Here is a 461,373-nt window from a genome sequence, read left to right as displayed (position 1 = left end):
GGCTTCTTATGGATTCCGCAATCGGTGGGACGTCTATTATTTAATGGAGCGATGAACAAGATCTACTTGCTTCTGCTCATTGCAAACATTATCATTCTCATACTGAATCCGGAACTTTTCCCGCATTACAAAGATATATTCCTTTTCGATTCCATGGTGCTGAATATTTTTATGTATCTATCAGTTTCGTTAGTATTAATTTTAATTCATGAATTCGGACATATTCTTGCCATTCGATCACATGATTTGCCTGCTAAATTAAGTATTGGTAATCGGCTCATATTTATAGTTTTTGAAACAGATCTCACTCAAGCTTGGAAGCTCGATCCTAAGAAAAGAAATATCCTGTACCTTGCTGGAATATCTTTCGAACAGGTAATTCTTTTCATTTCATTCGGTGTAATGCTTCTTTTTCCGGATGCGAGCATTATAGGAATTCTTGGGATTATCGTGTTGGATATTTTCATTAAATTTATATATCAATGCTGTTTCTATATGAAAACAGATGTTTATTATGTTGTGGAAAATATAACAGGCTGTTATAACTTAATGGAAAACGGCAAGATCTATTTGAATTCCTTATTTAAAAATCATCAAAAAGATGGAGAAAATTATAAAGAAATATTCCAAAATGAATGGAATTTGATTCGCCTTTATAGTGTATTCTACATAGTTGGAGTTGTTTTAACGTTAACTTTGGCAGTGCTGTATTTTGTACCACAGCTTTATTATACGTACACTACTATTTATATGAACCTTCTCGGAACAGGTGATCGTGCCGCGTTTTGGGATGCCATAACATTTTTTGTCATGACCATGTTTATGCTTATTTTGCTTGTTTTTGTAGCAAGAAAACAGAAGTATGAAAACTGAAAGAAATCGCTAAACTCGGATTATTTAAGTTTAGCGATTTCTTGTTTGTTTTCCGAAAATTTCAAATTATTTTAAAGACCTACTTGACGAATATAAATTAAATCGGTACGATACTGTTAATACTTTTAAAGTTAAGTAGTTTACTAGGGATTGGATAAGTGAACGACTACTTTAAAAAATAATTTAATAAAGTGCTGATTAGACAACTAAAGGCGCTAAAAATACGTTTCTCTCACCAAACACATTGGAGGAGGCTGTATTTTTAGTGCCTTTTCTTTTTAACCTTTGTTAAAAGGTTGTCTTGGAAGGAGGTATTTAAACAACATAGGAAATTGATAACTATTGAATGGTCATTTATTAAAACTAAAATACACGATTAACTTGAAAAAATAATAAAAAGGGAGCGGTATATATGGGAAATCCAACAATTCATCCGACAGGGGCAACAGTTTATAATCCAGAAAAGGCGGCAAGCGGTTTTACAATTTTCCAGGCAGCAAATGAAGGGGCATTACTGATTGATATGAACGGGAAAGAAGTTCATTTGTGGAAAGGGCTGCGCGGCTTCCCGAACAAAGTATTTCCGGGCGGTTTTGTGCTTGGGCACACGTTTAACCGTGACCCACAGTACGGTTTCCAAGATGAGGGTGATTTAGTACAGATTGATTTTGAGGGTAATGTTGTATGGAAATTTGACAAGCATCAGTTTATCGAAGATCCGGGTCACGAAGCAAGATGGGTTGCACGTGCACACCACGACTATCAGCGTACGGGCAGTCCTGTAGGGTATCCGGCACCAGGTCAGGAGCCGCAAACAACAGGGGGAAATACATTGATTTTGGTTCACCGTGATGTAGTGAACGAGAAAATCTCCAAGCACCCATTATTGGATGATGCATTCATTGAGGTTGATTGGGAAGGTAATATCGTATGGGAATGGAACGCACATGAGCATTTCGATGAGCTTAACTTTAGTGAGGAAGCAAAAAAGGCGATTTATGAAGAGCCGAATCGACGTTTCTTCGGTAATCATTCAGGCGACTGGCTTCACATTAATTCGATTTCTTTAGTTGGTCCGAACCGTCATTATGATAACGGAGATGAGCGTTTCCATCCGGACAATATTATATGGGATGCGCGTGAGGCAAATATTATTGCGATCACAAGTAAAGAAACAGGGAAAATCGTATGGCAACTTGGACCGGATTATGACACGCCGGAGACGAAACATTTAGGATGGATTATTGGACAGCATCATGCACATATCATTCCAAAAGGTTTGCCAGGTGAGGGCAATGTTTTAGTATTTGATAACGGAGGCTGGGGAGGATATGGCGCACCGAATCCAAACTCCGTTGACGGTAATAAAGTAGCAATCCGCGATCACTCCCGCATTTTGGAAATCGATCCGATTACACTTGAAATTGTATGGCAATATACGGGGCTTGAAGCGAAGTTTTCAGTACCAACGGATTCCTATAAATTTTACAGTCCTTATATAAGTTCGGCACAGCGTTTGGAAAATGGCAATACGCTAATTACAGAAGGCTCGAATGGACGTATTTTTGAAGTGACGGCAGACCACGAGATTGTATGGGAATATATATCTGCCTATAAAAATGAACGAGGGTCAAATATGGTATACCGCGCATACCGTGTTCCATACAACTGGGTACCTCAATTGGAAACACCGGTTGAAGTTGAGATTAAGCCGATTGATGTGAAAGATTTCCGCGTGCCGAATGCGGCAGAAGGCGGGGCACATTCAGTTGCTGAGATTAAAGAAGCTTTCTCTTATGGAGAAGGAGCACTTTGCGTGGCGCGTTATGATGAGGCAGTGGCGAAGAAAATTACAACATAAATTATCTGAAATAAATCCTAGTATTAAAATAAAAATAGTTAGCTAATGGAAAGAGTGAAAATATGAAATTAAAAGGATCAATACATTTACTGCTCTTATTAGTAACAGCGCTCCTATTGGCGGCATGCGGTAATGATGCAAGTTCAGCCAATGCTGGCGGCAAAACAATTCGGGCAGCGATTGATACAGCAGCAGGGGGCTCGTTCCAAATTCGGGCCGCTGCTAATAACAGTTACTTTGCGGATAGAGAATTGAATGTAGAGCTTTCCAATTTTGCATACGGAATCGATACTGTGAACGCTGTTTTGACAAAGCAGGCGGATACAGGATTGGCAGCAGATTATGCATTATTGAACTCACTAGGGAAAGGTGATTTCGTAGTCGTTTCTTCACTGACAGGGAGCGATGAGCATTTCAACTCTGTCAGTCTGTCGGAAATTTTGGCAGTAAAGGGCATAGAAGTACCGGAGGATATTAAAGGTAAAAAAATCGGTGTTGCAAAAGGAACAGTATTTGAATATCAATGGGCTAAATACTTAGAGCACTACAGTATTAGCGAGGACGACATTAAATATGTACCGTACAGTACACTTGATGAAGCTATCGTCGGAATGAAAAAAGGGGATATCGATGTCGTTATTGGATCTGGTGCCTTAATAGAAAAATTCAAAAATATTGATGGTGTGCATGAAATCGACCGATTGAGTTCTGTACCTGATTTAAGTGTATCGAGCTATTTAATTGTGGACCGTAAATTTGCAGAAGCAAATTCAGAAGAAATCGGGAAGTTCCTTGAAGGCATTGAACAAGGAGTTGAATATGTAAAGGCAAACCCGGAAGGTACTGCTGACATCGGCTATAAAGAGTTGAAAATCGCAAAAGAAGACATAATGCTTGATTTAAAAAGAGTGAACTATACGCTCGGTTTTACGAAAGAAGATTATACACATTTATCCAATATGAAAGAGTATTTGCTGGAGCGCGGTATTTTGGATGAAGATTTTGATTTGGATGAAAAGCTGTATTTAGATCCGGCAAAGCAAGTATTGAAAGACGAGGTAACTTACTAACTAAGGGGGAAAAGGCAATGCTGAATACGATAACAGAAGAAGCAATTGTAATTAAAAATGGTGCCAAAACGTTTCAAACAGATATTGAAAATCCGACGTATGTATTAAAAAATGTAGATTTATCGATTAAGAAGGGCGAGTTTTATGTACTTCTCGGACCAAGTGGCTGCGGTAAATCGACATTGCTGAATATTATTGCGGGATTTTTGGATTTGTCGGTTGGCGAATTGCAAATTGTGACTTCTCGTGAAGAAAACCGAGATGGACGTGGTTTCGTTTTTCAATCAGCGGATTCAGCATTGTTCCCTTGGTTAACTGTTGAGGAGAATATTTCATTTGGCTTAAAAATGAAGAATGTGCCTGCAGAAAAGCGAAAAAAGGTAGCCAATACTTTCATAAAGCTAACGGGTTTACTTGGCCATGCGAAAAAGTTTCCTGATAATCTGTCGGGCGGGATGAAGCAGCGTGTACAGCTTGCCCGAGTATTGGCAAATGAACCGGAAATCTTATTAATGGATGAGCCGTTTGGGGCACTTGATGCGATGACACGACGAACGATGCAAAATGAGCTCATTCGAATTTGGAAGGAAACAAATAAAACCGTTATCTTTGTGACACATGACATTCAGGAAGCGATTCTTTTAGGTCAGAAGATTGGCATTATGTCTGTCGGTCCGAATTCAAGAATCGAAACGACTTATGACGTAAACCTTTCCTATCCCCGAGATATAACAAGTGTTGATTTTAACAACCATTATAAGCAAGTTCAGACACATTTTGAGGACTTTACGATTTAATAAAGGCTTTGTTTACAATTAAGGGAGGCAGCTTATGACGACGATTGAACTGAAAAAAGGACAGCAAGTAGCACCTGTCGTAAAGGTGAAAAAGAAAAATCGAATCGGTAAATTGATCTTACAGTCAGGGATTATAGGCTGGTTATTCATTCTACTCGTATGGCAAATTGCATCGATGTTTTCCGAACCGATGTTTTTGCCAAGCCCATATTTAACATTGATCGGGGCGATTGAAATTGCCAGTGATGGGACGTTGTTTCTCTATATGGGCTACAGTTTCTTACGGGTGCTGGCTGGATGGACACTTGGGCTCTTAATTGCTGTACCATTCGGCCTGCTTATTGGAACGAACAAGTTTGTGCGGGCACTGTTTGAACCGGTTATTAACTTTGTGCGCTTCATCCCTCCGCTTGCATTCATTACACTATTTATGCTGTGGTTTGGGATTGGCGAACAGTCAAAAGTATTTTTAATTGTTTACGCAACATTTTTTGTCATTACGATTAATACATTAACAGGGGTCCTTTCAATTTCAAATGATAAATTATTATCTGCTAAAAGTATGGGAGCTTCGAAATTCCAAACACTTATTTATGTCGTTATTCCGGCAACAATCCCGTACATATTCACAGGTGCGAAGCTTGCAATGGGTTCATCGTTCATGGCGATTGTCGGTGCGGAAATGGTTGCTGCAAATGAAGGAATCGGTTTTATGATCTGGAATGCACGACTGTACTTTAAAACAGACTGGATTTTTGTAGGGCTTGTCGTTCTTGGGTTAATGGGCTTTATTATGGACCGGATTTTCGCATATGCAGGGCGCAAGCTGCTAGGTCGCTATAAAGTTGTGTAACATAAAAATGGGCTAAACGAATTTGTTTAGCTTATTTTTATGAAAGACTTTAAAAGCAATTAACAAATAATCGGTTTGTACTATTAATCTAATTATTCATATTTTTTTACTTGGTTTTATTGATTTGTAGAAAATTTCCATGTATCATATGGTTTATTATATAAATATTGGACTTTTGTTTTCATAAAGGAGAGTAAATTAATGGGGAAAGTATATATTGTTGGGGCAGGACCTGGTGATGTTGATTTAATCACTGTAAAAGGCTTGCGTTGTATACAAGAAGCAGACGTAATTCTATATGATCGATTAATTAATAATGAGTTGCTTTCTTATGCAAAGCGTGGGGCCCAGTTAATATTTTGCGGTAAATTGCCGAACCGTCATGCAATGATTCAGGAAAATATCAACCTGTCATTAGTTCATCATGCTCTGCAAGGTAAGACGGTTACCCGATTAAAAGGTGGCGATCCATTCGTTTTTGGACGTGGTGCTGAAGAAGCGGAAGTGTTAGCGGAAAATGGCATACCTTTTGAAATCGTGCCGGGAGTTACATCAGGCATTGCAGCTCCGGCATATGCAGGTATACCGGTTACACATCGGGAATTAGGCTCCAGTTTTGCGATTGTCACAGGACATATGCGTGAAGGAAAGGACGATTCCATTCAATGGGAGAGTCTTGCAAAGGGCATTGATACACTTGCTATCTATATGGGAGTAGGTAATTTGCCGTATATTTGCCGGCAACTTTTAACGTATGGACGTAACGCATCAACACCCGTTGCATTAGTACATATGGGAACTTTTGTGCAACAGCAGACGGTTACAGGCACTCTTGGTACGATCGTTGATATCGCTAGAGCAAACGATGTAAAAAATCCAAGCATCATTATCGTGGGTGAAGTTGTAGCATTACGGGAAAAAATTGCATGGTATGAACAAACAGTACAGCAGGATAAAAGATTGAAGGAAAAAATCGTGTAAAGCAGGTGACTGTAATGAAAGCAATTTTGTATGTTGGGCACGGCACCCGTTTGAAAAAAGGTGTTGAAGAAGCGGTACGTTTTCTTGATAAAACGAAGTCTCTCGTAGATGTCGAAATTCAGGAAACCGCCTTCTTGGAATTAGTCGAGCCGAATATTGTTGAAGGTGTTACAAATTGTGTCAATCAAGGTGCAACACATATATCGGTTGTCCCGATTTTATTATTAACGGCCCAGCATGCTAATGAAGATATACCGGCCGAAATAAAGATCGCAAAGGAACGTTTTCCACATGTGAATTTTACAATCGGGCGTCCTTTAGGAATTCATCCATTTTTAATTGAGACAGCTTATGAAAGAATTATGGAACAACAGGTGCCGATTAATGCGGATGCAGAAGTTATATTGATCGGCAGAGGTAGCAGTGACAATGCCGTTGTAAGAGATATGGCGATAATCAGTGAACAGCTAAAGGCAACTTACGGCTTTCGGGAAGTGAAATCTTGTTTTTTATATGGTGCAGGTCCGTCTTTTGAACAGACATTAGTTGAGCTGAAATCCAAGCAGATGAAGCAAGTTTTTGTTGTACCTTATTTATTGTTTTCAGGACTTTTAAGTGTAGGAATCGAAAAGAAAATACGGGAGCTTGACCTTGATCCGTCTACCGTAATTTTATGTAACCATTTAGGCTATAACGAAAAAGTACGGAATGTTTTGCTGGAAAGAGTACAAGAGGTCATCTGAAAATTAGGAGGCATTTATTATGACGAAATCCAATGATATTACCCAAACGCTTGAGAAAATTAAAGATACGGTTGCATCCGTTAAATATGGAACAGTGACTTTAGTTATCCAGGACGGTCATGTTGTACAAATTGAAAAAAACGAAAAAATAAGATTGAAATAAAACAAGATTCGCGAGGTGGAAGTTTTGACGTTAAATCTGCATAATAGCCCATTTTCCGAGGCACAGACAAAATTAATCAATGAGCTTTATCCAACATTAACGGACTATCAAAAAGTTTGGTTGAACGGTTATTTAAGCGCAATACAAACAATTGAAGATTCCAGTCAGCCGCTTGAAGTAACGGTAACTGAACAAGGGCAAACCGTTGCAGTACTGGAAGCAGTCAAACAGGAGGCAACCATTTTATACGGTTCACAAACAGGCAATGCACAACGGGTTGCAAGTAAATTGAAAACGGCTTTAGAGTCGCAGGGGGTTGAGGTCGCTCTATCTGCAATGTCCGATTTTAAGGTGAATAATCTGAAAAAACAGAAAAATATTTTCATCATTACAAGTACACATGGTGAAGGCGATCCACCGGATAATGCCATCTCCTTCCATAGCTACCTATATGGTAAACGTGCGCCGAAACTGGAGGATGTATCTTTCTCTGTTTTATCGTTAGGCGATAGCTCGTATGAATTTTTCTGTAAGACAGGAATTGATTTTGATGAGCAATTAGAAAAATTGGGAGGAAAGCGTTTAGTACCCCGCTTTGATTGTGATTTGGATTATGACGATCTTGCATCAGAGTGGATCGGGAGCGTAGTAGAAGCATTGGCACAAAATATGCCGAACAAACTGCCGGAATTACAAAAGTCTCCGGTTGCGGTAAGTGTATCTGAAGAATCCGTATACAACAAAAATAATCCCTTTTATGCGGAAGTTCTGGAAAGTATCAATTTAAATGGCCGCGGATCGAATAAGCAAACGCAACATTTGGAGCTTTCATTGGAAGGGTCCGGTTTAACTTATGAACCGGGTGACAGTGTCGGCATTCTTCCGGAAAACGATGCAAGCTTAGTAACTGCATTACTATTATCGCTTGGCTTTGAAGGATCGGAAATAGTGTCTGTGAAAGACCAGTCTAAAACATTAAGTGAAGCGCTCACTGCCCATTTTGAAATTACCGTACTGTCAAAACCATTACTACAGAAGCTTGCTGCCTTTTCAACCAATGAAGAGCTTAAGAAGTTGCTGGAAGATGATGTGAAGTTGAAACAATATATTTATGGACGAGACTTGCTGGATGTTGTGCAAACATTTGGACCGTTCAACTGGACTGCCCAGCAATTTGTTGATCAACTTCGTAAAAATCCGGTACGACTCTATTCGATTGCTAGCAGCCAAAAGGCAAATGAAGAAGAAGTGCATTTAACAATCGGTAAAGTTTTCTATGAAGTAGATGAACGTGAGCGTATAGGAGTAGTATCGGGGCAAGTGGCAGAGCGAATTGAAATTGGGGATAAGGTTCCGGTTTATATTCATAAAAACCCGAACTTCCGTCTGCCTGAAGATACAACAACACCAATTATTATGATTGGTGCCGGTACAGGCATTGCGCCGTATCGTTCATTTTTGGAAGAACGTGCTGAGGAAGGAACCGAAAGCAATGCATGGCTGTTTTTCGGTGACCAGCATTTTGTTACAGATTTTCTGTATCAGACTGAACTGCAGCGCTGGCTCAAAGATGGGACATTAACGAATTTATCTGTAGCCTTTTCACGCGATACAGAACAGAAAGTATATGTACAGCATCGTCTGCTCGAAAATGCTGCAGAAATCTATAGATGGATCAACGATGGTGCGGTTATCTATGTATGTGGTGATGAGAAATATATGGCACATGATGTAGATCAAACATTGCGCCGAATTGTTGCGGAACAGGGCGGCAAAACGGATGAAGAAGTTTCACTGTATTTTAATGAGCTTAAAAGCCAAAAACGTTATCAGCGAGACGTTTATTAAATCAGATATGACCGTTAATTTTAACAGAGATAGGAGATAGGCAAATGAGTCAGAAAATTGTACTTCCCCCACAGTCGGGTAAACCGAATGATGTCGAACGTATTAAAGACGAAAGTAATTATTTACGGGGAACTTTAGAAAAAACAATGCAGTATCCAATTAGTTCAGGAATTCCGGATGATGATAATCGTCTCATGAAATTTCATGGCAGCTATTTACAGGACGATCGGGATTTACGTACAGAACGCGAACGGCAAAAGCTGGAGCCAGCCTACCAATTTATGGCCCGTGTCCGAACTCCGGGAGGTGCGGCAACACCGGAACAGTGGCTTGTAATGGATGAGATGGCGGAAAAGTACGGGAATGGGTCACTAAAATTAACGACTCGTCAGGCATTCCAGGTGCATGGCATTTTAAAATGGAATGTCAAAAAGTATATGCAGGAAATTCACGAAGTACTGCTTGACTGTATCGCTGCATGCGGTGACGTAAACCGGAATGTGATGTGTAATGTTAACCCGAATCAATCGACATTTCATGAAGAAGTATATAATTGGTCAGCTAGGTTAAGTGAACATTTACTGCCTCGTACTCGTGCATACCATGAACTATGGCTCGATGGAGAAAAAGTTTACGATGGGACACAAGATACAGAAATAGAGCCTGTATACGGTGCCCTGTATTTACCGCGTAAATTTAAAATTGGTATTGCCGTTCCACCGAGCAATGATATTGATGTATTTTCACAGGATATTGGTTTTATTGCCATTGTACAAAATGACGAGCTGCTAGGCTTCAATGTCGCGGTAGGCGGCGGGATGGGTATGACACATGGAGATAAAGAAACATACCCGCAATTAGGACGTTTAATCGGATATATTCCAAAAGAGCGCCTGCTTAAAACAGCCGAGAAAATTTTAACAATCCAACGCGACTACGGAAATCGTGCGGAACGTAAAAAAGCCCGCTTTAAATATACGGTAGATGCAAAAGGTTTGGATTTTATTAAAGAAGAGCTGCATCAGCGCTTAGGGTGGGAGCTCGAAGAAGTAAGACCGTACACATTCAAGCGTACAGGAGATGAGTACGGCTGGATAAAAGGTGAAAATGGAAAATGGCATTTTACATTATTCATTCAAAACGGGCGAATTAAAGATTTTGATGATTATCAGTTAAAAACAGGTTTGCGTGAAATTGCAAAAGTGCATACAGGGGTTTTCCGTTTAACACCTAACCAGAATCTTTTAATCGCGGATGTAACACCACATAAAAAAACGGTCATTGATAAGCTGTTAAAAGCCTACAACATTACGGATGGTGCGCATTACTCGGCACTGCGCCGCAATTCAATTGCCTGTGTCTCATTACCGACATGCGGCTTGGCAATGGCAGAGGCGGAGCGTTATTTGCCTACGTTAATTACAAAAATTGATGAAATATTGGGAGATAACGGGCTGCGTGAAACCGAGATCGGTATTCGTATGTCAGGATGCCCGAACGGCTGTTCACGTGCAGCAATGGGTGAAATCGGTTTTATCGGAAAAGGACCTGGCAAATATAATTTATACTTAGGCGGAGATTTTAAAGGACAGCGCTTAAACAAAATCTACAAAGAAAATATTGGTGAAGAAGAAATTTTGAGTATCCTTGCACCGATTTTTTCTGAGTATGCAAAAGAACGTTTCGAAGGTGAACATTTCGGTGATTTCACGATTCGTAAAGGTTATGTAGAAGCAGTAACGGATGGCCGACAATTCCATAAGTTAAGCGAAGTGCGAAGCTGACGATGTTTCCGATGATGGTCAACATAAGAGATAAAAAAGTGATTGTAATAGGAGGCGGAAAAATCGCTGCTAAGCGGATCGAGTCGTTATTACGCTTCCAACCGAATATTACAGTCGTAAGTCCAGTGCTTGAGGAACGTTTGCATGCCTTTGTTGAAAATGGTGTAATCGAGCATATTGCAAAATCGTTTCAAACTTGTGATGTACAAGACGCACTTCTCGTCATTGCAGCTACAAATGATACAGCGGTAAATCAACTGGTTAAAGAAAGCTGCCACCCCAATCAGCTAATTAATATTGTCGATAATCCTGCAAATAGTTCGTTTCATTTTCCGGCAATGTATGAGAAAAATGAAATTACGATCGCGGTGACGACGAGTGGTATTAGCCCGATTCTTGCTAAAAATCTGCGGGATGACTTCGCAGCAATTGTGGATGGACTTGAACCGGATTACTTATTATTTTTAAAGGAAGTCCGGCAACTAGTGAAAGCGGGTCAATTTACAAAGGAACAGAAGCGATTTCTGCTTGCAGAGTGTTTGGAAGATTATTATCAGACCGATGCACAAATGCGAACAATGTTTTTAAGAAAACTGCATGCGGCAGAGAACGGCATTTGAACGAGATATCGCATAAGATAGGAAAATGGAGTTAAAGGAAAGGTGGAAGCTCTTGTATCACCAACAAATGATGTTTCAACCAGTCGCTAACACCCGGGAAATGACCGTTACAGGGACTGGTGAAATTGTTGCTCAGCCTGATTATGCGCAAGTACAAATCGAAGTTCGGACGCAAGGGGAAAATGTCAGCACGATTCAGCGGGAGAATGCGGTCATTATGAATCGTGTAATAGACTCACTAATAGCTTTAAAGATTCCAAAAGAATCGATTCAGACAGCAGCTTACAATATCTTTCCAACCTATGATTTCATAGATGGAAGACAGGTGCTAAGGGGCTATGAAGTACAAAACGCTATTACAGTGAAAATCGCCGATATTGGTCAAGTAGGTACGGTAATTGATACGGCAATTCAAAATGGAGCAAACCATGTATCCGCTATCGAGTTTAAAATAACGGATACAGATGTTTACTACCGGCAGGCACTTCAGTTTGCTCTGATCGATGCCGTGGGGAAAGCAACAGCTATGGCTAAAACGATGCGCGTCACATTACACACGTTGCCGGTGGAAATAATCGAAGAGCAAACGATTGCTCCCATCCCGTACAAAGCGATGCAGTTAAGCAGCCAACGGGTAGTGACACCGATAGAACCTGGAACAATGACAGTAAGCGCATCAGTTCGTGTAAAGTTTAGTTATTAGAAAATTCATATTAAATTCTATAATACTTTAACCGTTAGAAAAATAGCGGTTAAAGTATTTTTTTATTGCGGCGATTTCCATTCAAATTCTCTTCTTTTTATATTCAAGCATGTTTTCTACCTGCCTGTACATAAAGTATCTATGATAAATAGAAATATAAAGAAGGTGCGAATTGAAAAAGAGTATTCAAATTGCAGGGGCGTTTGTCAGTTTAGTTGTCGGTGCAGGTTTTGCTTCAGGACAAGAGATTATGCAGTACTTTACAAGCTTTGGGTTAATGAGTGTGTTTGGATGTATTGTAGCAACGATTATTTTTACGATGTTGGGGATGACGCTTGCACAGATTGGTTCGGATTTGCAGACGACTTCCCATAAGGAAGGTATTCATTTTATTGGTGGACGCTTTTTTGGTCCGGTACTGGACCAGCTGATTTCCTTTGTGCTGTTCGGCATTGCGGTTGTTATGCTGGCTGGGGCAGGCTCTACATTCAATCAGATGTACAGTATGGATGCATCGGTCGGCAGCTTGGTAATGGCGCTGCTCGTCGTAGTGACACTGATGCTAAATGCGGAAAGTATCATTAAAATGCTGGCGGCGCTCATGCCTTATTTACTTGGTATCATTTTTATCCTTTTAATTTATTCTTTGTTTACGATGAATTATCCAATAAGTGAACTGAATGCAATCGCAAAAAGTCAGCCTTCTGCAACACCGCACTGGTTTTCTGGTGCTATTATTTATGTTTCGTACAATATTGCGGGTGGTGCGGCAATGCTTATTGTGATGGGGGGCACGGCTCCAAATAGAAAGGTTGCAAGAATAGGAGGTGCTTTAGGGGGCATTTTTCTAGGTTTGCTTATATTGCTCATTAATATTGCCTTATTTGTCAAAATGGATATTGTGGCAGGTGTGGAAATGCCAACACTGGAACTTGCAAAACAAATTCATCCTGCTGTAGGAATCATCATGTCCTTCGTGCTGTTAGCGATGATTTACAGTACCGCTGTAGGAACTCTGTCTATACTGGCTGTACGAATCGTAAAACGGGATCGTTTTGCATTTAAGGTTGCGGTCAATTTACTATGCATCATTGGCTTTGCGATTAGTTTAGTTGGCTTTACAACGTTGATTAGTAAGTTGTATGTCTTAATGGGTTATTTAGGTATAGGGCTAATCCTGTGTATTTTAATTTCAGCATTATTTAAATCGAGTAATCAGAAGGTAAGTTGAAACTTTCTTAAGAGCAGCATGATTGCCAGATAGACCTTAAGTTAATTTCTGAGGCTCTTAATATCAAGATGTCGAAGTGAGTTCTGAATTTGCCATTAAATAATTCATGGTTAAGAACTTACTTTGATTTCCTTGGAAAATGAAGGACATAGGTTATTAATGTATTTAAAAAGCAGATACATAAAATGAGATTGTTTACTTATTTAAAATTTAATACTTAGTATAAACTCCCTCTTTTGTTGAATCCGTATTGACCTGAATAATTTAGGTTATATAGTATTGAGATGAAATGGAGGTTTTCACCGCATGCTAAAAAAACTAACCGAACAAGATTTCGCAGTATTACGGGGACCGTTGGAGTCTGGTAGACAAAGTCCGAATTCGTTGGCATCGGTGCTTGTTTTAGGTATTCTCCTGCAGGCACTGTGTTTCTATCTGACTTATAATATTGCAGGTAAATACACAGTCTATCCAAAATTCGAAAGCATTAAAACAATCCACATGTGGTTTACAGGGATCATTATTTTATTGTCTCTTTTATTCGCTATTCCTGCCATTTTTAAAAAGATGCAGAAGCTTCAGTACTTCCTGTCGATTATCATGACACAAAATTTTTCCGTATTTTTCTTTCTGTCCCCGTTATATCTTTTAGGGGAACAGGACCGTGCAACAGTTGCTTCTCTATTAAACTTAACTTGGATTACACTTTCCATCGCAGGCGTGTTTTTTATTGCTACATGGATCCGCTTTTATTTACTTCTTAAAAAAGGGCATTACCGAACCGAATCAAGAAGCGAAGAAATGCGTGGTAAATTTGAAACGAAATCCTATATTCCGATTGCAATTATCGGCAGTACGGCATTTGTTTTTCTTATCCGATTTGTTGTGAAAATCGGTTCGTCCGATTTGTATGAAACAATCACGCTCGTCTTTTTGACTTTTGGCATATTTTATACACTCATTTTCGTATTGCCGGAGCAGCTTGTCATACTGTATTGCAAAATAAGATTTAAAAGCTTCAATTTTGATATGAACGGTTATCTGAACACGGAAAGAGCAGGCAAAAATAATAGAAGAGTAAAACAAAGCTAGGGGGAACTTTATAATATGCGAAAATGGCAACCGGAGTTTATATATGTTTGATGGCAATGGTTATTTGCATTATTGAAGAACATTTCTTAACCTTGCAGATTCAATTATGGACGTATAAATAAATAGACGGAGTTGAAATGTATGTTATTAGAGCCTAAAGCACTTGAGAATATTATTGTAGGTGTATTAATTGATACTCGTTTCAAATGGTATGTATCCCCAAAAGGTATTTGGTTTTTAGATAGAGAAAAGTTAGAAGAAGCATATAAAAAGAAATTTAAAGAAATGGGACTTGGAAATATGGGCACTTTTATCGAAGAGGATGATGAGAGGAAAGGTATAGAAATATTGGATGAGGATTCATATGCAGAATTTGCGCCAAGAATTGCCAAGTATGCAGTTTCAACAAAAGAATTAAGAGAAAGCCTTAAGTTAAATTTACTTACTGAAACGAAAGAGAACACTTTTTATAATTTTATGCCTTCTTTATTCGTAAATTTCGATAAAAGAGAACTGTACTCCCTTTATTCAGAACCAGCTTCCTACGAGGATTTTGTACCTGAAAATTGGACAGGGCGCTACGATGATTTTTTATCATACATACATAGAGCAGAAAAGTACTGGTATGATGAAAATGAGAGTGTTCTATTAATTTTTGAGGGAGGCAGTTGCAATTGACTGCTTCTTTTTTTGTTGTCCATAATTATTCGGGCGGAAACCTGCGCTCCGGTAAAAAGGTAAGTAAAACAAAAACCGAATTCGCCATGAAAGCGAATTCGGCATTTTATTTTGCACAACAACAGCTGCCTGGTGGGGCCACAGACGGTCATAAACCGGCATACCTAAACCATGATCCAGGATTTGAATAAGCTTTATCATTTGAACATTGAGCTTTAAAAGTTAAGAGCTTTGAATTTTGATATTTCAGCTTTAACCTTTAATCTTTGAACTTTTCTATTAAAAATTCATCTATTAATTGTAGGTTGAGTGACTGTTTGATTGTTTCAACTCGCACACAGTCAAAGCACGAGCGCCGATCCGTTTACTGTTTTCGCTACGCTATGCAAATTATTAGTTAGATCTCAATAAATGTTGTGGCATTTGATTCTGATAATACAGCGTCTACTTCTGACTCAAATTCCTCGATTTTCGCTGCAAGTTCGTCAATGGTTTTCTTTACTTGCATCGGGTCGATCAGTTCATATTCATTGCGCTTCATAAAAGTATCGGTATGAAGCTTCACTTCGTCTGAGGATGATTGCTTTTCCTTACTGCCTAAAATATTAATCAGGTAATTTTCTAGCTTTTCTGGAAGGGCCTCATTCGCAGCTGTTACTTCGTCGATTGCTTCAAAATATTGGCGGCGTAGATGATTCAGTAAATCCTTCTCATATGCAATTGATTGTTTACGTTCAATTGCTTCAGCCACTGTCATTTCGTTTGCTCCAATTTTAACGATTGTTTTAGCATTTGATTCGACAACGAGTGCTTTTAGTTTATTACGGTATTGAATAAGGCTTGTGACTTTGTCATACGAACCTTGCATTACTTTTTTGTATTCATCAATTGACATGCCTTCAATTTTTTCGTTGCTTTTTCGGTTTGCTCGAGCCAGCACTACGCGGTGCGTAGCAGATTGGATTCGTTCACCAAGCATTTTTAATTCAGATAGTGCACGATGCAGCGATATTCTTTTCGTCTCCATGATGAACCTCCATACAATAAAAATTTAGTAGATTCTACTATAACATAATGCTGCTCTCAATTTCAGCTATATAGGGAAATATTAGGGGATAAAGAAAGTGATTGAAGATTATAAATCCGTTTTCTCGAACTGTGTTAATAATCATTCCCCATATTCATATACTTTCCTATTGAAGATTTTATTGAGGGAGGGGCTTTGTGGAGATTTTCGTAAGACCGGGTGATTCCTTTTGGTATTACAGCCAGGTTTTTAATGTTCCTTTTCAGCTGATACTTGACTCAAACCGGAATTTGAATGCACAGGCACTGATGCCCAACCAACCCGCTCAGATTCCCGGTTATGTGACAAATCCATATACGGTTCAACGTGGAGATACGATTTGGTCGATAGCACAAAGAATCAATATGCCGATGGATGCGCTTTTTCTGCTAAATCCGGTACTCAGTCCATACGTACTTCAAGTTGGTCTACGGCTGCGGCTGCCTGTCCGTGTAACATGGAGAGTTGTAAACGGTGAACAGGATTATGATTACAGGAAGATGGTGCAGGATATTCGTTCATTGCAGGCAATCTATCCGTTTATCGTTAATGACCCGATTGGCAATTCTGTATTAGATAAGGAAATTCCGGGGCTCACGATTGGGAACGGGCAGAAACGTGTGCATTTTAATGCTTCTTTTCATGCCAATGAGTGGATTACGACACCGATTGTCATGACGTTTCTTAATGATTATTTACTGTCGCTTACGAATAATGGTGCAATACGAGGGCTTTATACATTGCCATTATATAATCAGACGAATTTAAATATTGTACCTATGGTAAATCCGGACGGAGTGGATTTAGTGCTGAACGGACCTCCGGAAAATGAAATTATCCGCAATAAGCTTATCGAATGGAATGGCGGCAGTACAGATTTCTCTGGTTGGAAAGCGAATATTAACGGGGTTGATCTGAACGACCAGTTCCCTGCTGAATGGGAACGTGAAAGAGAAAGAAATCCGAAAACGCCTGGGCCGCGGGACTATGGTGGGGAAAGTCCGCTATCCGAACCGGAATCCATCGCAATGGCCGAACTGACAGTTGAACGAGATTTCGCACGCGTGTTGGCTTTCCATACTCAAGGGCAAGTTATTTATTGGGGATTCATGGGATTGGAACCTCCGGAAACAGAACAGCTTGTCAATGAATTTGCAAGGGTAAGCGGATATGAGCCGGTACAGACAATTGAAAGCTATGCGGGGTATAAAGACTGGTTTATTCAGGATTGGCGCCGCCCTGGTTTTACAGTCGAACTGGGACTAGGAACGAACCCATTGCCAATTAGCCAATTTGGTGAAATTTATGAAGAAGCTTTAGGAATTTTTTTAAGTGCACTCTATATGTAAAGAAAGTCCCCCGTTACGTCCATAGATGTAACGGGGGAACTTTTATGAATCCTTCAAGCTTTCATCAATTTCCAGGATGCTTTGCTTTAGCTCATCTAGTTTGGATATATTTTGCTCGACAATATCCAAATGCTCCTGTCTTTGCAATGCATTGGCAAGCGCATTTTCGGTACGCTCCATTGAATTGAATGCATGTTCAACGGCAAACTCTTCCGGGTGGGACATTGCCTGCTTTACTGCACGTTCTGTTCGTTCAACGGAGTTGGATAATAAAGTAATCGGGTGATTTTGCTTCCAGCTAGGTGTACCTGAACTTTTTTTAGCCATTGTTCCTCATCCTTTCCAAAGAAAATTGACTGATTCACACTTTTAGTATTCGTGGATGCAATGATTCCATACGCGGAAGAAATTCTAAATTGTTAGGAGTGGCTCCATCAATTTTTATCTTTGTAGGGAATAACTGTAGCGAAAACAGCCATACTAATATTGATTCACTTTTAAACATAGGGAGGCGGAACGAATGGATAAGAAGGGTTTCACAGATCCAAAATCTAAGAAGATCCACCATAACTGGACGAGCGATAAGCATCAAAAATCTCAAATCAAAGGGGAAACAGAGGTAACTTTGAACAACCAGATTTTGAGAATTAATGCGAAGGCGAGACAGTTCTAACCTTTGTCTTGAAGTAAATCAGGCCTTCATTACAGTACATACTGTGATGAAGGCCATTTTCCTATCAATACATTTTTCGTTTTCCTTTTTGAGCTTGCTGATGGAGTTCCGTTAGCTCGTTTGCAATTTCTTCCTTTACTTTGTTTGGTGCAATTTTCATGTTTTTCGGTGTTTGCGGTAATGATTGTTTATTCGTTCCTTTACTCTTACTATCGTCTCTGCCCATTTGTATGCTCCTTTCAATTTTGATTCCTTCTTAATATGGCTTTCCATCAATTTTTCATTACAAAAATCGAGTCAGCCTCAAAAAAGCATAAAACATCCTAACCTGAGCACATTAAGTCAGTAGGAGGTGATGAAATATGAGCAAAAACAGCAAAGAGACGATGAATACGCGAACACATAATCCTTTTTCAACTTATAAAGAATTACACCGAAATACAACAAGTCACAATCGGAATCCGGAAGATAATACAGCGGAATTTTCGGAAGAATTCGATTCGAAACTAAAAAATAAAAACAATAAAACAAACCATGATAAAAACCAGCAGTCAAATAAAAAATAGCTGATAAAGTAATGATAAAAGCCTTGTCACAAAATATTTGTGCAAGGCTTTTCTTATACATTTGGGCAGTAATTATAGTTAGCCCTGATAAACACTGTCACATGTACCACCTATCGGTTCATAAAAGCAATGCTGTTTAAATTGACCTGTAAATGGTTGATCGTACCATGTTGGAGGACAAGGACCATATGGGTTGAAATACCAAAGTGCATATTTCGCTGGATGTTGTCTCCAATAGTCCAGCGCCTGTCTTGCTAATCTTCTTTCTGTCTCCCTGGCCCTTTGATAAAACATGTTTCCTTTTTGTACCGCCTCAAAAGAATAGTTATTGCCCTGTACTTGGAAAATAACCTGTTCGATTGTTCTTACATCATTAAAATCCAGGCACGTGGCAATAGCTCGGTTTACAATTACATTTCCGACATACAGCATCCCTTGTTTTCCTTCACCTTCAGCCTCAGCCCGCATCATTCGAGCCATTAAATCGACATCGGAATCCCGGTATTTTACTCTTGGCATTTTTTCACCTCACAACTATAGTATGAAACAGTTAACCTGGTTGCGCATATGAATAAATGAAATCACTTAAAAATTGTTTCTTGTTATTACTTATGTATTTCTAACCTATCTTTCCGCATTAACACGGGATATAGTTCATAAATTAGTACATAGAAAAAGGAGGACGGACAATTCAAATTCATGTTGTACAACCGGGAGAATCATTGTGGGCAATCGCACAGGCTTATGGAACAACAGTGCAAAGTATAGTGGAAGCCAACCAAATTCCAGAGCCGGCCCGGTTAGTGGTCGGGCAAGCATTGGTCGTTCCATTGAAAGGGCAGTATTATATCGTACAGCCAGGGGATAGTTTATGGTCTATTGGTCAACGTTTTCAGGTGAATTATTTAACGCTTGCACAAGCAAATGGCTTGAATCCGGATGCTTTGCTGATGATTGGCACCTCACTGTATATACCGGAACCAACTAAAAGGTCCGCAGAAATTTTGGCATATGTAGAACCAAGAGGCGATGAAATAAGTGAAACGCTGCTGGACCAAGTTCGGGAGGCAAGTCCTTATTTAACGTATTTAGCTATTTTCAGTTTTGAAGCAAGACGGGATGGTTCATTAAAAGCGCCTACAATTAACCCATTACCGGAAATTGCTGAGCAAAATAATACAGGAATAGCAATGGCAATCACTAATCTGGAGGATTATCAGTTTAGTGCTGAGCTAGCACGTGATATTTTCCAAAGTGTCGCTGTTCAAAATTTACTGCTGGACAATATCATAGCTGAAGCAAAGCGTATTGGAAATATTTCAGATATCCATTTTGATTTCGAACGGATTTCACGCGATCAGCGGGAAGCTTATAATAACTTTCTTCGTAGAGCTGTCGAGCGTTTGCATGCAGAAGGGTATACAGTTTCTACTGCATTGGCTCCAAAAACGAGAGCCGATCAGCCGGGTGAATGGTTTATGGGGCATGACTATAAAGCGCATGGTGAAATAGTGGATTTTGTTATGCTAATGACATACGAATGGGGCTATTCTGCTGGACCTCCAATGGCCGTCTCACCGCTGCCGCAAGTTGAGCAAGTAGTACAATATGCATTAACAGAAATTCCTGCAAATAAAATTTTACTTGGGCAAAATTTGTATGGCTACGATTGGACATTGCCTTTTGTACAAGGAGGAGATTACGCTGAAGCAATAAGCCCTCAACGTGCCATTGAAGTGGCAAAACGTTACAATGCGGCTATCCAATTTGACTATACTGCACAGGCTCCATACTTTAATTACTATGATGAACAAGGCCGTTCGCATATTGTCTGGTTTGAGGATGCACGTTCCATTCAGGCAAAGTTTGATTTAGTAAAGCGCTTGAATTTGCGCGGTGTTGGCTATTGGAAGTTAGGATTGCCATTCCCGCAAAACTGGCAGCTCATCGGGGCTAATTTCAATGTGGTAAAGAAATAGCAAATGCAACATAGACGGTCAGATGAAATGAAAAACAATTCATCTGACTTTTTTGATTGTCATCCATTTGAGAAGGAGATTTGGCCAATACTGATGAAGTATTAGTAGAGTTGAATAAAGGGGGATTATTAATGGGGAATATTCCGGGAATTTTACAAAACTTACGTATCCCAGTAATTGGGGCACCGTTGTTTATTATTAGCAATCCAAAATTGGTTATTGCACAATGCAAGGCAGGAATTGTCGGGTCGATGCCAGCGCTGAACGCAAGGCCGGCAAGCCAGTTGGATGAATGGTTAGCTGAAATTACAGAGGAGTTGGCAAGCTATAATGCCAAAAATCCGGAGCGGCCGGCAGCGCCATTTGCCATTAACCAGATTGTCCATAAAACAAATGACCGGCTGGAACAGGATATGGAGCTTTGTGTGAAATATAAAGTTCCGATTATTATTACTTCACTTGGGGCACGCGAAGAAGTTTTTGAGGCAGCACATAGTTATGGAGGCATCGTTTTTCATGATGTAATTAACAATTATTTTGCAAAAAAAGCGATTCAAAAAGGTGCGGACGGTATCATTGCAGTAGCAGCAGGTGCAGGAGGCCATGCAGGTCAGCAGAGTCCATTTGCGCTTATACAGGAAATCCGTGAATGGTTTGAGGGTCCATTAGCTTTATCAGGATCAATCGCACGAGGCCATTCAGTATTGGCTGCACAGGCGATGGGAGCTGATTTCGGTTATATTGGCTCACCGTTTATCGCGACCGAAGAAGCCTTTGCTCGTCAAGAATATAAACAGATGATTGTTGATAGTACCGCAGAAGATATTGTTTACAGCAATTTATTTACAGGAATCCACGGAAATTATTTGAAAGGTTCTATCATGAATGCGGGGATGGATCCGAATAGTTTAAAAGAAAGTGATCCTTCTGCAATGAACTTCAATGATAATACAGCAAAAGCCTGGAAAGATATTTGGGGAAGCGGGCAAGGGATTGGTGCAATTAAAGAGATTACTTCTACACAACAATTTGTTGATAAACTGGCTGAAGAATATGTACAGGCTTATCATGAACTGAATGGTAAAAGAACGGCAGTAGCCCATTTACAATAGCTAACAGCCATTGTGAAAAAACACAAGTGCTATTTTTCTGTGAGGAAAAATAGCATTTTTTCTGAGCGCTAAAAATTCATTTATATGCTGGGACATTTTTCGCTGGCGTGGGAGTAATTTCGTAATTTTTTGAATTCACTTGCCCGGTTTGAATTAATTTGTTACACTCTGGGTAATTAAATGCATTTGCGGGGGGACACAGCAGTGTTGAGAAGGTTAAAACCTGACCCTTAGAACCTGGCCGTTAATACGGACGTAGGGAGCAAAGTACACGCTATACATATGTACTTACTTTGGCTCCGCGTATCCTTTACGTGGAGTCTTTCTTTTGCAAATATATAAGCATTTGATTTGCGGGGGGACACAATAGTGTTGAGAAGGTTAAAACCTGACCCTTGGAACCTGGCCGTTAATACGGACGTAGGGAGCAATGAAAAGTGGTACTTACACTTTTTGGGGACGTCTCTCTATATTGAGGCGTCTTTTTTGTGCTTCCGCCAACAAAAAGGAGGAGTAACAATGGGATTTTGTGAAAAGGTAAGGAAAGAAACGGATTTTTATTGGGAGGCCAGCTTCTATCACCCTTTTGTACAAGGGATTGCAGATGGGAGTTTACCGCTGGAGAAGTTTAAGTTTTATATGCTGCAGGATGCGTATTATTTGAAACATTATACGAAAGTTCTTGCTCTTGCAGCTGCAAAAGCGACTACAGATGAAGATGTTCAATATTTTCTGCAAACAGCTAAATTTATTCATGACGCAGAGCTGGAGTTACACCGTACAACGTTTAAAGAATTAGGTGTGACAGCGGATGATTTGGAACAATTCGAACCGGCTCCAGCAGCCTATAACTATGTAAGCCATATGTATAATGCAGTGCATAACGGAGATGTAGCAGAAGCATTTGCGGCAATTTTACCTTGCCCATGGCTGTATCAGGAAATTGGGCAAAGGTTAAAAGATGCACGCCCGAATGTCCCCCTTTATGAACAGTGGATTGCACTATATGCGTCCGAGGAGATGCTTCAAAATATTGAAATACAAAAGTCGATGCTGGATCGATATGCGAAAGAACAACCGGCAAAGCTAAAAGTATTGCAGGAACATTTTAAGAAAAGCTGTTATTACGAATGGATGTTCTGGGAGATGCCTTGGACGAAGCAAAGCTGGGAACAAGGGGTGTATGTCAATGAGCCTGCAAGCAATTAATAAAAATCAGCCGTTAGTACATTGCATTACAAATTATGTCGTCGCAAATTTTACAGCGAATGGTTTGCTTGCGGTGGGTGCTTCACCAGTCATGGCGGATGCGATTGAAGAAGCGGGGGAAATGGCGGCTCAGTCAAATGCATTACTTTTAAATATGGGTACTTTGAATGAACGGACAGTAGCATCGATGAAGCAAGCTGGACAGAGTGCAAATAAGCATCATACTCCGATTGTTCTAGATCCGGTAGGGGTAGGGGCAACGAAGTTTCGAGTTGAAACAGCACGACAACTGCTCGACCTATTAAAGATTGATGTTATCCGATGCAATATGGGAGAACTGGCGGCTCTTGCGGGAGCGGATTGGACTTCCAAAGGTGTTGATAGCGGCAAGGGGGATATAGATGTTGCAGCGACTGCCAAACAGCTTGCTAATAACTATCAATTAATTGTAATCGTAACAGGAGAACAAGATGTTATTACGGATGGGGAAAGAATTGAATTCGTAACGGGTGGTCATGAAAAAGTGACAAAAATGACGGGGAGCGGCTGCTTACTAAGTGCCCTTTGTGCTGCGGTGCTTGCAAACAGTAAAGAACCGTTTAATGACTTACAAACGCTGCTCAATGAATATAAACAGGCAAGTGCCAATTCTGTTGCAACCATAGGAACTTTCCATACAAATTTCTTGAATGAACTAGAAAATTTAGCGGAGGGACGACGATGATTACATGTACAATTGCAGGCTCGGATAGCGGTGGTGGTGCAGGTATCCAAGCAGACTTAAAAACGTTTCAGGAACTACGTGTATTTGGCACATCTGTCATTACCGCACTAACCGCACAAAATACGGAAGGAGTGCATGGGATTTTTCCGACAACGGCCGATTTCGTGCAAGCTCAGTTAAAAGCGGTACTTCAAGATTTTGAGATAAAGGCGATTAAAACAGGGATGCTGTTTAGTGCAGAAATTATCGAAGCTATTGTCGCGTTACTAAAAGACACAGAAATTCCGCTAATCGTTGATCCAGTCATGATTGCAAAAGGTGGTGCCAGTTTACTAGAGCAGGAGGCTACAACAGCCCTTAAGGAAAAGTTATTGCCGCTAGCAACTGTTTGTACACCGAACATTCCGGAAGCGGAAATCCTTACTGGCTCTACAATTCAAACTGAAAAAGATATCAATTTAGCGGCGCAGCATCTATTAAGTCTTGGGCTGGAATGTGTTGTCATAAAGGGTGGTCACTTAAACAGTAAGCATGCGACGGATACGGTTTTCATTCGCGGGGAGCAACCATTTAAAATGAAAACTGAGCGAGTGGATACGAAGCATACCCATGGAACAGGATGTACATTTTCGGCAGCAATAACGGCGGAGATGGCAAAGGGAAGATCGATAGAGGCAGCCATTATAGAAGCAAAAAAATATGTGCAGCTGGCAATTCGTCATCCGCTCAATATTGGTCACGGGTTTGGCCCGACCAATCATTTCGCCTATCATGAACAGCGGGGGTTGTGTAATGTCCATGTTTTTTGATTTAAATAAATATTTTGTGATGGGAACAATCAATTGTAAACGCGACCCGCTGCTTGTATTAGAAGAAGCGCTACAAGCAGGAATTACGATGTTCCAGCTGAGGGAAAAAGGAAAAAATGCTTTAAAAGGCGATGAGTATATTCAATTTGCCCGTCAATGCCAAAAGCTGTGCCAAATATATAAAGTACCATTCATTATCAATGATGATGTCGAACTTGCATTAATATTAGATGCAGATGGTATTCATGTAGGTCAGGAAGATACCGAGGTAGAAAAGTTTAGATCTTTTGCGAAAAATAAAATCGTCGGAGTTTCGGTTCATACAATGGAGCAACTGGAATTGGCCATGGCAAATGGCGCAGATTATGCGGGGATTGGTCCAATTTATCAAACGACCTCAAAAGATGATGCGAGAGCACCGGTAGGGCTGACGTTATTGGAAGAAGCGAAATCTCGGTACCCACAATTTCCGATTGTAGCAATTGGCGGAGTCTCCACTGAAAACAGTTTCAGTGTAAGACAAACAGGAGCAAATGGAGTAGCCGTTATTTCAGCAATCAGTCAAAGTAATGATATAAAAGAAACTGTAAATATGTTATAAGTGAAAAATTGTCATAAAAGTACTATTTTAATAGAAAAAGCCTATATCAAAATACTCTTTTCCACTATTCTGGCAATTTAGTATGATAGTTCTGTTATACACTACAGAATATGGGAGTGAAAGAAATGTTGAAAAAACTATCTGCTTCAGCCTTAACGCTAACACTTTTAGCGAGCGGCATGTCAGCAGTTTCAGCGGCACCAACAACTACGAATGAAGATATGACACGTGGAGAGTTTGTGAAGGCCTTAATTGATACATTGGGAGTAGAGGTTGGCACTGGACAGACTGTAAAATTCCAGGATGTACCTGATTCTCTTAAACCGTATATTGAAAAAGCGGTGGAATTAAAGTTAATTAAAGGGAAAACCCCAACTAAATTTGCACCGAACGAAAAACTGACACGCACACATGCTTTCCTTATTGCGGCAAGAGGATTACAAGATGAGGAAACATATTCTGAAAAGGTATTGGATCAGTTTAAAGATGCAAACAAAATTGGACAAGGCAATCGCCAGGAAATGGCTAAAGCTGTAGCAACAGGTTTACTGACAGGTTTTGATGACGGCACGATTCGCCCGAACGATTTTGTAACAAAAGCTCAGATGCAAAAAATTCTTCAGCGCTTTTTGGAAGAATACAGCCCGGTAAAAGCAAATACTACGGTTTCTTTACGTATTTTAGGCACGACGGATATTCACACAAATATTATAAACTATGATTATTACAAAGACACGAAAACGAACAGTTTAGGTTTGGCAAAAACTGCACTGCTAATTGAAAAGGCACGTGAAGAAAATCCAAATACAGTGCTGTTTGACAATGGAGATGCAATACAAGGAACGCCACTTGGCTCATATATTCAGTCCGTAACGAAATTAAAAGACGGCGAAGTTCACCCGTCGATTGCTGCCATGATCGCACTTGATTATGATGTAGCGACATTCGGTAACCATGAGTTTAACTACGGTTTGGAATTTCTTGATGAAGTAACAGATGATGCTCCATTCCCATATGTTAATGCCAATGTGCGCAATGCAGCGACAAAGGAATTAATGTATAAACCATATGTTATGATTGAAAAAGATGTAGTTGATTCAAACGGTGAAAAAACGAAAATTAATATTGGGGTAACGGGTATTGTACCACCTCAAATTTTGAAATGGGATAAAGCAAATTTAGAAGGAAAAGTAACAGTTGATGATTCAGTAGAAGCTGTTAAAACAGTCGTTCCGCAAATGAAAGAAGCAGGAGCGGATGTTGTCGTAGTACTTTCACACTCTGGTATGGGAGATGCTACACATGAAAATGGCGAAGAGGATGTATCGTATTTACTATCTACAATTGAAGATGTGGATGCAATCATTACTGGTCATGCCCATGGCGTATTCCCTGGTAAAGTGGATAGCTCTATAACAAATGTGGATATTGAAAAAGGAACAATGAACGGCAAGCCGATTGTTATGGCTGGCAAATTCGGTAGTCATTTAGGGGTTATTGATCTAGAACTAGAGAAAAAAGACGACGCTTGGGATGTCACAACAGGTACTGGCGCGGTGCGTGAAATCGCAAAAGATAATGACTCTGTCAGCACTGAAGTTGTAGAAAGTGTGAAAGAAGCACATGAAGGAACAATTAAGTATGTGCGTCAGGCAGTAGGGACAACAACAGCTAACATTCACAGTTACTTCTCGCAAGTGCAGGATGATCCTTCTATTCAAATTGTAACGGATGCACAATCAATTTATGTGAAAGAAAAGTTGAAAGGTACAGCGTATGAAAACCTTCCTGTCCTATCAGCGGGTGCACCATTCAAAGCCGGTACAAGAAGTGATCCGGAATACTATACATTTGTACCAAAAGGCGAGCTTGCAATTAAAAATGTTGCAGATTTATATTTATATGATAATACACTTGCTATGTTGAAAGTAACAGGTGCGGATGTGAAAGAATGGCTGGAAATGTCTGCTGGCCAATTCAATCAAATTGATGTAGCAAAAGCAGATGAACAGCAATTAATCAATGAAGAATACCGTTCATACAACTATGATGTAATTGACGGTGTGACGTATGAAATTGATGTAACAAAACCGGCTAAATACGATGAGAGCGGAAACGTAGTAAACGAACAAGCATCACGTATCGTTAATCTGCAATATAACGGAAAGCCAATTGATGCAGCACAGGAATTTATCGTAGCGACAAATAACTATCGTGCAAACGGTACATTCCCGGGTGTACGTAATGCAACAGCGGTTGAAATTTATCCGGATGAAAACCGTCAGGCAATTATCGACTATATTTTAGCCGAAAAAACAATCGATCCGACAGCAGATGGTAACTGGAAATTTGCTCCGATTCCGGATAGCGTAAACGTTGTATTTGAATCTTCTAAAAAAGCAGTGGATGTTTTAGATGAAAACAGCGCTATTAAGTATATTGGAGACGGTACAGACGGTTTTGGCAAGTATGGTTTAAAAACAAAATAATTATAAAAATGCCTGTAGGCGAAGAATTCATTTCTTCTGTCTGCAGGTTTTTTGTGTTTTGGAATTCCAGTCACGAGTAAGAACGACGGACATTACAGTAACTATTTGAATGATAAATCCATTTGACATAGTAACAACCTGTTGTTAGTATTAAGTTGTTACTTTTAGAGATAAATTTCAATTTAGGGGATGAGAAGATGAACAAAATTAAAACAGTAGGTATTACTTTAGGGGTGTCTTCTGCACTTCTACTCGCTGCTTGCGGAGATGATACGGAAAATAAAGAGAATTCAGTAGGTGCATCATCATCCAGTATTGGTGAACAGGTGAATTATACTGTTGTTGCCACTGAACCAGGGGCAGGTCTTACTGGCCTTTCCCATGAAGTATTGGAGCAATATGAAAATCTGGAAGGCTGGACATTACAGGAAAGTTCAACTGCCGGAATGTTGAGTACATTGGATAAGGCAATCCGGAATGAAGAACCGGTTATTGTGACAGGCTGGACACCTCACTGGAAATTCTCAGCTTATGATTTAAAAATACTTGAAGATCCTAAAGGGATTTTAGGTGGCGCTGAAAACATTCAAACACTAGCTAGAAAAGGGTTAGAACAAGACATGCCTGATGTTTATACAGTACTTGACCGTTTCTATTGGGAACCGGAAGATATGGAAAAAGTAATGTATGATGCACAAGAAGATGGAGACTTTGATGTAGCAGCAGCCGATTGGGTTGAAAATAATCAAGACAAAGTAAGTGAATGGACAAAAGATATAGCACAAGGAAATGGCGAGAAGGTAAAAATCATTTCTACACCATGGGATTCTGAATTTGCATCTAGTAGTGTAATAAAAACAGTGCTGGAACAATTAGGGTACGAACCTGAAGTGACTCCGGTGGACCCAGCTATTATGTTCCAGTCAATCGCAACAGGTGAAGGAGACGTAACGGTTGCACCATGGTTACCGACAACTCACAAAGCCTTTTATGACAAACATAAAGACGATATTGTTGATTTAGGTGAAAATCTTGAAGGAACGCAAAATGGTTTTGTTGTCCCGGCGTATGTAGAAATTGATTCGATTGAAGATTTAAAACCGAAAGAATAAATAGAGATATGCTCCGTAACTAGCCTATACGGGGCTTTATTTATTTGTACCTACAGTTTGACAAAAGTAACAACTTGTAGTTAAAATGGGGTTGTCGCTTTTTAAGAGTAGATAAATTAGAATATAGGGGATGAAATATTTTGAATCGATTTAAAACTTTAGGTTTAACTATAGGGATGTCTGCCGCATTGTTATTAGCAGCATGCGGAGATGATACAGGCAGCAGTGATAATTCAAACAATGAAACTGCAAGTATAGGTGAACAAGTAGATTATAAAATCATTGGGATAGAGCCTGGTGCGGGGATAACAGGTTTGTCACATGATACATTGGAACAATATGAGAATCTGGAAGGCTGGACATTACAGGAAAGCTCAACAGCCGGCATGATCGGGACGTTGGACCAAGCGATTCGTAATGAAGAACCCGTGATTGTTACTGGCTGGACACCTCATTGGATGTTTTCTGCTTATGATTTAAAATTTCTTGAAGATCCTAAAGGAGTTTTAGGAGGAGCGGAAAATATAAATACTGTTGTAAGAAAAGACCTTGAAAAGGATTTGCCGGATGTCTACACAGTGCTTGACCGATTCCACTGGGAAACGGAAGATATGGAAAAAGTCATGTATGATGCACAAAATGCAGATTTTGAAACTGCTGCAGCCGATTGGGTAGAAAAGAATGAAGATAAAGTAAATGAGTGGACACAAGATATTGCACAAGGCAATGGTGAAAAAGTGAAACTTGTTTCAGTACCATGGGATTCAGAAATTGCTTCTAGCAGCGTTGTTAAACTAGTGTTGGAGAATTTAGGCTATGAAGTAGAAGTAATCCCTGTTGACCCGGCAATTATGTTCCAGGCGATTGCAACAGGTGAAGGGGATGCCACTGTAGCACCGTGGTTACCAACAACTCATCAGTCATTCTACGAAAAACATAAAGATGATATCGTCGACTTAGGTGAAAACTTGGAAGGTACACAAAATGGTTTCGTTGTCCCAGCATATATGGACATTGATTCGATTGAAGATTTAAAGCCAAAAGAATAATGAATGAAAAAAGCTATGTGCAGTAGTGGGAAACCACTTTGCACATAGCTTTTTCTTATCCAATTGAACGCTGTGGTTCAACGCTCGGTTTTCCAAATAAATAGCCTTGGAAAAGCTCATAGCCGATTTGTTTTAGCCACTCAAAATCTTCCTCATTTTCAATTCCTTCAGCAAGTGGTGTTGCACCAATTTCAATCGCTTTCTTTAAAAATTGTTTAGCGGTATGCTGTTTTTCACGATCAATTTTTACACCTTGTACATACTTCATATCAAGCTTCATATAATGCGGCTTCATGTCGGTGAGCATTTCCAATGTGTTAAACCCTTCTCCTACATCATCCAATGCATATTGAAAGCCCTTTTCGTTATAGTAATTCAAGATTGATTTTAAATGCTCAATATCATCGACTTGCTCTGATTCGACGACTTCAAAGACAAATTGACTCGGGTCAATTTGCAGAAGCTTAGCAAGCTTTACTGTTGACTGCAGACAATATTCCGGAGAATAAATTGATGTAGGTATGAAATTGATAAATGTTTTTTTCTGAAGCACGGCAGCATATTTTACGGCAGCCATACGACATAAACGGTCCAATGCATATAAGCGCCCCCGTGTTTTAGCTGCTGTGAAAATTTCATTTGGGAATATAAGCGATCCATCTTCACGGGTAAAGCGTGACAGCACTTCGTAGGCATAAATTTCTTTTTTGCTATTTACTATAGGCTGTGAATAGCTGACTATCGCATTTCTATGTATGACAGCATCAATCCATTGCATTTCCAACACTGTTTCAATTTCAGCAATAGTTTTCCAAGCCATCTCGTCAATTCTAAAATAAATTTGTTCAGGCTCCATATAATCTCTGCTAAAGTCAAGAAACTCCTTTACACCAGATTCTTGTATCGTTATGAGGTCTTCCTTTTTAGTAATCGTTAAATTCCGACGGTTAAAGTGATCGACAATCATATCCATCTTAGCTATATTGTTTTCGCCTTCTAATAAAATATCAAACTGTAATTCAGATACGACACAGTTTTTACAGGACATGAGTTTCCCCTCACTTCTAAGTTTTAATTTTACTGTAAACCATTAAGTACAAATATACTATAAAAAAATTAATATTATATACAATTACTTACATTAGATGTACAATGTTTGTATAGTAATTAGATTAAAAAGTACTAATATTTACAAAAAATAGCGCGAAATGTTGTACAAATACTATACGGAATGTAAGGGTGACGATAATGGTGATATGGTGGAAGCGAAAATCGGTAGATGAAGATAACAAATTGGCAGAAATGGATTACTTTAAGCCTATTATACAATTTACAAGCATGCCGGAATTAGAGCAGCAGATGAAATTGATTGGAATAGACGAAAATAATTTACGTTATATAAAATCGTATCAACCTGCAATTACTGCCGGTGTATCAGAGATTACGGATGTATTTTATGAAAATGTATTAGCTGTACCATCACTAAAAAAAATAATTGAAGAGCGCACAAAAATCGATCGCTTAAAGAAAACATTGAATTCGTATATTATTTCTATGTTTGATGGTATTTTTAATGAAAAGACAATCGAAGCAAAACGGAAACTCGCCCGCATGCATTTCAAAATTGGTTTGGACCCGAAATGGTATATGGGTACATTTCAGAAATTGCAGGAAACGATGATTATGCTCATTAGTAAAGATATAACGGACCTTGAACTTAGGGAGCAAATCACATTAAATGTATCAAAACTAATTAACCTGGAAATGCAGATTGTATTGGAGGAATACGAAAAGGAAAATCAAAACCTTCGAAGAGAGCAATATAATGTTGTCAAACTTGAATTAAAGGATAAATTATCGGCCATTATTCAAAATCTGGCTGATTTAACAGAAGAAACGAACCAATCGATTGAACAAGTTAACAGTCATACATCTCATATAAACAATACAATCAAATCCAATGTCGCAAGTGTCCAACATATTCATACAGATGCATTGACAGGGAAAAATGAAGTTGCAAGGCTGGAGCAGGAGATGCTTGAAATTAAAGACAGCACGGTTGAAATGGGGCAATTAATCGGAAATTTAAAAGTCTCTTCAGAACAGATAATCAATATAGTGGCACTTGTAAAAAATATTGCCGACCAAACGAATTTACTGGCATTAAACGCCTCGATTGAAGCAGCAAGGGCAGGGGACCATGGAAAAGGCTTTGCGGTTGTTGCACAAGAAGTACGTAAACTGGCAGAGCAATCGAAAAGTTCAGTAGAGAACATAACAAACCTTATCCAGACATCCACGTTGTTAACGTCGACTGCTGTTCAAATGATTGATGCTGTCCAGTCAAGGGTAGATTCAGGTCTGGACGTATCTATTAATACTCAAACGAAATTCCAGCAAATTTTAAAGGCAATCGAACAGAATGAAGCACAAATAAAAGAAGTCGCAATGGATATAACAAACTTAACAAGTGTCATTAGCAACATCGGTCAAGAAACGAGAGATGTTGCTACTACTGCAGATGAACTGTATCAAATGACTACCCACTTGTAAAAATTGTTTAAGTATTATAAATGAATAAGGCTGTGTAAAAGTGCAATTGCTTTTACACAGTTTTTTGTTTTTTTTAGCTGCCTTTTATAATTAAGTGTAATTACAAAATGATTGGGAATAGTAAGGTAGGTGAGAATAAATTAACAAATAAGGAGACACAAAGAAATGAAAATTACAGCAGCTGTAACTGAAGCACAAGGGAAAGATTTCGTCTTGCAGGAAGTGGAACTTGCATCTCCAAAAGCAAATGAAGTAATGATTAAAATTGTAGCAACTGGTGTTTGTCATACGGATGCGGTAGCACGTGATTTAGCAATTGCTCCACTTCCAGCCGTTCTTGGTCACGAAGGATCAGGAATTGTGGAAGAAGTAGGCGAAGGCGTAACAAGTTTAGAAAAAGGCGACCATGTCGTTATTTCATTTGCACATTGCGGTTCATGTCCAAACTGTTTGACTGGCCATCCGACAGTATGTGATACGTTTAATCCACTAAACTTTGGTGGTGTCCAAAATGATTATACAACACGTCTTTCAAAAGATGGTACGGAGTTAGCGACATTCTTCGGCCAGTCTTCATTCGGAACATATGCAATTGCGCATGAGCGAAATGTTGTAAAAGTGGATAAAGATGTCGACTTAGCGCTGCTTGGTCCTCTCGGCTGTGGGATTCAAACAGGTGCCGGTACAGTATTAAATCGCCTGCGACCACAATTTGGTTCCACAATTGTCATATACGGATGCGGTGCTGTTGGGTTGTCTGCATTGATGGCAGCAAAAATTGTGGGATGTAAACAAATTATTGCCGTGGACGTTCATGATTCCCGACTGGAGTTTGCAAAAGAACTCGGGGCAACACATGTATTAAATGGACGAAATGTTGATGTCGTTGCCGAGGTGAAAAAGATTACCAACGGCGGTTCAAACTATGCTGTTGAAACAACAGGTGTACCGCCCGTTGTGAAACAATCCCTAAATGCGTTACGCCCATTAGGTACTTGTGCCATTGTAGGTGTAACACCTGAGATGGCAATTGATGTCCATAACGATATTATGGCGGAAGGAAAAACAATGATGGGAGTCATCGAAGGAGATTCGGTACCTCGCGTATTTATTCCGGAGTTAGTCAACTATTATAAAGATGGTAAATTCCCGTTTGATCGACTTGTGAAATTTTATGAATTTGAACAAATTAACGAAGCTTTTGAAGACTCTAAAAAAGGGACTACGATTAAGCCTATTTTAAAAATCGCGAAATAAAAAATAAAAGCCGAGAACATAGGAATTCTCGGCTTTTTGATTATATTGCGGTCATTCTAAATAATCATATTTACGTGCTTCATCTGCATACTCTTTGGAAATTTGCCCCTGAAGATAATCTTCTTTTGAGACATGCAATATTTCCAATGCGGAATACGTATCTTCATCATCTTTGTCTTTATATAAATCATTGTAGTGATCGAAATCCCCTTCAAAATCTGCTGGTGTATCGGAATTTCCATACTGTGCTACGATTTGGAAGGAGTCTTCATTATCTTGAAGTTCATCATCCTTTTCCCGATTTGAAAAGGAGTTGTCAACAGCCGGATGGAGCAGTTGTTCTTCAACCGGACGATCTGTTGCAGGAGTTTTTGCATCACTATGCTCAATACAAAAAGTCGTATACGGAATTGCTTGCAGCCGATCATATGGGATTTCTGTTTGGCATTTTGCACAAACTCCATATGTACCGTCATCCATCCGTTCAAATGCTGCTTCGATTTGGCCCAATAAGTCATTACTATGCACTTTTAACGCCATATCTTTTTCACGGTCATATAATTCGGTCGCCAAATCTGCGGGATGATTGTCAATAGTAGAAAGTTCATCAGTAGAATCCCTTAAACTGGCACGTGCAATAATTTCATTTTCATTTGTATTGACATCACCAATTAATTCTCTTTTTTGTTCGATGAGCAGTCGTTTTAATTTAGTAAGCTGTTTTTCACTAAGCATCGTAATCAATTCCTTTCAATATTAGTATGGGCGAAATAAGATGAATTATTTCAAAACATCGTGAACTGCTTTCGTATAGTTTCGTTTTAAATTAGAAATACTAGTGTATAAGGCGAAATTTTATGCACACATAAAAATATCCATCCTATAGGAGGACTCGAAGTTGCTAAATACTGAAAACACACTATCCATCTTCGCACTCGGCGGTATTAATGAAATCGGAAAAAATATGTATGTCATTGAATATGGAGAAGAATTGGTTATTGTTGACTGTGGCGGGAAATTTGCGGATCAAAGTTTATTAGGTGTTGATTTGATTATCCCGGATTTAAGTTATTTGGAGGAAAATAAACATAAAATCAAAGCTTTAGTTGTAACACATGGACATGAAGACCATATTGGCGGTATCCCGTATTTGTTGAGAAAAATTAATATGCCGATATACGCTACCAGATTTACACTTGGCTTAATTGAATTGAAATTAAAGGAGCATAAATTGCTCCGTGATTCAGAATTAAATGAGATTAATGCAGAATCGAAAATTAGTTTCGACCAATTATCACTTACATTCTTTAAGACGAGTCACAGTATCCCTGACTGTTTAGGGATTGTTTTTCATACACCTGAAGGAAAAGTCATTCATACAGGAGATTTTAAATTTGATTTTACACCTGTTAATGATCAAACGTCGGATATTCACAAAATGGCAGCACTCGGTTCAGAAGGGGTGCTTGCGCTTATTTCCGAAAGTACAAACGCTGAACGTCCGGGATTTACACCATCCGAGCAAGTAATTGGACGTCATTTGGATGAGGCGTTTCAAAGGGCGACCGGAAAAATCTTTATTTCTACATTTGCATCCAATGTGAATCGTATTCATCAAATTGTCGAAGCAGCCAAAAAGACGAATCGGAAAATTGTATTATTAGGTCGCAGCATGGTCAATGTTACATCTGTAGCGATGCGACTAGGGTACTTGGATATTCCAGGCTGGATGCTTATCGAACCAAGAGAGTTAAAAGAGTTACCGCCGGAACGGGCAGTAATTTTATGTACAGGAAGCCAAGGGGAACCATTAGCTGCTCTTTCCCGACTTTCAACTGGTCGTAATCGAGATGTCAAAGTTGTCCAAGGCGATACGGTAATTTTCGCAGCTTCTCCTATACCGGGAAATGAAAAAGACGTTTCAAAAATAGTAGATAATCTGTTTCAGCTTGGCGCAAATGTAGTTTACGGAAATTCAAGCATTACCGGTATGCACGTATCTGGACATGGCTATCAAGAAGATTTAAAAATGATGCTGACACTGATGAAGCCAAAATATTTTATTCCGATTCATGGAGAATACCGCATGCTTCATATTCATCGTTCATTGGCGGAAGCGGTTGGAGTTGAAAAAGGGCATACATTTATCTTGAAAAATGGTGAAATAGTTGATATTAAAGGCGGGGAAGCACGGCAAACACGTGCAATTCCGGCGGGAGACACGTATGTGGATGGTACTGGAAGTGATGAAGTCGGTGAAATTGTACTGCGGGATCGAAAGCAGCTTTCCGAAGATGGGATGCTAGTTATTGTTGTCACAATCAGTAAATTCGATGGTTCCATAATTTCAGGTCCGTACAGTATTTCGCGCGGATTCGTCTATGCAAGGGAGTCAGAAGGATTAATAAATGATATTAACGAAATTGCTCAAGCAGCTGTAGAAAACTTTAATGAAGCCAATCCTTTTGCTATGAAAAAAGCGATTAAACACGCGGTAGATCAATATATCTTTACATTAAAAATGAAAAAGCCAATGATTTTGCCGATAATTATTGAAATATAAAATTAAATTATTACAGAAAAACGATCTTGAAAGGAAATGTTCGCTTTCAAGATCGTTGTTTTATTACATGCATTTTATTCTTTTTTTGTTTGGGCTCACTAAAATTAAGCAGGCTGAAGCTCTGTTTGTTCCAGTAGCTGTTTGTAAGCCGCCAAATCTTCTTCATAATTCCTAATATATGTGGAAAGGCTATGTTTTTTTATCATTTCAAATGAATTTTGATCGATGAACTGTAATTTTTGATTCAGGATTTCTGCATTAGCCCATGCTGTTTCTTCAAAAGCAATGTTCATTTGATGTTCTTCAATAATCATACCTAATAAATCGGGATTATTAAAAATTTCTTTATTAGAGTATTGATCTCGCATATCAAAATAATCGAGGGTTCTAGTTAAAGAAGCATCTAGTGCAGGACGGTCAATCGCATGACCTAGTTCATGAAGTGTAATGGTTTTTACATATTGATCAAATGGTATGCTTGATAGTTCTCCAGCTGCTTTTACTAAACGTTTTGCATCAAAACTAACAACATTTGTTATAAAGTTATAGCTCATATTTACTCCGGTATGATCCTCTTCCAACATTGTATTGAGGCCGGTAGCTTTTATAGTGGAATAAATTAATTCATATAAAAATTCGTTTGTAGATTGTTGCATGTATGCGCTCATTTCCTTTTCTATATATATAAAATAAATAAGAAAACACAATAAAACGCTCGCTTAAATAAAGCAAGCATAAAATAATATATAATTCCTGTATAATATTTTCAAGTAATTTGTTTGGTTATGTATGCTGTTGGAGAGAAATATTGGATGAGCGAGTAAAAGAATGCAAAAAAGGATGTTTGCCATTCTTCTAAACGGCAAACATCCTTTATTAATGTAAATTATTAATATTTACACCTTGCATTAACCTATCTTCAAGGTTAATTAAATAATTATGAGTTATTTTTGTTGTTGTTGTTGTTACTGTTATTGTTTTTACGGCTTGCTTCTCCGCCTTTGCGGCCAGCTTCTTCGCGGCTCATTTTGCCACCACTGTTGTTGTTATTGTTGTTATTACCGTTTTGGTTGTTTCCGCTGCTCGCTTCTCCACCTTTACGGCCGATTTCTTCATAAAATTCTCTACCATGGTTATTAGATGTAGCTTCTCCGCCTTTACGACCCGCTTCTTGAACCGTCATTGATCCGTCATTCTGATTCTGATTACGTTTGTTGTTGTTAGCCATTTCTTACATCCTCCTAGTGAAAATTTATTAGCTTATTGCTAAGCTTACTAGTTAAATTCCCATCTCACTTTATATTAAACATTAATTATATTTCATTTATATTACAAAAAAATGATGTAAAGTTATCAGAAACAAAAAATGTAGTTCATTATTTAGAAGAGAAACTTAATATAACACAGGTATGTAAAGCATTATAAGGGGGATATATTTCTATTATTTCGATAATTTACGCAATTTCGGTGATCTAGTATGATAAAATAGCTATTATGCATAATTTTCAGTTAATTTTAAATATTGTGATACAACAGTTCTTGTTTTTGTTATTGTTATATTACAACAAAAGAGAGATACATAGGGGGAAAGTGAAATGAATGCGATTACACTAGTAATTGGGGCAATATGTATTTTAGTAATTGCCTATCGTTTTTACGGAATTTTCTTTACAAAAAAAGTATTAAAGATTAATGAAGATACGCCAACACCTGCAAACGAAAAAAATGACGGACAAGATTACGTTCCGACAAATCGTTGGGTAGCTTTCGGGCATCACTTTGCAGCAATTGCAGCTGCAGGACCGTTAGTTGGACCAATTTTAGCCGCGCAATTTGGTTATTTACCGGGTTACCTTTGGTTATTAATTGGTGCTGTTATTGGGGGAGCTGTACACGATGCTGTTGTATTATTTGCTTCGATGACAAAAGGCGGGAAGTCATTATCGGAAGTAATGCGTGAAGAACTTGGGCCTGTCGCTGGTTTTTGTACAGGATTAGCGATGCTATTCATTATTACAATTACAATGGCTGGTTTATCAATGGTTATTTTAGGAGCTTTAGCAGAAAACCCTTGGGGAACATTTGCAGTTGCCGCAACAATACCGATTGCAATGCTCATGGGTCTAATCAATAAATTCACAGGTAACTTGAAGATTTCAACAATACTTGGGGTCATCCTCCTTATTGGAGCCGTTTTCTACGGACCGTCTATTCAAGGGACTTGGTTAGGTGATGTACTAACATTAGATCGTGAAACATTATCAATTATATTGCCGATTTATGCTTTCTTTGCGGCTGCTTTACCAGTATGGTTCTTATTGGCACCTCGCGATTATTTAAGCAGTTTCATGAAAATAGGAGTATTTGTTGCTTTAATCATTGGTGTGTTTATTATTAACCCTGCAATTCAGTTCCCTGCAATTATTCCAGACTTCCTGGGAGGCGGTCCGATCGTTGCTGGTCCGGTATGGCCATTCGTTTCGATTACAATCGCTTGTGGAGCTATTTCCGGTTTCCACGCATTTGTTGGATCAGGAACTACACCGAAAATGTTAAATCGTTGGGATGATATTCGCGTAGTTGGTTTTGGTGCAATGCTCGTAGAATGTGTCGTTGGGGTAATGGCACTGATCGCTGCAACTGTATTACATCCTGCAGATTACTTTGCGATTAACTCATCACCTGAAGCATTCGCAAAATTAGGAATGACAGTAGTTGATTTACCGGTGCTTTCAGAAGCGATTGGTATGGATTTAGAGGGACGTACTGGTGGTGCCGTAACACTTGCAGTCGGTATGGCATCCATATTTTCAGGGGTAGAATGGTTTAGCCATCTAACGGCTTACTTCTATCAATTTGTTATTATGTTTGAAGCTGTATTTATTTTAACTGCAATTGATGCAGGTACACGTACAGCACGTTACTTAATTCAAGACTTTTTAGGAAATGTGTATAAGCCGCTGAAGAAGACGGATTGGCTTCCCGGGGCAATTGGGGCAAGTGCATTGGCCTGTATCATGTGGGGATACTTATTAAATTCAGGGGATATCGCTTCTGTCTGGGCATTATTCGGTGTATCCAATCAGTTGATGGCTTCCATTGGTTTAGTATGTGGTGTAACATTCGTGTTGAAAGTAGCAGATAAACGAATTTATGTTTTAACTTGCTTTATTCCGTTAGTGTATTTATATATTACGGTAAACGTAGCAGGATTCTGGATGGTGAAAAATGTTTACTGGAACGAAATGGCCGGTGGTTACAATATTTTAAACGGTATTTTATCGATTATAATGCTGACATTAGGATTGATTATTGTAATTACATCATTCATAAAATGGCGTGAACTTTGGGCACATCCTCGTTTCACAAAACAAGCAACTGCTAACTAAAAAAAATAAAAAAGAGCGGAAAATTAGAGTAATCTCTAAATTTTCCGCTCTTTTTGTGTTGGATATAAATAGTTGAGAAAGTCGTCCCTGAAAACAGCATTTAAAATACACGGCTGCTTTTGTCTTTTTTCCAGCAGCAAATGTTCTTCGGGAAATTGCTGTTCGATATTTAAGGATATAAACGGGAGTTTTTCCTGTGCTTTTTGAGAACGTAAATTGACTGTACGTGCCCCGGCGAATACTACCTCAAGATGCAGGTATTCAAATGCTATTTTCAATAGTTCTATTTTAGAGGCCAGATTATAGCCTTGTCCCCAATAATCCACTCCGATCCAGCTTCCGATATGGCAGTGCTTATTGGACTGATCGATAAACATTAGTGTCGTAATCCCGATCAATTGGTCCTTTTCATTCAATATTATACGGGAAATAGTTTTCCCTTCAGATTCCTCCATTAATGTATTAATGATAAAGTTTTCCGTATCCTCTAAAGATTGTGTAGGGAGTCCGAGTGCATTCTTTACTTCGGGCTCCTGTGATAATCGGTGGATTTCTTTAGCATAGCTAAGTGCTTGTGGAACTAATGTGACTTTTTTCATTCATATAACCTCACTTTCCGATAAAACATGCAAAATCTACATAGAGTAGATTGCTCTATTTTACATTATATTCAAAAAATATCCGATTATTTTTTAGAAAATAAAAATAAATTAAAAAATAAGGTTGTTTTATTTAAGTAAGTATAATAATATAACTCATATAATATAAAACCAAGTTGAATAATCGGTATTGGGGTGAAAAGTAATTGTCGACAGCTAAGATTGAAATTAATAAGGTTTCAAAGTCGTATGGAGAAAAAAGTCCGACAGTATTAAAAGATGTTTCCTTTAATATAAAACACGGCGAAGTAATTGCCATTCTGGGGAAAAGCGGTTGCGGTAAAAGTACATTGCTAAATTGTATCGGTGGCTTTGAAACAATTAATCAAGGGCAGATCCTGCTTGATGGGACTGCCGTTACAAAACCTAGTAAGCGCTGTATTATGCTTATGCAAAATTACGGACTGCTGCCATGGCGCTCTGTTCGGAAAAATGTGGAGCTCGGGATTGAGAATTCAGATTTATCAACTGCAGAAATTACAAAAAGAGCGGCCCATTATTTGCAGATGGTCGGATTGGAAGACCGCGCAAATTCATTGCCTAGCGAGCTGTCGGGCGGTATGCAGCAACGCGTCGCAATAGCCCGCGCACTTGCCATTCAACCGGAAGTTATTTTAATGGATGAACCGTTTGGAGCGCTTGATACATTTACACGCTATTATTTACAGGATGAATTGAAACAAATCCAGCAACGCGAGAAAATGACGATTGTATTAGTAACCCATGATATCGATGAAGCGATTTATTTAGCAGATCGCATTCTCATCATGAAGCCAAATCCTGGTGAAATTCATAAAGAAGTTGTGCTGAAGTTACCAAAGGAACGGAATCGTGCTGATACGGATTTTCAGCATTACCGTGAAATTATATTCAATGAATTCCAATTTACTCATGATAAAGCAGCAATCGAATTCAATATTTAGGAGGATAGTAGATGAAAAAGGTAGTGTTAATCATGACAATGCTGTTCGTGGCATTGTTGACGGCATGCGGGACGAACGAAACAGGCAGTTCTGCAGGTGACGGGGAAAAGCCAACGATTAAAATCGGCTATTTACCGATTACTCATGCAGTTCCGTTATATATGCAGAATGATGAAAAGTATGAAGATTACAATTTAGAGCTCGTGAAATTCGGGTCTTGGCCTGAGCTGATGGATGCATTGAATACTGGTGCAATTGATGGTGCATCTGTATTGATCCAGCTAGCGATGAATGCAAAGGAAAAAGGTATTGATCTAAAAGCAGTGGCACTTGGTCACCGTGATGGCAATGTATTAATCGGTGGTAAAGATATAAAATCTGTGGAAGAACTGAAAGGGAAATCTTTTGCGATACCAAGCAGATTTTCAACACATAATATTTTGCTGTATGAAATGCTGAAAAAACATGGTATTGCTTACGATGAAGTAGATGTTATCGAATTGCCGCCAGCGGAAATGCCTGCAGCTTTAGCGGAAGGGCGTATTGCTGGTTATGTAGTTGCTGAGCCATTCGGTGCGATATCCGTTGCATTGGAAAACGGGAAAGTGCTTTATCAGTCAGAAGAAATTTGGCAAGATTCAATTGATTGCGGTTTAGTATTGCGCGGTCAGTTTATTAAAGACAATAAAGAATTGGCAGGGAAGTTTGTCGATGACTATGTAGCAGGCGGAGAGCTTGCACAAGGGAAAGACGACCATATGCATGAAGTCGTTGGTCAATATTTAACAGTTGAAGAAAATGTACTGGATATTTCATTAGATTGGATTTCGTACGACAATTTAAGCATTGAACAAGACAGTTATGCGATTTTACGTGATGCATTACTGGAAATGGGATTATCCGAAAACCCGCCTTCCTATGAAGATTTTGTTGATGCTAGCTTTGTAAATTAGTAGAGGACGGAGGGATATTATGGCGATAGTGAAGAAATTGTCCCCGATTGCACTTGGCTTTCTATTATTACTAGTCGTTTGGCAAGCTGCAATTATGATAGGTGGGCATCAGTCGGCACTTTTCCCTCCGCCTTTAAAAGTGGGGGAAGCATTACTTGCGATCATTTCCGATGGTTCGCTGTTTGCACATATACAAATTAGTTTATTACGATTTTTTTCAGGTTATCTGATTGCTGTCGTTGCAGCCATTTCGTTAGGGTTGATTTTAGGAAGGTTGCCGGCTGTATGGAAAGTGCTCGATCCCGTAGTTCAAGTATTGCGACCGGTTTCGCCGATTGCGTGGTCACCGTTTATCGTTTTATGGTTCGGCATCGGCAATATGCCGGCAATCGTTATTATTTTTATCGCTGCATTTTTCCCGGTCCTATTGTCGACGGTATCAGCGGTTAAAAAAGTCGACAAAACGTATTTACGCATTGCATCGAATTTTGAAATGAGTCCTTTTGAGACGATGAGGAAAATTATATTGCCGGCATCATTTCCGATGATCGCCAATGGGCTGCATATGGCGCTAGGTTCTGCATGGATTTTCCTCGTGGCCGGGGAAATGGTCGGTGCGCAATCGGGTTTAGGATTTCTGATAGTCGATGCACGAAATTCTTTAAGTCTGGATTTAGTCATGGCGAGTATTGTTGTAATCGGGGTACTTGGCCTTTTACTGGATAAAGGCATTCATTATTTTGAAAGCTGGGTAAACCGCATCTGGGGAGGCGCAAAATAAAACTGCCTAAGATTTAGACAGTTTTTAACGCCCGTATATAAATCGTGTCGACACGTTCGCCTGTTTCAGTAGAATAATATCCGACCTCTACACGCTGTTCATCAGGACCAACGATTTCTTTATAGCACGTTTCCAGGTGATCAGCACCCCATATAATCATCGCATTGAAAACATGCTCAAGGGCGGTACCTTTTTCGGTTAATGTATAACGGTAGCGTGGGGGATGGACGGAATATAGCTCGCTTTGAACGATCTGTGCTTCTTCCAATTCTTTTAAACGGTTTGACAGAATATTTGCTGACAAACCTGGAAGTTTCAGCTTAATATCATTGAAGTTCGTTTCACCGATCAGCAGTTCATGAATGATGAGAAGCGTCCAACGATCACCAAGAATATTTAATGTTTGTGCAATGTTACAAGGTAAGTCATAACGTGTTTTCATGTTTTCGCCTCCTTAATACAAGTATAAACATTAATTTTATGCAATGCGAGTTAATTTTTTTAACCTGTAAAATCATTTGAAATGGGTATTCATAGTGCGCTCTAACAGAACGCCTATTTGAATATATAACAATCTAACATTTACTATTAGGAGGAAAATACAATGAGTTTATATTTAGTAGAATCAACAATTAACGAGGTTTCTTCGAAGGAGGCATTTTCGGCATTAGTCGAAAAAGTGCATGCTACAGAAGGTGTTGGAGTTATCGAAGTTCAAGTGGCGAAAGATTTTTCACGTGGCTATTTTATCATTGAAGCATCTGATGAGGAAGCTGCAAAAACTGCATTACAAGCACAAGGTGTTGCAATTGATTTAGTAAAGGAAGTACGTTTAATCGGTAAAGAACTTGATGAAGTCAAAGCAGGCGGCGAGCAAGTAAACTACTTAGTAGAATGGGAAATTCCTGCAGAAATCACAATGGAAAAATATTTAGAGCGTAAAAAGAAAAATTCGGTAAAGTACGAAGAAGTTCCAGATGTAAAATTCTCTCGTACGTATGTATGTGAAGATATGACAAAATGTTTATGTTTCTATGATGCACCAGATGAAGCAGCTGTAAAACGTGCACGTGAAGCCGTACAAACACCTATCACATCATTAACGGAATTGGCAGACTAAAAGGAAAGGATGCGGGGACAATGGCATTGAACAAAGAATTGTTAGAACGAATCATCGATGAAAAACTGAAGCCCGTAGTGAAGAAGGTCGATGAGCAGGCACATTATGCAGAAGATTATATTTTAGCGCTAAGTGAGGCTGGATTCTTCCAATCGGCAAATAAGGACCAATCGACACTATTACAAGATGAGGCAGCGGTTGTTCGTGAAACAGCAAAGGTTTGTATGACAACAGCGTTTTGTGTTTGGTGCCATTTAGCCGCATTAACTTATTTGCGTAATAGTAATAACACGTATTTAAAGCAAACAATATTACCTGAGCTGGAAAACGGCTTAAAACTTGGTGCAACAGGTTTATCAAACGCGATGAAGTACTATTCCGGATTAGAAAAACTTCATCTGAAGGCAGAAAAGACAGAAGAAGGCTATGTCATTAATGGAACATTGCCTGCTGTATCAAACTTGGGGAACCGTCATTACTTTGGTGCAGTTGCGACAGTCGATAGTCGTGAAGTTTTGGTGCTTGTACCAACTGATATCGAAGGTCTTGAAATGAATGAACGACTTGGTTTCCTTGGAGTGAATGGCAGCGCGACATATTCATGTAAATTTGACGATGTCGTAATTTCAAAAGACTTTGTCATTTCAGAGGATGCAAAAGCATTTTGCGATATTATTCGCCCAACGTTTATTTATTATCAAGTTCCACTTGGTGCAGGCGTAATTGCCGCAGCAGTTGAAGGTATTGAAAAAGTAAAAGCGAAGCAAAACGGCTGTAATGAATACTTAAAAGTACAGGCAACCGAACTGCGCGATCACTATGAAAGAATTAATGCAGAGTTGAACAACTTGGCAAGCAACTTGACATTGAAGGAAATTGTCAACACACGTTTGCAAGCAGTGCACGATACATTGGGTGCGGTACAGGCGAATATGATTCACAATGGAGCTGCCGGTTATGTTGCAGGAAGTGTACCATCCCGTAAACTGCGTGAAGCATACTTCTTTGCCAACTTGACGCCAACAGTCCGACATCTGGAAAAAATCAAATCATCTTTTGCTTGAGTTTATAGGGCAAGGATAACCCAAAATATCATTTTTCTCTAAGAGAGAAATGATATTTTTTTGCGCTTAATTATTTTCATTTTCTCACCCCATTTCCTAATTATCGAAGAGTTAAAGGTTTTTATTATCTTCGCTTCGAACTAGTAATTCAATGAGTGACATGAGAAAATGGATTAAATAGAAAAAGGGGGGATCGGCATGGATATCAAACTATCGGAAAAACAAATAAAAAATCTATGCGGAACCGTTTCTTTTAAAAAAGGGCAAACTTTTTATCAAACAGGGAAAGTAGATTTCCTGCAATATACGGATATGTATGGAGAAGCGGTTGTAAAAAGCACGGAACAATTCGTTGTCCGTATAGAAAAACAGGGTGCAGGTCAATTTAAAACATCGTGCAGTTGCCCGACATTGGGTGATTTCAGTAAAAGCTGTCAACATGTAGCGGCGGTTCTTATCGCTATTTATAATCTCAACAAGAATAAGGCTCAATCGCTGCCAAATGATGAGTACGATGAAAAATTTATTTCTAAAAACAGCTTTCTTTCAATTTTTAAACAACAGACAGTACAAACGACAAAGCAGCAGCGCCACTTTGAAAAGCGAGAAGTATTGAATGTACAGTTCTTAATAACACCTGTTCAACTTACAGAACAAGACCCGGTTATTGGGATGCAACTCCAAGTTAATGGAGATCAAATCTTGTCTATTCGGGAGTTTTTAACACATATAAAAAATAAAAAGCCATACCTGATTTCCCATCATACAACCTATAATTTTGAAGAGTTTTGTTTTGACGAACAGCATGATGCCATCTTACACTTCCTTATAAAAAATATGGAAGATGATGCACTTTATAATGACATGCCTGTACAAAATCAGGAGCAGCATTTGCTGATCATTCCGCCTTCATCCTGGTATTTACTTTCTTCATTGATTTCCAATACGAAAAATGTTTCGTTATTTTATCAAAACGAGAACTATGACGAAATAAAGATTGAAACACAGCCTACAGCACTTCGTTTTTTCATTGAAGCAAAGGGTGAAGAGTATGAGCTTTATATAGAAGGAATTGAACGTGCTGTCTTGTTTCCAAGTTACCGGATAGTGCTATTTGACGGCGAACTGACGCAAATGAGTGATGACAGTATGAAGCAGCTTTTCGAATTAAAGCAAATGCTTCAGCAAAAATCTTTATTAACAATTGAGCATTCACACTGGGATTACTTCCGGGATCAGGTGATACCTAAACTGAAAAAAATAGGTGTTGTGGAAATGGCTCGGGAGCTTTCAGTAAAACAGTTGGAAAACCCATTAGTAGTAAACGTTTATTTAGACCGTCTGAAAAACCGTTTCCTTGCAGGTGTGGAATTTCAGTACGGGCAATTTGTTATTCAACCATTGGATGATCAGCTTTCGGATGATGTGTTCATCATACGGGATATCGAAAAGGAAGCGGCGGTATTAGCAATGATGGATGAAAGCGGCTTTACAAAAACGGATGGCGGCTACTATATGCAAAATGAAGAACTTGAATATGAGTTTTTATATCACCAGCTTCCAAAGCTCACAAAACTTGCAAAAATCTATGCAACAAATTCTGTTAAACTGCGGATTGCCAAAGAAAATAATTTTCCGAAAATCCGGGTGAATGTCCAAAAGGAACGGACAAATTGGCTTGAATTTAAATTTGAAATGGATGGGGTTTCAAATAAGCAAATAAAAGAAATTTTAGCGGCGATAAAAGTGAAGCAAAAATATTATCGTTTGCAAGATGGGGCATTACTGTCTCTGGAGACGAGGGAAATCGAAGAAATTCAGCGCTTCCTTAGAGCAATCCCGGCCCAGGATGATGAGTATGAACTAACGTTTAATATGCCAATAATGGATAGTCTGCCGTTTTTGGAGCAGTTTGAACAAAGTGATATTTTCGAAGCGGAAGAATCTTTTAAACAGTTTACAGGGCAGTTATTACATCCTGAATCATTGACATTTGAAGTTCCGGAAAGCCTGGAACCGATACTTCGGGATTACCAGAAACATGGTTATAACTGGTTGAAATTACTCTCGAATTATGGCTTCGGCGGTGTGCTTGCCGATGACATGGGGCTCGGGAAAACAGTCCAGAGTATCGCTTTTATTGTATCCGAATTGCCGATAATCCGTGCTAACAAACAGCCGGTTCTAATTGTTTGTCCATCGTCGCTCTCATACAACTGGCTTTATGAATTCATGCAATTTGCACCGGAAGTCGAAGCGATTGTCATTGATGGGGAAGTAGCGGAGCGGCGTCATTTACTGCGTACAATGGAAGACCATGATGTCATTATTACAACCTATCCGTTATTACGTAAAGATAGCGCATTCTATGAACGTCAGCATTTCCATACAGTATTTTTTGACGAAGCGCAGGCATTTAAAAATCCGGTAACACAAACAGCAAGAACGGTGAAAAGAATCCAGGCAACAAATCGCTTTGGGTTAACAGGCACACCGATTGAAAACTCATTATCGGAATTATGGTCGATTTACCGTGTTATCTTTCCGCAGCTGTTCCGCGAGCTAGAGGAGTTCCGCCATATGCAGCGAAAAGATATTGCACGAAGAGTACGTCCGTTTCTTCTGCGTCGAATGAAAGAACATGTATTAGGTGAATTACCTCAAAAAGAGGAAATGATTGAAAAAGCCGAACTGTTGCCGGAGCAAAAAGCGTTATATGCCGCCTATTTGGCTAAGTTGCGTGTTGATACAATGAAGCATCTGGACAAAGAAACGTTTCATAAAAACCGAATTCGTATTTTAGCGGGAATTACAAGACTGCGTCAAATCTGTTGTCACCCGGCACTGTTTGTCGAAGGGTATAAAGGCGGTTCTGCAAAGTTTGAGCAGCTGTTCCGTTTATTGGAACAATCGAAGGCGTCAGGACGACGGGTATTAATTTTTTCACAGTTTACGCAAATGCTTAAAATGATTGCGACAGAGCTTTCAAAGCGCGGAGAACAATATTTTTATCTTGATGGACAAACACCTTCGGAAGAGCGGATTGCACTTTGTAACTCTTTTAATGATGGAGAGCGGGATCTGTTTTTGATTTCATTAAAAGCAGGTGGTACCGGACTGAATCTAACAGGGGCAGATACCGTCATCTTATATGATTTATGGTGGAATCCGGCAGTGGAGGAACAAGCAGCTGACCGTGCCCATCGTATGGGGCAAAAGGAAGTTGTACAAGTTATTAAACTTATTGCAAACGGAACGATTGAGGAAAAAATGAGTGAGCTTCAACAGAAGAAAAAAATGCTTATTTCGGATATATTGGACGGTGATGAATCGTCGAAGACAACATTAACCGAGCAAGATATCAGGGAAATTTTAATGATTTAAAAAAGGCTATGAGGACATTTTTATGCACCTCATAACCTTTTTTTATTTTTCTGGTGTACGTACAATTAAAACATCACAAGTTGCATGCCGAACGATTGCTTCTGTAGTGGAGCCCATGAACATCTGCTCGGCCGCATTTGATCCGGTTGCACCACAAATGATAATATCTGCTGGCGCATGCTCTGAAAGCCTTCTTGCTAAAATCGTTTTAGGCGTACCTTTTGTTAAAATTTTATTGATCGAAGGAATACCTGCATCTTTTGCTTCCAATTCATAGCGGTCCAATAAAACTTCGCCATGTTTTCGAACCAATTCAACCATATTATCATAAAGCATATCAAAAGATGCGGAGAAGCTCGTATCGATTACATGGATAATATGTAAAGTCGAGCCAATATTTCTTTTTGCTATATCAATCGATTTTTGAAAAGCGAGTTCGCTTATTTCTGAACCATCTACTGCAACAACTATATTTTGATAATGATTTGCCATATGAAATTCCTCCTTCATCTATTGAATAAAGTATATCAAATATATGAATCCCGGTATAATGATGACGCCGAGAACATGTGATGAGGAGTTCTACTGCAATCTACTATATTATTTTGTAGGCAGGATTTTCAGGATCTTTTGAATACGATAAGCGAAGAACCCGGCAAAAATTGAAAGAATAATATCTTTTGGCATTGGAGGAATCATCCATAGCCACGCCATTTTAAATGTAAAACCTTCAGGTGCGGATGCCCATAATGTATAGGCAAAATACATCCATGTTGTTCCTATAATATAGTTAACTGCCATCGCAATAAGTGCCCCGATAATATAGGCAAGTCGCGTTTGAAACTTTTCGGCAATTTTACCGGCAATATATGCACTAATAATAAACGTTACGATAAAGCCGAAAGTCGGAAGTAGAATCGCCGAAAATCCGCCAGAGAATTTAGAGAATACCGGTGCCCCTGCTAACCCGATAAACATATACACTGCACATGCAATGGCTCCTTTTTTTGAACCAAGCACTAAACCTGCTAATATTGCAAAAAATGCTTGTAATGTTATCGGCACACCACCGACCGTTAGAAAAGGAACAAATGATGTGATATTTGCTCCTACCATAATAAGTGTCGCAAAAAGTGCACTGTAAATTAAATCGATTGTTTTAAAGCTTTGTGTTTTGTGAACAGTCTCCATACATTACTCCCCTTGTTGTTAACTTCTATATTATTTTGGTTAACATAAATATAAAGTGAGTTTCGTTTTGTGTCAACTTTTATTTTTAGAAGGTTAACATAGAAAAAGCTGTTTATATAAACATAACCGGGCTTAATTTTGGTTAACTTGTATAAAAAAGTTTATAATAAATGCATCTTTGAAAGGAATGAGGCGAAAACAATGACAGATAAAAAGCAGAATTTTGGTTTTCGTTTTAATAACAGTTACATGGAGTTGCCGCAAACTTTTTATTCCCCTGTAACGGCTAATAAAGTGACATCACCTTCAATCGTCATCTTTAACCGCACATTAGCAGAGCAGCTTGGTTTAGAGGCTCAGGAATTAAAAGAGCATGGTGCCGCAATTTTGGCGGGACATGAAATGCCGGATGGTTCAGCACAAATTGCACAAGCCTATGCGGGACATCAATTTGGACATTTTAATATGTTAGGCGACGGAAGAGCGTTATTAATCGGAGAGCATATCAAGCCAAAAGGGGAACGATTTGATCTTCAGTTGAAAGGATCCGGTCTTACACCATATTCTCGTGGTGGCGATGGACGTGCTGCACTCGGTCCAATGTTGCGGGAGTTTATCATCAGTGAGGCTATGCATGCACTTTCGATTCCGACAACACGCAGCTTAGCCGTTACGGCAACTGGTGATATTATTTATCGTGAAACCGCTTTGGAAGGCGCTGTTTTAACTCGTGTTGCTGCAAGTCACTTGCGGGTCGGGACGTTCCAGTATGCGGCTGCATTTGGCGAAGCGGACGACTTAAAAGCTTTGGCAGATTATGCAATCCGGCGCCATTATCCCGAGCTTTTGCACGCAGAAAACCGCTATCTTGCATTTCTCGAAGCGGTGCTTGATAGACAAGCTGCCCTTATAGCGAAATGGCAAAGTGTCGGCTTTATTCATGGTGTAATGAATACCGATAATATGACAATCAGCGGTGAAACAATCGATTACGGGCCATGCGCGTTTATGGATACGTATGATGTGGCAACTGTATTCAGTTCGATTGACCGTCAGGGGCGTTATGCCTACCGCAATCAACCGCCGATCGCATCATGGAACTTAACTCGTTTTGCTGAGAGCTTACTGCCGCTCCTTCATGAAAATGAAGAGGAAGCAGTTCAACTAGCACAAAATATTCTTGGGAAATTCCCATCAATTTATGAAGCTTATTATTATAGTGAAATGCGGGAAAAATTAGGTCTTCTTTCAATTGATGAACAGGATGAGAAGCTGATTGATAATCTGCTGAATTTAATGGAAGAACACGAAGTGGATTATACAAATACTTTCCGTGCATTGTCGGAAGGTAAGCGACCGAATAATGACTTGTTCCATTCAGAGGCATTTAAACAGTGGGAAAAAACATGGTTTGAACGGATCGAACAGCAAGACACGACAATTGATGAAACGATGCAAGTGATGCAGTCTGTTAATCCGGCCATTATTCCAAGAAATCACTTTGTAGAACAGGCAATTGAACAATTTGCAGAAGGCGACCCGTCAATGTTTGCCGAGATGCTGCAAGTGCTGACAAGTCCGTTTAATGTAACGGAGGAGTACAAAAAATATACAGAGCCACCATCAGACAAAGAACCACCGTTTGTAAGCTATTGTGGAACTTAAAAAAACAAGCATGGTACAACGTAAAAGTTGTTGCCGTGCTTGTTTTCTTTTGCAATAGAAAACTTTTATAATTTCATCTCAATGTAGTTTCTAACAATTGGAACGACTTCGTTGGCAAATAAGTTCATACTGTTTTTTACGAGTTCAAACGGCTGGCCGCCAATATCCGGCTGTGCCAAAAATCGGCTATGCTCGAAGAATTCATATTGTTTAATAATTTTTTCCGCAACATCTTCAGGGCTTCCAACAAATAATGCCATGTTCGGTCCGGTAATTTCGATGAATTGTTCAAAAGATAACTGGAAGCTGAAACTGCCTCGTTGCTGATTAACATACTGCCAATAATTTTTATAGTAAGGGTAAAATTGCTCCTGTGCCTGTTCCGTTGTATCTGCAATGAAAAGGTGACCAGTAACTCCAACATTTAATTTTTCAGGATGATGCTGTCCGGATTTCCGGTAAAGATTCACTAATGGCTGGAACCGATCAAGGGGACCTCCTAATATTGCAAGTGCCATTCCAACTCCGACACGACCTGCTCGAACGGCACTTTCTGGGGTGCCACCAACACCAACCCAAATAGGAATTTCCTGATTAAATGGTCTTGGAGCGATTTCCGAATTATTTAAAGCTGGGCGGAATTGACCACTCCATGTTACGCGTTCCTGTGAATTTAATTGTTGAAGTAAAAGTAAGTTTTCCTCAAATAATGCGTCATAGTCACTTGTTGAATACCCGAAAAGGGGGAAAGATTCAATGAATGCACCACGACCTGCTAAAATTTCGGCTCTTCCATTGCTAAGTAAATCTAGCGTTGCAAAATCTTCATAAAGTCGAACAGGATCCACCGTACTTAAAACGGTTGTTGAGCTCGTCAGTTTAATATGTTTTGTCCGCTGAGAGATTGCAGACAAGACAACAGGCGGGGCAGAAACGACATAATCAAGACGGTGATGCTCACCGACACCGAACACATCCAGTCCTAAATTTTCCGTTAAGTCCGCCATCTGTAAAATTTCCTCCAAACGTTGTGAAGGAGAGGGGGTTTTTCCTGTTAAAGGATCGCTGCCAATATCAGCAAGGGAATAAATGCCGAATTCAAATTTCTTCATTATTATTAGACTCCTTTAGTAAGTTACTAAAAGTAAGTTTAACATATACTCTTTAATATCTATATTAATTAGCTTTTTGTGAAACAAATCATTCAAAATAATGAAAGTATATTTAAATACAGAACTTCTGAAAACAGAAAAACACCCATTTCCTCACGGAGAAATGGATGTTTTTGTTACCCTGTATTGTTAATTAAGATAGACGGTTACGGTAGTCTTCATATTGGAAAGTCCGAATTACTTTTACACCATCTTGTTCATTGTAAGTGCAAATACTTGGTAAATTTACACCATTGAACATATGCGTTTTTACCATTGTATAATGGGCCATGTCCGTAAAGACAAGTTTGTCGCCTGCTTGAAGCGGCTCATCAAAAGAATAATCTCCGATAATGTCACCTGCTAAGCAAGTCATACCGCCTAAACGATATGTGTAAGCTTTTTCGTTTGGCTGACCCGAACCGATAATATGCGCGCGATAAGGCATTTCAAGAGTATCTGGCATATGACAAGTAGCTGAAGAGTCGACAATTGCAAGCTCCATACCGTTATGCACGATATCAAGCACTGTCGCCACTAAATACCCTGTATTCAGTGCAATTGCTTCGCCTGGCTCTAAAATAACTTTTACGCCATATGTTTCTTGAATGCGGTTGATTAAGCTGACTAATAACTCAACATTATAACCCGGTTTTGTAATATGGTGTCCGCCGCCGAAGTTGATCCACTTCATTTGATGCAAGTATTCACCATATTTCTCTTCAAAGTGTACTAAAATACGCTCCAGAACTTCAGCACCTTGCTCACACATTGCATGGAAGTGAATGCCTTCAACACCGTCAAGTTCATCCGGACGGAATGACTCCACCGGAATACCTAAACGCGAGTTAATATAGCAAGGGTCATACAAAGGTGTTTCCACTTCTGAATAACCAGGATTTACACGTAAACCGATTGAAATATTTTTCTCGTGATTTAACACTTTGTCTTTGTATTTATTTAACTGATCAAATGAGTTAAATACAATATGGTCGACATAAGTTAAATACTCATCGATTTCATGCTCTGCATATGCAGGAGCGTAAGCGTGTACTTCCTTGCCGAATTCTTCAAAACCAAGACGTGCTTCAAATAGTGAGGAAGATGTAATCCCCGCTAAATATTTGCGTGCCATCGGAAATGTTGACCACATAGAGAAGCCTTTAAGTGCAAGTAAAATATCACAATTCGTACGATCTTGTACGGATTTTAACAGTTTTAAATTGCGCTCAAGTAATCGCTCGTCTACTACGAAGGCTGGTGATGGTGCCTGTGACCAGTCTATGCCTGTTTCTTCTGCAAGAGCAGCCGCCATCACAGGTTTTTTCGTATTTTTAATATCTGCCATTATGCTTTTTCTCCAGCAGAAGTGAATTCCAAGTCGATTAATTCAGGGTTTTCTGTTTCGTGCCATGGTAATCCCCATTTATTTAATGCATCCATGAATGGGTCTGGATTGAAGTCTTCTACATTCCATACACCTGGTTTTTGCCATTCGCCGTTCATTACAAGCATAGCGCCGATCATTGCCGGTACACCAGTTGTGTAAGAAATCGCCTGTGAGCCAACTTCTCTGTAGCATTCTTGGTGATCACATACATTGTATACATAGTAAGTTTTTTCTTTACCGTCTTTAATACCGCGAACGATACAGCCGATGTTTGTTTTACCTTTTGTAAGTGGACCTAATGTAGCTGGGTCTGGTAAAACAGCTTTTAAAAACTGGATTGGCTGAATCATTTGTCCTTGGAATTCGATTGGCTCAATTGAAGTCATACCTACATTTTCAAGAACGTTTAAATGTGTTAAGTATTTTTCACCAAACGTCATCCAGAAGCGGATTTGTTTTAAACCTTTAATGTTTTTCGCTAAAGATTCTAATTCTTCATGGTATAGAAGGTAGCAATCTTTTTCACCGATTTCCGGTAAGTTATAAACTGTTTTATATTCTAAAGGCTCCGTTTCAACCCACTCGCCATCTTTCCAAAAACGTCCGTTCGCAGTAATTTCGCGAATGTTGATTTCAGGATTGAAGTTTGTTGCGAATGGAAGTCCGTGGTCTCCACCATTTGCATCAACGATATCGATGTAATGAATTTCATCAAAATGATGCTTTTGTGCATGCGCTGTGAATACGCCTGTTACACCTGGGTCAAAACCTGAACCTAGAAGCGCAGTAATACCTGCTTCTTCAAAACGCTCTTTATACGCCCATTGCCATTTATATTCGAATTTAGCAGTATCTAAAGGCTCGTAGTTCGCTGTATCTACATAGTGAGTCTTCGTTGCTAAACATGCATCCATAATAGTTAAGTCTTGATATGGTAAAGCCACATTGATCACCACATCTGGATTAAATCCATTGATTAGGTCAATTAGTTCCTCGGTGTTATCCGCATCCACTTGTGCTGTGTGAATAATCGTTTTTCCACCATCTAATTTTTCTTTTAAAGCATCACATTTTGATTTTGTTCGACTTGCGATCATAATCTCTTCGAATACTTCTGAGTTTTGTACACATTTATGTACGACAACGCTAGCTACTCCGCCAGCTCCAATAATCAATGCTTTACCCAATTTCTTGTCACGCTCCAAATCTATAATTTTTTGATTTCATTTTTGAAACAAGATTGATTATATAGAATAGTACGGTAGTTAGCAATTATGTTCTCATATTTTTTTTTGAAGAATTGATAGAAATTAAAAACATAAATTATTATTATTTTTGACTAAAAAAGAAAATGCCCAGTGAGAAGTCAAATCCACTGGGCAGGTATTTCTATTTAATTGTTTGTTTTTGCAAAAATGTATCACGGTTCGTAACGGCATCAACGGCTTCGTAAATTGTACTTTCGAAGTGATTGACTTGAAGGGAAGTGACACCTTGAATTGTCGTTCCTCCTGGTGAACATACTTGATCGATCAATGCCCATGGGTGAGATTCGGACTGTAATACCATTTGCGCACTGCCTAAAACAGAGCTTGCTGCAATTTGAAGTGCCATATCTTTTGGCATTCCTTCACGAACTGCCGCACGTGCCAATGAGTCGATATAAAGGTAAGTGAAGGCAGGAGAAGCACATCCGATTGTTGTAAAGATTGAGAATAGGTTTTCAGGAAGCTCGACAATTGTTCCGACGGTAGCAAAAAGCTTTTCAACGATTGCTTTTTGGTAGTCACTAGCTTTCTGAGTTGAATAGCAACTTGTCGATGCCCCGATTGTTGCGTTGATATTCGGCATAACGCGGAAAATAGACGTGTCGCTTCCAAGTTCTTCGTGCAAATAATCAAGTGATTTTCCGGCAGCGATTGAAATGACGATGTGTTTATTTGTAAGGTGTTGTTTGATTACAGGCAATACATCTTCAAACATTTGAGGTTTTACAGCAATGACAATAACGTCAACTTGTTCCATTAACTGTTCAATCGTATCGGCTGCCTGAATCCCGTATTTATGTACAAGGTCATCGGTTTTTTCGCGGCTCCGATTCATCCCATATACATCAGCAGCATTGAATTGCTCGCTAGTAATCATGCCGTGAATAATCGCGCCAGCCATGTTTCCAAGGCCGATAAATCCAAATTTCATTTATAAATCCTTCTTTCAAATTAATTTAATTATATCTATTACGTAAATATTCATAGCGCTTAGTATACCGCACTGGTCGGTCAATGCAACCAGAACGACTTTTTTCATGTACAAAATAACCTTCATTCTGCTGCTATTATTAATAAATTAGGTTATTTCCAAGTAAGAACGGGAACATTGAGGAAAAAGAGTAATGACATCTGATTAAATAACGCATACGAGTAATAAATTGTATATAACTATAATTTTTGAGTACTTATTGTTGGAATGAATAAACAACGTTAAAATAAATGCAATGGACGAAGACTGCAACTGCATTACTTTGTCGCCGATGGAGTGATTAGATGAAAGAAAATAAAAAGAATAAAGGTCATGGAAAAGTAATTTTATTTCCAGGCATGACGGACAGGCTATTTAATGAAGCGAAATATTTGGCTGAAAACAATCAATACAAAGAAGCGAATGAGTTATTTGAGCAAGCTTTGTTGCTAGGTGAGGGGGATGAAATGTCACTTAGTATATTTGCGTACTCATTATATGAAGAAAAAAATTTCGAGCGTGCAAAACAAGTATGTGAGGAATTGCTTGCGATAGGTCCTAACATGTACTTTGAAGTAATGGAACTGTACTTAACGATCTGCATGCAATTACGCCAATTTAAACAAGTTGAAAAAATCATTGAATCATTGTTTGACGAGCAGTTAATTCCTGAACATGAAGTGGAAAAATTCGAACGCTTAAAAAACTTGAATGCCCATATTGCCGAAAATCAGGAATCCCATTTTCAAGCACCAATTATTGAAGACGACGAACTTGAGGAATTTACGGCAACAGAATTTCTAAATATGTCCGCACAACAGCAAATGATGCTCATTCATGAGCTTACGGAAAAGAACATCCGTCCATATTCAACTGAATTGAAAGCCATCATTGAAAACGATGCAATACAACCGTTTATAAAAAGTCTACTGCTCATCCTGCTTGTTGAACAGGAAATCAATATGACGGTTACTGTTACAAAATTTGACCAGTCCATAGAATTAAACCCGGTGAATTTTCCGTTGCCGACGAAGCTGCCTCAATATAAGGAAATTACGGAAATAATAGCGGAACAATTGGCGCAGGAGCCTTCGACTTTAGAGTTTGCGATGCACTTAATCGATAAGCATGCAATCGTCCTTTATCCGTATGAATGGTCCGGTTATTCCAGTGAAGAAGTTGCAGCAGGCTATATCGAATACGTGAAAACAATGTTCGGTGAAGATGGAGAAAAGAACGGTGAAATAGTAACTTTTTTACAAAACATAGAAAAAATGTCGGATTTGCAAGAGTAGTGAAAAAAGTTGAAACATTGAGCATCTATGTTATACTAAAATGGTTGTCAAACAATATATATGACGAGTTTGTTTATTCAAACGAATGTTAACTTTGGAGGTAATATATATGTCAGTAAAATGGGAAAAACAAGAAGGTAACGAAGGTTTATTAACGGTTACTGTAGAAGCTGCAGAAGTTGATAAAGCTTTAGACCAAGCTTTCAAAAAAGTAGTAAAACAAATTAATGTACCAGGTTTCCGTAAAGGAAAAATGCCTCGTAACGTATTTGAAAAAATGTACGGTGTAGAAGCTCTTTACCAAGATGCTTTAGAAATCGTTATCAATTCTTCATACCCAGTTGCTTTAGACGAAGCTGGTATTGAGCCAGTTGACTACCCAGAAATCGCGGGTACTGAGAATTTCGCTAAAGGTACTGACTTCACATACACTGCAACAGTAACTGTGAAACCAGAACCTAAATTAGGTGAATACAAAGGTTTAGAAGTAACAAAAGAATCTGCTGAAGTAACAGACGAAGAAGTTCAATCTTTAATCGACGCTCAATTAGCTAAAAAAGCTGAATTAGAAATTAAAGAAGATGAAGCAATCGTTGAAGGCGATACAGCTGTAATCGATTTCGAAGGTTTTGTTGGTGAAGAAGCATTCGAAGGCGGTAAAGGTGAAGACTACGCATTAGAAATCGGTTCTGGTTCATTCATTCCAGGTTTCGAAGAGCAATTAGTAGGTGCTAAAACTGGTGAAACGAAAGATGTATTAGTTACTTTCCCAGAAGAATACCATGCTGCTGAATTAGCTGGTAAAGAAGCGAAATTCGTTGTTACAGTTAAAGAAGTTAAAACAAAAGTATTACCAGACTTAACTGATGAGTTCGCTAAAGAAATCGACCCAGAAGTTGAAACTGTAGAAGCATTACGCACTAAATTAAAAGAAACAACTTTAGCTAACAAAGAAGCAGACGTAGAAGCTTCTTTACGCGACGAGTTAGTTGAAAAAGCAGCTGCTAATGCAGAAGTTGAAATTCCACAAGGTATGATCAACACTGAAGTTGACCGTATGGTTCAAGAATTCGGCCAACGTTTACAAATGCAAGGCATGAACTTAGACCTATACTACCAATTCTCAGGTCAAAACGAAGAAGCATTACGCACTCAAATGGCTGAAGAAGCTGTAAACCGTGTACGTGTATCTTTAGTTTTAGAAGCAATTGGTCAAGCTGAAAATATTGAAGTATCTGAAGAAGATATCAATACAGAAGTTGAAAAAATGGCTGCTCAATTCGGTATGTCAAACGACCAAATTTTAACTGCTTTAGGTGGAACTCAAGTTCTTGAGAACGATATCCGCACTCAAAAAACAGTTGAATTCCTAGTTGAAAACGCTAAAATTTCAAACTAATTATTTGTTTTGAATAATCGAATTCAAATTCGATCCTGTACTGATTCATGACCATGGTGAAGCATGAATCAGTACCGACAGTACCGGTTTTATTCCTGGGCTACCGTCTAACATAAAGATAAAACTAGTACGGATTGAATAAAATGAGATTTTGACAAGGTACGGTATCCCCGTGCCTTGTTTTCTACCTTTGAATACATACATATCATAGTTGGTTCATTTGAATATTTAATGATAAAAAGTTACAATATAATTTCATTAACTATTGAACAGCCAGCAAAGTTTAATAGGACATAAAATAAGCTAGTAACAACGCGCAATCAATTTATTTGATAAAACAACTAGAATCTTGTAAGATTGTTGCTTGAATAGGGGTGAACCAAATTGTTTAAATTTAATGATGAAAAAGGCAATTTAAAATGCTCTTTTTGTGGTAAACCACAAGAACAAGTTCGTAAACTGGTTGCAGGACCAGGCGTATATATTTGTGATGAATGTATCGAACTATGCTCAGAGATCGTAGTGGAAGAGTTAGGGATCGAAGAGGAAATCGAGTTCAATGAAATTCCAAAACCTAAAGAGATTTTAAATATTTTAGGTGAATATGTAATCGGACAAGAACGTGCAAAGAAAGCATTAGCAGTTGCTGTATATAATCACTATAAACGTATTAATTCGAATTCAAAAATTGACGATGTTGAATTATCAAAATCGAATATCGTATTAATAGGACCAACTGGTAGCGGTAAAACTTTACTAGCTCAAACGTTGGCGCGTATTTTAAATGTACCATTCGCAATTGCTGACGCGACAAGCTTAACTGAAGCAGGTTATGTTGGTGAGGATGTTGAAAATATTCTTTTAAAACTAATCCAGGCTGCAGATTATGATATAGAACGTGCAGAAAAGGGTATCATTTATATTGATGAGATTGACAAGGTTGCACGTAAATCTGAAAATCCTTCAATAACACGTGATGTATCAGGCGAAGGTGTACAACAAGCGTTACTGAAAATTTTAGAAGGTACAGTTGCAAGTGTTCCTCCACAAGGCGGACGTAAGCATCCACACCAGGAGTTCCTTCAAATTGATACATCGAACATCCTATTTATCGTAGGTGGCGCATTTGATGGTATCGAAACAATTATTAAACGTCGTCAAGGCGAAAAAGTAATTGGCTTTGCTTCAACTCAGAATAAAGGTATCGATGAAGATGCTTCAATTATGTCTCAGTTAATTCCTGAAGACTTATTGAAATTCGGTTTAATTCCGGAATTTATCGGACGTTTACCGGTATTGGCTACTTTAGAGCAGTTGAATGTTGATGCATTAGTGCAAATCTTAACTGAGCCTAAAAACGCTTTAGCAAAACAATACCAAAAAATGTTGGAGCTAGATGATGTAGAGCTTGAATTTGAAGATGAAGCGCTTGTTGAAATTGCTAAATTGGCAATCGAACGCAAAACAGGTGCCCGTGGTCTACGTTCAATCATCGAAGCAACAATGCTTGATGTAATGTTTGAATTGCCTTCACGTGAAGATATTAAAAAATGTATCATCACAGCTGAAACAATTCGCGACAAAGCAGATCCAAAATTAATTCTGGATGATGGGTCTGAATTGAAAAAAGATGACAACAAAAAAACTTCAGCTTAATTTATAGCTGAATGGTGGATTTCAACTATGTAGCTGACTTAGACTTCTCAAGCAAGTCCAAAGTCAGCTTTTTCTTACAAAACGTATATACATAATTTTTCGGATATTTTCGCCGAATATTACAGGTTTTGAAGCGTTATTTATGGTTTGCTCCAGTATTTAGAGCACATAAACTCGGAAAAATCTGGACACAGTTACGCTTAGGCTTAATTGACAAAGAACTAACACATACTTATATTGCGGGTTGTTTTTAAGATTTGGATGGAGGTGAATACCCGCGTGACAAAAAAATTAACTAATATGCCAGTTTTACCGTTAAGAGGACTTCTTGTATACCCAACGATGGTTTTACATATTGATGTGGGTCGAGAACGTTCTATTGCTGCATTAGAACATGCGATGCTTGAAGAAAGTACAATCTTTTTAGTTACTCAAAAAGATTTACGTGTTGATTCACCGGGAAAAGCAGATCTTTATAAAATGGGGACATTAGCGAAAGTAAAACAAATGCTAAAGCTTCCGAATGGAACATTACGTATTCTGGTTGAAGGTTTAAACCGTGCGGAAATGGTACGTTATGAAGATTCCGGTAAATTTACAACTGCAGATTTGGAATTATTTGAAGATGAGCTGCACAAAGATGCGGAAACAGAAGCTTTAATGCGTACTGTGTTATCGTATTTCGAAAAATACGCAAAATCTTCAAATAAAATTACGACGGAAACAATCGAATCGGTGCTTGATATTGAAGAACCGGGCCGATTAGCAGATGTCATTGCTTCTCATTTACCTTTCAAAATTAATGAAAAGCAAGAAGTGCTCGATATTACGAACATTAAGAAGCGTTTAGATCACTTAATGATTCGTTTGCATGACGAGCAGGAGATTTTAAATCTCGAGAAAAAAATCAGCACAAAAGTGAAGCAGGCGATGGAGCGCACACAGAAAGAGTATTATCTGCGTGAGCAAATGAAAGCAATTCAAACAGAGCTTGGTGATCGCGAAGGAAAAACGGGTGAAATTGCCGAACTTCGTAAAAAAATCGATAGTGCCGGAATGCCGGAGTCTACACAAAAAGTTGCATTAAAAGAACTGGATCGCTACGAAAAGTTACCTGCTGCAAGTGCAGAGAGTGGTGTTATCCGAAACTACTTGGAATGGCTTGTTTCGATTCCTTGGACAGAAAAAACGGAAGACCGTATTGATATTGCCTATGCTGAAGAAATTTTAAACCGTGATCATGACGGGTTAGAAAAAGTGAAAGAGCGTGTTTTAGAATATTTATCAGTACGTCAATTAATGAATTCATTACGCGGTCCGATTTTATGTTTAGCAGGACCTCCGGGCGTAGGTAAAACGAGTTTAGCGCGTTCTATTGCAGAAAGCCTTGACCGTAAATTTGTCCGTGTTTCACTTGGTGGTGTGCGTGATGAGTCTGAAATTCGTGGTCACCGTCGTACGTATGTCGGCGCAATGCCGGGACGTATTATTCAAGGGATGAAAAAAGCAGGCACGACAAACCCTGTATTTTTACTTGATGAAATTGATAAAATGTCAAATGACTTCCGTGGAGATCCTTCTGCTGCAATGCTTGAAGTATTGGACCCGGAGCAAAATAATACATTCAGTGATCACTTCATTGAAGAGCCATACAATTTGCAAGATGTATTATTTATCGCAACAGCAAATGATTTAAGTACGATTCCTGCACCATTACTGGATCGTATGGAAGTCATTAATATCGCAGGTTATACAGAATTTGAAAAAGTAGAAATTACTAAGAACCATTTGATTCCGAAACAGATGAAGGAACATGGTTTGAAGAAAACGCAAATGGCAATGAAAGACGAAGCGATTACAGATTTAATTCGTTACTATACACGTGAAGCTGGTGTTCGTGGATTGGAACGCCAAGTTGCGACTGTTTGCCGTAAAGCTGCGAAAAAAATCGTATCTGGCGAAAAGAAAAAAGTAACGGTCAACTCTAAAGTATTAGTAGATATGCTTGGGAAACACCGCTTCCGCTATGGACAGGCGGAAATGGAAAACCAAGTAGGTGTCGCTACAGGACTTGCCTATACGACAGTCGGAGGAGATACATTACAGATCGAGGTTTCATTAACACCTGGTAAAGGTAAATTAATTTTAACAGGGAAGCTTGGCGATGTAATGAAGGAATCCGCACAAATTGCGCTTTCATTTGTCCGCACATTAACAAACGATTTAGGTGTGGATGCTGATTATTTCGATCAGCACGATATTCATGTCCACGTTCCGGAGGGCGCAGTACCAAAAGATGGTCCATCAGCAGGTATTACGATGACGACTGCAATTGTGTCTGCAATAACTGGAAAAGCAATTAAACGCGAAATTGGAATGACTGGAGAAGTAACATTACGGGGTCGTGTACTGCCAATCGGCGGCTTAAAAGAGAAATCATTAAGTGCCCACCGTGCGGGATTAACGACGATTATCATTCCGCAAGACAATGAACGTGATATTGATGATATTCCTGAAACAATTCGTGAGCAACTCACATTTAAACTAGTTTCACAAGCGGAAGAAGTTCTTGCGCTCGCACTAGATGGAGGTTTTAATAAGTAATGAAAGTCCATAACGTAGAAATGATCGGCAGCTTTGTCCGACCAGAACAGTTCCCGGAAGACGGGCTACCTGAATTCGCTTTAGCGGGTCGTTCAAATGTCGGCAAATCTTCGTTTATCAATCGTATGATTGGCCGTAAAGCAATGGCGCGTATTTCGTCAAAACCTGGTAAAACACAACAGCTGAACTTTTATAAAATTGAAGAGCAGCTTTATTATGTTGACGTACCAGGATACGGCTATGCAAAAGTTTCAAAATCAGAACGTGCAGCATGGGGAAGAATGATCGAGCAGTACTTTATGAGTCGAGAGCAGTTAAAAGCAGTTGTCTTAATTGTTGATATACGCCATAACCCAACTTCAGATGACTGCATGATGTATGATTTTTTAAAGCATTACAATATCCCGGTAATAGTTGTCGCAACTAAAGCCGATAAAATTCCGAAAGGGAAATGGGATAAGCATAAAAAGATTGTTCGCGAAACATTACAAATGGAAAAGCAAGATCCATTAATTGTGTTTTCTTCTGAAAAAGGTCTTGGCTTTGAAGAAGCTTGGGCCGAAATTGAATCACGCATGTAAACAATGCAACCTCGAATTAACTTTCGGGGTTGTTTTTTATTTTGACCAATTTACTCTCAGAAATAATAATAATTACTTGATATTCATAGTATTTAGCCGATAAAGGTAAATAGGAGGTGTACATTTGGATATTGCTGCATTAGCGATGTCGATGAAACATACTGAATTGATGCAAGATGTTTCATTGGCCATGACGAAAAAAATGATGGAGTTTCAGCAAGAAAATGCGGAACAAATTGTCGAAGTGATCGATGCGTCACACCCCGTATTAGGTAAAACAATCGATATTTCCGTATAAATAATTTCGACAACCAATGCCAATAGTCGGCAAATTTGTTACACTAATATAGGCCCTGCAACAATATTTGGGATAAAATACAAATATTTCAGGCGTTTGCTATGAATTAAAGTTACTGAGAGAAGGAGGCGGAAAAATTGCTTAAAAAAATCATTACCATATTAATGGCAATTACTTTTGCTTTAGCGATCTTACCAACAGGGCAGCAAGCTGAAGCATCAAATACATATACATTTATGAAAGCAAATTATAATGAAACCGAAGATAAGAAAGGGAATATCACACGAACATTAAAAAGTGTCACATTAAAAAACAGCGCAGGGAAAACCGCAACCTTTAACCTTGCGAATACGCAGAAATACTATATTAATAATACGCTGACAACAATTGCAGGGTTTAAAGCAGGCATGAGTGTCACGATTAAATTAAACTTAGGCAAAATTACTGAAATGCGTGGTTCAACAAATGTAGAAGGCGGTTCAATCGTCGAAAACAGCAAACAAGTAACCGGTGCTGTGACACAGATTGATCCGAACGGTTTGCAGATCCGTGTAAAAATCGATGGCTCTTCAACGAAAAATTATACAGTGACAAATAATACGGAAGTGTTCAAAGGAAACTCATCAGTAGATTTAAGCACACTTTATGTAGGAGACCGTGTCCGCTTAAAATTTGCAACAGCCAATACTTCCCGTATCGCTGAAATTACGATTATGAGCACAGCCAATATGGTGACAGAATTATATAAAGCAAATTTAAATACGGTTAACACAAACAAAAATTCGCTAAATGTAAAAAATGCGCATCCTTTACTAAACTGGCGCTTTGGAACAGTGAGAACGAAAACACAGGCAACATTTAATTTTACAAACAATACAAGTATTTACGTAGGAAATAAAAAAATCTCAAAAAGCCAATTAAAAAAATATAAAAATAGTGAGCTTTATTTTGTAACAAAAACACAGTTCAGCAAGGAAGTAATCGATAAGATTATCGTATTAGCTAAAAATGAGCGTACATTCTATCAACCTATTACAAGTGTTAATCTTGGTGTGAATACGCTGCAACTTAAAAATTCTCTAAAATTAAATTACCATAACGGTTCGATTTTAATCCGCAATGGCCGTTTAGTAGAACCTGAAGGCCTTATTGCTCTTGATTTAGCGCAAAATCCGATTTCAACAACGGCATTTGTATTAACGGATGGGGCGACTAAGAGTGATTATGCTCATATCGTCAATATTACAAATGATGCTTATTTAGCACCGAATCTATCAAAATATAAACTTTACTTTGGTCGAATTGATGTGGCGGATTTAGATGCATATGAAGTGGAGTTATCAGACTTACAACGTTTCGATAATCATTTCTGGAATATGGATAAGTCCAATACATCATTTGCTTACAGTAATTCAACAATCGCATCTGAACTGGATGGAACAAAGCAATTTAAAGTCATTCCAGAACTGGATCTCGATTTATATGATAATTACACAAATTCACCAAATCCATATTACGGATATTTCTTTGTAAATGATGGTCATATTGAGGGCATTCATTTTGTGCCAAATGAAAAACTCGCTACGTTAACATTAACTGGCCGTGTAAGTTCGATTAATTTCAATACGAAAAAAATATCTGTTGTTAACAGCAGTCAGTGGAGCAAAGACGGTCACTGGAGCTACCGTTTCGGTTCACTTTCCCTCGACCTATCAAAAGCGATGGTTATTAAAGATGGTGAAGTAATTGACATTACTGATATTCATAAGGCAGATCATGTAACAGCAATTGCACGTTCAACATCAGAAGTTTATGTATTATTAGTAAACTAATTAAAAAGGCATGCGGGACAAGTTTCTCGCATGCCATTTAAACAAAAGTGAATTTTAAAGAAAAGAGGGACGAATTTGTGAGAAAGAAACTTTGCTTCACCTTCCTATTGGCATGCTCATTTTTTCTGATGCTGCTCCCTTCATCAAGCTCCGCACAATCTATTGATTTAACAGGCGGTATAAAAAACGAATATGAGTATGAAGAATACTTTTTCTTAACAGGAAAACCGATCAAATTTACGGGTACAAATAAAAATGCGACGATCTCAACAAGAGAATCTAAAGGCAAGTTAACTGAGACATACAAGTTTACGTTGGCTGGACCAAATGGAGAGAAGCTGACACGGAATTTCACGTATACATACGACGTTACAAACTATGACCAAGTAGGGCAAAGTTCGGCAACGGGTGAGGTTACAAAATTTACCGAAAAAATTACAGTTGGCGACAGAACATTTACACTGGCGGATTACCAGCTTTCTAAAAGTACGATTACAGACAAGCGTCCGGCATCCGACTATTATTCAGGAAATGCGATTGCCCGCAAAACATATACTGAAACGACAGGCCGAGGCAAAAACGCTGTTACAAAAACGATAACAGTACATGCAGATAGCCGAAATGAAGGATATGAAAATTTCTGGGGAGCTACTGAAACACAAATTACCGATTTCGAGATTGAATTTGATGACGGGACGATCGGTACAGTGAGAAACAAAGTATCGACATCCAAGTCACGAACATTGGAATATAACGAAAACGATGCATCTTTATCAAGTTTTAACGGCAACTATAAAACGATTAGTTCTGCCGATTCGCTATCGGAATACGAATACGATTTGCCTGATAGCGAAGGAACCGTCGCAAGCAATATCGATTATATGCCGAAACTGGAAATGCTGAAAATTCCTAAATTCCGTGATTTATCTTCCAACTGGGCACGCGAGCAAATTGAAAAACTGTATTCGTTGGGGATATTGGATGACCAATCGAACTTCTACTCACCAAATACACCTGTACAGCGCTATGATTTTGCAGTTGCTATTGGTAAAGCAATTGATTTGCGTGTATTGGAAGAAACGAACCGCAAAAAGACACAGCCTTCTATTTTCAAAGACGTGAAACGAACAATAAAGGATTACAATTACTTAGTGGCAACGGTTGATAAAGGAGTTATTAAAGGAAAAAATCCAACGATATTTGATCCGGATGGATTTTTAACACGCCAGCAGGCAGCGACAATTTTAGTGCGCGCACTTGGACTGGAAGGAAAAGCACCTGATCCTGGTTATTCTACTGACTATAAAGATGATTACAAAATTACGGATTATGCACGCGATGCAATTTATGTCGCAACCCAACTAGGGTTAATGTCAGGCAGTGACGGGTATTTCAATCCGAAAGCAACACTGACACGTGCACAGTCCTCCGCAATTATTGAACGATTTTTACGTTATTTAGAAGCGGATTTAAAAGAGAATTACCGAGACAATATTCTGTTCTTTAACTAAGGGGTTGCAAACATGAGTAAAATGAAGAAACTAATGGCCATGCTGCTCAGTTGTCTTCTAGTATTTTCCGTCGTATTTCCGTTCGGTGCTACGGAAACGGAAGCCGCAAGCAAGCAAATTTCGGATATTGCGAAAAAAAATTCGAAGTATAAAGCAGCCAAATGGACAATAGATAATGATTATTTGCAGTTGTATAAAGGCAATAAATTCCAATCAGGAACACTTGTGATGGAATGGCAGATGCTGCAGTTTTTAGCGAAGATGGACAAAAACTATCATTTCAATACAAATGATAAAGATATGCTCTATGAATATTATGGTGACTTGAATATTCCGTTATATGGCGTGAATAATAAATCAAAGCGCAATGCCAATATTTCACGCGGCCACTTTGCAAGGCTATATGCGGCGGTAAATGGTCTAGATTTATCCGAGATTCAGGCAGTCAGATATTTATATATGAACGAGATTACAACAGGTACAACCGGAAAACGCACATATGAAGACTATAAGCCGACACGCAACATTAATCGCGGTGATATGGCGGTCTTCATGTACCGCATCAATCAGCAAGGGAAATTGGCAATCGAGGGTCTGGCTAGTACACCAGCCGGCAAAGACAATAATAAAATTACTTTACCAGTGAACTTTGTTGAGGGTAAAAACGGTACTGTGACGATTCCGACAACACCAGGTAAAAACACAGATGATAAAGCGACACGTCCGGATGTTTATAAAGCGGTTAAAAAAATTAATGTAGAAAACGAAGAGCTTACAGCAAACGGCGTTGATTCAACTTTAATTACTATTGATTTGCGCGATAGTTACGGCAATGACATTTCATATGATGAATCATTGGCATTTAAAGTGACTTCAAAAGCCGGGGCAAAAGTATCCGAAACGAATACAAGTACAAGCGGTCAATCAACAACGGTTTATACCGACGGGCCACAGCTTAGCGTATATGTAACGGCTCCTGCTTTAACAAAGTCAGTAGTCGATACAATTCGCTTTGAGATGATTAATCCATCAGAAAAGTATTACACATACAAAAATCAGGTTATTGAAGCGTCTGTCCGTTATGTACCAAAAGCGGAACTGCGTATTACTTATGAAGTGTTTGATCCAGAACAGACGGAATGGAATGGCGGAACGGTTGATCCTGGAGTAAGACCATTACCTGCATTACCTTCAGGTGTTGTAGGGACAACGACAGTACCATTTACACAAAACGGGGTTATTACAATTTCAGATTACGATTCCGATTTAAAAGTGATGACAGGATCTAAATGGGAAAACTATACAACTGCTGACGGAAAACTGACACAAGGCCAGGTTACTTCCAAGGAAATTCAATACGGAAACGCGGACCTGAAACTGGAAGGTCAAATTATTTCAGTTTGGCTGTTCGAACAAATTCTCGACTATATGATTGAAGGACCAAAAGAGGAGTCTTCCTGGGGCGGTCTTGGCAATGCTAAGGTCATGTACACGGTTAACAATGAGGGACGTGCGACATATGATTTGCAAGGAGTTATGAGTGAAGAAGATACTGAAGCATTCGATTCAATGCTCCATGCGGTCATTATTTATTTAACAGACAAGTTTTTACCGATTGCTGACCAGGTGACATTAGCGCATGAAGAATCGGTTGAGGTCATTAAGGCGATGTATGATCGTTTAGGTCAAATCGACAAAAACTTATTGCGAAAAGATTATGCGGACGTAATCGGGAAGCTGGAAGGTGCCGTTGCAAAAGTTAAAGTACTGCTTGCAGGAAAAGAACTGCAGCAACGCCCGGATGGCATGGACCGTTATACGAAGGTAATCGTCAACCTTGTCGCACCAGGCGGGGTAATTATTACCGACTATAAAGGAACGGTGGAAGTTACATTTAACGGCAAAACACGTGTTGTATCATTTGATACAAATACGAAAGACTATAATAACGGCACAGGCAGCCGCGGATCTGCTGTCGTATACTTTGACGATATTTTATACGGTAAATCACAAGTTAAGGCACGCTTGATCGATTTGGATCCACGTTATGATAAAGTCGTACAAAGTCTGAAAAATACAACAGTCTCTGAACAAATCTTTGCCAATCCGCGCTATGAAAATAATTTGTGTTCTGTTGAATCGGAAGTGATGTTCGTCGTAGACCACTCAGGCTCAATGAAAGCGCGAGATGCGAAAAATTATACAGCGAATAAAGTGAAGCAAACGATTAAACAAATCGGGGCAAACCCAAGCCATGTATATCGCTTCAATAATCGTCCAAATCACGAAGCAACAGACAAAGCGGATATCGTTTCTAGTATCGATAGTTTGTTAACGTATAAAAACGAAAATCGATCGACAAATATAGTAAAAGCTCTTGAAACAGCAATCAGTAATTTCACGACAAACCAGTATACAAGTAAAGCCATTGTCCTTGTGACAGACGGTTATTCAAACAGTAATGGACTCGAAAAAGTGCTGAACGATGCAAAACAAAAAGGCATTGCCATCCATACAGTATCGGTTGGATCATATACAACGGTAAATGAAAAATTACTGAAAGATATTTCTTCCGAAACAAAGGGCACATATCAAAATATTACATCGATTGAAAACTTGCACAGCTCCTTACAGGCGATCATTACAACGATTTTATGTAAAACACCTGCTATGAACAATAGTTGTCTAGTAGGGGATACAATCTTTAATAATACCGATGTGCGTATCGAAACATCAAAAGTGACCATTTTGGCGGATGTGAATACAGGATGCGACAATGTAAAAGGTGTACGTGTTGTATTCATTTCACCGAGTGGAGATGTTAAATACGACTTGCCGGCACGAGGTTCTTCGCGCTATATGCATCGACCGAACCTTTATGAGTTCCCGGAATTTGATTTGTATGTAGAAGTGGAATTCCAGGCACTCGATGCAACAGGAAACATTATCGGGACTAAAATTCATAATATGTGACAAAATAGAGGCTCACTCATAAAGTGAGCTTCTTTTTTGGTTTGAATGATTGAAATCTATGTCGAACTTTGTTAAACTTACATTAGAATAATTCTAATTTAACAATTCAACATCCTTTTCCGAAAAGACTTCATCTTGCACTCTTAGTGACAAGATGTATTTTTCTGAAGTTAGGGTATAGATACAAAGGTTTAAACATCCACTGACAATTTAAAAGTTGTTTTTGGATTTAATTAAGTAAATTTAGTAAATACTTTCAAAGCATGTTCACAAACTAAACTAGAATCATGCTGTCATTATGTTACAATAAAATTAATGAATTAGAACGTGTGAGGTGTGGGGGTTCATGCATACATTAGTAGTAGGCCTGAATTATAAAACAGCGCCAGTAGAAATTCGTGAAAAGCTCTCGTTTATCGAATCGGATCTTCCGAATGCTATGGAAGCGCTACAAAAGCAAAAAAGCATATTGGAAAATGTAATAATCTCTACTTGTAACCGTACTGAAATTTATGCGGTTGTTGATCAATTACACACTGGTCGCTATTATATTAAACAATTTTTAGCGAACTGGTTTAACATACCTATGGAACAGTTTGAGGATCACTTATTCATCCGTGAAGAAGATGAGTCATTAAACCATCTATTCCGTGTAACGGCTGGTATTGATTCCATGGTGCTTGGGGAAACGCAAATTTTAGGACAAGTAAAGAAAAGTTTTTTACAAGGTCAGGAAATTGGTACAACTGGTACAGTGTACAACCAATTATTTAAACAGGCCGTAACATTCGCAAAACGTGCCCATAGTGAAACAGCGATTGGGGAAAATGCTGTTTCTGTATCTTATGCTGCCGTGGAACTGGCCAAAAAAATCTTTGGTTCTTTAAAAGATAAGCATGTAGCCATTTTAGGTGCCGGTAAAATGGGTGAGCTTGCAATTCAAAACCTGTACGGAAATGGTGTAGGAAAAGTAACGGTGATTAACCGTACATTTGAAAAAGCTCAAAACTTGGCATCTAAGTTTGATGGAGATGCAAAAGCAATGAATGAGCTGCAATGTACGCTGCTTGAAGCGGATATTTTAATCAGTTCAACTGGAGCAACAGACTATGTCATCGATCAGGACTTGATGAAAGATGTAGCGAAATTCCGTAAGGGCGATCCGTTATTTATGGTCGATATTGCGGTACCGCGTGATTTAGATCCACGTATCGGCGATGTGCCAAATGTATTCCTTTACGATATTGATGACCTTCAAGGAATTGTACAAGCAAACTTGGCTGAGCGTGAACGTGCGGCAAATGAAATTACGGCGATGATTCAAGAGGAAATTATTCAATTTAAAGATTGGTTTAATACACTTGGTGTCGTGCCTGTTATTTCTGCTTTGCGCAAAAAAGCGGCAACTATTCAGGAAGAAACAATGATGAGTATCGAAAACAAAATGCCAAATTTAACAGAGCGCGAACGCAAAATTTTAAACAAGCATACAAAATCGATTATTAATCAGCTATTGAAAACGCCGATTCTACAAGCGAAAGAACTTGCGAACGAGAAAAATGCGGAAGCACAGCTTGCATTATTCCAGCAAATCTTCGGTATTGAAGACGAAGTGCAGCAAGAAGTACAGCAATTACGTCCGGAAGTAAAAAACAGTGAAACAGCAAAAGAGGTAACTTTAAAACCAGGTTTCTCTTATTAATTGAACAATAGCCAATAGACATTGAGCCTTATTGAAGCACTTTATTCAAATAAATCATAAGCGTTTTCGTATCTATATGGTAAAATTATAGATAGCGAAAGCGCTTTTTTTAGTAAGTTCCATCAGGAGAAGGTGCATATGACAGAAATGGTAATGACAAGATTATACGAGCTCATGATCATTCTCTATGGGCTCTGTATCGTACTTTATTTTACAGACTACCTTTATAAAAATATAAAATTCAGACGTGTAGCCTTCTGGTTTGTTTCCATCGTCTGGTTGTTGCAAACTCTATTTATCGTCTTATTTATCATTGAAACGAAACGATTTCCGATATTGTCATTGTATGAAGGGGTATTCTTTTATGCATGGCTCTTAACGACACTTTCAATTATCCTTCATTGTATTGTACGGGTTGATTTACCGGTGTTTTTTATTAACGTATTGAGCTTTGTATTTATGACAATTCATTTATTTGCACCGGAAACTAATGATCAGATTGTCGGTGATTCATTAGTTTCGGAAATGCTGTTAATCCATATTAGTTTTGCGATTGTGTCATACGCCGCTTTTTCGGTTGCGTTTGTCTTCTCGCTGCTGTATTTAATTTTATATCGCATATTAAAGCAAAAAAAGTTTACGAATTTATGGTCACGATTGCCAAGTTTACAGCAAATGGTTAAGTGGATTAATTTATCTACCATTATTGGTATTCCATTGCTATTAATAAGTTTAATTTTAGGGTTAGAATGGGCATTTTTAACATTAGAGAATGTTTCCGTTTTCGATGTGAAAATTTTAGGCTCGTTTATCGTATCGATTGTTTACTTAATTATTTTTTTGCTGCATCGGAAAGGGAAATTAATCGGCATGGTATATGCACAGGTGCATATTTATTTATTTTTACTCGTTGTCATTAATTTCTTCCTCGGCAGCAAATTATCAAATTTCCATCTGTGGGTCTAGCAGAATAGAAAGGTCGGAGTAACGTGAGAAAAATTATTGTAGGATCTAGAAAAAGTAAATTAGCATTAACACAAACTAACTGGTTTATTAATGAGTTGAAAGAAGCTGGCGTACCATTTGATTTTGAAATCAAGGAAATTGTAACAAAAGGCGACCGCATTTTAGATGTACAGCTTTCTAAAGTTGGTGGTAAAGGTCTATTCGTTAAAGAAATCGAACAAGCTCTATATGATAAAGAAATAGATTTTGCTGTGCATTCGATGAAAGATATGCCTGCCGTATTGCCTGAAGGGCTAATCATTGGCTGTATTCCTCCACGCGAAGATGCGCGTGATGCTTTCATTTCAAATGGTCATGTGAAATTTGCCGACCTGCCAAAAGGTGCAATCGTTGGTACGAGTTCTTTACGTCGTAGCGCACAGTTATTACAAGCACGTCCGGATCTTGAAATTAAGTGGATTCGAGGAAATGTCGATACACGTCTGAAAAAACTGGAAACAGAAGATTTCGATGCGATTATTCTAGCGGCAGCAGGACTAAAACGACTTGGCTGGAGCGATGATGTCGTAACGGAATACTTAGATACAGATATTTGCCTTCCAGCTGTTGCGCAAGGTTCATTAGGAATTGAATGCCGCGCGGATGATGCGGAGCTGCTTGAGCAACTGGCAAAATTAACAGATGCTACAACATGGGCTACAGCACATGCCGAGCGTTCATTTTTAGCTGCGATGGATGGTGGCTGCCAAGTGCCGATTGCCGGCTATGCAACAGTAGATGGTGATACAATTACTTTGACAGGTTTAGTGGCAGCACCGGATGCTTCTGTAACATATAAGGAAACATTAACAGGGACTGACGCGGATTCAGTTGGTAAAGCAGTTGCCGCAAAATTAACGGAGCAAGGTGCCTTTGACTTAATTCAAAAAGTAAAGGCTGAGTTAGATGCCGAGTAATGCACTCTTAGGAAAAACATTAATTATTACAGGCTCGGCGGTTGTAAGGTCTGTAGAGCAATTGATTGAGCAACATGACGGGAAAGTTTATAATTATCCATTAATCGAAACAGTAGAAAAGGTTTCTAAGGAAGATGAATACTATTTTCGTGAATTACCTGCATATCAGTGGCTTATTTTTACGAGCCAAAATGCCGTAAAAAGCTTTATCGATAAATGTATACGGCATGAACAGACGATCCCGGGCACTCTGAAAATTGCAGCTGTCGGTGAAAAGACAGCTGCTTTATTGCAGGAGCACGGCTATGAAATTCATTTTATGCCAACTGTCTACAGTGCTGATGTATTTGTGAAAGAATTTTCAATGGAGCCAGGTGAACGTGCATTATTTGTACGCGGATCGATGGCGAAAAAGACGATTCATGAAGGTACTGGAGCGGATGAATGGACCGTTTATGAAACACGTCCGTGCAGAAAATATTTTTCGCAGTTAAAACAATGCCTGCTGACAGAAAAACATCCGATTGTAATATTCGCCAGTCCTTCTGCGGTAGATATTTATGCTGAGCATATTGTGCCGCATGTAGATTGGCAAAATGTGAAATTTGCATCGATTGGTCATGTAACAACAGCAGCCCTTGAAAAATACGGGGTTCAGCCAATGGTGCAACCGAAAATCTATACGATGCAAGCTGTAATTGAACAGCTCATCCTGGAGGAACAGACAAAATGACAGAACTATATTTCCAACGTCACCGTCGCTTACGTCAAAATGCAGCGATGCGTGCACTCGTAAAAGAAACATACCTACAAAAAGAAGACCTTATTTATCCGTTGTTTATTATTGAAGGAGAAAATGTTAAAAACCCTGTAAGTTCAATGCCGGGCGTGTTCCAATTATCTTTAGATAACTTGGCAGCTGAAGTGGATGAAATTGTAGACTTAGGCATTCGTGCGGTATTACTTTTCGGAATTCCTAAAGAAAAGGATGCAGTAGGTACAGGTGCTTTCCATGATCACGGCATCGTGCAGGAAGCAACACGTTTAATTAAAGAGCGTCATCCAGAACTACTAGTCGTAGCAGATACTTGCTTATGTGAATTCACGGACCACGGTCATTGTGGTGTCATTGAAGGCGATCAAGTGTTAAATGATCCATCACTTGATGTATTGGCGCGTACAGCCATTTCTCAAGCAAAAGCCGGCGCTGATATTATTGCACCATCGAACATGATGGACGGGTTTGTAACGGCGATTCGCGCAGGATTGGATTCAGCAGGCTTCCAGCATATTCCGATTATGTCTTATGCGGTGAAATACGCTTCAAGCTATTACGGACCATTCCGTGAAGCTGCAGAAGGAGCACCACAGTTCGGTGACCGCAAAACATATCAAATGGATCCTTCCAATAGAATGGAAGCGATTCGCGAAGCAACTTCGGACGTTGAAGAGGGTGCAGATTTCCTAATCGTGAAACCGGCATTAGCCTATATGGATATTATCCGTGATGTGAAAAACAGCTTCCCATTACCTGTTGTAGCGTATAATGTATCAGGCGAATATTCAATGGTAAAAGCAGCTGCTCAAAATGGCTGGATCGATGAAAAAGCGGTTGTGCTGGAAACATTATTAGGTATGAAGCGTGCAGGTTCCGATTTAATCATTACTTATCATGCAAAAGACGTCTGTCGTTGGTTGGAGGAAAAATAATATGCGTAGTTATGAAAAGTCAAAAGCAGCATTTACAGAAGCGGTTGATTTAATGCCAGGCGGAGTAAACTCTCCTGTACGTGCATTTAAATCAGTAAACTTGGATCCGATTTTTATGGATTCGGGCAAAGGTGCAGTAATTAAAGATATTGATGGCAATGAATATATTGACTATGTTTTATCATGGGGTCCGTTAATTTTAGGACATGCACACCCGGAAGTTGTTTCGGCTATTCAGGATCAGGCAGCTAAAGGCGCATCATTTGGTGCACCTACTGTTTCAGAAAACAAATTGGCGAAGCTTGTAATGGACCGTTTGCCTTCAGTGGAAATGATTCGTTTTGTATCATCAGGCACAGAAGCAACGATGTCTGCACTTCGCTTAGCGCGTGGATTCACTGGACGCGACAAAATTTTGAAGTTTGAAGGTTCATATCACGGTCATGGGGATTCACTGCTGATTAAAGCAGGTTCGGGTGTAGCGACACTTGGTTTACCTGACTCACCGGGTGTTCCGGCTGATATTGCCAAAAATACATTAACGGTTGCTTATAATGATTTGGAATCAGCAAAATTAGTATTCGAAAAATTCGGTGCGGATTTAGCTGCAGTTATTTTAGAACCGGTTGCCGGCAATATGGGTGTTGTTCCGCCACAACCAGGTTTCCTTGAAGGGCTGCGAAAACTGACAGAAGAAAATGGAACGGTTTTAATTTTCGATGAAGTTATGACAGGCTTCCGTGTAGACTATGGCTGTGCCCAGGAATATTACGGAATTAAACCTGACCTTACTTGTTTAGGTAAAGTAATCGGCGGAGGTTTACCGGTTGGTGCATTTGGCGGAAAGCGCGAAATTATGGAGAAAATCGCTCCGGCAGGTCCGATTTACCAAGCAGGTACATTATCAGGTAATCCGCTTGCAATGACAGCCGGCTATGAAACATTAAGCCGCCTGAACAAAGACTCATATGAATATTTCCGCAAACTAGGGGACCAGTTGGAAGAAGGGTTCCGTGCGGCAGCGACGAAATATAATATTCCACATACAGTGAATCGTGCAGGGTCAATGATTGGTTTCTTCTTCACAAACGAAGATGTTATTGATTTTGATTCAGCGAAAAGTTCGGATTTAGAGCTATTTGCAGAATACTTCAAGCTTATGGCCGAAGAAGGAATTTTCCTGCCTCCATCACAATTTGAAGGACTATTTATTTCAACGGCGCATACAGAAGAACATATCGCAAAAACAGTTCAGGCATTCCATAATGTCTTTGAAAAATTAGCGAGATAATCTCATAAATAAATCATAAATTCCCTTTCTATGCATAATGTAAGCGTAGGGAGGGGATTTTTTATGCAACAGTGGGAAATGAAAGAGACATTTACATTTCCAAAGCAATTAGGAAATGTTCAAGAGAATTCTAAAATAGTAGTAGAACCGAAATGGCATGAAGAGATTAGCGAAGATTCCGTCGTAGTAAGAGGAATTTATGTAGTAAAAGGAAATATTCAATTTGATCATGTAGCACGCGAGGATGAAATTGAGGAAGGTATCTATATCGAGCATATGGATATTGAAAAAGATCATGGTTATTTCGAATATGCCCTGCCTTTTTCAGTAGACTTTCCGAACGATGATATTGAAGCTGTTTCACTTCGCATTAATGATATTAAATTGGAACCGAATAATGGCTATTGCTCATGCAGCTGGGCAGTCCATTGTGATGTGGAAAAGAAAGTACAAGCAATTGCTGAAGTAGAGGAGCCGGCACCAGTTGAAGAAATCGTTGTTGAACAGCCTGTAGAAGAAGTACAACCCCGACTTCAAGCGGAAAAAGAGGTAGAATCAACGCAGATGGCCCAAACCGTTCCCCATGAGCTTGATTTCCTGGAACAGTTGGCCGATGCATATAGTCGCGTGCAAATACAATTGAAAAAATAAATAAATGTTCCGTAAGAATTGAAGCTTACGGAACATTTTTTTGTTGCAGATTTTAAATGAAATCTGTGAGCAATAAGTAAGTAAATAAAATTAGAATGGCCAGCAACAATATATCACCCGTTGTCGGAAGTAACACCGTTCGGATCGCCTGAAAAATCGTAATCGGCAAAATACAATGGCGCATAAAGAAACGGAATTTTCGCAGCCATGGAGGCAATAAATAAGGATTGTAGTTTTTTCGCAATGTCCAGACTCCTTTTGCATAGTATATGTGAAGAGCGCAATTAACGTGTTAAAGTATATTCCCCATTCGTGCTTGATATTTCATTAAAAACAGCTTAAAATAAAGTGCAACTATATAATTGAAGCGAAGATTAGGAAGAGTACGTATGAGATCGATGGCAAGAGAGGAAACGGTAGCTGAAAAGTTTCTCCATCAACCATGCAGAAGGTAGCCTAGGAGCTGACTTAGTGAACTAACAGTAGCTAGGATCCGGTTAAACACCGTTATCGAATGAAGTGCCGATTGGGCATTGCAATGCTGCATATTGACTGCTTGCGTTTTTCTTTTATTAAAGAAAGCGTTTGTCAGATTGTAAATGCGAACACTTGACTAGACCCGATCGGAAATAAAGGTGGTACCGCGAATTAACTCCCTCGTCCTTTTTTAAGACGAAGGGAGTTTTTTTATGTCTAATAATAAGGTGACAAAGGAGAGATTCATCATGACGGAAATTACAATGCCAACAAAATATGATCCGCAGCAAACTGAAGCCGGCCGCTATGAATGGTGGTTAAAAGGGAAATTTTTCGAAGCAGATCCAACAAGCGATAAGGAGCCATATTCTATCGTTATCCCACCGCCAAACGTAACAGGTAAGCTGCACCTTGGCCACGCTTGGGATACAACATTGCAAGATATTTTAATTCGTATGAAACGCATGCAAGGATATGATGCACTATGGTTGCCAGGTATGGACCATGCGGGTATTGCAACACAGGCGAAAGTAGAAGAAAAATTGCGCGGTGAAGGTATTTCCCGCTACGATCTTGGCCGTGAAAAGTTCCTTGAAAAAACATGGGAATGGAAAGAAGAATATGCTTCTCACATCCGTGCACAATGGTCGAAATTAGGTTTAGGCTTAGACTATTCTAAAGAACGTTTTACACTTGATGAAGGTTTATCGGATGCAGTAAAAGAAGTATTCGTTAAATTATACGAAAAAGGCTATATCTACCGTGGTGAGCGTATTATTAACTGGGACCCAGCAGCTAAAACTGCCCTTTCAGACATCGAAGTAATCCACAAAGAAGTAGAAGGCGCATTCTACCATATGGAGTACCCGCTTGCTGATGGTTCAGGTAAATTACGTGTTGCAACTACTCGCCCTGAGACAATGTTAGGTGACTCTGGTGTAGCTGTACACCCGGAAGACGAGCGCTATGCACACTTAGTAGGAAAAACAGTTATTTTACCTATCGTAGGTCGCGAAATTCCAATCGTTGCAGATGACTATGTAGATATGGAATTCGGTACAGGTGTTGTAAAAATGACACCAGCACATGACCCGAACGACTTTGAAGTTGGGAACCGTCATAACCTGGAACGTATTTTAGTTATGAACGAAGATGGTACTATGAATGACTTAGCTGGTAAATATGCGGGGATGGATCGTTTCGAATGCCGTAAGCAAATCGTTGCAGATCTACAAGAAGCGGGCGTATTAATCGAAATCGAGCCACATGTACACCAAGTTGGACACTCAGAGCGTACGAATGCTGTTGTAGAACCGTATCTTTCTAAGCAGTGGTTCGTAAAAATGGCTCCACTTGCTGAAGAAGCATTAAAAATGCAGGCTGAAGAAAACGAAAAAGTTAACTTCGTACCAAATCGTTTTGAAAACACATATAACCGCTGGATGGAAAATATTCATGACTGGTGTATTTCTCGTCAATTATGGTGGGGACATCAAATTCCAGCTTGGTACAACAAAGAAACAGGCGAGCTTTATGTAGGAAAAGAAGCACCTGAAGATGCTGAGAATTGGACACAGGACGAAGATGTTCTTGATACATGGTTCTCATCTGCGTTATGGCCGTTTTCTACAATGGATTGGCCAAATGAAGAATCTGAAATGTTCAAGCGCTACTACCCGACAAATACGTTAGTAACGGGCTATGACATTATCTTCTTCTGGGTAAGCCGTATGATCTTCCAAGGGAAAGAGTTTACAGGCGAGCGTCCATTTAAAGACGTTTTAATTCATGGTTTAGTTCGTGATGCTGAAGGACGAAAAATGTCCAAATCACTTGGTAACGGGGTTGACCCAATGGATGTAATCGACCAATACGGTGCGGATTCATTGCGTTATTTCCTTGCAACAGGTTCATCTCCAGGTCAGGATCTACGTTACTCTACAGAAAAAGTAGAATCTACATGGAACTTCGTAAATAAAATCTGGAATGCTTCTCGTTTTGCATTGATGAACATGGAAGGCCTGACATTTGAGCAAATTGATTTAACAGGTAACCTTTCAACAGCGGATAAATGGATTCTATCACGCTTGAATGAAACGATTGACCGTGTTACAACATTATCTGATAAATACGAGTTCGGTGAAGTAGGCCGTGAACTTTATAACTTCATTTGGGATGACTTCTGTTCATGGTATATCGAAATGGCGAAATTGCCGTTATACGGTGAAGACGAAGCAGCTAAATTAACGACTCGTTCAGTACTTGCTCATGTTTTAGACAACACGATGCGTTTACTGCACCCATTCATGCCTTTCGTAACAGAAGAAATTTGGCAGCACTTGCCGCATGAAGGGGAGTCAATTACAGTTGCTGCATGGCCTACTGTAAATCCGGCATTCAACTTCACTGCAGAAGCAGGCGATATGCAGCTGTTAATGGATATTATCCGTGCTGTACGTAATATTCGTGCAGAAGTGAATACACCAATGAGCAAAAAAGTACCGATGACGATTTCAGCAAAAGATGAACAAACATCGGCAGTGCTTGAAGTGAACAAAGGCTATATTGAAAAATTCTGTAACCCGGATGGCTTAACAATCGGGGCAAATCTTGAAGCACCAGCACAAGCAATGTCAGCAGTTGTTTCAGGAGCAGAAATCTTCATGCCACTTGCAGGCTTAATCAATATTGAAGAAGAAATCGCACGTCTTGAAAAAGAGCTCGACAAATGGACAAAAGAAGTAAAATTAGTATCCGGAAAGCTATCGAATGAACGATTCGTTTCAAAAGCACCGGAAGCATTAGTAGCAACAGAGCGCGAAAAACTTGCCGACTATGAAGCAAAATACGCAACAGTTGAAAAACGCATTGCAGAACTGAAAAATATGTAATGCCAAAGAGAGGTGCCGTATAACGGTGCCTCTTTCTTTTAATTCAGCTATAATAAAACATATTACATATTAGCCGTATTGGAGAGAGAACATAATGTTTCAAACAATGGAGCAATGCACAGATTTTATTTTTAAATTAAAAGCAAGCCAATATAAAGGTGAACCATTGCAGTCAGCGAAGATCATCCTGGATGCGCTTGGCAACCCGGAACAGAAAACGAAATTTATCCATTTTGCCGGTTCCAATGGAAAAGGGTCAACCTTAAATGCGGCACGTGAGATTTTTACCCGGCACGGCTTAACGGTCGGCGCCTTCATATCTCCGCATCTTGAACGTGCAAATGAACGGGTGACAATCAATAAGCAGCAAATTTCCGATGAGGACTTTTTGCGAATTGCAAATGAAATTGCGGATGTTATTGAAAATAAATTGGGCGGGAAATTCCCAAGCTTTTTTGAGTTCATGACATTGCTTGCCCTAAAATACTTCTCGGAGCAGTCATTGGATATCGCATTGCTTGAAACCGGTATTGGAGGGCGATTGGACTCGACAAACGTTGTGACACCGGAAGTATGTGTTATTACAACAATTTCGCTTGAGCATACAGATATGCTCGGTGAGACATATGCAGAAATCGCTGCAGAAAAAGCAGGAATTATTAAGCAAGGTAAGCCGGTCGTTGTTGGAGTGAAAAATGCGGAAGCGCTCGCGGTAATTCAGCAAACGGCAGCACAGCTACATGCTCCGATCTATACGTTGGGCGAACACTTTTATGTGGAGAATCAAAAAGGTTCTTATTTTGACTACCGAGGGAGTATTATGATCGATAAAATTGAACTAGCGATGGCAGGGGAGCATCAAATGGCCAATGCCGCGCTTGCCATTACGGCAGCACATTTATATCTTGAATCCTTTAATGCGCAAAAAGTAAAATTGGCCTTGCAGCATGCGAAGTGGGAAGGGCGTTTTGAAAGAGTGCGCCACAATATTATTTTGGACGGTGCTCATAATTCGGAAGGGACGACAGCCCTCATTCATACATTAAAGGAAACTGCACCACAGCATAAAGTGAAGTTTGTGTATGCTGCATTACAGGATAAGGACCATGGTGTAAGTATAAAATTAATGGATGATGTCGCATCTGAAATGCACTTCACACAAATTAGCTTGCCGCGCGCAGCAACAGCGAAGCAACTATATGAACAAAGCACACATTCAAAAAAGTTTATGCATTCAAACTGGCAGGAGCTAATTGAAAAAGAAATGAATCATTTGGCTGAAGATGAGCTGCTCGTTATTACCGGCTCTTTATACTTTATTGCTGAAGTGCGCAGTCTGTTTGCAGAAAGAGGGTGGATTTCATGATTCCGTTACTGGATGTATACAAAGAGCGCTGGCAAGTGGAAAGTGAACGAGCGATTAAGCCGGGTTTGGACGCAATTGAATCCGCACTTCGCCTGCTTGGACAGCCTGAAAAACAGCTGAATGTAGTCCATTTAGCTGGAACGAACGGAAAAGGCTCAACATTGGCATTTATTGAAGGAATGGCACGTGAATACGGGTTATCAGTCGGGAAGTTTATGTCACCATGTATTGTAGATGTTCATGATCAAATACAAATTAATGGCAGATCAATCACTAATGAGCAGATGGACCGGATGTTTCAGCAGTTGGCGAAAGCAGGACTTAGCGGGAAATTGACGGACTTTGAACTATTGACGGCGGTGGCGCTTTTATATTTTGCCGAACAAAAACCGGACTTAGTGTTAATTGAAGCAGGGATGGGCGGCAGAGAAGACAGTACAAATGTAGTGACACCGATCGTCTCGGTTGTACCGAGTATCGCTTTGGAACATACGAATTTTTTAGGCAATACATTAATGAGTATCGCGTATCATAAAGCCGGCATATTGAAAGAAAACCGTCCGGCGGTAATTGGGGAAATGACAGAAGAGGTTACCGAAGTTTTCGAAAAGGAAGCTGTTCAGAAAAATGTGCCATTATTCAAGTTTGGCACCGACTTCTTCGTTTCGAAAAATGAAGGAACCGAAGCGTATGAGTATCCATTACTGCAACTCAACATTTCCGATTTAAAGCGTCAGCTACTAGGAAAACATCAAGGACACAATATGGCATTGGCCATTACTGCATTTCTGGAAGTTTTAAAGAATTTCGAATTGCCGCTAGATGTTCAAAAGATCCTTAAGGGTGTGAATAATGCAATACTTGCCGGGCGCTTTGAACAAATCCGGCCGAATCTTTATTTTGACGGAGCGCATAATCCTGCAAGTATTCAGTCATTGGTGGATACAGTAAAAGAACATTTTCCGAACAAGCGAATCGAATTTGTCATCGGTTTACTGGCGGACAAAGATGTCAAAACAATTTTGCGGTTATTGGAAGAAGTCGGTGGCGCTTTTTATTTCGCCAATATCCATAATGAACGTGCCATGCAGGCAATAACTCTTTATGAACTTAGTCAGTCGAAGGAAAAACAAATAATAGAAGATGTAAACGCATTTATACAACGCCCGGTAATAGGTGGTACTGTTCGAATTGTTACTGGTTCACTCTATTTACTGAGTGAAATTCGACGAAATATGCAATGATGCTGACCAGGCACCAATCCAGTGATAGAGCATGCATATTGCGGTTTGCGGCAATTTGAAAAGTATGAATTGCGGTAGCGGGCTGCAAATAAAGAAGAATAATAGCGAAAACTTTTTAGTGGGAGGCGACAGCAGTCTCCTCTTTTTTTATCGCTATTTTGCTATTGTTGTATGAAAAAGAGATGGAGCTGTGGCAACGATGAAAGCTTTAAAGAATAATGCCATATTTCAAGCAATGTTCATTGGAAGTATTACAGGGCTTGCTGGCGTCATACTATTTGTTTTTATTCTACAACTACCTACGACAACCGAAGAAGCTGCAGAAACAATCCCGACTGTTCAAACACCTGAGGAGCAGCAAGTACAGGAACAGTATTTTGCATTGCAGCATGGTGTTTTTTCAAATTTTGATAGTGCAGCACAATTTTTGGGAACTTATCCTACGTTAAATAAAGCGGCCGTTGTTAAAGTGGACGATCAGTATTTTGTCTGGTCCCGACTGGATACAGAAAAAGTGGAAACCGCATTAACGATTGTACCGACCGGTTTTTATAAAAAAATTACGATTGCGAGCAGCTGTCCTAATCCTGCAGAACTACAGCTGCCGGTCACATTGAAAGATTCGAAACTGTTCTCGGCTGAGGGAACTGAAGCAATAGACAAACAACAGGTACCAGAAGACTGGACAAAGCTTATGACAGAAGTTTCAAAGCTTTCCACGAATCCGAATGTTGTTCGACTGCATATGTTTATAAATTATTTTGAGAGTCTTGATTGCTTAAAAGTAACATTTTAATCGATGAAAACATAAAGAAATCGTATTTTTCCTATACCGGCAAATAGAGTTAGCTGTTGTTCAAATTTCCGTTTCTCAGTTACTATAGTGTGTAGGAGGATTGGAAATGAATTTTACTACAAATGAACAACTCATATTAGCTTCTGCTTCACCAAGGAGAAAGGAATTGCTCCAAATGCTGAATGTCCCGTTTGAAATTGTGACAAGCGATGTTGTCGAAACAAGTGTCACTGGCGATACGGTTCATAAATATGTGACAGAAGTGGCATTATTGAAAGCGCGTGATGTGGCAAAGAAATGGCCGAATCATTGTATTATCGGAGCGGATACTATTGTTGTGTTTAATGACCAAATACTGCATAAGCCTGTTTCGGAGGAAGAAGCCGTAGAACATTTAACGAAGCTTGCAGGAAATCGACATGAAGTGATGACAGCTGTAGCTCTTATTTTGGCAGACGGAACAGAGCATACATTTGTTGAAGCAACCTCAGTGCTATTTAAAGATGTTTCTCCGCAAATGATCATGGCATATGTTCAGACAGGAGATCCTTTCGACAAAGCCGGCGGATACGGAATACAGACGAGTGGCGCCATGCTCGTTGACCGTATTGAAGGAGACTATAATAATGTTGTCGGTTTACCGATTGCTACATTAGTTCAAAAAATGCTTACATTACAACTACTAAAACTACCATTTTAGGAGTGATGTAAATGACGGTCCAACAACCGTTATTGAATATGAAAATCCATGACGTACATGAAGCAGACCGCCCGCGTGAACGCCTCATCCGCCAAGGCGCGAGAAGCCTGTCCAATCAGGAGCTCATTGCCATATTGCTCGGCACCGGCACAAAAAGAGAATCTGTATTGACAGTAGCCAATCGGGTATTGATCAACTTCGAAAAATTGCATAATTTAAAGCATGCAACACTCGAAGAAATGACCGAGATTAAAGGAATAGGGGAAGCAAAAGCAGTTTTGCTGCTTGCTGCGATCGAACTGGGAAGAAGACTCGCATCGAAAGATTTGGAAGAACGCTTTACAATCCGCTCTCCGGAAGATGCAGCGACCTTTTTAATGCAGGATATGACGTCATTACAGCAGGAACATTTTGTCTGTCTTTTCCTCAACGTAAAAAATCAGGTGCTCCATAAACAAACCATCTTTGTTGGGAGCTTGAATGCCAGCATCGTCCATCCACGGGAAATTTTCCGCGAAGCAGTAAAACGTTCCGCTGCTTCTATCATTTGCTCCCACAACCATCCAAGCGGCATCCCGACACCTAGTCCTGAAGATATCGATGTCACAACAAGGCTTTATGAAGCAGGCAAGATAGTCGGAGTCGATTTGCTCGACCACGTCATTATTGGTGATCATCAGTTTATAAGTATGAAGGAAAAGGGATATTTCTAGGGAATTCTAGATAACTGGACAAACGTATTAAAGCGTTTGTCTTTTTATTTTGTAGTTATTTTATAATTAGGAATTATTACATTACGATAACAATTATTACGGATTTAAAAATTCGTCGACAATTTTCGCAATCGCAACTTTTATTTGTTATATTCGTCATAAGCATGTGGCGATTTTGTTAAATCTTACATATTAATTTTATTTGTCTCGTAACGGAAATAGAAATACAATAGTAAAGTAGTGTTGTAGAAAAAAACATTCGACAAAAGTCGCGATTCGGTGCTTGTAACACTATAATTTTTTGATGTAATTCGTTATAATAGAGCGTATGATTTTGCTAGCATCATAAATTAGAAATCGTTTTAATAAGAAAGGGAGTACTTAATTTGTTTGGATTAGGGAATAAAGATGTCGGGATCGATCTTGGCACAGCTAATACATTAGTATTTGTAAAAGGTAAAGGAATTGTATTACGTGAACCTTCAGTAGTAGCGAAAAATACAAAAACAGGCGATATTGTAGCAGTCGGAAATGACGCAAAAAATATGATCGGTCGTACACCGGGTTCAATCGTGGCTATCCGCCCGATGAAAGATGGCGTTATTGCTGATTTTGAAATTACAACAGCAATGATTCAATATTATTTAAAAGAAGCAATGAAAGCATCGGGTTCTAACTGGAAGAAACCGAATGTCATGATTTGTGTGCCATATGGTATCACTTCAGTTGAGCAACGTGCGGTTATTGATGCAAGCCGTCAAGCGGGCGCAAAAGAAGCGTTTACAATTGAAGAACCGTTTGCGGCAGCAATCGGTGCTAACTTGCCGGTATGGGAGCCAACAGGTTCGATGGTAGTTGATATCGGTGGTGGTACAACAGAAGTTGCTGTAATTTCTCTTGGTGGTATTGTAACAAGTGAATCAGTACGTGTTGGTGGTGATGCAATGGATCAATCGATCATTGCTTACATCCGTAAAACATATAACTTAACAATTGGTGAGCGTACAGCTGAAAGCATCAAAGTAGAAATTGGTACGGCACGTGCTGAAGGACCTGCTGAAACAATGGAAATTCGCGGACGCGACCTGTTAACTGGCTTACCAAAAACAATTGAAATTACATCAGATGAAATTTCAAAATCTTTACATGAAGCTATTGTAGTTATTTTAGATGGCGTTAAGAAAACATTGGAACAAACACCACCTGAATTATCTGCAGACGTAATGGAGCGCGGCATTGTTTTAACAGGCGGTGGTGCTTTATTACGCAATTTAGATAAAGTAATCAGCGATGAAACTAAAATGCCTGTATTTATTGCTGAAGATCCGTTGGATTGTGTTGCAATCGGAACGGGTAAAGCATTAGACAACATCGCTTTAATTCGCGCGCAACAATTGAAGTAAGGAGGACTGGCAGTGCCACATTTTTCTAATAAAAAGTTAATTGTCCTATTAGTAAGCGTTATTGTTCTAGTGGCATTGATTGGTTTCTCTTTACGTGATCGTCATAACGCAACATTACCCGAGAAAATTATTAAAGATACAGTTGGCTTTGCACAATCGCTTGTCGCAAAGCCGGCTAATTACATAACAGGTATTTTTAGCAATATTGATTCGCTGTTAAATACGTATGAAGAGAACCAACGCTTAAAAATGCGTCTAGAAGACTTTGCCGTTCTGAAGGCGGAAGTAAGCACATTAAAGGCCGAAAATTCTTCATTGCGTGAACTCGCATCAATCGAGGAAAGTTTGCGTGATTTCGACCCAATTCAGGCGACGGTCATCGCGAGAAACCCTGATCAGTGGGAAGAAAAAATTATTTTAAATAAAGGGACAGCAGATGGGGTTGAAAAAAACATGGCTGTTATGACTTCTCGAGGGCTAGTTGGTAAAATTGTCATCGCAACACCTTATACTTCCGAAGTGGAATTGCTTTATACGAATAATGAAAACTATCGTGTATCAGCAGTAGTACATGACGAAAAGAATAAGGAAATTCATGGTTTAGTAGAAGGTTATGACGTTGAGCGTAACGAATTATTATTAAAGCGTATCGATTCCAAAGTTGACCTAAAAGAAGGCGGAAAAGTATTGTCTTCCGGACTTGGTGGGATCTTCCCGAAAGGTATTTTAATCGGTGAGATTACAGAAGTAACAACTGATGATTTCGGTTTAACGAAAATGGCCTATGTCAAACCAGCAGCAGATTTTTCTATGATCGAACATGTTATTATTGCTAAGCGCAAAACAATTTCGGTAGATGGTTCTGACGGTGGCAGTACAAATGAAGATTTAGTGAATGGACCAGCCGATGAAAATGAGGGGGATGAGTAATGCTCGCTCGATTTTTAATTGGCTTCGTTGCTGTCTTGCTATTTTTGCTTGAATCTGAATTCGCCGTATTCTCCCCATTGCAGTTGGGCGAAGGAATCTATTATTTGATTCCGCGTTTTTTAATTTTATATTTAATTTTTCTAGCCATTTATTACAGCCGAAAAAAAGCCATGATTTATGGTCTTATTTTTGGACTTTGTTTTGATGTGTTTTATATTAATATTATTGGTCTTTATACGGTTTTATATCCCGCTATCTGCTATGTCGCGGCATGGTGTGTAAAACGTATTCATCCACATTTAGTATTTTCTACGATTTTGGCATTATTGCTAATGATTGTTTTCGAATTTGTTGTATATGAATTTTTCTATATGCTTCAATTTACAACGATGGCGCTTCAGCCGTTTCTAGTGAATCGATTAGTTCCGACAACAATTGGTAATCTATTATTTTTGATAATGCTTGCATGGGCGTTTAAATATTGTCTTAGCGCTCGTGTATTTCAACGGGCACAATAGCATTTTTAAAAAACGATAAGAAACAAAACGGATCTATAGTCCGCTTGTTTTTTTTCGTTATTATGTAGCGCGAGGTGACTTGAAAAAGCTATGAAAAAACAACTTATCCATATTAAAGGAACAAAAGATGGGTTAGTACTTCGTTTGGATGACCAATGTTCTTTTACCGAGTTGGTAGAAGAACTTGGAAAAAAAGTTACAGACGGCCATCTTGATGGTAAAATAGATGTACAATTGCACTTAGGAAAACGTTACTGTACACAAGAACAAAAAGACCAGCTTACTGAAATTGTGGAAGAACAGCAAAAACTATGTGTGAAAAAGATTCAAAGTGATGTCATTACATTAGAAGAAAGTCACAAACTGCTTGAGACAAGTCGCTTTGAAACATATGTAGGCATTGTGCGTTCCGGACAAACGATTCGTGTAACGGGTGATATACTTGTGTTAGGTGATGTCAATCCAAACGGACGTATTGAGGCAGGGGGTAATGTACATATTGCGGGTAAGTTAAAAGGCATTGTGCATGCAGGCATGGGTGGCAATGAACAAGCAATTGTATCCGCGTCACATTTCGAACCGACACATATATTAATTGGGAATTATGTGGAAGTAATGACGAACGAGTCGCAATATATATTAGACAATACCGATCAAATTTTTGCCTATCTTGGAGAAAATAATATAATAGCATATGATAGAATCCAGGAAATAAGAAATGTACGACCGAATTTATCAACATTCAAAGGAGGAAGCTAAATGAGTGATGAAGAATTATTATTCTCTAAGAATACTGATGAAACTGGAGCTCAAAAAGCTACCTTATATAAGGAAGGGGCCGCTAATGTGGGAGAAGCAATCGTTATAACTTCAGGAAAAGGTGGAGTAGGGAAAACTACTACGACTGCAAACCTAGGAACGGCATTGGCACTTCAAGGAAAGAGAGTTTGTCTAGTCGATACGGATATCGGGTTGCGTAATTTAGACGTTATATTAGGCTTGGAAAATCGGATCATTTATGATTTAGTGGACGTAATTGAAGGCCGCTGTAAAACGCATCAGGCATTAGTAAAGGACAAGCGTGTAGATGAACGTCTATACTTGATGCCTGCTGCCCAAAATACAGACAAAAACGCTATCAACCCTGAACAGATGAAAGCTTTGATAGATGAGTTGAAGCGTGAGTTTGACTATATTTTAATTGATTGTCCGGCTGGTATTGAGCAAGGCTACCGCAATGCGGTCGCTGGAGCGGATCGTGCCATTGTTGTGACAACACCTGAAATATCGGCAGTAAGAGATGCGGATCGAATTATCGGACTATTGGAGCAGGAGCCGATCGAACCGCCAAAACTTATTATTAACCGAATCCGTAAAAGTTTGATGAACAACGGAGATGCGATGGATATTACAGAAGTTACTACACATTTATCGATTGATTTATTGGGAATCATCGTCGATAGTGAAGATGTTATCAGTTCATCCAATAAAGGTGAACCAATTGTCATGAATCCGAACAACAAAGCATCACTGGGATACCGTAATATCGCACGCCGTATATTAGGTGATTCTGTGCCGTTAATGTCCTTGGAAGATGATCAGCCAAAAGGCGTTTTTGCAAAATTAAAAGCATTATTTAAATAAGAAGTAAGCTGTATGGGATAAAATCAATTATTCTTTACAGCTTTTTTTCTATGTACAGGCTTTCTTGAATTGTATTGTCGTTCCTGACATATAATAGTGCAAAAAGATTGGATGGTGAGCTTGAAAAAATGGCAGTGGCTCATCGCGAGTATTGTCTTTGTTGTTATTTATAGCTGTAATTATTATGGGGATATCGCTACAAAACGTGTCATTCATTCCATTGTCTATAGTTCAGATGATTTAGTCATGATGCGAAAAGCTGTTGTGAATATGTTGTCTAATGAAGACCAGCAGCTCCCTGTTAGTGCAGATGTATCGATTAGTCAATTACAGCTGTTTGAGACGATTGATCGTTTTAATGACGGATATTTACTCGTGTATGAAGAACCGTTCGTATTAAATGCATTGTATGATGGGATGATTGTGTTTACGGGCCATACAAAGTATAACGGAAAAACGGTCTCGGTTGTTTATGATACAGGGGATACGGTTACATTTGGATTTGTGGACGACTTCTATGTTTTACCCTACACGACAGTGACAAAAGGAACTGTTGTCGCAACGAAAAAAAGCGGGGAACTCTACATTCAGATTGAACGTAACGGGGAAGTTTTAAATATGGAAGAAACGATTCGCTGGCTAAAGGAACAGCCGATTTAGATGAAAGTCACGATTCATCCATTATTTTTGTTACTGCTCTTATCAATTGTTTTATATGGTGATATTGCTTTATACAGTATTATTATTGTTTCGCTATTATTTCATGAATTAGGTCATTTTATCGCTGCAAAGCTAGTCGGAGCCAAAATAACGCAATGTAAAATTGTTCCGTACGGCGGGGAGATGACCATCAAGGACGAATTGCAATTATCCTATCAGCAGCTGATCATTATCGCTATTGGCGGACCGGTTGCGACATGTGTGGGAATCTTTATCAGTTTATTTCTGCCTGATTTGCTGAGTGAGAGATTAATAGAAGTACAGTTATTTATTCTTGCTATTAATCTTATTCCTATTTGGCCCCTCGATGGTGGAAGAATAGTATGTTACAGCATTTTGAAACGACGGCCGTTTTCTAAAATTTTCGAATTTTATTTAACGGCGTCTTTTTATTTACTTACGGTAACAATTATCGTACTATTATATTTATTGCCACAAACATTATCTTTAGCAATTATAAGCCTCTTTTTATGGAGCAAAGTAATTGGAGATTGGAAATATCGAAAATACCGTTCAGCTTTTGAAAAAATAGTAATGAAGCGGTTGACTTGATAATTTCGGTGTGGTAGTATTTTAATGTTATTGTTTGTAGCACCCGTGCTACTGCAACCGCGCTGAACAGGTTTAAGTACCTTTATAGGTCACCTGCAATTCCGGGCGAGTCTGAGTCTAAGAGGAGGTGCATTTTAATGTACGCAATTATCGAAACTGGTGGTAAACAAATCAAAGTTGAAGCAGGTCAAGAAATCTATGTTGAAAAACTAGGTGTGGCTGCTGACGAAGTCGTTACTTTTGACAAAGTTTTATTCGTAGGTGGAGAAACAGTTAAAGTTGGAGCTCCAACTGTTGCTGGCGCTACTGTAACAGCGAAAGTTGTTAAAGAAGGTAAGCAAAAGAAAATTACTGTTTTCAAACTTAAAGCGAAAAAGAACTACCGTCGTAAGCAAGGTCACCGTCAACCATATACAAAATTAGTAGTTGAAGCTATCAACGCTTAATAAGTAGGTGACGGACATGATTACAGTAACTATTTATAGTGATGAAAATCGTAAATCGTATGGATTTGAAATTTCAGGACATGCTTTATCGGATATCTATGGTCGTGATTTAGTTTGTGCAGGTGCTTCTGCTGTTGCCTTTGGTGCAGTAAACGCAATCCCGCAAATTACAGGAATTACTCCTGAAATCGAACAAGGTGCTGAAGGTGGTTACTTAAAAGTAACTGTTCCACAAGCTGAACTGAATGATGAAACAGACGCTAAATTACAAGTTATTCTGAACACAATGGTGACACAGTTCTATACAATGACTGCGAGCTATTCAGAATATATCGAATTGAAATATAAAATGATCTAGGAGGTGGAACAGAATGTTATTATTAACTTTAGATCTTCAATTCTTCGCATCTAAAAAAGGTGTAGGTTCTACTAAAAACGGACGTGACTCTGAGTCTAAACGCCTTGGTGCTAAACGCGCTGATGGTCAATTCGTAACTGGTGGTTCAATTCTTTACCGTCAACGCGGTACAAAAATTTACCCAGGTACAAACGTAGGCCGCGGTGGTGACGATACATTATTCGCAAAAGTTGACGGCGTTGTTAAATTTGAACGCTATGGTCGCGACAAGAAAAAAGTATCTGTATACCCTACAGCTCAAGAAGCATAATTCTTGCAATGAAAGGACTGCATTTATTGCAGTCCTTTTTTTAAGTTTTTACACAAATTCATAGTTGAATGCAGAGATGCCTTTATGGAGATGGATGATTGAAATTTTCTTAAGTATTGAATATGTATGAGTATGAAGTATGGAAGGAAAATAGTTGAAATACTTGTTATACTAATAATATTGGAATACGGAGTGTGTGAAATGACCGTTTCAAAATTAACTGTAAGTGAAGCATTGCGCTTTGCGAATCATGATTATTTGAATCAGCTTCATTTAATTCAGATGAACTTAGATTTAGGACGAGTGGACGAGGCAAAAAAGGTGATTTTTGACCAGTCTGAACATTGTAAAATACTTTCGAACATCAATCGACTTCAATTAACGAAAACAGTTGAATGGCTTCATACCCTATGTTGGCGTTATCCGGCTTTACAGCTAAACATGACAAGTGATGTAAGTACACCAATACACAGCAAGTACGATGAAGCGATTGTTCAATACTTGGAAAACACAATTATTCATGTTTACGACAAGCTTGATCCATATGAAGAGCATCAATTACTGTTAAACATCGAAACATATGAAGATAAATGGAATATTTCATTTCATTTAAAGGGAAAATGGGAACAGTCGCCATTTTCAATAGAACAGAATATTTTTAATGTGGAAACATATGAACAAACGAATACAAGTTGGAAATATGTTCTTCACGTATGAGGAGTGAAAGAAATGTTTGTCGATCACGTAAAGATTTATGTTAAAGGTGGAGACGGCGGGGATGGAATGGTTGCCTTCCGTCGTGAAAAGTACGTACCAAACGGTGGTCCAGCTGGTGGAGACGGAGCGCGAGGCGGTAACGTTATTTTTGAAGTAGAAGAAGGTTTACGTACGTTAATGGATTTCCGTTACAAACGTCACTTCAAAGCTGAACGCGGAGAGCATGGAATGAGTAAAGGGATGCACGGTCGTCGTGCAGAAGATTTAATCGTTAAAGTGCCACCGGGAACAGTTGTAATGAATGCTGAAACAAAAACAGTCATTGCCGATTTAGTTGAACATGGCCAACAAGCGATTATTGCTAAAGCAGGCCGTGGCGGACGCGGTAACTGCCGTTTTGCGACACCTTCTAACCCTGCACCGGAATTAGCCGAAAAAGGCGAGCCAGGTCAGGAACTGGAAGTAATTTTAGAGTTGAAAGTATTAGCGGATGTTGGATTAGTTGGTTTCCCTTCAGTAGGTAAATCAACATTACTATCTGTTGTTTCGTCTGCAAAACCTAAAATCGGCGCTTATCACTTTACTACGATAGTACCGAACTTAGGTATGGTGGAAACAGATGATGGCCGTTCATTCGCAATGGCAGATTTACCTGGTCTAATCGAAGGCGCACACCAAGGTGTCGGATTAGGGATGCAGTTCCTGCGTCACATTGAGCGTACACGTGTAATCGTACACGTAATCGATATGTCCGGTATGGAAGGCCGCGAACCTTATGATGATTATGTAACAATCAACAACGAGCTTGAACAATATAATTTACGATTACTTGAGCGTCCTCAAATTATCGTAGCAAACAAAATGGATATGCCGAATGCGGAAGAAAACTTGGAAGAGTTTAAAAAGAAAGTAGGCGAAGACGTAAAAATCTTCCCGATTTCAGCCGTTTCCCGTCAAGGTTTAAAGCCATTGCTATTTGAAATTGCGGATCTTTTAGAAGTAACGCCGGAGTTCTTATTGCATGATGTAATCGACGAAGAGTCAGATGCAGTAGTAATGTACAAGCATGAAGGCCAAGGTGTCGACTTCGAGATTTCACGCGATGATGATGGAGCATATGTACTTTCAGGATACACAATCGAACGCCTATTCAAAATGACAGACTTCAGCCGTGAAGACGGTATTCGACGCTTTGCTCGCCAGTTACGTGCGATGGGTGTCGATGAAGAGTTACGTAAACGCGGTGCTCAAAATGGCGATACTGTACGTTTAATGGAATTCGAATTTGACTTTGTCGACTAATTAAGTGGGGGATGACGATGAAAAACGTAGCAAATCAGCGATATTATTTAGTGCGTGAAGATGTCCTGACAGATGCGATGCAAAAAACATTGGAAGCAAAACAATTATTGCAAAAAGGATCTGTTTCATCCATTTGGGATGCGGTAAAAGAAGTGGATTTATCTCGCAGCGCATTTTATAAATATCGGGATGCAGTTTTTCCTTTCCATTCGATTGTGCAAGAACGTATTTTAACGGTTTTCATTCAATTGCAAGATCGAAAAGGTACACTTGCCAAATTACTCGAAACTGTATCTGATGCCCATTGCAATGTACTGACGATTCACCAGACGATTCCGATTCAAGGTCGTGCGAATGTGACGCTTTCTTTAGATGTGACAAGCATGTCTTATGAGCTGGATGAACTTATTCGCAGCTTAAATCAACTTGAATTTATCGAATCTGCTGAAGTGATCAGTTCTGGCGCATTTTAACTTTCCTTCAAAGTGAGATGTTCCTGTGCAATTACATCAGAATATAATTAAATAAAAATTGCTGTCCAATAAGTTTTAGTTTTAGGGCATATTGGACAGCTTTCTTTATAGGATAAATTTCCAGAAAATTTAGAACTTATAATCGAGGTGCTCATTAATGTCAGAAAAAAATTGGGAAAAAAGAGTTGCTTACCTAGGTCCGGAAGCATCATTTACATATTTAGCAACAAAGGGTTTGTTCCCGAATGATTGGCATATTCCGTACAAGTCCATTCCGGAATGTATTGAAGCTGTATCAGAGGGGAAAGTTGAGCTGGCGGTTGTCCCTGTGGAAAATGCGCTGGAAGGCTCTGTTCCGCTGACAATTGACTATTTGTTTCACGAATCCGAGCTTTTCGTTACAGCTGAAGTCATGTCGAAAATCCAGCAGCATTTATTAGTAAATAAAAAATTCGCGAAAAAGAGCGAGGCAATCGAAGAGATCTATTCACATCCGCATGCTTTGGCACAGTGTCATAAATATTTATATTATAATCATGGTGACGTAAGGCAGACATCGTATTCTTCAACAGCTGCCGCAGCAGAACTTGTTTCCCAAACGGAAGAGCGCTGTATCGCTGCAGTTGCGAACCTTTCTGCTGCTGAGAAATATAATTTACATATACTCGAACATAATATCCATGATTTCCATTTTAATCATACGCGCTTTTTCGTTTTATCGAAGCAAAATATTAAGCATGGTTTAGTACCACTGCATGCACAGCCGAAAACAACCTTTATGCTTACATTACCGACAGATGTGTCTGGTGCACTGCATCAAGTACTTTCGGTATTTGCTTGGCGTAAACTGAACTTGAGCAAAATTGAATCGCGACCACTTAAAACGGGACTCGGGAATTATTTCTTCATAACTGATATACTAGCAGATGAAGAGGAATCGATGATGAAAGGCGCAGTGGAAGAACTGATTGCGCTAGGCTGCAAGGTGAAGTCACTCGGGACATATTATACATACGTCACACCGGAATGAGGTGAAAAGCATGAAGCGAATCTTACTATTTGATGGAGAGTGCAATTTTTGTGATGCGAGCGTCCAGTTTATTATAAAACGTGACCCGAAAGCATTGTTTCAGTTTGCCTCGCTTCAAAGTGATGTTGGAGTAGCTTTGTTGAAAAAGTATGATGTGCCGGAAACAACGGACAGCATTGTGTATATAGAAAATGGCCGGCATTATACGGAATCGACTGCCGCACTTAAAATTACACGAAATTTATCAGGTTTGTGGAAGTTGTTTTATGTATTTATCGTTGTACCAAAACCGGTTCGTGATCTAGTGTATCGCTGGATTGCCAAAAACCGCTACAAATGGTTCGGAAAAAAGCAGGAATGCATGTTACCGTCACCAGAACAACGAAAACGATTTTTATAAAATGTACAGGTGCATTCTGCTTTATGCGGAGTGCTCTTTTTGTTTGGTCATGCTTTTATTAGAACAATAGTGCAGGTTATTAGAAGAATTAAGCCGTTTATTAGAAAAAGTAACGAGGTTATTAGAACTTGGATGAATTTTGAAGACGCATTCGAGTTTTTTAGTATGTTTAAGGCTGAAAAAAATGTGCGTACCGTTTATATTAGAACATTGGTGCGAGATATTAGAAAATATCATAAGGATATTTGAAAATCCGGCTGTGATATTAGAAAAGAAGAAACCTATATTAGAACATCGGGACGGTATATTAGAAAATCGCTATTTTATTAGAATAAAAAAATTTATATTAGAAGATCTGCAATTATATTAGATATTCGATCAAGAAATCAAACTTTCCTATAATGGGGCTCGTCTAATTGATGAAAGGAGGTATTTCAGTGGAAGGTTATTTAATAAATGATACCGCTAACTTATCAAATGAAGCGATTATAGATGAACTAATGCAACATTACGGAGAAGACGTATTAAAGCTTGTCATGCAATATGTACATAACAACTCTGTTGCCGAGGACCTGACACAGGAAATTTTCGTGAAATGCTACAAGGCACTTCCTTCCTTCCAATATGGCTCGTCGTTAAAAACATGGCTTTGGCGCATTGCAATTAACCATTCAAAAGATTATCTGAAAAGCTGGTACGCAAAAAATGTTGAAGCAAAAGATGATGAAGTTTTTATGCAAGTGGAAAGCAGCATTTCCGTTGAACAGGAAGTCATCCAGCAACAGGAAGATGATAATTTGGTAAAGGCAGTCATGGCGCTGCCGATCAAATACCGTGAAGTGATTTATTTATGTTATTACGAAGATCAGACGATGAAGGAAATGGCCGAAGTACTGCAAATTAATGAGAACACAGTAAAAACAAGACTTCGAAAAGGGAAGCAGCTATTAAAAAAACATCTGGAGCGTGAAGAAAATGGATGATCGTTTAAAAAATTTGAAAAAAGCGATGGATCGCACTGCTTTTTCCAGCACGAAGTTTACAGAGCAGCACAAAGAAAATATTCAACGCCAATTAAACGCTGATGAATTGAAAAAGGTTATTTTATCTCTTCTTTTTGAAGCAAAGTCCGGTATTGAAATTACGCAATTACTCCATGTAAGGGGAATACAGGATGTAATCAACAATGAGGGAATGATCTATTCGATTCTTCATGAACAGGAAAGCAATGGATTTCTATTTGCTAATTGGGAGGAAGGCGTTAAGCGGTATGAGTTAACGAAAACCGGTAAAAAACAATTACAGCAAGACGGGCATGTGAAACTGACATTGAAGGAACGTCTATTGGGGGTGCGCATGCATGCAGAGTGAAAAATTTTTAAGTAAAGTAACCGCCTTTATTCGTTCGAAGGAAGCTCAAGTTCATGTATATGACGAATTAAAGCGTCATATTGAACACTCGAAAAATGCAAGGATAAAAAAAGGATATACACCGGAAGAAGCCGAACGAAAAGCAATCGAAGAAATGGGATCGCCGTCCGAAATCGGGAAATCGATGGACAAAATTCACCGGCCGAAAATTGACTGGCTGCTGATTAGTTTAGTTGCCATTCTGTTAGGTGCAAGTTTTATCCCGATTTTATCATTTGACAGTACCATTATTTTTGGGACTGATATGACCGATTATTTTATACGAAATAAATGGCTGCACCTTTTATTTGCCGTAATATTGACTGCAGCACTAATGTATATCGATTATCGGAAGCTGGAGCGCTTCAGTCTAGCTATATATATAGGTGCCCTTATTTTGTTATTGATATTAAATTATTTTCCGACTGCTATGGTGCAAGGGCAAAGCTATTTAATAGTAGGACCGATTCAGATTCAAGCTTGGACCGTTTTACCGTTGCTGCTCATTGCTTGGGCGGGATTTTTTACGCAGAGAAAACTTAAAAGCTGGCAGTTAATCGTCTTATTTGTTTTGCCGTTATGGTTTATTTTAAGTGCACCAAGCCTGATAGTGGCCCTCATTTATGCAGGGGTAGTGACGGTTTTATTTTTTGTAAGCGACTATTCTGCAAAGACAAAAATTGTGACAAGTATAGTGGTAAGCGGGTTCATAGCGAGCAGTATGTTCTTGATCATTCCCCGGCTGCACGATTATCAGCTTGTTCGATTATACGCATTTTTGGATCCGGCTAGCTATGCGACAACGGAAGGCTATGTTTATTTGGCAGTTAAAAATGCACTAAATGAAGCAGGATGGTTTGGGGCAGAGACGATTCGTTACATTCCAGAAGGGCATACAGACTTTGCTTTAGTACTGCTTATTCAGAAATTCGGATATATAGCAGGGATTACCATTGTTTCGGTATTATTTGCAATCGCCATTCGTATACTTTGGAAAGTGAACCGATTAACCCGTTCTTATGGCCAAATGCTTGTAATTGGATCAGTATCTTTTTATTGCATGCAGTTTGTATATTCTGTTGCCATGATACTTGGCTGGTTGCCGATTATCGGGCTATCGCTTCCATTTATAAGCTATGGTTTTACGCCGCTCCTATTAAATTCATTTGTCATCGGGATTGCACTAAGTGTATATCGTCGGAAAACATTCATCAGAAGTGGCATACAACGGAATCATTCATAAGAAAAACAGCTTATTCATCTGACAATTGTCTTTTTGAATAAGCTGTTTTAACTTAGTTTTCAATTAAAAAGCCGTGTTGGCGTAATTTCTCTTCGGCCAGATTCAAGCTTTCTTCAGAAGTCGAGCTAATGACGTGTAAGTGTGTACCATCCGTTAGTGCAGAAAGATACAATGCATTAGTTTCCTGGACGCGTTTCACAAAATGCTCGACTTCCAAGCGGTTAGATACCATAATCGAAGCTGTAATTTCTCCATACACAGGATGTTCGACAATAACGCTTTCGACCGTAACCCCACAATCGACCAAAATGAAAAGTTCTTCTTTTGCTTCATTTGGATTGTGCATACAGACAATTTTTCGCTGAAGGCGTGTTTGCTGGACATTGTGCATATAAATATATCCTTGGCTTGTTGCTACGATCGGTTCATTTCGTGCTTTCAATAAATTCATATCATTGACGATGACTTGTCTGGAAACATTTGTATGTTTCGCTAAATCTGTACCTGTCATTGGCTGTTCAGCAGTTTTTAACAATGCAAGCAATTCCAAACGTCGTTCTTCACCTAATAATTTCTTCAATATATTCACCTCAATTAGCATACCAGTTCCTTTTCATCTTATCATATTTACCGCTTGCTAAGCGTGAACATTGTGGCAAAAGCACAATTTGTGCATATGCTATTACGAGAAAAGGAGGAAAGAAGTGCGCGTTCATATTGTTCAAAAGGGAGACACTTTGTGGAAAATCGCGAAACAATACGCGGTTGGCTTTGATGAGTTAAAGCGATTAAATGCCCATTTAGCAAACCCTGACTATATTGTTCCGGGAATGGAAATCTATTTACCGGACACGACAGCGAAAAAAGAAATGCCACAGCCTGTGAAGGAACAGCCAAAGTTTGTTAAAGAGCAGCCGGTACCAACACCGGCCCCAGCGCCAACACCAGCGCCAGCGCCGAAAAAAGAAATGGTTAAGCCGGCCCCAGCGCCTGCTCCAGCCCCGGCTCCAATGCCGATGCCAATGCCACAGCCGCAAAAGCCGCTTTGGCAAGGGGATATTATTTATTTCCAGCAACCACAACCAATGCCAATGCCGAATTGGCAGACACATGTACATGTTCAGCCGACATTTGAAAATACGGTGACAGTACCGCAACCAATGCCGATGCCACAGCAACCGGTTGTTCAACCACCTCCGCAGCAACCACAGCAACCGATTTTTATCGAACAACCGCAATATATTCAGCCAATGCCGATGCCAATGCCAATGCCAATGCCACAAATGCCTGTGTGTCCGACGTGTCACCACATGCCAATGCCGATGCCACAAATGCCTGTGTGTCCAACGTGTCACCACATCCCAATGCCGATGCCACAAATGCCTGGATGTTCAAAATGTCATCAAATGGCAATGGAATCCCCAATGCAGATGCAACCAATGCCAATGCCGCAAATGCCTGGATGTTCAAAATGTAACCAAATGGCAATGGAATCCCCAATGCAAATGCAGCCAAATATGTATATGGAACAAATGCCGATGTCGATGCCTATGCAAATGCAGATGCAGCCAATTTTCCATGAAGAGTCATCATTAAAGAGAGATCATTGCCAGGATAAAGATCACCTAGTACACCAGTATTATGAAGAAATTGATCACATGATGCGTCAACCAAACCCTTGTTGTCACCCACAAATGATGCCGTACCAAGAAAATAATATGCCACAAATGATGCCGTATACAGAAAATACGATGCCACAAATGATGCCATATCCAGCAAATCAGATGCCACAAATGCAACCAATGCCACATCCGCCGAAATCATGTCAATAGTAATTAAAGAAAATTGCTGGAAGTGGGATACACATAAAGGGTCCTTTTTTATGAAGTACTATGAGAATGGTTTTGTTGCGCAGAAAGTTAAAGCGATTCATCGAGAGCTTGAAAATATACAATTTCCATATCATATTCCACTTGTTGAAAATGAGGAGCCGCATATAATAAAGCAATTTTGGTTTGAGGGGAAGAGTGCGGAGTATAAACGTTTTGAACATCAGCAGCTTTCCCTCCATGCAATCGAAAAACTGCATGAAACAAATGAGGTCATTCCTTGGGCGGAAACGGGCATCTTGTCCACGTATCAATTACAGGAGAAGTGGACGAGGAGATTTGAGCGTTTTATCAATCATGAAAAAGAACTAAGACGTTTATTAAAAAGCAATTATGATATTTTAGTCAATCATGCTTCTTATGCCTTGGGTTTAATGGCTCAAATTACAGTTCCAAGTGAAAAGCAAACGATTTTACATGGGGATGTTGTTCATCATAATGTGATGCTACGTGGTGAAGACGTGAAACTTATTGATTTTGATTTAGCCTCTTTAGGAGAGGCGTCAGATGAAATTATTTTATGGCTTCATCGCGTATTGCCACATGTTCAGTATGAGGTCCAGCCACTTGTAAATGACCATCATTATTTGCATAAAGCGCAGGAAAAGCTTCATTATCTGTTTTTCCCGAATGAAATATTAAGGGAATGTCTATTCTATTTGAAACTCAGCGACCGGCAAAAGCTTTCCTGCTATCCGTTTATTCAATCGATTGTCTATGACTGGATGAAAAATTATGATTCTTTTGCAAGACAAATTGATACATTGCAAAACTAATTGGCAGTTTATAATCGATGTTAGATGGAGAAGAATATGATAAACTATTAAAGGCTGTCTTTAAGGACGGTCTTTTCTTTTTTGGTGCAACATACGTTCGGTAATTCACAGTTCTTATGCTATAATAGAGCGAGAAATGTGAGGGATAAAACGATGTATGATTATTTAAAAGGACAGGTTACTAGGGTTACACCAGAATATATTGTATTAGAGCAACAAGGTATTGGCTGGATGCTTTATACACCAAATCCATTTGCATTCCGTACATCTGCAAGTGAACAGCAAATCTATGTGTCATTGCAAGTGCGTGAAGATGCCCAAAATTTATATGGATTTAATAGTTTGGAGCAACGTGAGTTATTTAAAAAACTGATTCAAGTATCAGGCATCGGTCCAAAAGGTGCACTTGCTATTTTAGCGAGCGGTAATCCAACTTCAGTCATCCAGGCAATTGAAATGGAAGATGAAGCATTTTTAATCCGCTTCCCAGGTGTTGGGAAGAAAACAGCGCGTCAAATGATACTCGATTTAAAAGGGAAGCTGGACATGCTGCTTGATCACGTCGAGTTACCGAGCGCCGAAAATGAACTGCCATTATTTGGAGTGAATCCGAATGAGCATGAGTTGCAGGAAGCAATGCTGGCACTTGTCGCATTAGGCTATTCAGAAAAAGAATTAGATAAAATCAGACCGCAATTAAGTGAAGACGAAAAGTTAACGACGACAGACGCCTATATTAAACAGGCATTAAAGCTGTTGTTGAAATTGAAATAAAAAGGAGTGAGAATCATGTCAGACCGTGTACTTTCTGGTGAAGCAACAGATGCCGAGCAGCAGTTTGAGCTATCTTTAAGACCACAGCGTCTAGCGCAATACATAGGCCAGGATAAAGTGAAAGAAAACCTGAAAATCTTTATCGAAGCCGCTAAGCTACGTCAGGAAAGTCTTGACCATGTTCTCCTTTATGGTCCACCAGGTTTAGGGAAGACGACGTTAGCGATTGTCATTGCAAATGAGATGGATGTTAATGTTAAGATGACGAGCGGTCCTGCGATAGAGCGACCTGGGGATTTGGCAGCGATTTTAAGCTCCCTTGAAGCAGGAGATGTACTTTTTATCGATGAAATTCATCGCCTGCCTAGAGCGATTGAAGAAGTGCTTTATTCGGCAATGGAAGATTTCTGTCTTGATATCGTTGTCGGTAAAGGCCCTGAAGCCCGTTCGATCCGATTGGAATTGCCGCCATTTACACTCGTCGGTGCAACAACGAGAGCGGGTGCTTTATCTGCTCCACTTCGTGACCGTTTTGGTGTATTATCCCGTCTGGAATATTATGATGAACAGTCTCTCGCTGAGATTGTTGTCCGTTCCGGCGAATTATTCGGTGTTACGCTTGATAAGCATGCGGCATTTGAAATTGCCCGCAGGTCCCGAGGCACACCTCGTATTGCAAATCGATTGTTAAAACGTGTCCGTGACTATGCACAAGTATTGGCAGATGGCATTGTTTCCACAAGTCTGGCTGAGCAGGCATTAGAACTGCTTCAAGTCGATCCTCGTGGACTGGATCATATCGATCATAAACTGATGCAGTCAATGATTGAACGATTCGGCGGGGGACCTGTCGGATTGGATGCATTAGCGGCATCGATCGGGGAAGAGCGCATTACGATTGAAGATGTTTATGAACCGTATTTACTGCAAATCGGATTTATCCAACGAACACCACGCGGCCGAATTGCAACAAATCTATGTTACGACCATTTCGGTTATCCACCGACACAAAATGAATAGAAGGAAGTTTTGAACGTGAAAGTAGAAGATTTTGATTTTTATTTACCAGAGGAATTAATTGCCCAAACACCATTATTGGACCGTACAGCGAGTCGTCTAATGGTAGTAAATCCGAACTCACTAGAAGTGGAGCATCACACTTTCGGTCATATTTTAGATGAGCTAAATGCAGGGGATTGCCTTGTGTTGAATGATACACGTGTATTGCCGGCACGCTTAATGGGTGTCAAAGCTGATACGGGTGCGAACATTGAATTATTGCTGTTAAAACAGACAAATGACGATGAGTGGGAGACATTAGTAAAGCCTGCAAAGCGTGTGAAAACAGGCACTGTCGTTACTTTTGGTGACGGACTATTGACGGCAACTTGTACGGGTGAGCTGGATCACGGCGGCCGTACTTTTAAATTCACATATGACGGGATTTTTTATGAAATTTTAGATCAACTCGGTGAAATGCCATTACCGCCATATATCCGTGAAAAGTTGGATGACCAAGACCGTTATCAAACGGTTTATGCAAAAGAGCGCGGGTCTGCAGCTGCTCCAACAGCGGGTCTGCATTTTACTCAGCCTTTACTTAAAGCGATTAAAGCAAAAGGTGTTGAAGTCGTATTTATTACACTGCATGTAGGACTTGGTACATTCCGACCTGTAAGTGTGGATTCGATTGAGGACCATGATATGCATTCTGAATTTTACAGTGTGACAGAAGAGGCAGCGGCTGTAATTGAACGTGTCAAACAAGCAGGTGGCAAAGTGATATCGGTAGGGACTACTTCAACTCGTACACTTGAAACAGTAGCAACGAAAAATGACGGAAAAATTGTCGCCTCTCAAGGGTGGACGAATATTTTCATTTATCCGGGATATGAATATAAAGCAATCGACGGACTGATTACAAACTTCCATTTACCGAAGTCGACATTAGTAATGCTTGTCAGCGCACTTGCTTCGAAGGAAACAATTATGAACGCTTATGAACAAGCGGTTAAGGAAAAATACCGTTTCTTCAGCTTTGGCGATGCAATGTTTATCCGCCCGGCTAAGTAATTTGCAATTAAACCAAAACCTATATACAATAATGATTTGTGCAACACCTACTAAACTTAGTAGGTGTTTTCATTCGAAGTACTGTGTTTACTTTAGAAACGAGAGGATTTTTTTATTATGACTGAAACAACAAAACAACCACCAATTCGTTATGAATTGATTAAAACATGTGCACAGACTGGTGCGCGATTAGGTATTGTCCATACACCACACGGTTCATTTGAAACACCAACATTTATGCCGGTCGGTACACAAGCGACAGTAAAAGCAATGAGCCCTGAAGAATTAAAAGAGATGAATGCAGGAATCATTCTGTCAAACACATATCACCTATGGTTGCGTCCAGGGAATGATATCGTGAAAGAAGCAGGCGGACTGCATAAATTCATGAACTGGGATCGTCCAATTTTAACGGATTCAGGCGGTTTCCAAGTATTTTCTTTATCAAAATTCCGTAAAATCGAAGAAGAAGGCGTTTATTTCCGTAACCATTTAAATGGAGACAAGCTGTTTTTATCACCGGAAAAGGCGATGGAAATCCAAAACGACTTAGGTTCTGATATTATGATGGCATTTGATGAATGTCCGCCATTCCCGGCGACATACGAATACATGGAAGCTTCTGTTGACCGTACAACACGTTGGGCAAAACGCTGTAAAGAAGCACACCAACGCCCTGACGAGCAAGGACTGTTCGGAATTATTCAAGGCGGCGAGTATGAAGAGCTGCGCCGTAAATCGGCAGAAGCTTTAGTAGAGCTGGATTTCCCGGGTTATGCAATTGGCGGTTTATCAGTTGGTGAGCCGAAAGATATTATGAACAAAGTATTGGACTTCACTGCACCTATGATGCCGGCAAATAAACCACGCTATTTAATGGGCGTCGGTTCACCGGATTCTTTAATCGATGGAGCTATGCGCGGCATCGATATGTTTGACTGTGTATTACCTACACGTATCGCACGTAACGGTACATTAATGACATCTGAAGGACGTATGGTCATCAAAAATGCAAAATATGCAAAAGACTTTACGCCAATCGATGAAAATTGCGACTGTTACACATGTAAAAACTATACGCGTGCATATGTGCGTCATTTATTACGTACGGAAGAAACGTTCGGTTTACGTTTAACTTCATACCATAACCTGCGCTTCCTTATTAAATTAATGGAAGATGTACGTCAGGCTATCCGCGAAGACCGTCTTGGCGATTTCAAAGAAGAGTTCTTTGAAAAGTACGGTTACAATAAACCAAATGCTAAAAACTTCTAAAAATATGTTCGAAATCCGAAATTCAATATAATTTTTTGAGAAAAAAAAGAGTTTTTTGCGCAATAACGTGCAATTCTATACTATACTAGGTAAGTGAGAAAGAGATAGAGAAAGGGGGCAATTTGAAAATGGAAGGTTTAGTACAATTTTTGCCGATTATCGTAATGTTCGTTGCGATGTGGTTCATTTTAATTCGTCCAGCACAAAAACGTCAAAAAGCAACTGCTTCAATGCAAAACAGCTTAAAACGTGGTGATAAAGTAGTTACTGTAGGTGGCTTACACGGAGAAGTTGATGCAATTGAAGATACGACTGTCTATTTAATCGTTGACGGAAATACACGTTTAAAATTCGAACGCCAAGCAATTGGCCGTGTAGAATCGGTTTAAACGTTTCTAAAAAAGCTTGTGGAAATTTATTTTCCACAAGCTTTTTTGTATCTTTCATGCAATTTAGAACAAGCTATTGTATGAGAGGTGAATCAATTGGAAGATTATACATTAATTATATTCCGAACAATTGTTTTATATATTATTTTACTAGTGGTTTTCCGTCTAATGGGCAAACGTGAAGTTGGTGAGCTCAGCATTGTGGATTTGGCAATATTCGTATTGATGGCTGAAGTAGCTGCAATCGCTTTGGACGATTATGACAGGCAGTTCTTTAAAGCCGTTTTACCGATAATTTTATTGTTTTTGATTCAATACTTAAACTCCTGGCTTATATTAAAAAATAAAAAACTGCGCGACTTTATTGAAGGTGATCCTTCGCTTGTTATCCGCGACGGATTCATCTGTGAAGCGGAAATGAAAAAGCAGCGCTACAATCTCGATGATTTGCTCCAGCAATTACGCGAACAGGGAGTCTGCTCTGTACAGGACGTTGCCTACGCATTTTTGGAGCAATCAGGAAAGCTATCGATTTATCAAAAAAATCAGGGCGGATTTATTTTGCCTCTTATTTTGGATGGCTATGTTGATAAAAGACATTTAAAAATTATTGATAAAGATGAAGAATGGCTCGTTCGTGAATTACTGGTTAACGGCTACCCGAATATAAGAGATATTTTTTACTGCAGCTATGAAGACGGAAAGTGGTTTGTCCAATTACGAGCGCGAAAAAATTGACCGAAGATACTGGAAATCAGTAAAACGAATTTGTTTTGTAATAAACAGTAACAGCAAGACAAACCCAATTGTAATTGCAATGCTCATAATAAGCGGCATTCCCGCAGCAATGATCGGCTGTACAAAACAAGTAAGGATGAAAATACCATAAGGCAGAACAAAAAAGCGGAAACCAACATTAATCTTTTTCTGCTGTCTAATGGAAGCGATGTGTAAGAAGGATGTGATTAGTACGCCAAAGCCTATAGCGATAATCGCACCTTTCTCCTGTATGGCTGGTTGTGAGGCAAGGAAAAACAGTAAAAACAGTTTCCCGATTCCCCCATAGATGGAATTCATCATGGCAGCCTGTGCTTCATCAAGTGCTTGTAAAATGGAATGAAGCGGACTTTGTATATAGTAAAAATAAAAAATAGGTGCCAATATTTTCATATAGCCTCGATTTTCCTCCAAATGGAACAGCACCATTGTCAACTCATCGCCGTGTATGAAAAACACAGTAGCGGCCATACAGCCAATCAATGAAGATAGCCGTAATGAATGGGTAATACGCTTATTCAGCAACGGGTAATTGTTGCTCGCCAGTGCGCTACTTACAGCAGGAATGAGTACAATTGCCAATGCAGCAGGTATGAAAGCAGGGAACAGCAATAGTGGTATATGCACACCTGAGATGATTCCGTACAAAGTAGTGGCGGCGCCTGCAGCCAATCCTGAAACCGTCAGTGCCTTTAAGAATATGATCGGTTCCAAAAACCATGTAAAGGTACCGAATAACTTACTGCCTGCTGATGGCAATGCAATATTAAAAATCGGTTTTGTAAAGGAAGTGCCTGTTGATCCCTTTTTGAACATTTTACTCGAGCGTTTATAAAATATCGCCAAAAACAGTAATGAAAAGACCTCACCAATTGCTGTTATCCCCATAGCGGCTGCTGCTGTCAATGCAGGCGATTCCGAAATGAAATAAGGTAACAATACAACAATGAGACCAATCCGTACAAGCTGTTCAAGAAGCTGTGCCCATGCAGTTGGTGCAATTTTTGCTAAACCTTGTAAATATGCTTTTATTAAGCTTGAAAAGATTACGATAGGAATTGTGAAAAGGCTAATATAAAGAGTGAAAATAAGGTTTTCATTATGTAAAAGCACTTTTGCGATATACGGAATAGCAAAATAAATGAATGGGCTAAATAAAATAATTGAAATGGCCGAGATTTTGATTGCCGTTTTCATCACGGATGTGACATGTTCCGTTTTCTTTTTCGCATGGTATTCAGCAATCAGCTTAGAAATGGCAATCGGAATACCTAATTGAATAAGCGAAATGAAAAATATAAATGTCGGATAAGCCGTCATATAGAGCCCGACCGCTTCCTCCCCGGCAATACGCATAAACTGCATTCTGTACATAAACCCAAGACATTTTGAAATAAATATGACAAACATTAAAAATAATGTTCCTTTTAGAAATGAGCCCAAATAACTTCTGCTTTCTCCCTTCTCAATTTAATTTCATTCATATACAATAAAGTATGCAGTAGTAATCGCAGTTAAAACCTAAGTTCAGGAGTGATCGACATGCAAATTCCATTTTTCGGCCTTTACGAAAAGGTACAGCTTATATTGACGAACAAAATTGAAGAATTCCATTACTATGGATATGATTCGATAACGGAACAAGATTTATGGAAATATTGCATCGACAAGGTGTGGCGCAAAAAAGATGTGCAAAATATGCGGTTGCATGAGCTGACATCCGGCATTTTCGGTGCAACGGCTTCGGAAGTGTTAAGCTATATGCAAATAAGGGATTTTAAGCGCAATGAATTGAACTTGAAGCTTTCCAGTGAAGAGCTGAAAAGTTTATTTCAACCGCTTAAGGAGTAGGGAAATATAAGAATTATATAATAAATTATCTAGTAATAATTTGACAGTTTCCACTAGCTGTTTCATAATGAGAGTGTTGTGCTTTTCAAACTATCGGATTGTTATTTTTGAAAAGTAATTCAGAAAATTATTGAAATGAATACATAGTTTGTGGAAGGTAATTTTTACGTTTTACATCACACCGCTTTTAGTGTGATATTGAGGAGGATTTTTTAATGAAATTAGCAAACCGTATCATTACGTTCGTTCTTGTCGTAGCATTGCTATTTACAGGAATGGGCACAACGGTAGAGAAGGTTTTAAACGATGTAAAACTTGGATTGGACCTTCAAGGTGGATTTGAAGTACTTTATGAAGTGGAGTCACTTGTTGATGGACAGGCGATTACCCAGAGTGTACTGGCAGATACAACGACGGCATTAAACAATCGTATAAATGCATTCGGTGTTAGTGAGCCAAGCATTCAAATAGAAGGGGAAGACCGAATTCGTGTTCAGCTTGCAGGTTTGGCAGATCAGGATTCTGCTCGTGAGCTATTATCTAGTACAGCGAATTTAACTTTCCGTGATGTAAATGACAATATTTTACTGGATGGTACTGATTTAAAGGAAGGTGGCGCAGCAGCGTCATTTGACCAGCAGAACCAGCCAATCGTAACTTTAACATTGAAAGACGCGGCTAAATTTGCAGAAGTGACGCAGAAAGTTATGAGCATGGGCGCACCGAATAACTTATTAGTTGTTTGGCTGGATTTTGAAGAAGGCGTAGATTCATACGCTGAAGAAAGCAAAAAGCCACCAGGCAAACAGAAATTCCAGTCAGCTGCTTCTGTAACACAAGTTTTAAATACAACAGATGTTATGATTTCGGGTAACTTCACAGTAGAAGAAACGAAAAACTTTGCGTCTGTATTAAATGCAGGTTCTTTACCTGTTAAGTTAACGGAAATTTATTCAACATCGGTTGGAGCACAATTTGGTAAAGACGCATTAAATGATACAGTATTTGCAGGAGTTGTCGGCGTACTGCTAATCTTCCTGTTCATGTTGATCTACTATCGTTTACCGGGCTTTATCTCAATTATCACATTATCGGTATTCACATATTTAGTGCTGATCGTCTTTAACGGTATTAATGCTGTATTAACATTACCGGGTATTGCGGCGATCGTATTAGGGATCGGGATGGCTGTTGATGCGAATATTTTAACAGCAGAGCGTATTCGTGAAGAGCTACGTGTTGGCCATTCAGTAAAAGATGCTTATAAATTAGGTTCAAAGCAGTCTTTAACGGCAATTATTGATGCTCAATTGACAACTTTGCTTGCTGCTGTTGTATTATTCTATTATGGTACAAGCTCAGTTAAAGGATTTGCAACGACATTAATTATCTCGATTTTACTATCATTCGTAACAGCTGTGTGGGGATCTCGTGTATTACAGGGACTACTTGTAAACAGCGGTTACTTCAATAATCCGGCATGGTTCGGTATCAGCAGATCAAAACAGCATTCAATTGATGAAGAGATTACATCACTTGATTTAACAACGAAATTCGATAAATTAGACTTCGTTGGCAACCGTAAAAAATTCTATGCGATATCTACAATTATTTTGGTTGCAGGTATTGTGGTACTCGGCGTATTTAAGCTGAATCTGGGAATTGATTTTTCTCAAGGTACACGAGTAGAGATTAAATCGGATACGGCCCTAGTACAAGAAGAAGTTGCAGATTATCTGGATGAAATCGGCTTTGCAAATGATGATGTCGTAATTTCAGGCGATGATCATAAAATTGCTGTAATGCGTTATAAAGATGATTTCTCTCAACAAGAAGTACTTGATTTTAAAGAGCAGGTAAACGAAAAGTACGGACATGAGCCAAGCTTAAGTACTGTTTCGGCTACAGTCGGAAAAGAACTTGCAGAAAATGCGATGTATGCATTGGCATTGGCAGCGCTCGGCATTATTATTTATGTAGCGATTCGTTTTGAATGGCGTATGGGTCTAGGTGCCATTATTTCATTACTGCATGACGTATTCTTTATTATCGTGATTTTCAGTATGCTGCGTTTAGAGGTAGATATTACGTTTATCGCGGCGGTATTAACGATTGTCGGTTATTCGATAAACGATACCATTGTAACGTTTGACCGTATTCGCGAAAATATTGACCGTCACGAAAAAATTACGACGAAAGAAGAGCTTGCGTTGATAGTCAACAAATCTCTTCGTCAAACGATGGGACGTTCCGTTAATACAGTATTGACGGTTATTATAGTAGTTATAGCATTGATTTTCTTAGGTGCTCCTTCTATTCAAAACTTCTCAATCGCTCTATTAATCGGGTTAATTACAGGGATTTACTCTTCAATCTGTATTGCGGCACAAGTTTGGTATTCACTAAAATGCCGTGAAATGGACAAAAAAGGTACTTCTGTTGTGAAAAAAGAGAAAAAACAATGGGGTTCAGACGAGCCACAAGTTTAAGAATATTAAACCGCGTAATTGCAATTCTGCAAATTACGCGGTTTTTGTTTACCCTCCTCGAAAAAAAGGAATAAATTTCTTAAATAAAGCGTGAGAGGAGACTAATATGAAAATTCAATGGACATTGGTAGTTGGACTCATTTTTGCTATAATAATTGCCATCTTTGCTACAGTAAATGTGGATAGCGTGCAGGTTAATTACGTTTTTGGAGAAGCGCGCTGGCCGTTGATATTAATCATTTTAGGATCGGTGTTAATTGGTTTTATTATCAGCTTTTGCTTTTCGGCATTCCGTATGTACGGGGGTAAAAGGCAAACGAAAGCAGTACGAAAAGAACTTGAAGCAACCCATGTACTGATTAATGAAAAGGATGCTGAGATTGTCCGATTGAAAAACGAGCTCCGGGAACGGGGTGCTTCCGCATTTGTGACAGAAGAAATTCCGGATAATGAGGAAAGGACGAAAAAGTAAACAAAAGGATATGCGATCCAATCGTAGCTATTTGAAACAACAAACGTTTCAAATAGCTTTTTTAATTGATTATCCTATTCGGTAAAGAAACGTTTGATGACCATGTAATGTATCCATTTTAATAAACACTCTTCCTGAAATTACATATCAATTTTTCTATTAATATCAGAAGAAACTTTGGGAAACGTAATAGATTTCCGTTATAATGAACTGCGTGAGGAAGTGAATATATATGATACAGTCACAAAAATTATGGACAATAACAAAACAAGATGAGCAACTTGTAAAACAATTTAGTGAACAGCTGAATATTTCAACGATCGCAGCAAAAATCTTAATTGCCCGTGGCTGCACATCGATAGAACAAGCAAAGCCATTATTGAAAATTGATGAAACGCAGTACCATGATCCGTTTCTAATGGCGGGGATGGAAGACGCGGTTATGCGTATTGAACAAGCATTAGATAACGGTGAAAAGATTCTCGTATACGGTGATTACGACGCCGATGGTATTACAAGTACAACTGTGCTGCTCAATACTTTACTTGATCTGGGGGCAGATGTCAGCTTTGTCATTCCAGATCGGTTTATTCATGGATATGGCCCGAACGAAGAACTTTTCAAAAAAGCTTATGAAGATGGCGTAAATTTAATTATTACGGTCGATAATGGGATAAGCGGGATTGAGCAAGTAAAAGTGGCCAGAGAACTTGGTATGGATGTGATTATTACCGATCACCATGAGGCAGGGGATGTTTTACCGGATGCCAATGTTATCATCCACCCACGTGTACCAGAAGGTCATTACCCGTTTGGCGAGCTTGCAGGGGTAGGTGTTGCCTTTAAATTGGCGCATGCATTATATGGCGAATTGCCGGACCATTTATTTGAATATGTGGCGGTCGGGACAATTGCCGATTTAGTGCCGCTTGTTGGCGAAAACCGCTATTTAGTACAGCGTGGTTTGCAGGCGTTAAAACAGTCTCCAAATCCTTGGATTAAGGCCATTTGTGATGCTTCGGGGGCAAACCAGAGAGATATTAATGAAGAAACAGTTGGTTTTTATTTTGGTCCCCGTCTTAATGCAATTGGGCGTTTAGGCAGTGCCGAACCGGGTGTGCATTTTTTAATGAGCGAAGACCCGCTACAGGCAAATGCATTGGCAACCCAGTTAAATGATAAAAATACAGAACGGAAAAAAATTGTAGAAAATATTACAAATGAAGCAATGGCAATGATTGAAAATGATGTTACTTTAAAAGATTCTCTTGTTTTAGTAGTAGCAGGAGAAGGTTGGAATCCGGGTGTTGTCGGGATTGTTGCTTCGCGATTAGTTGAAAAATATTATCGTCCGACAATCGTTCTTTCACTTAATCATGAAAAAGCGATCGCGAAAGGTTCCGCGAGAAGTATTGAAGGGTTCCATCTGTATAATGAGTTGGCGAAAAACCGAGATATTTTACCGCATTTCGGCGGACATCCAATGGCGGCAGGGATGACATTACCAATAGAACATGTGGATACATTGCGTACACGTTTAAATGAACAGGCCAGCCTTTGTTTAACCGAAGAGCAGCTTATACAGAAGATGCAGATTGATGTTCCGATTGAGCTAAGTGAAATTACCGTCGATGCAATTGAAGAACTGCGGCAATTGGCTCCATTTGGCACAGAATTTCCGAAGCCGGTTTTTGGGATTCAGGATGTAAAAGTAAAATCGATGCGCAAAATTGGTTCCGGCGAAAATCATTTGAAGATGGAGCTGGAAGATCTGTATCGCTCTCTTGATGCAATTGGGTTCAACAAAGGGTCCTTACATGATGAAATTTCATATGGTGTTGCCTTATCATTAGTTGGAGACCTGCAGATCAATGAATGGCAGGGCAATAAAAAACCGCAATTCATGATTCAGGATGTCCGGGTTAATGAATGGCAACTATATGATTACCGTGGGAAAAGCAAAACTGCAAACTGGCTTGCTAAAATTAACGCGGAAAAAACGGATTTTATTGCTTTTTCCGAACAGACAAAGGTTCATTTTGAACAGGAGATCCCAAAAGAAATTATAAATTTCACTCTTGGGACAGATGCTGGAAAATTACACAAAAATATCGTATTACTCGATTTGCCGGAAAATGTATCCACATTGGAAAAATTACTGCAAGAAGTTCAAATTGAACGAATCTATGCACATTTATATACTGATCAATCAGCATATTTTAATGGAATGCCGACAAGGGAACACTTTAAATGGTATTACGGATTCCTGAAAAAACGTCCTGATTTCAACTTGAAACAACATATTCGACAATTATCCGAACATATCGGACTAAATATAGAAGTAATTAAATTTATGACAAAAGTGTTTTTTGAGCTAGGATTTGTTACAATAGAGAATGGTTTGACGACAGTAAACGAAAATGCACCGAAAAAAGCATTATCCGAAGCACCGTCATATAAATTGCGTTCACAACAAATTGAACTTGAGCAGAAGCTGTTATATGCAACATACAGTGAACTTAAGCAATGGTTTAATGAACGATTGAGTTCTTGAGGAGGACATAGGAAGAATGGATTTAAAACAATACGTAACAACAGTTGAAAATTGGCCGAAAGAGGGCATCAGCTTTAAAGATATTACAACAATCATGGATAATGGTCCGGCATATAAATATGCGACTGATGAAATTGTAGAATATGCAAAAGAAGTTGGCGCTGAAATCATCGTAGGTCCTGAAGCACGCGGATTTATTATTGGTTGTCCAGTTGCATATGCTTTAGAAATCGGTTTCGCACCAGTTCGTAAACCAGGAAAGCTTCCACGTGAAGTTATTTCTGCAGATTATGGCTTAGAATACGGTACTGACACGTTAACAATGCACAAAGATGCAGTAAAACCAGGTCAAAAAGTTTTAATCTGTGATGACTTGCTTGCAACAGGCGGTACAGTAGAAGCAACTGTTCGCTTAATCGAACAATTAGGCGGCGAAGTAGTGGGTGCAGCATTCATTATCGAGCTTACAGAATTGAACGGCCGCAACAAAATCAACAATATTCCAATTAAAACTTTAATTCAATATTAATCCACAAAACTATCCCGCATAACTTTGCGGGATAGTTTTTTTCAATGATTATCTATTAGAAGCTGTTCAATAATTCTACAAATTTCGACTTTCTGCAAAACTAAATGCCCGCGTGCCTTTACATTTAGTAGGCATTTTTTATACAATTGAACTTATACTTAAAGCGAAAATAGAAAGAACAGGTGGACTCATAATGGCGAAAGAACAAATATTGGCGCCCGAAGATGTTTTCGAGCTCGTCAAATCTTATATGAACGAAGAACATGTTACCTTTGTTGTTAAAGCATATGAGGTAGCGAAAGAAGCACATAAAGAGCAGTTCCGCAGCTCGGGAGAACCATATATTATTCACCCAGTACAGGTGGCGGGTATTTTGGCTGAGCTGCAAATGGATCCTGAAACGGTAGCCGCAGGATTTTTGCATGATGTCGTGGAAGACACGGAAGTGACACGCGAAGATCTAGTAAATGAATTCAGTGAAGAAGTAGCCAAGCTTGTTGATGGGGTAACGAAGCTCGGGAAAATTAAATATATGTCAAAAGAAGAGCAGCAAGCCGAAAACCACCGGAAAATGTTCGTTGCGATGGCTCAGGATATCCGAGTGATTTTAATCAAGCTGGCGGACCGTCTGCATAATATGCGGACATTAAAACATTTACCGGCTGAAAAACAACGCCGCATTTCTCAGGAAACACTGGAAATTTTCGCACCATTAGCACACAGATTAGGGATTTCGAAAGTGAAATGGGAGCTGGAGGATACGGCATTACGCTATTTAAATCCGCAGCAGTATTACCGGATCGTCAGCTTGATGAAGAAAAAGCGTGATGAACGTGAAGCTTATTTGGATAACGTAATGGACGAAATCAATTCCCAGCTGAAAGAAGTGGAAATTGAAGCGGATATTTTTGGCCGTCCGAAACATTTATACAGTATTTACCGTAAAATGGTACTTCAAAAAAAGCAGTTTAATGAAATTTATGATTTACTCGCGGTACGTATTTTAGTCGATAGTATTAAAGATTGCTACGCGGTAATCGGAATTATCCATACATTATGGAAGCCGATGCCCGGACGCTTTAAAGATTATATTGCGATGCCAAAGCAAAACCTGTACCAATCCCTACATACAACTGTTATCGGACCATATGGGGATCCGCTTGAGGTGCAGATCCGTACAAAGGATATGCACAAAATAGCAGAGTTCGGTATCGCAGCACACTGGGCTTATAAAGAAGGCAAAACCGTTGAACAAAATGCAGAAACAATCGATCAGAAGCTGACTTGGTTCCGTGAAATCCTCGAGTTCCAAAATGAATCATCAAATGCTGCGGAGTTTATGGAATCGTTGAAATTCGATTTATTCTCGGATATGGTATATGTCTTCTCGCCAAAAGGGGACGTTATTGAGCTTCCATCCGGTTCTGTACCAATTGACTTTGCTTACCGTGTTCACTCGGAGGTCGGGAATAAAACAATTGGTGCAAAAGTGAACGGTAAAATGGTACCGCTTGATACACCTTTAAAAACAGGGGATATTGTTGAGGTATTAACATCGAAACAATCATTCGGCCCTAGCCGAGACTGGATTAAAATTGCACAAAGTTCGCAGGCAAAAAACAAAATCAAGCAATTTTTCAAAAAGCATGTGCGTGAAGAAAGTGTTGTTAAAGGAAAAGAACTCGTTGAAAAAGAAATTAAGGCTCAAGAGTTTGATATAAAGGAAGTCTTAACAACAGAAAATATTAAACGTGTGATTGAAAAATTCAATTATACACATGAAGATGATTTGTATGCGGCTGTCGGCGTAGGCGGAATTACGGCTCAGCAAATCGTCAATCGTCTTGCTGAAAAAATGCGAAAAGAGCGTGAACAGGAAGAAGCTCTCGAAAAAATCGTTAAAAGCATGAACAATCCAACACCAAAAAAACGTACGGAATCAGGTGTTATTGTAAAAGGAATCGATAATTTATTAATTCGTTTATCACGTTGCTGTACACCGGTACCGGGTGATGATATTGTCGGCTTTATTACGAAAGGTCGGGGTGTTTCAGTACACCGTGCAGATTGTCCGAATATCCAGGAAGATGGAAACCTGGAACGTCTTATTGAAGTGGAATGGGAAAATGACGGGACACAGATCCGCAAAGATTACCCTGTGGATATCGAGATTTCGGCATTCGACCGTCCAGGCATTTTAAATGATGTCATGCATGCTGTCAGTGAAGCGAAAACAAATATTTTGGCAGTTACAGGTCGTGCGGATCGTGAAAAAATTGCCACGATTCATTTAACGATTGCCATTACCAATATTTCAGGACTACATCGTGTTGTCGAAAAAATTAAACAGCTTCCGGATATTTATTCCGTTCAGCGTGTAATTAATTAATAGATAGTAGGGGAAAAGATGCGCGTAATATTACAACGTTCAAAACAGGCATCTGTTACAGTCGATGGACAAGTAACAGGTGCCATTCAAAAAGGCTATGTGCTGCTTGTCGGCATTACACATAGTGATACAGAAGAAGATATTAAATATGTAGCGAAAAAAATTACCGACTTGCGTATTTGGGAAGATGAGGACGGCAAGATGAATCGTTCCATTGCTGAAGAAGGCGGCGATATATTATCAATCTCCCAATTTACACTTTATGCGGATACTCGCAAAGGAAAGCGGCCTAGTTTTGTTGAAGCGGCAAGACCCGAACAGGCAAAACCGTTATGGGAAGCGTTCAATGAACAATTAAAGTCGAATGGACTGCATGTGGAAACAGGTGTTTTCGGTGCGATGATGGATGTTGCACTCATTAATGATGGTCCTGTAACAATCACGATCGAATCTAAAGGCAAATAAACGATGAACGGTTCACTCCTTTTTCGCATATTGTACAGTATGCATACAAAGGAGTGATTTTTTGGTTCAAATGAACACATATCCAAACGCGTACTGGCTTGAAGCGATCCAAAACTATTTAGGGCAAATGGTTGCCGTCCAGCAAGAGGGGAATCGTGTTCAGCAAGGGATATTGGCCGCAATATGTCCGGACTATATTGTACTGGATGTTTGCCAAACGCCGTTCTATATACGTATCGACAAAATAGTTTGGATTATGCCATTTTTAAAAAAATGAAATGAATATGGTCTACGCACTCCCAAATCGTCATAAGCTTACTATGACAATTAGGGGGTGCTTTATTGTTTCAACGCGTCAATCGATTACTTATAGATTTACCACAGGTTGAATATGGAGACGCAAACGCTGCAAGTGCAGTACAAGAATTATTAGGCGGGAAATTTGGCGAAATGTCCACTTTGAATAACTATATGTATCAGTCATTCAATTTCCGCGGGAAAAAGAAATTAAAGCCTTTTTATGATTTAGTTGCGAGTATTACAGCAGAAGAGTTTGGGCATGTGGAACTTGTAGCGACTACAATCAATTTACTCAGCAAAGATACGACGTTTTCCGGGAACCCAAATCTGGGACCGATGATGAACGCCAAAAATATGCGTAATACGCAGAGCTTTATCGCTTCTGCGCAGACAGCTTTACCTGTAGATTCGATGGGGAAACCTTGGAATGGGGAATACGTATTTTCCAGCGGGAATCTAGTGCTCGACTTGCTGCATAATTTCTTCTTGGAATGCGGAGCGCGGACACATAAAATGCGTGTTTATGAAATGACGGATCATCCGACAGCCCGTGAAATGATTGGCTATTTACTAGTGCGCGGCGGAACACATGTTGTTGCCTATGCAAAAGCGCTGGAAATGGCGACGGGTGTGGATGTAACACGGATGCTTCCGATTCCTAGCCTTGACAATCATGTATTTGACCACGCAAGAAAATATGAAGAGCGTGGCTATGGAAATGTATTATTTACATGGAATTACGTAGGGGATTATCAGGATATAAATAAAATCTGGAAAGGGCCGCATCCGTTAACGAATGCCCCGCTTATTGTGGAAGAGGGCACGCCAAAAGGTGCTAAGATGCCGGATCTGGATGAATTGCCGGAAGAGTTTGCACCGGGAATCGGTCCGGAAGAGTTCCAGATGATCGCAAAACGTCTCATGTTCAATATGTAAAATGCAGTGTATAGAAATAAACCCATTTTTCTTTGAAGGAAAAATGGGTTTTTGTTATGTCTGTTCTTACGGAATTCATTGAAAAGTGCAGGTTATTCAATACCTTCGCAATAATTCACTACTGTTTGGAAGTCCAGGTCACCGCCGAAGATGGAAAGGGCGCTGCCGATTGTTACATGCAATTTGCCATTTGAAAGTGATTCGAATTTTTTCAAATCATCAATTGAACGTACACCTCCAGCATATGTTGTTGGAATCGATGTCCATTCCGCCAAATCACGGACTAAATCTTCCTGCATCCCACTGCGTTTACCTTCTACATCAACTGCATGAATGAGCAGTTCATCACAATATTCTTCAATTTTCTTAATCGATTGCGCATTTACTTCGAAGTCGCTGAATTTTGTCCATTTATCTGTTACAACATACCATTTACCATCACGTTTTCGACAGCTCAGATCTAGGACAAGTTTTTCTTTGCCGATTTTTTTTACTAATTGCTGCAGACGATCCATATCTAGCTGCCCGTCATGAAAAATATAAGATGTCACAATGACATGCGAGGCACCAGCATCGATATATTTTTGTGCATTGTCTGCAGTAATTCCACCGCCTATTTGAAGACCGTTCGGATATGCTTCCAATGCAGAAATCGCCGCTTCTTCATTGCCGGGACCTAGCATGATAACATGTCCGCCCGTCAGTTTGTTTTGCAAAAATAATGAAGCGTAAAACGAGGAATCCTGGTCAGAAGTGAAATTTTCAACTACTTCTTTATTGTCATAGCCAAGAGTGCTCCCGACAATTTGCTTCACTTTTCCGTCGTGTAAATCAATACAAGGTCTAAAATTCATGTTCTTCACTACTTTCTCTTACATTCTATACGTATCATAACATTTTAGTGTGCTAAATTAATAGAAAAATCAGACGTGATGGCTTGTTTGCATTATTGTAGGACATGCTTTAATCGGTATGATAAAATGGGCTTACAATTTATAAGAAAGCGTGGCATGAAAATGGCGGAAAATCTAAATTTGTTTGACGTAAATAAGCTCTTTATTTTAGGTCGACCAATTGTAACAATTTTTCATAATTCAACGAATATGTACTCCATTGTTCGTGTCAAAATTCAAGAAACAAATATTCAGTATGACGAAAAAGAAATCATCGTAGTTGGCTATTTTCCTCAATTAGTAAATGATGAACTATACCGCTTTACTGGGCAGTTAAAAAGTCATCCAAAATACGGGATGCAATTTCAAATTGACACATTTGAAAAAGAAGTGCCGACAACAGAGCAGGGGATCGTCCATTATTTATCAAGTGACTTGTTTACAGGGGTCGGCAGAAAAACGGCAGAGACAATCGTTGAAAAGCTTGGAATGGATGCCCTCACAAAAATACTGGAGGATCCATCAGCACTTGATGCTGTTCCCCGCTTATCTGCTGAAAAGAAATTACATATTCGCCAAACGATCGAGGAAAACCTTGGATTGGAACGGGTGATGGTACGGCTGAACGATTGGGGCTTCGGACCACAGCTCGGGATGAAAATTTATCAGGCGTATCGTGAAGAAACAATTCAGCTGCTGACAGAAAACCCTTACCGATTGATTGAGGAAGTGGAAGGGGTCGGATTCATACGTGCGGATGAACTAGGTGCAAAGCTCGGGATAACAGGGAATCATCCGGATCGAATAAAAGCAGCGATTTTTCATGTACTGACGAATGCAGCATTATCTGAAGGACATGTTTATTTGGATGCGGAAATGGTGCTTCCGATGGTGAAAGATATACTTGAACAAAGTCAGCGCATTGAAATTCCATATGAAGCGATTTCGAAAGCGGCTATCGAAATGCGAGAGGATTCGAAAATATGCGGTGAAGAAACACGCATGTACTTGCCTTCACTTTATTTCAGTGAAGTGGGCATTGCAAGCAAGATTAATGAACTGAAAGAAAAAAATAAAATGGCCGAAAGTTTTTCGAAAGATGAAATTCGAAAAGCGATTGGCGATATTGAAGAACAGTATGATGTGACATATGCACCTACACAGGCACAGGCGATTGAGACGGCGATCAATTCCGCGGTGATGATTTTAACAGGTGGACCGGGGACGGGAAAAACGACCGTTGTCCGAGGTTTGGTCGAAGTATATGCGGAGCTTCACGGGTTATCATTAAATCCAAAAACGTATGCCGAAAAAGAGGAACCGTTTCCGATTGTCCTTGCAGCACCTACAGGACGCGCAGCGAAAAGACTCGCGGAATCGACTGGCTTACCTGCAATGACAATACACCGTTTATTAGGGTTTAATGGGCAGGAAAAGGATGAAGAAACAGAGCGCGAAGTTGTAGGGCGACTCATCATTATCGATGAGATGTCTATGGTGGATACGTGGCTGGCACATCAGCTTTTAAAAGCACTGCATGAAGATGTACAGGTCGTTTTTGTAGGGGACCAGGATCAGTTACCGCCTGTTGGACCAGGGCAAGTATTAAAGGATTTGCTTGCATCCAAACAAATTCCGACTGTTGAATTAACGGATATTTACCGTCAGGCTGAAGGATCTACAATTATCGAAATGGCTCACCAAATTAAAAAAGGCAAAGTCCCGGATACATTGACTGCAAAAACAACGGACCGTTCGTTTATTCAGGCAGGAGCCGGACAAGTAACGAGCGTTGTCACTCAAGTTGTAAAAGGTGCGCTTGCAAAAGGACAGGCAATTCGAGATATTCAAGTGTTGGCGCCGATGTACAAAGGTCCTGCAGGCATCGATAATTTAAACAAAGAAATTCAGCAGCTTGTCAATCCAAATGATGGGACAAGAAAGGAACTTGTTTTCGGTGATACGATTTACCGTATCGGAGACAAAGTACTACAGCTAGTGAATCAACCGGACAATAATGTATTTAACGGGGATATGGGTGAAGTGATTTCCATAATCCGTGCAAAGGAAACAGTGGAAAAGCAGGATTTGCTTATCGTCAGCTATGATGGGATTGAAGTAACATATCAGCGTGCAGATCTAAACCAGATCACATTGGCCTATTGCTGTTCAATTCATAAATCACAAGGCTCGGAATTTCAAACGGTCATTATGCCGATTGTCCGCGGCTACTCGAAAATGCTTCGCAGAAATTTACTGTATACGGGTATTACACGTGCCAAAAACTTTTTAATTTTATGCGGTGAGCCGGATGTATTAGCGAATGGTTTAGCGAAAACAGATGATTTAACTCGATTAACAACATTAAAGGCACGATTAAATCCTGAATTTATTACTGCTGAAAAGACAGAAGAGTTGCCGGAAACAGAAGAGGTAAAAGCGTCCGTTAAGGAAGTGAAGCAAAATCCTTCTACAGAGCAGCTTGGTCTCTTGAATGTTTCGGCTTCGCATAAAATCGGCGAAACGTTGCCAAATCACTTAACGGCAGAAACAGCACCATATATTCATCCATTAATTGGTATGGCAAATATTTCGCCGTACGACTTCAATGAAGAATAGAACTAGCCATTTTCGTTCATGTTTGAATGGGAATGGCTAGTTTTTTTTTTGCTCATGGAAATGTACTATTTTGGACAAATTTATTAAATGATGTGTTTATGTTCAAAGGTAGAGGGAAGATGTTTTAAATATAATAAAAGTTTGAATCAAAACGGGGCATAATAAAAAAATGATAACTTTTTGCGGAAAAATCAGAACTTTTGAAAGAAACTATTAATTAATATTATTTGTGTGGATATGTTAGTATGAAAAAAACTTATATGACGTCCGAAGTTTGATGTCAAATATTACAAAATGAAAAGGTTTTCAAAACTAAAAAAGAAGGTGCACATACATGGATTTCGTATGGGGAATCATAGGTATTCTGGGAATCGTACTGATTGCCATCGGGTTATCGAATAACCGTAAAGCAATTCAATGGAGAATTATTATTTCAGGATTAGTTGTCCAGTTGATTTTTGCATTTATCGTATTAAAGTGGTCTTTTGGCCGCGAAAAGCTTATGCAACTTTCTGAAGGGGTTCAGAAGCTGATTAGTTATGCCAATGAAGGGATTAACTTCGTATTCGGCGGTTTAGCAAATCCGGATAATGTTGGATTTGTATTCGCGATGAGCGTATTAACAATTATTATTTTCTTCTCATCTTTAATCTCTGTCCTTTACTACTTAGGGATTATGCAATTTGTCATTAAGATTATTGGTGGTTTCTTATCAAAAGTGTTAGGTACAACAAAAGCGGAATCAGTAAACGCTGCTGCCAATATTTTCGTTGGACAAACAGAAGCACCGCTTGTAATTCGTCCATTTTTAAATAAAATGACGAAATCGCAAATGTTCGCTGTTATGACAGGTGGACTTGCATCGGTTTCGGGTTCGGTATTAATTGGTTATTCATTATTAGGTGTTCCACTTGAATACTTACTGGCGGCAAGTTTCATGGCTGCTCCAGCTGGACTGGTAATGGCGAAATTAATGATTCCTGAAACAGAAGAAGTAAATGAAGATGACTTTAAATTAGAACGTAATTCTGAAGCTACAAATGTTATTGATGCAGCAGCAGTAGGTGCATCTGACGGATTGAAATTAGCTGTAAACGTTGGGGCAATGCTATTAAGTTTCATCGCATTAATTGCCTTATTAAACGGTATTTTAGGTGGAATTACAGGATTATTCGGTTTTGATAATGTAACACTTGAAGGCATTTTAGGTTATGTATTTGCGCCGTTAGCATTTTTAATCGGTGTTCCTTGGGATGAAGCAGTACGTGCAGGTTCATTTATCGGTCAAAAATTAATTTTAAATGAATTTGTTGCCTACTCTAACTTCGGTCCAGTTATCGGCGAGCTTTCTGACAAAACAGCCATTATTATTTCGTTTGCACTTTGTGGTTTTGCAAACTTAAGCTCAATGGGTATTTTAATCGGTGGTTTAGGTGGTATGGCACCGGATAAACGTCCGATGATTGCACAGCTTGCTATTAGAGCGGTTGCTGCAGGTACATTGGCATCATTATTATCAGCTGCAATTGCTGGTATGTTTATTTAATATATTTCAGAGACTGTGCTAAAAATATTTTAGCGCAGTCTTTTTTTAATACGTAATTTCTGATGCAAGTTTTTCTAGTTCAGACCGATTCGTCAGAACATACCCGCGATTTTGCTTCGTTATATAGCCGGCTTCGCTAAATTGTGCAAGGACAAATAGCAAGTGGCGATAAGATACCCCTAAGTAATCACATACTTCAGTATGTTTTTCTTTATAGAATTGTTGATCTGAAGATAGTAGAATGAATGAGGCTAATCGGTTTTCCAGCGGATAGACCTGATTTTGTGTATATTTTGCTGTTGCTGTCGTTGCTTTGTGACTTAAAAAAATACAGAGCATTTTCAGAAACACAGGATCTGCCAATAATTTTTCCTTCACTTCCTGTATCGAAATCGCAAAACATACTGACTTTGATAAAGTTTGAATGCCTTTTGAATAGCGTTCAGCATTTAACAGTTCCATTTCACCCATGAATGTTGGAGCCGTAATAAAATCGATGAGCGAAATTTTCCCGTTTTTATGGGTAATATATAATTTAGCTTTCCCTTCAACCATGTAATACAAATAGTCGGGGAAGGAATGCTCATGGAAAATAAATTCGCCTTTATCGAATTCATACACATGGATATATGGCACAATATCAAACGAAAAATATTGGGAAATCGGATATTGTTCGATATATGATAGACTTTCATCTATTGGTAACTTTCTCAAATTATAAAGCAACTCCTTCCAGTAAAATATGAGATTTCTCACATTATTGTAGTATTTCTCATGTTAATATTCAACTTAATAAAAACTAAAAAGGATGAAGACTATGAATAATCAGCGTTGGCTCGCGAAAAACTTCTTTATGTTCTTTATTACATGGGGTATTTTCCTGCCATATTGGACAGGTTGGCTTATTAACGATAAAGGGCTTACGGTTTCGGAAGCGAGTATCATAATGGGCTTTGGACTGGTTGCACGGGCCATCTCAACGATGTTTATTTTCCCGTTTGTTTCTAAAGTGATGAGCAACAAAAATGTGCTGATCTTTTTTACGGCAAGTTCATTAGTTGTGACGCTGCTATACATACCGATTAATTCATTCGGCGGCTTGTTTTTAATGACGTTGCTGTTCAGTGCTTTTTACCCGGCATTATTGCCGGCTGTTGAGAGCAGTGCTTCCACATTAATGCAACATGGATCGATACATTATGGGAAAGCGCGTTCGTTAGGATCGTTTGGGTTTGTTGTCGCTGTATTAATCATCAGTATGATCAGCGGGATGTACGGGGAGCAAATGATATTATGGATGATGATTTTAGGTTTAGCGGCACTTCTTATCATTCAATTCATGCCTGCACCTCAAGTTTTAAGTTTAGTGCCTGTAAAAGAGAATGGAAAAACGCTCTCAATGAAAGGGCTATTTGAAGTAAAAAGCTTTATCATCGTATTGTTTGTCGTCATTTTACTTCAGGGGGCACACGCATCGTACTATAACTATGGATATATTTATTTGCAGGATCTGAATGTAAATCCGTTTTATATCGGTATGATTTTAAATGTCGCAGTAATATTTGAAGTTCTTTATTTTTATAAGGCCGATACAATTTTAACGAAATGGAAGCCATCTTCATTATTGCTTGTTGCGGCAATTGGTTCAAGCATTCGTTGGATACTGGTGTACGCATTTCCGAATATGCCGATGTTTATCATATCTCAGGCACTTCACGCCCTGTCATTTGCAATGGCGCATTATGCCTTTATCCGCTATATTTCCAAAGCTTTGCCACAGGAGCAGATCCCAAATGCACAGGGGATTTATTCGGCACTTGCAATGAGTTTAAGTGCAGCGATTCTTACATTATTGGGTGGTGCACTTTATGAAATCGAGCCAGGTTTGGCGTTCTTAGGAATGATCATATGTACAGTGCCTGCAATCCTTTTAATTTTACTGACGAAAAAACGTTTTAATTATTAAGGAATGCCGATTGACAGCACGAAGTCTATTTTTTATAATGAAGAGCATAATAAAATGAAAACGATGATGGAACAAGTACGTATGGACTTCGTGAGCAGAAAGAGATTTCCCGGCTGAAAAAATCTCCCCGAATAAATACTGAAAGCTACTCCAGAGTGCAGCTAATCACTGCCGTTTGCTTACGTTACAAGCACTTGAGATATAATGCACAGCGCATTATAAATTAGGGTGGTACCACGAGATAATAGTCTTCGTCCCTTTACCGGGATGAAGGCTTTTTTTGTTTTATTCAGCGGATTATTAAGATTTCCGGTGAACGAAGCACTTATTTACGTGAAGGTGTAATTAATTCGTACCAAAATTCATCGACTTCAACAAAAATTAGGAGGAAAAGTATCATGACAACAAAAATTATGACAGGTTCTGAAATTCGTCGTCTTTATTTGAATTTCTTTAAAGAAAAAGGGCATCATATTGAACCATCAGCACCATTAGTTCCTATTAATGACCCGTCACTTTTATGGATCAACTCAGGGGTGGCGACATTAAAACCGTATTTTGACGGACGTATTATTCCAGATAACCCGCGTATTACTAACGCACAAAAATCAATTCGTACAAACGATATCGAAAACGTAGGGAAAACAGCGCGTCACCATACATTCTTTGAAATGTTAGGGAACTTCTCTATCGGGGATTACTTTAAAAAAGAATCGATTCATTACGCTTGGGAGTTTTTAACGGATCCAAAATGGATGGGCTTCGATCCTGAAAAGTTATCGGTAACAATCCACCCTGAAGATCAGGAAGCATATGACGTATGGCACAACGAAATCGGGATTCCGAAAGAGCGCCTAATCCGACTTGAAGGCAACTTCTGGGATATCGGTGAAGGTCCATCTGGTCCAAACTCTGAAATCTTCTATGATCGCGGTGAAGAGTACGGTGTTGGTGCACCGGCGGAAGAAATGTACACAGGCGGGGAAAACGAGCGTTACCTTGAAATTTGGAACCTTGTATTTTCTCAATTCAACCATAATCCGGATGGCACATATACACCACTTCCAAAGCAAAACATCGATACAGGTATGGGTCTTGAACGTATCGTTTCTGTTGTACAAAACGTACCAACAAACTTTGATACAGATCTTTTCATGCCAATCATTGAAAAAACAGAAACTTTTGCAAACCGTACGTACAAACGTCCGCATGAAGTGGACTTAAATGAAATTTTCGGATCAACTGAAGATGTGAATACACCATTTAAAGTAATTGCCGACCATATCCGTACAGTAGCATTTGCTATCGGAGACGGTGCATTGCCATCAAATGAAGGCCGCGGTTATGTATTGCGTCGTCTATTACGTCGTGCTGTTCGATATGCGAAAAAAATCGGCATCGAAAAGCCGTTTATGTTTGAATTAGTGCCGACTGTCGGAGAGATTATGCATGATTTCTATCCGCAAGTAAAAGAAAAGGAAGCATTTATTCAACGTGTTATTAAAAACGAAGAAGTACGCTTCCATGAAACACTTGATGGCGGATTAGCAATTTTCAACGAAGTTGCAGAAAGCCAAAAAGCAAAAGGCGAAACTGTTATTCCTGGTGCTGATGCATTCCGTCTATATGATACATTCGGTTTCCCGATTGAGTTAACAGAAGAGTATGCCGAAGAAGTTGGCATGACAGTTGACCATGAAGGTTTTGAAGCTTCTATGGAACAACAGCGTGAGCGTGCACGTAATGCACGTGCTGATGTGGATTCAATGCAAGTGCAAAATGAAGTGCTGTCAAATTTAACACAGCAATCTACATTTATTTATGATGCATTTGAAGCTTCTGCAAAAGTTGCTGCTATTGTAGTGAACGGACAAGAAACTTCAACTGCTTCTGAAGGTGAAGAAGCGTTAGTTATTCTATCCGAAACACCGTTCTATGCTGAAATGGGTGGACAAATTGCAGATACTGGTATCATTGAAGCAGACGGATTCACTGCCCTCGTAAAAGATGTTCAAAAAGCACCAAATGGTCAGCCATTGCACACAGTTGTAGTTGAATCAGGTGAAATGAATGTCGGTGATATGGCTACTGCAAAAGTAGATGAAGCAAAACGTAAATTAATCCTTAAAAACCATACAGCAACACACTTAATGCACCGTGCATTAAAAGATATGTTAGGTGACCATGTAGCACAAGCAGGCTCTTATGTAGGACCGGACCGTTTACGCTTTGACTTCTCTCACTTTGGTGCTGCAACGAAAGAAGAGCTTGCGCAAGTTGAGCGTGCAGTGAACGAAAAAATCTGGGAAGATATCGAAGTTGTTATTCAGGAAATGGATATCGATTCTGCAAAAGCGATGGGTGCAATGGCATTATTCGGTGAAAAATATGGTGATGTTGTCCGTGTTGTAGCCGTTTCAGACTACTCAATCGAACTTTGCGGTGGACTACATGTAAGCCGTTCATCTGAAATCGGCATTTTCAAAATCGTATCTGAAAGCGGTATTGGTGCAGGTACACGCCGTATCGAGGCTGTTACAGGTAAAGCGGCATACGAAGCGATTAAAGAAGAAGAAGCGATCTTAAATGAAGCAGCGGGGCTTTTAAAAGCAAATGCTAAAGATGTGGCAACTCGTGTGGCGACACTTCAAGCAGATTACAAAGAACTTCAACGCGAAAATGATTCATTGTCTCAAAAAATTGCAAATGCACAAGCTGGCGCAGTATTGGATGCCGCACAAAAAATTGGTGATGTGACAGTACTTGCAACTCGTGTAGAAGCAAAAGACAATAATCAATTACGCCAAATGATGGATGATCTAAAAGAAAAAATGGATTCAGCTGTTATTGTTCTTGGTGCTGTCGATGGCGAGAAAGTAATGTTATGCGCGGGTGTAACGAAAGATATCGTAGGTGGAGACTACCACGCAGGGAATATTGTGAAGCAAGTTGCTGAAGCTTGCGGCGGTAAAGGCGGCGGTCGTCCGGATATGGCAATGGCCGGTGCAAAAGATGCTGCTAAACTGGAAGAAGCGTTAAATGCAGTTTACGAACATGTAAAATCTTTCTAAACATCTAAATTTTACTACTGGCATATTTGAAGTGCTTGCAGGAATAAGTTATAATGATATAAATGGAGATGGGAGAGTGTGCTCCATCTCCTCATTGCTGAAAGCGAGGTGCTGGTCTTGAGTTCTTTCGATAAAACAATGAAATTCAGTTTTCCAGAAGAATCCATGGAACAAGAAGTAAAGCAAGTGATGCTGAAGGTGTATACGGCTTTAGAGGAAAAAGGGTATAATCCAACAAATCAAATTGTAGGGTATTTATTATCTGGCGATCCGGCATACATCCCTCGCCACCAGGACGCACGTAATTTAATCCGCAAGCTTGAACGTGACGAGATTTTAGAGGAACTCGTTAGATTTTATATTAGAAAGAATACTGAGGCGGATAAATGAGAATTATGGGTTTAGACGTCGGCTCGAAAACAGTCGGCGTTGCAATTAGCGATGCGCTAGGGTGGACAGCGCAAGGAATCGAGACAATTAAAATCGATGAAGCGGCAGGCGAATTTGGTATTGAACGTATTAAAGCGCTTGTAAAGGAACACAATGTAACAGAATTTGTTGTAGGCTATCCGAAAAACATGAATAATACAATCGGTCCCAGAGGTGAAGCTTCCGAAAGCTATAAAAAGCTCCTGGAAGATACATTCGGTTTTCCTGTTAAGCTTTGGGACGAGCGTATGACAACGATGGCTGCTGAGCGTATGCTGATCGAAGCAGACGTAAGCCGTAAAAAAAGAAAGCAAGTTATTGATAAAATGGCTGCTGTCATGATTTTACAAGGTTATTTAGATAGTAAAAACTAAAGTTGCTCCACATGAGGCTTTTTTGTACTTATCCGAAAAGGCTTTATGTATAATGAATTGAGCAGCAACAGGCACCAATGCCTAAATATTATGAAGAGGTGACGATCATGTCAGAACAACAAAATCACATTACAGTAGTCGATGAAAACGGCAACGAACAACTTTGCGAAATCTTACACACTTTCGATTCAGAAGAGTTCGGTAAATCATACGTATTATATTCTTTAGTAGGCGCAGAAGAAGATGAAGATGGCGCAGTAGAAATCTTTGCCTCTTCATTCGTTCCTGCTGAAAACGGTGAAGATGGTGAATTAACGCCGATCGAAACAGAAGCAGAATGGGATTTAATCGAAGAAGTATTAAATCAGATTGAAGACGAATTAGGCGAAGAAGAATAATTCATTTAACACGATAAAAACAGAGTGGGTGATGAACCTGCTCTGTTTTATTCATTCATTGGGAGGAATTAGTATGGAAGAAAATATCTTTATTTTGCAAAAAGAAGACGGTGGAGAGCAGCAATGCCGCGTTGTATTTACATTTGATTCGGAAGAGCATTCTTATGTTTTATTCTCATTAATCGGTGATGAAGAAGCAGGTATTTCTGCACTTCGCTATGTACTTGATGAGAATGGCGAAATGAGCGGCTTTTCGGATATTGAAACAGATGAAGAGTGGGCAATGGTTGAAGAAGTTATGAATACCGTACTTGCGGAATTTGGCTCGGATCAGACAAATTACTTCACAATCACGAATGAAGATGATGAAGAAGTTATGTGCCAAATATTGCACCGCTTCGAAAGCAACGGCAAAAATTACTTATTCTATGCAATTATGGAAGACGATGAACCTGTACTGGAGGAAGTATACGCTTCTGCTTATATTGCTGGTGATAAGGGTGAAGTAGCAGACTTGCTTCCTATCGAAACAGATCAAGAGTGGGAAATGGTAGAACAAGTATTAAATTCATTAGCGCAAAACTAATTTTAAGAACCTTACTGTCGATTTATACGACAGTGAGGTTTTTTTATTTGTTCAAAAATAGACAAAAACGAACATTTTCTATTATAAAACGTCGCAAATAGTGAGAATTTCCATACCTTTCGTGGCTCTATATTGTGTCGAAAGAGATTTTTATGTATCATTATGGAAGAGAAAAAGGGGGGACTCCCGTGCTAGACGAAAATAAGAAGCAAGAAATGTTCAATAAGATGAAAGAGCGTAAAGGAGAAGTTAAAACGGTGCGTAAAATTGTGGGAATCATCGCGCTTGTCGCTCTTCTGATTATTGCCATTGTCGGTTTCGTAGGTTACAACTATGTGACATCGGCATTGGAACCAATGGACCCGGAATCGAACGAAAAAGTTGAAGTCGAAATTCCGATGGGGTCAGGTATTACATTAATATCAACTATTCTAGAAGATAAGGGCATTGTAAAGAATGCGCAGATTTTTAAATATTACACTAAATTTAAAAATGAATCGGAATTCCAAGCCGGCAGTTATTCTTTAACGAAATCCATGACACTCGATGAAATTATTGAAAGCTTAAAGACAGGTCGTGTGTATCGCGAGCCTGTATTTACAATGACAGTACCAGAAGGATTAACGCTCGAGCAAGTAGCTGATGTGGTACAGAAAAATACTTCTCATAAAGCAGAGGACTTCATGAAAAAAGTGACGGATGCCTCTTATATTGAGCAATTAATCACTGAATATCCTGATTTATTGTCAGAAGCTATTTTAAAGGAAAATATCCGTAATCCGTTAGAAGGTTATTTATATCCGGCAACATATCCATTCTTTGAGGAAAACCCAACGATTGAGGAAATTATCGGTACAATGCTTTCTGCGATGAATACCATTGTTTCCGAATATACTCCTCTATTGGAAGAACGCGAAACATCGGTTCATGAATTGCTGACATTTGCATCATTACTTGAAGAAGAGGCAACTGCGCAAACAGATCGCGAAACAATTGCCAGTGTATTCTATAACCGTATGGAAATTGAGATGCCTTTACAGACAGACCCAACCGTACTGTATGCATTAGGCTCGCATAAAGACCGCGTGCTGTATGAAGATTTGGAAGTGGACAACCCGTATAATACGTATCAAAATGTTGGATTACCTCCAGGACCAATCGCAGGAGCAGGAAAAACATCAATTGAAGCGGCGTTGAATCCTTCACAAACAGATTATTTATACTTCCTGGCAGATAAAGAAGGCATCAATCATTTTGCTAAAACGTATGATGAACATTTAGCGAACATCGAAAAATATTTACGTTAAGAAAGTTAAGTTGTAGAAAAGGAATCGAATGGCTTGAAATTTCCGTTTTACGTTGGAATTCAGTAAATTGTTCGCATTCCTTTTCTTTTCATGCTATTATAAATTGTGATTTTTTGTCCTTATATAACAATTTTGTAGGCGCAAACATCTTCGTTTCGTCTTTTTTCTTGTGAATGAAAGATGTGCGCAAACAACCAGGTAAAGGGAGAATGACGAATGGAATTATCAGACGCTTATATTGCTTCCTTCATTCCTGAACGTGATGAATTACTAATGGAAATGGAACGCTTCGCAGAACAGAATCATGTTCCGATCATGCAGCTTGCCGGGATTGAGTCACTGAATCAAATTTTGCGCATTCAAAATCCGAAATCAATTTTGGAAATTGGAACGGCAATTGGTTATTCGGCTATACGAATGGCTCAAGCGTTGCCGGATTGTCATATTGTGACGATAGAACGCGATTTGTCGCGAGTTCAGTATGCCAAGGAATTCATTGCAAGGTCAGAGGTGGCAAACCGCATACAAGTAATAGAGGGCGATGCGTTAGAGGTAGACATGGAAACACTTCCTACTACTTTTGATGCTGTTTTTATTGATGCGGCAAAAGGGCAATACATGAAGTTTTTCGAAAAATACGCAACACTCGTTCCATCGGGTGGCGTTTTATACATCGATAATATGTATATGCACGGATTATCAGATTTAGATATAAAAGAAGTACCTAGAAGAAAAAGAACGATGATCCGCAACTTAAAAACATTTTCAGACTGGATCATGGCACATCCGGATTATTCGAGTGCCTTTTTCCCTGTCGGTGATGGTTTGTTAATTTGTTTGAAGAGGTGATTAGTGTGAAAAAACCAGAATTATTAGTAACACCACAATCCATAGAGCATATTACAGCACTACTTCAGGCAGGTGCAGATGCTTTCGTGATCGGTGAACAAAAATTTGGCCTACGTTTAGCTGGAGATTTTACAGTAGCACAGGTGGAAGAAGCAACAAAGCTGATTCACGCTGCTGGTAAAAAGGTTTATGTAGCGGTCAATGCATTATTTCACAACGATCGTTTAGATGCATTGGATGAATATTTAGTACAGATGCAGCGTATCGGGGTAGACGCATTATTATTCGGGGACCCGGCAGTAATTATTGCAGTGCGTGAAAACAATGTAACCATTCCGTTGCATTGGAATCCGGAAACGACTGCAACAAACTTCTTCCAAGTGAACTATTGGGGTGAACGCGGAAGTAAGCGTGCTGTATTGGCACGTGAACTTTCAGTCGATGAAGTACTTGAAATTAAAGAAAATACAAAGCATGAAATCGAAGTTCAAGTTCATGGTATGACTTGTATGTTCCAATCTAAGCGCTCACTTTTAGGAAACTATTTCCTGTACCGTGACGAAGCAATGGAAATCGAAAACCGTAAAGAAAACAAAAATATGTTCCTTCACGATAAAGAACGTAAAAATAAATATCCAATCTATGAGGATATGAATGGCACACATATTTTCTCTCCGAATGATATGTGCATTATCGAAGAGTTAAATGAATTGTTTGAGGCGGGTATCGATTCATTCAAAATTGATGGTGTTCTTCAAACGTTTGATTATACGGTGACGGTTACAAAGCTTTACCGTCAAGCAATTGATACGTATTTTGATCAAGGCGAAGATGCGTACGATGATATTAAATCCGAGCTATTTGAGCAAATCGAAGCAATTCAGCCAGCGTTACGTCCACTGGATACTGGCTTCATCTACAAGGAAACAGTCTACTAGGAAGGAGAACGAACGCAGTATGCTACAATTGATTCAAAATGAAAAGATCCGTGAAACTATTAACGGAAAAACAGTAATTACGAAAAAACCAGAGCTTCTAGCACCAGCAGGAAGCTTGGAAAAATTAAAAGTAGCCGTACACTACGGTGCTGACGCTGTATTTATCGGTGGCCAGGAATTTGGTTTACGTTCAAACGCAGGGAACTTCACAATTGAAGAAATGAAGGAAGGCGTTGAATTTGCCAACAAATACGGAGCCGTTGTATATGTAACAACAAACATTTTCGCGCATAACGAAAATATGGATGGTTTGGAAGAATACTTGCAAGCAATCGAGGGAGCAGGCGTAAAAGGAATTATCGTTGCAGACCCGTTAATTATTGAAACTTGTAAAAAGTGCGCCCCTTCTTTAGAAATCCATCTTTCTACACAACAGTCTTTATCCAACTGGAAAGCGGTAAAGTACTGGAAAGAAGAAGGTTTGGAACGTGTTGTTTTAGCACGTGAAGTTGGCGGGGAAGAAATGCGCAAAATGAAAGAAGAGGTAGACATTGAAATCGAAGCATTCGTGCACGGTGCAATGTGTATCGCTTATTCCGGACGCTGCACACTTTCAAACCATATGACGGCCCGTGATTCAAACCGTGGCGGCTGCTGTCAGTCTTGCCGTTGGGATTATGATTTATATGAAAATAACGACGGTGAAGAAGTAGCATTGTTTAACGAAGGTGAAGCACCGTTTGCAATGAGCCCGAAAGACTTGAAATTAATCGAATCCATTCCTCACATGATTGAGTTAGGGATTGATTCATTAAAAGTGGAAGGCCGGATGAAGTCAATTCACTATATCGCAACGGTTATTTCCGTTTATCGTAAAGTAATCGATGCATACTGTGCAGACCCGGAAAACTTTACATTCGAAAAAGAATGGCTGGAAGAACTGGCGCGCTGTGCAAACCGTGCAACTGCTTCGTCATTCTTTGAAGGTGAGCCAAGCTATAAACAACAAATGTTTGGTTTCCATTCACATAAAATGAAGTGGGATTTTGCTGGTTTTGTAATGGATTATGATGCCGAAACACAAATGGTTACATTGGAACAACGCAACTATTTCAAGTCAGGCGATACGGTTGAATTTTTCGGCCCTAATATGGATACATTCAAAATGACGGTTGGCCAGCTTTGGGATGAAAAAGGCAATGAACTAGATGTTGCCCGCCACCCACTACAAATCGTTAAATTTAAAGTTGATCGCTCATTATCACATTTTGATATGATGCGAAAGGAGAATAATTAAATGTCAAACCGTCCAGTTGTAATCGGAATTGCCGGTGGTTCATGCTCAGGTAAAACGAGCGTGACACGTTCTATATACGATGTATTTCGTGAACATTCAGTAGTTGTAATCGAACAGGATTATTATTATAAAGACCAAAGCCATATGACGTTTGAACAGCGTCTGGAAACAAACTATGACCATCCGCTTGCATTTGACAATGATTTGCTGATCGAACATATTCATCGTCTACTTGCTTATGAATCAGTGGAAAAACCGGTCTATGATTATGTACAGCATACACGTTCTGATGAAGTCATTCATGTAGAACCTAAAGATGTAATCATCGTTGAAGGAATTTTAGTGCTGGAGGACGAGCGTCTGCGTGATTTAATGGATATTAAATTATTTGTTGATACGGACTCTGACTTGCGTATTATCCGACGCATTCAACGTGATATTAAAGAGCGTGGCCGTACAGCTGATTCGGTAATCGATCAGTATTTAACAGCAGTGCGTCCAATGCACAATATGTTTATCGAACCGACTAAGCGTTATGCAGATGTAATTATCCCTGAAGGCGGGGAAAATAACGTTGCAATTGACTTAATGGTAACGAAAATAAAAACAATTCTTGAAACTGAATCAAACTTGTAATATGATGATGTAGTATTTACATTAATTACATTTTAAATTGATAGAACAACATAAATAATTAATCATAAAATTCGGCTGCCCGTATTACGGTGTAAACTTCTTCTAAAAGAAGGGATTTACACATACCGTAAACTAGTAGTCGGGTTTTCTGTTATTTATGAACAAAATACGTGAAAATAACTTTTAAATTTATACGTATTTTTTTAGAAATAGAAATAGAAAACGCCAAAAGTAAACGTTTTCAAGTTAATACTAAGGAGTGGGAATAATGTCAAACGAAAAACAATATCCAATGACACTTGATGGAAAACAAAAACTAGAAGATGAATTAAACACATTAAAAACAGTAAAGCGTCCAGAAGTAGTAGAGCGTATTAAAGTAGCACGCAGCTTCGGTGACCTTTCTGAGAACTCTGAGTATGATTCAGCAAAAGAAGAGCAAGGATTTGTGGAAGGTCGTATTTCATTGATCGAGCAAATGCTGCGTAATGCTGTCATTATTACAGAAGACGATTCATCAAATACAATTTCTTTAGGTAAAACAGTTACATTTGATGAATTGATCAACGGTAAACGCGCAAACTTTGAAGAATCTTACACAATTGTTGGTTCAGCTGAAGCTGATCCGATGGAAGGTAAAATTTCAAATGACTCTCCGATTGCTAAAGCTTTAATGGGCAAGCATGTGGATGATGTTGTAAAACTGACTACACCAGGCGGGGAAATGGAAGTTATTATTTTAGAAGTAAAATAATTTATGAGCAGTTAGCATCAACTTGCTAGCTGCTTTTCTTATGTTGATAATTTTGGAAGAGTTTCCGATGTTCAATTTCCGTGCAACCTTCACTGTTCTAATGCTAAAATAGGTTTGCATAGGAGGAATTGAAATGGAACGTAAAAGACGATTTCAAACACGACAACAGTATGCTGAACAAAAAACAAAACAGACGAAATTTCAAAAAGCGGATAAAAGATTAAATTATTTAATCGCTATTGTCGCTGTGTTAATTGTGGCAACATTAATTTTTATTATTACACAAGAGTCAGAACCTAAAAACGAAGCTGAGCAAGATTCGGCGGCAGAAGTAGCAACTGATGTCCCGGAAGATGACGCTGGGCAAGAAACGGAAGATAATGAAACAGAAACAACTGTACTGGAAGATGTAGAAGAGGAAGATACCGTTACAGATGAAACTGAAAACGAACAGCCAACATCTGAATCTGGTGACATGGTAAGTCCTTCCGATGATCCGTCAGTAAAAGAAGTCATTACAAATCCGAATTGGCCGGCCTATCCGACGGCACAAACAGGTGAACATGTGTCGACATATGAAAAAGGGCATATTGATTACGAAGAAAAACTAAAAGCAATTTTTAGTGTCATCGATCTACAGCAGGAAAACAGTATTGTTCTGCGTGTAAATAATAACGGTAGTGCGGAAAGTGCAATTGCCGTTGTCACATCGATGGACAAAGAGCAAAAATACCGTGTAAGTATAGAATGGGTTGACAATGAAGGCTGGAAACCGGTTCAAGTAGAAGTTTTAACAACATTAGAAGGTTCACAATAAGGAAGAATAGTTAGCAAGTTTAATTGGAGGAATGAATAAATGACAATAGCAGTAATCGGTGCAATGGAGCAGGAAGTAGAATTATTACGCGGTGCTCTACAAAATACGCAAACAGAAACAATAGCAAACAGTGAATACACAACAGGTACATATGAAGGCAAAGAAGTCGTACTGTTAAAAAGCGGTATCGGTAAAGTGAATGCGGCAATGTCTACGACGATCCTATTGGAAAAATTTAATCCGAAAGTTGTCATTAATACAGGATCTGCCGGCGGTTTTGATGCAGCATTAAAAGTTGGGGATATCGTCATTTCGGATGAAGTACGTCATCATGATGTGGATGTTACTGCTTTTGGCTATGAGATCGGTCAAATGGCTGGGATGCCTTCAGCTTATAAATCAGATGAACAATTAATGGAAGTTGCCAAACAGGCTGTTAAAGAAGTGGGAGAGCATAATTACAGTGTAGGCCTTATTTGTTCAGGCGATGTATTTATGAGCAACCCTGAGCGTGTTGAGGCAGTGCGAAAAGATTTCCCTACAATGAAAGCCGTGGAAATGGAAGCGGCGGCTGTAGCGCAAGTATGCCATCAATTCAATACACCATTTGTTGTCATTCGTGCATTATCAGACATTGCAGGACAAGAATCGAGCATGTCATTTGATGAGTTTTTACCTGTTGCAGCGAAACACTCAACAGAAATCGTATTAAACGCAATTACAAAACTATAATTCGAATCATCGTAGAAATGCCCAATCACATTAAAGGATTGGGCATTTTTCTTTATTGTTAGATGGAAATATACCTGCCTTTCATATGGCTTATTCTTTCTCTCCATGCTTAAACTGCTGATAAAGCTTAATAAGTGCCCGTTTTTCAATGCGTGAAACATAGCTTCGCGAAATATTAAGCCTTTTGGCAATTTCTTTTTGGGTATGCGGGTCGAAGTTTTGAAGTCCATAGCGGTAGGAAATAATTTCAAGTTCACGTGGATCTAATGTATCCAAATAGCGATACAGCTGGGCAAAATCCTCCTGTCGTTCAATTTTTTCAATTGTTGAAGGTTCGTCAAGCTGCAGTAAATCACGGATTTGAAGAGACTGCCCATCTTTATCGACACCAATCGGCTCAAATAACGAGACATCTTTTTGCACTTTTTTTTGTGCACGAAGATGCATCAGAATTTCATTTTCGATACATCGGGCGGCATATGTGGCGAGACGGGTCTTTTTTTCTGGTGTGAAACTGCTTACGGCTTTCATAAGACCAATCGTGCCAATTGAAATATAATCATCAAGCAAATCGTGTGAAGGGTGGAATTTTTTTACGACGTGTGCAACTAGACGCATATTTCGCTCAATTAATTCGACACGAGCGCTTTCATCCCCCTTAATAAAACGATTGATGACTTCTTCCTCTTCCTCGCGTGATAACGGTTTATAAAACGTCTGCCCTTTTAAATAGCCTAATAATGCGGGAAGCTCAAGCCAAAGTTGAACCAATGCTGTCACAAAACCGCTCAAGCAATTAACATCCTTTCATCTTTTCGACAGTATATGATGAATTTTGCGCAGAAATGAAAAAAGTGTAAGAGCGATATTTCTGCTCTTACACTTTTTTTAATGTAAACGTACTTACCATCAATAGTGCCAACACAGGGAAAAGAATTAAGTAAAATGTTTCGGATAACATATTTGTAAAGAAATAAGAAATAGTTAGTAATGTACCCGCCGCTGTAATCGGCAGTCCTACAAAATAACCTGTTGAATCCATCACATTGAATCGAGCTAAACGCAACGCACCAGCAGCAATAAATAATACTGGCATCATCATACCTGTAAATCCTGCATTCATTAATGCCATTTCATACATTAACAGGGCAGGTGCTACACCGAAAGAAATAATATCCGCCATGGAATCAAGCTGTTTTCCCAATTCGGACTCCTGATTAAATTTACGGGCAACTTTTCCATCATACCGATCTAAAAAAGCAGCGATAAAAATTAATAATACACTGTAGCTATGATACTCATTTAGTGTAGCCATAATTGCAGCCCCACCAAACGACATATTTGTAATTGTAATAATATTAGCAGCATTTGCTTTTATTTTTTTAAACGTTGAATCAACTTTTTGAAGTAGAAACATTGGAAAACACTCCCTTGCACATCGGCTATATTCTATTATACTTGTTCTATTAAAAAAAGGTAATAGTTAATTCATAATAAGACCTATCTTTGTTCGACCAGTCATTATATAATTTACTTTTATTCAATACTTAACGGAGGACCTAGAATGAAGGAAAAATTATACCGGAATATGATAGAACTATCAAATGGTAAAATCTCTTCGAAAATTTTACAACAGATCGCACAATCACGTTTAAGTAAAAATTTTATTCGTAGCTATAGTCAAATATACGGAATTAACATACAAGAAGTTTCAAAATCTCCAAAAGAATTTACTAGCCTGCATGATTTTTTTGTTCGGCAGTTGAAAGAAGAAGTGCGACCGGTAGATGTTCGCAAAAATATATTTGCAAGTCCTGTTGATGCAAAAATAGAAGCATTCGGCAATATTGAGGATCAGGAAATGTTTACTGTGAAAAATAAGCCGTATTCTTTAATTGATTTAATGGGAAATGAAACACAGGCAAAGAGGTATAATAATGGCAAATATATTGTTTTTTACTTGAGTCCTGCAGATTATCACCGTATCCATAGCCCGATTGATGGTGTTGTTAAGCGACAATACATACTTGGGCAAAAGTCTTATCCAGTCAACCAGATGGGCTTACAATATGGAAAAAAGCCAATCAGTCATAATTATCGTATGATTAGCGAAATTAACTATGAAAAACAACATTATACAGCATTCATTAAAGTAGGAGCGACTTTTGTGAATTCAATTGAACTTACTAATACGTCAACACAGTGGAAAAAAGGGGAAGAAGTCGGCTATTTTGCTTTTGGCTCAACCGTTGTGATGTTATTTGAACAAAATGCTATTGAATTTACCGAGAATGTTACAAATGGGGCGAAGATAAAAATGGGAGAAGCCTTTGCTACTATGGTATAATGAATAAATAAATTTTGAGTTAGGGGTTACGGCTTTGTACAACTTTTTATTACCAGATGAATTTATTCGCAGTGTATATGAAATTACACCGGAAAAATTAAAGGATTTAGGCATTAAAGGGATCATAACAGATTTAGATAATACGCTTGTTGAATGGGACCGTGCTGATGCAACGGAAGAGCTTGTACAATGGTTTGAAATGATGCGTGAAGCAGGCATAAAAATTATTATTGCCTCAAACAATCATGAAGCACGGGTGCGCCAGTTTGCAGAACCGCACGGCATACCGTTTATTTTCCGTGCCAAAAAACCATTAGGTGCAGCATATTATGCGGCCCTTGTTCAGCTGCGTCTACGTCGCCATGAAGTTGCGATGCTGGGAGATCAGCTATTAACAGATGTGATGGGTGCAAAACGTCAAAAACTTTATACGTTTTTAGTACGTCCTGTTGCTGACTCTGATGGACTCGTTACAAAATTTAACCGCTTCGTCGAACGTCGTGTATATAACGATCTAAAGCGAAAAGGAAAGTATCCTTGGGAAGACTAAAAAGCGACCCAAGTTTTTTTGCATGAAGGTGCAATAGTAGTTAGGAGGAAATAGTGAATGAATGAAATGCCACAATGTATTGGCTGTGGAACAGTGATTCAAACTGAAGATAAAAATGGATTAGGGTATGCACCTGCATCCTCGCTGGAAAAGGAAATGATTATTTGTCAACGTTGTTTCCGTTTAAAAAACTATAATGAAATCCAACCTGTTAGCTTAACGGATGATGATTTTTTACGTATTTTAAACGGTCTTGGTCAACAGCAAGGTCTGATCGTGAAAATCGTGGATATTTTCGATTTCAATGGCAGCTGGCTACCAGGTTTACACCGATTCGTTGGAAATAATCCGGTTCTTTTAGTAGCAAATAAAGCAGACCTTTTACCAAAATCGGTAAAAGAAAAGAAAGTAATCAACTGGTTAAAACGTGAAGCGAAAGCACTTGGATTAAAGCCGGTTGATGTGAAGCTTGTTTCGGCACATAAAGGAATGGGCATGCAGGAAGTCGTTGCAGCGATTGAAGAATACCGTAACGGCAAAGATGTATATGTTGTAGGTTGTACAAATGTCGGTAAATCGACGTTTATTAACCGTATTATTAAGCAAGCTACAGGTGAGGGAGAAATTATTACAACTTCTCATTTCCCGGGAACTACGCTTGATATGATTGGCATTCCGCTTGATGACGGATCATCTTTATATGATACACCTGGTATTATCAATCACCACCAAATGGCACACCATATCGATTCGAGTGAATTAAAATATATTATGCCGAAAAAAGAAATTAAACCAAAAGTGTATCAGCAAAATCCTGGACAAACACTATTTATCGGTGCTCTTGCCCGTTTTGATTTTATTCAAGGAGAGCGTTCGGCATTTACTGTACATGTTGCAAATGATTTGCCGATCCACCGTACGAAGCTGGAACGTGCGGATCAATTATATGAAGAACATAAAGGTGAGTTACTGGCACCTCCAACGTCTAAACATATTGATCAATTACCGCCATTAGTGCGTCACGAGTTTTCGATCAAAGAACCGAAAACAGATGTAGTTATTTCAGGATTAGGCTGGATTACAGTACAGCATGCCAATGTTGTCGTAGCAGCACACGCACCAAAAGGCGTAGAAGTATTCATTCGTCCATCGTTGATTTAATAATTCATCAGATTTTGAATGGAATTTTATCATCTGAAGTTAGTTGATTGGAATAAAGGGGAGGCGGGCAAATTCGCCTTCTTTTTATCAAGTCAGTTATTTTACAGTGAATGAACGGTAGTAGGAAAGAGGGAATTGTCGATGAAAAAGTGGTTTGCGGTTATTGGGGATCCGATTGCACAGTCAAAATCTCCGGAAATGCATAATGCATGGTATGAAGAAGCGAATGTGGATGCAACGTATATCCCGATACACGTGAAGCCAGAACATCTACAACAAGCTGTTGCATCATTCAAACTGTTAGGGACAAGCGGCTGGAATGTAACGATTCCGCATAAACAAGCGATCATTCCGTTCTTGGATGAGCTGGATGAACTTGCCGAAAAAATGGGTGCGGTCAATACGGTCGTGCGCACTGCAGAAGGTAAATTAAAAGGCTATAATACGGACGGTCCGGGTTTTGTGAAATCACTTGAGCATGTAATTGGTACGACAAAACGTAATGCACCGGTTTTACTGATCGGAGCAGGTGGCGCAGCCCGTGGTATTGCATTTGCCCTTCAACTGACAGGTTATACGAATATAACAATTGCCAACCGGACAGTTGAAAAAGCACAGCAAATTATTGATGAATTACATGCTGGCCAAGCTGTTTCAATGCAAGAAGCAGAACAAAGCATGGCCAATTATGAAATTTTTATTCAAACAACACCAGCAGGAATGACTACGGGCGACTTTGCATTACCATTTTCGCTTGAAAAGTTCCCGGCAGGCGCAATTGCTGCAGATATTGTGTATAATCCATTAATGACGCCATTTTTGCAAGCGGCTGAGCAAAAAGGGGCGACAATTGTCAATGGGTTAGGCATGTTCGTGCATCAAGGTGCGATTGCTTACGAACACTGGTTAGGTCATTATCCAAATACAAATGCAATGATTGCCCGTTTAACGGCGCAATTAGGAGGAAATTATGTTAACAGGTAAACAAAAACGTTTTTTACGTGCTGAGGCACATCACTTAGATCCAATTTTCCAAGTTGGGAAAGGTGGCGTAAATGATGCAATGATTGCACAATTACGCGATGTATTGGAAGCACGCGAACTTATTAAAGTACGCATTTTAGACAACTGTGAAGAAGACAAAAATGTCGTGGCGGAAGAACTGGCAGCCGGTACACGTGCCGAGCTTGTTCAACTGATCGGGTTGACGGTTGTTTTATATAAAGAATCTCGCAACAACAAAAAAATCGTATTACCAAAAGTAGCTACGAAATAAGGTGAAGTGTAATGAAGAAAGTCGGTCTTTTTGGAGGAACTTTTAATCCACCGCATATTGGACATTTAATGATGGCCAACGAAGTGTATGCAGCGCTTGGTTTGACGGAAGTACGCTTTATGCCGAATGCAAAACCGCCGCATAAGGATTTGTCCCGCTCGGCAACAAATGCGCAGCGTCTGCGGATGGTTGAGCTGGCGATCGAGGACATTCCTTATTTTCATGTGGAAACATACGAACTTGAGCGCGGAGGGGTATCCTATACATTCGATACAATGAAAGCATTGTGTGAACGTGAACCACAAATACAGTTTTATTTTATTATCGGCGGGGACATGATCGACTCTTTGCATACATGGCACCGTATCGATGAATTAATGGAACTTGTCACATTTGTTGGAGTGATGCGCCCGGGCAGTGAAGCAAAATCTTCCTACGACGTGTGCATGGTGGAAGCTCCGCAAATTGACCTTTCTTCAACATATATTCGAAACCGATTACAGCAATCAGAGGCACCTTTACAATTTTTATTGCCTGCTGCAGTTGAACAGTATATTCGAAAGGAAGGTTTGTATGGATCGTCAAACGATGCTGGCCGCGATTAAAGATCGAATGCCTGAAAAACGGTATATTCATACGGTTGGTGTAATGGAAACAGCGATCCGTTTAGCTCATCAATACGATGAAAATCCACAAAAAGCAGAGATTGCGGCTATTTTCCATGATATCGCTAAATATGCGGATGTTGACTGGATGAAGCAAGTCGTGATCGAACAGCAGTTGGATGCGCGTTTGCTTGACTGGAATGCAGAAATATTGCATGGCCCGGTCGGTGCCTGGATTGTCGAGACGGAATTCCAAATTAATGATGAAGCCATTTTAAATGCAATTCGTTACCATACTACCGGACGTGTGAATATGACAACTATTGAGAAAATTATTTATGTAGCAGATATGATTGAACCAAATCGTAAGTTTCAGGGTGTTGAGGAACTAAGAACATTGGCAGACATCAGTTTAGAAGATGCATTCCGGGCATGTGTGACACATACGCTCAGTTTTTTAGTTTCGTCACAGCAGGCAATTTACCCTGTTTCAATTGAATGCTACAACAGCTTAATAAGAGAGGAATAAACATACATGAATGAAACGTTATTAAATATTACGTACAAAGCAATCGATGACAAGCGAGGAGAAGATATCGTTGCATTAAATATGCAAGGGATTTCACTTTTAGCTGATTATTTCATCATTGCAGAAGGTAGCTCAGAGCGCCAAGTACAGGCAATTGCACGTGAAATTAAAGAAAAAGCAGAAGAAGCGGGCTTCACAGTACGTAAGCTTGAAGGCTTTGATACTGCACGCTGGATTTTAGTCGATATGGGTGATGTTGTTGCACATATTTTCCATAAAGATGAGCGTGCCTATTACAACCTAGAGCGTCTATGGGGAGATGCACCACAATTAGACGCGCCACAAATGGACAATGAATAGTTATGAACGTTTTGCGGAAGTTTATGATGAATTGATGACAGATATCCCGTATACGGAATATGTGGAATGGATTCAGACATTTGCACCTGCACAGAACTATAAAAATCTGCTCGATATTGGCTGTGGTACAGGAACGCTTGCATTAATGCTGCATAAAGCAGGTTACGCTGTATCAGGGATTGACTTATCGGAAGACATGCTTGCCATTGCAAGTGCGCGTATGGAAGCTGAGAAGGTTTCAATGCCTCTATATGCTATGTCAATGGACGAACTAGATGGTTTCAGCGATTTGGATGTTGCCATCATCCCAATTGACTCAATCAACTATGTAAAAGAGCAGCAAAATGTCGTGGAAACATTAAAGCGGATATTTGACAGTCTCCGTGAAGGCGGACAACTATTCTTTGATGTACATTCGTTATATAAAATGGACGATATTTTTCTGGATGGTCCATTTACATATGATGACGGCGAAATTTCATATGTTTGGCATACAGAGCCAGGTGAAGAACCCCATTCTGTGTACCATCAAATGACATTTTTTGTACTAACAGAAAGCGGCCTGTATGAACGTTTTGATGAAGAACATTATCAGCGCACATTTGCGTATGAGCAATATGCGAAATGGCTAAAAGAGGTCGGTTTTTCTCATGTTGAAGTAACGGCAGACTGGACACCAACACAACCGACTGATGAAAGCGAACGAATTTTTATTCGGGCGGTTAAATAAAATAGCTGAAAAAGTAAGTTTCGGCAGTTTTGATGGAAATACCTTTTCATAAAGAAGCGGAATTTGTATAGTGGATGTAAGCTCCATATATAAAACCTTCTTTATGAAAGGGTGTTTTTTATTTTGCAGCCATTTCTGGAGAAGTATAAAAAGCAACTTGCTGTTCTGGGCGGTATCGTTGCTGCGGTATTAATCTACTTATTATTCCTCGATGATTCCTCGCACAGTGCTACGATAGAAACAATTGACCAAATGACAATTCCAGCTATTGAAGAACCTTCCGCAAATCCGGACACGGAAGTTGAAACCGAACAAAAGCCAATAATGGTTGATGTAAAAGGAGCGGTAAAATATCCGGGTGTTTATTCATTATCCGAAGAACAACGGATTGTCGATGCCGTTGAAGCAGCAGGAGGTTACACAGACGATGCCAATCCGGTGCTTATTAACCATGCCCAAAGACTTCAGGATGAAATGGTCATCTATGTACCTAAAATGGGTGAAGAGCCTGCAGAAGTAATGGAACGGATAATACAGGCAGGTCCGGCAACCGGCTCCGGCAGTGGAAATACGACCGGGAAGATTAATATAAATAAAGCGATGGAAGCGGAGTTAACCCAGCTTCCGGGAATTGGTCCATCCAAAGCGGGGGCGATTATTCAGCACCGTTCCGAACATGGGAATTTTCAAGTCATTGATGATTTAAAAAAGGTAACGGGAATCGGGGACAAAACATTTGAGCAGTTAAAGGACCTAATCGACGTAAAATAAAGTGAAATTTCTGACCGAACTTACATTGCGAATGTCAGGAACTATGTATAAACTGATAGGTGACAAAACATTTGGGGGTTATCATATGGAGCGAATTACTTGGGATCAATTTTTTATGGCGCAAAGTCATTTACTCGCATTAAGAAGCACGTGCAGCCGTCTTGCGGTAGGTGCGACAATTGTACGGGAAAAGCGCATCATTGCCGGCGGATATAATGGATCGATTTCAGGTGACGAACACTGTATCGAAGAAGGGTGCTACGTTGTGGACAACCATTGTGTCCGCACAGTGCATGCCGAAACGAATGCATTACTGCAATGTGCAAAATATGGTACGCCATCAAATGGAGCGGATCTATATGTCACGCATTTCCCATGCCTGCCATGCACGAAGACGATCATTCAAGCCGGCATTAAAAATGTGTACTATGCAAAAGATTATAAAAATAATATGTACGCAATGGAACTGTTCAAAAAAGCGGATGTCCATGTTGCACATATTCCATTTGATGAAGCTAAGATCGACTTTCTGCAAGATGAAAAGTTCGCATTGACCGCTGAAATGCTTGAGAAGCTTCGTGAGTTAGGTGCAAGCCGAGATCAGTTGCTCCCATTAGAGGAGAAGATGCATGCTTTATTTGGTAAACTTGTTCAAGCATAACTGGATATTTTACGCCTTGTCGGTTTGTATCAGTGCACTTGCTGCATTTGAAACGGGAAGGCTTCTTTTCCTGCTTGCGTTATTGCTGGTGTTTAGTCTTTATAAGCGACTGGCAAACATCCATCTGTTATTTATTTTAATAGTTGGTATTGGAAGTTACAGCTATTTTTCCTATGAAGTCAATAAGCTTTCACATCCGGTTAAACTACCGGCAATGTTAACGTGGACCGACGAGTACAATATAAATGGTGTGATGTTAAGGGGGTTCATGCTTGATGAATCCGGCAACAAAGTATATGTCACCTATGAATTGAAAACTGAAAAAGAAAAACAGCGCTTCGAGGCACAGCAGCTTGCTGGTACAAGTTTTATTGTAACCGGAGAGCAAGTATCCCCATCATTCCCCGCGCACCGCTATGGCTTTTCTATGGCCCGTTATTTGCAAAGCAAAAATGCAAGAGGGATTATTGAAATTCAGCACCTCCAATATTTTCGGCAAAATAAAAACTTCATGCAACCAATCTATGAACAGCGCTTTCGGTTAAAAAAACATATTGAAGAAACTTTCCCGCCATCTCTTGCAGCAGAGGCACAGGCCCTTTTGATCGGTTTTCAGGAAAATGTCGACGAACAATTAAACCGCGCCTATCAAAAGCTTGGCATTACCCATTTATTCGCGATTTCGGGTTTGCATGTCGCATTTGTCTCGTTCCTGTTTTTTCAGTTATTGCTTCGCTTGAGAATACGCAGAGAAGTCGCTACAGTATTATTGCTTATTTTACTGCCGTTATATGCAATTTTAGCAGGAGGGGCACCGTCTATTTGGCGTGCGGTAAGTGTCGTGGAATTCGTCTTGCTTGCGCAGTATGTTCGTTGGAAAATACCGATGGATGATGCATTGTCGCTCAGCTTTATTGTGTTTGTATTATTAGAGCCTGGTGCAGTTTTTCAAGTCGGCTTTCAGCTATCCTATTTGGCCACGTACAGCTTAGTTTATTCCGGCCGCATTTTAGCCCGCTACTCAAATTTTTGGGTACAATCCTTTTACATTACGTTCGTTTGCCAAATCCTCGTTTATCCTTTATTACTGTTCCACTTTTACGAAATCAGCCTTTCTTCTTTTATCGCCAATATTTTCTTCGTTCCTCTTTTTTCCTTTATTATTTTACCCATCAATCTACTTGTCCTTATACTGACTTTTTTGCCATTCTCGTTTGACTCCATTCTCTTTTCTATGTATGAGCCGCTGCGTACAGCACTGACAAACTTCATTCTTTTCATTCAGCAGCCGATTGTCCAAATGTGGAACCCCGGAAAACCTTCGATTATGTGGCTTGTCATTTTATACGTCTCGGTTTTTTTTACATTTTATTTGCTTGACCAGCAAGCTCCGTTAAAGAAAGTCATCTTTGCTTTAGTACTGCCTGCCTTTATATTTCATATACAGCCATTTTTGCACAGTGATCTGAAAATTGCCTTTGTTAACGTCGGTCAAGGGGACTGCATTGTCATTGAACTGCCGCACAGAAAATCGGTCATTGTTATTGATGCAGGGGGCTTGTTGCGATTTGAACAGGAAACATGGAAAGAGCGCAAAACTCCCTATGAAGTTGGGCGTCAAGTTGTCGTTCCTTATTTAAAAGGACGAGGAATCCAGACAATCGATATATTTATGCTGTCACATGCGGATGCCGATCATGTAGAGGGCGCTGAAGAGGTGTTGCGGGAAGTGATTGTAAAGGAGGTTCATGTGACACCAGGATCGATCACCAAGCCGGTGATGAACGATTTTTTGCATGAGCTTGAGAAAACAAATACGAAACTGATCGAGAAAATGGCTGGTCATAAGTGGCAAATCGGGGGAACAGCATTTGAATATTTATGGCCATTGGAAATTGAATATGAAGGAAATAATGATTCGCTCGTTCTATTTGTAAAGCATGAGGCGTTTCGGGCATTGTTTACAGGGGATTTGGAGCAGGAAGGCGAGAGGGAGCTCATTCGACTTTATAACGAGGAATTACGTAATATCGATCTATTGAAGGCCGGGCATCATGGCAGTAAGACATCAAGCACCGAGGAATTTATAACAGTAACAAACCCTAAATTTGTCGTGTTTATGGCAGGTGAAAATAACCGCTATAATCATCCGCATATTGATGTTGTCAATCGGTTTGAGGCGAAAAATACCCAATACTTCACAACAGGTTTAGACGGTACGATAGAAGTTTCAGTCTCACAAAATCAAATGTACATTGAAAAATCGAATTCTCTTTTTATGAAATAAAAAAGGGGATGGTTTCTCATTTTAACGAGAAACCATCCCACTTTTAAGGAATTACAGACGTGTAGCTGCTTCTACGATTGTTGCAATAATAAACAATACGATGAAGAATCCGCCACCGATGGCGAAACCGTAACCGGCATCCGGGAAGTCATTGCTTTTCATCGCTCGGCCACGACCTTCGAATGGGTTTTCAGCTACATAGTTTGGATCTTGATGTCCTGCCATAAGTATCCCTCCTAATCTTCAATAATTATAGAATATTCTAACTAAAAATGCTATATGAAATGCTAATTATTCCTTTTATTGGTTTATTTAATCGGAGTGAAATTCAAGAAAAATCTATAAATAAATAGAGAGGTGATCGACAAAATAAATTCTTCTTCGGGGCATATAGAGATGCGAAACTGGACATCCTCAATAACGTAAAAAATGGTATACTTAGAACTACGAAAGTAAAGGAGGTTCCCAGTATGATAACAAAAGTATGGCAAGATTTTAAAAAGGGGAATTTCGCACCGGTTTACTTGCTTGTAGGAGAAGAATCCTATTTTGTAGATGAAACAATTAAGCAGTTAAAGGCGGCTCTTCAAAAAAATGAAGAAGCGGAAGTCATGACCTTTGACTTAAATGAACAGCCGATTGATTATGTTATTGATGAAGCGGATACGATTCCGTTTTTCTCGGAACGTAAATTAATAATAGCCAAAAATGCATCATTTTTAAAAGCGACTGAAAAAGGCAAGGAAAAGATTGACCATGATTTAAAGCGTCTTGAAAGCTGGCTGCAGCATCCTACCGATACAGCCATCACCATATTTATCGCTCCGTACGAAAAGTTGGATGAGCGTAAAAAAGTAACGAAGCTTATGAAAGAAAGATGTACAGTAATCTTAGCGGAAACACCACAAAACAACGATTTGAATGTATGGGTAAAAAATGAAGCAGAGCAGCATGGAAAAGCGATTACGGATGAAGCTGTCGGCAAACTGCTTGAAATGGTCGGTCCGAATATGCTCCAGCTTCAGATGGAAATCGAAAAGATGGCCTTGTATTTAGGTGAAGATTATGAAATAACACGTGAACTTGTTGAGGATTTAGTGGCAAAAACGCTTGAGCATGATGCATTTAAAATGCTGAATGCCTATTTGGACCACAATCAGGAAGAGGCTCTCAAAATCTATCATGATCTTTTACGTCAAAAAGAAGAACCGATCAAGCTAGTAGGACTTTTAGCAAACAATATCCGGACAATGACCAATATTTTCTATTTGCAAAAGAAAGGGTACCATCAGCAACAGATTGCAAAACAGCTTAAAATTCATCCGTACCGGGTGCAGGTCATTTCAGGTCAAAGAAACCGCCCATCCGACCAGCGTTTACTCCAAGCGCTCTATAGTCTGGCGGAAGTAGATCTTCAGCTGAAAACAACAGGGGGTAACCGTGAACGTCATCTAGAGCTGTTTTTAATGAAGAAACTATAGAAAATTATATTCTAGGAAACAATGAAAAAAGCCAACTGTGCAGATGCACAGTTGGCTTTATAAGTTTACAATTAAGCTTTTTTCGCTAAACGAGACTTTTTACGAGAAGCCGCGTTTTTGTGAATAAGACCTTTAGAAGCAGCTTTATCTAATGCTTTAGAAGCAGCAACTACTAATTCTTGTGCGTTTTCAGCACCTGTTGCGATCGCTTGCTCAGCTTTTTTAACTGTAGTACGCATTGCAGATTTTGCTTGTGCGTTAGCAGCGTTAGCTTTTTCGTTAACTTTTACACGTTTGATAGCAGATTTAATGTTTGGCATTTCTTTCACCTCCTAGATTTAGGTACGAGATGAGTATTTTCTCACTTATTTCATGTGTCAATACAACAAAAATCATTCTACCAAAGGATTGAAGGAATTGCAATACATAAACGCAAAGAATATTTACTTGACAGTTTGAACAAACTGAATTGTGGAGGTGCATTATGAAAAAAATTGATTGGAATCGAACAGATTTAATTGATGAAACAGCAGAAGTTGTCCAACATCAGACAAAACAGCAAAAGGAAACATTGGAACACGAACGTGGCATTCACATGGAAGAATCTCAACAAAATCGTGTCAAAATCACAAAAGTTGAAGTGAATGCTACAGGGGAAGAAAGAATAAGTAAAAAGCAGGGGACGTATATAACGTTGTCGATCCCTACACTTACATCAGAAGACCGCCATGGTTTTGAGCAAATGCAGGAGTCTTTAATCCATTACCTGCACGATTTGCATAAAGACGTAAAAATTACGGCGGATTCAAAAATTTTAGTGATCGGCTTAGGGAACAAGACGATTACCCCGGATGCAATTGGCCCTTATACGATTGATGCAATGCATAAAAAACAGTCGGAACTGGATTCACCGAAGTTTATTTTGTATGCGCCAGGTGTTACCGGCCAAACAGGATTTGAGACAAGTGATTATATCCATGCATTGGCAGAAAAAATTAAACCTGCGCTCGTCATTATTATCGATGCGCTTGCAACAAGCGGAAGTGCCCGTTTATGTCGGACAATCCAACTGACAGATACAGGGATTCATCCAGGAGGGGGTGTCGGCAACCATCGCAAGGAAGTTTCCAAGGAAGTGCTCGGCGTCCCGGTAACAGCAATCGGAGTTCCGACTGTTGTGGAAGCGCCGATTTTAATCGCCGATGCAATCGATGTTGCATTCAGATCAATTGCGGCTAAAATACAGGAAAGAGGAAAACCGTCAGGAAAGCTTTCTGTAACAAGCTGGACACCTGTAAACGAGGAAGTAGATTTAACGACAGTTGAGCCGATTTTCGGCCAGTGGGCAACATGGCCGACTGAAGATCGCAGACAATTGTTTGAAGAAGTATTTAGTACCCACCCGGAGCGTTTGATGGTTACACCGAAAGAAGTCGACTTCTGGCTAAGCCAATATGCATTTTTACTAGGTGAAAGCTTGTTTACATGGCTTGAAGAAAAACAAAAAGCCGGTAATTAACAGGCGAATTATTTTCTGAACAATAAAAACTAGTTATACGTTCTAAGTTTTACTCTTTTCCCATATTGTATTGGAGAAAGGGTGATGTGTTTGCGGAAACTAAAACGCTTCTCATTATTGTTCTTATTTTTATTTTCACTGCCTATCATTATTGGGCAATTCCCTTTTCCAAATAATGAAATGACTACACAAAAAACTAAAAGTGAACGTCCACACGTTGTTTATGCAGCGGCAGAGCCTATTGTCACAGTACCTGAAGAACCGAAAGTCGATCCATTCGATGTACTGTTGATGTTCACACATTCACACGAGTCCTATAAGCCGATCGTCAAAAAAACAAAAGGGATGCAGGCAGTTTATGATGAAGAAATGAATATTTTTTCACTTCAGGAAATGATGCAGCATTATCTGGAATTAAACGATTTAACCCCACATATTGTAGACTTTGATGTCATGACCGAAATGAAACAGGTTGATGCAACATTTCACCAGGCATACAAAGTGGCTCGACCTGTATTGGCCCAATATTTGGAAGAAAGCGAATATGATCTTATAATCGATTTTCATCGGGATTCAGCCCCTAAAAAAGTGACGACACTTACAGCAAATAATGAACAATATGCAAAGATTGCTTTTGTTGTCGGCGCGGAACATCCTGCATATGAAGCGAATTTAGCTTATGCAACAATGTTAAGTGAGCAAGTGAACCGTATTGTGCCAGGCGTTTCACGCGGAATTATGAAAAAGTCGGGTACTGGTGTTGACGGTGTTTATAATCAGGATCTTGCAACAAATGTATTGCTGATTGAATTTGGCGGTATTGACAACACGGAGGAAGAGCTTCAGCGAACTATGGCAATTTTAGCTCAGGCGATCCGGGTTGCTTTCGTTGAATCTGCAGCATAGATATTAATTGGTTTACAAATAGCAGGCGGGTAGTGTGAGACATGTTGAGCAATTTCAGCACAGCTATTCGCTCCAATACGAAAAACCGCATTTCGCAAAAGTAAGGCGCGAAATGCGGTTTTCCTATTGTAGGTGAAGGTTCGCTGTTGTCGTTTCACTACAATTCATAGTATAATTTAAAATAAGTTATGCCTCTATTGTTCCATTACTTCAAATTGGTGGAGATAGAGGCTGTATTTTAGTAGAAAAGTAAATGGATGAATATTCTACATATGTAGTGACACCAACCCAAAATGGGCTCAGGTGTTTTTTCTAATTAGGAGAGGAATTATACATGAACCGAGAACAACGTTTAAAACGACAAGAAAATATCCGAAATTTCTCGATTATTGCACATATCGACCACGGGAAATCAACACTTGCTGATCGTCTATTGGAAAAGACGCAAACTGTTACACAACGAGAAATGAAGTCCCAGCTGCTGGATTCGATGGATCTGGAGCGTGAACGCGGAATTACAATTAAATTAAATGCCGTACAATTAAAATATAATGCTAAAAATGGCGAGATCTATACTTTCCATCTGATCGACACACCGGGTCACGTCGATTTCACATATGAAGTATCACGTTCATTAGCGGCATGTGAAGGTGCCATTTTAGTAGTCGATGCTGCACAGGGAATTGAAGCGCAAACGCTGGCTAACGTATATTTGGCATTGGACAATGATTTGGAAATCCTACCGGTTATCAACAAAATCGATTTGCCTGCTGCAGACCCTGAACGTGTTCGCGGCGAAGTGGAAGATGTAATTGGGCTGGACGCTTCTGAAGCAGTACTTGCATCTGCAAAAGCAGGAATTGGAATCGAGGATATTTTGGAACAGATTGTTGAAAAAGTACCTGCTCCACAAGGTGATCCAGATGCTCCATTACAAGCATTAATTTTCGACTCTGTTTATGATGCATATAAAGGTGTTATCATCTCAATCCGTATTGTAAATGGTACTGTTAAAGCCGGCGATACAATTAAAATGATGGCAACAGGTGCGGAATTCGAAGTAATCGAAGTAGGAATTCATACACCGAAATCAGTACCACAAGCTGAATTGACAGTTGGTGATGTAGGTTATTTAACAGCATCAATTAAAAATGTTCAGGATACACGTGTAGGTGATACGGTAACTTTCGCAGGCAGCCGTGCTGCTACAGAGCCGCTTCCAGGTTACCGTAAACTAAATCCGATGGTATATTGCGGTCTTTATCCAATTGACACAGCAAAATACAACGACTTACGTGAAGCACTTGAAAAACTGGAATTAAACGACTCTGCACTACAATATGAGGCGGAAACTTCTCAGGCATTAGGTTTCGGTTTCCGATGCGGATTCTTAGGGCTACTGCACATGGAGATTATCCAGGAACGTATTGAGCGTGAATTCAACATTGATTTAATCACGACTGCACCTTCTGTAATTTATGAAGTAACAAAAACAGATGGTTCGGTTTTAAAAGTGGATAACCCGTCAATGATGCCGGATCCGCAAAAAATCGACCGCATTGAAGAGCCATACGTAAAGGCGACAATTATGGTACCAAATGATTATGTTGGTGCTGTTATGGAGCTGTGCCAGAAAAAACGCGGTAACTTCTCAGGCATGGATTACATCGATGACACACGTGTGAAAATCGTTTATGAAATGCCTTTAGCGGAAATTGTATACGACTTTTTTGATTTCTTAAAATCAAATACGAAAGGCTATGCGTCATTCGATTATGAATTAATCGGGTACCAGCCTTCTAAGTTAAGCAAAATGGATATTCTATTGAACGGTGAACAAGTCGATGCATTAAGCTTCATCGTACACAAAGACTTTGCATATGAGCGCGGAAAAGTAATTGTGGAAAAATTAAAAGAGCTGATTCCACGTCAGCAATTCGAAGTACCGGTGCAAGCAGCGATCGGTCAAAAAATTATTGCCCGCTCGACAATTAAATCAATGGGTAAAAACGTACTTGCAAAATGTTACGGCGGTGACATTTCACGTAAACGTAAATTACTTGAAAAACAAAAAGCTGGTAAAAAACGTATGAAACAAGTAGGTTCAGTAGAGGTTCCACAGGAAGCATTCATGGCCGTACTGAAAATGGATGATAATAAATAATTTTTGTAAAAGGCAGATAGAGCAATCTTTCTGCCTTTTATTTTTAGATGTTAGTTTACTGAAATGTTTTTTAAAAATGAGGTAGAAAAGATGACCGATATTTTAAATTTTTTGCAGTATAAAAATGAAAAACTGGAAAGTGAATTGAATAAATTGTTTGAACGGGCCAACTCCCCGGGAAGCCGCGTAGATGTACTGCTGGAAGATAAAGCACTGCAACTGGAGGACCACAAGCTGTTTTTGGCGTTTTTAGCGTATTTAGCGCAGCAAAACATTGAAGCGAAACGATTGTTTCAAGATGTTCTGCGCCTGCCGAAGCATCAATTCGAAGCGAAATATGAAATGAACTGGGCACAAGTCATCAAATTGAGTGTCACATTTTTTACAATTTTACGCGATAATGACCTGAATAGTTACAAACAATTTATCGACTAGCTTGTAACAACCAGTAACAGTTCGCTATAATGATGAAATGAGTAAAGGTAATAAATGATAGGGGGGCAAGTAGTCGATGAATGAAGAACAACGACTAGCTAGTCAGCAGATTAAACAACCTAAAGAAGAAAAAGACTATAGTAAATATTTCGAGAAAGTATTTACGGCTCCTTCACTAAAAGACGCGAAAAAACGCGGTAAAGAAGAAGTAAAGTATCATAAAGATTTTGATATCGAAGAAAAATATTTAGGAATGGGACAGGATCGTAAGTTTTATATTCGAACATACGGCTGTCAAATGAACGAGCACGATACTGAAGTAATGGCTGGTATTTTCATGCAGCTTGGCTATACACCGACTGAAATGATTGAAGAAGCGGATGTCGTTTTACTAAACACATGCGCAATCCGTGAAAATGCGGAAAATAAAGTATTCGGTGAGCTGGGCTTCCTGTTAAAATATAAACGTAAAAATCCGGAAATGCTGATCGGTGTTTGCGGATGTATGTCGCAAGAAGAATCTGTCGTGAACAAAATTTTAAAACAGTATCAGCATGTTGATATGGTGTTCGGTACACATAATATCCACCGATTACCGAATATTTTACACGATGCTTATATGTCTAAGGAAATGGTTGTCGAAGTATGGTCAAAAGAAGGCGATGTCATCGAAAACCTACCGAAAAAACGTATTGGTTCAATTAAAGCTTGGGTGAATATTATGTACGGCTGCGACAAGTTCTGTACATATTGTATCGTTCCATATACACGAGGCAAGGAACGTTCTCGTCGCCCTGAAGAAATTATTCAGGAAGTACGTGAACTGGCAGCACAAGGCTATAAAGAAATTATGCTATTAGGCCAAAATGTCAATGCATACGGGAAAGACTTTGATGATATCGAATACCGACTTGGTGATTTAATGGACGAACTCCGTAAAATCGATATTCCGCGTATTCGCTTTACAACAAGTCATCCGCGCGACTTTGATGATCATTTAATCGAAGTATTGGCAAAAGGCGGCAATCTCGTCGACCATATTCATTTACCGGTACAGTCGGGTTCAAACGAAATTTTAAAAATTATGGCACGTAAATATACACGTGAGCATTTCCTGCAATTAGTCGATAAGATTAAAGCGGCAATTCCGGGAGTAACACTGACAACAGATATCATTGTAGGCTATCCGAATGAAACAGAAGAGCAATTCCAGGAAACGCTTGATTTGTATCGCCAAGTCGGCTTTGATATGGCATTTACGTATATTTATTCGCCTCGTGAAGGAACACCTGCTGCAAAAATGGTCGATAATGTAACAGAGGAAGAAAAGAAAGATCGTCTGCACCGTTTGAATGCGATTGTCGGGGAGTATTCTGCAAAAGCGCTCAAAGACTTGGAAGGTCAAACAGTTGAAGTTTTAGTTGAAGGCAGCAGTAAAAGACGCGATGATGTGTTAGCTGGCTATACGCGCAAAAACCGTCTTGTTAACTTTAAGGCAGATCCAAAATATATTGGTAAGCTTGTGAATGTAAAAATTTTAGAAGCAAAATCTTACTCATTAATGGGTGAGTTTGTAGAAGAACTGACAAAAGAGGGGGAGTTCGTAAGATGACAACAAAATTGTATACAAAAGATGAGATTGTAGAAAAAGCAAAAGAAATTGCCCATATGATTGCGAATACCGAAGAAGTAGAATTTTTCAAAAAAGCGGAAGAACAAATTAACGAAAACCAATTTGTACGCGAAAAGATTGCCTCATTGAAAGCACTGCAAAAGCAGGCCGTTAACTTCCAGCACTTAGGGAAAGAAAAAGCGCTGAAAATGATTGAAGGTAAGATTACAGGAATCGAAACAGAAATTGACGAATTACCAGTCGTTCAACAATTTAAACAATCGCAGACAGAAGTAAATGAATTGTTACAATTAGTATCAAATGCCATTGCGAATAATGTCACAGATGAAGTCATTACTTCTACAGGCGGCGATGTATTAAAAGGCGAAACAGGATCGAAAGTACGAAATAGTACACCAGGCTCATGTTCTTAAAATAATTAAGAGCTAGAATATAACCCAAAAAAAAACTATTTTTCTCTGAGAGAAAAATAGTTTTTTGCTGTGTGTTAAAAATTTGTTTTCCATTCCGGGACGCTTTCCGCGAGCGTAAATACTTAGCAATATGTGTAAATAATAGTGTCGATATTCCTACTCTGTTTTGTTATAATTTAAGTTAGTTAGAACTATATAGGAAGGACTTTGCCTATGAACGAATTTGACCATCTAAGTGTAAGTGATGAAGGAATGTACGATTGGTTATGTCAGATGGCCAGGCAGATTGATACGGCAGTAGCAATTATCAACCCGAATAATGGTTATACAATTGACTTTGTAAACCAGATCTTTATGCAAACAACAGGATACGATGAAGATGATATAATCGGGTCAACACTGTCATTACTACAAGGGCCTCTTACTGATATGTTAAATGAGAATTCGATTCAGGAAAGTATTGAAAATGGACTTACGTTTAAAACATCTTCCTTTCATTACCGAAAAGATGGCTATGCATTTTGGAACGAAGTCAGGCATTTACCAATGTTCAATCAGCAAGGAGTGCTCCAATATTGTGTCATCATAATGAAAGATGTAACAGACTCCATGAACATCGAGTCATTAATTGAGCTGGAACGTGAAGTCTATTTTAGCCTGGAAACAGGGCATCCGCTTGAAAATGTATTACGCAATATTTGCAGATCAGTTGAAGTAACATTCGGAAAGAAATGCCACTGTTCCATCGTACTAGTTGATGAAAATGACCGGATGATTAATATTTACGGTGAAATGTGGAAAGATCTGAAGAAGCTTGATGAAAAAGTACTGTTAATGGATATCGGAGACAAAAGGAAAATCAATAAACCGCTCATCATTAAAGATTTAAAGCAGTCGGATTATCATGAAGCATATCGTCCAATTATTGAAAAGTATCGTTTAGTTTCAATGTGGAGTCAGCCGATTTTAAATTCTGAAGGAAAAACGATCGGCTTATTTACAATGTACTTTGAACAACGGGCAGAGCCAAAAACGATTGAAATAAAATTTATGAATCGAATTGCACCAATCGTTACACTCGCATTAAAGTATTTTGATCAGAAAACTGCAATTCGTCGTCTTGCTTTTCACGATGTTGCATCCGGATTAAATAATTATGAGCGCTTTAAAATCATTTTAAATGATTTTGCTGCTGAACAGTCGAAAGGGCATTTATATATTATTGAACCGGGAGAATATCAAAATATTATTGATTTGTATGGCCGCCAAGGCGGTGATGAAGTACTGCGTCAGCTTGCAAATCGAATTCAGAATATCTCGACATTCGAAGACTCGATCATTGCAAGGTACACACACTCAGCGATCATTGTTGCTACACGGCTGTCATTAAGGGAAATGAATATTCCGCCTTTTGAAGCGGATCAGGTTTTATCTGAACCATATTATATTGATGGAAAAGAAGTGTATTTAACATTAAAAATAGGAACTTCATCTTTTAGTTCCAGTATCAACTACATAGAAGCAGTCCGCCAGGCGGATAATGCGTTATCAAGTGCCCTTAAAGTAACGGGCACTGTTATTAAAAACTTTAATATGGGTTTAATTGAGTCAGTCGAACAAGAGATGAATGTACTGGCCCATTTTACGCGCGGTTTAAAAAATAGTGAATTTTTCCCGATGCTCCAGCCGAAAGTAAACTTGATGACTGGAGAAATCGAAAGTTTTGAGGCGCTGGCACGCTGGAATTCAGCGGACTTAGGTTTCGTCTCACCAACGTTATTTATTCCGGTCGCAGAAAATACCGGCAATATTTATAAAGTTGATCTCGAAATTTTTAAAAAGGTACTTCAATGGCAAAAACAACGTCACGATGCAGGATTGAAATTGTACCAAGTATCGATTAATATTTCACCGAGTCATTTTTATAATCCGGCATTTGTGGAAAGTTCCATAGCCCTTATAGAAAGCTATAAAATAGATCCGAAATTTATAAAATTTGAAATAACCGAAAGTGTCGAGCTGGAAGATGTCTTAAGAGCCAAAAAAATAATCGATGAGCTGCAGCAACTTGGTATTGAAACGTCGATTGATGATTTTGGTGTTGGTTATTCATCACTCAGTTACTTGCAGGAACTGCCGTTTAAAGAAATTAAAATCGATAAAAGTTTTGTTGATGATTTAGCGAATCCGCGGATGAATGCTGTCATAAAAACCATCATTCAACTTTCGGATAACTTGAACATGGTGTCGGTTGCAGAAGGGATCGAAACAGAAGAACAGCATCTTGAGCTGAAGCGATTAGGCTGTCAGGTCGGGCAAGGGTATTATTATTATAAACCGATGCCAATTAAACAAATAAATGAACTACTGGATAACGAAATAAAAATTTCTTTCAGCAAATGAAACTCTCAGTGAAATAAAAATATGGGCTAAACAACAAAGCACTATGTAGGCCATATCCCGCATACGGATACGACAGTACTGAGCAACATTTGAGCGAAGCAATAGGAATAGCACTACTACAATAAAGGATTGTAGTAGTTTTTTCTTTTCTAAAAACTCATTTCACCCTTTAGGCACCTGCCGCATACAATAAGTCGAGCAGTTGAAGAAAGGAGAGATGTTCGGTGAAGCGTTTACGTCAAATTGTGACGAAAGCAGTTATTGCAAAAGGGAAGAAGCGTACCGAATGTGTTGAAACGCTCTGTCCACCGAATGCGCCAACGAGCATATTAGGTTGCTGGGTAATTAATCATCAATACCAAGCGAAACGTAATGGTAAATTTGTTGAGGTGACAGGGAAGTTCGATGTGAATGTGTGGTACGCATATAACAATCATTCAAAAACGGCAGTGCATACAGAGACAATTTCCTATAAGGATCGTGTCAAACTGTCATTCCGCGATGGAGATGAAGTCGATTCAAATGATGTAAAAGTCCGTGTTTTACAAGCGCCGAATTGTATTGAGGCAATTATTACAAAGCAAGGCGACAAAATTCAAGTGACGGTTGAGCGTGAATTTTTAGTGGAAATTATTGGGGAAACGACAGTTGTCATTAATGTACACCCGCTAGATTACGAAGATGAATGGTCGTTTGAAGAAAGTTCACAACAACCATCCAGCAGTTCTTCATCCTCATCCTCGTCGTCATCCTCGTCCGACTCTGGCGGCAAAGATTTTGGCAAAGATTATGATTCCTCATCATTTTCGTAAAAGTGTCTATCTTCTGACAGCAAATGTTTAGTCGTGAAAAAATTGTAAAACTCTATCGTAAACAGATAGGAATTGTTTGAAGATTACTTTCAGACAATTCCTTTTCTTTGTGTTTGCAAGGCAAAATGCGAGTCAAATGGTATAATACTTGTACAAGTTTTAGCAAGTGAGGGAAATAAACATGACTACATATACACCGATGATGCAACAATATTTGCTCGTAAAGCAAGATTACAAAGATGCTTTTTTATTTTACCGTTTAGGCGATTTTTATGAACTGTTTTTTGATGATGCCATTAAAGCATCACAGCTGCTGGAAATTACATTAACAGCGCGTGCCGGCAATACCGATAATCCGATCCCGATGTGTGGGGTACCGCATCACTCTGCGCAGGGCTATATCGAAACACTTGTCGCAAAAGGTTTTAAAGTGGCAGTATGCGAACAGACGGAAGATCCAAAGCATGCAAAAGGTGTTGTGAAACGTGAAGTCGTACAAGTAATTACACCGGGAACGATTACAGAGGGAAAAGCACTTGATGGAAAATCGAATCATTTTATAGCTGCTGCAGAAAGTAATGAAGATGATGAAATTGTATTTGCCTATTTGGACGTTTCAACAGGGGAAGCAAATTGTTCGGTAATTGAAGGAAGTGCGAAACAATTAATTCAGCAAGTACAAGCATATGCGATAAAAGAACTTATAGTGACGGAACAGCTGCAGTTACTGCTTGCCGATTATGCAGAAGCAGGAGGTATCGTCCTTTCGCTTGAAACAGAAGAAATGGATCCGTTAAAGGCAGGTCAGTATGTTGCGCATTTGCCGGTTCAGCTGCAAGGTGTGGCAAAGCGACTACTACAATATGTGGAACGTACTCAAATGCGTTCATTATCGCATATTCAGCCGTTTGCCTATACTGAAGCTGATAATTTCCTCCGTATCGATACAAATTCCAAACGTAATTTGGAGTTGATCCAATCGATACGCGGCGGGGATTCGAAAGGTACATTACTTTGGCTTTTGGATGAAACGGTAACAGCTATGGGTGGCCGAAAACTGAAACAGTGGATGCACCAGCCGCTCGCAAAGAAAAATGCCATTGAAGCAAGACAGGCGATTGTTACGGAATTACTGGAAGACTTCTTCTTACGCGATGAATTAACGACACTGCTGAAAAATGTATATGATTTAGAGCGTCTGGCAGGACGTGTAGCATTTGGTTCCGTTGGGGGACGCGATCTGGCACAGCTTCGCGAATCATTACGACAAGTACCCGAGATTCAGCAAAAGCTTGTTAACAGCGGATTGGAAAAATGTATGGCGCTTGGTCAAAAGCTTGATATATGTGCCGATATTGAACAGTTGCTGGCAGAAGCGATTACCGACCATCCGCCAATTTCAATCAAAGAAGGCGACGTTATTCGCGATGGCTACAATGCACAGCTGGATGAATATCGAGATGCATCCCGAAACGGAAAAGACTGGATTGCCCAGCTTGAGCAGAAAGAACGTGAACTGACAGGAATCAAAAATTTAAAAATCGGCTATAACCGCGTGTTTGGCTACTATATCGAAATTACAAAATCCCATTTGAATAATACGGATCTGGCACGGTTTGAACGTAAACAAACTTTGGCGAATGCCGAGCGTTTTATTACGGAAGAATTAAAAGAAAAAGAAGCACTGATTTTGAATGCTGAAGAGCAGAGCCTTGCATTGGAATATGACTTATTTGTAGCATTGCGTGAACAGTTAAAAGGGTATATACCCCGTGTTCAGGCATTGGCTGCCGAAATCAGTGAGCTTGATGTTCTGATGAGCTTTGCGACGGTTACGGATAAATACCGTTTTACAAAGCCGGTATTTCATGAAGGGCGTGCTTTGAAAATTATTGAAGGAAGACACCCGGTCGTTGAAAAAATGCTCAATAAACAAAGCTATGTCCCGAATGATTGTGTGCTGACAGATGATAAAAATATGATGCTGATTACCGGTCCGAACATGTCGGGTAAAAGTACGTATATGCGCCAAGTTGCATTAATTGTCGTTTTGGCGCAAATGGGATGTTATGTACCGGCTGATGAAGCGATCCTACCGATTACCGACCAGATTTTCACGCGAATCGGTGCAGCCGATGACTTAGCGGCAGGTCAATCGACATTTATGGTGGAAATGCTTGAATCACAGCATGCCATTACACATGCAACTAAAAACAGTTTGCTGTTATTCGATGAAATCGGACGCGGTACTTCAACATATGACGGGATGAGTCTAGCACAGGCAATGATGGAATATATTCACGATGAAATCGGAGCAAACACATTATTTTCAACACACTATCATGAACTGACGGATCTGGAAAACGAGCTGGCACGTCTGCAAAATGTCCATGTCAGTGCAACCGAGCAAGACGGCCGCGTTGTATTTTTGCATAAAGTGAAAAAAGGTGCCGCAGACAAAAGTTACGGCGTTCATGTGGCGGAACTTGCGGAAATGCCGGAATCGATTTTACAGCGTGCCCGTCTGTTGCTGGAGCAATTTGAAGCAACGAATTCCGAGAAGCCACAAGCTATTTCTGAACAAGAACAACCACAAAGTCCGCCTTTAGCAGAACAAGTGGCGGAGAACGATTTGCAGCTTTCATTGTTTTCAATAGAGGAAGAACCATCAATCGCACCGGAACAACAAGAAGTGCTCGATGCATTGAAAAAGCTGAATGTAATGGGTACAACGCCGATGCAGGCGATGACATTATTGCATGAACTGCAACAAAAATTATTAGGTAATCAATAAAGGAGGGAACGGCTTTGGGAAAAATTCAAATCATGGATGAGTGGCTATCGAATAAAATTGCAGCCGGTGAAGTAGTCGAACGCCCTTCATCTGTTGTAAAAGAACTAGTAGAAAATGCAATTGATGCGGGCAGTACGTCAATCGAAATTTTCCTGGAAGAAGCTGGCCTTCATTCGATACAAGTCATTGATAACGGAAGTGGTATGGACGAGGAAGACGCGCTTAAATCCTTTTCGCGCCATGCCACATCAAAAATAGAAAAAGAACAGGATCTGTTCCGCATTCGGACACTTGGTTTCCGCGGTGAAGCATTGGCATCGATTGCTTCGGTTTCCAAGTTAACATTACGCACATCGGACGGGAATGGAGGTGTGCATTTATATATGGAAGGCGGTCATTTGAAGGAGCATCAGCCGACCGCACTGCGCAGGGGGACAGATATTACCGTCGCACAGCTGTTCTTTAATACACCGGCACGCCTGAAATATTTAAAAACGATTCAGACCGAGCTTGGTCATACAATCGATTTTGTTAACCGGATTGCACTTGGCTATCCATCGATTGCGGTTAAACTTGTGCATAATGGGCAAACATTATTGCAAACAAATGGGCGCGGCCAAGTTCAGCAAGTATTGGCAGCCATATACGGTGCACATAATGCGAAGAAAATGCTGCCGTTTGAAGGTCAAAATCAAGATTATAAAATTCATGGTTTTGCAAGCTTGCCTGAGGTGACGCGTGCTTCAAAAAACTATATTTCACTTTTCGTCAATGGACGCTGGGTCAAACATTTCGTGATTCAGAAGGCAATTACAGATGCATACCATACGTATTTACCAATTGAGCGTTTTCCCATCGTACTTTTGTATGTTGAGGGAGATCCTCAATTAACCGATGTCAATGTCCATCCGGCGAAGCATCAAGTACGCTTAAGTAAAGAGCCGGAACTGTTGAAGCTTATTGAAGATACAATCCGTGCTGCGATCCGGGATGTTATCCGCATTCCGCTCGCTGAAAAAAAGGAGAAGCCAATTCGAACGCCGACTGAACAGATGAATATTTGGAATCCTGCACCGGCACCTTCAACACAGCCTACATTCAATGAAGAAAAATTATCGACAATCGTTGAGCGATTATCAAGTGAAGCTTCTGTTGTAAAAGAGCCGTATGCGCCTGTACCTGCTAAGCAACAGCCGGTCGTGCACACGGCTTCCCCTGTACCGGAAAGCAGTGAACAGAATAATCGGTCCGATTTCGATGAATTTCCAACTTTCGAAGAGGAAATCTATGCGGAAGTAACACCAAAGGAAGAAGCCGAATCAAAACGGCATTTCCCGCAAGTTGAAATTGTCGGTCAGATTCACGGGACGTATATTATAGCCCAAATGGAAGACGGATTTTATTTAATTGACCAACATGCAGCACAAGAACGGATCAAGTATGAATATTTCCGTGATAAAGTCGGAGAAGTAAATGCAAACGAACGTCAGACACTCCTCATGCCATTAACATTCCATTATGCGGCAGATGAGGCATTGCGTCTAAAAGAATCGAAGGAGGCACTTGAAGAAGTAGGGGTTTTCCTGGAAGAATTCGGACTTTCTTCATTTGTTGTACGGGAATACCCGACTTGGTTCCCGAAAGGCGAGGAACAGGAAATTATCGAGGAATTGATCGAACAAGTGTTAAGTGCACGGAAAACCGATATAAAAAAATTACGTGAAGATGCGGCGATTATGATGAGCTGCAAAAAGTCGATAAAAGCGAATCATTATTTAAATAAAGAACAGATGGAAAGACTGATCAATGATTTACGAAATGCTGACAATCCGTTTACATGTCCGCATGGAAGACCTGTACTAATTCATTTTACGTCATATGAAGTGGAAAAAATGTTTAAACGCGTTATGTAATTCATAAAGTGAAAGTTCAATCAGTGGGGGATCTCTTCACTCCCACTGATTAGAAGGAACACAAGCTAAAACCGTCACGTCTTGTGACAACGCTTGTGTGACCAACATCGTGTTGGCCCGAACCAATCGGGCTTTTACGGGTAGTCTTGCCTCTGCCACTACATTTTCGAGGCAGATAAATTACTACCCGTTAATGCGGGATAAAAAGGGGATGGTTTTATGGAGCAACGGTCATTTTTTGTCACAATGTCAGACGGGCATAATATTTTCGTCCGTACTTATGCACCGAGTAAAAAGCGTATTGGACATATTCATATTTTACACGGGATGTCGGAACATAGTGGGCGTTATGAAAATTTCGCGGAAAAGCTATGTGATGAAGGGTATTTTGTAACAGCACATGATCATCGCGGTCATGGTTTTACAGCGCAAAAAAACGGTATGTTTGGCTATTTCGGACCTGAAAATGGTTTTGAACTTGTTGTTGATGATGTTGTGGAAGTGCTCTCCTTTTTAAAGAAAGAAACAACGGAACGGCCTATATTATTCGGTCACAGTATGGGATCCTTTATAGCACGCCGCTTTATTCAACAGCATAGCGATAAAATTGAAAGGCTAATTTTATCGGGGACGGGATCACCGACAATGCTTCATAAGGCAGGGCATATTATCGCGAAGCAGCTGGTAAACATGCAGGGAGCACAAATTCAAAGTGATCTCATGAATGATCTTAGTTTTAGCAGTTTTAACCGAAAAATTAAGGATGCGAAAACAAATTTTGACTGGCTTACTACCGATGAAGAAGAAGTACAAAAATATATCGATGATCCATTTTGCGGTGTGATCCCGACGAATCAATTTTTCGTTGATTTAACGGGAGGCATGCTTAAGATGGAGGATGAACATGCAAATGCGCGCATCCGCTCTGATTTAAAAATACTCGTTGCAAACGGGACGTATGATCCGATCGCCGGACCAGAGGCAGAAGGAGCGTTTCGAGTAGGGAAACTGCTTGCACGTGCCGGTGTAGAACATGTGAAGGTTCATATATTTGAAGGGATGCGCCATGAAATTCTAAATGAAAAAAAGAAAGAACAAGTAAGTGAAATAATTGTACGGTGGTTAAAAGATGAATAATAAAATCGATGTCGTGGCCATTATCGGTCCTACAGCATCAGGAAAAACAGCGCTAAGTATCCGCTTGGCAAAAGAGATTGACGGTGAAATAATAAACGGAGATTCCATGCAGATCTATCGTCATATGGATATTGGAACGGCCAAAATTACAGAAGCCGAAATGGAAGGTGTTCCGCATCACTTGCTCGATATTAAAGAACCGACGGAAGGGTTTTCGGTTGCAGAATATCAGAAGCTTGTTCGCGGAAAAATTGAAGAAATCCAAGCACGAGGTAAAATGCCGATTATTGTTGGCGGAACGGGGCTATATGTACAATCTGTCCTGTATGATTTTCAATTTGCGAAACAGGAAGTTGATGAAGCCGCACGTGAAAACTATTATAAAGAACTCGAAATATTAGGTCCTGAAGCGATGCATGCAAAACTTGTGCAAATGGACCCGGCAGCTGCCGCATCCATACATCCGAATAATACAAGACGTGTTATACGGGCACTGGAAATGGCAGAACTCGCAGGGGTTTCACGAGCGGAAGAGCAATTCAATCGAGGGGACATTCCATTATACAACCATTTAATCATCGGGTTGGATATGGACCGTGAAAAGTTATATGAAAGAATTAATTTACGTGTGGATTTGATGATGGAAGCAGGTCTTGTTGAGGAAGTTCGGGCGCTATATGATGCGGGGATACGTGATGTTCAGGCGATTAAAGCTATCGGCTATAAAGAATTGTACGCTCATTTCGATGGACTTGTTTCACTTGATGAAGCAGTGGAACAGATTAAACAAAATTCCAGACGCTATGCAAAACGCCAGCTTACCTATTTCCGAAACAAAATGGATATTGCGTGGATCGGAAATGATTGGAGTAAAATAAAAAGTTTATTTGAAAATCATTAAAATTAAAGGGGAATTTTGTCCGCATAACGAATAGGTAACTATTGCATGTATTTTATGGTAAGGGAGATTGAACAACGATGAAATCGATTAATTTGCAGGATACTTTTTTAAACAATTTACGTAAAAATAATGTTTTTGTAACGGTATTTTTGTTAAATGGCTTCCAATTAAAAGGACTTATAAAATCATATGATAATTTTACCGTACTATTGGAGTCGGAAGGAAAACAGCAGCTAATTTACAAGCATGCAATTTCAACTTTTGTACCGTCCAAAAATGTAGCTTTATCGGAAGAAGAGTAACAACACAGCCAAACTTGTAGCGAATTTTGGTCTGATTGATTATAATGACTAAGATGCTATAAGTATTGGAGGATTTTTGATGAAAACGATGACAACAGATGAACTGATCAACTTACTCGATGCAAATGAAGATTTAAATGTAATCGATGTTCGTGAAGATTTTGAAGTGGAACACGGAATGATTCCAGGTGCTGTACATATTCCACTTGGCTCAATCCCTGAACGTACTAATGAACTGGACAATTCAAAATCCTATATCGTCGTATGTAAAGGCGGCGTACGCAGTGCAAATGCATGCGAATATCTGGCAGAGCAAGGTTTTGATGTAACGAATTTAGATGGTGGAATGATGGCCTATGATGGAGAATTAGAATTTAAATAATTTCCAAGAGAAAGGGAGTGTCTATAGATTCGACACTCCCTGAATTTATGCTACCTTGTATAATGGATTTTTTTCGATGGCAGGCTCCAGCCTTTTGTATATGAACATATGCGCAGGAAGGTAATGATAACAAACAGTATATATAAAAACAGATCGCCCGCAAAAATTTCAAGGCCGATTATAAATCCTGCACTGGCTGCCCAAACCCCATAAATTTCGTGTCGTAATATAATGGGTCTTCTGCCTGCAAGCAAGTCCCGAACAATCCCTCCTCCGGCACCTGTCAACACTGCCGCTACAATTACAGCTACAATCGGTAAATCCTGATGGACCGCATGCATTGCTCCTTGAATGGCAAAGGCGGATAAGCCGATTGCATCAGTCACATTTCCCCAGCGATTCCAATGTTTAATTAAATGATGCGGAATTAAAAAGAAAATCGTAATCGCCAAAAGAGCAATTTGAAACAAAAACTCCTGGTTCCATAATGTCGATACAGGCAGACCAATCAGAATATTTCGAATGGCACCACCACCAAAAGCTGTGACAATCCCTAATATGTACACCCCGAATAAATCATACTCTTCTTCCATTGCCACAATGGCCCCGGAAACGGCAAAGGCGATTGTTCCGATCAAACTAAATACTTCCCAAGCCATAAACATCTCTCCCTTAATGTCCTTTCGACCATGACAATAGCAGTTTTTCAAACATTCGTCAAAACTATTTTTTTTCATGTATAATGGATACAGTTTGAATAGAATGGAGTAGTAAAAATGGCATTTCAATCAATATTAACAGCTGAAACATTAACGCTTGCAGCTAAAGTGGAAGAAAAAGTCCGCACTTATCATCAGGAAGTGGATGAACGTGCGTTTTATAATCAGCAAAAGGTGCTGGCAGCTTTTCGAGAAAATCAAGTAAGTGACTTTCATCTGCATCCTTCAACAGGATATGGCTATGATGATGAAGGCCGTGATAATTTAGAGCGTGTATATGCGCAAACTTTCGGGGCAGAGGCAGCTATCGTACGTCCCCAAATCATTTCAGGTACACATGCAATTACATTAAGTTTATTCGGTGTATTACGTCCTGGTGATGAATTGGTCTATATTACAGGCAAACCATATGACACACTTCAGTCGATCGTTGACGGGGGCGAAAAAGATACAGGTTCCTTGAAGGACTATAAAATCGGCTATTCCCATGTAGATTTAATTGAAAACAAGGAAATTGATTGGGAAGGTGTAATACAGGCAGTAAACGAAAATACGAAAATGATTGCGATCCAGCGGTCAAAAGGCTATGCGACGCGCCCGTCATTTACGGTTGAACAAATTGCTGAAATGGTTGTAAAAGTAAGGGCAATCGCACCAGACGCCATTATTTTTGTCGATAACTGCTACGGTGAATTTGTGGAGTTGCTTGAGCCGACAGAAGTTGGAGTTGACTTAATGGCCGGTTCATTAATCAAAAATCCGGGTGGGGGCTTTGCAAAAATCGGCGGATATATTGCAGGTCGCGCGGATTTAGTGGAAAAATGTGCATATCGTATGACATCACCGGGAATCGGTGCAGAGGCAGGGGCTTCGTTAAATACGCTGGCAGATTTTTACCAGGGCTTCTTTATGGCACCACATATCGTTGCGCAAAGTTTAAAGGGTGCAATTTTTACATCAGCAATGCTTGGAGAAATCGGTATGACGACTTCTCCGCATTACACAGATGTTCGCACGGATCTCATTCAATCAGTCTCATTCCAAACGGCTGAACAAATGGTAGCATTCTGTCGTGAAATTCAAGCTGCTTCACCTATTAACGCTCACTTTGCGCCGGAACCTGCCTATATGCCTGGTTATGAGGATGATGTCATTATGGCGGCAGGTACGTTTGTCCAGGGATCAAGTATTGAATTAACAGCAGACGGCCCAATCCGTCCTCCCTTTACTGCATTTATCCAAGGCGGCTTAACATATGAACATGTAAAATATGCCATTTGTTCCGCAGTACAAAAACTAAAATAATAATTAGGAATCGTCCATTTATTGGGCGATTTTTATTGTGCATAAAATTTGCTTTATTCTGTCAACTATTTGCTCGTTTACAAAAGTAATGTGAGTTTTTCTGACATACATTTGACATTGTAAATAACAAGTCGTAATATAGCGGTAAGGGAGGTGAATTAAATGAGTAGTGAAATTCGACGTTCAATGCCACTATTATCGATAAGTATCGTCATGCAATTAACGGATCTGACAGCAAGGCAAATCCGTTATTATGAAGAGCATGATTTAATTCAGCCACACCGGACAGAAGGAAATCGACGCATGTTTTCTTTAAATGATGTCGATACTTTACTGGAAATCAAGGATATGCTTGAGCAAGGCATTAATATGGCGGGGATCAAAAAAGTATTTGCATTGAAAAATGACCCTGAAGCCCAAAAAGCGAGCAAGGAAATTTCCGATTCGGATTTACGTAAAATTTTACGTGAAGAAATGCGTCAAGCACAACGTATGCAAAAAACATCGATTCGCCAAGGGGATTTATCGCGCTTTTACCAATAGCGCGTAAATTATAAAAGATCGAGTAAAATCGGTACTGAACAAATTTAGGAGTGTGGAATTTAGTGGGCAAATATACAAAAGACGATATTAAACGTCTAGTAGAAGAACAACAAGTAAAATTCATTCGTTTACAGTTTACAGATATTTTAGGAACAATTAAAAACGTAGAAATTCCTGTAAGCCAACTAGATAAAGCATTGGACAATAAAATGATGTTTGATGGTTCATCAATCGAAGGTTTTGTACGTATTGAAGAATCAGATATGTACTTATATCCGGATTATGATTCATTCATGATTTTCCCGTGGACAGCTGAAAAAGGGAAAGTAGCACGCTTAATCTGTGATATTTACAATCCTAACGGCACACCATTTGCAGGCGATCCACGTAACAACCTGAAACGTGTATTAAAGGAAATGAAAGAGCTAGGATTCACAGATTTCAACTTAGGGCCAGAACCAGAGTTTTTCTTATTTAAACTTGATGCAAAAGGCGAGCCAAGCTTGGAAGTAAATGACCATGGCGGATATTTCGACTTGGCACCTACAGATTTAGGTGAAAACTGCCGTCGCGATATCGTATTGGAACTAGAAGAAATGGGCTTTGAAATTGAAGCATCTCACCATGAGGTTGCACCGGGACAACATGAAATTGACTTTAAATATGCGGATGCTATTACAGCTTGCGACAATATCCAAACATTTAAATTAGTTGTTAAAACAATTGCACGTAAACACGGTTTACACGCTACATTCATGCCAAAACCTTTATTCGGTGAAGCTGGCTCAGGAATGCACTTCAACGTTTCATTATTTAAAGGAAAAGAAAATGCCTTTTATGATGAGTCTACTGAGTTAGGTCTTTCTGAAACAGCGATGCAATTCATGGCAGGTGTACTTGATCATGTTCAAGGCTTTACTGCAATTACAAACCCGACTGTAAACTCTTATAAACGTTTAGTACCAGGTTATGAAGCACCATGTTACGTAGCATGGTCTGCACAAAACCGTTCACCATTAATCCGTATTCCTTCTTCTCGCGGAGTTTCAACACGTGTAGAAGTTCGTTCGGTAGACCCATCAGCAAATCCATATTTGGCGATGGCAGTTATTTTAGAGGCTGGTCTGGAAGGGATTCGCAAAAAATCAACGCCACCACCAGCAATTAACCGCAACATTTATGTAATGAGCGAAGAAGAGCGTAAAGCAAACGGCATCGATAACTTGCCTGCAGCTTTAGACGATGCTTTAAACTTACTTGCAAAAGATGAAGTTGTTCAACGAGCATTAGGGAATCACATTTATGCTAACTTTAAAGAAGCAAAAGAAATCGAGTTCGACATGTACCGTTCAACTGTCCATCAGTGGGAACGCGACCAATATATGAAAATGTACTAAGAGAAAGCGCTGGAGCACAAACTCCGGCGCTTTTTTGTCTATGTATACATATTATTAAAAATTATAACCAACATAATATAACAAAAAACCGGCAATAGAAATTGCCGGTTCAATATTATTATTTATTGCCGTTTTGGAATTTGTTCTTACCAAATTGACCTGATGCTTGTTGTTTTTTAGCTTCGGCTTGCTGGTTTTGTTGTTTTACTTGGTTAACATCTGTTTCCATGCCAAACTCAGCGCTCATTGAAGAAAGCTTCTTCTGTAAACCGCTGTTTGCGAACAAACCGGAAGACTGTTGCTTTTTAGCTTCAGCTTGCTGGTTTTGTCGTTTCACTTGGTTTACGTTAGTTTCCATACCAAATTCAGCATTCAATGAACTTGATTGCTTTTGTAAACCGCTGTTAGCAAACAAACCGGAAGACTGTTGCTTTTTAGCTTCAGCTTGCTGGTTTTGTCGCTTCACTTGGTTTACGTTAGTTTCCATACCAAATTCAGCATTTAATGAACTTGATTGCTTTTGTAAACCGCTGTTAGCAAACAAACCGGAAGACTGTTGCTTTTTAGCTTCAGCTTGCTGGTTTTGTCGCTTTACTTGATTAACGTCCGTTTCCATACCGAATTCGACGTTTTTATTATTGATGTTGTTTTTATTTTTTGACATCAATATCACCTCCTGAGATTATTCTGTTCAGAGGCTGTTTTATTATTCGGCTAAATAATTTGCCAATTTTTTTATTAAATTTAAAAGTGTGGGGCAACTATAAAAGGATACTAAAGCTTTAGTGTTTGTAGCCGTATATATGCCGTAAATAATGTTTAAAATGAAATATATAACTAGCAAGTTAATTTAAGAAGAACGCTAGGTAAGTTGGGCGATTAAATCATATAATAGTAAGAGACAAATAATTTTATTAATATAAAAGGAGGAAATTATGAAACTCGATACAATGATGCAGGAGTTAGAAGCGCTTGGGAAAGAGCGTACAAAAAAGATTTATATGTCCAATGGGGCAAAGGAGCCGGTGTTCGGTGTAACGATTGGCTCGATGAAACCGTATGTAAAACAAATAAAAAAAGATCAGGAACTGGCTGAACAGCTCTATGCTACAGGCAACTATGATGCAATGTATTTTGCAGGAGTTATTGCGGATCCGAAAGCAATGACTGAGGAAGATTATGACCGCTGGATGGAGCAGGCCTATTTCTATATGATTTCCGATTATGTTGTTGCAGTGACACTGTCGGAATCCGATATTGCGCAAGAAGTTAGCGATAAATGGATTGCCAGTGGTGAGGATCTGAAAATGTCGGCAGGTTGGCATTGTTACTGCTGGCTTCTCGGAAATCGTAAGGATGAGGAATTTTCAAAGGAAAAGTTAATGGATATGCTTGGGTATGTAAAACAAAATATCCGTCAAGCACCGCAGCGCACACAGGTGGCGATGAACAATTTTGTCATGACAGTCGGTGTTTCATTTAAACCTTTACATGATGAGGCAGTGCAAATTGCTAATGAAATTGGACCAATTGAAACGAAACGGGAAGGGAAAAAACCAGGTTTGCTTCATGCATATGCGGAAATAGAAAAACAGGTGGAAAAAGGGCGAATCGGTTTTAAACGTAAATATGTACGTTGTTAATGTAAAGAGTTATACCTTGTTTTTTCACAATACAATTGTATAAACTAAAATCAGGAAATTTCAAGGAGGCTTATTACATGAAAAAAAGTATTGCTATCGATATGGACCAGGTGCTAGCTGACTTTTATTCGAAATTACGTGTTACATATAACGAGAATTTCGGAACAAATTTTACAGATGAAGAGTTTCTTCTGACGACACAGCGTGATTTGCCTCGAGAAGATGCGAAGAAATTATTTGCTTTATTAAATGAGCCAGACTATTTCAGAGATTTAAAAGTACTGGATGTAGATGCAATTGAAGTCATTCAAGAACTGCAGGAGCATTATGAAATTTTTATTGCGACAGCTGCAATGGATGTACCGGGTTCATTTACAGCGAAATACGATTGGTTGATGGAGCATTTACCATTTATTAAAACACAGAACATTGTGTTTTGCGGAAATAAAGCGGTAATACATACCGATTATTTAATTGATGATAGCCCACGCCAACTCGCAGCATTTAAAGGAACAGGCATATTGTATTCGATGCCGTACAATCGGTCGGAAGAAGGTTTCATGCGTGTTCATAACTGGAAAGAAATAAAACAATATTTTATAAAGCAAATGGAAATTGTTTAAGGATGAAAGGGTTGCGATTGTGCAATCCTTTTTATTTTTGTAGTCATTTAGTGTAGCGAAATAGTATAATTTAAATTATTGGAATTATCTATAAATAATAAGGGGATAAAAAGAATGAAACCGATTATTGGATTAACAATGTATGATTTTGACAAGAAATTGGATATCAACAACGCATATTTAACTTCAATTGAACAAGCGGGAGGTATTCCAATCTGTATACCGAATGCTACAGAAGAAAACGTGGATGCATTATTAAATCTAATTGATGGCCTCGTATTAATTGGTGGAGCGGATATAGATCCACTGTTGTTTAATGAAGAACCGCACCGTCATATCGGAAGTGTTGTACGAAAACGTGATGACAGCGATCTTTTATTAATGAATGAAGCCTATAAAAGACAAATGCCTGTTCTCGGTATTTGCCGCGGACAACAGATTATGAATGTTGCATTTGGGGGGACGATCATTCAGGATATTCCATCACAAGTAGAAAACACAATTTTACATAAACAACCTTCAAAGCGTGGGGAGTTAGCACATACCGTTGAAGTAAAGACGCCTAAATTTAAAGAAATTTTTAAAGAAGACTCATTCCGTGTCAATACATTTCATCATCAATCGGTTGGAAAGCTCGGGGAAGGGCTCTTAGTTTCGGCTGTTGCTAAGGACGGCATCATTGAAGGAATTGAACATGATTCGCATCCATATTGTGTCGCGGTGCAATGGCATCCTGAAGAATTAGCTCCGAACGGGGATGTTTATGCACAGCGCTTATTTTATAGTTTTGTAGAAGCATGCAATAAATAACGAAAGGCTCAGTCGTTCACGGCTGGGCTTTTTATTTTGAAAATAAAAAACTTGCCGATTCTATTAGAATGGCAAGCTTATAATTAATGGATATTTCGATAGAGGCCGACTACTTTACCTAAAATAGAAACTTGGTTGACAATGATTGGCTCCATTGAGCTATTTTCAGGCTGTAGACGGAAATGAGTTTTTTCTTTGTAAAAGCGCTTGACAGTCGCTTCATCGTCTTCCGTCATTGCTACGACAATCTCTCCGTTGTTCGCAGTAGACGTTTTTTTAACGATAACATAATCCCCATTTAAAATACCGGCTTCAATCATGGATTCTCCCATAATTTCAAGCATAAACAATTCCTCTTCCGGTGAACCGTAAGCATCCGGCAACGGGAAATATTCCTGAATATCCTCGATTGCTGAAATAGGCAGACCAGCTGTAACTTTACCGATTAACGGAACATGAATGACACCTTGTTTCGCGATGTTCATCTCTTCCTGGTCCAAAATTTCAATGGCACGCGGCTTTGTAGGATCACGGCGGATAAGCCCTTTACTTTCTAAACGAGCTAAATGCCCGTGGACAGTTGAACTGGAAGCTAAACCTACTGCTTCTCCAATTTCGCGAACTGATGGCGGATAGCCTTTAGCACGAACTTCCTCTTTTATAAAAGTTAGAATAGCTTGCTGCCGTTTTGAAATTTTTTGTGTCAACTAACTCACCTCTTTATCATGCTATTTTTCTTAAAGTAAGTATAGCAGTATGCGAACATGAATGCAAACATAAGTTCGAAAAAACGGTTGACAAAAACATATGTTCGTATTATTATGAGAACAAATATTCCGAACATACATTCGAAAGAGGGTTTTTCTAATGAAAAGAATTAAATTAAATGGCTTCACATCAATGTTTCTACTATTCTCTGCACTTATGATTGCTTTATTCATGATGCAGGACGATAAAATTGAATTATACGAACACGTAAGCATAGAGCATGGCGATACTTTATGGTCGTTGGCAGAACAATATCGTGGTAAAATGGCTAAGCATGATTGGATCAATGAAGTAAAAAAGGAAAACGGAATGATGGATGAAAAAGTTGTTTTAGGGCAAGTATTGGTAGTACCTGTAGAAAAAGATTCACAATACATTGCTCAGCTGAATGAATCCTCCGATATGCAATCGATTAAAGTAGCGAGAGGGAACAATGATAAAAACTAAAGCAGTAATATATTGCCGTGTCAGTACGGATAAAAATACACAAGAAACATCACTAGCCCGTCAGCAGGAGGAGCTGACAAAATACGCAAAATCATTCGGCTATAAAGATGTTGAGATTTTCATGGATCAGCATAGTGGATATGATGTTGATCGAGACGGATTGCTCGACATGCTTGACTATATGAAAGAGTATGGCATTAAAGCATTATTTGTACAGGATGAGACCCGTTTAGGGCGTGGGAATGCCCGGATGGCAGTGCTTCACCTGCTGCAAAAATATGAAGCGACAGTATATACATTGAATGATGCAGGTCCTGTCGTATTAAATGAAATGGATACAATGCTGCTCGAAATTTTGGCGATTGTCGAAGAGTATCAGCGTCGTATGCATAATGCAAAAATCCGCCGGGGAATGCGCCGTGCTGTAGAAAATGGCTACCAGCCGCAAAATAATTTGAAAAACCGTGGCAATATTGAAGGCCGGGAAAGAAAAGAAGTGCCTGTCGAAGAAATTGTTCAGCTACGCCAGAAAGGCTTAACATTTGCAGAAATTGCTACGACTTTGTCGGGTTTGGGCATTTCTATCAGTAAAGCGACCGTACATAGACGATATATTGAATATATGGAGCGACTTGAAGAGTAAACACTTGTTTTCAAGTCGTTTTTTTTATACCTTTGTAGTAGGTAGGAAGAAAGGTGAGATTCAAATGTTATCAAAAGAAAAATTAGCTCGCATTAATGAGCTTTCTAAATTAGCGAGAGAAGGTAAATTGACGGAAGAGCAGGCGAAGGAACGTACAGCACTGCGCAAAGAATATTTAGATACTTTCCGTACTACAATGCGCGATACAATCGAGCATGTGAAAGTAATTGATGAAGAAGGCAATGATGTGACACCTGAAAAATTAAAACAAATTAAATCACAGAAGAAATTCTTAAACTAACAACTTTTCATTATTATGTCACATTTAATATAAAGTATGACATATTTTATGGGACGTTTTTAGAAATTATTGTTTTCTTGTGAAAATTTGTCTACACTATAAAATGTATAAATATCGTACGAGGAAAGGATGTCACATAATGACACAACAGATGGATCAGTTAGCAATTAACGCAATCCGTACACTATCAATCGACGCAATTGAAAAAGCAAATTCAGGTCACCCGGGTTTACCAATGGGTGCTGCACCTATGGCCTATACATTGTGGACGAAGCATTTACGCCATAACCCACAAAATCCTAATTGGTATAATCGCGACCGTTTTGTATTATCAGCTGGACATGGTTCCATGCTTTTATATAGTTTATTGCATCTAGGTGGCTACGGTTTAGAGATGGAAGAGATCAAAAACTTCCGTCAATGGAATTCAAAAACACCGGGACATCCTGAATATGGTCATACAGTTGGTGTAGAAGCGACAACTGGTCCATTAGGACAAGGTATTGCAATGTCAGTAGGTATGGCTATGGCTGAACGTCACTTGGCAGCAACATACAACAAGCCAGGTAAAGACATTGTAGACCACTATACATTTGCACTATGCGGTGACGGAGATTTAATGGAAGGTGTTGCTGCAGAAGCAATTTCTCTTGCAGGTCACTTAAAATTGGATAAATTAATTGTACTATATGATTCAAATGACATTTCACTTGATGGTGATTTAGGAAAGTCATTCTCGGAAAACATCCAAAAACGTTTCGAATCTTACGGCTGGAACTATTTAAAAGTAACAGACGGTACAGATATCGTAGAAATTAATTCAGCTATTGAAAAAGCGAAACAAAATACTGGCGGTCCAACTGTAATCGAAGTGAAAACTGTCATCGGTTTCGGTTCTCCTAACAAATCTGGTAAAGCAGATTCACATGGTGCGCCATTAGGACTTGATGAAGTTACTTTAACAAAAGCTGCATACGCTTGGGAACATGAGCCATTCTTCGTTCCTACTGAAGTATATGATACATTTAAAGCGGCAAGTGAAGTACAAGGTGTACAAGCAGAAACAGCATGGAATGAATTATTCGAAAGCTATAAAAACGAATATCCAGAACTGGCTGCACAATTTGTAAACGCAATGGAAAACAAATTACCGGAGAACTTTGCTTCTGAATTACCTGTATATGAAGCAGGTAAAGCAGTAGCTACTCGTTCATCATCTGGTGATGCAATCAATGCTATTGCAAAAACAACACCATCATTCTTCGGTGGATCTGCTGACTTAGCAGGCTCAAACAAAACAACAATTAAAGGCGCTGGCGATTTCTTTGCTGAAACTCCGGAAGGCCGTAACATTTGGTTTGGTGTTCGTGAATTTGCGATGGGTGCTGCGCTGAACGGTATGGCATTACATGGCGGCTTAAACGTATTTGGTGGTACTTTCTTTGTATTCTCTGACTATGTACGTCCAGCAATTCGTTTATCTGCATTAATGGGATTACCAGTAACTTATGTGTTTACACATGACTCAATTGCAGTAGGGGAAGATGGTCCTACACATGAGCCAGTCGAGCATTTAGCATCATTACGTGCAATGCCGAATCTTTCGGTAATCCGTCCTGCAGATGCAAATGAATCTGTAGCAGCATGGAAACTAGCTGTTGAGAGTAAATCAACGCCAACTGTATTAGTATTATCTCGTCAAAACTTGCCTGTATTGGATGTTGCAACAGAAACAGTATACGAAGGTGTTGAAAAAGGCGCTTATGTTGTTTCAGCTTCATCTAAAGAAATTCCGGATGCCCTGTTAATTGCAACAGGTTCTGAAGTTGGCTTGGCAGTAGAAGCGAAAAAAGCGTTGCTTGCAGAAGGAATTGACGCATCTGTTGTATCAATGCCATCAATGGACCGCTTTGAAAAACAGTCGAAGGAATACAAAGAATCTGTATTACCAAAAGCTGTGACGAAGCGTTTAGCAATTGAGATGGGTGCATCACTTGGCTGGCATAAATATGTTGGCTTTGAAGGAGATGTATTGGCAATCGATAAATTTGGTGCATCAGCTCCAGAGAAAATTGTGTTAAAAGAATACGGCTTCACAGTAGAAAATGTAGTTGCGAAAGTAAAAGCACTTTAATTCGAAGCTCAAAATGTCACTTGTCTACTATGACAAGTGGCATTTTTTCATTTCTATATCAATCGCAAGGCCCGGCCAATTGTTAAGGTATTAAGAAAAAAGCTTTGGCAAAAAGAGCAAATTCAGATACAATATGCCCATACAAATAATTGGATAACGTGCGATTTTACTGAAGGAATGGTACGATAATAAAGCAATATTGAAGTATCAGATAAAGGATGTGGATGAATAATGACAGCAGAAAATAAGAAAAAAGAAATTACTACATATATCGAACAGACACTTTATTTCCTATCGAATAAAGCAGACCTTGAAAAATTCCAAACAATGCTACAAAAAAATATCGATGAAAAAAGAGCTTCCTCCACGTCAACGACTGATTTTTATGATCGATTAATGTTAAATATTGCGTATTATGTGGAAAATAAAATGGCTTGGACAGATCTTGTTCGGGAAACATTCAGTTCAGGAAAAGTGCCAACCGTTTCTTATATCGAAAATGAATTAATGGCACAGCAAATGCAAATCCGCAACAGTGTCGGAGAGAAAATGGACGATTATAAGAAAGCTTTCCATCAGCAATATGAAGCATTAAAAGTAGAAGATGAAGATGTAATATACGATTATGCGTATGCATCGGTGGAGCATGCATACCGTATAGATTTTTTGACAGTTGCCTGTGCTAAAAATGCAAATATTTTAACAGAAGGCGATATCGAGGAAACAATCAAATTGCTGGATGGATATATGGCTTATTACACGGATCAGCTTGTCAATAAAATGACGCTTTCTTAAAAGGAGATATAAGATGAACACACCATTTATTTATTTACACAAAGCACCTAAAGTAGATGCAGATAAGCAACCTGCGATTTTCTTGCTGCATGGATTAGGGAGCGATGAAAACGATTTGCTGCAACTTGTTGATTCATTTTCAACAAATTGTCATATTTTTAGTTTGCAAGGACCGATTAAACACCGTCCCGGCTATGCATTTTATACATTTGAAGAAGAGGGTAAGCCGAATCGTGCCATCTTTGATAAAGTGCTGAAAGGTATTGAATTATTTATTAAAGAAGCGATTTGGGAATTCAATTTGGATGAACAGCAAATTTATGTTGTCGGCTTCAACCAAGGGGCAGCGATGGCACAGTCGCTTGCAATGGTGATGGGCAATGCCATTCGTGGAACAGCGGCATTAAGCGGTTATTTACCGGAATTCGCTGCGCTTGAATATAGTAAAAAAACGATGGATCAATCTAAAATCTTTATTTCTCACGGGGAATATGATTATGATTTTCCGATTGAATGGGCAGAACATGCCGTTCGTTTTTTCAACGACTATGACACGGACGTTACATTCAGAACTTATCCGGTAGGCCATGGAGTGAGCGAGCAAAATCTACACGATTTAATCGCATTCTTATCGAAAGATTTACCGAACACTATAAACTAAGAAAACAGCTGACGGAAGGTGATTTACTTTCCGTCAGCTGTTTTTTTCGTGTCCAGCAATTGTTCTGCTTCGGTAATAGACATCGGTTTATAGAAATAATAACCTTGACCAGCAGGACAGCCAAGTTGTTGAAGCATTGCCAGTTGTTCTTCTGTCTCAATTCCTTCGGCAATTGGACGCATTTGAATGTTTTTCGCCAATTGAATGATCGTTTGTACAATTGCATACATCCCGGGTTCATTCATTGCGCTGACAAAGCTGCGGTCAATTTTGATTTCAGAAAAGGGCAACTGCGGCAAATAACTTAATGAAGAAAAGCCGATTCCAAAATCATCGATCGAACATTCAATGCCCATAAGTCTTAATTGATTTAAAATCTCTTTTGCTTTTTTAAAGTCCACCAATTCAATGCTTTCCGTTACTTCCAGCTTTATATAATGCGGCGGGACATTATATTGATAAAATATATCCCTTATATTTTGCAGGAAATCCGGATCGTAAAAATGGTCGGGTGAAATATTGAGCGCAATCGGTAAAATCTTTTTATTCTCATTTATTCGATTTTGAAGCCAAACAAGGATCTGTTTAAAATTCAGTAAATCAATCGCTTTAATTTTTCCGGTCTGTTCAGCTATCGGGATATACTTTACCGGTGAAATAAAACCAAGTTTGCTAGAATTCCAACGAGATAGTGCTTCAAAACCTTCCACTTCTATTGTCTGGAAGTTAATTTTAGGCTGCAAATAAACTTCAAATTCTTCATGTTGAAGCCCATATGCCAATTGATTGAGGATATCCATTTCTTCCGTCAATTGTTTCGTACTATTGTCTTCATATACAGCATAGCTCGTCCCAGTTCGCTTCTGTGCATTGGATAAGGCAATATCAGCCTGGTGAATGCTCTGTTCGACTGTCATCGACTGATTAAAGATTGTATAACCGATTTTTAATGTAATGTAGATTTCTTTACCATCGATTATAAAAGGCAATTGTGTAATCGATTCAAGGTGCTGATTATAGGCAAGGAAACAATCATTTTCGTCAACTTTTCCGAAAATGAGCGAATTTGAAAAACGTGAAATCAGTGAATCACTATCCGGGAAATATATTAGCATTCGATCCGCCACTTGACGGAGTAAATCGGCTCCGGCGTTTCTTCCGTATAAATCAACGACCTTATTAAATTCAGTAGGATGCAAAATTGCGACTAATCCTGAGTTCCCGACATTAATCCATTCTGATAATTCAGATTTGAAATAATGGAGATTTGGTAAATTTGTTTCGACATCAAAAAAGGCAAGTCTGCTAAGCTCAATTTTCTGTTCAGCATATTTAATGGCTAACTGGATCAGTAAGGCTAATCGGTTTAAGTAATTAATATCAATTTGCTTTAACTCAGTTGCATCCTGGTTAAACAGGGTCAAAATGCCGCTTACTTCATTTTGAGGAGTTAGAATAGGCTTTGTCCATGAACCTTGAATAAAATTAAGTTGCCAATGATTAAAAAGATCTGTATGGTGATCTTTTGGAGCAAAGTCCTTTAAATAAACTGCGTTCGAATTCAGGTTAGTGTTAGGTGTAATTTCCAATATATTAAGTTCATTAATAATTTCCAATGGCAATGAATGTGTACCTAACGATTTAATTTCACAATTTTCATCAAAAATGTGGATGGCACAATATACATCGCGAATATAGAAAAGTTCAATCTTCTCGGTAATTAAATTTAATATCGACTGCAGATTATCTTCATGATCAATCGCTTCATAAACCTCATGCTCCAATTTATAAACCATTTTATTTAACTCTGCTTCCGTTGTATCTTCGCAAGTTAATAAAATATACTGAATCACATTGTCTTCATTTCGGATCGGATGCAGTGTAATCGAATTCCAAAAAGCGGATCCTTCTTTTGTATAATGCAAAATCGTAAATTTTTTTGCTACACCTGATTTTAAATGTAAATTTAATTCTTCAATAGATGTTTCATTCGTCCTGTGTCCATTCAAAATATTGATATTTTGATAGAGTAACTCATTCATTTCAAATGATGTAAATTTTAAAAAGTGCGGATTAGCATGTAAAATAGATAAGTTTTCATCATTTATATCAATGATGAGCGATCCTTTCGAAAGCTGGTTACTTAAGGTTTTTAGCCAATTAAATAAGCGGTCTTTTGATAGGGGTATAAATTGATCAATGGTCATTCTAACTTCCCCTTTAAAAAGTAATGTGTATTTTAACTAAAGTATACCAAAATTCCTATAAATTTAAAGTGAGATTATATTAATATAAAAATAGCCCTTTTAATTGAGTCTAAAGTACTTGGTAAAAAATAGAGTATATTAACTATTTTAACGCAAAAAAAAGAAACTAGTAAATATGAAATTTACTAGTTTCTATAAACTTTATTTTCGATATTCGTCGATTTTAGTTGTAATTTTATCTTTAACGTCAGCAACTCTTTCCTGTGCTTCCCCTTTTAGCTGATCGCGCTGACCATCCACTTGTAAAGATGGATCATTTGTATTTTTCCCGATTTCTTCTTTTACTTCACCTTTAATTTTGTTGCCTGCGCCTTTTAGTTTATCTGTAAACCCGTTTGACATAATATGACCTCCTAAAAGTTTAGATGGTAAACATATTCCCCCTTGTATGAATGCTAAACAAAGTGGATAGAAAAGTCGGATTTAAGCAGAATAAAGAAAGCTTTATTTTATGTAGGTTTTATACAAGTGATGAAGAATTTCCTGACCCTCTTCCTTTATAAGTGTCTGATTATCCATTTTCATGGATGCTTTTGTTTTGGTTTCATCTATTGTGCCATTGTTAAATGAAAGGATTACTTCAACTTCGCCATTTTCTTTTAACCGTTCTTTAAGGCTTGCAGAAAATGAATGCTGGGCGAATAAACCGTTATCTTGCCAAGTCCCTGTGATTTTCAACTGCTGGGTTTCAGCACTGTCGTCATAATCCCATTGAACATCGCGTAATATAGTCTTAAATAAGTCGTTAACCGTAAAAGTTTGATTGTCGAATTCAATTTCAGTAGCTCGGATGGAATGGACATCGATTGAAATAGCTGAAGCTGCTTCATTTGCCTTTGAATTAATACCTGCTGCCGCCTTTTTTAAATCTGAAACCGTATCACCACATCCAGCCAAAAAAATTACAGTTAATAAAACTAAACAAAATTTCCTCATTAGAATCCCTCCAATGCTGTCATTTCCATTCATCTTACTAAATTGTGATGAAAGTTTCCCGCTGATTTTGAAACAGATTGTGAAAAAATTGTAACAGTTTGTTTGTTAATCGGTTGAATAAAGAAATTCTTTTCCGAAAATGTTTGCATTGTTTGTTCATGAATAACGTTCGCAACTCTGGGTATGATTAGAAATAGATACGAATCGCTTGGCGCTGAAAAGTCCATCATCTAAATAATCGAAAGTGAGTGATTTTTAATGCGGATTAATGATGAATTGCTAGACAAACTTGGAATTTACTTTGTTTATCATGAAGTGTATAACAAATATGGCATTACTTTTGAAAGCTTTGTTGATCGTTGGACAAGAGGAATTCTGGAAATATAATTTGCGTTCGTAAAAGTATTAATAGAACATAAATTTATTTCGATTTAATGTAAAAGATGCGACCTCGTGGGAGGGCGTGTCTTTTTTTGTTTTATTTTTGGAAAAAGTTGTTTACGATAAAACTATCTACATAAAAGACTGAAGGAGAACAGACAATGAAAGTACGTGAATTGGGTATAACGATTGGACAATTGCCTCCAGGGGATAAAAACTGCATTACTGATATTGAAGGTGTAAGTGTCGGGCATGTGACATTGGATTATCCGTTAAATGATTCAGGTGATGCTGCCTGTACCGGAGTAACGGCTATTTTACCGCATCAAGGCAATCTTTTCCGGGAAAAGGTAACAGCAGCCAGCTATGTTTTAAACGGCTTCGGTAAAACAACCGGTCTCGTTCAAGTGGATGAACTTGGGGTAATCGAGTCGCCGATAATGCTAACTAATACATTTGGGGTACCCAACGTATCACAAGGGACACTCCAATATTTACTTGAACAGAACGAAGAGATTGGAATTTCGACTGGTACAGTTAATATTGTTGTCGGAGAATGCAATGATAGCCATTTAAACTCCATCCGACAATTTCCGGTTACACCTGAACATGCAATTGAAGCTATACAGCAAGCTAAAACAGATGTTATAGAAGAGGGTGCTGTCGGAGCAGGAAAAGGTATGGTTTGCTTCGGCTATAAAGGAGGAATTGGCAGCTCTTCGCGCATCGTTGAAGATAAGACTGGCCAAAAATATACTGTCGGATGCCTCGTATTGAGTAACTTTGGAAAGTCGAGCGAATTTTTGGCAGAACGGTATAAGGTTACGGGTGCCAACGGAGAATCGACAATTAGTCCTACAGACGGCTCTATTATTATTGTAATGGCGACAGATGCCCCATTAAGCAGCCGCCAGCTGAAACGAGTTATAAAACGTTGCGGCATAGGGTTAGGGAGAACAGGCAGCCATTATTCCCATGGGAGCGGCGATATTGTCATCGGTTTTACAACAGCTCGTACAGTACAACATCAGTTCGATGATGAACTGGAAAGTCGCCAACAGATTAGAGAAGATCATGACGTCATGAACACGTTATTTATGGCAGCTGCCGAAGCGACAGAAGAGGCAATCCTGAATTCTTTATCGCAAGCTAAAACTACAACGGGAAGAAATAATCATACAGTCCAAAGTTATAATTTTGTCGAATAATGTATTTTTACGTTAGGAAGTTTATTGAGTCTTTTACATACCATCTATGTAGAAGGCTTTTTTCTTATGAAAATATAATATCTATTGGGATAATATGTTTTAAATCTTTTTTTAAATAATGCGATGTATCAAGGTTTTAGCGCTTTATAATTTAATTATTTTATTTAGAAAACTATTAGAAAAAACTTCCACAATCGAAATAAGTGTGGTATTTTATAGATTATAAATAAAAGACTGAAAAATCTAAATCTTCGAAAAGGTTATTCTAGACTGATGAATAAATAAAAATGAAAGGAGATTCGTAACAAATGAAAGTATATATAAGTGCGGACATCGAGGGGATAACGGGCACAACGGTATGGAGTGAAACCGAACTGAACTCCCCGGATTACGCCCAGTTTCAAAAACAAATGACAAAAGAAGTACTTGCCGCAATTGAAGGGGCATTTGCAGGTGGTGCTACTGAAATTTTACTGAAGGATGCACATGATTCCGGCCGAAATATTCTTATTGAAAACTTGCCGGAGAATGTAAAGATCATTCGCGGCTGGACACAAGAGCCGATGTGCATGGTTGCAGGATTGGATAGCAGTTTTGACCGGGCAATTTTTATTGGCTATCACAGTGAGGGCGGCAGTGAGAAGAACCCGCTTGCACATACATTGAGCTTATTGGCGGATGTCAAAATAAACGGGGAATATGCTAGTGAATTTTTAATAAATACATATGCAGCAGCCCTCCATGATGTACCGGTTGCTTTTGTCAGCGGAGATCAGGCCTTGACAGAACATATCGCCCGCTATAATGACCAAATCGTCACATTCGCGACAAAAGAGGGAGTCGGTCATGCAACAATTAATGTAAGTCCTCAAACGACGTTAAAGCAGACGAAACATCTTGTTGAACAGGCAATGAAAATTGAGCGAACAAAGCTTCAAATTGAATTGCCGAAACACTTTACGGTGGAGATTATTTATAAGGATCATATTAAAGCATACCGGAATTCCTTTTATCCAGGCGCAACATTTAAACCGCATAATACAGTCCAGTTCGAAACGACCGATTATTTTGAAGTGTTGAGACTGTTACAATTTTTAACTTAAAGCAGGTGAATTTATGAAAATATTAAAGGTTGAGGTGGGGCTTGTCGAGGCACCTCTTATTACCCCGTTTAAAACAGCACTACGAACAGTACATAGTATTCGAAATATCGCCGTCTTTATTTATACCGACAACGGGCTAATCGGCATTGGCGAAGCTGCGCCGACACATGTCATTACAGGTGAGACCCTTTCATCAATTCGCTATGCGATAGAAGAAGTGATAGCACCATCGATTATCGGAATTGAAATTGATGAAATTGCACTGCTTTGTCAAAAGGTCGATGCATGTTTGTACCAGAATACAAGTGCAAAAGCGGCGGTCGAAATTGCGCTTTATGATTTATGGGCGAAACAATACAATGCTCCCCTTTATAAATTGCTAGGGGGCTACCGAAAGAACATTACAACGGACATCACGATTAGTGTGAATGCAACGGATGAAATGGTGAAAGACAGTTTAGCGGCTGTTAAACGGGGCTTTTCCATTTTAAAAGTTAAAGTCGGGAAAAATCTGGTGGAAGATGTTGAACGGGTTGTAGCAATTCGAAAAGCAGTAGGACCTGATATTACGTTAAGAGTTGATGCCAACCAAGGATGGACAGCAAAGGAAGCTGTAAAAATCATTGGACAGCTCGAAGATAAAGGCGCGGATATCGAGCTCGTTGAACAGCCTGTACATTACAGTGATGTGAAGGGCATGCAATATGTCACAAGCAATACGTATACAAATATTTTGGCGGATGAAAGTGTATTTTCTCCAAAGCAAGCGATCGAGGTCATTGAAAAGCGGGCCGCGGATTTAATAAATATTAAGCTGATGAAAACAGGGGGTATTTCAAAAGCACAACAAATTAACCACATTGCAGAGGCAAATGGTGTCGCTTGTATGATTGGCTGTATGCTTGAAACAAAAATTAGTGTCAGTGCAGCTGCTCATTTTGCATCAGCCAGCAAAAATATCACAATGGTCGATTTAGATGGACCAAGTTTGTGCAGTGAAGATCCAATTGAAGGGGGGCCGATTTTCGAAGGGGAGAATATTCAGATGACCGATGCTCCCGGTATCGGGTTATTAATAGAGGCTTACTTAGCCAAATAGAAAAGAGAAATGGGGGAAATGACTTTGAAAAAATCTTTGTTAGCATTACTTTGTATGTTTGTACTCGTACTAGCAGCTTGTGGTGATTCATCGGATTCTGGTGAAACATCAGAATATCGAACAGTGTATTCCGGTGAAATTAAAACGCTGAACTATTTAAAAACAGCAGAAACAAATGAATTTGCATTATCAGCGAATTTAGTAGAAGGATTAATAGAATATGACCAATACGGAGTTGTTAAGCCTGGATTAGCAGAAAGCTGGGAATCCAATGAAGATGCAACTGTATGGACATTCAAACTTCGTGATGATGTAAAGTGGGTAGACCATGAAGGTAAAGATGTGGGAAATGTTGTAGCACAGGATTTTGTAGACGGTTTAAATTATGTGCTTGATGCGAAAAACGAATCTTCAACAGCGTGGATTGCAACAGTCGTGAAAAACGGTGATGCCTTCTACAACGGCGAAGTAACGGATTTCTCGCAAGTAGGTATTAAAGCAATTGATGAAACAACGCTTGAATATACATTGGAAGCTCCAACACCATACTTTTTATCGATGCTGAATTATGTATGTTTCTTCCCGGTAAACGGGGAATTCTTAGCTGAAAAAGGCGATGCGTTCGGAACGACTCGTGAGAATATTTTATATAATGGCGCATATATTTTAGATAAATTCGAACCTCAGAATGAGCGTGTACTTGTGAAAAACGACGCTTACTGGGATAAAGAAACAGTGAAAATCGATCGTATCCGCTACAAGTACAATAAAGAAGCAGCAACAGTTGCACCTGAACTATTCTTACGGGACGAGATTGATGGGGCATTAATTCCGACATCCATTTTAGATGAATGGTTAAACAGTGACGACAAAAAAGATTTAGTACGCCAAAACACAAATAACTTCTACACATACTTCTATGCATTAAACTTTGATCCACAATATGATGCAGAGTATGAGCCTGAAAACTGGAAAGTGGCAGTAAACAATAAAGATTTCCGTAAATCGCTTTATCATGCACTTGACCGTGTATCTGCAATGTTAACAATCGAGCCTTACAATCCACAAGATTTATTGTCAAATACAATTACACCGAAGAACTTTGTGGATGTTGAAGGTGTAGATTACACAATGCTTGAGCCATTAAAAGCAATTACAGAAACAGATTCATTTAACAAAGATTTAGCTCTTGAACATAAAGAGGTGGCATTGGCTGCATTAGCTGGTAAAGCAACATTCCCTGTAAAGGTATTATTACCTTACAACTCAGGTTCACCTGAATGGGCAAACCGTTCACAAGTAGTGGAACAACAGCTTGAAAACCTTTTAGGTGCTGATTACATCGATGTGGAACTATTTGCAGGTCCTGCGACAGGATTCCTTAGTGAAGTACGTCGCCCTGGTAAGTTCTCAATGATTGAAGCAAACTGGGGTCCGGACTTTGCTGACCCGTCAACGTATACAGATCCATTTACAGAAGGCGGAACATATAATAAGCCGGAAATGGCAGAAGGTTATAACAGTGAATATAACAAGCTAGTCGAAGCTGCAAAAGCAGAAGTAGATCCGGCAGTACGTTATGAGCTATTTGCAAAGGCAGAGGCATTTTTAATTGAGGAAGCATTTGTTATTCCGTACGCTGTAGGCGGCGGTGGTTATACTGCTTCAAAATTAAATCCATTTGAATCACAATATTCGCCATTTGGTGTTACATCCGAGAAGTTTAAAGGTCAGTCTATCCTAGAAAAGCCAATGAGTAATGAAGAATTCAAGTCTGCTAAAGAAGCATGGGAAAAAGAACGTGCGGAAGCATTAGCAAACACTTCTAATTAATACGTAGGCATTTTAAATGGAGGTAGATTAGGAGATGACAGGATGTTTCTGCATCTCCTTTCTGCTTTTATATACTTCATTCGGGCGATGTTACGGATTCATTAAAAGAGTAATTGGCGCAAGCGACAAACAAAAACCGGAAGCATTACGCCGAGGAATTACTGAGGAGGGAACGTGTTTGTTAAAGTATATTGCGAAACGAATCGCGCAATCCATATTGACGTTATTTATCATCATTACAATAGTTTTCTCCCTGTTACGATTAATGCCTGATGAAGGCTATTTAGGCGCGGCAGCAGAAAAGATGTCGCCAGAACAACAGGAAATCTATTTAACAAATCTTGGCTTACGGGATCCGTTGTTAGTCCAACTAAAAAACTTCTACGTTGACCTTATTCAAGGCGACTTAGGAAAATCGATTACATACCGTACAGATGTACCAGTACTTGACATTATTCAAGATAAAATGATGTATTCTATATTGTTCGGATTAGGGGCTGTAGCGCTCTCATTACTAGTTGGTGTTCCGTTGGGCATTTTAATGGCCCAGTTTAAAGGACGCTGGCTCGACAGGCTCGGTACAGGTTATATCGTTATTGTAGTAGCAGTACCGGCGATGGTGTATTTCCTTATGATTCAGATGTATATTTCGGAATGGTTTAACTTGCCGATGCTGTTTGATGAATACAATCCACGGAGTTTTATTTTACCGTTAATCTGTTTGGCACTTGGTCCGATTGCTTCTTATGCAATGTGGATGCGACGCTATATGGTAGATGAGCTGAACAAGGATTATATTAAGCTTGCACGTGCAAAAGGTGTGACAGAGCGTACGATTATGTTCCGCCATGTGATGAGAAATGCCTTCATACCAATGGCGCAATATTTACCGGCAACAATTTTATTTACGATCACCGGTTCGATTTACATTGAATCATTATTTTCAATTCCAGGTATGGGCGGATTGCTCGTAGACGCGATCCAGCGCCAGGATAACAATGTCGTACAAGGTTTAGTGCTTGTATTTTCTTCACTAGGGATTATTGGGTTAATTTTAGGGGACTTACTGATGGCAATTGTTGACCCTCGAATTAAACTAGGGAAAGGGGACAGTGTACGCTAATGGGAATTTTCACGAAAGAGATTCAGAATATTTCGGAAAAATCAACAGAACAGCTGCATGATCAAATGTTTGATTTTGCCGCTGTCGATGATGCAAAAGCGGAAGAAACAGCTTATTCCAATTACTCTTATTGGCGTTCGACCTTCCGCTCCTTTAGTAAAAATAAAATTGCTGTATTTTTACTTGTCTTTGTCATCGTATTGATTGCATTTACATTCGTCCAACCTTATTTACCAGAACAGAAATCACCGACTCAAATTTATTTAAATCCGGACACAGGAATGCAGGACCGGAATGTTGCTCCAAATGATGAATATATTTTTGGGACAAACTCCATCGGTCAGGATTTATGGTCCCGAATTTGGGAAGGAACAAGAACTTCTTTATTTATCGGTTTTGCTGTAGCGATTATCGAAGTGCTCATCGGCTTTACAGTAGGGGCTTTATGGGGCTATTCGCGAAAACTCGAGGCACCGATCACCCAACTGTACAATATCGTGGATAATATTCCGACAACGATTGTGTTGATTTTAATGGCGTATATTTTACGACCTGGCATATCGACAATCATTATCGCCATGTGTATAACAGGCTGGGTTGAAATGGCGCGCTTCCTGCGAAATCAGATCGTCATACTGCGCGACCGTGAGTATAATCTGGCATCCAAAACATTAGGAACACCTGGCTATAAAATCATCTTGAAAAACCTGCTCCCATATTTAATTTCGGTTATTATGCTGCGAATGAGTTTAGCAGTGCCGGCTGCAATTGGTGCGGAAGTATTTTTAACATATATCGGCCTCGGATTGCCGGTTAGTGAGCCATCATTAGGAAACTTGATCAATGAAGGACGGGTACTGATGATGTCACCGGATTTACGTTATCAGCTTATTTTCCCAAGTATCGTGCTGAGTGTCATTACGATTGCCTTTTATATTATCGGGAATGCATTTGCAGATGCGGCAGATCCGAAAAATCATGTTTAAAGAGGAGGGCGTTATATGGAACAGGAAAAAATATTATCCATCGAAAATCTAGTCATAAAATTTAAACTGCGTGGACAAACATTGACGGCTATCCGTGATATTTCGCTCGATTTATATAAAGGGGAAAGCCTTGCAATCGTAGGGGAATCAGGTTCAGGGAAGTCGGTGCTAGTAAAATCGATCATGGGTCTGCTTGATAAAAACGGCTATATAGCGGATGGACAAATCCACTTTGATGGTCATGATTTATCGAAATTTAAAACAGAGGCGGATTGGCTGAAAGTTCGCGGCAAAAAAATTGCCATGGTTACACAAGACCCGATGACATCGCTGAATCCACTGAAAACAATCGGAAAACAGATCGAAGAAAGTGTCGTGCTGCACCAAGGATTAAAAGGGAACGAAGCATATGAAAAAACATTACAGCTGCTGCGTGATGTTGGAATTCATGATGTTGCGCGCCGCTATAAGCAATACCCGCATGAATTTTCCGGCGGGATGCGTCAGCGAATCGTTATCGCGATTGCTGTTGCCTGCAACCCGCAAATCCTCATATGTGATGAGCCGACAACAGCATTGGATGTAACGATACAGGCACAAATTTTGCAGCTGTTGACAAATTTGCAGGAGAAGTATTTGCTGACGACGATATATATTACGCATGATTTAGGTGTCGTTGCAAAAGTCGCGGACAGAATAGCAGTTATGTATGCAGGGGATATTATTGAAGTTGGACAAACTGAGGAAGTGTTTTTCGACGCGAAACATCCGTATACATGGGCTTTAATTTCGTCACTCCCTCAATTAGGAAATAAAGGGGAAGAATTATATTCGATTAAAGGAACACCACCAAATTTATTTAAAGAAATAAAAGGGGATGCGTTTGCACCTAGGAATCAATATGCACTCAAAATCGACTTTGTTGAACGTCCGCCTTTTTTCAAAGTGACCGATACCCATTATGCACGCACGTGGCTGCTTGATCCAAAGGCACCAAAAGTAGAGCCTCCTGAAGTGTTGCAAGCCTTTTTCGCAGAAGGGAGACAATATGCAAATGACTAATAAAGAAAAGCTGATTGAAGTGAAAAATATTGATATCGTTTTCGGGCAAGGTAAAAAACAGTTCAAAGCGGTAGATAACGTGAGCTTCGATATATATAAAGGTGAAACATTCGGGCTTGTAGGGGAATCCGGTTCGGGAAAAACGACGATCGGCCGTGCGATTATGCGCATTAACCCGATAACAAACGGAGAAATTCTATTCCACGGAAAGCCGATTAATGGCCGTATTTCCAGCGCATGGGACCGTGAAATTACCCAAAAGATTCAAATGATTTTCCAGGACCCGGGCGCATCTTTAAATGAACGGGCAAAGGTTGACTATATTGTTTCGGAAGGCCTGATCAACAATAAACGGTACAGCAATGAACAGGAGCGGATCGATAAAGTAAAAAAAGCATTACTGGAAGTCGGACTGTTGCCGGAATTTGCTTCACGTTTCCCGCATGAGTTTTCAGGCGGGCAGCGTCAACGTATCGGCATTGCCAGAGCACTTGTCATGGAACCGGAATTTATCGTAGCGGATGAACCGATCTCTGCACTGGACGTTTCGATTCGTGCTCAAGTACTGAACTTATTATCCAGCTTACAGGAACATCGTGAATTAACGTATTTATTCATTGCCCATGACCTGTCGATTGTCCGCTTTATTACTGATCGGACGGCGGTCATTTATAAGGGGAAAATCGTTGAATTGGGTGAAACAGAAAAGCTGTTCAACAATCCGCTGCATCCTTACACGAAAGCATTACTGGCAGCCGTTCCAGAACCGAATCCGTTAAAAGAGCGCAGAAAAAAGCTGCAAGTGTATGATCCGACTGTCCATCAATATGAGATGGATCCACCTGAATTTGTTGAAATTGAAGAAGGACATTTCGTATTGGCCAATCAAGAAGAGCAGGCACAGTATCGGGCGGTGCTTGCCGGAAGTGGAGTGTAGACGATGGCAAGGATAATTCCGAAGTCACTTAAAAAAGGCGATACTGTAGCATTAATCAGCGCATCCGGAGCAACACCGGAACATCGTATCGAACGAGCGATCCAGGCAGTGGAGAAGCTGGGTTTCCATGTAGTTGTAGGGGAAACGTGCAGAGCGCGACACGGCTATTTTGGAGGCAGTGATGAGTTGCGTGCAAAAGAATTGAATGACATGTTCCGAAATCCTGAAATTGACGGTATTTTTTGCATTCGCGGAGGCTATGGAGCGACACGGATTATACCGATGCTTGATCTGAAAATGATTAAAGAAAACCCGAAAGTATTTGCAGGCTATAGTGATGTTACTGCACTGCATATTGTATTCAATCAGCAATGCGGCTTTGTAACGTACCATACACCGATGCCGTCAACGGAATTTATTCGACCTGAAATGGATGACTATACGTGGGAGTATTTCATCAACAGTGTGAAAAATACCGGATGGAGTGATTATTTCCTGGAAAATGCGAAAGGCCAGAATATGAACACGGTTGTTCCCGGTACTGCTACAGGGGAACTAACTGGAGGTAATTTAACACTTGTTGCCGCATCTCTAGGGACACCTTACGAGATTGATATGACAGGCAAAATTCTATTTTTGGAAGACATCGATGAAAATGTGCAGCGGATCGACCGGATGCTGACACAGCTGTCATTGTCGGGGAAACTTCAGCAGCTGTCGGGTATTGTGCTGGGTGCTTGGACCGATTGTGGGCCAATGGATGTAAATAACGCAGAAAATAATTTAAGTTTGGATACGGTATTTGAAGAAATTTTAGTGCCTTTGAATATTCCAATATTAAAAGATGTAACATGTGGTCATGTGCTGCCGACGATGTCATTGCCGCTTGGTAAAACCGTAACAATTGACGCGACGAATAAATCAATTCGGGTTGTAGGTTAATTTGATGCATAAACAACTTGATCGCATTATTGCACAGTGCCCATATAAAGTGCATGTCATTGTCGAAGATTACAATACTAACGAGATCGTATGGAAAAATCGGGGCGAAGAAATTTTCAGCAGTGCAAGTATTATCAAAGTACCGATTCTCATTACTATTTTGGCTCATTTACAGAAAACGAACAGCAATTTAAATCATATTTACGAAATTGTCCCGGAAAACATGGTCGAGTTCAGTGTTATAACTGAGCAGAGGCAAATTCGAGCTACACTGCACGAGCTGTTACTTTGGATGACAATTACGAGTGACAATACAGCAACAAACGTATGTATTGATCTTTTAGGCATGGATGCATTCAATAACTATTTTAAAGAAATCGGCTTACATAATACCCGGGTCCAGCGGAAGATGATGGATTTTGAACGTCAAAAGCTCGGCTTTGATAATGAAACAACAGCGGAGGATATGCAGCACCTTTTCCGGCAAATATATAGAGGTACGCTACTTACAAAAGAGTGGAATGCGATAGCACTCGATATTTTAAGCAGGCAGCGCAGTCACGAATCACTCAAACGCTATATCGTAGATGATGTAAAAATGGCACATAAAACAGGCGGTCTCGATACGGTCGACCATGACACTGGAATTATTTTTACAAAAGAACGCGATTATTTTATCGGAGTTTTCATTACAGAAGTGACCGACAATGAAAAGGCGAGACAATTGATTGGTACTATTTCTAAAATCGTCTATGATCATTTTACAAAAAAGGAGGAGGGAATCGATTGAATGCCGTTGTGAAAATGAAGATTGCAAGTTTACATGCAGCACCTGACCGACATTCCGAGTTAATCGATGAGGCGTTGTACGGGATGCCGGTCGAAGTACAGGAAGAAATTGATGAAAACTGGGTCAAAATACGAACGTTTTACCGTTACGAAGGCTATACGCTAAAATCCAACTTGTACGTTGGAACTGAACCAACTGTAAACTGGGTATATGAAGCGAATGATGTCGTTATACAGAACTTTGCCGATGTCCTTAAAGCACCAAAAATACAAAGTGAAAACATCCTGACATTGACACGAGGCGCTTTTATTAAAGTTGTTCTGGAAGCAGGGCTTGATCCAACTTGGGCAAAAGTACAGCTTGTTACAGGAGAAGAAGGGTATGTACGCTCAGCCTGGATTCAGGATCGTATTAAAGTATATACGACAAATGAAGTAGCTTTTCGCAAACAAGTCGTGGAAACTGCTTTTCGCTATATGGGAACACCATACCGATGGGGCGGAAAAACGCCTTTAGGCATTGACTGTTCAGGTCTTGTATCAATGGCGTATATGCTGAACGGTGCTTTTATTTACCGTGATGCGAAAATAGAGGAAGGTTTCCCGTTAAGGAAAATAGAAGGCGACAACTTAAAGCCGGGAGATCTGATTTTCTTCCCAGGCCATGTAGCGATGTATATTGGGAATGATGAGTATATCCATTCCTCGCTAGGCGGAAACGAGGTCAATGTGAATAGCCTGAACTTGCAGCATGACCATTACCGTGAAGACTTGGCGACAACGATTACGGAGTACGGCAGTATTTTTTAATCCAAAAATAAAAAAAGGGTCAACTCAGCAAGATTACTCTGAGTTGACCCTTTTAGTTACATGAAATTGGTTACGTTCAATTAAAAGTTTTTAAGGATCCATTCGTTAGCTTCTACCCAATTATTAACGCGAATGACATTATTCGGTACAGCCATTTGATTGTACGGTGTATCAAATAAAATGACAGGGATTTTAAGCTCTTCGGCAATTTCCACTGCATTATCATGTTTGTCTTCGAAAAAAGCTTCTACTGCATGCTTTTTTGCGATGGCAATTTTGTTATGACTGCCGATACATTCGATATGGTCGTAAGGAACTTTAAATTGATCAAACCAGTTTTTCGTAATGTCGAAAACATTTTCTCCACGTGCAGAAATATAATAAAGCTCATACTGGTTTTGCCAGGCTGTTAAAATGCGGTGCGCATCTGCAGCAAGCTCACTCACTTCATACATTCGTGGCTCGTTTTCTTTAAACCAGGCCTGAAACTGCGCGCGGTCTACAGGGTGCGGAAAGCCACTTAAAAAATCATATTCCGTTACATCTTGTAGCGTCATATTAATATTGTACTGTTTATTAATATGTGGAATCAATGTGGCAGGACATGTCACTGTCCCGTCAATATCAATGCCGAACCGATGTTTTAAGTTTGTCATTTCCATTACCTCATTTCTTTACACAGTTGCATTAGCTTCTGCTTCACGCTTTGCCACCATTTCAGCAGCTAATTTATCGATTTCTTTTTTCAGTTCTTCCACCATTGTTTCTTCCGGAACTTTACGAACTGTTTTACCTTTCATGAATAAAAGCCCTTCGCCACGAGCACCGGCAATACCGATATCCGCTTCACGTGCTTCACCAGGACCGTTTACCGCACAGCCTAAAACAGCTACTTTTAACGGAACATTCAGTTTTGAAATATATTCTTCTACTTCGTTGGCAATTGAAATTAAATCGATTTCGATACGGCCGCAAGTCGGACAAGAAATTAATGTCGCCATATTTGATGCCAAGCCGAATGATTTTAATAATTCACGTGCTACTTTAATTTCTTCCACTGGATCTGCAGATAATGAAATACGTAAAGTATTCCCGATACCTTTAGATAAAATCGCACCTAAACCGGCAGCAGATTTAACAGTACCGGCAAATAATGTACCTGATTCTGTAATACCTAAATGCAGTGGATAATTGAATGCTTTTGATGCTTTTTCGTATGCTTCAATTGCCAAGTTTACGTCTGATGCTTTCATCGAAACGATAATGTCATGGAAATCCAAGTCTTCTAAAATTTTAATGTGGTGCAATGCAGATTCTACCATTCCATCTGCAGTAGGGTAACCGTATTTTTCGAGGATATGACGCTCTAAAGAACCGGCGTTAACACCGATTCGGATTGGTATACCTTTTGCTTTGGCAGCATTTACAACTGCCTCTACTTTTTCGCGGCGCCCGATGTTACCCGGGTTGATACGTACTTTATCGATGCCACCTTCAATGGCTTTTAATGCTAATTTGTAATCAAAATGAATATCCGCTACTAATGGGATATTAATTTGTTTTTTTATTTCAGGTATTGCATTTGCAGCTCGCTCATCCGGTACTGCAATACGTACGATCTGACAACCTGCCTCTTCTAAACGTTTAATTTCGGCAACAGTTGCTTCTACATCATGTGTTTTCGTCGTACACATACTTTGGATTACGACTTCGTTATTACCACCAATTGTTAAGTTACCGACACGCACAGGACGTGTTTTCGTACGGTGAACGATTTCACTCATGAAAAATTCTCTCCTTTTCAGGCTTTTAATGTGTTACATCTCCAATAGATATAACGATATGTAAGCCGTCACTGTTCCTTATTTTATCAGTGTATGAAAAGAAGAACAAGGAAGAAACATTATGAACTCAATTTAGACAATTTTCCGTCACGTTCGAGATGATTGGGATTAGGACAGTATCTCCTGGTACAAGTGGCTGTAAATTTAAATGCGGATTAAGTTGGTAAAATTGTGCAAGTCTTTCAGGGAAAGTGGTTTTAATAGGCGAGGGAGTTGCTGAAAATAGGCTGTAAATTGTATCGTCCTGTTGGATTTTTACGACAACATAGCTTCCTTGTTCACCTTCCTCACATGATTGTGGAGCAGCATAAAAGGATGCTAATGGGAGCGTACCTTCCTGTAAATCTACTTTAATGACAAATGCAAACAGCAAAAGAACAATGGAAGCTATTAAAAACCGCAAAAAAAATCCTCCTTTTCTCTACAATTTAACTCGTTAATAGATTGTTAAACTATATGATTCAGAAGGAGAATTTATTATTTTTGTACGGGATATTTTGTTAAGGCAACGATTATAAAGAACATTGTAATAAAAATACTACTAAGTGTGATAATAGTTTGTGAGATCAGAAACAGATTTCCGAAAATCGTCAATAATGTTCCCCATGTACTTGCAAAAACAGCTGTTCGCCATACTTGACGGTATTCGCCGCGGCGTCTCATCGGCTTAATGAAAAATTGGCCTGCTAGTGCATACAAACTTACTTTAATAAAATAGATCGACGTATTCAGTACGAATAAAAATACAATGGCAATCGGATAAACAATCCACTGAATATTTTGTGCATAATCCTCAATTTCCGAATAACCGAAAATCTCGGCTGTCCCGGCATTAATAAATTGGCCGAATGAAAAAGCAGTAATAAGGGTAATCATTAAAAAGGCATACTGCATCACTTTTCCGATTGATAGAATTCGGTATGCACCCAGCTTTTTAGGGCTCGTTAAACTATGTATAAATAACTGCATATGTGAAATTTTCATAATAATCGAATGCTCCTTTACAAAGTAGTGTAACATGAATAAATTTTGATTTGAACTCGGAAAATTAATTTGAATCTTTTCCTCGTACATTACGTATAATTTGTGAAAACATAATAGGAAGATGATTAGAAAGGATGTGAAATAAGTGGATATTATTGCATGGACACTTATTATTGCGCTGTTTATTATCGCGTTTATCGGTTTAGTATATCCGATTATCCCATCCGTCTTATTTTTACTTGGCGGGTTTATCGTTTATGGGCTGTTTTATAGTTTTACCGAATTGCCGTGGTGGTTCTGGGTAATTGAACTATTATTTGTTGCACTGTTATTTGCGGCAGATACGATCTCGAATCTGATCGGAGTAAAAAAATTCGGAGGATCAAAAGCGGGGATGTGGGGAAGCACGATCGGTTTATTGATCGGTCCATTTGTTATACCGTTTGCGGGTATTATTGCAGGGCCGTTTATCGGTGCAATCATTGGTGAATTAATTGTGACACGAAGCAATTTAAAGCAGGCAATTAAAGTCGGTGTTGGTTCAGTTGTAGGATTTTTAACATCGGTCGTAACAAAAGGGATTATTCAAGTAGTTATGATTGTCTTGTTTTTTATTGCCATTTAATTTTGTAAGAATGGAAGCAGATTAAAATGATGAAGAGCAAATATTTGTAAAATCAAATAGGTATCGCTTACACTAGTAAAGGAAAGATTACAAACAACAGGTAAGACAAGTAATCCGCAGCCTTTCCGTCAAAAGACTGAAATGCAAATATTACTGTTTTTTTCATTGAATGAGGAATCATTTTTTGATAACCTAGTATTGTAATCAACATTAATTACTTGTTCCAGGGAGGAATATTATCATGGCATTCAAATTACCAGAATTAACTTACGCTTACGACGCATTGGAACCACATATCGATGCAAAAACAATGGAAATTCACCACACTAAACACCACAATACTTACGTAACAAACTTAAACGCAGCAGTAGAAGGTACTGAATACGCTGACAAAGACATCAACGAGTTAATCTCTAACATCGATGCTTTACCAGCTGACAAACAAACTGCTGTACGTAACAACGGTGGCGGACATGCTAACCACACATTATTCTGGGAATTAATCGCTCCAGGCGGTTCTAACACTCCAGTAGGTGAAGTAGCTGCTGCAATCGATGCGAAATTCGGTTCATTTGACGCTTTCAAAGAAGAGTTCGCAAAAGCTGCAACAACTCGTTTCGGTTCAGGTTGGGCATGGTTAATCGTTGATGGTGACGGTGTAGCTGTTACTTCAACTCCAAACCAAGACTCTCCAGTAATGGAAGGCAAAACTCCAATCCTAGGCTTAGACGTTTGGGAGCACGCATACTACTTAAACTACCAAAACCGTCGTCCAGACTACATCGGTGCATTCTGGAACGTAGTGAACTGGGACGTAGTAGAAGCTAAATTCCAAGCAGCTAAATAATAGCGCGAAGAATTAACTATTTTCTAAACGGACACCCAGTTTGCGACGAAAGCGAAGCGACAGGAGCACTTCTGGGACGTAGTAGAAGCTAAGTTCCAAGCTGCAAAATAATTAATATCTTCATGCATTAATCTCTTTCCCTCTATTTTAAAGTTGGTTCCTACTTTTATTAAGTTGGTATCCAGAGTAAGGGTAAGAGGTTAGAATTGAAGAACATAGAGGACCACACTTGTACAATGTTCTGTGCGCAGTGTGGTTCTTTTTGTATGTGTTAAATTTAGTTGTAGGAAGCTTTAACTGCTAAAAACCTATCCATACTGAAAACGACTTAGCTCTACAACCAAGTTCTATTTCGGGTTAAAATCTATAATTTTATTCGTAATCGGAGAAGATATTGGTTCAGATGAGGTTCCCGAAAATATGTTTGAAGCCTTTGTGTAGCAAGGGATTGGTAGTGGATTGTCGAGGGCAGGGCTTAGTTGCGTGAAAACAATTATTGTCTCTTCCTTATTCTATTCTCAGGAGATAAGGGGAAGAAGTGCTAAGAAGTACATAAAAAGACCTCATTTTAAAGAGGTCAATTGGTTAAAGATATATCCAGATATTTTTCATATCTTTGTTTTTCAATATTTCTTTTATAAACTCTAATAAAATTCACTTCAAAGTCAGGATATGGTGCTAATTCTTTTTCAGCTAAATTCTCCATTTCTATAAATTCTATTTTTGAGAGGTCATCAGAAATGCCCCCATCGTATTGTATTTTTCCCAAAGTTAAGTGAGGTACAAAGGCATCGAGTTCGAAATACTGTTTTATTTGTTCTTCTGAAGGTGAAATTTCTCCTATTATTTCTTGATGCAGTTTGTGCAAATTATTTGAGATAACGCTCAAATATAAAATGTTATCTCCAAAGTACTTTGGCTTATCTAATAACACTTGAAAAGGTTTGAAATTATTACATATTTTTTGTACTTTATTTATCCATTTTTTATCTGGAGTTAGTCCTCCTTGTGCTTTCAAAGTTATGTGAGGTTCTACTACTGAATGCTTAAACCATTTACTTTGAAATTTAACAATTCGTACTAAATACTCTTCTGGTGGGACAATTCCTATAAAATAATCGATTTTCATTCATCCCCATTCCTAATAATTTCGGTTAAAAATATATTACCAGAAAATTGAAAACACACAAACATTCTTAATCTGCTCAGATAATAAGCTTTTAAATACTTGGATCGATTATTACTTATTAGTCCATGCGTTTTTTATGTATTTTTTTACAGTTTTCTGCTACGCTCAAACTAATATACAGAATTGGGGTGCAGTGGATGATTGATGAATTTGTCGCGCAAATTGATGAGAAGTGGCACGGTGCTTATGTAAAATTAATGGAGACAATTGATGAAAACTTGCCGCCAGGGTTTGAAAAGTCAATTGACCGGAATATGGTCGTATATAATGTACCATTAACAACCTATTCAAAAGGGTATCATGTAACACCGAACACACCATTACCGTTTTTGGCGCTTGCTCCACAAAAGCGCCATATTGGGCTTTATCATATGGGCATTTACAGTGATCCTGAACTTCTCGAGTGGTTTCAGAAAGCCTATGCCGAAGCAGTGCCAACAAAGCTGAATATGGGGAAAAGCTGTATTCGCTGGACCTCGACAAAACATATACCATATGACCTGATAGGGGAACTGAGCAAAAAAATAACGGTAGATCAGTGGATTGCGACCTATGAAAGTGAAGTACAGAGATAAAATAATAGGTTATATCACAAACAAAAATACCGGTGGATAAGAATAAAAGTCTTCTTAGAAACGGGTATTTTGTAAAATTGATTGGAATGGAGGGCGACTCCAGCGGGAATAGCGTGACGCCTGAGACTACAGGCTCAGGCCACGCCCGCGGAAAGCGTCCAGGAATGGAAATCAATTTTTAACGCTCAGCAAAAAAAGCTATTTTTCTCTAAGGGAAAAATAGCTTTTTGGGTTATAACCACCCCTTATGTCATAAATTAAATATTCTTTTTCAAAGTTTCGTTTAAGCGATAAAATTCAAAAATATATTTGTTTAATGTCTCAGGCGCAAGCACATAATCTTCTTTATGCCACTGAATAAGAATACCCATAATCGAGTTCGCTGTATAGCTTGCCAAATATTCAAGCTGCTGGTCGGATATATGTTCGATATCTTCCAAATGTGAATCCAATATAAAGGAGCGGATTGTATCTAATAATTTATGATAATAAAGCATCGGCGTTTTTTCATCGAAAACAATACGGTAAAAGGCTTCATGCTTTTTGACATGGTGAAAAATTTGAATCATTTCAGGCGTAAGCATGGATAAATTATCTTTTGTCACATCGTATGGGAAATCGTACGAAAACTTTAAATCTTTCACGATGTCATTGAAATATCGCTCAAATACTCCGTGGACATTTTTATAGTGCAAATAAAATGTTCCCCGATTAATTTCTGCAATGCGGCAAATTTCTGCTACCGTAATGTTCTCTAAAGATTTCTGATTCAATAAAATAAGAAGCGCTCTTTGCAGGCTGTCATGTGTCTTCTTTACACGTAAGTCCATAAAAATTTCTCCTTTAATGAACAGATTAATGAAAAGTGTTGGATAATGTACGGAATTCCAAATAGCTGTTGTTTGTACATTATTTTGCTTTCAATTATAATTTTTATTGAACAGATGTACAATAACTTCTAATACCAAAGGAGAGATTTATAATGAAATTACAGGATAAAGTAGCAATCGTAACAGGTGCCGCTTCAGGTATGGGGAAAGCTATCGCAGAAGCTTATGCAAAAGAGGGAGCAAAAGTAGTTGTTTCGGATTTAAATGAAGAAGGAGCAAAAACAGTTGCGGATGAAATTACTGCAAACGGTGGTACAGCTTTTGCAATCGCAACAAACGTAGTGAAAGATGAAGACTTGCAAAAATTATTTGATGCTACTATTGAAAATTACGGTCAGTTAGATATTTTAGTAAACAATGCAGGCATCATGGACGGATTTGAGCCTGTAAACGAAATTACTGATGCACGATGGGATATGATTTTCGCTGTTAATACTACTTCAGTTATGAAGTCAATGCGTATTGCGACAGATATGTTCTTAAAACAAGGTCATGGTGTTATTGTAAATAATATTTCAGCAGGCGGTTTAAATGGTGGTCGTGCAGGTGCAGCATACACTGCTTCGAAACATGCAGTTGTTGGTCTAACAAAAAATACCGCATTTATGTTCTCTCAATCCGGTATTCGTGTAAACGGAATCGCACCAGGTGCTGTTATGACAAATATCCAACAGTCGATGCAAAATGTCAGCCAATACGGTGCCGGCCAACAGCAAAAAGGTTCTGCATTAATTCCACGTGTCGGAAATCCGGATGAAATCGCGAAATTGGCAGTATTTTTAGGTTCGGAAGATTCAAGCTTCATCAACGGTCAAATTATTACAGCGGATGCTGGTTGGACAGCTTATTAAGCATATATTTTCTAAAAGGCTCTGTAACTTCGGTTGCAGAGTCTTTTTTGCATATTTAATTCTTCCCCATATAGTCGTAAGTACACCTAAACTAAGCTACTTGTGAATAAAGTATAAAGAGGTGAGGAATAAATGAGCATGACGTACAAAAATATACTAGTTGCCGTGGATGAAACGAATGAGTCGCTGATTGCTTTTAGAAGAGCTGTGCAAGTTGCACTCAATAATGTCGGAAGTAAGCTGTATATTGTTCATGTAATCGACACTCGTTCCTTTGCATTTTCAGAAGGCTATAACTTTGATATGGCGGAAAAATTTACGAATAATAAGAAGGATCTTTTAGATTCATTCGAGAAAAAAGCGCAACAGTCAGGGTTTACAAATATCAAAAAAATTATAGAGTACGGGACACCTAAGCACGTTATCGCACGAGATATCCCTCAGCAGGAAGAAATTGATTTAATTATTTGCGGTGTAACGGGAAAAGGGGAATTAGCCCGTTTTTTCCTAGGTTCCGTATCGGAAGGGATTTTAAGAAATGCCCGCTGTGACGTCCTTGTTGTAAGAAATACTTAATTAAATGCCGAAGCTCCACATTAATTTTCGTGAAGCTTCTTTTTTTATGAAACTTTATAAAAGCACAGCCGTCTAAAAGATGAATAATTAAAATCTGAACTCTTTTTTCGAAGAGTTTTCAGTGTTATACTAAAAGCTATGACTATACACTCATGTACACGCTACATAAAGTAAGGAAGGGGAAGTGTTCTTTGCGCAAAATTACGCAAAATCGTCAGCAAAATCCGAAGGCAAAGCAACGGGCAAGTTTAACTTTTCGGATGAATGTCCTTTTCTTTTCAATATTTGTTTTGTTCTCATTACTAATTTTTCGTCTAGGATATATACAAATTGTAAAAGGTGAAGATTATGTCCGCGCATTAGAGCGTACAGAGGAAGTACGGGTGAATACAAGTGTACCCCGTGGCCGTATTTTTGACCGCTATGGTCGTATTTTAGTTGATAATCAGCCAGAAAATGCGATTACGTATACAAAAATGCAAACGACAAAATCCGCTGAGATGCTTGAAATTGCAGAAAAACTTGCACATATCATCGAGCAGCCGACAGAAAAAGTAACGCATCGAGATAAATTAGATTTCTGGATTTTGCGGAATCCGGAAAAAGCAAAAGAAAAAGTTACAACAAAGGAAATGACGAAATTCCAACTTGAAAATGAAGAGCTAGAAACGAAGGAAATCAATAAAGAATATGATCGACGAATCCGGGATCGTATTACAGATAAAGAATTGGAAGAGCTTTCCGATTTTGACCTGGAAGTTCTGGCAATTTACCGAGAAATGATGACAGGTTATAATTTATCACCTCAAATTATTAAAGGTGAGAATGTTACACCGGAAGAGTTTGCCCGAGTTTCAGAACAATTGGCGGATCTGCCTGGTGTAAATACGACAACCGATTGGAAGCGAGTGCGTCTATCTCCATTGGCGATTTTAGGCCGAACAACAGTACCGAGCAAAGGTGTGCCTAAATCGAAACTGGACTATTATTTAGCACGTGATTACTCTCGTAACGACCGTGTTGGGGAAAGTTATTTTGAAGCGCAGTATGAAGAAATATTGCAAGGTGAAAAATCAGTCGTTAAAAACATCACGAATAAAAAAGGTCAAGTTGTTGAAACGATGACGACTTTTGCAGGGGAGCCCGGTAAAGATTTAGTAACAACAATCGATGTGGAACTCCAGCAAAAAGCCGATGAAATTTTGGAAAAGTATTTATTGGAATTGAAAGCTAAAGGTGGTTCCCAATTACTGGATCGCGGATTTTTAGTTGCAATGAATCCAAAAACCGGTGAGCTTTTATCGGTAGTCGGTAAAAAAATAGAAAAAGATAAAGACACCGGCAAACCTTATATTGTTGACTATTCTTACGGTACATTTACTTCTGCATATGAAGCAGGGTCTACTGTAAAAGCAGCAACCGTCCTAATGGGATACAATGAAGGAGTTATTAAGCCGGGAACTGTCATGCTCGATTCACCAATGCGAATCGGTAACATTACTTTAAATACACTATTCAACAAGACTGGTAGTGTCATGCTGAATGATTTGACGGCATTAGAGCGTTCATCAAACGTCTATATGTTCAAAATTGCGATGGGTATTGGCGGCCGCACGTATTCACCTGGTATGCGATTTAGTTTAGCATCAGGTACATTGCAGACAATGCGAAATGAATATGCACAGTTCGGACTAGGTGTACCAACGGGGGTTGACCTTCCTGGTGAATCAACCGGGTATCAGGCTGATCCGGATACCGATGTAAAACTATTAAACTTGGCAATCGGACAGTTTGATACGTATACGACAATGCAATTGGCGCAATATATTTCAACAATTGCAAACGGCGGTTACCGTATCCAACCGAGAATGCTCAAAGAAATTCGCAACCCATCTAAAGATGGTGAATATTTAGGGCAAGTTGTGGAAGAAGTGACACCTAAAATTTTAAACAAAATCGAAAACAGCCAACAGGAAATTGATCATGTTAAAGAAGGTTTACGCCGCGTTTACTTCGGTGCGAATGGTTCTGCCCGTCGTCAATTTGAAACAGCAGACTATACGGCTGGTGGTAAAACAGGTACAGCTGAGGTAGTTTACTATGGACCACAGCGCGATAAATGGAAAACAAACACAATCAACATTGTCCATGTAGGTTTTGCACCATTTGATGATCCTGAAATTGCATATGCTGTTATTTTCCCATGGGCTACAACGAACTTTAACAATAACTATTTACCTCAGGCGAATTTGACTGCCCGTGAATTAGTAGATTCATATTTTGAGTTGAAAAACAAATATGCGGATGAGGGCTTATCTACAAGTAAAGTAGAAAAACCAATCATTAAGCATTCTGACGAAAAGCTCGATGAGGACGAAGAAGTCGAAACAGTAAATGAATAAAATAATGATCCCGTAGTTTCTAACTACGGGATTTTTTTAAGGGGAAGATTCGATGAGAAAGAAAATCATACATATTGTCGTTATCGTCGGTGCCTTAAGTAATGCGGCGATTTTAGCATTTATGGACATGCCGGCATGGCTCATCATCTTAATGTCGGTTATATATATCGTTATCTTTGAAGGGCTCCTGCTCGTACTGGAACCACGCTTAGTCCGTGCTGAACGTGAACGGAATGTTAAGGCGTTTCCCTTTTTACGGGAGCTGGTCGATGCTAAAAAAGCAACGGTTACTTTGCGGGATGGATCGGTGTTATATAATGCGACGTTTGAAGGCTATGCCCATCCAAAAGATGCAAAAACGATTTTACTTTATGTACATAAAGTAAAGAAGAAAAAGGAAAAACCGACATTTACAGAACATTCTATTAAACTTGTTAACATTAAAAGTGTAAAAAAGATTCAATAAGAAGAAAATGAGACAATTTGCAGGGACTTCCTGTAAATTGTCTTTTTTATTTACAAAGCTTTACATTCAATTAACGGCTGAATTATATAAGCTTAATAAATTGTCACTATAGTTGGAATTGTAAGAAAAACATCTATTAAACAAGCGGAGGAATTACAAATGAAAAAGTGGCAGTACTTAACATCAACAGTTTTACTAGGTTCATCAATTCTTTTAGGAGCATGTGGCGGAGAAGAAAATAATGATGAAACGTCTACATCTGCACAAACAAACACAGAACAAGCTGAAACTGGCAGCGCACAATTAACAGGTAATGTAGTAGGCGATGGTTCGTCAACAGTTGCTCCAATTACAGAAGCATTAGTTGAAGAATACGCGGCAGTACAAAAAGATGTACGCGTAGCAGTTGGTGTATCTGGTACAGGCGGCGGTTTCGAAAAATTCATCAATGGTGAAACAGATTTCTCAAACGCTTCTCGTCCAATCAAAGATACTGAAGTGGAAGAGCTGAAAAGTGCAGGAGTAGAATTTACAGAATTTGAACTTGCTTACGATGGTTTATCGGTAGTAGTACATCCTGAAAATACTTGGGCAAAAGATTTAACAGTTGATCAATTAAAACAGATTTGGATTGAAGACGGTTCTACAAAAAAATGGTCTGATATCGATCCTTCATGGCCAGATGAAGAAATCGTGTTCTATTCACCAGGTTCTGACTCAGGAACGTATGATTACTTCGATGAAATCATTTTAGATGGTGAAGACATCGTTAAATCAGCAACATTATCTGAAGATGACAACGTGTTAGTACAAGGAGTAACAGCCGACAAAAATGCAATCGGCTATTTCGGTTACGCATACTACCTGGAAAATAAAGATAAATTACAAGTTGTAACTGTAGATGGAGTGGAACCAACAAACGAAACAATTGAATCAGGTGAATATTCTCCATTATCACGTCCGCTATTTGTTTATGTGAAAAACAGTGCAGTTAAAGACAATGAAGCGACATATGACTTCATGAAATTTACACTTGAAAACGCTGGTGAAATGGCAGAAGTAGTAGGTTATGTTAGCCTGCCAGATGAAAAGTATGAAGAAGCGTTAAAAGAGTTAGAAGCACTAAAATAATCTCGATGTTTAATAGTGTGGGGTGGCTCTCATGCCCCCACACATTTTTTAATGTTAAAAAATCTGATCGTTTTATTTTATATAGATGACTGGAAGGAGTTTTCGCACATGGCTCTTAAACAACAGGAGCAGGTAAGTGTCCAACAATTAATCGAGCGTTCGCGCAATCGCAAAGGAAAGAAAGTAATCGAAAAGTTAGTACCGTTCGGGTTATTTCTAGCAGCGACGATTTCGGTTCTTACGACGTTTGGGATTGTATTTACACTAATATTCGAGACATTTGAATTCTTTACGCGAGTGTCGATTACAGATTATTTATTTGGTACAGAATGGCTGCCATTCTCAGGTAAGGAGCCGTTATATGGAATATTACCATTAATATTCGGGACATTTAAAATAACACTGATTGCTATTATTGTAGCAGTGCCATTCGGTTTAGGCGCTGCCATTTATCTGAGTGAATACGCATCAGAACGTGTACGAAAAATCATTAAACCGATTTTAGAAGTACTTGCAGGTGTACCGACGATTGTTTACGGGTTCTTTGCATTAACATTCATTACACCGATATTGCAGGCGGTTATTCCCGATTTGAAAATTTTCAATGCAATCAGCCCTGGGATCGTTGTCGGAATTATGATACTTCCAATGATTACATCCATGTCTGAAGATGCGATGAGCTCAGTTCCTAGGTCGATTCGTGAAGGTGCGTTAGGGTTAGGTGCAACAAAATTCGAAGTGGCAGTTAAAGTTGTTCTGCCAGCAGCATTATCAGGAATTGTCGCCTCTGTCGTATTAGGTATTTCCCGGGCAATAGGTGAGACGATGATTGTTTCCTTGGCAGGGGGATCTACACCAAAATTCGACTTTGGCTTTACGGATTCGATTCAAACGATGACAGCCTATATCGTGCAAGTTACGACAGGTGATGCCGGTTATGGTACAACAATTTACTACTCAATTTATGCGGTAGGATTCACGTTATTTATTTTCACGTTAGCAATGAATTTACTTGCAACATATATTTCAAAACGCTTCCGAGAGGAGTATTAATATGCGCTATATTCAAGAAGATTTAGTAATGAAGCGAATGAATAAACGCCTTATTTCTAATAAAATGTGGAAAATTATTTTCATTCTTGCCACGAGTTTTGCCCTTGTTTCATTAGGTATGCTGCTTTATCGAATTTTGACGCAGGGACTTGGTTTTTTAGATATAAATTTCATTACAAACTTCGCGTCACGTATTCCTGAAAATGCGGGGATCAAAGCCGCATTGGTTGGATCTTTATGGCTGATGAGCGTAGTTGCTCCTGTCTCAATTATTTTAGGTGTGAGTACAGCGCTATATTTGGAAGAATACGCAAAGCAAAATAAGTTGAATGACTTTATCCGCATCAATATTTCTAACTTGGCAGGGGTACCTTCTATTGTTTTCGGATTGCTGGGATTAACAATTTTCGTACGACTGTTTGGCTTTGAAAAAAGTATATTGGCGGCCGGTTTGACAATGAGTTTACTAATATTGCCGGTTATTATTGTGGCTGCACAAGAAGCAATCCGCGCGGTACCTAATGAACAGCGGGAAGCTTCATATGGAATGGGTGCGACGAAATGGCAAACGATTGTCCGGGTTGTTCTGCCGGCTGCTATTCCGGGAATTTTAACAGGTAGTATTTTAGCGTTATCCCGAGCAATTGGTGAAACAGCACCATTAGTAGTAATCGGAATTCCAGTTATATTACAATTTTTACCAACAGGTTATCTTGATACATTTACAGCATTGCCGATGCAGATTTTCGACTGGGCAAAACGTCCGCAAGAAGCGTTCCAGTATGTGGCATCTGCCGGAATCATCGTATTAATGGTTTTCCTCTTAACGATGAATTCCATTGCAATCTTTATTCGAAATAAATTCCAAAAACGATATTAGGAGTGAAATGGAATGGTTCAACTATTAACGAAAAATAATGTGCGTCAACCTGCAATGGGCATCGAATCGAATAAAGCGAATGTCATGCAGTCTAATAACTTTAACTTATGGTATGGCGATCACCATGCTTTAAAAGATATCAATCTGGAAATGAAGGAAAACGAAGTGACGGCAATTATCGGTCCTTCTGGCTGCGGGAAATCGACCTATATAAAAGCATTGAATCGTATGGTTGAACTTGTGCCGATCGTACGGACATCAGGGGAGATCAATTACCGTGGCCGCAATATATTTTCGAACGGCTATGAAGTGGAAGAACTTCGCACGAAAGTCGGCATGGTATTCCAAAAACCGAACCCGTTTCCGAAATCAATTTATGATAATATCGCATACGGTCCACGTATTCATGGAATTAAAAATAAAAAAATTCTGGATGAGATTGTAGAAAAGTCACTACGTGGTGCAGCTATCTGGGATGAGGTAAAAGACCGTTTAAACCAGAATGCCTATGGTTTATCAGGTGGTCAACAGCAGCGTATTTGTATCGCACGCTGTCTGGCAATCGAACCGGATGTCATTTTAATGGATGAACCGACATCTGCGCTTGACCCAATTTCTACATTAAAAGTAGAAGAGCTTGTACAGCAGATGAAAGAACAGTATTCGATTGTAATCGTGACACATAACATGCAGCAGGCAGCACGTATTTCAGATAAAACTGCCTTCTTCCTGAACGGGGAAGTAGTAGAGTTCGATAAGACAGATATCATTTTCTCGACACCGTCAGATCAGCGCACCGAAGATTATATTTCCGGCCGATTCGGATAATGAGAAAAGGAGATTGATAACGATGATTCGTGAACGTTTTGAACATGATCTAATAGCGGTTCAGCAAGATTTAATGGAACTATGTGATTTAAGTATTCATTCATTACAGGAATCTTTTAAAGCCTTTTTAAAAAAGGATATCGATTTAGCGTTACAGGTAATAGATACCGATCCGAAAATTAATCGGTTGGAAGAAATAATTAACGACCGCGTAATCTTACTGATTGCAAAACAGCAGCCTGTTGCGACTGATTTGCGTCGATTGATCGTTGTCATTAAAGCGGCATCGGATATGGAGCGAATCGGGGATCATGCGGTCAATATTGCAAAGGAATCGATTCGAATTGGGAAAGCGCCATTTGTCACAAGTGTGGAGCCGATTGAGGAAATGTTCCATAAAACGATTTTAATGCTGCGCCAAATTGTCGATGCATTTATAGAGGAAAATACAATAAAGGCAAAAGAAATTGCGAATCTTGATGATGAAGTTGACGAATTAACAGGCAATACACTTAGTAACTTAATGAAGCTGTCTGTTTCGAACGAGCAAGTGGCGCAAGTGACAAGTTTATCATACGTATGTCGCTGTATTGAACGTGCGGCAGACCACGCAACAAATATTGCCGAGCATTTATTCTACCTTGTAAAAGGGAAGCATTATGAGCTGAATAATTAAATGTCCAAAGTATAGGGAGGAAACTTCTTATACTTTTTTTATTTTTTTGAAACGTCAGCCAATTGGCAATCGTTTACAATGTAAGAAAGGAGGGCGGCGTAATATGAAAGAGGATATCGAGCAGATTATTGACGAATATAGTAAGCATTTATTGCGCATCGCATACTTTTACACAAAAAATCGCCATGCTGCCGAAGACATTATACAAGATGTTTACATAAAGTTTATGCAGTCCGACTACTTAGAAAGCGGTCAATTAAGAGCATATTTAACAAAGATGACGGTTAATAAAAGTAAAGATTACTTAAAAAGCTGGGCATATAAAAAAATACAGTTTGAAACGAAATGGTGGATGAAAGCGACGGACCATGATCATGTTATCCAGCAAGAAGAACGTTCCAATATTGGAGCAGCCATTTTAAAGTTGCCATTGAAATACCGGGAACCGATTATTTTGTATTACTACGAAGAAATGAGTGTCTTGCAAGTAGCTTCTATTTTGCAAATTAACGAAAATACCGTAAAGACCCGATTAAGACGTGGACGAGAACAATTAAGACCAGTGCTAGAAGGAGAATGGGAGGTGCTTCGTCATGAATGAGTTCAAAAAAGCATTAATTGATGTTGCAGGAGATCTATCAAAAAGTGAAACTGCTGTAAAAAATGCTCTATTACTTAAAAAGCCTCGTAACAAAAGAGTAAAAATAGGTTACTATTTATTGCCTGCAGTTATTGTGACTCTGTTCCTTTTTACCTGGCAGTTATTTATTCCGAAAATGGTGGATATTAACCAAGCTGACCAACCTACGAATGAAATTTTATTTGAATTTATCACTGCACTTGAAGAAATGGATTATAAAGGCGATATCGAGACTAGTCGTGCTAATGCTTATTTACAAATGGTGGAGATTATAGGAATACCTAAATATGCAAAGAGTACAGGAATTACGATTTCAGATGAGGATCGTCAGCAGGCGAAAAATTTCCTTGAACAAAAATGGGGAGAAAGAGACATTGCAAGGGTATTGGCATCAGCTTCTGTTCATATTTCTAAGGAAACATTTGATGAAAATATTGCCCCGCTATTAATCGAGAGGTTTGCCTATGCTAAAAAGTTAGAAGAAAGAATGTTTCAGGATTACGCGAAAATGCTACCGGGAATTGCTAATTCCTATGGAGATTTCATGGGATCCTCCTACATGGAAGCACATTATAAATCACAATTAGATCAGTTTAAAGAACAACATAATATCATGATTTCAGCTAATAAAAGTTCAAGTACTTCCGGTGCGGTAGTAGCGGTAGAGGATAATATGTTTTTATTTGTAAAAAATATGACGACCAACGAATATAATCAGATTTCCCCTCGTATTTTTGTAGATAAATTTGCTGCATGGTTTATAAACGATCCGCAAAAGCCGGTTCAAGCAGGCGATTATGTAAATTTAAAAGAAACGGTCATTTCAGAAGACCGTATAGGAGCTGAATTCGCAGGTGTAGGTCTACATTATGGTCTGGAAATTCTATTGCCTAAAGAACGTGCTCATGAAATAAAAGAAATATCATTAACCGAACCAGTTCTTCAAGAATTTAACGAGATTTACGAGAAAGCTACACTTATAAATGAAGAGGCAATCGAAATAACGGAGCCGCCGCTTTGTATTGTCCATATTGAAGGAAAATCCTATACCGTTTGGCAGAACGAGAAAGGTCTCCTGTATATTCTTCCGTTTGGTAAGAAAGAGTTAGCCACATTTACGGATTCTACATCAAAAAAAATGTTAACTTTATTTCAACAATTTGTTTATGAATAATTTATGAAATGAAAGGGTACATGGTACAATAAAGATAATTCAAATAAGTTACGTACTTATTTATGTATAAAGGGGTAGACAGCATGTTAAGAACAATTGTATTTGACCAATTAAAGCAAGCGATGAAAAACAAAGATGCGTTAGCTAAAGGAGTATTGACTTTAGTGAAGTCCGCATTGGATGCTGCAGAAAAGGAAAAGGGCGCGGAATTGACGCCACAGGAAGAAACTGCTGTCATTAATCGTGAAATTAAGCAGACAAACCAGTCACTGGAAGGTGCAAAGCAAGCGGACCGTTCAGACCTAATTGAAAAAGAAGAAGCAAAATTAGTTATTTTAAAAAGCTTTTTACCAAAGCAGTTAACTGAGGAAGAAATCTCAACTGAGCTTCAGGCAGCTGGTATTACTTCAGGCATGAATATGGGAGATGCAATGAAAATTGCAAAGCCATTATTAGATGGAAAAGCAGATGGCGCGACAATTTCAAAAGTTGTCAAAACGCTCATTTCCTAAATTGAAAATTTATGAAAAGGAGGTGTGCCGCATTCGTTATGCGGTCACGTCCTTTTCGCTATATTTCTAAAACGATACTATTACAATTTAAAAGGAATTAGAATAGGGAGGATTAAAATGACCTTACATGAACAGATTAATCTGTATGTACCATACAATGAACAGGAAGCAAAGGACCGGGATATCATTTTACGCGCAATGGCTACTTTATCGGATGTCTTGACACGAAACAATGAAGTTCTGCATTTTACAGCTTCTGCATTTGTGTTCAACCCTGACCGTACCCGTGTATTAATGGCTCATCATAATATTTATAATTCATGGGGCTGGATGGGCGGTCATGCAGATGGGGATCCGGATTTATTTAATGTAGCAAAAAAAGAGCTGATGGAAGAAGCAGGTCTTCCAGAAGCAAAAGCGATTCAGGAAGATATTATTTCGCTTGATATACTGCCGGTTATCGGTCATATGAAAAACGGGAAATATGTTGCGGCACATTTACATTTCAATGTAACTTATATATTTGAAGTCGGAGATGAAGCAACGTTTAAAGCGAAGCTCGATGAAAACAGTGAAGTCGGCTGGATTGAAATAGATGAAGTGGCTGAAAAATGTTCGGAAGCGCATATGATTCCGATCTATGAGAAAATTATTGAAAAGGTAAAAAAAATCGGCTGTTAAAAATGTAATTTAACAATGCAGTTTTTCAAAACTTCATGCCACGGGATGAAGTTTTTTCGTACGAAGATTTTCTGGATACAACTGGCTGATGTACAGAAAAAAACAAACGATTACTGAAAATGAAATAATTTCACAAAATTAAACAGCCGTGTGCTAAAATAACGTTGTATAAACAAAAGGGAGGCTATTTTCAAATGGCGAAAAAAGTAAAAGAATATAAAATTAACCCAGACCGAGTGGAAGAAGCATTATTAATTCAAAATCGTATGCTTATTGAATTATTCGTTCAAGTTTTAGATGAGCAACTAGTAATTGAACGTCCTGTCTTACACGAACGTTTAGAAAACTTAATCGAGCTTTCAAATAACGATCGTGATTTGAAAGACACTTTACACGCTTTAACTCAAAAATTATAATTACATACATTTATGTGTGGTGCGGTATCTTAGAGATACCGCTTTTTTTTATGCAGAAAAACACGGATATAAAGTTAGTTATTCGCGCGCAGTTTAAATTACTACTTTTTAATTTTGATTTTCGCTATACTATCGGTATTGATTTGAAAACAGATGGAGGGGTTTCACATGACAAATGAATATAAGACTGTTTTAACCGATGAAATTCTTCATTTTTTATATCGTAACGCATCTTTTCAAGCTTTAGATGAAAATCAGCAGCAACAGTTTCTCGAGAAATTTGGTCAACAACCATTATTTATAGAGGTCATCGAAATTGCAATTGCACTTGAAGAAATGATTGCAGAAGTGGAAGCAACGATGCCAAAAATACAGGATAAAGATTATTTATTCCCGATTGAGCAACAAAAACAATTGCTGAAAGATCGGACGGTTATTGAGGGAAATGTATTGTATGTGCCGTTTGATGAGATGAAAAACCTATTTTCGCCGATGATTGTCATCGTACAGCAATCTGATGCCATGCAGGAGTATGAAGCCTTTACTAAAGGGACTATATTACCGCTATTTAACTTATGTGCTGTCCAGAAGAGGGATTTAATTATCCTTCCCTTTAGTAATAAACCGGCACAACCGCTTCTTTTTAAAAATGGAACAATTGATATCGATTTGTTCGATCGATTTTTGCAGCAGTATTTAACTGGAGACGCTCAGATTATGCCGGCAATAGACAAGGCGATTGAATTTTTTACTCAGGACAATATCGATAATCAGCGGGATCTCATGATTATTACGGACAATCAATTTACAGATTTCCATAAATTGAATCAACAAGTTACGGCAGGAAAAATGCAGGAGCTTGATATCGACCTGTCCGTCATTGCTATGAGCGAGGCCGACTTTGAAAAACAGCCGATTGCATTTGCTGACAAAGTATTTTTTGCAAATGATTAGTAACTTTTATTAACGAATCCGTTACGGGTTCGTTTTTTTATTGGTCGGATTTTGTTATAGACAAGGAATTTTAAAAGGGGATGCGGAATATTTAAAGAAAGGATACATAAATAGAGAGAAATGGAGTGTTTCGTTCAATGTATACAGCCTATTGCAGAACCGTCCAAAGTTCAATGCGTGTCGGTATGAAGCTTATGAACTGGAGAAAGCCAGAATTACTCCAAGGGGAAAACAGTCTTGAAAGATTGCCGGAGCTTGTGAAAAGTTTGGATTTAAATATGCTTTTAGTGATTACCGACGAAGGAATTCACAAGCTGGGGCTTATGGATACGTTATTAGAGGGTTTACAGGAGCAAAATATTGCATTTGTTGTCTATAATAAAACGGTTCCAAACCCTACTTTCACAAATATTGAAGAAGCGCTGGAATTGTATTATGCGCATCAATGTGATGGCATAATAGCATTTGGCGGAGGGTCACCGATGGATTGTGCTAAGGCAGTTGCAGCAAGGATCGCGCGCCCAGAGAAATCACTGGCTGATTTAAAAGGTTTATTTAAAGTAAGAAAAGAAATGCCGCCGTTTTTTGCGATTCCGACAACGGCTGGTACGGGGAGCGAAGGGACGATTGCCGCCGTTGTATCAAATAGTGAAACACATGAGAAATTTGCCATTATGGATCCGGTACTTGTACCGCACTATGCGGTATTGGACCCGGTATTAACAATTAATTTGCCTCCGTATATTACATCTACAACAGGAATGGATGCATTGACACATGCTGTGGAAGCCTATATTGGAAAAAGCAATACTGAGGAGACGAGGAAATATGCCCGCGAGGCAGTTATTCTTATTTTTAAGTATTTAGTGCGCGCCTACGAAGATGGGACAGATATGAAAGCTAGAACGGAGATGCAGCGTGCCTCGTATTTGGCAGGGCTTGCATTTACTCGGGCATATGTAGGCTACGTTCATGCCATTGCCCATACACTCGGCGGATTTTATCAAGTTCCGCACGGTTTTGCCAATGCGGTGATTCTGCCACATGTACTTCGATTTTACGGACAAAGCGCTGCTAAGCCGTTAGCAGAACTGGCGACAATTGTGGGCATCGGTAAAATAACAGACAGCGATGAGCAAAAGGCAGAGTTATTTATCGAAGCAATTGAAGAACTGAATAACAAGATGAAAATTCCCCACAAAATAACAGGAATCATCAACCGTGATGTGCCATTGATGGTGGAGCGCGCATTACAGGAAGCGAACCCGCTTTACCCGGTACCGCGCATTGTAAATAAAGATGAAATGTTTTATTTATACCAAATCATTCAGGAATAATGCATAAGGCTATTTAAACAAGTAAACCCCGATTTTCTCTTAAAGAAAATCGGGGTTTATGATTGGTTATATGTTATTGTTCAAGCTGGTCGTCGAAGTAGTTTAATAACCCTTGATAAATGCCGAGTGTTGCTTGTTCCCGGTAATAATCTGTAGTAATGGCCCGTTCTTCAGAAGCGTTACTTAAATAGCCGAGCTCAAGTAATATAGCATGTTGACGGTTTTCACGCAGTACTAAATAGTTGCCAAAGCGTGGTCCACGGTCTTTCAAGTTAACTTTCGATGCCAGCCCGTCATGTACATACTCGGCAAGCTCTTTCTGATAACCGTTCGTATAATAGGTCGTAAATCCGCTCACTGAACTATCTTCATTTGCATCATAGTGAATACTGATAAACGCATCGGCACCTGCCTGATGTGATACTGCAACACGTTTTCGTAAGTCGACAAAAACATCAGATTCTCGTGTCATGATCACATTTGCACCGGCCGCCTGTAATTTGGAACGGAGCAGCTCTGCTGTAAGAATATTAATATCTTTTTCGTCTGTTCCACGAACTCCGGTAGTACCACGGTCGTTACCACCGTGACCGGCATCCAGTACGATTGTTAAGCCTTTTAATGTACCTTTTTTACGTTCGGCTGCCTCGCTTGAATTGTTTTTAGTTGTCGTTCCTTGTGAATTGTTTTCACTTACAACCCAGTTTGCGACGTATGCGGTTTGACTATCGTTTACTGCGATTTTAAACCAGTCGCCTTCACTTTCCACTATCGGATATGTATGACCAGCATCTGCAATGACTACAACATTTGAAGAAGTCGAAGGGGATTCCCTTAAATTTGTCCCGTTATAAATAATCGTAACAAAGTTTTTCGTTTCTTCTTTTTCAGATGAAGGATTTTGTTTCAATTGTTTTGTAAACGTTCCGTAAAAACTGTATATCCAACCATTTTTTCCTTTTTCATATTCGATCTCAACCCAATTATGATCTCGGCTGACTACTTTAAATTGTTGCCCTTCAGTGGCAAGCCCTAATTTTTTAGCTGTTAAATCAGGTTTTTTACGGATATTGACAGCATTTACGTTAACGGTAAATGTATTCGGATCAATTTGTTGTATTGGTTCATTTGACTGTTCCTGTTGTCCATTATCAGAAGGGGGAGCCGGCGTTTCCGTATTCGCTTCTTTCACTGTGACATATTCCGCAAATACCCAACCTGTCATCTCACCGAACTGAATTTGAATCCAATCCTGTTCCTGTTTTAAAAATTTGCTTTCCGTACCAGAAGAGATTTTTGTCAGCACAGAAGCGGATAATGATGGTGCTACACGAACATTTAAAGAGTTTACTTGAGAAATGACTGTTTTTTCAGTTGATGAATCTGATTGCCCATTTGCTGTTTTCACAAGCCATGCCGCAACCCAGCCCTTTTGTTGTCCGACTTGAACATGGTGCCAATCACCTTGTTTTTCAATCGAAATAATCTCAGTTCCTTCTTTTAACGTATCGAGTATCGGATAAGAAAGGCCTGGACCTTCACGTAAATATAAAATTTCCGCGTTTACATATAACGGTTCCCCGTCGGCATGAGCAGGGCGGGCGGAAAAATTATATGGAACAATTGCCGTGAATAATAATAAAAATGATAAACCTATTATTATTTTATTTTTTTTCATAGTTTCCTCCTTTTAAAAATTCAAGTTAAATGACCCTTTCACTATATACCCCTATATTATAAAAGTATTTATGACAAAAAATATAGCGTTTTTTTGAAAATGGTTGACAACTTGTCATGACATCATTAAGATTAGTGTTAATTTAACAAAAGTAACATTGCCAATGACCAAACAAGTAGCGGTTGCCAATGCTGAAAAGAGAGGGAAAGACTTAGGCTGTAATCTTTCCTGCAGTATGTAACATGTGAACAACAGTTGAGAGGCGTTTCCTCGAAAAAAATTTTTTCTAGTAGGGGAAGACGGAATCGGCCGTTATCCGAATTCGAGAGGATGTAGTCATACATCAATTAGGGTGGAACCGCGGAAGATTATACAAGCTTTCGTCCCTTGCAGTTTTTGCAAGGGACGGGGGCTTTTTTTATTTTCTTCTAAAATAGCACGCGAACGGTTTGGTCAACTAAGAGAGGAGTGCTTTTTATGAATTTTAAAGTACCTAAAGGAACACAGGATATTTTACCGGGTCAATCCGAAAAATGGCAGTATGTAGAACGTGTCATTCGTGATTTATGTGATAAATATCGCTATAACGAAATTCGCACACCAATGTTTGAATCGACAGAACTATTTCAACGTGGTGTAGGCGATACTACAGATATCGTACAAAAAGAAATGTACACATTTACGGACAAGGGAAATCGTTCGTTAACATTACGTCCTGAAGGAACAGCTTCAGCGGTACGTGCATATGTGGAGCATAAAATGTTTGGTCAGGCAGATCAGCCTGTCAAACTTTATTACACAGGTCCAATGTTCCGTTATGAACGTCAACAGGCTGGCCGCTATCGCCAATTCGTTCAGTTTGGTGTAGAAGCTATCGGCTCAGCCGATCCGGCGATTGATGCGGAAGTAATGGCACTTGCAATGGATGTATATACAACACTTGGATTGACGGATTTAAAATTAGTCATTAATTCATTAGGCGACAAAGAGACACGTGATGCGCACCGTAGTGCGTTAATCGAGCATTTCACCCCGGTCGTGGGAGAGCTTTGCAGTGATTGTCAAAGCCGCCTAGAGAAAAATCCTTTACGTATTTTAGATTGTAAAGTAGATGCGAAACACCCGGCAATGGCAACTGCACCGGCATTAACAAATTATTTAACGGATTCTTCAGCGGAATACTTCACGAAAGTAAAACAATACTTAGATGTACTGGGCATTTCCTATGAAGTGGACCCTAACTTAGTACGGGGTCTTGATTACTACAACCATACAGCGTTTGAAATTATGATTACTGGTGATGGGTTCGGTTCAATTACGACACTTTGCGGTGGCGGCCGTTATAATGGTTTGGTTGAAGATATTGGCGGACCGGAATCACCTGGTATCGGATTTGCCCTATCAATTGAACGATTATTATTAGCGCTGGAAGCAAAAAATATTGAGCTTGCAACGGGTAATAATCTGGAAATGTATGTTGTGGCAATGGGCGAAGAGGCAAAACTAAAAGCAGTGGAGCTTGTAAGTTCATTCCGTGCAAAGGGCATTTCAGCAGATATGGATTATTTAGACCGAAAAATGAAGGCACAAATGAAAGCTGCCGACCGTGCAAATGCAAAATTTGTCATTGTACTAGGTGAGTCAGAATTAGAAGAGCAAGCAGTAAACGTCAAAACAATGGAAACTGGCGATCAGACAAAAGTCGAATTCGGTCAGCTAGTCCAATACGTTTTAGAAAACAAATAGTTGGAGGAATAACAATGGCGCAAAGAACACATGCATGCGGTTTAGTAACAGCTGCAGAAGCGGGACAGGAAGTTGTATTAAAAGGTTGGGTACAAAAACGTCGTGACTTAGGCGGATTAATTTTCGTAGATATGCGTGACCGTGAAGGCATCGTACAAGTAGTTTTCGGTGATCAGGCGAAAGACGCATTAGAACTTGCTAATAAAATTCGTAATGAGTTTGTCATTGAAGTAAAAGGTAAAGTTGTTTTACGTGATGCAACTCAAATAAATAAAAATATGAAAACAGGCGAAATTGAAGTGGCAGCTTCTGAACTGACAATTATTAACGAAGCTAAAAACCCTCCATTCGCAATCGATAACAATGTGGAAGTTTCGGAAGAATTACGTCTAAAATACCGTTATTTAGATTTACGTCGTCCTGTAATGTATGACACATTTAAAATGCGTTCTGATGTAACACGTACAATCCGTAATTTCTTACAAAACGAAGGCTTCCTGGAAGTAGAAACACCAATTTTAACGAAATCAACACCAGAAGGAGCGCGTGACTACTTAGTTCCATCCCGTGTACATGACGGCGAATTTTATGCATTGCCGCAATCACCCCAGCTGTTTAAACAGCTTTTAATGGTAGGTGGCTTTGAGAAGTACTTCCAAATCGCTCGATGCTTCCGTGACGAAGACTTACGTGCGGACCGTCAGCCGGAATTTACACAAGTTGATATTGAAACTTCATTCTTATCAATGGATGAAATTATCGAAATGAATGAGCGTCTTCTTACTCAAGTTATGGAAGATGTCAAAGGTATTGATGTCGTTACACCATTCCCACGCATGAGCTATAAAGAAGCAATGGATCGTTTCGGTTCAGATAAACCAGATGTACGTTTCGGGCTGGAATTAAAACAGCTTTCAGACATCGTGAAAGAATCAGCTTTCGGTGTATTTGCAAACGCGGTAGCAAATGGCGGCGAAGTGAAGGCGATCAATGTGAAAGGCGCGGCAGCTAACTATTCTCGTAAAGACATTGATGCTTTAGGCGAGTTTGCCGGCCGATACGGAGCAAAAGGTTTAGCTTGGTTAAAAGTGACGGAAGAAGGCCTGAATGGTCCAATCGCGAAGTTCTTTGAAGGAGAAGCAGCGGACGGAATTATCCAAGCAACAGAAGCACAAGCTGGTGACTTATTATTATTCGTTGCAGACAAATCTTCTGTAGTTGCAGACGCATTAGGCGCATTACGTTTAAAATTAGGAAAAGAACTAGGCTTAATCGATGAGTCGAAATTCGAATTCTTATGGATTGTTGATTGGCCATTATTCGAATACGATGAGGCGGAAGGTCGTTATTATGCGGCTCACCATCCATTTACTCGTCCATTCGATGAAGATTTAGAGCTAATGAATACAAACCCTAAAGAAGTACGTGCACAAGCCTACGATATCGTATTAAACGGTTATGAGCTTGGTGGCGGTTCACTTCGAATTTATGAGCCGGATTTACAAGCAAAAATGTTTGAGCTGCTAGGATTCAGTGAAGAAGAAGCGCGTGCACAATTCGGTTTCTTACTAGAAGCATTTGACTACGGCGTTCCTCCACATGGCGGTTTAGCAATGGGTCTTGACCGATTAGTAATGCTTCTTGCTGGTCGTACAAACTTACGTGATACAATTGCATTCCCGAAAACGGCAACTGCAAGCTGTTTATTAACAGAGGCACCATCACAAGTTTCCGATGCACAGCTTGAAGAATTAAGCTTACGTATCGCAGCAACAGCAAAAAAATAACATGGTAAGGTATTTCTTCCCTCCGGAAGAAGTACCTTTTTTTAAAAAGTAAAATGGTACCATATATTTCTAAAAAGTTAGTACAATTTTAATAATTTATAAGAATGGGATGTTTTCGATTGAATAATCAGAATATTGGTGTTAATATATCATTAATACGAATCCTGAAGTGTTCGTCGCTATATTTGTTACTAAACACTTTTGACCGAACAATAAATCGTTGGGAGCTACTATTACCGTAGAAGCAAACATGCCCCATTTGGAGCGGGAAGTTTAACGCTGCGATTAGTGCACCCCCTTGCTATAGACGCGGGATCAAAACGATGTTGTAGCAAGACGGCATATTTGGGATTCGTCAATTTCTAATTTTACTCTTCTACTTTCATGTAGAAGAGTATTTTTATTTTGCGCTCATAACCGGGATTGAAGCATTCATGAAGCAAAAATATTATTTATGCTACTTACTGTCATTATATTGTTGCTTGCATCTCGTAATTGATGTCGATATAATGCCTAGTAGAATGATAAAGATTGAGGGGTAAAATTAGATGTTACATCAATTTTCACGAAACGAATTAGCTATTGGAACAGAAGGGCTAGAAAAACTTAAAGAAACGACAGTCGCGATTTTAGGTGTGGGCGGTGTAGGCTCGTTTGCAGCGGAAGCATGTGCACGCAGCGGGATTGGCCGTATCATATTAGTAGATAAAGATAATGTGGATATTACGAATGTTAACCGTCAATTGGTTGCCTATCTATCAACAGTCGGAAAATCAAAATCTGCTGTTATGAAAGAACGAATTGCAGATATTAACCCTGAGTGCGAAGTGATTGATATGCATATGTTTTATACAGAAGAAACATATGAACAATTTTTCGCGCAAGGAATCGATTATGTAATCGATGCATCCGATACAGTAATGTACAAAATCCATATTATGAAAGAATGTTTAAAACGCAACATCCCAATTATCTCAAGCATGGGTGCTGCGAATAAAATGGATCCAACACGTTTCCAAATTGCCGACATTTCAAAAACGCATACAGATCCACTGGCAAAAGTAATTCGTACAAAGCTTCGTAAAGAAGGCATTAAAAAAGGTGTAACTGTTGTATTTTCAGATGAATCCCCAATTGTTGTGCGTCCTGATGTTGCACAATACGTAGGAAAGCCTGAAGCTGAAATCCGCAAAGCACAATTACCGCCTTCATCAAATGCATTCGTACCATCTGTTGCAGGCTTAATTGCTGCAAGCTGGGTAATTAATACGATTTTAAAAGATGTCCAAATTAACCGCGTTCAAGGGTAAGTAAGGACCACTTTAAATAAAAGGATGTGTGAAGGGGGTTTTAGACCCTTTAACACATCTTTTTTTATTGAATAATTGTTATACAATATAAACTAATTTAAAATGCGTTTTTTCATATATAATTTAATTGTGGAATTGATCAAACAACAAATAGATCTTTCCGTCAATCAAATTATTGCGCAATAAATTACATACTTTATTCAGTTATACAAAAATTTCCTAAGAAAGAATAATATTATGAATGGACATTCATTTTTTAATATAGGTTGTTATTATTGTGGTAAAATAATAAAAATGTTTAGTAAGGGAGCTTAAAAAATGGTCATTCAACAAATGGAATACCGGGGCTTGAATTTACATGATGTAATCGGATCAGTGGAAATTGCGATTGATGCCGACTTAAATACAATTCACATTTATGATACAAATCACATTGTTGAACCTGAATATGATTTTTTAACGAAAAACTTCAAGCTAAGTGAAGGTTTCTGGAAAATGGCGGGTATAATAAAAGAAAAGCAATTATTTTTGAGCAATGATGAAAAAAGATTAGATAGATGGATTGAATCATTTAAATGGGTTTTTTACAGTTCAGGCAAGTCAATAAAAATTTATAAACAAGGGGTAATGGTTGATTATAAAATCGGTTATATTGATAACGAGAAGTTATTATATGAAAAATACTTTTCTCGTTTGACAGATGAATCTTTGAATAGCAAATGACATAATATTCTATTAAGAGATTAATTATGGCAAAAATATGGCAGGATTTTAATGATTTTTTCGTTTTCGCAGAAAAATTCCTTTTTTTTGCTATAGTTAATAACGTATTGATAATATGCATGGGGATGCAAGGAGGAACGATAGAATGACAATTGAAATGAAAAATGATTTATTGAATTTGCCGAGTCTACAGTTGAAAATGGATACAATCGTTTTTGAAAATATCGATACGAAACCAAATTGGTCGAAAGCTTTTGAGCAGCTTGATGAATTATTGCATAAAGTAGCGAATCATTTTAATGATTATGTCGCGAAAAATAACGGGGAATTACCATCAAGTACTACTTATTGGACACTTTATATGGATATTGCTTCAAAGCTTGTATACTTTACAGGTTTAGCACATGCTAATTTAATAGCAGAAGATGATGTGGAGGCACGTGCACATGTGATCAAGCTATATGAATTAAGTGCGAGCTGTATTCCAAACGCGCATATTGAAAGTAATGAAGAATTGCTTTCGGAAATTCAAAAAAGTATTTATCAATTAAATGATGAAGAGGTAAAACTGACGGTTGCCGACAATGTAGAACAATGTATTCGAGCATTTAAGCAATTTGCTGAGTCATACGAAAATTAAATTATAAGAGAGTCATTTTCATTAATTTGAAAATGACTCTTTTAATATAGTTTAGAAAGGCCGCTTATTTTTTAAAAGATTTCAGCTTTTCATATATGGCGGCCATTCTTTTTTCTTCACCTGCAATAACAGGCTTATAAAATTCGGTTTCCGCAAGTTCATCCGGTAAGTATTGCTGTTGTACCCAGCCTCCGAAAGTTCCAATTGGGGAGTCGTGCGGGTATTTATATCCGACGTGGCCGAGTGTTGCCGCGCCCGCATAATGGGCATCCTTCAGATGGTTCGGAATATCACCCGTTTTCCCTTCATGTATTGCTGCAATTGCCGCATCCAAAGCTTTATAGGCCGAATTAGATTTATCCGATAGACACATTTCAACGACAGCGGTTGCAAGTGGGATGCGCGCTTCCGGCAGCCCTAGTTTCACGGCTGCTTCTGTTGCTGCCTGCACATGTGCCCCAACACTAGGATTGGCAAGTCCAATATCTTCATATGCCATGACGAGCAGTCTTCGACATACCGCAACCAAGTCCCCATTTTCGAGTAAATGAGCCAAATAATAGAGCGCAGCATTTGGGTCACTACCGCGTACCGATTTTTGAAGAGCCGACAATAAATTATAGAAATGGGAGCCGCCTTTATCCCCAAAAACTCCGATTCTTTTTGCAAGGGCATCGATCGCATTATCATTGATAATAGTTACCCCGTCATTTTCATCTGAAGCATAATATACCGATTCTAAGAGGGTTAAAGCTTTGCGGGCATCGCCGTTGGAGGCATTAGCGATGTTTTCGATTTGCTGTTCATTAATATCGATTTCTAAATGGCCAAGGCCGCGTTCTTTATCCGACAATGCCTGATTGAGCAATTGTATGATATCAGCGCCTGTTAAGCGTTCTAATTGTAATATTTCCCCGCAGCGTGAACGGATGGCAGGGTTTACATCATGAAACGGATTTTCCGTAGTTGCTCCGATTAAGACGATTGAACCGTTTTCAACATGCGGCAGCAATGTATCTTGCTGGAGTTTGTTAAAGCGGTGGATTTCATCTAAAAACAATAGGACTTTACCGCTCATTCGTGCATCCATCACAATTTGCTCAATATCTTTCTTCCCGGCATGTGTTGCGTTTAATGCAAAAAAAGGAAGTTTTGAACTGCCGGCAATCGCATTTGCAATCGATGTTTTTCCTACCCCGGGAGGTCCGTACAGCAACATCGAAGGTACATGTCCCTTTTCAATCATTTTAAACAATGGTGTTGCCGGTCCAATAATATGCTGTTGACCAACAACTTCGCGAATTGTACGAGGTCTCATTTTATAGGCGAGCGGTTCATTTTGCATAATTTTTCGCTCCTTTTCTTTTCAGTTGAATAAAATGGTTTTGTTAATAATCATAAAGTATTTCCGAGTGGTTTAAAAGGAGTTGTGTTATAATGAATAATATTAAAGGACTAGAAAATAAGAGGTGTAACGATGAAAATATCGACTAAAGGACGTTACGGTTTAACGATTATGATTGAATTGGCAAAGCATTTTGGTGAAGGACCGATTCCGTTGCGACAAATTGCTGCGGATAAAGATTTATCTGAAGCGTATTTAGAGCAGTTAGTATCACCACTGCGCAATGCTGGCCTTGTGAAAAGTGTCCGTGGCGCATATGGCGGATATATGTTGGCACATAAGCCAAATGAAATTTCTGCTGCTGATGTCATCCGTGTATTGGAAGGGCCGATTCAGCCAGTTGAAGGAATTGAAAATGAAGAAGCGCCACAGCGTGAATTATGGATGCGTATTCGTGATGCAGTAAAAAATGTATTGGATACAACGACGATTGACGATTTGGCAAAATATACGAATAATGAAGTATCTGACGGCTATATGTTTTACATTTAGTGTTATTTAAAGGAGTTAGTTAGTTTTGAAAAATACAATTTATCTTGATCATGCCGCAACTTCGCCCATTGCACCGGAAGTAATTGATGTCATGGCACGTGCAATGGCCGAGGAAAGCGGTAATGCATCAAGTATTCACACAGTTGGACGCAGTGCACGTAAAGCACTGGATGACTCTCGGGCAAGTTTGGCAGCAAAAGTAAATGCGAAACCCTCTGAAATTATTTTTACAAGCGGTGGAACAGAAGCCGATAATATGGCCATTTTTGGAACAGCTTATGCGCGCCAAAAAGAAGGAAAACATATTATTACAACAGCAATTGAACACCATGCCGTTTTACATGCGTGTGAAAAGCTTGAAAAAGAAGGTTTCACGGTGACGTATTTACCAGTTGACAAAACAGGGCGAATCCGTGCTGAACAGGTGAAAGAGGCTTTACGTGATGATACGATTTTAGTTACGATTATGTATGGTAACAATGAAGTCGGCACAATCCAGCCTATCGCAGAAATTGGAGCGATCTTAAAAGAACATAACGCTACATTCCATACAGATGCCGTACAAGCATTCGGACTGGAAAAAATGGATGTAGAAGCGCTCCATGTTGATTTGCTGAGTGTTTCTGCCCATAAAATTAACGGTCCTAAAGGAATTGGCTTTTTATATGCAAAAACAGGAGTCAAATTAACAAATATCCTATATGGCGGCTCCCAGGAGAAAAAACGCCGTGCAGGAACGGAAAATGTCCCGGCGATTATTTCATTTGCAAAAGCTGCCGAGTTAGCAGGACAATCTGCACAACAGCGTATAGGGCAGTACAACGGTTTTAAAAATATTTTAATCGAACAGTTCCAGCAGGCAGGTATTGAATTTCATCTGAATGGTCATCAAATGAGCGTTTTACCGCATGTATTGAATGTTACTTTCCCCGGAACGGATGTTGAATCATTTTTGATCAACTTGGATATGGCAGGAGTACTCGTATCAAGCGGTTCTGCTTGTACGGCAGGTTCGATTGACCCGTCCCATGTACTTGTTGCGATGTATGGACAGAACGCTCCTGAGCTTCGTAGTTCCATTCGTTTCAGTTTTGGGTTAGGATTAACAGATGAGTTAGTGCGGGAAGCAGGGAAGCGTACTGCTGAAATTGTGAAACGACTAACTTCGTAAATTTATAAGAAAGACTTCGCGCCTTTTACGCGATTTGTCTAAGAAAAGGTGAATAGTAAATGGTAGAAACAAGAGATCCATCTCAAATTCGAGTAGTTATTGGAATGAGTGGAGGCGTAGATTCATCAGTAGCCGCGTATTTATTGAAACAGCAAGGCTATGATGTAATCGGTATTTTCATGAAAAACTGGGATGACACGGATGAATTTGGTGTATGTACAGCGACAGAAGATTATGATGATGTAATTGCAGTATGCAACCAAATCGGCATTCCATATTATGCGGTCAACTTTGAAAAACAATATTGGGACAAAGTATTTACGTACTTCCTGGAAGAGTATAAAGCAGGTCGTACACCGAACCCTGATGTTATGTGCAATAAAGAAATTAAATTTAAAGCCTTCCTGGAGCACGCACTGGCACTTGGCGCGGATTATTTAGCGACAGGCCACTACGCACGTGTAGCGCATGACGAAAACGGTGTGAAAATGCTTCGAGGCATTGATAATAATAAAGACCAAACATATTTCCTGAATCAGTTAACTTCAGAACAACTGGAAAAGGTCATGTTCCCAATCGGACATTTGCCGAAGCCTGAAGTTCGTAAAATTGCGGAAGAAGCAGGATTGGCTACAGCGAAGAAAAAAGATTCAACAGGAATCTGTTTCATCGGAGAACGTAATTTTAAAGAGTTTTTAAGCCAGTACCTTCCTGCACAGCCAGGCAATATGGAAACATTTGACGGTGAAGTAAAAGGTACGCACGACGGTTTAATGTACTATACATTAGGGCAACGTCACGGCCTGGGAATCGGCGGAGACGGCGAACCTTGGTTTGTTGTCGGTAAAGATTTAACACGAAATGTATTATATGTTGGCCAAGGTTTCCATCACGATGCACTGTATTCGGATGCATTGACTGCAGTAAAAATGAGCTTTACAGGGGAAGCGAAAACGGGCACATTTAACTGCACGGCTAAATTCCGCTATCGTCAGGAAGACTCGCCGGTAACAGTGACAATGCGTGAAGACGGTACAGCGTATATTGAATTTGCCGAGCCTGTTCGAGCGATCACACCTGGACAAGCTGTTGTTCTGTATGATGGTGAAGAGTGCCTAGGTGGCGGTACAATCGACGGCGTGTTTAAAAATAGCGAAAAGTTAACATATGTAGGGTAATAGACGATAGACGTTCATTTAAAATGAGCGTCTATACATATTTATAGAGGTGAAAGAATGGATATAAACTATAATGAAATCGGGATTAAAGCATTTCAGGAAAAGCGTTATGAAGAAGCTGCACAAGCTTTTACTCAGGCAATTGAAACACAGCCGAATGATGCGATCGGCTATGTAAACTTCGGTACATTGCTTGCCGCGATGGGGGATATCGAACGTGCTGAACGTTTTTTCCAAAAGGCGATCACAGTAGATGAAAAAGCTGCTACAGCGTATTACGGTTTAGCGAATTTATATTATGAAGCTGAACGCTATACAGAAGCCGCAAAACTATATCAAAAATCGATCGATTACGGAATCGAAGGGGCAGATGCCTATTACATGCTGGCAAAATCATTTGAACGCGAAGAGCAATTCAAGCTGGCCCTGCCATTTATGCAACGTGCGGCAGAACTTGCACCAAAAGATTTGCAAATTCGTTTATCATACGGCATTTTGCTTTGCTCTTTGGAAATGTTCGATTTTGCAAAGCCGGAGCTGGAGTATGTGATTGAAGAAGACTGGAATAATGCAGATGCGCATTATAATTTAGGTGTACTATACGCGGTAGCTACATCAGATACCGATAAAGCAAAATATCATTTGAAACAAGCTTATACACTGCAACCTGAGTTTGATCAGGCGAAGTATTTATATGATATGATTTGCCAACGTTCGAATTAATTTCAAAAAAAAATATAAAGTGATGTGTTGGAAGGAGATTGTTTCAACCATCACTTTTTTATGTATAAATGATACTAAAATGAAATACTTCAAAACAGTAAGTTTATGATATGATGGATGAAACTGACAATTATTTGAGGTGAGATATGCAGCATGCAGGCTAAAATAGATAAAGCAGATTGTATGTTTTTAATTTCTGATGAGACAATGTACCAATTTCAGCAGTTGATCGATGAACTAAATCTATTCACATTAATACTTCCATTCAGTGAGGAGTCTTACCAACGTTCAGTCATCATATTTGATATTTGGTATTTATTATCTACTGAAGAAATCGATCGTATTTCCAATCCGGAAAATACGATGATTTATCCAATTCGAAAATTTTTTTTGGATAAAATTAAAACCTTTCAAATAAGACGCTATATTCAGCTTGCTTTATTAGAAAACGAGAAGCTGGCGTTTATTTGTGCAATTTATATTTATTTAAAGCAGGAGCAGTTTATCGTGGAAAAATTAGCAGAAAACGAGGAAATGGCGGTAAATTTCCAGGCTCTGAAAGGCTTCAGCAGTAGAAGTTTAAGACCATATTATGATGCGAAATATATTGAAGTTGAAAATTACCCGCAACAGCTAGCTTTATTACAAAGTACTTTATTAAAAGAATTGCAGGTGCTTGTATTAGAGTTCGAACAGTCTCTTTTTAACCTCTATGAACAAGCGATTACTGAGGCAAGTGAGATTTATGAAGCCGTATTTGGATTAATCAATGACTGGGGTGGACGAGTGACATGAAAATTTCAAACCAGATTGAACATTTGCGAAATCTCTTCAATGAGTTGCGATATATGGAAGTAATCCAATTCAGCACGATTACACTGCCGATAACACTTGAAGAAAAAAGGTATGCAGAAGCACTCCTATGCTATGAATATTTGGCATCAACATATTTTGAAATAGGTAACTATCAAAACTTTCATGCGGTCATGGATGATTATGAAAAGCTTTGTTTAACATATGGCAAAGATGAAAATAAGATGGTTTATTACTATCTGTACAGTCTTGAACATATCTTTGCAAAACATCATGATGAATCGATAGAAGCAGCAAAAAAATCGCTTAAGTATGCGCATCTTTTGCAAAACGATGAATTTATTATCATTAATTATTGCAATCTGGCAGCACAGTACCATTATAAAAACGAACCGGAAAATGCTCATATCGCAATAAAGTTGGCGGAGTATTATAAACAGAAAATTCCTTCTGTCAGCGCAACGATTGTTAGAGGCTATTTAGGCGCACTCTATTATTATGCTTCGACGAATAGTGAAATGGAATTTAACCAGATAAAGCGGGATGTTTTGCAGCATCTGGAAGGCAAATCCCCTTATTATGCCGGGAATATACTGTTTTGCGGAAGCGATATTAAACTATAGGGCTGGCTATGGGAATGAAAGCTTGGAAATGTTTGAACAGGCGTATATTCAATTGGAGAAACAACAGAATTTTGTATTATTGTCCGTAGTGGAAAGGTACCTTCAACGTTTTGGGCTAATCGAGCAGTTTCGTTATAAAAAGGAATTGCAGCACTTGATTGAAAAGAATAAAAGTGAGCCGATCAGTGTACGCAAAATACGTAACATACATGCTGACTTTTTTTTCGAAGAGGAAACGACCGCGCTTGCAGTTAAATTCCCGCATGTCGTTTCGAAAGAGAGTACAATCAAGTTTGTGAAACATGCGCTTACGAACAAAGAGGCGATTTACTGTATTCACTGGTGCTTTATCACAGATAAAATTGAAGAGCTGTTCGGCACCTTATTTACTGAGCAGTTACTATTCACATTATTTGAGTCGATTTATTCAAATATTTTCGAGTATGAGGCAAAGGTTAATGTATTATCGAAAAATGCAGGAGAAGCGTTTATAAAAAATATTTCCGAAAGTGACTTTTTCAAGTTGTTAATGAAACTGGAGGAAAAACTTCGGACAACTGCTGTTCACTCGACATCAGGAGTGGTAGAAATCCCGATCCATTTTGGATTTATCCATTCAGACCAATTAAAAAAAGAAGATGTATCGTATGAACAATTAGTAGCCTTTGCTGATGCAAGTCTGTACTATGCAAAATCACACGGACAACTTTATATTTACAGTTAATTTAAAATAGTTTGTAAAATTTGGGCTGAAACGATACAATAGCTAGTATAGTAAAAGCAATGATGAAAAAAGAGTAGTAAAGCGGCGTTTTTTTAGAGAGCTGACGGTTGGTGGAAGTCAGTAAACGTACTTTATGAATGGACTTTCTAGCTGCACAGAGGAAATGCTGTGCCGTAGCGCTCACGTTACGAGTTTTGAGTGGACTAAATAAATTTAATTTAGTCAATAAAGGTGGCACCACGGCTCTTTCGTCCTTTAAAAGCGAAAGGGCCTTTTTGTGTTCACGAAAAGAAAAGCTGAGGAGAGATGAGTATGGCAGTAAAGACAGACAAATACGTAATGAAGCAGGTAAATGGCGATACTTATACGCCAATTTCAATTTTTGAATCTATCATTGGAACAAAAAAGGTATTATTCGAATCCAATGCAAAATTTAAGCAAAATGGACGCTATTCCTTCATCGCCTTTAATCCGGTCGGTGAACTGAAAGGAAATGCGGAATCCGGTTCTTATTCAATTCATAAACAAGAGCTGACGACAGAACAGAAACCGGTATTAACTTTGTTGAAAGAGCTATTGCCAATCCAAAAGGAAGAAGCTCCGTTTGCCTTTTTTGGCGGGGCAATCGGTTATTTCGGCTATGAAACAGCATATCATTTTGAACAAATCGGGGAAATTGTAGGCGATGTATACAATATGCCGGATGTTCATGTCTATTTTTATGAAACATTTATCGTAATCGATCATCTGTTACAGCAAGTATCCATCGTGGCAATGGATCTGTTTCAGGCGGGTCATACGATGGAGCTGATGCAGCAAAAAGTGGATGATATCGAACAAATGATGATGTCATCTGTACCATATAAGCAGACACCAGAAATCGACGTACAATTCGCACCGACTATTAAAAAAGAGCGCTTTATTGAAATGGTTGAAACTGCAAAAGAGTATATACGCAATGGTGACATTTTCCAAGTTGTTTTGTCCCAAACGTTTGAAGCCCATTACCGTGAAAACCCATTGACACTTTACCGGAAATTACGGACGTCAAATGCTTCGCCGTATATGTTTTTTATGGAATTTGGGGACTATACGGTACTTGGCACATCACCGGAAAGTCTTGTGAAAGTTCAAAAAGGGCTTGTCACGACAAATCCGATTGCCGGAACAAAGCCGCGTGGACAGAATGCACAGGAAGATGAAGCGATTGCGAATGCATTGCTGCTAGACGAAAAGGAAATTGCTGAGCATAAAATGCTTGTTGATTTAGGACGGAATGATGTTGGACGTGTTGCGCAGATTGGAACAGTAGCTGTTACAAAATATATGGAAATCGAAAAGTATAAGTATGTAATGCATATCGTTTCCGAGGTGACAGGAAAATTGCGGGACGATGCTCACTTAGTCGATGTAATCGCATCGAGCCTGCCAGCCGGTACTGTATCGGGTGCGCCGAAAATTCGTGCGATGCAAATTATAAATGAGCTGGAACAGAGAAAGCGCGGAATTTATGCAGGTGCGATTGGTTATTTATCGGCATCAGGGGATATGGATTTAGCCCTTGCGATCCGTACAATGGTAATCAAAGATGAGAAAGCTTATGTTCAGGCAGGTGCAGGGATTGTTTATGATTCCGTCCCTGAAATGGAATATGAAGAAACTTTAAATAAAGCAAAAGCATTGTTGGAGGTGCGCAAATGATTTTACTTATCGATAATTATGATTCATTTACGTATAATCTGTATCACCAAATTGCACAGTTTGGGGAAGATGTAAAAATTGTTCGAAATGATGCCATGACAGTTGAAGAAATCCGCACACTACAGCCGAAAGCGATTGTTATTTCTCCAGGACCCGGGGAACCGAAAGACGCAGGTATTGTCATTGAAATGATCCGCCAGCTTTATAAAGAGATTCCGATATTGGGAATCTGCCTCGGCCATCAGTCAATTGGAGAAGCGTTCGGTGCAACGGTGAGCCATGCCCAAAATATTATGCATGGGAAAACGAGCATGCTTCAATATGAAAAAACAGGTTTGTTTGCACAATTCGAGGGAGTAGTTGAAGTGATGCGCTATCATTCGCTTATTATTGAAAAGCAAACATTGCATGAAGATTTCCAAGTTGTTGCTACAAGTGCAGATGATGGGGAAATTATGGCTATTCAACATAAACAATATCCGGTATATGGGCTGCAGTTTCATCCCGAGTCCATCGGAACAGAACTCGGTACATCCATGATCAGCGAGTTTTTAAAAAAGGTGGAGGTATTGGCATGATACCGAAAGATAAGCATGATATTGCAGCAGTGCAAAAACTGAAAACTGCGGATGCAGAAGCGGTCATTCCTTTACTGCCGAAGCTGCTTGAATGGGTGCAGGATATGAACTGGCCAGTCGCGGAGCCAATGGTTGAGCTGCTGCTTCACTATCCGAATGAGCTGACGCCACTTGTTGACGAAGTGCTACGCGGGGACGATGACATGTGGATTTACTGGTGTCTTGTTTCAATAGTACCGAAGCTGCCGTTTTATTCGAAGCTCGTCTTGGCAGATGCCGTCGAACAAATTGCCGCAATGGAGAAAACACCTTTCAATGAAGATAATATTGAAGCTGCTCAAGAAGCCTTAATAAGTTTTCAGCCATAACAGATTCGCCTAATCATAAATTGGTTAGGCGATTTTTTTAATTAATATTAGGATAAATGCGTCCAAATTAAAATTGTTTCCGTCTATAAGGGTAAAAGGAGGGCGGCTAGTGGAAATTGAAAAACTAATTGATACATACAGTGATTATTTGTACCGCATTGCTTTTATATATACGAAGGATCGTTTAACAGCTGAAGAAGTCGTCCAAGACGTATTTATAAACTATTATCATAAATCAGTACAATTTGAACAAAGAGCATCGATTAAAACCTATTTAGTGAAGATGACGATTAACCGCAGCTATGATTATTTACGCAGCTGGAAAAACAAGAAAACGGTAATTACTCAGTTTTTTCAGCAGCATGAAAAAGGTGTGGAACAGATTTATGTAGAGAAAGAATTACAGGGTGAAATAACCGCCGCTGTTCTTACATTACCGGTAAAAGATCGGGAAGTATTATTACTCTATTACTATGAGGAAATGACGGTGTTTGAAATCGCCGAGTTATTGGAATTGGCGGTATCGACTGTTAAATCGCGTTTGCAGCGTGCAAGAGCAAAATTAAAGCCAAAATTAAGCATGGAGGTGATGCAGGATGATTAAGGAGAAGTGGCAGCAAGAGTTAAGTAAAATGCAATTAACGGAACGGCAGAAGTTAAATTTAAAGCAAACGGTCGATCGTTCCAAACGCCCGAAACGACAAACGAATTGGTCAATTGTAATTGCTCCGATTTTTGTTTTTACAGCAGTATTTATCCTATACTTATTCACTAATGATGTGATCGTATCTCCTCCTAATCAGGCATCGAGCCCAGTATTAGCAAACTTTGACCGAGAGCAATTAGCAGAAGATATAAGAAGAGGCAAGCATGTGGCCATCATTAGTTTATTACTGATTATCAATGGGGTTTTCTTCACAATTGTGTTCTTTACGATGAAGAGATGGCAAAAACCGAAAGTACTTCAACTTCGTAAAACTGTATATAAATTGCGTTATTTGCTGATCGCAATCTCGCCATTTATCGTCTATGCAATCGGGAGCCTAATTCAGATGTTTGAAGTGGACATTCAGTGGCTGAAACTTAGTATTTTCATGCTTATCCTTATTTTACAAATCGTTCTCTTATTTTATTTTGCCCGCAATACAACAGGAGAGGTATGCTGTCCGCATTGTCGCCATTCGTATTCAAAAAAAGAACAAATAAAAATAGTATGTAAATTAAAAATGGAATTGCGTTGTCCAACGTGCAATGAGAAATTATTTTACACTAAAAAATACCGTCAAATAATCGGGGGCTTATCAATGCTTACATCACCAACGATTATTTTCTCTTCTTCTTTTGATTTACCGATAACTTTAACCATTCTGTGTCTAGCTTTTTATGTACTGACTATGTTTTTTGTAGTTATGCCATTGTATTTGGAACTGACAGAGAAAGAGGAATTTTTATTTTAAAAAAAGCAGCCGTATTAATCTTCGGCTGCTCTTTTCTATTATAAATAAAAATAAATTTTAAAGTAATTTCGCAATATCGTTTTCTGCTTTTGTCGGTGAATCTTGTGGGGCGTAACGTTTAATAACATTGCCATCACGGTCGACTAAAAATTTTGTGAAATTCCACTTAACCGACTGCCCTAAAAGACCTTTTGCTTCAGAAGTTAAATGTTTAAATAAAGGATGTGCTTCTGAACCGTTCACTTTCACCATTTCATGCATCGGGAACGTTACACCGTAATCCAGGAGGCAGAACTCGGCAGCTTCCTCACCGGAAGACAACTCCTGTTTAAATTGGTCAGAAGGGAAACCGAGTACGACAAATCCTTCTTCTTTGTATTTATCGTATAATTCTTCAAGCTCTGTAAACTGATTTGTAAACCCGCACTTGCTTGCCGTATTGACAATCATCATTACTTGGCCTTTATAGCGGTCTAATTCATATTGCTCGCCTTTTTCTGTCTTAACAGGAATATCATAAATATTCATGCTTTCGTTCCTCCTCAAAACTACTAATATAATTGTTTGTACTTTTATCGTACGGAAAAAAGGCCCATATGTAAAATAATCGGTATTACTTAAAAACGAAAATAAAACTCGAATCTTGTCGAAATAATGTCAGCCTCGGAACTTATCCATTCAAATATGACATGTGTCACTGTGCCATTACTATGATTGCGCTTACATTCTTGTGAGACATAAAATTTTAACATCAAGGAGTTTTATAATGAATAAAAAGATTGCATGGATTACAGATACTGCAGCATTATTACCGGAAAGTTTTATTAAAGAACACTCAATTCATGTGCTTGCATTGAACATCGTTTTTGAAGAGGGCGCACTTCGTGAAACAGTGGATATGACGCACGAGGAATTTTACGATAAATTAAGAAATTCAACAATGCATCCGAAAACGTCTCAGCCGGCATTCGGAGAACATGTAGCTTTATATGAAAAAATAAAAGAACAGGGCTATGACTGTGCCATTGCGGTTCATACTTCTGAACAACTATCGGGTACTGTGCTAAGTGCTCCAATGGCTGCAGAACAGGCGGGTTTCAAAAGTTATGTTATTGATGCGAAAATTGGTTCATATCCAATGCAAGTCATGCTGGCACTTGGAATTGAGCTTGAAAAACAAGGACATGCCCCGGAAGCAATCGTAGAGAAAATAGAAGCAATGCGTGGCAAGTCAGAACTTGCTTTTATCCCTGCAAGCTTGGAGCAATTGCATAAAAGCGGACGTGTTTCAGGGATGGCGATGTTTCTCAGTAACTTGCTCAATATTAAACTAGTGATTGAATACAATAAAGAAGGCGGCGTTGAAGTGGCGAAAAAAGTACGTGCCGATAATCGTGCTAAAAAAGCCGTCATTGAAAAACTTGAGCGAGCTATTTCAAAGTCACCTGTAAAAGAAGCAGCTATTATTCACTGTAATAATGAAGCAGGGGCTATCGAGTGGAAAAAGGAATTATTAAAGAAATTTCCGTCAATTCAATTTACCCCAACACCACTTTCAGCCTGTGTAGGTGTTCATGCAGGAGAAGGAACATTAGGTTTGACTTGGGTGCGGGAATAGAAAAATGCAGAGCCCGTTTCTAGGCGCTCTGCATTTTTTCGTATTTAGATTGAAAGTATTGAATAAAGCCTGCAAAAATAAATGTTACTACAAGTGCTGATCCGATGAAAAGGACAACGCCAGTCCAACCGTAGTGCATCCAAAAGATACCGCCAAGCGTTCCTCCGATACTTGACCCCATATAATAGGCGAACAAATACAATGAGGAAGCCTGGGCTTTATCGACTTTGGCTAAATGACTGACCCAGCCGCTTGCGATAGAATGCGTGCCGAAAAAGCCGAAAGTAAAAATAATGAGCCCGCTTATTTTTAAAGGCAAACTTACAGGGAAGGTAAGAACTGCACCTAAGATCATAATGACGATTCCGCTGTAAAGAACATTTTGCCGGCCATACTGATCTGACAAGCTTCCGAACCATGTGGAGCTCCATGTCCCCACTAAATAAACAACAAATAGCCAACTTACAAATGTCATGCTTAAATTATAGGGAGAATCAACCAATTTAAAGCCGATATAGTTATACATAGTTACAAAGCTGCCCATTAAAGTAAATCCAATCCCGAACAATAATACAAGTCGTCTATCTTTTATATGCTGGAAAAGTGTTTTAGTCAGTAATCGGAACTGCAATGGACGTGGTGTGAAATGTTTGGACTCTGGTAATGCCCATACGAAGTAACAACTGATAATAATGCTTAAAACTCCGAGTACAATCATTCCGATTTGCCAGTTGAACAAATCACTCATCGTACCGATGATAATACGGCCCGATAAACCGCCAATTGCATTTCCGCTTATGTAAAGACCCATTGCCACACCTAAGCTTGAAGGTTCCATTTCTTCTCCTAAATAAGCCATCGCAATGGCTGGAACCCCGGCAAATACAAAACCTTGAATGATACGCAATGCGAGAATCGTTTCAAAATTAGGAGCAAACGCTAATGCGAGAGTTAAAACGGAAGCCGCAAATATCGAAGCAGTCATCAATTTTTTTCGGCCCCAAGCTTCCGACAATGAACCGAAAAGTAACAGACTAAATGCCAAAACGGACGTAGCAGCAGATAAAGACAAACTGGCTACCGCTGGGGAGACATTATAATCATTTGAAAACTGGGGCATTAGCGGCTGCGTAATATAAAGGTTGGCAAAGGTGATAAAACCCGCAGCAAATAACGCGATATTCGTCAGTTTAAAAGCTTTTGTTCCTCTTTTTATATAGTCCATGTAATCCCTTCAATCTTGAAAACTTTTGAATAATCGGTAGTTTAGTTTGGAAGAAGGCTTTCTATCTTAATTTAAATTTACAATTATTCGGTTGGTTGCCCTGTTAGCACCTGGGCGATTTCTTCGATCGTCATGTCTGAGCGGAGATCAAATGAACCTTTTTGAATAGAACGCGCAAATTCCGGTTTGGACAAATAAAGTTCAAGTTCTCGGCCATTAGTGACAATACCTAAGTCTTCCGCTTGCTGCCCGATTGTATATATAGAAACATTTTCATAAATATAAATGGTCTCTTCCACTACGCCTGATTTGTTTTCTTCTTTTGTAGCGGCTGCTTTTTCTTCAGTTGTACTAGTTGTCTGCTCGTCCGCTTTTTTAGAATTGACGGAATCCGGGTTTTGCTCGTTTAACTGTTTTGTCAGTTCAGCAATTTGTTTTTCATAGTCGTCTAATTGCTTTTCGTAAGCGGCGTTATCTTTCTGACTGGAATCAGAAGGCAACTTGTCGAACAATGCCATGCTTGCACCTGCCACGAAAAGACCGATACCAAATGCTCGCAACGATGATTTCATTGTTGACCTCCATTTGCTAAAATCGATTGGATTTGAGCATGTGATAATGTTGAACGCTTACTGATTTCCTCAATCGAAAGACCTTGACTATTGAGTGCGAGTACCTGGCTAACTAAAATGCCGTTAATCGGTTTCGCGCTTTTTTGCGGAGTTGCCTTAGATGCCGTTCCATAGCTTTGAGCTGCTTTTACTTGGGCAGCTACCTGTTGGAAAGATGAAAAGGCAGCTTGCTGTTCTGAATTTTGTTGTTGGGCAGAAGAAGGTTTACGTACTTGAAAGTTTGGTTCTACAAGCAGTTCCTCTTCCAATGCTTTTACGCGTCTTTTTAAAGCATTCGTTTCCTGATAAATATTGATCGATAAATCTTCTACATCTCTTTCAACTTTTGCTGATTTATCTTTAAACAATAGGGATATAATAATAACGGCAATTCCAGCAATCATTAATATTGAAGAAAGTCCCATATGAAGTCCTCCGTTTCTTTTTATTTATGTCATTGTATTGACAGTAAACTTGCAAATTAAGTTGTTAATCGTTTTCTTACTGCAGATTCCCTTTATTTTAACATAGTAAAACTTATTAAGAAATCATACTAGATTTTTTAAAACAGTATGTTATAATAGGTAAGTCGTATAAATCATGCTCAAATAAATTTATTCTTAATTTAGAGTGGGAGGGTTAATGATGCGCGTAAACATTACTTTAGCTTGCACAGACTGCGGCGAACGTAACTACATTTCAAAAAAGAACAAGCGTAACAATCCAGAGCGTCTTGAACTTAAAAAATATTGCTCTCGCGAGAAGAAGTACACTCTTCACCGTGAAACAAAGTAATAATCGCTCATTTAGCCAAAACCACTCGTTGGTTTTGGCTTTTTACTTGATATCCTATTAAATCTTACTATGATGATTCAACGAATTTGATTTATGATAGTAATGTTTAACTTAAACAGCTTTATTGAAAGTAGGGATTTGTTTGGAGAAAAGAGACTATCGTATAAAAGTGCAGGAAAAGTTGTCCAATATGACCGATCAGGAATATCGTGAACGTTCTTTGGAAATCGCTCAGCAATTATTACAGGAACCATCTATTCAAAAAGCAAATATTATAGCAATTACTTTATCAAATCAGCCGGAAGTGGATACGACGTTTATTATTGAAGAATTATGGAAATTAAATAAATATGTTGCAGTTCCGAAATGTAATCCGAAAGATCGCTCGATGCAGTTTTACAAAATTAACAATTTTGATGAAACCGAACGAGCATATCAAAATATATTAGAACCGATACGAGAAAGAACAGAGCTGGTCGAAAAAGAACGAATTGATGTAATGGTCGTGCCGGGGGTTGTCTTCGATCATCACGGATACCGCATCGGATTTGGTGGGGGCTATTATGACCGCTATTTAGTTGGATTTAATGGAAAGCGGATATCCTTGGCATTTGAGGAGCAGTTGTTAAACGAAATACCGAGAGAATCACATGATCTTCCGGTACATATACTACTTACAGACAAAAATCGCATAATCTGCGAATAATTGGTGGAGGAACGAGAATGAAGTCAATGTTGGATGTGCTCGACATCTTAAAACAATACGGCATTTACATTTATACAAAGGACCGTATTGGAGATTTATACTTAATGGAAGACGAAATTAAGGAATTATATAAATCGAAATTTATTGATACGAAAGATTTTCAGATGGCTTTATTAATCCTGCGTCAGGAAGAGCAAAGGCTTAAAGCAGGAAAATAACTGGAATTTAGCGTATAATAGTATGGATCGTATAGAGGTATGCTTGTTTACTTAGGGTTTTAAACTTTTTGACGAACATATCCTGAGTGAAACAGCGGGAATAAACCGCTGTTTTCATATTTAACGAAACCTTTTCAAGTTTAATACGTACTAAATAATAGTGCTAATTTATGAATGTAAACTGTTTAAACGAAATAATGTTGCGGATTTGTTTGAAAAGCTTTAACATAGATTTTGTTCGAATGAGAATTTTACACAAATAAAACAATGTATTTAAAAAAATCGAATATGTAAAGAGAGGATGTATAGGATATGAAAGATTTTAAATGGCCTAAACATTCGATATTAGCGATTGCCGTAATAGCAACCTGGATTAAAACTGTAATTGTTTATGAAACTAGCTTTGATATGAAGATAGAAAATGCAATGCAATTGTTAATTTTGATTATCAATCCATTAAGTTTCTTATTATTCTTCTATGGATTGTCATTATTCTTGAAATCACAAAAAGCGCGAAATCGCTATATTGTCGGCAGTAGTATTTTACTGGCCTTAGTAGTATACGGAAATGTTGCCTTTTACCGTTTCTACAATGACTTTGTAACATTGCCTGTATTATTCCAAACGAGCAATTTTGGAGAGTTAGGTACATCAGCAGCAGCAATTATCAGCTGGATGGACATATTCTATTTTGTTGATGTATTACTGATTTTTATTGCTGTGAAGCTTTTACCGAAAGCGGAAGAGCAGTTACTGCCTATACGTAAAGATGCGCGTAAAGCATACTTTGTTATGACGGCAGCTATTTTATTTTTAAACTTAGGTTTAGCAGAAACAGAGCGTCCGCAATTATTGACACGAGCATTTGACCGTGAACTGTTAGTGAAAAATATCGGAACATATAACTATCACCTATACGATGTATATGTTCAGTCGAAATCGTCTGCACAGCGTGCGTTGGCAGATGGCAGTGAACTTGTTGAAGTGAGCAACTACGTCCGCGCAAACCAGGCGGAACCTAATGTTGAAATGTTCGGCAAGTATGAGGGCCGCAATGTAATTGCAGTTTCTTTAGAATCATTGCAGTCATTTGTTATTAATGAGGAAATGAATGGGGAAGTAGTAACACCGTTCCTGAATTCATTGACAAACGATAAAGATACGTATTACTTCAGTGATTTTTACCACCAGACCGGGTTAGGAAAAACTTCGGATTCTGAGTTCATTTTCGAAAACTCGTTATATGGCTTAGGGCGAGGTGCAGTATTCTTTACACATGGTGAAAACACGTATAACTCCTTTGCAGAGCGCTTAGGGGAAAATGGATATTTTACAAATGTTATGCATGCAAACAACAAATCATTCTGGAACCGTGACATGATTTACAAATCATTTAAATTAGATCAGTTCTATGATCTCGAGTCATACAATGTAACTGAAGAAACATCTGTAAACTGGGGATTGAAGGATATTCCATTCTTTGAACAATCTGCAGCATTAATGAAAGAAATGCCACAGCCGTTTTACAGCCGTCTAATTACATTAACAAACCACTATCCATTCTATTTGGATCCGGAAGATATGATGATTCCTGAATATGATTCAAATTCAGGTACATTAAATCGTTATTTCCAAACAGTTCGCTATTTGGATGAATCGGTGAAAGAATTCTTCGATGATTTAAAAGAACAAGGTTTATATGAAAATTCGATTATCGTGATGTACGGAGACCACTACGGGATTTCCGAAAATCATAATAAAGCAATGGCAAAATATTTAAATAAAGAAGAAATCACACCATATGACAGTGCGCTTTTACAGGCTGTCCCATTATATATTCACATTCCTGGTTCAAATGATGGACAAGTGATGGATAATGTAGCGGGTCAGTTGGATATTCGTCCGACATTACTGCATCTTTTAGGTATTGAGACTTCAAAAGATATGCAATTAGGTGCTGACCTTTTCTCGGAAGAACATGAAGATTTCGTTATTTTCCGTGATGGTCGCTTCGTAACAGATCAATATGTGTATGCAGGTGAAGTATGCTACGACCGTGAAACGGGAGAAGCAATTGATACGGAAGCATGTCAGCCATTTATTGACCGTGCAACACAAGAACTGGAATACTCGGATCAGATTATTAATGGTGACCTGTTACGTTTCTATGATTCAGAAACAGGAAACTTACTGATTGATACGAACTATAAAAATTAAAGCTGCCCCGGAGAAATCCGGGAGCAGCTTTTTTCTTCATATAAAAAACGCATTGCTTCAAGAGCAATACGTTTTTTGGTTGCAATTAGTGAGTTGGTGGATAGCCTTGATTTAAAACCGTCATAATGACGAACCAACCGAAAACACCTGCAGCTAAAGCGTTGAAGGCAGCAGCTAAAAGGTTTTTCTCTTTGATTGATTGGAATATGCCAATTACGCCAAAAATTGCAACTAAACCAAAAATAACCATTAATAAGTTCATAAAAAATTGACACTCCTTTCAACATTCCAAAAAATGTCTCAACAATATTCCTCTTTTATTGTAAAGGTTTCCAAATCGTTTGTCGAGGACTAAAAGTGGCGTTTGTTTGAACGATAACTTTCACTATGAGAAAGATAGAAAAAATGTATAATGGAAACTGAGGTGATGATTTATGTTAAATGTTAGAAAATATAGTCTAGGACCGATCCAAACGAATTGCTACATTGTCAGCAATAAAGAAAAAGACTGCTTAATTTTTGATCCAGGTGAAGAAGGGGCACGCATTGTAAATGAATTACGTAAAAATGGCTTAAACCCATTAGCTATTTTATTAACCCATACCCATTTTGATCATATCGGTGGAGTGGATGCGGTACGGGCAATATACGATATCCCGCTCTATGTCCATGAAAAAGAAGTGGACTGGCTTGCTGATCCGATGAAAAATGGTTCAGGTAAATACGCGGAATTGCCAAATTATATCGTGAAAAAACCTGATGAAGAACATATTATCCGTAAAGAAGGTGAAATGACAATCGGTGCATTTACCTTTACGGTAGCCCATACACCAGGGCATTCTCCGGGAAGTGTATCTTTTATTTTTAAAGACGACGCTTTTGCGATTGTAGGCGATACATTATTTGAACAGAGCATTGGACGGACTGATTTGATCGGAGGTTCGATGAATGTCTTGTTGAAATCGATTCACGATAAGCTTTTATCATTACCGGAAGATACAATTATTTATCCAGGGCATGGTGACTATACGACACCTGCTGCAGAGATGGATTCCAACCCGTTTTTAAATGGCTTTTAAACTAATTTGTAAATGAAAAAACGACCGCTCTCTATTTAAGAGCGTGTCGTTTTTTAATGTCCGCCACCTGGAGTGTGTATGAATGTTGTGTAATAGGTGAAACCGGCGAAGAAAACAGTTAAGTATGCGCCAAAAATGTACATGTACATGCGTTCTGAAAGATTTAAGAAGCCTAATAATAAAAATAAACCTGTATTACCTACGAATAATAGCGAAACCTCGTTCATACCTCCAAGGTAGAACATAACGGCGAAAATAGCAGTCCAGAATGCCATAACTTTATACATATTGCTCATGAAATATCCCTCCTTTTCTAAAAAAATAGAATAGTCTCTCATTCATTATAAATCAAGTTTCTGGATAATGTAAACTGGGAGATATGGAAGAGTTGTGACAAACGCATGTTTTTTCCATTAATTGTGTACGGAAATTTTGTATTTGCAAAAGTCACAGTCACTTACCATACTCTCCATTTTCGTAATTTCATGACGATCAAACAATGTATCAACTTGTCCATACAAATAGGATTCATGGAGCTTGCAGACAATTTCTCCGTAGGTCGATATTTGTTCTTGGAAGGGGCAGTTGAAAAGCGAGAATATGATTGATTTGGATTGGTTATGCTCAATTACTTCCGGAATATAACCGATTAATGTGGCGCTTTTAGTTATCATGGCCAATTTCTCATCAAAAGTTAATGGAGATTTTCGTTTAACAGAATTCATTTGTTCAAGCATCGATTGTTTCCCGTCGCGATAACTGATTTCCTGCGCTTTACTCAACGCTGCTTCACCAAGTTCGCGAATTAGTTCAAGTGACCATTTAATTAATGAAGATGTGTCGCGTCTAGGAATACTTAAATTAATTCCTTCTTGTTTTGCTTTATATACTCTTCCAGGTCGCCCGCCTTTTCCGGTTTTTAAATGTTCGGAAGAAATGGCACCGATTTCTGCAAGTTTAGTTAGATGCAAACGTGCTACATTGGAATGGATTTTAAATTGGTCGGCAATATCCTGAACGGATAAAAATTGTTTTTGCTGCAACATAAATTCATAAATTGAAAAACGAGTTTCATCAGCAAAAGTGCTCGAAATTTTAATCGGATGTATCATATGTAAACCTCCAATACGGTAAAAATTTAAAAAATGCTAACTTTAATATTATTCTACATGAAATATTAGCAAATTTGTTAATATTGAAAGAAAATTCCTACTAAAAAGAAATTTTCTCTGTTTTAATAGGAAATACTGGACACTCCCTTTATAATGGAGTCACATCTAACTAATTGATGAAGGGGTGATTTCCATAAAACAATTATCGATCATTGAACAAAAATGTTTGGAGCTTTTATCTAAGGCAGCACAGCTTAACGTTACAGATATCCATTTACTCCCTAGAGAAGGATGCTATGATCTGTTAATGAGGAAATACGGCCGTTTTGAAAAGGAGGATGAACTCCCTACAGAGCTTGCTACCCGTATGATTTCCTATTTTAAATTTCTTTCTTCGCTTGATATTAGTGAAAAACGAAAGCCTCAAAGTGGTTCCTTCCAAAAATTTATCGACCAGTCCATGTATGCCTTCCGTATTTCCACGTTACCTTCCAGCTTCTTCAAAGAAAGTTTAGCAGTTCGAGTATTACGGCAAAACTATACCGTCCCTTTACAGACATTATGTCACTTCCAGGAAAGTGTTGAACAGTTGTATAAGTTGGCCAGACAGGAGAGCGGGTTAATATTAATTTCCGGTGCGACCGGAACCGGCAAAACGACGACGTTATATTCATTGCTCCACTATTGTTCACAGCATTTATCTCGACATGTCATTTCTTTGGAGGATCCAGTGGAAAGCAGGCAGGAGCAACTATTGCAAATTCAAGTGAATGAACGAGCCGGAATGACGTATTCAGCAGGGTTAAAAGCAATTTTAAGGCATTCTCCCGAAGTAATTATGCTCGGGGAGATTCGGGATAGGGAAACAGCAAAAGTAGCAATAGAGGCGGCGTTTTCCGGACACCTCGTTATTTCAACGATTCATGCAAAGGATACGGTGAACTGTATATACCGGCTTCATGATTTGTCGGTTTCATTTGAGGAAATGCGGCAGATGCTTAGAGCTGTTGTTTCGCAGCGTCTAATTGAAACAGAGGGTAGCGGTTATAAAGCTATTTTCGAATTTTTAACTGATGATCAATTGCAGCTTGCCTTTGAATCCATCATTCAAGAAAAATCATTTACATTACCGTTTAATCAAACTTTGGCAGGTCAAATCGCAAAACTTCAAGGAGAATATTATGAATATATCTCTCCTTAAAAATGCCGCATCCGCTACTTTGTTCAAAAAACCTGTGATAAAGTCCTCTGAGCTTCCTACATTACTCCAACGAATTTCCACCCTGTTAAATGAAGGCTATACATTTGCCCATAGTATTGAAATGCTGTTGCCCTATCATGTAAAACAATATGAGCCGGTTCAACAGGAAATTTCAAATATATTGCGCGGAGGTGGCAGTGCAACACAAGTGTTTCAGCTGCTTCGCCTTGATAAACAATATTTAGTATCAATTGAGTTGGCAGAAGTAACGGGTAAGCTGAGTGAAGCGATTGGTCTTGTCGCAAAACAGCTCGTTTTTCAGCAGCAGGCGAAAACGAAACTAATCAAAGTGATGTCGTATCCGCTCATTTTATTTATATTTTTAATCATATTGTTTTTAGCCTTTCGAACATATTTTCTTCCGAATATGTCTTCTGTTATTACATCCCGCGTCCATAGTGAATCGTCCGCCAGTATTCAGTGGTCGAAGTTTTTCCTCCATATGCCAGACTACATTATTGCAGTTGGCATTGTTCTCGGCATTGTCCTCTCCCTTTTTATTTATCAAATCCGTAAGAAACGAATTGATTTGCAGCTTCATCTACTGTTTAGGCTCCCGTTAATCGGTCTATTTTGGCGTCTATTTCTAACGAGACAGTTTGCTCGCCATTTAGGCAATCTATTATTAGCCGGCTTCTCGCTCCAAAAAGCTTTCGATCATTTAAAATCCCAATATCACCAAAAGCACATTGCCTATATAGCTGGTACCCTCCAAGAACGCATTCTTATTGGCGATTCATTGGAGCGTGCGGTCGAAATCGTAGGCTATTTTTATCCGAAATTTGAGCATTTTATTGCCCATGGTGAGGCGAGCGGCTTGTTGGGACGGGAGCTGATTTTATATTGTGAGCTTTTGGATGAAAAGCTTCAGAAAGTAATTGAACGAATACTGGCAATTATTCAGCCGCTGCTTTTTGTGATCATTGCTATTTGCGTTATCGCTGCGTATTTAAGTATTTTAATCCCGATGTATGATGTCATTGATTTTATATAGAAGAGGTGGAACAGATGAAAAATGAAAAAGGATTTACGTTAGTAGAGATGCTTGTTGTTTTATTAATTATCTCCATTTTAATATTGGTCACAATCCCCAACGTTTCAAAGCACTTCGCCACAATCGATGAAAAAGGCTGTAATGCTTATATCCTCATGCTTCAAGGACAAGTAGAGGCATATAAACTGAACAATAATGTATATCCGGCTTCGGTCTCGGATTTAATTGACGAGGGGTATGTTGTGGAAGAGGAGTTGAAATGTCCGGATAATACTGAAATTAAAATAGTAGACGGTAAGGTAATTGGACCAGGGAACAGCGAAACGTAACGATGAAAGAAAAAGTTAAATCACTTTTAACAGATGAAAAAGGTTTTACCCTATTGGAAATGCTCATCGTTCTCTTTATCTTTTTAGTCGTCAATACAGCAATTCTCTATATTTCACAAAAACCGTTAATGGAATATACAGAAAAACAGGTGATGAATCAAAATGAGATGTTAATCCGCATGACACAATTGCTATCCATTGAGAAGGGAACGTCCCATAGCTTTGAAATTATTAACTGTCACCGGATACAGGTAATGGAGTGGCCTGCTTCTAATATTATTTACGATCAGCGAATAGCGCGGCCAATTGACATGTATTTATCAACCCCGCATAACCGGCTGGTATTTAATATGAGAGGAAATGTCCAGGCGTTTGGACGGCTAACATACCATTTTGAGAATATAAGCCATCAATACTCTGTTAATATCGGTAAAGCCAGAATTTTAGAAAAGGAGGTTTTTCATGAGCCAGGAAGGACTAACTCTTGTAGAAACACTGTTAGCAGTCGTCATTTTATTTTTCCTTTCATCGACAATCATTCCGCTCACATTTAATATGAAACAGCAAATTGCCGTACAAAAAGTACAAGCCCATGCCGCAGAAGCAGCTTTTATAGGAGCGATGAAATATAAAAGGTATGGACAATCAGCCGGAGTTCAGCACATTGACGGCGTTCGGTTTCAATGGAATTACGATGGAAACCAAGTATGTGTTCATTATGACAATAATGAAAAAGAAGAGGAACTGTGTGTATGAATTCGAGGCAAACATTAAACGAGCGGGGTTTTACATTACTGGAGAGCTTGTTTCAGTTAACCGTGTTTGTACTTTTTACAGGAATAAGCGCCCTTATCCTTATATGGGTACGGGATCTTCAACAGCTTGAGATGATGAAAGATGAGGTGAACTGGGAATTGTTCGTTTATGATCTTCATCAATACAATATGAATTCCGCATCTGGAAGGGTACTCAGTTATAATATGCTGCAACTGGAAATGTTAAATGATCCCGAGGAACGTTTGTTTGTCTTTGACAAATCAGAACAGCATTTGCGTAAAAGGTCGAATAAAGGTGGAAATGAAATTATGCTGCCTTTTGTTGAGAAATGGGAGCTGGCGGTTGATGAAAATGAAGTGAATATGAGGGTAGTGATGAAAAATGGAACAAAGCGAAAAAGAGACATCGTATTACCATTACCTCCAAAATGAGAAAGGTGCATTATTTTTGCTGGCTGTGTTTTTATTGTTCATAGTTTCCGGAGCTGCTGTTTTCTATACAAATGCATATTTTGCGCAAATAAAAGTATATAATTCATTGGAATCTATTTACGTTCGTGCTACGATAAATATACTAAATTTACCTTAAAGTTCGACTTCTTTTTGCAAAGTCGAAAAAATGTCGCATTATGCGATTTGGTTTGACCTAAAATTATTTCTGTTTAAGACGCAAAATAGAAACGAAAGAATAGGTAGAGGCGTAATTGATTAAGTAGTCCGTAATAGAAGAAGGTGAACAGCATGCGTAAAATTTATTTAGTAGGATTTATGGGGTGCGGAAAAAGTGCGATTGGAAGACGTTTAAGTTTTTTCTTGAAAATGCCGTATTACGATATGGATCATGAAATTGTTCGACAGCAGGGTATGACAATTCCTGAAATTTTTGAGAAATACGGCGAAGCACACTTCCGAAAAATCGAGACGGAATTTTTAAAGAATTTTCGTGATGAAGCATGCATTATCGCTACAGGCGGTGGGGTAGCTATGAATGAAGAAAACAGGAGAATTATGCGCCAGACAGGGCTTGTATTTTTTCTTGATGCAAAATTTGAAGATATTTATATGCGTATTCGGAATGACAAAAACCGTCCCATTGTTCAATCGTCAACGGAGCAAGAATTGGAAAACCTGTATCACCAACGCAGAAAGAATTATCGACTGGCTGGCCATATACAAGTACTGACAGCTGGGAGAACATTAAGACAAATTGTTGAGTACATCGGCTTTCAAGTAAAACGCTTAAAAGGCGAATAATAGCTGTATAATTGTACTTAATGTTCGTATTTTGAATAAAATTAAAAAAAGATTGCGTTTGCATTATATTCAATGTTAGGATATTGCTAAGAAGAGCAATAACATGAAGTAAATAATCTAACGCGGATGATGGTACGGGGAGAGAACGTGATGTCACGTCGCCGAAGGAGCAAATAGCTATGCTATGAATCTCTCAGGCAAAAAGACTCGTATTGGACGCAACTCTGGAGAGTGCTGTAATAGCTATTGTTGCGAACAGCCACCAACGGGGAAAGCCTAAATTGTGATAGTGGATCAAATTTGGGTGTAACTTTCAGGTGCAAGGACAGAGAATCTCGTTAAAGGGGATTCGTCTGTCTTTTTTTGTGGAGAAATCGGCTATTAATATTCTGATGATTCTAATAAAAAGATAGATTTACACTTTGATAGGTGTAATGTTGATTCCCCTTTGCAAAGCAAAATGAACATACATAACTAAAGGAGGAAATGAACATGACAAATGATTTAAAGCTAAAGCGCACACCACTTTTTGATGAATATGCAAAGTATGGTGGAAAAACAGTGGATTTTGGCGGCTGGGAGTTGCCTGTACAATTTTCTTCGATCAAAGATGAACATGATGCGGTACGTAACCGTGCAGGACTTTTTGATGTATCCCATATGGGGGAAATTATCGTAGAAGGCCCGGATGCACTTGTTTATTTACAAAAGATGCTATCCAACGATATTTCTAAAATTACAGTCGGCGGCGCACAATACAGTGCATTATGCTATGAAGATGGCGGTGTTGTTGACGATTTACTGACATACCGTTTGGAAGATAACCGTTATTTACTATGTGTTAATGCAGCGAATATTGAAAAGGACTTTGAATGGTTACAGAAGCATGTCGAAGGGGATGTCAAAGTGACAAATATGTCAGATGACTATGCTCAAATTGCATTGCAGGGACCATTATCTCAGGAAGTTCTGCAAACATTAACAGCTACTGACTTAACGGCAATTAAATATTTTAAATTCCAGGACAATGTGGATGTAGGCGGTCATTCGGTTCTTGTTTCTCGCTCTGGTTATACAGGGGAAGACGGATTTGAAATTTACGGTGCACCAGCAGCGATTGTTGATCTTTGGAACAAAATTTTAGAGGCAGGAAAAGACAAAGGTGTAGTAGCTTCCGGTTTAGGAGCACGTGATACACTTCGCTTTGAAGCATGCTTACCATTATATGGCCAAGAGATTTCAAAAGATATTTCACCACTGGAAGCGGGCATTGGCTTTGCGGTGAAATTAGCGAAAGATCCGCAATTTATCGGTCAGCAAGCTTTAATTGACCAAAAAGAAAATGGCCTAACACGTAAATCTGTAGGCATCGAGATGATTGATAAAGGTATTCCTCGTCATGGTTATAAAGTATTTAAAGATGGCGAAGAAATTGGCTTTGTAACAACAGGAACTCAGTCACCGATGACAAAGCGCAATATCGGCTTAGCTTTAATTGACGCAAAATTCACTGAAGTTGGAACTGAATTAGAAATAGAAGTACGAAAAAATAGAGCAAAAGCAGTTGTTGTAGAAACTCCATTTTACAAGCGTGCAAAATAAAATGAAACTTCAATCAGTGGGGGTCTTCATCCCCTAGATTGATAGTTGAACGAATCTGCTGCCTTTAGAAGAAGATAAATTACTACCCGTTATACGGGATAAAACTTTTGAAAAGAGGGTTAACAATGAAACATCGTTATTTACCAATGACGGAACAAGATAAACAAGAAATGTTAGACCGTATCGGGGTTGCGACAATTGATGAGCTTTTCGAGGACATTCCTGAGAAAGTTCGTTTCCAAGGGAGCTACAATATTAAACCTGCAAAGTCTGAAGCCGCTTTAATGAAGGAGCTGGCACAACTCGCTTCAAAAAATAAAGATACAGCAAGCAATGTATCGTTTTTAGGTGCTGGTGTCTACAATCACTATAAACCGGTAATTGTTGATCACGTTATTTCACGTTCGGAGTTCTATACAGCGTATACACCATACCAGCCGGAAATTTCTCAAGGCGAACTTCAAGCGATTTTTGAGTTCCAAACAATGATTGCAGAACTGACAGGCATGGATATTGCAAACTCTTCTATGTATGATGGCGGTACGGCATTGGCAGAAGCAGGTATGCTTGCTGCAGGTCATACACGTCGCGGTAAGTTACTTGTTTCGGGAGCTGTACATCCGGAATATCAAGATGTTGTGAAAATGTATGCGACAGGACAATCAATTGAAGTTGTTACAATTCCTACAAAAGACGGTGTGACAGACATCGAGGCACTTAAAGGCCTAATCGATGATCAAACAGCCGGTGTTATCGTTCAATATCCGAACTTCTTTGGTCAAGTTGAAAACCTACAGCCGCTTGCAGACATTACACATGATGCAAAAGGATTGTTTATCGTATCTGCAAACCCGTTAGCTCTTGGCGTTTTAACTCCTCCTGGAAAATTAGGTGCAGATATTACAGTTGGGGATGCACAGGTATTCGGTATTGCTGAAGCATTCGGTGGTCCACACTGTGGTTATTTCGCGGTAACGAATAAGTTAATGCGTAAAGTACCGGGCCGTCTTGTTGGGGAAACAGTAGACCAAGATGGACGTCGTGGTTATGTATTAACATTACAAGCTCGTGAGCAGCACATCCGTCGTGACAAAGCGACATCTAATATTTGTTCTAACCAAGCATTACTGGCACTTGCTTCTTCAGTAGCAATGACAGCTCTTGGAAAACAAGGTATGCAGGAAATGGCGAAGCAGAATATCGTAAAAACACGCTTTGCTAAAAATGCATTTGAAGCAGCTGGTTTTGAAGTTGCTTATCAAGGTGCGCACTTCAACGAAATCGTAGTAAATACAAAGCATAATGTGTCAGAGTTAAACAAAGCATTAATCGAAAAAGGCATTATCGGCGGCTTTGACTTAGGTCGTGTTTATCCTGAATTAGAAAATCATGCACTCATTGCTGTTACGGAAATCCGTACAAAAGAAGAAATTGAGCAATTAGTTGCAGAAATGGGGGCTTACAATGCATAACGAAAACCAATCACTCATTTTCGAAATTACAAAACCAGGTCGTGTCGGCTACAACTTAGAGCCATTGGATGTTCCTGATTATGATTTAGAAGAACTTCTGCCAAAAGAGTTAGTACGTCAAGAAGCGGCTGAACTGCCGGAAGTTGCAGAATTAGATATTATGCGTCACTATACAGCACTTTCAAAACGTAACCATGGTGTGGATTCAGGCTTCTACCCACTTGGTTCATGTACGATGAAATACAATCCGAAAATTAATGAAACGGTTGCCCGCTATGCTGGTTTTGCCAATGTTCACCCATTACAGGATGAGTCGACAGTACAAGGTGCAATGGAATTATTGTATGACCTGCAAACATCCCTTCAGGAAATTACAGGTATGGATGAAGTAACATTACAGCCGGCAGCAGGCGCACATGGTGAATGGACAGCGTTAATGATGATCCGTGCATTCCATGAGGCAAATGGTGAAGGTCACCGTAACAAAGTAATCGTACCGGACTCAGCTCACGGTACAAACCCGGCCTCTGCTACAGTTGCAGGTTTTGAAACAATTACAATCAAATCAGGTGAAGACGGCTTAGTTGATCTTGAAGATTTACGCCGTGTTGTCGGTCCTGATACAGCAGCGCTTATGCTGACAAACCCGAACACTTTAGGCTTATTCGAAGAAAACATTTTAGAAATGGCTGAAATCGTACACGGTGTCGGCGGTAAAGTTTACTATGACGGCGCGAACTTAAACGCTGTTATGAGTAAAGCACGTCCTGGCGACATGGGCTTTGACTGTGTTCACTTAAACTTACACAAAACATTTACAGGTCCACACGGTGGCGGTGGTCCAGGTTCAGGTCCTGTAGGGGTAAAAGCGGATTTAATCCCATTCCTGCCTAAACCAGTATTAGTGAAAAAAGAAGATGGTACATTCCACTTCGATTACAACCGTCCACAATCAATCGGTCGTGTGAAACCTTACTACGGAAACTTCGGCATTAATGTCCGTGCATATACGTATATCCGTTCAATGGGTCCAGATGGCTTAAAGGCTGTAACAGAATACGCTGTACTAAACGCAAACTACATGATGCGCCGTTTGGAAGAGCACTTTGATTTACCGTATGACCGTCACTGTAAGCATGAATTCGTGCTATCAGGTCGTCGTCAGAAAAAATTAGGTGTTCGTACATTGGATATCGCTAAACGCCTTCTTGACTTTGGCTACCATCCACCAACAGTATACTTCCCGTTAAACGTGGAAGAGGGTATTATGATCGAGCCAACAGAAACAGAATCAAAAGAAACATTGGATGCATTCTGTGATGCAATGATTCAAATTGCTCAAGAAACAATCGATAACCCATCAATCGTACAAGAAGCACCACATACAACGGTAATCAGCCGTTTAGATGAGACACGTGCTGCACGTACACCTGTATTACGTTATACAAAAAAAGAAGAAGTGACAATTTCATAAATTGTGACAAAAGGTCAGAGCTGTTTTCTGACCTTTTTTCTATGAGTAAGGTTAGACTTCTTACGTGTCACTATATAATAGTAGAAACTACTGATAATCAGATAATTTCGATTCGTTGGGCCGTTGAATAAAAATTAAAAAGCCCTCTACAATGTAGAGAACTTTTAAAATTAGTTTTTCGATTTAACTTTACCTGTCCATGTTTTGAAGCCGCCTTGTAATTGGAACAGTTGGCTATAGCCTTTTTTCTTTAATGTCAGCGCTGCTCGTGCACTACGGCCAGAGTTTTGACAGTAAAGGTATACAGGCAGATCTGGACGGATTTCTTTATGACGTGTATTAAGTTGCGTCATTGGAATGTTTCGAGCACCTAAAATGTGTCCCGCTTCAAATTCTTTAGGTTCGCGTAAATCGATTAATTGTGCTTTACGGTAGCCTTCGATAAATTGCTCCTGTGTTAAATTTGTTACGGATTTTTTTAAGCGCATAGAGTTGATTACTACGTAAGCAACGATTACTACTAAAATTACTAGTATCGTATATAAAATTGTCACTGCGATATTGCCCCTTTCTTTCTGTACTATCTATTATAAGAGATGAACTAGAGTTAGTCGAGCGAGTTTGTTAAAATGAATTGGTGGAGGCGAGAAATTGTGAAAAAACAATGGTATTTTATAAATTCGGGTCCATGCAACCCGGCCTATAATATGGCACTGGACGAAGCGTTACTGGATTGGCATAGCCAAGGGGAAATTCCGCCGGTTATTCGTTTTTATGAGTGGAACCCTGCAACATTATCAATCGGTTATTTCCAGCAAGTACATAAAGATATTAATTTAGAAGCTGTAAAAAAGCAAAACTTAGGTTTCATCCGTCGACCTACAGGCGGACGTGCCGTTTTACATGACCAGGAGCTTACATATTCAGTGATTGTGACAGAGAGCTACCCAAATATGCCGGAGACTGTTACAGAGGCATATCGTGTCATTAGCGAAGGAATTTTACAAGGGTTCCGTCGTTTAGGACTGGATGCTTATTTTAGTGTGCCGGAGACGAAAGAACAACTGGATGATCTGAAGAAACCGAAAAGTGCGGTATGTTTTGATGCGCCAAGCTGGTATGAGCTGGTGGTTGAAGGGAAGAAGGTTGCGGGAAGTGCACAAACACGTCAAAAAGGTGTGATTTTGCAGCATGGCGCTATTTTACTGGATCTCAACGAAGAGCTGCTGCTATCGGTATTTAATTTTGCTACGGAAGAGGCAAAAGAACGAATGCGTAAAAAGTTACCGGAAAAAGCGGTTGCGATGAATCAGTTTGTTGACACACCATTTACAATTGAGCAATGTGTGAATGCATTTTCTAAAGGGTTTGAAGTAGCTTTGGACATAGAACTAATTCCTTATGAATTAACGGAGCAGCAAACGCAATATGTAGAACAATTGATGCAAAATAAATATTTAACAGATGAATGGAATTTCAAAAAATAGTTTGCGAACGTGTGTTTTTATTTTTTGTAAAAAAATTTTTATACCCGAAACGTTGATATAGATGGATTTAACAAAAAGAAAAAAAAATCAACCCCTTGTTTGAAAAAAAGATTTATTGTAATCTTTTTAAATGAAATCATTTAACCCTACATATAGAATAAAAATATCTAATAAAACACAATATATTGTATATAAAAGTGTTTATTGGAGAAAAATGTAGGGAATGGAATTTACAAAATCGTTCAAAGGGGGGCTTACGCGGTGGCAAGTGTTTTAGAACAATCCATCCAAGTCAATCAATTAAATCAAGATATTGAGCAATTTCCTCAAGTGCACCCGATCACACCGGATATGCATATTACGCATAAAGGTGTATCTCGTCTTGTAATGATTGACCGTTATTCTTTTAAAGATACGGAAAAGAAAACATTAAAAACAGGGGATTTTGTTGTTTTGACAGTGAAACAAGATCCAAAATTCCCGGCGCGTGGACTTGGCATTATTCATTCGATTAATCAGGAAAAGAAAACCGCCCTTATTAAAATTGATGAAGATTACCGTCACGTATTAGAAGGCGAAGAACAAGAGACAGGCATTATCGAACGGTCATTGGATATTATTGAAAAGCCGCTCGAAATTTTTTATGAGCAAATTGCGAAACGTAATGCGACAGGCTTAGCTTCAGTTGAAAAAACAGAAGAAAAGCGCCAGGAATGGTTCGGGAAGTTTTATGAAGAGCTTGTGTCGATGAACTTTATCCCTGCAGGACGAGTAATTTATGGAGCAGGTTCAGAAACTGAAGTAACATTCTTCAACTGTTATGTAATGCCATTTGTAGCCGATTCCCGTGAAGGCATCAGTGATCACCGTAAGCAAGTAATGGAAATTATGAGCCGTGGTGGTGGTGTTGGTACGAACGGTTCAACACTTCGCCCGCGTAACACATTGGCGCGCGGTGTAAACGGTAAATCTAGCGGATCGGTAAGCTGGCTTGATGATATTGCTAAGCTGACACATCTTGTTGAGCAAGGTGGGTCACGTCGTTAACTACTCGGCGACGTAATCTCGCGAATTGCTGGAACACCCTTAGAGCTTTCTTCACTACAACATGACTGGAAACGGTGAGTGTGAATGTTCAAAAAGAAGAAAGATTGGGCAATCAGCAGCCAAGCATCTTTGGAAACAAAGGTGAAGGTTCAACGACTATTGAAATTTCCTAAAGTTTTTATTGATAATCTTTTGCAAGTTAGGAGGATTTAATATTGAAAACAATGGAGAAAGTAAATTGTATCAAACGGCAACGTAGATACAAGGCGCGAGACAAGGAAGAATTAATATTTTCGATTATTCAACTTCATAACCAAGGATATAGTCAAGTCGACATTGCTAAAATTCTTAATATAAGCAGAGGTTTTTATTAGAAATGGCTATTTAAATGCGCGAATAGGTTTTACAGGAAATCGAATTATGCTACAGGACATATTGAGCTTTTTAAAGAAATTTGGAGTAGCGAAAAATGTTTATGCAATTTCTGACAAACAAGGTTGTGCAGATTTAATGATTTCTAGAAAATCTGATGTTAAAGCGATTTATGAAAAGTTATATTCCTATGGTGATATTAAGTTAAATCGAAAATATGAAATACTTTTTTCTTTGATGATATAGTCTGATCTCATGTGAAAGCATGAGAGTACGGCAGAAATGACCGTACCTCTTTGTAAAAGAGTAACAAAAAATGGGAGCACAAATGATTATGCTGGCAGATTGGCATCCGGATATTGTGGAGTTCATCATTTCAAAAATGCAAAATCCGCGTATTCTGCGTTATTTGATCGAGAATACAGCAGATGAATCAATTATCCGCTTAGCAAAAGAAAAATTAAAATTCAAGCCTTTAACACAGCAGGAAGATGCGATGTATCAAGGCATTGTGAACTATAAAAATATTGAAGGTTTTGGCGGATTTAACGAAGCGATTATTCGTGACGCTGAAACGAAGCTACGTGATGGCGGAACGTATTCAGTCCATAATCCGGATTTCCTAACAGGCGCCAACATTTCGGTTACATTAACGAAAGAGTTTATGGCTGCTGTAGAAAACGATCAGGACTTCGAATTACGCTTCCCGGATGTAGAGAACTACACTCCGGCTCAAATGCTGGATTACAATGAAAAATGGCATGAAGTTGGCGACGTACGAGAATGGGAGAAACTTGGTTATCCGGTTCGTACGTATCGCACAATCAAAGCAAAAGAACTGTGGAATTTAATCAATGTCTGCGCAACTTATGCAGCAGAACCGGGAATTTTCTTCATTGATAACGCAAACGACATGACAAACGCAAAAGCGTACGGTCAGAAAGTAGTTGCGACGAATCCTTGTGGAGAACAACCATTAGCACCATATTCCGTTTGTAACTTGGCTGCTGTTAACTTGGCGAAGTTTGCAGATAAAGAAACGAAAACAGTTGATTTTAACGCGTTACGCAAAACGGTAAAAGTTGGCGTACGTATGCAGGATAATGTAATTGATGCAACGCCGTACTTCCTGGAAGAAAATAAAAAGCAGGCACTAGGTGAACGCCGAGTTGGTCTTGGTGTAATGGGTCTTGCCGACTTGTTGATCTACTGTGAAAAAGAGTACGGCTCTGAAGAAGGCAATGCACTAGTTGATGAAATCTTCAAAACAATTGCGGTTGCAGCGTATGAAGAGTCAGTTGAACTGGCAACAGAGCGCGGCAGCTTCCCGTTCCTTGAAGGACAAACAGAAGCTGAAACAGCACGTTTACGTGAAGCATTCATTAACACAGGCTTCATGAAAAAAATGCCAAAGCACATTCGCGAAAATATTGTGGCAAATGGTATTCGTAACTCGCATTTATTGACGGTTGCACCTACGGGATCTACTGGTACAATGGTCGGAGTTGCAACAGGGCTTGAACCTTACTTCAGCTTCACATACTACCGTTCAGGTCGTCTAGGGAAGTTTATTGAAGTAAAAGCTGAAATTGTAAAAGAGTATTTAGAAGCGAACCCGGGTGTGGATGAAAATAATTTACCGGAGTGGTTCAAATCATCAATGGAGCTTTCTGCTGAAGCACATGCAGATGTTCAATGTATCATTCAAAACTGGATTGATTCATCGATTTCGAAAACAGTAAACGCACCAAAGGGCTATGGCGTAGAGCAAGTACAAAAAGTGTACGAGCGTCTATACCGCGGCGGTGCTAAGGGCGGTACAGTGTATGTCGATGGATCTCGCGATACGCAAGTACTGACTTTAAAAGCTGAAGAAGCAAATTCAGATGAGCAATTGGAGTTTGAAGAATTAAAACAATCGGAAGACCAAGTTAAACGTCAAGTGGTGTTAGTGGATACAATCAAACCGTTAACAGATACAGACGTGACAATTGGTTCTGAAGTTGGTAATACATGCCCGGTTTGCCGTCAAGGTACGGTAGAAGAAATGGGCGGCTGCAACACATGTACAAACTGTGGTGCACAGCTGAAATGCGGTTTATAAACTAAAGAAAACGCAACTCATATATAATAATGGGTTGCGTTTTTGTTTTATGGAAAGAAACACAGCTCACTCACCCTAAAAACGTAATCTGCCGGTAGCAGGGCTTACTAATGGCCATGCTCGGACATCGATTTTTTTAGAGAAGTGCAGGATCGGTTGATCATTTTCCATAATAATCCCTTGCTTGGACAGCGTTGTATTAAGGGTAATTTCACCTTCTGCTTCTTGTAAGATCCATGGGTGGTGCAAAATATCACAGCGCACCGGGACACCTGAAGCATTTAATGTGTAGAAGCAGTAACGCTCGGCAATCCATTCTTCAAAGGAACCGTTTACCGCGATAAACGGTTCGGAAACGGGTTTATAGCGGGCCGCGAATACAATGTCTGATTGATCGCGCCTTTTGCTTTCAAACAGTACTGTATCATCAAAGTTTTTAATATCCATCTTAGCGTAATGGTAAGGTAAATGGAAAAATGTGCGGGCACCTTTTACAGCCGGCCAATTATCCGCATCCAAACTGAAAAAGTATATGCCAGGTTTTCCATCAATCGTTACATAGGTGCGCACATTAAGTTCCGGAAATTCGGCGGTACCCGGAACTGACGGCAATCCCCGAAGCCTCACACCGGACATGCGAAACGGGACAACCCCAACCCAGCACACACCGTCGTAAGAATCCAGTTCCATCGCATTTGGAACTAACTTCCGCAAAACCTCATATTTAACGGGATAATGGGCAAATAACAGATCACTCCACGTTTGTTTCATCCCCCAGGGTAAATTTGGCAGTGGCCAAGGACGATGACTGTCATCCCATTTGTTTTCTTGTATGTTTAGGAGCTCCACCACAGCTAGTCACTTCCTTCACATCTATTGTAATTAATAAAATCTCTTGAACTGGATTAAAACCGTTCGCGGATTTGTTTTTTCCGCATCCATTGGGTAGCAACCCATTTTTCGCCTCGTATTACTGGCTCACCACTATGAAGGGTAAGCTCATTTAATTTTTGATCATTGTAGAAATATTCAAAGTAAACCGCTGAACCTCTCTCCGGTACTGTTAGGATACCTAAATTAGGAAACGTTGTAACGCCTCCTTCTTCTACATTATTTAAGTAAACTACTAACGTGCTAATGCGATTATTACTGCTTGAAGGGTGATTTGGACCAAAGAAATCAAAGTGTGCCTTAAATTCCTGACCGGGTTCGTAATGTAAAACTTGTAGACCCTCGGCATGTTCTATTGGAAGATGCATCAGGCTGCTAATCCGTTTTTCGATTTGTGAAATAAGCGGATTTTCATTCTCCTCAAAAAACATACCACTGCTCGTACGAATCGGACTTACTTCTTTTTTTGCCAATTTGGATCTCTCCAAACGTGAAGAAGCACAATCGATTAAATTCTGACATTCCTCATCACTTAAAACATTCGAAAACTTTACAATGAGCGGTTCTTCATGAAGAACCTCTGCTGTTATCGTACGATTATCAATTGAATAAACAGATTGAAAAGGTAAAATCGAAACTTCTGTTGTCATATGTTATATCCTTCCGCAATTGCTTCTAAGTTAGTACAAAAACATTACTTTCACTCTTTTATGTAGGATAAGAATGTATTTCTACTTCAAACATATTATACCATTTAATTGAATTTAATGGTATTTAAGTAATAGGATAATAACGAAAAAAATTTACGGATGATCCCTAAGTGCTAGTATTTTTAAAATTTAACTAGCAATTAAGAAGGATAAGAAAAAATTATGGATTTACATAAATAACCTATCATTTTGTTTATGTCTTATTTTAAGTAAGATAATGGAAGAAGAGGAAGAGGAGGAAAGCAAATGATAATTGGTTTACACCACGCACAAATAACAATTCCCAAAGGTAATGAGGAAGCAGGGAAAGATTTCTATTGTAAAGTATTAGGTTTAAAGGAAATTTCAAAACCTTCTGCATTGCAGGGGCGAGGAGGCTTTTGGCTGCAAGTAGGAAGTCAGGAAGTACATGTAGGGACAGAAGATGGCTTTAATCGGCTCACAACTAAAGCACATCTGGCCTACAAAGTTGAAGATATTTCTTATTGGAGAAACGTATTGATGGAAAATGAAATTGAGATTTTGGACTCTGTACCGATTCCTAACTATGAACGATTTGAATTTAGAGACCCTTTCGGAAATAGAGTGGAGATGATTCAACCAATCTAACTTATTGCAGTCTATTATTATTGTCCACATCAGTTTTAGATAATAGCTCAATAATTTCTTTGTTCTGTGATCGTATGTCTTTGAGGATTCTTTCGATTGCCAATGCGGTAAAGGTAATGATGATTAGTAATGCGAAGCTGAAAAAGCCCACAATAATTCCTCCATTCAAATTAGTATCTCATCTATTATACTAATATTAAAAAGAATAGTTAATTATTTCTAAAAACCTCCGCCTAATTAATGATGGCAATTTTATCGGAAATCACGTATCATTGTAAGGTAGTTTTAAACTATCAGGTATATCCTGCAAATATATTGAATGATAGGTGAAAAAAATGAATTATCAAGTATTATTGTATTATCATTACACAACGATTGAAGATCCAGCTGCTTTTTCAGCAGAGCATTTAGCTGCATGTAAAGAAATTGGATTAAAAGGACGTATTTTAGTTGCCCGTGAAGGGATTAACGGTACGGTTTCAGGAACGATTGAGCAAACACAAAACTATATCGATATGATGGAAGCACATCCATTGTTCAAAGGGATTGTTTTCAAAATCGATCCAGCAGAAGGCCATGCGTTCAAAAAAATGCATGTACGTCCACGCCCAGAGCTTGTAAATTTAGGTTTAGAAGAAGATGTGAACCCGCATGAATTAACGGGTCGCTATTTATCTCCAGAGCAATTCCTGGAAGAAATGCAAGACGAAAATACAGTCGTACTAGATGTACGTAACACATATGAATATGATGTCGGTCACTTCCGCGGTGCAATTCGTCCAGAAGTAAAGAACTTCCGTGATACACCGCAATGGGTACGTGAAAACCGTGAATTATTTGAAGGTAAAAATGTATTAACATATTGTACAGGCGGAATCCGCTGTGAAAAATTCTCAGGCTGGATGAAGCGTGAAGGTTTCGGTGATGTTGGTCAATTACATGGTGGCGTTGCGACATACGGGAAAGACCCGGTTGCTAAAGGTCAGCTATGGGATGGTCAAATGTATGTATTCGATGAGCGTCTGACAGTGCCGATCAACCAGGTGGAGCATGTTATTGTTGGACGTGACCACTTTGATGGAACACCATGTGAACGCTACATTAATTGTGCTAACCCTGAATGTAATGAGCAAATCATTGCATCAGAGGAGAACGAAGCGAAGCATTTAGGTGGTTGTACAATCGAATGTACAAAACATGAACGCAATCGTTATATCGTCCGTCATAACTTAACGGAAGAGCAAGTTCAACAAGCGATTGAATTATTAGAAGCTGAAGCTACAGTATAAAAGATTTTAAATGCATCTCTTAACAGGGATGCATTTTTCTTTTTTGTAAACAAAACATCCTATTGTAAATGCAATGTAAATAGATTTTTCTAAATATTCATTGTACAATGTCTATTTTCTGCTTTTCTTACATGTTCAATTAAAGATTTGAACATAATATCGACATATTTCATTTTTCTATATGAATTAATGATTTAATTCCTCATTAAAAATCCCTCCAATTTATTAAAAAATCTCATAAATATTTACAATTATACCCTATTATTTTAAATTTTCAGATTTAACTGAATGATTTTACATAATAAAAAGACCGTTTCTTCATAATTTACATAAGGTTTACATGTTTAATACATGACATTAATTTTGTGAATGTATTGTTAAAGCAGGTAGAAAACATTCATGTTGATGGAGGATTGAAGTATGTTGAAAAAAACATGTTACTTCATTGGGTTAACAATTCTAATGGTAGTATTAGCAGCTTGCAGTAATGAAGATTCTACGGAGTCATCTTCTGGAGGCGGAGACTTAGTAACGATTTCAGGTTCTACATCAGTTGGACCTTTAGCAGAGAAATTAGCAGCAAAATATGAAGAAACAGAAGACGTAAAAATTGAAATAAATCAAATCGGTTCATCAGCAGGAATTACAAATGCAATCAACGATGTCTCACAAATTGGGATGTCTTCACGGGATCTGAAGCAGGAAGAAATCGACTCCGGTATTCAAGAGTTGGTAATTGCTTATGACGGGATTGTAGTTGTTGCACACCCATCAAACCCAGTTAATGATTTAACGATGGAGCAAGTGAAACAAATCTTCACAGGCGAAATTACTAACTGGAAAGAAGTTGGCGGAAAAGATATGGAAATCGTCGTTGTTTCACGTGAGGACGGATCAGGTTCACGTGATGCATTCCAGGAAATCGTCGGCTATGAGTCAGGGGAACTGATTCGTAATGCAATCGTAGCAAGCGGAAACGGAAATATTAAAACAACGGTTGCAATGAACAAACATGCGGTAGGATTCATCTCATTCGAATATATCGATGAAACTGTTTCAGCGATGGACATTAATGGTGTAAAGGCAGAAGCGGGCAATGTATTGGAAGGTAAATATAAATTATCTCGTCCATTCCTATTTGTTTATAAAGAGAACGTTCCGGAAGCAGCAACAAAGTTTATGGATTTCATTTTAACTGCTGATGGACAAAAGATTGTGGAAGAAGCAGGAGCGATTCCATTAACGAAATAATTAGTGCTGGAGGACAAATTTGTGAACACACAAAACAGAAACGAAGTAGAACAGCAAATAAGCAAAGGCAATAAGCGAAAATACTTTTTAGAAAGCTTATCATCAAAACTATTTTTAGCATGTGCGCTTCTATCAGTAGTGAGCTTACTACTAATCGTAGGATTCGTATTTTATAAAGGTGCAAACCCATTCGTAACGGGCGGCTATAGCTTCTTCGACTTCCTTTTTGGCAGTGATTGGGTACCATCGGAAGATAAATTCGGTATTTTCCCGATGATTGTTGCATCGATTTACGCAACGATCGGAGCACTTGTAATCGGGGTACCAATCGGGTTATTAACAGCGATTTTCTTAGCGGAGATTGCACCGAAATCAGTAGCTAAAATCGTATCACCGGCAATTCAGCTATTGGCTGGTATTCCTTCAGTATTATACGGGGTATTCGGTTTAGCGATTATTGTCCCGTTTTTACAGGACAATTTAGGATTAGCACGTGGACAAAGTTTAATCGCCGTCATTTTAGTACTGGCGATCATGATGTTACCGACAATTGTAACAGTCGCTGAAACAGCGATTCGTGCAGTGCCGAAAACATATCGTGAAGGTTCACTTGCTTTAGGTGTTTCACAAATCGGGACAATCTTTAAAGTTGTTGTACCGGCTGCGAAGTCAGGGATTATGGCAGCAATCGTACTTGGATTAGGCCGTGCATTAGGTGAAACGATGGCCGTCATTTTAGTCGCAGGGAACTCGTTAATCGTCCCAACAAGCCTGACAGACAGTGTACGTCCATTGACGACAAACATTGCACTTGAAATGGGCTATGCAGCAGGAACACATCAGGAAATGCTGTTTGCAACAGGGATTGTGTTATTCTCATTCATCTTAATTTTAAACTTTGTATTAGCACGTATTACAGCGAAGGGAGCTCAGTAACATGCGACAATTTAAAGATAATATGTTTCGCGGCTTACTTTGGGGTTCCGCATTCGTATCAGTAGCCGTATTAGTAGTAATCGTTGGCTATATTTTCTATAAAGGTTTTTCATATATCAGTTTTGATTTCATATTCGGTGATTATTCGCCAACAGGTGGCGGTGGAATATTCCCGATGATCGTTACAACGATTTTAACGATTGTTATTTCACTATTAATCGCAACACCAATCGGAATTTTAGCCGCTGTTTATTTACGCGAGTATGCAAAACAAGGACGTCTTGTACGCATCATTCGTTATGCGACAGAAAGTTTAACAGGGATTCCATCGATTATTTATGGTCTATTCGGTGCCGTGTTCTTCGTTGTGATTTTAAAACTGGGAATGTCGATTATTTCAGCATCCTTAACCTTAACGATTATCGTATTACCGGTCATTATTCGTACGACAGAAGAAGCATTAAAAACAGTGCCGGCAACATATCGTGAAGGTTCACTGGCATTAGGAACAACAAAACTGCAAACATTAATTAAAGTTATTTTGCCAAGTGCAATGCCGGGGATTTTATCAGGGATCATCCTATCGATCGGCCGAATTGTCGGTGAATCGGCAGCGATTTTCCTGACTGCAGGGACAGTAGCTGCAATGCCATCCAGTATTTTCTCTTCTGCCCGCACACTGACGGTTCACTCGTATTTAGTAACACAAGAAGCCGGCGATATCGGACTTGCAGCGGCAATCGGAATTGTTTTAATCGTAATTATTTTAGTATTGAATTTAACGGCAACATATATCTCGAAAAAATTAAACAAAGCGGACTATTAAAAGGAGCGAAACCTATATGACTATGACTATTTCTGAAGCATCAATTTTTAAATCAACGACGACTTCTACTGGCGCTTTACCAACAAAAATTAAAGTAAATGATCTAAACCTGTATTATGGTGAAAAACAAGCGTTGTTCAATGTTAATCTGGACATTAAAGAAAAAGAAGTAACGGCATTAATCGGTCCTTCAGGGTGCGGTAAATCAACATTTTTACGTACATTAAACCGTATGAACGATCTGATCGATGGTGTACGTGTGATCGGGAACATTCATATCGACGGTGAAAATGTATATGAATCAAGTGATGTTATTAAGCTTCGTACAAGAGTCGGGATGGTATTCCAAAAGTCGAATCTGTTCCCGATGAGCATCTATGACAATGTTGCCTATGGTCCACGTATGCAAGGAATTAAAAATAAAAAAATCTTGAATGAAATTGTAGAAGAGTCTTTACGCGGTGCAGCGATCTGGGATGAAGTAAAAGACCGTCTAAAGTCATCAGCATTAGGCCTTTCTGGTGGTCAGCAGCAACGTATTTGTATCGCACGTGCAATCGCTATGAAACCGGATGTTATTTTAATGGATGAGCCGACTTCGGCACTTGACCCGATTTCTACATTGAAAGTAGAAGAACTGATTACACAAATGAAAAAAGACTATACAATTGTTATTGTAACGCACAACATGCAACAAGCAGCGCGTATTAGCGATAAGACGGCATTCTTCTTAAATGGGGAAGTCATCGAATATGATGATACAAATGTTATTTTTTCAACGCCAAAAGATGAGCGTACAGAAGATTACGTAACAGGACGATTCGGATAAGAGGGGGATTTGGGAATGATTCGCGAAAATTTCGAAAAGAATATGCTGGAACTGCAGGACAAAATGGGTGAAATGGTCGACATGACAGTTGTTGCAATGGAAAAGGCATTTAAAGCCCTTCAGGAGCAGGATATGGTGTTGGCACTGGATGTTATTGAAGAGGACAATTACATTGATGATCTGGAAAATGAAATCAATCAAATGGCAATTTGGCTGATGGCGAAAGAGCAGCCGGTAGCCCGCGACATGCGCCGAATTATCAGTGTTATCAAAATGTCGTCGGATATTGAGCGAATTGCAGACTTTGCGGTAAATACAGCAAAAGCAACGATTCGCATTAGCAAAGCCGAAACGATTTTAGATAGAACATCTTTAGTTGAAATGAAAAATGTCGCAATGGATATGCTGAAAAAATCAATGAAGGCATTTATCAATGCGGATATCGCATTGGCGAAAGAAGTTGGCGAGCTTGATGATATCGTAGATCGCAATAATCATGAAAATTATGCACTTTTAACAGAGTATTTAAAAGAAAGCCCTCAAGAAATCGAGCAAACATTGCAATTGTTATTCATTAACCGCTTTGTTGAACGAGCAGCGGACCATATTACAAATATGGCGGAATCAACAGCCTACTTTATTAAAGGGCAGCTATTTGATTTAAATTAACTTCCTTCAGTAGATTTTATGCTAAGGCGAAGCAGTAGGCACAGAGTCCATCTATATATAGATAGAGGTTTATATAATTTTTGGTCAATTTTCATCGGGTGTTCAAATGCCTGCTGAAAGAAGTTAATGCCTCAGGCGGATGTCACAGATTCGGTAAGGAATTCTTTGCGCGAGCGCAAACCGAAGCTGAACACAATTACGCCGAGGCGTAATTGATTAGAGAAGCGGGGAATCATTAATGACGAAAAAAATATTAGTCGTTGAAGATGACGAAAATTTAGTGAATTTACTGCATATTTATTTAGTAAAGGACAGCTATGAAGTCCATAGTGTACGAACTGGTAAAGAGGCATTGGCTGCAATCCAGACATTCGAACCGGATGCGATCCTGCTTGATTGGATGCTTCCGGATATGGAAGGAATCGAGATTTGCCGTCAAGTCCGCTTCAAGCATGATTTTCCGATTATTATGATCAGTGCGCGTACGGATGAATTGGATATTGTACTTGCTCTTGAAATGGGGGCGACAGAATATATCCGAAAGCCGTTTGGATTCCGAGAAATGCTGACACGCTTAAGGATACATTTAAAACGCTACGAAAAAGAATTACAGCAGCAAGAGCGTGTCTCACAAATGTTGATTGGTCCGTTTCGTGTAGATTTAGTCATGTTCAAAGTGTATAAAGATGAAGTGGAAATTCCTTTGACAAAGCGCGAGTTTAAATTGCTGCTTCATTTGCTGGAGCAGCCTGGCAATATTAAATCTCGTGAGGAAATTATTGATATACTGGACTTTACAAAAGGGGATCGCCGTACAGTCGATGTACATATACGCAGGCTTCGTGAAAAAATTGAAGAAGAGCCGAGCTCACCGAAGTGGATTAAAACAAAAAGTGGGTTAGGATATTATTTCAACCTTTCTTCACAGGAAGTGACGTACAGTTCATAAATTAAAAAACATTTTGGAGCGATTGCAAGTTTCAAGATGTTTTTTTATGGTGTAATTTACATCATTTCTTTTACAAATGTAACGGCAACGGATTATACTTAGAAAAGTAGATTGATGAGGAGGTCTGAATATGTCTGAACAAAATGAAAAAAAGAAATTAAGCCTTCAGGAATTAGTGAAGCAACAGCTGGAAGCGAAGAAAAACAATGCAGCTGGCAACAAAGGTAATTTAAAAGGTGACACATCAACGAAGAAGATGAAGAGCCAACAAACAAAGAAAACGAGCAATACCCGTCGTAAAATGGGCGTGTAATGATGAGAACCCGGGCAAACGAAAATTTGCCCGGGTTTTTATTTTGTCAAAGTGATTCCAAAGGTAGGCTTTTTCATCTGTTTATATTTCAGAATACTTTGACAACCATTCCTATCCCTCGTACGATATTAGTAAGTTACTAGAAGGGGTGGAAGCATGACGACTATTGAAAAAGCAAAACAGCTCGACGAATTGGACGGACTTCAGAAATATGCACATGAATTTTATAAAAAAGAAGGACAGATTTACTTGGATGGCAATTCGCTCGGTTTGCTGTCTAAGCGCGCCGAACAGTCGGTGTATACATTGCTAAACTCGTGGAAAGATTATGGGATTGACGGTTGGACAAACGGGGAGCATCCATGGTTTTATTTCTCGGAAAAGCTTTCCGCGATGTGCGCTCCTTTAATAGGTGCCAAAAGTGAAGAAGTAATGCTGACTGGCTCGACAACAACGAACTTGCACCAGCTGTTGGCTACGTTTTTCAAACCGTCTGCGGCCCGCTATAAAATTTTGGCTGATGAACTGAACTTCCCGTCGGACTTGTATGCGATTGCCAGTCAAATTGCTTTGCATAATTTGCCGGAAAGCAGCATGCAGCTGGTGAAAAGTGAAGACAGGCAAACGATTACGACAGAAGCAATTATCGAGGCGATGACCGAGGATGTGGCGGTTGCGATTCTGCCGGCTGTCTTATACCGCAGTGGCCAAGTGTTGGATTTGCAGGCGATTACGGAAGCAGCACATGAACGCGGCATACTGGTCGGATTTGATCTATGCCATTCAATCGGTTCCGTTCCGCATCATCTTCATGAAATCGGCGCGGACTTTGCGTTTTGGTGCAATTATAAACATTTGAACGGTGGACCGGGATCAGTTGCAGGGTTGTATGTTCATGAAAAGCATTTTGGAACAGCACCGGGACTGGCTGGGTGGTTTGGTTCGGCTAAGGAAAAACAGTTTGATTTAGATGTAACAATTACCGCTGCACCGCATGCAGGGGCTTACCAAATCGGTACACCGCATATATTAAGCTTGGCACCTGTTGAAGGCGCTCTATCATTGTTTGAAGAAGCTGGAATCGAAGCGGTTCGTGAAAAATCACTTGCGTTGACACAATTTATGATGGAATGTATTGAGCAGGAGTTACCGAATACGTTTAAATTCGGCAACCCGCTTGACGACACACGTGGGGGCCATCTGTTTTTAGTGCATGACGAGGCGGCAAGAATTTGTAAATCGTTAAAAGAAAATGGTGTTGTACCTGATTTCCGTGCACCGAATGGCATCCGCCTGGCACCGGTTGCGCTTTATAATTCCTTTGAGGAAGTTTGGATTTCTGTACAGATTTTAAAGGACATTGTCACAAACAAAACTTATGAGAAGTACGAAAATAAACGAGATATCATTGCATAAGGAGTGATTCAGTGGATAAACGATCAATTTCGGATTTGCAGCACAAGCTAAAGGATGAAAAGGGGATTCATACGGATTTTCGAGAAGATATGACGTACAGCGATTATTTGAGCCTGGACCCCCTATTAAACAGTCAAAACCGTCTATCCGACCATCATGATGAGATGTTATTTATCATTATTCACCAAGTGAGTGAACTTTGGATGAAGCTCATCATTCATGAGATGCGCGGTGCGATACAAGCGATTGAAAAAGGGGAAATGCAGCCAGCGTTTAAAATGCTCGCACGGGTATCGAAAATTCAAATGCAGATTATTCAGGCTTGGGACGTATTGGCAACGATGACACCAGCGGAATATTTGCAGTTTCGCGATGAATTGGGGAAAGCATCGGGGTTTCAAAGCTATCAGTATCGCTTGATCGAGTTTGCACTTGGCTATAAAACACCGTATATACTCAAAATCTATGAGAAAGAACCGGACACTCTGGCGGTCCTGAAAGAGGCGTATGATGCACCAAGTATTTATGATGTGGCGATTCAAGCATTGGCTAAAGCAGGATTGCCAATAACTGAAGCTTTGCTAAACCGTGATTTTTCGGTAGTATATAGTGGTGACGATTCTGTTGCCGCAGCATGGAAAACCGTCTATGAAAATATCGATATGTACTGGAATTTATACCAGCTTGGTGAAAAGCTTGTCGATATTGAAGATTCCTTGCAGCAGTGGCGTTTCCGTCATATGAAAACGGTCGAGCGCATTATTGGCTTTAAAGTGGGCACAGGTGGCTCATCAGGGGTCAATTATTTGCGAAAAGTGCTCGATCACCGCTTTTTTCCGGAACTTTGGGATTTGCGGACAGTACTATAGCTTAGGTTAGACAGATGAGTGGAGTGAGACAGATGGAGAAGAGTAAAGGACAGTGGTCAAGTAAGTTAGGATTTGTATTAGCGTCAGCTGGTGCAGCGATTGGGCTCGGGGCAATTTGGAAAATGCCTTATGTAGCCGGTCAAAGTGGAGGGGGCGCATTCTTCCTGATTTTTGTGCTGCTGACATTAATTATCGGGCTGCCAATGCTTTTATCGGAATATATTATTGGGCGTGCCACACAAAAAGAGGCGGTTACTGCCTATAAAATATTGGCGCCGAATACGAAGGCTTGGGCTTGGATTGGTAAGCTCGGCATTATTGGCTGTTTCTTATTATTATCGTTTTACAGTGTAGTCGGCGGCTGGATTTTTGTTTACAGCGGGGTTTCGGTTGTTGGAGAAGTTATCGCGCCGACTGTGGAACCAGGGGCATTTTTCGGACAAGTAACAGGTACACCTTGGATTGCTTTACTCGGTTTAGGATTGTTTACATTGGCGAATGTTGTGATCATTGCGCTTGGTGTTCAAAACGGGATTGAAAAGGCAAATAAATTCATGATGCCGTTACTGTTTATTATGTTCTTTATTTTAGTTGTAAGAGCCGTAACATTGGACGGAGCAATGGAAGGTATTAAGTTCTTCCTGTATCCGGACTTTTCGAACATTACCGGTGAATCAATCTTATATGCGTTAGGGCAATCATTCTTTGCACTGGCTGTTGGATTCTCATGTTTAGTTACATATAGTTCTTATTTAAAGAAAGATGTGAGCTTACCGAATTCAGCGGGTTCTGTTGTAGGATTAAGTATTTTCGTATCATTCTTGGCAGGACTGGCGATTTTCCCGGTTGTTTTTGCCTTTGATATGGAAGTGGCGAGCGGACCACCATTATTGTTCATGGTATTGCCTGCAGCGTTTTCTCAAATGCCGTTTGGTGAACTATTTTTAGCGCTGTTTTTAATTCTATTTTTATTTGCAACATTAACGTCAGCATTTAGTATGTATGAAATTATCGTTGCTGCCATCATTGAAAAATGGAAAATTAGCCGAGCTAAAATTACAATCATCATCGGGATCTTTGTATTTATCGCTTCGATTCCTTCGACATTGACGTACAGTACATTAGGTGATGTTTCGATTTTTGGACGCAATATTTTTGATTTCACCGACTTTTTAGTTTCGAATATCATTTTACCGATCGGCAACTTGCTTATCGCGATCTTCATTATGCATATTATGGATAAAAACCTTGTGAAAAGCGAACTGCTGCAAGGTAGTAAAATGGGTGAAGGCTTTTACAAAACATATCGCTTTTTAATGACCTTCGTTGTACCGACAGTCATTGTCGTAGTCTTAGCATATTTAGTCATTCAATATTAGGGGTGAAGCCATGTGGATTGATATTACACAAACGATGCAAAACGGAATGCCGAACTGGCCGGGCGATACACCGTTTTCTTTTGAAGTCGGGATTTCGAAACAACAGACGGGCTCGGTCAATATCGGGCGGATTACGACTTCGCTGCACACGGGTACACATGCAGATGCACCGTTTCATTTTAACAGTGAAGCTGAGACAATCGAGCAATTGGATATAAATGTGTATATCGGAGACTGTGTGATCGTGGATTGTATTGGGCATGAAGTAATTTCAGCTCAATCGCTCGCATCGATTGATTTCCATAGTGTAAAGCGAGTACTGCTTAAAACAGTTGAGCAGCTTAGTGAAACATTTCCGGAAACCATTCCAGTCATTCATCCGGATGTCGCGGCATTTTTAAAGGAGCGCGGTGTAATATTGCTTGGTATTGAAAATCCTTCCGTTGACCCGCTGGACAGCAAGGAAGTATTGGCACATCACAATTTGTACGAACATGGCATTCATATATTAGAAGGGCTCGATTTAAGACATGTTCAGCAAGGGATTTATGAACTGATCGCATTGCCGCTAAAAATTGCAGGTGCTGACGGTGCACCTGTACGCGCAGTCGTTCGTAAAAAAGTTGATAAAGCAGAATAACGAAAGAAGCTCACGGTTAACTATTCGTGAGCTTCTTTTTTTTGAAAATTTTCCCTTATCCATACAAAAGTCCATTGTATTGTATAAAAAAGGGTTGTAATATATACCTATAAACTATTATGGAAATAATCAATTGTTCCTAGGAGGAAGACAGCTTGAAGAAACGCAACGGAAAAGTTAATTGGATTCATCAACTAAATCTAATTATTACAATAGTATTGGCAATTCTCATTGTATCACCGCTTGTTATTGCAAATGGTTTTAGTAATTCGATCCCTTATTTGATTGCAGGAGGGGGTGTCATTTTATTATCGACAGCCAATTATTTCCTGAATATATCCAATTTCGCCAAAGGTTTAATTTTTGTACTAATACCGGCATTTGTCGTATTTTTATTGTTTTACCTGGATGGATATTCTATCAATAAACATTACATGCTGCTTGTAACATTTATTATGTGTGCAATGTATTTTAATGAACGGATGATCAAAATATTTTTACTGATCGCCAGTATTTCTTATATTTTATTATACATAACAGTGCCGGAAAATTTATTAGGGCTAAATGCAAATCTCCCGGTATTTATTACGATTTTTGTAAGTATGACAGGCTGTAACTTTTTGCTTTACCGATTGACTCAATGGGGCAACAAATTAATAAAGGATGCCCAGGAAAAAGAGCGGGAAGCGAAAGAACTGTTGGAAAATTTATCATCGATTATAAATAAAATTGAGGAAGGTTCAAACCAGCTTGCATCTAGCATTACCCATGTAAATGATAATGTCGGTACATTGAATATTGCGAGCGAAACGATATTACAGTCATCGAATCAAATGGCAGCAGCCATTCATAATGAAGCTGAGATGATTCAGCAGATTAATGAACAAATGATTTTATCACATGATAATATGGTGAAAACGAAGGAGTCCTCTGAATCGACTGTAAAGGATTCGGATGAAGTGCAAGTAGCGATTGAACGAAGCTGGAAACAGGTACATGATGTGACAGCGGATATGGCAACATTAAGTGACTCTATTGATTTAACGACAACGACAATTGACAATATGCAAGAGAGCCTTGCGAATGTCAATAACCTGTTAAATGGTATTAAAGCCATTGCCGATCAGACGAATTTGCTGTCTTTAAATGCCTCAATTGAAGCGGCAAGAGCAGGGGAGCACGGGAAAGGTTTTGCCGTTGTTGCAGAAGAAGTGAAAAAACTGGCGGAAGAGAGTGCGAATATTGCAACGAGTATTACCGTTGTTACTCAGCAGCTGCTTGAACGAGCAACAACTGCCCAGTTAAAAGCATATGAAGGAAAAGAAGCGGTCCATTCAAGTGTTGGCACATTGAACAATATTACTGGTTCATTTGATGGTATTAAGCAATCATTCAATGGTATTCAAGGAAAGCTTCACCAAAACATGTCGACCATTACGCATACGAACGAACTTGTTGAAGAAGTAATGAATCAAATTGAAAATCTGTCCGCTATTTCTGAAGAAAATGCCGCTATGACTGAAGAAATCGCGAGCTCAATACATGAAGAGCATGTCATGATGAAATCGATTGCAGATGCGAGTAATGAACTTCAGCAATTACAAAGCGAATTGGCTGAATTGACGAAACGGCAATAAGCGGAAACCGCAAATAAAAAAGGGAAGTGTCCAAACTTAACGGACACTTCCCTTTTTAGTTATTCTACTTCTATCGCAATACTGTCTGTTACATCACCGTTGCCAAAGCGCGCCATACTGGAAATGATATACTTTCCTTTTTCCGTTGGGACAGAAAAGCGTGTCGATGTGGCAATTTCTTTATAATCGTAATCTTCTATCCATTGTTGAATAGATACACTCGTTACATTCTGACTATATTGGAACTCCAGTACTTCACCTGGCCGTACTTTTACGTAAGGGGTATTTTGCTCACTTATAATTTCATGCGGGGCAGCAGTATCAACACACTCTGCTTCACCTGCTGAATGCCAGCAATAGCTTCCGCGAACCGTTTCAATCGTCATTTCATTCGTTACAGCGGTTACATCCGGAATTTCTTTTACTTCATTTTGTGCCATAAAATAGCGGCCAATTATAACAAGGATAATGACGGCAATAATGAGAAATAAACGATTTACATTTTTCATCTGGATGTCTCACCTCAATGTAATTTATAAGTAGGTTGTTGTTCAAGTTGTCTTCGGATAACGAAATAAATCGCAATAAGTACCGCCAAATACAGGAGAAGTCCAAATGTGGCTAAATAATTGTGATCAACCAACATTCCGATAACTAGAAAAATGAAAGTCACACTGAAAAATCCTAAATAGATTCTTTTCGTAATCGTAAATTTTAATCTGCTGGCTATGATAAATAGAATACTATGTAACACTAAAAGGTAAACCCATTCCCATTGTATGAAAAATTCTATATTAATCAGTATGTTCATTATACAAAAACCAATCGCGGCCAGTATGGCATCTTTAGACTTTTTAAAGTAAAAACCAAGAAATACTAGGACTCCGATTGTAAAGCCGATTGTATAAAATTCAGGAAGAGCCAAATAGAAAATTGAATTAATATCGAGCAAAGCTGAGATTGTTGCCAGTGTAATGACAATTGGTCTTAAGTTGAGCTTTAAAACAAGCACAATAAATAATATAAATAGAGCAAATATGACGAGCGCTAAAGGCAGCTCCAGATTTTCTATGCGTTGAGAAGCGACATAGACTAAATTGGTGATAAAAGCAAATAGTAAAAAGAGTAGGATGCTTTTCGAATCATTGTTTTTCATAAGTTTTCCCCAGTTCCAAAGGATTGTGAAGAAGGCATTAAAACAAAAACTATGCAAATCGCTAAGGAATTTGCATAGTTTTTATAAAAAAGTTGAATTAGTAAAACTAGACATGCCTCTATCTACATCTTACTAAAATTTGAAATATAAGTCTATTTAAAATTTTCCAGCCATGTGATAATGAAGTTGCGCAAAAAAGTCATAACGTTATGGTGAAACGAGGAGAACAATGAAGCAAAATATTTATGATAATGCCTTATTTTTTAAAGGATATGAAGAAATTCGTAACCGGAAATTCAATTATAATAATTTGCTGGAGCGGCCCAATTTTTTAGTGTTAATGCCGGATGTTAAAGGAAAAGTATTGTTAGATTTAGGATGTGGAAAAGGGGAGTTTGCAAATGACTGTGTTTTAAATGGGGCACAGCATGTCGATGCAATCGATATTTCGGATAACATGATTACCGCAGCAAAAGAGCGCTATAAAAGTGGTCGTCTCCATTTTCAAAATATTTCAATTGAAGATATTCTATTAGAGGAATCGCATTACCATCTAATAACGAGCGCATTGGCACTACATTATGTGGCGGATTTTGAAGGGATAATTGAAAAGGTAAGTCGTGCATTATGTCCGGAAGGGGTCTTCCTGTTTTCTATGGAGCATCCAATATCGACCGCAAATAAAGGTGTGGAGCAATGGATTTTGGACGAGAAGCGCACAATCTCTCATTTTGCGGTTGCCCGTTACCACGATGAAGGGAAACGAACAGAAAATTGGCTCGTAGATAATGTTGTGATGTATCATCGCACAATTGAAACAATTATTAATACATTAATTATTAATGGGCTGCAAATTGAGAAAATAGTGGAGCCAATGCCGACAGACGAAGCAATCGAATTACTCCCAAGCCTCCAAAAAGAGCAACATCGCCCTTCATTTTTAATCGTGAAGGCGAGAAAAACAATAAAAAAATAAATTAGATGGATGAGTAAAAGTACCGATGGATAGAAAAAACATTATTTAGAAACGGATATTTTAGAAAATTGATTGGAATGAAGGCCGAGTGTAGCTGCCGGCTACGCCTTTCGCTACAAGCAAAGCTTCCTGCGGGAATAGCGTGACGCCTGAGACTAGGAACAAAAGCTAAGAACGCCACGTCCTGTGGAAACGCTTTTGTGACCAACATCCTGTTGGCCTCACGCCCGCGGAAAGCGTCCCGGAATGGAAATCAATTTTTAACGCTCAGCAAAAAAATGTTATTTTTCTCTGAGAGAAAAATAACATTTTTGGGTTATGTCCTAGCCGTTTTTTTTAATAATTGCTTATATTGCTTGTTATTCAATTAATCATCAAAACGGTCATCGTCTAGATCTTCTTCGTACTTAATAATGTCTCCAGTTTTTGCATCGATTTCAAAATCGTATTCCATTTTACCGTTACGGATTTCGATTTCATAGATCAGACGGTTATCATCTTCATCCAATTCAAGGCCAGTTACTGTTCCTTTTGCTTTCGCCTGAGCAATTTCAATTGCCTGCTTTTCAGTAATGACAGCAGAATTGTTCGCTGTATCTGTTGCTTTTACTGTCTCATCTGTTTTTACTGTATTTTCCGCTTTCACTGTACGAATTTTTTCACGTTCCGTTACAACAGCTTTACCTGTACCAGCATTCACTTCAACTTCGATTTTTTCATTGTCTTTCACGATGTCGATTTCATAATGTGGTGTGCGGTCATCTCCATCATATTCAAAACCGATAATTTCACCGTCTAATTGTTTTAACGCGATTTTCTTTGCTTCACCTGCTGAAATACTTGGGTTGTTTTCGGCTTGCGCAAATAAATTAGATTGTGCAAATACAGCTCCTCCACCAATTGCTACTAGTAATGCCGGGATTGCTAAAAATTTTTTATTCATATTCACTCGCTCCTTTTCTTGTTTGTAATGTTAGTATAACGAGCGAATATGAAAACGGTCTGAGAGAATTATTAGAAATTGATGAGAAAACTAATCATCATATTTTATCACGATAATCTCACCTGTAATGGCATGTACTTGAACGGTAACATCATCTTCTTGATCGATCTCAACAAAATAGATACCGCCTTCTGCATTTTTTACAAACTCAACGGAATCGACTTCACCAGGCACTTCCTTTAACGCGATATCTACCGCTTGCTCTTTTGAAAGCAACGGCTTTGTAGCATTCTCAGCTGGCTTATTTGCTGCGGCTTGATTTTCTTTTGATGTTTCCGAATTAACTTGTTCCTCGGATTGCTTATTTTCATTTTTATAAATAAGCTTCAAATCGGAAAATTGACCTGTTACGGCATTTACATTCACTTCAAAAATTGAACCATCTTTATTGAAAGAAGCGACAAAATGATCTTTTTCTTTGACCAATGTCTGGACTTCCGCATTATAAATATCTTTGATTTTCAATTCCAGTTCATTCGTGTTCAATTCATGCGGTGTTGATAATTGCTTGACTGTCAGTGTAATGAAAAATCCGATTAGGATGACGGCGATGCATAGTATAATCCATTTAGCTTTCATGCTGTGCACCTCCTGAAAGTGGAACAATGAGTAAAATCGTCGTTCCTTTCCCTAGTTCGCTGTCGATGGAAACTTCGGCATTTAAACGATCGGCGAGTTCCTTTGCAATCGATAGGCCAATGCCGGTGCCACCAGTTTTCCGGTTACGGTCTTTATCAACCCGATAAAAGCGGTGGAACAAATTCGGGAGATCTTCTTCAGGAATTCCGATACCAAAATCCTGAATGGAAATGTGCAGATCATTTTTCACAGAGGCGTGGATCTTAATGACATCGTCACTGTATTTTCGTGCATTATCGATGAAGATAAAGAGCAGCTGTTTTAATTTTGCTTCATCCGTTGTAATTTCTACATCCGGAATGTTAAGGACAATCTCACGGTGATACGCGGCTTTTATGCTTTGCACAATTTGCTCGATAAAAGGCTGTAATGCAAATGTCGTCATATTGATTTTCGTCATTTCATTCGTCTTTGCCAGTGCGAGCATTTGTTCAATCATTGCCTTCATGTTGGTTGTTTCTTTTAAAATTGCTTCCAATGCTTCTTCCGTAATTTTCGCGTCTTGTGTACCGCGGCGTTTTAACAGCTTTGTATAGCTTTCGATGACCGTTAACGGTGTTTTCAGTTCATGTGAGGCATTGCCGACAAATTGCTGCTGTTTGTCATGGGCATCTTCCAACTGTGCCATTAGATGGTTGTACGTCGTTGCCATTTGCGCAATTTCATCGTTTGATTGCTTACGAACCGGGATTTGCTCATAGCTGGACTGCTGAATATTTTTTTCCATCGTCGTTGTCAGCTGCTGAACGGGTTTTACGATCAGTCGAACAAACAGCTGGCTCGCCAAATAAATCGGAATAAGCGCAACAAGTGTCATCAGCACTAATATTATTAATAGCCTGTTCATATTTTCAGTAATTGTCGGCAAGGGCTGGATCAGCTTTGCCTCGGCAATTTCATCATTCGGCAAAATAATTGGTGTAGCTAGCGCGATATGTGGGATATCACGTATTGTTTTTTCAGTGTAATGCTGTGACGGATCAAGTTTATAATCAATTTTTTCGGATGTTTTTTGAAGTCTCTTTATTAGATTACCTGCACTGTCGTAAACGAAGATCGCTCCGTCAGTCGGGAGATACGCGCCGAAAATCGAATCGATTCCATCTGTAGTTTCCAGTGCGCTAATGGCAGTCGTTAATTCATTTGCCCGGGCCTGTAATTGTTCCGCCTCTGTTGAAAAGGCAAACTCTTTATACAAATAATAAATACCTGTAAAACTGCCGATTAATATAACCGAAGTCAATAACATGGAAAACAGATTTACTTTCGTATTAAGTCTCATTTGTTGCTTCCTTTAATACATAGCCGACACCGCGAACTGTATGTAGTAGTGACGGTAAATTCAGATTTACCTCTAGTTTTTGACGCAAATAACGTACATATACGTCAACTACATTTGTATCCCCGTAATAGTCAAATCCCCAAACGGCATTCAGTAACTGCTCACGTGACTGCACAAGTTTAGCGTGCTTCATAAAATGCAGCAGCAAGTCAAACTCACGTGGAGTCAAATCGATTTGCTGTTCTTGTCTTGTGACTTCACGGGTTTGCACATTTAATGATAAATCCTGAAATGTATGGACTGTCGATGGTGTTGGCACGGGAGCAGAATTGTGTGAAAATCGCAATGCCACACGAATTCGTGCAAGCAGCTCATCGAATTCAAACGGTTTTGTTATATAGTCATTTGCCCCGTAATCAAGCCCTGTCACTTTATCTTCTATATTACTTTTAGCAGTCAATAAAAGGACCGGAACGGTTTCGTTATGTTTGCGAATTCGTTTCAGTACTTCCAAACCGTTCAGCTCTGGCAGCATCACATCAAGCAATACTAAGTCATATTCGTCTTCATGAAATTTCAGCAAACCGTCCGTACCAGTATGAGCGATAGCTGTTTCATAGCCTTCAAATCCGAGTTCCAGCTGTAATACACGCGCAATCTGCTGTTCATCTTCCACAATTAAAATTTTAGACATGCAAAACACCTACTTCTATCTATTTTGTATCCATCGTATTGTAAAAGAGGCGATATTGGCAATGGAGAAATGTTAATCGTTGAAAAATGATCGAAAAGGGGTAGCGATGCTTGGGATAAAACTTCCATTTCATGTTACTCTATTTACAGGGGGTGTAAAATAATGGATTATATTGATTTGAAGAATTTCAAGCTGCGCTATTTTATACTGTTTGCGATTGGTATATTCATAGCAAGTTTTATCTTGTTATTTGTAACCGATATTCCAGCCAGTGAAGAGTGGATTACATTTTTTGTTTCGGTAAGCTGTTTAATGTATTTGATGCATCAAACAAAAAAATGGAATTTCACATATAATGAACAGCCGATTCATAATACGATGTCAAAAGGACGCTGGGCAAAGTATTTATCGATTACAGCATGCTTCCAATTGATCACCGTTGTGTTCACAACAATTTTATTAACAATCATATATCTTGTTTTCGAAGAGCATATACGGGAACTGTTTTCATTCTTTCCGATGATGGATTTGGAAGAAGTGCGGCCATCATTACTCGTATACGTCCTGTTTTTTATTAATATTTGCATACTTGCACCGATTTATGAGGAAATGTTATTCAGAGGAATCTTGCTTCGTCGTTTCACATTAAGATGGAGTCCGCAAAAGAGTATTATTATTTCTTCTATTATATTTGGTATTATCCACCTCAACCCGATCAATGTTGTATTTGCCTTTGCATTAGGCTGTGTGCTTGGTTATGCCTACCTTAAAACTAAAAATATCGTAATACCGATGCTATTACATAGTTTTAATAATTTCCTGGCATTTATCCAGTTTGTTTATACAAATCAAACGACAGAAATTGATTTACCGACAACAGAAGCAGCCCGGCAAGTATTGTTACTAAATGTGGCGTACTTTTTCATTTTGACGGCTGTCATTATCTTTTTGCTCGTCAAATACTATAAAAATTTCCGTCAGTTAAAAAATCCGGCACCGAAGTTGGAGGAGCAAATAGATATAGAAACGGTATAACTGGTATGTAAAAATAAAATCGCCCATTTTGCTGTATAAGGCAAAATGGGCGATTTTTTCTCGTTACATAAATATCACACGTTAAGCATTTGTCCAAATACGCCTTGGGTTTCGATCAGTTCCTGGCGTTTTCCTTGTTCGATGATTTTCCCTTGATTTAAGACGATGACATAGTCGACTTTGCGAATTGTATTCAGGCGGTGGGCGATGATAAAACTTGTACGGTCCTCCATCAGCTTTTCGAGTGCTTCCTGAATATGCAGCTCTGTCACAGTGTCGATACTGCTTGTCGCTTCATCCAATAATAAAATTTTCGGATCTGCTACAAAGGCGCGGGCGATCGATAACAGCTGTTTTTGTCCTTGAGAAATCTGGCTGCCGTCAGCACTTAAAATCGTATCGTATTTTTCCGGCAGCTTATTGATAAATGTATGGGCATTCGCTTTTTTCGCTGCCTCATAAATTTCCTCATCTGTTGCATCGAGTTTTCCGTAGCGGATATTTTCTTTAATCGACATTTCAAACAGGAACGGATCCTGTAGGACGAATGCCATTTGACTGCGCAAGCTCGCTTTCGAAATTTCTTCTATTTCCATATCGTCAAATACAATTTTTCCGTCGGTTTTTTCATAAAGTCCTGTTAACAGCTGCATGATCGTGGTTTTCCCGGCACCAGTTTGACCGATCAGTGCAACCGACTGCCCGGATTTCACCTCAAAGGACACATTTGAAAGGGTAGGGGAGGAAGCTTGTGCGTCATATTGGAACGTAACATTTTGGAAACGTACATTGCCTAGCAGTTCTACATTTTCCCCGTCAATTTCATCTTCGTTTTCATCCATGATCAAGAAAACGCGTTCCGCTCCAGCCAAAGCTGAAAGAACGGTGTTGAACTGGTTGGCCAAATCATTTAACGGACGGGTAAACTGACGTGCATACTCCGTGAAAATAATAATCGTCCCGATTGAAATATGACCGTAATAGGCAAATAAACCACCGGCCAATGCGACAATCGCAAAGCTTAGACTGTTCAATGTGTTCATCACTTTCGGAATGAACCCTGAATACGTTAATGCCCAGAAACCAACTGTGCGAATGCGAGAATTTTTCTCTTCAAATTGACGCAGCATTTCCGTTTCCTGTGAAAAGGCTTTAACGACGTGCTGACCGGTAATGGATTCTTCGATTAATCCATTCATTTCACCGATTGCTGCTTGCTGCTGTTTAAATAGCAGGCTTGTGCGTTTTGTAATCCAGCGCATCCCGTAGAACATAAGCGGGACAATCAGCATTGTAATCAGTGTCAATAACGGACTGAGCCAAAGCATAACGGCTACCGTACCTGTTAATGTCAAAATACTTGAGACAACTTGGATAAAGGCACTGTTTAACGTCGAGCTGATTGTTTCAATATCGTTCGTCGCACGACTCATTAATTCCCCGTGTTTTCGTTTATCGAAAAAGCGGAGAGGGAGCTTGAAAAAATGACCATAAAGCTGTGTGCGAATTCGAAATACGGTTTGTTGGGCGATGCCGACCATCCAATAGTTCTGGAAATAGCTTGCCAAACTGTATAGTAAATATACGACCGCAAGCCCGTAAAGCCAATATGAAAGCTGGCTAAGTGAACTGCCATCAATAAACTGGTCAATCAGCCGTCCGATGATGAATGGTCCGATCAACGCGAACGCTGAACTTAACACGACAAGCAGTAGAACGATAAACAGGAGCATTTTCTGTTCGGCTACAAAATCGAAAATACGCTTCAATGTATACGTCCAGTTTTGAGCACGTTCACCTTTTTTCTTCTTGCCGCTTGTGTTTTTGATTTGTTCTTTTGTGATAATCGGTTCATAGTTGAAAAACTTCATTAGGCAAGCACCTCCTGCTGTGAAGCAACAATTTTCGCATACAGATCGTTCGTTGCCATTAATTGTTCATGTGTGCCAAACCCATGTAGTCGGCCTTCATCAATAAGTAGTATACGATCGGCCGTTTGTGCTGTTTGGATTTTTTGGGTTACAACGAGCATTGTGATGGCCTCCTGATCGAGTGCCTCCCATAACTTCTGCTCTGTCGACACATCAAGCGCTGAAGTACTGTCATCTAAAATCAGTAATGATGCCGGTTTTAACAGGGCACGGGCAATCGCTAGACGCTGTTTTTGACCGCCGGATAAGTTAATACCGCGCTGTCCAATCATCGTCTCATACTGTTCATCAAAGCTCTCGATTGAGTGATGAATTTGCGCTTTTTTCGTTGCGTCAATAATTTGCTCAATTGTCGCATCATTTTGTCCCCAGCGTAAATTGTCCGCAATCGTACCTGAAAAAAGAAGGGATTGCTGCGGAACATAGGAAATCGAGCGGCGTAACTGCTGCAATGGGATATCTTTTATATTTTGATCATTAATAAAAATATCACCACTGTTCGGTTCGTAAAAATGTTCAACCAATTGTAAAATAGTCGATTTTCCAGAGCCGGTTGCCCCCATAATGGCTATTTTTTCGCCGCTTTCAATTGAAAATGACAAGTTTTGAAGCGTATACTGCTCCGTTGTTGGATAATGGAATGAGACATTGTCAAAGCGAATCGAGAAGTTTTCAAAGACAGGAGCTTCATTTTTCTGCACTTCCTCTATGCCTTCCTCGACATTTAAAATCTCTTCGATACGCTCAGCAGACGCTTTGGCGCGGGCATAAGCGATAATGATAAATGAAAAAATAGAAAATGATGCCGTCATACGGAATGCATAGTTAATAATAGCGGCCAAGTCACCGGCAAGAATATCATTGTCACGAATCGCATCTGCACCAACCCAAATGACAATCAGCAAACTAATATTCATAACAAACTGAAGAACAGGCAATGCAATTTCCATGACACGTGTCGCTTTAATCGTATCGAATTTCAAGTTTTCTGCAACGGATAAAAAGCGGCTCTCTTCATATTGACCACGCATATATGCTTTAATCAATCGGACAGCCTGCAATCCTTCCTGAAGCTGGCGGTTCACAAAATCAAGACGTTGCTGTACTTGTGCGAACAACTTGATTCCGACTGATACCATCCATACAAGGAAGATAAGCAGAAACGGAAAGCTGACACATAAAATGAGCGCAAGCTTCGCATTAATAACAAACGCCATAATTAGCGAACCAACCGTCATTAACGGTGCTTTCATCGCAATCCGCAGCATCATAAAGACGATGTTCATCGTTTGTGTAACATCGCTTGTCAGACGAGTAATAAGTCCGGAAGTAGGGAATGTCAGGTAGGTCGCCATCGTCAGTGATTGTATTTTGCTGTACAATGCTTTACGCAGATCGAAACCGAAACTATGGGCGACATGCGCAGAGAAGAAGGAGTTAAGTACTCCGCTTATGAAAGAGAATAGGGCTAAAGCAAATAAACAGCCACCCCAAAACGCGACATTATGTAAATTTTCTTCAAGCAGTCCTTCATTAATCATCCTCGCCATGAAGAGCGGCTGGATTAAATCGCTCGCCAGTTCCATTAGCATTAGGAAAAAGGCGATTGCTGCAGGCCATTTATAGCGCCTCATAAATTGGAAAATCGTTTTCATTTGTTAACTCCTTATAATGAATTCACTGAATTTTAACTCTATTATGCCATTTCATCTATTGGAACTCAACGAAAATATTTCGAGACTCTAAATATATTGCTGACATCAAAAAAAGGGGAGTTATCGTAGAAGTGAAATCTTTCTACATAACTCCCCGAGTTTTTAATTAATCATGTACTAATGTTTGTGCAACAGCCGGATTTTTCTCGACTTCATGCAGCTTGTTGAAGGATGCGATTGCTACTTCCACCATTTCGTCTTTCGGCTCTTTTGTTGTTAATAGTTGCAGCCATAATCCAGGATAGCCAAGGAAGCGTAAAACCGGAATTTCACGAACGGCATTTGTCGCCTGTAATACTTCAAAAGAAATACCGATGACAACCGGGATTAATAAAATACGGCTAACAAGACGAACCCAAAGCGGATCAACAGGTACGAAGAAATATGTAAACATACCTACAATTACGGTAAATAAAATAAAGCTAGAACCGCAACGATAATGAAGTCGTGATTGTTTTTGAACATTTTCGACCGTTAAGTCAAGACCTGCTTCATAGCAGTTAATTACTTTATGCTCGGCACCATGGTACTGGAATACACGTTTAATCAAAGGCGTCATCGAAATAATTTGCAAATAGCCAAGAAGTAAAACTAATTTAAAGCCGGTTTCAATAAAAATCTGAACCGTTTTCCCTGGGAACCAAGGTTTTAAAAATTCTGCCAAAAACATCGGCACTAATGTGAAGACAAACTTACCGAATAAAAATGAAAGCACACCAATAACGGCTACTCCTAAAATCATCATTAACTTCGATGGCTCTTCACCACTGTTTTCCTCTTCTTCGCCTGGTGTAACATCATAGCGGTCAGAAGCAAATTGCAAATGACGCGAACCAAAGCCTGCCGATTCGATTAATGCGACAACCCCGCGTACAAACGGAATTTTCTTCAGCTTTTGAAACATAGGCTTTTTCTCTTTTTTTACATGGAAATAATCGATGGAATCGTCATTTCGACGGATTGCCGTTACCATATGATCTTGACCAGTGAACATAACACCTTCTAAAAGCGCTTGCCCACCATATACTGGCGCATTATTACTCACTTGCTCGACACCACTCTCTTATAAAATTTCAATCTATTTGTAGTCTGGAGAAAGGAATCTATCCATCTCTTTTCTTTGTTATACCCTCATATTGTACTAAATTTTGGAGAAAAGCACTATCCATTAGAATAGTTTTTTTACAATCGGTCATACTGAGTCAAAAAAAGGAGTTTTTGTCATGCATTTGTTTGTCACGGCATTATTTACATCATTTATTGTGACTGTAAGCTTAAAAGGTTTACACTTATTTGATTTTATTAAATGGCATCCGGTTTCATTTCTCAAAAAATTGGAATGGTTCGAATGGACGGCTTTCGAGCGATGGGTCATTTTATTTTTAATAATAGCCATTGTTGCTTATTTATTGTTGGTTGTAACACAGCTGCTCATTATGGTACCGCCTTTTTTACTTTCAGTTATTTTAGGAGTTGTCATTGCAGCAATATTGGAGTGGCAAATCTTAAATCTACCTATTGAATGGTCATCATTCAAAAAATTCTCCATTCCATTTTTCGTTGTAGTGGTAACTTCGATGCGCCTAATCGTCGAAACGGCAAGATACCGGACAATCACATTATTTCGTTAGTCGAAAGTATTGATGTCTGAAAAGTCTGTGATAAAATAGGGACAGTATAAAAAGAAGCGTTCACAATGAAGCTGCTTATATTCAAGGTCCCTTTTACCACCTTGAAAAGTGTATTTTCAGGGGCTTAAAGACATAGGAGTATTGCATTGCGTGACGCCAAAGTTTCTGTGATTGAAAGCAGGACAAATTTGTAGATTCGCCAATTAAATGGCCATCTGCAAGTTTTTACTACACTAAAAAGGGGAATGAGAACAGATGAAACTTAGTAAACTACGTCAAGCACTAATCGAAAACAATGTCGAAGCAATACTCATTACAAATGAATACAACCGCCGTTATATGACAGGCTTCACTGGTACGTCTGGTGTTGCAGTTGTTTCACAGCAAGATGCTGTATTTATTACAGATTTCCGCTATACAGAACAAGCATCAGAGCAAGTAAAGGAATTCCGTGTCGTTCAGCATAGCGGTCCGATTCATGAAGAAGTGGCAAAACAAGTGGCGGCAATGGGTGTAAAATCATTGGCATTCGAAAAAGATGCTTTTGCATATGGTACATATGAAGTATACAATTCGGCAGTGAATGTTGATTTCGTGCCAGTTTCAGGTTTAATTGAAAAAATTCGCTTGATTAAGACTGAAGAAGAGATTAATATTATTAAGGTTGCATGTGAAATTGCAGACAATGCATTTACACATATTTTAAATTTCATCAAGCCTGGTATTACAGAGCTTGACGTATCGAATGAATTAGAATTTTTCATGCGTAAACAAGGTGCTACAAGCTCTTCGTTTGATATTATTGTTGCAAGCGGATTACGTTCTGCATTGCCGCACGGTGTTGCGACAAACAAAATTATTGAAACGGGCGATTTTGTAACACTTGATTTTGGTGCTTACTATAATGGTTACATTTCGGACATTACACGTACAATCGCTGTAGGCCAACCATCAGAAAAGTTGGTAGAAATGTACAATGCTGTACTCGAGTCTCAGCTTCTTGCGCTTGAAAAAGTTGGTCCTGGTATGACAGGGATCGAAGCGGACGCTGTAGCACGAGATTATTTAAAATCAAAAGGCTTAGGCGAAGCGTTCGGTCACTCGACTGGTCACGGTATCGGCCTTGAAGTGCATGAAGGACCTGGGTTATCATTCCGTTCCAATACGGTGCTGGAGCCTAATATGGTTGTAACAATTGAACCGGGAGTATACATTCCTGGAATTGGTGGCGTTCGAATTGAGGACGATATTTTAATCACAAAAACGGGTAATGAAGTACTAACACATTCGACTAAAGAATTAATCATTTTATAATTTGGAGGAAATAATTCATGATCTCAGTAAACGATTTCCGTACAGGTTTAACAATTATCGTTGACGGTAACTTATTCCGCGTACTAGAATTCCAACACGTAAAACCAGGTAAAGGTGCTGCATTCGTACGTTCTAAATTACGTAACCTACGTAACGGCAACGTAACAGAAAAAACTTTCCGTGCTGGTGAAAAAGTAGAAAAAGCAATGATCGAAAACCGCAAAATGCAATATTTATATGCACAAGGTGATGAGCACGTATTCATGGACTTAGAGTCATATGACCAAACAACATTAGCTGCTGCTCAAATCGAAGACGAACTTTACTACTTATTAGAGAACATGGAAGTTCATATCCAAACATATTCAGGTGAAATGTTAGGTCTTGAATTACCAAACACAGTAACTTTAGAAGTTGCTGAAACAGAGCCAGGTATTAAAGGCGATACAGCTTCAGGCGGTTCAAAACCAGCTAAAATGGAAACTGGATTAATGGTAAACGTACCATTCTTCGTTAACCAAGGCGACAAATTAATCATCAACACAACTGAAGGTACTTACGTTTCACGCGCATAATTGCAATGAAACTGAAGTGATGAAGGCAGGGATATTGTAGAAATACAATATTTCTGTCTTTTTTGTTGTGCAGCTTTAGGAGAGCATGAAAAATATCCCAAATTATAGCATCATAATGGAAGGGTAGGTATAATCGAAGAAAGGAGTGGATTGTTTATGATGGCAAAATTATCAATTGATAAACCGATTGTACAGGCACCAATGGCAGGCATTACAACCCCTGAATTTGTAGCAGCATGCTGTGAGACAGGTGTATTAGGTTCGATTGGTGCAGGGTATTTGAACGGCGCAGAAACGAAGCAATTTATACAGGGAGTAAAAGCATTAACCGCAAAACCTTTTAGCGTGAATCTGTTTGTTCCGGAACTGCCGAAAACAAATCCTCAATTACTACAAGATGCACGAGAAGCATTACAGCCTATCTGTGATGAGTTGAACATCAATATCCCGGCAGCTATTCCAACATCCGATGTTTTTCGAGACCAAGTACAGGCGATTCTTGAAGAAGACGTAATGATCGTCTCCTTCACATTTGGTTTACCTGATAACGAAACATTATCAACACTTAAACAAAAGGGCGTATACTTGATCGGCACAGCAACTTCAGTGGAAGAAGCGATTGCAGTTGAATATGCTGGGCTTGATGCAGTCGTTGTCCAAGGAAAAGAAGCTGGCGGACACCGGGGGTCATTTATTGAACCAATGGAACTTCATTCAACGGCTGAACTGCTGAAAGCTGCAAAAGAAAATATTTCAATCCCTGTCATTGCAGCAGGAGGAATTATGACAAAATTACAAGTTACTGACATGCTTGCATTAGGGGCATCGTATGTGCAAATCGGTACGGCATTATTGACGACAACTGAATGTGCGGCACCTAAACTACATAAAGAGGCGATTTTAACTTCCGGTCAACATGCGACGACATTGACAAAAGGCTTTACCGGCAAATATGCGCGCGGGTTGAAAAATAAATTTACCGAGCAATTAAAAGAAGCGACTACTGCTCCATATCCGGTACAACATTATTTGACGCAACCGATCCGAAAAGAAAGTGCCCGCCAAAACAACCGTGAATATATGTCTCTTTGGATGGGGGAAAATAGCTATTTAGCTAAAGAAGCATCCGTTAAAGATATTATCGAAACTCTCTTACCATAAAAATTTTTACACTAACGACAAAGGATAAAAACTTTCTCGTTGGTGTTTTTTTGTGCTTATTTGTTTGGATATTGCATATAGTTTCGTTAAGGAAGGAGGGCTTTATTGGAATTACAAGATGTGCTTCGTGTTGCAGGGATTGGGTTGATTATTGCACTTCTTCATTTATTCTTCGAGCATTTAGGAAAAAAAGAGTTTTCGTTTTTCTTGTTTTTCATTGCGTACCTATACATGACGATTGAATTAATTCGATTTTTGCGCTTGTTCTTTCAAGAAATTGTAGTATTTTTTCAATGGTTGACGGCCGTCTAGCTAAATGATTGCGCTATTTGCAAGTATCATTTATTTAGTTCTGTTTTTAATTTTAAAACAGACAATGGACAAGCTGCATTCAATCATTGTCGTCATCGCTTTCTTTATTTTTTTCCAATTTGTTGTCCGAGAGCAACTCATCCCGCTTTGGCAGCGACTCGCAGTTATTTTCAATAATGTTCCATACAGTAAGGGACTGCTTTTCACGGCACTACTCTTTTTGCTGAATGAATTAATCTGTCAGCTATTAGATCAATTTGAATATGAAGCTTTTGCGACATTAGTGACGTTGTCCATTCGCATGACCGCAGTGTTATATTGGATCAATCTGCTACAACCGAAATTTCAGCTATTAATCCAATTATTAGAAAGGCTACAGTAATGCAGACAATTTATTCGATTTTTACAGAACCCATTCAATCTTTATTGTTTTCCTTGCTGCTTGTAGCGATTTATATTTTGATGTATTTACTGCTACTTGCTTTAGTACCGAATGAAACCGTGTTAATTGAACAGTTATTTATCATTTTGTTTATCGTAGTATTTGCGCAAAATGTCGTCGATGCCTTTGTTGTGTTGTATGAGCTCATTGCCATACTTCAAAATTTCTTTATGGCTATTTTGCCGATCATGTCATTTATGCTGTTGACGATTCAAACCGTGTTTACGGCGATCGCATGGAATCCGATTATCATCCTATTTGTCCAAGTTATTTTATTTGTCAGTACACACGTAACCATACCTGCTCTTGTCCTCGCATTAGTATTTGATGTATGCACAAAAATATATCCGGCCATTTCCTTTTCAAAAGCTGCAGATCTTATACGTTCCTCCATATTAAGCGTCATGATTGCGTCGGTTGTAGCATTGACTTCGATTTTGACGCTTTCCGGTATCGCCTTTATCCAGCTGAATGATGCATTGAAATCTCCTATCAAAAAATTAATCGAGCAAAATATTCCGTTAATCGGTAGTTTGATTGTTGAGGGACTGTCTTTTTTCCAAAAAACCCAATCAACCGTTTCGACTTTTGTCGGACTGTCCTTTTTAACAATTATTTGGGGTGCGGCTTTTTATCCTGCGACAGTGCTTTTGCTGCACGCACTGCTGTTTAAAATTATCGGCGCCATTATAGAACCGTTTACAAATATGCGTATGAGCGGTCTGTTTGATGATGTCGGAAAGACGATGTTTGTATTATGTGCAGTTGCTTTTTTGCTTGGCTTCGCAATTATGTTTATCGTACTGTTATTTATTTTCTTTATGCAGATGTCCATGGGGGGAAAAACGTGATCCAATTATTTCTTTTTATTTTACTGGGCAGCAGTCTTCTCATCTTTGCCGATGAGCGGCAATGGCAAGTATACGTAAAGCTCGCATTGTATTTATTCGTGACAAGCACAATTCTTTCATTCTTTGCATAACCGGTTTGTTTCGTTCATACATTATGTTGAAATCTAGTAGAGAAGGGGGCGTATACGCTTAATAATGTGGAAAAGAAACAAGCGAATCGTCCTATCTTATTAATTGTCATTGCCGCTGTATTTATTATTTTTGTATTCATGTTTCTATCACAATCGGAGAAAGGAGAAAGTTATAACTCAAATGAGGAACAGCTTGCCAAATTATTAAGTGAGATTCAGTCAGTCGGACAAGTTCAGGTTTATTTTCACTATGATCAACAAAGTGAACAGCAATTTTTGTCTGTCTCACAACAGCAAAAGCTATCCGGTGTCATCATTGTGGCACAAGGAGCGAATAACACCGACGTGAAAACCATGCTAAAGGAAACAGTTGGGCATGTTCTGCAAATTCCGTCGCATCGTATTCAAGTAGTGCCAATGCAAATTAAGGGGGAAAACAAGTGAAAGTGAAAAAGCGAACAGTATGGTTCTTAACAGTAGTAAGTTTAGCTGCGGTAATTTCTGTATTTTATATTTTCGAAGACAATACGCCGAATATTTTAACGATCTTCTCTGATGAAACGATTGATGAAACAGATATTTTAGGGGTTAATCAAAACTTGACACAACCAGTTAACTCAGAAAGCGACTTATTCCAAGAAGTACGTTTAGAGTTAGCAAACAAACGCAGCCAGCAAAAAGAGCAGTTGACACAAAAGATTGCTGCTGATGAATTTACAGCAGAAGAAAAGAACGAGGCATTCAATGAAATGGATGAACTGATCAAATTAGAATCTTCGGAAGCGATGCTGGAAATGCTTATTAAATCAATCGGCTATTCAGATGCCCTTGTCCGTATTGAAGGAGATAAAGTGGCTGTACGAGTTATGTCAGATGAAGTATCTGAGAAATTGGCAGACGAAATTTTATACGTTGTGCGCTCTGAGTTTAAGGATTACGTAAATGTTAGTGTAGAATTCGAACCTTTTAATTAAAAGGGCGTCTTATTATAGTAAAGCAGTAAATGTGTTATATAGCAGTTGCAAAGATTTTTCTTTGTCTTAATATACGATTGTTCTGCTTTATGCCTATTTTTGAGCTATTTAAAATTATTTGTTTCAAAATAGTCCGAAAAATTATAAAATAGGGTTTGTATTGTTATTACTTTTTTTAAGGGAGAGTTAAAGATGTTCAAAGTTCAAGAAATCCGAGAAATTATTAAATTAGTAGATGCTTCATCAATCGACGAGTTTGTATATGAAGCGGACGGCGCAAAGGTTAAACTAAAGAAAAACAACGGTGTTACAGAAGTAGCAGCTCCTAAAAAAGTACAAGAAGCAGCACCGGTTGCAGCAGCACCAGCAGCACCTGCTCCAGTACAAGTGGAAGCGGCACCTGCACCAGCTCCAAAAGCAGAAGCACCAGCAACACCAGTAGAAAACACGGCTGATTTACATAAAATCACGTCTCCAATGGTTGGAACATTCTATCAGTCTCCAAACCCGGAATCACCAGCATATGTAAAAGTAGGCGATAAAGTAGGCGAAGAGTCAATCGTATGTATCGTAGAAGCGATGAAATTATTCAACGAAATCGAAGCTGAAATTAAAGGTGAAATCGTAGAGATCTTAGTTCAAGATGGCCAATTAGTAGAATACGGTCAACCATTATTTTTAGTAAAAGCTGAATAAGGAGCGTATTTACCAATGAAAAAAGTATTAATCGCAAACCGAGGCGAAATTGCAGTACGTATTATTCGTGCATGTAAAGAGCTAGGTATTCAAACGGTCGCAGTATATTCTGAAGCAGATGCGGATGCATTGCATGTAAAGCTTGCGGATGAAGCATACTGTATCGGACCAAAGTTATCGAAAGATTCGTATTTAAGTTTCCCAGCAGTTTTAGGGGTAGCACAAAAAACAGGTGCTGACGGGATCCACCCAGGTTATGGTTTCTTGGCGGAAAACGCAGCATTTGCTGAAGCTTGTGAAAACGCGGGTATTAAATTTATCGGTCCTTCTTCGGATGCGATTAAAATCATGGGGATTAAAGACGTTGCACGTGACACAATGGAAGCGGCAAACGTTCCGCTAGTTCCTGGTACAGGCATTGTGCCGAGTATCGAAACAGGTAAAGAATGGGCTGCGAAAATCGGTTACCCTGTCATCATTAAAGCAACTGCTGGTGGTGGCGGTAAAGGGATCCGTGTTGCACGCACAGAAGAAGAGCTTGTAAAAGGTATCGAAATTACTCAAAAAGAAGCAGCGGCGGCATTCGGCAACCCTGGTGTTTACTTAGAGAAATTCATCGAGTATTTCCGTCACTGCGAGATTCAAGTTTTAGCGGACAGCCATGGTAATGTTGTACACCTTGGCGAACGTGACTGTACGGTTCAACGCCGTATGCAAAAGCTTGTAGAAGAAGCGCCATCTCCGGCACTATCTGAAGAGCGCCGTGCAGAAATGGGCGAAGCAGCTGTTAAAGCAGCATTAGCTTGTAACTATGAAGGTGCTGGTACAATCGAGTTCATCTACGATTACCAGGAAGATCGTTTCTACTTCATGGAAATGAATACACGTATTCAAGTTGAGCACCCTGTAACAGAAATGATCACAGGTGTTGACTTAGTACAACAACAATTAAAAATCGCTTCTGGCCAAGAACTTCCGTTCAAGCAAGAAGACATCAAAATCAACGGTTGGGCAATTGAATGCCGTATTAACGCTGAAAATGCATACAAAAACTTCATGCCTTCAGCAGGTACGGTAGATACGTATGTAGTACCAGGTGGATATGGTGTACGTATCGATTCTGCAGTTTATGCAGGTTATACGATCCCACCATACTACGATTCAATGGTCGCAAAACTGATCGTTCATGCTGACACTCGTGAAGAAGCAATCGCGAAAATGAACCGCGCGTTATCAGAATTTGAAGTAGCTGGACCTGGAATTAACACTACAATTCCATTCCACCAAGCTTTAATGAACAACGACGTATTCAAATCAGCGAAATTCAACACGAAGTTCCTTGAAGAGAATGATATTTTAGATGTGCAAGCAAAAGCATAATCGGCTTTTAATCACGATTTAACCCTCTAATTTTAAATTAGAGGGTTTTTTATATTTTTTTGAAACTATTTTACAGTTTTACCGTCTGTACGAGGGATGGCTAATAAAAGACTAGGAGAGGAGGCAAAGAATAAGAGGCAAATAGTTGTTCAGGGAATTAAGTAACCGGAATGTTACCCCTATCTGAAAAGTTTGGTATATGTTAACATATATCTGAATCTTTTAATTTTAGAAAATATAAAAGGAAGTGTAATAAGTACATATGAAAAAAATATTCAAACCATTGTTAGGCGCAATTGCCATTGGTGCGATCACTCTATCTATTAATAATGATCACAACGTATTCGCGAAAGATATAGCAACTGCATGTGACTATGATACGGCATCAAAGGTAAACCCGAATTACGTAACAACAAACTGCTTATTAACTGAAACAGCACTGAATTATAATGTCCCGCCTGAAATTGTGAAAGCAATAGCGGAAGGTGAAAGCGGAAATTGGCGTCATTTCGATAACAACGGCCAAGCAATTGTAACTGCTGATAATGGAATTGGCTTAATGCAAATTACAAACCAGGCAGGCTATGATGAAGCAAGACTGAAAAGCGACCTTGTCTATAATATTGAATCAGGTGTAAAAATTCTTGATAAAATGTTTGATCGATCGGATTTGCCTAAAATCAATGGTGGTAACAGAGATGACCTGGAATCTTGGTACTTCGCGATTATGGCTTATAATGGTACGAAGCCAGTAAATAGTCCGATTGAGCAATCAACTGGTGTAAGAAATGCAAAAGCATATCAGGAAAAGATTCTTGGGTTTGTTGAGAAATATGAATTAATCGACTTACAAGAGCTGCCTTTTACAAGCGAAGATTTCCAATATGACTCTAACAGCAGAGATAATATTAAGTTTTTAGAGATGAACTATAACTTTGATTTACCGTTAACAAAATCAAAGTATTCTTTTAAAGTAGGTCAAAAAGTAAGTGCTACAACGAATCCTTCATTTAGATCTAGACCTACAGCAGATAATACGACTAAGCTAGGTACTTTAACTAAAGGTGAAGTAGTTACGATTACTGGGCCATTTGTATACGATGAAGCAGCAACGAAGAAAAACCATTTTGTCTGGTATCCGGTGAAAAGAAGTGACGGGTCAGAGGGGTATGTAGCATCTAGTTATCTAGACTACGTAGATTCAACAGCGACACCTGAGCCAACAACACCTTCTGTAACACCAGTAGAGCCTAACAAGGATTATTCACAGTACTTTAAGAAATTTGCTGACTTCCAAGATTTATGGTGGGCAGAAAGTATGATCTGGGCAATTGACAAAGGTTACATTCAAGGTGACAGCACAATTCGAAATGCAAAAACAAACAAATTAGAAACACATTTACTACCGAACAAACACTTAACAGAAGCGCACTTCCTGACTATCTTCTTCCGTTATGCGGAAAAAGATGCTTTAGCGAATGTAAAGAGCACATCATCTTGGGGCAGAAGCGGCGTGTACAACTTGGCGAAAAAGTATAATATGCCGGTACTGGCAAGCGAAAAAACAAAAGCCTCAAGAGATTTAGCAGAGAAAGGTATTAGACGCGGGAAATTGGCACAGTTGATGGTTTCTTATTACTATGGGAAAACAGTAAGCGAAGACACAGCAATTCAATTTTTCATCAAGAATGAGCTTACTACACAATCAATCAAAGAATTTAGACCTAACGATATTTTAACGCGTGCGCACATATCGGCATTTATACAGCGCTATGATTCATTTGTACAAAAGCAAAAATAAATGAAATTACAAAACGGTTGCTTCCTCAGCAACCGTTTTTCTCAGTGTGCCCGGCATGCGCATGAACTATAGGGTGCAAGTCCCGAGCCCCGAAGACAGAAGTAGAGGTTAGCCAAGAGCAAGGGTGTCCGTGGTGACGCGGAATCTGAAGGAAGCTGGCGGCAAAACACCGGTCCGAGGAACACGAATCTCATATAAGGCTAGGTATGGCTGAGCGAGTTTGCTGAACAAAACAAAGCTCCTTCTGTCGAAGGTCATATCGAGTAAATGAGGCGGATAGACGGTGTGAAAGTGCATGCGCTTACCCGGGGAGGTCTGACAGAAATGCGAAGTACCCTTCATAACCTACTTGGTGACAAGTAGCTGAACTGTCAGAAGTCAGCAGAGGTCATAGTACAAGTAAGTCTAGAATTACTTGGAAGGACCGAACGATTAAGAGAGAATAGCCCTTGGCTTTCCAACTGGATGTATGAACACAGAAAACAGAGGAAACCTCACGCTTAGAAAGTAGTGGTGAATCCCACGAGGGTATTTGCGGAGGGTGTAGTCCAGTTGGGCAAAAGAAGAACAGCTATTCACGGAAAGGAACGAAATGGTGATGTTGAATCAAATTTTGGAACGGCAAAACATGATACAAGCATTAAAGCGAGTTGAAGCGAATAAAGGGAGCCATGGAGTAGATATGATGCCCGTACAAACCTTACGACAGCACATCCTCGAAAATTGGGATACCATTAAATCGAAGATTTTGGATGGAACCTATGAACCGCAACCAGTACGTCGAGTCGAAATCCCGAAACCAGACGGTGGCGTGCGTTTATTAGGGATTCCAACCGTAACAGACCGTTTGATTCAACAAGCCATCTCGCAGATTTTATCAAAGGAATATGACCAAACATTCTCGGATCATAGCTATGGGTTTCGCCCAAATCGAAGCGCTCATGACGCTATCCGAAAAGCGAAAAGCTATCTAAAAGAGGGACACCGATGGGTCGTTGATATGGACTTAGAGAAATTCTTTGACAAGGTCAACCATGACCGTTTAATGGCAACATTAGCGAAACGAATTTCAGATAAACCATTATTAAAACTTATTCGCAAATATCTCCAAGCCGGTGTCATGATAAATGGAGTAGTTTCAAGTACAGAAGAAGGAACACCACAAGGTGGCCCTTTAAGTCCATTACTTTCAAACATTGTGTTAGATGAATTAGATAAAGAATTAGAGAAACGTGGACTTAAATTTGTTCGATACGCAGATGATTGCAATATTTATGTGAGAACAGAACGTGCAGGATTACGAGTAATGAAGAACGTACAACGATTTATCGAAGGAAAACTTCGTTTAAAAGTTAATGAAAAGAAATCAGCCGTAGACCGCCCATGGAAACGCAAATTCTTAGGGTTTAGTTTCACATTTCATAAAGAACCTAAGGTTCGCATTGCGAAATCAAGTCTCGTCCGAATGAAGAAGAAAATACGAGAAATTACCTCACGTAAGATGCCATATTCCATGGAATACCGAATCGAAAAGTTAAACCAATATTTAATAGGATGGTGTGGATATTTTGCTTTAGCGGATACACACTCTATCTTTAAAACATTAGATAGTTGGATAAAACGAAGACTACGTATGTGTCTGTGGAAGAATTGGAAGAAACCTCGAACAAGAGTCAGAAATCTCATTCGCCTAAAAGTACCTTATGGGAAAGCATATGAATGGGGAAATACCCGAAAAGGGTACTGGCGCATTTCAAATAGCCCCATATTACACAGAACCCTCGGCAATTCCTATTGGGAGAGCCAAGGGCTGAAAAGTCTGCAAGTTCGTTATGAAACTTTACGTTATTCATCTTAGTTGAACCGCCGTATACGGAACCGTACGTACGGTGGTGTGAGAGGTCGGGAGTTAATCACTCCCTCCTACTCGATTTTTACAGCTGTAAAATATCAAAATTTGGGTAAAGTATGAAAGAAGAAATGTCTCATGAAGAGAGCCATATGAACAATGGAGTAGTTTTCAGAAAATAACTAATTTTCCCTATTTAAAAAAATGTTCATAATGGATTGCATTTTACTATAGAAACGAATATTATATATAAGTTCTTAAAAATTGTTCGTGTTTTGAAAAGAGGAATGCAAATGTTTCAGTTAAAAGAAAATGGGACAACAGTTAAGCGTGAATTATTTGCGGGTTTAACGACATTTTTAACGATGGCATATGTCATCATTGTTAACCCGATTATTTTATCAGGTGCTGGAGTTCCGGTTGATCAAGTATTTATGGCTACAATTATCGCAGCAGTTATCGGAACTGGCTGGATGGCGCTTTGTGCGAACTATCCGATTGCCGTCGCTCCGGGTATGGGATTAAACGCGTATTTTACTTATACTGTTGTATTAGCTTCAAATGGAGAGATTACGTATACTACTGCCTTTTCAGCAGTATTTGTTGCAGGTATTATATTTATTATTATTAGTTTAACGCCATTCCGTGAAAAGCTGATTACAGCCATTCCGGAAAACTTAAAATTGGCGATTACTGCGGGGATCGGGTTATTTATCGCGTTTATCGGGTTGCGTATGTCCGGTATTGTCGTAGCTGATGAATCGAATTTAGTGAAGTTTGGTAATATCTCAGAGCCGGCACCGTTATTGACGTTTATCGGGTTGTTCATTACAGTCGCATTAATGGCACGTAAGGTGAACGGGGCAATTTTTATCGGTATGATTGTGACTGCGATCATTGCGATGTTTACAGGTCAGCTTACAATCGATAAAGTAGTGGCGCTTCCGCATTTACCAGAAGGGTTGATCGTATTCAATCCAATCACTGCGATTTCTGAAGTGATAGAATACGGTCTTTACGGTGTTATTTTTTCATTCATTTTAGTTACTTTATTTGATACAACTGGGACGTTAATCGGTGTATCAAAGCAGGCAGGATTATTGAAGGACGGAAAACTGCCGCGTGCACGTAAAGCACTTGTTTCCGATTCACTTGCAACAACTGCGGGTGCGATGTTCGGGACAAGCCCATCAACAGCATATTTGGAATCAGGTTCTGGTGTTGCAGTTGGCGGACGTACAGGTTTAACAGCATTAACGGTTGCCGTACTGTTCATCATTGCTTCATTTTTCGGACCGCTTGTCGGATCATTATCAGGTGTTGCTGCTATTACTTCTCCTGCATTAATTATCGTTGGTAGTTTAATGATCGGTGTCGTAAAAAATATGAATTGGGATGAAATTGAAGAATCGTTCCCGGCATTTTTAGTTATTTTATCAATGCCGCTTACATCAAGTATTTCTACAGGGATCGCACTAGGTTTTATTAGCTATCCATTAATTATGCTTGTAAAAGGACGCGGACGCGAAGTACATCCGCTTGTATATATTTTCGCCGTTCTGTTTATTTTACAGTTAATCTATTTACCACATTAATCAAAAGTGCTGCTTCTAACTGAAGCGGCACTTTTTTTAGGAATTAAAGCTTCCTGTTCTATACATAAAAAGGGTTATCTGGGTATGAAAAAAAGGAATATCTACTATGATTTTTAAATATTGTACACCTCGGAAATCGTACGTTATAGTAGGTTCCGTCATAAGTACTCAATGAAATATTTTGTAGTTGTACATTGAAAACATACAAAAGATTCATCCTAATCATATATAGACTTGAGGTTATATAATGGATTTAATTATTATTTTATTTGCTTTAGGGCTGTTAATGTTTGCGGCTTTTCGAGGTTTTTCGGTTATTATCGTGGCGCCGTTATGTGCGCTGTTAGCCGTTTTTCTCATTGAACCTGCCAATATATTACCGTTCTTTTCGGGAATATATATGGAAAAGATGGTCAGCTTCATTAAAAATTATTTCCCGGTCTTTCTGCTAGGTGCGATTTTCGGTAAAGTTATTGAAATGTCCGGTATTGCGGAATCGATTGCAAAAACGATAGTGAAACTGATCGGTGCAAAACAAACATTATTAACAATCGTTTTATTTGGGGCGATTTTAACTTATAGCGGTGTCAGTTCGTTTGTCGCTGTATTTGCGATTTATCCCTTTGCTGTTCAATTATTCAAAGAGGCGGATATACCGAAACGATTAATGCCGGCTACCATTGCGCTTGGGGCATTTACATTTACAATGGATGCATTACCGGGAAGTCCTCAAATTCAAAATGTTATACCGACAACATTTTTCGGGACAAATATTTATGCGGCGCCTGTATTAGGGATTATTGGTGCAATCATTATATTAGGAACCGGGTTATCGTATTTGGAATGGCGAAAACGTTCGGCTAAAAAAGCTGGGGAAGGCTATTACGGCTTGAATGGTGAAATCAAAGAAAATGATGAAATCAACGCAGCACAGTCGGCTTCTTCTATTGATACAGATCAGACGGTTTTCCGAAAAGTTTTAGCATTTGTTCCGCTAATTTTAGTTGCAGTAATGAACAATTATTTAATTACAGCAATTCCTAGATGGTATCCGAATGGATTTGATTTTGCGGCAATCGGACTCTCTGACTATTCGATTGATGTGGCTGCAAATTCCTCTATTTGGGCGATTGAAATCGCGGTAATCGTCGGTATTGTATCGGCTTTCGCCTATAACTTTGAACGTGTTATTCGCCAAGTGAAAGAAGGGTTGAATAAAACAATCGGCGGTGCATTACTAGCGGTGATGAACACAGGTTCCGAATACGGTTTCGGTGGAGTAATCGCTGTACTGCCAGGATTTTCTACGATTAGCAGCGGCATTTCCGGGACGTTTACAAATCCTCTTGTAAATGGTGCGGTTACGACGAGTGTTTTAGCCGGTGTCACAGGATCTGCTTCTGGCGGAATGGGAATTGCATTAGGGGCAATGGGTGAGCAGTTTAACCGAGCGATTGCAGCTGCCAATATTTCACCGGAAGTTATGCACCGAGTTGTAGCAATGGCATCAGGTGGAATGGATACATTGCCGCATAATGGTGCAGTCATTACACTACTGGCTGTTACTGGATTAACGCATAAACAATCCTATGGCGACATTTTTGCAATTACGCTTATTAAAACAGCAGCTGTATTTGCCGTCATTGCACTTTATACGTGGTTTGGAATTATTTAAGTTAATAACTGTTGAGAAAAGAGCTGGAGATTACATTGAATCTCTAGCTCTTTTTTAATTTTAAAAAATACAAATGGTTTATTTTCACTTTAAATTAAATACATCTTTTTAGCGTTTCTCTAAATACTAATGCAGAGGAAATTAATTAAGGAAGTGATTAAATGAAACGAAAAAAATGGAAAAGAATTGCGTTTATTTTATTTTTAGTCCTTTTATTTATATTTGCAGCTATGTATGTATTCAATAGTCTCGGTGAAGCAAAAGGACGGGACTATTATGAAGAAACAGGTCAAATTATTTGGGATATTAAAACGGACGAAAAGGTAGTGGCCCTAACATTTGATGATGGGCCGCATCCGAAATATACGAGTCAAATACTTGATTTACTTGAACAATATGAGGCAAAGGGAACGTTTTTTATCGTGGGGCAATTGGCTGAAAAAAGCCCCGAACTCGTTTTGCGGATGCATGAAAGTGGACATGAGATCGCCAATCATACGTACACACATCCTTTTACAAAATCAGTTTCTCCCATTATGGAAGAGGTTAATCAAACATCCGATACAATTTTCAGCATCACAGGAGTAAAACCGAATCTATTCCGGCCGGTTGAAGGTTATTATACAGATGAACTCGTTAAAGAATCCGTCAAAAACGGCTATAAAATTGTTATGTGGTCATGGCATCAAGATACAGAAGACTGGAAAGATCCAGGTGTAAATAAAATAGTAAATACGGTATTGAACGGTCTTGGAAATGGAAATGTTGTTTTGTTCCATGACGGAGGAGGCAATAGAGAGCAGACGGTTCAAGCGCTGGAGAAAATATTGCCTGAGCTAAAAAAACAGGGCTACCGATTTATCACAATTTCACAAATGATCCGATTACAAAATGATGCGAAACAACATATCGTAGAGGAGGAGAAATGATGAAATACCGTATCGCATTGATGATGGCGTCCGTTTTTATTTTAGGTTTTATGCCGGTTGCCGATGCTTCTGAAGAGGACACCACCTTGACGAAAGAACAGCTAATGCAAAAAAGGATGGACTACTATATACAGCATGAAAATATATTATTGCCCTGGTATTATTTAGCTGCCGTCGATCAGTTTGAACGGAATATTCAGGAAGTGCGAAAAGATATTCCGAAACGGGAAAGTGTCATTGCGATCCAATTTTCGGATGAATTTTGGTCAGGTATTTTAAATCCGTCGGGCGAAGATACTTCCCCGGTTTCAATTGCTTATTTTAATGGAAGCGGTATGGATGGAAACGGAGATGGGGTAGCAGACCGTTCCGATGATAGGGATGTATTGTTTACATTAGCGAACTATTTAAGACAGTACGGATATGGTGAGGATAATTTTAAATTGGCATTATGGGACTATTATAAAAACGAATTATCGGTGAATCAAATAATGGTTATTGCAAAATTATATGAGAAATTCGGAACTATCAATTTAGACAATCATACATTTCCATTATCCACTCATGCCGATTATAGCTATAGGGGAACATGGGGAGCAAATCGCGGCTGGGGTGGCCGAAGAATCCATGAAGGAACAGACATTTTTGCTCCGTACAACACACCGGTCTATTCAACGTCATACGGTGTAATTGAAGTGATGGGCTGGAATCAGTTTGGCGGCTGGCGTGTCGGTATTCGTGATAATCATAACTCGTATCATTATTATGCACACCTTGCTTATTTCCAAAAAGGGCTCAAAGAAGGCGATATTGTCGAGGCAGGACAAGTAATCGGCTATGTTGGAAGCACAGGGTATGGTAAAGAAGGAACAGCCGGAAAATTCCCGCCGCATCTACACTACGGCATCTATAAATATAATGGTCGTACAGAGTGGGCATTTGATCCGTATCCAGCCTTGGCAAGGTGGGAAAAAGAAGCGAAACAAAGAAAACAATAATGATGGATTCCATTCTCGCTGTCTATAAAAGTGACGGTATCCCATTTTCAATATACGTGGGCGTTTAGTGGCATTACTTCTGTTAACAGAAGTTAAATTTCTGAATAAGCTATGAGATCTTTGCTTTTATAGATAGGGGAAATAAAATGAAAACAAACTTCATTTATTTAGTACTGATCGGTCTTTGTTTTCTTACAGGCTGTGAAAAAGCGCCGTATTCTGGTGCTACCGAAACCGGTGAAGAAGAACAGCAAATTGAAGCTTCAACTAACGCACCGTTGCCGGAAAGTGAAGCGATTGTCGGAGAATATCCGCTTATCTATCCAGCTGTCATTACATTGATTGATCCGAGAACAATGGAAATCGTGAAATCGTTCACACCACAATTATTAGGGTACGGTACGGATAGCGAACTGTACGAAGCTAATGTTAAGAAAATAGCAAAAGATTTAGCCAGAGGAACGAAAGAAAGGACCGGCTATGATCAAACAATGGTGCTTCATAAAGTGGAGGAGAACGGGAACGTTATTGAAGGGAGCCCCGGTATCATATTAAAGGAAAGTGAATTGGTCGAAAAAATTTTAACAGCTTCACCAAAAGGAGATCATATTTTTTTACCGCTGTATATATTGGAAACGGATCTGGAAATAGACATTCCTTCATTAGATGATGTGACCGTTGCCTCGTTTACGACTTATTTTAATGGAGCACAAAGTGGAAGAAGTGAAAATATCGAGCTTTCCTCAAAGGCCATCCATAATATTTTAGTTGGGGATGGAGATTATTTTTCTTTTAACACAATGGTTGGAGAGCGAACGGTGGAAAAAGGTTATCAACCGGCACCTGAAATTATCAATAAGGAGCTGGTGATGGGAATTGGCGGTGGAATTTGCCAAACATCCTCGACATTATTTAATGCTGTCGACCAGTTAGGAATACGCATTACGGAAAGGCATCACCATTCACTGAACATCGGATATGTCCCGACAGGCAGGGATGCCACAGTTGCTTACGGATCGCTCGATTTCAAGTTTCAAAATACGAGCGGGGCTCCGTTTTTAATTAAAGCGTATTACAGTAAAGGTGCGCTGACAATCGCGATCACGACATCGCATCAATATAAAGAACTATTTAAAAAGTAATGAAATGCTGCTCTTTACATAAGGGCGGTTTTTTATTTTATTGGTGTACCTTGATGAAAGAACATCCGCCATTTTCCGTTTTCATTGCGCCAAAGGGAACTTCGGTTTTGGCTGTTGCCATTCGTGCGATTTGTAGTAACGAATCGTGTTTGTACAATCTGATCTGCAATAGAAATTGCCTGGAAATCCGCAACTGTAAATAAACATTCTTCAATACCATGATCTGTTACTTCATTCAGTAGGAAAGGTTTATCCATAATGCCTCCGGATGACCCGTATTCTAGAAAATCCTCACTCAGGAGGCTGATAAAGTCTTCCTTTTTGTAACACATGAGCTGTTGTTCTAAAAGCAGAAATTGATTGTTAAGTGCAGTCATAAATAACCCTCCATTCGAATTGACTATCAGTGGAACGATTTTCGATGTAAATCGTTTCTTTACATGGTATGATTTTGTCTTGTAGTTGTAAAGAAGGTTTAAGAAGGTGATTGTTATGTGGGAATCGATAAAATGGTTAATTCCGTCTGTGACCGCACCGACTGTAGCAGATGGTCTGGCGGCTGCTGCAATAATTGTCGTTGGGTTACTCGTCATTCGATTCATAATACGGCCGCTGCTATTCAAAATCGCGGATTTGTTCAATAAGAAGAATCATCCCGTTTTTGGAGACATTACTAAAAGTGTGTACCCATCAATTCGGAATGCCATTATTTTCAGCCTGATTGTGATGGCGGCATCTCTCTTAGTGGAAGTATGGCTATTTGATAATTCAAAACTCGGTATTTATATCGATTCGGTGTATGTATTTTTTGCGTTTAAAGCCCTGTATGATGTACTCGGTTTTTATTTGAAAAATCCGCACCGATTTGAAACAGGGAAAGATCAGGATATTTTAACGCCGTTTTTCTTACGGATGAGTAAAGTTGCGGTTATGGTAATTGCGATGTTTACAATTGCGTCACTGTGGAACTTTAATTTAAACGGGTTTTTAACTGCGATTGGACTAACAGGTGTAGCGCTTGCATTTGGTATTCGTGACACGCTCGCTCATATATTCGGCGGGATGAGTGTTGCCTTGGATAAACCATTCCAAATCGGGGATTGGGTCATGTCGAGTGATGAAAAAATCGACGGGACGATTCAGGATATTAATTTGCGCAGTACAGTCATACAAACAGCCGATAAAGGGACTGTTTATGTACCGAACTCGTATTTGGTCAATCGGCCGATTTACAATTTGTCGAATCGGACAGAAAGAAAAGTGGAGCATTTCCTGCATATTTCCAATGAAAACAGTGAGGAAAGTATTGTGAAGTTTTTGGAATCGGTACGTGAACAAATATCATTGCATCCGAAAATCTCGAAAAAAATCATTCATGTGGCGATGGATGAGCTGATGCCGACAAGCTGTCGTATTCTCATCCGATACTTTGTCGAGACGAATGATACGAATATTATGCTGCAAGTGCGTCAGGAAATATTATTTGTGGCAAAACATTACTGTGAATTGCATGAAATTAAACTAGTTGATCCGAATGACGGTCAGTATGCATGGAATAATGGATGACCAGTGCAAATTTAGAAAATGTGGCGTAACGGTTCTACATCCAGTCTATAATTGTAGTATACTGAACATAAGGATTTAAAGTAACAAGCGTTAGAAATCCATTAGTTTACATAAGAGAGGATGTATCGCAAATGGCTGAGAAACAACAAGTAGCATTCGTACAACCAACACCGGTTGGTAAAGAAGAATTAGGGAAGATTGAAGTCGCGCCAGAAGTAATTGAAGTTATCGCAGGTATCGCTGCAACAGAAGTGGAAGGAATCGCAGCGACACGCGGAAATTTCGCATCAGGTGTTGCTGAGCGTTTCGGTAAAAAAGTCCATTCGAAAGGCATCAAGTCAGCAATGTCTGAAGAAGGCAATATTGTCATTGATGTATTCTGCACTGTAAAATATGGTTATGCCATTCCAAAAGTGGCGAAAGAAGTGCAAACAACGATTCGTCAAGCCATTTTAAATATGACAGCCATCGAAACAAGCGAAGTGAACATCCACATTACAGGGATCCAGTTCGAAACTTCAAAAGACGCAGAATAATCGTATAAACATGAACCGAGCTCAATTAATTGAGGCTCGGTTTTTTTTTATGGAAACGAAAACCCCCTGCTATGCGGGGGGTTCTAAAAAGCTTTTAGCTATGGACAAAAAAAATACTCCAGTCGTACAATAAAATCAGGTCTGGTCAACCGATTACGTACGAAAGGAGCTCCAATATTGGATAATAAAAGTTTAGCACATACAACATGGAATTGTAAGTATCACATCGTGTTTGCGCCAAAATACAGAAGAAGAATGATCTATGGGAAAATAAAAGCAGATATCGGTAAAATATTACGTCAACTGTGTGAAAGAAAAGGCGTAGAGATTATTGAAGCTACAGCGTGTCCCGATCATATACATATGTTAGTGAGTATTCCACCGAAGCTTAGTGTATCTGCGTTTGTGGGTTATCTTAAAGGGAAAAGCAGTTTGATGATATTCGATCGACATGCAAATTTGAAATATAAATATGGCAACCGAAAATTTTGGTGTCGAGGATATTATGTGGATACAGTAGGGCGAAACAGAAAAGTCATTCAAGAATATATAAAAAATCAATTGCAGGAAGATCTGCTGGAAGATCAGATGACAATGAAAGAATTTATTGACCCATTCACAGGGGAAGAACTAAATCGAAGAAAAAAATAAGTACACCGCTTTAGCGGTAGTCGGAAACGTAGTGCGGTTGGCAGACCTTTCAGAGCGTCTTTAGACGTGGGCCAGTAACCCAGCGTTTCACGCGCAGAGAAAACCACCAGTTCAACTGGTGGTTTTTATTTCGTTCTCTCAAGAGCAAAAGCTTTAATTTAAAATGTTTTTTCATATTTTTGTGAATTTTAGGATATGAACAAGGCGAAAATAGGGTATAGATTTAAAGCTTCATTTGGTAAGGAGGAAAACGGTATGGGAAACTTTTCTGCAAATGCAAGAGAGCGACTGAAAAAAACATTGATAGAAGACACCTTTGATCTGTTTGTTATTGGTGGGGGAATTACAGGTGCGGGAATTGCACTTGATGCCGCTACACGAGGGTTAAAAGTAGGGTTGGCAGAAATGCAGGACTTTGCGGAAGGAACAAGTAGCCGATCGACAAAACTTGTGCACGGCGGCCTGCGCTACTTAAAACAATTCGAAATAAAAGAGGTTGCCGAGCTTGGCCGGGAGCGGGCAATTGTTTATGAAAACGGACCACATGTAACAACACCTGTATGGATGTTGCTTCCCTTCCATAAAGGAGGGACATTTGGTTCGTTTTCGACAGCGCTTGGATTGAAAGTATATGACATATTAGCGAATGTCAAAAAGGGCGAAAGACGTTTTATGCTTTCTGCAGATGAAACGATTGCCCGTGAACCGCTAATTAAAAAGGACGGTCTGCTCGGAGGCGGCGTTTATGTAGAATACCGTACGGACGATGCGCGGCTGACAATCGAAGTAATGAAGGCGGCTGTTGCCAACGGGGCAATCGCAATGAATCACTTGAAAGTTGTCGGTATTGAAGCGAATAACGTGGCCTTTTCTAAAGTAACTGTGGAAGATCAGCTTACTGGGGAACAATATGAAATTAGAGCAAAGAAAGTCGTCAATGCGGCAGGTCCATGGGTTGATGATGTGCGCAAATTAGATGGGGAACTTAATAACAAACATCTTATTTTATCAAAAGGTGTGCATCTCGTTTTCGACGAGGATGATTTCCCGCTGCAGCAGGCGATCTATTTTGATACCGAAAAAGATGGACGTATGATTTTTGCGATACCAAGAGATGGCAAAGCATACGTAGGAACAACAGATACATTTTATGAAGGCGATCCTGCAGACATTAAGGTAACAAAAGAGGATCGACAATATATTATGGATGCGATTCACTATATGTTCCCGCAACTGCAGCTGACAGAAGATAAAATCGAATCGGCATGGGCAGGGGTGAGACCGCTAATCCACGAAGAAGGTAAGGGGCCGTCGGAAATTTCACGTAAAGATGAAATTTGGCAATCGGAAAGTGGACTGATTACGATTGCAGGAGGAAAACTGACAGGCTACCGTAAAATGGCGGAAAAAATTGTCGACCTTGTCGTAAAACAATTAAACGATGAATACCAGATGAAATACGGCAAATCCATTACAAAAAATCTACCTATTTCGGGCGGGGAAACGAGCGGCTCGAAGTTTTTTGAATCGTTTGTTGAAAAACGGACGGAAAAAGGCCAGGATCTTGGGTTAACGGAGGAACAGAGCCGTTATTTAGCAAAGTTCTACGGTACAAATGTTGATAAAGTATTTGATTATATTAAACAGGCAAAAGGAAACTTACCGCCGATCGTTTACGGTCAGCTGTACTATGCGATAAATGAGGAAAGTGCATGTACTCCGACAGACTTTTTCGTCCGTCGTACCGGTGCACTGTTATTTAATATCAACCTTGTCAAACAATATAAACAGCTCGTTATTGATGAGATGAGCGACTACCTAAACTGGACAGCAGAAGAAAAGCAGCAGCATACAGATCAACTAGAACAGGAACTACAAGACGTAACAATGACTTAGTGAAAAGAGGCGAAGGGAATGTCCACATTTTTAGCAGAATTAGTAGGAACGATGATATTAATTATTTTAGGTGGCGGGGTTGTTGCTGGTTCCTTGCTGAAATTTTCCAAAGCGGAAAATAGCGGCTGGGTCGTAATTACAATCGCCTGGGGTTTTGCCGTGGCAATCGCGGCATATACTGTAGGCGGAATAAGTGGTGCCCACTTAAATCCTGCATTGACAATAGCATTTGCAACAATTGGTGACTTCCCATGGGCGGATGTTCCGATGTATATTATTGCACAAATATTAGGAGCAATTATAGGAGCAATTATCGTATATATTGCCTATTTGCCACACTGGTCACAAACGAAAGATCAAGATGCGAAGTTAGCTGTTTTTGCTACAATTCCTGCCATTCGTCATCCTTTGGCAAACATGGTAACAGAAATGATAGGGACTTTTATATTGTTATTAGGGATTTTAGCATTAGGCGGTAATTCATTGGCTGATGGGATTAATCCGTTGCTTGTCGGTATTATCGTTATTGCAATTGGTATGAGCTTAGGCGGACCAACAGGTTATGCAATCAATCCTGCCCGTGATTTAGGACCCCGTATCGCGCATTTCTTCTTACCGATCCCAGGTAAGCGTGATTCGGACTGGTCTTATGCCTTTGTGCCAATTGTCGGGCCGATTATAGGTGGGGTAACAGGCGCACTGTTTTACAAACAATTCTTTTTAAATGAAAATTCAGTGGCATTTTGGTTGTTTACAACGTTATTCGTTGTCATTTGTGTCATTGCATTTATTACACAATCCAAATCCGCTAAAAAGGAGATAGTATAATGGAAAAGTATATTATGGCGTTAGATCAGGGTACGACGAGTTCACGTGCCATTTTATTCAATAAAAAAGGGGATATCGTTCATACAGCACAGCAGGAATTTAAACAATATTTCCCGAAATCGGGTTGGGTTGAGCATAATGCAAAGGAAATCTGGAGTTCAATTTTATCGGTAATCGCCAAAGTATTATCGGAAAATAATATCCAAGCTTCACAAATTGAAGGAATCGGGATTACGAACCAGCGTGAGACGACGGTTGTCTGGGATAAAAATACGGGTGAACCGGTATATAATGCAATCGTTTGGCAATCACGTCAAACTGCGGATATTTGCGATTCTTTAAAAGAAGCGGGGCATAATGAGCTGTTCCGTAATAAAACCGGTTTGCTAATTGATGCTTATTTTTCCGGCACGAAAGTAAAATGGATACTGGACAATGTCAAAGGCACACGCGAAAAGGCGGAAGCTGGCGATCTATTATTCGGAACGATTGATACATGGATTATTTGGAAACTGACAGAAGGAGCTGTTCATGTAACGGACTACTCGAATGCTTCACGAACATTAATGTATAATATTTACGAATTAAAATGGGACGAGGAATTGCTGAACATTTTAGGGGTTCCTGCATCAATGCTTCCGGAAGTGAAACCGTCCTCTGAAATTTACGGGGAAATTGCGGGTAATCACTTCTTTGGTCATCGTGTACCGATTGCGGGTATCGCCGGAGACCAGCAGGCAGCATTATTCGGTCAAGCTTGCTATGAACAAGGAATGGTAAAAAATACTTACGGTACCGGTTGTTTCATGCTGATGAATACAGGTGAGGAAGCGGTAAAATCGGAGCACGGCCTACTTACAACTATCGCGTGGGGTTATGACGGAAAAGTGACATATGCGCTTGAGGGAAGTATCTTTGTAGCAGGTTCGGCGATTCAGTGGCTTCGTGACGGGCTTCGTATGTTCCGGAAATCTGCTGAAAGTGAAGCGTACGCAGCACGTGTAAAAGATACGGATGGTGTGTATGTAGTACCGGCATTTGTCGGACTGGGAACACCGTATTGGGATAGTGATGTGCGCGGTGCGGTATTCGGTCTGACACGTGGTACATCGAAAGAACACTTTATCCGTGCGACATTGGAGTCACTTGCTTATCAAACTCGTGATGTGTTGTCAGCGATGGAATCGGATTCAGGCATCGACTTGAGAAAATTACGCGTTGATGGTGGTGCTGTCATGAACGACTTCTTAATGCAATTCCAGTCGGATATTTTAAACGTGCCCGTTGAACGTCCATCAATTAATGAAACAACAGCACTTGGTGCAGCTTATTTAGCCGGATTGGCTGTAGGCTTCTGGGAGAATCTCGACGAAGTGCAAAAGCATTGGCAACTTAATCGCCAATTCGAACCGGCAATGGATGAAGAGCAGCGCGAATCATTATTCACAGGATGGCATAAAGCTGTTAAAGCTGCACAGGCTTTTAAGTGATAAAATATACTAGAAAATAAGTAACCTACAAGCCGATTGACAGCAGCTTCCTATTCTCTATTGGAACTATGCTATAATAGGTCATTATCTAGTTGAGGAGTTAAAAAGATATGAGCAAAGATTATATTCGTATAGCAAATGAAGAAGATTTAACGTTGATTAACGCTTATTTTAAACAAGCATTGTCACACTATGAAGAAGTCGGAGAGCTGATGGCGATGCAGGATATCCGTTATTTCCTGGAAAATATGGAGCATTTCCAGTTCTACGTACTAAAAGAAACAGCTGAACAAATTACTTACCTGTTTGAGTTCCCGGAATCAGGAAACGAAAAGCGCGAAACAGGCACGCTGATGATCCCGCTACAAAATAATTAATATCACCTTATAATATAAGAGGCCTTCAGTTATTTTTATAACGAGTTGATTGGAATGGAGGGGAGGCGACTCCAGCAGGAATAGCGTGACGCCTGAGACTAGGAACAAAAGCTAAGAACGCCACATCCTGTGGCAACGCTTTTGTGACCAACATCCTGTTGGCCTCACGCCTGCGGAAAGCGTCCGACCCGCAATGGAAATCAACTACCTAATATAAAAACCAGGTATTTTATTAACGAAAATAATAAAGACGACATGTTGATTTATCTCAAACATGTCGTTTTTTTATCGCAAATTTCACCATTTTAAGGAAGAATACAAAAATCTCTTTTAACAGCCAAAAATTTTCTGTCAAACTGTGCGATGCCTTGCAAAATATGCTATGATAACAAGTAATGCTACTTATGAAGGAGAGCTATTATTTATGAAACGAACAGAGGCGCGTCAAAAAGCGTTACAAGCTTTGTTTCAGTTAGACAGCACAGAATTAACTATAGAAGAGGCGATCGGCCATGTTCTTGAAGAAGAACAAAAATCGAATGCCTTTTTGGAGCAATTAGTTCGTGGGACAACTGAAAATCTCGAAGCAATTGATGCAGCGCTAGAAAAAAACCTAGAAAAATGGACGATTAACCGTCTGCCAAAAATTGAAAGAACAATTTTGCGTTTAGCTGTATATGAATTATTATACGCTGAAGAAACGCCAAACAAAGTTATTATGAACGAAGCAATCGAGCTTTCTAAAACATTCGGTGACGATAAATCAAGCAAGTTCGTCAATGGTGTACTTTCGAAATTTACTGAGCAATAAATCAACAAATGTATTCAATTCTATAAAGATTAATATATCAAGATTTAACTGGTAGGTTGTCATAGCAAGCGTCACTATTTATTAAAAATACAAGCAGCAGGCAGCCTTTCCGATTGTCGTAATCACTGGAAGGAGCAACAACATGTCAAGTGTAATTATTAATGGTAAAGAAATCGGTCAAGAAATTCGAACAGGGGTAGCTACTCGTGTACAAGCGCTAAAAGAAAAAGGGATCACACCCGGTTTAGCGGTCATTTTAGTAGGAGATAATCCCGCATCCAAAACATATGTAGCAAACAAGCAAAAGTCTTGTGAGCAAATTGGAATGTACTCGGAACTTGTCAAACTACCTGAAGATATTTCAGAACAGGCTTTACTTGAAAAAATTCGTGAATTAAACGAACGTGCTTCAATTCACGGTATTCTCGTTCAGCTTCCATTACCGAAACATATCAACGAGGACAAAGTAATCCAAACGATCTCTCCGGAGAAAGACGTGGATGGATTCTCACCGATTAGTGTAGGGAAAATGATGCTTGGACAGGATACATACTTGCCATGTACTCCTTATGGGGTTATGAAAATGCTCGAACATGCGGGAATAGATGTTGCAGGAAAGCATGCAGTCATCGTAGGACGCAGCCATATCGTCGGTAAACCGATGGGACAACTATTGTTGCAAAAAGACGCTACAGTAACGTATACACATTCTAAAACACCGGATTTACCATCGTTTACGAAACAGGCCGATATTTTAATCGCTGCTGTCGGTCGTGCAAACTTTATTACAAGTGAGCATATTAAAGAAGGTGCAGTTGTTATTGATGTAGGGATTAACCGCAACCAAGACAACCGTTTATGCGGTGACGTCGACTTTGACGATGTTCAAGGAATCGCTTCACATATTACACCCGTTCCAGGCGGTGTGGGTCCAATGACGATTACAATGTTACTGGAAAACACAGTACAAGCAGCTGAAAAAGAGTTAGAACGTCAAGAGAATTAATCTAACTTCAAAAATCACGATTTTGATGTAGATCAAAATCGTGTTTTTTAGCTTATAGGGTACAATAAGGGATACTTAAGGATAAATATTACGCTTATTTTTCCTCTTTATTTAATAGTGAACCGGCAATTCCGCCGTTCGCATCAAAAAACACATATACGAAAAAGAACTACCGTAAAGGAGCAATACGTTTATGACATCGAATTCTTATTTATCCGTAAAAGCATTAACTAAATATATTAAACGAAAATTTGATGCCGATCCGCATTTACGTGATGTGTACGTAACGGGAGAGCTTTCAAATGTAAAAGTACATAGTTCAGGTCATATTTATTTCACGCTGAAAGATGACAGTTCGCGTATTAACGCGACGATGTTCCGTTCACAGGCTTCGAAACTTTCTTTTAAGCCTGAAGAAGGGATGAAAGTTTTTATTCGAGGCGACGTGAATGTCTATGAAGCAAGCGGCGCGTATCAGCTTTATGCCCAGACGATGGAGCCGGACGGGATTGGCGGACTGTTCGTCGCATTTAACCAGTTAAAGGAACGTCTTCAAAAAGAAGGATTATTCAACCCGAATTTTAAGCAGCCGATTCCGCAATTTCCGAAAACGATCGGTGTATTAACAGCGACGACTGGTGCAGCCATCCGCGATATTTGTACAACGATAAACCGACGCTACCCTCAGGCTGAAATTTTAATTTATCCGACGCTTGTTCAGGGAGCAGGCGCGGCGCCAAATATTACGGAAAATATTTATTTAGCGAACCGCCATGGATTTTGTGATGTACTTATTGTTGGTCGTGGTGGCGGATCGATTGAAGATTTATGGGCATTCAATGAAGAGATCGTCGCACGGGCGATTTTTGAAAGCCGTATTCCGGTTATTAGTGCTGTCGGACATGAAACCGATACGACGATTGCCGATTTTGTCGCGGATTTACGTGCACCGACACCAACTGCGGCGGCAGAACTGGCTGTCCCGAATCAGCAGCAGCTGTATCAGCAAATACTTCATCATCAGTCGATTCTTCATCAAATGATGACATCAAAGCTCAATTTTGAACGCAATCGCTTAACGAAACTGCAAAATTCCTATCCGCTTGCAACACCTGAGCGATTATATCGTCCTTTTATTGAAAGGCTAATTCAGGTGGATTTATCACTGCAAAATGCAACGAAGCTTTATATGATGAATGAAAAATCAAAGCTGCAGACAATAGACAGCAAGATGAAGCTGTATTCACCGGTGCATCAGTTAACTGCAGCCAAACAGCAGCTTACACACCGTACGCAAACTTTAACGAATCGAATGCAGCAACAGCTTGCACAAAATAAAGTCGCTTTTACAAATCAGCTGCGTATGCTGGAGGCGTTAAATCCGCTCGCATTAATGAGTAAAGGCTTCAGCGTGGCATATAAAGAGGAAAACGTAGTAAAATCAGTTCACGAGCTGGAAAAAGGCGACGTAATTCAAGTGACGTTTCAAGATGGATATGCCGAAGCAAAAATTGAGAAAAAGCATGTGCAAAAGGAAGGGGAAGCAAAGTGACAAAACCGACATTTGCGACAGCAATGACAGAATTAGAAGAAGTTGTACGTAAGCTTGAACAAGGAGATGTTCCACTGGAAGAAGCCATTGACCTTTACAAAAAAGGAATGGAACTATCAAAACTTTGTCATGATACACTGCAAAACGCAGAACAGCAATTAATTTCAATCGTTGGAGAAGATGGTGAAAAGAAAGCTTTCCAACAAGGAAATGGAGAAGACTAACAGATGGAAAACACGTTAAAGCAGTTTATTGATCATAATATACCGCAGTTGGAAACGACAATGTATGAACTTGTTGAATCAATACAAGCACCGGCACATTTGAAAGAATCGATGCTGTATTCATTAAAAGCAGGAGGCAAACGAATTCGTCCGTTATTTGTTGTGGCGGTTTGCGAAATGTATAATCAGTCTCTTGAGGCAAGTTATTCAGTAGGCTCTGCTGTTGAAATGATCCATACGTATTCGTTAATCCATGATGACCTGCCAAGTATGGATGATGATGAATTGCGCCGAGGCAAGCCAACGAACCATGTCGTATACGGGGAAGCATTGGCAACTTTGGCTGGTGACGCTTTAAACACATTGGCATTTGGTATTATCGCACGTCTAAATAATCTTTCTGCAGAAAAACGCATTGAGCTCGTTAACCTGTTAAGTATTGCGGCAGGTGCTGAAGGAATGGTCGGCGGACAAGTGCTTGATATGGACGGAGAAAAACGTCTATTAAATTTACAGGAGCTTGAAACGGTTCATGTTAATAAAACAGGCGCATTACTTCGTTTTAGTATTGAAGCGGGTGCCGTGCTGGCAAATGCGAGTAGTTCTGACCGTGTAGCATTAGTGGAATATGCGCACCATATCGGTTTAGCCTTCCAAATTCAAGATGATATTTTAGATATTGAGGGAACTTCGGAACAGCTAGGGAAAACAGCAGGAAAAGACGTTGCAAGCGAAAAAAGTACATACCCTGCTTTACTTACATTAGATGGTGCAAAGCAAAAGCTGGATGAGCATTATGAGCTGGCGATTGAAGCATTGCAAAAAATCGACACTGATACGACATTGCTTCGACAATTTGCACAGTATATTGTGAGACGTAGTAACTAAAATGTGTTAAACTTTTGTCTTGTGTTGTACATTGATATAATAGAAAAATCACAACGGTGAATAAACTGATGAAAAGGTGTGTGGATGAGATGGATTTAACTAAAATTTCTAGTCCATCCTTTTTGAAAGACTTGAATAAAAAGCAACTAGAAGCGCTGGCTGGAGAAATTCGCGCTTTCCTGATCGAAAAATGTTCAATTACGGGTGGTCATATTGGCCCGAATTTAGGTGTCGTTGAGCTGACGATTGCACTGCATAAAGCTTTTAACAGTCCAAAGGATAAATTTTTATGGGATGTCGGGCATCAAGCATATGTCCACAAAATTTTAACAGGCCGGGCAAGTCAATTTGACACATTGCGTCAATATAAAGGACTATGCGGTTTCCCGAAGCTTGTCGAAAGTGAACACGATATGTGGGAAACAGGTCATAGTTCCACATCTTTATCTGCAGCGATGGGTATGGCTGCAGCGAGAGATATTAAAGGGGACAAAAACTTTGTTGTTCCGATTATCGGTGATGGTGCACTGACAGGCGGTATGGCACTGGAAGCATTGAACCATATTGGTCATGAAAAAAAGAATATGATCGTTATTTTAAATGATAACGAAATGTCGATTGCACCGAACGTTGGGGCATTGCATGACGTTTTAGGGCGTCTGCGTACGGCAAAGGAATATTCACGTGCAAAAGAAGATTTGGAATCATTAATACACAAAATTCCAATGGTTGGCGACAAGCTGGCCGCTACTGCTGAACGTGTGAAAGACAGCCTAAAGTATTTAGTTGTATCAGGTGTATTCTTTGAGGAATTAGGATTCAAATATTTAGGTCCGATTGACGGGCATGATTTTGAGGCACTGGAAAAAACATTGGAATATGCGAAAAAAGTGCAAGGTCCTGTACTTGTTCATGTATTGACGAAAAAAGGTAAAGGCTACAAACCTGCCGAAGACGATACAATCGGTACTTGGCATGGTACGGGTCCATATAAAATGGAAACAGGTGCTTTCGTAAAGTCTTCAACAAAAGGTCCGGCGTGGAGCAGCTTGGTCGCGGAATCGGTTCGTAAATGCATGAAGGAAGATAACCGGATTGTAACGATTACACCGGCAATGCCTGTCGGTTCAAAACTTGAAGGCATTCAAAAAGACTTCCCGAATCGCTTCTTTGATGTAGGGATTGCCGAACAGCATGCAACAACAATGGCGGCTGGTCTTGCAACACAACATATGAAACCGTTTTTATCAATTTATTCGACATTTTTACAGCGTGCGTATGACCAGGTGCTGCATGATATTGCACGCCCGAATTTAAATGTTTTCATCGGTATCGACCGTGCAGGCCTTGTAGGCGCGGACGGCGAAACACATCAAGGCGTATTTGATATTTCGTTTTTACGTCATATCCCGAATATCGTCCTGATGATGCCTAAAGATGAAAATGAAGGTCAACATATGGTGAAAACAGCAATTGATTATAATGATGGTCCAATCGCACTTCGTTACCCTCGCGGCAATGGCTTAGGTGTTGAGATGGATGCGGAAATGAAAGCATTGCCGATCGGTTCATGGGAAGTGTTGCGTGAAGGCTCGGATGCAGTAATTCTGACATTCGGTACAACGATTCCAATGGCATTGAAGGCAGCGGAACAGTTAGCATACCAAGGTATTGATGTGCGTGTTGTTAATGCGCGTTTCATTAAACCGATGGATGAAGCGATGCTGCATGAAATTATGCAGGAAAACTTGCCGATTTTAACAATTGAAGAATCATTGCTGCAAGGCGGATTTGGTAGTGCAGTGCTGGAATTTGCATTTGATAAGAAATACCGCAATGTTCAAATTGAACGTATCGGGATTCCGGATGAATTTATCGAGCATGGTGAAGTTGATTTATTATTAGAAGAAATAAACGTGACAGCTGAAGAAGCGGTAAAACGTATTACACAGCTTGTACCGAATAAACAGTCGGATAGGGTTAAATAAAGAATGACAAAGCAAAAAAAAGAACGAGTAGATGTAATGCTTGTTGAACGCGGTTTATGTGAGACGCGGGAAAAGGCAAAGCGCTCGATTATGGCTGGTCTCGTGTTCTCAAACGAAATCCGCATTGATAAAGCAGGGGAAAAAATCGAAATCGATGCACCGCTGCAAGTAAAAGGTTCACAGTTAAAATATGTGTCACGAGGCGGATTAAAGCTGGAAAAGGCACTTGAAATTTTTGATCTATCTGTAGAAGGTAAGCTAATGCTTGATATCGGTTCATCAACAGGCGGATTCACGGATTGTGCACTGCAAAACGGTGCGCGTCATTGCTATGCACTGGATGTTGGATCGAACCAGCTTGCATGGAAAATCCGTTCAGATGAGCGTGTAACGGTTATGGAAAAAACAAATTTCCGTTACACAAAGCCGGAAGATTTAGTAGAAGGCTTACCAAGCTTCGCTACAATCGATGTTTCATTCATATCGCTATCATTGATCCTGCCTGTATTAAAAACGGTTTTAATGCCAGGTGGCGATGTTATGGCACTTGTAAAGCCGCAATTTGAAGCAGGTCGTGAAAACGTAGGGAAAAAAGGGATTGTTCGTGAACCGAAAGTCCATTTAGACGTTTTAGAAGAAACAGCCAAAATGGCAACGGAAATCGGATTTGTTGTAAAGGATGCTTCATTTTCACCGATTACAGGCGGGGAAGGGAATATTGAATTTTTATTCCATCTATATAATCCGCATGACGGTGAAGAGGTAGAAGCCTTCACAAATTTCGAACAAGTCGTAAAAGAAGCGCATATGCAGCTGAAATAAAGGAAAGCACAAAACAGATTCTTATGGATTTGTTTTGTGCTTTTGTTTATTTATGGACATATTAAAAGAGGCATACATTTTTGCTGAAAACGGGAGTTGATTGGAATGGAGGGCGGCGACTCCTAGGGGAATAGCCCGTGGGAGAGACTACAGGCTCGAGCCGGGCCCCTGGAAAGCGTCCGCCCGCAATGGAAATCAACGGACTTTGTAAAGGAGTGTTCTATGGAAACAGGACAAAATTTATGCGAAATTTGCAGATTTTACTTTTTATTTTCATGTAGAAAACAGTCGAAAAAAACGGATTTTTGAACATATGTACGGTTTTTTCTTGTTTTTCCTTTATGCAAATGGTAGTGTAAATATACATATATTCCTATACATTTTAATGAGGTGACTTTTGTGAACAAAGGACAGCGCCATATACGCATCCGTGATATTATTACAAATAACGAAATCGAGACACAGGACGATTTAGTCGATCAGCTGAAAAATGCCGGATACAACGTCACTCAAGCAACGGTTTCACGAGATATTAAAGAATTGCATTTAGTTAAAGTACCGTTACAGGACGGACGTTATAAATATAGTTTACCAGCAGACCAACGTTTCAACCCAATCCAAAAATTGCATCGTTCGTTGGCAGATGCTTTCGTTTCGATTGATGGAGCGTCACACTTTTTAGTAATGAAAACGTTGCCAGGGAATGCAAATGCAATCGGATCATTATTGGACCATCTGGACTGGTCGGAAATTTTAGGTACGATTTGTGGGGACGATACGATTTTAATCATGTGTCGCACAGAGGACGAACGTGAAGAAATAAAAAATCGCTTATTAGATATGCTGTAAACCGAGGTGGAATGGTTTGTTAAGAGAATTAAGCATTCGAAATTTTGCTATAATTGATGATTTAACCGTTAGTTTTTTCGGTGGTCTAACTGTTTTGACAGGTGAGACAGGTGCCGGAAAATCAATTATTATTGATGCGGTTAATATATTGGCTGGCGGACGCGGCTCAACCGAGTTTATCCGCCACGGAGAAAAAAAGGCGGAGCTTGGCGGATTATTTCATGTGAATAATAGTCAGCATCCGATTTTTGCGAAACTCGAAGAACATGGGATTGAATCAGAAGAAGATACGATTATTTTACGACGTGATTTGCATGATTCAGGAAAAAGTGTTTGCAGAGTGAACGGCAAACTTGTTCCATTATCTGTTTTACGGGATATTGGCGGCAGTTTAATCGATATTCATGGGCAACATGAAAATCAGGAGCTTATGGATGAAAAATTCCATATCAATTTACTGGATCATTATGCACATAATAAGCTTCAGCCGGTGAAAGCGAAGTACGATGAAGCGTATGAAGCATACCGCCAGTTAAAAAGAGAAGTGGCCGAGCTAAGTATGGACGAGCAGCGGATGGCACAGCGCATTGATTTATATCAATTCCAAATTCAGGAGCTGGAACAGGCCGGTTTAAAAATTGATGAAGAAGAGGCATTAGATGAAGAGCGTCTCCGTTTAATGAATTTCCATAAAATATTTGAACGTGCGAACATTGCATATTCAGCGATTTCCGATGATGGAACAGGACTGGATTTCATCGGTAATGCGATGAATGCACTGGAAGATATTGTAGCGCTTGATTCGAATTTCAAAGAAGCTTCAGAAGCGGTCACTTCCAGCTTCTATGCATTGCAGGATGCGGCATATCAGGTGAAAAATGTGCTCGATGATTTAGAGTATGACGCAGAGCGTTTGAATGAGGTCGAGCAGCGTCTTGCTTTATATCAAACTATGAAACGTAAATATGGTACGACAGTTGAAGAGATTTTAACATATCATGAAAAAATTGAGGAAGAGTTAAGCCAGCTTATAAACCGTGATGAAACATTGCAGAAAAATGAGCAATTGCTGGCGAAAATGGAAGCAGATCTAAATAAAATTGCCGAAGAATTGACGGCAATCCGCAAAGAAAATGCGATTAAGCTAAGTGATGCCATTATGAATGAGCTGCGTATGCTTCATATGGAAAAAGCGCAGTTTATCGTTAAATTCGAGCCATTGAATCAGCTGGACGCGAACGGCAAGGATTTTGTCGCATTCTACATTTCTACAAATGTTGGGGAACCACCGAAGTCGCTACCTAAAGTCGCTTCCGGCGGGGAACTTTCGCGTATGATGCTGGCGCTGAAAACCATTTTCTCTTCATCAAATGGCATTACATCGATTATTTTCGATGAAGTCGATACAGGTGTAAGCGGCCGTGTCGCTCAGGCGATTGCTGAAAAAATTGCTGCAATTTCAGTGAATTCACAAGTTTTATGTATTTCTCACTTGCCGCAAGTTGCCGCAATGGCGGATCATCATTACTACATTAAAAAGCAGGTTGAACATAACCGTACATTTACATCAATTACGGAAATGGAAGAAAAGGAACGAATTGTGGAAATCAGCCGCATGATGAGCGGGGCCGAAATTACAGACCTGACATTACAACATGCTTCAGAATTAATTCACATGGCCAATGAACGTAAGGAAATGATGAATTAAATATACAAAAACCGTCTAAAATTATTAAAAATTTTAGGCGGTTTTTTATTTTTTTAAACGTATAAGTTTCAAGGTCGCGGAGCAGCAAGGATTACAATGAATACATTCTAATTTTTCCTCATATCAACAAAATTTTTCCGTTCATAACTCCGTCAAATTTTCACATAGTAAGCGCATAGAGGAGGTGAAGGATGATTAAAAAATGGTCGATACTCGTTGCATTGCTTTTTATGTTATCACCAATAGAAGTATTGGGGAAATCATTAATTCCAATGGGCCATTCAATTGGCGTTCAGTTGGAGATGCCTTATGTAATGGTTGCACAGGACGTATTATTGGAAAATAGTGAGTGGTTGAAAAAGGGAGAACATATTTTAGAACTTAATGGTGAAAAAGTAAGCCAGTTAGAAGACATTGCCGGCAAAGGCGAATCATTTACACTGACCGTTGAAAATGGAAAGCAACAACGAGAGATCAACGTATCAGGTCATGAACTGGTGCATTTAAAACCATTTTTGAAAAGTGAAACAGATGGAATAGGGACGTTAACGTATATCGATCCTGAAACGATGGAATACGGAGCGCTAGGGCATCAAATTGTAGATTCTACAATGAAGCAGCCTCCGAAATTCAATGATGGTGCAATCTTTGAAGCATCAATCTCACAAGTGAAGAAAAGTACGCCTGGACAGCCAGGGTACAAAATTTCAGTTGTAGATAAATCACAAATGCCACTCGGTTCAGTTATAAGCAATGATGTATACGGTATTTTTGGTAATTGGAAACAATCATTACATGACAGTTTGCATCCGCCGCTGGAAATTATACATGCAAATGAGTTAAAAAAGGGAAAAGCACAAATCTTAACGGCAATCGACGGGGAAGAAGTCAATTTGTTTGATATCGAAATTGACAAACAAACGGATAACACGTTTACTTTCAATGTCGTCGATGAACGTCTTATAAAGAAAACGGGCGGTATTGTTCAAGGGATGAGCGGAAGTCCTATTATACAGAATAACCAGTTCGTTGGTGCGGTAACACATATGTTTATCGAAGAACCAACAAAAGGTGCCGGTATTCTTGTTATTGAAATGCTGAAAAAGAGCCCGTACTAAAAATACTTTAGACTATACTTTTTAATAAAGTGTAGTCTTTTTTTGATTTTTTCATTACAATAGTACATGATGATAAATCGACAAATGATGAACCATATATTTCCTTGTCGAGAAACAGAGAAAAGATACTACTTGTTACTTATTTTTTATGAAAGAAAAGGAAATATAGTAATTCTGTCGAAACTTCACTAAAGGACAATGCAAAATAAGAGAGATCGAAAGACAACTGTCGCTCATTTTTGTTACAATTGTATTACACAAGAAGTTTGGACATTTGTAAGAAAGCTCATACAATTTGCCATTGTAATGAATATATAAAAGATAGAATTATAAAAGGGGGATTTTGTTTGTCAAAGGTGAAAATTGCGATTGCTGATGATAATCGCGAATTAGTTAAAATGATGGAAGTTTATTTTACGAATCATCCGCAAATTGAAATTGTTGCAACAGCATCTAACGGAAAAATCTGTATTAAAATGTTGGAAGAGCATAAAATCGATGTTCTGTTATTGGATATTATTATGCCGCATTTGGATGGACTGGCTGTATTGGAAGAGATGTATAACGATGAGCGTCATACACAGACTCAAGTCATTATGCTAACTGCTTTTGGCCAAGAAGATGTAATGAAGCAGGCTGTGAATTTCGGCGCATCTTACTTCATGTTAAAACCTTTTGAATTTGAGCAGCTTGTTCAAAAAATTCTGCATTGTGCAGGAAAGAAAGTCGAACAGGAAAAACGTGTACCGGTGTTATCAACGAGTACCCCTGCAAAAATGGACACACGCTTATTGGATACAACGATTACAGGCATCATTAAAGAGATTGGTGTACCTGCACATATAAAAGGATACGCTTATTTACGTGAAGCGATCCAGATGGTTTACAATGATATTGAGTTACTAAGTTCGGTTACAAAGATTCTATATCCGGAAATCGCGAAAAAATTCGGGACAACCCCGTCACGTGTGGAACGTGCTATTCGCCATGCCATTGAAGTAGCCTGGAACCGTGGCAGCTATGAGAACATTTCGGAACTGTTCGGCTATACAGTGCACCATATGAAATCAAAACCGACTAACTCGGAGTTTATTGCTATGATTGCGGACAAAATCCGTATTGAAATGGTAGCGAGTTAAACGTTGGTATGACTGCGTTTCTAGCGTACAGGCTATCGGAGAATGATATTATAAATATCGATTATCTAACGAAAATAATAGCGCCTTCTAAGACAGTTTATTACGACTGTTTTTGGAAGGCGTTTTTTCTATGGAATTAAGTCCGTTTTTAATCGAAAAGATTGAACATGTTCGATTGGTTTCTCAAAAAAGACGATGAGTTCATATGAAGAGTCAATCGTTAATACTTTTTGCAAGTTTCTTATCGGATTCATACATTATTGACGATCTTTCGCAAGTAACAACGGAGCATGTGCGAGCTTATATTCGTTCAATTGAATAAAGAGGCAAGTTTGAAGTAAGCGCTGCGGAAAATCCTGTTAATTATCCTGAGCGTAGAGGTGATTACGGTAAGGCAGTAAGCAAAACGACAATAGCGAATTATGTTCGCAACATTAAAGCGTTTTTTTCGTATCTATTTAACAAGCAAACTACGTAAAATCCGTTAAAGAATAGAAAATCGTTATATAGATAGCAATATATTTTTGACCGATCGTAGTTCGAAACATCGATTAGGAAGTGTGTAGAACGTTCTTGAAGACTTCAAAACACACCAACTCTTGAGGTTTGCCCGGGATGCACCATTACATAAAACTGTGCAGCCTTTATAAAATTTCGCTATAATTCTTCAAAACTATCCGATTAATCATCCTCAATATTATCGATTAGCATTAGTTTTAACGCGCGTTTGCACTTGATATGCCAAATCAATCCTTTGGTTAGCAGTTTTTTAACGTCGATATTATCGGTATTAGCGATTAATATCCGTAATTTTTTAGTGCGTACTTTATGGAGCCGTATATCGTCTAAACATTTCCTTTTCTCAAGCTCATTCAAGTTAGCACCTCATTTAGTTTGGTTAACATTACCACATTGAGGATACATTTACACTATAAATCTCATTTATACGAAGTGAAATTTTACTAAGCAGGTAGTTATCCATCACGAATCAATTTAATTTAGCGCATGTATAAAATGGTGGAATAGTGCATCATGTGAGAATAATATCGACTAACTTAGAGTTTATCGCAATGATCACGGAGAAGATCCGTATTGAAATGGTTGCGAGTTAATTATTAGTAGTTTGATTATATTTCGGCTCGTAAACTTATTTTTTATTACGAGAACATTACTTTATTAATAAAGCCTTCTTAAACAGTGTCATTCGGCGGTTTAAGAAGGCTTTTTTTTAGTATTATACTGTTCCAAAAGAATTATCCATCCTCTCCGCTATAAAAGAAATGTCTTCATCAACGAATATGAATGTATCCTTGATAATTACATAACTATCGACAGCTTGCGCTAGATGCTCGTCATTTTCCATTATCTCTTTCAAATCTTCACTAACATAGTAGCAGTCTTCCGAACTATCATAAGAGCAGTCTTCTATCTCACTTAATTCGGCTTCCTTAAAGTATTCATCCATTTTCTTCAAAATGTTATATAATTTCTTATCAGAGAAATACTTATATTCACTGCCATCAAACATCTGAATATATAAATATTTGAACTTATATTCACTCCATAGTTCATCCTCATTCATAAGGAACAGGAAAAGAAATCTTTCCTCTGGTTTATCATTTCTATAATAGATTTTCTCAGTATTCAACTCATAATTTTTAATTCTTTTTAGAAAAAGCCTTTTGTTATCAAGTACAATAACACTCATTTCATAATCATCCTTTTACATTCATTGGTAATTTATGAGTATTTTAACCTAAAAGAAGATTTTTTAGACTTTGGGAAACTATAATTGTTGTAACTCACATTACACGTATAAAAAAATTTGTAATTTACGTTTAACAAAAAATAACAACGGGTAAAATTAGATAGCAAGGCTAAGAAATTCTTCGTCTTCGTTTTTACCTCCTTTCTTTGGATAATATGTTTGATAACGTATTATTCTTTTTGTGTCTAGCTGGTGCTGGACACTTTTTTTGTTGTCATAGGATTTTAATATTAATTTCACATTATTAATATAATTTCGCAGTAGAATAGGGGGACAACAATAAGGAGCGATGATAAATGAAACGATGGAAATTCGTATTGATCCTTCTCGGCGTCCTGACGTTTTTTCTGCTTGTAAGATTACCGCAAGACTTTGATGCATCTCCTACAACAACGGTCAATTCTCCGGATGATGTTGTAAAAAAATATAAAGAAGAACTACATGTTCAACGTGAAACGTGCTATAACGATATATTGCTGCTCGGTACATTAAGCGATACACAGCTTCAAACGATGGAAATGGAGCTTGAAAATTATTTAAATGAGCTGGGTACATTAAGAAATGAGATTATCGAAAATAATATAAACCATCAAAACTTAACCAATTCAATCGAACTAGATATTTTAATGATCAATCGTACACTTAGGGCTATTGAAACACGGGATGAAAAATATTTAAAAGACCTGTCAGATATGTATCATAATTTACTCCAATTCCAACGTTCACTATAATAAAATATTTTAGTTGTTTCTCACTTATGAGGCAGATACTTTTCGACTAATTTGATGGATATGCTAAAAAACCTCCTTACAATCCAATTTTTAACTAAACAATTATCAAAAATATGTATATACTGTAATGTAAGAGGAGGTGGAATGGCATGGTTATTCATGAAAATCACTTTTTTGAAATAATAAAAAATGATGGGAAAGTATATTTGCTAACACGACAGCCTGGTTTTATGCTAAAAGACTTCGAAACGATTGTGCGCCAAAATCCTCGTATTAAACTAACGAATTTTGCATTATTAAAAGAGGGACTAAATGAAGTAAGTGACACCCCTGTTGAAATCGGTATATGGCTTCCATCGATTGTAATCGAAATATCCCGAGATAAAATGTCGGCATCGCTTTTTCTATATGAGACAGCGGAGTATATAAAAGAAAATGTACAATCTATACAGAAAAAGGTTCAGAAGCTGTTAGCTGAAGATAATATCACACACGGGGTTTTAAATGTGCAACTGGAATCCATTGTCACTGCGAAAGCAACATTGATTGCGCAAGGAACACCACCTGTCAAAGGGGAAGATGCACAAATTACCTACTTAGAATTACCTGAACGAAAACCGGTTATAAGGGAAGATGGCAAAGCGGATTATTATGATATGAACTTCATTTATGAAATTGAAGAAGGCGCATGGCTTGGTGAAAAAGTTCATGCACAGCCAGGTATCCCGGGAATAAATATTTATGGGGAATCGATTCCTGCTCCTTTGGGGCGAGATGTGCCGTTGAAATATGACCGAAAATCGGCCTATGAAGTTGAAGAAGAAGGTAAAACGGTACTTCGCTCGAAAATTAGCGGGGTAGTTGAAGAACACCAAGGAATGGTGAGTGTGAATCAGCATTTACCAATTGTCGGTGATGTCGGCATCGAAACCGGAAATATTGAATTTAATGGATCTGTCTCGATTAAAGGAACCGTCCAACCAGGATTTTCCGTTGTTGCAAATGGTGACATTTCAATCGAACATCTAGAAGGTGTATCCGGCGCAAAACTGATTAAGTCCCTTTACGGAGATATTTTTATTCGGGGAGGCATATTCGGGTTAGGTGAAACACTTGTAGAAGCTGCCGGGGATATATTCGTTAAACATGTAAATGACGCGCATCTAGTCGCAGGTCAAAATCTGAATATTGGATTTTATTCATTAGGTTCGAATTTATCCGCACATTCCATTTTGGTTGATGAACAGAAAGGGAAAATCATCGGTGGAACAGCAATCGCAAAAAGTACAATCGTTTCGGCATTTACAGGAAACCGACTGGAAAGACCGACTGAATTAATCATTAATAGCATAAACAAATCACAATGTCTTGAGGTCATCCAATACAAGGCATCGCTGCTAAAATCAATGCAGGAAGATATGATGCAGCTCGAGGAACAAATAGAACGCATCCTACCTGTTATACATACGTTAACACAACGACAATTGACGGCACTGGAGCTAACCAAACAAAAGCTCGCTTCCAATAAAGAAACAGCGCAAAATTTAGATCGGGAAATTAAACAATTAATGAACGACTTGCGCAAAGTTAGTAAAGCAGAGATTCATGTGACGAAAGAAGCATATCCTGGTACATATATACAGATTGGCAAAAAGTCCACTGTTTTAACGTCTATAACAAATGGACGATTTTTAATAGATAATGGAGAGTTGAATGTATAATGAATAACATACCCATTTTTGCCCACCGAGGGGCATCAAGTTTTCACTTAGAAAATACGTTTGCTGCCTTTAAAAAAGCGAAAGAACTTGGGGCAGATGGCATTGAACTGGATCTCCAAGTTTCAAATGATGGTATTTTAGTAGTATTCCATGACAACGACTTAAAGAGACTGGCCGGTATTAACAAAATGGTTAATCAGTGTTCTTATGAGGAGCTCATTCACTATAAATTAGGTCCGCGGTTTAAACGGCTCTTTCGTCGTGACCGGATGATTGCCTTTGCCGATGTACTGGATTGGGCGAATGCCGAAAATATTGCGTTGAATGTAGAGCTGAAAGAGTCGCTATTAACGAATGAGCATGTTCTGAAGGAATTACTGCAAACGATCAGCTTACCTGTAAACAGCCATTTCTCGTCATTCCACGATTCTTTGTTAAAAATTGTAAAAGAGATTCGCCCGGATATCGAGACAGCGTATATTATTACGAGAAAATTCTATTGGGCCACAATAGCGGAGCAAAATTTCTTCGATGCAATTCATGCACATAAACGCTACTATAAAAGTCAATATTTAGAGGCTTGCAATACAGCCAATATCGGCATGCGTTTTTACGCAATCCAGGGAAATGAATCTTTCTTAAAAAATCCCCATTCGATTGTAAAAGGGTGGATTACGGATTTTCCGCATTTAGTTCAGGAAGCCCAGAAAAATCGACAAGTTTGATTTGTTAAAATGGAAAATGGAAGTAATTACCTGATTACTTTTAGCTTAATAATTTTGTGGAAGCCCACAATAACATTACTCTTCTTGAGTGGAGAATTAACTGAATATACGAAAAAAATCAAATTTCCCTGTTAGGAGAAATTTGATTTTTTTCTGTCTTTATTTCTGCCAGCGCTCCGATACTTTACCGCGCTTGCGATCCCTGTACAGTAAAAACCCTGCAAAAAATAAAAATGAAACGGCAAAAAATATGGCACCGACGATGAATTGTAACCAAATCCATGGAAATGGTGAAATTAAAATACCGAATAATGTATCTCGCATAAATTTTATCCCGGCAGCCATTAAAATTGCGGGAATGACTAGTACGATAAATGCAGCCATACGTGCCATTTACAGACCTCCTCCAGACAAAAAAGCAGTAATTGAAACAATGTCTCAGATTATTTTAGTATCACTTAATTTTACAATGCAGGCAGAGAAAGTCAATAATCGGGTATAGATTCATAGAATGGAAATATGAAATTAGCGCAATAAAACTAAAATTACTATACTGAAATAGTGTTTTTAAAAGTATTTTCGCACGGTTTTCCGGTATATTTTCAGGTAAAAATTGTCCGAATATTCTAATTTAAGTCAAATTAAGGATTTCTAGTTGCATCCTTTTAGATTTATAAGTATTGTAAAAATAACGATAATAAAATTATACAAATTTAAGTATTTATTATCTTTAATTAACAGAAAATAATAATATACGAGAAAGTAAGCGCTTTCTTGAGTGGAGGGGTATAGTGTTATGGAAATTTTCAAGTACATGCAGAAATATGATTTTGAACAAGTAGTCTTTTGCCAAGATGAGGCATCGGGGTTAAAAGCGGTTATTGCTATTCATGATACAACATTGGGTCCAGCTCTTGGGGGTTCGCGCATGTGGACATATGCCTCAGAGGAAGCAGCTATTGAAGATGCACTTCGTCTAGCACGTGGTATGACTTATAAAAATGCGGCGGCAGGCTTAAATTTAGGTGGCGGTAAAACAGTTATTATTGGAGATCCGTTCAAGGATAAAAATGAAGAAATGTTCCGTGCATTAGGACGTTTCATTCAAGGTTTGAATGGTCGATATATTACGGCAGAAGATGTAGGTACAACGGTTGCAGATATGGATTTAATCCATGAAGAAACAAATTATGTAACAGGTATTTCACCGGCATTCGGCAGCTCTGGCAATCCATCGCCAATTACAGCGTATGGTGTATTTTTAGGGATGAAGGCAGCAGCGAAAGAAGCGTTTGGAGATGACTCGCTGGCAGGCCGTAAAGTAGCGGTTCAAGGTCTTGGGAATGTTGCGTACACATTATGTGAATACTTGCATAATGAAGGAGCGAAACTAATCGTAACTGACATTAATCAGCAAGCAATCGACCGTGTCGTTGCAGATTTCGGAGCGGTAGCTGTAGCACCTGACGAAATTTACGCACAAGATGTGGATATTTTCTCTCCATGTGCTCTTGGCGCAATTGTCAATGATCAAACGATTCCGACTTTAAAAGCGAAGGTTATCGCTGGATCTGCAAACAATCAGCTGGCAGAATCAAGACATGGTAAAGTACTGCATGATTTAGGGATTGTTTATGCACCGGATTACGTGATTAATGCAGGCGGGGTTATTAACGTAGCAGATGAGCTATACGGTTATAATCGCGAGCGTGCAATGAAGCGTGTTGAAACGATCTACACAAGCTTGGAAAAGATTTTTGCTATTTCAAAAGAAGAAGATATTCCAACTTATTTAGCAGCAAACCGTTTAGCAGAAGAGCGTATTGCTCGTGTAGCGAAATCCCGCAGTCAGTTCCTTCAAAACGAAAAAAATATTTTAAACGGTCGCTAAGAAGCGATTACGAAAGAAGAAATTGATTTTGTAACTGGAAAAAGGGGTGTCGGTTATGGCGAAAGATTATGATGTCGTTATTTTAGGCGGAGGCACAGGCGGTTATGTAGCCGCGATTCGTGCGTCACAGCTCGGATTGAAAACGGCAATCGTCGAAAAAAATAAAATGGGGGGTACATGCCTGCATGCGGGCTGTATTCCTACAAAAGCATTGCTCCGAAGTGCGGAAGTATATGTACAATCGAAAAAGGCACTTGATTTTGGAGTGGAAGTAAATGATGTCAAAATCGACTTTGAACGTGTCCAACAAAGAAAGGCTACCGTTGTAGATAAGCTTTACAAAGGTGTCCAGCACTTAATGAAAAAAGGAAAGATCGATGTGTATGACGGTTTTGGCCGCATTTTAGGCCCATCTATTTTCTCTCCGATGCCAGGTACGATTTCAGTGGAAATGAATGATGGGACTGAAAATGAAATGCTTGTGCCGCAAAACGTCATCATTGCGACGGGTTCACGCCCTCGAACATTGGACGGATTGAAAGTTGACGGGAAAAAGGTATTCACATCAGATGAATTCCTGACAATCGAAAAGCTACCGAAGTCGGCTATTATTATCGGTGGTGGCGTAATCGGTGTCGAATGGGCGTCAATGCTTACTGATTTCGATGTCGAAGTTACGATTATCGAGCTAGGTGACCGTCTGTTGCCGACTGAAGATGCAGCAATTTCCGCAGAGATGCTGAAATCTTTGAAAAAGCGCGGGGTAAACGTTCATTTCAATGTAAAACTCGATCCTTCGGCAATTGATACAAAGGAAAATGTATCACTACAAGTGAATGATGAAACCATTTCAGCGGAAGCACTTTTACTTTCAGTTGGAAGGGTAGCGAACACGTCAAACATCGGCTTGGAGAACACGGAAATCGAACTGGAAAAGGGATATATTTCAGTAAACGAACATTTCCAGACGAAAGAACGTCATATATATGCTATAGGAGACGTTATCGGCGGAATGCAGTTGGCACATGTTGCTTCACATGAAGGAATTCGTGCTGTCGAGCATATTGCGGGACAGAATTCGATTCCACTGCATTATGCAAATATTGCACGAGGCGTCTACAGTAATCCGGAAGTTGCAAGTGTCGGCCTTACGGAAGAGCAAGCGAAAAACAACGGCTATAAAGTTGTGACAACAACATTCCCGTTTAAAGCGATCGGTAAAGCGATTGTTTATGGTGAAACAGCAGGCTTTGTGAAAGTAGTTGCGGATGAAAGTTCGAATGATGTTGTCGGTGTCCATTTAATCGGACCGCACGCAACGGATTTAATTTCCGAAGCTGCACTTGGCTTGTTCTTAAATGCCTCACCATGGGAAGTTGGACAGATGGTGCATTTGCATCCTTCGTTGAGCGAAATTATTGGGGAAGCCGCGCTGGCGATTGAAGGCAAAGCAATTCATTTTTAACAGTGACAAGGGGGTATTTTATGACGGACACTAATATTACACATGAACAATTGGGATTAACGGATGAAGATGTACTGAAAATGTACGAAACAATGTTAATGGCACGCCGTATTGATGAGCGGATGTGGCTGTTAAACCGTGCAGGCAAAATACCATTTGTTATTTCATGCCAAGGACAGGAGGCGGCTCAAGTAGGTGCTGCCTTTGCCCTTGATCATACAAAGGATTATATTGCGCCGTATTATCGTGATATGGGGGTTGTCCTTCATTTTGGGATGACAGCAAAAGATTTAATGCTTTCGGCGTTTGCGAAAGCAGAAGATCCGAACTCTGGCGGGCGTCAAATGCCGGGGCATTTCGGGCAAAAGAAAAATCGTATACTTACGGGTTCTTCTCCTGTAACGACACAAGTACCGCATGCGGTCGGTGTTGCACTTGCAGGAAAAATGCAGCAAAAGGACTTTATCACATTTGTAACACTCGGTGAAGGTTCGTCAAACCAAGGTGACTTCCATGAAGGAGCAAACTTTGCGGGCGTACACAAATTGCCGGTTATTATCATGGTAGAAAACAACCAATATGCAATTTCTGTTCCGGTAGAGCGTCAACTGGGCTGTGCACAAGTATCAGACCGTGCAATCGGCTACGGGATGCCTGGTGTAACGGTAGACGGCAAAAATCCGTTGGAAGTATACAAAGTGGTGAAAGAAGCGGCAGATCGTGCACGTCGCGGTGAAGGGCCTTCATTGATCGAAACAGTTTCGTTCCGATTGACAGCCCATTCTTCGGATGATGATGATCGTCAATATCGTACAGCTGAGGATATTGCAGAAGGAAAAGCGAAAGACCCGATTATTTTATTTGAAACATACTTAAAAGACAACGGTATAGCGGACGATGCGCTATTGGAAGAAATGAACAAAAAAATTATGGATACTGTCAATGAAGCGACAGATTATGCAGAAAATGCAGCCTATGCCTCGCCAGAACATGCATTGCGTTTTGTGTATGCGGAAGGAGAAGATGCGTAATGCCGGTAATTTCTTATATTGATGCGATTAACTTAGCGATGAAAGAAGAAATGGAGCGAGATGACCGCGTCTTCGTCTTAGGTGAAGATGTTGGGTTAAAAGGCGGCGTGTTCAAAGCGACAACAGGCCTGTATGACCAGTTCGGCGAAGCGCGTGTACTGGATACACCGTTAGCGGAAAGTGCGATTGCGGGTGTTGCAATCGGTGCAGCAATGTACGGCATGCGTCCGATTGCTGAAATGCAGTTTGCGGACTTTATTATGCCTGCTGTAAACCAGATTGTTTCGGAAGCGGCGAAAATTCGTTACCGTTCAAACAATGATTGGAGCTGTCCTTTAGTTGTGCGTGCGCCATTTGGTGGGGGAATTCATGGTGCCCTTTATCACTCACAATCGGTAGAAGCGATGTTTGCTGGGACACCTGGTTTGAAAATTGTCATTCCTTCAACACCATATGATGCAAAAGGACTGTTAAAAGCAGCCATTCGCGATCCGGATCCGGTACTATTTTTCGAACATAAACGTGCATACCGTCTTATTAAAGGCGAAGTGCCGACAGATGATTATACATTGCCAATCGGAAAAGCCGATGTGAAGCGTGAAGGTGATGATGTCACAGTCATTACGTACGGTCTTGCAGTACATTTTGCATTGCAGGCAGCAGAACGTCTGGCAAAAGACGGCATCGAAACGCACATTTTAGATTTGCGTACCGTTTACCCGTTAGATCAGGAAGCTATTATTGAAGCGGCTAGAAAAACAGGGAAAATCCTTCTTATCACAGAGGACAATAAAGAAGGCAGCATTATGAGTGAAGTGGCAGCCATTATTGTAGAGCATTGCCTATTCGAACTGGATGCACCGATCAAGCGTCTTGCGGGACCGGATGTACCTGCAATGCCATACGCACCAACAATGGAAAAGTTCTTCATGATTAATCCTGACAAAGTAGAAAAAGCAATTCGCGAACTCGCTGAATTCTAGTTAATAGAATTGGGATTGTTTAAGAATCCTAAATAAACAGCAAAGGCCTATTAGTTAAAGGGGGATTGTTTAATGACAATTCAAAATATCGTCATGCCGCAACTTGGAGAAAGTGTGACAGAAGGTAAGATTGAACGCTGGCTTGTCCAAGTGGGAGATAAAGTAAACAAATATGATCCATTAGCAGAAGTAACAACAGATAAAGTTAATGCCGAAATCCCTTCTTCGTTTGCAGGGGTAATTACAGAGTTAATCGCAAACGAAGGCGAAACATTGCCGGTAGGCGCAGTTGTATGCGCGATTGAAGTGGAAGGCTCTGAAATGCCGCCAGCACCGGCAGAAAAAAGCTCGAAAGTCAGCTCGGCAATTCTAAATGCCGGCTCACAGAAGAAAGAAGAAGAAAAACCGTCAGCGAAAAAAGAAGACAAACCGGTGCGCACAGAACGCAAGCCTGGTCGTTTTTCACCTGCTGTTTTAGCATTGGCGAATGAACATGATGTCGACTTGGCCCAGATTACCGGCACAGGTGTCGGCAATCGGATTACAAGAAAAGATGTTGAAGCTTATGTTGCTGCAGGTAAGCCGACAAATCAGGATATTTCGAATGACGAACAACCAACAGCATTCGCGGAGCCAAAACAAGAATCATCTTCTCAAGCGTCAGCACAAGGTACAACACAAGCTCCGGCAACTGCTCCTCAGCCTAAACAGGACATTCCTGTTGCTGCTGGAGATATTGAAATTCCGGTTACGCAAGTGCGTAAAGCGATTGCGAAAAATATGCTGCGCAGCACACATGAAATTCCGCATGCATGGATGATGATGGAAGTTGATGTGACAGAACTTGTTGAATACCGTGACAGCATAAAAGAAGATTTCAAGAAAAAAGAAGGATTCAATCTGACGTATTTTGCATTTTTCCTAAAAGCGATCTCCCAGGCGCTAAAAGAATTCCCGATTATCAATTCGGTTTGGGCGGAAGATAAAATCATTCAAAAGAAAGATATTAATTTATCGATTGCTGTAGCTACTGATGATGCATTATTCGTGCCGGTCATTAAAAATGTCGATGAAAAATCGATTAAAGGCATCGCGAAAGAAATTCATGAATATGCGCATCTTGTACGCAACGGAAAACTGAAATTGGAGCATATGCAAGGTGGTACATTTACAGTCAACAATACCGGATCATTTGGTTCTGTTCAGTCAATGGGCATTATCAATCATCCACAGGCAGCAATTTTGCAGGTGGAAAGTATTGTAAAAAGACCTGTAATAGTACAGGGTAATATGATTGCTCCACGCTCTATGGTGAATTTATGTTTATCTTTAGACCATAGAATTTTAGATGGTATGATTTGTGGTAAATTCTTATCTCGTGTGAAAGAAATTCTCGAAAATGTCGATAAACAGAAGATGTCAGTCTACTAAAAACGCCGTGAAAGCCTGTAAAATAAGGCTTTCACGTTTTTTTTCTCTTTATTGTCAGAACATTCTCGTGTAAACTATAGTACAGAAATATAACAAGGGGGGAAGCTACTTAGCGACCACATGTCAATGAATATGAAAGAGATCGAATTTCAAACAGCTAGCTATGAGCAGTGGAAGGAAGAAGCGGTAAAAGCACTAAAAGGAAAACCGTTTGAATCCTTATTTACAAAGACAATTGAAAATATCACGCTTGACCCACTTTATACAGAAGAAAGCTTAATCGAAAAATTGGGAGACCAACTGGAAAAACAAGTATCAACAATCCGTTCTTTAACAAAACAGACAAGCTTCACTGTTGCACAGCAAATTGCTGGTGATGATGCAGCTAGCTTTTTTGCCAATATCGAGGATAGCTTATCGCGCGGCAATGAAATGATTACAATCAACAGCCCGGTTGCATTTGACTGGTCTGAACAAGACAGCGAAAAACTCGCTGCTTATTTGTCGGAAAATTCATTTAAATTTATCGTCGCTTCTGCTGAAGATGCAGTGCTGGATGTATTCAAATATATTGACGAAGCTAAACGCAATGACGTTGTAGGCTATATTGTTTCACCTGAAACAGTAGAATTAGCTGACTATCCAAACGTTCGCACGTTTTGTGCAAATACGATTCCGTTCCATAATGACGGTGCCAATGCTGTACAAGAGCTTGCGATTGCGCTTGCACAAGCAGCTAAACTTGCCAATACGGTAGAAGATTTTAAAGCATTTGAACAGAAGTTTTTCGTACAGTTCGCTGTCGATACACAATTCTTTGCAGAAGTAGCAAAACTTCGTGCCTTCAAAGTATTATGGAAAGCGTTTGCTTCAGCATTCGGCAATGAAGCAAGCGCTGTCCCGGTCGTAGTGGAAACTTCGGTACGCAGCTTCTCGAAATACGATGTTTATGTAAACTTATTACGTGCAGGCAATGAAGCGTTCTCAGCAGCAATCGGCGGTGCAGATGTAATTACGGTACACCCGCATGATGCATTGACAGGTGTATCAGGGCAGTCGATCCGTATTGCGCGTAATGTTTCCCTTGTTACGAAAGAAGAATCACATGTAACAAATGTAATCGATCCATCAGGCGGTTCGTACTTTATCGAATCATTAACAGCAGACTATGTAAAAGAAGCATGGGCACTGTTTTTAGAAATCGAAATTGCTGGCGGATTGGAAGCATACGGTATCAATGCTCAAATCGAGGAAGTGTATCAGGCGCGCATGAAGCAAGTAGAAACACGCAAGCATTCACTAATTGGTACAAACATTTATGCAAACCCGCAAGATACAGTAGTAACAACTGAAAATGCTCAATTTGCAGATGTAAAACGTCTTGCCATTCCATTTGAAAATTTACGTGCTACTTATGCACAAACTGGAATCAAAACAGCGATTTTAACATTCGGCGAACTGAAAAACTACAAGCCGCGCGCAGATTTTGTACAAGGATTCTTCGCAACAGCAGGCGTTGTAGCATATCAAACAGCAGGATTCCAAACAATTGAGGATGCAACAACTTGGCTGGCAAGTGCCGACTATGACTATGTAGTCGTAGCTGCAACAGATGAAGATACAAAAGCGATTATGCCGGCATTACTTGAAAACAAAAAACAATCGGTTGTATTGGATGCAGCAGGTAAATATAAAGAAGATGAAGCGGCATGGATTGCAAACGGCTTAAACGGCTTTATTTATGCAGGTCAGAACATCGTTGAAAAGCTATCGGATGTCGTGATGAGCGTGAAGGGGGTACAACAATGAGTAAAGCAAATTTCGCAACGGTTGTCATTGAAGATGTATTAAAACAAGAGCAACTTACTTCTACAGGCTCGTACGTGACAAATGAAGGCATCGAAGTGAATTCTGTCTACAATAAAGAAGATATTCAAGACGCAAAACATTTAAAAGATGTGGCTGGTATTGCACCAAATACTCGTGGACCATATCCGACAATGTATGTAGCGCGTCCATGGACAGTGCGTCAATATGCAGGTTTCTCGACTGCGGAAGAATCAAATGCTTTCTACCGTCGTAACTTGGCAATGGGTCAAAAAGGGCTTTCAGTAGCATTCGACTTGGCAACACACCGCGGTTATGACTCGGATCACCCACGTGTAACAGGGGATGTCGGAAAAGCCGGCGTTGCAATCGATTCAGTTGAAGATGCAAAAATTTTATTCGACGGCATTCCACTTGATCAAATGTCGGTATCGATGACGATGAACGGAGCAGTTTTACCGATTCTTGCATTCTACATCGTTGCAGCTGAAGAACAAGGAGTAACACCCGATAAATTGGCCGGTACGATCCAAAACGACATTTTAAAAGAATACATGGTACGTAACACATATATTTATCCACCGGCAATGTCGATGAAAATCATTGCAGACATTTTTGAATATACGGCGAAATTCATGCCGAAATTCAACTCGATTTCCATTTCGGGCTACCATATTCAAGAAGCGGGTGCGACAAATGATATCGAGCTTGCGTATACATTGGCAGACGGCCTTGAATATGTACGTACTGGTTTAAAAGCGGGCATTGACATTGATGCATTTGCACCGCGTTTATCGTTCTTCTGGGCAATTGGTATGAACTATTACATGGAAGTTGCGAAAATGCGTGCAGCACGTCGCATTTGGGCACAAATGATGTCTACATTCAATCCGAAAAATTCGAAGTCTCTTGCACTTCGTACACACTCGCAAACATCAGGCTGGAGTTTAACAGAACAAGATCCATTCAATAACGTAACTCGTACATTAATCGAAGCAAACGCGGCAGCGATGGGTCATACTCAGTCGCTTCATACGAACGCACTGGATGAAGCAATTGCTTTACCGACAGACTTCTCGGCTCGTATTGCACGTAATACACAGCTATTCCTGCAAGAAGAAACAGGAATGACAAAAGTAATCGATCCATGGGGCGGCTCGTACTATGTTGAAAAACTGACAGAAGAGCTGACAGAAAAAGCATGGGCATTAATCGAAGAAATCGAAGCTCTTGGCGGAATGGCGAAAGCGATTGAGACAGGACTTCCAAAAATGAAAGTTGAAGAAGCAGCGGCTAAACGTCAGGCGAAAATCGATTCAAAAACAGAAACGATTGTCGGCGTAAACAAATACCGTCTTGCTGAAGAAGATCCAATCGACATTTTAGATATCGACAATGCAATCGTACGCGAATCACAAATTGCCCGTCTTGAAAAAATGAAGGCTACACGTGATGAAGTGGAAGTACAAAAACATTTAGCGCGCTTAACAAAAGCGGCTGAAGACGGTTCTGAAAACTTATTGGCTGTTGCAGTAGATGCGGCAAGAGCACGTGCATCATTAGGTGAAATTTCGGATGCGATTGAAGCAGTATCTGGCCGTCATAAAGCGGTTATCCGCTCAATTTCAGGTGTTTATTCTGCAAACTTCTCGGATGATGAAATGATTACAGAAGTGAAGCAAATGACAGAAGACTTCCTGGAAGCAGAAGGTCGCCGTCCACGTATTTTAGTGGCGAAGATGGGACAAGACGGACATGACCGCGGTGCGAAAGTTGTTGCAACTGGCTATGCGGACTTAGGTTTCGATGTCGATATTTCTCCATTGTTCATGACACCGGAAGAAACAGCACAAATGGCAAATGAAAACGACGTACACTGCATCGGAGTATCTTCTTTAGCAGCTGGTCATAAAACATTAGTGCCTGAACTTGTAGCTGAACTGAAGAAATTAGGTCGCGAGGACATTATCGTCATTTGCGGCGGTGTAATCCCAGCTCAGGACTATGATTATCTGTATAAAGCAGGTGCAGCAGCTATCTTCGGTCCAGGTACAGTAATTCCGGTATCGGCAATCCGTATTATAGAAGAAATTTATAAAAAGTTAGGTTATGAGGAAGTGGCAGAGTAGTGATGCCTCAAGACGAGAAGAGCGCTTTATTTGTCATGGATGGTGTGAAGGGTGGTCATGATGGTATGAGCTATTCAAACCCGAAAAAGTTCCGGAAAAAAAAGCAGGAAGCACTTGATCTACAGACGCTGGCCAGCGAAGTACGTGCGGGTAACCGTACTTCGCTCGCAAAAGCGATCACGCTCATTGAAAGCTCGAACAATGCCCATAAGGAAGAAGCACAGAAACTGCTGCAGGAGTTATTGCCTTATACGGGCAATTCAATCCGAATTGGCATCACCGGTGTACCGGGTGCTGGAAAAAGTTCGTTTATCGAAGCATTCGGTACGATGCTGTGCAAAATGGGGAAGCGTGTTGCAGTTCTTGCGATCGACCCGAGCTCATCGCTTTCAGGCGGCAGTATTTTAGGGGACAAAACGCGAATGGAAGAGCTGGTGCGCCAGGAAAATGCATTTGTTCGTCCATCACCGAGTGCCGGTACATTAGGCGGTGTCCATAAAAAATCCCGTGAAACGATGCTGTTATGCGAAGCGGCAGGCTATGACGTCATTTTGATTGAAACAGTCGGTGTCGGCCAAAGTGAAACATATGTGCGCGGCATGGTCGACTTCTTCCTGCTGCTAGTTTTAACAGGTGCGGGAGATGAGCTTCAAGGGATGAAGAAGGGCATTATGGAGCTTGCAGACGGCATTATCGTCCATAAAGCGGACGGGGACAATGTACGCCCTGCACGCCGGACAATGCAGGAATACAAGCAGATCCTTCATTTCCTACAGCCATCGACACCTGGATGGCTTAGTACTTCACTGACCGTATCGTCCCTTGAAAAAACGGGGCTCGACAAGGTTTGGGATATGCTGATGGAGTTTGAGCAGACGATCAAGCAATCGGATTATTGGACGATACGTCGCCATGAACAAACGCGCGACTGGTTCCATACGATGATTACCGATCATTTAATCGATTCGTTCTATAAAAATCCGGAACGCAAAAAGCAGGTCCGGTCACTTGAGGAAGAAATATTGCATGGCCAGCTAACGGTAACACAGGGGGTTAATGCATTATTTGGCGAAAAAAATGAATAAATCAATTACGCCTTGGCGTAATTGTGTCCAGATTTTTTGAGTTTGGACCCACACGAAGTGGGTCAGTCAGCCGTTCGCATGATGCGACGCTTTTAGGCTGGAAACCTCTATAATTCCTTTAAAAAATCTGTGACATCCGCCGGAGGCTTATTTTCATTCAGCGGGAGTTTCCGCTGAATGAAAATAATGATAATCAAGAGTCTTTGCACATCTTTCGTAACCTTGCTATGATAAAAAGGAACATAGAAAGGGGCTAAAAAGCTTATGAACATGGATTATGATTTATTTATGCAACAAATTACAACGACTGCACGTGCAGAGATGGAAGCAGCAGGTTATGAACAACTGCGCACTCCGGAAGATGTGGAAGCAGCGTTTGCTCGTGAAGGTACAACTCTTGTTATGGTGAATTCTGTATGTGGCTGTGCTGGCGGTATTGCACGTCCTGCAGCAACACATGCTGTACATTACGACAAACGTCCTGACCATTTAGTAACTGTATTTGCTGGTCAAGATAAAGAGGCAACTGCAGCTGCACGTTATTATTTCGGTGAAGATCATATCCCATCATCTCCATCATTCATTTTATTGAAAGATGGACAGGTTGTAGGAGAAGTTGGCCGCTTTGAAATCGAAGGACATGACCCGATGAGTGTTGTAACAAACCTTCAAGGTCACTTCGAGGAAAACTGCGAAGAAATCTAATACTACTAGAGTTATTGTGTAACGGGTGCGTATTGTACGTACCCGCTGCACACCTATAACGGGGGAGTTCAACCGATATGAAGAAATTTTCAATCGGCTATCGTACATTAAAAACAGCCATAGGTGCTGCTGTTGCGATAGCAATTGCCCAATATTTTGATTTGCAGTTTTTCACGGCAGCTGGTATTCTGACGATTTTAAGCATTCAACCAACAAAACGTAAATCTCTCCATGCAGTGTATACCCGGATTGTTTCAACATTTATCGGGATTGCTTATGCATTTGTATTTTTCGAAATATTCGGTTATTCGCCGGTTGTTTTAGGGATTGTTATGATTCTTTTCATTCCGACAATCGTTTCACTAAAGGTTGTGGAAGGTTTTATCTCAAGTTCGGTAATTATGATGCACATTTATTTGACAGGCAATTTTACGGTCGATCTGCTAATTAATGAATTTTACTTAATGGCAATCGGTTATGGGGTTGGTTTAGTCGTAAATATGTACATGCCGGATATCCAGCAGGGCCTGTATTATCACCGCGAAAAATTGGAGTCGCTATTGAAGAAAATTCTTGCGGAAATCGCAGGGTATTTGAGAGATGGCGATACATTATGGGACGGTCATGAACTGATTGAGATGGCGAAAGTGGTCGAGGCAGGAAAAGCGCTGGCATTCCAAGATGTTGAAAATCACGTGACGCGTAAAGAAAATACATTTTATCTGTATTTTGATATGCGTGAAAGACAGCTGGAAATTATAGAGCGCGTGTTGCCGAAGATTACGACACTGCCGGTAATGACAGAGCAGGCTACTTTAATTGCAGCCTTCATGGAAGACTTGAGCGAACACGTCCATTCAGGAAATACGGCAAGCCGCTTTTTGGAAAAACTCGACAAAGTAAAAGAAGAGTTCGCCAAAATGCCATTGCCAAATGATCACGAAACATTCCTCGCCATGGCCGCATTGTACCAGTTTATTGAAGAAATGGATGAATACCTGGTCATCAAGCAATCGTTCAAGGGGATGAAATAAAAAAAATGGATGCATAAACATCCATTACATAATTGCTGCGACACCCATTGCAACAGTTGAGATTAACATGATAACAACCATTGAATAAACGACTATTTTTTGAAACTTTTTGTTGCTCATTCTTTTCGCTCCTTCAATATGAACTAGTACTAGTTTATCAAATTTGAAGGAATTCTCAAGTACATTGGATTTTACATTTTCGAAATTTTAAAATTTTTTATTGGGAGTCCAAACACCCATTAAAAAAAAAAAGCCTCGAACAAATGTCTGGACACGATTCAGATGAGGCGGAATTAATAATTTTATTCAAAAGGGAGTCAGTACCGTGGAAAAAGTGGATCATATCGGCATCGCCGTACGTAATATCGAAGAACGTATTACATATTACACAGAAACGCTAGGCTTGAAATTATTAAAGATGGAAGAAGTAGAATCACAGCAAGTAAAAGTTGCTTTTATCGATGCAGGCAACGTTAAAATTGAGCTGCTTGAGCCAATGAGTGAAAAAAGCGCAATCCATGGCTTTTTGGAAAAACGCGGAGAAGGCATTCATCATGTTGCATTCGGCGTAACGGGTATTCGTGAGCGCATGGCTGAACTTCGTGAAAAAGGTGTACGACTATTATCTGAAGAGCCGGGACCAGGTGCTGGCGGCGCGGAAGTAGCATTTTTACACCCGAAAGACTCATTTGGTGTACTTTATGAATTATGCGATAAAAGCGGAAAAGGGGATAAATAACGATGACAACAATGACAGTAACTCCAGATATGTTTGATAAAATTAATGAGCTTTATGACCGTAAAGAAGCGATCCAGCTTGGCGGCGGGGATGCGCGTATCGAAAAGCAGCATGAAAAAGGGAAAATGACTGCCCGTGAACGTATTGATATGTTATTGGATGACGGGTCATTCGTTGAAATCAATCCTTTCATCACACACCGTACTGTTGATTTCGGTATGGATAAACTAGAAGGCCCTGGTGACGGCGTAGTTACTGGCTTCGGTAAAATCAATGGCCGTAATGTGTATTTATTTGCACAGGACTTCACAGTATTCGGCGGTGCACTTGGTGAAATGCACGCGAAAAAAATCGCAGCGGTAATGGATTTGGCAGCGAAAAACGGTACGCCGTTTATCGGTATTAACGATTCAGGCGGTGCGCGTATCCAAGAAGGTGTATTATCACTTGACGGCTATGGTCACATTTTCTACCGTAACTCAATTTATTCTGGTGTAATTCCGCAAATCTCAGTAATTATGGGACCTTGTGCGGGTGGTGCTGTTTATTCACCAGCGATTACAGACTTTATTTTAATGGTTGATAAAACATCTCAAATGTTCATTACAGGCCCTAAAGTAATTGAAACAGTAACAGGTGAGAAAATTTCTGCTGAAGGTCTTGGCGGTTCTAAAGTGCATAACGCTACTTCAGGGAATGCCCACTTCCGTGCTGAAAACGAAGAAGCTGCAATTGCACAAATTCAGCAATTACTTTCTTACTTACCACAGAACAACAGAGAAAAAGCACCGAAACAAGCTGCTCCAGAAGGCGATAATTTCCGTTCAGAACTTGTTGATGTTGTGCCGATTGACCAAACAAAATCATATGATGTTCGTAAAGTAGTAGAACAAGTAGTTGATGAAGGTTCATTCATGGAAGTGCAAAAAGAATTCGCGAAAAACATCGTTGTTGGTTTTGCACGTATCGCGGGTGAATCAGTTGGTTTAGTATGTAACCAGCCGAAATTCCTTGCAGGCGGATTAGATATCGATTCATCTGATAAATTAGCGCGTTTCGTACGTACATGTGACGCATTCAACGTACCTGTTATTACATTTGAAGACGTATCCGGTTTCTTCCCAGGCGTTAAACAAGAGCACGGCGGGATTATCCGTCACGGTGCGAAAATCCTTTATGCTTACTCTGAAGCAACTGTACCGAAAATTACAGTTATTTTACGTAAAGCATACGGTGGTGCGTACGTAGCATTGAACTCGAAAGCGATTGGCGCGGACTTAGTATTCGCTTGGCCGAATGCTGAAATCGCTGTAATGGGTGCTGCTGGTGCGGCAAACATTATTCATGCAGGTGAAATTGCGAAATCGGCTGATCCGGAAGCAACACGTGCAGCGAAAATTGAAGAATACAAAGAAAAATTCGCTAATCCTTATGTAGCGGCATCACGCGGTATGGTGGACGATGTTATCGATCCACGTGAAACACGTATTAAGCTGATCCAGGCATTGGATATGCTTTCAACAAAGCAGGAAGACCGTCCATACAAAAAGCACGGGAATATTCCACTATAATTTTTAATTAAAGCACTCTAAGAAACATCTCTTAAATGATTTGTATACACTACAATCATTTTTGAGGTGTTTTTTTGCTTTATAGCGCCCTAAAAGAAACTTTGCAGGAAAAATACTAGAAAATTATTAAAATATATTTACCTATAATATGGTAAATCCTCCTATTTTATTATAGTGAAATTTACAAAAAGCCATTATGCTAGTTAAAGGAAAGACGATTTAGGAGGACAAAATTATGAAGGAAATCGATCAACTACAGAGGGCAATTGATTTAAGAAGCGATGGGGAATTGCAACAATCCAATCAACTATTATTGAATTTAGTTGAACAACATCCGAATGAGGCCTATGTAAATTACCAGTGTGCATGGAGCTTCGATGTGCTAGGAAAAGAATCGGATGCTGTACCTTATTATGAAAAGGCAATTCAAGGCGATCTGAATGAAGAAGATTTAGCGAATGCCTATTTAGGTCTTGGCAGTACATACAGAACACTTGGTGAATACGAAAATTCAAAACATACGCTTGAAAATGGGCTGGAGAAGTTTCCTGACAATTTAGCTATCCAAGTATTTTATGCGATGACATTGTTTAACTTGAAGGAACATGAGCGTTCAATGGAGCTTCTATTGAAAAATTTAGCAACCACTTCGTCTGACCCTCAAATTCAGAAATATAAAAAGGCCATTACATTTTATAGTGATAAATTAAATGAAGTGTGGAAGTGAGTGATGAATTCATTGCGGAAAAATATAGGAGTTTGCATATTATACGATGAAGATTTTTAAGGCTGTAAACTATTTCATCTATACGGCCATGGTCAGCCTGATCGGCTACAGCTGTTATTTCTTATCGGTGTTATTTATCGGTTCAATGCTGTTCACTGCAGCAGATTCACCGCCGGGAGATATTTCAAATTCGGGCAGGTTGCTGACCATTGCCTTTATAGCTTTTGGAACGTTTATTGCGCTATTAATTTACAGTATTGTTCACTGGACCATTGCATTTTTTTTGAACATACCGTTTCCTAAGCGATTTCTTGTCATTTTGAATTTTATAATCATAAGTTTAGTCGTTAGTTCGTTAATTATTAAATTCATTATTATCGACGGCAGTTTTTTATAAAATTATTCCACAGCTCTAGACAGATTGAATGCTGCTTGCTGTTTTTTCGGTTCCTTTTCATATGGGTGTTCGTGCTCGGCAAACAGGAAGATTGCCCCAAGTTCTATGCCATGCCCATAATGGGCGGTTTCTTCAGAAGTCAAGTGCAAAATTCGCAAACTCACTTCATACACATTTTTCCGTGTGACAAAGCTGATAAGCTGGTCGAGCCAGTTGCCGGCTAGATGGACTTGAATGTCGGTATACATTTTCAGTGATTGTAAAGGATGTATATCTTTTGAAAATACATGGATTTCATGCTCGGAAAAACCGTGCCCTCTAATAATGTTCAGCTTTGTCATAGCTTCCTCAACACTGTACACTAAAGCGATTTCACGTCGATATTCCATCATGATCACCTCTTTTTTTATTGTAATGGAATTTTTATTGAGATGGTAGTGATTGAAAACAATCGTACATCAATACAATTATAAAATGCAGAAAATTCGAAACTTATACAGTGTTTAATACGTAGAACATAAAAAGGGAGGTTTTACTTATGGGGAACTATTCCATTCGCGATTTTGTCAACAAGACGCAGCAAGACCAGAATGAAAATGATTATTTTGAATTGGAAACCGATCGTGTACTCGAAGTGAATCTGAACGGGGAAGTATGGTCGAAAATGGGCGCGATGATCGCCTATGTCGGTTCGATTATATTTGAGCGTGAGCGCATGCTGGAGCATGGCGTGTCAAAAATGTTTAAGAAAGCATTGACCGGCGAAGGCACGCAGCTAATGAAGGCGAAAGGGAAGGGCCGGTTATATTTAGCGGACCAAGGTAAAAAGATTACAATTTTTGATTTGCAGAACGAAAGCCTGTGCGTGAACGGCAATGACCTGCTTGCATTTGAGCCATCGATCAATTGGGATATTCGACTTATGCGCAAAATGGCCGGTATGATGGCAGGCGGCTTATTCAATGTCATGCTGGACGGTAAAGGAAAAGTGGCGATTACAACCCATTTTGAGCCATTAACATTAATCGTTAAGCCTGGTGAAACAGTATATACTGACCCAAATGCGACCGTTGCGTGGTCCGGTAATTTGAAGCCGGAGTTTGTAACCGATATTACGTTTCGAACACTTATTGGACGCGGCAGCAATGAATCGATCCAAATGGCCTTTTCCGGTGAAGGATTCGTCATCATTCAGCCATTTGAGGAAGTATATTTATCATCGGAATCATAATAGCTGCGGTATAAAGTAAGGAGAAAACAGATGTTTTTAAAATCAGTCAAACTTAAAAAAGAAGAAATAACGGATTATAGCGAATACCCTTTTTCGATTCCGTTTATTCGGCATATGGATGAATTGGATGTGGACGCAAGGGTTACGTTTTTTGTTGGAGAAAACGGTGCGGGTAAATCAACATTGCTCGAAGCCATTGCAGATCAGATCGGCTTCAATCCGGCAGGGGGCAGCACACAAAACTATAAGGCATATGATGTGGATCAATCCGAATCCGCGCTGGGCGATTATGTGAAGCTCTCCTGGTGGCCAAAAGTAACGAACGGCTTTTTTCTGCGCGCTGAGACATTTTATCAGTTTGCTTCACATTTGGATGAGACCGATCAGAATGGTTATAAAGCATACGGAGGGAAATCACTTCATCATCAATCACACGGGGAATCTTTTTTCTCGCTGTTTCAACACCGGTTCACAGGGCAGGCAATCTATTTACTGGATGAGCCGGAAGCCGCATTATCCCCAACAAGACAGCTGGCGTTTTTAACATTGATGAATGATTTAGTGAAACAGGGTAATGTCCAATTCATTATCGCAACACATTCGCCAATTTTACTCGGATTCCCGGATGCGGTCATCTATCAATTTGATGAACATGGCATCGAACAGGTGAAGTATGAAGAAACCGAGCATTATCAAGTAACCTCGTATTTTTTGCAGCACCGTGAAAAAATGCTGCAGGATCTGTTTGAAGAGGATGAGGATGAACTGTATTAGCAATCGATTGCGGATGTAACAACTACAATGTATTTATAAAGGAGTGAAGAATATAGGATGGCAGCAATTGCAACAGCAATCAGAACAGTATCACATTCAACTTTTAGAAGCGGAAAAACTGAACAAGAAAATCGAAAGCCTTGAACACCAGATTCAGCATGCCGGGCAGGATACTAAGCAGCATGAACAGGATCTGCAAAAGGCGCGCCAACAATTGAATAAACTTGAGGGGTTTTCGTTCGTGAATCTATTCCGTGGCTGGTCAGGGAAAAAGGATGAGCTAATCGAGCAAAATATGGACCAGGTTGCAGTTACGGAGCTGAAGTTAGTCGAAGCGCAGTTAACGTTTAAAGATTTACAGCAAGACCGGGAAGAACTAGTACAACAATTGAGCAAGATAAATGTTGCAACTATCCGTGAAGAGCTGAAGAAAATAGAAAACGAAAAACAAGTGTGGCTGATGGCGAATGCACCTGCAGCAGCGAAGGAATTAACGGGCATCATTGAACAGGAGCTTTTTTGTAAACAACTGAAAACAGAAATCCATGAAGCGATTGATGCAGGTAAACAGGCATTTAATAAGCTGACGGATGCCGGCTCCAAATTGCAGGATGCCAAATCCTATTCAACATGGGATACATTTTTAGGTGGGGGCTTTATCGCAACGGCGTTAAAGCACGACAAACTGGAAGAAACGAACAGCTATTTGCATGAAGCACAAATGGCCCTCCAACGTTTCCAAAACGAACTGCTCGATATTAAAGAGATGCGCCAAAATACATTGGAAGTTCATACAGATGGTTTTGTAATGTTTACGGATTACTTTTTCGATAATATTTTCACCGATTGGTCGGTTCATTCCAAAATTACAACTGCGATCGATCAACTCTTGCGTGTACAGGATGATGTGGCGAATACACTTCGCGATTTGAAGCAAAAATTGAGCATAACAATCGAAAAAGAACAGGCCTTGCAAGTAGAAAAACAAAGCATTTTAAATGCCGATGATCAATCATTGTTTTTTCAAAAATAGAGGCGTACAATAAAGCGTAAACTAGTTATTTAAAGGAGTTATCGAACATGAACCGAGTAGTAGAAGAGTTTCTGGAATTAGTGCAAATTGATTCTGAAACAAAACATGAAGAAGTAATTGCACCAATTTTAGTAAAAAAATTAGAAGAAATGGGCTTTGATGTTTTTCAGGATGATGCGCATACACGCAATGGTCACGGCGCAGGCAATATTATCGCAACATTAAAAGGCGATGAGCGGGTTGAACCAATTTATTTTACAGTACATATGGATACAGTCGTGCCGGGCAAAGGCATTAAACCGGAAATTCGCGAGGACGGCTATATTTATTCTGATGGCACAACGATTCTTGGCGCGGATGATAAAGCAGGTATCGCAGCATTATTCGAAATGGCACGTCGTTTAAAAGAAAAAGACAGCGCACACGGTACAATCCAGTTCATCATTACAGCAGGTGAAGAAAGCGGATTAGTCGGTGCCAAGGAACTTGATCCTTCAAAAATCATCGCCAAATACGGTTTTGCGGTTGATAGTGACGGAAAAGTAGGCGGCATTGTAGTTGCAGCACCATTCCAGGCAAAAGTATTTACGAAAATCATCGGTAAAACAGCACATGCAGGCGTTGCACCTGAAAAAGGTATTTCCGCAATTACGGTTGCAGCAAAAGCGGTTGCCCAAATGAAATTAGGTCGTCTCGATGAAGAAACAACAGCGAATATCGGACGTTTTGAAGGCGGTAAAGCAACAAATATCGTATGTGATGAAGTATCGATTCTTGCGGAAGCCCGTTCGATTGATGAAACAAAACTGAATGCCCAAACTGCCCATATGAAAGAAACATTTGAACGTGTTGCACAAGAAATGGGTGCGCGTGCTGAAGTTGAAGTGAAGTTAATGTACCCAGGTTTCCGCGCAACAGAAGAAGATCAAGTTGTGAAAGTTGCTAAAGCAGCGGTTGAAGCAATCGGTCGTACACCACAGCTCGGTATTTCAGGCGGTGGAAGTGATGCAAACGTTATCGCTGGTTTTGGAATTCCTACTGTAAACTTATCGGTTGGCTATGAGGAAATTCATACGACAAATGAAAGAATGCCCGTTGAAGAACTGGAAAAACTGGCTGATTTATTGGAAGAAATCGTTGTTCAAACAACGAAATAAGAGGTATCAATATGAGCATTGAAAAAGCAGTCGTATTTTTATGCGGCACAGAGCAATATGCTGTGCCGGTCGAGCAGGTTGTTTCGATTGAAAAGCTGGAGCGTGTAACTCCGATTCCTCATTTACCAAACTACTTGCTCGGCTTTTCGCGAATTCGAGGGGAACTTACACCAATCATCGATTTTCAGACCATTTTATACAATCGCCCGACAAATACACAAACGGCTAAAATCATTGTATTGAAGACAGAGTTGATTAATTACGGATTGGTCGTTGCCGATGCGAAAGAAATTATCGACTTTGAAGAAGGCGTTTTAAAACAGTTGGGGCTTGTCAATTATGAAAAGACGAAATATTTTACAGCTGTTGCCAATTTGGAAGACCGCATGATTTCTTGTATCGACCCGAATATTCTCGTTCATTCGTTAGACGACATCCGTGAAATTATCGAATATTTACATGAAATAAATCAGCAGGAAAATCAGACAAACTAAAAAAAGGAGCTTATCATCTGAATGTGATAGGCTCCATTTTTTCAATCGGCAGTAACCGCTTTCTTTTTATTGAATTGTTTAACGTACGCATAACCTGTAAAGCTAAATACGAAGATGGAAATAATCGTAAGTGTCAGGACGAGATTATCTTCAACCCATGAAATATTTCCGAGTAAAAAGCCACCACCAAGCCAAACAACAGTCCAAATTACGGCCCCCATAAAGTTATAGCGTAAAAATGTCCCATACGAAAAGCCGGAATATCCGCATATAAACGGTGTCATTGTCCGCATCAACGGCACAAATCGTGAGAACGTAATGGCAACCCGGTCATAGTCTTCCAGGAATTTCAGGGCTTTTTCAGTAGTTTCCTCAGTTAAAAAACGCATAAAAATATTGCGCTTCGGTGGAATTTTCCGTATCGATTTTCCGATCAGGTAGTTGCTGCTGTCGGCAAGCGTTGTCGCAACGATAAAGATAATCAGCAAGGTCAGAAAATCAAGCTTATCGATCGCAGCTAAAGTACCGCTTGTGAACACAGTGCTGTCCCCGGGTAAAAATGTTAAAATTACAAATGCAGTTTTTGTGAAAACAACCGCAAATAACAGAATATAAATATACAGTCCGAGTTCTTTTATGTAATAAAATATGACTTGGTCGATTTCCCGTAAAAATTGAATAATGTCAAGTAGCATAAGTAGTTCTCCTATCAAGAGGATGATTAAATTCAAGTATAGCGGATACTGGCAAATTATTGTTATAAAAAGTGCTAAGTAAAAAAACTAAAAGAGGTGATGGAAATGAGTTTGACAAAACGTCCTAAAATTGAGATCCCAAAAACGAAATCCGAATGGCTGATGGATATTGTCGGTTATATAGCATTAGCGATTATGCTCGTTGTACTGTTCATGAACTGGCGCGATCTGCCAAATGAAGTACCTGCCCACTTTGACGGCAGCGGCAATGTCGACCGCTGGGGGTCTAAATGGGAGCTGTTAATATTGCCGGGCATCGGGATTGCAATGCATTTCTTTTTAATGATTTTAGAAAAATTCCCTGAAACGCACAACTATCCAGCACGCATCAATGAATCAAATGCCAAAGTCTTTTACCGAAATAGTCGCCAAACATTAAATTATATGCGTAACATCATAAATATATTATTCGCCTACATCGTATACCGCACTATTGTGATTGCTTTAGAAGAAGCAACAACGATCGGCTGGCCGTTTTTCGTAATTTTGGCAGCACTGTTTGCTGTGCTGATTTGGAAGATGATTAAGATTTTTAGGATTAAGTAAAGTAGAAGTTTGTAGGTGGGAAGTGGAATACTGCGGGGGAAAAGTAGAAGATTTCCAGGCAAAAGTGGAACACTCCGGTCGAAAAGTAGAATCTTTTACGAAGAAAGTAGAACCACGATTTAAATTAGAACATGGCGGAGTGAAAGTAGAAGGTTTCATGAGAAAAGTAGAACACCCCGTTCGAAATGTAGAACATAGCACGTAAAAAGTAGAACACTCCATCCGAAAAGTAGAACCTCCATTAAAAAAGCAGATTCCTCATCGAAGACCGAAAGCATCTCATTAAGGAGATGCTTTTTTCAGTTAAAAACTTTCAAATTAAATTTACATATTTTTAATTTTCATTCGTCTATAGAAGTAAGAGAGGTGATGGACATGGATTTTGATGAGCTTTATGAGCAGGAGTTCCGCAAGACTTATCAGTACATACGATACATGGTATCGAATGCACAAGTCGCCGAAGATTTAACGCAGGATACGTTTGTGCGAATTTATAAAACGGACTTGACCAAAGTAAGCAATTTCCAGACTTATACGAGGCAAGTCGCTCGGAATCTTGTTTATGACTATTATCGGAAGAAAGCATTAATTAAGTGGCTTCCGTTTACAAATGCCCCGGAGCAGCAGGATTTTCACTACGTACCGCATGAATGGCTCATTCAGGAAGAAGACCGAAAACGATTGTACGAGGCACTGCAAAAATTAAAACCTGTGCAACGGGAAGTCATCATTTACCGGAAAATCGAGGAGCTTTCGATTCAGGAAACGTGTGACATTATGGGGTTAACCTCGGTGAAAGTCGCAAACACACAGCGGAGTGCGATGCAGGCATTGCAGAAAATCTTAGGAGGTGAAATCGATGAAGCTTGATGATCGCTTAAAACAGTTAAATGAATTCCCTGAAAATGAAGCATTAAAAAAATCCATCTATCACAACATCCATAAAAAGCCTGTCAAAAGACGCAATCCACTGAAAACATTCCGTGAAATAGGTATTATGGCAGCGATTTGTTTCATTGGTCTGTTTTTACTGTTCACCTCGGACAATCTTAACAATCAGGCAGCATCCGGTGAGATCGCGAAAATTACTTCCTATGAAAATAACGGAGAAAAGGGGTTTCGGGGCAGAACATCGACACTTTTCGTTGGGGTTGAAAATGTGACGACAGATGAAATGGTCACTTTATTCGAAAATATTTCTGAGCTTCCTGCTGTTGTGGCTCCTCCAAAGAGCGACGTGCATTATGATATTGTCGTGTTGTATAAAAACGGCGAACAGAGAAAATTTGAATTGGCATGGAACTATTTGTATGACGTGACGAATGATGCGTATTATCCAGGGTATGAACAATATCCGTCCGCTATTTTATCTGACTTGGAAAATGCGCATGATCGACAACAATTTCCTGCAATATTTATTGCGCTGGGCGTTCTACTGATGAACTTGGCGGCTTCCAGCTATTATAGTCGGCGCCAAATTGAACAGCCAAAAAAAATCCGCGGATTAGGAATTGCTATAACAATTTATTTGATCTTTGTGGCGCTAATGGGATATTACTATTTCATGATCGGCCCGTTTTATAAGCCATTGCTATTACTTTTATTGTTTGGTTATGGATTCAGCATGTGGTGGCTGATAAAAAATGAAGTAACAAACTTGAACATGTTGAAAGTGGAAAAGTACAAAATCCTATTTATTGTCCTGTTGTTCCTTATTTGGATTATCATGGCGTAACTATTAAAATGAACATAAATGGCCCTTCATAAAGAAGCGGCCATTTTTTTATGCATATCAAAATTTTAAAGGGAATTATTTGAAACTTTTTGTCGGAAAATTCGTATAAATTAAGAAGCTAAAAAGAGGAGGCATTTGAGTGAGTAATCAATTTAAAGAGCAGTTCGGTCGATATTTTTTAAACGGTGAATTTGAGGAAATCTACGGGAAAACAGCAAAGTCGTTTCAGAACCTTGTATCGTTTGAACAATTTCGCGAGCTTTCTTTAGACTATAATTCAGATGTGAGCAGTTATACGTGTATCGTGTCTAATACATTTCAAGGGCTGGAACGATATATATGGGTTGATGATACTTATACTAAAACAGTGGTCATCGCATTCGACGGGCAGGATATTATTCAAGCGATCTATTTAAAACCGTTTGAAACTTATCCGAGCAGTGATCAAATATGGACGAAAAATGCATACAGCATGCCAATTAATGACGAATGGTATGTTTTTTGGGGCGGTACGAACGAATTTATCAACTATCACTATCCGTATGAACAGCAGCGTTATGCTTACGATTTAGTCAAAATGGTTAATAACGACACATATAAGAATTCGAAACTGCAAAATGAAAGCTACTATGCATTTGGAGCTGAAGTCGTAGCACCGGCTGATGGTGTAGTGGTGGAAGTGATTGATGGAATTAACGACAATATTCCGGGAGAAATGGATGAAGAAAATCTAGCAGGTAACTATTGCATCATTGCACATGAACACAATGAATACAGTATGATTGCCCATTTCATGAAGGATTCGATTTGTGTGAAAAAAGGGGGAAAGGTGAAGGCAGGTCAACTGCTTGGCTTATGCGGGAATTCGGGCAATTCTTCGGAAGCACATATCCATTTTCAAGTAATGGATCATCAGGATTTTCTTCAAGCCAAATCACTGCGTATTCAGTTTCATGGTGGCGCAGAACCAATTCAGGGGGATTTTGTACAGCCGAGCTCAGCAAGCAAAACAGAATCCGATACGTTTGATAAAATTGAAAACTCTGTTACCGCTGGAGAACTGCTTTTATTGCTCCCTCGAATTATTGGCCAGTTTTTTAAGTGAAAGTGAATCTAGAATTGAAAGGGGTTATGAAATGGTACGAAGAAGAGGCATATATGAAGTAAACGTTATTGGCAAGCAGCTTGTTTGTTTATTTTGCCAAGATACGAAATTCAGACACCGTGAAGTATATGTGAAATTGACGAATCATGAACCAGGTGTCCAGAAAAAGAAATTAACGCTGCAATCTTTCTCCTGTATTGCATGTGCGCATGAAATGAAATTTGAAGAACAAAAAAGTAACGGGCTTAGTACGATTGAATATGTACAGGTAGGTGAGTAAATGGTAGATTATCTTACAGCAGAGAAGAGCCGTATTTATATATTTAAAAAGCCAATATGTTGTCATATATGCGCTCACGATATATTTATCCCACATGAAACGTATACAGATGTTGAAAAACCCGGCATTAAAGTGCTTTTTGTTCACAACACAGCTATTTGCCAGCAATGCGGTTTTGTAATCGAATTTAGTGATCCAAGTTATTATGATGGGGAGAATGATACGTACCGTTGGGCATTTAATCAGGAGCTGATTGAAGAACAACCACCTTCAGAACCCTGAGAAAGGATTGGGCTGTATGAAACTTGGATTAAAAAAGGATGAAGTTATATTAGTTCCGCATGAAGCGGGTTGGAAGAGAGAATTTGCTGACACTAAAGAAAAAATACTAAACCACACAAGTTTACAGCCCCATCAAATAGAACATATCGGCAGCACATCTATTGAAGGGATTCACGCAAAGCCGGTAATTGATATTGTAATTGGTGTTGAAAATCTTGACTCACTCGAGAAAGACTTTTTCACGGGACTCAAGGAAGCCGGTTTTTACCGCTTGCAAGTGGAAAGACCCGATGAAATTGTTTGTGCGAAATTTACTGATACTACATTTGAAACGAAAACACATTTCATCCATCTTGTAGAATGGAATAAGAAAAAATGGCATCAGATGCGCTTTTTCCGAGATTATTTGAATGCAAATGAACCAGTAAAAAGGGATTATGAGATGTTGAAAGATGCTTTCTTTAAGACAGGTAAGGAAGGGATTACTGAGTATACAAATTATAAAGAGCAATTTGTTCAGTCGATTTTTATGAAAATGGATGAATGAGGGATTATTATGGCCTGTATATTTTGTGAAGGAATTGAAGAGACACAAATACTACTGCAAACAGAAAATTATAAAGTGGTTTTAGACATAGATCCAATCCAGTCTGGTCATTTACTAATTATATCGAAACAGCATTTTATGGATATCCGTGAACTTTCTGATTCATTAATTCTGGAGCTATTCAAGCTTCAGAAACGGATTATTAATATATTTGAAAAGCACTTTTTGGTAGACGGGGTAAGCGTTTTTCAAAATAACGGCACGATTATGGATGAGGGAACTCATTTTCATATCCATCTCATCCCTCGATATAAAGGAGATGACTTTTGGACAAATCAGAAGGTCAACTGCCGCCCTATATTGATTCCAGAACTTGTGAAGCAGCTTCAAAATGAAAGGGAGTGACTGCCTTGGAAATAAGAAAATTTAACTCGGAAAATGAAGAATTGCTTAATTTATTATGTTCCAATGAATGGCCTTTTCATGTAAAGGTTCAGCTAGAGCCGGAAACGATTAAAAATGAGATCGAGAAGGGCTATTATTCTGAAGGAAGAGAAACATTTTGGATTATTGAAAACGAACAAAAATTAGGAGTTTTAATAATCGATGATATTGAAGATACAATCCCTTTATTTGATCTCCGTTTAACAGAAGAAGCAAGAGGAAAGGGCATCGGTCAAAAATCGCTAAGTTGGTTAAAAGATTATTTGTATGGTGAAAAAGGGAAGATTCGAATTGAAGGATTTACTAGAGCAGATAATTTAGCGATGAGAAAATGCTTTACAAAGGCAGGCTTCGTAAAAGAAGGTTATTTACGCAATGCATGGGAAAACGATGACGGTACAATTTCAGATACGGTTTTGTACGCTTCCATTTTTGAGGATTGGAAGGACAATAAAACAACGCCGATTAAATTGGATGAAGTCCCTTATTAAGTTATATATACATACAGGCGGCTGTCGGGAAAGTTAGAAATAAAATTCTAATTTCCGGCAGCCTTTTTTATTGTGAGAATGAATAATTAAGTTTACTCCTTCTATTTTTGCAAACACTTTAAAGACTGGGATTTTTTGCAATAAACATTTCTCTTGGTAGCTGATGCAATATCTACTATAATTAGAAATCGATTGGGTATGCAGTGGAGGTGTTTATACAGGTGATACAATTACAGCAAGTCACAAAAAAATTTGGTTCTTTCGTCGCTGTACAGGATGTGACGTTAACGATTGCTAAAGGAGAAATTCACGGGTTGATCGGGGCGAGCGGTGCCGGAAAATCAACATTGCTGCGTCTAATGAACTTGCTTGAAGTTCCGGACAGTGGAGCTGTTATCATCAATGGTCAGCAGCTAACAGCTTTAAAAAATGCGGAACTTCGTGAAGCGAGAAAATCAATCGGAATGATTTTTCAACATTTTCACCTTGTCGCAAATAAAACCGTCCATGATAATGTAGAAATTGCACTTGTCCTGGCAAACTATCCTAAAAAGCTACGGAAAGCGCGTGTTATCGAATGCCTGAAGTTTGTCGGGCTGGAACAGTTGGCAGGTCAATATCCGGCCCAGCTGAGCGGCGGGCAAAAGCAGCGTGTGGCGATTGCAAGAGCACTTGCGAACGAGACGGCGATCCTACTCTGTGATGAACCAACTTCCGCACTCGATGCGAATACCTCTGCGGAAATATTGCGCGTTTTACAAAAGGTCAATGATGAGCTCGGTGTGTCGATTGTGCTTGTCAGTCATGAGCTTGATGTTGTTAAAAGTATTTGCCATCGTGCTACTGTGCTGGATGCGGGGCAAATATACGAAACAGTTGAGTTAACACCTAGTGGCATACTTGAAACGAACCATCATCCGCAAAGCTTCGTCGATCAGCTCGTGAAAGGTGGAATCGGACATGCCTAATGTGTTACGTCAATATGAAGCCGAAATTTGGCGGGCAATCAGTGAAACATTTTTCATGGTCGGAGTGTCAATTGTAGCTGCCGTGTTAATCGGATTACCAATCGGTACATATTTATTTCTTTGCGGGAAAGAAAAGTTGCTTGAAAACCGTGTCGTTTACAACATACTAAACTTAGCGGTGAATACGATTCGCTCATTTCCATTTCTGTTGCTGGTCGTATTCTTGATTCCCTTTACAAGGCTCATTGTCGGTACGGCAATCGGTACGGTTGCGGCAACAGTTCCGTTATCGATTATCGCCATTGCCCATTATGCAAGGCTTGTCGAACAATCGATGCTTGATGTGCCAAAAGGTGTAATTGAGGCTGCTGTTTCAATGGGTGCTTCAGTACGGCGGATTATTTTCAGTTTTCTTTTTGTAGAAGCGCGTTCAGGCCTAGTGCTCGGCTTGACGACTTCGATTGTCAGCTTCATTTCTTATTCCACAATAATGGGTGTAGTTGGCGGTGGCGGAATCGGTGACTTTGCGATTCGTTATGGTTATCAGCAATTCAAGACAGACCTAATGCTTTACATGATTTTAATTATGATTATTTTGGTGCAGCTTATTCAAATGATTGGTACGACTGCAGCAAGATGGTTGGACAAAAGATAGGAGAATGATTGTGAAAAAAAGATGGATGTTAAGTGTAGCAGCAGTACTTGCTTTAGTGGGCTGCGGACAGAATGAAGAAACAGAAACGAATAAAGAAGTGGAAAAGGAAGAGACAACGTTAAAAGTTGCATCATTAATTTCACCGATGACAGATATTTTGGAACTGGTCGAGCCGAAATTAGAAGAACAGGGCATTGATCTGGAAATTGTCGTATTAGGTGATAATGTACAGCCAAACAGTGCACTCGCTGCAAAGGAAGTTGATGCAAACTTCTTCCAGCACGTACCGTATATGGAGGAATTCAACCGTAACAATGACGCAAATTTAGTACCGATCCAACCAATCTACTTCGCGAATTACGGTGTGTATGCTAAAAATTATGATTCAATCGAAGAAATGCCTGAGGGAGCAACAGTTGCGATTGCCAACGATATTTCAAATGTTGACCGTTCGTTAATGCTGCTTGCTCAGCACGGTGTCATTACATTGAAGGAAAAAACGGATGTGTATTACACATTAGCCAGCGTAGAGGACAATCCGAAAAATCTTCAGTTTAAAGAAGTCGATCTGTTAATGCTTGCACGTATGTATGATGATGCGGATGCAGTTGTTATGACCCCTGCCTATGCGGCACCTCTGAACTTAACACCGAAAAGTGATGCGCTGCTGACTGAGGGCGTGGAAAACGACTTTGCCATTACTTTAGTGGCACGTGAAGACAACAAGGACGACGAAGCAATTAAAAAGCTTGCAGAAGCGATGACAAGTGAAGAAGTGCGTAATTTCCTAACAGAAAACTACGACGAAACAGCAACACCAGCATTTGAATAAATAAATTGATCAATGCCGAAACGCGGTTCGACTATGCGTTTCGGCTTTTTTTATTAAAAATGCTCTGAATCAAAGCAGCTTTTTGACCGGTATGCCTAATTTTGTTACCCTTTATTTGTAAACATTTGAAGGGGTGGTCAAGATGGCAGAAAACTTTAAAGCATTAGTCGTCAATAATGAAGAACAATTTACAGTGGACGTAAAGGAACTTTCTTTAAATGATTTACCTGAAGGAGACGTGCTGCTTAAAGTAGAGTATTCTTCTATTAATTATAAAGATAGTTTAGCAGCAATTCCGGATGGCAACATTGTGAAAAGCTATCCATTTGTACCGGGCATTGACTTGGCAGGAACGGTCATTTCATCGGAAAACCCGCAATTTAAAGAAGGCGACAAAGTGATCGCGACAAGCTATGAAATCGGGGTTTCTCATTTTGGCGGATATAGTGAATACGCACGAATCCCATCTGAGTGGCTTGTTCCACTGCCGGAAGGACTTTCATTAAAGGAAGCGATGGTCATCGGAACAGCCGGCTTTACCGCAGCTTTATCAGTACAACGTTTAGAAGAAAATAATGTAACGCCTGAAAAGGGAAAAGTGCTAGTAACTGGTTCTACAGGCGGAGTTGGAAGTTTTGCCGTTTCGATTCTGTCAAAGCTTGGCTATGAAGTAGAAGCGAGCACTGGGAAAGAATCGGAACACGAGTTTTTAAAAAGCCTTGGTGCGACTTCGATCGTTCCGCGTGAAGAAGTATATGACGGTAAAGTTCGCGCATTAGGAAAACAAAAATGGGCAGCTGCGGTCGATCCTGTTGGTGGTGAGCCATTAGCATCATTACTTAGTCAAATTCATTACGGCGGATCCGTTGCAGTCAGCGGATTAACTGCAGGTACAAAACTTCCGTCAACGGTATTCCCGTTTATTTTACGCGGTGTTAACTTACTAGGGATTGATTCTGTATATTGCCCGATGGATACACGATTGAAGGTTTGGAACCGTTTAGCAACAGATTTCAAACCGGATAACTTGGAGCAATTAATTCAGCAAGAAATTACGCTTGAGCAACTTCCGGAAATTCTGCCAACCTTATTGAAGGGCCAGGCAAAAGGAAGAACAATCGTGAAGCTGTGATGAATGGCACTTTAACAATATAATTATTTTCAATGAACGCACTTCTATATGGGAGTGCGTTCTTTATTTTTTAAAGTGACTCCGTGTTAAGCCATAACGCAAGGTACCTTAGTTTTTCGTTTAAATGTTAAGAAAAACATAAGAAATCTATGAAATAAATATTAAGAATTGCTCTTTATAATGTTAGGTATGCAGTGTTGATGTGCATATAAATAATAAAGTAAGGAGTGGGATTGTCAATTGGATTTTAAAAGGATTATCGATGAATTACTACCGATTTTGCCAATAGCATCAATTGTGGCATTCGTAATAATTGGAATGACGTATTTTATCTATACTCTCTATCGAAAACGAGGCGGGAGTATAAAAGTATCATTTAGTCAATTTAGTGCTTTATTTTTACTATTTGGCTGGATTGTTGTTGTGATGGTTTTAACAACATTCAGCAGGGGAGCAAATTTTGAAGGCTGGGTTAATTTCCGACTGTTTAGCGATTATATAAATGCCTGGCATCAATGGTCTCTTAGTGAAATGCAACTGATAATTTTCAATATGTTAATGTTTGCACCTCTTGGGTTTCTGTTACCGTTACTCGGAAAAAGGACACGTCGGTTTGTTCCGGTTTTTCTTATTTCGCTAACTGTTACACTGGGCATAGAATTTATTCAGATGTTCACTCGCAGAGGAATATTTGAATTAAATGATCTACTGCACAACACAATTGGAAGTGTTGCGGGATACCTTTTAATGCGTGCAATTCAAGATGTGTTAGAGCTTCGGAAAATAAAGCTTCAGTCGTTTTGGAAAGCTTTATGTATACCAGTCATTTTTACAGTGCTATTCACAGGGGCCATGATTATATACAATTTAAAAGAGTTAGGGAACCTTTCAATTCGCCCAGTTCATTTACAAAATATGAATCAGGTTGAAATAGAACTAAACACAGAATTGAAGAAGGACGAAGATACAGTCTCTCTCTATTATAGCGAACAAATACATAATCTTGATTATGGAAAGGATGTTGCAGCTGTATTGCAAAGCTCTTTTAATCTGTCGCAAAAGGGCAGTATACGTAAAGATGGCTATAATCGGATATGGTACTTATCGAACAATAGCGGGAACGAATTAATATTTAACTACAATTTAAAAAGTGGGACATGGGGAATGTTTCCCGAAAATTATGAAACCATCTCAATGACTGAGGAGGAATTAAACAGTTATAGAGAATATTATGAAGATTGGTTGCTATCTAGCGGGTTATTAGCCAAAAAAGCGAATTTTAGTACACAGGATAATAATACGCTACGGTGGGATATGAAGCAGTCTGTTAATAATATTGCTTTTGAAGACAAAGATTTTTTTGAAGGTTTTATTATGCTTATACCATCTCAAATGAATCAACTACCAATTGATGTATTTTATGATATGAAGGAAAATGTATTTGTCAGAGAAGTACAGATTATCAGTCCTTCACAAGCCTATGAAGAAATTCTGAATGGGAATTTTTATATGTATAATAATCTTAACGAGGGAGACAAATTAATAGTAAACGACTATGAACTTGACTATATTTACGATTCCAAAGGTTATTATCAGCCTGTTTATAAATTTACAGGGTTAGTTAACGACCAGCATTGGGAAGCATTAATTCCAGCTATTATAGACTGATTAACCTCCAACTACTTGAAGTGGATTGGGTGCCAATCATCCTACGTCAACCACTTGTATTATTAAATGTTAAGAAACTTCGGTAAGGTTATTAAAAAAGTTAGAATCAAAAAGATAGGCCTGATAAATTATAAGAATCCCTCGCTTAAAAATAAGGTGAGGGATTATTTATAGGGCAAATAGTTTTCCATTTAAGAGCGCTTTTCTTGAAGATGAAAAGTGCTTATTCAATTATAGGGCCATTTAATGAAGTAAGGGACCAGTTATGGAATTAAGCTTTAATTAGGAAAAGGCAATTTTATTGTTGTGATTATATCGTATATTACGATATAATCGTTTTAATCGATTTAAAATTGAGGTGATTTTAGTGGTTCAAGATATAAACAAATACTTTACGGACATTTATTTCAATTTACATCCCGTACAAGAAGAAGTGATTTCGCATCAAAGTGTCCGCATTTTACAAATGGTTCAGAAACAGCAATATGTCGTGATTCGTGACATTGCTGAGCAATTATCAATTTCACACAATACAGCATCAGAACATGTGAAAAAATTAGTGAGTAATGGGTGGTTGTATAAAGAGAGGTCGGATGAAGACCAACGAAAAGTGTATTTACATTTAACAGAAATAGGTTCAGAAATATTAAAAAAGAATACAGAATTAGATGAAAATAAACTGCAAGTCGCACTTAGCCGATTATCGACTAATGAAAGAGAAAAGATTATTGAAGCATTTCGACTTTTAAGTGAGGTATCAAAATAAATGTATTTGCTAATAAAAATTATAAGTTCGGCTGCCATTATTGGTATCGTAACGGAATTGGCAAGACGATATCCTGTTTATGGTGGCATTTTAGCTGCCCTACCTTTAATTAGCATATTAAGTATCATTTGGTTAACGGTTCAAGGGGAAACTACTCAAAACATCAACAAATTTACACTGGGCGTTCTAGCAGGATTTCCAGCAACAATGGTAATGCTATTTGTGATTTATTTCGCTTTGAAGCAATCTGTTCATTTAACGCTAGCAATTTCACTAGGAGTAGTTGCTTGGGGAATATTTTTAGTAGCTCAAAAATATATAATGGCAGCATTTATTTCGTAAAAAGTTCTATACTGGGAAGGCCATTGTTATTCAACAATCGGGCGCATTTCTTTAAAAGAAGATACTAAATCTTTAATCAAAGAGCATTCTGATGTTCCACATATTATTATAAACAGTAAAGTGTATTATCCGAAGGCAAAATTACGTAAATGGTTATTGAATTTAGGAGAATAAATTTATTTCAACAATCGGGCGCGTATATGGAGTAACGCAAGTAGAATAGGATCAAACTTTTTTATCTGTTTAAAAAAGGATTTCTTTTTAATTGACATTATACCTGTAGGGGTATATTATAAGGGCAGAAATAGCCGACATACTGATGGCTATTCGGAAGGAATTTTAATGAAATTAAATGTTTGACATATACCCATAGGGGTAGTATAGTGTGAGTAACAAATCATTTCAGAAGAGGTGAGCGTATGCAGTATGATCCAAAAGTGTTGGCTCGTATGAAAAAGGTCGAAGGGCAGCTTCGCGGTATTTTACGCATGATGGAAGAAGAAAAGGACTGCAAAGATGTCATTACACAACTAAGTGCTGTCCGCTCTGCTGTTGACCGTACAATCGGTGTGATCGTAACGGATAACTTAGTGGAGTGTCTTTCAAAAGAAGATGCCGAAACGATGGATAAAAATGCCATGGTTAAACAGGCAGTGGATTTACTAGTAAAAAGTCGATAAGGCTTTTTATTTTTAAAATATTATATACCTATAGGGGTAGGGGGACTTACATTGGAAAAGAAAAGAACAACCATCGTATTATTCAGCGGTGATTACGACAAGGCAATGGCCGCTTATATTATTGCAAACGGTGCGGCAGCCTATGAACATGAAGTAACAATATTTCATACCTTCTGGGGTATCAATGCATTAAGAAAACAAGAACCGGTAGCGGTTAAAAAAGGTTTCCTTGAAAAAATGTTTGCCAAAATGATGCCGCGTGGTGCAGAGAAACTAGGTTTATCAAAAATGCAAATGCTGGGCATGGGCCCTAAAATGATCAAGCACGTTATGAATAAGCATAATGCATTGACGTTGACACAGTTAATTGAAATGGCGCAGGAACAGGACATTAAGCTTGTGACATGTACAATGACCATGGATTTACTGGGACTTCAACAAGAAGAATTACTGGACGGCATTGAGTATGCCGGTGTGGCCGCTTATTTGGCGGATGCTGAAGAAGGAAACATAAACTTATTCATATAAGAGGTGACTTATGGAAACAATCTTATTAATCGCCGTAATCGCAGCATTTTTGATCTGGCGTATGAAGCCGGCAAAAGGCGTCAATACGTTGACAACGGCACAGCTTAAAACAGTGCTCAATGACAAAGATAAAGTTTTTGTCGATGTTCGCACACCTGCTGAGTATAAAGCGCGCAATGTGAAGCAGTTTAAAAATATCCCGCTTGGCTCCGATTTTTCGAAACTGCCAAAGGATAAGGAAATTGTAGTTATTTGCCAGAGCGGGATGCGTTCGAAACAGGCTTGTAATCAGCTGAAAAAATTAGGCTATGAACAAGTGACAAATGTTCGTGGCGGCATGAGTGCATACTAAGGAGGAAATCAAGATGAAAACTATTTTACCAGAACAAGTTCAAGCAAAATTAGAAGCCGGCGAAGCGATTCATTTAATCGATGTTCGCGAAGTGGCAGAAGTAGAAGCAGGCCATATTCCAGGTGTTACACATATTCCATTAGGACTGCTGGAATTCCGCATGCACGAATTGGATAAAAAAATCCCGTATATTATGGTTTGCCGTTCAGGCGGCCGCAGTGGTCAGGCAACAGCATTTCTGGAATCGCAAGGGTTTGATGTGACGAATATGACAGGCGGTATGCTTGAATGGAATGGCGAAGTAAAATAAAAAATTTTTAAAATAAATTATACCTTTACTGGTATAAGTGGAGGATAAAGATGATTAAATCAGACGTACAACTTGATGCAAAAGGTTTAGCTTGCCCAATGCCGATTGTGAAAACGAAAAAAGCGATGAATGACGTGGCAGAAGGACAAGTGCTGGAAATTCAGGCGACAGACAAAGGTTCGGTAGCGGATATAGCGGCATGGTCGAAAACTGTCGGCCACCAATATATCGGATCCAATGAAGTAGATGGTGTGTTTTATCACTATATTCGTAAATGTAATCCGAAAATCAGTGAAGCAGCAGAAAAAACATTTGAAAAAACAATTTCAAATGAAGATGCAGTGAAACAAGAAGGGTTAATTTTGGATGTCCGTGAAGCAGCAGAATATGCTTTCGGCCATATCCCGGGAGCAAAATCAATTCCTATGGGCGAATTAACAACACGAATGGATGAACTCGATAAAAATGAAACAATTTATGTCATTTGCCGTACAGGTACACGCTCAGATATGGCAGCAAAACAACTGGCTGAAGCTGGATTTACAAAAGTATACAACGTCTTGCCTGGAATGACAGGCTATGAAGGCGAATTACAGAAAGAGGTAGAGTAATATGACAAACAAAGTAGCAATCATCGCAGCGAACGGCGGACTTTTCGATGCATATAAAGTATTCAATATCACAACGGCAGCAGCAGCTTCCGATAAAGAAGTCGCAATCTTTTTCACATTTGAAGGATTGAACCTCATTCATAAACAAGGGATGCATGCACTTGAAATGCCTGCTGGTAAAGAACACTTTGCGGAAGGCTTTGCCAAGGCGAATGTACCGGCAATTCCGCAATTAGTGGAAATGGCACAGGATTTAGGTGTGAAGTTTATCGCTTGTCAAATGACAATGGACGTAATGGGTCTGACAAAAGAAGATTTCGTGGATGGTATTGAAGTAGGCGGTGCGGTTACATTCCTTGAATACGCGAAGGATGCAGCACCAACGTTAACGTTTTAATAGAAAAAATTTTAAACAAAAATATACCTATGGGGGTAATTTAGATGACAGTAACAGCATGGACAGCCGCACAAGTGGCGCGCAAAGTAATCGAAAACAAAGAATTGTTTATTTTAGATGTTCGTAATGAAGACGCATTTAAAGACTGGAAAATTGACGGTCACAAATTCGAGTACTTAAACATTCCTTACTTCGAATTATTAGACGGTGTAGAAGAAATTTTACCACAAATCCCAACAGACAAAGACGTATTAGTTGTGTGTGCAAAAGAAGGCTCTTCTATTATGGTCGCAGAAATGTTAGCTGATGCAGGTCGTGATGTAGCTTACTTAGAAGGCGGTATGAAATCTTGGTCAATGTACCTTGAGCCGATTAAAGTCGGGGATTTAGCAAACGGCGGCGAGTTATACCAGTTCGTCCGTTTAGGTAAAGGTTGTTTATCGTACATGGCGATTTCTGAAGGCGAAGCGGCGATCATTGACGCAGTACGTTTCACAGAAGTATTCACGAAGTTTGCTGAAGAAAAAGGTGTTGAGATTAAACACGTTTTCGATACACACTTACACGCTGACCACATTTCTGGTGGTCGGCACATCGCTGCAGCTACTGGTGCAACTTACTACTTACCACCAAAAGATGCAGAAGATGTTGTATTTGACTATGAACCACTTGAAGACGGTTTAAAAGTACAATTAGGTGCTTCTGAAATCGAAGTCGGCGCGCTTTATTCACCAGGTCATACAATCGGTTCAACATCATTTGTCATCGACGGTAAATATTTATTAACAGGTGACATCTTATTCATCGATTCAATCGGTCGTCCAGACTTGGCAGGACTTGCTGAAGACTGGGTTGGAGACTTACGCGAAACATTATATTCTCGCTACCGCACATTAGCAGAAGACTTAATCGTGTTACCAGCTCACTTTATGATCATTGACGAGCTGAACGAAGACGGAACAGTAGCAAAACGCCTTGGTGATTTATTTGCTGAAAACCACGGATTAAATGTGGAAGACGAAGCAGAATTTCGCTCAATGGTAACAGATAACTTACCACCACAGCCGAACGCTTACCAAGAAATTCGCCACGTGAACATGGGTAAAATTACACCTGATAACGACGAGCAAACGGAAATGGAAATCGGTCCTAACCGTTGTGCAGTACGCTAATTGAAAGCTGAAATTGAAATGTTACACCTATGTGTGCCTCGCGCTCAAGAGGCACGCAATCGTGTTACACGGGAAACTTATAGATCGCTTACAACAAACAAATTTAAGAATAGAGGAATTTCAAATGAATATTACACAAACATTAGATGCAAAAGGTTTAGCATGTCCAATGCCAATCGTAAAAACGAAAAAGGCAATCGATAAAATTAAATCCGGTGAAGTGCTGGAAGTATTAGTAACGGATAAAGGTGCTTTAAATGATTTCAAAGCATGGGCAGGTGCAGGCGGCCACTCCATCGTAGAACAAAAAGAAGAAGCGGGCGTTCTGTACTTCTATATTCAAAAAGCATAAAAAAATAGCGGGTAGCGACTGATTCTACCCGCTTTATCTTTATTCAGCGGGTGTAGATCACGCCCGTTGAATAAAGATAAGCCCTGGTTGACGAAACAAATTGTCAGCTGCGGCATAATTGAATTTTTTGAAAGAAGGAAAACATATGGAAATCGATTTATCATTGATGTATATTGCGGTCATATTTGGGCTTGGGTTTATCGGCTCTTTTCTTTCCGGTATGCTTGGTGTCGGCGGTTCGATCATTAAATACCCGATGCTGCTTTATATTCCGCCATTGTTCGGTTTAGTCGCATTTACCGCGCATGAAGTTTCCGGAATCAGCGCCGTTCAAGTGCTGTTCGCCTCGATTGCAGGGGTTTGGGCATACCGGAAAAGCGGGTTACTGAACAAGGATCTCATTATATATATGGGTGCCGCGATTTTGGTCGGCAGCTTTATCGGCAGTTACGGTTCAGGGTTTTTATCTGAAGATGCCGTCAATATTGTGTACGGGCTACTCGCTGCCATTGCAGCCGTCATGATGCTGATCCCAAAGAAAACAGTAGAAGATACTACAGAAATTTCATTCAATAAAGCGTTGGCGAGTATACTTGCACTCATCGTTGGTATCGGATCAGGCATTGTCGGGGCAGCCGGCGGGTTTTTACTCGTACCGATTATGTTGACAGTGTTAAAAATTCCAACACGTATTACAATCGCGACAAGTTTGGCAATTACATTTATCTCATCAATCGGTGGCAGTGTCGGCAAAGTGATGACAGGCCAGGTCGACTATTGGCCGGCTTTCATTATGATCATTGCAAGTATCATCGCAGCTCCACTTGGTGCAAAAGTCGGTCAGAAAATGAATATTAAAATACTGCAATGGCTGCTTGCACTCATGATTGGTGCTACAGCTATTAAAATATGGATAGATATTTTACAATAATAAAAATGGTAAAGGGTGAAGCGGCAAGTTAAGCTTCACTCTTTTTTATTCCCTTCACAAAGGCTCAATACAATTTTACAAATCTAGCATTCTAGATTTACAAAGGAACTTTACAATGAAATCGAATTACAAATTAGCGGTTGCTTAGGAGGATATTTCATTGATGAAGAACAAGAAAAAATGGTTTACTTATGCACTTGCGGGGACAGTAGCAGTATCATCACTTTCGGTTATGCAGTTCAATTCAGAGGCTGAAGCAAAACAGGCAAAAAAGGAGCCGACAAATGTCATCATGCTCGTGATGGACGGTTCCAGCAATAACGCTGTATCGTTAGCCCGCTGGTACAAAGGTGAAAGTCTTGCAATGGATGAAATTTTAACAGGTGGTGTGACAACTCATTCAGCCGAATCAGCTATTACAGATTCGGCACCAGCTGGAACGGCACTTGCTACTGGCAATAAATCAAACAGCGGGTATGTAGGGGTATTGCCATCTGTAATTGATATGCCAGGTGTTAACGGGAATCCGAACGATGCATTTACACCAGTTGCCAATGTGTTGGAAGGGGCGAAACAACTTGGCAAAGCAACAGGAATTGTTTCTACTTCCGAAATTCAACATGCGACACCAGCAAGCTTTTCTTCACATGTAACTTCTCGCAGTAACTATGACGATATCGGTGAACAGCAAGTGTATCAAAATATGGATGTCATTCTTGGCGGTGGATATGATTACTTAAAATCAGAAAACCGAAACGATGGCGAAAATCTAGTTAGCGTGATTGAAGAGAAAGGATATGACCTCCTAACGACACGCGATGAGTTATTAACGACTAAATCCGATAAAATTTACGGAAGTTTTGCAGGCAGTTCAATGGCTTACGAACTAGATCGTACGAAAACAAATCCAAATGAGCCCTCATTGGCAGAAATGACGTCAACAGCGATTGATACGCTGAACAAAGATAAAGATGGTTTCTTCCTTATGATCGAAGGCAGTAAAATTGACTGGGCGGCCCATGCGAATGATCCAATCGGAATGGTGACGGATATTTTGTCATTCGATGATGCGGTAAATGAAGCGTTGAAATTTGCAAAGAAAGACAAAAATACGATGGTAATTGCAGTAACAGACCACGGCAACAGCGGGATTACGATTGGTAATGAAAACACGAACTCTACATATGACAAAATTAATATTTCCAATTATATTAATCCATTGAAGAAGGCAACGATGACAGTGGAAGGCGCACTAAGCCACTTAAAGGCGGATCGTTCAAATTTAGTTGAAGTCGCTAAACTATACGGACTTGATAATTTAACTGCAGAGGAAACGGCTGCCCTGAACGCAACAGAAACGAAGAAGCTTGCCGGTACACTCGTTAATCTTTTATCAAAGCGAGCGGATTTAGGATACACTACTGGTGGACATACAGGTGATGACGTATTCCTGTACTCTTATGGACCAAAACGTATTTCCGGACTAGTGGACAATACCGATTTAGCAAAAGAAATGGCCAACTTCATGGGGATTAAATTGGATAAATTAACAAAGGATCTTTACACGAACGCAGAAGAAGAGCTGAATGGTAAAGGAATGACGACTTCAATCGACCTATCGGATAAGGAAAACGCGGTACTTGTTGTGAAGAAAGGTTCGACTACGTTTGAAATCCCTGAAAATAAGGACATAATCATTAAAAAAACAACGAATAAATCAGGTAAAGTAACAACAACTGAAATTCAAACAAATACAATCAGTGTATACAATGAAAGTGGATTCTATATTTCCAAAGAAACGATTAAGAATTTGAAATAAATGCTAAACCATCCTCGCCAGCCCGTATGGTGAGGATTTTTTGTTTAAAGTAGTCAGGGCAGTTTTTTAAAGGTAATCAATCATTGGATGTCGAAACTAGAAAATAGTCTTAACATGGGGGGGTAAGGGAATGCACGTCGAAACTGAAAGATTATTAATACGGAAATTTAACATGAACGATTTACAGGCGGTATATGAATATACATCCGATGCCAATGTGATGAAATATATACCTAAAGGGGTTTTTACAGAAAAAATTGCAAAAGAATTTATCGAACAAAATATGGAGGATGATGCAGAAAAGTACGCGGTCATATTGAAAGGTGAAAACACTTTGATTGGGCATATGTTTTTCGGTAAATATTTTGGCGACCATACATATGAAATTGGCTGGGTATTCAATCCGAAATTTTATAATAAAGGCTATGCTACTGAAGCGGCTCACGCAATGTTACAATATGCCTTTGAAGAAATGAAGCTACATAGAGTGATCGCAACTTGCCAGCCGCAAAATCTGCCATCGTATCGTGTAATGGAGAAAATCGGCATGAGAAGGGAAGGCTATTTCAAAAAATGTATTCCAAACGGTGAAGAGTGGTGGGATGAATACTATTACGCGATATTGGGTGAAGAGTGGAAGTAAGCTGCATCAAAAAGGGAGAAAAAATTATGGCAGATCATACAACTAAGAGAAGAGTAATTTTGGATTTGGCAATCACTTTAGATGGATTGATTGAAGGAAAAAATGGTGAAATCGATTGGTGCATTATGGACCCGGAAATGAACTTTAATGACTTTTTGAATCATGTTGATACAATTTTTTACGGAAGAAAAAGCTACGACTTATGGGGACACTATATTCCTGAAGAAGGGGGCTCAGAAACCGAAAAAGAAATGTGGGATTTGGTTCATAGTAAACAGAAATATGTGTTTTCCAGAACTCAAAATGGAATCGGCAATGAAGCAATATTTATAAATGATAACATCCGTGAAGAAGTGATGAAATTAAAGAATACACCTGGAAAAGATATTTGGCTATATGGCGGAGCAAGCCTCATTACTACTTTTATCAATTTAGGGCTTGTTGATGAATTCAGATTATCCCTTCATCCAGTCGTATTGGGAGAAGGAAAACCGCTGTTTATCGATATTAAAGAGAGGTTAAATTTAAAAGTCGTGAATACAAGAACATTCACTTCTGGTGTTGTACAAATCATTTATCATTATGAGGGTAACTAATATCATTATAGAAGTGGTTCTGAAATGGTCCAAAAGGAGATTTACTATTGATCAAACAAATTGCAGCTATATTGTTGACCTTACTAATGATAACCGGTTGTAATAATAGCGATATGATACGAAATACAGAAATTGAAAAAAGACTGCATTCATCGATTATTATGGTATCCGATAATAGTATCAGCAAAACCTATCTAAACACATTTGACGATTTTGAATGGGACAAGGCGTTTTTAGTTCAGCCATATACGACACAGGCAGGTATAGAAGAACAGACCGGCGTTAAATTCACTGATCCAAGCAACATTGGTTCAAGAGATGATATTTATCTATTGGTTTTTGTCAAGGAGGATAAAGCTGTTCAGTATGCAGAAATTGAACGTTTACATACCACTTTTTCTTTAGGCGATAAAGAGTACCTTGAGCCTTCAGATGATGTAATCTATATTGAAAGATAATCCCAAAAAATGCATTTAAAATTATGTTGATAAATAGGTTGCTTTCCTAAAAGAAAGGGTATATGATTTACTACAGTTTTGGATAAATAAGAAGTGAATCTTCTTCAAAATTATGTAGTAAAGGAGTGTAGTAATGGAGATTGGTGTAAAAGCAAAAAAAGAAGTTAAACCTAGGCTTAAAATTAACAATGCGGATTTCTTCTGGTTTTTCTTTTTTGTTGCGCTACCCTTTATTTCTATAGTTTATTCGATTGCTGAATTGCTTTATAAGAATTGAATTCTCGTCATTCACCAAGCATTACTATACAAGGCATCTGCTAAGTGATTTTGAGATTAAATAAATATGACAAAAAGAACATTTTTCTGATATAAAGAAAGTGTTCTTTTTTTGAATTTACTTATTTTGACTATTAATGTATAATTATAAACTGTTATTTATATTTATTAGGGGGAGTGTTTATTTGAAAATTGAAATGAGTATTGACCCAGCAAAAGCGGTAAAAGTTATCCATCAAGCGTTCAAGCGTTATGAAACAGATCCACAACCTTCCAGTGCTTTAAATGAAACAGCAGACTCCATTAGTACTGAGATCAAACAAGGGACAGAAATGTTCGGGGTATACGATAACGATGAATTAATAGGACTCGTGAAATGTATTGTAAATAAGGAATTCATTTATTTCTCAAGATTGTCTGTGTTACCTAAAAATTAGGGGAAAGGCGTAGCAACTAACTTGGTGAAATACTTAGAAGACTACGCTGTACAAAATAATATATTTGTTTCAAAATGCAAAGTTCGAAAAAGTGAAAAGAATAATATTGCGCTATATTCAAAATTGGGATATAAGATCGTGAAAGAAGAAATCATTATTAATAAAAATGGTGATGAAATTCCAGCTGTTACTATGCAAAAGAACCTTAGACGGTATTAAGCGACTATTCTATATTTCCGGAATTTTTTCAGAACGTTTGAAATCATTGCTTCTCTTATAAAGCCATACGCAAAGAATAAACCAGCTATAGCCAAGTGACCAACCGGCTATTACATCTGAAGCGAAGTGACGTGCCTCAGTAATTCGGGAAATTCCAATTAGTAAAGCTAAGATAATAGCTGCAATCCAAACAATCAGTGATGATTTGTTTAATGTGTAAAGACGGTTTAGTGCATATGCTATCGTAAATATATACAATAAACCATGTACTGCATGTTCTGAAGGAAAACTAAATGTGGAGAATTGTTCCGCTATATCCGGACGCGGCCTCTCAATTAGGTGTTTTAATAGTTGATATAACCCGTATCCTCCACCTACACAAACAATAACAAACCCAATCAATTTATAGTCTTTTTTGTAAATCCAAATAAAGATACAAAGAATGATTGCGATGGTAAAAATAAAATTAGTTTCACCTATATGATGAAACATTGTAATGAATTTGTTTCCATACAATAATTCAAAAGCGCCTTTGTCAAAAGCTTGAATGAAAGCTGTTTCAAACGTTATCCATAAAAAACAGAATACAACGAAGGTAAAAATGCCTAAAATATATGGCCACTTTTTTATATTAGTTCCTCCTAACTAAGAAAATTTAGGATAATGCAAAGTAAATATAACTTATTATGGCTATATGCAAAGAAAAATACATTGAATTAAAAAGAACCCGATTCCGTTTATACGAAATCGAGTTTTATTTTTGAGTTCACCAATTTGAAGATGCTGCTAATGACTGCGAGCCGACTAATTGTTATACAATTCCTTATATAAAACATATTTTAACGCAGAAATTTCATCTTCTGACAGCGTACCTTCCATTTCAGAAACTACTTCATCGATACTAATTGAACCGTTTTGTGCCTGCTCCTGAATCGCTAGTAATCGATTAATGCCTACTTTTTTTATTAACAGACGAGTTGCTTCTTCCTTCGTTTGGAAGGGGAGAGAAGCGGGGTCCGTAGTTGCCGCTTCGTTTACAATTTCCTGTAGCTTCGGATCATTTGCAATATAGGATTTCACTTCTTCTTTATCTTCATCATTTAAATTAGCTTCTACTTGTTCGACGATTTTTTCGGAAGCGATATTTGTCCCAAAATGCCACACAGCATAACCAGCTGCTCCGAGTAAAACAAGAATAATTACAGCAACAGTTAAAAATTTCTTCATCAAATCACTCCTGACAATTTGAATATAGCACAACCTGTAAAAAACCACGAAGAAAAGATGTTTCCATAAGTTCATTCATTATATATTATTTGATAAATTTTCCCAACGCGATATTACATAACCTGTATTTGAAAAAAGGAAGATTAACTCCAATGATTTAGGGAAAGTTAAAAAATGTGAACAAAAATATAAAATAGACTTATAACTGGCAGGTTAGGAAAGTCTATCAAGGAGGTTCATCTATCATGGGAAAAACAGAGCGAACAGTTTCAGAATTGATGCTTGATCAATTGTATATGTTCGGAGTACGACGGATATATGGAGTAGTAGGTGATGCGACATTCGGACTGATCGATGCACTGGCAAAACAGGATAAAATTAAATACATTGCTGTCAAGCATGAGTCGACAGCTGCTTTTATGGCGTCTGCAGAAGCTAAACTGACTGGTGGTCTTGGCGTGTGTACTGCAACGATGGGACCAGGTGCAGCAAATCTTATAAATGGACTTGGTGATGCGCATGCAGACAGAGCGCCTGTACTTGCAATCACTGGTCAGGCCGAAAGTAGTAAAATCGGCACAGAATATCCGCAATATATTGACCAGCAGGAGCTTGTGAAGCCTTTTGCAGCTTATTCTGCAAATCTGGCTAACCCGGATGCGACGATTGAAGTTCTGCAAAAAGCAGTGCGAACATCTCTCGGACAAAGGGTTGTAACCCATATCTCGATACCAAAGGATATTATGATGATGCCTGCTAAAGGCGAGCCGCGTCGATTGCCGGATGTAATTGAAGGTACTTCCAGCTTTACTAATGAAAGTTTGAAACACGCAGCAGACATTATGAGAACAGCGAAGCGACCAATGATTCTAGCTGGTTTAGGTGCCACTTCTGTTTCAGCGGATTTGGAAAAACTGGCGGATTTATGGGGAGCCGGCATTCTAACAAGTTTAGGCGGAAAAGGTTTGTTTGATGAATCTTCACCGCTTGTTTTACAAGGGATTGGCGAAGGCGGGAATCCTTATGCTGCTGATGTATTTAAGCAGGCAGATGTAGTACTTCTTGCGGGCACGACTTGGTGGCCGGAAGGGTTTGTGCCAACGGATGCACGAATTATCCAGATCGATCGCCAATTAGATAAGTTTGTAAAAGAAATTCCGACAGAACTAGGAATCATGGGTAAAACAGAAGAAGTTATTCCAATTTTAACGGAGAGCCTGCAAGAATTCTCCCGCTCTGAGGACTGGGTGGCCCACTTACAGCAAGCAAAAGATAAATGGGCAGCGCAAAATGAAGAGGAGGGCAATACTCAAGGTTATCCTGTTCATCCTTCACGAATTATCCGTGCCATTGACCGAACAGTAGCACCGGATGCTATTCTCGCATTGGATACAGGAGATAATACAGTATGGACGAATCGTAACTTCAAACAAAAAGATCAATCTGTATTATTTTCCGGTTACTGGCGAACAATGGGCTTTGGTCTTCCAGCAGCAATGGCCGCCAAGCTCATCAAGCCAGAAAAACAAGTAGTGGCGATTGTAGGCGACGGAGGGCTTCAAATGGTGCTTGCAGATTTATTGACAGCAACTCGCTACGAACTTGATATTACGGTCGTTGTCTTAAATAATGAAAGTCTGCAAATGGAACGGGACAAGCTGAAAGTTGCGAAGAAAGAAGAAGTAGGAGTCGATTTAACCAACCCTGATTTTGTGAAATTGGCAGAAGCTTGCGGTTGGAAAGGATTACGACCTGCTTCAGATACCGAGCTGGAGTCTGTGATGGAAGAAGCACTCAATACGAAGGGTCCTACACTAGTGGATATCAGCACAGCACAAGTATTTTTCCCGGAAACACAATAAAAGATGAGCCAAAGATTTAATTGAAGAATAAAGTCTGAAACTGTTTAAAGTAAATCATACAGGGTATTCAAAAAAATGTAACAGTTTTTGTGAAGGAAAATCTGATAAGCAGTTTTAAACCTTACGGAAATTATCCTCGCAATGAATGTAATAACTATATAGGAGATGATTTTTGATGGGAAACCCAAACCTAAACGATCCACGAAAAAAATTTCATACGGAGAAATTCCCGGATCAAGAACAGAGTACTCCGGCGCTACAAAATGAAATGAGTCCTAAACCTGATTGTGGAGAAAAATCATATAAAGGGCATAGTCGTCTGGAAGGGCGAAATGCATTAATTACCGGTGGCGATTCCGGAATTGGTCGTGCTGCCGCGATTGCTTATGCACGCGAAGGAGCAAATGTCGCAATTCAGTTCTTCCCAGGTGAAGAAGAAGACGCAAATGAAGTAAAAGCATTAATCGAAGAAGCTGGTCAAAAAGCCTTGTTGCTACCATATGACTTGCGTGAAGATGGCGCGGCGACAGAAATGGTAAAAAAAGCGGTGGAAGCATTTGGAGGATTGGACACACTAATCCTGAATGCAGGACAGCAGATTGCACAAAAGAAACTAAGTGATTTAACAATCAAACAAGTAGAAGATACATTCAAAGTAAATGTTATCAGCATGTTTGAAGCTGTTAAAGCTGCTGAAGAACATTTGGAACCAGGAAGTGCGATTATTACGACGACATCGGTTCAATCGTACAATCCATCTACATTTTTAATGGACTATGCTTCTACAAAAGGTGCAATTAGCAACTTTACAGTAAACCTTTCTGCATACTTTGCTTCTAAAGGGGTACGTGTGAACGGAGTTGCGCCAGGCCCAATTTGGACACCGCTGCAGTTGGATAATGGACAACCGGATGGCAAAATCCCTGAATTTGGCCAAAATGCACCACTTGGTCGTGCAGGACAGCCGGCAGAGCTTGCCCCAGTATATGTCCTTCTAGCATCCGATGAAGGAAGCTATATTACCGGACAGATTTACGGGGTAACAGGCGGCGAAGCGATCGACTTATAATCCTGAAGGGCATCGGAATATCTCCTTCAAATAAATTGATATACCACTCAACAAAAACAGCAATCTCCTGAATAAACGGGAGGTTGCTGTTTTATTTTATTTCAATTTCCTTAACAATTGTTGGAAAATATACTTATAATAAAATTGCATGTTACAAACCAAATTTTACACCTTACATACAGCTTTTTACGTGTTAACGCCAATAAAAAATCCGTAAAAAAAGCGGTGTTATACTACAAATCAAGAGGGAGGACTTATGAAAATTCATTTACATATTGAGCAGCAGCTTTCGGAAATCGAAGTTCATGTGCATGCGCCAGAATACGATGAGCAAGTGGCACAGCTGCTGAAAAAGCTCAATCAAGCAACGAAAAATGATACAGTCCCGGGCTACATTGATGGGGATATTCATTTGATTAAAATGCAGGATGTGTACAGTATTTACAGCGAGCAAGGGAAAGTTTATATCCAGACGGATGAGCAGGAACTGGAAGTGAAACAAAAGCTTTATGAGCTGGAGGAACGATTTACAACACAGCTGATACGTGTCAATAAAGCGACACTTGTGCATTTCGAGAAAATTGCTTCGATCCAGTCGAAGGTGCTTGGCAACCCGCAACTTACGCTTGAAAATGGGGTCACGATTCCAATAAGCCGCAATTATTTTAAAGCGTTAAAAGAGGCATTCGGATTAGGGGGAAGTGGTAAGTGAAAAATTTAATACAAAGCATTTTAATAAGTTTATGTTCTTCCTATTTCATCATCATGCTCATTTCATTAAATTCGCCGAATGATTACTGGATGAGTGAGACGATTGTACATCAGTTTTTCTATGCAGTCATTTTAGGAATTGTCATTGCAGTCGCAAATCAACTGTATAAATTGGACTGGTCAATGTTCGTTGTACTTATATTGCATTATGCAATTACTGTAACGGCAGTCTTTATCATAGGGTATTATGGCAGCTGGTTTGATCTTAATAACGGTAAATCCATCTTTTTATTATACGCTCGAGCTTCGGTTATTTATCTCATCGTTTGGCTGTATTTTTATACCGATGAAAAGCGTGTAATACGAAAAATCAACAGTCAAATTCAACATCGGGGTGAGTAACATGCAAGTTTTGATTGATGTCCAACAATTAACAAAGAGATACCGGGAATTCGAAGCCGTAAAAGGGATTAGTTTTTCAGTGCAGAAAGGTGCGTTATTTGCATTTCTTGGAAATAATGGAGCGGGTAAATCTACTTCAATTGAAATGTTATGTACGCTTTTAGAGAAAACAAGCGGAAAGGTTTCAATCGATGGGCATACACTCGGTACACTGAAAGGCAATGAGGCGATCCGCCGAACGATAGGTATTGTTTTTCAGGAAAGTATTTTGGATCATCAATTGTCGGTGAAGGAAAATATCCTGCATCGTGGCCGTTTTTATCGTTTACCGAAGCCAATATTACAGGAGAATTATGATTTTGTGCAGCAGTATTTACAGCTTGCAGACATCGAGCATAAAAAATACGGTTCGCTTTCAGGCGGGCAGCGTCGTCGAGCAGATATTGCGCGGGCAATAATTCATAAGCCAAAGCTGTTATTTTTAGATGAGCCGACGACAGGACTCGATCCCTTAACACGTCAATTTGTTTGGGATACTATTGAGCGGTTGCGTAAGGAAATAGGCATGACCATATTTTTGACTACACATTATATGGAAGAGGCAGCACATGCAGATGATATTGTCATTATGAAAAATGGTGAAATTATTGCACAAGGTTCGCCGAATGAGTTAAAAGCGCTTTATGCGAAGGACTATTTGCAGTTTGTATTAAAGCCGACTGCTGCAATTGAAGAAGTTACAGCCTTTTTACCAGGGTTGCCTCAAAAGCAGCAAGACGGGTGGAAGGTTGAAGTGTCTTCTACAATTTCCACGATTCCGATTTTAGCACAACTCGAGCCATATATTGCATCATTTGAAGTAATTAAAGGTTCGCTTGACCAAGTATTTATTGAAACGAATGAAGCGGGGGAGGAAAACTAATATGCTGACGAGTTTAATTGTTCGCAATAATAAAATCTTCTTCCGGGACAGAATGCTCGTCTTTTTCTCGTTGCTGTCTGTCTTGATTTCAATCGGGTTATTTATTGTCTTTTTGCAGAAGCTGCAAATTGATGCCATTAGTCAGGTAATTGAAGTGACGCCTGCAGTTGAATTAGCTGTAAGTCAATGGATGATTGCCGGTATTTTAACAATGACAGCCATGACATCAACACTGGCAGTATTTGCGATATTCGTCGGTGATCAGGAATCAAAGCGTACAGCGGATTTTCTTGTAACATCCGCATCCCGGTTTTCAATTCAGATAAGCTATGTCATCAGCTCTGTCATGATCGGATTTATCATGACGTCTATTGCTTTTATTGTATGTGAAATATATTTATTGACGCTTGGTGCAGAGCTGCCGAGTATATGGAAGCTCTTGCAACTAGTCGGTGTCATTATGCTTGGCGTCTTGCTGAGTGCAATGATTAATTTAGTGATTGTACTTTTGGCGAAATCAGCAAAAGCATTTTCAACGGTAAATTCCCTGGTTGGTACACTAATTGGCTTCTTATGCGCAGTCTATGTTCCGATGGGGGTGCTGCCGAAAGCAATTCAAACAGTCATTCATTTATTTCCTGTCAGTCACGTCGCAGTATTGTTACGTCAACTTATGATGGAAGATTCTTTACGAACAGTGTTTGGAAATGCGGAAGAGGCAATGGATTCTTATATGTTAACTTACGGAGTTGTTTACGAAATAGGTGGCAGTATTTTAGGAGTGCAATCAAGTGTGTTATTTATTTGCAGTTCGATAGTTGGTATAGCTATTTTTGCAGCTGTTTTATTTCGCCTGCAGCATAAGTGAAGTCTATGGAAGGTATTAGTGTAAATCTAACTGAAGTAAGGCACCTTTGAAGAAGAGGGGAGAAAGGAAAATATATAGTTGAGATTGTAGGTAACTGTGGAGATAGCAGGGCTACATATGTAATTGCAATAGATATTGAATAAGAATCAATGGTATTCCACCGGGCCATGTTGTTGAATAAAAGCTTTTATGTAATATTACAATATTTCCCCACTAAAAACTGCTAATGTCGTATTGTTTTCTCTTTTACGGCATTAGAAGTTTTAATCTTTTAAGAGTTCATGCTAGTTTCGTTTTATTAAATCAATTTTTCATTAACTAAAGTGCCATAATACTTAACATCAAGATCTATATCGTTCTCAAACTTAGTTGCAAGTATAGACAATTTTTCAGTGTCCAACTCATTCATCAAAGAGTAGGTAGCTTGACTGACAGATTTTCTAACTTCATTGTTAGAATGATTAGAAAGTTTTATTAGTAATTCACTAAACCATTCAATACTAAAATCAATTTCAAAGGGTAATAAATCTATTGATTGAATAATATCTGAAATGTTATTTTCTTCAATTGCAATTAATAAACTTCCTTTTGAAACTTGAACAGTACCATCCGGATCAAATTCAACACTTTCTTCTGTATACAATTGATTTAAAAATTGTTTAAAAGAAGTAGCAATTGATAAAATTATATTCGATTCAGTGTCTATCAAAATAATAGGTGGATTTTTCTTGTGGATTCTATAATCAAATGCAAACCAAGAATGGCCATCACCACTAAATAATACAATATTTTCTGGTAATTCCCACTCCTGAATTAGCTCTGAGGAATCAAGAATACCAGTATCCTTACCAATTCCCATTATGTAATCGATATCAATTGTATTATCCTCTAATTTTTGGTTTGAGGGACAAGGGATAGAGTTATATTCAATATAACCTCCATTTTGCTCCTTGAGTAAATTTATATATGCTTCTGGAAGTTCCACATTTAATAGTTCTTCAGCCTCTTTAATCACATTATCATTTAGAGTATTCAATCTGTATATATCATCCCCAACATCCGTTCTCCAAAGTGTCAATTACATTTCCTCCCTTTTTCAAGTATCTACTATTTTTTTTATCTAAATGCTTTTAATCTTCAACTATTAGGTGCTCTTTTCCTGAATTAGAAAAGTGCTTTGTTCAATTATAGGGCCATATTCTTAAATAAGAAAATAGATTTCTTACTTAGAAGTGGATTTAAATCCGTTATATACAAAAATTGCTAATTGTTCGATAATAAATAAATGGCAAAATTTAATAAATATAGAGGTGTGTTCTTGTGATAAGACTTAATCAAAGTGATTTTGAAAATTTAAAAAGTACTTTAAGCAAAAGTAATATAATTTGTCCGACTTTTGCATATTCAATTTTGGATGGCTATATACAAGGGACAGTTTATGCAGACTCTAGATTTCCTAAGTCAGTTCTGATTGGAACAAATTCAGGTATTTATTTTGTGGGAGGAGAGGTAGATAACTTGAATTTCAATAATTTTCTCTTTGAACTATATAGGCATAGGAAAAATAATAAATTACGTTTCAGTTTATTTTCTACATCGGAAAAATGGAGTAGTGTAATAATGAGTCAGTTAAAAGATGAAATAAAGCAACTGAGCAGATTTTCTTTTGAACATAATTTTGATAAAGAAATAGATAGAAAAGTGGTACTATCTAGTGAATATTCTATAGAAAAAATAGACGCAGAAATAATAAATAAAAGCAGGGAATTTAATGAGGATTACTATAAAGAATATTGGGGGTCCACATCAAATTTTATTGAAATGGGTTTTGGATTCTGCATTCTACATAATGAAAAAGTAATTAGTGAATGTACTGCAATTTTTTCTTCTTTAGAATTTGCAGAGATTGATATTATTACTCACAAAGATTATAGAGGAAAAGGATTAGCAGGTATAATCGCAACCTCATTTATAAAATATTGCTTGAAAAAAAGTATCATTCCTAAATGGGACTGTGATGTATCAAATGATTCTTCTATAATATTAGCAGGGAAATTAGGGTTTGTTACTCCTATTAAATATTCAATTTTTGTATAGAAGCATAAATCTAATATCCTATTCAACAATAGGGCACGATCTTCATCAAGAAAATCGCGTATTTCTGTTATAGTGCCATATTGTTGAATAACATGAGTATTAGAAGTATTAACAATTAATAACCTAGAATTTTGCTACAATAACAAAGGTGTAGAAATTTTATTTACGGGGTTATAGAAAAATAATTGTATATTAGAATTACGAGAGGTTGAATATAAAATTGGAAAAACTAACAAAATACATTATCGCAATCGCAATGGTCATTTTAGCTATAAATAGTTTCTTTATATCTGCATATTTAAAGAATATTGTAGAATTAATTGCAGCTTTAGTTAATTCACACTGAAAAAATCTTACTTGGGGGATATAAACTCCCTCAATCGGCCGCTTTCCTTGAAAAAGGAAGGGGTCCTTTTTAGTTAAACGGCCATATTGTTGAATAAGACTAATGAGGATAAGAAATGTTATAAATGTTGCTACTTCCACCGCTTATGCCATATTTATAGATAACTGTATCATCAATCGTTCAAACGCAAAGGCACAAATGTTAATTTAATAACATTCGTGCCTTTGTGATGTATTTCAAGCCTTTAATTTGGGAACTTTTATTCTTAATTTCTCATTCCAATAAACCTACTAATTATTTTTAGGGAAAAATTTAATACAGCTATTTTCATTTTCATTTAAGAATCTTAAATCTTCAATCGTTACTTGCTGCGGGTTAATTCGAAATATGTTTTTAGAAGGCACTTTTTCACTGTGCCATATTGACCAAAATTCAACTAGGTTTTGTTCTTCAACATTTTCTTTAATATATTCAACAAGTTGGTTTAAAGAAGTTTTATTGCCTCTTACTTTGTAAATATTAGGCTTTTGAATTTGCCCTCCTGTCGCGATAGGAGGATTTTTTCTACAAGGAAGAACTTCAAACTGTTCCCCATAATGGTATTCTTCTAAAGTTATAACAGTCGGTAAGGGATTTTTTGAAGCAAAATAACGATAAAAGCTCATTATATTCCTCTTTCTAAATAATTTTTATTTAAAATAATATACCAAATACTGTAGCTTTTGAATAGTTACCAGACCGTCGTTTGGTAACGTTCCATAATGCGCCGTATTTATTTCATTACAAAATTATAATCCTGCTTATACAATAATCTGGTGCATTTTTGCAACAAGAAATGCGCTTTACTTAATGAATTGGTCCTTCAAGTTTTTTTCTTGGAGCAAGAGACATACCATCTTTAGAGGAGGTGTTATATGTCAAAAAGGATATTGATAACTGTCGGTATATTTATAGTAGGAATAACATCGTTTAATGTATTTAATATTCCTTTCCTATTTGATTCTTCCAGAGAAAAAATAGAAGAAAAAGAACCTTTAAACACTATAGAAGATTCTATAGTGAAAAAATTAATGGTAAAGCTCAATAAGAAATATGTAGGGGTAGACGTCAAAACGACTTCAAACAAAGAATTGGTCATACAAGTAGTAGGAGACGAAGAATATTTAAAGTCAGTACAAATAGACATGGAATTCATTGCAAAAGGTGTCATTAAAGATACTGAATTAGAAGATTATATAGTCGTTTTTAACAGATGGGATTGGATTGGTAATACAGATGAAATTATCAATAAAGATCACCAGTTAATACTTAAGACGTTAATGAAAGGCCTTAGGAATTATCAAATAGTTGATCATATAAGTATTGATACTCATCAATTTATTATCGTTCATACTTCAATAAAAGATTTGGATAAAAATGCACGTAAAGTTGCACTAGAAATTGAAGAGAAGGCGAATGAAATCTTACAATCAGGAAAATTGAATTCGATATCTAATATTGACTCTTATAAAATTAAAGTGAAAATGAATGGAGAAGTGATTAATTAGGATTCTTGATGCTAAGTGGGAATTTAGGTTGGATAAGTTTTTCATAATTCAACTATCGAGCGTGATTCTTCAATAAGAAGATCGCGTTTTTCTATTAGAGGGCCATATTGTAGAATAACCTAGCCAATATAGTTTTGTGGTAAAATTTTGAAGGGGTGTTTTTATGAAAAGAATAGTATTAGGTTTGATTACTTTGTTTTGTATAGCTTCACTAGTAGGGTGTAGTGAACAGGTCAAGGAGGTAGACGGTGAATTTTTATTAGGACAATTCGGTACTGATTGGAAAAAAGAAACTTTCTATATGGTTGCACCAATTGAATGGACAGGTAAATCACCGATAACACTAAAATCAATTGAATTCGTTAAAGATTATCCCGACTCGCTTACTACATACGAAGAAGATGGTATAAAGTATGAGATCTTCGGAGCAGAACCATCTAGGAAAACTGGATTATATGACGAATCGTATGGAAGAGAATTAAAAAACATAAACGGTTTAGAAATTAATGGCGAGGGGAAAATTGTTATAAAATTTTCGTTGGGTGATGTAAAAGTGGATAATGCACGGAGATTAAAAATTAAATTTGATAGTGTCGGAAAAGAAGTTGAAAAAATCGTTGTATGGAAAACACTTGAACTCTTAACAACCGAGACTCGTTAAAAAGAAAAATTGGTGAGCATTGTTGTAGCAGTGTTTACCGATAGTATGGAGCAAGAATTAAAAAGGCGGCAACCCGCTTATTTTTGGGGGCCGCTTTTTGGTCTTATTAAAGGATGATAATTAGAAAGAAATTAATTTTATTTCCTAATCTGTATATTCAACGCTAAATACATACGATACCTTACTTCCGTTATCCCATTCTGCAATAATCTCGTAAAAATAATTATCTTTTTCCGGCGGTATAATAATTTTATTATCTGAAATAGTTGAAGTCTCTTGCTTTTCGGTTTCATTGTATGTAATTACAGTAACTGAATCAGGGTTCTTCTCAATCTTCAGCAATAGCTCATCACCTTTTTTAACTGGAATGGCTTGATCAGCTTTTAAGGATTCGTAAATTGTTTCTGAATTTGGTTGTCTAATTACTAAATTATCCTCTATCCATTCATAATTGAGGTATTTCAATTCATACTTTTTGCCATCTGCTTTAATTTGTCCGGTAGGTGCTTTTTTTCCTTCGTCGGATTGACAAGCAACTAATAAAAAAAGAGTTGTTAACATCAAAAGGATTTTTTTCATCCTCTGTTCCTCCTATAAATCACAAATGTATATGGGTCACCATTTTATTTTGGATTTTAACAGAATCCGGCGATTAATTGACTTGCATAAAATCTCGTATAAAAGTTTGTTTTGAATATGCTATAAATCGTTTGTTTCACTTAAGAATTCGTTAACACAATTATACTTAACTAATCCAAGTCATTTTCACTTCTTTGGCTTTCCATTTATTATCTTTATAATGAACTTTAACTTCTACTCCAATTGCCCCTAAACCAGAACGATACTTAGAACCCTCAAATAAAATTTTATTATTGAACTTAAAATCAACTTTTTCTATTTTAAGTAGTACGCCATCCAAACGCATCAGATCTGAATTATATAATCCCTTTTCTTCCAGTTGTTCAAAAGTAGCTTCCATTACTTCAACTTTATATTTTTCTTTAAAGTAATTTAAAATTTCTTTTTTATCACTTTCATCTGCTTCCTCAAAATTACTCATGTCAATGGCTATATACTGCATATCACTATTTAATCCCTCATCCTCTTTCATTATTGAGTCCAATGCAACACTATAGATTTCTCCCAAATGTTCCTTTGGCTCTATGCCAGTATTACAAGCAGAAAGTAAACCCACTAGTATAAAAAGTACAAAGTAATATTTTATCCTCAAATTATCCATCCTCATTCAAATTCGAAATTTTAATCGTTAAAACCAAACGCTTATATGCTATATTTCGATAATACAATATGAATTCCTTTAAATAACCTTATCAAAGCGACGTTTGGTAAAATTATTAAGGCATTTTTAGCTCAATTTGTTTAAAACAAATTGTGTTTTTTAGTAAATAAATGCAATATTATTTTTGTTAGTAACGTCTTATATATAGAATTTAAAGGTAGGGGGCGTTAAAAATGGTTAATAAGGAGGTATCGTATAAACAATGTTCCAATAAAAAATCTGTAAACGCTGCTGCAACATCGTTTACAGATTTTCCTTTTTTCTCCAAACTTTCATTTAGTAACGTTTAGGCAATTTGTTTTGTATAGCTTATAAGTCCTGATTGTACTAAATCCTCCATTAGTTGAAGAAGAAAAGTTAGACATATTAACAATCGCGTCTATGAATTAAATATTTGTTACCTTGTTCATTCTAAAAAAAATTCAAAACGTAAGGGTAAATGTATTTTAAAGTTAGAATAAAAAGAGCAATGAGGCCTATTGTGGATATTAAAAACACCCAAACTTTTTTTATCCTTAACTGTACAAAAGCAGATACCAACACAAGAATATTAAAAATCACAATCATTGAAACCCAAACCCAATAAGTTTGATTTGGGTCTGGTGCAGCAATGCTAAATGCTGGGGCTAAACCAATAAGAGTTACTAATATGAATATCAATCCGTGTACCAAATATACTGCTGGTTTAAACAATTAAATCACCTTCCTCTCCAGTCTTGTTCGTTAGTTAAACAATCTTTTCAGGTGGACCATTTTATAATATAGACATAAATTGTAAGTCGGAAGTTCCCAAGCATTTTTTGGGAACGCTCAAAGTGGGTAAGTTTGTTAAAATTTATAAGGGATATCTAGTTATTAACTTTATATAAAAAATTATTAGGAGTGGATAAAATTGTTGGATAAATTAAAAGATACAATTCGCTCAAAGGAATTAATTTGTACTGGTTGTGGTAAAAAAATCGAAGAAGGTCAACGTTTTACCGCTACCTTAACAATGCCTTCTGAAAAAGATATGTTAGTATCTCGCTTAGATAATGCAATTGCAAGAACTGCTGAAAGTGTATTGTGTGAAGGATGTAAATAAGGGCTATATAAATTAGTTATCTGAAGGTTAAACAAAATCTTCAACAATCTGGCCCGATTCTTCAATAAGAAGATCGCGTTTTTTCCATTATAGGGCCATATTGTTGAATAACAGTCATTTTTGTTACCACAATGCTTTAAAGATGTAAAAGGGTCGCCCAGAGCAAACGGTTTGTACAATTCATAGTGACCCTCATTGTTATGATACTTGGTTTAAGGTCGCTGTTAATTTGGATAATATTAGTGATTAATCTTCTTATCTCCATAAAAAAATTTGAATAAATTTGAAACTAATTTTCATTTTTTCCGTCTGTACAGCGTTGTACAGCAGGATAGGTATGTCAATCATAAGACGATGTACAGAACTATAAACAAACTTAAAATGAAATAAGTGTTATAGGAGATGAAGGAAAATGAAGAAGACATTAATTACAGCAGGGTTAGCAACAGGTTTATTTTTTACTAGCATGATGGGTACAGGTGCAGATACAAGCGCTAGTTCAGTACATTACAAAGATGTTAAGACATCAGATAACTTCTACTTAGCAGTAGAAAGCTTAATAGAACAAAAAGCTATTAGTAGAACTAATGACAGTTTTAGACCATACGAGAATGTAACACGAGGTCAAGCTTCTAGTATAATAGCAAAAGTTTTAAAACTTGATATCGAAAATGTTAAAGACCCTAAATTTAAGGACGTTCCAAAAGACCACCAATTCTATAAATATATTGCCGCATTAGAGAATGCAGGACTTGTAAAAGGAAAAGGCAACGGTTTATTCGGCATTAACGACCCATTAACTCGTGGTCAAATGTCGTCAATCTTAGTAAAAGGATTTGAAATTCCATTAATCGGTATTCAAGATGTAGGATTTAATGGATTTGCTGATGCTACATATTATATGGGTGGCGGCGATAATAGTGTCGTTGAGAATGGTGATGTTTGGCTTAGTTTTGGTGGTCAATTCAGTCAAGCGATTGAAACAATGAATTATTATGGATTTGTTTCTGGATATAAAACAGGATATAAACATGAATACTTTGATATGGAGAAAGTGTATTTTAAACAAGGAGAAGCGCTTAAACGTTCTCAGTTAGCACTGATGATTAACAGTATGCAAAAAGGAACTCAATATGAGTATTTGTACTTCAAAGACTTTGGCATAACTAATAGAAGTGTCACTATTGGAGCAGGTGGAAGATGGGTGGATGACAAGGCTGTAATTGATGATCCTACTATTATCTCTATTAAGGAAATTTCTAACTATGAAAAAGAAGGATTACTTAAAGGGTCTGCTTTTGCAGGAATAATAAACAATGTATATGCTATTCTTGAGCCTAAAAAAGTTGGTAAGACTTTTGCAAAATTTGATAATGGTGGAACTGGTAAGGAAAAGGTTTTAGAAATTACGGTAACAGGATCAAAGGGTAACTTTGAAGTTTCTTATAAGGATGTAACGCCAGAAAAATAAGAAAATAATAGAAATACAATGGGATGCTTGTCATCCCATTTTTGTTCTTACTGATGAACATAAGACCTTTTTCTTATTATATAAATTTATTTACGGAATACTTTTTTTCATAATTTTGTATTATGCTTATAAGTATTTAGCAAAGACATATAAGTAATAAAAAACTACTTCGTGGGCTTGATTTATAAAATGTAATATATATAGGGGATTTATCTTTTAATGAGAGAAAAAGATGTTAGTACGTATGAGAAATGACTTGAGATTATGCCTTTATGTTAAAATAAGTATATTATTTTAGTATGGAGGGGAAAAATGAAATTCTTTAAAAAGATGTCTACCTTTGAATATAGTAATTGGAAAAAAGGAGCTATCCTTGGTTTTTTCACTTATATGCTGCTATTATTTATAAATTATACATATTTTTTAATATATGAAATTGAACCTATTACTTCGGGTCTGATTTTTTGGACTGGATTAATAATTGCTTTTGGATACGAGTTTATACTAAATTTAATGACTAGAATAAAGTCAAATAACGTTTCCAAATGTGAAGTGACCCCTAAAAGTTAGACACGGTAATTTCAGGCAGCCATTTGGGCATGAGTTCGATATTGTATCGGGCTCATACCTTTTAATTTTGCCTTAATCCGTTTGGTATTGTAGTAGTTGATATATTTTTCTAGTTCTCTTTTGAATTGCTCGATATTTTCAAATTCCTTTAAATAGAGAAATTCAGATTTCATGATGCCAAAGAAATTCTCCATCACGGAGTTATCGTAACAGTTACCTTTACGAGACATACTTTGCACAATGCCTCTTGTTTCAAGACTGTGTCGATATTGTTTCATTTGATAATGCCAGCCTTGATCGGAATGCATTAATAGCTGGTGGTCTTCTGGTAAGCATTCTAACGCCTTTTCTAACATGTCTGAAACAAGGGAAAAGGTCGGCCTTGAACCAATTGTATAGGTAATAATTTCACCATTAAATAGATCTAAAACAGGTGATAAATAAAGCTTTTCTCCGAATAATTTAAACTCTGTAATATCGGTTACCCATTTTTCATTTGGAGCCTCTGCCGTAAAATTACGATTTAAAATATTTGGCGCAATTTTACCGACTGTGCCTTTATACGATTTATATTTTTTCATACGTACTAAGCACTTTAAACCTAGCTCTTTCATGATGCGTTGAACCTTCTTATGATTCACTTTTTGCCCACGATTCGCTAACTCATCACGAATACGACGATAACCATAACGACCTTCATGTTCATCGTAAATCGCTTGAATTTCGACCTTTAAATCAGCGTTCAGATCGGGTCGATTCATCTTCTTCACTATATCGTAGTACGTACTGCGTTTAATTTCTGCGAATGCCACAAGTGCTTTCACCGAATATTTATGCCTTAATTCACAAATGACTTTTACTTTGTCTTTCGTGGTGATTTTTCTTTGGCTTGAACTAAGGCATTCAACTTTTTTAAATACTCGTTTTCCATTTCAAGCTGTTTAATGCGAGCTTGGAGTGCTTGAGTAGAGCCTTCTACTGGTGTTTTCTTAGATTGTTTAGCCGTTTCTTTTTTCATGGATAGACGCCCCTTTTTCTTTGGCTGAAGGGCATCCTTTCCTTGTGCTTCGAATTGTTTTTTCCAATTTCGTATCGTTGAAGCAGCCGCTATTTTAAAAATAGCAGCGGTTTCGTATAAGGACGTACCGTGTTCAGTCATGTAGTTAAGTACGTCTAGTTTAAACTGCTTCGTGTAATTTGTATATCGTTTTACAAAGGCCTCTACACCGTTATGTTCATATTGTTTCACCCAAGTTAATAGGTAACGATGGGATACCCCTATATCAGCCGCTACTTTCCTTGAACTTTCTTTTCCATTTACATATCTTTGAACCGCTGCTAATTTTTCTTCTGCACTCATTTTAGCCATAAAAAAACGGCACCTCCTTGTTAGATGTGTCTAACAAATGGGGTGCAGTTCAATGAAAGTTTGGGGATACTTTAAATCAATCTTCAACAATCTGGCGCGGTTCTGAAACAAGAATCTGCGCCAATTTTCATTAAACAATTATAATCCTATGATACCTCTCATTATAATTATTGAATCTGAGTTAGGTTACTATAACAAATATTATAATAATTCCTTAAGAACTCAAGTTTTTTTGTGTAAATTATTATTGCCTCTATATTAATAATCAGGAAAACAGGGTATATGCTAGGTGTAGCACTAGGAGGAGTAATAATGAAACTTGAATTCTTAAAAATTGAAAAAATCATAGAAACAGAAAAAAACATAATCATTTACATTCCAGCTGGGGGCATCCAGTTTGGATTTAAAAATAAAATTATCTCTTTAAGGGATCCATTACGAATTGCTATGACACATCGGGGCAGCTTCCTCAATGTTGTTCGCTACGTCGATTTCGTAGTTTACGATGACCTATCAATATATACGACAGGTGAGATTAAGCGAGAAAGCTTATTTGGGATTGTATCCAATGAAGAAGTGCTATTAGCCATTTATAAAGCGCTGGAAGAAAATTGCACGGATGTTCCATTTTTCAAATCAGTGGATTTTAAAGAAATGTTTAACCGTGAATTTGGTGAAGCATATGGGCAGTCGAGTTAAATTTGAAATATAAATATTCCACTTAATCTAAGCGGGAAGACCCTTGTTGAGTCAAGGGTCTTCTTTTTTGTTCTGTACAAAATGAGGTTTTGGCTTTATTGCTAAATAAGGTTTGGGTAAACTTTTTAATCGATTTATATTTTATTAAATATCTTTTTCAAAATTCAATCTTATAGAGTAAAAAAATTTAAATAAATGTGAAACTAATTTCAACTTTTTCCGTCAGTACAGCGTATTACTGGTTGGAGGGGATTTTTTTAACAAGAAATTATAATGCTCATGCTATTCATCGGGCCATATTGTAAAATAAATTAGGTATATTATTAGAATTGTAGAGTGCCAATCTATGTTTGGGTTGGCAATATTATTCTATAGCTAAAGAGAATTTTAAAACAAAAGCTTGGATTTCGCTCTGGATATGCTACAAATATCAAGGTATTATTTTATTGGTTGGATATATGGAACAATTGGTACAGTTACTCCTACCGATGCCCCTCGAATAAAGTCTTTGCCTATCAATTCATTAAAATTTTCTGTCCGACCTGTTAACATAACCCCTAATACGGTAACGTCGTTTAACATTTTGTTTTCATTCTCTCTAATATATTTTTGAATTTCCTCTATTGATTTTCTAGTATCATATTTTTTTAGGTTTTCAATAAACCTGTCGAAGGATTCCTTTGAAAGCTCAGAATCTGCATAACCATAAACTGGTACACCTGCAGGGCCTAAAGCTTCATTAGCAATTGCAGATGTCATATAAAGCCATGCAATATTTAAATTTTCAGGTATGTTTTCTCGAACTTGTTCCATTGTTAAAGGTTCTTTGAATGAGATTGCTACTTCTGCTACTTGGTTTTCCAATTGAACAACAGCTTCGAGTTGATTTTGAACCCCCTCATAATATTCTTTAATAGCCGGATGATAAAATGTTGCCACTTTTTGCTTCGTTTGTTTATCGTATTCAAAATTATTATTCCCACTTGAGTGGAAGCCAGCGACTAATTCGTTGTAATCAATGGAAGCACCAAACCATGAATAAGAACTTGTTAATGTGCTCCAAGGGACTAGATAGCCATTTATATTTTTGGAACGGTTTGTAATAATATTCCCGCCAAACATCGAAGAATTAGCTGTTACCTGGGAGTCAATGTTTACATTAGGTTGAGATATAGCGTGTTGTAAAAATAAACTGTCGTGTAATCGAGTCGTATTTTGAGCAGATAAATAATTTCCTAGTCGATTAAAAGCAAAAAGTAATATGAGACAAACCACTACAGAAATAAGGGTAATAATAACCCAGTGTTTTCTTTTTGCTTTTTTTAATGCTTTTTGAATCGTTGAATCCATGCCATGATCCCTCCTGCTTCTGAACGAATTGTTTTCCTTGCCCTGTATAATTTTTGCTTTACATTCGCGACTTGCATATTGAGTAATTGAGCGATTTCCTCGTAAGAAAATTCATAATAATATTTCAAAACAAAAATCTCCCGATACTCAGTTTTTACATTCTTTAGTAAACTTAAAATTTCATCTTGATTAAAAAACTGTTCAAAATCGGCATCCTTGCTTGTTAACTTTGATTGGATTTCATCAGAAAGCGGGACATTATGCTGGAATTTTTTCCGCTTTAAATCAATAAATTCGTTAAGCGCAACTCGGTAAAACCATGGTCGAACTGATTTTTCGTCCAGGTCACTTAACATCGAATAGATTTTATAAAATGTATTTTGTATAATGTCCTCTGCATCTTCTTTTGATGCCCCTTTTGAACGCAAAACAAGAAACACTTCCTTTCCAATTTGTATTAGATAGGAGGTGAAAGCGTCTTTTTGATTCATATTTATCCCCCTTATTAATACAACGATTGGAGATTTGAAAAAGTAGACAGTATAAAATAATTTAATTTAAGTTTTATTATGTAGTGATTATATACTAACTGATAATTTTTGTTTTTTTAAAGCTGTATTATACGCTGTTAAAACCTATGAAGATATACTGAAATGGAACAAATATTTGATTCTTTCAATCTTAAAGTATTACAGATTGTCAAACTAAAAGTTGTTGGAAATTATTTCGAAGGGGATGGGGATCTTTTACCAAAAGAAGATGGGATTTCTTTCTCTAAAAAAATTGACCAGGCAAGAAAATATTGGAACGGTAATATATGTAGCGAACTTCCTGAACTTTTGATAAATGGAAAGATAGAAGTTGCAGAAATTGTAGAGGATTTTTCTGTATAAAAGATGTTGTATAAAGTGAACAGATCGTTCTTCAACAATCAGCGCGATTCTGTAACAAAATTTAAGCTTGTTTTCAAAACGGCATATTGTCGAGCAACACAAATTTGTTTATACCCTGTAATTGGAAAGATGAAATAGCGTTTCTACTTTAAATTATTAGAGGTAAATCCAACTCTAAAATTGAAATGTCTATATAACAAATAAGGCGGAGTTGATGTTTTTGAATAAGACAAACTACAAGAGAATTCATATTATTGGGTCAGTTGGAAGTGGTAAAACAACTTTAGCAAAAGAAATTTCTTCGTGGTTAGATATACCGTATTACGAATTAGACAATATTGTGTGGATAAGGCATAAGTCCGGAGATATTAGGAGAACTGAACAAGAGCGGGAAGAGTATCTAAACAGTATATTACAATCAGACAGTTGGATAATTGAAGGAATACACAATGAAGATTGGGTAAGCAATTGTTTTCATAATGCAGATTTGATTTTCTTTTTAGATACCAAATATTCAATCAGAACTTACCGAATTATTAAGAGGTTTTTAAAACAAAAACTTCGAATAGAGAAAGCTAACTACAAACCAACACTAGCTATTTTTTTAAAAATGTTTAGATGGAATCGTTACTTTGAAGAAGTAGGTAAAATTAACTTTTTCAATAATTATGGCGCATATAAAGATAAGATAAAAGTTATTAAAAATACAAAACGTGTTAAGAAGCACTTCAATTAAAAGCTACCCTTTTTTAATAAGAAGACATGCGATGAACATACCAAGGCTTTATTGGCCCATATCGAGGTAATAAATTTCTTTATTAGAAAAAGTACATATTTATTTTTGATATTTGTGAGGAGGGATGCTTTATGAAAAGACTTGCAATTTTTTGTTTGATTTATTTAACCGTTATAACCGCTTGTTCAAAAGAAGGTTCTACAATTACTTCAATTACTGGTGAAATAATTAGTATAGAAAAGAACACCTTAAATATAAGGTGTTCAGATTATGTTACAAAACAAAAAAACAGTACAGGTTCTGATGACGTTGGGTATACTTGTGTAGTAAATATAACAGATGATACCTTAATTAAGTCTGATAATGGTGAAAAAATAACACTTAGCGATTTACAACAAAATAATGTCGTTAGTGTTATTCTTACAGGAGAGAAAACACTGACTGAAGATATAGACAGCCGGACATTAGAAGCAAAAGATATTATTTTAATAGAGGATTGATAATTGTGGTCTTTTTATAAAGATTGATAATCAAGAAGAAATTTACTAAAAATAAATTGGGGAATGGTTCAAATGAAAAAATTTTTCATTACCCTGTTATCTTAATATTAATTATTTTCGTTTCTATTTCATTCAGTTTAAAAAAGATTAGGCTTCCGATAAAATGATGCAGTATTTAAAAGAAGAAAAGGGTTACGAAGCATCGGAAATAATAAATCTTGAAAGCAAGTGGAACTTTTTCGGCTTACCCAAGTATCACGTAGAAGTGACTTTTAATAACGAACCAAATATCATTTATATATATTTCGCTCATGATATAAAAGGGCAGTTCGAATATTATGTGATTGATGGGGAAAATTATGATTCTACGACAAATGCAAATTAAATTTTATAAAAAGAAAAGTTCTTTTATTCGGGCCAGTTAATTGAAAAAACTTCATTTATAAAAGGTCCAAACTAGTCATTGGGAACAGCATCAGCAACTAAAAGAAAACACTCCGTTCTACATAGAAAGGAGTGTGAGTGCTAACCTGTAGTTGAATTAAAATAATAGCGTCTAACTTTCGTTATTTATCCGCATTATATAATCGGTGTAAAAAAACACTGAAATGTTCGCGTGATACTGGTTTGTTTGGCATAAAATAGCCGTTGGAACCAGTTGTAATTCCATTTGACGCCAGTATTTGTACATACTCGTTGTTTGGCGTATCTTTAAAGGATATGGGAACATCCTTCATTTTTAAATTGTAGGCATTGACTAAAATTTTTGCCAGTTGGGCTCGTGTTAGTGCACTTGATAAATTCATGTTCCCATTGGAGCCGTCGATTACGCCAGCTTCATAAAATGGCTTTATCAGTTCGTACGAAGAACTATTATTTTTTATATCTTTGAATGGTATCATGTTACGGATTGGCTGTAATGGTAACTGACTATCACGGCTCAACATCGTAAATACCTGTTTCCGTGTTATATTGTTTTTCGGCTGAAACGTACCATCTTCGTACCCTCGGATTATTCCTGAGTTTGCTAATGCTGTAATTTCACCGATATATACATTTTTTACTGTAACATCTGAAAAAAGCAGTTCGTATACAGCGATATCATAGTATAAACGATCCGTTATTTGCCGATTAAAATCCTCTACCGATACAGTATAATTGCCAGGTGCTAGTTGTATGTTTAAATACTTAGGATTAAAAGAAAGATTGTCTGAATGTGCCAAATAGTCTAGGTTTTTTAAAGAACCTCCGCCTTTATACAGGTTAAAATATAAATCTTTTGTTTGATTTTCATGTTCATTTAAAACAATTCCTATATTTGCAGGTTTGCTAATTGAAAAGGAATAGTTGTCTTCACTCGAAATAAAACCACTGTATTTCGTATTTAACGGTATTGAATTGAAGTTTAAACCGTTTTTAAATCTTTCAGGCTTTTCTATCGCCTGCTGTTCAATCAGAAACTTGTAGTTTTTATCGTAAACACTTGCCATATCCCGTACTACGAAATAATAGCGCCCCGGACTAAATACTTCATAGGAAGTTTCCTGCCAATCATCTGTATTCGAAACAGTTCTAGATAGTGATACTAATTTTGTTTGTTCTGTATCGATTTCAGGGACAATAAACATTCCCACACGATTATCAGACTTTTGATCAGTACTTGCGAGTAATCGGACTATACTCGGTTCCGTTATATCGAAAAAATAAAAGTCCTCCTGATAAAGACTATTTGCCGTAGAGAGCTGTTTATATATTTTATTTACCTGAATTTTATTTGCCTGAGCCCGCGTATTGTTTGGCTCTATATCATAATCATTTTGTAATGGTTCAACGGAATATATCGACTCGTAGGCAATTTCATGGCGACCAGACACAAAAACACCGTAAATTCCTTTTCGTAATTGAATTATATGTTTCGTATACTGTAAATCGCCGTCTTCAGTGGTTGGGCCGAGTGAAATAATCTCTTCATTTGTTATCGGTTCCTTTAAAGTAATGGAGGTGCCGTGATACGGATAGTCATTGCTAGTAAACGTTACTAAAGAATCTTCTTTTATATCCAACAAAAAGTAGTCTGTATTTTTATAATATGTACTTCCCGGAATTAGTTCTGCTTTAATTTTGGTATTTACTTCCCAGAATGGTACGTCTTTAAAATATTCGAAATACTCAGCCTCAACTTTTGGAGATACCAATAAGGCCCCGATTGCAAAAACAAATGCTGCAAATCTTTTCAATAAAAATCCTCATTTCTTGTCTTACTAATCTTATTCTGCAATATCATAACATATTAAATACTTGATAATATTATATTTTAAAAATATTTGATAATTTTTCTTTAAGTCCCTTTAGGGATGAAGCTGGCAAAAAGGGTTTTTATTATTTTTCTGGAATTACAATATATAAAGATTTGGGGTAGAGTGAGAAGGGATTTAATTAGGGGAGGGGATTAATTATACATACAATGAATAGTGATTTTGAATTCCTTGAATTTATTTTTGTAGAAGAAACTGAAATATATAACTATCACCGATTGGCTGGATCATATGCAGTAATAAAATGTAATAGCAACTATCTTTTATGTTATAACACTTTAAGAAAACAATGGGAATTACCAGCCGGCCATAGGGAAGCAAATGAAACACCGAAAGATTGTGCTATAAGAGAACTTTACGAAGAAACTGGGCAAAGAGTTTTGAATATGGAATTTAAAGGTTTGTTAAAAGTGAAAAACGTAATAAATGGTGTAATTAAATATAATCCTATTTATTTTACTACTCTTGAAAAACTTCAACCATTTCGGAAAAATAAAGAGACATCAGAAATTCGATTATGGGACCTAGAGGAAAAGATCGGTCACATAGATGAAGTGGATTTAAAAATATTTGACTTTATAAAATAGATTGGCTATACAAGTTTTAATGCAAATTAAAGGTTATGCCCAACAAGTATAAAAGCTACTATAGTAACGACGTTTCATTGATGTACATAAAATCTCGTATAAATAATGTTCCGATAAAAAATCGGTAAACACTGCAACAACGTTTACCGATTTTTTGCATCTAGGAATATTATTTTAATTTACTCATTATTAATTACTTATCTTTTTAATAATCGCATATGTACATACTGCCATTATACTTGCTAAGTATAAAATTGAGGATCCTATAAAACCTAAATAAGAACTACCGTTTTCGGGTGAACCAGAACTAAAAATATTTGAGAAAAATGTACATAAGATAAGCCCTGTTAGAAATGTTCCAATCCCGATACCTAATGATTTCAAAATATTCACCTCTTTTTTGAATGGGATTGTATATGCTTTCTGAATTAGAATACTTTTATTTTTCTAATACTATACAATATTGTTCTTTATAGTTTTCATCGTTCCAATCATACATCTGGATCAGATGATTGAGAGATAATTCGTTATGATTAAACCTACTGTACGGTATATTTAGTTCGTTATCATCATGACCAATCCATACTCGCCATAGTTCTATTATCTGTCCGTCTCTTAAATTGTCTTTTAAGTAATCCAATAATTGCTTAACTCTCAATTCTGAATAGCTAAAATTTACTTCATATATAAATGGATAGCCTGTATATTCACTTACGTTATAATAACAGTCTTTATTGATTACTAACTCATTTAAATCCTCTTCATTTTCAACAAATAAGACTTGGGCATTCGGGTCCATCTTCTCCCAAGGCACCAATTCATGCGGTGTTATTTCTAATTCAATCGCTTCTTTGACCGTAATATATTTTGCTTTGGATTCTATTTCTGGCATTTCAAGATTTGATGCTATAAATGAACAATAGCTCATTTAAATACCTCCAAAATTTGTTGTGACATAGGCTAAATAGCTAATGTATTATTTGATTTTAATGCTATAATAGCGCATTGCTGTCAGCACACCTTCCATATCGAAGACGCCATTCATAATTAAGCGTATGACACGATACTCGATAAAGCGGTCGCCAATATATTGATTTAAATGGCCCATTACTTCGCCTATAATTCTGGCTGTTTTTATAAAGGGATTATTTTCTTCAAAATTTCTCACTGTATCCACGATGTACTCATCATAGTAATTTTCTGAAACACTTACGATTTCGTTATTTTCCCAGATGCGTAAAACCTCTTTTTCAACACATAGTTGTAACCATTGTTGTTCGAATGTTTTACGTTCTGTTTGTGTGAGTACATGACTATTTTTATTATTTTCATACATTTGTTTTAATTGATTCGCTGAAATTTCACCCATATGTCGTGGGGTAAATTCAATTTCAGCTCGATCAAAATGCATTTTATAAGCTTCATTGATATTGATCATCACAATATCGTTTGTTTTTTCTTTTAATATATAGAGCATTAATCGTAAGGCGGTTTGCTCATGTGCATTTTCTCCAGACCAAATAATAATTTTATGATGGCTTGGAATTTGCTCGAGCGCTAATATGTTTTTATTAAAGTTGTCTTCGTAAGTAAATAGCACTTCATCATCCATACTTATATGAGTACGCAACCAGTTGTAGCGATTATTGATACCTTCTGACGTATGTAAGTTCCAAATAGGACCTATCGAAAATATATCTGAGATGTTAATGATGTTTTCATGTTGTATTAAATCGGACTCTTTTAAAGCGACCCTTAAACTACCAACGGGTGAATCACCAAAGACAAGATGAGTTGTGTGAAATTGTGTTTGTAGGTTACTTGCTTGATTATTTTTATACGCTAACAGGTCGGTATATATATTTTTTACATCTAAAAAGAATTGCTGCTCTGAATAACCTTTTCTCTCCTCAACTAATTGCATACGCAAAAAGACTTGAAGTAATAATGATTTTAATTCTGTATCATCCAAATGATTAATCATTTCTTTCATTTCATCAGACATTTAAAAAACCTCCTTTTTTACAATTTTACCATTATCTAATTAAGGGAAGGGGCCTTCATTTCATTAAAAGGCATATTAATGAATATAAAATCAAATTGAATAAAATTGGAAGGAATAATATACATATAGTTCTCAATCTTCTAAAATGGAAATATAAGGGGTTGAATTGGTTGAAGAATTTAATATTGAGCGCAGCATTGGTAAGGAAGCTTCAAACAAAGAAACTTTACCATTAGTTGATAATAAAGATGGAAAAGTTTCTCAAGAAGTAACATCATTTACCAGAAAGTATATAGAATTTTTTTAGACCAACTAATTGCATCCTATTGATTTTAAATATAGTGCGTGATTCTTCAATGAGAAAATCGTGTTTTTGCGTTATAGGGCCATATTGTTGAATAAGGATTTTAATGTGGTGATGATTGGTATGTGATCTGGTTAAAGGGATATTGTTGAAAAATGCGTCTACGAATTGAAATGGGCCAAGTGCTCAAGGATATAGTATAAATTTCAGGGGGTATTTTATGTTTGTAGTAAATGTAGAAGGGGCAATTCGTCGCAATGAGAAATGGCTTTTAATCCACAGAAGTGAAAAGGAAGAGCATGCTGGTGGAGGGCTCTCATTAGTAGGAGGAAAGTGTGAAATTGAAGGTGATTCATCTGATATTCTGGAAAGAACATTAAAACGAGAAGTTTTTGAAGAAGTAGGTAGCGAAATTAGAGGCATTAAATATGTAAATAGCTCCTCCTTCGTGACAGAATCAGGGATAAATGTAATTGATATCGTTTTCCTATGTCATCATAAGTCTGGAGAGCCTTACGCTAAAAGTACTGAAGAAGTGGATGATGTTATTTGGATGACTACATCAGAGGTTCTTGCACATACGGAACTACCTTTATTTCTAAAAGAAAACATTAAACTTGCAGAGAAAATACTACAAGATAATTTACAGGTGGAATATTAGCTATACATTTCGTAGGGCGCTTTCTTAGAATAAGGAAGGGGTCCTTTTTCATTTAAAGGGCATATTGTGGAAGAACGTATTAGTAACTAGGGGAATTTTACGATATTAATAATTTAAGTATCTCATTTAAAAAGTGAATATATAAAATATTTTTAAATGGTACTATTAGGATATTAAAGTTGGTTATCAAATTAGTTTAAGAAGTGAATTTTGATTGGATAGCACAATTTTTGATCTAGATGGAACTCTGACCAGGTGTTCAGTTAATCTGATGGAGGGAACAATACATTGTGTGATTTTTAGATTTAGCCATTGACCGTAAAAGGAGAAAATCATTTAGAATCTACTATAAAATATCTCTGGGGTGAAAAAAGTGGAATTAATAAAATCATCAGAAATGAAAAATGCATTTATAAGTTTATTTAATATATATGTCCATGAACTTTCAAAATATAATCCTTTGCTTGGGACGCAGATTGATAGCCAAGGTAATTATTTATCGGAGCAAGTTGAACAACTTATAGATGATGAGAGTCTGAATTCATTTTGTATAACCGAGAATAAGAAACCCATAGGATTTGTTGTATTTTCCCATTCTGGTAGTAATGAAGAAAATGTGTGTTCTATCGATGAAATCTTCTTAATTCAAACAAGCAGAGGAAGAGGAATATGTGAAAGCATATGTAAAGAATTTTGGAGTAAGAATAGAGGAGTTTGCACATTGCATGTATTAAAAGCAAACCGCCCTTCAGTAACATATTGGGAAAAACTGATTTCTAGATGCGGATATACTTACGAAAAGTTAGAAGAAAATGAACAGATGTGGGGTTATGAAATTAGACTTGACTCAGGTGGAGAATTTTAAGCTGATAAATTCTAACGGGTCATGTTGAATAACCAGATTGTGAACTAACCAGCAGTTTTGAAGAAGGAATTATCCAACTTAGCGAAGAATGTTATTGCTTTGGAGGGAAAATGATTTGAATGATTTATTTACAATAGACTGCGGTGAAATTTTATTAAGAGAGTTTAGAATAGAAGATGTAGATGCTATTTATGAACTGACTTCACAACCCGAAGTTTATGAGTTTTTGCCGGATTGGCGTTCGACTAGGGAACAAAGGTTAGACTGGGTTACAAATTATGAGATTCCGGAAAATAAAGAGTTTTTAGCTAATGTTCCAAGCATAGGTGAAAGGTGGCTGAAGTTGGGAATTGTTTTAAAAGAAACTGACGAATTTATTGGTTTCTGTAATACTGGTATTAAAGAGGAACTAAGTGGACCGAATAGAGAAGTTGCTTACTCTATTTCTAAGCATTTTAGAAACAAGGGGTACACAACCCAAGCAGTAAATGGGTTAATAAATTACTTATTTAAAAACAACGATGTTGAACAATTAAATGCTGTAGTTCTTCCGCGTAATGTAGCTTCAAATAAAGTATTAGATAAATGTGGCTTTCAACTTAGTGGGAATATTAAGATAGAAGATCAATTATATTATCATTACACGTTACTAAAAAGTGAATTTAATAAGATTAACTAACCCGCTAATAATTCGCTGGTATTCAATAATAGGGCGCAATTCTATAACAAGGAATTGTGTCTTTTTTAGTCTCCATCTAAAAAATAGTATTACTAATTTGAACTATTTTTATCGAAAATGAACAGGGACGTTGTGAATCATTAAAATAGGTAAGAGCTATCCACACAAGTTTGTAGGATAGCTCTTACAATTAATCGGTATTACAAAATTTAAGAGGGTAAATTCCTTTTTAAGCGACTCTTAAAGCTAACTGAGCTAATAATTGGATGGCTGCTTGAACTACTACGTCAATTTGAACTTCTGTTTGTCTTACAGTAATTGCATCAGAGTCAATAATAGTAACGTTTTGTGTTTCGGTTTGAGTAACTGCTAAATTTTGAGCTATGCTTTGAAGATTGCTTACATCAGCATTTTCATTGGAGCCTAAAACTACAACTGCAGCTTCGATAGCAGCTTGTAGGGCAGCTTGAACTACCACAAGACCTTGTACTTCCGTTTGAGTTACGTCAACAGTATGAGAATTTTGAATCAATAACCCTTGATTTTGAGTTTGAATTACTTCTAAATTATCTTCAGTATTTTGGTTTCCAGTAACTGGCATAAATAATCATCTCCTTTCGAGTTTATTTGGTATTACGTCACTAGATTATGCTTTAGTTGAAAAAGACTGTGGACGAATATCTTAGGTAACTCTGAATTTATTCAAATGGTGTTTAGCCTATTAGCTGATTAACTAGCTGCTTGAAATAATCTAGGCATTTATTTTATTAGAAGAGTGTCTATATAGGTTTATGTTTAAGATTTTTTAAAAGGAGACAAATTAAATAATATTCTTTAGAGAGAATGTTAACAAAAGGCAGTTTAGGGGACTTTTTCATATACCGCGAATTATTGTATTTAAGTAAAAATATAGCTATTATGGAAATATATATGTATATTATAGAAATCATACTTTGAGAGTATACAAGAAGGAGTTACTTAAATGGAAATCATACAATTAACACCTCAATTATTAAATGATAATAAAGATAACAGTCATATTTATTTATATAATATGATTCACCCTACGATCAATTCAAATAGTTGGATGAATGAATGGCAAGATATTGTATCACGTTTTCAACTTTTTAAATTCTTAGACTTGCCAACAGAAGATATACTTGCTCACAGTTGGAATGAGGAATTGATTGAACAGGTTGTTAATGAAACCGTCCAACTTGTTAAACAGCGTATTGAACTTGATGATAATTTACAAATCACAATTGTACCTGCACTTCCTTTTCCTTGGTTTTCGAATATAGACCAATCGATTTGGACAAATGGATTTACGAATAGTAGTCAGAGCATTTGGATTGCTATTCCTGCAGATCCGGACCTATCATTCTTACGCTATTTACTAGCACACGAGCTACATCATGCAGCACCGCAAAATCCTATTTATAAGTTAACACTTGAGCAATTCCCACTTAAAGATTGGTACAAAATGGAGGGGACAGCTGAATATTTTAGCTTGCAATTATTTGAAGATAAACGCTGGTGGAGCGATAGTTTTACTTTAGAAGTAGAAGAAAATTATATTGCAGAAGCAAAAAAATTTTTAAATACAAATGATGATGCAATTAAAGGACCACTTTGCTTCGGAAGCGTAAAACAACAAATTCCTTATATGGCTGGTTATTCGTTTGCCTACAATGCTGTAAAGGATTATATAAAACGTTATCCAATTGAAAATTTAAATCAACTATTTGAGATTGATCCGGAAGATCTTGTTATGACATATAAGTTACATAGCACAAAAAATTAAAATTAAATTGCACTATCTCTTCAACTATTGGGCACTTTCATTGAATAAGGAAGGGCTCTTTTTTACATTTGAGAACTTGTGAAAAAAATTTAAAGGATCCTACCAAACGATGCTGCTGGAACAAAATAAAATAAAAAAAGTCTCCAATAAAAGGAATTATTTAACCTATCCTCAAAATAAAAAAGGGGTGTATGGTATGACTGCTAACTCAACAATAAAAGGGGCAAGGCGAAAAAAGATAGTAAAGATTGCACTCATTATGGGCTTATTATTTATGGGGTTTATTGGATATGGAGTTTATTGGGCATTTTTCGATATGAAAAGGTTGCCTACTGGTGAATATCTTACGGAAGAAACCTCTCCTGATGGTACGTATACTTTAAAAGCCTATGTATCGAGTCCAAGCTTAAGTGCTGATGCTGTACGAGGTGAATTAGTATTTAATGAGCAAAATGGTAAAACAAAAAATATCTATTGGAATTACCGAGAATCAACAGCCAAAATTGAGTGGTTAGATAATAAAACAGTAGTTATTAATGGACATACTCTTGAAGTTCCTAAAGAAAAATTCGATTTTCGTAATCAATAATTCAGTTTTCACAGTTTTGTCCGGAAATAATAAGACTTGAATGGAAGAGGGCAGGATTATGAGGGATAGAGCTTCAGTAATAATAGTAGAAAAAGACAAAGTAGCGTTAATTAAAAGAATTAGAGATAACTCGATTTACTTTGTTTTTCCTGGAGGAGGAATAGAAAATGGGGAAACTCCAGAAGAAGGAGCTAAAAGAGAAGCATATGAAGAATTGGGAGTAGAGGTAAAGATCAATGAGTGCTTAGCAAAAATTGAATATAATGGAACTCAACACTTTTTCTTAACTGAAATCATTAATGGAACATTTGGTACTGGACAAGGTGAAGAATACACAGACAAAGAGAGAGCGAGAGGAATATATTTGCCAATGTGGGTAGATATAAAAATGTTATCGTGTATTGACGTTAAACCAAAAGAAGTAGCTTTAAAAGTTCAGTCCTTATTTAATTTATGAGGGTGATGTTATTCAAAATCAGTTTGTTTATTGAATGATGTAAAAATATTATCGAGCTTGTATATGCTCTTTTAAAAGTAAGAATTTTAGATTTGGAGGATTTTTATGTCATTTGAACAATGCCAAAATGTAACTTCTTTGATGGCGAAATTTAATAAAACTTGGTTCGTTGCTGGAGGGTGGGCGATTGATCTTTTTATGGGAAAAGAAACAAGAGCACATAAAGATATAGAGATTGCTATATTTCGAAAAGACCAGCAAAATTTAAAAGCGTATCTTAAAGAATGGAATTTTAAGAAAATAATTAAAAGTGAATTCCATAATTGGGGAAATGAATTTTTAGAGTTACCTATACACGAAATTCATGCTACCAATAAGTTAAATGGAGATCAAATTGAAGTTCTTCTAAACGAAGCAAAAGATAATGATTGGAAATTCAGAAGAGATTTGAGGATTTCCTCACCACTAAATTCAGTGTGGAGTTATTCTGAAATTGGTATTCCCTATCTAAATCCAGAAATAGTACTTTTATATAAGGCGAAGAATACAAGAGAAAAAGACCATCAAGATTTTAATACTGTAAAGGACCATCTTGGTTATAAGAAGAGACAATGGCTTAAATCAGCACTTGAACTTCACACACCCGAACATAATTGGATTAAATTTTTAATCTGATATTTTTCAACTAATCAGTTAAAATATGTTGTTCATTATCCAACAAGCGGATGCAATTCTTTAATAAGGATTGCGGTTGTCTTCATTAAATAATCTTCTAAGAGGAAGTTTCTAGTCACGTCTTCGTGGCTTTTAGAAGGAATTATAATGTTCATTGTCGAAAGTGAAATAAACATTATGATTCAAAGAAGCTTTGAGGTGGAGGAGAAACATGACTACAACTTACGCCAATTGGGGTGAATCAAGAGTTAAATTAACATGGGAAAAAAATACCTTACTCCCTCAATATAATTTAATTACAAGTGTACATGGTTTTTGTTTTCAGGATGATCAACTCTTATTAGTCGACTTAAATGATAGGGGATGGGATTTCCCTTCTGGACACATTGAACCTGAGGAAACTCCTGAAGAATGCTTTAAACGGGAAGCTTTAGAAGAAGGTTATATTGAAGGAGAATGTAGGTTGTTAGGGTACATAATCGTAGACCATCATGACAATCCAATGTGGAACGAAAGCAGTCCATATCCAAAAGTCGGTTTTCAGGTATTTTATAAAATGAATATTACTAAACTTTTACCATTTGAAGGAAGATATGAATCCACCCAACGTATCTTTATAAATCCTAAAGACATTTCTAACTATTATCCAAAATGGAATATAATTTATCAGGAAATAATGAAATGTACTATATAGTATATACTTTTTAAATTTATCGATGGGAGAATAGAATAAATGGGCATTAGAAAAGTGGAGCTTAATGATTACCCCCAGATATCTTCATTATTAACACAGTTAGATTATCCAGATACAGAACTTTTTATAAAAGGAAAAATTGAAACACTTCTAAAGGATCCAAATGAGGAATTATTAGTGTTTGAAGAAGATAAAGTAATAATGGCTTTAATTTCTGTTCATTTTATACCTCAATTAGCTGTTAAAGGGGATTTCGCAAGAATAAGCTATTTTGCTGTTGATAAAAACATAAGAAGTAAGGGAATAGGGCGTAAGATTGAGGAATACTGTACTGAATTGGCTATAAAGAGAAAGTGCGACAGAGTTGAAGTACATTGTCATTCAAGAAGAATTGATGCACATAGATTTTATATACGACAAGGATTTGAAGAGTCACCAAAATATTTTATTAAAATGTTACCACAGTCTAAGTAATTTAAAAGCTAACTTCAGCAATCCGGGGTAAAACTTTAATAAGGGTCGCATCACTTTTCATTAAACACCATTTGTACTAACTCTGTTCTATCGGTTGTTTTCGTTATATTTATAAAATGTTTCAGAACCAATAGTCAAAATAAAAGACACGAAACGTTGATATATCAACATTTGTGTCTTTCTGTCCATTCCCTAACTTTCTTTTTGGAACTTTTATTAAACTTTATATAGCAGCAGCTTAAAATAGATATTTATTTTACCTCTTTGGGGAAACACCAATAAAAGTACCTATCCATACACCTGCAAAAATAGTAATGGCGAAATAAGCCAAAAGGATCCCATCCCAACCACCAACTATATCCTTGCTAAAAATAATTAATCCAATACAAATTAGACTTAATACAGTGGCGGTTAAAATTAAAGCTTTTCTTGAAACATTACGAGATGTTATATACATCCCAATTGCAAACACAATCCCGCATAGTAATATAGGAGTCCATCCCTCTAACATCAAAGCATTCATTTAATTACCTCCTGTTATGTTTTTCCGTAACCTGGGGAAATTTCTAGAATTATTTATTATTTATATACCAACTACCCTAAACTATATAGCAGTAACATTCACTTTACCATCTAGCAAATGCCTAGATCCATAATTGCAAGCCCAACGATTATAAGAACATATAACAACAGAACTACCTAATTCGACATCGAAATATTATTTATCGAAAAAAATCACTAAAGGATAGGTGATACTATGAAGTTGTTCTTTTGGCAATTAGACAACAAGGAAAAGTTTATTCGTGTTTTATGGATGGGTTTATTAGTTCTGATATTTTTGTATGCTGTTGTTTGGTATAATTCTGGTGATTTTATAATCCCAATAGTTTTAACCGTTTTATATTTTGCTGATTTAAGTCTTCGTTATAAAAAAATGAAACGAAGTGAAACACACTCTTGAATTTGTTTACCTTATACAATACGCAATACAATGACGATTTCAAATAAAAAGTTTACAATCGGGCGCTTTCCTTTTATAAGGAAGGGGTCCTTTTCAGTTATAGAGCCATTTATTTAAACATGAAACAAATGCTCCTTTAGTAGGATTAGGGGGTGTTTCGTTGTAATCATTTTGTAACAAACGTAATAGTAAACCCAAATTGAATAAATCTAAAAATCTGTCAATATTTATTCGGTGGTAGTATACTTTTTTTCTGGATGATTTTGTGAAATTTATAGTTTCTAAACACTTGATTTTATGGAGTTTAGTAATAGAATGTTACTCTTACCAGTTTATGGACCCTTTATTACACATTTTGTACGGTAACATAGGTTTTGTAGAAGAGGAGGAATTCAAAAATGAATAAAAAATGGTTAGCAACATCATTATGTGCAGCAACATTATTTGCAACATCTTTTACTGCAGCAGATGCAGCAAGTTTAAATACAGAGGAAAAGAAAGGTACAAATACTCAACATATCCAAATTATTAAAGGCGAAAATTATCAAGGGTTGGCTTTAAAGATAATTGATCAAATTTCTTCAAAAAATGGAGAGTTCGAGATTTTATCTAAAGATTTAATCAACAAAGCTTTGGTAAATCTAGATACTAATAAATTAATTAAAGAGGGCAAAGTAGTACAAGCAGAAAAAGCTACTACTAATAAAGATACTCAAAAAGAATCTACTAATAAAAAAGTAGAAAAAGAGGATAAAGCACCTCAAGCACCAGCAAAAGAAAAAGCTACACCAGTAACAAATAACAATAATGCAAAAGCACCTGAAGTACCAGCAAAAGAAGAAGCTACACCGGTAACAAACAACAACAGTGCAAAAGCACCTCAAGCACCGGCAAAAGAAGAAACTGCACCAGAAACTAATAATACAAATACAACACAAGCTACACCTGTGACAAATAATAATACACAAGCACCATCAAACACAAATAACCAACAAGCAGAAGCACCAGCAAAAACAACGACTAACAATGCTAGTCAATCAGTTTCTGAATTTGAAAAACAAGTAGTAGACTTAACAAATGCAGAACGTACAAAAGCAGGCTTAAAACCGCTTGAAATACATTCTCCATTAATGGCTGTAGCCCATGCAAAATCAGCAGATATGGCGAAAAATAATTACTTTTCACATACTAGCCCAACTTTCGGTAGCCCGTTTGATCAGATTAAATCTGCAGGGATTTCATACCGTTCTGCTGGTGAAAATATTGCACAAGGTCAAAGAACACCACAACAAGTGGTACAAGCATGGATGGATTCACCTGGACACCGTCAAAACATTATGAATGCCAATTACACACATATTGGTGTAGGGTTTGTTGAAGATGGTTACTATTGGACACAACAATTTATTCAACTATAAAATATAACATTACTGTTAGGCTACTTGGCGACCAATTTCTATTGGCGTTAAGTAGCCTAACTTTTTTATTTTGAAAATTAAAAGTTAGTTTTATGAGAATGTCTTTTATTAATAAATAAAGTAACTAAAATGGCAACGATTAAGACAGGTATTGCATAAATTTGTCCAATTAGCAATTTCCAGCCTATCGCATTATAACCATCAGAAGCAGGTAGCATAACAGCGATTATACAAACGATTAAATAAGCTAATAAAGGAATAATTGTTTTCATTATTAATTCATTTACCTCCTTTCAATACATTTATTATAACCTCAATAAAAGTAGATAGTTACCCCCCTTATGTAGGACTGTTTGAAAAGAATCTACTTTTCGCACAGTCCGTTGCTTATGAAGACTGCAAAATCCATTACTCTATATTATTTTGTTTGTTAGCTATGTGGAGTCCTTCTCCAACCATAAAACTGCATACCTTCTCTTACTTATAAAAATCATTTCAATTCCCACCTTTCATTGTTTTAAATTACCAAAATTAATAATGACGTTGACGAGTGTAATCTTCTACTTTTCTTTTGTTCTCTTCAAAGATTTTTTTTACTTTCTCTTCATGAAGTGCTTTCTCACGAGAGATCTCACGCTCACGTTTTGTAATAGCTATCGAAAGGGTAAAAAAGTTTAATATCATGGATTATCACCTCCTTATAGTGCCCTAAAAATGGAAAAAACCGCAGAGAGACTCCCTCTGCGGTAAAAAAAGGCACAAAAATACCGCAGGGGCACACTCCTCCCTGCGGTTATGGGCATACTTAATTAAAAAATTTAAGCAATCCATTCCAGACTGGTCGAATGTGTGATTTTCGTTTTCGCTTTAGCTTTAGCTGTAACAACTAGTGACATGAATTTATTAATTACGATCATTTTCTTCGACCTCCTTAGAATTTTTTGATTACTGTGTAAGTATACTCATCACCATATGAAAAGTAAACATATTTTTTACATTTTTTATAAAAAGTGTAAAAAATGTAAATGTATTGAATGATGATTCTGTTGAATTTCCTGGCTAGTTACCTAATTTTCACAGGAACAAACAGACGATTTAAAGCAAAATTATGATTATCATTAATGTATGTATTTAAGCGGCTTTAGTTGAAAAGTCTTCATCAACCGGGCACAATTCTGCTGAAATGAATTGTACTTTTTCTCATAGATAAAAAGCTTTTTTTGAGTTAAACATCATATATTTTAATATCCTGCAACCGAAATTATTATTAAGGGAATACCCCTAACTGAAAGGGGAATTGAAGATAGTAAAATGATTTCGCTTAAAATGTGGGAAATGATAAATTCGAGATAGAAGCGCGGTATTCTATTTCAATGGGGGGTATGATGATTCAAGGTTCATGGAGAGCATTAATGTGGATTGGATTATCAGAATTGTGTGCTTTAAGCTTATGGTATAGTGCTTCAGTTATTGCACCAGAACTAATTGATCTTTGGAATCTCAGCCCTAATTCGGAGGCTTGGTTTTCGGCTTCTGTTCCTATTGGTTTTGTAGTTGGTGCATTATTTAGTGCTTATTTTGGGATTGCTGACCGTTTCAACGCTCGAAAGGTTTTTGCGATATCGGCATTTTTAGGTGCACTATTAAATGCCTTATTAATTTTTGCCGATTCAAGTTTTATCGGAATTCTATTAAGGATATTAACTGGAATAACACTCGCCGGTATATATCCAGTCGCTGTCAAAATGTTATCAGAATGGTTTCCAAGAAAACGTGGGTTGGCGATCGGAATTTTAATTGCCGCCTTAACATTAGGATCATCATTACCCCATTTTATTGTAATATTCTTTTCTTCATTAAGTTGGAAGTATGTAATTATTTGCAGCTCAGTACTGGCTTTATTTTCAGCCTTTGTTGTTTCGGTTATATTAGATGATGCCCCCGTAAAATCCAAAAGATTGCCATTTTCTTTAAAAGTATTAAAAAAAGTGATAAAGAATAAACCAGTAATGCTTGCAAACTACGGTTACTTCGGCCATATGTGGGAATTATATGCGATGTGGACATGGCTTCCCTTATTTATGACTGCCAGTTTTTCAACCTATTCACCAGAAATTCCTCATTGGGTTATTGGACTGTCATCTTTTATTTCGATTGGAATTGCAGGTGGTATTGGTTGTGTGATTGGTGGACTAATCTCAGATAAAATCGGAAGAGCAAATTTAACGATTATTTCAATGTTGATCAGTGCTAGTTGCTCAATCATGATAGGTTTTACATTTGGTCAATATATTTTGTTAACGATTATAATTTCTATTATTTGGGGGATATCCATTATAGCTGATTCCGCTCAATTTTCCGCAGCTGTATCAGAAATAGCCGAAGAGGAGTATGTAGGTACAGCACTTACTTTTCAAATGTGTATCGGATTCTTGGTTACTATATTTTCGATAAATCTGATCCCTGTTATTCAGAGAATGATCGGTTGGGAATGGGCATTTTTTATACTTGCGATTGGACCTATACTCGGAACTATAACAATGTTTAAATATAAACGTTACGAATTCAGAAATGAGAAAGTATGAGTGTTTGCGGAAAACATCCACGTATAAAGGTAGTACGGATAATTTTTTAAATAATAATTATATGGCGCATTTCTTTTTAAAAGAAATGTGTCTTTATTCGTTTAAGGACTTATAAGTGGTATTTGACATTGAACTAAAGTGGTATATATAGAAGGAGGAGTTCTTGATTATGAAGAATAATTAAATAAGACTTTATTAAAAAGGAGAAAATGATGAACTATATTAAATCACTTAGGAGTATTATTGGAACAAGACCAATTATTGCTCCTGGATCAGCAATCATCGTGATGAATAAGGAAAATGAGTTATTATTACAATTACGCTCAGATACTAAAGATTGGGGAATCCCAGGAGGCGGGATGGAGTTGGGCGATAGTTTTGAAGAAACAGCTAAAAAAGAATTGTATGAAGAAACGGGACTCATTACAAATCGCTTAGAGGTTTTAGGAGTAGCTTCAGGTAAAGAGTTTTATTACAAATTTCCTCATGGGGATGAGATATACAATGCCACTGTTATCTTTAAGGCTAGTGAGATAAGTGGGGATATAAGGAAAGATGAAGAAAGTTTGGAGTTGGCTTATTTTCCATTAGAATCTTTACCCGACTTAAATTATACTACCCAAAAAATTTTAGAAAAGATTGGATACATAAAGTAATATCGAACAAACATGATGGTTAGAAAAGCTACATAAATTATAGTTCTTGCCAAAAAGATACGAACGTTGTAGTTATCACAGCATTCGTATCTTTTTGGCTAAAATATTATTAACTCCTAAAACGGTTATTTTATAATTTAATTGCTGAAAATTAGAGTATATTCATTTAGCAATTTATCTAAGTTCTGACTTAATTTTATAGTAGTTGGATGATTTAGACCATTTTCAGTACCAGACTTTATCATTGCAGTTCTAAGTGTTTCAACATTTTTTTTAGTGTTTACCTTTTTTAAAATAGTAGGCATTAGTAATCTCTCCTCATTTTTAATATACAAAATAGATACAATAATTTACAAAATACATATATTATGTAAGTACACAATAAAAATAAAAGTTAAACCTTAATTATGAAAAATTTTTCCAAATAAATTTTTGAATATAGCTTTTAGGAATCGTAGTTAACAAAAGGGTTTAGGAATGAGGGTGAATTATTATTGAAGACAATACGTTTGGTTTTAACTTAAATTAATAAGAAATTGAAGAAAAAACAGCCCAAATTGAGCTGTAATTTTATATCCATTGATTGTTAATATAGACGTTGTTGATTACAAGGTGGAAAACCAGATATATCTGCAATTAATGAAAATTCATACTGTTTCATTGCGAACTGTGTTTGATACAGGTATTCAACAACAAGTAACTTTCCGTTTGATACACCACAAAGTACTCCGGATGTCCCTTGCCCATTTGCGAAGGATATACCAATCGGTTGTCCTATTAAGTAATTAATCTTATGTTGCCATGGTGGCATTGTCATCAACCCTTTCTATGTAAATTATGCTTTTGAAAAAGGGAGTGTGCCAACTTCAAAAGTGTAAACTCGTCTAATTCCCTCTTTATGTCTACGAGTATTTGTTAATATTTAACGATAAGTTATAACCTATTCATGCAAACCTAAAAAAAAATTTCATTCGGTTTGAACGAAATCAAATTTTCTACAGTCTAATAAATAAGGAGGTGGCACATGTTGGAAAACTTACTCGAAAAAGCTACCGCTGGGGATCAACAAGCAATCCTGGAACTGATTGAACAAGACGAGGAAGTGCTTTACCCGATCGCATATACATATTTGAAAAATGAGCAGGACGCACTTGATGCGATGCAAGAAATGACCTATAAGGCACTGAAAAAAATGCACACCGTTAAACAGCCCGAATTTGCGCGTACTTGGCTCGTACGTGTACTCATCAACTGCTGTAACGATATGCTGAAAAAACGGATCCAAACCGTGGAAATTGAAGAGACCAGCCTTAGTGAAGCCCCAGTTTATTCGGACATCAGTCGTCTTCTTAACTTACTTACGCTTACAGAACAACAGCTTGTTTACGCAAAATATTTCCAGCAGCTGAAAAACAATGAAATTGCCGAACTGCAAAATATTCCAGAAGGCACCGTTAAATCACGGCTGCACGCCATTTTAAAAAAACTGCGTAAAGCCGCTGGACAGAAGGAGGATTGGCTATGATTGACATTCCAAAAGATAAGCTACGCCAAGGACGTATTAATGCATTTACAAAACTAAAAAAAGAACGACGTAGAAAGAAACAGTGGCAGGGAATCACTGCAGTAGCTATCATCTTCTTAAGTTTTTTGCTAACGGTCCGTGTCTCACCTACGATTGCTAGCTATGCCGCTAAAATCCCGGGGCTAAGTGTTATCGTCGAGCTCGTGCAGGAAAATGAGGGGATAAAAGATGCCATCGCCAATGAATACTACGAGGAGCTTGGCATACTTGTGCAAGACAAGGACGTTACGATTACACTTCAAGGTGCGATTATCGATGAATACGGTATTATGCTAATGTATGATTTTGATTACCCGACGGAAAAAAGCGATCATCATAACTATTCTGTAAACATTTACCAAGGTGACCAACTGCTTGAAAACAGCGTAACTTATGGGACGATGGACGGTCTAGACGAGCCGGTTGCGCACAGTAATCATTTGCTTGAAATGACACTCGATCAACCGCTTGATACGACAAATCCTAATTTCCGTGTCGAATTTGAAATGAGAGATGGTGATAAACAAACTATCTCGATCCCATTCTCACTAGAAAAACCGATTGCTAAAGCCAAAGTAATAGAACCGAACTCAACGATTACTGCACAAGGTCAACGCCTGACAATCAATAAAATCATTCGGACACCACTACGCATTCATATAGAAGTAAATCCAGATCCATCGAATACGATGCAAATTGTCGAACTCGATAACATCTCACTGGAGCTTAAAAACGGTAGTAAACGTGAGCTTATTCGCAATGGTTTAGTTGGTAGTGGTTCGTTCCGAGAAGGTAAGTACACGTTTTATTTACAAAGCAACTACTTCTATGATTCAGATGAAATCATCGTCCATATTGGTGAAATTCAAGCTGTTCCAAAAGGCGAAGATTATATCGAAGTTGACTTCACAACAAAGGAAGTTCTTTTCAAACCAGACTTCATTGACTGGGATATTAAAGTTGTCGGCAACGATGTGTACCTAAACGCACCAGTCAAGGACGACCAAGGCCGCCAGCACTTGTTTCCTGCTGAAAAAGAGGATGGTACGTCACTTGAATCTGAAGGAAGCAGTTTTTCTATGTCTCCACATGAAGGTTATAATTATAGAGAGTACTACGAGCCTTATAATGGCAGAGCAAAACTGTGGATCAACTACATTGATAACCCGATAGCAACGGATGTTGAACTTAAAATAGATTTGACTCAATAACGACTCAGTTTATTTAGTTAAAAAGAAGCATCGATTTCTTCAGGAAACGATGCTTCTTTTACTGTCCATTTTTATAAAGATATCTGTATTAGGAACTTTATTCCATTAATGGCGTTAACTATCTTAAAAAGGTGGTTTATATTGTGTTGTATATAATAATATACAAGCAAAAGAATCACGATTAGGGGGAAACTATGTCCTTAACTTTATTCTTATTTATTGGTCTTATTGGCGTATTCTTTGTCACATTTCTTAAATGGCCATTAATAAACCTACTTGGAGAAGACAATATTCTAATATCTAGGTTGAACAATGCTGGATGGTTTCAAAATTATTGGTTAGCTGGGATATTTCTTTTTATTATGAATGCCATCCTTTTCTTTTCAACTGCTCTTATTATTTATTTGCTGACTTATTTCTTAATTCCGTATGTACACATACTTGTAATGATACTTGCTGTAATTGGAAGTATCTTTTTATGGATAATAATTAATAAAACTTGGCAAGGTACGAGAAGAAATCGTTTGAAGATGGCAGCAGTCGGTAGCAGTTTTTATATGATCTTGACCCTTATATTGATTTATATGTTAGTCACACTAGAGCCTGCCTATCCAGGCGATGATCCTTTTATGAGAGCAATCGGATTATTTATGGGAATTGTGGTAACAACTGTTGCGTTTATTTCAAGTTTTATCTTTACAGGATTTTCAAATAAGAAGGAAGTGAATGAGGCGCGATTCTGAACTAGAATCAGCGCTGTTTTTTTACATAGAGAATTATAGTTAAGATTTAGGTGATATTTTTCATTTCCGAAACAAACAGGCTGTATAGGGTTAATTTTGATATGGATAAATTTGTAAATATGAATTAAGGTTTTATAAAGGAGGTTTATATTTTATGGAAGTCTCATTATGTAAAGCAACTTTAGATGACGCGGCTAAGCTTCATGAGATACAAGTGAAAGCATTTATGCCTTTACTAGAGAAATACCAGGACTACGATACGAACCCAGCTAATGAATCTTTAGAAAGAGTTATTACTCGATTCAAGCAACCATTTACAGATTATTATTTAATTAAAAATCTAGAAGATACTATTGGTGGCATTAGAATTGTAAAAATGAGTAATAAATCTTATCGTGTCAGCCCTATATTTATTTTGCCAGAGCATCAAGGAAAGGGAATTGCTCAAAAAGTCTTTGAAATAGTAGAGAATATATATCAAGACGCAAGATTATGGGAGTTGGACACCATTATGCAGGAAGAAGGGCTTTGTCACCTCTATGAAAAGTTAGGTTATAAAAAAACAGGTAAATCCAAAATAATAAACGAAAAGATAACAATAATTTTTTATGAAAAATCTCAAATCATTTAAGTTAAAGCTTGGAAACAAAAAACACATGTGAACTTCTATGTAAGTAAATAATAGGAGTTTTTTTAAGAGTGTAAAAGGGGGTTATTATATTAAGAAAATAACATTATCAAATGGGAAAATTGTTGAGGTTAAATGTTTAAGTTGTGCATTAACAACTGGTTTGATAGAACCTGATGGCGGAGTTGTATATGAAACGAAGTATTTTCACGCCCATCAAGATGTAGCTTATCCAATCAAGGGGTTAATCATATTAGCTTCTAAAAGACATATCAAGTCTTTTGATGAATTAACTGAAGAGGAAAAATTAGATTATATTCAGGCGTTAACCAGAATAAGACAGGCTCAAAGAGAAGTATTGAATATCGAGTACGTCTATTACTTTTATAATGAAGATACTACACACCATTTCCATACTTGGATGGTTCCAAGATATGAGTGGATGTATGAGTTTGGCCGCTCAGTCGAGTCCGTTAGACCGACGCTACTTCATGCCCGCAACCATATGAATGATTCTAAAAATAAAGAAGAAGTAATGACAGCAATCGACTTATTAAAAAAAGAATTAAATAAATGATCTTTGATAATGATCAATTGCTTTCTTCGATACATAAAATCTGACGCGATTCAGAATTAGTTAAACTTATGGAAGAAGCAAATAAACAAATTGAATATATATATTCAATTTTCAGTGGAGATTTTTTATAAACACAAGGTGGTTAAAGTAATGAATGGAACCCAAATCTTAAATATATTTGATTTTGATGTGGAAGAAGAGCCTGTAAGCATTTATCCATATTCACCAGTATACCGAGTGAAGTATGGCGATCAGGATGTTGTTGTAAAACGAACGCAAAGCAGGGCAGAAAGTGTAATGTCTTATACTAACATGCTGAAAGATAAGGGGATAAATGTTGTAACGCCAGTTAAGTTACAAGTTGATAATCCGCAAAAATATGAAGATATAAATTTTGTGGTTTATCCATTTATTGAAGGTGAGAAATACTCAGGCAAAGACAATGAAATTTATGAAGCTGGTAAAATGTTGGGACAGATTCACAGCTATTCACATGTTTCAAATGAATATAATCTTCTTGAATACGATGTCTATGATTTTAATAAAGAAGAAGTGGAAGAGGGTATGGAGGCAATTATCCTACATGCAGAAAAAGCTGGAATTAGAATTGACCCAGGATTAAAAACAAAGTTACTAGGAAGTGTTGCGAATCAACAGGAACTTTACGATGCTGGATTGCCGCATGTTGCAACACCTCATGATTTTAAAGCAAATAATTTAGTTTTAATCCCGGAGCCGTATTTGATTGATCCGGATAATGCTGGTTGGATACCAAGAATTTTTGACCTGGCACTTGCATTACTGCTCTTTCATAATGAGCATGAAGAAGCCCCGGATCGGGTTTTTACAATAGATGAATGGGAAATCTTTTTATCGGGATATAAAGAATCTATTGTTTTAACCAATCAAGAAAAAGTGTTTTGGGAAAAGGCGAAACAACACGTCTTTCTAGATGAAGTAATGTGGTTAATGGCAGAGTATGAAGAAGACTGGCAAAAATCCTCTCAACAAAAATTATTTATGAGCTTAATTCATTTTATGATAGATAGTGCTAACTATAGACTCTAAAAGAAACTTGGCAAAACTACCTAGCACTACTTACCGGGTAGGAGGTAGTCTGTAAAAAAGCAAAAAAAAGTTTTTGAAAGATAAACAAAGTAGAAAACCTAATCATCCCTTGTTTTCTATGTCTCGCTTCAATTCTTTAAACCAATTTAAATTTACTAGATGGTGAGAACGAGAATTTTCGTTCATGCGACGAAAATAATCGATTTTACCAGGTAATTGTTTAGTGTTAGCCAGGTATTCATCGAGAAGAGCAATCCTGGCTTCAGTTTGATCAATTTGTGATTGAATTAATTCTAATAATTTATTTTTATCGAATTCATCTGCAAAGAGTAATGCCCCGTAAAATTGTAAGTTTACATATTCAGATTTAGTCCCGTATTTGTCCATTAATTTATTGAATTCTTCTATTCCTAAAGACGTGATTTCAAAGGTATGAATATCACGATTATTGAATGGCCTTATTTGATGTGTTTCTTCAATCAAGCCTTTTTCTTCAAGTTGTTTCAAATTGTAATAAAATGAACCTTTAGTAAAGTTAACGATATATTTATAATGTCGTTTTTCCATTAAGCTTAACAGTTCATATCCATGAGCCCCAGGGTTTTGAATCAGTAAACCAAGGATAAGTAAAGGAATCAAAATTGCATCACCTTCGCCATTTGTGCTTCGAATTCAGTGTATGTGATTTTACCTAGAGCCAAATTCATACTGTGAATATAAATTTGTTCACTTTTCGAATAGTTATTATTTATTTTTAGTGATTGATTTTCATCCGAAAGTGGTTCTAAAATATGGCACTTTTTCGAAAATGCTTCGTAGTAGCGATAACCAAATTTTCGTTGGGAAACGGCATTCAAATGAATACCATCCGGATTGGCAGTTAGACCTTCCGCCGTTACAAAATAACATTGTTCGTGCTCGTGAGCGAATCCGTATAAGTGTTCATTGATTTTCTGGTACTCTGTTGAGTACTTTCCAAAACCTGTTTTTCCTAAAAAATCACCAAGCTCACCCATGATGTGGGACATTTTTTAGGTTTAATTCTTTTCGTAAAGTCTCTATGATGAGAGATAACTTTTCATAATACGTTTCATGTAAAGAATTATTGCTGTCACTTTCACCTTGATGCCATAATATACCGCAGATCTCACTAGTTTTAAGGGCAAATCGGGCTTCTGACAAAGCGTGCTGAAAAAGAGTACCTTGTGGATGCCAATCGTCCAAGGAACTGCCACCTTCTGCGCAAGGAATTAAACCTATTTCTTCATCCGGGTTGGCTTTCGACCATGCCTCTGCAAAAGATGCTGCTAGACTTACACCAGCGACAGGGCGGTCATAATTAATCGGTTCAGTCATCATTTGCCACTGCCCGTTGCGAAGCATTTTTATTTTTTCATTATAAATAGGTTCTACCTCATGCAAGAATCCTCGTCCTGCCATATTGGATTGCCCTAACATTAAAAAAGATTTTATCATTTTATTTTCACTCCTTCGCAATAGTCTAATTAGACTTTCGTATTATAAGGTCTAATTAGACTATCGTCAACAGTATAGGAATTTCATATGAACAAAGCGACTAATTAAGGAAGTTACTGCAGTTAAATATTATTAAATAAATAATATTTTTAGGTCTAAGCATATAATCGTACTCATAGATTAAATAGTAGAGATAGTAATCAAGAATTACTATTCTTGCCAATAGTTCTGTTCATAATAAAAGGAGGTAACAGATGAGAATCACTAATGAACATCAAGTAGAAACTGTTCATGTTGATGCGGTCGTTATTGGGGCAGGCTTTTCAGGATTGTACATGCTCTACCGGTTAAGGGAGGCAGGGTTATCTACAAAAGTGTACGAGACGGGTGACGGTGTTGGTGGTACATGGTACTGGAATCGATATCCAGGGGCACGTTGTGACTCAGAAAGTATCTGCTATAACTATACTTTCTCGGAGGAGCTATATAAAGAATGGTCCTGGTCTTCACGATTCCCTGAGCAGCCTGAAATATTAAAGTACTTAAATTTCGTGGCGGATAAGTTTGACCTACGTCCTGGTATTCAATTTAATACGCGTGTTACCTCAGCAAGCTTTGATGAAGAAACTAATAGATGGGACATAAAAACCGATCAAGGAGACCAAGTATCGGCTAAATACTTCATCACAGGTGTAGGGTGCATATCGACAGCTAACATCCCAAATATTAAAGGAATGGATAACTTTGAAGGTGAGTTGTATCATACTGGTCACTGGCCTCATGAAAAGGTAGATTTCACAGGAAAACGAGTCGGTGTGGTCGGAACTGGTTCAAGTGGTATTCAGTCAATACCGGTTATTGCAAAAGAGGCAAAACATCTGACGGTTTTCCAACGTACACCGCAATATAGTGTTCCGGCAAAAAACCATCCTTATACGGCAGAGTTTCTAGAAAAATCAAAAGAAAACTATCATAGCATGAGAGAGCTAATGCGTAATTCCGTAGGGGGTATGGCACTCAAATATGGTGAAAATTCCGTTTTAGATCACACGCCTGAACAACGCCGTGAATTTCTTGAAGCGGCATGGGAAAAGGGCGGATGGGCTGTTTTGTCCGCATATAATGACCTCCTTACAAATGAAGAAGGAAACTTGCTTGTTGCTGAATTTGTACGTTCGAAAATCCGAGAGATTGTTAAAGATCCGGAAACAGCCGAAAAACTATTACCAGATCATTATTACGGAACAAAACGAGCAATTATTGATACAGACTACTTTGAAACATACAACCGCGAAAATGTACGTTTAGTAGATGTGAAGAAAGCACGAATTGAAGAAATTACATCGAATGGCATTCGGACAGAAGATGGTGAGTATGAATTAGATGTAATCGTTTTTGCTACTGGTTTTGATGGAATGACAGGGTCTCTGTTTAAAATTGACATCAGAGGCCGAGATAATGTGGCATTAAAAGAAAAATGGGAAAATGGTGCCAAGACTAAAACATATCTTGGTTTAACAACAGCAGGATTTCCAAACCTATTTATGCTTACTGGTCCAGAAAGCCCTTCTGTTTTAGGGAATATGCCAGCAGCTATTGAACAACATGTGGAGTGGGTAATGGATTGTATCGAACATCTCCGGAACAATGAGATAGAAGTATTTGAAGCAAAAACAGAATCCGAGGAAAAGTGGAGTCAGCATTGCAGAGAGCTGGCGGATTCAACACTTTATACGAAGACAGAATCTTGGTATACGGGTGCAAATATTGAAGGGAAGGCAAAAGGTTTCCCAATCTATGTAGGCGGATATAATGTATATCGTAAAATCTGCGACGATGTAGCAATAAATGGCTACGATGGATTTACTTTAGATTCTGGTAAAGCAAACAAAGTGATTTAAAACGGCATTAATAATTAAAATCTATTATTCTATTAGGAGGAATTATAAATATGGCACTTGATTCTCAAGCGAAGTTTCTTTTAGAGCAAATGGCGGCAGCGGGCGCACCGCCGATGAGTTCCCTGAGCCCGGAGGATGCAAGGTTAACAACGGATTTCAGTGCATTAGCAGGAATACCTGAAACTGTGGGCAAGGTGGAGAATCGGACAATTCCTGGGCCAGAAGGTGAAATTCCTGTTCGTATTTATACGCCTGAGGGTGAGGGACCTTTCCCATCACTCGTTTTTTACCACGGAGGTGGCTGGGTAATTGGGGATCTTGATACTGTCGATGTTCCATGCCGACTGTTAACTAATCGTGCGAACTGTGTTGTCGTATCTGTGGATTACCGATTAGCACCAGAGCATAAATTTCCAGCGGCTGCGGATGATGCATACGCTGCTGCAAAATGGGTAGTTGAAAATGGGCCATCCATTCAGGTAGACCCTAGCCGTGTAGCGGTTGGCGGCGACAGTGCGGGCGGCAATCTGGCAGCGGTCGTTGCTTTAATGGCCCGTGATAACAATGAATTCGAATTAGCGTACCAATTGTTAATCTATCCTGTTACGAACCATTCCTATGAAACAGTGTCTTATAGCGACAATGCAGATGGCTATCTGTTAACGAAAGATAGTATGGTCTGGTTTTGGAATCATTATTTACGTGATGAAGAAGACGGGAAAAATCCGTATGCTTCGCCACTACTCGCAGCGGAATTAAGCAGCTTACCTCCTGCACTGGTCATTACAGCGGAATTCGATCCATTACGTGATGAGGGAGAGGCCTATGCTCAACGTTTGAAAGAAGCGGGAGTACAAGTAGAAACAACTCGCTATAATGGAATGATTCATGGCTTTTTCTGGATGCCAGGTACTTTAGAACAAGGGATGCAAGCTGTGAACCAAGCAGCAGAAGCGTTAAATCGTGCCTTCACAAAGGAAGAAAAAGTTTTATAAAAACTAAATGCTGGTGCTGGACTCCTTGCGTGTCCAGCACTTTTTTAAATTTCTATTCCATTTCGTATTTATAAGTAAAAAACGTTTAATATTCCCCAAACAAACAGACTATCTGTAATAAAACCGCTTAAAGCCGATAATTTTTATCATACTAAAATAAAGACTAAAAATTAAAGGTGTGGTTGGATTGAAAAGAGCAGTGTTTTTAGATCGAGATGGTGTAATTAATGAAGTGCTGACTAAGCGAGTGAAATTTGTAAATGAACCGAAGCAATTTTATTTTTTACCTGGAGCAGAAGAAGCCATAAAAAGCTTAAATGAGCATTTTGACTATGTGTTTGTCGTAACGAATCAGGGTGGAATTGGATTAGGTTTTATGAAGGAAAAGCAGTTACAGAAAGTTCATGACTACATGGTAGCCCAACTGAAGAAAAAAGGAGCAACGATTCATGAGGTTGCCTATTGTCCTCATAAACCAAAGTCTGGCTGTGAATGCAGAAAACCAAATAGCAAAATGATTTTAGATTTAGGTGATAAATACAACATTGATTTAGATAAATCCTATATGGTTGGTGATACGGATACAGATATTCAGGCAGGTAAAAAAGCCGGGACAAAAGCCGTTTTTATTGGTGATAGTGATCCATTGGCAGATGCAGTGTTTCCCAATTTAAAAGAAGCAGCACAATGGATTATTCGTGATATAAAAAATGAGTAGAAACTAACCCACAGAGGAGTACCTTTGTGGGTTAATGTCGTTGTAGCAGCTGATGTTGCCACTTTTCAACCGCTAACAATTAATCATAAGTCTGAACATAAAGTCCATTTTCCTCAGACCATTCCGCATAATAGATTTTCTTAATATCTTCATAGCCTTCTTCTTTTAATTGATGAATGACCCATTGCTTATCTTTCCCGATTTGTGCCAGAACTCTTTCTTCAATCTGCCCTTCATCGATAATCAAGTGAGTTAACACACCACCTGTTTCTTCCTCGGATAAATCCTTTTTCAATACGCTAATTTGCCCACCCGGTTCTAAAAGGGCATATTTGACTTCACTAATTGAAAAAACTCCTTGTATCCGAAGCAAGGAACGTAGCTGTTCGGATTCCATTTTATTTTTCTCTAATTCTTTAAGATCCAATCGCCCATTATTTACGAGAAAAGACGGTTCTCCTTTAATAATCGGGCGCAGTTTTTCAAATTTCCTGACTAGAAAATCGGTTAAAAGATATAGCGCAGTCCATAGTCCGATTGTATAGAGGACATCCCACATCTTTACTTTCTCATCGTATACACCTTCCTCAAGAGTTCCTCCGAGAATAACGATAAATACAAAATCGAATGGGGTGACTTCAGTAAGCTCTTTTTTTCCGATAAAGCGGATAACAACCATAAGTGCTATAAACCCTGCAATAATTTTAATAGTAATTGCTGTAATCATATATTTTCACTCTCCTATCATCCTTTGAATACCCTGAAGCGTACCAATTTAAGCTGGTCATAAATCACTAGCGTTCACTGTTTTAAAAGGGATGAAGGAGTATTAATGAGTTTACTAGAAATGAATAGTAAAGGTTTGGTAATACAATTTTGTAAAAAAACTATACGAAGCAATGAGGAGGGAAAGAAATGCGAATATATCCTGATTGTCCTGTTATTACAAAAACAATTGAAGTCGGAGGGCTATCGAAAGCCGAACTTATTCAAAAACTGCAACAATCTTCTATTTCATTGAACGAATATGGTGTAAAATTATTATTTGATGATCGGTTTACTACTACCGAAACAACTTATAGCTTGGAAATAGTTGAACTGTCAGTTAGGGACCTTGGCTTTCCATATGGCGCAACATTACCTGAAATCTTTAGACAAGCGAACGAACTGGGCTTGCAGTTATGTCCACCTGAGCTGGGACCTTACCTACGACTTGAATATGCAGATCAAGTTGAGGGGAATTCAGGGAATCTTTCACAAAAAAATGAGGCGCCCTCTGGATCAGTCACCATTGCATCAGAAATAATTAGTGATGAAGAAAGTTTTCCAAAAGGATTTTATGTTAGAAAAGTTGATGGCGTATTATGGCTGCGCGGATATGTAGCTGACAACTTGCATGTGTGGAATCCCGATAACCGGTTTATTTTTAAATTAGACAATGAGTATTAATACATCAGATAAATTTGAATTAGTGAAGTTGGAACAGGGCTTACTCAATGTAAAGGTAATGGTTTGCGTTCCGTAGATTTATCTTGGAATGTGAACCTTTATTGTAGGTGTTTTCGTGTTCAGTAACGAATAACTAAATCGAGGTGGTTCATTTGCTAAAGGAAAAATCAGAAATAGTAGCACATCATCAAAACTTCATAACTTTTATACATAGTTTAAAATCAGTTGATGAAAATCTATTAAGAAAGCCGATCGGGGAAGGTAAGTAGTCCATTATAGAAATAGTTGGTCACTTTTACCCTTGGGATGAATTTGTGTTACAGCAAAGAATTCCGTATTTATTTTCAGGCAAACACTTACCGAAAGCTCCGGGTATCGATGAGCTAAATGACCAATCTTCTTTACAAGCCAGAACAGAAGATGTAGAAAATACATTGGAAAAATGTATTGATGTACGGCAAGAATTATTAAGTCAGATAAAGCTAATTCCTGAAAATGACTGGTTAAACCCAATACAGATAGGCCAATCCACTTTAACCTTTTACGAGTACTTAAAAGATTTGAAGGAACATGATATACATCATTTAAATCAAATGAAATCAACTATCTAAGACAAATAATGATTCTAGTTAAATAAATTCATATTACATTGTTTCGTGGTCTTCACATAGGAGGAACTATTGATGATGAAATTGATAATTGCTTTTTTAGCGTTGATCGGCGGTTCGGCAGTTGCAATACAAAGTCAAATCAATGCTTTATTTAGTAAGAAAGTAGGCGTATTGGAAAGCGCAACCGTTTCTTTTATGGTAGGGGCGATTGCCTTGTTCTTTTTAGCTTTCTTCTTCGGGAAAGGGAATTTTTTAAATGTATTTACTGTTCCAAAATGGCAGTTAATCGGGGGATTATTAGGCGCATTCTTTATTGTCATTAATATCTTTTCTGTAAATTTAATTGGAGTTGCCGCTACCTTTATGGCAGTTATCATTGGTCAGATTTTAGTAGGTGCAATTATTGATCACTTTGGACTTTTTGGTGGGGTTACCTATCCAATGAATATGACTAAATTCATTGCCCTTGCTTTAATGTTTGTCGGGATTTATTTGTTTAATAAAGCTTAATAAATGGCGTAAATCAGCTTGGTATTTTCAAGCTGATTTTTTTTATTTAAATAGACATCAGTATTCACAAGCTGATAGAATAATTAGAAATAAATTACAGGTGGAATGAAATTGAAAAAAAGACTAGGTTGCCTACACGCCCATTATTCCAATATTGAATACATAGAAAATGCACTTGCTCCATTTAAGATCGAATTAGTCCATTTTGTTGATCCAGGATTAATGGATCGATTAACTTCAGATCAGAATTTCCATGAAGCAGATGCGCAGCTAAAAGTAAAAGAGAAGATAGAATGGATTGCCCAATCGAATATTGATGCTATTTTAATTACTTGTACAAACTATATTGCCATTTTACAGGAAGACCAACTTTCCATATCAGTACCAATTATAAAATTGGATGAACCATTCTTTGATTTCGTCTGTACTATTCAGGAACCCCAGACTTTAATTTTTACCAATCCGGCAACCGTTGAGGGAACAATGGAACGTCTCACATATTTTACTGATATTTATCAAAAAACACTAAACATCGAGGTTGTAGTTCTAGACAATACGTTTGAACTGATCATGCAAGGACGAAAAGAAGAATACAATCAGGAAGTATCAAAGATATTAGAACAACTTATTAACGATGATAGGGTAATTTCGGTTGCTCAATTATCGATGGTGGATGCAGCACAGCTTGTTGAAGCAAAGACAGGTAGTTCAATCACGACTCCGTTAAAAACTCTCGTAACTTCTATTGTTAAAGAATTAAATTTAGAAGAAAAAATTAATTAAAATAATTTGACTAGCGCGTATCTCTAAGGATCTGTGCTTTTTTATTAATGTAAAATTACCTGGAAAATTTATGTTAAAATTTAGATAGAATTAGTAATGAAAAATTACTAATACAATCGAATGAGGGGTTTCTATGATAAAACAATTTGATATTCGTCTTTCAAAAAATGCAGAAAAACTCTTAGAGATTCAAATGCCATCTTATAAAGTAGAAGCAGAAATTATCGGTTATGATGATATTCCACCATTGAAAGATACAGTAAATACTTTAAAACAATGTGGAGAAACTTTCTTCGGCTACTATATAAATGAAGAACTATGCGCGGCCATATCGGTGAAAGTTATCGATAATGAAGTAGACATACATAGATTAATCGTTCATCCGGACCATTTCCGGAAAGGGATCGCACAGAAACTGTTAACTTTTATTGAAAGGCAGTTCGATAAAAGGATAATCATAGTCGCAACTGGCTCCAAAAATAAGCCAGCAATTACGCTTTATAAGAAGAATGGATTTCGGATAACGAAGGAAGTCCAAGTAAATGAACATTTATCCTTAACTTACTTTGAGAAGAAATTATTATCTGATTGAAGTCTGCAGCAAGGGAGAGGAATGAAAAAATTAAAACATTATGGAGGGACATTTTTGAAGAAAGTAGTTATCACAATTTTAGCTATGATTATTTTATCCATTCTCATATTCTTTTTGCTTTTCTCTTCTAATAAAGCAACTACATTGAAAGAAGACTTAAAAGGAGAAATTGATATTTCTAAACTAAATAAAATAGAGATAATCAGAAGTTTTGACGATAAAACTATAATTCTAAAGGGAAGTCAGTCTCATCAACTTATTAATGAACTCCTGAATGCTAAATTAATAGAAGCAAAAGTTGAGGAAGAATCTACAGAATCATATTGGATTAATATTAAAGAGGACGGAAATAGGTTTGTAGGAATTAGAATGAGTAACTCACTTACTTTTTCACTTTATGATTACAAAGATCATAATAACTACTCTAACAATTATACTTTAGTAGATGATTCAGTTTTGAAATCCGTTGAACGGTTATTTGAATGACATAAAGCAAGTAGTTTGTTTTATTAAGGAGAGTTCTATGCCGATGCCGATTATTATCCACAAGCAGTTTGTAAATGCACCAATAGAAGTATGTTTTGACCTTGCCAGAAACGTCGACATTCATATAAAGACGACGGCGAAAACGAAGGAAAAGGCTGTTGGTGGGGTAACACATGGTTTATTAAATGAGGGTGACTCCGTTACTTGGGAAGCAACTCACTTCGGTATTAAACAAAAACTGACGGCAAAGGTAACGCATATGCAACAACCAACTATATTTGTGGACATAATGGTGAAAGGCGCATTTAAATCATTTACCCATACTCACAAATTTGTAGAAGAAAAAGACGGCACTTTAATGATCGATATATTTGAATATAAGTCGCCATTTGGTCCATTAGGAAGTATCGCTGACAAATTGTTTTTGTACAGATATATGGAAAGCTTCATTATAAATCGAGCAGCAGAATTGAAAAAGCTTGCAGAAATTAATGAATAACTTATATCCAAATGCCTTAATTGCAAAGTAGTTGCTTATTTTATAAAAAAAAATAAAAAAGGAGCTTCAAAATGGAAATTCTATTAGTTGGAACGTTTCACCTAGCCGATACATCCGACTTGAACACATTATCGGAAAAGGACAAAAGTAAATATAGCGATAGCGATTTTGAACAGTTGGCTATTGATCTTGCAAAGTTCCAAGCGGATCAAGTCTTTGTTGAATATCCAATTCATCTACAAGAACATCTAACTTCAATTTATAGCTCGGCAGAAGTAGATGAAATAAATGAAGCATTTAAGAAAAATGAGATTTACCAAATTGGATTCCGGTTAGCTAAAATGCTTGGACATGATGCCATTTATGCAGTGGATTGGAACGAGCAGCCGGAAGAGTCGATCGATTTAAGCCTCGTTGCAGAAGGAAAATCAAAGGCAGTGTTCGATGAAATAATGGGGCGTATGAAAATGGTGCTTGAGAAGCTCTCCACTATAATTCAGCAAGGGGATATTATTGAACTGTACAAACACATAAATTCATATGAAAACATAGTAAATGATCATCAAGTATATTTGGATTTTATGCAGCTCGATGATGAAATTGCATTTGAATGGGTAACGAAATATTGGTATTACCGTAATTTAAGAATCGTTCGTAATATTAAAAAATCCATTCTTCCTGAAACAAAGCGGGCTGTTATTTTATATGGAAGTGGTCATAACTACCTGCTTAAACAACAGTTGGAAGATGACAAAGCAATTAAAGTCATTCAGTACGGAGATTGGTCAGAATAATATAAATTGGGTACCGAAAAGATCAACAAACAAAAAAATGCAGCATTAAAAATCGAATTGTATTCATTAGAAAAACGAGTTGAGGCACTCGAAAGGCAATTAGAAAACAAGTAAATGGCTATATAAAGGAGTTTGGAACAACATGATTACATTAAGAAATGTGCAAAAAACAGACTTAGAAGAACTGGTCGTTATAGAAAATGAAGGATTTACAAAAGAAGAGGCTGCCACAAGGGAGGCCTTCGTGGAAAGAATTCATCTGATCGTGGATACGTTTATTGTCGCTGAAAGAGATGGAGAGATCATTGGTTACATTAACGGCCCTGTAATCCCTCAGTTATACATAACGGATGACCTTTTTGAAGAAATTAATGAAAATCCAAAAAAGGGTGGCTACCAAAGTATATTAGGCGTAGCTGTTTCTAAAAAAGCAAGAAATCAAGGAATTGCGCGGATGTTACTCAATAAAATGGAGCAGCTTGTCAAAGAAAATGAGCGACAAGGAATTACGTTAACATGCAAACAGGAATTGGTGTCTTTTTATGAAAAACTTGGCTTTGTAAACTATGGCATTTCTGAATCACAGCATGGTGGAGTTAGCTGGTATAACATGGTCAAACTGCAAGAGAATATGGATTAATTATTGGGGGATTTCATTGTAATGTGAAATCCTCTTTTTATTTTCGGTTATTCAATAACATTATTTTCCATTATAATAAAACTAACAAATTTATATAGAATCGAGTGAATAATATGAAGACATCAAAAAGTACAGAAGATCATTGGAATGCAAGTCTATACGATGGTAAGCACGCGTTTGTTTCACAATATGGCAATAGTTTAGTGCAATTGTTAGCTCCAAAGGAAGAAGAGCGAATACTGGATCTTGGTTGTGGAACAGGAGATTTAGCAAATACTTTATTTGAGGGTGGCGTGGAAGTGGTAGGTGTCGACAAATCTGAAAATATGGTGAAACTGGCGACTAGTAAATACCCGCAGATTCCATTTACTGTTCAAGATGCTACCCAATTAACCTATCAAAATGAATTTGATGCGGTATTTTCAAACGCAACACTCCATTGGGTGCACCCGCCGAAAGAAGCTGTGCAATGTATTTATGAAAGCTTAAAACAAGGCGGCAGAATGGTTGCTGAATTTGGAGGAAAAGGCAATGTACAAACAATTACAGATGAAATTATTCAACAAATAAAAAATGCAGGCTTTGAATTTAAAGCAACACAATTCCCATGGTATTATCCAAGTATTGCGGAGTATTCGAAGCTGTTGGAAGAGGCAGGATTCCACGTGATTTTTGCCCAACTATACGATCGACCAACGCCTCTAGATGGAGAAAATGGCTTGAGAAATTGGATTGAAATGTTTGGCAATATGTTATTTGATGGCATACCCGAACAAATAAAAGATCACATAATCGCTAATGTAGAAATAAACTTAAAGGATATTTTGTATCGTGAAGGCATTTGGATGGCAGATTATAAAAGGATTCGTGTAGTCGGAATAAAATAAGTAGTTTACTCTTCCATTGTTTTATATTGTAGAAGTAAGTAAATAACTAATTGAAATAATTAAGTATAAGTTAGGTGAATATAGATGAAAAAGTCCTCTCCAAAGCTTCCTTTAACATCTGAAGAAAGAATCAATTTAAGAAAGTGCAAAGTGAAATTAAATGAAATCGCACTTATGGACATAACACAATTAACTGAATGTCTACGATCAACTCCCGACCGTTCTAAGTACCTCCGTGGACTAGCTCAATTCCAGGCAATTCCTTCTATTGGGCCTAAGTTGGCTCAAAGGGTTACTGAATTAGGTTTTTATTCTTTAGAGGAATTGAAAAACGAAAATGGTGCTGAATTAACTAATCGATTGGAGGAACACTTCGGTTTTTGGGAAGACCCATGTGTAGAGGATTCGTTAAGATGTATCGTACATCACGCTAACCATTCAGACAGCGAAAAAAGTTGGTGGCATTTTACAGATGAACGGAAACAATATCGGGAGGTAAATGGATACCCTGATTCAAGGCCAAAGACACCTTGGCATGACAAGAAAACTAAAGACAAATAAGTGGTATATAGAACTATCAATCAGGATCAAAGGGGAACTAAATATGAAAATTCACAAGATAGATCATGTAGGGATTATAGTAAACGATCTTACGTCGGTTAAAGAGTTTTTCATCGAATTTGGACTGGAAGTGCTTGGTGAAGGGGAAGTGGATGGAAAATGGGCAGAGCGGATCATCGGTCTAACTGATGTGAAAGCAACCATTGTCCTCTTAGGGATGCCGGATGGGCAGGCTAATTTAGAGCTGGTCAAGTTTCATACAGTCTCAGAGATAGAAAGTATTCAGCAATCTTCAAAAAACCATATCGCCTTTGCAGTTGATGATATTGAATCGATCGTTGCTAAATTGAATAAGAAAGGCGCGGAAATTATTAGTGAAATCCAAAACTACAATAATCTATATAAATTATGTTTTGTTCAGGGACCTGAAGGCATAATTTTAGAGTTAGCTGAGAAAATGCGATAAACTTTAATTGGAAGATTTCTACTTATATAGTACATTTTCATAGCAACCTTGGTGGGAGGAATAGAAATGGCAACTAATGCAGCTTTTCAAAGAGATATTAAAAGTTTTTGGTATCCGGAGTACAACAACAATGGATATCCTCATATCCAACAAGGATTCATTCTTCACCCTAATCATAGCGCTGAATTCGATCCATTTATTTTAATGGCGGAAGATTGGTATAAGCGCGGTGTTTTCTCTGATCACCCACACCGCGGCTTTCAAACTGTAACATATGTTGTAGATGGCAGACTCGAACATATTGATAACGCTGGAGGTTACAGCATTTTAAATGCCGGGGATGTTCAATATATGAATGCCGGCTGGGCAGCTAGACATGCGGAAGAAGCGTTCGAGGACGACTTGATTCATACATTACAGCTATGGCTGAACCTGCCGAAAAGTTTAAAACATACAGAAACGTCTTATCAAAATATTTTTGTTGAAGATGCACCTGTAGTTAATATCGATGGCGGATTCGTTCGAGTTTATTCAGGGAATATTGCAGGTGTAACAGGACCAATGCAAAGTCTAGTTCCGATTACGATGACAGAAATTACTCTTCGTGAAGGTGCTGAATACACACATGTTTTACCCGAAAACCATAACTCTTTCCTGTTTATGTTGGCAGGAGAAATGGAATTTGGGGAAAGCAAGACAAAGATCGCAAAAACTGGAGCTGCTACGATCTCATTTAACGAAGCTGGTTCTGAAGACAATTCGAGCGAATTAAAAATTAAAGCATCAACAAGGTCTAAAGTTTTAATTTATTCAGGTGTCCCTATTAGAGAAGAAATCGCTCTAGGCGGACCGTTTGTGATGAATTCAAAAGAAGAAATTAGAGAAGCATTCCGTGATTTACAGCTAGGTAAATTTGGTCCACCAGCTGTAAGAAAGTAAAAATATGAACCAGATGGAACTGAGCCATCTGGTTTTTTGTTTTCACCAAATATGACTCTACAATTATGGTAAAATTTATAATATAAGGAGAGGATTACATGGATTTATTATCATTTGCCGTTTTAGGTTTTTTGATTTATATCGTTGTATTTTTGGCGGTAAAGCATGGGATTAATTATTCGGAACTTGGAATTTTGATTAAAAATAAATATAAGATTGAGGAAGATAAACCTAACTTAAGTAATGAAGACATTGAAAAAGAATTAGAAAAAGATATCAACAAACAAAACTGATCGAGAAATAATGGGGGATAAGTGTGGAGATTAAAAGGCTGGAAAAACACGAAAATGTACCAATGGAATTATTGCTACTGGCGGACCCTTCAAAAAGTATCGTAGAAGATTATGTATCAAAGGGCGATTGTTTTATAGCTGAAAGTGAGGGGCAAATCATTGGCGTCTATGTCCTGTTGCCGACAAGACCGAAAACTGTAGAAATTGTCAATGTAGCAGTAGCCAAAGCTCATCAGGGAAAAGGGATTGGGAAAACATTAGTGAATGATGCCATTCATGTAGCCAAAACACAGAGGTATAAGACGATAGAAATTGGTACTGGAAATTCAAGCATTGGGCAATTGGCGTTATATCAAAAATGCGGTTTTCGAATTGTTTCAGTTGATCATAACTATTTTATTAAGCATTATTCCGAAGAAATATACGAGAATGGCATCCAGTGTATCGATATGATCAGGTTATCGAAAGAGTTATAGGGAGGATAAGTATGAAAAAATTCACTTTTTTACTCTGTTTGTTTTCCGTAATACTCATTACGACTGCATGCAGTTTTCGTGCAGAACCTACTACAACAATTGAAGCCGTAATATCACATTTGACTGAGGATGAATTTGAGAGTGTTGGAACACATGAATTAGAAAATCCCCAAATTGATAATTTCAGGAAATTTACAATTAACGTGAAAGTAAATGATGTAGCCGGTCAGAAAGTTCAATTCGCATTTAGCGATAGTTGGAAAGAAGCGATCGATTCAGTTGATGCTACAGACAGGTATTGGTTTGGAGGCGGTAGTGAACAAAATAATGAGAGCGAGAATTTTGCAAAGCATGCGCAGGAATTTGTCTTTTATTCTAAAGGATTAAATGAAGAATCAATGAGAGAGGCATTGAACAGAATTATTTTTGAAGTAAGCATAAACAATGATGGCGAAATCGCGACAGAACAATATAAAATTGGAGATTTAGTTGATTTTAAATAAGTGCATGGCTGGAAATGATTAATTAAAAGATTGGAGAAATCTTTATGAAAATATACGATCTGGCAAGTCCATTTCTGAATCAGTATGAACCTTCAAAAGTGTATTACGAAAATTATTTTAACAAACATCCTGAAATTTATAGTTATTACTTTGAAAATCATTGTCACAATAAAGAACTGAAATTTGATAATGCGTTAAAGACACAACCAGACAAGATTGAGCAAATGAACTGGATTACGGAAAAATTGAAGTCGCTAACACCTCAAATTATAAAGGAATACGAAAAGCGATTTCCGATAAAGTTTTCAAAAGATGTTTATATTTTTGTCGGTCTAGGTGGTTCGAATGCTTATACTTATCGTTCCATGGATCCTCATATTGCTTTTTGTGTTGAAAAGTTTGAACCGAATGAAGATGGCCTAAATGTAATAATTGCACATGAATTTGGCCATGCAGCCCATCATCTTTTCACTACACATAATGGGATAGATGCAAAAGATATACAATGGTATAACCCGTTCACCTGGCTATTGCAAGAGGGGGTAGCGACTTATTTATCAACATTAGTAGTAAATGCAGACCAAGATATTTATTTTGCTTATCAACCTGATCCAGAGTGGCTTTCATTTTGTGTAGAAAATACAAAAACCATTATTAATACTTTTCAGCATGATATCGATCAAAGTACAACAGCAGCAATATTTAAAGAATGGTTTTCGATTAACGGTGGTCAAACTTTTGGCTATAGCCGGCTTGGTTATTACATTGCTTATCTTTTAGTAAAGCATTTAGTAGATGAGGAAGGTATTGAGAACGCAATGCTTTATTGGGGACATCCAGATTTTGAGGAGAGAATGAAAACGCAATTACACATAATTTAAATCAAATATAGTAACTCACTAACTTTAAAGGATGCTGTTAAATATGAGATGGAGAAATGTGTTAATTAAAACCCTCATGTTTTTTTATGTATTTAACTGCTTCTCAATTTCTAGTTCGAGAATATATAATTTCTAGGTAATTGTGCTATTGGCAAACTCTAAGAAGATAAAAAGAGAAAAGTAGTTACACATTGCAGTCATATATTGGTGGAGTAACATGATTATAATTAATTCAGTTGTTTTATGGGTAATTATCTCAATGTCCATTAATACTTATTTAATGACTTTACCTATTCCGGTTATACGAAAAAAGGATTTTCCGACTACCTACATGATTCAGCATGAGAATCGGATCGCTTCCAAAAAGGTACGGAGTGCGCGGCATTTTCAACAGCGTATCTCCTTCGTCACTTTGGTATGGATGCTGAAGGGGAAGCGTTATATAAGCAATTTCCCAACAAAACAAGAGCAGGCAATGTATACCCAAAAGGGATACGCACTGTGTTAAGAAATTATGGATTTAAGACTAAATATTATAAAGGTAATATAAATACATTAAAGTCCGAAGTCAGTAAAGGAACGCCAGTAATTGTTTTTATTAAAGTACAGAAGGATCTCAAAAATCTGCATTTTGTCCCGGTAATTGGCTATGACAAAGAGTACATTTACCTTTCAGAATCGTTGAGTCATTTAGTAAATGATGAAGGAGAACAGAAGAATTATAATCGAAAAGTTCCGATTGAAGAGTTTGAAATACTTTGGGATGTAAAGAGAATTCACACGCTTCCATACAGCAATACATATATAGCAGTAGATGCAAAATCAAGCTAACAAATCCATTAGCAGTAGGTGAAAATAGTGAAAGTATTTGGAGAAAAATTAAAAGGCCTTAATTATGAATTAAGAAAAGGGGTTTATGCCGTTATATTTAATTCAACAATGAATGAAGTCTTGACAGTCCAAACTTCAAGGGGTAATTACTTTTTGCCGGGTGGCGGGATTGAAGGTCATGAAAACCATTTGCAATGCTTGGAGAGAGAAATACTTGAAGAAACAGGATATAACGTAGTGATCGGCCCTTTTATAGGGAACGCAAAGTGCTTTTTTCTCTCAACTAAAAAAAAGCCTATTCTAAATGATGGCTATTTCTACTTCGCACAATTATTAAATAAAATTCAAGATCCCATTGATGACGACCATTTTATAAAATGGATTGAGACAGATAAAGCCCGGGATCTCTTAATACATGCCCACCAGAATTGGGCCGTTAAAGAAGGACTAAAACAGAAAACAAGTAAAGATGAGCTAGCTAAATAAGACATGGAATATACTGCTTGTTTTCTTAGTTACTTTGTCAGTTACTTTTATTGTGTTGCTATTCATTGCACACTCATTTGTTTTTAATTATTTTTATATAACTTAAAATGTGCATTCACCTGCCCTTGAGTCATAATTTTTTTGGCTCTTTTTTCTTTTTTAATAATATTTTGACGGATTTCAAATGTACTGACACCGTCCTCTACTTCATTGCTGATAGCAACTAGAACTTCCACATCTTGAAAGGAATACTTTCTTGTTCCACTAGCATTACGCTCAGGAAATATAAGTTTTCTTTCCTCGTAATACCTAATCTTCCTTTCGGTAAGCCCCGTCAGTTCACTAACTACACCAATATTAATCACTTTCTTATACTTAAATGAATCGTCTACTTTCATATAACATCCCTCCTTTTTATAAGAGAAAAGCAAAGTATTATATGTCACTTAATATAACACAAAAAATCTAAAAATAAATAATATTTAGAAAAATTAGAAAAAGTGTGTAAGAAAATCTGACATATTTAATGTTTTCGAATTGTGAATCGTTTAAATTCAATACATAGCTTAATACTTTTTTAGAAAAGTGAAGTAGGTGATAAAGTTGAAGTTTGAAGGTGTTGCGGTAGAAAAAATCTCCCAAAATATCGTAGAACAAATTCGAAAAAAACTAATCAATGGTAGCCTGCAACCTGGTGAAGTTTTACCGTCTGAAGAAAATTTATCGAAAATCTTTGGGGTGAGTCGGAGTTCCATTAGAGAAGCTTTACAAATTCTTGAGATTCAAGGAATTGTTGATCGGAAAAAGCGAAGTGGTACGGTCATCCGAAAACTTTCAATTTTAGAAATGGCTAATATCTACTTGCCACGAACTGACGAAGAAAGCCTCTTGGATTTGATGGAAACACGTGAAATTTTAGAAGTTGCGATTGTAGAACTAGTTTCAGAAAGAGCAAGCCCTAAAGATGTTCTAGAGCTTGAGAATTTACTCGGATGGATGGAAAACAATCCGGAAGAAGCAGCTGAAGCGGACGTTGCATTTCATTTAGCTTTAGCGCGGATGAGTCGTAATGAAGTGATGTTCAATATTGTGAAATCACTGAAAGGGACAATGGATCGCTTGCAGGAAAGAACGATTTATTTGCCTGGTAGATTAGAACACGTATTAGTTGAACATCGAAAGATTATCGAAAGTATCAAATCGAAAGATCCTGAACTGGCCAAAATATATATGAAAAGACATCTACGAAAGGTCAAAGGTTTACTGGAAGAGTTATAAGTGTTTTTAAGAATCAATAAGTCGGACTATAAGATTTATTGCTGATAACACTTATAGCTTATCCATTACCGTTAATAAGTCAGACTATATGATGTAACAGACTAGTAAGTGAGAAGGGTGGATGATGTTATGCAGTTGGTTGTTGAAAGCATTAATAAATCATTCGGAGCTAAACAGGTTTTGAATGATATCAATCTTACAGTTAAGCCTAGTGAAATAATATGTGTACTAGGACATAGTGGATGTGGGAAATCGACACTTTTAAATTTAATTGCAGGTTTTTTGAAAGCTGATTCCGGGGTGTTAAAAGTTGATGGAGTAGATATAACAGGTCCTAATAAATCAAGAGGAGTTGTTTTCCAAGATCACGCTTTATTTCCATGGTATGACGTGTTAACGAATATTGCCTTTGGTTTAACTGTACAAGGGATGCCTGAAAAAGAAGCAAAAGTATTAGCGGAGCAGTATCTCAATATGATTGGTTTAAAAGATTATGCCAACCATTATCCAGATGAACTTTCGGGTGGGATGAAACAACGAGTAGGAATTGCTCGTGCTCTCGCAAGCGGACCAGAAATTTTATTGATGGACGAGCCTTTTGGAGCATTGGACATTTTAACGAGGGATACGATGCGTAAAGAATTATTGAAAATTTGCCAAGAGCTTAAGCCGATGGTGATTTTCGTTACTCATAGCATTAGCGAAGCAATTCATTTAGGGGACAGAGTTGTTGTGATGAAAAAAGGTCAAATTGCTAAAGTTTACGACGTGGGTATTGAGCATCCTCGTACTTACAATCATCCTCGTTTTTCGGAATTGATGACAGAAATTGAAGGATTACTGATGGATGAAGTGGATGCAAGTCAAGTAATACGAGATTAGGAGGGAAGCATATGAAAGATGCAGCATTAACTGAGAGTTTACCACGCGAAAAAAAGAGTGTGAAGTTAAAGAGTTTTAATGCAAAGGTTGCCTTAAAAGCATTTTTACCAATCGTAGCGTTCTTTATTGTTTGGGAATTATTTGGACGCTTAAATCAGAATTTTGCTTGGTTTAACCCCGTATTTTTACCGCCTCCAACTTTAGTAGTTGCTGATGGTTACGCACTTGCACAAACAGGAATGCTTACGAGCAGTATTATTTCGAGTACGCTTCGTATCATTGTTGGTTTTTCAATCGGTGTTTTGGCAGCTATTGCAATGGGGGTTGTCATGGTACGCTTTAAGTTCGTTGAAACGTGGATTGCACCTATTATCAATTTAGTAGGGCCGATTCCAGCATTAGCTTTACTGCCACTATTTATTATCTGGTTTGGTATTGGCGAGTTTCCTAAAGTGCTATTAATTGCTTGGTCAACATTTATTCCAGTTTTGGTGTATACGCTAGACGGATTAAAGTCAGTGAACTCTACGCTAGTAAGATCAGCTTTAAGTTTAGGTGCTAGTCAGAAACAAATATTTACTCGGGTAATAATCCCATCAGCGATTCCAAGTATTCTTGTAGGGGTTGAAGTAAGTTTAGGCTTATCGTTTTCCGCGTTGGTAGTTTCTGAAATGATGGGAGCTGAGAGTGGTTTAGGTTATATAATTGTTGATGCCCGAAATTATTTCAAAATTTCGAATATGTTTGTCGCTATTGTATTAATCGGTTTAGAGTACAGTTTATTTGCCTACTTATTGCGCAAATTTAAAAATAGAATTTTATTCTGGCGTAAAGGTGGAGCACATGCTGCCATTGAAAAATAAGAATTGACCTAGGAGGGGTATTGATGAAGAAATTTAAACATATCTTTACTTTATTAATCTTAACAATGTTGCTAGTAGCTTGTGGAAGTGAAAAAGAGGAAGTTTCAAGTAGCTCAGCTAATGGCGCAGAGGTTGAACAAAAAGAGTTGACGTTGATGGGGGTACGTGACGCTCAAATCTCAGCAGCTCAAATTATTGCCGAAAAACAAGGTTTTTTTGAAGAAGAGGGTGTAAAAGTTAAAAACCATTTAATCGAAAATGGTCCTGAAATGGGATCAATGATTGCTGGTGGGAGTGCCCCAATCAGTTTAATGTCTAACTTTTTACCATTAACAATCACAGCTTCAGATGTAAATGTAAAAGTAGTTGCGGTATTAGACCAAATGGCTGGTACACAAGCGATGGTAAGTCGGCCTGGTTTGAAATTAGAAAGTGCAAAAGACTTAGAAGGATTAAAAGTAGGGATGCCCAATGGTGCTGAAGTTTATTACGCAATAAAAAGTATGGGTGAAGAATTAGGTGTAGATGTCAGTAAAATCGATTACATCAACTTAGCACCAAGTGACGGTTTAGTTGCATTACAACGAGGTGATATTGATGCATTAGCTGCGTGGGAACCATTTATTACTAAAGGTACGCAAGCCGGTGGAGAATTTATTTTAAGTGGTCGTCAAAGTAATTTACCTGAAAAACAAGGTGAAGTGAACTGGTTAAGTGTTCACTCAACATTAATTGCAACAGATGATTTCTTAGAAAAAAATCCAAACACAATTAAGGCTTTAATTCGTGCACTGAAGAAAGGGACAGACTTCATTAATGACAATCGTGAAGAGGCTGTAAAAATCTTATCACCTGAATTACGTCTAACAGAAGAAGAGTTATCAGAAATCATGAACCGTAACTTCTATTCAATGGAAGTAGACAATACGTACTGGAATGACAGTAACAGTGAAGGGATCATGGATTACTTCTTAAGTGTTGGCAACATTCCTAAGAAACCAGATGTGGAATCATATCATGACTTTACATTATTAAAAGAAGTGTTCCCGGAGTTAATCACAGCAGACGCTTTAAAATAAAAAATGAAGGTGGGATATTAAATGGAGATTAATAAAAAACGTTTAGAAAATATGTTTGAAGTAGTTTCAGAGTTTGGGAAAATTGGCGAAACAGGGCTATGTCGAGCTACATTAAGCCCAGAAGAAAAGCAGACGTTTGAGACAGTTACGGAATGGTTGGAAAAAGCAGGTATTAGCGTACATGTTGATAACTTTGGTAATTTAATTGGTCGATTGGAAGGGAAAAACCCTCATGCACCGGCGTTAGTGATGGGATCACACTTAGATTCACAACCTTATGGGGGACGTTTTGACGGTACATCTGGTGTATTAGCTGGAGTTGAAGTTTTACTGACTATGGTTGATAAAGGAATTCAGCCGGAAGTTCCGATTGAAGTGATCTCATTTGCAGATGAAGAAAGCTGGCGTTTTAAGAAGGGACTATTTGGATCACGAGGAATCGCAGGTCTTTTTGAAGAAGGTGAGCTCGAACGAACAGATAAACAAGGAATTACAAGACGTCAAGCATTAATCGACTTCGGTTGTGATCCGGATAAATTAGAAGCATCTGTTTATCCGAAAGGGGCAGTAGGTGCATTTTTAGAGCTTCATATTGAACAAGGCCCATATTTAGATGTAAATAATAAGCCGATTGGAATTGTAAAAGGAATCGCCGGTCCACTTTGGTTAACTGTTGAAGTAGAAGGTTTTGCTGGACATGCAGGTTCTGTACCGATGAATATGCGCCAGGACGCTTTATTGGCAGCTTCTAAAATGGTTACAGAAATTAATAGAATTGTAAGGGCTCAAGAGGGCGTACCAACCGTAGCGACAGTAGGTAGTATCCGCGTATTCCCGGATTCACCAAATATTATTCCTGAAAAAGTGGAATTTACAATCGACTTACGTGATATCGATTTAGAACGTCGTAATGCCTATGAAGAACAGATACGTATGATGATTAATGAGGTAGCAGCCGAATTTAATGTATCTTCTTCGATAGTAGAAGATACAAATCAATCGCCGGTAGCTATCGCAGACTGGATTCAAGCTGCTATTAAAGAAGAAAGTGAGCAACTTGGTTTGGACTGTCCAATTATGATGAGTGGTCCATTCCATGATGCAACTGTCATGGCAAGTATTTGTGATGTAGGAATGATTTTTGTCCGTTGCAAAGATGGCATCAGCCATAACCCTGCTGAATATGCGAGCTATGAAGATTTAGCATTGGGCACAGAATTGCTATATCAATCGGCATTAAATATTTCATCTAAAATTGCTGAATTAGTTCCACAATAAGAGGATACGTTTAAGTGGCAGGAGGGGTGGCAGGTGACAGTTTTAATTACAGGTGGTTCAGGTTTTGTAGGAATAAATATTATAGAAAAAATTTTGGATGCCGGAATGGATGTAGTGAATTATTCACTTACACCTGTTCCAACAGAAGCGGAAATATTATTTCACAGGAAAGCAGGCCAATATTTCTATATTGAAGGAGATATTTTAAATGGAGATACACTCATACAAACGCTGAATCAATACAACATTAAAAGCTTGATTCATGCAGCTGCTATCACTCCGGATATTGAACATGAAATGAAGTCATTTTCAAAAATTTCTTCTATTAATTACAACGGTACGCTATCAGTATTAGAAGCAGCTAAAAAAGTGGGAATTGAAAAGTTTTTCTATATTAGTTCCTGTACCGTTTATGGGGAGACGGGTTATATCGATCCGTTACTAGATGAGAAGAAATCAATTCCATTACCAGTCAATTTATATGAAATAACAAAATATGCGGGGGAGCGTTTAGCCCTTCGCTATAAAACCCTATACGATTTACCATTGACCGTTTGCCGGTTAGGCTACGTATTCGGGGCTTGGGAGCATTATACGGGATTACGTCAAACATTATCCGTACCATTTCAAGTGACTAAAGCAGCTTATGAAAAAACAACGATTCATCTACCAAGACCAGGCGTACGAGACTGGACTTATAGTAAGGACGTTGCTGCAGCTATTTATCATTTAATACAAGTTAAGGAGCTAAAAGAAGATATATATAATATTGGCTCTGGCCAAGTATGGAGCATCGTAGATTGGTGTGAGCTTTTGAAACGGAAATTTCCGGACTTTCACTATCAATTACAGGAAGATTCAAAGTTATGGAATGTAGATTATTTCGGTGAACGAGACATTCAGCAATTAGCAATTGATCGTTTGAAAGCAGAAGGTTACACACCGCAATACAGTTTAAATGAAGCGTTTGAAAACTATATGGAATGGTTGGATCAAACGTCATTATTTTGGTCGATACCTGCAGATCAACAAATAGTGAGCAAATAAAACAAAATTAAAGGAAACTGGGAGGCATAATCTATGAGTATTTTATTAAAAAACGGGACAATTGTAACGAGTACAGATGAATATGTAGGCGATATTTTAATTGAAGATGAAAAAATCGCGGCAATCGGGAAAAATCTTTTACTTGAAGCAGACCAAGTTATAGATGTTTCAGGAAAGTATGTCTTACCAGGAGGAGTCGATCAGCACGTCCACTACTCTTTTGATTATAAAGGGGCACGCGTGCAAGGATTTGATACTAGTAACGCTGCAATTGTTGGAGGCACTACGACAGTTATCGAATTCGTGAACCAAGCACCAGGAAAAGGTATTGCTGAAACGATCTTTGAATATGAAGAAAATGAGGTAAAAGATGTCGCAATGGTCGATTATTCGTTCCATGGAATTGTTTGTGAACCTTCAGATGAACTTTTTAAAGAAATTCCAAGCTTAGTAGACAAGGGACTACCAACCTTAAAACTATTTATGGCGTATAAAGGCTTACCATTTCACAGTGATGACGAAGCCATCTTTAAAGCATTAAAAGCAGCTAAAGATGTCGGTGTTACTGTAATGATTCACGCAGAAAATGCAGATGTTATCGATATTCTTCAACAGGAATATATAGCAAAAGGCTTAACGGATCCTTATTATCATGCACTTTCAAGACCTACACTTGTTGAAGTAGAGGCTACACAGCGTGTCATTCATTTAGCGAATTTAGCTGGCGCACCTGTATATATCGTTCACGTAACAGCAAAGGAAGTTATGGAAGTCATTCGGGATGCGTACATCAAAGGTACACCGGTATATGGTGAAACGTGTACCCATTATTTAATGTTAGACAAAGAAGATTTAGCCCGTCCTAATTTTGAAGGTGCAAAATATGTCTGCTCACCTGCACTACGTGAAGAAGAAGACCGTGAAGCATTGTGGAATGCTGTTAATAAAGGCTGGTTAAATGCTGTTAGCTCTGATCATTGCGGATTTAACTGGGAAAAGCAAAAGACAATGGGGATTGACGATTTCACAAACATTCCAAACGGTTCGCCAGGTGTTGAAAACCGTCTGGGAATATTATGGACATATGGTGTAAATACCGGCAAGATTTCCCGTCAACGTTTAGTAGATTTATATGCAACAACCCCAGCGAAAATAAATGGTATTGCCCACCGTAAAGGTCATATTGGAGTTGGGTTTGATGCTGATATTGTAGTTTATGATCCTACGCCTGTTTCAATTATTTCGAATGAAACAAGCTTACAGGGAGTTGATTTCAATATTTACGAAGGGCTTAAACAAGAAGGGAAGGTGGACAAAGTATTCTTACGTGGTCAATTAGCCGTTGAAGATGGCAAATATGTTGGACGCTTAGGTCAAGGGACGTTTATCCCTGGGAAACCATACGGCTTATGCTATGAAGGTTTTGAAAAGAAAGAGGAGTTAGAAAGCGTACTATAAAAGGAGATAGATAAAGCATGGGTTCTCCTAGTTTATGAACATTATAAAGAACATAAAAAATGAGCTAGAATCATTGAATCTAGCTCATTTTTATTTTATCGTCGAAGCTTAAATTTACGCATACGATCGACTAAGAAACCGCCTTTGAATGATTTTGGCTCATATGAAATGATAAATGCCTTTGGTTCAATCGATTCAACAAGGGCGAATAATTCTTTTTCTCGGTTTCGTTTAGCGAGAATTTCATATTTATAACGTTCACTGTCACGACCTTCACTGACAGACGTCGTGATGGCAAAACCACTGTTTCTTAATGTTTCGATCAATTCCTGGTTTTTTTGCTGCGTATTGATTGTTACAGAGACATAACCAATAGCCAGTTTGTTTTCAATCATTGTTCCGATAGGTATCCCAATACTAAATCCGAGTGCATACACAATCATCGCAATAAAGTTCTGATCACCACTAAAAATGATAGAAAGTGCAAATACGTTAATAAGAACTTCTAAAAACCCAAAAATTGAAGCAAGAAGTCTCATGTCTTTGACTAAGAAAATTGTACGTAATGTCATTAACGGCACGTATACGAGCTGTATGACCAGAATTAGGATTATTTCCTGCATAAAATCCCCTCTTTCATTTAAAAATTTACTTTACTTTTCTACTTCTACCCTAATATGAAATTTATATTCTTATTAATTATTTGAGTAAATGCTATGAAAAGAAGATAGAATCAATTGCATTTATTAAATTAATCCCTTCTAACCATTACTTGTCCAACAGGATAAATGATGGTTTTTTGTTTCGGAAAGGGGGTTCAACATAGGTAAAGTTCGGAAATATAACCATCAATTAGTATTAATAAAATGATATTTTATGCACTAAGTCTAATAAAAAACTGCTATGATGGAAGTGTCCGAGACTATTATTTGAATATTTAAGGAGTTATGAATTTGGCGAAATTAATCAGAGTATTACTATCACTATCAATTTTTTTACTAGTTTTAAATTGCAGCTCGTTAACCACGAGTGCAAAAGGGGTAAACCTTCTCCCCTTTGAAGATGAAAAGTCTGGAAGAAATAGTAACGCCTACTTATCTACATACGAATATCCTTCAACGAAAATGAAGGAAGACTTTATTAATGAAATTTCTACATATGCAATGAAAGCAAGTGAAAAGTGGGGAATTCCTGCTAGTGCGATTATTGGAATGGCTGCTCTGGAAAGCGGCTATGGCACAACAAGAATAGCAATAAATGCAAATAACCTTTTCGGTATAAAGGTTTGGGGATATAATCCGAAGAATGCATGGCAGTTGAAGGGACAACCTGATGAAGATTATGAACCGGTTCCTGTCCTAACAGATTATGGACAAGATCGTAAAATATACGATGAAAGTAAAAGAAGGGATAACTGGTATCGAGCTTTCAGTTCCTATAAAGAAGCGGTCGATTATTTGGCAGGAAACTTACTGTTAAACGATAGATACCGGTTTGCAAAAAACAATTACGAAGAAAGAATGAAAAAAGGATGGGGTTATGAGCGGGCATCCAAAGAATATTTGTTCGACATTGCCGACGCCGGCTATATCCATTTGGGCGGGGAATACTATCGCAATAAAGTAGGCTCCATTATGGACAAACGTGAATTATATCAATTTGATGAGAGAACTTTAAAAGACATAGGTGGACATTGGGCTGAACAACAGATTCTATTCTTAACTGAAAAAGGCTGGATTTCCGGCTATCCTGATGGTACATATAAACCGAATCAATCAATAACAAGAGCTCAGGCAGCTGCTATTATTAGTAACTTTTTAGCGCTGACTATAACAAATAAAGATATTTCATTTAGTGATGTCGAAAAGAGCTTTTGGGCATCAGACTCAATTCGTTTAGTAGCACAACATAAAATAATTAATGGAATCGGGGATGGACGTTTTTCACCTAATACATTTTTAACTAGGGCGCAAATGGCTCAAATCTTCTATAATGCCGGATTTTATAGCCATTCTGCCAACAAGGGTGTAACTTCATTTAAAGATGTGGACCAAAACTTTTGGGCATCACTTGCGATTGAAACGATGAAACAAGAAGGAATTATAGCTGGCTATACCGCTAGCCGATTTGGTCCAAATAACCCGACAACGAGAGCACATATGGCTGCTATGATTTATCGAATTCATGAAAAAGGCTTGGACAAATAATCCAGCAAAAAAAGAAGCACAGAATTGTGCTTCTTTTTTCATCTATCTAGGGACATTTATAAATTCATTTACCATACCGATAAAAAATTCAAGTATACGTACATCATCGGTCAGTTCAGGGTGAAAAGAGCAGCCTAAAAATTGCCCATCTCTAGCTAGTACAATTCGTTCTTCATATGTAGCGAGTATTTCAACATGTTCACCGATCGATACAATATGCGGGGCTCGAATAAAAACTGCTGTTATTTCATCACCAATTGATGGAATTGATAATGGAACTTCAAAGCTGTCTACTTGTCGCCCGAAAGAATTTCTTTCTACTTCCACATCCATTAAACTGAGGTGAGGGGTTTTGGAATTCCTAATTTTTTTGGCCAACAGTATAAGACCGGCACATGTCCCGAACATTGGAACACCTTGTTGTGCCATTGCCTTTATAGGTTCCAACAAGTCATTTCGTTCTAACATTTTACCGATTGTCGTACTTTCTCCACCAGGCAAAATAAGACCGTCAATATCACGCAAATCATTGCTCGTTTTCACTGCAACAGCCTCATGCCCAAGAAGCTCGATTTGCTGAATATGCTCTTTTACCGCACCTTGTAATGCAAGTACTCCGATTTTTGCCATATTACCAGCCACGCTCCTGCATACGTTCATTAACATTCAGGGTAGCTATTTCAATTCCTTTCATCGGCGTTCCAAGTTCCTTTGAGATTTCAGCAATCAGTTTGTAGTCTGTATAATGCGTTGTTGCTTCCACAATAGCACGCGCAAATTTTTCGGGATTCTCTGATTTGAATATACCGGAACCAACAAACACACCATCTGCACCAAGCTCCATCATTAACGCAGCATCTGCAGGAGTTGCCACTCCACCCGCGGCAAAATTCACAACAGGTAAACGTCCTAAACGCTTAATTTCCAATAGTAATTCAAATGGGGCTCCTAGATTTTTTGCCTCGGTCATTAATTCATCCACATTCATTCCAACAACACGGCGTACTTGAGCATTAACTTTTCGAAGATGACGAACTGCTTCCACGATGTTGCCTGTACCTGGTTCACCTTTCGTACGGAGCATAGAGGCCCCTTCACCAATACGTCGCGCTGCTTCTCCTAAATCACGGCAACCACAAACAAAGGGCACAGTATAATCACTCTTAAGTAAATGGTATTCCTCATCAGCCGGTGTTAAAACTTCGCTTTCATCGATATAGTCCACACCCATTGACTCTAATACACGTGCTTCTACAATGTGACCAATTCGTGCTTTTGCCATAACCGGAATTGTGACGGCATTCATCACTTCCTCGACAATCCGCGGATCCGCCATACGGGCAACACCGCCAGCTTTTCGTATATCGGAAGGCACACGTTCCAGCGCCATCACTGCTACTGCACCTGCAGCTTCCGCGATTTTCGCTTGTTCAGCATTAATGACATCCATAATTACGCCGCCCTTTTGCATTTCTGCCATTCCACGTTTTACTCGATTAGTTCCAACTTGTACCATGTAAATAACCTCCATTCCTGTAATGACTCTTAGTATAATGAAAATTGACCATATTAAAATAGCCAACTTCATAGAAAACTATAAGGTCAGATAAGGGATACCAGGAGACATGGGCATAAAACAGTCTAATAATTCTGTTATAATGATGTTTGAAAAGGTTTCTACTTACAGGCTAAGGAGGATACTAATATGATAAATAATACAGATTTAAAACACTTACAACGTTGTGTAGAATTAGCAAAAATTGCCCTTGAAAAAGGTGACGAACCATTTGGATCAGTACTTGTTTCCGCTGAGGGAGAAGTACTTTTTGAAGATCATAATCACGTAGCAGGTGGTGACCACACACAGCATCCCGAGTTTGCAATAGCGCGTTGGGCAGCAAATAATATGGAACCTGAAGAAAGAAGCAAAGCAACAGTATACACTTCAGGGGAACATTGTCCGATGTGCGCCGCTGCTCATGGCTGGGTAGGGCTAGGACGGATTGTTTATGCAAGTTCTTCTAAACAATTGGCAAAGTGGCTAGCAGAATTCGGCCAAGCCCCTTCACGTGTACGCAATTTATCTATTCAAGAAGTTATTAAAGATGCAATAGTAGATGGGCCTGTTCCGGAACTAGCAGAGGAAGTCCATCAACTTCATCGCCAGTTTCACGAAATAAGACGATGAATAAAATATGGAGAAGGTCAATAGGATGTTAAGTAAGCGCGATTCTGTTATAAGAATCAGCGCTTGTTTTTATTTAGTTGTTGAGATGAAAGTAGATATTTTTTGATGACTTGCAATTCAGCAATATGTAAAGTAAACTTTACTTTAAGTAAAACTTACTTTACATGCAGGGAGGATTTATTATTAAAAATAATATTAAGGTTTTACGCGCTCAACACAGTATGACGCAAGATCAATTGGCAGAAAAACTTTCTGTCTCTAGACAAACTATTATTTCATTGGAAAAAGAAAAATATAATCCGTCGATTATTTTAGCATTTAAATTGGCAGAAATTTTCAATTGTAATATTGAAGATATATTTATTTATGAGGGGGAAACTGAATGAAAGAAGCTCGGAAAAATCAACGAACATACTTATTTTTAGGAATTATTATGGTTCCATTAAGTATTTATATTAATTACCCTTATATTGCAAATGGTGAATTTCCAGTAGGTGTAATGACTTTTTTCTTGGGAACAAGTGCATTAATGATGGCTTATTTATCACCACATTTATTTCCGAAAGACGAGCGTTCAAAAGAAATTATAGGTAAAAGTATGACAGCAAACTATTTTACGCTGTTTGCAACAATTACACTGCTATTTATTACAGTAGCTAATACTTTAAGTGGATCAGAAGTTTTAACGATTTTATTTTGTATTATGGTTACTTCCATTCCTCTAACGATGATTTTTTATTCGAAACGTATTTAGTGGATCTGTACATATTCCCAACGTAATCTGTGCTAATTGCACCTAACCATTCTTAAACAAGATACAGGTGATTTTGAAAGGGGAAAACATTATGCAAATATTTTTGTTTATTATATTAGGGATCATCATTACTGCTATATCGGTGATGGTGCTAGCTGAATTTGGTTTAATTCTACTGGGTGGGATTGCATTTGGCTTAATTTTGTACATTACTTTTAAGGTTAGCAGAATACCATCCTCAAAACGGAGGCTTCAGTAATAGAAAGTGGTAAATTTATAGTTCATCATTGTATATGTATTACTGTTATTAAAGAGGTGAAAGGATATGGAGAGAGTGGCGCACTATTTTTGGGCGGTTCGGATTCCGGATGAAGTAAAACAAACCATTTATGAGGAACTGATACGAATAAAACCAATCTTCCAGTTTAAGCGATGGGTGGATTTAGATGATTATCATATAACGCTTGCTTTTCTTGGAGCTGTAAATCCAAAACAACTTACATCCGTTATTGGATCAGTTGGGGAGGCCATAAAGAATCAAAAAACTTTTACGTTAGATATTAAAGGACTGGGTGTGTTTGGAGCACAAAAATCACCGCGTATATTTTGGGGGGCAGTTAGTGAATCAGATGCTTTATATAAAATTCAGGAGATTGTCCATCAAACTTGTCTAGATGAAGGTTTTAAGTTAGAAACACGCCCTTATAATCCACACATTACATTGGCCAGAAAATGGGGAGTTAATGAAGATTTCGTAGCGGACAACTTAGTCAAGTATAACCCATTTAAAGAAAAACCTTTAACTTTTGAAGTAAATGAAATCGTCCTATATAAATCAAATGTGGAAAATACACCGAAATATGAACCAGTGGCGTCGTTTTCATTAGTATGAAGATCTACATTTCCATAGTGTATGGTGCGCGGGTGCGATTCTTTAATAAGAATCAGCGCTCGTTTTTAATTATATGGTGAAGTTAAAATGCCGGGGATTCAATCATCCTTCTGAAACTTTCTTCCATTTTATTCGTATAATTTAAATATCATAGCAAGGGGGAATTTCATGTATGATATGCCAGGAAGTGGGGATTGGTTATTCAACTTCGGACCAATATTTATCGCACTTATTTTTATTATCATATTTATCTCAATAATTGGGATGGTATTCAGTAGTTTCAAGCAATGGAAGAAAAATGAGAACTCACCTCGGCTAACAGTTCCGGCCATCGTAAAAGTTAAAAGAACAAATGTAACGAGACATACCCACCACCATCATGATAATAACCATCACTCGCACAGTACCTCTACAAATTACTTCATTACATTTGAGTTCGAAAGTGGTGACCGATCAGAGTTTCACGTTTCGGGGAAGGAGTACGGTATGCTTGCAGAAGGGGATATCGGCAAGTTAACTTTCCAAGGAACAAGATATCTTGACTTTACTCGAATGTAGCAACCGTATTTTGTGAAGCTCGGTGATACAAGATTAGCGCGATTCTGTATTAGAATCGCGCTTTTTTGTATTAATTTGCTACGCATCATTTGAACATGTATTTTGAAAAATGTATGATACTTTATACAAGCCAAACTTTAGGAGTGAGATTTTGAAAAAATATGTACCATTTGTCTTAAGCTTTTTACTACTAGCAGCATGTGAAGAGACAAATAATAGTGCAACAGCCGAACCGGATACTGCAGCAGATACAAAGTCTAGTGAAGTAGATACAGAGTCTAGTGAAGTAGATTCAACAAATTCTCCGAGTAAGGAAGTATCGGGTTCGAGTCAACCGGCAGAAGATTTTCAAAGTGTTATTCCGAGCAATTGGGATGTCGATATACCAACTGATTTTCCCGTTTCAAAGGGCAGTTATTTAACTGCGATTACAACGACTGATAGTAATGCCATAACATTAAATTTCTATGAAACTTCGTCTAAAATGTCGGTAAACGATAAGGCGATTAAACAAGATGGGACTTACATCGGTCAATTAACAATTACCAAATATGATTCAAATGATTTAGCGAGTGAAGAGATTGATCAAACCGTTTTCGATAGTGGACAAGCTGTCGATTTAGGATATGGAATTACAGGTTACCAGGATGCCGGGGCTGGCTCTCTATTTACTAGTTGGAATGAAGGGCGTTGGGCAATTATTGCACGGTCATTGACAGAAAAAGCTGAAGAAAGCATAGCCACGGCGAAAGAAACGGTTGAGTTTTTAGAATCGAACATGCTTCCTGTACCAAAAGATTATGGTTATTTACATGTAGATGCCGAACAAACAGGCACAATGGCGAAATGGCAAAAGGAAAATTATTTATATGCGATGACGGATTTTGGTGAACAAACATTACCTTGGATTGTGAAATTTAAATAAATAGTTAACTATTCAAAGAGCAAACTTCGCATCGTACGGGTTTGCTTTTTTAGTTGGTAATTAGGAATTAATGCTTACAATTTTCTTGTGAATTACTTATTTGTTTCTATAATAGTTTATTTATGGTAATTTAGTATTAATTCAGTTTTTTATTATAAAGGAGGAGTATTCAATATGGTTTCATTTCCTAAACCAGGGGCAGAGCAATTTTTAAGGACATTTTCAATAGGGGATTTTGCGGTAAGTCCTGATGAAAAACAACTTGTTTTCAGTACAAATTTAAGCGGAAAGTATAACTTATGGGCAATGAATCTGCCAAGTACATTCCCGACACAGCTGACATTCAAAAACCAGAGCTGTCATGGTCTTTTATATGATAAACAAGGACGATTCATCATTGCAGGTTTTGATGATGATGGTAATGAAAATACACAATTTTACGCGTTGCCTCTACATGGCGGTACATTACAACCAATTATTCATGAAGAAGGAACGCGCAATACTGGAATGATCCTTTCAGAAGACGGGAAAAGGCTTTATTACACTTCTTCAAAAGGAAATCCTTCTTTTTTAAATACTTATAAATATGACTTGGAAACAGGGGCAGAAGAATTAGTTTTAGAAGGAAAAACGACACCTACGTTAACAGTTGGTTTAAGCTCGAATGAAGAAACCCTCCTTTATATGACGGCGTATTCAAATACACATACACTGTTGTATGCAAAACGGGCGAATGACCATATTTTGCTGACACCGTCTACCGATTCCGAGCACACGGTTAGTGATGCATGTTTCGCAACAGATGATCTTATTTATTTTTTAACGGACTACAACGCAGATTTTACATACTTAGCTTCCTATAATTTAGAAACAAATGAATTTATTAAAGTAAAAGATATAGAGCATGAAAGCTTCACTACTTTAAAATATGACCAACACAAACAGCGCTTATATATTGTTAGTGAAAAAGGTGTAGAAGATACTGTATACATGTATAATTTGTCCTCAGATGAGTGGCAGAAAATTCAAACGCCATGTAGTACGATCGATAAGCTTGTTGTGACGAAGTCAGGAAATTTATATATGTTAGGCGGTAGTGCTACTAAACCGGTTAATATTTACCGATTTACAGATAATGAGTGGACTTCTATTACCCAATATACAGTTCCAGGTGTCGAACAAAGCGAATTAGTGGAGCCTGAAGTCATTACGTATACTTCTTTTGATGGGCTGGAAATTGAATCTTTATTCTTCAAAGCGAAAAAGGAAAATGATAATGGGGAAATCATCTTTTGGCCACATGGTGGTCCGCAAGCTGCAGAGCGAAAATTCTTTAGAGCTTCGTTCCAGTTCTTTTTAAATAATGGTTATAGTATATTTGCGCCAAATTTCCGTGGATCAACAGGTTATGGATTAGCTTTCACGAAAATGGTAAACGGAGATTGGGGTTATGGTCCTCGACTTGATAATGTCGCAGGTCTCGATTGGCTTATTGACAACGGTTATGCAGAAAAGGGCAATATATTATTGATGGGTGGAAGCTATGGTGGCTATATGGCCTTACTGCTTCACGGACGTCATGCGGATTATTTCAAAGCGGTAGTCGATATCTTTGGACCATCGGATTTGTTTTCATTTGTCAATTCGGTTCCGGAAGACTGGAAGCCGATGATGGATCAATGGGTAGGAAATCCTGAAAGAGACAAAGAAAAGTTTATCGAATATTCTCCAATTACGTATTTAGAGACAATGACAAAACCAATGCTCGTTATCCAAGGAGCAAATGATCCACGTGTTGTAAAAGAGGAGTCGGATCAAATTGTGCAGGCGTTGAAAGATAAGGGCCGTGAAGTCGAATATATGCTTCTTGAAGATGAAGGTCATGGATTCTCTAAAAAAGAAAATGAAATTGCGGTTTACCAAAAAATCCTTTCATTCTTCAGCCAATTTGTAGAATCTAAAGTGAAAGCATAAATTTTACTATATAAAATATAATAAGCGACAATCATTATACAGAGTGATTGTCGCTTTTTTTAATTTAAAGTGATGATATCCACTAGCGTTTTTAACCCTTCATTCACTTCTATTAGCTGATCATTGCCTTTCACTCCAAAAAGATAGACTTTATCGTTATTTTTAGGTGAATACATGTAACTGTCTTCTAAAGGCAGTTCTAGTGTTGGCTTACTATCAAATTGATAGACCCTCACTACATACTTGACTTCGTTTTCTTGTAAGTATTCGATATCGAGCAATGGCTCTTCTTTAAAAAGTTTATTATCTGGCCGTTCCAACTGTACATAGGGGAATCGATAAATTTCAACCATAGGAATAAAAGCGGCATCCGCATTAGTAAATACTAAAAGTTCTTCATTTGTTTTGCAGTCTGTTACTGAAATAGTATCAATATTACTGCTCAAAGCTTTTCCTATAATGGCATCTCTGCTAGACTCTTGCCACATATCGAAAATAAACCAGCCTAAAACAATGGCACCGATTGATGTCACCCAAAGCCATCTTCTCATAATTTGGATACATTCAAATTTTCTTTTGATGAACTGCTAGTAAAACTAGTTAAATGAAGTGGCGTTATCGTTCCTTGATGGAAATAGAGCTGCCAATGCCCATCAATCAATTTCCATATCGAACTACGCAGTGTATTTCTTTCTCTAGTTGTATCAACTAAAAAATAAGTAGCTAAGACAATGTCATGAGCGAGCGGATAGATTTTGTAGTTGTGCAGCTTCATTTCTGTCAAAACAACACCATTTTCAAGACACTCTTTTTTATCATAAATATAACCGGAGCTGCCAATCTCAAAAAAATCATCTGCTAAAATGGCATCAAGCTTTTCTTTACTCCTTCTAACTTCTAAACCGGTATGACTTTCCTCTAATTGCTGTAAATGCTCTTTTAAATTTTCTATCATCACAATTACCACCTAACTTTATTATGTACACCTTAACTTATTTCTAGATTTTTCAAGTTAAATCCTCTAAATTAAAATTACAGGGAATTAATTTTAATTATTTTAACAGAATTTTGAAACTTCTATAGAACCAGATCGTATATTTTATAAAGGGGGGATATTTTAATGAATGAAAAAGTTATTTCAAAGAATAGTGAATACAAAAAGCAAAGTTTTATTATTCCTGTATTTATTGGGGCTGCGATAGGTGGAGTGTTAGGATTGGTTGCATATGTGAAAGATTGGCTATGATACGTATGGAAATATTTTTATCTATCGGAGGAATCGTTCTTTCTTTTTTAATGTTTGCTTTAAGCATGGTGTATGTAGGCGACTTTCCGATGTTGACAATTACCGGGATATTAGGCTTAAGTGGTGTATCCTTTTTTGTTTATCGTATTGTTTCAAGATGGATTCATTAATATAAAGAATAAAATGAAAAGAGAGAGGAGATTTTTATCGCCTCCCAAGTTAAATTTTTATGTTCAAAAAACATTCAAAAGTAGGTAATGATTAATGGAAAATAAAAAGATAAGTAAAACTAACATAGCGTTGTATTCTTTTTCTGCATTAGCGCTAATTCTACTATTACTCAATTATTTCTTATTTGATTAAAGGATTATACATACTTAAGCGTATTGATGGTTTCTTCCACAAAAACGTTAAATGCTTGTGCTTCTTCTACAAAAGGGAAATGGTTCGAATCATTAAAAATCGTAAGGTATGATTTTGGGATCAATTCAGCGATTTCATAGCTGAATTCAACCGGGCATTGCGCATCTAAAAGTCCACCAAAAATAAAAGTAGGTATTTCAATTTTTTGTAAAGAAGGACGTAAATTATATTGTTGCACAGCGACTTTTCTGAAATAATCAAGCGCACGTCCTACTATACGCCCGCTATTAGGTATTGTCAGGGCATTTCTTAATTTTTTTTCACTCGAGAAAGACATAAGGGCCCATTCAAAGTCTAAGGATTTACGCTGTTCTAGCGGTGTTTCAGGGTTATTCAAGCATTCCATAATTTCAATAATACGACTAAAATTTTTATTTTGAGTACAGTAAATACTCTTTGGATGACTTGCATATTCTTTGCTGGCAGCACTACATCCGCATATGATACTCGTTAAAGATTGTTGTTTATCTACTGCATATTGTAGCGCTAACATACCACCTGTAGAGTGTCCGGCGAATGTCCACTTTTCAAAAAATAAGGCTTCTCTAATTGCTTCTAAATCCAATATAATATTATGTAATTGTAACTCTTCATCATAAATAATTTCAGGTGAGTTACCTGCACCTCTGACATTGATCAAAAATACTTGATAATGCTTAGTAAATGGATTGGCAAACCAATTTCCTTTCTCGTTAAAAGCGCTATAAAAATGGGTAATGGCAAGTGGTTCTCCGTTCCCACAGGTAAAATATTCAAAAGTACCTCTCGTTGTTTCAATCATTTTCCGTTCCCACATACATAGCACTCCTTAATAATCTCAATTTCTAACAAATTTTAATGTTAGTATAGTAGTATTTCTATTTCGAAATCCTTAACCCCTTTATATTAATAATAAAAGCTATAAATAGTATTAGGAGCATGCAGGGGATTGATATCGGTGTTACATGTTTATAGTATTTAAATATATTTTCGAAAAGTTTAAGTAAATATTGAGTGCATATGAATACCTTTAAAAGGAAGGTTGGAGGTTAAATTATGGATGCATTATCAATTCTCGCAATTGTACTCATCATCACCGGTATGGTTGTATGTGCGATTAAATTGAGAAGTTTAAAAGATAAAATTCACGATAGTTCAGCTACTAGGTCAATCATTGGTTGGATAATAGGAACCGCAGTATGGGGAGTATTGAGCATTTTTATTGTTGTATGGTGGTTAATGCCTCGATTGATGTAAAACTACAGTATACAAAAAGAGGATTATTGAATCCCATTTCCGAAGTTTAATAAGAGGACGCATAAACGAAGGAGCTGTTTTAGAATGTGTGGGATTAAAAACTAAAAATAAAGTACGAGATGTTGGTCTTCCAAAGCATCGTGAGGAATTAATGGATGCAATTGAACTTGATTTAATCAATGATGAGAATGTTTTGGCTGTTTTTTACGGAGGGTCCATAGGAAATGAAGAAACGGATTTATATTCTGATATCGATCTCCGAATTGTTGTAAAAGATGAAGTATATGAGGAGTATAGGTTGAACAAAAAGCAACGGGCCAGTAACTGGGGAAATGTTCTTTTCTTTGAAGACTTTCATTGGGCAAATTACAGTACGGCACATTACTGGTCATTTATAAAAGTGGACAGCTTTTATTATAGAAAGGTGGATATGAAGCCATCTATATGGACTCGGAAATTAAAAATTGTTCATGATCCAACAGGCTTGATCTATGATGTATTAAAAAAATCAGCGGATTTAACGTATATACCTTCTATTCAAGAAATAGAGCATTGGAGAACAAAATTTTTTGCTTATCTGCATGAAGCGTACAGAAGAGTGATGAGAAAAGAAATCTACTATGCACTTCACAATATAGATAATTTAAGATTATCCATGATAACTGGTTGGTATATGGAAGCAGGCATACAACCGAATACCTTTGGGGATTGGGCAAAATTAGAAGGGGATAGAAGCAAATTAAGTGATCGGCAATTATCACTGTTAATTCAGTGGCAATGCAGTAGAGAACAAGAAGAAATTTTAAATGTAATGAAAAATCTCATTCCGGAATTTATTCAAATTCATAAGAAATTATGTGTGCAATACGGAGTTGATGAGAACCCCGAGTGGGTAAAAGAAATTATAGATTTGGTAATGTAATTTCATATATAAGTCAGCTGTAATATGGCAGTAGAGAAATAAAAAACGCTCAGTTTATAAATATCCCTGAGCGTTCAGTCTGCCTATTCAACTAAAGCCCTTACTTCGTGTTTTGATAAATAATCCCAAAAATAGTACCTATCCAAACGCCTATAAAAATAGAAAAAGCAAAGAAGCCTAGACCCATGCCTTCCCAACCCCCAACAACAAATATGCTGAAAAGTACTAATCCTAAACAAAGTAGGCTCATTATAGCAGATGTTAAAAGTAAAACATTCTTTGAAACTTTACGGGCAATAAAAAACATCATAAATGCAAACAAAATACCTAACAATATTAAAGGAGTCCATCCGTCTAACATCAAAGCATCCACTTCATTACCCCCTGTTATGTTTTCCGCGAACTGACATGACTGTTATATACCCTAAAATTCATTCTGTAAAAATTTTAACATAAATTTTCCATTTCTTTAAGGGCAAAGGGAAAATGCTTTATGGATTATTCAAAACTTCTAATGATTAAATCCGAAGATATCGGCTTTCGCTGTATTTCTCTAGCCCAAACGGATAGTTGTCCAATGTGATGAATCTCATGTGTTATCATATGAGCGAGAATTTTTTTTTGCGTAAATTCTAATATTGAACCGTCTCGTCGCTGTACTTCTATAAGTTTATTTTCATAGTCTGAAGGAAGTTGTTCAATTAACTGTTCAGTATACGATTGGACAAAAGTCGAATATTCTTTGATCTCACTCAATTGTGTAAATAGTTGTCGCCTTTCAAAAACTATTTTTTCATCAATTAATGAATTTAACCAGAGTAATTCACAGTCTATTACATGGATTAGTGTTTCCCGTATACTTTTCATACCGCCGATCCGTTCTTTATGAAATTCTTCCTCAGGTAATGATTCACACCAATTAAACCAATCTTCCCGTACTTGCCAATTATATTTAAATAAAGATAACATTTTGCACCTCGTTCTAGTAGAATAGTAAGAAAATTATAACTTAAATGGATTTATTGGGAAACATTGGTGAAGATTACTTCTCATTTTAGGAGTTGAACGAATGAATAAAAAAGCGGCAAATAAGGTCTACATTATTTCAGGTCCAGCTGGGGTAGGGAAATCCACAACTTCAAAAGAACTGACTAAAAAATTTAAGAACAGCGCCTATATTTCTGGTGATAATATTAGCCATATGCACATTAATGGAAGAAAAAATCCGTGGTAAAGATCGGAAGAAGCATTGATTTGGGATAACATATTGAGTCTTACAAAGAACTTTGTTAAGTATGGCAATGACGTCATCGTTGATTATGTAACCTTTCCTAAAGAAGCGGAGTGGGTTAGCAAAAATCTTAAAAGTCTAAATGTGGAAGTGATTTATGTCGTCTTATGGACTGATAAGGAGACTCTATTGACTAGGGATAATATGAGGATGCCAGGCGCTAGAATGGGTGAACGATGTACGATTTTAGTAGATGAGTTCATTGAATCAGGATTAAATAATAAATACATATTTGATACATGCAATACTTCACCTGACGATATTTCATACGTAGTCAATGAAATAATAAGTAATCCCAAATTTAAATTAAACTAGGGCCTAATAAGCAATATGTAGAAGAAATTGAGGTGTGATTATTTGAAGAAATTTAATGTATTCATAGAAACGGATAGACTTGTGATTAGACCCCTTGAAATAGGTGATTACACATCGTGGTTATCCGCATTTGAAAATAGATTGCCATCACAACATCAGTACGATGAAGGTAAAATGGATATGAGCATTTGTACAAAAGATTGGTTTGGAGATTTGGTAGATCGCCATCAAAGGCTTGCTTCAGAAGATAAAGTTTATATATTTGGGGTTTTCCGAAAAGAGGATCTTGCGCATATTGGTTCAGTAGATTTTTCCACAATGTTAAGGGATGAATTTCAATGGGCAAGATTTGGTTATGCCATTCACAACCAATTTTG

At 38.4% G+C, this 461,373-nt stretch carries 496 protein-coding genes, 1 other RNA gene, 5 pseudogenes, 4 riboswitches and 4 other annotated features (2 of these 510 running past the window's edge); of the genes and pseudogenes, 405 read left to right on the top strand and 97 right to left on the bottom strand.

Going from position 1 to position 461,373, the window contains the following annotated elements; all coding sequences use genetic code 11:
• From B5473_RS19370 to B5473_RS19295, 16 genes are all read left to right on the top strand, one after another.
• Window positions 1-873: the 3' portion of a peptidase gene (locus tag B5473_RS19370; protein WP_079528213.1), read on the top strand. It extends 312 nt beyond the left edge of the window; the window shows 873 of its 1,185 coding nt (coding positions 313-1,185); its start codon lies beyond the left edge, outside the window; the stop codon is at window positions 871-873.
• Between the two features lie 412 nt (window positions 874-1,285).
• Complete coding sequence (locus tag B5473_RS19365) at window positions 1,286-2,734, top strand: aryl-sulfate sulfotransferase (RefSeq protein WP_079528211.1); 1,449 nt, start codon at window positions 1,286-1,288, stop codon at window positions 2,732-2,734.
• Window positions 2,735-2,796: 62 nt separating this feature from the next.
• On the top strand, window positions 2,797-3,804 hold the full coding sequence (locus B5473_RS19360) for an ABC transporter substrate-binding protein (protein ID WP_079528209.1): 1,008 nt from the start codon (window positions 2,797-2,799) through the stop codon (window positions 3,802-3,804).
• A gap of 17 nt (window positions 3,805-3,821) precedes the next feature.
• On the top strand, window positions 3,822-4,601 hold the full coding sequence (locus tag B5473_RS19355; protein ID WP_079528206.1) for an ABC transporter ATP-binding protein: 780 nt from the start codon (window positions 3,822-3,824) through the stop codon (window positions 4,599-4,601).
• A gap of 34 nt (window positions 4,602-4,635) precedes the next feature.
• Complete coding sequence (locus B5473_RS19350; protein WP_079528204.1) at window positions 4,636-5,454, top strand: ABC transporter permease; 819 nt, start codon at window positions 4,636-4,638, stop codon at window positions 5,452-5,454.
• Window positions 5,455-5,655: 201 nt separating this feature from the next.
• The gene (gene cobA, locus B5473_RS19345; protein ID WP_079528202.1) at window positions 5,656-6,435 is read left to right on the top strand and encodes a uroporphyrinogen-III C-methyltransferase; all 780 of its coding nucleotides are present in this window, start codon (window positions 5,656-5,658) and stop codon (window positions 6,433-6,435) included.
• A 14-nt stretch (window positions 6,436-6,449) separates the two neighbouring features.
• Complete coding sequence (locus B5473_RS19340; RefSeq protein WP_079528200.1) at window positions 6,450-7,178, top strand: sirohydrochlorin chelatase; 729 nt, start codon at window positions 6,450-6,452, stop codon at window positions 7,176-7,178.
• Between the two features lie 19 nt (window positions 7,179-7,197).
• Window positions 7,198-7,341, top strand: coding sequence for a YezD family protein (locus B5473_RS19335; protein ID WP_079528197.1), 144 nt, complete (start codon window positions 7,198-7,200; stop codon window positions 7,339-7,341).
• 24 nt (window positions 7,342-7,365) lie between these two features.
• Entirely contained in the window at window positions 7,366-9,189 is a 1,824-nt protein-coding gene (locus tag B5473_RS19330; protein WP_079528195.1) for an assimilatory sulfite reductase (NADPH) flavoprotein subunit, read from the top strand.
• Window positions 9,190-9,233: 44 nt separating this feature from the next.
• The gene (gene cysI / locus B5473_RS19325) at window positions 9,234-10,973 is read left to right on the top strand and encodes an assimilatory sulfite reductase (NADPH) hemoprotein subunit (RefSeq protein WP_079528193.1); all 1,740 of its coding nucleotides are present in this window, start codon (window positions 9,234-9,236) and stop codon (window positions 10,971-10,973) included.
• 2 nt (window positions 10,974-10,975) lie between these two features.
• Window positions 10,976-11,593 (top strand): precorrin-2 dehydrogenase/sirohydrochlorin ferrochelatase family protein, encoded by a 618-nt coding sequence (locus B5473_RS19320; RefSeq protein ID WP_079528191.1) that lies wholly within the window; start codon window positions 10,976-10,978, stop codon window positions 11,591-11,593.
• 67 nt (window positions 11,594-11,660) lie between these two features.
• A complete protein-coding gene (locus B5473_RS19315) occupies window positions 11,661-12,296 on the top strand; it encodes an SIMPL domain-containing protein (RefSeq protein ID WP_254865374.1) in 636 nt (211 codons plus the stop codon).
• Window positions 12,297-12,468: 172 nt separating this feature from the next.
• Window positions 12,469-13,527 carry a YkvI family membrane protein gene (locus B5473_RS19310; protein ID WP_079528187.1) on the top strand — a complete coding sequence of 353 codons (1,059 nt, stop codon included), beginning with the start codon at window positions 12,469-12,471 and terminating at the stop codon, window positions 13,525-13,527.
• A 306-nt stretch (window positions 13,528-13,833) separates the two neighbouring features.
• Entirely contained in the window at window positions 13,834-14,619 is a 786-nt protein-coding gene (locus B5473_RS19305) for an ABC transporter ATPase (RefSeq protein ID WP_079528185.1), read from the top strand.
• 141 nt (window positions 14,620-14,760) lie between these two features.
• Complete coding sequence (locus B5473_RS19300) at window positions 14,761-15,297, top strand: hypothetical protein (protein WP_079528182.1); 537 nt, start codon at window positions 14,761-14,763, stop codon at window positions 15,295-15,297.
• On the top strand, window positions 15,294-15,488 hold the full coding sequence (locus tag B5473_RS19295) for a hypothetical protein (RefSeq protein ID WP_079528180.1): 195 nt from the start codon (window positions 15,294-15,296) through the stop codon (window positions 15,486-15,488). Before B5473_RS19300 ends, B5473_RS19295 begins: the two co-directional genes overlap by 4 nt.
• A gap of 206 nt (window positions 15,489-15,694) precedes the next feature.
• Here B5473_RS19295 and B5473_RS19290 read toward each other — a convergent pair whose 3' ends face one another.
• Entirely contained in the window at window positions 15,695-16,324 is a 630-nt protein-coding gene (locus B5473_RS19290; RefSeq protein ID WP_176142106.1) for a hypothetical protein, read from the bottom strand.
• Window positions 16,325-16,521: 197 nt separating this feature from the next.
• On the opposite strand from B5473_RS19290, the gene B5473_RS19285 reads away from it, so the two are divergent.
• Window positions 16,522-17,712: a M14 family metallopeptidase gene (locus tag B5473_RS19285; protein ID WP_079528176.1), complete on the top strand. Its 1,191-nt coding sequence runs from the start codon at window positions 16,522-16,524 to the stop codon at window positions 17,710-17,712.
• 42 nt (window positions 17,713-17,754) lie between these two features.
• Here the strand turns inward: B5473_RS19285 and B5473_RS19280 are convergent, their stop codons facing one another.
• Window positions 17,755-18,039, bottom strand: a complete 285-nt coding sequence (locus B5473_RS19280) for a hypothetical protein (protein ID WP_079528174.1) — start codon at window positions 18,037-18,039, stop codon at window positions 17,755-17,757.
• Window positions 18,040-18,232: 193 nt separating this feature from the next.
• Between B5473_RS19280 and B5473_RS19275 the strand changes: the two genes are divergently transcribed.
• Window positions 18,233-18,385 (top strand): YpzG family protein, encoded by a 153-nt coding sequence (locus B5473_RS19275; protein WP_079528172.1) that lies wholly within the window; start codon window positions 18,233-18,235, stop codon window positions 18,383-18,385.
• Between the two features lie 64 nt (window positions 18,386-18,449).
• Here B5473_RS19275 and B5473_RS20755 read toward each other — a convergent pair whose 3' ends face one another.
• Window positions 18,450-18,611 carry a hypothetical protein gene (locus B5473_RS20755; protein ID WP_176142105.1) on the bottom strand — a complete coding sequence of 54 codons (162 nt, stop codon included), beginning with the start codon at window positions 18,609-18,611 and terminating at the stop codon, window positions 18,450-18,452.
• A gap of 136 nt (window positions 18,612-18,747) precedes the next feature.
• On the opposite strand from B5473_RS20755, the gene B5473_RS19270 reads away from it, so the two are divergent.
• Complete coding sequence (locus tag B5473_RS19270; RefSeq protein ID WP_079528170.1) at window positions 18,748-18,951, top strand: hypothetical protein; 204 nt, start codon at window positions 18,748-18,750, stop codon at window positions 18,949-18,951.
• 78 nt (window positions 18,952-19,029) lie between these two features.
• On the opposite strand, the gene B5473_RS19265 is transcribed toward B5473_RS19270, so the two are convergent.
• A complete protein-coding gene (locus tag B5473_RS19265; RefSeq protein ID WP_079528168.1) occupies window positions 19,030-19,470 on the bottom strand; it encodes a cell wall hydrolase in 441 nt (146 codons plus the stop codon).
• Between the two features lie 203 nt (window positions 19,471-19,673).
• Here B5473_RS19265 and B5473_RS19260 point away from each other — a divergent pair, with 203 nt between their 5' ends.
• The 9 genes from B5473_RS19260 to B5473_RS19220 all read left to right on the top strand — a co-directional run bounded on the left by B5473_RS19260 (window position 19,674) and on the right by B5473_RS19220 (window position 30,035).
• Window positions 19,674-20,930, top strand: coding sequence for a glycoside hydrolase family 18 protein (locus tag B5473_RS19260; protein ID WP_254865373.1), 1,257 nt, complete (start codon window positions 19,674-19,676; stop codon window positions 20,928-20,930).
• Between the two features lie 131 nt (window positions 20,931-21,061).
• Window positions 21,062-22,042 (top strand): NAD(P)H-dependent flavin oxidoreductase, encoded by a 981-nt coding sequence (locus B5473_RS19255; RefSeq protein ID WP_079528164.1) that lies wholly within the window; start codon window positions 21,062-21,064, stop codon window positions 22,040-22,042.
• Window positions 22,043-22,222: 180 nt separating this feature from the next.
• Window positions 22,223-22,321: riboswitch (TPP riboswitch) on the top strand.
• A 66-nt stretch (window positions 22,322-22,387) separates the two neighbouring features.
• Window positions 22,388-22,486, top strand: a riboswitch (TPP riboswitch).
• Window positions 22,487-22,561: 75 nt separating this feature from the next.
• Window positions 22,562-23,251, top strand: coding sequence for a thiaminase II (tenA, locus tag B5473_RS19250; RefSeq protein WP_079528162.1), 690 nt, complete (start codon window positions 22,562-22,564; stop codon window positions 23,249-23,251).
• Entirely contained in the window at window positions 23,232-23,975 is a 744-nt protein-coding gene (gene thiM, locus B5473_RS19245) for a hydroxyethylthiazole kinase (RefSeq protein ID WP_079528160.1), read from the top strand. The genes tenA and thiM overlap by 20 nt, the downstream gene beginning before the upstream one ends.
• Window positions 23,972-24,784: a bifunctional hydroxymethylpyrimidine kinase/phosphomethylpyrimidine kinase gene (gene thiD, locus B5473_RS19240; RefSeq protein WP_079528158.1), complete on the top strand. Its 813-nt coding sequence runs from the start codon at window positions 23,972-23,974 to the stop codon at window positions 24,782-24,784. Before thiM ends, thiD begins: the two co-directional genes overlap by 4 nt.
• Window positions 24,768-25,385, top strand: a complete 618-nt coding sequence (gene thiE, locus B5473_RS19235) for a thiamine phosphate synthase (protein ID WP_079528156.1) — start codon at window positions 24,768-24,770, stop codon at window positions 25,383-25,385. Before thiD ends, thiE begins: the two co-directional genes overlap by 17 nt.
• Before the next feature lie 125 nt (window positions 25,386-25,510).
• A complete protein-coding gene (locus B5473_RS19230) occupies window positions 25,511-27,874 on the top strand; it encodes a bifunctional 2',3'-cyclic-nucleotide 2'-phosphodiesterase/3'-nucleotidase (RefSeq protein WP_079528154.1) in 2,364 nt (787 codons plus the stop codon).
• 197 nt (window positions 27,875-28,071) lie between these two features.
• Window positions 28,072-28,986, top strand: a complete 915-nt coding sequence (locus tag B5473_RS19225; RefSeq protein ID WP_079528152.1) for a glycine betaine ABC transporter substrate-binding protein — start codon at window positions 28,072-28,074, stop codon at window positions 28,984-28,986.
• Window positions 28,987-29,126: 140 nt separating this feature from the next.
• Window positions 29,127-30,035 (top strand): glycine betaine ABC transporter substrate-binding protein, encoded by a 909-nt coding sequence (locus tag B5473_RS19220; RefSeq protein WP_079528150.1) that lies wholly within the window; start codon window positions 29,127-29,129, stop codon window positions 30,033-30,035.
• Between the two features lie 55 nt (window positions 30,036-30,090).
• On the opposite strand, the gene B5473_RS19215 is transcribed toward B5473_RS19220, so the two are convergent.
• Window positions 30,091-31,083, bottom strand: a complete 993-nt coding sequence (locus B5473_RS19215) for an EAL domain-containing protein (RefSeq protein ID WP_079528148.1) — start codon at window positions 31,081-31,083, stop codon at window positions 30,091-30,093.
• Between the two features lie 200 nt (window positions 31,084-31,283).
• Between B5473_RS19215 and B5473_RS19210 the strand changes: the two genes are divergently transcribed.
• Both B5473_RS19210 and B5473_RS19205 read left to right on the top strand, forming a co-directional pair.
• Window positions 31,284-32,588 (top strand): globin-coupled sensor protein, encoded by a 1,305-nt coding sequence (locus tag B5473_RS19210; protein WP_079528146.1) that lies wholly within the window; start codon window positions 31,284-31,286, stop codon window positions 32,586-32,588.
• A 165-nt stretch (window positions 32,589-32,753) separates the two neighbouring features.
• Window positions 32,754-33,845, top strand: a complete 1,092-nt coding sequence (locus B5473_RS19205; protein WP_079528144.1) for an NAD(P)-dependent alcohol dehydrogenase — start codon at window positions 32,754-32,756, stop codon at window positions 33,843-33,845.
• A 51-nt stretch (window positions 33,846-33,896) separates the two neighbouring features.
• Here the strand turns inward: B5473_RS19205 and B5473_RS19200 are convergent, their stop codons facing one another.
• Window positions 33,897-34,580, bottom strand: a complete 684-nt coding sequence (locus tag B5473_RS19200; protein ID WP_079528142.1) for a TraR/DksA C4-type zinc finger protein — start codon at window positions 34,578-34,580, stop codon at window positions 33,897-33,899.
• 163 nt (window positions 34,581-34,743) lie between these two features.
• Between B5473_RS19200 and B5473_RS19195 the strand changes: the two genes are divergently transcribed.
• Window positions 34,744-36,408: a ribonuclease J gene (locus B5473_RS19195; RefSeq protein ID WP_079528140.1), complete on the top strand. Its 1,665-nt coding sequence runs from the start codon at window positions 34,744-34,746 to the stop codon at window positions 36,406-36,408.
• A 104-nt stretch (window positions 36,409-36,512) separates the two neighbouring features.
• Here the strand turns inward: B5473_RS19195 and B5473_RS19190 are convergent, their stop codons facing one another.
• Together B5473_RS19190 and B5473_RS19185 are read right to left on the bottom strand one after the other, a co-directional pair.
• Window positions 36,513-37,064, bottom strand: coding sequence for an integrase (locus B5473_RS19190; RefSeq protein WP_079528138.1), 552 nt, complete (start codon window positions 37,062-37,064; stop codon window positions 36,513-36,515).
• 281 nt (window positions 37,065-37,345) lie between these two features.
• On the bottom strand, window positions 37,346-37,636 hold the full coding sequence (locus B5473_RS19185) for a KGG domain-containing protein (RefSeq protein WP_079528136.1): 291 nt from the start codon (window positions 37,634-37,636) through the stop codon (window positions 37,346-37,348).
• A 367-nt stretch (window positions 37,637-38,003) separates the two neighbouring features.
• On the opposite strand from B5473_RS19185, the gene B5473_RS19180 reads away from it, so the two are divergent.
• Window positions 38,004-39,797 (top strand): carbon starvation CstA family protein, encoded by a 1,794-nt coding sequence (locus tag B5473_RS19180; protein WP_079528134.1) that lies wholly within the window; start codon window positions 38,004-38,006, stop codon window positions 39,795-39,797.
• Between the two features lie 35 nt (window positions 39,798-39,832).
• On the opposite strand, the gene B5473_RS19175 is transcribed toward B5473_RS19180, so the two are convergent.
• Window positions 39,833-40,396 carry a GNAT family N-acetyltransferase gene (locus tag B5473_RS19175; protein ID WP_079528131.1) on the bottom strand — a complete coding sequence of 188 codons (564 nt, stop codon included), beginning with the start codon at window positions 40,394-40,396 and terminating at the stop codon, window positions 39,833-39,835.
• 206 nt (window positions 40,397-40,602) lie between these two features.
• Between B5473_RS19175 and B5473_RS19170 the strand changes: the two genes are divergently transcribed.
• The 3 genes from B5473_RS19170 to B5473_RS19160 are packed head-to-tail and all read left to right on the top strand — an operon-like array spanning window position 40,603 to window position 43,113.
• A complete protein-coding gene (locus tag B5473_RS19170; RefSeq protein WP_079528129.1) occupies window positions 40,603-41,379 on the top strand; it encodes an ABC transporter ATP-binding protein in 777 nt (258 codons plus the stop codon).
• An 11-nt stretch (window positions 41,380-41,390) separates the two neighbouring features.
• On the top strand, window positions 41,391-42,332 hold the full coding sequence (locus tag B5473_RS19165) for an ABC transporter substrate-binding protein (RefSeq protein ID WP_079528127.1): 942 nt from the start codon (window positions 41,391-41,393) through the stop codon (window positions 42,330-42,332).
• A 19-nt stretch (window positions 42,333-42,351) separates the two neighbouring features.
• Entirely contained in the window at window positions 42,352-43,113 is a 762-nt protein-coding gene (locus tag B5473_RS19160; RefSeq protein ID WP_079528125.1) for an ABC transporter permease, read from the top strand.
• Between the two features lie 13 nt (window positions 43,114-43,126).
• On the opposite strand, the gene B5473_RS19155 is transcribed toward B5473_RS19160, so the two are convergent.
• Complete coding sequence (locus B5473_RS19155; protein ID WP_079528123.1) at window positions 43,127-43,555, bottom strand: winged helix-turn-helix transcriptional regulator; 429 nt, start codon at window positions 43,553-43,555, stop codon at window positions 43,127-43,129.
• A 162-nt stretch (window positions 43,556-43,717) separates the two neighbouring features.
• Between B5473_RS19155 and B5473_RS19150 the strand changes: the two genes are divergently transcribed.
• The 3 genes from B5473_RS19150 to B5473_RS19140 all read left to right on the top strand — a co-directional run bounded on the left by B5473_RS19150 (window position 43,718) and on the right by B5473_RS19140 (window position 48,681).
• Complete coding sequence (locus B5473_RS19150) at window positions 43,718-44,233, top strand: DUF4242 domain-containing protein (RefSeq protein WP_079528121.1); 516 nt, start codon at window positions 43,718-43,720, stop codon at window positions 44,231-44,233.
• A 20-nt stretch (window positions 44,234-44,253) separates the two neighbouring features.
• On the top strand, window positions 44,254-45,297 hold the full coding sequence (locus tag B5473_RS19145; RefSeq protein WP_079528118.1) for an acyl-CoA dehydrogenase family protein: 1,044 nt from the start codon (window positions 44,254-44,256) through the stop codon (window positions 45,295-45,297).
• A 198-nt stretch (window positions 45,298-45,495) separates the two neighbouring features.
• Window positions 45,496-48,681, top strand: coding sequence for a DEAD/DEAH box helicase (locus B5473_RS19140; protein WP_079528116.1), 3,186 nt, complete (start codon window positions 45,496-45,498; stop codon window positions 48,679-48,681).
• 42 nt (window positions 48,682-48,723) lie between these two features.
• Here the strand turns inward: B5473_RS19140 and B5473_RS19135 are convergent, their stop codons facing one another.
• Both B5473_RS19135 and B5473_RS19130 read right to left on the bottom strand, forming a co-directional pair.
• Window positions 48,724-49,173: a universal stress protein gene (locus B5473_RS19135; protein WP_079528113.1), complete on the bottom strand. Its 450-nt coding sequence runs from the start codon at window positions 49,171-49,173 to the stop codon at window positions 48,724-48,726.
• 108 nt (window positions 49,174-49,281) lie between these two features.
• A complete protein-coding gene (locus B5473_RS19130; protein WP_079528111.1) occupies window positions 49,282-49,872 on the bottom strand; it encodes a biotin transporter BioY in 591 nt (196 codons plus the stop codon).
• A gap of 201 nt (window positions 49,873-50,073) precedes the next feature.
• On the opposite strand from B5473_RS19130, the gene B5473_RS19125 reads away from it, so the two are divergent.
• Window positions 50,074-51,537, top strand: coding sequence for a protein adenylyltransferase SelO (locus B5473_RS19125; protein WP_079528108.1), 1,464 nt, complete (start codon window positions 50,074-50,076; stop codon window positions 51,535-51,537).
• A gap of 65 nt (window positions 51,538-51,602) precedes the next feature.
• Here B5473_RS19125 and B5473_RS19120 read toward each other — a convergent pair whose 3' ends face one another.
• The 4 genes from B5473_RS19120 to proC all read right to left on the bottom strand — a co-directional run bounded on the left by B5473_RS19120 (window position 51,603) and on the right by proC (window position 56,277).
• A complete protein-coding gene (locus tag B5473_RS19120; RefSeq protein ID WP_079528106.1) occupies window positions 51,603-52,649 on the bottom strand; it encodes an LLM class flavin-dependent oxidoreductase in 1,047 nt (348 codons plus the stop codon).
• Window positions 52,650-52,842: 193 nt separating this feature from the next.
• Window positions 52,843-54,003: a carboxynorspermidine decarboxylase gene (nspC, locus tag B5473_RS19115; protein ID WP_176142143.1), complete on the bottom strand. Its 1,161-nt coding sequence runs from the start codon at window positions 54,001-54,003 to the stop codon at window positions 52,843-52,845.
• 32 nt (window positions 54,004-54,035) lie between these two features.
• Window positions 54,036-55,265: a saccharopine dehydrogenase family protein gene (locus tag B5473_RS19110; protein WP_079528102.1), complete on the bottom strand. Its 1,230-nt coding sequence runs from the start codon at window positions 55,263-55,265 to the stop codon at window positions 54,036-54,038.
• Between the two features lie 202 nt (window positions 55,266-55,467).
• Window positions 55,468-56,277 (bottom strand): pyrroline-5-carboxylate reductase, encoded by an 810-nt coding sequence (gene proC / locus B5473_RS19105; RefSeq protein ID WP_079528100.1) that lies wholly within the window; start codon window positions 56,275-56,277, stop codon window positions 55,468-55,470.
• Between the two features lie 344 nt (window positions 56,278-56,621).
• Between proC and B5473_RS19100 the strand changes: the two genes are divergently transcribed.
• The 16 genes from B5473_RS19100 (at window position 56,622) to B5473_RS19025 (ending at window position 77,741) form a co-directional block, all read left to right on the top strand.
• Window positions 56,622-57,611 carry a DUF3196 family protein gene (locus B5473_RS19100; RefSeq protein ID WP_079528098.1) on the top strand — a complete coding sequence of 330 codons (990 nt, stop codon included), beginning with the start codon at window positions 56,622-56,624 and terminating at the stop codon, window positions 57,609-57,611.
• A 109-nt stretch (window positions 57,612-57,720) separates the two neighbouring features.
• Complete coding sequence (tig, locus tag B5473_RS19095; RefSeq protein ID WP_079528096.1) at window positions 57,721-59,010, top strand: trigger factor; 1,290 nt, start codon at window positions 57,721-57,723, stop codon at window positions 59,008-59,010.
• A 384-nt stretch (window positions 59,011-59,394) separates the two neighbouring features.
• Window positions 59,395-60,666: an ATP-dependent protease ATP-binding subunit ClpX gene (gene clpX, locus B5473_RS19090; protein WP_079528094.1), complete on the top strand. Its 1,272-nt coding sequence runs from the start codon at window positions 59,395-59,397 to the stop codon at window positions 60,664-60,666.
• 261 nt (window positions 60,667-60,927) lie between these two features.
• Complete coding sequence (lon, locus tag B5473_RS19085; RefSeq protein WP_176142104.1) at window positions 60,928-63,270, top strand: endopeptidase La; 2,343 nt, start codon at window positions 60,928-60,930, stop codon at window positions 63,268-63,270.
• Window positions 63,270-63,851, top strand: coding sequence for a ribosome biogenesis GTP-binding protein YihA/YsxC (gene yihA / locus B5473_RS19080; RefSeq protein WP_079528090.1), 582 nt, complete (start codon window positions 63,270-63,272; stop codon window positions 63,849-63,851). Before lon ends, yihA begins: the two co-directional genes overlap by 1 nt.
• 124 nt (window positions 63,852-63,975) lie before the next feature.
• Window positions 63,976-64,149 carry a YjfB family protein gene (locus B5473_RS19075; RefSeq protein ID WP_079528088.1) on the top strand — a complete coding sequence of 58 codons (174 nt, stop codon included), beginning with the start codon at window positions 63,976-63,978 and terminating at the stop codon, window positions 64,147-64,149.
• 137 nt (window positions 64,150-64,286) lie between these two features.
• Window positions 64,287-65,981 carry a phosphate ABC transporter ATPase gene (locus B5473_RS19070; RefSeq protein ID WP_079528086.1) on the top strand — a complete coding sequence of 565 codons (1,695 nt, stop codon included), beginning with the start codon at window positions 64,287-64,289 and terminating at the stop codon, window positions 65,979-65,981.
• Between the two features lie 107 nt (window positions 65,982-66,088).
• Complete coding sequence (locus B5473_RS19065) at window positions 66,089-67,492, top strand: S-layer homology domain-containing protein (protein ID WP_254865372.1); 1,404 nt, start codon at window positions 66,089-66,091, stop codon at window positions 67,490-67,492.
• A 12-nt stretch (window positions 67,493-67,504) separates the two neighbouring features.
• Complete coding sequence (locus B5473_RS19060) at window positions 67,505-70,465, top strand: vWA domain-containing protein (protein ID WP_079528081.1); 2,961 nt, start codon at window positions 67,505-67,507, stop codon at window positions 70,463-70,465.
• Between the two features lie 346 nt (window positions 70,466-70,811).
• Window positions 70,812-72,167, top strand: coding sequence for a glutamyl-tRNA reductase (hemA, locus tag B5473_RS19055; RefSeq protein ID WP_079528079.1), 1,356 nt, complete (start codon window positions 70,812-70,814; stop codon window positions 72,165-72,167).
• A 138-nt stretch (window positions 72,168-72,305) separates the two neighbouring features.
• Window positions 72,306-73,133, top strand: a complete 828-nt coding sequence (gene ccsA, locus B5473_RS19050; protein WP_079528077.1) for a cytochrome c biogenesis protein CcsA — start codon at window positions 72,306-72,308, stop codon at window positions 73,131-73,133.
• 23 nt (window positions 73,134-73,156) lie between these two features.
• Window positions 73,157-74,089 (top strand): hydroxymethylbilane synthase, encoded by a 933-nt coding sequence (hemC, locus tag B5473_RS19045; protein WP_079528075.1) that lies wholly within the window; start codon window positions 73,157-73,159, stop codon window positions 74,087-74,089.
• Window positions 74,079-74,822, top strand: coding sequence for a uroporphyrinogen-III synthase (locus B5473_RS19040; RefSeq protein ID WP_079528073.1), 744 nt, complete (start codon window positions 74,079-74,081; stop codon window positions 74,820-74,822). The genes hemC and B5473_RS19040 overlap by 11 nt, the downstream gene beginning before the upstream one ends.
• Window positions 74,819-75,799, top strand: a complete 981-nt coding sequence (gene hemB / locus B5473_RS19035) for a porphobilinogen synthase (protein WP_079528071.1) — start codon at window positions 74,819-74,821, stop codon at window positions 75,797-75,799. Before B5473_RS19040 ends, hemB begins: the two co-directional genes overlap by 4 nt.
• A gap of 1 nt (window position 75,800) precedes the next feature.
• Window positions 75,801-77,090 (top strand): glutamate-1-semialdehyde 2,1-aminomutase, encoded by a 1,290-nt coding sequence (gene hemL / locus B5473_RS19030; RefSeq protein ID WP_079528069.1) that lies wholly within the window; start codon window positions 75,801-75,803, stop codon window positions 77,088-77,090.
• Window positions 77,091-77,153: 63 nt separating this feature from the next.
• A complete protein-coding gene (locus B5473_RS19025; RefSeq protein WP_079528067.1) occupies window positions 77,154-77,741 on the top strand; it encodes an alanine racemase in 588 nt (195 codons plus the stop codon).
• Window positions 77,742-77,793: 52 nt separating this feature from the next.
• Here the strand turns inward: B5473_RS19025 and B5473_RS19020 are convergent, their stop codons facing one another.
• On the bottom strand, window positions 77,794-77,985 hold the full coding sequence (locus tag B5473_RS19020) for a hypothetical protein (RefSeq protein WP_079528065.1): 192 nt from the start codon (window positions 77,983-77,985) through the stop codon (window positions 77,794-77,796).
• 117 nt (window positions 77,986-78,102) lie between these two features.
• Window positions 78,103-78,409, top strand: a binding site (T-box leader).
• 57 nt (window positions 78,410-78,466) lie between these two features.
• Here B5473_RS19020 and B5473_RS19015 point away from each other — a divergent pair.
• The 24 genes from B5473_RS19015 (at window position 78,467) to B5473_RS18895 (ending at window position 99,384) form a co-directional block, all read left to right on the top strand.
• Entirely contained in the window at window positions 78,467-81,109 is a 2,643-nt protein-coding gene (locus B5473_RS19015) for a valine--tRNA ligase (RefSeq protein WP_079528063.1), read from the top strand.
• A gap of 94 nt (window positions 81,110-81,203) precedes the next feature.
• Window positions 81,204-82,475 (top strand): bifunctional folylpolyglutamate synthase/dihydrofolate synthase, encoded by a 1,272-nt coding sequence (locus B5473_RS19010; RefSeq protein WP_079528060.1) that lies wholly within the window; start codon window positions 81,204-81,206, stop codon window positions 82,473-82,475.
• The gene (locus B5473_RS19005; RefSeq protein ID WP_079528058.1) at window positions 82,472-83,719 is read left to right on the top strand and encodes a bifunctional folylpolyglutamate synthase/dihydrofolate synthase; all 1,248 of its coding nucleotides are present in this window, start codon (window positions 82,472-82,474) and stop codon (window positions 83,717-83,719) included. The genes B5473_RS19010 and B5473_RS19005 overlap by 4 nt, the downstream gene beginning before the upstream one ends.
• Window positions 83,720-83,918: 199 nt before the next feature.
• Window positions 83,919-84,515 carry a translation initiation factor 2 gene (locus B5473_RS19000; protein ID WP_079528812.1) on the top strand — a complete coding sequence of 199 codons (597 nt, stop codon included), beginning with the start codon at window positions 83,919-83,921 and terminating at the stop codon, window positions 84,513-84,515.
• Window positions 84,516-84,621: 106 nt separating this feature from the next.
• A complete protein-coding gene (locus B5473_RS18995; protein WP_079528056.1) occupies window positions 84,622-85,215 on the top strand; it encodes a Maf family protein in 594 nt (197 codons plus the stop codon).
• Window positions 85,216-85,226: 11 nt separating this feature from the next.
• Complete coding sequence (radC, locus tag B5473_RS18990; protein ID WP_079528054.1) at window positions 85,227-85,928, top strand: RadC family protein; 702 nt, start codon at window positions 85,227-85,229, stop codon at window positions 85,926-85,928.
• A gap of 386 nt (window positions 85,929-86,314) precedes the next feature.
• Window positions 86,315-87,331: a rod shape-determining protein gene (locus tag B5473_RS18985; RefSeq protein WP_079528052.1), complete on the top strand. Its 1,017-nt coding sequence runs from the start codon at window positions 86,315-86,317 to the stop codon at window positions 87,329-87,331.
• 12 nt (window positions 87,332-87,343) lie between these two features.
• Window positions 87,344-88,261 (top strand): rod shape-determining protein MreC, encoded by a 918-nt coding sequence (gene mreC, locus B5473_RS18980; RefSeq protein ID WP_079528050.1) that lies wholly within the window; start codon window positions 87,344-87,346, stop codon window positions 88,259-88,261.
• Window positions 88,261-88,779, top strand: coding sequence for a rod shape-determining protein MreD (mreD, locus tag B5473_RS18975; RefSeq protein ID WP_079528048.1), 519 nt, complete (start codon window positions 88,261-88,263; stop codon window positions 88,777-88,779). The genes mreC and mreD overlap by 1 nt, the downstream gene beginning before the upstream one ends.
• Window positions 88,780-88,869: 90 nt before the next feature.
• Window positions 88,870-89,538, top strand: coding sequence for a septum site-determining protein MinC (locus B5473_RS18970; protein WP_079528046.1), 669 nt, complete (start codon window positions 88,870-88,872; stop codon window positions 89,536-89,538).
• 87 nt (window positions 89,539-89,625) lie between these two features.
• A complete protein-coding gene (gene minD, locus B5473_RS18965) occupies window positions 89,626-90,423 on the top strand; it encodes a septum site-determining protein MinD (RefSeq protein ID WP_079528809.1) in 798 nt (265 codons plus the stop codon).
• Window positions 90,424-90,543: 120 nt separating this feature from the next.
• A complete protein-coding gene (locus B5473_RS18960; RefSeq protein ID WP_079528044.1) occupies window positions 90,544-91,083 on the top strand; it encodes a hypothetical protein in 540 nt (179 codons plus the stop codon).
• Window positions 91,084-91,695 (top strand): M50 family metallopeptidase, encoded by a 612-nt coding sequence (locus B5473_RS18955; protein WP_079528042.1) that lies wholly within the window; start codon window positions 91,084-91,086, stop codon window positions 91,693-91,695. It begins immediately after the preceding gene.
• 45 nt (window positions 91,696-91,740) lie between these two features.
• Window positions 91,741-91,818: a sequence feature (ribosomal protein L21 leader region), on the top strand.
• A gap of 14 nt (window positions 91,819-91,832) precedes the next feature.
• Window positions 91,833-92,141 carry a 50S ribosomal protein L21 gene (rplU, locus tag B5473_RS18950; protein ID WP_079528040.1) on the top strand — a complete coding sequence of 103 codons (309 nt, stop codon included), beginning with the start codon at window positions 91,833-91,835 and terminating at the stop codon, window positions 92,139-92,141.
• Between the two features lie 16 nt (window positions 92,142-92,157).
• Window positions 92,158-92,499, top strand: a complete 342-nt coding sequence (locus B5473_RS18945; protein WP_008405207.1) for a ribosomal-processing cysteine protease Prp — start codon at window positions 92,158-92,160, stop codon at window positions 92,497-92,499.
• A 13-nt stretch (window positions 92,500-92,512) separates the two neighbouring features.
• Window positions 92,513-92,809 carry a 50S ribosomal protein L27 gene (rpmA, locus tag B5473_RS18940; RefSeq protein ID WP_008405208.1) on the top strand — a complete coding sequence of 99 codons (297 nt, stop codon included), beginning with the start codon at window positions 92,513-92,515 and terminating at the stop codon, window positions 92,807-92,809.
• A 201-nt stretch (window positions 92,810-93,010) separates the two neighbouring features.
• The gene (locus B5473_RS18935; RefSeq protein WP_079528038.1) at window positions 93,011-93,526 is read left to right on the top strand and encodes a Spo0B domain-containing protein; all 516 of its coding nucleotides are present in this window, start codon (window positions 93,011-93,013) and stop codon (window positions 93,524-93,526) included.
• 12 nt (window positions 93,527-93,538) lie between these two features.
• On the top strand, window positions 93,539-94,828 hold the full coding sequence (gene obgE / locus B5473_RS18930) for a GTPase ObgE (RefSeq protein WP_079528036.1): 1,290 nt from the start codon (window positions 93,539-93,541) through the stop codon (window positions 94,826-94,828).
• A gap of 17 nt (window positions 94,829-94,845) precedes the next feature.
• On the top strand, window positions 94,846-95,301 hold the full coding sequence (locus tag B5473_RS18925) for an ACT domain-containing protein (RefSeq protein WP_008405215.1): 456 nt from the start codon (window positions 94,846-94,848) through the stop codon (window positions 95,299-95,301).
• Between the two features lie 157 nt (window positions 95,302-95,458).
• Window positions 95,459-96,331, top strand: coding sequence for a prephenate dehydratase (pheA, locus tag B5473_RS18920; protein WP_079528034.1), 873 nt, complete (start codon window positions 95,459-95,461; stop codon window positions 96,329-96,331).
• A 10-nt stretch (window positions 96,332-96,341) separates the two neighbouring features.
• Window positions 96,342-96,731 (top strand): thiol-disulfide oxidoreductase DCC family protein, encoded by a 390-nt coding sequence (locus B5473_RS18915; RefSeq protein WP_079528032.1) that lies wholly within the window; start codon window positions 96,342-96,344, stop codon window positions 96,729-96,731.
• A 437-nt stretch (window positions 96,732-97,168) separates the two neighbouring features.
• A complete protein-coding gene (locus B5473_RS18905) occupies window positions 97,169-97,714 on the top strand; it encodes a sigma-70 family RNA polymerase sigma factor (RefSeq protein WP_079528028.1) in 546 nt (181 codons plus the stop codon).
• On the top strand, window positions 97,707-98,102 hold the full coding sequence (locus B5473_RS18900) for a helix-turn-helix transcriptional regulator (RefSeq protein WP_079528025.1): 396 nt from the start codon (window positions 97,707-97,709) through the stop codon (window positions 98,100-98,102). The genes B5473_RS18905 and B5473_RS18900 overlap by 8 nt, the downstream gene beginning before the upstream one ends.
• A complete protein-coding gene (locus tag B5473_RS18895) occupies window positions 98,092-99,384 on the top strand; it encodes an FtsW/RodA/SpoVE family cell cycle protein (RefSeq protein WP_079528023.1) in 1,293 nt (430 codons plus the stop codon). The genes B5473_RS18900 and B5473_RS18895 overlap by 11 nt, the downstream gene beginning before the upstream one ends.
• Before the next feature lie 52 nt (window positions 99,385-99,436).
• Here the strand turns inward: B5473_RS18895 and B5473_RS18890 are convergent, their stop codons facing one another.
• Entirely contained in the window at window positions 99,437-99,964 is a 528-nt protein-coding gene (locus tag B5473_RS18890) for a transcription repressor NadR (protein ID WP_254865371.1), read from the bottom strand.
• A gap of 124 nt (window positions 99,965-100,088) precedes the next feature.
• On the opposite strand from B5473_RS18890, the gene B5473_RS18885 reads away from it, so the two are divergent.
• The 8 genes from B5473_RS18885 to B5473_RS18850 all read left to right on the top strand — a co-directional run bounded on the left by B5473_RS18885 (window position 100,089) and on the right by B5473_RS18850 (window position 107,298).
• Window positions 100,089-101,216, top strand: coding sequence for a LysM peptidoglycan-binding domain-containing protein (locus B5473_RS18885; protein WP_079528019.1), 1,128 nt, complete (start codon window positions 100,089-100,091; stop codon window positions 101,214-101,216).
• Between the two features lie 50 nt (window positions 101,217-101,266).
• Window positions 101,267-102,049 carry a phosphotransferase gene (locus tag B5473_RS18880; RefSeq protein WP_079528017.1) on the top strand — a complete coding sequence of 261 codons (783 nt, stop codon included), beginning with the start codon at window positions 101,267-101,269 and terminating at the stop codon, window positions 102,047-102,049.
• A gap of 153 nt (window positions 102,050-102,202) precedes the next feature.
• Window positions 102,203-102,823: a Holliday junction branch migration protein RuvA gene (gene ruvA, locus B5473_RS18875; protein WP_079528015.1), complete on the top strand. Its 621-nt coding sequence runs from the start codon at window positions 102,203-102,205 to the stop codon at window positions 102,821-102,823.
• Window positions 102,824-102,838: 15 nt separating this feature from the next.
• On the top strand, window positions 102,839-103,843 hold the full coding sequence (gene ruvB, locus B5473_RS18870) for a Holliday junction branch migration DNA helicase RuvB (RefSeq protein ID WP_079528013.1): 1,005 nt from the start codon (window positions 102,839-102,841) through the stop codon (window positions 103,841-103,843).
• 15 nt (window positions 103,844-103,858) lie between these two features.
• Window positions 103,859-104,896 (top strand): tRNA preQ1(34) S-adenosylmethionine ribosyltransferase-isomerase QueA, encoded by a 1,038-nt coding sequence (gene queA, locus B5473_RS18865; protein ID WP_079528011.1) that lies wholly within the window; start codon window positions 103,859-103,861, stop codon window positions 104,894-104,896.
• Between the two features lie 117 nt (window positions 104,897-105,013).
• Window positions 105,014-106,171: a tRNA guanosine(34) transglycosylase Tgt gene (gene tgt, locus B5473_RS18860; RefSeq protein WP_079528009.1), complete on the top strand. Its 1,158-nt coding sequence runs from the start codon at window positions 105,014-105,016 to the stop codon at window positions 106,169-106,171.
• Window positions 106,172-106,299: 128 nt separating this feature from the next.
• Window positions 106,300-106,560, top strand: a complete 261-nt coding sequence (gene yajC / locus B5473_RS18855) for a preprotein translocase subunit YajC (RefSeq protein WP_079528006.1) — start codon at window positions 106,300-106,302, stop codon at window positions 106,558-106,560.
• A gap of 96 nt (window positions 106,561-106,656) precedes the next feature.
• Entirely contained in the window at window positions 106,657-107,298 is a 642-nt protein-coding gene (locus B5473_RS18850) for a DUF421 domain-containing protein (protein ID WP_079528004.1), read from the top strand.
• On the opposite strand, the gene B5473_RS18845 is transcribed toward B5473_RS18850, so the two are convergent.
• Complete coding sequence (locus tag B5473_RS18845; protein WP_254865370.1) at window positions 107,278-108,747, bottom strand: putative polysaccharide biosynthesis protein; 1,470 nt, start codon at window positions 108,745-108,747, stop codon at window positions 107,278-107,280. The two genes, B5473_RS18850 and B5473_RS18845, sit on opposite strands and share 21 nt — an antisense overlap.
• A 132-nt stretch (window positions 108,748-108,879) precedes the next feature.
• Between B5473_RS18845 and B5473_RS18840 the strand changes: the two genes are divergently transcribed.
• From B5473_RS18840 to B5473_RS18800, 9 genes are all read left to right on the top strand, one after another.
• Window positions 108,880-109,188 (top strand): post-transcriptional regulator, encoded by a 309-nt coding sequence (locus B5473_RS18840; RefSeq protein ID WP_079528000.1) that lies wholly within the window; start codon window positions 108,880-108,882, stop codon window positions 109,186-109,188.
• Window positions 109,189-109,403: 215 nt separating this feature from the next.
• Window positions 109,404-111,677, top strand: coding sequence for a protein translocase subunit SecDF (gene secDF / locus B5473_RS18835; protein WP_079527998.1), 2,274 nt, complete (start codon window positions 109,404-109,406; stop codon window positions 111,675-111,677).
• A gap of 106 nt (window positions 111,678-111,783) precedes the next feature.
• Window positions 111,784-112,149 carry a LapA family protein gene (locus tag B5473_RS18830; RefSeq protein ID WP_079527996.1) on the top strand — a complete coding sequence of 122 codons (366 nt, stop codon included), beginning with the start codon at window positions 111,784-111,786 and terminating at the stop codon, window positions 112,147-112,149.
• 232 nt (window positions 112,150-112,381) lie between these two features.
• A complete protein-coding gene (gene recJ, locus B5473_RS18825; protein ID WP_079527994.1) occupies window positions 112,382-114,703 on the top strand; it encodes a single-stranded-DNA-specific exonuclease RecJ in 2,322 nt (773 codons plus the stop codon).
• A gap of 16 nt (window positions 114,704-114,719) precedes the next feature.
• On the top strand, window positions 114,720-115,232 hold the full coding sequence (locus B5473_RS18820; RefSeq protein ID WP_079527992.1) for an adenine phosphoribosyltransferase: 513 nt from the start codon (window positions 114,720-114,722) through the stop codon (window positions 115,230-115,232).
• Window positions 115,233-115,425: 193 nt separating this feature from the next.
• A complete protein-coding gene (locus B5473_RS18815; protein WP_079527990.1) occupies window positions 115,426-117,621 on the top strand; it encodes a RelA/SpoT family protein in 2,196 nt (731 codons plus the stop codon).
• 18 nt (window positions 117,622-117,639) lie between these two features.
• A complete protein-coding gene (dtd, locus tag B5473_RS18810) occupies window positions 117,640-118,086 on the top strand; it encodes a D-aminoacyl-tRNA deacylase (protein WP_079527988.1) in 447 nt (148 codons plus the stop codon).
• A gap of 70 nt (window positions 118,087-118,156) precedes the next feature.
• Window positions 118,157-118,363 (top strand): YuzF family protein, encoded by a 207-nt coding sequence (locus tag B5473_RS18805; RefSeq protein ID WP_251689991.1) that lies wholly within the window; start codon window positions 118,157-118,159, stop codon window positions 118,361-118,363.
• 65 nt (window positions 118,364-118,428) lie between these two features.
• Window positions 118,429-119,322 carry a manganese catalase family protein gene (locus tag B5473_RS18800; protein WP_079527983.1) on the top strand — a complete coding sequence of 298 codons (894 nt, stop codon included), beginning with the start codon at window positions 118,429-118,431 and terminating at the stop codon, window positions 119,320-119,322.
• 92 nt (window positions 119,323-119,414) lie between these two features.
• Here B5473_RS18800 and hisA read toward each other — a convergent pair whose 3' ends face one another.
• Window positions 119,415-120,176, bottom strand: coding sequence for a phosphoribosylformimino-5-aminoimidazole carboxamide ribotide isomerase (hisA, locus tag B5473_RS18795; protein WP_079527981.1), 762 nt, complete (start codon window positions 120,174-120,176; stop codon window positions 119,415-119,417).
• A 162-nt stretch (window positions 120,177-120,338) separates the two neighbouring features.
• On the opposite strand from hisA, the gene recD2 reads away from it, so the two are divergent.
• Together recD2 and B5473_RS18785 are read left to right on the top strand one after the other, a co-directional pair.
• The gene (recD2, locus tag B5473_RS18790) at window positions 120,339-122,834 is read left to right on the top strand and encodes an SF1B family DNA helicase RecD2 (RefSeq protein ID WP_079528806.1); all 2,496 of its coding nucleotides are present in this window, start codon (window positions 120,339-120,341) and stop codon (window positions 122,832-122,834) included.
• A 334-nt stretch (window positions 122,835-123,168) separates the two neighbouring features.
• On the top strand, window positions 123,169-124,380 hold the full coding sequence (locus B5473_RS18785; RefSeq protein ID WP_079527978.1) for a NupC/NupG family nucleoside CNT transporter: 1,212 nt from the start codon (window positions 123,169-123,171) through the stop codon (window positions 124,378-124,380).
• Window positions 124,381-124,425: 45 nt separating this feature from the next.
• Here B5473_RS18785 and yeiL read toward each other — a convergent pair whose 3' ends face one another.
• On the bottom strand, window positions 124,426-125,094 hold the full coding sequence (yeiL, locus tag B5473_RS18780) for a transcriptional regulator YeiL (protein ID WP_079527976.1): 669 nt from the start codon (window positions 125,092-125,094) through the stop codon (window positions 124,426-124,428).
• Between the two features lie 103 nt (window positions 125,095-125,197).
• Between yeiL and B5473_RS18775 the strand changes: the two genes are divergently transcribed.
• The 14 genes from B5473_RS18775 to mtnN all read left to right on the top strand — a co-directional run bounded on the left by B5473_RS18775 (window position 125,198) and on the right by mtnN (window position 138,534).
• On the top strand, window positions 125,198-126,346 hold the full coding sequence (locus B5473_RS18775; protein WP_079527974.1) for an MFS transporter: 1,149 nt from the start codon (window positions 125,198-125,200) through the stop codon (window positions 126,344-126,346).
• 398 nt (window positions 126,347-126,744) lie between these two features.
• Window positions 126,745-129,417: an alanine--tRNA ligase gene (gene alaS, locus B5473_RS18770; protein ID WP_079527972.1), complete on the top strand. Its 2,673-nt coding sequence runs from the start codon at window positions 126,745-126,747 to the stop codon at window positions 129,415-129,417.
• 117 nt (window positions 129,418-129,534) lie between these two features.
• Window positions 129,535-129,807, top strand: a complete 273-nt coding sequence (locus tag B5473_RS18765) for an IreB family regulatory phosphoprotein (protein WP_014823361.1) — start codon at window positions 129,535-129,537, stop codon at window positions 129,805-129,807.
• A complete protein-coding gene (gene ruvX, locus B5473_RS18760) occupies window positions 129,804-130,220 on the top strand; it encodes a Holliday junction resolvase RuvX (RefSeq protein WP_079527970.1) in 417 nt (138 codons plus the stop codon). Before B5473_RS18765 ends, ruvX begins: the two co-directional genes overlap by 4 nt.
• A gap of 107 nt (window positions 130,221-130,327) precedes the next feature.
• Window positions 130,328-130,618 carry a DUF1292 domain-containing protein gene (locus B5473_RS18755; protein WP_079527968.1) on the top strand — a complete coding sequence of 97 codons (291 nt, stop codon included), beginning with the start codon at window positions 130,328-130,330 and terminating at the stop codon, window positions 130,616-130,618.
• Window positions 130,619-130,691: 73 nt separating this feature from the next.
• Complete coding sequence (locus B5473_RS18750) at window positions 130,692-131,204, top strand: DUF1292 domain-containing protein (protein ID WP_079527966.1); 513 nt, start codon at window positions 130,692-130,694, stop codon at window positions 131,202-131,204.
• Window positions 131,205-131,392: 188 nt separating this feature from the next.
• Window positions 131,393-132,511, top strand: a complete 1,119-nt coding sequence (mltG, locus tag B5473_RS18745) for an endolytic transglycosylase MltG (RefSeq protein WP_079527964.1) — start codon at window positions 131,393-131,395, stop codon at window positions 132,509-132,511.
• 216 nt (window positions 132,512-132,727) lie between these two features.
• Window positions 132,728-133,360: an O-methyltransferase gene (locus tag B5473_RS18740; RefSeq protein WP_079527962.1), complete on the top strand. Its 633-nt coding sequence runs from the start codon at window positions 132,728-132,730 to the stop codon at window positions 133,358-133,360.
• 5 nt (window positions 133,361-133,365) lie between these two features.
• Window positions 133,366-134,298 (top strand): peptidase U32 family protein, encoded by a 933-nt coding sequence (locus B5473_RS18735; RefSeq protein ID WP_079527960.1) that lies wholly within the window; start codon window positions 133,366-133,368, stop codon window positions 134,296-134,298.
• 19 nt (window positions 134,299-134,317) lie between these two features.
• Window positions 134,318-135,595, top strand: coding sequence for a peptidase U32 family protein (locus B5473_RS18730; protein WP_079527958.1), 1,278 nt, complete (start codon window positions 134,318-134,320; stop codon window positions 135,593-135,595).
• Window positions 135,596-136,231: a uridine kinase gene (gene udk, locus B5473_RS18725; protein ID WP_079527956.1), complete on the top strand. Its 636-nt coding sequence runs from the start codon at window positions 135,596-135,598 to the stop codon at window positions 136,229-136,231.
• Between the two features lie 268 nt (window positions 136,232-136,499).
• Window positions 136,500-136,985, top strand: a complete 486-nt coding sequence (gene greA / locus B5473_RS18720) for a transcription elongation factor GreA (RefSeq protein WP_079527954.1) — start codon at window positions 136,500-136,502, stop codon at window positions 136,983-136,985.
• Window positions 136,986-137,118: 133 nt separating this feature from the next.
• The gene (locus B5473_RS18715; RefSeq protein WP_079527952.1) at window positions 137,119-137,802 is read left to right on the top strand and encodes a YrrS family protein; all 684 of its coding nucleotides are present in this window, start codon (window positions 137,119-137,121) and stop codon (window positions 137,800-137,802) included.
• Window positions 137,803-137,841: 39 nt separating this feature from the next.
• Window positions 137,842-138,534, top strand: coding sequence for a 5'-methylthioadenosine/S-adenosylhomocysteine nucleosidase (gene mtnN / locus B5473_RS18710; protein ID WP_079527950.1), 693 nt, complete (start codon window positions 137,842-137,844; stop codon window positions 138,532-138,534).
• Window positions 138,535-138,624: 90 nt separating this feature from the next.
• On the opposite strand, the gene sigK is transcribed toward mtnN, so the two are convergent.
• Window positions 138,625-139,326 carry an RNA polymerase sporulation sigma factor SigK gene (gene sigK / locus B5473_RS18705; protein ID WP_079527948.1) on the bottom strand — a complete coding sequence of 234 codons (702 nt, stop codon included), beginning with the start codon at window positions 139,324-139,326 and terminating at the stop codon, window positions 138,625-138,627.
• Between the two features lie 85 nt (window positions 139,327-139,411).
• The gene (gene pssA, locus B5473_RS18700; protein ID WP_079527946.1) at window positions 139,412-139,951 is read right to left on the bottom strand and encodes a CDP-diacylglycerol--serine O-phosphatidyltransferase; all 540 of its coding nucleotides are present in this window, start codon (window positions 139,949-139,951) and stop codon (window positions 139,412-139,414) included.
• 147 nt (window positions 139,952-140,098) lie between these two features.
• Here pssA and B5473_RS18695 point away from each other — a divergent pair, with 147 nt between their 5' ends.
• The 12 genes from B5473_RS18695 to B5473_RS18640 all read left to right on the top strand — a co-directional run bounded on the left by B5473_RS18695 (window position 140,099) and on the right by B5473_RS18640 (window position 149,811).
• Window positions 140,099-140,881 (top strand): phosphatidylserine decarboxylase, encoded by a 783-nt coding sequence (locus B5473_RS18695; protein ID WP_079527944.1) that lies wholly within the window; start codon window positions 140,099-140,101, stop codon window positions 140,879-140,881.
• 34 nt (window positions 140,882-140,915) lie between these two features.
• Window positions 140,916-141,431 carry a YqeG family HAD IIIA-type phosphatase gene (locus tag B5473_RS18690; protein ID WP_008407628.1) on the top strand — a complete coding sequence of 172 codons (516 nt, stop codon included), beginning with the start codon at window positions 140,916-140,918 and terminating at the stop codon, window positions 141,429-141,431.
• Window positions 141,432-141,488: 57 nt separating this feature from the next.
• Window positions 141,489-142,592 (top strand): ribosome biogenesis GTPase YqeH, encoded by a 1,104-nt coding sequence (yqeH, locus tag B5473_RS18685; protein WP_079527942.1) that lies wholly within the window; start codon window positions 141,489-141,491, stop codon window positions 142,590-142,592.
• A gap of 141 nt (window positions 142,593-142,733) precedes the next feature.
• On the top strand, window positions 142,734-143,576 hold the full coding sequence (gene aroE / locus B5473_RS18680) for a shikimate dehydrogenase (RefSeq protein WP_079527940.1): 843 nt from the start codon (window positions 142,734-142,736) through the stop codon (window positions 143,574-143,576).
• A complete protein-coding gene (gene yhbY, locus B5473_RS18675) occupies window positions 143,563-143,868 on the top strand; it encodes a ribosome assembly RNA-binding protein YhbY (RefSeq protein WP_008407625.1) in 306 nt (101 codons plus the stop codon). The genes aroE and yhbY overlap by 14 nt, the downstream gene beginning before the upstream one ends.
• An 11-nt stretch (window positions 143,869-143,879) precedes the next feature.
• Window positions 143,880-144,473 carry a nicotinate-nucleotide adenylyltransferase gene (locus tag B5473_RS18670; protein ID WP_079527938.1) on the top strand — a complete coding sequence of 198 codons (594 nt, stop codon included), beginning with the start codon at window positions 143,880-143,882 and terminating at the stop codon, window positions 144,471-144,473.
• Window positions 144,442-145,002, top strand: a complete 561-nt coding sequence (gene yqeK / locus B5473_RS18665) for a bis(5'-nucleosyl)-tetraphosphatase (symmetrical) YqeK (protein WP_079527936.1) — start codon at window positions 144,442-144,444, stop codon at window positions 145,000-145,002. Before B5473_RS18670 ends, yqeK begins: the two co-directional genes overlap by 32 nt.
• Before the next feature lie 6 nt (window positions 145,003-145,008).
• On the top strand, window positions 145,009-145,362 hold the full coding sequence (rsfS, locus tag B5473_RS18660) for a ribosome silencing factor (protein ID WP_079527934.1): 354 nt from the start codon (window positions 145,009-145,011) through the stop codon (window positions 145,360-145,362).
• Window positions 145,355-146,092, top strand: a complete 738-nt coding sequence (locus B5473_RS18655; protein ID WP_079527932.1) for a class I SAM-dependent DNA methyltransferase — start codon at window positions 145,355-145,357, stop codon at window positions 146,090-146,092. The genes rsfS and B5473_RS18655 overlap by 8 nt, the downstream gene beginning before the upstream one ends.
• A 123-nt stretch (window positions 146,093-146,215) precedes the next feature.
• Window positions 146,216-146,863: a helix-hairpin-helix domain-containing protein gene (locus B5473_RS18650; protein WP_079527930.1), complete on the top strand. Its 648-nt coding sequence runs from the start codon at window positions 146,216-146,218 to the stop codon at window positions 146,861-146,863.
• A gap of 85 nt (window positions 146,864-146,948) precedes the next feature.
• Window positions 146,949-147,524, top strand: coding sequence for a ComE operon protein 2 (locus tag B5473_RS18645; RefSeq protein WP_079527928.1), 576 nt, complete (start codon window positions 146,949-146,951; stop codon window positions 147,522-147,524).
• Window positions 147,493-149,811 (top strand): DNA internalization-related competence protein ComEC/Rec2, encoded by a 2,319-nt coding sequence (locus B5473_RS18640; RefSeq protein ID WP_079527926.1) that lies wholly within the window; start codon window positions 147,493-147,495, stop codon window positions 149,809-149,811. Before B5473_RS18645 ends, B5473_RS18640 begins: the two co-directional genes overlap by 32 nt.
• A gap of 51 nt (window positions 149,812-149,862) precedes the next feature.
• On the opposite strand, the gene B5473_RS18635 is transcribed toward B5473_RS18640, so the two are convergent.
• The gene (locus tag B5473_RS18635) at window positions 149,863-150,036 is read right to left on the bottom strand and encodes a YqzM family protein (RefSeq protein ID WP_079527924.1); all 174 of its coding nucleotides are present in this window, start codon (window positions 150,034-150,036) and stop codon (window positions 149,863-149,865) included.
• A gap of 245 nt (window positions 150,037-150,281) precedes the next feature.
• Here B5473_RS18635 and holA point away from each other — a divergent pair, with 245 nt between their 5' ends.
• Window positions 150,282-151,292, top strand: coding sequence for a DNA polymerase III subunit delta (holA, locus tag B5473_RS18630; RefSeq protein ID WP_079527922.1), 1,011 nt, complete (start codon window positions 150,282-150,284; stop codon window positions 151,290-151,292).
• Window positions 151,293-151,363: 71 nt separating this feature from the next.
• Here the strand turns inward: holA and rpsT are convergent, their stop codons facing one another.
• The gene (gene rpsT / locus B5473_RS18625; protein ID WP_079527920.1) at window positions 151,364-151,612 is read right to left on the bottom strand and encodes a 30S ribosomal protein S20; all 249 of its coding nucleotides are present in this window, start codon (window positions 151,610-151,612) and stop codon (window positions 151,364-151,366) included.
• 164 nt (window positions 151,613-151,776) lie between these two features.
• Between rpsT and gpr the strand changes: the two genes are divergently transcribed.
• The 14 genes from gpr (at window position 151,777) to B5473_RS18555 (ending at window position 169,006) form a co-directional block, all read left to right on the top strand.
• Entirely contained in the window at window positions 151,777-152,811 is a 1,035-nt protein-coding gene (gene gpr / locus B5473_RS18620) for a GPR endopeptidase (RefSeq protein ID WP_079527918.1), read from the top strand.
• Between the two features lie 84 nt (window positions 152,812-152,895).
• Window positions 152,896-153,717 (top strand): stage II sporulation protein P, encoded by an 822-nt coding sequence (spoIIP, locus tag B5473_RS18615; protein ID WP_079527916.1) that lies wholly within the window; start codon window positions 152,896-152,898, stop codon window positions 153,715-153,717.
• 334 nt (window positions 153,718-154,051) lie between these two features.
• A complete protein-coding gene (lepA, locus tag B5473_RS18610; protein WP_079527913.1) occupies window positions 154,052-155,881 on the top strand; it encodes a translation elongation factor 4 in 1,830 nt (609 codons plus the stop codon).
• 90 nt (window positions 155,882-155,971) lie between these two features.
• On the top strand, window positions 155,972-156,316 hold the full coding sequence (locus B5473_RS18605; RefSeq protein ID WP_254865369.1) for a hypothetical protein: 345 nt from the start codon (window positions 155,972-155,974) through the stop codon (window positions 156,314-156,316).
• Window positions 156,317-156,392: 76 nt separating this feature from the next.
• The gene (gene miaB, locus B5473_RS18600) at window positions 156,393-157,928 is read left to right on the top strand and encodes a tRNA (N6-isopentenyl adenosine(37)-C2)-methylthiotransferase MiaB (protein ID WP_079527909.1); all 1,536 of its coding nucleotides are present in this window, start codon (window positions 156,393-156,395) and stop codon (window positions 157,926-157,928) included.
• Complete coding sequence (locus tag B5473_RS18595) at window positions 157,925-158,362, top strand: RicAFT regulatory complex protein RicA family protein (protein ID WP_079527907.1); 438 nt, start codon at window positions 157,925-157,927, stop codon at window positions 158,360-158,362. Before miaB ends, B5473_RS18595 begins: the two co-directional genes overlap by 4 nt.
• A gap of 213 nt (window positions 158,363-158,575) precedes the next feature.
• The gene (locus B5473_RS18590) at window positions 158,576-160,765 is read left to right on the top strand and encodes an EAL domain-containing protein (RefSeq protein WP_079527905.1); all 2,190 of its coding nucleotides are present in this window, start codon (window positions 158,576-158,578) and stop codon (window positions 160,763-160,765) included.
• A gap of 224 nt (window positions 160,766-160,989) precedes the next feature.
• Window positions 160,990-161,577 (top strand): outer spore coat protein CotE, encoded by a 588-nt coding sequence (gene cotE, locus B5473_RS18585; RefSeq protein ID WP_079527903.1) that lies wholly within the window; start codon window positions 160,990-160,992, stop codon window positions 161,575-161,577.
• Between the two features lie 181 nt (window positions 161,578-161,758).
• Entirely contained in the window at window positions 161,759-164,371 is a 2,613-nt protein-coding gene (mutS, locus tag B5473_RS18580; RefSeq protein ID WP_079527901.1) for a DNA mismatch repair protein MutS, read from the top strand.
• Between the two features lie 14 nt (window positions 164,372-164,385).
• Window positions 164,386-166,284, top strand: a complete 1,899-nt coding sequence (gene mutL, locus B5473_RS18575) for a DNA mismatch repair endonuclease MutL (RefSeq protein ID WP_079527899.1) — start codon at window positions 164,386-164,388, stop codon at window positions 166,282-166,284.
• 219 nt (window positions 166,285-166,503) lie between these two features.
• Window positions 166,504-167,421 carry an alpha/beta fold hydrolase gene (locus B5473_RS18570; protein WP_079527897.1) on the top strand — a complete coding sequence of 306 codons (918 nt, stop codon included), beginning with the start codon at window positions 166,504-166,506 and terminating at the stop codon, window positions 167,419-167,421.
• Window positions 167,414-168,322: a tRNA (adenosine(37)-N6)-dimethylallyltransferase MiaA gene (gene miaA, locus B5473_RS18565; protein WP_079527895.1), complete on the top strand. Its 909-nt coding sequence runs from the start codon at window positions 167,414-167,416 to the stop codon at window positions 168,320-168,322. The genes B5473_RS18570 and miaA overlap by 8 nt, the downstream gene beginning before the upstream one ends.
• A 77-nt stretch (window positions 168,323-168,399) precedes the next feature.
• Window positions 168,400-168,624 (top strand): RNA chaperone Hfq, encoded by a 225-nt coding sequence (gene hfq, locus B5473_RS18560; RefSeq protein WP_079527893.1) that lies wholly within the window; start codon window positions 168,400-168,402, stop codon window positions 168,622-168,624.
• Window positions 168,625-168,703: 79 nt separating this feature from the next.
• A complete protein-coding gene (locus B5473_RS18555) occupies window positions 168,704-169,006 on the top strand; it encodes a rhodanese-like domain-containing protein (RefSeq protein ID WP_014823385.1) in 303 nt (100 codons plus the stop codon).
• A 50-nt stretch (window positions 169,007-169,056) separates the two neighbouring features.
• Here B5473_RS18555 and B5473_RS18550 read toward each other — a convergent pair whose 3' ends face one another.
• Window positions 169,057-169,665: a trimeric intracellular cation channel family protein gene (locus B5473_RS18550; RefSeq protein WP_079527891.1), complete on the bottom strand. Its 609-nt coding sequence runs from the start codon at window positions 169,663-169,665 to the stop codon at window positions 169,057-169,059.
• A gap of 117 nt (window positions 169,666-169,782) precedes the next feature.
• Between B5473_RS18550 and B5473_RS18545 the strand changes: the two genes are divergently transcribed.
• From B5473_RS18545 to glnA, 3 genes are all read left to right on the top strand, one after another.
• Window positions 169,783-171,030, top strand: coding sequence for a methionine gamma-lyase family protein (locus B5473_RS18545; RefSeq protein WP_079527889.1), 1,248 nt, complete (start codon window positions 169,783-169,785; stop codon window positions 171,028-171,030).
• A gap of 162 nt (window positions 171,031-171,192) precedes the next feature.
• On the top strand, window positions 171,193-171,573 hold the full coding sequence (locus B5473_RS18540; RefSeq protein ID WP_079527887.1) for a MerR family transcriptional regulator: 381 nt from the start codon (window positions 171,193-171,195) through the stop codon (window positions 171,571-171,573).
• A 62-nt stretch (window positions 171,574-171,635) separates the two neighbouring features.
• Window positions 171,636-172,970: a type I glutamate--ammonia ligase gene (glnA, locus tag B5473_RS18535; RefSeq protein WP_079527885.1), complete on the top strand. Its 1,335-nt coding sequence runs from the start codon at window positions 171,636-171,638 to the stop codon at window positions 172,968-172,970.
• Between the two features lie 118 nt (window positions 172,971-173,088).
• On the opposite strand, the gene B5473_RS18530 is transcribed toward glnA, so the two are convergent.
• Window positions 173,089-173,634 (bottom strand): gamma-type small acid-soluble spore protein, encoded by a 546-nt coding sequence (locus B5473_RS18530; protein WP_079527883.1) that lies wholly within the window; start codon window positions 173,632-173,634, stop codon window positions 173,089-173,091.
• 271 nt (window positions 173,635-173,905) lie between these two features.
• Here B5473_RS18530 and B5473_RS18525 point away from each other — a divergent pair, with 271 nt between their 5' ends.
• The 3 genes from B5473_RS18525 (at window position 173,906) to B5473_RS18515 (ending at window position 176,046) form a co-directional block, all read left to right on the top strand.
• The gene (locus tag B5473_RS18525) at window positions 173,906-174,613 is read left to right on the top strand and encodes a DNA alkylation repair protein (RefSeq protein WP_079527881.1); all 708 of its coding nucleotides are present in this window, start codon (window positions 173,906-173,908) and stop codon (window positions 174,611-174,613) included.
• 77 nt (window positions 174,614-174,690) lie between these two features.
• Window positions 174,691-175,236: a 5' nucleotidase, NT5C type gene (locus B5473_RS18520; RefSeq protein ID WP_079527878.1), complete on the top strand. Its 546-nt coding sequence runs from the start codon at window positions 174,691-174,693 to the stop codon at window positions 175,234-175,236.
• Window positions 175,237-175,350: 114 nt separating this feature from the next.
• A complete protein-coding gene (locus B5473_RS18515) occupies window positions 175,351-176,046 on the top strand; it encodes a gamma-glutamyl-gamma-aminobutyrate hydrolase family protein (protein WP_079527876.1) in 696 nt (231 codons plus the stop codon).
• A gap of 83 nt (window positions 176,047-176,129) precedes the next feature.
• Here the strand turns inward: B5473_RS18515 and lexA are convergent, their stop codons facing one another.
• Entirely contained in the window at window positions 176,130-176,753 is a 624-nt protein-coding gene (gene lexA, locus B5473_RS18510; protein WP_079527874.1) for a transcriptional repressor LexA, read from the bottom strand.
• 160 nt (window positions 176,754-176,913) lie between these two features.
• Here lexA and yneA point away from each other — a divergent pair, with 160 nt between their 5' ends.
• The 6 genes from yneA to B5473_RS18480 all read left to right on the top strand — a co-directional run bounded on the left by yneA (window position 176,914) and on the right by B5473_RS18480 (window position 181,795).
• Window positions 176,914-177,261, top strand: coding sequence for a cell division suppressor protein YneA (gene yneA / locus B5473_RS18505; protein ID WP_079527872.1), 348 nt, complete (start codon window positions 176,914-176,916; stop codon window positions 177,259-177,261).
• On the top strand, window positions 177,248-177,904 hold the full coding sequence (locus tag B5473_RS18500) for a YneB family resolvase-like protein (protein ID WP_079527870.1): 657 nt from the start codon (window positions 177,248-177,250) through the stop codon (window positions 177,902-177,904). The genes yneA and B5473_RS18500 overlap by 14 nt, the downstream gene beginning before the upstream one ends.
• 64 nt (window positions 177,905-177,968) lie before the next feature.
• Window positions 177,969-178,205: a DUF896 domain-containing protein gene (locus B5473_RS18495; RefSeq protein WP_079527868.1), complete on the top strand. Its 237-nt coding sequence runs from the start codon at window positions 177,969-177,971 to the stop codon at window positions 178,203-178,205.
• A 139-nt stretch (window positions 178,206-178,344) separates the two neighbouring features.
• Window positions 178,345-180,339, top strand: coding sequence for a transketolase (gene tkt / locus B5473_RS18490; protein ID WP_079527866.1), 1,995 nt, complete (start codon window positions 178,345-178,347; stop codon window positions 180,337-180,339).
• Window positions 180,340-180,570: 231 nt separating this feature from the next.
• Complete coding sequence (locus B5473_RS18485) at window positions 180,571-181,134, top strand: DNA helicase (RefSeq protein ID WP_254865368.1); 564 nt, start codon at window positions 180,571-180,573, stop codon at window positions 181,132-181,134.
• A gap of 13 nt (window positions 181,135-181,147) precedes the next feature.
• Window positions 181,148-181,795 carry an alpha/beta hydrolase gene (locus tag B5473_RS18480; protein WP_079527861.1) on the top strand — a complete coding sequence of 216 codons (648 nt, stop codon included), beginning with the start codon at window positions 181,148-181,150 and terminating at the stop codon, window positions 181,793-181,795.
• Window positions 181,796-181,818: 23 nt separating this feature from the next.
• On the opposite strand, the gene B5473_RS18475 is transcribed toward B5473_RS18480, so the two are convergent.
• The 3 genes from B5473_RS18475 to B5473_RS18465 all read right to left on the bottom strand — a co-directional run bounded on the left by B5473_RS18475 (window position 181,819) and on the right by B5473_RS18465 (window position 184,998).
• Complete coding sequence (locus tag B5473_RS18475) at window positions 181,819-184,002, bottom strand: EAL domain-containing protein (RefSeq protein WP_079527859.1); 2,184 nt, start codon at window positions 184,000-184,002, stop codon at window positions 181,819-181,821.
• A 201-nt stretch (window positions 184,003-184,203) separates the two neighbouring features.
• Window positions 184,204-184,404 carry a CsbD family protein gene (locus B5473_RS18470; protein WP_079527857.1) on the bottom strand — a complete coding sequence of 67 codons (201 nt, stop codon included), beginning with the start codon at window positions 184,402-184,404 and terminating at the stop codon, window positions 184,204-184,206.
• 102 nt (window positions 184,405-184,506) lie between these two features.
• Window positions 184,507-184,998, bottom strand: coding sequence for a 23S rRNA methyltransferase (locus B5473_RS18465; RefSeq protein WP_079527855.1), 492 nt, complete (start codon window positions 184,996-184,998; stop codon window positions 184,507-184,509).
• A 542-nt stretch (window positions 184,999-185,540) separates the two neighbouring features.
• Between B5473_RS18465 and B5473_RS18460 the strand changes: the two genes are divergently transcribed.
• The 11 genes from B5473_RS18460 to B5473_RS18410 all read left to right on the top strand — a co-directional run bounded on the left by B5473_RS18460 (window position 185,541) and on the right by B5473_RS18410 (window position 197,271).
• The gene (locus B5473_RS18460; RefSeq protein WP_079527853.1) at window positions 185,541-186,587 is read left to right on the top strand and encodes a DmpA family aminopeptidase; all 1,047 of its coding nucleotides are present in this window, start codon (window positions 185,541-185,543) and stop codon (window positions 186,585-186,587) included.
• Window positions 186,588-186,895: 308 nt separating this feature from the next.
• Window positions 186,896-187,690, top strand: coding sequence for a M55 family metallopeptidase (locus B5473_RS18455; RefSeq protein WP_079527851.1), 795 nt, complete (start codon window positions 186,896-186,898; stop codon window positions 187,688-187,690).
• Window positions 187,691-187,703: 13 nt separating this feature from the next.
• Window positions 187,704-188,789 (top strand): dipeptide epimerase, encoded by a 1,086-nt coding sequence (locus tag B5473_RS18450; RefSeq protein ID WP_079527849.1) that lies wholly within the window; start codon window positions 187,704-187,706, stop codon window positions 188,787-188,789.
• Window positions 188,790-188,843: 54 nt separating this feature from the next.
• Entirely contained in the window at window positions 188,844-190,622 is a 1,779-nt protein-coding gene (locus B5473_RS18445) for a peptide ABC transporter substrate-binding protein (RefSeq protein ID WP_439848480.1), read from the top strand.
• Between the two features lie 178 nt (window positions 190,623-190,800).
• Complete coding sequence (locus B5473_RS18440; protein WP_079527845.1) at window positions 190,801-191,745, top strand: ABC transporter permease; 945 nt, start codon at window positions 190,801-190,803, stop codon at window positions 191,743-191,745.
• The gene (locus B5473_RS18435; RefSeq protein WP_079527843.1) at window positions 191,745-192,731 is read left to right on the top strand and encodes an ABC transporter permease; all 987 of its coding nucleotides are present in this window, start codon (window positions 191,745-191,747) and stop codon (window positions 192,729-192,731) included. Before B5473_RS18440 ends, B5473_RS18435 begins: the two co-directional genes overlap by 1 nt.
• A 15-nt stretch (window positions 192,732-192,746) precedes the next feature.
• Window positions 192,747-193,793, top strand: coding sequence for an ABC transporter ATP-binding protein (locus tag B5473_RS18430; protein ID WP_079527841.1), 1,047 nt, complete (start codon window positions 192,747-192,749; stop codon window positions 193,791-193,793).
• The gene (locus B5473_RS18425; protein ID WP_079528803.1) at window positions 193,786-194,730 is read left to right on the top strand and encodes an oligopeptide/dipeptide ABC transporter ATP-binding protein; all 945 of its coding nucleotides are present in this window, start codon (window positions 193,786-193,788) and stop codon (window positions 194,728-194,730) included. Before B5473_RS18430 ends, B5473_RS18425 begins: the two co-directional genes overlap by 8 nt.
• A gap of 3 nt (window positions 194,731-194,733) precedes the next feature.
• Window positions 194,734-195,672: a S66 peptidase family protein gene (locus B5473_RS18420; RefSeq protein WP_079527839.1), complete on the top strand. Its 939-nt coding sequence runs from the start codon at window positions 194,734-194,736 to the stop codon at window positions 195,670-195,672.
• Between the two features lie 4 nt (window positions 195,673-195,676).
• A complete protein-coding gene (locus B5473_RS18415) occupies window positions 195,677-196,462 on the top strand; it encodes a serine hydrolase (protein ID WP_079527837.1) in 786 nt (261 codons plus the stop codon).
• On the top strand, window positions 196,459-197,271 hold the full coding sequence (locus B5473_RS18410) for a C40 family peptidase (protein ID WP_079527835.1): 813 nt from the start codon (window positions 196,459-196,461) through the stop codon (window positions 197,269-197,271). Before B5473_RS18415 ends, B5473_RS18410 begins: the two co-directional genes overlap by 4 nt.
• Window positions 197,272-197,351: 80 nt before the next feature.
• On the opposite strand, the gene B5473_RS18405 is transcribed toward B5473_RS18410, so the two are convergent.
• The 4 genes from B5473_RS18405 to B5473_RS18390 all read right to left on the bottom strand — a co-directional run bounded on the left by B5473_RS18405 (window position 197,352) and on the right by B5473_RS18390 (window position 200,099).
• The gene (locus B5473_RS18405) at window positions 197,352-197,927 is read right to left on the bottom strand and encodes a 5' nucleotidase, NT5C type (RefSeq protein WP_079527833.1); all 576 of its coding nucleotides are present in this window, start codon (window positions 197,925-197,927) and stop codon (window positions 197,352-197,354) included.
• A gap of 18 nt (window positions 197,928-197,945) precedes the next feature.
• Window positions 197,946-199,055, bottom strand: coding sequence for a flavodoxin-dependent (E)-4-hydroxy-3-methylbut-2-enyl-diphosphate synthase (gene ispG, locus B5473_RS18400; RefSeq protein WP_079527831.1), 1,110 nt, complete (start codon window positions 199,053-199,055; stop codon window positions 197,946-197,948).
• A gap of 127 nt (window positions 199,056-199,182) precedes the next feature.
• The gene (locus B5473_RS18395) at window positions 199,183-199,518 is read right to left on the bottom strand and encodes a hypothetical protein (RefSeq protein ID WP_079527829.1); all 336 of its coding nucleotides are present in this window, start codon (window positions 199,516-199,518) and stop codon (window positions 199,183-199,185) included.
• Window positions 199,519-199,592: 74 nt separating this feature from the next.
• A complete protein-coding gene (locus B5473_RS18390) occupies window positions 199,593-200,099 on the bottom strand; it encodes a DUF1189 family protein (protein ID WP_079527827.1) in 507 nt (168 codons plus the stop codon).
• A gap of 145 nt (window positions 200,100-200,244) precedes the next feature.
• On the opposite strand from B5473_RS18390, the gene B5473_RS18385 reads away from it, so the two are divergent.
• Window positions 200,245-200,724: a DUF456 domain-containing protein gene (locus tag B5473_RS18385; protein ID WP_079527824.1), complete on the top strand. Its 480-nt coding sequence runs from the start codon at window positions 200,245-200,247 to the stop codon at window positions 200,722-200,724.
• 241 nt (window positions 200,725-200,965) lie between these two features.
• Window positions 200,966-201,571, top strand: a complete 606-nt coding sequence (locus B5473_RS18380; protein WP_079527822.1) for a superoxide dismutase — start codon at window positions 200,966-200,968, stop codon at window positions 201,569-201,571.
• 577 nt (window positions 201,572-202,148) lie between these two features.
• On the opposite strand, the gene B5473_RS18375 is transcribed toward B5473_RS18380, so the two are convergent.
• Window positions 202,149-202,700: a 2'-5' RNA ligase family protein gene (locus tag B5473_RS18375; RefSeq protein WP_079527820.1), complete on the bottom strand. Its 552-nt coding sequence runs from the start codon at window positions 202,698-202,700 to the stop codon at window positions 202,149-202,151.
• Between the two features lie 197 nt (window positions 202,701-202,897).
• Between B5473_RS18375 and B5473_RS18370 the strand changes: the two genes are divergently transcribed.
• Window positions 202,898-203,335, top strand: coding sequence for a DUF1801 domain-containing protein (locus tag B5473_RS18370; RefSeq protein WP_079527818.1), 438 nt, complete (start codon window positions 202,898-202,900; stop codon window positions 203,333-203,335).
• 257 nt (window positions 203,336-203,592) lie between these two features.
• On the opposite strand, the gene B5473_RS18365 is transcribed toward B5473_RS18370, so the two are convergent.
• Window positions 203,593-204,165, bottom strand: a complete 573-nt coding sequence (locus tag B5473_RS18365; RefSeq protein ID WP_079527816.1) for a TetR/AcrR family transcriptional regulator — start codon at window positions 204,163-204,165, stop codon at window positions 203,593-203,595.
• Window positions 204,166-204,317: 152 nt separating this feature from the next.
• Between B5473_RS18365 and B5473_RS18360 the strand changes: the two genes are divergently transcribed.
• From B5473_RS18360 to B5473_RS18285, 16 genes are all read left to right on the top strand, one after another.
• Window positions 204,318-205,076 (top strand): SDR family oxidoreductase, encoded by a 759-nt coding sequence (locus B5473_RS18360; RefSeq protein ID WP_079527814.1) that lies wholly within the window; start codon window positions 204,318-204,320, stop codon window positions 205,074-205,076.
• 132 nt (window positions 205,077-205,208) lie between these two features.
• Window positions 205,209-205,652 (top strand): universal stress protein, encoded by a 444-nt coding sequence (locus B5473_RS18355; protein ID WP_079527812.1) that lies wholly within the window; start codon window positions 205,209-205,211, stop codon window positions 205,650-205,652.
• Window positions 205,653-205,843: 191 nt separating this feature from the next.
• Window positions 205,844-208,054, top strand: a complete 2,211-nt coding sequence (locus B5473_RS18350; protein ID WP_079527809.1) for a peptidoglycan D,D-transpeptidase FtsI family protein — start codon at window positions 205,844-205,846, stop codon at window positions 208,052-208,054.
• 52 nt (window positions 208,055-208,106) lie between these two features.
• Window positions 208,107-208,520, top strand: a complete 414-nt coding sequence (locus tag B5473_RS18345) for a response regulator (protein ID WP_079527807.1) — start codon at window positions 208,107-208,109, stop codon at window positions 208,518-208,520.
• A gap of 159 nt (window positions 208,521-208,679) precedes the next feature.
• A complete protein-coding gene (locus B5473_RS18340; RefSeq protein WP_079527804.1) occupies window positions 208,680-209,651 on the top strand; it encodes a PstS family phosphate ABC transporter substrate-binding protein in 972 nt (323 codons plus the stop codon).
• 108 nt (window positions 209,652-209,759) lie between these two features.
• Complete coding sequence (gene pstC / locus B5473_RS18335; RefSeq protein ID WP_079527802.1) at window positions 209,760-210,704, top strand: phosphate ABC transporter permease subunit PstC; 945 nt, start codon at window positions 209,760-209,762, stop codon at window positions 210,702-210,704.
• A 1-nt stretch (window position 210,705) separates the two neighbouring features.
• Complete coding sequence (pstA, locus tag B5473_RS18330) at window positions 210,706-211,584, top strand: phosphate ABC transporter permease PstA (RefSeq protein WP_079527800.1); 879 nt, start codon at window positions 210,706-210,708, stop codon at window positions 211,582-211,584.
• 54 nt (window positions 211,585-211,638) lie between these two features.
• Window positions 211,639-212,412, top strand: a complete 774-nt coding sequence (gene pstB, locus B5473_RS18325; RefSeq protein WP_254865404.1) for a phosphate ABC transporter ATP-binding protein PstB — start codon at window positions 211,639-211,641, stop codon at window positions 212,410-212,412.
• Between the two features lie 22 nt (window positions 212,413-212,434).
• On the top strand, window positions 212,435-213,088 hold the full coding sequence (gene phoU / locus B5473_RS18320) for a phosphate signaling complex protein PhoU (RefSeq protein ID WP_079527795.1): 654 nt from the start codon (window positions 212,435-212,437) through the stop codon (window positions 213,086-213,088).
• A 103-nt stretch (window positions 213,089-213,191) separates the two neighbouring features.
• Window positions 213,192-213,689 (top strand): sigma-70 family RNA polymerase sigma factor, encoded by a 498-nt coding sequence (locus tag B5473_RS18315; protein WP_079527792.1) that lies wholly within the window; start codon window positions 213,192-213,194, stop codon window positions 213,687-213,689.
• Entirely contained in the window at window positions 213,682-214,902 is a 1,221-nt protein-coding gene (locus B5473_RS18310; RefSeq protein ID WP_079527790.1) for a hypothetical protein, read from the top strand. Before B5473_RS18315 ends, B5473_RS18310 begins: the two co-directional genes overlap by 8 nt.
• An 83-nt stretch (window positions 214,903-214,985) precedes the next feature.
• The gene (locus tag B5473_RS18305; protein WP_079527787.1) at window positions 214,986-215,414 is read left to right on the top strand and encodes a GatB/YqeY domain-containing protein; all 429 of its coding nucleotides are present in this window, start codon (window positions 214,986-214,988) and stop codon (window positions 215,412-215,414) included.
• A 117-nt stretch (window positions 215,415-215,531) separates the two neighbouring features.
• Window positions 215,532-216,095, top strand: a complete 564-nt coding sequence (locus B5473_RS18300) for an NUDIX hydrolase (RefSeq protein ID WP_079527785.1) — start codon at window positions 215,532-215,534, stop codon at window positions 216,093-216,095.
• Between the two features lie 194 nt (window positions 216,096-216,289).
• Window positions 216,290-216,511, top strand: a complete 222-nt coding sequence (locus B5473_RS18295; RefSeq protein ID WP_079527783.1) for a phosphate-starvation-inducible protein PsiE — start codon at window positions 216,290-216,292, stop codon at window positions 216,509-216,511.
• A gap of 168 nt (window positions 216,512-216,679) precedes the next feature.
• Window positions 216,680-217,465: a vWA domain-containing protein gene (locus B5473_RS18290; RefSeq protein WP_079527781.1), complete on the top strand. Its 786-nt coding sequence runs from the start codon at window positions 216,680-216,682 to the stop codon at window positions 217,463-217,465.
• A 137-nt stretch (window positions 217,466-217,602) separates the two neighbouring features.
• Complete coding sequence (locus B5473_RS18285) at window positions 217,603-218,802, top strand: iron-containing alcohol dehydrogenase (protein ID WP_079527779.1); 1,200 nt, start codon at window positions 217,603-217,605, stop codon at window positions 218,800-218,802.
• A gap of 73 nt (window positions 218,803-218,875) precedes the next feature.
• On the opposite strand, the gene B5473_RS18280 is transcribed toward B5473_RS18285, so the two are convergent.
• The gene (locus B5473_RS18280) at window positions 218,876-220,480 is read right to left on the bottom strand and encodes an N-acetylmuramoyl-L-alanine amidase (RefSeq protein ID WP_079527777.1); all 1,605 of its coding nucleotides are present in this window, start codon (window positions 220,478-220,480) and stop codon (window positions 218,876-218,878) included.
• Between the two features lie 154 nt (window positions 220,481-220,634).
• Window positions 220,635-220,871, top strand: a binding site (T-box leader).
• An 86-nt stretch (window positions 220,872-220,957) separates the two neighbouring features.
• On the opposite strand from B5473_RS18280, the gene hisS reads away from it, so the two are divergent.
• From hisS to B5473_RS18250, 6 genes are all read left to right on the top strand, one after another.
• Complete coding sequence (gene hisS, locus B5473_RS18275) at window positions 220,958-222,226, top strand: histidine--tRNA ligase (RefSeq protein WP_079527775.1); 1,269 nt, start codon at window positions 220,958-220,960, stop codon at window positions 222,224-222,226.
• Between the two features lie 14 nt (window positions 222,227-222,240).
• Window positions 222,241-224,013 carry an aspartate--tRNA ligase gene (aspS, locus tag B5473_RS18270; protein WP_079527773.1) on the top strand — a complete coding sequence of 591 codons (1,773 nt, stop codon included), beginning with the start codon at window positions 222,241-222,243 and terminating at the stop codon, window positions 224,011-224,013.
• 158 nt (window positions 224,014-224,171) lie between these two features.
• Window positions 224,172-224,369, top strand: a non-coding RNA gene (gene ssrS / locus B5473_RS18265) — 6S RNA.
• Between the two features lie 192 nt (window positions 224,370-224,561).
• Complete coding sequence (locus tag B5473_RS18260; protein ID WP_079527771.1) at window positions 224,562-225,323, top strand: tRNA threonylcarbamoyladenosine dehydratase; 762 nt, start codon at window positions 224,562-224,564, stop codon at window positions 225,321-225,323.
• Window positions 225,324-225,641: 318 nt separating this feature from the next.
• Window positions 225,642-226,046 carry an aminopeptidase gene (locus B5473_RS18255; protein WP_079527769.1) on the top strand — a complete coding sequence of 135 codons (405 nt, stop codon included), beginning with the start codon at window positions 225,642-225,644 and terminating at the stop codon, window positions 226,044-226,046.
• A gap of 145 nt (window positions 226,047-226,191) precedes the next feature.
• Window positions 226,192-226,686 carry a GTPase gene (locus B5473_RS18250; protein WP_079527767.1) on the top strand — a complete coding sequence of 165 codons (495 nt, stop codon included), beginning with the start codon at window positions 226,192-226,194 and terminating at the stop codon, window positions 226,684-226,686.
• A gap of 64 nt (window positions 226,687-226,750) precedes the next feature.
• Here the strand turns inward: B5473_RS18250 and B5473_RS18245 are convergent, their stop codons facing one another.
• Complete coding sequence (locus B5473_RS18245; RefSeq protein WP_079527765.1) at window positions 226,751-228,031, bottom strand: replication-associated recombination protein A; 1,281 nt, start codon at window positions 228,029-228,031, stop codon at window positions 226,751-226,753.
• Window positions 228,032-228,163: 132 nt separating this feature from the next.
• On the opposite strand from B5473_RS18245, the gene cymR reads away from it, so the two are divergent.
• The 12 genes from cymR (at window position 228,164) to B5473_RS18190 (ending at window position 237,919) form a co-directional block, all read left to right on the top strand.
• A complete protein-coding gene (gene cymR, locus B5473_RS18240; protein WP_079527763.1) occupies window positions 228,164-228,583 on the top strand; it encodes a cysteine metabolism transcriptional regulator CymR in 420 nt (139 codons plus the stop codon).
• A 25-nt stretch (window positions 228,584-228,608) separates the two neighbouring features.
• Entirely contained in the window at window positions 228,609-229,754 is a 1,146-nt protein-coding gene (locus B5473_RS18235; protein ID WP_079527761.1) for a cysteine desulfurase family protein, read from the top strand.
• 59 nt (window positions 229,755-229,813) lie between these two features.
• Window positions 229,814-230,932, top strand: coding sequence for a tRNA 2-thiouridine(34) synthase MnmA (gene mnmA / locus B5473_RS18230; RefSeq protein ID WP_008408537.1), 1,119 nt, complete (start codon window positions 229,814-229,816; stop codon window positions 230,930-230,932).
• A gap of 63 nt (window positions 230,933-230,995) precedes the next feature.
• Window positions 230,996-231,655: a tetratricopeptide repeat protein gene (locus B5473_RS18225; protein ID WP_176142139.1), complete on the top strand. Its 660-nt coding sequence runs from the start codon at window positions 230,996-230,998 to the stop codon at window positions 231,653-231,655.
• Window positions 231,656-231,808: 153 nt separating this feature from the next.
• On the top strand, window positions 231,809-232,450 hold the full coding sequence (locus B5473_RS18220; RefSeq protein ID WP_079527757.1) for an ATPase: 642 nt from the start codon (window positions 231,809-231,811) through the stop codon (window positions 232,448-232,450).
• Window positions 232,447-233,091, top strand: a complete 645-nt coding sequence (locus tag B5473_RS21010) for a hypothetical protein (RefSeq protein WP_254865367.1) — start codon at window positions 232,447-232,449, stop codon at window positions 233,089-233,091. Before B5473_RS18220 ends, B5473_RS21010 begins: the two co-directional genes overlap by 4 nt.
• Window positions 233,048-233,815 (top strand): hypothetical protein, encoded by a 768-nt coding sequence (locus B5473_RS21005; RefSeq protein WP_254865366.1) that lies wholly within the window; start codon window positions 233,048-233,050, stop codon window positions 233,813-233,815. Before B5473_RS21010 ends, B5473_RS21005 begins: the two co-directional genes overlap by 44 nt.
• 50 nt (window positions 233,816-233,865) lie before the next feature.
• Window positions 233,866-234,074 (top strand) — a binding site (T-box leader).
• 53 nt (window positions 234,075-234,127) lie between these two features.
• Window positions 234,128-235,516 (top strand): anthranilate synthase component I, encoded by a 1,389-nt coding sequence (trpE, locus tag B5473_RS18210; RefSeq protein WP_079527755.1) that lies wholly within the window; start codon window positions 234,128-234,130, stop codon window positions 235,514-235,516.
• Complete coding sequence (locus tag B5473_RS18205; RefSeq protein ID WP_079527753.1) at window positions 235,513-236,094, top strand: anthranilate synthase component II; 582 nt, start codon at window positions 235,513-235,515, stop codon at window positions 236,092-236,094. Before trpE ends, B5473_RS18205 begins: the two co-directional genes overlap by 4 nt.
• Complete coding sequence (locus tag B5473_RS18200; RefSeq protein WP_079527751.1) at window positions 236,091-236,462, top strand: DUF5071 domain-containing protein; 372 nt, start codon at window positions 236,091-236,093, stop codon at window positions 236,460-236,462. The genes B5473_RS18205 and B5473_RS18200 overlap by 4 nt, the downstream gene beginning before the upstream one ends.
• Window positions 236,463-236,571: 109 nt before the next feature.
• Window positions 236,572-237,066: an RNA polymerase sigma factor gene (locus tag B5473_RS18195; protein WP_079527749.1), complete on the top strand. Its 495-nt coding sequence runs from the start codon at window positions 236,572-236,574 to the stop codon at window positions 237,064-237,066.
• The gene (locus B5473_RS18190) at window positions 237,059-237,919 is read left to right on the top strand and encodes a TIGR04104 family putative zinc finger protein (protein WP_079527747.1); all 861 of its coding nucleotides are present in this window, start codon (window positions 237,059-237,061) and stop codon (window positions 237,917-237,919) included. The genes B5473_RS18195 and B5473_RS18190 overlap by 8 nt, the downstream gene beginning before the upstream one ends.
• A 57-nt stretch (window positions 237,920-237,976) precedes the next feature.
• Here the strand turns inward: B5473_RS18190 and B5473_RS18185 are convergent, their stop codons facing one another.
• The gene (locus tag B5473_RS18185; protein WP_079527745.1) at window positions 237,977-238,447 is read right to left on the bottom strand and encodes a glutathione peroxidase; all 471 of its coding nucleotides are present in this window, start codon (window positions 238,445-238,447) and stop codon (window positions 237,977-237,979) included.
• Between the two features lie 238 nt (window positions 238,448-238,685).
• On the opposite strand from B5473_RS18185, the gene B5473_RS18180 reads away from it, so the two are divergent.
• The gene (locus B5473_RS18180; protein WP_079527743.1) at window positions 238,686-239,537 is read left to right on the top strand and encodes a DegV family protein; all 852 of its coding nucleotides are present in this window, start codon (window positions 238,686-238,688) and stop codon (window positions 239,535-239,537) included.
• Window positions 239,538-239,556: 19 nt separating this feature from the next.
• Here the strand turns inward: B5473_RS18180 and B5473_RS18175 are convergent, their stop codons facing one another.
• The 3 genes from B5473_RS18175 to B5473_RS18165 all read right to left on the bottom strand — a co-directional run bounded on the left by B5473_RS18175 (window position 239,557) and on the right by B5473_RS18165 (window position 241,798).
• Entirely contained in the window at window positions 239,557-240,762 is a 1,206-nt protein-coding gene (locus B5473_RS18175; RefSeq protein WP_079527741.1) for an MFS transporter, read from the bottom strand.
• Between the two features lie 83 nt (window positions 240,763-240,845).
• On the bottom strand, window positions 240,846-241,334 hold the full coding sequence (locus B5473_RS18170; protein ID WP_079527739.1) for a hypothetical protein: 489 nt from the start codon (window positions 241,332-241,334) through the stop codon (window positions 240,846-240,848).
• Complete coding sequence (locus tag B5473_RS18165) at window positions 241,331-241,798, bottom strand: hypothetical protein (RefSeq protein WP_079527737.1); 468 nt, start codon at window positions 241,796-241,798, stop codon at window positions 241,331-241,333. Before B5473_RS18165 ends, B5473_RS18170 begins: the two co-directional genes overlap by 4 nt.
• A gap of 220 nt (window positions 241,799-242,018) precedes the next feature.
• Here B5473_RS18165 and rpmG point away from each other — a divergent pair, with 220 nt between their 5' ends.
• From rpmG to B5473_RS18145, 4 genes are all read left to right on the top strand, one after another.
• Window positions 242,019-242,168 carry a 50S ribosomal protein L33 gene (gene rpmG, locus B5473_RS18160; protein ID WP_008408521.1) on the top strand — a complete coding sequence of 50 codons (150 nt, stop codon included), beginning with the start codon at window positions 242,019-242,021 and terminating at the stop codon, window positions 242,166-242,168.
• Window positions 242,169-242,310: 142 nt separating this feature from the next.
• Window positions 242,311-242,874: a 5-formyltetrahydrofolate cyclo-ligase gene (locus B5473_RS18155; RefSeq protein WP_079527735.1), complete on the top strand. Its 564-nt coding sequence runs from the start codon at window positions 242,311-242,313 to the stop codon at window positions 242,872-242,874.
• A 17-nt stretch (window positions 242,875-242,891) separates the two neighbouring features.
• Complete coding sequence (locus tag B5473_RS18150) at window positions 242,892-243,092, top strand: YqgQ family protein (protein ID WP_079527733.1); 201 nt, start codon at window positions 242,892-242,894, stop codon at window positions 243,090-243,092.
• Between the two features lie 312 nt (window positions 243,093-243,404).
• Window positions 243,405-245,309 (top strand): LTA synthase family protein, encoded by a 1,905-nt coding sequence (locus tag B5473_RS18145; RefSeq protein WP_079527731.1) that lies wholly within the window; start codon window positions 243,405-243,407, stop codon window positions 245,307-245,309.
• Window positions 245,310-245,394: 85 nt separating this feature from the next.
• On the opposite strand, the gene B5473_RS18140 is transcribed toward B5473_RS18145, so the two are convergent.
• Window positions 245,395-245,571, bottom strand: a complete 177-nt coding sequence (locus B5473_RS18140) for a DUF2759 domain-containing protein (RefSeq protein WP_008404364.1) — start codon at window positions 245,569-245,571, stop codon at window positions 245,395-245,397.
• 172 nt (window positions 245,572-245,743) lie between these two features.
• Here B5473_RS18140 and B5473_RS18135 point away from each other — a divergent pair, with 172 nt between their 5' ends.
• Window positions 245,744-246,388, top strand: coding sequence for an MBL fold metallo-hydrolase (locus tag B5473_RS18135; RefSeq protein WP_079527729.1), 645 nt, complete (start codon window positions 245,744-245,746; stop codon window positions 246,386-246,388).
• Between the two features lie 53 nt (window positions 246,389-246,441).
• On the opposite strand, the gene B5473_RS18130 is transcribed toward B5473_RS18135, so the two are convergent.
• Both B5473_RS18130 and B5473_RS18125 read right to left on the bottom strand, forming a co-directional pair.
• Window positions 246,442-246,684: a DUF2626 family protein gene (locus B5473_RS18130; RefSeq protein WP_008404362.1), complete on the bottom strand. Its 243-nt coding sequence runs from the start codon at window positions 246,682-246,684 to the stop codon at window positions 246,442-246,444.
• A 117-nt stretch (window positions 246,685-246,801) separates the two neighbouring features.
• Window positions 246,802-247,500: a helix-turn-helix transcriptional regulator gene (locus tag B5473_RS18125; protein ID WP_079527726.1), complete on the bottom strand. Its 699-nt coding sequence runs from the start codon at window positions 247,498-247,500 to the stop codon at window positions 246,802-246,804.
• Window positions 247,501-247,684: 184 nt separating this feature from the next.
• On the opposite strand from B5473_RS18125, the gene comGA reads away from it, so the two are divergent.
• The 10 genes from comGA (at window position 247,685) to gcvPB (ending at window position 256,662) form a co-directional block, all read left to right on the top strand.
• Window positions 247,685-248,701 (top strand): competence type IV pilus ATPase ComGA, encoded by a 1,017-nt coding sequence (gene comGA / locus B5473_RS18120; RefSeq protein WP_079527724.1) that lies wholly within the window; start codon window positions 247,685-247,687, stop codon window positions 248,699-248,701.
• Window positions 248,682-249,755, top strand: coding sequence for a competence type IV pilus assembly protein ComGB (gene comGB / locus B5473_RS18115; protein ID WP_079527722.1), 1,074 nt, complete (start codon window positions 248,682-248,684; stop codon window positions 249,753-249,755). The genes comGA and comGB overlap by 20 nt, the downstream gene beginning before the upstream one ends.
• A 14-nt stretch (window positions 249,756-249,769) precedes the next feature.
• Complete coding sequence (gene comGC / locus B5473_RS18110) at window positions 249,770-250,084, top strand: competence type IV pilus major pilin ComGC (protein WP_079527720.1); 315 nt, start codon at window positions 249,770-249,772, stop codon at window positions 250,082-250,084.
• 2 nt (window positions 250,085-250,086) lie between these two features.
• Window positions 250,087-250,638: a prepilin-type N-terminal cleavage/methylation domain-containing protein gene (locus B5473_RS21175; RefSeq protein ID WP_079527718.1), complete on the top strand. Its 552-nt coding sequence runs from the start codon at window positions 250,087-250,089 to the stop codon at window positions 250,636-250,638.
• Complete coding sequence (locus B5473_RS18100) at window positions 250,547-250,840, top strand: type II secretion system protein (RefSeq protein ID WP_079527716.1); 294 nt, start codon at window positions 250,547-250,549, stop codon at window positions 250,838-250,840. Before B5473_RS21175 ends, B5473_RS18100 begins: the two co-directional genes overlap by 92 nt.
• A complete protein-coding gene (gene comGF, locus B5473_RS18095; protein WP_079527714.1) occupies window positions 250,837-251,292 on the top strand; it encodes a competence type IV pilus minor pilin ComGF in 456 nt (151 codons plus the stop codon). The genes B5473_RS18100 and comGF overlap by 4 nt, the downstream gene beginning before the upstream one ends.
• 309 nt (window positions 251,293-251,601) lie before the next feature.
• Window positions 251,602-252,114 (top strand): shikimate kinase, encoded by a 513-nt coding sequence (locus B5473_RS18085; protein WP_079527710.1) that lies wholly within the window; start codon window positions 251,602-251,604, stop codon window positions 252,112-252,114.
• A gap of 126 nt (window positions 252,115-252,240) precedes the next feature.
• Window positions 252,241-252,333: riboswitch (glycine riboswitch) on the top strand.
• Between the two features lie 3 nt (window positions 252,334-252,336).
• Window positions 252,337-252,445, top strand: a riboswitch (glycine riboswitch).
• 161 nt (window positions 252,446-252,606) lie between these two features.
• Window positions 252,607-253,716 (top strand): glycine cleavage system aminomethyltransferase GcvT, encoded by a 1,110-nt coding sequence (gene gcvT, locus B5473_RS18080; RefSeq protein ID WP_079527708.1) that lies wholly within the window; start codon window positions 252,607-252,609, stop codon window positions 253,714-253,716.
• A gap of 125 nt (window positions 253,717-253,841) precedes the next feature.
• A complete protein-coding gene (gcvPA, locus tag B5473_RS18075; protein ID WP_079527706.1) occupies window positions 253,842-255,188 on the top strand; it encodes an aminomethyl-transferring glycine dehydrogenase subunit GcvPA in 1,347 nt (448 codons plus the stop codon).
• On the top strand, window positions 255,181-256,662 hold the full coding sequence (gene gcvPB, locus B5473_RS18070; RefSeq protein ID WP_079527704.1) for an aminomethyl-transferring glycine dehydrogenase subunit GcvPB: 1,482 nt from the start codon (window positions 255,181-255,183) through the stop codon (window positions 256,660-256,662). Before gcvPA ends, gcvPB begins: the two co-directional genes overlap by 8 nt.
• Before the next feature lie 170 nt (window positions 256,663-256,832).
• On the opposite strand, the gene B5473_RS18065 is transcribed toward gcvPB, so the two are convergent.
• Window positions 256,833-257,216 carry a rhodanese-like domain-containing protein gene (locus tag B5473_RS18065; protein ID WP_079527702.1) on the bottom strand — a complete coding sequence of 128 codons (384 nt, stop codon included), beginning with the start codon at window positions 257,214-257,216 and terminating at the stop codon, window positions 256,833-256,835.
• Window positions 257,217-257,291: 75 nt separating this feature from the next.
• Here B5473_RS18065 and B5473_RS18060 point away from each other — a divergent pair, with 75 nt between their 5' ends.
• The 5 genes and pseudogenes from B5473_RS18060 to B5473_RS18045 form a co-directional block, all read left to right on the top strand.
• Window positions 257,292-258,149 (top strand): lipoate--protein ligase family protein, encoded by an 858-nt coding sequence (locus B5473_RS18060; RefSeq protein ID WP_439848475.1) that lies wholly within the window; start codon window positions 257,292-257,294, stop codon window positions 258,147-258,149.
• Between the two features lie 261 nt (window positions 258,150-258,410).
• Window positions 258,411-259,193, top strand: a pseudogene (locus tag B5473_RS18055) (ribonucleotide reductase N-terminal alpha domain-containing protein); the annotation flags it as partial.
• Window positions 259,194-259,420: 227 nt separating this feature from the next.
• Window positions 259,421-259,570: a helix-turn-helix domain-containing protein gene (locus tag B5473_RS21170; protein ID WP_368483392.1), complete on the top strand. Its 150-nt coding sequence runs from the start codon at window positions 259,421-259,423 to the stop codon at window positions 259,568-259,570.
• A 61-nt stretch (window positions 259,571-259,631) separates the two neighbouring features.
• Window positions 259,632-259,814, top strand: coding sequence for a hypothetical protein (locus tag B5473_RS18050; RefSeq protein WP_139377767.1), 183 nt, complete (start codon window positions 259,632-259,634; stop codon window positions 259,812-259,814).
• A 67-nt stretch (window positions 259,815-259,881) separates the two neighbouring features.
• Window positions 259,882-261,672, top strand: a pseudogene (locus B5473_RS18045) (vitamin B12-dependent ribonucleotide reductase); the annotation flags it as partial.
• Window positions 261,673-261,747: 75 nt separating this feature from the next.
• Here B5473_RS18045 and B5473_RS18040 read toward each other — a convergent pair.
• On the bottom strand, window positions 261,748-262,524 hold the full coding sequence (locus B5473_RS18040; RefSeq protein WP_079527694.1) for a YqjF family protein: 777 nt from the start codon (window positions 262,522-262,524) through the stop codon (window positions 261,748-261,750).
• Between the two features lie 53 nt (window positions 262,525-262,577).
• Window positions 262,578-263,213 carry a 2OG-Fe(II) oxygenase gene (locus B5473_RS18035; protein ID WP_079527692.1) on the bottom strand — a complete coding sequence of 212 codons (636 nt, stop codon included), beginning with the start codon at window positions 263,211-263,213 and terminating at the stop codon, window positions 262,578-262,580.
• 306 nt (window positions 263,214-263,519) lie between these two features.
• On the opposite strand from B5473_RS18035, the gene B5473_RS18030 reads away from it, so the two are divergent.
• Window positions 263,520-263,882, top strand: a complete 363-nt coding sequence (locus B5473_RS18030) for a VOC family protein (protein ID WP_079527690.1) — start codon at window positions 263,520-263,522, stop codon at window positions 263,880-263,882.
• A 1-nt stretch (window position 263,883) separates the two neighbouring features.
• On the opposite strand, the gene B5473_RS20750 is transcribed toward B5473_RS18030, so the two are convergent.
• The gene (locus B5473_RS20750) at window positions 263,884-264,033 is read right to left on the bottom strand and encodes a hypothetical protein (protein ID WP_176142103.1); all 150 of its coding nucleotides are present in this window, start codon (window positions 264,031-264,033) and stop codon (window positions 263,884-263,886) included.
• A gap of 184 nt (window positions 264,034-264,217) precedes the next feature.
• On the opposite strand from B5473_RS20750, the gene trhO reads away from it, so the two are divergent.
• The 13 genes from trhO (at window position 264,218) to B5473_RS17965 (ending at window position 276,885) form a co-directional block, all read left to right on the top strand.
• Window positions 264,218-265,171, top strand: a complete 954-nt coding sequence (gene trhO, locus B5473_RS18025) for an oxygen-dependent tRNA uridine(34) hydroxylase TrhO (protein WP_079527688.1) — start codon at window positions 264,218-264,220, stop codon at window positions 265,169-265,171.
• Window positions 265,172-265,591: 420 nt separating this feature from the next.
• On the top strand, window positions 265,592-266,422 hold the full coding sequence (locus B5473_RS18020) for a phosphate ABC transporter substrate-binding protein (protein WP_079527686.1): 831 nt from the start codon (window positions 265,592-265,594) through the stop codon (window positions 266,420-266,422).
• Window positions 266,423-266,443: 21 nt separating this feature from the next.
• On the top strand, window positions 266,444-267,358 hold the full coding sequence (pstC, locus tag B5473_RS18015; protein WP_079527684.1) for a phosphate ABC transporter permease subunit PstC: 915 nt from the start codon (window positions 266,444-266,446) through the stop codon (window positions 267,356-267,358).
• A gap of 1 nt (window position 267,359) precedes the next feature.
• A complete protein-coding gene (gene pstA / locus B5473_RS18010; protein WP_079527682.1) occupies window positions 267,360-268,184 on the top strand; it encodes a phosphate ABC transporter permease PstA in 825 nt (274 codons plus the stop codon).
• A 16-nt stretch (window positions 268,185-268,200) separates the two neighbouring features.
• The gene (gene pstB, locus B5473_RS18005) at window positions 268,201-269,013 is read left to right on the top strand and encodes a phosphate ABC transporter ATP-binding protein PstB (protein ID WP_079527680.1); all 813 of its coding nucleotides are present in this window, start codon (window positions 268,201-268,203) and stop codon (window positions 269,011-269,013) included.
• A 15-nt stretch (window positions 269,014-269,028) separates the two neighbouring features.
• Window positions 269,029-269,682, top strand: a complete 654-nt coding sequence (gene phoU / locus B5473_RS18000) for a phosphate signaling complex protein PhoU (RefSeq protein ID WP_079527678.1) — start codon at window positions 269,029-269,031, stop codon at window positions 269,680-269,682.
• Between the two features lie 238 nt (window positions 269,683-269,920).
• A complete protein-coding gene (locus B5473_RS17995; protein ID WP_079527676.1) occupies window positions 269,921-270,631 on the top strand; it encodes a response regulator transcription factor in 711 nt (236 codons plus the stop codon).
• 130 nt (window positions 270,632-270,761) lie between these two features.
• Window positions 270,762-270,944 (top strand): hypothetical protein, encoded by a 183-nt coding sequence (locus tag B5473_RS17990; RefSeq protein WP_008404313.1) that lies wholly within the window; start codon window positions 270,762-270,764, stop codon window positions 270,942-270,944.
• Between the two features lie 156 nt (window positions 270,945-271,100).
• A complete protein-coding gene (gene kynU / locus B5473_RS17985; RefSeq protein WP_079527674.1) occupies window positions 271,101-272,360 on the top strand; it encodes a kynureninase in 1,260 nt (419 codons plus the stop codon).
• A gap of 11 nt (window positions 272,361-272,371) precedes the next feature.
• Window positions 272,372-273,229, top strand: coding sequence for a tryptophan 2,3-dioxygenase (gene kynA / locus B5473_RS17980; protein WP_079527672.1), 858 nt, complete (start codon window positions 272,372-272,374; stop codon window positions 273,227-273,229).
• Window positions 273,230-273,261: 32 nt separating this feature from the next.
• Entirely contained in the window at window positions 273,262-274,608 is a 1,347-nt protein-coding gene (locus tag B5473_RS17975) for a sodium-dependent transporter (RefSeq protein ID WP_079527670.1), read from the top strand.
• Window positions 274,609-274,618: 10 nt separating this feature from the next.
• The gene (gene kynB / locus B5473_RS17970) at window positions 274,619-275,248 is read left to right on the top strand and encodes an arylformamidase (RefSeq protein ID WP_079527668.1); all 630 of its coding nucleotides are present in this window, start codon (window positions 274,619-274,621) and stop codon (window positions 275,246-275,248) included.
• A 155-nt stretch (window positions 275,249-275,403) separates the two neighbouring features.
• Window positions 275,404-276,885 carry a methyl-accepting chemotaxis protein gene (locus B5473_RS17965; RefSeq protein WP_079527666.1) on the top strand — a complete coding sequence of 494 codons (1,482 nt, stop codon included), beginning with the start codon at window positions 275,404-275,406 and terminating at the stop codon, window positions 276,883-276,885.
• A gap of 59 nt (window positions 276,886-276,944) precedes the next feature.
• Here the strand turns inward: B5473_RS17965 and B5473_RS17960 are convergent, their stop codons facing one another.
• Both B5473_RS17960 and B5473_RS17955 read right to left on the bottom strand, forming a co-directional pair.
• Window positions 276,945-277,394, bottom strand: coding sequence for a cAMP-binding protein (locus B5473_RS17960; RefSeq protein ID WP_079527664.1), 450 nt, complete (start codon window positions 277,392-277,394; stop codon window positions 276,945-276,947).
• Window positions 277,395-277,408: 14 nt separating this feature from the next.
• Window positions 277,409-278,041, bottom strand: coding sequence for a heat-shock protein (locus B5473_RS17955; RefSeq protein WP_079527662.1), 633 nt, complete (start codon window positions 278,039-278,041; stop codon window positions 277,409-277,411).
• Window positions 278,042-278,270: 229 nt separating this feature from the next.
• On the opposite strand from B5473_RS17955, the gene B5473_RS17950 reads away from it, so the two are divergent.
• A complete protein-coding gene (locus tag B5473_RS17950) occupies window positions 278,271-279,017 on the top strand; it encodes a class I SAM-dependent methyltransferase (protein ID WP_079527660.1) in 747 nt (248 codons plus the stop codon).
• Between the two features lie 367 nt (window positions 279,018-279,384).
• Here the strand turns inward: B5473_RS17950 and B5473_RS17945 are convergent, their stop codons facing one another.
• The 4 genes from B5473_RS17945 to B5473_RS17930 all read right to left on the bottom strand — a co-directional run bounded on the left by B5473_RS17945 (window position 279,385) and on the right by B5473_RS17930 (window position 282,635).
• Window positions 279,385-279,960 (bottom strand): PepSY domain-containing protein, encoded by a 576-nt coding sequence (locus B5473_RS17945; RefSeq protein ID WP_079527658.1) that lies wholly within the window; start codon window positions 279,958-279,960, stop codon window positions 279,385-279,387.
• A gap of 90 nt (window positions 279,961-280,050) precedes the next feature.
• The gene (locus B5473_RS17940; protein ID WP_079527656.1) at window positions 280,051-280,599 is read right to left on the bottom strand and encodes a PepSY domain-containing protein; all 549 of its coding nucleotides are present in this window, start codon (window positions 280,597-280,599) and stop codon (window positions 280,051-280,053) included.
• Window positions 280,589-281,941: a sensor histidine kinase gene (locus B5473_RS17935; protein ID WP_079527654.1), complete on the bottom strand. Its 1,353-nt coding sequence runs from the start codon at window positions 281,939-281,941 to the stop codon at window positions 280,589-280,591. The genes B5473_RS17940 and B5473_RS17935 overlap by 11 nt, the downstream gene beginning before the upstream one ends.
• Window positions 281,931-282,635 (bottom strand): response regulator transcription factor, encoded by a 705-nt coding sequence (locus tag B5473_RS17930; protein ID WP_079527652.1) that lies wholly within the window; start codon window positions 282,633-282,635, stop codon window positions 281,931-281,933. The genes B5473_RS17935 and B5473_RS17930 overlap by 11 nt, the downstream gene beginning before the upstream one ends.
• A 162-nt stretch (window positions 282,636-282,797) precedes the next feature.
• Between B5473_RS17930 and B5473_RS17925 the strand changes: the two genes are divergently transcribed.
• Window positions 282,798-283,670, top strand: a complete 873-nt coding sequence (locus B5473_RS17925; protein ID WP_079527650.1) for a CPBP family intramembrane glutamic endopeptidase — start codon at window positions 282,798-282,800, stop codon at window positions 283,668-283,670.
• Window positions 283,671-283,744: 74 nt separating this feature from the next.
• Here the strand turns inward: B5473_RS17925 and B5473_RS17920 are convergent, their stop codons facing one another.
• The 3 genes from B5473_RS17920 to B5473_RS17910 form a co-directional block, all read right to left on the bottom strand.
• Window positions 283,745-285,541: an ABC transporter ATP-binding protein gene (locus B5473_RS17920; RefSeq protein WP_079527648.1), complete on the bottom strand. Its 1,797-nt coding sequence runs from the start codon at window positions 285,539-285,541 to the stop codon at window positions 283,745-283,747.
• Window positions 285,541-287,256: an ABC transporter ATP-binding protein gene (locus tag B5473_RS17915; RefSeq protein ID WP_079527646.1), complete on the bottom strand. Its 1,716-nt coding sequence runs from the start codon at window positions 287,254-287,256 to the stop codon at window positions 285,541-285,543. The genes B5473_RS17920 and B5473_RS17915 overlap by 1 nt, the downstream gene beginning before the upstream one ends.
• A 166-nt stretch (window positions 287,257-287,422) precedes the next feature.
• The gene (locus B5473_RS17910; protein WP_176142136.1) at window positions 287,423-288,310 is read right to left on the bottom strand and encodes a DUF1385 domain-containing protein; all 888 of its coding nucleotides are present in this window, start codon (window positions 288,308-288,310) and stop codon (window positions 287,423-287,425) included.
• A 229-nt stretch (window positions 288,311-288,539) separates the two neighbouring features.
• Between B5473_RS17910 and B5473_RS17905 the strand changes: the two genes are divergently transcribed.
• From B5473_RS17905 to B5473_RS17815, 19 genes are all read left to right on the top strand, one after another.
• Window positions 288,540-288,947: a DNA helicase gene (locus B5473_RS17905; RefSeq protein ID WP_079527642.1), complete on the top strand. Its 408-nt coding sequence runs from the start codon at window positions 288,540-288,542 to the stop codon at window positions 288,945-288,947.
• Between the two features lie 255 nt (window positions 288,948-289,202).
• Window positions 289,203-290,261, top strand: coding sequence for a M24 family metallopeptidase (locus B5473_RS17900; RefSeq protein WP_079527640.1), 1,059 nt, complete (start codon window positions 289,203-289,205; stop codon window positions 290,259-290,261).
• A gap of 17 nt (window positions 290,262-290,278) precedes the next feature.
• The gene (efp, locus tag B5473_RS17895) at window positions 290,279-290,836 is read left to right on the top strand and encodes an elongation factor P (protein WP_008404273.1); all 558 of its coding nucleotides are present in this window, start codon (window positions 290,279-290,281) and stop codon (window positions 290,834-290,836) included.
• A 156-nt stretch (window positions 290,837-290,992) separates the two neighbouring features.
• The gene (locus B5473_RS17890; RefSeq protein WP_079527638.1) at window positions 290,993-291,997 is read left to right on the top strand and encodes an NAD(P)H-dependent flavin oxidoreductase; all 1,005 of its coding nucleotides are present in this window, start codon (window positions 290,993-290,995) and stop codon (window positions 291,995-291,997) included.
• A 105-nt stretch (window positions 291,998-292,102) separates the two neighbouring features.
• On the top strand, window positions 292,103-292,309 hold the full coding sequence (locus B5473_RS17885; RefSeq protein WP_008404269.1) for a hypothetical protein: 207 nt from the start codon (window positions 292,103-292,105) through the stop codon (window positions 292,307-292,309).
• 4 nt (window positions 292,310-292,313) lie between these two features.
• On the top strand, window positions 292,314-292,691 hold the full coding sequence (locus tag B5473_RS17880) for a pyruvate formate-lyase (protein WP_079527636.1): 378 nt from the start codon (window positions 292,314-292,316) through the stop codon (window positions 292,689-292,691).
• Entirely contained in the window at window positions 292,691-293,602 is a 912-nt protein-coding gene (locus B5473_RS17875; protein ID WP_079527634.1) for a stage III sporulation protein AE, read from the top strand. Before B5473_RS17880 ends, B5473_RS17875 begins: the two co-directional genes overlap by 1 nt.
• Window positions 293,599-293,733, top strand: a complete 135-nt coding sequence (locus B5473_RS21135) for a hypothetical protein (RefSeq protein WP_303047327.1) — start codon at window positions 293,599-293,601, stop codon at window positions 293,731-293,733. Before B5473_RS17875 ends, B5473_RS21135 begins: the two co-directional genes overlap by 4 nt.
• 66 nt (window positions 293,734-293,799) lie before the next feature.
• Window positions 293,800-294,177, top strand: coding sequence for a hypothetical protein (locus B5473_RS17870; protein WP_079527632.1), 378 nt, complete (start codon window positions 293,800-293,802; stop codon window positions 294,175-294,177).
• Entirely contained in the window at window positions 294,174-294,707 is a 534-nt protein-coding gene (locus tag B5473_RS17865; protein WP_008404261.1) for a SpoIIIAH-like family protein, read from the top strand. Before B5473_RS17870 ends, B5473_RS17865 begins: the two co-directional genes overlap by 4 nt.
• A gap of 192 nt (window positions 294,708-294,899) precedes the next feature.
• Window positions 294,900-295,403, top strand: a complete 504-nt coding sequence (accB, locus tag B5473_RS17860) for an acetyl-CoA carboxylase biotin carboxyl carrier protein (protein WP_079527630.1) — start codon at window positions 294,900-294,902, stop codon at window positions 295,401-295,403.
• Window positions 295,404-295,418: 15 nt separating this feature from the next.
• A complete protein-coding gene (gene accC, locus B5473_RS17855; RefSeq protein WP_079527628.1) occupies window positions 295,419-296,783 on the top strand; it encodes an acetyl-CoA carboxylase biotin carboxylase subunit in 1,365 nt (454 codons plus the stop codon).
• A 262-nt stretch (window positions 296,784-297,045) separates the two neighbouring features.
• Window positions 297,046-298,584, top strand: a complete 1,539-nt coding sequence (locus B5473_RS17850; RefSeq protein ID WP_079527626.1) for an SH3 domain-containing protein — start codon at window positions 297,046-297,048, stop codon at window positions 298,582-298,584.
• A gap of 595 nt (window positions 298,585-299,179) precedes the next feature.
• The gene (gene ltrA / locus B5473_RS17840) at window positions 299,180-300,442 is read left to right on the top strand and encodes a group II intron reverse transcriptase/maturase (protein WP_079523941.1); all 1,263 of its coding nucleotides are present in this window, start codon (window positions 299,180-299,182) and stop codon (window positions 300,440-300,442) included.
• 284 nt (window positions 300,443-300,726) lie between these two features.
• Entirely contained in the window at window positions 300,727-302,028 is a 1,302-nt protein-coding gene (locus B5473_RS17835) for an NCS2 family permease (protein ID WP_079527624.1), read from the top strand.
• 247 nt (window positions 302,029-302,275) lie between these two features.
• On the top strand, window positions 302,276-303,703 hold the full coding sequence (locus tag B5473_RS17830; protein ID WP_217699923.1) for a GntP family permease: 1,428 nt from the start codon (window positions 302,276-302,278) through the stop codon (window positions 303,701-303,703).
• A gap of 161 nt (window positions 303,704-303,864) precedes the next feature.
• Window positions 303,865-304,632, top strand: coding sequence for a polysaccharide deacetylase family protein (locus B5473_RS17825; protein ID WP_079527620.1), 768 nt, complete (start codon window positions 303,865-303,867; stop codon window positions 304,630-304,632).
• On the top strand, window positions 304,632-305,630 hold the full coding sequence (locus B5473_RS17820) for a M23 family metallopeptidase (protein ID WP_079527618.1): 999 nt from the start codon (window positions 304,632-304,634) through the stop codon (window positions 305,628-305,630). Before B5473_RS17825 ends, B5473_RS17820 begins: the two co-directional genes overlap by 1 nt.
• Window positions 305,631-305,776: 146 nt before the next feature.
• Window positions 305,777-306,772, top strand: coding sequence for a VanW family protein (locus tag B5473_RS17815; RefSeq protein ID WP_079527616.1), 996 nt, complete (start codon window positions 305,777-305,779; stop codon window positions 306,770-306,772).
• A gap of 32 nt (window positions 306,773-306,804) precedes the next feature.
• Here the strand turns inward: B5473_RS17815 and B5473_RS17810 are convergent, their stop codons facing one another.
• Window positions 306,805-307,149 carry a nuclear transport factor 2 family protein gene (locus B5473_RS17810; RefSeq protein ID WP_079527614.1) on the bottom strand — a complete coding sequence of 115 codons (345 nt, stop codon included), beginning with the start codon at window positions 307,147-307,149 and terminating at the stop codon, window positions 306,805-306,807.
• 115 nt (window positions 307,150-307,264) lie between these two features.
• Here B5473_RS17810 and B5473_RS17805 point away from each other — a divergent pair, with 115 nt between their 5' ends.
• The 18 genes from B5473_RS17805 (at window position 307,265) to spo0A (ending at window position 326,221) form a co-directional block, all read left to right on the top strand.
• Window positions 307,265-308,338 carry a mechanosensitive ion channel family protein gene (locus B5473_RS17805; RefSeq protein WP_079527612.1) on the top strand — a complete coding sequence of 358 codons (1,074 nt, stop codon included), beginning with the start codon at window positions 307,265-307,267 and terminating at the stop codon, window positions 308,336-308,338.
• Between the two features lie 131 nt (window positions 308,339-308,469).
• Window positions 308,470-308,874, top strand: coding sequence for an Asp23/Gls24 family envelope stress response protein (locus B5473_RS17800; protein ID WP_008404246.1), 405 nt, complete (start codon window positions 308,470-308,472; stop codon window positions 308,872-308,874).
• Window positions 308,875-309,051: 177 nt separating this feature from the next.
• On the top strand, window positions 309,052-309,525 hold the full coding sequence (gene tnpA, locus B5473_RS17795) for an IS200/IS605 family transposase (RefSeq protein WP_139377765.1): 474 nt from the start codon (window positions 309,052-309,054) through the stop codon (window positions 309,523-309,525).
• 255 nt (window positions 309,526-309,780) lie between these two features.
• Window positions 309,781-311,421, top strand: a complete 1,641-nt coding sequence (locus tag B5473_RS17790; RefSeq protein WP_079527608.1) for a glycerol-3-phosphate dehydrogenase/oxidase — start codon at window positions 309,781-309,783, stop codon at window positions 311,419-311,421.
• 18 nt (window positions 311,422-311,439) lie between these two features.
• The gene (locus tag B5473_RS17785) at window positions 311,440-312,249 is read left to right on the top strand and encodes an MIP/aquaporin family protein (RefSeq protein WP_079527606.1); all 810 of its coding nucleotides are present in this window, start codon (window positions 311,440-311,442) and stop codon (window positions 312,247-312,249) included.
• Entirely contained in the window at window positions 312,249-313,739 is a 1,491-nt protein-coding gene (glpK, locus tag B5473_RS17780) for a glycerol kinase GlpK (protein ID WP_079527604.1), read from the top strand. The genes B5473_RS17785 and glpK overlap by 1 nt, the downstream gene beginning before the upstream one ends.
• A 110-nt stretch (window positions 313,740-313,849) precedes the next feature.
• Window positions 313,850-314,116 (top strand): aminopeptidase, encoded by a 267-nt coding sequence (locus B5473_RS17775; RefSeq protein ID WP_079527602.1) that lies wholly within the window; start codon window positions 313,850-313,852, stop codon window positions 314,114-314,116.
• 424 nt (window positions 314,117-314,540) lie between these two features.
• Window positions 314,541-314,927, top strand: a complete 387-nt coding sequence (nusB, locus tag B5473_RS17770; RefSeq protein ID WP_079527600.1) for a transcription antitermination factor NusB — start codon at window positions 314,541-314,543, stop codon at window positions 314,925-314,927.
• 142 nt (window positions 314,928-315,069) lie between these two features.
• Window positions 315,070-315,933 carry a bifunctional methylenetetrahydrofolate dehydrogenase/methenyltetrahydrofolate cyclohydrolase FolD gene (gene folD, locus B5473_RS17765; protein ID WP_079527598.1) on the top strand — a complete coding sequence of 288 codons (864 nt, stop codon included), beginning with the start codon at window positions 315,070-315,072 and terminating at the stop codon, window positions 315,931-315,933.
• Between the two features lie 193 nt (window positions 315,934-316,126).
• Entirely contained in the window at window positions 316,127-317,485 is a 1,359-nt protein-coding gene (gene xseA / locus B5473_RS17760) for an exodeoxyribonuclease VII large subunit (protein WP_079527596.1), read from the top strand.
• On the top strand, window positions 317,482-317,709 hold the full coding sequence (xseB, locus tag B5473_RS17755; protein WP_008404237.1) for an exodeoxyribonuclease VII small subunit: 228 nt from the start codon (window positions 317,482-317,484) through the stop codon (window positions 317,707-317,709). The genes xseA and xseB overlap by 4 nt, the downstream gene beginning before the upstream one ends.
• Before the next feature lie 3 nt (window positions 317,710-317,712).
• Entirely contained in the window at window positions 317,713-318,597 is an 885-nt protein-coding gene (locus B5473_RS17750; RefSeq protein WP_079527594.1) for a polyprenyl synthetase family protein, read from the top strand.
• Between the two features lie 89 nt (window positions 318,598-318,686).
• Window positions 318,687-320,585, top strand: a complete 1,899-nt coding sequence (dxs, locus tag B5473_RS17745; RefSeq protein ID WP_079527592.1) for a 1-deoxy-D-xylulose-5-phosphate synthase — start codon at window positions 318,687-318,689, stop codon at window positions 320,583-320,585.
• A 3-nt stretch (window positions 320,586-320,588) separates the two neighbouring features.
• Window positions 320,589-321,407 (top strand): TlyA family RNA methyltransferase, encoded by an 819-nt coding sequence (locus B5473_RS17740; RefSeq protein WP_079527590.1) that lies wholly within the window; start codon window positions 320,589-320,591, stop codon window positions 321,405-321,407.
• Between the two features lie 399 nt (window positions 321,408-321,806).
• Window positions 321,807-322,256: a transcriptional regulator AhrC/ArgR gene (ahrC, locus tag B5473_RS17735; RefSeq protein ID WP_079527588.1), complete on the top strand. Its 450-nt coding sequence runs from the start codon at window positions 321,807-321,809 to the stop codon at window positions 322,254-322,256.
• A 16-nt stretch (window positions 322,257-322,272) separates the two neighbouring features.
• Window positions 322,273-323,964: a DNA repair protein RecN gene (recN, locus tag B5473_RS17730; protein ID WP_079527586.1), complete on the top strand. Its 1,692-nt coding sequence runs from the start codon at window positions 322,273-322,275 to the stop codon at window positions 323,962-323,964.
• Window positions 323,965-324,155: 191 nt separating this feature from the next.
• Window positions 324,156-325,082, top strand: a complete 927-nt coding sequence (locus B5473_RS17725; protein WP_079527584.1) for a SpoIVB peptidase S55 domain-containing protein — start codon at window positions 324,156-324,158, stop codon at window positions 325,080-325,082.
• Window positions 325,083-325,429: 347 nt separating this feature from the next.
• Window positions 325,430-326,221 (top strand): sporulation transcription factor Spo0A, encoded by a 792-nt coding sequence (spo0A, locus tag B5473_RS17720; protein ID WP_079527582.1) that lies wholly within the window; start codon window positions 325,430-325,432, stop codon window positions 326,219-326,221.
• Window positions 326,222-326,349: 128 nt separating this feature from the next.
• Here spo0A and B5473_RS21130 read toward each other — a convergent pair whose 3' ends face one another.
• Both B5473_RS21130 and B5473_RS17710 read right to left on the bottom strand, forming a co-directional pair.
• Complete coding sequence (locus B5473_RS21130; protein ID WP_303047326.1) at window positions 326,350-326,475, bottom strand: hypothetical protein; 126 nt, start codon at window positions 326,473-326,475, stop codon at window positions 326,350-326,352.
• Window positions 326,476-327,455: 980 nt separating this feature from the next.
• On the bottom strand, window positions 327,456-327,929 hold the full coding sequence (locus B5473_RS17710; RefSeq protein ID WP_079527578.1) for a DNA polymerase III subunit alpha: 474 nt from the start codon (window positions 327,927-327,929) through the stop codon (window positions 327,456-327,458).
• Window positions 327,930-328,285: 356 nt separating this feature from the next.
• On the opposite strand from B5473_RS17710, the gene B5473_RS17705 reads away from it, so the two are divergent.
• From B5473_RS17705 to B5473_RS17695, 3 genes are all read left to right on the top strand, one after another.
• Window positions 328,286-328,720 carry a hypothetical protein gene (locus tag B5473_RS17705; RefSeq protein WP_079527576.1) on the top strand — a complete coding sequence of 145 codons (435 nt, stop codon included), beginning with the start codon at window positions 328,286-328,288 and terminating at the stop codon, window positions 328,718-328,720.
• A 149-nt stretch (window positions 328,721-328,869) separates the two neighbouring features.
• Window positions 328,870-330,441, top strand: coding sequence for a DUF342 domain-containing protein (locus tag B5473_RS17700; protein WP_079527574.1), 1,572 nt, complete (start codon window positions 328,870-328,872; stop codon window positions 330,439-330,441).
• Window positions 330,441-331,166, top strand: a complete 726-nt coding sequence (locus B5473_RS17695; RefSeq protein ID WP_079527572.1) for a glycerophosphodiester phosphodiesterase — start codon at window positions 330,441-330,443, stop codon at window positions 331,164-331,166. The genes B5473_RS17700 and B5473_RS17695 overlap by 1 nt, the downstream gene beginning before the upstream one ends.
• Before the next feature lie 159 nt (window positions 331,167-331,325).
• Here the strand turns inward: B5473_RS17695 and B5473_RS17690 are convergent, their stop codons facing one another.
• Complete coding sequence (locus B5473_RS17690) at window positions 331,326-331,559, bottom strand: DUF2627 domain-containing protein (RefSeq protein WP_079527570.1); 234 nt, start codon at window positions 331,557-331,559, stop codon at window positions 331,326-331,328.
• A gap of 403 nt (window positions 331,560-331,962) precedes the next feature.
• Between B5473_RS17690 and B5473_RS17685 the strand changes: the two genes are divergently transcribed.
• From B5473_RS17685 to B5473_RS17640, 10 genes are all read left to right on the top strand, one after another.
• Entirely contained in the window at window positions 331,963-333,057 is a 1,095-nt protein-coding gene (locus B5473_RS17685; RefSeq protein WP_079527568.1) for a Leu/Phe/Val dehydrogenase, read from the top strand.
• 55 nt (window positions 333,058-333,112) lie between these two features.
• Window positions 333,113-334,522: a dihydrolipoyl dehydrogenase gene (lpdA, locus tag B5473_RS17680; protein WP_079527566.1), complete on the top strand. Its 1,410-nt coding sequence runs from the start codon at window positions 333,113-333,115 to the stop codon at window positions 334,520-334,522.
• Between the two features lie 20 nt (window positions 334,523-334,542).
• Window positions 334,543-335,553, top strand: coding sequence for a thiamine pyrophosphate-dependent dehydrogenase E1 component subunit alpha (locus tag B5473_RS17675; protein ID WP_079527564.1), 1,011 nt, complete (start codon window positions 334,543-334,545; stop codon window positions 335,551-335,553).
• Complete coding sequence (locus tag B5473_RS17670; RefSeq protein WP_079527562.1) at window positions 335,553-336,536, top strand: alpha-ketoacid dehydrogenase subunit beta; 984 nt, start codon at window positions 335,553-335,555, stop codon at window positions 336,534-336,536. Before B5473_RS17675 ends, B5473_RS17670 begins: the two co-directional genes overlap by 1 nt.
• A gap of 72 nt (window positions 336,537-336,608) precedes the next feature.
• Entirely contained in the window at window positions 336,609-337,967 is a 1,359-nt protein-coding gene (locus tag B5473_RS17665) for a dihydrolipoamide acetyltransferase family protein (protein ID WP_079527560.1), read from the top strand.
• 126 nt (window positions 337,968-338,093) lie between these two features.
• Complete coding sequence (locus B5473_RS17660) at window positions 338,094-339,776, top strand: methylmalonyl-CoA mutase family protein (protein ID WP_368483384.1); 1,683 nt, start codon at window positions 338,094-338,096, stop codon at window positions 339,774-339,776.
• On the top strand, window positions 339,773-341,923 hold the full coding sequence (gene scpA / locus B5473_RS17655; protein WP_079527556.1) for a methylmalonyl-CoA mutase: 2,151 nt from the start codon (window positions 339,773-339,775) through the stop codon (window positions 341,921-341,923). Before B5473_RS17660 ends, scpA begins: the two co-directional genes overlap by 4 nt.
• Window positions 341,924-341,925: 2 nt before the next feature.
• The gene (gene meaB / locus B5473_RS17650) at window positions 341,926-343,008 is read left to right on the top strand and encodes a methylmalonyl Co-A mutase-associated GTPase MeaB (RefSeq protein ID WP_079527553.1); all 1,083 of its coding nucleotides are present in this window, start codon (window positions 341,926-341,928) and stop codon (window positions 343,006-343,008) included.
• Window positions 343,009-343,272: 264 nt separating this feature from the next.
• On the top strand, window positions 343,273-343,713 hold the full coding sequence (locus B5473_RS17645) for a BrxA/BrxB family bacilliredoxin (RefSeq protein WP_079527551.1): 441 nt from the start codon (window positions 343,273-343,275) through the stop codon (window positions 343,711-343,713).
• Between the two features lie 77 nt (window positions 343,714-343,790).
• Window positions 343,791-344,747 carry an aromatic acid exporter family protein gene (locus B5473_RS17640; protein ID WP_079527549.1) on the top strand — a complete coding sequence of 319 codons (957 nt, stop codon included), beginning with the start codon at window positions 343,791-343,793 and terminating at the stop codon, window positions 344,745-344,747.
• Window positions 344,748-344,771: 24 nt separating this feature from the next.
• Here the strand turns inward: B5473_RS17640 and prli42 are convergent, their stop codons facing one another.
• A complete protein-coding gene (gene prli42 / locus B5473_RS20745) occupies window positions 344,772-344,867 on the bottom strand; it encodes a stressosome-associated protein Prli42 (protein WP_008404197.1) in 96 nt (31 codons plus the stop codon).
• A 205-nt stretch (window positions 344,868-345,072) separates the two neighbouring features.
• On the opposite strand from prli42, the gene mce reads away from it, so the two are divergent.
• From mce to B5473_RS17620, 4 genes are all read left to right on the top strand, one after another.
• A complete protein-coding gene (gene mce, locus B5473_RS17635) occupies window positions 345,073-345,486 on the top strand; it encodes a methylmalonyl-CoA epimerase (RefSeq protein ID WP_079527547.1) in 414 nt (137 codons plus the stop codon).
• Between the two features lie 2 nt (window positions 345,487-345,488).
• The gene (locus B5473_RS17630; protein WP_008404193.1) at window positions 345,489-347,057 is read left to right on the top strand and encodes an acyl-CoA carboxylase subunit beta; all 1,569 of its coding nucleotides are present in this window, start codon (window positions 345,489-345,491) and stop codon (window positions 347,055-347,057) included.
• A 235-nt stretch (window positions 347,058-347,292) separates the two neighbouring features.
• The gene (locus tag B5473_RS17625; RefSeq protein ID WP_079527544.1) at window positions 347,293-347,784 is read left to right on the top strand and encodes a tetratricopeptide repeat protein; all 492 of its coding nucleotides are present in this window, start codon (window positions 347,293-347,295) and stop codon (window positions 347,782-347,784) included.
• 46 nt (window positions 347,785-347,830) lie between these two features.
• Window positions 347,831-348,181, top strand: coding sequence for a hypothetical protein (locus B5473_RS17620; RefSeq protein ID WP_079527542.1), 351 nt, complete (start codon window positions 347,831-347,833; stop codon window positions 348,179-348,181).
• Window positions 348,182-348,183: 2 nt separating this feature from the next.
• On the opposite strand, the gene B5473_RS17615 is transcribed toward B5473_RS17620, so the two are convergent.
• A complete protein-coding gene (locus B5473_RS17615) occupies window positions 348,184-348,570 on the bottom strand; it encodes a general stress protein (RefSeq protein WP_079527540.1) in 387 nt (128 codons plus the stop codon).
• A gap of 149 nt (window positions 348,571-348,719) precedes the next feature.
• On the opposite strand from B5473_RS17615, the gene B5473_RS17610 reads away from it, so the two are divergent.
• From B5473_RS17610 to B5473_RS17590, 5 genes are all read left to right on the top strand, one after another.
• Complete coding sequence (locus tag B5473_RS17610) at window positions 348,720-349,412, top strand: AIM24 family protein (protein WP_079527538.1); 693 nt, start codon at window positions 348,720-348,722, stop codon at window positions 349,410-349,412.
• Window positions 349,413-349,442: 30 nt separating this feature from the next.
• Window positions 349,443-350,186: an AAA family ATPase gene (locus B5473_RS17605; protein ID WP_079527536.1), complete on the top strand. Its 744-nt coding sequence runs from the start codon at window positions 349,443-349,445 to the stop codon at window positions 350,184-350,186.
• Window positions 350,187-350,253: 67 nt separating this feature from the next.
• The gene (locus B5473_RS17600) at window positions 350,254-351,219 is read left to right on the top strand and encodes a hypothetical protein (RefSeq protein ID WP_254865365.1); all 966 of its coding nucleotides are present in this window, start codon (window positions 350,254-350,256) and stop codon (window positions 351,217-351,219) included.
• 47 nt (window positions 351,220-351,266) lie between these two features.
• On the top strand, window positions 351,267-352,376 hold the full coding sequence (locus B5473_RS17595) for a M20/M25/M40 family metallo-hydrolase (RefSeq protein ID WP_079527534.1): 1,110 nt from the start codon (window positions 351,267-351,269) through the stop codon (window positions 352,374-352,376).
• An 11-nt stretch (window positions 352,377-352,387) separates the two neighbouring features.
• The gene (locus tag B5473_RS17590; RefSeq protein WP_079527532.1) at window positions 352,388-352,870 is read left to right on the top strand and encodes a chemotaxis protein CheW; all 483 of its coding nucleotides are present in this window, start codon (window positions 352,388-352,390) and stop codon (window positions 352,868-352,870) included.
• Between the two features lie 41 nt (window positions 352,871-352,911).
• Here the strand turns inward: B5473_RS17590 and B5473_RS17585 are convergent, their stop codons facing one another.
• Complete coding sequence (locus B5473_RS17585) at window positions 352,912-353,565, bottom strand: DedA family protein (protein WP_079527531.1); 654 nt, start codon at window positions 353,563-353,565, stop codon at window positions 352,912-352,914.
• Window positions 353,566-353,670: 105 nt separating this feature from the next.
• On the opposite strand from B5473_RS17585, the gene B5473_RS17580 reads away from it, so the two are divergent.
• From B5473_RS17580 to B5473_RS20995, 33 genes and pseudogenes are all read left to right on the top strand, one after another.
• The gene (locus B5473_RS17580) at window positions 353,671-354,171 is read left to right on the top strand and encodes a DUF1648 domain-containing protein (protein WP_079527529.1); all 501 of its coding nucleotides are present in this window, start codon (window positions 353,671-353,673) and stop codon (window positions 354,169-354,171) included.
• Window positions 354,172-354,193: 22 nt separating this feature from the next.
• On the top strand, window positions 354,194-354,376 hold the full coding sequence (locus B5473_RS17575; RefSeq protein ID WP_079527527.1) for a hypothetical protein: 183 nt from the start codon (window positions 354,194-354,196) through the stop codon (window positions 354,374-354,376).
• A 170-nt stretch (window positions 354,377-354,546) separates the two neighbouring features.
• Entirely contained in the window at window positions 354,547-355,041 is a 495-nt protein-coding gene (locus B5473_RS17570; protein ID WP_079527525.1) for an RNA polymerase sigma factor, read from the top strand.
• Entirely contained in the window at window positions 355,031-355,906 is an 876-nt protein-coding gene (locus tag B5473_RS17565) for a dehydrogenase (protein WP_079527521.1), read from the top strand. Before B5473_RS17570 ends, B5473_RS17565 begins: the two co-directional genes overlap by 11 nt.
• Window positions 355,907-356,045: 139 nt before the next feature.
• The gene (locus tag B5473_RS17560; RefSeq protein ID WP_079527519.1) at window positions 356,046-357,011 is read left to right on the top strand and encodes a M23 family metallopeptidase; all 966 of its coding nucleotides are present in this window, start codon (window positions 356,046-356,048) and stop codon (window positions 357,009-357,011) included.
• A gap of 31 nt (window positions 357,012-357,042) precedes the next feature.
• Complete coding sequence (locus B5473_RS17555; protein ID WP_079527517.1) at window positions 357,043-357,291, top strand: hypothetical protein; 249 nt, start codon at window positions 357,043-357,045, stop codon at window positions 357,289-357,291.
• Window positions 357,292-357,573 (top strand): hypothetical protein, encoded by a 282-nt coding sequence (locus B5473_RS17550; RefSeq protein WP_079527515.1) that lies wholly within the window; start codon window positions 357,292-357,294, stop codon window positions 357,571-357,573.
• Between the two features lie 16 nt (window positions 357,574-357,589).
• Window positions 357,590-358,120: a GrpB family protein gene (locus B5473_RS17545; RefSeq protein ID WP_079527513.1), complete on the top strand. Its 531-nt coding sequence runs from the start codon at window positions 357,590-357,592 to the stop codon at window positions 358,118-358,120.
• Window positions 358,121-358,129: 9 nt separating this feature from the next.
• Complete coding sequence (locus tag B5473_RS17540; RefSeq protein ID WP_079527511.1) at window positions 358,130-358,525, top strand: HIT family protein; 396 nt, start codon at window positions 358,130-358,132, stop codon at window positions 358,523-358,525.
• Window positions 358,522-359,055 carry a GNAT family N-acetyltransferase gene (locus B5473_RS17535; RefSeq protein ID WP_439848474.1) on the top strand — a complete coding sequence of 178 codons (534 nt, stop codon included), beginning with the start codon at window positions 358,522-358,524 and terminating at the stop codon, window positions 359,053-359,055. Before B5473_RS17540 ends, B5473_RS17535 begins: the two co-directional genes overlap by 4 nt.
• A 221-nt stretch (window positions 359,056-359,276) precedes the next feature.
• Complete coding sequence (locus B5473_RS17530) at window positions 359,277-360,023, top strand: methionine ABC transporter ATP-binding protein (protein ID WP_079527507.1); 747 nt, start codon at window positions 359,277-359,279, stop codon at window positions 360,021-360,023.
• Window positions 360,016-360,678, top strand: coding sequence for a methionine ABC transporter permease (locus B5473_RS17525; RefSeq protein ID WP_079527505.1), 663 nt, complete (start codon window positions 360,016-360,018; stop codon window positions 360,676-360,678). Before B5473_RS17530 ends, B5473_RS17525 begins: the two co-directional genes overlap by 8 nt.
• Before the next feature lie 10 nt (window positions 360,679-360,688).
• Window positions 360,689-361,510 carry a MetQ/NlpA family ABC transporter substrate-binding protein gene (locus B5473_RS17520; RefSeq protein ID WP_079527503.1) on the top strand — a complete coding sequence of 274 codons (822 nt, stop codon included), beginning with the start codon at window positions 360,689-360,691 and terminating at the stop codon, window positions 361,508-361,510.
• Between the two features lie 142 nt (window positions 361,511-361,652).
• Entirely contained in the window at window positions 361,653-362,642 is a 990-nt protein-coding gene (locus B5473_RS17515; protein WP_079527501.1) for an NADPH:quinone oxidoreductase family protein, read from the top strand.
• A 240-nt stretch (window positions 362,643-362,882) separates the two neighbouring features.
• Complete coding sequence (locus tag B5473_RS17510; RefSeq protein WP_079527499.1) at window positions 362,883-364,310, top strand: VanZ family protein; 1,428 nt, start codon at window positions 362,883-362,885, stop codon at window positions 364,308-364,310.
• 367 nt (window positions 364,311-364,677) lie between these two features.
• Entirely contained in the window at window positions 364,678-365,076 is a 399-nt protein-coding gene (locus tag B5473_RS17505; RefSeq protein WP_079527497.1) for a MarR family winged helix-turn-helix transcriptional regulator, read from the top strand.
• A complete protein-coding gene (locus tag B5473_RS17500) occupies window positions 365,077-365,418 on the top strand; it encodes a DUF3147 family protein (protein ID WP_079527495.1) in 342 nt (113 codons plus the stop codon).
• A gap of 419 nt (window positions 365,419-365,837) precedes the next feature.
• Window positions 365,838-366,098 (top strand): metal-sensitive transcriptional regulator, encoded by a 261-nt coding sequence (locus tag B5473_RS17495; protein WP_008404135.1) that lies wholly within the window; start codon window positions 365,838-365,840, stop codon window positions 366,096-366,098.
• A 30-nt stretch (window positions 366,099-366,128) separates the two neighbouring features.
• Complete coding sequence (locus B5473_RS17490) at window positions 366,129-366,626, top strand: DsrE/DsrF/DrsH-like family protein (protein WP_176142134.1); 498 nt, start codon at window positions 366,129-366,131, stop codon at window positions 366,624-366,626.
• Window positions 366,627-366,636: 10 nt separating this feature from the next.
• Entirely contained in the window at window positions 366,637-366,978 is a 342-nt protein-coding gene (locus B5473_RS17485) for a rhodanese-like domain-containing protein (protein WP_079527491.1), read from the top strand.
• Between the two features lie 13 nt (window positions 366,979-366,991).
• The gene (locus B5473_RS17480; protein ID WP_079527489.1) at window positions 366,992-367,288 is read left to right on the top strand and encodes a rhodanese-like domain-containing protein; all 297 of its coding nucleotides are present in this window, start codon (window positions 366,992-366,994) and stop codon (window positions 367,286-367,288) included.
• 50 nt (window positions 367,289-367,338) lie between these two features.
• Window positions 367,339-367,899 carry a sulfurtransferase TusA family protein gene (locus B5473_RS17475; protein WP_079527487.1) on the top strand — a complete coding sequence of 187 codons (561 nt, stop codon included), beginning with the start codon at window positions 367,339-367,341 and terminating at the stop codon, window positions 367,897-367,899.
• A gap of 1 nt (window position 367,900) precedes the next feature.
• Window positions 367,901-368,296, top strand: coding sequence for a DsrE/DsrF/DrsH-like family protein (locus B5473_RS17470; RefSeq protein WP_079527485.1), 396 nt, complete (start codon window positions 367,901-367,903; stop codon window positions 368,294-368,296).
• Between the two features lie 44 nt (window positions 368,297-368,340).
• Entirely contained in the window at window positions 368,341-369,468 is a 1,128-nt protein-coding gene (locus B5473_RS17465) for an MBL fold metallo-hydrolase (RefSeq protein WP_079527483.1), read from the top strand.
• Window positions 369,469-369,592: 124 nt separating this feature from the next.
• On the top strand, window positions 369,593-369,820 hold the full coding sequence (locus B5473_RS17460; protein ID WP_079528795.1) for a sulfurtransferase TusA family protein: 228 nt from the start codon (window positions 369,593-369,595) through the stop codon (window positions 369,818-369,820).
• A 145-nt stretch (window positions 369,821-369,965) separates the two neighbouring features.
• Window positions 369,966-370,751, top strand: coding sequence for a sulfite exporter TauE/SafE family protein (locus B5473_RS17455; protein ID WP_079527481.1), 786 nt, complete (start codon window positions 369,966-369,968; stop codon window positions 370,749-370,751).
• A gap of 163 nt (window positions 370,752-370,914) precedes the next feature.
• Window positions 370,915-372,570 carry an alkaline phosphatase gene (locus B5473_RS17450; RefSeq protein ID WP_079527479.1) on the top strand — a complete coding sequence of 552 codons (1,656 nt, stop codon included), beginning with the start codon at window positions 370,915-370,917 and terminating at the stop codon, window positions 372,568-372,570.
• Between the two features lie 130 nt (window positions 372,571-372,700).
• Window positions 372,701-373,213 (top strand): GNAT family N-acetyltransferase, encoded by a 513-nt coding sequence (locus B5473_RS17445; RefSeq protein ID WP_079527477.1) that lies wholly within the window; start codon window positions 372,701-372,703, stop codon window positions 373,211-373,213.
• A 26-nt stretch (window positions 373,214-373,239) separates the two neighbouring features.
• On the top strand, window positions 373,240-373,809 hold the full coding sequence (locus tag B5473_RS17440; protein ID WP_079527475.1) for a dihydrofolate reductase family protein: 570 nt from the start codon (window positions 373,240-373,242) through the stop codon (window positions 373,807-373,809).
• A gap of 47 nt (window positions 373,810-373,856) precedes the next feature.
• A complete protein-coding gene (locus B5473_RS17435; RefSeq protein WP_079527473.1) occupies window positions 373,857-374,267 on the top strand; it encodes a hypothetical protein in 411 nt (136 codons plus the stop codon).
• Between the two features lie 133 nt (window positions 374,268-374,400).
• Entirely contained in the window at window positions 374,401-374,544 is a 144-nt protein-coding gene (locus tag B5473_RS20740) for a hypothetical protein (protein ID WP_176142102.1), read from the top strand.
• Window positions 374,545-374,740: 196 nt separating this feature from the next.
• On the top strand, window positions 374,741-374,980 hold the full coding sequence (locus tag B5473_RS21000; RefSeq protein WP_254865364.1) for a hypothetical protein: 240 nt from the start codon (window positions 374,741-374,743) through the stop codon (window positions 374,978-374,980).
• Between the two features lie 12 nt (window positions 374,981-374,992).
• Window positions 374,993-375,199 (top strand): annotated as a pseudogene (locus tag B5473_RS20995) (GNAT family N-acetyltransferase); the annotation flags it as partial.
• Window positions 375,200-375,208: 9 nt separating this feature from the next.
• On the opposite strand, the gene B5473_RS17425 reads toward B5473_RS20995, so the two are convergent.
• Both B5473_RS17425 and B5473_RS17420 read right to left on the bottom strand, forming a co-directional pair.
• On the bottom strand, window positions 375,209-375,691 hold the full coding sequence (locus tag B5473_RS17425) for a phosphatase PAP2 family protein (RefSeq protein WP_139377764.1): 483 nt from the start codon (window positions 375,689-375,691) through the stop codon (window positions 375,209-375,211).
• 312 nt (window positions 375,692-376,003) lie between these two features.
• A complete protein-coding gene (locus B5473_RS17420; protein WP_079527469.1) occupies window positions 376,004-376,426 on the bottom strand; it encodes a hypothetical protein in 423 nt (140 codons plus the stop codon).
• Window positions 376,427-376,671: 245 nt separating this feature from the next.
• Here B5473_RS17420 and B5473_RS17415 point away from each other — a divergent pair, with 245 nt between their 5' ends.
• The 6 genes from B5473_RS17415 to B5473_RS17390 all read left to right on the top strand — a co-directional run bounded on the left by B5473_RS17415 (window position 376,672) and on the right by B5473_RS17390 (window position 382,260).
• Entirely contained in the window at window positions 376,672-378,288 is a 1,617-nt protein-coding gene (locus tag B5473_RS17415) for a thiamine pyrophosphate-binding protein (RefSeq protein WP_079527467.1), read from the top strand.
• 175 nt (window positions 378,289-378,463) lie between these two features.
• Window positions 378,464-379,357, top strand: coding sequence for an SDR family oxidoreductase (locus B5473_RS17410; protein ID WP_079527465.1), 894 nt, complete (start codon window positions 378,464-378,466; stop codon window positions 379,355-379,357).
• 256 nt (window positions 379,358-379,613) lie between these two features.
• Complete coding sequence (locus tag B5473_RS17405) at window positions 379,614-380,069, top strand: LytTR family DNA-binding domain-containing protein (RefSeq protein ID WP_079527463.1); 456 nt, start codon at window positions 379,614-379,616, stop codon at window positions 380,067-380,069.
• A complete protein-coding gene (locus tag B5473_RS17400; RefSeq protein WP_079527461.1) occupies window positions 380,066-380,470 on the top strand; it encodes a DUF3021 domain-containing protein in 405 nt (134 codons plus the stop codon). The genes B5473_RS17405 and B5473_RS17400 overlap by 4 nt, the downstream gene beginning before the upstream one ends.
• Window position 380,471: 1 nt before the next feature.
• Window positions 380,472-381,392, top strand: coding sequence for an ABC transporter ATP-binding protein (locus B5473_RS17395; protein WP_079527459.1), 921 nt, complete (start codon window positions 380,472-380,474; stop codon window positions 381,390-381,392).
• Between the two features lies 1 nt (window position 381,393).
• A complete protein-coding gene (locus B5473_RS17390; RefSeq protein ID WP_079527457.1) occupies window positions 381,394-382,260 on the top strand; it encodes an ABC transporter permease in 867 nt (288 codons plus the stop codon).
• Between the two features lie 298 nt (window positions 382,261-382,558).
• On the opposite strand, the gene B5473_RS17385 is transcribed toward B5473_RS17390, so the two are convergent.
• On the bottom strand, window positions 382,559-383,338 hold the full coding sequence (locus tag B5473_RS17385) for an SMI1/KNR4 family protein (protein WP_079527455.1): 780 nt from the start codon (window positions 383,336-383,338) through the stop codon (window positions 382,559-382,561).
• Between the two features lie 242 nt (window positions 383,339-383,580).
• On the opposite strand from B5473_RS17385, the gene B5473_RS17380 reads away from it, so the two are divergent.
• Window positions 383,581-384,357 (top strand): GNAT family N-acetyltransferase, encoded by a 777-nt coding sequence (locus B5473_RS17380; RefSeq protein ID WP_079527453.1) that lies wholly within the window; start codon window positions 383,581-383,583, stop codon window positions 384,355-384,357.
• Window positions 384,358-384,993: 636 nt separating this feature from the next.
• On the opposite strand, the gene B5473_RS17370 is transcribed toward B5473_RS17380, so the two are convergent.
• Window positions 384,994-385,368: a hypothetical protein gene (locus B5473_RS17370; protein ID WP_079527450.1), complete on the bottom strand. Its 375-nt coding sequence runs from the start codon at window positions 385,366-385,368 to the stop codon at window positions 384,994-384,996.
• Window positions 385,369-385,617: 249 nt separating this feature from the next.
• On the opposite strand from B5473_RS17370, the gene B5473_RS17365 reads away from it, so the two are divergent.
• Both B5473_RS17365 and B5473_RS17360 read left to right on the top strand, forming a co-directional pair.
• The gene (locus B5473_RS17365) at window positions 385,618-386,250 is read left to right on the top strand and encodes a hypothetical protein (protein ID WP_079527448.1); all 633 of its coding nucleotides are present in this window, start codon (window positions 385,618-385,620) and stop codon (window positions 386,248-386,250) included.
• 163 nt (window positions 386,251-386,413) lie between these two features.
• Window positions 386,414-386,911, top strand: coding sequence for a hypothetical protein (locus tag B5473_RS17360; protein ID WP_079527447.1), 498 nt, complete (start codon window positions 386,414-386,416; stop codon window positions 386,909-386,911).
• Between the two features lie 144 nt (window positions 386,912-387,055).
• Here B5473_RS17360 and B5473_RS17355 read toward each other — a convergent pair whose 3' ends face one another.
• Both B5473_RS17355 and B5473_RS17350 read right to left on the bottom strand, forming a co-directional pair.
• Entirely contained in the window at window positions 387,056-387,490 is a 435-nt protein-coding gene (locus B5473_RS17355) for a hypothetical protein (RefSeq protein WP_079527445.1), read from the bottom strand.
• A gap of 166 nt (window positions 387,491-387,656) precedes the next feature.
• The gene (locus B5473_RS17350; RefSeq protein WP_254865363.1) at window positions 387,657-388,106 is read right to left on the bottom strand and encodes a peptide ABC transporter substrate-binding protein; all 450 of its coding nucleotides are present in this window, start codon (window positions 388,104-388,106) and stop codon (window positions 387,657-387,659) included.
• Window positions 388,107-389,103: 997 nt separating this feature from the next.
• Between B5473_RS17350 and B5473_RS17340 the strand changes: the two genes are divergently transcribed.
• Both B5473_RS17340 and B5473_RS17335 read left to right on the top strand, forming a co-directional pair.
• Complete coding sequence (locus tag B5473_RS17340) at window positions 389,104-389,295, top strand: hypothetical protein (RefSeq protein WP_079527439.1); 192 nt, start codon at window positions 389,104-389,106, stop codon at window positions 389,293-389,295.
• 412 nt (window positions 389,296-389,707) lie between these two features.
• Window positions 389,708-390,766, top strand: a complete 1,059-nt coding sequence (locus tag B5473_RS17335; protein WP_079527437.1) for an S-layer homology domain-containing protein — start codon at window positions 389,708-389,710, stop codon at window positions 390,764-390,766.
• A gap of 581 nt (window positions 390,767-391,347) precedes the next feature.
• Here B5473_RS17335 and B5473_RS17325 read toward each other — a convergent pair.
• Window positions 391,348-392,705, bottom strand: a protein-coding gene (locus tag B5473_RS17325) for an IS3 family transposase (protein WP_139377713.1) whose coding sequence is annotated in 2 segments (ribosomal slippage) — window positions 391,348-392,252 and window positions 392,252-392,705 — 1,359 coding nt in all. Because the reading frame shifts where the segments join, the coding sequence is not laid out codon by codon here.
• A gap of 312 nt (window positions 392,706-393,017) precedes the next feature.
• Between B5473_RS17325 and B5473_RS17320 the strand changes: the two genes are divergently transcribed.
• Window positions 393,018-393,404, top strand: a complete 387-nt coding sequence (locus tag B5473_RS17320) for a molecular chaperone (protein ID WP_079527433.1) — start codon at window positions 393,018-393,020, stop codon at window positions 393,402-393,404.
• Window positions 393,405-393,842: 438 nt separating this feature from the next.
• Here B5473_RS17320 and B5473_RS17315 read toward each other — a convergent pair whose 3' ends face one another.
• Window positions 393,843-394,754, bottom strand: a complete 912-nt coding sequence (locus B5473_RS17315) for a sigma factor regulator N-terminal domain-containing protein (RefSeq protein ID WP_079527431.1) — start codon at window positions 394,752-394,754, stop codon at window positions 393,843-393,845.
• A complete protein-coding gene (locus tag B5473_RS17310) occupies window positions 394,727-395,245 on the bottom strand; it encodes an RNA polymerase sigma factor (protein ID WP_079527429.1) in 519 nt (172 codons plus the stop codon). The genes B5473_RS17315 and B5473_RS17310 overlap by 28 nt, the downstream gene beginning before the upstream one ends.
• A 127-nt stretch (window positions 395,246-395,372) precedes the next feature.
• Between B5473_RS17310 and B5473_RS17305 the strand changes: the two are divergent.
• The 3 genes and pseudogenes from B5473_RS17305 to B5473_RS17295 form a co-directional block, all read left to right on the top strand.
• A pseudogene (locus tag B5473_RS17305) lies at window positions 395,373-395,647 on the top strand (DUF2441 domain-containing protein); the annotation flags it as partial.
• A 220-nt stretch (window positions 395,648-395,867) separates the two neighbouring features.
• The gene (locus B5473_RS17300) at window positions 395,868-396,383 is read left to right on the top strand and encodes a DNA topology modulation protein FlaR (RefSeq protein ID WP_139377763.1); all 516 of its coding nucleotides are present in this window, start codon (window positions 395,868-395,870) and stop codon (window positions 396,381-396,383) included.
• A gap of 131 nt (window positions 396,384-396,514) precedes the next feature.
• Entirely contained in the window at window positions 396,515-396,883 is a 369-nt protein-coding gene (locus tag B5473_RS17295; protein ID WP_079527425.1) for a hypothetical protein, read from the top strand.
• A gap of 566 nt (window positions 396,884-397,449) precedes the next feature.
• Here B5473_RS17295 and B5473_RS17285 read toward each other — a convergent pair.
• Window positions 397,450-399,120 (bottom strand): S-layer homology domain-containing protein, encoded by a 1,671-nt coding sequence (locus B5473_RS17285; protein ID WP_079527421.1) that lies wholly within the window; start codon window positions 399,118-399,120, stop codon window positions 397,450-397,452.
• A 227-nt stretch (window positions 399,121-399,347) separates the two neighbouring features.
• On the opposite strand from B5473_RS17285, the gene B5473_RS17280 reads away from it, so the two are divergent.
• Window positions 399,348-399,785, top strand: a complete 438-nt coding sequence (locus tag B5473_RS17280) for an NUDIX domain-containing protein (RefSeq protein ID WP_079527419.1) — start codon at window positions 399,348-399,350, stop codon at window positions 399,783-399,785.
• A gap of 189 nt (window positions 399,786-399,974) precedes the next feature.
• Here B5473_RS17280 and B5473_RS17275 read toward each other — a convergent pair whose 3' ends face one another.
• From B5473_RS17275 to B5473_RS17265, 3 genes are read right to left on the bottom strand one after another with little or no spacing between them, the layout of a single operon-like run.
• Window positions 399,975-400,169, bottom strand: coding sequence for a hypothetical protein (locus B5473_RS17275; protein ID WP_079527417.1), 195 nt, complete (start codon window positions 400,167-400,169; stop codon window positions 399,975-399,977).
• 55 nt (window positions 400,170-400,224) lie between these two features.
• Window positions 400,225-400,713: a magnesium transporter gene (locus B5473_RS17270; protein WP_079527415.1), complete on the bottom strand. Its 489-nt coding sequence runs from the start codon at window positions 400,711-400,713 to the stop codon at window positions 400,225-400,227.
• A gap of 48 nt (window positions 400,714-400,761) precedes the next feature.
• Window positions 400,762-401,790, bottom strand: coding sequence for a DUF1835 domain-containing protein (locus tag B5473_RS17265; protein ID WP_079527413.1), 1,029 nt, complete (start codon window positions 401,788-401,790; stop codon window positions 400,762-400,764).
• Between the two features lie 166 nt (window positions 401,791-401,956).
• Between B5473_RS17265 and B5473_RS20735 the strand changes: the two genes are divergently transcribed.
• From B5473_RS20735 to B5473_RS17250, 4 genes are all read left to right on the top strand, one after another.
• A complete protein-coding gene (locus B5473_RS20735; protein ID WP_176142101.1) occupies window positions 401,957-402,097 on the top strand; it encodes a hypothetical protein in 141 nt (46 codons plus the stop codon).
• Window positions 402,098-402,314: 217 nt separating this feature from the next.
• On the top strand, window positions 402,315-402,755 hold the full coding sequence (locus tag B5473_RS17260) for an NUDIX hydrolase (RefSeq protein WP_079527411.1): 441 nt from the start codon (window positions 402,315-402,317) through the stop codon (window positions 402,753-402,755).
• Between the two features lie 364 nt (window positions 402,756-403,119).
• Window positions 403,120-403,620: a GNAT family N-acetyltransferase gene (locus tag B5473_RS17255; protein ID WP_139377761.1), complete on the top strand. Its 501-nt coding sequence runs from the start codon at window positions 403,120-403,122 to the stop codon at window positions 403,618-403,620.
• Between the two features lie 88 nt (window positions 403,621-403,708).
• Window positions 403,709-404,299 carry a GNAT family N-acetyltransferase gene (locus B5473_RS17250; protein ID WP_079527407.1) on the top strand — a complete coding sequence of 197 codons (591 nt, stop codon included), beginning with the start codon at window positions 403,709-403,711 and terminating at the stop codon, window positions 404,297-404,299.
• A gap of 229 nt (window positions 404,300-404,528) precedes the next feature.
• Here B5473_RS17250 and B5473_RS17245 read toward each other — a convergent pair whose 3' ends face one another.
• Window positions 404,529-404,900 (bottom strand): spore coat protein, encoded by a 372-nt coding sequence (locus B5473_RS17245; protein WP_079527405.1) that lies wholly within the window; start codon window positions 404,898-404,900, stop codon window positions 404,529-404,531.
• Window positions 404,901-405,281: 381 nt separating this feature from the next.
• On the opposite strand from B5473_RS17245, the gene B5473_RS17240 reads away from it, so the two are divergent.
• The 6 genes from B5473_RS17240 (at window position 405,282) to B5473_RS17215 (ending at window position 408,992) form a co-directional block, all read left to right on the top strand.
• A complete protein-coding gene (locus tag B5473_RS17240; protein WP_079527403.1) occupies window positions 405,282-406,103 on the top strand; it encodes a DUF2268 domain-containing putative Zn-dependent protease in 822 nt (273 codons plus the stop codon).
• Window positions 406,104-406,299: 196 nt separating this feature from the next.
• Window positions 406,300-406,692 (top strand): DUF5412 domain-containing protein, encoded by a 393-nt coding sequence (locus B5473_RS17235; RefSeq protein ID WP_079528792.1) that lies wholly within the window; start codon window positions 406,300-406,302, stop codon window positions 406,690-406,692.
• A gap of 58 nt (window positions 406,693-406,750) precedes the next feature.
• On the top strand, window positions 406,751-407,149 hold the full coding sequence (locus B5473_RS17230) for an NUDIX hydrolase (RefSeq protein ID WP_079527401.1): 399 nt from the start codon (window positions 406,751-406,753) through the stop codon (window positions 407,147-407,149).
• Between the two features lie 105 nt (window positions 407,150-407,254).
• Window positions 407,255-407,824, top strand: a complete 570-nt coding sequence (locus B5473_RS17225) for a nucleotidyltransferase domain-containing protein (RefSeq protein ID WP_079527398.1) — start codon at window positions 407,255-407,257, stop codon at window positions 407,822-407,824.
• A gap of 211 nt (window positions 407,825-408,035) precedes the next feature.
• Window positions 408,036-408,518 (top strand): NUDIX hydrolase, encoded by a 483-nt coding sequence (locus B5473_RS17220; RefSeq protein ID WP_079527396.1) that lies wholly within the window; start codon window positions 408,036-408,038, stop codon window positions 408,516-408,518.
• Between the two features lie 39 nt (window positions 408,519-408,557).
• Window positions 408,558-408,992 (top strand): GNAT family N-acetyltransferase, encoded by a 435-nt coding sequence (locus B5473_RS17215; RefSeq protein ID WP_079527394.1) that lies wholly within the window; start codon window positions 408,558-408,560, stop codon window positions 408,990-408,992.
• Between the two features lie 256 nt (window positions 408,993-409,248).
• Here B5473_RS17215 and B5473_RS17210 read toward each other — a convergent pair whose 3' ends face one another.
• Window positions 409,249-409,515, bottom strand: coding sequence for a YesK family protein (locus B5473_RS17210; protein WP_079527392.1), 267 nt, complete (start codon window positions 409,513-409,515; stop codon window positions 409,249-409,251).
• Window positions 409,516-410,351: 836 nt separating this feature from the next.
• On the opposite strand from B5473_RS17210, the gene B5473_RS17200 reads away from it, so the two are divergent.
• Window positions 410,352-411,371: a CAP domain-containing protein gene (locus tag B5473_RS17200; RefSeq protein ID WP_079527387.1), complete on the top strand. Its 1,020-nt coding sequence runs from the start codon at window positions 410,352-410,354 to the stop codon at window positions 411,369-411,371.
• A gap of 77 nt (window positions 411,372-411,448) precedes the next feature.
• On the opposite strand, the gene B5473_RS17195 is transcribed toward B5473_RS17200, so the two are convergent.
• A complete protein-coding gene (locus tag B5473_RS17195; RefSeq protein ID WP_079527385.1) occupies window positions 411,449-411,643 on the bottom strand; it encodes a DUF4017 family protein in 195 nt (64 codons plus the stop codon).
• 259 nt (window positions 411,644-411,902) lie between these two features.
• The gene (locus B5473_RS17190; protein ID WP_079527383.1) at window positions 411,903-412,055 is read right to left on the bottom strand and encodes a YrzI family small protein; all 153 of its coding nucleotides are present in this window, start codon (window positions 412,053-412,055) and stop codon (window positions 411,903-411,905) included.
• Window positions 412,056-412,699: 644 nt separating this feature from the next.
• Between B5473_RS17190 and B5473_RS17185 the strand changes: the two genes are divergently transcribed.
• Entirely contained in the window at window positions 412,700-413,956 is a 1,257-nt protein-coding gene (locus B5473_RS17185) for a nitrate/nitrite transporter (protein ID WP_368483383.1), read from the top strand.
• Between the two features lie 212 nt (window positions 413,957-414,168).
• Window positions 414,169-414,612 (top strand): NUDIX hydrolase, encoded by a 444-nt coding sequence (locus B5473_RS17180; RefSeq protein ID WP_079527378.1) that lies wholly within the window; start codon window positions 414,169-414,171, stop codon window positions 414,610-414,612.
• 137 nt (window positions 414,613-414,749) lie between these two features.
• Here B5473_RS17180 and B5473_RS17175 read toward each other — a convergent pair whose 3' ends face one another.
• A complete protein-coding gene (locus B5473_RS17175; protein ID WP_079527376.1) occupies window positions 414,750-414,917 on the bottom strand; it encodes an aspartyl-phosphate phosphatase Spo0E family protein in 168 nt (55 codons plus the stop codon).
• A 281-nt stretch (window positions 414,918-415,198) separates the two neighbouring features.
• A complete protein-coding gene (locus B5473_RS20990) occupies window positions 415,199-415,429 on the bottom strand; it encodes a hypothetical protein (protein ID WP_254865362.1) in 231 nt (76 codons plus the stop codon).
• A gap of 210 nt (window positions 415,430-415,639) precedes the next feature.
• Between B5473_RS20990 and B5473_RS17165 the strand changes: the two genes are divergently transcribed.
• From B5473_RS17165 to B5473_RS17140, 6 genes are all read left to right on the top strand, one after another.
• Window positions 415,640-416,137: a sigma-70 family RNA polymerase sigma factor gene (locus B5473_RS17165; RefSeq protein WP_079528790.1), complete on the top strand. Its 498-nt coding sequence runs from the start codon at window positions 415,640-415,642 to the stop codon at window positions 416,135-416,137.
• On the top strand, window positions 416,134-417,387 hold the full coding sequence (locus B5473_RS17160) for a DUF4179 domain-containing protein (protein WP_079527372.1): 1,254 nt from the start codon (window positions 416,134-416,136) through the stop codon (window positions 417,385-417,387). Before B5473_RS17165 ends, B5473_RS17160 begins: the two co-directional genes overlap by 4 nt.
• A 194-nt stretch (window positions 417,388-417,581) precedes the next feature.
• Window positions 417,582-418,130, top strand: a complete 549-nt coding sequence (locus tag B5473_RS17155) for a hypothetical protein (protein WP_079527370.1) — start codon at window positions 417,582-417,584, stop codon at window positions 418,128-418,130.
• 154 nt (window positions 418,131-418,284) lie between these two features.
• Complete coding sequence (locus B5473_RS17150; protein ID WP_079527368.1) at window positions 418,285-418,761, top strand: GNAT family N-acetyltransferase; 477 nt, start codon at window positions 418,285-418,287, stop codon at window positions 418,759-418,761.
• 88 nt (window positions 418,762-418,849) lie between these two features.
• A complete protein-coding gene (locus tag B5473_RS17145; protein WP_079527366.1) occupies window positions 418,850-419,335 on the top strand; it encodes an HIT family protein in 486 nt (161 codons plus the stop codon).
• A 150-nt stretch (window positions 419,336-419,485) separates the two neighbouring features.
• Complete coding sequence (locus B5473_RS17140; RefSeq protein ID WP_079527364.1) at window positions 419,486-420,403, top strand: phosphotransferase; 918 nt, start codon at window positions 419,486-419,488, stop codon at window positions 420,401-420,403.
• A 102-nt stretch (window positions 420,404-420,505) separates the two neighbouring features.
• Here B5473_RS17140 and B5473_RS17135 read toward each other — a convergent pair whose 3' ends face one another.
• Window positions 420,506-421,042, bottom strand: coding sequence for a PadR family transcriptional regulator (locus B5473_RS17135; protein WP_079527361.1), 537 nt, complete (start codon window positions 421,040-421,042; stop codon window positions 420,506-420,508).
• Window positions 421,039-421,879, bottom strand: a pseudogene (locus B5473_RS17130) (sialate O-acetylesterase). The gene B5473_RS17135 and the pseudogene B5473_RS17130 overlap by 4 nt, the downstream one beginning before the upstream one ends.
• Before the next feature lie 254 nt (window positions 421,880-422,133).
• Here B5473_RS17130 and B5473_RS17125 point away from each other — a divergent pair.
• The 3 genes from B5473_RS17125 (at window position 422,134) to B5473_RS17115 (ending at window position 425,493) form a co-directional block, all read left to right on the top strand.
• On the top strand, window positions 422,134-423,780 hold the full coding sequence (locus B5473_RS17125) for a flavin-containing monooxygenase (RefSeq protein WP_079527359.1): 1,647 nt from the start codon (window positions 422,134-422,136) through the stop codon (window positions 423,778-423,780).
• A gap of 50 nt (window positions 423,781-423,830) precedes the next feature.
• The gene (locus B5473_RS17120; RefSeq protein WP_079527357.1) at window positions 423,831-424,775 is read left to right on the top strand and encodes an alpha/beta hydrolase; all 945 of its coding nucleotides are present in this window, start codon (window positions 423,831-423,833) and stop codon (window positions 424,773-424,775) included.
• 187 nt (window positions 424,776-424,962) lie between these two features.
• Entirely contained in the window at window positions 424,963-425,493 is a 531-nt protein-coding gene (locus B5473_RS17115) for a D-glycero-alpha-D-manno-heptose-1,7-bisphosphate 7-phosphatase (protein ID WP_079527355.1), read from the top strand.
• Window positions 425,494-425,572: 79 nt separating this feature from the next.
• Here the strand turns inward: B5473_RS17115 and B5473_RS17110 are convergent, their stop codons facing one another.
• Window positions 425,573-426,220: a DUF421 domain-containing protein gene (locus B5473_RS17110; RefSeq protein ID WP_079527353.1), complete on the bottom strand. Its 648-nt coding sequence runs from the start codon at window positions 426,218-426,220 to the stop codon at window positions 425,573-425,575.
• A gap of 188 nt (window positions 426,221-426,408) precedes the next feature.
• Between B5473_RS17110 and B5473_RS17105 the strand changes: the two genes are divergently transcribed.
• The 19 genes from B5473_RS17105 to B5473_RS17015 all read left to right on the top strand — a co-directional run bounded on the left by B5473_RS17105 (window position 426,409) and on the right by B5473_RS17015 (window position 438,180).
• A complete protein-coding gene (locus B5473_RS17105; RefSeq protein ID WP_079527351.1) occupies window positions 426,409-426,942 on the top strand; it encodes a helicase in 534 nt (177 codons plus the stop codon).
• A gap of 314 nt (window positions 426,943-427,256) precedes the next feature.
• Window positions 427,257-427,553: a hypothetical protein gene (locus tag B5473_RS17100; RefSeq protein ID WP_079527349.1), complete on the top strand. Its 297-nt coding sequence runs from the start codon at window positions 427,257-427,259 to the stop codon at window positions 427,551-427,553.
• A gap of 75 nt (window positions 427,554-427,628) precedes the next feature.
• Entirely contained in the window at window positions 427,629-428,063 is a 435-nt protein-coding gene (locus B5473_RS17095; protein WP_176142133.1) for a DMT family transporter, read from the top strand.
• A gap of 105 nt (window positions 428,064-428,168) precedes the next feature.
• Window positions 428,169-428,846: a hypothetical protein gene (locus tag B5473_RS17090; protein WP_079527344.1), complete on the top strand. Its 678-nt coding sequence runs from the start codon at window positions 428,169-428,171 to the stop codon at window positions 428,844-428,846.
• Between the two features lie 133 nt (window positions 428,847-428,979).
• A complete protein-coding gene (locus tag B5473_RS17085) occupies window positions 428,980-429,438 on the top strand; it encodes a GNAT family N-acetyltransferase (protein ID WP_079527342.1) in 459 nt (152 codons plus the stop codon).
• Between the two features lie 54 nt (window positions 429,439-429,492).
• Window positions 429,493-429,924: a hypothetical protein gene (locus tag B5473_RS17080; protein WP_079527340.1), complete on the top strand. Its 432-nt coding sequence runs from the start codon at window positions 429,493-429,495 to the stop codon at window positions 429,922-429,924.
• Between the two features lie 43 nt (window positions 429,925-429,967).
• On the top strand, window positions 429,968-430,423 hold the full coding sequence (locus B5473_RS17075; RefSeq protein WP_079528787.1) for an SRPBCC family protein: 456 nt from the start codon (window positions 429,968-429,970) through the stop codon (window positions 430,421-430,423).
• A gap of 71 nt (window positions 430,424-430,494) precedes the next feature.
• The gene (locus tag B5473_RS17070) at window positions 430,495-431,217 is read left to right on the top strand and encodes a DUF5694 domain-containing protein (protein ID WP_079527337.1); all 723 of its coding nucleotides are present in this window, start codon (window positions 430,495-430,497) and stop codon (window positions 431,215-431,217) included.
• Between the two features lie 142 nt (window positions 431,218-431,359).
• Window positions 431,360-431,857 (top strand): GNAT family N-acetyltransferase, encoded by a 498-nt coding sequence (locus tag B5473_RS17065; RefSeq protein WP_079527335.1) that lies wholly within the window; start codon window positions 431,360-431,362, stop codon window positions 431,855-431,857.
• Window positions 431,858-431,970: 113 nt separating this feature from the next.
• Window positions 431,971-432,744, top strand: a complete 774-nt coding sequence (locus B5473_RS17060) for a class I SAM-dependent methyltransferase (protein WP_079527333.1) — start codon at window positions 431,971-431,973, stop codon at window positions 432,742-432,744.
• 84 nt (window positions 432,745-432,828) lie between these two features.
• Window positions 432,829-433,305 (top strand): helix-hairpin-helix domain-containing protein, encoded by a 477-nt coding sequence (locus B5473_RS17055; protein ID WP_079527331.1) that lies wholly within the window; start codon window positions 432,829-432,831, stop codon window positions 433,303-433,305.
• 43 nt (window positions 433,306-433,348) lie between these two features.
• Entirely contained in the window at window positions 433,349-433,771 is a 423-nt protein-coding gene (locus tag B5473_RS17050; protein WP_079527329.1) for a VOC family protein, read from the top strand.
• A gap of 66 nt (window positions 433,772-433,837) precedes the next feature.
• Window positions 433,838-434,710: a pirin family protein gene (locus tag B5473_RS17045; protein WP_079527327.1), complete on the top strand. Its 873-nt coding sequence runs from the start codon at window positions 433,838-433,840 to the stop codon at window positions 434,708-434,710.
• A 98-nt stretch (window positions 434,711-434,808) separates the two neighbouring features.
• Window positions 434,809-435,003: a hypothetical protein gene (locus tag B5473_RS17040; RefSeq protein ID WP_079527325.1), complete on the top strand. Its 195-nt coding sequence runs from the start codon at window positions 434,809-434,811 to the stop codon at window positions 435,001-435,003.
• Between the two features lie 23 nt (window positions 435,004-435,026).
• Entirely contained in the window at window positions 435,027-435,479 is a 453-nt protein-coding gene (locus tag B5473_RS17035) for a GNAT family N-acetyltransferase (protein ID WP_079527323.1), read from the top strand.
• A gap of 11 nt (window positions 435,480-435,490) precedes the next feature.
• Window positions 435,491-435,982: a fructose-bisphosphate aldolase gene (locus B5473_RS17030; protein WP_079527321.1), complete on the top strand. Its 492-nt coding sequence runs from the start codon at window positions 435,491-435,493 to the stop codon at window positions 435,980-435,982.
• 44 nt (window positions 435,983-436,026) lie between these two features.
• Window positions 436,027-436,863: a hypothetical protein gene (locus B5473_RS17025; RefSeq protein ID WP_079527318.1), complete on the top strand. Its 837-nt coding sequence runs from the start codon at window positions 436,027-436,029 to the stop codon at window positions 436,861-436,863.
• A 417-nt stretch (window positions 436,864-437,280) separates the two neighbouring features.
• A complete protein-coding gene (locus B5473_RS17020; RefSeq protein WP_254865361.1) occupies window positions 437,281-437,694 on the top strand; it encodes a C39 family peptidase in 414 nt (137 codons plus the stop codon).
• A 27-nt stretch (window positions 437,695-437,721) separates the two neighbouring features.
• Window positions 437,722-438,180, top strand: coding sequence for an NUDIX hydrolase (locus tag B5473_RS17015; RefSeq protein ID WP_079527316.1), 459 nt, complete (start codon window positions 437,722-437,724; stop codon window positions 438,178-438,180).
• A gap of 83 nt (window positions 438,181-438,263) precedes the next feature.
• Here the strand turns inward: B5473_RS17015 and B5473_RS17010 are convergent, their stop codons facing one another.
• Window positions 438,264-438,578, bottom strand: a complete 315-nt coding sequence (locus B5473_RS17010) for a MerR family transcriptional regulator (RefSeq protein WP_079527314.1) — start codon at window positions 438,576-438,578, stop codon at window positions 438,264-438,266.
• Between the two features lie 205 nt (window positions 438,579-438,783).
• Between B5473_RS17010 and B5473_RS17005 the strand changes: the two genes are divergently transcribed.
• From B5473_RS17005 to hydA, 7 genes are all read left to right on the top strand, one after another.
• On the top strand, window positions 438,784-439,458 hold the full coding sequence (locus B5473_RS17005; protein WP_176142099.1) for a FadR/GntR family transcriptional regulator: 675 nt from the start codon (window positions 438,784-438,786) through the stop codon (window positions 439,456-439,458).
• 129 nt (window positions 439,459-439,587) lie between these two features.
• Complete coding sequence (locus tag B5473_RS17000) at window positions 439,588-440,340, top strand: ABC transporter ATP-binding protein (RefSeq protein WP_079527310.1); 753 nt, start codon at window positions 439,588-439,590, stop codon at window positions 440,338-440,340.
• 11 nt (window positions 440,341-440,351) lie between these two features.
• Window positions 440,352-441,203, top strand: a complete 852-nt coding sequence (locus tag B5473_RS16995; RefSeq protein WP_079527308.1) for an ABC transporter permease — start codon at window positions 440,352-440,354, stop codon at window positions 441,201-441,203.
• Between the two features lie 23 nt (window positions 441,204-441,226).
• The gene (locus tag B5473_RS16990) at window positions 441,227-442,282 is read left to right on the top strand and encodes an ABC transporter substrate-binding protein (protein WP_079527306.1); all 1,056 of its coding nucleotides are present in this window, start codon (window positions 441,227-441,229) and stop codon (window positions 442,280-442,282) included.
• A 21-nt stretch (window positions 442,283-442,303) separates the two neighbouring features.
• A complete protein-coding gene (locus B5473_RS16985; protein WP_079527304.1) occupies window positions 442,304-443,560 on the top strand; it encodes a M20 family metallo-hydrolase in 1,257 nt (418 codons plus the stop codon).
• Between the two features lie 33 nt (window positions 443,561-443,593).
• Window positions 443,594-444,607: an NAD-dependent epimerase/dehydratase family protein gene (locus B5473_RS16980; protein WP_079527302.1), complete on the top strand. Its 1,014-nt coding sequence runs from the start codon at window positions 443,594-443,596 to the stop codon at window positions 444,605-444,607.
• A 33-nt stretch (window positions 444,608-444,640) separates the two neighbouring features.
• On the top strand, window positions 444,641-446,065 hold the full coding sequence (gene hydA, locus B5473_RS16975) for a dihydropyrimidinase (RefSeq protein WP_079527300.1): 1,425 nt from the start codon (window positions 444,641-444,643) through the stop codon (window positions 446,063-446,065).
• Between the two features lie 95 nt (window positions 446,066-446,160).
• Here hydA and B5473_RS16970 read toward each other — a convergent pair whose 3' ends face one another.
• Window positions 446,161-446,688, bottom strand: a complete 528-nt coding sequence (locus B5473_RS16970) for a DUF2179 domain-containing protein (RefSeq protein WP_079527298.1) — start codon at window positions 446,686-446,688, stop codon at window positions 446,161-446,163.
• Window positions 446,689-447,018: 330 nt separating this feature from the next.
• Here B5473_RS16970 and B5473_RS16965 point away from each other — a divergent pair, with 330 nt between their 5' ends.
• Entirely contained in the window at window positions 447,019-448,272 is a 1,254-nt protein-coding gene (locus B5473_RS16965; protein WP_079527296.1) for an S-layer homology domain-containing protein, read from the top strand.
• Window positions 448,273-448,314: 42 nt separating this feature from the next.
• Here B5473_RS16965 and pdxT read toward each other — a convergent pair whose 3' ends face one another.
• Together pdxT and pdxS are read right to left on the bottom strand one after the other, a co-directional pair.
• Window positions 448,315-448,902 (bottom strand): pyridoxal 5'-phosphate synthase glutaminase subunit PdxT, encoded by a 588-nt coding sequence (gene pdxT / locus B5473_RS16960; RefSeq protein ID WP_079527294.1) that lies wholly within the window; start codon window positions 448,900-448,902, stop codon window positions 448,315-448,317.
• A 1-nt stretch (window position 448,903) separates the two neighbouring features.
• The gene (pdxS, locus tag B5473_RS16955; protein ID WP_079527292.1) at window positions 448,904-449,788 is read right to left on the bottom strand and encodes a pyridoxal 5'-phosphate synthase lyase subunit PdxS; all 885 of its coding nucleotides are present in this window, start codon (window positions 449,786-449,788) and stop codon (window positions 448,904-448,906) included.
• 189 nt (window positions 449,789-449,977) lie between these two features.
• Between pdxS and B5473_RS16950 the strand changes: the two genes are divergently transcribed.
• The 7 genes from B5473_RS16950 (at window position 449,978) to B5473_RS16920 (ending at window position 455,563) form a co-directional block, all read left to right on the top strand.
• Entirely contained in the window at window positions 449,978-450,460 is a 483-nt protein-coding gene (locus B5473_RS16950) for a nucleoside deaminase (RefSeq protein ID WP_079527290.1), read from the top strand.
• A gap of 182 nt (window positions 450,461-450,642) precedes the next feature.
• The gene (locus B5473_RS16945; protein ID WP_079528784.1) at window positions 450,643-450,846 is read left to right on the top strand and encodes a helix-turn-helix transcriptional regulator; all 204 of its coding nucleotides are present in this window, start codon (window positions 450,643-450,645) and stop codon (window positions 450,844-450,846) included.
• Window positions 450,843-451,214, top strand: coding sequence for a hypothetical protein (locus tag B5473_RS16940; RefSeq protein ID WP_079527288.1), 372 nt, complete (start codon window positions 450,843-450,845; stop codon window positions 451,212-451,214). The genes B5473_RS16945 and B5473_RS16940 overlap by 4 nt, the downstream gene beginning before the upstream one ends.
• Window positions 451,215-451,539: 325 nt before the next feature.
• A complete protein-coding gene (thpR, locus tag B5473_RS16935) occupies window positions 451,540-452,106 on the top strand; it encodes an RNA 2',3'-cyclic phosphodiesterase (protein ID WP_079527286.1) in 567 nt (188 codons plus the stop codon).
• Window positions 452,107-452,274: 168 nt separating this feature from the next.
• Window positions 452,275-452,664 carry a DUF2500 domain-containing protein gene (locus tag B5473_RS16930; RefSeq protein WP_079527284.1) on the top strand — a complete coding sequence of 130 codons (390 nt, stop codon included), beginning with the start codon at window positions 452,275-452,277 and terminating at the stop codon, window positions 452,662-452,664.
• A 151-nt stretch (window positions 452,665-452,815) separates the two neighbouring features.
• The gene (locus B5473_RS16925) at window positions 452,816-453,589 is read left to right on the top strand and encodes a hypothetical protein (RefSeq protein ID WP_079527282.1); all 774 of its coding nucleotides are present in this window, start codon (window positions 452,816-452,818) and stop codon (window positions 453,587-453,589) included.
• A gap of 174 nt (window positions 453,590-453,763) precedes the next feature.
• A complete protein-coding gene (locus B5473_RS16920) occupies window positions 453,764-455,563 on the top strand; it encodes a S9 family peptidase (protein WP_079527280.1) in 1,800 nt (599 codons plus the stop codon).
• A gap of 59 nt (window positions 455,564-455,622) precedes the next feature.
• Here B5473_RS16920 and B5473_RS16915 read toward each other — a convergent pair whose 3' ends face one another.
• Both B5473_RS16915 and B5473_RS16910 read right to left on the bottom strand, forming a co-directional pair.
• Complete coding sequence (locus B5473_RS16915; protein ID WP_254865360.1) at window positions 455,623-456,096, bottom strand: histone acetyltransferase; 474 nt, start codon at window positions 456,094-456,096, stop codon at window positions 455,623-455,625.
• Between the two features lie 14 nt (window positions 456,097-456,110).
• The gene (locus B5473_RS16910; RefSeq protein WP_079527276.1) at window positions 456,111-456,518 is read right to left on the bottom strand and encodes a nuclear transport factor 2 family protein; all 408 of its coding nucleotides are present in this window, start codon (window positions 456,516-456,518) and stop codon (window positions 456,111-456,113) included.
• Window positions 456,519-456,683: 165 nt separating this feature from the next.
• On the opposite strand from B5473_RS16910, the gene B5473_RS21125 reads away from it, so the two are divergent.
• On the top strand, window positions 456,684-456,809 hold the full coding sequence (locus B5473_RS21125) for a hypothetical protein (protein WP_303047325.1): 126 nt from the start codon (window positions 456,684-456,686) through the stop codon (window positions 456,807-456,809).
• 367 nt (window positions 456,810-457,176) lie between these two features.
• Here B5473_RS21125 and B5473_RS16905 read toward each other — a convergent pair whose 3' ends face one another.
• Complete coding sequence (locus B5473_RS16905) at window positions 457,177-458,028, bottom strand: alpha/beta hydrolase (protein ID WP_079527274.1); 852 nt, start codon at window positions 458,026-458,028, stop codon at window positions 457,177-457,179.
• A 239-nt stretch (window positions 458,029-458,267) separates the two neighbouring features.
• On the opposite strand from B5473_RS16905, the gene B5473_RS16900 reads away from it, so the two are divergent.
• Window positions 458,268-458,468: a phosphate starvation-inducible protein PhoH gene (locus tag B5473_RS16900; RefSeq protein WP_079527272.1), complete on the top strand. Its 201-nt coding sequence runs from the start codon at window positions 458,268-458,270 to the stop codon at window positions 458,466-458,468.
• Window positions 458,469-458,556: 88 nt separating this feature from the next.
• Window positions 458,557-459,390, top strand: a complete 834-nt coding sequence (locus B5473_RS16895; protein WP_079527269.1) for a hypothetical protein — start codon at window positions 458,557-458,559, stop codon at window positions 459,388-459,390.
• A 100-nt stretch (window positions 459,391-459,490) separates the two neighbouring features.
• Here B5473_RS16895 and B5473_RS16890 read toward each other — a convergent pair whose 3' ends face one another.
• Together B5473_RS16890 and B5473_RS16885 are read right to left on the bottom strand one after the other, a co-directional pair.
• The gene (locus B5473_RS16890) at window positions 459,491-459,763 is read right to left on the bottom strand and encodes a YesK family protein (RefSeq protein WP_079527267.1); all 273 of its coding nucleotides are present in this window, start codon (window positions 459,761-459,763) and stop codon (window positions 459,491-459,493) included.
• A gap of 125 nt (window positions 459,764-459,888) precedes the next feature.
• Window positions 459,889-460,359: a DinB family protein gene (locus B5473_RS16885; protein ID WP_079527265.1), complete on the bottom strand. Its 471-nt coding sequence runs from the start codon at window positions 460,357-460,359 to the stop codon at window positions 459,889-459,891.
• A 100-nt stretch (window positions 460,360-460,459) separates the two neighbouring features.
• Between B5473_RS16885 and B5473_RS20985 the strand changes: the two genes are divergently transcribed.
• Together B5473_RS20985 and B5473_RS16875 are read left to right on the top strand one after the other, a co-directional pair.
• Window positions 460,460-460,624: a hypothetical protein gene (locus B5473_RS20985; protein ID WP_254865359.1), complete on the top strand. Its 165-nt coding sequence runs from the start codon at window positions 460,460-460,462 to the stop codon at window positions 460,622-460,624.
• A 414-nt stretch (window positions 460,625-461,038) separates the two neighbouring features.
• Window positions 461,039-461,373, top strand: the 5' portion of a protein-coding gene (locus B5473_RS16875; RefSeq protein ID WP_079527263.1) for a GNAT family N-acetyltransferase. 220 nt of this gene lie beyond the right edge of the window; only the first 335 of its 555 coding nucleotides appear in the window; the start codon lies at window positions 461,039-461,041; its stop codon lies off the right edge, out of view.

Source organism: Solibacillus isronensis (assembly GCF_900168685.1).
GTDB lineage: Bacteria > Bacillota > Bacilli > Bacillales_A > Planococcaceae > Solibacillus > Solibacillus isronensis_A.
The sequence above is the reverse complement of the archived record's forward strand: the minus strand, read 5'-3'. Positions and strand labels throughout refer to the sequence as shown.

Excerpts from the sequence above, each read along its gene's own strand:
- B5473_RS19005 (WP_079528058.1), top strand. The coding sequence starts at position 82,472 with ATGATTCCGTTACTGGATGTATACAAAGAGCGCTGGCAAGTGGAAAGT.
- B5473_RS18355 (WP_079527812.1), top strand. The coding sequence starts at position 205,209 with ATGAGCATGACGTACAAAAATATACTAGTTGCCGTGGATGAAACGAAT.
- B5473_RS19340 (WP_079528200.1), top strand. The coding sequence starts at position 6,450 with ATGAAAGCAATTTTGTATGTTGGGCACGGCACCCGTTTGAAAAAAGGT.
- B5473_RS17220 (WP_079527396.1), top strand. The coding sequence starts at position 408,036 with ATGACTACAACTTACGCCAATTGGGGTGAATCAAGAGTTAAATTAACA.
- tkt (WP_079527866.1), top strand. The coding sequence starts at position 178,345 with ATGACACAACAGATGGATCAGTTAGCAATTAACGCAATCCGTACACTA.
- miaA (WP_079527895.1), top strand. The coding sequence starts at position 167,414 with ATGAATAATAAAATCGATGTCGTGGCCATTATCGGTCCTACAGCATCA.
- B5473_RS17670 (WP_079527562.1), top strand. The coding sequence starts at position 335,553 with ATGCCGGTAATTTCTTATATTGATGCGATTAACTTAGCGATGAAAGAA.
- B5473_RS18035 (WP_079527692.1), bottom strand. The coding sequence starts at position 263,213 with ATGACAACAGAAGTTTCGATTTTACCTTTTCAATCTGTTTATTCAATT.
- tig (WP_079528096.1), top strand. The coding sequence starts at position 57,721 with ATGTCAGTAAAATGGGAAAAACAAGAAGGTAACGAAGGTTTATTAACG.
- B5473_RS18135 (WP_079527729.1), top strand. The coding sequence starts at position 245,744 with ATGTTAAATGTTAGAAAATATAGTCTAGGACCGATCCAAACGAATTGC.
- B5473_RS18475 (WP_079527859.1), bottom strand. The coding sequence starts at position 184,002 with ATGACCATTGATCAATTTATACCCCTATCAAAAGACCGCTTATTTAAT.
- B5473_RS18060 (WP_439848475.1), top strand. The coding sequence starts at position 257,292 with ATGAATTGGTGGAGGCGAGAAATTGTGAAAAAACAATGGTATTTTATA.
- B5473_RS19205 (WP_079528144.1), top strand. The coding sequence starts at position 32,754 with ATGAAAATTACAGCAGCTGTAACTGAAGCACAAGGGAAAGATTTCGTC.
- B5473_RS18435 (WP_079527843.1), top strand. The coding sequence starts at position 191,745 with ATGGGAATTTTCACGAAAGAGATTCAGAATATTTCGGAAAAATCAACA.
- alaS (WP_079527972.1), top strand. The coding sequence starts at position 126,745 with ATGACAACAAAAATTATGACAGGTTCTGAAATTCGTCGTCTTTATTTG.
- B5473_RS17370 (WP_079527450.1), bottom strand. The coding sequence starts at position 385,368 with ATGAGCTTTTATCGTTATTTTGCTTCAAAAAATCCCTTACCGACTGTT.
- B5473_RS17075 (WP_079528787.1), top strand. The coding sequence starts at position 429,968 with ATGCCGATTATTATCCACAAGCAGTTTGTAAATGCACCAATAGAAGTA.
- B5473_RS17910 (WP_176142136.1), bottom strand. The coding sequence starts at position 288,310 with ATGTTCACTGGTCAAGATCATATGGTAACGGCAATCCGTCGAAATGAC.
- B5473_RS19130 (WP_079528111.1), bottom strand. The coding sequence starts at position 49,872 with ATGGAGACTGTTCACAAAACACAAAGCTTTAAAACAATCGATTTAATT.
- B5473_RS17685 (WP_079527568.1), top strand. The coding sequence starts at position 331,963 with ATGGAAATTTTCAAGTACATGCAGAAATATGATTTTGAACAAGTAGTC.
- B5473_RS18740 (WP_079527962.1), top strand. The coding sequence starts at position 132,728 with ATGGAATTATCAGACGCTTATATTGCTTCCTTCATTCCTGAACGTGAT.
- B5473_RS18605 (WP_254865369.1), top strand. The coding sequence starts at position 155,972 with ATGACCGATATTTTAAATTTTTTGCAGTATAAAAATGAAAAACTGGAA.
- yqeK (WP_079527936.1), top strand. The coding sequence starts at position 144,442 with ATGGATCGTCAAACGATGCTGGCCGCGATTAAAGATCGAATGCCTGAA.
- B5473_RS17525 (WP_079527505.1), top strand. The coding sequence starts at position 360,016 with ATGCCTAATGTGTTACGTCAATATGAAGCCGAAATTTGGCGGGCAATC.
- B5473_RS17555 (WP_079527517.1), top strand. The coding sequence starts at position 357,043 with ATGGTACGAAGAAGAGGCATATATGAAGTAAACGTTATTGGCAAGCAG.
- B5473_RS19015 (WP_079528063.1), top strand. The coding sequence starts at position 78,467 with ATGACGGAAATTACAATGCCAACAAAATATGATCCGCAGCAAACTGAA.
- B5473_RS17085 (WP_079527342.1), top strand. The coding sequence starts at position 428,980 with ATGATAAAACAATTTGATATTCGTCTTTCAAAAAATGCAGAAAAACTC.
- rsfS (WP_079527934.1), top strand. The coding sequence starts at position 145,009 with ATGAATGAAACGTTATTAAATATTACGTACAAAGCAATCGATGACAAG.
- B5473_RS17455 (WP_079527481.1), top strand. The coding sequence starts at position 369,966 with ATGGAAATCGATTTATCATTGATGTATATTGCGGTCATATTTGGGCTT.
- B5473_RS17515 (WP_079527501.1), top strand. The coding sequence starts at position 361,653 with ATGGCAGAAAACTTTAAAGCATTAGTCGTCAATAATGAAGAACAATTT.
- B5473_RS18450 (WP_079527849.1), top strand. The coding sequence starts at position 187,704 with ATGAAAATATTAAAGGTTGAGGTGGGGCTTGTCGAGGCACCTCTTATT.
- B5473_RS17405 (WP_079527463.1), top strand. The coding sequence starts at position 379,614 with ATGAAAATTCATTTACATATTGAGCAGCAGCTTTCGGAAATCGAAGTT.
- B5473_RS19335 (WP_079528197.1), top strand. The coding sequence starts at position 7,198 with ATGACGAAATCCAATGATATTACCCAAACGCTTGAGAAAATTAAAGAT.
- B5473_RS18555 (WP_014823385.1), top strand. The coding sequence starts at position 168,704 with ATGAAAACGATGACAACAGATGAACTGATCAACTTACTCGATGCAAAT.
- B5473_RS18570 (WP_079527897.1), top strand. The coding sequence starts at position 166,504 with ATGGAGCAACGGTCATTTTTTGTCACAATGTCAGACGGGCATAATATT.
- B5473_RS21000 (WP_254865364.1), top strand. The coding sequence starts at position 374,741 with ATGAGTATTGACCCAGCAAAAGCGGTAAAAGTTATCCATCAAGCGTTC.
- B5473_RS18405 (WP_079527833.1), bottom strand. The coding sequence starts at position 197,927 with ATGACAAACTTAAAACATCGGTTCGGCATTGATATTGACGGGACAGTG.
- recD2 (WP_079528806.1), top strand. The coding sequence starts at position 120,339 with ATGGCGGAAAATCTAAATTTGTTTGACGTAAATAAGCTCTTTATTTTA.
- B5473_RS18895 (WP_079528023.1), top strand. The coding sequence starts at position 98,092 with ATGCAGAGTGAAAAATTTTTAAGTAAAGTAACCGCCTTTATTCGTTCG.
- yihA (WP_079528090.1), top strand. The coding sequence starts at position 63,270 with ATGAAAGTCCATAACGTAGAAATGATCGGCAGCTTTGTCCGACCAGAA.
- B5473_RS17660 (WP_368483384.1), top strand. The coding sequence starts at position 338,094 with ATGAATATGAAAGAGATCGAATTTCAAACAGCTAGCTATGAGCAGTGG.
- B5473_RS17595 (WP_079527534.1), top strand. The coding sequence starts at position 351,267 with ATGAACCGAGTAGTAGAAGAGTTTCTGGAATTAGTGCAAATTGATTCT.
- tgt (WP_079528009.1), top strand. The coding sequence starts at position 105,014 with ATGACTGAAACAACAAAACAACCACCAATTCGTTATGAATTGATTAAA.
- efp (WP_008404273.1), top strand. The coding sequence starts at position 290,279 with ATGATCTCAGTAAACGATTTCCGTACAGGTTTAACAATTATCGTTGAC.
- B5473_RS17000 (WP_079527310.1), top strand. The coding sequence starts at position 439,588 with ATGCAGTTGGTTGTTGAAAGCATTAATAAATCATTCGGAGCTAAACAG.
- B5473_RS19315 (WP_254865374.1), top strand. The coding sequence starts at position 11,661 with ATGATGTTTCAACCAGTCGCTAACACCCGGGAAATGACCGTTACAGGG.
- B5473_RS17070 (WP_079527337.1), top strand. The coding sequence starts at position 430,495 with ATGGAAATTCTATTAGTTGGAACGTTTCACCTAGCCGATACATCCGAC.
- glpK (WP_079527604.1), top strand. The coding sequence starts at position 312,249 with ATGGAAAAGTATATTATGGCGTTAGATCAGGGTACGACGAGTTCACGT.
- B5473_RS17365 (WP_079527448.1), top strand. The coding sequence starts at position 385,618 with ATGTCAAAAAGGATATTGATAACTGTCGGTATATTTATAGTAGGAATA.
- B5473_RS20740 (WP_176142102.1), top strand. The coding sequence starts at position 374,401 with ATGGAGATTGGTGTAAAAGCAAAAAAAGAAGTTAAACCTAGGCTTAAA.
- ccsA (WP_079528077.1), top strand. The coding sequence starts at position 72,306 with ATGACAGAAATGGTAATGACAAGATTATACGAGCTCATGATCATTCTC.
- lpdA (WP_079527566.1), top strand. The coding sequence starts at position 333,113 with ATGGCGAAAGATTATGATGTCGTTATTTTAGGCGGAGGCACAGGCGGT.
- B5473_RS18515 (WP_079527876.1), top strand. The coding sequence starts at position 175,351 with ATGAAACCGATTATTGGATTAACAATGTATGATTTTGACAAGAAATTG.
- B5473_RS18245 (WP_079527765.1), bottom strand. The coding sequence starts at position 228,031 with ATGCAAAATGAACCGCTCGCCTATAAAATGAGACCTCGTACAATTCGC.
- B5473_RS17395 (WP_079527459.1), top strand. The coding sequence starts at position 380,472 with ATGCAAGTTTTGATTGATGTCCAACAATTAACAAAGAGATACCGGGAA.
- B5473_RS19270 (WP_079528170.1), top strand. The coding sequence starts at position 18,748 with ATGAGCAAAAACAGCAAAGAGACGATGAATACGCGAACACATAATCCT.
- pstA (WP_079527800.1), top strand. The coding sequence starts at position 210,706 with ATGCGCTATATTCAAGAAGATTTAGTAATGAAGCGAATGAATAAACGC.
- B5473_RS18525 (WP_079527881.1), top strand. The coding sequence starts at position 173,906 with ATGAAACTCGATACAATGATGCAGGAGTTAGAAGCGCTTGGGAAAGAG.
- B5473_RS19155 (WP_079528123.1), bottom strand. The coding sequence starts at position 43,555 with ATGAAAACACGTTATGACTTACCTTGTAACATTGCACAAACATTAAAT.
- aspS (WP_079527773.1), top strand. The coding sequence starts at position 222,241 with ATGGCGCAAAGAACACATGCATGCGGTTTAGTAACAGCTGCAGAAGCG.
- hemA (WP_079528079.1), top strand. The coding sequence starts at position 70,812 with ATGCATACATTAGTAGTAGGCCTGAATTATAAAACAGCGCCAGTAGAA.
- yneA (WP_079527872.1), top strand. The coding sequence starts at position 176,914 with ATGAAAAGAATTAAATTAAATGGCTTCACATCAATGTTTCTACTATTC.
- B5473_RS16985 (WP_079527304.1), top strand. The coding sequence starts at position 442,304 with ATGGAGATTAATAAAAAACGTTTAGAAAATATGTTTGAAGTAGTTTCA.
- B5473_RS19265 (WP_079528168.1), bottom strand. The coding sequence starts at position 19,470 with ATGCCAAGAGTAAAATACCGGGATTCCGATGTCGATTTAATGGCTCGA.
- B5473_RS18100 (WP_079527716.1), top strand. The coding sequence starts at position 250,547 with ATGAGCCAGGAAGGACTAACTCTTGTAGAAACACTGTTAGCAGTCGTC.
- B5473_RS18250 (WP_079527767.1), top strand. The coding sequence starts at position 226,192 with ATGACAATTGAAATGAAAAATGATTTATTGAATTTGCCGAGTCTACAG.
- pstB (WP_254865404.1), top strand. The coding sequence starts at position 211,639 with ATGGGCATCGAATCGAATAAAGCGAATGTCATGCAGTCTAATAACTTT.
- B5473_RS16930 (WP_079527284.1), top strand. The coding sequence starts at position 452,275 with ATGTATGATATGCCAGGAAGTGGGGATTGGTTATTCAACTTCGGACCA.
- B5473_RS19040 (WP_079528073.1), top strand. The coding sequence starts at position 74,079 with ATGCCGAGTAATGCACTCTTAGGAAAAACATTAATTATTACAGGCTCG.
- rpsT (WP_079527920.1), bottom strand. The coding sequence starts at position 151,612 with ATGCCAAACATTAAATCTGCTATCAAACGTGTAAAAGTTAACGAAAAA.
- B5473_RS18465 (WP_079527855.1), bottom strand. The coding sequence starts at position 184,998 with ATGAGGAAATTTTGTTTAGTTTTATTAACTGTAATTTTTTTGGCTGGA.
- B5473_RS18900 (WP_079528025.1), top strand. The coding sequence starts at position 97,707 with ATGGATGATCGTTTAAAAAATTTGAAAAAAGCGATGGATCGCACTGCT.
- kynU (WP_079527674.1), top strand. The coding sequence starts at position 271,101 with ATGACGACTATTGAAAAAGCAAAACAGCTCGACGAATTGGACGGACTT.
- rpmG (WP_008408521.1), top strand. The coding sequence starts at position 242,019 with ATGCGCGTAAACATTACTTTAGCTTGCACAGACTGCGGCGAACGTAAC.
- B5473_RS19010 (WP_079528060.1), top strand. The coding sequence starts at position 81,204 with ATGTTTCAAACAATGGAGCAATGCACAGATTTTATTTTTAAATTAAAA.
- B5473_RS17195 (WP_079527385.1), bottom strand. The coding sequence starts at position 411,643 with ATGAAAACAATTATTCCTTTATTAGCTTATTTAATCGTTTGTATAATC.
- B5473_RS18295 (WP_079527783.1), top strand. The coding sequence starts at position 216,290 with ATGGCGAAAAAAGTAAAAGAATATAAAATTAACCCAGACCGAGTGGAA.
- B5473_RS19060 (WP_079528081.1), top strand. The coding sequence starts at position 67,505 with ATGAGTAAAATGAAGAAACTAATGGCCATGCTGCTCAGTTGTCTTCTA.
- B5473_RS17355 (WP_079527445.1), bottom strand. The coding sequence starts at position 387,490 with ATGAAAAAAATCCTTTTGATGTTAACAACTCTTTTTTTATTAGTTGCT.
- holA (WP_079527922.1), top strand. The coding sequence starts at position 150,282 with ATGATAACAAAAGTATGGCAAGATTTTAAAAAGGGGAATTTCGCACCG.
- B5473_RS17150 (WP_079527368.1), top strand. The coding sequence starts at position 418,285 with ATGGAAGTCTCATTATGTAAAGCAACTTTAGATGACGCGGCTAAGCTT.
- B5473_RS17160 (WP_079527372.1), top strand. The coding sequence starts at position 416,134 with ATGATTGACATTCCAAAAGATAAGCTACGCCAAGGACGTATTAATGCA.
- rpmA (WP_008405208.1), top strand. The coding sequence starts at position 92,513 with ATGTTATTATTAACTTTAGATCTTCAATTCTTCGCATCTAAAAAAGGT.
- udk (WP_079527956.1), top strand. The coding sequence starts at position 135,596 with ATGTCAAACCGTCCAGTTGTAATCGGAATTGCCGGTGGTTCATGCTCA.
- B5473_RS17740 (WP_079527590.1), top strand. The coding sequence starts at position 320,589 with ATGACAAAGCAAAAAAAAGAACGAGTAGATGTAATGCTTGTTGAACGC.
- B5473_RS18520 (WP_079527878.1), top strand. The coding sequence starts at position 174,691 with ATGAAAAAAAGTATTGCTATCGATATGGACCAGGTGCTAGCTGACTTT.
- B5473_RS17550 (WP_079527515.1), top strand. The coding sequence starts at position 357,292 with ATGGTAGATTATCTTACAGCAGAGAAGAGCCGTATTTATATATTTAAA.
- B5473_RS17390 (WP_079527457.1), top strand. The coding sequence starts at position 381,394 with ATGCTGACGAGTTTAATTGTTCGCAATAATAAAATCTTCTTCCGGGAC.
- recJ (WP_079527994.1), top strand. The coding sequence starts at position 112,382 with ATGATACAGTCACAAAAATTATGGACAATAACAAAACAAGATGAGCAA.
- B5473_RS18840 (WP_079528000.1), top strand. The coding sequence starts at position 108,880 with ATGCAAATTCCATTTTTCGGCCTTTACGAAAAGGTACAGCTTATATTG.
- ruvA (WP_079528015.1), top strand. The coding sequence starts at position 102,203 with ATGTATGATTATTTAAAAGGACAGGTTACTAGGGTTACACCAGAATAT.
- B5473_RS17925 (WP_079527650.1), top strand. The coding sequence starts at position 282,798 with ATGGATTATATTGATTTGAAGAATTTCAAGCTGCGCTATTTTATACTG.
- B5473_RS18125 (WP_079527726.1), bottom strand. The coding sequence starts at position 247,500 with ATGATACATCCGATTAAAATTTCGAGCACTTTTGCTGATGAAACTCGT.
- B5473_RS17705 (WP_079527576.1), top strand. The coding sequence starts at position 328,286 with ATGAAACGATGGAAATTCGTATTGATCCTTCTCGGCGTCCTGACGTTT.
- ruvB (WP_079528013.1), top strand. The coding sequence starts at position 102,839 with ATGTCAGACCGTGTACTTTCTGGTGAAGCAACAGATGCCGAGCAGCAG.
- B5473_RS17050 (WP_079527329.1), top strand. The coding sequence starts at position 433,349 with ATGAAAATTCACAAGATAGATCATGTAGGGATTATAGTAAACGATCTT.
- B5473_RS18430 (WP_079527841.1), top strand. The coding sequence starts at position 192,747 with ATGGAACAGGAAAAAATATTATCCATCGAAAATCTAGTCATAAAATTT.
- B5473_RS17245 (WP_079527405.1), bottom strand. The coding sequence starts at position 404,900 with ATGCCAGTTACTGGAAACCAAAATACTGAAGATAATTTAGAAGTAATT.
- thiM (WP_079528160.1), top strand. The coding sequence starts at position 23,232 with ATGAGCCTGCAAGCAATTAATAAAAATCAGCCGTTAGTACATTGCATT.
- B5473_RS17850 (WP_079527626.1), top strand. The coding sequence starts at position 297,046 with ATGAAAAAAATATTCAAACCATTGTTAGGCGCAATTGCCATTGGTGCG.
- B5473_RS17625 (WP_079527544.1), top strand. The coding sequence starts at position 347,293 with ATGAAGGAAATCGATCAACTACAGAGGGCAATTGATTTAAGAAGCGAT.
- B5473_RS18390 (WP_079527827.1), bottom strand. The coding sequence starts at position 200,099 with ATGAAAATTTCACATATGCAGTTATTTATACATAGTTTAACGAGCCCT.
- gpr (WP_079527918.1), top strand. The coding sequence starts at position 151,777 with ATGAAAAAAATTGATTGGAATCGAACAGATTTAATTGATGAAACAGCA.
- hemB (WP_079528071.1), top strand. The coding sequence starts at position 74,819 with ATGACAGAACTATATTTCCAACGTCACCGTCGCTTACGTCAAAATGCA.
- phoU (WP_079527678.1), top strand. The coding sequence starts at position 269,029 with ATGATTCGCGAAAATTTCGAAAAGAATATGCTGGAACTGCAGGACAAA.
- lepA (WP_079527913.1), top strand. The coding sequence starts at position 154,052 with ATGAACCGAGAACAACGTTTAAAACGACAAGAAAATATCCGAAATTTC.
- B5473_RS17570 (WP_079527525.1), top strand. The coding sequence starts at position 354,547 with ATGGATTTTGATGAGCTTTATGAGCAGGAGTTCCGCAAGACTTATCAG.
- lon (WP_176142104.1), top strand. The coding sequence starts at position 60,928 with ATGGAGGTGAATACCCGCGTGACAAAAAAATTAACTAATATGCCAGTT.
- hfq (WP_079527893.1), top strand. The coding sequence starts at position 168,400 with ATGAAATCGATTAATTTGCAGGATACTTTTTTAAACAATTTACGTAAA.
- B5473_RS18750 (WP_079527966.1), top strand. The coding sequence starts at position 130,692 with ATGGAAGAAAATATCTTTATTTTGCAAAAAGAAGACGGTGGAGAGCAG.
- prli42 (WP_008404197.1), bottom strand. The coding sequence starts at position 344,867 with ATGAGCAACAAAAAGTTTCAAAAAATAGTCGTTTATTCAATGGTTGTT.
- B5473_RS17785 (WP_079527606.1), top strand. The coding sequence starts at position 311,440 with ATGTCCACATTTTTAGCAGAATTAGTAGGAACGATGATATTAATTATT.
- B5473_RS17260 (WP_079527411.1), top strand. The coding sequence starts at position 402,315 with ATGTTTGTAGTAAATGTAGAAGGGGCAATTCGTCGCAATGAGAAATGG.
- tenA (WP_079528162.1), top strand. The coding sequence starts at position 22,562 with ATGGGATTTTGTGAAAAGGTAAGGAAAGAAACGGATTTTTATTGGGAG.
- B5473_RS17420 (WP_079527469.1), bottom strand. The coding sequence starts at position 376,426 with ATGAAGAAATTTTTAACTGTTGCTGTAATTATTCTTGTTTTACTCGGA.
- B5473_RS19255 (WP_079528164.1), top strand. The coding sequence starts at position 21,062 with ATGGGGAATATTCCGGGAATTTTACAAAACTTACGTATCCCAGTAATT.
- B5473_RS17930 (WP_079527652.1), bottom strand. The coding sequence starts at position 282,635 with ATGTCTAAAATTTTAATTGTGGAAGATGAACAGCAGATTGCGCGTGTA.
- B5473_RS17565 (WP_079527521.1), top strand. The coding sequence starts at position 355,031 with ATGAAGCTTGATGATCGCTTAAAACAGTTAAATGAATTCCCTGAAAAT.
- B5473_RS17995 (WP_079527676.1), top strand. The coding sequence starts at position 269,921 with ATGACGAAAAAAATATTAGTCGTTGAAGATGACGAAAATTTAGTGAAT.
- B5473_RS18150 (WP_079527733.1), top strand. The coding sequence starts at position 242,892 with ATGAAGTCAATGTTGGATGTGCTCGACATCTTAAAACAATACGGCATT.
- B5473_RS17590 (WP_079527532.1), top strand. The coding sequence starts at position 352,388 with ATGAGCATTGAAAAAGCAGTCGTATTTTTATGCGGCACAGAGCAATAT.
- B5473_RS18495 (WP_079527868.1), top strand. The coding sequence starts at position 177,969 with ATGTTATCAAAAGAAAAATTAGCTCGCATTAATGAGCTTTCTAAATTA.
- pstC (WP_079527802.1), top strand. The coding sequence starts at position 209,760 with ATGGCTCTTAAACAACAGGAGCAGGTAAGTGTCCAACAATTAATCGAG.
- B5473_RS18375 (WP_079527820.1), bottom strand. The coding sequence starts at position 202,700 with ATGAAAATCGATTATTTTATAGGAATTGTCCCACCAGAAGAGTATTTA.
- B5473_RS18370 (WP_079527818.1), top strand. The coding sequence starts at position 202,898 with ATGATTGATGAATTTGTCGCGCAAATTGATGAGAAGTGGCACGGTGCT.
- greA (WP_079527954.1), top strand. The coding sequence starts at position 136,500 with ATGTCAAACGAAAAACAATATCCAATGACACTTGATGGAAAACAAAAA.
- B5473_RS17460 (WP_079528795.1), top strand. The coding sequence starts at position 369,593 with ATGAATATTACACAAACATTAGATGCAAAAGGTTTAGCATGTCCAATG.
- B5473_RS18715 (WP_079527952.1), top strand. The coding sequence starts at position 137,119 with ATGGAACGTAAAAGACGATTTCAAACACGACAACAGTATGCTGAACAA.
- B5473_RS18925 (WP_008405215.1), top strand. The coding sequence starts at position 94,846 with ATGAAAAACGTAGCAAATCAGCGATATTATTTAGTGCGTGAAGATGTC.
- B5473_RS17580 (WP_079527529.1), top strand. The coding sequence starts at position 353,671 with ATGAGTTTGACAAAACGTCCTAAAATTGAGATCCCAAAAACGAAATCC.
- B5473_RS19230 (WP_079528154.1), top strand. The coding sequence starts at position 25,511 with ATGTTGAAAAAACTATCTGCTTCAGCCTTAACGCTAACACTTTTAGCG.
- B5473_RS17440 (WP_079527475.1), top strand. The coding sequence starts at position 373,240 with ATGGCAGATCATACAACTAAGAGAAGAGTAATTTTGGATTTGGCAATC.
- B5473_RS17820 (WP_079527618.1), top strand. The coding sequence starts at position 304,632 with ATGAAATACCGTATCGCATTGATGATGGCGTCCGTTTTTATTTTAGGT.
- B5473_RS17155 (WP_079527370.1), top strand. The coding sequence starts at position 417,582 with ATGTCCTTAACTTTATTCTTATTTATTGGTCTTATTGGCGTATTCTTT.
- B5473_RS17215 (WP_079527394.1), top strand. The coding sequence starts at position 408,558 with ATGGGCATTAGAAAAGTGGAGCTTAATGATTACCCCCAGATATCTTCA.
- B5473_RS19150 (WP_079528121.1), top strand. The coding sequence starts at position 43,718 with ATGAGTTTATATTTAGTAGAATCAACAATTAACGAGGTTTCTTCGAAG.
- B5473_RS17225 (WP_079527398.1), top strand. The coding sequence starts at position 407,255 with ATGTCATTTGAACAATGCCAAAATGTAACTTCTTTGATGGCGAAATTT.
- B5473_RS18820 (WP_079527992.1), top strand. The coding sequence starts at position 114,720 with ATGGATTTAAAACAATACGTAACAACAGTTGAAAATTGGCCGAAAGAG.
- B5473_RS18595 (WP_079527907.1), top strand. The coding sequence starts at position 157,925 with ATGACAACAAAATTGTATACAAAAGATGAGATTGTAGAAAAAGCAAAA.
- mreD (WP_079528048.1), top strand. The coding sequence starts at position 88,261 with ATGCTCGCTCGATTTTTAATTGGCTTCGTTGCTGTCTTGCTATTTTTG.
- dxs (WP_079527592.1), top strand. The coding sequence starts at position 318,687 with ATGGATTTAACTAAAATTTCTAGTCCATCCTTTTTGAAAGACTTGAAT.
- phoU (WP_079527795.1), top strand. The coding sequence starts at position 212,435 with ATGATTCGTGAACGTTTTGAACATGATCTAATAGCGGTTCAGCAAGAT.
- B5473_RS17890 (WP_079527638.1), top strand. The coding sequence starts at position 290,993 with ATGATGGCAAAATTATCAATTGATAAACCGATTGTACAGGCACCAATG.
- B5473_RS17750 (WP_079527594.1), top strand. The coding sequence starts at position 317,713 with ATGGAAAACACGTTAAAGCAGTTTATTGATCATAATATACCGCAGTTG.
- B5473_RS19275 (WP_079528172.1), top strand. The coding sequence starts at position 18,233 with ATGGATAAGAAGGGTTTCACAGATCCAAAATCTAAGAAGATCCACCAT.
- rplU (WP_079528040.1), top strand. The coding sequence starts at position 91,833 with ATGTACGCAATTATCGAAACTGGTGGTAAACAAATCAAAGTTGAAGCA.
- B5473_RS17620 (WP_079527542.1), top strand. The coding sequence starts at position 347,831 with ATGAAGATTTTTAAGGCTGTAAACTATTTCATCTATACGGCCATGGTC.
- hisS (WP_079527775.1), top strand. The coding sequence starts at position 220,958 with ATGAATTTTAAAGTACCTAAAGGAACACAGGATATTTTACCGGGTCAA.
- B5473_RS18670 (WP_079527938.1), top strand. The coding sequence starts at position 143,880 with ATGAAGAAAGTCGGTCTTTTTGGAGGAACTTTTAATCCACCGCATATT.
- B5473_RS17140 (WP_079527364.1), top strand. The coding sequence starts at position 419,486 with ATGAATGGAACCCAAATCTTAAATATATTTGATTTTGATGTGGAAGAA.
- B5473_RS17645 (WP_079527551.1), top strand. The coding sequence starts at position 343,273 with ATGAACATGGATTATGATTTATTTATGCAACAAATTACAACGACTGCA.
- B5473_RS17790 (WP_079527608.1), top strand. The coding sequence starts at position 309,781 with ATGGGAAACTTTTCTGCAAATGCAAGAGAGCGACTGAAAAAAACATTG.
- B5473_RS17480 (WP_079527489.1), top strand. The coding sequence starts at position 366,992 with ATGAAAACTATTTTACCAGAACAAGTTCAAGCAAAATTAGAAGCCGGC.
- B5473_RS18755 (WP_079527968.1), top strand. The coding sequence starts at position 130,328 with ATGTCAGAACAACAAAATCACATTACAGTAGTCGATGAAAACGGCAAC.
- B5473_RS17230 (WP_079527401.1), top strand. The coding sequence starts at position 406,751 with ATGAGGGATAGAGCTTCAGTAATAATAGTAGAAAAAGACAAAGTAGCG.
- B5473_RS17090 (WP_079527344.1), top strand. The coding sequence starts at position 428,169 with ATGAAATTGAAAAAAAGACTAGGTTGCCTACACGCCCATTATTCCAAT.
- B5473_RS17060 (WP_079527333.1), top strand. The coding sequence starts at position 431,971 with ATGAAGACATCAAAAAGTACAGAAGATCATTGGAATGCAAGTCTATAC.
- folD (WP_079527598.1), top strand. The coding sequence starts at position 315,070 with ATGTCAAGTGTAATTATTAATGGTAAAGAAATCGGTCAAGAAATTCGA.
- B5473_RS17615 (WP_079527540.1), bottom strand. The coding sequence starts at position 348,570 with ATGGAATATCGACGTGAAATCGCTTTAGTGTACAGTGTTGAGGAAGCT.
- B5473_RS18290 (WP_079527781.1), top strand. The coding sequence starts at position 216,680 with ATGACAAATGAATATAAGACTGTTTTAACCGATGAAATTCTTCATTTT.
- B5473_RS16990 (WP_079527306.1), top strand. The coding sequence starts at position 441,227 with ATGAAGAAATTTAAACATATCTTTACTTTATTAATCTTAACAATGTTG.
- B5473_RS19160 (WP_079528125.1), top strand. The coding sequence starts at position 42,352 with ATGGCGATAGTGAAGAAATTGTCCCCGATTGCACTTGGCTTTCTATTA.
- B5473_RS18775 (WP_079527974.1), top strand. The coding sequence starts at position 125,198 with ATGAATAATCAGCGTTGGCTCGCGAAAAACTTCTTTATGTTCTTTATT.
- hisA (WP_079527981.1), bottom strand. The coding sequence starts at position 120,176 with ATGAATTTTAGACCTTGTATTGATTTACACGACGGAAAAGTGAAGCAA.
- B5473_RS21130 (WP_303047326.1), bottom strand. The coding sequence starts at position 326,475 with ATGAATCCGATAAGAAACTTGCAAAAAGTATTAACGATTGACTCTTCA.
- B5473_RS18695 (WP_079527944.1), top strand. The coding sequence starts at position 140,099 with ATGAAGGAAAAATTATACCGGAATATGATAGAACTATCAAATGGTAAA.
- B5473_RS19190 (WP_079528138.1), bottom strand. The coding sequence starts at position 37,064 with ATGCAACAATCTACAAACGAATTTTTATATGAATTAATTTATTCCACT.
- B5473_RS18545 (WP_079527889.1), top strand. The coding sequence starts at position 169,783 with ATGGCATTTCAATCAATATTAACAGCTGAAACATTAACGCTTGCAGCT.
- B5473_RS17295 (WP_079527425.1), top strand. The coding sequence starts at position 396,515 with ATGAAAAGACTTGCAATTTTTTGTTTGATTTATTTAACCGTTATAACC.
- B5473_RS18730 (WP_079527958.1), top strand. The coding sequence starts at position 134,318 with ATGCTACAATTGATTCAAAATGAAAAGATCCGTGAAACTATTAACGGA.
- gcvPA (WP_079527706.1), top strand. The coding sequence starts at position 253,842 with ATGAAACATCGTTATTTACCAATGACGGAACAAGATAAACAAGAAATG.
- cysI (WP_079528193.1), top strand. The coding sequence starts at position 9,234 with ATGAGTCAGAAAATTGTACTTCCCCCACAGTCGGGTAAACCGAATGAT.
- B5473_RS17465 (WP_079527483.1), top strand. The coding sequence starts at position 368,341 with ATGACAGTAACAGCATGGACAGCCGCACAAGTGGCGCGCAAAGTAATC.
- kynB (WP_079527668.1), top strand. The coding sequence starts at position 274,619 with ATGTGGATTGATATTACACAAACGATGCAAAACGGAATGCCGAACTGG.
- B5473_RS18455 (WP_079527851.1), top strand. The coding sequence starts at position 186,896 with ATGAAAGTATATATAAGTGCGGACATCGAGGGGATAACGGGCACAACG.
- cobA (WP_079528202.1), top strand. The coding sequence starts at position 5,656 with ATGGGGAAAGTATATATTGTTGGGGCAGGACCTGGTGATGTTGATTTA.
- B5473_RS18815 (WP_079527990.1), top strand. The coding sequence starts at position 115,426 with ATGGCGAAAGAACAAATATTGGCGCCCGAAGATGTTTTCGAGCTCGTC.
- B5473_RS19125 (WP_079528108.1), top strand. The coding sequence starts at position 50,074 with ATGACAGATAAAAAGCAGAATTTTGGTTTTCGTTTTAATAACAGTTAC.
- B5473_RS17240 (WP_079527403.1), top strand. The coding sequence starts at position 405,282 with ATGGAAATCATACAATTAACACCTCAATTATTAAATGATAATAAAGAT.
- B5473_RS16905 (WP_079527274.1), bottom strand. The coding sequence starts at position 458,028 with ATGTGGGAACGGAAAATGATTGAAACAACGAGAGGTACTTTTGAATAT.
- B5473_RS17485 (WP_079527491.1), top strand. The coding sequence starts at position 366,637 with ATGGAAACAATCTTATTAATCGCCGTAATCGCAGCATTTTTGATCTGG.
- B5473_RS17360 (WP_079527447.1), top strand. The coding sequence starts at position 386,414 with ATGAAAAGAATAGTATTAGGTTTGATTACTTTGTTTTGTATAGCTTCA.
- accB (WP_079527630.1), top strand. The coding sequence starts at position 294,900 with ATGTTCAAAGTTCAAGAAATCCGAGAAATTATTAAATTAGTAGATGCT.
- thiE (WP_079528156.1), top strand. The coding sequence starts at position 24,768 with ATGTCCATGTTTTTTGATTTAAATAAATATTTTGTGATGGGAACAATC.
- B5473_RS17120 (WP_079527357.1), top strand. The coding sequence starts at position 423,831 with ATGGCACTTGATTCTCAAGCGAAGTTTCTTTTAGAGCAAATGGCGGCA.
- B5473_RS19305 (WP_079528185.1), top strand. The coding sequence starts at position 13,834 with ATGCTAAAAAAACTAACCGAACAAGATTTCGCAGTATTACGGGGACCG.
- B5473_RS19120 (WP_079528106.1), bottom strand. The coding sequence starts at position 52,649 with ATGAAGAAATTTGAATTCGGCATTTATTCCCTTGCTGATATTGGCAGC.
- B5473_RS17835 (WP_079527624.1), top strand. The coding sequence starts at position 300,727 with ATGTTTCAGTTAAAAGAAAATGGGACAACAGTTAAGCGTGAATTATTT.
- spoIIP (WP_079527916.1), top strand. The coding sequence starts at position 152,896 with ATGTGTTTGCGGAAACTAAAACGCTTCTCATTATTGTTCTTATTTTTA.
- B5473_RS17935 (WP_079527654.1), bottom strand. The coding sequence starts at position 281,941 with ATGAGACTTAATACGAAAGTAAATCTGTTTTCCATGTTATTGACTTCG.
- secDF (WP_079527998.1), top strand. The coding sequence starts at position 109,404 with ATGAAATTAGCAAACCGTATCATTACGTTCGTTCTTGTCGTAGCATTG.
- B5473_RS17040 (WP_079527325.1), top strand. The coding sequence starts at position 434,809 with ATGGATTTATTATCATTTGCCGTTTTAGGTTTTTTGATTTATATCGTT.
- xseA (WP_079527596.1), top strand. The coding sequence starts at position 316,127 with ATGACATCGAATTCTTATTTATCCGTAAAAGCATTAACTAAATATATT.
- B5473_RS17125 (WP_079527359.1), top strand. The coding sequence starts at position 422,134 with ATGAGAATCACTAATGAACATCAAGTAGAAACTGTTCATGTTGATGCG.
- B5473_RS18540 (WP_079527887.1), top strand. The coding sequence starts at position 171,193 with ATGAGTAGTGAAATTCGACGTTCAATGCCACTATTATCGATAAGTATC.
- nspC (WP_176142143.1), bottom strand. The coding sequence starts at position 54,003 with ATGGCGGCTGCTCTTGCAGAAGAAACAGGCATAGACTGGTCACAGGCA.
- B5473_RS17250 (WP_079527407.1), top strand. The coding sequence starts at position 403,709 with ATGTTATTGCTTTGGAGGGAAAATGATTTGAATGATTTATTTACAATA.
- B5473_RS18280 (WP_079527777.1), bottom strand. The coding sequence starts at position 220,480 with ATGAAAAAAAATAAAATAATAATAGGTTTATCATTTTTATTATTATTC.
- ruvX (WP_079527970.1), top strand. The coding sequence starts at position 129,804 with ATGAGAATTATGGGTTTAGACGTCGGCTCGAAAACAGTCGGCGTTGCA.
- B5473_RS19180 (WP_079528134.1), top strand. The coding sequence starts at position 38,004 with ATGAATGCGATTACACTAGTAATTGGGGCAATATGTATTTTAGTAATT.
- B5473_RS19290 (WP_176142106.1), bottom strand. The coding sequence starts at position 16,324 with ATGGAGACGAAAAGAATATCGCTGCATCGTGCACTATCTGAATTAAAA.
- B5473_RS17940 (WP_079527656.1), bottom strand. The coding sequence starts at position 280,599 with ATGAAAGCTAAATGGATTATACTATGCATCGCCGTCATCCTAATCGGA.
- B5473_RS18420 (WP_079527839.1), top strand. The coding sequence starts at position 194,734 with ATGGCAAGGATAATTCCGAAGTCACTTAAAAAAGGCGATACTGTAGCA.
- B5473_RS17235 (WP_079528792.1), top strand. The coding sequence starts at position 406,300 with ATGACTGCTAACTCAACAATAAAAGGGGCAAGGCGAAAAAAGATAGTA.
- B5473_RS17415 (WP_079527467.1), top strand. The coding sequence starts at position 376,672 with ATGGGAAAAACAGAGCGAACAGTTTCAGAATTGATGCTTGATCAATTG.
- B5473_RS17335 (WP_079527437.1), top strand. The coding sequence starts at position 389,708 with ATGAAGAAGACATTAATTACAGCAGGGTTAGCAACAGGTTTATTTTTT.
- B5473_RS18830 (WP_079527996.1), top strand. The coding sequence starts at position 111,784 with ATGAAAATTCAATGGACATTGGTAGTTGGACTCATTTTTGCTATAATA.
- B5473_RS20985 (WP_254865359.1), top strand. The coding sequence starts at position 460,460 with ATGAATAAAAAAGCGGCAAATAAGGTCTACATTATTTCAGGTCCAGCT.
- B5473_RS17960 (WP_079527664.1), bottom strand. The coding sequence starts at position 277,394 with ATGAAAAATGTAAATCGTTTATTTCTCATTATTGCCGTCATTATCCTT.
- B5473_RS17955 (WP_079527662.1), bottom strand. The coding sequence starts at position 278,041 with ATGAAAAACAATGATTCGAAAAGCATCCTACTCTTTTTACTATTTGCT.
- cymR (WP_079527763.1), top strand. The coding sequence starts at position 228,164 with ATGAAAATATCGACTAAAGGACGTTACGGTTTAACGATTATGATTGAA.
- B5473_RS17055 (WP_079527331.1), top strand. The coding sequence starts at position 432,829 with ATGAAAAAGTCCTCTCCAAAGCTTCCTTTAACATCTGAAGAAAGAATC.
- pstB (WP_079527680.1), top strand. The coding sequence starts at position 268,201 with ATGACTATGACTATTTCTGAAGCATCAATTTTTAAATCAACGACGACT.
- B5473_RS17675 (WP_079527564.1), top strand. The coding sequence starts at position 334,543 with ATGACGGACACTAATATTACACATGAACAATTGGGATTAACGGATGAA.
- B5473_RS17725 (WP_079527584.1), top strand. The coding sequence starts at position 324,156 with ATGATTAAAAAATGGTCGATACTCGTTGCATTGCTTTTTATGTTATCA.
- B5473_RS17875 (WP_079527634.1), top strand. The coding sequence starts at position 292,691 with ATGCAGACAATTTATTCGATTTTTACAGAACCCATTCAATCTTTATTG.
- B5473_RS17445 (WP_079527477.1), top strand. The coding sequence starts at position 372,701 with ATGCACGTCGAAACTGAAAGATTATTAATACGGAAATTTAACATGAAC.
- B5473_RS17200 (WP_079527387.1), top strand. The coding sequence starts at position 410,352 with ATGAATAAAAAATGGTTAGCAACATCATTATGTGCAGCAACATTATTT.
- B5473_RS16970 (WP_079527298.1), bottom strand. The coding sequence starts at position 446,688 with ATGCAGGAAATAATCCTAATTCTGGTCATACAGCTCGTATACGTGCCG.
- B5473_RS18945 (WP_008405207.1), top strand. The coding sequence starts at position 92,158 with ATGATTACAGTAACTATTTATAGTGATGAAAATCGTAAATCGTATGGA.
- B5473_RS19365 (WP_079528211.1), top strand. The coding sequence starts at position 1,286 with ATGGGAAATCCAACAATTCATCCGACAGGGGCAACAGTTTATAATCCA.
- B5473_RS17310 (WP_079527429.1), bottom strand. The coding sequence starts at position 395,245 with ATGAATCAAAAAGACGCTTTCACCTCCTATCTAATACAAATTGGAAAG.
- B5473_RS16995 (WP_079527308.1), top strand. The coding sequence starts at position 440,352 with ATGAAAGATGCAGCATTAACTGAGAGTTTACCACGCGAAAAAAAGAGT.
- B5473_RS18145 (WP_079527731.1), top strand. The coding sequence starts at position 243,405 with ATGAAAGATTTTAAATGGCCTAAACATTCGATATTAGCGATTGCCGTA.
- B5473_RS18285 (WP_079527779.1), top strand. The coding sequence starts at position 217,603 with ATGTATACAGCCTATTGCAGAACCGTCCAAAGTTCAATGCGTGTCGGT.
- B5473_RS17610 (WP_079527538.1), top strand. The coding sequence starts at position 348,720 with ATGGGGAACTATTCCATTCGCGATTTTGTCAACAAGACGCAGCAAGAC.
- B5473_RS19175 (WP_079528131.1), bottom strand. The coding sequence starts at position 40,396 with ATGAAAAAAGTCACATTAGTTCCACAAGCACTTAGCTATGCTAAAGAA.
- B5473_RS17010 (WP_079527314.1), bottom strand. The coding sequence starts at position 438,578 with ATGAAAGTAGACGATTCATTTAAGTATAAGAAAGTGATTAATATTGGT.
- B5473_RS21125 (WP_303047325.1), top strand. The coding sequence starts at position 456,684 with ATGAATGAAAAAGTTATTTCAAAGAATAGTGAATACAAAAAGCAAAGT.
- B5473_RS17810 (WP_079527614.1), bottom strand. The coding sequence starts at position 307,149 with ATGACTGCACTTAACAATCAATTTCTGCTTTTAGAACAACAGCTCATG.
- B5473_RS17630 (WP_008404193.1), top strand. The coding sequence starts at position 345,489 with ATGACAACAATGACAGTAACTCCAGATATGTTTGATAAAATTAATGAG.
- B5473_RS17495 (WP_008404135.1), top strand. The coding sequence starts at position 365,838 with ATGCAGTATGATCCAAAAGTGTTGGCTCGTATGAAAAAGGTCGAAGGG.
- B5473_RS18365 (WP_079527816.1), bottom strand. The coding sequence starts at position 204,165 with ATGGACTTACGTGTAAAGAAGACACATGACAGCCTGCAAAGAGCGCTT.
- B5473_RS18030 (WP_079527690.1), top strand. The coding sequence starts at position 263,520 with ATGATAATTGGTTTACACCACGCACAAATAACAATTCCCAAAGGTAAT.
- B5473_RS19210 (WP_079528146.1), top strand. The coding sequence starts at position 31,284 with ATGGTGATATGGTGGAAGCGAAAATCGGTAGATGAAGATAACAAATTG.
- B5473_RS19100 (WP_079528098.1), top strand. The coding sequence starts at position 56,622 with ATGAAAGAAAATAAAAAGAATAAAGGTCATGGAAAAGTAATTTTATTT.
- B5473_RS17880 (WP_079527636.1), top strand. The coding sequence starts at position 292,314 with ATGATTGCGCTATTTGCAAGTATCATTTATTTAGTTCTGTTTTTAATT.
- B5473_RS18205 (WP_079527753.1), top strand. The coding sequence starts at position 235,513 with ATGATTTTACTTATCGATAATTATGATTCATTTACGTATAATCTGTAT.
- B5473_RS18530 (WP_079527883.1), bottom strand. The coding sequence starts at position 173,634 with ATGTCAAAAAATAAAAACAACATCAATAATAAAAACGTCGAATTCGGT.
- B5473_RS19025 (WP_079528067.1), top strand. The coding sequence starts at position 77,154 with ATGCAACAGTGGGAAATGAAAGAGACATTTACATTTCCAAAGCAATTA.
- B5473_RS17470 (WP_079527485.1), top strand. The coding sequence starts at position 367,901 with ATGACAAACAAAGTAGCAATCATCGCAGCGAACGGCGGACTTTTCGAT.
- B5473_RS16910 (WP_079527276.1), bottom strand. The coding sequence starts at position 456,518 with ATGATAGAAAATTTAAAAGAGCATTTACAGCAATTAGAGGAAAGTCAT.
- yajC (WP_079528006.1), top strand. The coding sequence starts at position 106,300 with ATGGAAGGTTTAGTACAATTTTTGCCGATTATCGTAATGTTCGTTGCG.
- mnmA (WP_008408537.1), top strand. The coding sequence starts at position 229,814 with ATGGTAGAAACAAGAGATCCATCTCAAATTCGAGTAGTTATTGGAATG.
- B5473_RS18785 (WP_079527978.1), top strand. The coding sequence starts at position 123,169 with ATGGATTTCGTATGGGGAATCATAGGTATTCTGGGAATCGTACTGATT.
- B5473_RS17690 (WP_079527570.1), bottom strand. The coding sequence starts at position 331,559 with ATGGCACGTATGGCTGCATTTATCGTACTAGTCATTCCCGCAATTTTA.
- B5473_RS18415 (WP_079527837.1), top strand. The coding sequence starts at position 195,677 with ATGCATAAACAACTTGATCGCATTATTGCACAGTGCCCATATAAAGTG.
- trpE (WP_079527755.1), top strand. The coding sequence starts at position 234,128 with ATGGCAGTAAAGACAGACAAATACGTAATGAAGCAGGTAAATGGCGAT.
- B5473_RS17180 (WP_079527378.1), top strand. The coding sequence starts at position 414,169 with ATGAACTATATTAAATCACTTAGGAGTATTATTGGAACAAGACCAATT.
- B5473_RS17315 (WP_079527431.1), bottom strand. The coding sequence starts at position 394,754 with ATGGATTCAACGATTCAAAAAGCATTAAAAAAAGCAAAAAGAAAACAC.
- B5473_RS18380 (WP_079527822.1), top strand. The coding sequence starts at position 200,966 with ATGGCATTCAAATTACCAGAATTAACTTACGCTTACGACGCATTGGAA.
- B5473_RS18655 (WP_079527932.1), top strand. The coding sequence starts at position 145,355 with ATGAATAGTTATGAACGTTTTGCGGAAGTTTATGATGAATTGATGACA.
- radC (WP_079528054.1), top strand. The coding sequence starts at position 85,227 with ATGACGGTCCAACAACCGTTATTGAATATGAAAATCCATGACGTACAT.
- B5473_RS18310 (WP_079527790.1), top strand. The coding sequence starts at position 213,682 with ATGAATGAGTTCAAAAAAGCATTAATTGATGTTGCAGGAGATCTATCA.
- B5473_RS17475 (WP_079527487.1), top strand. The coding sequence starts at position 367,339 with ATGATTAAATCAGACGTACAACTTGATGCAAAAGGTTTAGCTTGCCCA.
- aroE (WP_079527940.1), top strand. The coding sequence starts at position 142,734 with ATGAAAAAGTGGTTTGCGGTTATTGGGGATCCGATTGCACAGTCAAAA.
- B5473_RS18300 (WP_079527785.1), top strand. The coding sequence starts at position 215,532 with ATGACCTTACATGAACAGATTAATCTGTATGTACCATACAATGAACAG.
- gcvT (WP_079527708.1), top strand. The coding sequence starts at position 252,607 with ATGACAAATGATTTAAAGCTAAAGCGCACACCACTTTTTGATGAATAT.
- B5473_RS18915 (WP_079528032.1), top strand. The coding sequence starts at position 96,342 with ATGAAGCGAATCTTACTATTTGATGGAGAGTGCAATTTTTGTGATGCG.
- B5473_RS17265 (WP_079527413.1), bottom strand. The coding sequence starts at position 401,790 with ATGTCTGATGAAATGAAAGAAATGATTAATCATTTGGATGATACAGAA.
- trhO (WP_079527688.1), top strand. The coding sequence starts at position 264,218 with ATGAATTATCAAGTATTATTGTATTATCATTACACAACGATTGAAGAT.
- B5473_RS18955 (WP_079528042.1), top strand. The coding sequence starts at position 91,084 with ATGAAAGTCACGATTCATCCATTATTTTTGTTACTGCTCTTATCAATT.
- B5473_RS16940 (WP_079527288.1), top strand. The coding sequence starts at position 450,843 with ATGAAAGAAGCTCGGAAAAATCAACGAACATACTTATTTTTAGGAATT.
- B5473_RS18165 (WP_079527737.1), bottom strand. The coding sequence starts at position 241,798 with ATGGGACTTTCTTCAATATTAATGATTGCTGGAATTGCCGTTATTATT.
- B5473_RS18805 (WP_251689991.1), top strand. The coding sequence starts at position 118,157 with ATGAACACATATCCAAACGCGTACTGGCTTGAAGCGATCCAAAACTAT.
- B5473_RS18345 (WP_079527807.1), top strand. The coding sequence starts at position 208,107 with ATGAGAAAGAAAATCATACATATTGTCGTTATCGTCGGTGCCTTAAGT.
- B5473_RS16950 (WP_079527290.1), top strand. The coding sequence starts at position 449,978 with ATGATAAATAATACAGATTTAAAACACTTACAACGTTGTGTAGAATTA.
- pdxS (WP_079527292.1), bottom strand. The coding sequence starts at position 449,788 with ATGGTACAAGTTGGAACTAATCGAGTAAAACGTGGAATGGCAGAAATG.
- B5473_RS17175 (WP_079527376.1), bottom strand. The coding sequence starts at position 414,917 with ATGCCTACTATTTTAAAAAAGGTAAACACTAAAAAAAATGTTGAAACA.
- nusB (WP_079527600.1), top strand. The coding sequence starts at position 314,541 with ATGAAACGAACAGAGGCGCGTCAAAAAGCGTTACAAGCTTTGTTTCAG.
- B5473_RS17665 (WP_079527560.1), top strand. The coding sequence starts at position 336,609 with ATGACAATTCAAAATATCGTCATGCCGCAACTTGGAGAAAGTGTGACA.
- B5473_RS18140 (WP_008404364.1), bottom strand. The coding sequence starts at position 245,571 with ATGAACTTATTAATGGTTATTTTTGGTTTAGTTGCAATTTTTGGCGTA.
- accC (WP_079527628.1), top strand. The coding sequence starts at position 295,419 with ATGAAAAAAGTATTAATCGCAAACCGAGGCGAAATTGCAGTACGTATT.
- B5473_RS18180 (WP_079527743.1), top strand. The coding sequence starts at position 238,686 with ATGAATAAAAAGATTGCATGGATTACAGATACTGCAGCATTATTACCG.
- B5473_RS18255 (WP_079527769.1), top strand. The coding sequence starts at position 225,642 with ATGGTCATTCAACAAATGGAATACCGGGGCTTGAATTTACATGATGTA.
- B5473_RS17830 (WP_217699923.1), top strand. The coding sequence starts at position 302,276 with ATGGATTTAATTATTATTTTATTTGCTTTAGGGCTGTTAATGTTTGCG.
- B5473_RS17025 (WP_079527318.1), top strand. The coding sequence starts at position 436,027 with ATGAAAATATACGATCTGGCAAGTCCATTTCTGAATCAGTATGAACCT.
- B5473_RS17045 (WP_079527327.1), top strand. The coding sequence starts at position 433,838 with ATGGCAACTAATGCAGCTTTTCAAAGAGATATTAAAAGTTTTTGGTAT.
- dtd (WP_079527988.1), top strand. The coding sequence starts at position 117,640 with ATGCGCGTAATATTACAACGTTCAAAACAGGCATCTGTTACAGTCGAT.
- B5473_RS19350 (WP_079528204.1), top strand. The coding sequence starts at position 4,636 with ATGACGACGATTGAACTGAAAAAAGGACAGCAAGTAGCACCTGTCGTA.
- B5473_RS19200 (WP_079528142.1), bottom strand. The coding sequence starts at position 34,580 with ATGCTTAGTGAAAAACAGCTTACTAAATTAAAACGACTGCTCATCGAA.
- B5473_RS18020 (WP_079527686.1), top strand. The coding sequence starts at position 265,592 with ATGTTGAAAAAAACATGTTACTTCATTGGGTTAACAATTCTAATGGTA.
- B5473_RS19000 (WP_079528812.1), top strand. The coding sequence starts at position 83,919 with ATGAAAGCTTTAAAGAATAATGCCATATTTCAAGCAATGTTCATTGGA.
- B5473_RS17500 (WP_079527495.1), top strand. The coding sequence starts at position 365,077 with ATGTATTTGCTAATAAAAATTATAAGTTCGGCTGCCATTATTGGTATC.
- B5473_RS18880 (WP_079528017.1), top strand. The coding sequence starts at position 101,267 with ATGAAGTACTATGAGAATGGTTTTGTTGCGCAGAAAGTTAAAGCGATT.
- B5473_RS18480 (WP_079527861.1), top strand. The coding sequence starts at position 181,148 with ATGAACACACCATTTATTTATTTACACAAAGCACCTAAAGTAGATGCA.
- pdxT (WP_079527294.1), bottom strand. The coding sequence starts at position 448,902 with ATGGCAAAAATCGGAGTACTTGCATTACAAGGTGCGGTAAAAGAGCAT.
- B5473_RS18460 (WP_079527853.1), top strand. The coding sequence starts at position 185,541 with ATGAAAGTACGTGAATTGGGTATAACGATTGGACAATTGCCTCCAGGG.
- B5473_RS18170 (WP_079527739.1), bottom strand. The coding sequence starts at position 241,334 with ATGAAATCATCGTTGCGAGCATTTGGTATCGGTCTTTTCGTGGCAGGT.
- thiD (WP_079528158.1), top strand. The coding sequence starts at position 23,972 with ATGATTACATGTACAATTGCAGGCTCGGATAGCGGTGGTGGTGCAGGT.
- B5473_RS17425 (WP_139377764.1), bottom strand. The coding sequence starts at position 375,691 with ATGTTTCATCATATAGGTGAAACTAATTTTATTTTTACCATCGCAATC.
- B5473_RS18315 (WP_079527792.1), top strand. The coding sequence starts at position 213,192 with ATGAAAGAGGATATCGAGCAGATTATTGACGAATATAGTAAGCATTTA.
- B5473_RS18445 (WP_439848480.1), top strand. The coding sequence starts at position 188,844 with ATGTTTGTACTCGTACTAGCAGCTTGTGGTGATTCATCGGATTCTGGT.
- B5473_RS17105 (WP_079527351.1), top strand. The coding sequence starts at position 426,409 with ATGCGAATATATCCTGATTGTCCTGTTATTACAAAAACAATTGAAGTC.
- B5473_RS17605 (WP_079527536.1), top strand. The coding sequence starts at position 349,443 with ATGTTTTTAAAATCAGTCAAACTTAAAAAAGAAGAAATAACGGATTAT.
- ispG (WP_079527831.1), bottom strand. The coding sequence starts at position 199,055 with ATGAGTGAAATCGTTCACCGTACGAAAACACGTCCTGTGCGTGTCGGT.
- miaB (WP_079527909.1), top strand. The coding sequence starts at position 156,393 with ATGAATGAAGAACAACGACTAGCTAGTCAGCAGATTAAACAACCTAAA.
- B5473_RS16900 (WP_079527272.1), top strand. The coding sequence starts at position 458,268 with ATGGATGCATTATCAATTCTCGCAATTGTACTCATCATCACCGGTATG.
- B5473_RS18485 (WP_254865368.1), top strand. The coding sequence starts at position 180,571 with ATGACAGCAGAAAATAAGAAAAAAGAAATTACTACATATATCGAACAG.
- gcvPB (WP_079527704.1), top strand. The coding sequence starts at position 255,181 with ATGCATAACGAAAACCAATCACTCATTTTCGAAATTACAAAACCAGGT.
- B5473_RS19320 (WP_079528191.1), top strand. The coding sequence starts at position 10,976 with ATGTTTCCGATGATGGTCAACATAAGAGATAAAAAAGTGATTGTAATA.
- B5473_RS19215 (WP_079528148.1), bottom strand. The coding sequence starts at position 31,083 with ATGTCCTGTAAAAACTGTGTCGTATCTGAATTACAGTTTGATATTTTA.
- pheA (WP_079528034.1), top strand. The coding sequence starts at position 95,459 with ATGTCAGAAAAAAATTGGGAAAAAAGAGTTGCTTACCTAGGTCCGGAA.
- hemL (WP_079528069.1), top strand. The coding sequence starts at position 75,801 with ATGCGTAGTTATGAAAAGTCAAAAGCAGCATTTACAGAAGCGGTTGAT.
- B5473_RS19145 (WP_079528118.1), top strand. The coding sequence starts at position 44,254 with ATGGCATTGAACAAAGAATTGTTAGAACGAATCATCGATGAAAAACTG.
- B5473_RS19300 (WP_079528182.1), top strand. The coding sequence starts at position 14,761 with ATGTTATTAGAGCCTAAAGCACTTGAGAATATTATTGTAGGTGTATTA.
- B5473_RS17190 (WP_079527383.1), bottom strand. The coding sequence starts at position 412,055 with ATGATATTAAACTTTTTTACCCTTTCGATAGCTATTACAAAACGTGAG.
- B5473_RS17545 (WP_079527513.1), top strand. The coding sequence starts at position 357,590 with ATGAAACTTGGATTAAAAAAGGATGAAGTTATATTAGTTCCGCATGAA.
- B5473_RS19225 (WP_079528152.1), top strand. The coding sequence starts at position 28,072 with ATGAACAAAATTAAAACAGTAGGTATTACTTTAGGGGTGTCTTCTGCA.
- B5473_RS21175 (WP_079527718.1), top strand. The coding sequence starts at position 250,087 with ATGAAAGAAAAAGTTAAATCACTTTTAACAGATGAAAAAGGTTTTACC.
- B5473_RS21005 (WP_254865366.1), top strand. The coding sequence starts at position 233,048 with ATGCCGGGAATATACTGTTTTGCGGAAGCGATATTAAACTATAGGGCT.
- B5473_RS19280 (WP_079528174.1), bottom strand. The coding sequence starts at position 18,039 with ATGGCTAAAAAAAGTTCAGGTACACCTAGCTGGAAGCAAAATCACCCG.
- B5473_RS17585 (WP_079527531.1), bottom strand. The coding sequence starts at position 353,565 with ATGCTACTTGACATTATTCAATTTTTACGGGAAATCGACCAAGTCATA.
- B5473_RS19140 (WP_079528116.1), top strand. The coding sequence starts at position 45,496 with ATGGATATCAAACTATCGGAAAAACAAATAAAAAATCTATGCGGAACC.
- B5473_RS17450 (WP_079527479.1), top strand. The coding sequence starts at position 370,915 with ATGAAGAACAAGAAAAAATGGTTTACTTATGCACTTGCGGGGACAGTA.
- B5473_RS17915 (WP_079527646.1), bottom strand. The coding sequence starts at position 287,256 with ATGAAAACGATTTTCCAATTTATGAGGCGCTATAAATGGCCTGCAGCA.
- comGB (WP_079527722.1), top strand. The coding sequence starts at position 248,682 with ATGAATATATCTCTCCTTAAAAATGCCGCATCCGCTACTTTGTTCAAA.
- B5473_RS18305 (WP_079527787.1), top strand. The coding sequence starts at position 214,986 with ATGTTAAGAACAATTGTATTTGACCAATTAAAGCAAGCGATGAAAAAC.
- thpR (WP_079527286.1), top strand. The coding sequence starts at position 451,540 with ATGGAGAGAGTGGCGCACTATTTTTGGGCGGTTCGGATTCCGGATGAA.
- B5473_RS17410 (WP_079527465.1), top strand. The coding sequence starts at position 378,464 with ATGGGAAACCCAAACCTAAACGATCCACGAAAAAAATTTCATACGGAG.
- B5473_RS18500 (WP_079527870.1), top strand. The coding sequence starts at position 177,248 with ATGATAAAAACTAAAGCAGTAATATATTGCCGTGTCAGTACGGATAAA.
- B5473_RS19360 (WP_079528209.1), top strand. The coding sequence starts at position 2,797 with ATGAAATTAAAAGGATCAATACATTTACTGCTCTTATTAGTAACAGCG.
- B5473_RS18425 (WP_079528803.1), top strand. The coding sequence starts at position 193,786 with ATGACTAATAAAGAAAAGCTGATTGAAGTGAAAAATATTGATATCGTT.
- B5473_RS18220 (WP_079527757.1), top strand. The coding sequence starts at position 231,809 with ATGCAGGCTAAAATAGATAAAGCAGATTGTATGTTTTTAATTTCTGAT.
- comGC (WP_079527720.1), top strand. The coding sequence starts at position 249,770 with ATGAAAAATGAAAAAGGATTTACGTTAGTAGAGATGCTTGTTGTTTTA.
- yhbY (WP_008407625.1), top strand. The coding sequence starts at position 143,563 with ATGTTAACAGGTAAACAAAAACGTTTTTTACGTGCTGAGGCACATCAC.
- B5473_RS17280 (WP_079527419.1), top strand. The coding sequence starts at position 399,348 with ATGAATAGTGATTTTGAATTCCTTGAATTTATTTTTGTAGAAGAAACT.
- B5473_RS18130 (WP_008404362.1), bottom strand. The coding sequence starts at position 246,684 with ATGAGCAATATGTATAAAGTTATGGCATTCTGGACTGCTATTTTCGCC.
- B5473_RS17825 (WP_079527620.1), top strand. The coding sequence starts at position 303,865 with ATGAAACGAAAAAAATGGAAAAGAATTGCGTTTATTTTATTTTTAGTC.
- B5473_RS19185 (WP_079528136.1), bottom strand. The coding sequence starts at position 37,636 with ATGGCTAACAACAACAAACGTAATCAGAATCAGAATGACGGATCAATG.
- mutS (WP_079527901.1), top strand. The coding sequence starts at position 161,759 with ATGACTACATATACACCGATGATGCAACAATATTTGCTCGTAAAGCAA.
- B5473_RS17020 (WP_254865361.1), top strand. The coding sequence starts at position 437,281 with ATGGATGCTGAAGGGGAAGCGTTATATAAGCAATTTCCCAACAAAACA.
- B5473_RS17775 (WP_079527602.1), top strand. The coding sequence starts at position 313,850 with ATGAGCAAAGATTATATTCGTATAGCAAATGAAGAAGATTTAACGTTG.
- mtnN (WP_079527950.1), top strand. The coding sequence starts at position 137,842 with ATGACAATAGCAGTAATCGGTGCAATGGAGCAGGAAGTAGAATTATTA.
- B5473_RS17900 (WP_079527640.1), top strand. The coding sequence starts at position 289,203 with ATGAAACTTAGTAAACTACGTCAAGCACTAATCGAAAACAATGTCGAA.
- B5473_RS18635 (WP_079527924.1), bottom strand. The coding sequence starts at position 150,036 with ATGGCAGGACATCAAGATCCAAACTATGTAGCTGAAAACCCATTCGAA.
- B5473_RS20755 (WP_176142105.1), bottom strand. The coding sequence starts at position 18,611 with ATGGGCAGAGACGATAGTAAGAGTAAAGGAACGAATAAACAATCATTA.
- B5473_RS17270 (WP_079527415.1), bottom strand. The coding sequence starts at position 400,713 with ATGAGCTATTGTTCATTTATAGCATCAAATCTTGAAATGCCAGAAATA.
- B5473_RS17805 (WP_079527612.1), top strand. The coding sequence starts at position 307,265 with ATGTGGGAATCGATAAAATGGTTAATTCCGTCTGTGACCGCACCGACT.
- B5473_RS18845 (WP_254865370.1), bottom strand. The coding sequence starts at position 108,747 with ATGTTTGTCATATTTATTTCAAAATGTCTTGGGTTTATGTACAGAATG.
- B5473_RS18995 (WP_079528056.1), top strand. The coding sequence starts at position 84,622 with ATGAATTTTACTACAAATGAACAACTCATATTAGCTTCTGCTTCACCA.
- B5473_RS18260 (WP_079527771.1), top strand. The coding sequence starts at position 224,562 with ATGTTACATCAATTTTCACGAAACGAATTAGCTATTGGAACAGAAGGG.
- meaB (WP_079527553.1), top strand. The coding sequence starts at position 341,926 with ATGCCTCAAGACGAGAAGAGCGCTTTATTTGTCATGGATGGTGTGAAG.
- B5473_RS21010 (WP_254865367.1), top strand. The coding sequence starts at position 232,447 with ATGAAAATTTCAAACCAGATTGAACATTTGCGAAATCTCTTCAATGAG.
- B5473_RS17920 (WP_079527648.1), bottom strand. The coding sequence starts at position 285,541 with ATGAAGTTTTTCAACTATGAACCGATTATCACAAAAGAACAAATCAAA.
- B5473_RS20990 (WP_254865362.1), bottom strand. The coding sequence starts at position 415,429 with ATGACAATGCCACCATGGCAACATAAGATTAATTACTTAATAGGACAA.
- B5473_RS17945 (WP_079527658.1), bottom strand. The coding sequence starts at position 279,960 with ATGAATAAAAAATTTTTAGCAATCCCGGCATTACTAGTAGCAATTGGT.
- B5473_RS18470 (WP_079527857.1), bottom strand. The coding sequence starts at position 184,404 with ATGTCAAACGGGTTTACAGATAAACTAAAAGGCGCAGGCAACAAAATT.
- scpA (WP_079527556.1), top strand. The coding sequence starts at position 339,773 with ATGAGTAAAGCAAATTTCGCAACGGTTGTCATTGAAGATGTATTAAAA.
- B5473_RS17990 (WP_008404313.1), top strand. The coding sequence starts at position 270,762 with ATGTCTGAACAAAATGAAAAAAAGAAATTAAGCCTTCAGGAATTAGTG.
- B5473_RS16920 (WP_079527280.1), top strand. The coding sequence starts at position 453,764 with ATGGTTTCATTTCCTAAACCAGGGGCAGAGCAATTTTTAAGGACATTT.
- B5473_RS17030 (WP_079527321.1), top strand. The coding sequence starts at position 435,491 with ATGAAAAAATTCACTTTTTTACTCTGTTTGTTTTCCGTAATACTCATT.
- B5473_RS18590 (WP_079527905.1), top strand. The coding sequence starts at position 158,576 with ATGAACGAATTTGACCATCTAAGTGTAAGTGATGAAGGAATGTACGAT.
- B5473_RS16885 (WP_079527265.1), bottom strand. The coding sequence starts at position 460,359 with ATGTTATCTTTATTTAAATATAATTGGCAAGTACGGGAAGATTGGTTT.
- B5473_RS17320 (WP_079527433.1), top strand. The coding sequence starts at position 393,018 with ATGAAACTTGAATTCTTAAAAATTGAAAAAATCATAGAAACAGAAAAA.
- B5473_RS17695 (WP_079527572.1), top strand. The coding sequence starts at position 330,441 with ATGAATAACATACCCATTTTTGCCCACCGAGGGGCATCAAGTTTTCAC.
- B5473_RS18640 (WP_079527926.1), top strand. The coding sequence starts at position 147,493 with ATGCTTTATTTGGTAAACTTGTTCAAGCATAACTGGATATTTTACGCC.
- B5473_RS18360 (WP_079527814.1), top strand. The coding sequence starts at position 204,318 with ATGAAATTACAGGATAAAGTAGCAATCGTAACAGGTGCCGCTTCAGGT.
- pstA (WP_079527682.1), top strand. The coding sequence starts at position 267,360 with ATGCGACAATTTAAAGATAATATGTTTCGCGGCTTACTTTGGGGTTCC.
- B5473_RS17905 (WP_079527642.1), top strand. The coding sequence starts at position 288,540 with ATGCATTTGTTTGTCACGGCATTATTTACATCATTTATTGTGACTGTA.
- B5473_RS17210 (WP_079527392.1), bottom strand. The coding sequence starts at position 409,515 with ATGAATGCTTTGATGTTAGAGGGATGGACTCCTATATTACTATGCGGG.
- B5473_RS18190 (WP_079527747.1), top strand. The coding sequence starts at position 237,059 with ATGATTAAGGAGAAGTGGCAGCAAGAGTTAAGTAAAATGCAATTAACG.
- B5473_RS18175 (WP_079527741.1), bottom strand. The coding sequence starts at position 240,762 with ATGGACTATATAAAAAGAGGAACAAAAGCTTTTAAACTGACGAATATC.
- B5473_RS18970 (WP_079528046.1), top strand. The coding sequence starts at position 88,870 with ATGAAAAAACAACTTATCCATATTAAAGGAACAAAAGATGGGTTAGTA.
- B5473_RS17975 (WP_079527670.1), top strand. The coding sequence starts at position 273,262 with ATGGAGAAGAGTAAAGGACAGTGGTCAAGTAAGTTAGGATTTGTATTA.
- B5473_RS17540 (WP_079527511.1), top strand. The coding sequence starts at position 358,130 with ATGGCCTGTATATTTTGTGAAGGAATTGAAGAGACACAAATACTACTG.
- B5473_RS18185 (WP_079527745.1), bottom strand. The coding sequence starts at position 238,447 with ATGAATATTTATGATATTCCTGTTAAGACAGAAAAAGGCGAGCAATAT.
- proC (WP_079528100.1), bottom strand. The coding sequence starts at position 56,277 with ATGAAATTTGGATTTATCGGCCTTGGAAACATGGCTGGCGCGATTATT.
- yqeH (WP_079527942.1), top strand. The coding sequence starts at position 141,489 with ATGAATGAAATGCCACAATGTATTGGCTGTGGAACAGTGATTCAAACT.
- B5473_RS18550 (WP_079527891.1), bottom strand. The coding sequence starts at position 169,665 with ATGGCTTGGGAAGTATTTAGTTTGATCGGAACAATCGCCTTTGCCGTT.
- hydA (WP_079527300.1), top strand. The coding sequence starts at position 444,641 with ATGAGTATTTTATTAAAAAACGGGACAATTGTAACGAGTACAGATGAA.
- pssA (WP_079527946.1), bottom strand. The coding sequence starts at position 139,951 with ATGTTTCTACTTCAAAAAGTTGATTCAACGTTTAAAAAAATAAAAGCA.
- B5473_RS17110 (WP_079527353.1), bottom strand. The coding sequence starts at position 426,220 with ATGATTACAGCAATTACTATTAAAATTATTGCAGGGTTTATAGCACTT.
- B5473_RS17700 (WP_079527574.1), top strand. The coding sequence starts at position 328,870 with ATGGTTATTCATGAAAATCACTTTTTTGAAATAATAAAAAATGATGGG.
- B5473_RS17065 (WP_079527335.1), top strand. The coding sequence starts at position 431,360 with ATGATTACATTAAGAAATGTGCAAAAAACAGACTTAGAAGAACTGGTC.
- B5473_RS17095 (WP_176142133.1), top strand. The coding sequence starts at position 427,629 with ATGAAATTGATAATTGCTTTTTTAGCGTTGATCGGCGGTTCGGCAGTT.
- B5473_RS17800 (WP_008404246.1), top strand. The coding sequence starts at position 308,470 with ATGGCTGAGAAACAACAAGTAGCATTCGTACAACCAACACCGGTTGGT.
- B5473_RS21170 (WP_368483392.1), top strand. The coding sequence starts at position 259,421 with ATGGAGAAAGTAAATTGTATCAAACGGCAACGTAGATACAAGGCGCGA.
- B5473_RS18645 (WP_079527928.1), top strand. The coding sequence starts at position 146,949 with ATGGAGCGAATTACTTGGGATCAATTTTTTATGGCGCAAAGTCATTTA.
- B5473_RS18200 (WP_079527751.1), top strand. The coding sequence starts at position 236,091 with ATGATACCGAAAGATAAGCATGATATTGCAGCAGTGCAAAAACTGAAA.
- B5473_RS17710 (WP_079527578.1), bottom strand. The coding sequence starts at position 327,929 with ATGAGTGTTATTGTACTTGATAACAAAAGGCTTTTTCTAAAAAGAATT.
- B5473_RS17950 (WP_079527660.1), top strand. The coding sequence starts at position 278,271 with ATGAAGCAAAATATTTATGATAATGCCTTATTTTTTAAAGGATATGAA.
- B5473_RS18935 (WP_079528038.1), top strand. The coding sequence starts at position 93,011 with ATGACCGTTTCAAAATTAACTGTAAGTGAAGCATTGCGCTTTGCGAAT.
- obgE (WP_079528036.1), top strand. The coding sequence starts at position 93,539 with ATGTTTGTCGATCACGTAAAGATTTATGTTAAAGGTGGAGACGGCGGG.
- B5473_RS17640 (WP_079527549.1), top strand. The coding sequence starts at position 343,791 with ATGAAGAAATTTTCAATCGGCTATCGTACATTAAAAACAGCCATAGGT.
- B5473_RS18085 (WP_079527710.1), top strand. The coding sequence starts at position 251,602 with ATGCGTAAAATTTATTTAGTAGGATTTATGGGGTGCGGAAAAAGTGCG.
- B5473_RS18340 (WP_079527804.1), top strand. The coding sequence starts at position 208,680 with ATGAAAAAGTGGCAGTACTTAACATCAACAGTTTTACTAGGTTCATCA.
- comGF (WP_079527714.1), top strand. The coding sequence starts at position 250,837 with ATGAATTCGAGGCAAACATTAAACGAGCGGGGTTTTACATTACTGGAG.
- B5473_RS17815 (WP_079527616.1), top strand. The coding sequence starts at position 305,777 with ATGAAAACAAACTTCATTTATTTAGTACTGATCGGTCTTTGTTTTCTT.
- B5473_RS19135 (WP_079528113.1), bottom strand. The coding sequence starts at position 49,173 with ATGGCAAATCATTATCAAAATATAGTTGTTGCAGTAGATGGTTCAGAA.
- B5473_RS19355 (WP_079528206.1), top strand. The coding sequence starts at position 3,822 with ATGCTGAATACGATAACAGAAGAAGCAATTGTAATTAAAAATGGTGCC.
- B5473_RS19165 (WP_079528127.1), top strand. The coding sequence starts at position 41,391 with ATGAAAAAGGTAGTGTTAATCATGACAATGCTGTTCGTGGCATTGTTG.